This is a genomic window from Xanthomonas prunicola, from assembly GCF_002846205.1.
Lineage (GTDB): Bacteria > Pseudomonadota > Gammaproteobacteria > Xanthomonadales > Xanthomonadaceae > Xanthomonas > Xanthomonas prunicola.
The window spans coordinates 228,747-687,155 of the sequence record NZ_PHKV01000001.1 but is presented as its reverse complement, the minus strand read 5'-3'; the positions used below and the strand labels follow the sequence as shown (position 1 = coordinate 687,155).

Here is a 458,409-nt window from a genome sequence, read left to right as displayed (position 1 = left end):
CCGCTGACGTGGCTGCCGCCGCACCCTTCGTGCTGCCGGCCGACTGGCCGGCGCCACCACGCATCCATGCGCTGACCACGCTGCGTTACGGCCTGGGCGGCTCGCTGGCGCCGTTCGACACGCTCAACCTCGGCAACCGCAACAGTGCCGATGGCGACACGCCGGCGCAGGTGGAACGCAACCGGGCGCTGCTGGTCGAGGCGCTGGCACTGCCCGGCACCCCGCAGTGGCTGCGTCAGGTGCACGGGGTGGAGGTGTTGCGTGTCGACGCGCCCGTGCTCGCGCCCGGCGAACAGCCGCCTGCAGCGGGCATTGTCGCGCCAGGCGCGCAGGAACCGGTCGCCGATGCAGCGGTAACCGCCGTGCCCGGCGTGGTGCTGGCGATCCTCACCGCCGATTGCCTGCCGGTCGTGCTCGCCGCTGCCGATGGCAGCGAAGTTGCCGCCGCGCATGCAGGCTGGCGCGGCTTGGCCGACGGCATGCTGGAGCGCAGCGTGGCGGCGATGCGCACGCCGCCGCAGCAGGTGATTGCATGGTTGGGGCCGGCAGCGGGGCCGCAGGTCTATGAAATCGGTGAAGACGTGTTCAACGCCTTCGTCGCGCACGATGCGCAGGCGCAACGCGCGTTTGTTGCGACCCGCCCGGGGCATTGGCGGGTGGACTTGTATGCATTGGCGCGTCAGCGCCTGCAGCATGCCGGTGTGCCGGCCAGCGCGATCCATGGCGGCGGGCTCTGCACCATCTCCGAGCCGCAACGCTTCTTCTCGCATCGTCGCGACCGCCGCAGCGGACGCATGGCCACGCTGGCATGGATCGCGCCCTGAGCGTGCCGTTGTTTGCGCAGGTGTTGGGGCAGGACGCGTTCGCGCAGCTGCCTGCGTCGGTGCGCGCGCTGCATTCGGTGCAGCAGCGGCAGACCTTCGCCGGCCGGGCAAGGATTCAACGCGGCACGCACGCGCTGGTCCCGTTACTGGCGCTGTTGAGCCGCTTGCCGCGCAGTGGCGAGGTGGAGGTCGAAGTGGAGTTTCTCACTGACGCGACAGGCGAGCGCTGGCATCGGCGGTTCGGCGGCCTGCCGATGCATTCGCGCCTGTGGCGCGAGGGCACGCGCCTGCGCGAACATCTGGGCGCGGTGCGGTTCGAATTCGCGCTGCGCGCCGACGCGCAATCGCTGTACTGGCAGGCCACGCGGGTATGGGCATTGGGCTGGATCCGGTTGCCTGCGCGCTGGTTCGAGCAGGTGCGTTGCCGCGAGCATGCCGACGCCGGGCGTTACGGATTCCTGGTCGACGTGCACTTGCCGCTGGTCGGCCCGTTCATTCGCTACGAGGGCTGGCTTGAACCGCGTTGATCCACCGCTCGCTGACGTGTCTCAGCTGGAGTCGTCTCGGTTGGAGCCTGCTCACTCGAAGCCGTCGCGCGTGGAGCCGCCCGGCCGTCAGCCAGGTGCTGTGCCCGCGACCATCGTGTTCGATGGCGTGTGCCTGCTGTGCAATGGCTGGGTCAAGTTCCTGCTGCGCCACGATCGGCGCGGGCGTTATCGCTTTGCCGCGATGCAGGGGCAAGCCGGGCGCACGCTGCTGCGGCAGCATGGGCTGGATCCGGATGATCCGTTGTCGTTTCTGCTGGTGGACGACACCGGAGCATGGACCGACAGCGATGCCATCGTGCGCGTGCTGGCGGGATTGGGGGGCTTGTGGCGCGTGGTCACCGTGTTGCGCGTGGTGCCACGCGGCCTGCGCGATATCGGTTATCGCCTGATCGCACGCAACCGCTATCGCTGGTTCGGCCGGACCGAGCACTGCATGCTGCCCACACCCGAGCAGCGCACGCGGTTTTTGGATTGACCCTCACTGCCGGCAAGCCATCTCCGCGTAGGAGCGCATCTGGGCGCGAGGCGGCCTTACCGGCAACGCTTCCTCGCGCCCGAGGGCGCTCCCACGGTGATTGTGCGATGCGCTGTGCTGGCGTCTTATGCCGCCGCGCTTTTGAAACTCGCGTGCACGCCATTCGGGTTGCCGCTGTGCGCAGGCTGCAGGCGGAAGATCGATACCGCATCGGCCAGTTCCACGGCCTGTTCTTCCAGGCTGCGCGCAGCGGCGGTGGCTTCTTCCACCAGTGCGGCATTGCGTTGGGTCACTTCGTCCAGCTGCGCGACCGTGCGGTTGACCTGCTCGATGCCGCTGGATTGCTCGGCGCTGGCCGAGGTGATCTCGCTCATGATGTCGGTGACGTGTTTGACCGAGCCGACGATCTCGCGCATGGTCGCGCCGGCGCGGTGCACCAGGCCCGAACCCAGCTCCACCTTGTCGGTGGAATCGGCGATCAGCGTCTTGATTTCCTTGGCCGCATCGGCCGAGCGCCTTGCCAACGCACGCACTTCCGATGCCACCACCGCGAAACCGCGGCCCTGTTCACCGGCACGTGCGGCTTCTACCGCGGCGTTGAGCGCCAGGATATTGGTCTGGAACGCGATGCCGTCGATGACGCCGATGATCTCGCCGATCTTGCGCGAGGCAGTGCTGATCTGGCCCATGGTGGCGACCACGTCGTCCATCACCTGGCCGCCGCTCTGCGCCACTTCGCCGGTACCTACGACCAGGCGATTGGCTTGCAGTGCGTTCTCGGCGTTTTGCTTCACGGTGGAGGTGAGCTCTTCCATCGAGCTTGCGGTTTCTTCCAGGTTGGCCGCCTGCTGCTCGGTGCGTTCGGACAGGTCCGTGTTGCCGACGGCGATTTCCACTGCGGCCTGGCGAATGGTGTCCGATGCGCTCTGGATGCCGCCGATGATTTCGGTCAGACGGGTGACGGTCTGGTTGGTGTCGTCGCGCAGACGCGCGAAGATGCCATGCGCATCACCGTCCACGCGCTGGGTGAGGTCACCTTCGGCCAGCGCAGCGATCACGCGGGCCAACGCGCCCAGATGGATTTCCACCGAGTCGTAGATGCGGTTGATGCCTTGCGCCAGGGTCAACAGCACGCCATCCATGCCATCGATCTGCATGCGATGGCTGAAATCGCCGGCGGCGGCGTCGTCGATGATCTGGATCAGCGCCTGCTCGGCGTTGACCTGCGCGGTGACGTCCATCCACTGCGCGATGGTGCCAAGTTTGCTGCCATCGGCGGCAATGATCGGGCTGTAGACGAAGTCGATCTGGCGGCCAAAGAACGGCGCACGCACAGCCTTTGAGGCGTTCAATGCGCGCATGCGATCGATCGCAGCCTGGCTGTCCGGATAGATGTCGCCGATGCTGCCGCCGACGAAGCCTTCGGCGTGGAAGGTGGGACGGAAGCTCTGCACATCCGGCTCGATCAGCTTGAGCATGGCGAGCAGCTTGCGGTTGGCGAACAACACCTGGCCATCGTCGTCGGCGATGCGGATCATGGTGTCCAGATCGTCGAGCGCCTTGATCACGAACTGGCCATGGCGCAGGCCTTGTTCCATCACATCGATACGGATGGCGAGCTTGTCCTGGGCATCCTGCAGCGCATGCAGCAGCGGTGCGAGTTCGCCGGAGGCGTTGCGCAGGTCCAGACGCTGGGAGCGCCCTTCGCCGATTGCCACCGCCGTGCTCACGGCTTGCTGCAGTTGCGCAGCGTGACGCCGGCGCGCCCACCACCAGAGGCCGGCGCTTGCCGCGCCCAGCACCAGCAGGGCGGGCAGCAAGCGTCCTAGCCCGATCAGAAAGCCGCCGGGCAACAGCGTGGCGGCGTGGCAGGTGAGCAAGGCCAGCAGCCCGATGTGTGCAGCGGCAGGCAGCCATGTAGTCCAGGTGATGCGCGCAACGTGTCGACCGGCAGGCGGTTGGGCAACGAGGGCGGCATCGTGTGAGGGCAACATAGGCTGAGTCCGGCTGGGGGGGCTGATACGGGGAGCAGTATCCGGCAGTCCGTGGGCTGCAGTGTGGTATCGGCGGCTGAGCCCGAATAATGAAGGTGTGAAGGCGCCGTTCGTCCGAATGTGACAATCAGGTCCCGAAAAACTTGATGTCATTGATATGGAAGCGATTTCAATGAGGCCGGGTATGTGCGCTGGACCTGATCAGGCGCCTGAAACGCCAATTTGATTGTAAATTCTGAGTGAAAAATAGACCCTTGCAGGCGAACGCCCGGCAGCTCGGGCGACATGCCGTCTGTCGCGGGCGAGCCGCTTCAGGGGTGGTGATGGCTCGGTTATCGACGACGCGCGCGATGCTGTCGGACGCCCACTCCGCTGCATGGAATCGCCGGCTGGATGGCTGCGTAGCGCAGCGAGGTCCGACGCTCAGACCACTCAGCGACAGTGCGGTGGCCGCGCCTTAGAACGCCTGTGCGTGAGCAGTTGCTTCGCACCACCTGTTCAATCGCATCGTGAGATTCACCCACAAAAAAACCGGCCGTCTCGCGACGACCGGTTTTATCGAGTGCATCCGTCAGCGCAGGGCCGACGTCGCGCTAGCCGAGGGTCAGACCGCCGCTAGGCGGATGATGCGCGGTGGCCGACGCAGTGCTGACTGCATGCGGTTCTGCGTACCAGCACACCTCCTGGCTGCACGACACGTCGAGCGCCGCCATTACTTGGCAGGCGCGGCCTGCGCATCGTCCGGCAGCGCCCAGGCGATGACGCTGTCGCCCGACTTGGTTTCCATGCGGTCGTGTCCACCGACGGCAGCCACGATGTACTGCTGGCCGTTGATGGTGTAGCTCATCGGCGCTGCCTGGGGGCCGGCGGGGACGCGGGTCTCCCAGACCTGCTTGCCGGTGCGGGTGTCGAAGCCGCGCATGAAGTCGTCCAGGGTCGCGCCGATGAAGGTCACGCCGCCGGCGGTGGCCAGCGAGCCGCTGTTGTTGGGCGTGCCGATCTCGAACTTGGTCTTGGACGGGATGCCCATTGGACCCTGGTCGTAACCGGTGCCCAGCGGACGGCGCCACAGCACCTGCTGCGTGCGCAGGTCCACACCGGCGATGTAGCCCCACGGCGGTGCCACGCACGGCGTGTTGAGCGGCGACATCCACGGTTCCTTGCGCGCGCCATAGGCCAGGCCCTTCTGTGCCATATAGCCGGGCGTCTTGCTCTTGCCGTCGAACACCGACACCACGCCCAGCTCGTTCATTTTCTCGCGGGTATAGACCTGCAAGGTGTAGGGCAGGCGATTGCTGTTCATCACCATGATGCCGCGCTGCAGATCCACCGACACGCCGCCCCAGTTGATGCCGCCGTGGTTGCCGGTGAAGGCCAGCGAGCCCTGCAGGGTCGGTGGGGTGAACATGCCTTCGTAACGCAGCTGCTTGAACTGGATGCGGCAGGCCAGCTGGTCGAACGGTGTCATGCCCCAGGCGTCGGATTCGATGATGGTTTCGTACTCGCGGCTCGGTGCGCCCACGGTATTGGGCATGCCCGGCGAGATCGGCTGGGTGGCCGCGGTCCAGTCGCCGTGATCGGTGCCCTGCGGCACGGCGATCTGCTTGACCGGCATGAGCGGCGCACCGGTGGCGCGGTCCAGCACGAACACCTGGCCGGACTTGGTGGCCTGGATCACCGCAGGACGCGTACCGCCGCCAGCGACCGGCCAATCGACCAGGTTCGGCTGCGGGCCGATGTCGTAATCCCACAGGTCGTGGTTGACGGTGCGGAAGTGCCAACGCTCCTTGCCGGTGGCCGCATCCACGGCGACCAGGGAAGCGGTGTATTCCTCGTCCTGCGGGGTGCGGCCCTTGCCGAAGAAGTCGCCGGAGGCGTTGCCGGTGGGCAGGTAGACCAGGCCGAGCTCATCGTCGGCGGACATCAGCGACCAGACGTTCGGGGTCGAACGGGTGTAGGTCTGGCCGGCCGGCGGCTCGGCGGTGATTGCCGGGTTGCCCAGGTCCCAGGCCCAGCGCAGCTGGCCGGTGAGCGCGTCGAAGCCACGCACCACGCCCGACGGCGCATCGCCTTCCTGACCATCGCGGACCTGGCCGGTGGGCTGGATCACCACACCGCGCATCACCACCGGCGGCGAGGTCGGGCCGACGAAGCCCGGCTTGGTGTTGCCGGTACCGGCATTCAGATCGACATAGCCGTTGTTGCCGAAGCTGGTGCAGAGCTTGCCGGTCTGCGCGTCCAGCGCGCCGAGGCGGCCATCGACCATCGGCCAGAAGATCCGGGTCGGGCACTCGGCGGTGCCTTGCGGCGCCTGGTAGTACGACACACCACGGCAGGTGGTGGCGGCAACGCCAGCCATCGCCTTGGGGTTGGTCTGCGGATCGAAGCGCCAGCGCTCCTTGCCGTTGGCCGCTTCCACCGCGATCACCTTCTGGGTGGGGGTGCAGATGTATAGCAGGTCGCCGATCTTGAGCGGGGTGTTCTGGAAAGCGTAGCCCAGCTTGGAGCCGGCCGGCTTCAGGTCGCCGGTATGGAATTCCCAGGCCACCTTGAGGTTCTTCACGTTGTCCGGGGTGATTTGCGCACCGGGCGTGTAGTGGTTGGACAGATTGGAGCCGGCATAGGCGGTCCAGTTGCTGGCGTCGTGATTGGCCGCGACGTTGCCGTCGGGGCTGGGCACGGTGCCGCGGCTGAAGGCTGTCGCGCTGTCCGCCGGCAGCGTGGAGGCATCGGCCAGTTCGACATTGCGCGGCATCAGCAGCGGCCACAGGATCAGCGCGGCACCCAGGATCGGCAGCACGCCGGTCACCAGCGCATAGCCGGCGCCGGGTAGCGGCGACATGCGCCGACGCGCCACGCCCCAGAACGGCAGCAACAGCAGACCGAGCACCGACATCATCGCCAGGCGCGGCACCAGACCCCAGCCATCCAGGCCCACTTCCCATAGCGCCCAGGCGATGGTGCCGGCCAAGGTCGCGCCAAACAGCCACAGGCCGGCACGCTTGCCCAGCGCGAGCAATGCGCCCGCCAGGAACAGGGCGATACCCGCGATCAGGTAATACCAGGAGCCACCGACGGCCACCAGGCGGCCACCTTCGTAGGCGAGCACCGCACCGAGCACGGCGATCACCACTGCATAGGCCACCAGCAACCAGGTGCCTAGCCCACGTTTTGAGGATTGATCAGTCATTTTGAGATGTCAGGAAGGACTCAGGCACCAGCGAGCGGTGGCGAGTCGTGGAGGGAGACAGATCGCAGGCGGCGAAGACGCGGCTGCAATCTAAATACGAACATCGAACGCTATGAACGCGCAGCCCCTCCCAGGGTCCTCAGCGCTAATCATGTGAATATTTTAGACCCCTCAGCGCCCTTTGTCCGTGACGGAATAGGAACCAGCGTTCCAGCCTGCATGTTTGGCACAGCCAAAACATGCAGATTTCGAGTACCTGGCACCATCTGCTGCCAGGTGTGTTGATAGACCTGGGTTGGACATTCGCTGCGATTGATCGCGCCTGCGACTGAAGGGCAGGGCGTAACAGCGCAGGCGGTGTTGCCCAGCGACTGCCGTGTCGACTGCAACTGAACACTGTCGACGTCCGACGTTTTCCTACCTTGTGCAGGCACGGTCGTTTCTATCTGACTTGGCAACCGCTTGCTGCGTCAGCGTCAGGACGCGCTTTGTTGTGGAAAGCGCACAGCGTCATCGGTCACTGGCGGCCGCACCCGCCTCCGCCCTTCGAACGCCTTCTCCCGCATCAAGGGGGCCAATGTCCCGGAAGAAGGGTGATGTCTAGACCTCGGAAAGCGCTTCTAGATAGCGCTGGCGCCAATGGTTGATGTTGTTCTTGCGCAGGTGATCCATCATTGCGTGCCAGCGTTCGATGCGGCTTGCCAGCGGCATGCTCGCTGCTGTCGCAATCGCGTCGGCCACGCCGTCCAGATCATGCGGATTGACCAGCAGCGCCTCCTTCATTTCGTCGGCCGCGCCGGCCAGCAATGAAAGCACCAGCACGCCCGGATTTTCAGGATCCTGCGCGGCGATGAATTCCTTGGCGACCAGGTTCATGCCATCGCGCAGCGGCGTCACCAGGCCCACCGATGCAGCGCGATAGAAACCGGTCAATGTTGCGTGGCTGAAGTTCTGGTTGACGTAGCGCAACGGCGTCCAGTCCGGCCCCGCATGCCCACCATTGATATGGCCGGCGATCTGTTCCAGCTGGCTGCGCAATTGCCGGTATTCGGTGACATCGCCGCGCGAGACCGGTGCGATCTGCAGATAGGTCAGGCTGCCGGATTGATCCGGGTAACGCTCCAGATAGCGCTCGAAGCCCTGGAAGCGTTCCGGCAGGCCCTTGGAATAATCCAGGCGATCCACACCGATGGCCAGCTGCCGCCCGCGCAGACTCTCGCGCAGATCGCGTACTGCCTGCTTGCTGACAGACGCCTTGGCCTGATTGGCAATCAGGTCGGTGTCGATGCCGATGGGGAACGAGGAGGCCGTGAAGCGCCGTCCACCCGGGCCTTCGACCAGATCGCCTTCCAGAATGCGGCCACCACCGAACAAGCGCACATACGCCTTGAAACGTTCGGCATCGCGCTGGGTCTGGAAGCCGACCAGGTCGTACGCATAGAACGTACTGAACAACCGCGCGTGATCGGGCATCGCCTGCACGAGATCGGCCGATGGCATCGGCACATGCAGGAAGAAGCCCATCTTGCAGCCCACCCCCAGCTCACGCAGCATCGCGCCGAGCGGAATCATGTGGTAATCGTGGATCCACAAGGTGTCGCTGTCTTTCAGCAGCGGCGCCAGCTTTTCGGCAAATAGCCGATTGACGCGCATATAGCCTTCGCGGGTGGCGCGGTCGTAATCGACCAGGTCCAGGCGGAAGTGCAGCAGCGGCCACAACGTGCGGTTGGCAAAGCCGTTGTAGTAGGAGTCGATGTCGCGCTTGTTGAGGTCCATGGTGACGAAGGTGATGTCGCCTTCGGTCTGTTCGTGCATGCCGCCGCTGTCGCCGCGCACCGTCTTGCCGCTCCAGCCGAACCACATGCCACCGCGCTCTTTCAGCGCAGCCAATAGGCCAACCGCCAGGCCGCCAGCGCGATTTTCGCCGGGCACTGCAACACGGTTGGATACCACTACCAAACGACTCATGACGCCTCCTGCCAGCTCCGCGACAAGCGCATCGCTGCAATGATCAAGCCAACATGCGAATAGGTCTGAGGGAAATTGCCCCAGGCTTCGCCGTCTTCGAACGATAGGTCTTCCGACAGCAAGCCCAGGTGATTGCGGCGCGAAAGGATGCGCTCGAACAATTCACGCGCCTCGTCCTTGCGCCCGATCGCCGCCAGCGCATCGATGTACCAGAAGGTGCAAATGGTGAAGCTGGTTTCCGGCTCACCGAAGTCATCCGGTGCAATGTAGCGGTACAGCGCATCGCCATGCTTGAGCACGCGACCGACCGCTTCGACCGTACGAACGAAGCGGCTGTCGTCGTTGGCCACGATGCCGATGTCAGCCAACAGCAACAACGATGCATCCAGCCGATGGCCACCGAGCGTGTCGGTGAAATGGCCGTGTTCGTCGCTCCAGGCCTCGTTCAACACGCGCTCGCGGATGCTGTCTGCGCGCTCGCGCCAGTAGGTGATGCGTTCGGGCAACGCCAGCCTGTCGGCGATCTTGGACAAGCGGTCGCATGCTGCCCAGCACATCGCGGCGGTATAGGTATGCACTTCGGCGCGGCCGCGGAATTCCCACAGGCCGGCGTCGGGCACGTTATGCAATGCATAGGCGCGCTCACCTAGCGGTTCGAGGCGGCGGAAGGTATCTGCATCGCCCTGATCCTTCAGGCGCAGGTCGAAGAACAGCTGTGTGGACGCCAGCACCACGCTGCCATAGACATCGTGCTGCTGCTGGATCCACGCGAGGTTGCCGCGTCGCACCGGGCCCATGCCGCGGTAGCCATCCATCGTGGCGACTTCGTGTTCTTCCAATTGCGATTCGAAACCGATGCCGTACAGCGGCTGCAGGGTGCCGTCGGCGGTGGCGATGTTGAAGATGTAGCCGATGAACTGCTCCATCGTGCGGGTGGCGCCAAGCCGGTTGAGCGCACGCACCACGAAGGCGGCATCGCGCAGCCAGCAATAGCGGTAATCCCAGTTGCGCGGGGTATTGGGCGCTTCCGGGATCGAGGTGGTCATCGCCGCGATGATGGCGCCGCTGTCTTCGTACTGGCACAACTTCAGCGTGATCGCACTGCGAATCACCGCTTCCTGCCAGTCCAGCGGGATGGAGAGATAGCGCACCCATTCGCGCCAGTATTCTTCGGTGCGCTCCTGCGCTTCCTGCACATAGCCGGTGAGCGAACGGGTCAGCGATTCGTCCACACCCAGCACCAGATTGACCGGGTGGCTGAGCACGAACGGCACACCATCGCGCACGAAGCGCACCGGTACATCGGTAGTCAGGCGCAGGGTGAATTCCGGCAACACCCAGCGAATATGATTGCTGCCCCACGTGGTGTCCGGCGTGCGGCCACCCCAGTCGGCCAGCGGGCGGGCGCGCACGATGATGCGCGGATTGCCGCTCAGCGGACGGATCTGGCGAATGATGCTCACTGGCCGATAGAAGCGCCCGTTGTTGCGCCAGCGCGGCGCAAAATCGATGACTTCGACTTCGCCGCCGTTACTGTCGCGCAACACGGTACGCAGCACGGCAGTATTCGGCAGGTAGTGCTGCTCGCTGCCGACGAAGTCTTCCAGTTCCACGGCGAAGTCGCCGCCTTCGGTCTTGGGCGAGAGCAGCGTGCAAAAGGCCGGATCGCCGTCAAATGCCGGCAGGCAACTCCACACCACACGAGCCTGCCGATCGACCAATGCACCAAAACTACAGTTGCCGATGACGCCCAGATCCAGGTTTGGCTCGGTCATGGAGTACAAACGATCCTGTTGAAGTGAGAGAAGGTGCGCGGTGGTTAGCGGCGGCGTGCGTTGTGCTGTAACCACGCGTGGACATCGGCGGTGCCATCGACGCGAAAGCGCGCGCTGGTCTGTGCGCGATCGCCCACCAGCACGCTCCAGCCGCCGAGCCGATTGGCGGCATCGAAGCCGAATTCGTCGGTGAGATCATCGCCCACGAACACCGGCGTGCGTCCCGCAAAAACGCTGTGCTGCATCAGGTGTTCGACCGCCAGGCCCTTATTGCTGCCCTCGGGAACAAATTCGACCACATGATCGCCGGGCTGCAGGCGGTAGCCGGAAAGCTGCGCGATTTCCTGCTGCGCGAACGCGAGCACCTCGGCGCCGGCCTGCGGCCGCGCGCGCCAGTGCAGCGCCACGCTGACGCCTTTGTCTTCGACCAGCACACCCGGATGTTGGCGCGTGAGCGCGGCAGCACGTTGATGCAGGCCATGCAGCCACTCGGAGGTGTCTTGCGGCATGGCTGCGCGTGCAGCGACATCGCTGCGCAGTTCATGCCCGTGCAGGCCGGCGGCCGGCAGCAGCAACGGGGCGAACAAGGCATCCAATTGGGCCAGTGGCCGGCCGCTGACCAGTGCGACGGCGCCGTTGAGGCGCTCGCTCAGCAGGCCGATGGCCTCGCGCACCTCGGGCAGTAACCGCACTGCCTCGGGGCTGTCGGCAAAGTCGATAAGGGTGCCATCCACGTCCAGAAACAATGCGCAGGCATCGTCCAGCAATGGCGGCGACGGGAGGGGGGAATGCGCGTCTGCCATTGCGCTAGTGTGCGCAATGAGGTGTGAGATTCAGGTTACGGAACGGCGGGGCTGAGGAGTCGGGATTGGGCGGTCGCAAGCAGGGCTGCGTTTGCCAATCCCGACTCGCGAATCTCCAATCCCGTATCAGAACGTATACCGCACGCGCCCATACCAATACGCGCCGTTGCTGCCGATCGGCGAGAGCACGTCGTAGGGCAGATTGCCGAAGTAGGCGATGTCGTCGATGGAGCGATCCGAGTAATTGTCCAGGATGTTCTGGCCGCCGATGGCCAGCGTCCACTGCGCGCCCAGGTGATACTCGGCTTCCAGATCCAGTTGCCATTCGGCGCCGTAGGTCTGGCGGGGGACGAAGCCGCCGCCGAAATCGAACACGCGGGTCGCACTGCCATAGCGGTTCACGCGCGTTTGCAGGTTCCAGTGCTCGTTGCTCCAGTTGGCAGCAAGCGCGGCACGCGTGCGCGGTGCGGCGTCGGTGAGCGTGTTGCTTTCTTCCACGCCAAACAGCACGTACTCCGGGTTCAATGCCAGCACCTGCGCCGGGGTGGCGATGATGTTTTCCAGTTCGGTCTTGGCGTAGCTGTAGGTGCCGGTCAGCAACAGATCGCCGCCGAAGGCGTACTGACGCCAGTTGGCGACCAACTCGGCGCCGCGGGTGCGGGTGTCGGCAGCGTTGAGGAAGTAGCTGGCGCTCTGTACGCCGGTGACGCCGTAGTTCTGCTGCACGAAGCTGGTCAACGCATCGCCGGTGATGTCTTCGGACAGCGCGATGCGGTCGTCGATATCGATCTGGAAAAAGTCCAGCGACAGGTCGAAGTGATCGCCCAGCTTGCTGGTGAAGCCCAGGCTGTAGTTGACCGACTTTTCCGGCTTGAGATCCGTGGCGCCGAGGCCGCGCGCGATGGGGTTGTTGACCGACAGCAAGCGCCCCTGGGTCAGGCGGCCGGCGGCGTCATAACCGGTGGAGGTGGCTTCGTAACCGATCTGGCTGAGCGAAGGCGCACGCACGTTGTTGGAGATGGCGCCACGCAGCGCAAAGGCCGGATCGAATGCATAACGTGCGGCCAGCTTGCCGGTCCATTGGCTGCCGAAATCCTGGTAATGCTCGTAGCGGCCAGCCAGATCGGTGGAGAACTTGTCGCCGAACTGGCTGGACACATTGGCGTAGGCGCTGGCCACGTTACGGGACAGGTCGGCTTCGTCCTGCGGGGTGAGCCCGCCGCCGGCCTGCGAGCCGGTGGGACGGTCGGTGAACGGGCCAGCCGCGTAGCTTGCCGGGTCGCCGGCATGGGTGCGGTACTGCTCACGGCGGAACTCGGCACCGGTACCGAAGGTATGGGTGGCACCGGCGGCATCGAAGACGCGGGTCAGGTCGACGTTGCCCACGGTCTGCGCGAAGGCGAAATCGCCGGTCTTGAAGCGCGTGGTGCTGGTGGGCCCCAACGAGGCATTGAGCGAATTGCGCAGCCGGTAGGTGAAGTCGTTACGGCCGTAGTTGACGCTGGCGTCGTAATCCCAGTCACCCCATTGCCCGCGCGCGCCGGCCACGAGTTGCAGGTCGCGATTCTCGCCTTCGGAAATCGGGCGGTAGCCGTTGGGGTAGATCTCGCGCCAGTTGGCGCTGCTGTCCGGGTAACGGAAATAATTGGCGCCTTCGGTATCGCGCTGGTTGTAGGTACCGAACGCATAGAACTCGCCGCTGGCGCTGAAGGGAACCTTGGTGTTGAGCCAGGCATTCAGGCCCTTGGTGGCCCCATCGCCGAGCACGTAATTGCGCTGGCCCTTCAGCGCCAGATTGGCTGGGGTCTGTTCTTCGAACGACGGAATCTGGTCGAAGCCGGCGCGGTTGGTCGCCTCGCGATTCTTCAGCTCCAGGCCGACCTTGAAGAAGCCGCCGTCATCGCCGAGCAGGCTGCCGACCTTGGCGCTGGCGTAGCTGGTCTGGCCATCGGTGACGCGGCGATCGATCGGCTCTACATCGGTGTTGTAAGCGCCGAAGCTGGCTTCCAGCTCGCCGCGCTCCGGGTTGTCGTCCAGGATCACGTTGATGACACCGGCAATCGCATCCGAGCCGTATTGCGCGCCGGCACCGTCGCGCAGCACTTCGATGCGCTTGATCGCGTTGATCGGGATGGAATTGAAATCCACCGGCGTGGTGCCCTTGCCGATCTTGCTGTCGGTATTGACCAGTGCCGAGGTATGCCGGCGCTTGCCGTTGACCAGCACCAGCACTTGATCGGGCGAAAGCCCGCGCAACTGTGCAGCACGGATATGGTCGGCGCCGCCGGAGTTGGACTGGCGCGGGAAATTGAACGAGGGCAGCAGCGCCTGCAGCGCACTGCCAAGTTCGCCATTGACCACGCCGGCCTTGCGGATGTCCTCGGCGGTGAGCACGTCCACCGGCACGGTCGATTCCAGCACGGTGCGGTCGCTGGCACGGGTGCCGGTGACGATCACGGTGTCCAGCGTGGTGGCGCCGGCATCGGCCTGCTGGGCCTGCGCGTTGGCGCTGAGCACGGCGGCGATGGCCAAGCCGATAACCGAAAGGGTGGGGCGGGTCATGCTGTTCTCCTGCAACTTGCGAACGACACGCGCCGCGCGGTCGGCATCCGGCCGGGCTGGGGCGCAAAGGGGTTCGGATGTCCACATTCATCCGGATGGAGAGATATTATCGCGTTGTTCAGGCCGGCGCGAGATGGCACAGTGCGCGCACGCTGGCATGAGCTGATATCGGCCTTGCATGAGCCTGCCCCGAAGCCCTGTTCCGCCCCAGACCCGTTGTGGAGAAGTCGATGAAGTTGCTGCCGTCCTGCCTGCTTGCCGCCACGTTGGCGCTGTCCGCCTGCGCCACCACCCCCGGCGGCACGCCGAGCTCAACCACCGCCAGCCTGCAGGGCGACGCGGCGCGGCCAGCAGCGGCGCGCGGTTGGGTGCGCAGCGAGCTGTATTTTGGCGTGGGCGAAGAAACCGGCCCGGCCGACCGCCCGCAGACCCGCACCATTGATGAGACCCAGTGGCGCGCATTCCTGGACAAGGAAGTGACCCCGCGCTTTCCGGATGGCCTGACCGTGTTCGACGCCTACGGCCAATGGTTGTTCCGCGGCGCCAAGGAACCGAACAGGCTGGGAACCAAGGTGCTGGTGATCCTGCACGAAGACACCCCGCAACGGCGTAACGACATCGAAGCGATCCGGCTGGCGTGGAAGCAGGCCACCGGTCACCAATCGGTGCTGTGGTCGCGGCAGGCGGTGGAGGTGTCGTTCTGAGTGGGCTGGTGCGTCCGGTCAAGCCCTGACTTAGCGCGCCCTGCTGCACGCCCCCGCAGGCGCGCGCTGCGGGGGCGACGATTGCCTTACGCCGGGTACGATCAAGCTGCGGATTGAAACAGTTCGATCAGCATGCGTTCGTTGTCGCGAATGAAGGCGAAGCGGTCGCCGCCACTGTCCGGGACGGCGCTGGGCGGCGCTGCGATCTCCACGCCGTTCGCCTGTAACCGGTCGATGGTCTGGTCCAGGTCGTCCACCGCGATGGCGAGATGGTTGATGCCGCCGAGCCTGATGTTGCTCTGGCGCTCGGCGCGTTCGGCCGCCATCGGCGTGGCGCCTTCGGTCTGGATGAGCTCGAGCCGCAGCCTGTCCAGCCCGACGAACACGACCTTGGCACCCGGGAAGCCGAAGGCGTGCAGGCGTCGGAAGCCGAGCTGATCTGCATACCAGCGTGCGCTGGCCTCCAGGTCCTGGACGACGATGCCCACGTGGTGAATCCCCAAGATGCCGGTTGTCATGGTTGATGCCTGTCTGCTGTGTTGAGAAGGGATGTGCGGAGCCGAGGGCGCAATGCCCATCACCCGCACCGTCTGTCGCAACGACGATAGGGCTGTGCGGCGGTCTTTGATAATCGACCTGGAAGCGAATAGCCTGTTCGCCATGGCGAACAATGCGGATGCGCTGCGGCTGGATGACCTGGCCATCTTCCTGGCAGTGCTGGAGGGCGGGGGATTCCGCACGGCGGCCCGACGGCTCGGGCTGTCGCCATCCACCGTCAGCGACAAGATCGCCCAGCTCGAAGCACGGCTCGGGGCGCCGCTGCTGATCCGCACCACGCGCAGCGTGATGCCTACCGAGGCAGGACGCAGGTTGGCCGAGCGGGTGTCCCCGCTTCTTACCGAAGCCAGGGCCGCGCTGCAGGATGTGGCCGATGCACGACACCAGGTGCGCGGTCTGCTGCGGTTGAACGTGACCGGCGCGGTCATGGTCGACATGCTGCCGCCGCTGATCGACCGCTTCCTGACGCTGCATCCGCACGTGCGCGTCGAAATCGTGGTCGAAGACCGGCTTGTGGATATCACCGCCGCCGGCTGCGATGCGGGCATCCGTTACGGCGAGTATCTGGCCCAGGACATGATCGCCGTGCCGATCGGATTGCCGTCGCAACGATTGGCCTACGCAGCAGCGCCGCACTATCTGGCGCACAAGGGGACGCCGTTGGCCCCGCATACCCTCGTCGAACACGAGTGCATCCGGTTGCGTTTTTCCAGTGGGGCGTTGGTGGAATGGGAATTCGAGCGCGGCGATGAAACGCTGAGGATCGATCCGCCGGGTCGCTTGATCATCGGCGTGGATGCGGCGGCCGCAGCGATCGCCCTGGCGTGCAGCGGCCGTGGCGTCGTGGCAACTTTCGAAAACTGGCTCGATCCGTTTCTGCAGTCGGGCGCGTTGATGCCGGTACTGCGCGACTGGTGGCCGCAGTTCGAAGGCCCACGGCTGTACTTCTCCAGCCGGCTGATGACCGCGCCATTGCGCGCGTTCGTCGACATGGTGCGCGACGACACGCAATCCCGCCAGCAGGCTTCAGGCTGATGGCGCGGGACCACGGGCGGGCCTGTCGCGCGGTAAGCATCTGCGGCGCGCGATACGTCCCTGTGCGGAACGCGGGGGAAATGATTCGTGGCGATTCCACTTCACGCTGCCAGCGGCGATCGACGAGACGCGCGCGATGTAAGGCCAGTGCCGAAGACGCAGTGATCCATCCAATTGCTGTCGCCCCTGCGGTGCAGCAGCTACCATCGGCCGACCCCCACGCTTCCTGGTTCTCATGTCGGCTCCTTCTTCGCGTCCTGCGGCTCCGCCGCGCTGGTTCGTCGCTGGCGATCTCAATGGCTTCTTCGGCCTGGTGGTCGACAATCTGTCCATCCTGGGCTTCATCGCGATGGCCTTGGTTGGCATCTTCCAGTTCCCGGCCGAAGTGGTCTTCGGGCGTATGTTCCCGGGCACCGCATTCGGCGTGCTGGTGGGCAATCTGCTGTACACCCTGATGGCGCGGCGGCTGGCCGCACGCACCGGGCGCGACGATGTCACCGCCATGCCGCTGGGCCTGGATGCGCCCACCAGCATCGGCATGGCGCTGCTGGTGCTCGGCCCGGCATTCGCCGGTTTCAAGGCGCAGGGACTGGACCCACAAGCCGCCGCCATCGCCACCTGGAAACTCGGCATGGCCGCATTGGTGGTGATGGGCCTGCTCAAGCTGGCGCTGTCGTTCGTGGGCGAAGCAGTGACGCGTGCACTACCGCGTGCGGCCCTACTCGGTTCCATCGCCGGCATCGCGCTGGTGCTGATGGGCTTGTTGCCGCTATTGGAAACGCTGCGTTCGCCGGTCGCCGGTTTCGTCACCCTGGGCTTGCTGTTGTATGTGCTGCTGGCCAAGGGCCGCCTGCCGACCCAATTGCCCGGCGTGCTGGTGGCGTTTTTGATCGGCACCGCGCTGTATTACGGGCTCGGCCTGGCGGGATTGGGTGCGCCAGGTTTTACCGTGCCGGTGTGGAATCCGCCGCAGATCGTACTGCCGTTGCCGAATCTCGGCTTCATTGACGGCCTGCCGGCCACGGTGGCGTACCTGCCGTTGCTGCTGCCATTCGGCTTATTGATGGTGGTGGGCGGCATCAACGTCAGCGAAAGCGCGCGCGCGGCTGGCGACGATTACCGCACCCGCGACATCCTGCTGGTGGAAGCCTTGGCCACGCTGGTGGCCGGCGTATGCGGCGGTGTGGCGCAGACCACGCCCTATATCGGCCAGCCTGCGTACAAACACATGGGCGCGCGCTCCGGTTACACGCTGCTGACCGGGTTGTTCATCGGTATCGGCGGCATGCTCGGGGTGATCAGCGGGCTGGTGCAATGGCTACCGCTGGCAGTGCTGGCGCCGATCATTGTGTACGTCTCCATCGACATCACCACGCAGGCGTTCCAGGCCACGCCCAAACAGCACGCCGGTGCGATGGTGCTGGGTTTCCTGCCCTCGGTGGCGTACCTGCTGACCATCAAGGCGCCGGGCTGGATCGCACCGGATCAGCTGGTGGCGCTGACCACCAAGGTCGATGGTCACGGGCTGCCGGAGCTGGCGGTGATCTTCGCGCTGGGCAATGGCTTCATCATCACCGCGATGCTGTGGATCGCCACGGTGGCAGCGATGATCGACGGACGTCTGCGACGGGGCGCGGTGTTCTTGCTGGTGGCTGCAGGGCTGACCTTGTTCGGATTGATCCATTCGGTGGACCCGCGCGGCGGCATCTATTTGCCGTGGTCGCTGCAAGGCCTGGCGCGCGTGATCAGCTGGCAGTTCGTCGGCGCCTACGTTGCGCTGGCGGCGACCTTGCTGCTCTTGTCGCTACTGCCGGCACGCAAGCAGGCAGTGCAGTGACCTATCGTTCGCGCATTGCGCAGTGCCTTGTGGGCAGCGCGTTGTTGCTCAGCGCCGGTGTGGCATGGTCGGCCTCATTCGATTGCAAGCAGGCGGGCACGCCGGCGGAAAAGCGGCTGTGTGCAGTGCCTGCGCTCGGCAACCTCGACGATCAGCTGGATGAGGCGTACCGCGGCGTGCTGGAGACCACGCCGCGCACCTCGGTTGCTGCGGTGCGCGATCAGCAGCGCGCTTGGCTGCGCCAGCGCAATGCCTGCGCGCAGGACGCCAAGATGGATGACTGCCTGCAGCGCATCCTGAAGGCGAGGGTCGACGCACTAAGCAAGGCGCTCAATGGCCAGCAGCAAACGCTGGACCGCATCATCGCCAGCATTCCGAAAGCGCCTGCGGACGCAGCGCGCCAGTTGCAGGGCTACGACGCGCCGCTGGCATCGGCATGGCTGGCGTATCTGCATCAATTCGTGCCCGCCGCAGGCGTGGACGCGGCATTGGCGACGGCGCGTTTCGACAGCGCGCGCAGTGCGTTGCGCAAGACGGACACATTTGCAGCCTCCTTGCTCGACGATGTGGAGGGGACGCCCACGATGCAACAGCAAGAGCGCGTGCTGACGCTGTTGCGCATGTGGATCGAACGCGACGACAGTACGCAGCGCCCATACGTGCATTGCTTCGTCTTCGCCGCGGTAGGCGAGCCGGCCTACGACGCGTTCGGGCCTTTGTATGGTTCGACACGCGACAGTTTCGCGCCGATCTGCGAGCCGCCCGGTGGCCTGTTCGCACTGCCCAGCTGGAAGCAGTTGGATGACGGCTTCTCCGGCTTGCTCGAAGCCTTGAGCAAGGATGCCGGCACCATCCGCTACGCCAGCTACGCCGAGTGGCGAATCATTGCGCTGCGCGCAGCAGTGTCGCCGTTACTCTATTTGCAGCCGGACCTGCGCAAGCGCTACGGCAACGATCCGGATCAGGCGATTGCTGCGTGGTCCGCCGACGACAGCGACTGGCCGGCAGCCGAGCGCAAAGCCGTGCGCGCGCTGTTGCCCAAGGTGCGCGCAGACACCGCCGCCTGGCTGGTGCGCGAAAAGCGCATGCCGGCAAAGCAGGCCGATCAGGTCGCAGCCGCCATCGTTGCGGCCTGGGTGAATGCGCGGTTGGATTTCGCGGGCTAAGCGGGGCGATTGCAGAGGCAAGGCGCTGCAGGTTTGCTGCAGGGGCCTTGCCAGCCCACCATCGCCAGACGCGCTGCAAGGCCGTCTGTTTGTGCTCCTGCGCGGCATCCATGTTGCGTCACGTTCCGCGACGGTGGCCGGGCAAGGACGTGGCTGGATGTTCGGTGTGCATGGCTTTCGACAAAACAGTCAGCGAACCGGCTGGTGCGGTGTCCCGGGTGCGGGAAGAGCATCGCGTCCCCGACGTTCCCAGTTAAACGGGCCGCTACCGAAAATCGATGGAACCACCGCGACATCCCACGGTCGTACCTTGGATGTTGTCGATGTCAGGAGTTCCACGATGCAAAGCAAATCCTCGCTCTGGCCATGGTTGCTCGCGGTCCCAGTGATCGCCGGCGCCGCTTGGTGGCTGTTTGGCGGCCCGCCCGGCACCGAAGCCACCTTGCCCGCACCGATCACGCGTACCGCCAATGCGGTAGCCGCGGCGGTAAGCCCGCAACCCGCACCGGCGAGCAGCGAACCACGGCATCCGGTGCCGGCAGCGTCGGCCGATGCTGCCGATGCTGCGATTCCTGCATTGGCGCAAAGCGATGACGCCGCGTGGCAAGTGCTGCGCGCGCTGGTAAAGGACGACGCTGCCTTGTCGATCGTATTGCGCAAGCACCTGATCGAACGCGTGGTAGTGATGATCGATAATCTCACCCAGCCCAGTATCAGCCGCCGTGCCCTGGTGCTGCAGCCGGTGCCCGGCGAGTTGCAGGTCTCCAGTGCAGGCGACCGCCAGGTGATCGATCAGACCAATGCGGCGCGCTACGCGCCTTACGTGGCTGCATTCACCAGTGTGGATGCGCAAAGCATGGCGCGCAGCTATGTGCGCTTTTATCCGTTATTCCAACAGGCATATGCGGATCTGGGTGCGCCGGATCGTTACTTCAACGACCGCGTCATCGACGTGATCGATCACCTGTTGCGCACGCCTGAGCCGAAGCAGCCGATCGAGCTACAACGTGACGAACGTGGCAGATACCGCTTTACGGATGCATCGCTGGAGGCGTTGTCGGTGGGGCAGAAGGCGCTGCTGCGGCTGGGGCCAACGCAAGCTGCTGCAGTGAAGGCACAACTGCAGCGGATTCGCACCGCGCTGCTGCAAGGGCCCTGAGGTCGCTCGCGTCTTCATCATGCGAGTCTAAAGGCCGCATGTCATGCGGCCTTGCAGGTCTTGGCACAGGCAAGGCCGCATGTGCACGCAGCGCTGGGGCACACCTGGTTACGTCCACTCGCCTGCCATTGGGTGGTCGATCACACCACCGAGCGACATAGCGCTACGTATCGCCAGCCTGTCGCACTCCATTACGCGACAGCCCTGCGTTTGCGCCTATGCCGCATCCAACTCCGGGTAATGGCGGAAGATGCCATTCGTGTTGAAAGCCACGCGTCTATCGGAAGCGAGGTACGCCGCAACCCGCGGCCGCGTTGCCACGCGCTGCTGCAGCGCCTTCAGGCCGGGCACGTGATGCGCAAGTGTCGCCATGCGCTTGGGGAACATGTACTCCAGCCCGCTGACCAACTGAAACAGCGACAGATCCACATACGAATGCGTGCCGAGCACATGCATGCCACCGGCCTGCTGCAATACCTGCTCGAAATAACCCAGGAATTTGGGCAGGCGGTTGTCGCGCAGGTCTTGTGCACGCCTGGCCGCTTCGGCTCGTTGGTCTTGGTAATACAGGCCGGTCGCAATCGGGTGGTGCGTGTCATGCACCTCGGCGACAAGATCGGCGATCGTCATCTGCAGTTGCAGAGCCTGCAGGCGCTGCGGGTCCGATTCGGGCACGAGCTGTAATTGCGGCCCGATGAAGTGCAGGATTGCCGCGACCTGCGCCACCACGACGTCGCCGGTCTTGAGAAACGGCGGTGCGAACGGTCGCGCACCCGCGTGCCCGTCTTCCAGAAACTCAGTCATGACCTCGTCGCCGTGGGTGCGGGCCATATCGGTATAGGCCGCGCCGGCATCTTCCAGGGCAAGTCGCACGAACTCGCCACGGCCTTGCAGGCCGGTCCAGTAATAGAGCTGATAGTGCATGCGCGGCTCCGTCATCGAGGGCGCTGCAGGGTAGAAAAACGATGGCTAGAGGTGCGTGATCGATGCGTCAGCAGAGTGTGACTCGGCAGCGTCGGGCTGCGCCTGCAACCAGGCAAGCTTGCGCGCACGTGGCTGGCGCTTGAGTGCGCACTCCGCACGTGATGCGCTGGCGCGGTCCGGGTAGGTGCGACTGGCGAGCACCTGAACGGGCGGATTGGCGCGCGTGTAACGCGCACCGGTGCCACGCAGATGCGCCTGGAAGCGTCGCTCCAGATCGTTGGTGATTCCGGCGTAATAGCTGCCGCTGCGACACAGCAACAGGTAGAGGTGCCAGGGCTTGGTTGCATCCATGCGCGCATTATCGCCACTGGCGAGGGTCTGCGCAGCGTGTAATCCAGAGGTAGGTGCTGTCGCGTCGGCTAACGGCGGCGCAAGTGCCGGAGTCAGGTGATGCCCCGCGGGCCACTGCGCGTGAATTCCGGCACGCTGGGCGACGGTCCACGCAGTGCCGCAGCCGTATCGGACCGTCTGGGGCCGTGCGCGGAGCCTGGGCCGCGCTCCTTGCAGCTGCCACTCCTACGAAGCTGCAGCACGGACCGCGCAGTTGCGACAGAAGACCGCCTGCGCGAAATGCCTTCGCCAAGCTCGCCTGGGGCGGCAGGAGCCTATCAACTGCCGATTTCCCGTAGCGGCAGACCTTGAAACGCCGCTCAGCAGCCGCATCTGCACGGTATCGCCGCTAATGGCGGCCACCGGTTAAGAGGATTTCCCATGCGGATGGACAAGCTCACCTCGCGGTTCCAGCAGGCGCTGGCCGACGCGCAGTCGCTGGCCGTGGGCCGCGACCACAATATCATCGAGCCGGTGCACGTACTGGCCGCGCTGCTGGACCAGAGCGGCGGCAGTACGCGCCCGCTGTTGTCGCAGGCCGGCGTCAACGTGCCGCTGCTACGCGAGCGGCTGGGCGAAGCGCTGGACACGCTGCCCAAGGTCTCCGGGCAGGAAGGCAATCTGTCGATCGGCAACGACCTCAATCGGCTGCTCAACCAGACCGACAAGCTCGCCCAGCAACATGGCGACGCGTTCATCGCCAGCGAATGGTTCGTGCTGGCCGCCGCTGACGATGCCAGCCCGCTGGGCGTGGCGTTGCGCGCGGCCGGTGGCGACAAGAAGAAGATCGAGGCGGCCATCGACAAGCTACGTGGTGGCGAGACCGTGCAATCGGAAAACGCCGAAGAGCAGCGCCAGGCGCTGGAGAAATACACCATCGACCTGACCGCGCGTGCCGAAAGCGGCAAGCTCGATCCGGTGATTGGTCGCGACGAAGAAATCCGCCGCACCATCCAGGTCCTGCAGCGCCGCACCAAGAACAACCCGGTGCTGATCGGCGAGCCCGGCGTGGGCAAGACCGCCATTGTCGAGGGCCTGGCCCAACGCATCATCAATGGCGAAGTGCCCGAGGGCCTGCGCGGCAAGCGCGTGCTGTCGCTGGACATGGGTGCGCTGATCGCTGGCGCCAAGTTCCGCGGCGAGTTCGAAGAACGGCTAAAGGCGGTGCTCAGCGACCTTTCGAAGAACGAAGGCCAGATCATCCTGTTCATCGACGAGCTGCACACCATGGTCGGCGCTGGCAAGGCTGACGGCGCGATGGATGCTGGCAATATGCTCAAGCCCGCACTGGCGCGCGGCGAGCTGCATTGCATCGGCGCCACCACGCTCGACGAGTACCGCAAGTACATCGAAAAGGACGCGGCGTTGGAGCGTCGCTTCCAGAAGGTGTTCGTGGGCGAGCCGACGGTGGAAGACACCATCGCGATCCTGCGTGGGTTGAAAGAGCGTTACGCGGTGCATCACGGCGTGGAGATCACGGATCCGGCGATCGTCGCGGCTGCCACGCTCTCCAACCGCTACATCACCGACCGCCAGCTGCCGGACAAGGCGATCGACCTGATGGACGAAGCCGCCTCGCGCATCCGCATGGAGATCGACTCCAAGCCGGAAGAACTCGACCGACTGGAGCGCCGCCTGATCCAGCTCAAGATCCAGCGCGAGATGTTGAAGAAGGAAAAGGACGAGGCCTCGCGCCAGCGTCTGGCCGATCTGGAAAGCGATATCGACAAGCTGGAGCGCGAGTTCTACGACCTCAACGAGTTGTGGAAATCCGAGAAGGCTGCGCTGCAGGGCACCACCAAGATCAAGGAGCAGATCGAGCATGCCAAGCTGGAACTGGAAGCGGCACAGCGGCGCCAGGACTACGCCAAGATGAGCGAGATCCAGTACGGCGTGCTGCCGCAGCTGGAAAAGCAGATGCTGCTGGCCAACGAGGTCGAACACCACGACTTCAAGCTGGTACAGGACCGCGTGACGGCCGAGGAAATCGCCGAGGTGGTGTCGCGCTGGACCGGCATTCCGGTCAACAAGATGCTCGAGGGCGAACGCGACAAGCTGCTGCGCATGGAAGAGGAGCTGCATCAGCGCGTGGTCGGTCAGAACGAGGCGATCAAGGTCGTCTCCGACGCAGTGCGTCGCTCGCGTGCGGGCCTGTCCGATCCCAATCGCCCGAGCGGCTCGTTCCTGTTCCTGGGCCCGACCGGCGTGGGCAAGACCGAGTTGTGCAAGGCGCTGGCGGACTTCCTGTTCGACAGCACCGAGGCGATGATCCGCATCGACATGAGCGAGTTCATGGAGAAGCATTCGGTGTCGCGCCTGATCGGTGCGCCTCCGGGCTACGTGGGCTATGAAGAAGGTGGCTATCTGACCGAGGCAGTGCGTCGGCGCCCGTATTCGTTGATCCTGCTCGACGAGGTGGAAAAAGCGCATGCCGATGTCTTCAACATCCTGCTGCAGGTGCTCGACGATGGCCGTCTCACCGATGGTCAGGGCCGCACCGTGGACTTCCGCAACACCGTCATCGTGATGACCTCCAATCTGGGCTCGCACCAGATCCAGGAACTGTCCGGCGATGGCAGCGCCGAGGCGTATACGCAGATGAAGGCGGCGGTGATGGGCGTGGTGCAGGCGCATTTCCGCCCGGAGTTCATCAACCGGCTCGACGACATCGTGGTGTTCCATCCGCTGGACAAGGCGCAGATCAAATCGATTGCGCGCATCCAGTTGCAAGGCCTGGAAAAACGCCTGGCCGAGCGTGGTCTCAAGCTGGACCTGGACGATGCCGCGCTGGAATTGCTGGGCAATGTCGGCTTCGACCCGGTGTACGGCGCACGCCCACTCAAGCGCGCGATCCAGTCGCAGGTGGAGAACCCGCTGGCCCAGCAGATCTTGTCCGGCCAGTACCTCAGTGGCGACACCGTGCGCGTGCGTGCCGAGGGTGGACGGCTGGTATTTACCAAGGGCTGAGCGCATGAGGGCAGATCGTTCTGCAGCGCGGGGCGATCTGCTTGAGATGGTATGCATTGCAGATGACATCACGCGCCTGGCTGAAGGCAGAACAAGTCTTCGCCCGTCACTCATCCTTTGCGCGATGCGGGCAATGGCCTTGTTCTAATCTCGGTAACGCGTACGCCATCCCTCAATCGCATCACACGCTCAAGATAGATACGACGTCATGAAGACATCTATTCCGACGCGACAGATTCGTGCCGTTTATGATGAACAGCTTATCCGGGTATACCAGGCGTATTCAGACGAAATTGCCGATAGCGCTCTGAAGCATCAAAAATTCATCAGTCCGCCCTTCAAGATGGAGCGGATGAGGTGGATCAAGCCGTCGTTCCTTTGGATGATGTACCGCGCCGGCTGGGGCTATAAGGACGCAGGCCAGAAGCGCATTCTCGCCATCGATATCACGCGCGAAGGTTTCGAGTGGGCGCTGGCGCACAGCTGTCCAAGCCATCCCGAGCCCGGCACGCGTCATGACGAATGGGAGCAGCGCAAGAACCGCTCCCCGGTGCGGATTCAGTGGGATCCGGAGCGCGATCTGTCGCTGCAGCCGCTACCGCATCGCGCCATCCAGATCGGCCTCAGCAAGGAGGCTGTCGCGTTGTATGTGAGCGAGTGGATTCAGCGGATCACCGACGTTACGCCGCTGGCGCACAGCATTCACGCGCTTGTCTGTGCCGACGATCGTTCCGCAGCGACCGACTTGCTGCCAGACGAAGCGGTTTACTCAATAGGGCTTGCCGCATAAATGCGACAATGATCGCCGTGCACGTTGTGACCTGTCTCTTGAGCTGTAGGGGCATGAAGCGTGCCTTGGGCGGGGCCCATACCCTCATCCGGTGCTACGCGCCGTTTCCCGGCGGAGCAGGACCTGGCAATGCACCACCCCGCGCGTGGCGACGCGCGGCGCCCTGCCGCTCGCCGGAGACATCTGAGGTGTCAGCCAATCCTGCTACCATGCGCGCCCCTGAGGTGACTGCCGGCTTGCCGGTGGTTTAAACGGGAATCCGGTGCGCGGGTCGCCTTGGCGAACTGCAATTCCGGAGCTGCCCCCGCAACGGTGGGCGAGGTCAGATGCCGCAATACGCCACTGTGCATGGGCATGGGAAGGCGCGGCATCGGAAGCGCCAGCTTCCACTCGCGAGCCCGGAGACCGGCCTGAGGGATTGACGCGGCACGCGGTGGGCGTGGCCTTGTGCGTCTGGCGCTTGCGCGCCGGACGCCTGGCCCGTTGCTGCCTGCCGCCCCATTGCCCACGCGCGGGTTGGCGCGGTTCCAGGAGCAGCAGGTGATGTCCCTTTCTTCCATTTTGCCGCATCGCGCCGTGCTCGTCGTGGGGCTGTCGCTGTGCCTGGCCAATCTGGCCCAGGCCGAGGCCGCCATCGATCTCGACGAAGTCGTGGTCACTGCCTCGCGCACTGCCCAGACCCAGGACCAGACGCTGGCACCGGTCACGGTCATCGATCGCGCGCAGATCGAGCGTCGCCAGGCCACTTCGTTGCAGGATCTGTTGCGCGGCGAAGCAGGCGTGTCGCTGGCCAACAACGGTGGACCCGGCAAGGCGACCTCGCTGTTCCTGCGCGGCACCGAAGCCGACCAAGTGGTGGTGCTGATCGATGGCGTGCGCATCGGCTCGGCCACCGCCGGCGGCGCGGCGCTGCAGGATCTGCCGATCGAACAGATCGAACGTATCGAAATCGTGCGCGGCCCGTTTTCCAGCCTGTACGGCTCCGAAGCACTGGGCGGTGTGATCCAGATCTTTACCCGGCGTCCGCAAGGCCGTTTCGTGCCGACCCTGAGCGTGGCGGCCGGCAGTGACAACGCGCGCCGCTACGGCGCAGGCTTGGCCGGGCGCAGCCAAGGCGATCTGAGCGAAGCGGGCGGTTGGTATTCGGTGAATGCCGTGCACGACGAAACCGACGGCATCAATGCGTATCTGGATACCAGCTCAAGCGCCTACGACCCGGACCGCGACGGCTATCGCAACGATTCGTTGAGTGCGCAGGGCGGCTGGCGTTTCAATCGGCAATGGGATGTCGATGTGCATGCGTTGCGCGCGCAAAGCCGCAACGAATACGACGGCTCGGCATTCGGCGGCAATCTGAGCAAGGGCGTGCAGCAGGCCATTGGTGGCCGCGTGCGTTACGCACCGACCGATGCACTCAAGCTCACCGCCAGCCTGGGCAGCAGCGCCGATCTGAGCGACGCGTATTACGAAGGGGCATACCTGTCGACCTACGACACCCGCCGCAAGCAAGGCGCGTTGCAGGCCGACCTCGATACCGGCCCCGGCCTGCTCACGGTCGGCTTCGATTGGCAGCGCGACGCCATCGCCAGCAGCGACACCTACGACGCCGACAGCCGTATCGACCGTGCCGCATTTGCGCAGTGGCAGCAGACGCTCGGCACCCAATCGCTGCAGGCCAGCCTGCGCCGCAACGACAACAGCCAGTTCGGCGGCAAGACCACCGGCAGTCTGCTGTGGGGCTGGGATTTCGCCGAGCATCTGCGCCTGACTGCCAGCTATGGCACTGCGTTCAAGGCGCCTACCTTCAACGAGCTGTACTACCCGGATTACGGCAACCCGCTGCTGGGGCCGGAAACCTCCAAGAGCGCCGAGCTTGGCTTACGCGGTCGTTATGACTGGGGCGCCTGGACGCTCAGCGCGTTCCAGACCCGCATCGACGACTTGATCGCCTACGACGCCGCGTTGGTGGATGCGACGCATCCGTTCGGGCAGCCGAACAATATCGATCGGGCGCGTATCCGCGGGGTGGAAGCCGGCTATGACACCGAGCTGGCCGGCTGGACCCTGCGCAGTACGTTGACCTGGCTTGCGCCGCAGGCCGATGGCGACGTCAACCACGGCAACTGGTTGCCACGGCGTGCGCGCCAGAGCGGGCGCATCGACGCTGACCGCAGCATCGGTGCGTTCGGTGTCGGCGCAAGCCTGTTCGGGTCGGGCGCGCGCTACGACGATCTGGCCAATACCGAACGCCTGGCCGGCTACGGCTTGCTGGATTTGCGCGTGAGTTATGCAGTGAACGCGGACTGGAAGGTGCAACTCGCCGCCAATAATGTGTTCGACCGCCAATACGAAACTGCACGCTGGTACGCGCAGCCGGGCCGAAATTATCTGCTGACTTTGCGCTATCAGCCTGCGCAATAAGAGCCGCTAATAAAACGGCTGCGCAGTCACCAGACGGACGTGGCCGGTGCCAGGAATCGGCATGTGCCACGCGTACGCTTCGGTTCCTGCGCGCCGTCCGCACCTACCCGGCGACTGCTCGCTCTGGTTCGTTAGGCCTCTAAGCGTGCCGATGGCACCGGTGGCGCGCAGGTTGGACCGCGCAGTTGAAGCTTGCCGCTAGATGCAAGGATCGCTACGGTTTGCACGGGCCGGTGGTTTGCCTGATGCCTGTTGCGTCGTCTGGTTGGCGACCGAAAACCCGAAGGAGACCATCGATGCCGTCGTTGTCCCGCTCGTCCAAACGCCTGGCGTTCATTGCTTCGATGCTGGTGATGACCGCGACCCGCTTTCATCACACGAGCGACTGGCTGCACCTGCCGGACGCGTCCATGGCCGTGTTCTTCCTGGGAGGTTTGGCGCTGCGGCGGCACGGCTACTTTGTCGCGTTGTGGGGGGTGTCGGTGGCGATCGATTGGGCCGCCGTCAGCCTGGCCGGCGTCAGCGACTTCTGCATCACCGCGGCTTACGCTGCATTACCGGCGGCCTATGGCGTGCTCTGGTATGCCGGGCGCGCGTATCACGCACGTGTGCGGCCCGAGGTTGCGTCGCTGAGCATCGCCTGGGGTCTGGGAACCTTGGCCGCGGTGCTGTCTTTCTTGATCTCCAATGGTGCGTTCTACTGGTGGGGCGGACGCTACACCGACCCGCACTGGGCACAGTATCTGCAGCGCGCCTGGCAATGGGGGCCGCTGTTCGTGCGCACGACAGCACTGTATGTGGCGGTGGTGCTGGCAGCCGCATGGTGCGTGCTGCGCTGGCGCAATGCGCGCGCCGTAAGGCAGTTCTCCGCGCCTCTGGAAGTGTCGTGATCATGGTATCGCGCGTCGCTGCGTTGCCGTTGCACGGTGAAGCGGCCCGGACCTGCGGCATCGCACTTGCAGCCTTGATGGTCTGCACGCGTGGCGAGCACTTTGTGAGCGTGGACGCCGTGCCCAGCGCCTCATGGGCAGTATTTTTTCTGGCCGGTGCGCTGCTGCGCCCGCTGTGGATGTTGCCGCTGCTGTTCGGGATCGCAGCGCTGCTGGATCTGATCGGCCTAGCCTCGGGCAGCAGCAGCGACTGGTGCATGTCGTCGGCGTACTGGGCCTTGGCGCTGGCCTACGCCGTATTGTGGTGTGGTGGACGGCTGTCTGCGCTGCAGGTACAGCGCCAAGCGCGGCGTACGGTCGCCGGGCCGCTGTTGGCGTTGCTGATCAGCGGCAGCGCCGCTTATCTACTCTCCAAAGGCGGTTTCTATTTTCTGTCCGGTCGTTACCCGCATGCCACGCTGGCCGAATTTATTGCGCGGGTGCCGACGGACTACCCGCGCGCGCTTGGCGCCTTGGCCGGCTACGTCGGCCTGGCCTTCGCTCTGCTGGCCGCACGACGCGCCGCCGGCACACGTTCACCCAGTGGAGTACGCGCATGAGCACCCCCGGACACGATGACGCGCATTACCGCGAACGTGCGCAGCGCAAGAAGGAACTGGTCGACCGGCGCATCGCCCGCGCAGTGATCGACCGCGGTGTGCTGCTGGTCAATACCGGCAATGGCAAGGGCAAGAGTTCGTCCGGCTTCGGCATGCTGGCGCGCTCACTTGGGCATGGCCTGTACTGCGGCGTGGTGCAATTCATCAAGGGCACGTTTTCGACTGGCGAAGAGGCGTTTTTCCGCCGTTTTCCCGATCTGCTCGACTATCACGTGATGGGCGAAGGCTTCACCTGGGAGACCCAGGACCGTGCGCTCGACATCGCTGCCGCACAGGCGGCTTGGCAAGTCGCCCGCGGCATGCTTGCCGATGCGCGCTACGACTTCGTGTTGCTGGACGAACTCAATATAGCGCTGGTGAAAGACTATATCGCCCTGGATGAGGTGCTTGCCTGCGTGGCCGCGCGGCCTGCGGGTCAGCATGTCGTGATCACCGGGCGCGGCGCGCCGCCCGGATTGATCGAGGCCGCCGACACCGTCACCGAAATGCGCCTGATCAAGCACGCGTTCAACGCCGGTATCAAGGCGCAGCTCGGTATCGAGCTGTAGCCGTGGTCAGGCGCGTGCAACGCATTGCAGCGTCACCGGCATGTCTGCCGGCATGAAGCAGGACTGCACGCCATGTTGCTGGTGATTGCCACCGTTGCCGTGCTGCTGGACCTGTTGCTTGGCGAGCCGCGGCACGCACATCCGCTGGTGTTGTTCGGCAACTGGGTGCAGCGCATCGAAGCGCGCCTGTACCGCGACCGTCGCAGCGCCGGCATTCTGGCGTGGTGCGTGAGCGTGTTGCCGTTGACCGTTGTGGCCGCAGGGCTGCAATGGGGACTGTGGCGCTTCTCGCCTTGGACGGCGGCTGGGTTTGCTGCAATCACGCTGTATCTGGCGCTGGGGTTGCGCAGCCTGGGCGAACACGCGCACCCCGTGATCGCTGCCCTGCAGGTCGCTGATCTGCCTGCGGCACGCGCTGCGGTTGGCCGCATCGTCAGCCGCGATACGGCTGTATTGGACGCAACCCAAGTGGCCGCCGCAGCGACCGAGTCGGTGTTGGAAAACGGCAGCGATGCGGTGTTCGCCGCGCTGTTCTGGGGCGTATTGCTTGGCGCACCGGGAGCGGTGTTATACCGGCTGTCCAATACGCTGGATGCGATGTGGGGCTATCGCACGCCACGCTACGCCAACTTCGGCTGGGCTGCGGCGCGCATCGATGACGCATTGAACTGGCTGCCGGCACGGCTGACGGCGGTGACCTATGCAGCGCTCGGCCGCACGCGCGCGGCCATACGCTGCGCCAGGCGCCAAGGGCGCGGCTGGAAGAGCCCGAACGCCGGTCCGGTGATGGCGGCGGGTGCGGGTGCACTGCACGTGCAGTTGGGTGGACCGGCGCCGTATCACGGACATTGGCAGGCACGTCCGCCGCTGGGCGAGGGTGCCGCAGCAACCGCCAACAGCGTGCAACGCGCTTTGCGACTTGTGCGGGCCGGTGTCGCGTTATGGCTGCTGCTGGGCACGCTGGCAACCGCGCTGGCGATGCGATGATCCGCGCACCAATGGTCTGGCCGCTGACCAGGATGCAGCCGATCGCTTTTCACGATTGCGCAGGTAACGCGGCGTTACTCCCTGGAGCACGCGATGCTTGAACACGGCGGACGTCTGCGCCGCGCTGCGCGGACCTACAAGATTCCGCTCGCGCAATGGCTGGACCTTTCTACTGGCGTAAGCCCGTTCGCGTGGCCGGTGCCTGCCATCCCGGAGCACGTGTGGCAGCGCTTGCCGGAAGACGACGATGGCCTGGCCGAGTGCGCGGCCGCGTATTACGGTGCGCCGCAGGTATTGCCGGTGGCCGGTTCGCAGGCGGCGATTCAGACCTTGCCGCTGCTGCGCGCACCCGGCCGCGTCGGTGTGCTCACGCCCGGCTATGCCGAGCACGCGCAGGCGTGGCAACGTGCCGGGCATCAGGTAGTACCGATGTGTGCGACACAGCTGTTGCAAGCCGGTGAGACGTTGGATGTGATCGTGCTGATCCATCCGAATAATCCCTGCGCCGACAGCTTTGATCCCGAGACGCTGCTGCAGCTGCATGCACGTCTTGCATCACGTGGCGGGTGGCTGGTGATCGACGAAGCCTTCATGGATGCGACGCCACAACACAGCGTGTGTGCGGACACACAGCGGCCTGGTCTGGTGGTGCTGCGCTCGGTGGGCAAATTCTTCGGTCTGGCCGGCGCACGTGCGGGCTTTGTCTGCGCACACCACACCTTGCTGGATGCACTGCGCGAACGGTTGGGGCCATGGACGCTGAGCGGCCCCGCACGATGGGTCGTGCAACAGGCGTTGGCCGATACGCCGTGGCAGTTGCGGGCACGTGCGCGCTTGCATGCGGCATCGCAGCGACTTGGACAGGTATTGCATGCGCATTCGATCCTACCCACCGCAGGTACCGCGTTCTTTCAGTGGTGCCAACGCGACGATGCCGCTGCTGTGCACACAGCGCTGGCGCAGCGCGGCATTTTGACCAGGCTGTTCGACACACCTTCCAGTGTGCGCTTCGGTCTTCCGCGGGATGCCGCAGACGAGTCGCGTCTGGATGCGGCACTGCGCGAGGTGCTGACATGAGTGCGCGCGTGCTGATGGTACAGGGCTGCACCTCCGATGCGGGCAAGAGCACGCTGGTGGCCGCGCTGTGCCGTTGGCTACATCGCCAGGGCATTGCGGTAGCGCCATTCAAGCCGCAGAACATGGCGTTGAATTCGGCAGTGACGGTAGACGGCGGCGAGATTGGCCGTGCGCAGGCATTACAGGCACAGGCGTGCGGGCTGGAGCCGCAGACCGATTTCAACCCGGTGTTGCTCAAGCCCAATAGCGACACCGGCGCACAGGTCATCGTGCACGGGCATCCGGTCGCTACACTGGATGCGGTGGGCTATCACGCCTACAAGACGATTGCGTTCAAGGCCGTATTGGCCTCGCACGCACGCTTGGTCAATCGCTTCGATGTCGTGCTGGTGGAAGGTGCCGGCAGCCCGGCCGAGATCAATCTGCGCGCCAACGACATTGCCAATATGGGCTATGCCGAAGCGGTGGATTGCGCCGTCATTCTGGTCGCCGACATCGACCGCGGCGGTGTGTTCGCCCATCTGGTCGGCACGCTGGCGTTGCTCTCGGCCAGCGAACGCGCACGCGTTGCCGGTGTTGTGATCAATCGGTTTCGCGGCGATCTGGCGCTGCTGCAGCCTGGGCTGGAGTGGCTGGAGCGCGAAACGGGAAAGCCGGTGCTCGGCGTGTTGCCGTATCTGCATGGCTTGCAACTGGATGCCGAAGATGCACTGCCGCGCAACGCGCCGCCGAAACCGCAGTCGCAGTTGCGCGTGGTGGTGCCGGTGTTGCCGCGCATCAGCAACCACACCGACCTCGATGCGTTGCTGGCGCACCCGCAGGTGGACGTGCAATGGATCGGTCCTGGGCAGACACCACCGCCCTGCGATTTGATCGTGCTGCCGGGCAGTAAATCCACCCGGCACGATCTGCAGTGGCTGCGTACGCACGGGTGGGATACCGCCATCGCCCGTCACCTGCGCTATGGAGGAAAACTGCTTGGCATCTGCGGCGGTCTGCAGATGCTGGGTACCCACATCCACGACCCGGATGGCATCGAGGGCTTCGCTGGCAGCAGCGCCGGTCTTGGCTGGCTGACGCTGCAAACCACGCTGCACCCGCACAAGCAATTGCATCGCGTGCACGGCCAATTGCTGTTGGGCGATGCAAGCGTCAGCGGCTATGAAATTCATTGCGGCATCAGCAGCGGTACCGCGCTGGCACGACCGTTGCTGCAGCTGGACGATGGGCGTACCGATGGCGCCATCTCCGACGATGGTCAGGTGCTCGGCACCTATCTGCACGGTGTGTTCGACCACCCGCAGGCATTGGCCGCATTGCTGGCGTGGGCCGGTCTGGCGCAGGCCGCGCCACTGGATCTTGGTGCGCTGCGTGAAGCCAGCCTCGATCGTCTGGCCGATGCCGTGCATGCGCATCTGGATACCGTTGCACTGACACGACTCGTCAGCAAGGAACCGACATGCAGCAGCTGATTCTGGGCGGCGCTCGTTCGGGAAAGAGCGCACTTGCCGAGCGCATCGCTCGAACCTGCGGGCTTGCAGTGACGTATCTGGCCACCGCGCAAGCCTTCGACGATGAAATGCATCGGCGCATTGCCCATCACCGCAACCAACGCCCGCCGCAGTGGCAATGCGTGGAAGAGCCCATCGCGCTGGCGGCGAGCTTGCGGGCACACGCCGCGCCGGATCGCTGCGTGCTGGTGGATTGCCTGACCTTGTGGGTGAGCAATCTGCTCGGCCACCCGGATGCGGACGTGTTCGCGCGCGAGCGCGATGCGCTGCTGGCAACGCTGCCGCGGTTGCCGGGGCAGATTGTGCTGGTCAGCAACGAAGTCGGGCAGGGCGTTGTCCCATTGGGCGAACTCACGCGGCGTTTTGTCGATGAAGCCGGCTGGCTGCACCAGGCATTGGCGCTACAGTGCGATCGCGTGGTGTTTGTGGTGGCAGGATTACCGATGGTGTTGAAGGGAGAGCACAGATGAGTAGCGACTGGATCTTTGGTGCCTGCGCCGTGCCGGACGCGCGCATGCGTTCTGCTGCGTTGGCGCGGCAGGAACAACTGACCAAACCGCCAGGTGCATTGGGCCGGTTGGAACACCTGGCGGTGCAACTGGCAGCCTGGCAACGCACCGAACACCCTGGCATGCAGCGGGTCTGGATTGCGGTATATGCCGCCGACCACGGTGTCGCTGCCGAAGGCGTGTCGGCATTTCCGCAGGCGGTGACTGGCGAGATGGTGCGCAATTTCGCGCGCGGCGGCGCAGCCATTGCGGTGCTGGCGCGCGAGCTGGGTGCGCGGCTGGAAGTGGTGAATCTGGGCGTGGTCAACGATCCTGGCGAGTTGCCGCGGGTGCGGCGTGCCTGGATTGCGCCGTCCACCGCCAATATCTGCGAGCAGCCCGCGATGACGGCAACGCAACTGCGCGATGCGCTCGCCGCCGGTGCCGACAGCATCGCGCAGGCCAAGAGTTGCGACACGCAGCTGTTTGTCGGTGGCGAAATGGGCATTGGCAACACCACCTCCGCCGCAACACTGGGGTGCGCATTGCTCTCGCAGCTTCCGCAGGCGCTGGCTGGCGCGGGCACTGGCCTGGATGCCGAAGGCATCGCGCACAAGACCACCGTGATCACGCGTTCGCTGGCCTTGCATGCCGATGCGTCCACCCCGCTGGAGCGACTACGCCGGCTCGGCGGCTTCGAAATCGCTGCATTGGTCGGCGCGTATATCGCCGCCGCGCAGGCGGGTATTCCGGTGTTGGTGGATGGCTTCATCACCACTGCCGCTGCGCTGGTGGCCACCCGCCTGAATCCCGGTGTGCGCGAGTGGTTGTTGTTCGGGCATCGCTCGCAGGAACGCGGGCATGCGGCACTGCTTCGCGCACTGGATGCAGAGCCCCTGCTGCAACTGGACCTGCGGCTGGGCGAGGCCAGCGGAGCCGCGGTGGCGATTCCGTTGCTGCGCAGCGCCTGCGCGTTGCATAACGGCATGGCCACCTTCGCCGAAGCCGGAGTGTCGGACGCATGAGTGCACAGATCACCTTGATGCGGCATGGCGATACCGGACAACGCAGCTATCGCGGTCAGCTCGACGACCCACTCACCGAGCTGGGCTGGCAGCAATTACGTACGGCCACTGCCGATGGCGTGTGGGACGCAGTCGTGGCGTCCACACTGCAACGCTGCGCGTTATTCGCAACCGAACTGGCCCAGGCGCGTGCCCTCTCGCTGCAGCTGGACCCACGCCTGCGCGAATACCACTTTGGCCGCTGGCAGGGCGTGCCGGTCGCCGACATCGACCGCGACGAAGGCGCAGCGCTTGGCCGCTTCTGGGCCGACCCGGTGCGCCATCCGCCGCCGCAGGCCGAGCCGTTTGCCGATTTCTGCGCGCGCCTGTCGGCCGCGCTCGATGCCATCGTCGCCCGCTACCCTGCACAGCGCGTGCTGGTGGTCACCCACGGCGGTGCCATCCGCGCCTTGCAGTGCCTGGTCGCCGGTAGTGGTTTCGGCCGGATGACCGAACTGGCAGTGCCGCATGCGTCGCTGCATCCGCTGGCCTGGCCGCCGAGCGACGCGACTGGCGCCTTTAGGTCGCCGGTTTCATCCACGGCATTGCCCCCGGCGCACGACGCCGAATGATCGATGGGTTGCTGGCGGCGATCGGGTTCCTCACCCGTATCCCGGTGCCCGCCCGGGTGTTCACGCGCGCAGGCGCGCAGGCGCGCTCGCTGTGCTGGTACCCGCTGGTGGGCGTCTTGCTCGGTGGGGTGGTGTGCGGGTTGGCTTGGTGCCTGCGCGAGGTTGCGCCGTTGCTGGGCGCAGCGCTGCTGTTGAGCACCTGGGTGTGGCTGACCGGCGCGTTGCATCTGGATGGCCTGGCCGACACGACCGACGCCTGGGTCGGCGGCATGGGCGATCGCACACGCACACTGGCGATCATGAAGGACCCCGCCAGCGGCCCGATGGCAGTCACCGCAGTGGTGCTGGTGTTGCTGCTCAAATGCGCCGCATTGGCCAGCCTGCTGACGCAGGCGCCGGCCACGCTATGGCTGGCGCCGCTACTGGCGCGCACCGCGCTGGTTGCCGCGTTTCTGAGTATGCCGTATGTACGCGCCGGCGGGCTGGGCAGCGCGCTGTCGGGCGCGCCACGTGCGGGTCTGTGGCTGGCGCTGATCGCCGGTACCGCAGTGTGCATCGTTGCTGGGCTGGCCACCGCGGTATTGTGCGTCGGTATCGCCGCACTGGTGTTCGCACTCTGGCGCCGCGCCTGCCTGCAGCGCCTTGGCGGCATGACCGGCGATACCTGCGGCGCGTTGGTGGAACTGACCGAAACGGCCGTGCTGGTGACGCTGGCACTGTGGTTGAGTTGACCAGGCAGGCGCTGCAACTGACGCAATCGTCCTCCCGACGGATGGACCCCGGCCCACGCATCGTCTGCGTCTGCGCAGCGGCCGTGGGCGCTGCGACCAACGGCATCCGTCAGCGTGCGTCATCTGCTGAGTTCTCCGGCGCAGGTGCAACGCCAGCGTCGCTCGTGGCTTCCCGGCACTTAGAGAAGTTCCGCGCTTGGTCTACAAGCCTAACGAGGGCGTTCCGCCACAAGGCTTAGCATTTCCGACGTCGCTGCAGCACAATCGACCTGGAAGCGCCAGGTTCCGGCAGAAGCTTCAAAAATTGCGTACTCAAATTTTGAGAACGTCTTGATATCAGCAACATACGTGCGCGGTAGAGCGCGAGTTGACATAACGGGTAAGGAAGCGCTCATGACACGACAAATCACAAAACTGGTAATCGGCGCGGGCATTATGGCCATCGCGACGCAAGTAGGGGCCAGCGAGTTTCTGATCGATATGCAAGGTGCAGCCGGAAAGCGTGTCAACGTCTACGCCAGTGACGCAATTATGGACCACACACCGATCAATGATGATCTCGCAAATCCTGACTCAAGCCGTGTCATTCAGATTGATTTGACGATGGTCTATGAAGCGGTCGGCCAACCCCTATGGTTGGAATATCAACTTCAGTTCAAATGCCCCAAGTCGATTCGGCGCGGCCGTGGCGCACCCAAGCACAAGGCTGATTCAACCGGCATATTGGACACGCCGGATTCGGTGGAATTCCGGGTGGCCAGCGGCGCAAAGACTATGAAACAGGATCCGGCGATCATTGATCTCCAGCCCACCGATTGGCAAAGCACGACCAGCTACACGATGCGACAGGCATGGAATGTAGCCTGCAACAGTGCCAGCATTGACGATGCCAAACAAGCTGCGGCGGTTAATCGTGTGGTTAAGTCCGATACATTGCGAGCGAAACTGGCAGCCATTGGCCTGAATGGGCTGGAACTGGTCCCCGCCGGACTGTCGATGAGTTCGCTTGCAGACTTTACCTGGGAAACGCTGTGGTCTGACGTGCCGAAGCCCGCGATCAATCGCGGCCGCAAGCTGACGCCAGCAGAATCGGCAGCGCTCACGGCAAAATTGACCCAAATGCAGCAACAAGTAACCGAAGCGCAGGGGGAGGTGCAGGGCAAGCTGGCGACGATGGACGCCAATCTGGATTTTATTCGGGCCGCCGCTGAATACCGTGGAAAAAGGCGTTTATCGCGTAGTGAATCGCTCCTGATCCAGGTGTGGGCGGGTAAGACTGAGCAAGAGGTCGTCGCCGCGAACGGCAACCCCGCTGTCCGTCAGGCCGGGATCGCGCGGACGCTCTCTTATGGGCAGGCCTTTGACAATCGCGTCATGTGGCAGAATCTTGTGACCGGCGCGACTTACACTGGCGGCGGTTATAAAAGTTGCAACGTCCGCTACGTGCTGATCCCGGACAGCGCCGGGATGCTGAGGGTTGCCGATGTGAATATCTTCGTTGACACAAGTGGCGACACAGGCGGGATGGGTCGCGCCTGCACCGACATCTTGAACGTGCCAAACGGCTGAAATCATGGTCTATTTTCGAGCCGCGCTCATGCAAGCCGAAAGCTGGCGATACGCCAGCTGCAACTTGACAACTTTTGACCGGAACACCTCTTTCCCCTGAAGCTGGATGGCGAGCTCATTACTGTCCGGCTTTTCCTGTACCGATTTCTGCATGTCGATGGTCAGCAACAACGCCCCACTGCTCTGGCCAGGCATGCTCACATGGGCGGCCTGAACATTCTGCGTAGGGTGGTTGGTAGATGACAACGTGATCGGAGCGATCTCGGGCTTTGTCACCGGGGGGATTGCCTCGCTGATGAACCAAAGACTGCCATGACCCTTTCTCGCCATCCCAGCGTCGGCGGGACCGCGAAACGACAAGGTGGAATCTTGCGTGATGAAATTAACCGAGCAGTGGTAACCGGTGTTGACGGGTTCGCGTACCAGCACCCAATTGCCCTCAATCCCCTTGTAGAAGGATTCGCTGAACATCGGCTTATCCGGATCCGCGTCCCCGAGCAACTCCGGGGCGATTTGAGCAACGCAGGGGTTAGTCCATGCCATGGTGACTACTAAGCCGATCAGCCAATTCTTCATCTAAGATCGTTCTCCATTCGTTGGTCCTTGACATACGGCTTCGTGCGATTCTTGTCGTGACCCTATGCAAGCGGCTACGGGCCATAGCTTAGCCTTCCAGGATCGCATTGGGGGTTCTACCCCGTTTTCACGGACACTTACAAGAAGGTCGATTCAGGCCATGATGAGTATTCAAGTCAAAGCATAGGAAGTTCAGTGCCGAGTTCAAGCGCGGTGCGGTTGAGCAACGGTTCCGAGCGTGCAGCTTCCAGCATCCGGCGCCATTTCTGCGCCTGGCAGGCGGTGAGCGATAGCCAGGCCAGATCTTCCGGGAGCAGCTCGCGACCTTCCGGGAGCGAGCAGGCGATCACCGAGGAAGTAGAACCGGTCCGAGGGCCGGTCAGATCTATACGATGGTGCGGGTCGAACTCAATCATGCCGCGATCCCATCCTTTTTCGGGGTCTGAGGGCACAGGCAAGAGCCGAGCCAGAGGCCAACTGATGGAGGGTGCGCCGGCAATTGCTGTCGGCCCGGGGGTCATGCTGCCTGGCGGCAGCTAAAACCGCTAGAAAGTTGCAGAAATCGCACCAAACGCGACATGTTGCTCGTCACTGACATGCAAGAAGCTGGAATTTGAGAGGTTTGGTGGGTCGTTCAGACCTTCCCTAAGAGAATTGCCACTGGGCAACGATCCGCTTGGCTAACTTCTACGAAATTTCTGCACAGCTACTTCGAGTCACCTCAGGAAATTGCGGCAACAGCACATCTGCCTGTGGGCCTGCTGACCCAGGCCTAAGCTTTGTTCGTCCGCAATCGGTAAGTCAATGCCCCTCCGTTAGAAACACCCGCTGCGGCGGCGGGTGCATCAGGAACTGCTGGTGCGAAATATTCCACGCATAGGCGCCGGCCAGGGGGAAGGCCAGGCAATCGCCGGGTGCGAGCGCGGCCACCGGTTGCTGGCGTGACAGCACGTCCTTGGGCGTACACAGCTGGCCGACCAGGGTGACCGGCGTGTCGCTGATCACCGGAGCGCGGGTGCCGCGCAACACGCGGATCGGGTGATCATGCGCCTGTGCGGCCGGGGTGCGGAAGTGATGGGTGCCGCCGCGGGCAATCGCAAACCAGGCGCCGTGACTGCGCTTGATATCCAGCACTTCCATCAAGTACCAGCCGCAGCTGGCGCTGACATAGCGGCCCGGTTCCAGGCGCAGGCGCAGGTCGGTGCCATGTTCGCGCAGCAAAGCAGGCAGCCCGGCGCAGAAGCCGGCCCAATCGAACGAGGACTCCGGCGCCAGATAGTCCACACCGAATCCACCGCCGGCATTCACCCGCAGTGGGCCCAGTGCATAGGTGTGCCGCCATTGCTGCACGGTGCGCAGGTAAGCATCAACCAGATGCAGTTGTGCGGCAGCATCGCGCTGATGCGACATCAAATGAAAGTGGAAGCCTTCCAGGCGTAGCGATGGGCTTGCCCGCAGCCGATGCATTGCTGCATCCAGATCGCACGGATCCAGACCGAACGGCGAGGGTTGCCCGCCCATCATCAAGCGCGTGCTCTGCGCACCGGGAACGGCAATATTCATGCGCAGAAATACCGGCACGCAGCGACCGGCCTGCGCTGCGATGGCCGCCAGGCGTTCGAGTTCTCTCAGGCTTTCCACATGCACGGTGCAGTCGGGCAGGTCGACCGCCTGGGCGAGCTCGGTATCAAGTTTGCCTGGGCCACCGAACAACAACGGTGCCTGTGGTTGCTGTGCGTGTAGCCAGGCCAGTTCGCCGCCGGATGCAGCTTCGAAGCCATCCACATGCGCTGCCAGCGTGCGCAGGATCGGCGGCTCTGCATTGGCCTTGGCGGCATAGAACAACTCACACTGCGGGGGCAGCTGCGCACGCATCCAGGCCGCGTGTGCATCCAATGCCGGCAGGTCGTAGACGTACGCGCAGATCGGCCCATCGCAGCGTTCGCGCACCTGCGGCAAGGCCGCAAATACCGCAGCGGTGTCGATGCGTAGACTCATGCCGCCACCTGCCGCGCCGTCGTGACGCGAGGAATGGGATTGGGCAGCGCGGTGTAGTCGGATTGGCGGTCCGCGCGCTGCCACAAGCGCGTGCCCAGATTGTTCTTGCCGGGCAGTGATGCGCCGTCGATCAGACCCTGCAGCGCTGCTTGCGCACCATGGCGTTGCTGCCAACGTGCGGCAATCTCGCCGACGCATTGCCATAGCCATGCCTCCAGTGCGGCATCACCTTCGGTGAGGTGAAAGATTGCTTCGGCCAGGTTGTTGACCAGCGCGCAATACGCAACCCGGTTCCAGCCTTGTTCGGGCGTGTAGTACAGCGATTGCCGCGCGCGCTCACTCACGCCGTGCAGGCATGCAGCCGGCCAGTGATGGGCGAGCAGCTTGGTGCCTTCCAGGTCGCGGATCCACACGCGCGTCGGCCAGCCGTCGGCGAACCCGATCAGCGTATTCTGCAGATGCGGTTCCAGTGCGATGCCGTGCTGGAACAGCGCACTCCACACGCCATCCAGCAGTAGATCGGCATAGGCGCGGAACCATCGCACTGTGGCTGCGTGGCGATCCGCGTGTGCATTGCTCAGCGCTTGCACGCGTGCGGCGCACACGCTATTGCCCTGCGCATCGCAGGTGAACAAGGCCGCAGCCACCTGCGGTTGCCAACGGGCACGTTGCACGGCAGGGATGGTTTGTCGATACAGAATGCCGAAGCCTTCCGACAAGACGCGCGCCGCTAGCGGATCGGCATCGTGCAATGCGGGGTCGACCTGCGCGACCTCCAGCGAGGTGGCCGCCGGCTCCAGCATCACATCGAAGCCCGGCACCTGGGCGGCCAAAGCACGCCAGCTCGGCGCCAACAGCTCGGTGAGCGCAACTGCGCTTTCCAGCTCGTACCAGGCGTTCTTGCGCACGCAGTTGGTGAGCCGCACATGCACCGAACATTTGAGGAAATACTCCAGCTCCGGGTGATACAGCGTGCGTACCGACGAGGTCGGCCGCAGTGCATCGCCTAATGGGCCGACCGGCGTGATCAGGCCGCGCGCCTGCAAGGTGCGCAGCAATGGGTCGTCAAGCAGGCGCTCCGCTTCCCAGGGATGGCAGGGGTAGAGATCGTCGCTGCCGCTTAGCTGCTTCAGGCTCGCACGCACATCGCGCCCATGCGTGCGCAAGAGGCGCGGGTGGATGCGGAACCAAAACAGCTGGAACGCTGCACGTGCTTCCGGCGCGCAGGCCAGCACCTGATCCAGATCCACACCTTCGCGGCTCTTCGGCGTGGGGTGCAGTGCGTGCCCCCAGAGCATCGATTGTTCGGCGTCAATCATCGCCTCGCCAGTGGCGGCGGTGGCTTGCGCCTGCCGCAATAACGCAGCGGTGACTGCCACGCTGTTGCCACTTTGCGCGAGCAGTTCCGGGTTGACTGTCTGCGTGCTTTCCAATGTCTGCAACAGGCAGCGCGCCAAGGCATCCGCATCCAGGCTATGCCACGGCTTGCCGGCGCTCTTGAGAAACGGCGTGGAGGTGAAGCGGCAGCGGCCCAGGCGATCGGCGTAAGCAATGCGTACGCACAGCGCGCCGGTCTGGCCCAGGTCGATGCGCAGCCAGCGGTGTTCGGCGACGCGCAGGCCGGGGCGATCCAGCCCGCGATAGTTGAAGTCCACTGCGCGCTGCGGAATCGCAAACTCGCGCAGGTAGCAGTTCAACCAGCAACTGCAGGCGTGCGCGTCGGCCATGCTGTCGTACCAGGGATCATGCATCGTGTGCGGCGACATCGGCAGTTCTCCTCGAAGGGAAGCGCACCAGAACGGTGAGCGCAGCAGCGGCCGCAGCCAGTGCGGCAGCCAGGAAAGGGGTCGCGGGGCCGGACGCCTGCGCCAAGGCGCCGGCAGCGGCACCGGCCAATACACCAGCCCATTTGCCGCATGCATCGAAGCGACCGAACAAGCGCCCGGCGCCGTGCGCGCTGGCAACGGCTGCCAAGCTGCGGTTGAGCCCACGCAGCCCGAACAACATGCCGAAGCCAAACAACAGCCGCGCGGCCGCCAACGCGACCGCATCGTGCAACAGCGCCTGCCACACGCAGGCCGCCGCAAACAACGCCAGGCCTGGCACCAGCCATGCCTGGCCATCGCCGCGTCGCCACCAGGGCAGCACCACCAGATAGACCAGGTGCGGCAGGCTGTAGAGCAGACCGGCGAGCGCATCGTGGCCGGCCCCACGCGCGAGGGCGTACGGGATGAAATACGGGAACGTCACCACCATCGCGAAGCAGAACAAAAACTGCGCGAGTAGCAAGGCCGGCCAAAGCGGCGCTGTGATCGTTTGAGGTGATGCGGGCGATGAGGCTGCATGCTTCGAAGCCGTCGAAGGTTTGCCGGCAGGTTGTGCTCGCGCAGCAGGCTGATCGGCCGGCAGTCGCCAGGTCAACGCAAACGCAATCAACGGCAGCAGCGCCAGTGCGCGATACAGCGATTGCGCCGGCCCCAACGCCAGGGCAAGGCCCAGCAACGCAGGCGCGCTCACCATGGCCAGGCGCGCCGAATACTGGGTCCAGTCCAGCGCACGCGCCAACGGGCCGGCCTGCGGCTGGCTGGCCAGATACGCATTGGCCGCCGCCAGCGAGCCGCCGCAGGTGCCTTGCACGATCAGGCCGATCACCAGCCAGGTCAGCGACGGCGCGAAGCCGGCAATCGCAAAGCCTAGCGCCAGCCCGAGTTGCGCGCGCAGCAACGAGCGCTTGCGTCCATAGCGGTCTGCCAAGTGCCCCCAGGTGCTCGCTGTCAACGCGGTGCAGAGCGTGGGCAGCACATACAGCACGCCGCTCCAGCCAATCGCGGCCGCTGGCGCAAGTTCGGCCAGGACCTGCGGCAGAAACAGCGGCATGCCCAATGCAGTGAATGCCGCGAGATAGTGCGCAGCCAACACCGGGCCCAGAATGCGCCTCATCGCTGCGCGCCCGCTTGCTTGCGCGGCAGTTGCTGCGTATCAACGAACGCATCCCCGAATGGATTGGGCGCGCTATCGCCGTAGAACTTGTTGATGTCGGCGGCGCCGGTGAGTTGCTTGCTGAGCAGGCTGCCGGCACTGAGCAGATACTTCACCGGCAGCCTTGGCGCGGCCAACAGGCGGCGCGCGGGACCGATATCGATGCCGTGGCTCTCCAGTTGCGTCAGCGTCGCAGCGAACTGCGCCAGCAACTGCGCATATAGAGGTGCGCGCAGCGCGGGCTGCCATTCGGCCAGGCCTTCCAGCACTGCCTGCAGGTCCAGCTGCAGCACGATGGTGCAGAACATCTGTGCCAATGCCTGTGCATCGTCCACCGCAATTCGTCCATCCTGCAGCGGGCCCAATGCATCCACGTCCGGCAACGCTGCGCGCAACTGCGGCATCGCAATCCGCGCAGCGTCGTTGTCCTTCATCAACAGGCGCGTGGCTTGGCCATCGGCATAGACCAGCACGCTGTTCTGCTGATTGGCTTCCAGCGCGATGCCGTAACGCAGCCACAGGCGCAGATGCACGGCAAGCATGAGTTCGGTGTAATCGCGCCACCAATGCAGTACATCGCCATGCGCAAAACGCTCGGCCAGATGGATCGCCATCGGGCGGCCATCTGGCATCAGCGCACACAGTGCGGCCACCGGCACCAGCGTGGCATCGTCATGTGCCGGGTAACGCCGTACGAGATAGGCCAGATGCCGGGTTTGCCCGACATGTCCGCCGTGCGATTCGTCGACGAACATACAACGGCCTTGCAGCGCAGGATCAAGCGCATCGATGCGTCGCAATGCGCGCTCCAGCCAGTGGCCGTCGTAGAGCGTGGAGGGCTTGATCAGACGCAGGTTGAGGGCGCCGAGCGTGCGCATCGGGATGGGGAGCTTGAGATGGAGGTGCGGATGTTGCAGCGGCACCAGCGTGCGCACCGACAGCGTCGGGCGCACGTCCAGCCAGGGCTGCGGTGCTCGCAGCACACCTTCAGGCAACGCGAAGCCTGCCTGATCCAAGCGCTCCCACACCAATGGATGTACCGGCCAGGCGACATGTGTGGCAGCCAGCTCGGGCGACAGGCCCAGGCTTGCGAAGTCCGGCCAAAGCTCGGCCGGCGGGGGGCTGGTGCACTGCGCCAGTGCCTGCGGAATCGCCAGCCATCGCAGCGCAAAGGTTGGCGCAAATTCCGGAGCGTAGTGGCGCAGTTCGGCTGCATCCAGCCCGGCTTTGGCGCGTGCAGTGGGGTAGAACGGATGGTCGCGGTAGCTGGCCAGCTGGTCGCAGCGGTATGCGCGCTCGGCGGCATCGGGGTGCTGCAGCGCATTGCGTAATGTCGGTACCTGGGCGTGGTAGGCCTGCTGCGCAAGCCCGCGATGCGCCGCGGCGCAGTCGGCTTCTTCTGCGTAGGCGCGATGCAGCTGTTGCGTTTCGGCATCGAGTTCGGCGCTCATGCGTTGCAGCCACGCCTGCGCGCCACGTTCGACATGCATGCCGTCGGCGTTCTGCACAATCCAGCTGTCGCCGCGGGCGCTGATGTCCTGCAGCACACCCTGACGATGGATCGGCAGCCACACCGTGCCGCCGGGCAAGTGTGCGATGCGCCACCAGCCTTCTACCGGGCTGGGATCGGTCCAGGCCGCCAGCACGCCACCGTCCGGTGTTGCGACACCGCCGCGGCTGACAATCCCGCGCAGGTCTTCGCGCAGGCAGGCATCGATGATGCGGGTGGCGATGTAGCGTTGGTCTGCGGCGCTGCTCATGCGCGCAGTCCCGCGTGGTCGATGTGCCATTGCAGACCGGCTTCGGCCCGAACTACGGCGTGTTGCAGTGCCTGCGCATCGCTGGCCAGTGCGCTCAGCACGCCCAGGTAATCCTTGTTGGAATGGCTCAGGCGAATGCGCTCGCCCGGTGCGCGCATGCGCCGGTACTGCACGTCGCTGTGCGCGTCGTGATGGCGGCGGTCTTCGCTGGCGGTGATTAATTCACCGTCATGCTCGGCCACGTAGTAGCGCAACAATGCATGCGCACGCGTGCTGCGCAGTGCCGGCAACGGCAGTCCCAGGTGTGGTGCCAGCGCCGCGGTGAACCATTGTCTGGAAAATAGTTCGTCGAGCAGGAATTCGCGGCGGTCGCCGATGCTGCGGTAATTGATCTCCACCAGCACCGGCCCGTCGCTGGTGAGAATGAATTCGCTATGGCATAGCCCAAAGCCGACACCGAGGGCGCGCAATTGTTGGAGCGCCTGCGCGATCACCGGCGTGTCCACATCGGCATCCCATTGCGCTTCGCATTCGACGAAGTGGGGCGGCGGCGACAAGCGCACCTTGAAGCCGCCGATGGCCTGCAGGCTGTAGCCGTCGCCGAGGGTTTCCAGCGTAAACAGCGTGCCCTCCAGCATGCTTTCCAGCAACACGGTGCGCTGCGGGTGACGCTGCCATACATCGTCCAGATAGGCCTGCAATTGCGCAGCATCGGCGCAGTGGCGCACATCCAGACTCGCGACGCCTTCCCGCGGTTTGGCCACCACCGGCCATGGCATCTGCGCCGGCAATGCGACGCCCGGCGCCAGCGTGCAGAACCACGGGCAGGGTAGGCCATGCGCACGCAAGCGTTGGCGCATCGCCGCTTTGTTCTTTGCGGCGTAACACACCTGCCAGTCCTTGCCCGGCAGGCCGAGCGCTGCAGCCACCAGCGCAGTGCTGGTCTGCAGATGGTCGCTATTGCTGAACAGGCCGCGCGGCGCGATGTCGGCATCGTGCAGCACGTCCAGCACCCCGAGTGGGTTGAATACATCGCATTCGATCACCCGCTGCGGTGCATGCATGGGGTGCTCGCGGAAATAGGCCAGGTGATCGAGCCGGTGGTCGGTCAGCAACCACACCGGCAGACCCAGCGTGTGCGCGGCCGGCAGAAAACCTTCGGTGATGGCGGGATGGCAGACATGGGTGAGGATCACCAACGGTGCAGCGGATGTCGCAGTCATGGCAACTCTCGTTCAACAGGACGGTGGAAAACCGGTACTGAAACGGGCTGCCTGGCGCCAGGGTGGCGTTGGGTGGCCTGCGATACGTTGATCGCATGCCGCGTGCTGCGGCGATGATGCGTGCTTCATGCACGCCGTGTTGTGTGTGACGGTCGCCAGCGCAACCGCCGTTGCTCCCAGGCGCGACCAACGCGCCTATGCGTGGTCGTGTGCAGCGTTTACTCGGTGATGCAGACTCAGAACGTGTATTCCAGCCCGGCGGTGAGGGTGCGTGGCGGTGCGGCTTGACGCCCCCACGGGCTGGTATCAACGCCGCGGAACCAATAGTGCCGGTCGAACAGGTTGTTGATCGCCAACGATGCACTGAATTTTCGTCCATCGCGTTCGAACAGGGTATGGCTCACCTGCGTGTTCCACACCATGTAGGCCGGCAACTGGCCCACTGAGGCGATGGCATTCTCTTGCACGGTGTTGGCTGCGTCGCTGAAGGCCTTGCTGAAGTAATAGCCGGAAAGCGCGACAGTGGTGTGACCGAGCGCGTAGGTGCCGCCCAGCGTGATCTGGTTGCGCGAGGTGTACGGCACGCGGAAGCCGCGAAATGCGCCCGATTCCTGGCTTGCATCCAGATACGCATAGCTGGCGTTGAGGGTGAGCGCACGCAGTTGCTCCGGGCTCCATTGCAGTTCCAGCTCGGCACCCTGGTGGCGGGTCTTGCCGAGATTGCGGAACACGCGCGTGGTGTTGTCCAGCTGAATCTGCTGATCGAAATCGATGAGGTATCCGCCCAGTTGGATACGTGTGCGCGCATTGGGCTGATAGCGCGTGCCGGCTTCGTAATTCCATGCCAGTTCGGCATCCAGGTTGTTGCCGAAAATGATCTGGGTGACCTGCGGCGCGCGCATGGAGCGCTGCCCGTCGGCGTAGAAGAACCACTGTTCGTTGGCCTGGAAGCCCAGCGTCAGCCCCGGCAAGACATCGCGGGTCTGGTTGAGCGTGCTGACGCCGGTGGCGCGGTTGAAATAGCGCGAATCCAGGCGCTCGTAACGCAGGCCCGGTGTAATCGTCACGCGGTCGTCGGGCAGGGTGATGGCGTTGCTGACATACGCGGCCAACGCGCGGTCTTCGAACTGCCAGTCGCGCACGGTGGTGAACAGCCCGTCGCGCAGACGCAGATTGCCGACCAGAAAATCGATGTCCTCGCGCACTGCGCGCACGCCCGCGGTCCACTGCTGCCGCACCCCGTCGGCATCGCCCATGGTCCAGCTCAAACGCGGCTCACTGCCGACCACGCGGAAGTCGCGTGGCGCGGTCTGACGCAGTTGCGGCGCCAGGTCCGAGCGCCAGGTTTCGGTGGAGGCCTGACGCATGCCGACGATGAAATTACGACTGCTGCGTGCACTGAAGTTGGTCCAATCCAGGCGCACGTCCTGCATCGGGCCCCAGTCGCCCAGCAACTGCTCATAGCTGAGCGACGCACGCGTGGTACGGCCATTGAAGCTATCCAGCGGACGCGTGGACTGGCGCGGGTCGCGCCGGTAATCATCCGCACTGAGCGCGCCGGCCAGATCCATGTCGACCAGATAGCGCTGCACGCTGGCCTTGAGCAACGTGGTGTCGTCCAGCCACCACTCGGCACGTACGCGCAGATTGCTGATGTCGGTATCGCTATGCGCGCGCCAATACTCGCCATACGTGCGATTGGCATCGACCTGCATTCCGACATTGTCGGTGAGGTATCCGCCGCTGCTGAGCGCACTGTCCTGCAGGAACTGGCCCTGGCCGCCGGCGGTCACCTTGTGCGCGAGCGTGGTGCTCCACTCGCTGGGGATCTCCTTGCTGACCAGGTTGATCACCCCGCCCACGTTGTTCGGCCCGTACTGCACGGCCGCGCCGCCGCGCACGATGTCGATGCGGTCGATCTGATTCAACCCCACCGGGAACAACGACAGGCTGGTTTGCCCATACGGCGCCAACGCCAGCGGAATGCCGTCTTCCAGCACCTGCACACGGCCGCTACGGCTTTCGTACAGGCCGCGCAGCATGATCTGCGGCAACGCGCCGGTGCCGGTTTCATCGAAGATCTTGATGCCGGGCACGCGTTGCAACGCATCGTCCAGCGAACGGTTGCCGCCATTGCGCAACTGCTCGCGATCAATGACCTGGCGGCTGCCGGCATAACGCTGCACATCGTCGGGTTTGGAGCGTCCGAGCAGGCTGCCTTGCACCTGGATTGCATCCAGCGCACGGATCGGCGTGTCGTCATCGGTGGCATCAACGGCATCGGTCGCCGGCGTGTCGATTGCGCACGCCAGCTGCGGCAGGGTCAGCGTCATCGCAGCGATGGCGATGGCTAGGGCGTGGAAACGGAACGTCGACATCTACGGCGTGCTCCTGCAGGCTGGTGGAGAAGGAGGGACGGCAACACTGGCCAGATGGCCACGCAATGCGCGTTGAATCAGTGCCCGGTCTTCGCCGGCCAGCAGCCAGCGCAGATCCGGTTGTTGCAGCCAGTGCGCGCGTTGCGCATCGGTGCGTGGATTTGGGCAGAACGGCACATCGGCGGCGCGGCAGTGCGCGTGCAGCTGCAGCAGCGACTCCCACACCTGCGCATGGGTGGGCTGCGGGCCCAGGCCGAGGTCCAACGCCAGGTCCAGCGCACCTTCCATCACCAGGGCCACGCCAGGCACAGCGAGAATCTCGGAGAGCGCAGCAACGCCGGCAGCGCTTTCGATCATTGGCACGATGCGGATGTCGCGATTGGCCCGGGCGATGTAGCTGGGCAGATCGACGTTGCCGAAGCCGGTGACACGTCCACCGGTGATGCCGCGCCGACCGAGCGGCGGGAAGCGCGCCGCGGCGACGGCGCGCGCGATCTGCTGCGCCGATTCGGCACGCGGCACCACGATGCCGCGCGCGCCGGCATCCAGCACCCGGCCGATCAGCTTGTCGTCCACCTCCGGCACCCGCACCCACGCCTCGCAGCCAGACAGTTCACAGGCGCGGATCGCGTGTTCCAGCGCGTCCGGCGCGCGCAGCACGTGCTCCAGGTCGAGCACCACGAATCCATAGCCAATGCGGCCCAGCAACTCGCACAGCTGCACGCTTGGCAATGCGTTGAGGATGCCGACTGCAACCGCCATGGAAGAGGCCGCCAGGGAAACGGGCGCTCATCCTGCGCTTAATGGGAATGATTATCAAGTGTGTCTGATGAGCGCTCTTTGGAATCCTGGTCGCCGTTGTAAGCAGCGGTCAGGTCAATGTTTTCGATCTGAAGTAACTGCCTGCAATAAAAACTGCAGGCCTTGGACGCCTGCGGGCTTCGATCCGTTGGGTATCTGGGCGGACGCCACTGCTGCTGGCGGCGGCGCTTACCGCCGTGCAGGCGCGCCGGCTCTAGAAGCAACCGGTGCGCAGATGACGCGCCTTGCCGGCGCCCCGGCTATTGGAAGCGCGTCCTTCGCGTGCCGATGCTATGCGCAACTACGACGCCGGCACGTTCAACGCGCGGTACGGCGGGGTGGACATCACCATCTCGGCCAACGAGTAGGCCAATTCGCGTTCGGCCAACACCGCGCCGTCGGCACCATGGTCGAGCAGATGCTTCACTTCCGCGTCGCTGTGCGCGCGTGCCAGCAACGTCAGCGAGGGATTGATCGCGCGCAGCTTGGCCAGCGCTTCGCCGGCTTCCAGCGGCTGCGGAATGGCCAGGATCGCGATCTTGGCGTGCTCCGGGCGCGCCTCGGCCAGCACGCGGTCGGCCGCGGCGCTGCCTCGGATGCCGGGAATACCGGCGGCATGCGCCTTGGCCACGTGGTCGCCGTTGTCGTCGATCACCAACACCGGCACGCCGCGGCTGCGCAGCAACTGCGCCAGCGAACTGCCCACGCGGCCGTAGCCGATCACGATCGCGTGCCCGTCCGCCGGCAGCGGCGGGCCGGGCGGCAGTTCCGGCTCTACGGCGGCTGGGGCGTCCTGGGCCTGCTTGGCCTGCCAGCGGTCCAGCCACGAGAACAGGAACGGGTTGGCCACGATCGACAGCAGCGCGCCGGCAAGGATCAGATCGCGCCCGGTCTCGGGCAGGATCGCCAACTGCACGCCCAACCCGGCCAGGATGAAGGAAAACTCGCCGATCTGCGCCAGGCTGGTGGAGATGGTCAGCGCGGTGCCGGTGGGGTGGCCGAACGCACGCACGATCAGGAATGCCGCCAGCGACTTGCCCACGGTGATGGTCAGGAAGGTCGCCAGTACCTGCCACGGGTGCGCGACAAGAATCATCGGGTCGAACAACATGCCGACCGAGACGAAGAACAGCACCGCGAACGCGTCGCGCAGCGGCAACGAATCGCTGGCGGCCTTGTGGCTGAGTTCCGATTCCTTGAGCAGCATGCCGGCGAAGAAGGCGCCCAGCGCGAAGGACACACCAAACAACGTGGCCGAGACGAATGCCACGCCCAGCGCGATGCCGAGCACGGCCAGGGTGAATAGTTCGCGCGAGCCGGTGGCCGCCACTTTTTCCAGCGACCACGGAATCACGCGCCGGCCGATGACCAGCATCGCCGCGACAAACGCCACCATCTTGAGCAAGGTCACACCGAGCGCGGCCAGCAGCGACGGCGATTGCGCGTCGTGCACTGTCGCTGGCGTGCCGGTACCGAGCACATCCGCCAGCGCCGGCAACAACACCAACGCCAGCACCATCACCAGGTCTTCGACGATCAGCCAGCCCACCGCGATGCGGCCACGCTGGGTGTCCAGCAAACGGCGCTCTTCCAGGGCGCGCAACAGCACCACGGTACTGGCCACCGACAGCGCCAGGCCGAACACCAACCCGTGAATCAGCGACCAGCCCATGCTCCACGCCAGCGCCCAGCCGAGCAGGGTGGCCACCACGATCTGCGCCAGCGCACCTGGCACCGCGATCCACTTCACTTCCATCAAATCGTCGAGAGAGAAATGCAGGCCCACCCCGAACATCAGCAACATCACGCCCAGCTCGGACAGCTGGTTGGCGATGGTTTGATCGGCCACGAAGCCTGGCGTAAACGGCCCCACGCACACGCCGGCCAGCAGATAGCCGACCAGCGGCGAGAGCTTCACCTTCTGCGCGAGCGTGCCAAGGATGAAGGCGACCGCGAGGCCGACGGCGATGATGTCGATGAGGCTGGTGTCGTGATGCATTCCAATCCGTTGTGAGAGTGTCCGGGAGAGCGTCGAGGTCGACCCAGCCAACGGCACTGCGCCGGGCATCGCCTGCGGGCATTGCGTGGTGATGGCTGGTGTCCGGCGAGGGGAACAGGACCGCACAACAGGTCCGGTTGGCCGGACGCCCATAGTACACAGCGCATGATTAACGCGATGCGACATGCGGCGCATGCGCGCGCAAGAGCGTGGACGTGTGCTGGGTGTGGCGTGCATCTGCGGTGTCGACCGGCGTGCTTGAAGTGCCGGGCATTTGAGCAGTGTGAGTGCTGTGCAACAGCTCCTGCAGTGCATCGTAAAGAACATGCCGAGTATCGCGTTTGCCGATGCCGATGCCGATGCCGATGCCGCTTCGCGTCTGCGCAGAAAATGCGCGCGACGGCGTCTCACAGTGCGGCTCCACCAGCAGTTGACGACGCTGCGTTCTTCGACAGGCCGCGCCCGCCACGCATGTTGGCGAGGCACGATGGGTCAGGCCATGTTGTTCCGCGACGTCGTGACGCTGCAGTTTCGGCAACCATCCAAGCCCTACCAACGCGCCTGCACGAACTCGTGTGCCTTGCTAGCGTCCTGGTGGCGTTGCGCTGGTCGAATGGCCTGCACCGCGCCGCCCGCAGCAGTCGGTGCACGCGCAACGGCATGCAGGCCCAAAACAAAACAGGCATCACCGAGGATCGGTGATGCCTGTTGCTGTCTGCGTTGAGCGCAACCGCGATGAACGCAGATGTCTGGAAAGGTCAAAGCCTATCGTGCGGTGGTGATGCATGCCGCGCGTCGCCTTCCAAGGTTGCGAACTCCTCAGAAGCGATAGGTCACGCGGCCGTACCAGTAGCGACCGTTGAAGCCGAACGGCGACAACGAGGAATACTGCAGACCGCTGGCACGGTCGTCATACCCGGTGGTCAACTGCGCCTTGGTCGGATACTGGTTGGTGACATTGTCGGCACCCACGGTGAAGGTCAGCGCCTGCCAGGTGTAGTTGGCCGCCAGATTGAGGATCCAGCGTGCCGAAAAGGTCTGGTCCTGGCTGCCGTCGGCCGGGTCCGCAATGCGCTTGATCGCGCCATAGCGGGTGGCATTGCCGTTGAGCGAGAAGCCGCCCAAGGTCCAGTCCGCTGCCAGCATGTACTTGGTGCGCGGCGTGGACTCGGTCAACAAGCCCTGGCTGGCGCGTCCGAAGTTCGGATTGGACAGCTCCAGAATCTTGGTCTTGTTGTAGTTGGCGCTGGCGCTCAGGTTGAGGCTGCCGCCAGCACCGAGATCGGCCAGATAGCTGTTGACCCAATCGACGCCGCGGGTGCGGCTGGTGGCGCCGTTGACGAAGAATTGCACGGCGCCGACCTGACCGATCGGCTGTGCGAGCTGGATCTGGTCCGAATACAGGATCTGGTCCCAGATGCGGATCTGGTACACGTCCAGGGTCGAGGTGAAGTTGGCGATCGGCTGCCAGACGCTGCCAATTCCGTAGTTGGTGGACTTTTCCGGACTCAGTGGACGCGCGCCCAACTGCACGGCGATCGGGTCGGAGGTGCGGTAGGTGCCGACCTGGATCAGCTGGCCGTCCTGCGGCAAGGTCACCACCGAGGCGTAGTTCTGCTGCGCCAGCGAGGGCGCACGAAACCCGTTGGAGACCGTTGCACGCATGGAGAACGTATCGGTGAAGGCATAGCGCGCCGACAGCTTGCCCGAGCGGGTGGAACCGGCATCGCTGTAGTTCTCGTAACGCCCGGCGATGCCGCCGGACAGCTTGTCGGTCAGATCCGCTTCCAGCGCTGCGTAGGCCGCGTTGCTGTGGCGGCCGAATTTGCCGGCCACCGAGGGCTCCAGGCCGGAGAACACCTGTGCACCGCCGGGGTACGGGCTTCCGGTCTCCGGGTTGATGGTGTTGGGATCGAAGAAATACGACGCCGGCGAGCCGGCGACGATCTCGTAGCGGTCCTGGCGGTGCTCGGCGCCGAAGGCAAGATTGACGGGATACGCCAGGCCCCAATCGAAGGACTTGCTGAAGTCCGCGTTGAGCGTGCCTTGCTCGGTTTCAAAGCCGCCGGAATTGAAATCCGTCGGCGAGCTGCCGGTGGTCCAGTACAGATTGGTGTTGATGCTGTTGAGGATGTTGAAGGTCATGTCGTTCTTGCCGTAGGTGGCCGACACGTCCCAATGCCAGTCGCTTGCAGTGGTGCCCTTGACGCCGAGCACCGCCGAGCGGTCATTGATCGGGTTATAGATCTGCGGCAGGAAGCCGTTGGGATACACCGCCTGCACATTGCGGTCGCTGTTGTCGTAGGCACGGTAGTAGCCGTTGGAAGTGACTTCGCGGCGACTGACGCTCAGATGGCCATACAGTTCGACGTTGGGCGTGAAGTCGTAGCCGAATGCGGCCAGGCCTTGGTAGAACCTCGCATCCGGATCGCCATGACGCTGGTAGGGCACGCCGCTGGGATTGGCTGCGCCGGCAAGCGTGGTCGCGCGGTTGGTGTTCTCGCTGCGATTGGTGTCCATCGAATTCTGGTAATTCCAGGACAGCCGCACCCAGCCAGGCGCGGTATCGCCGCTGGTGGTACCGAACGGCAGGCCGATCGAGCCGTCGATGCCATTCTGCGCGCCGTCGCCCTTGTCCATGATGCCGCCATTGACCGAGATGCTGTTGCTGCCGGTACCAGCGCCGTGCTTGAGCACGATGTTGACCACACCGGCAATCGCATCGGAGCCGTATTGCGCCGATGCACCATCGCGCAGCACTTCGATGCGGGCGATCGCCGACATCGGCAGCGAGTTGAGGTCGGCCGGTGCCGAACCACGACCGACATAGGGGTTGTAATTCACCAGCGAGGAGGTGTGGTAACGCTTGCCGTCCACCAGCACCAGTACGTTGTCCGGCGACAGCCCACGCAGCGTGGCGGGACGGGCGGCGTCATTGCCGTCGGCGATGGCCGGGCGCGGGAAGTTCAGCGACGGCAACAGCTTGCCGAGTGCAGTGGCGACGTCGGTGGCGCCGGTGGCCTGCAACGACTCCTCGGAGATGATGTCGATCGGCGATTCGGATTCGGCCACGGTACGGTCGCTCACACGTGTACCGGTGACGATCATGGTATCCAGGGTTTTCTGCGGCTGAGTCGATTGCGACTGCGCACTGGCAGCGAAGGAACAGACGGTGAGTGCGACTGAAATCGCCAGCGAGAGTGCGTTGGAGGTGTGCATGGGAATCAAGGCTCAAAGGGGATGATGGACGTAGTGACGAAGCGCCGTGGTGCCGGGGGAGTGCAACTGCGTACGGGTAATCGGTCATGCCTGCGCGCCGCATGCTTCCGGCGTGCGGAGCAGTGCGGGCGAAGATTGCAGCAATCGGCAACGCGCGGTGTGGCGCCTTACGCACTTGCTGTGCGCATCCTTGCTGAAGCGGTGCAGCGTGCAGCGAAGCGTCTGACCTGGTCACCCTTCCGTATGCGAAGGTGACCAGGGACGGTGATGTCGGCGACACGTCAAACGTGCAGTGCCGCGCGACTCAAGCGCCGGTCGTTGCCGACCGGCGCTTGGGAGTTACCACTTGTAATTCACGTTTGCATAGACCAGCGCACCGTTGAAACCGAACGGCGAGGCGCTGCTGTAGGGCAGGTAGGTCCGCGTGCCCAAACCCGCCTGCTGGCGGTCTGGATATTCGTTGAGCACGTTGTCGCCACCAACGGTGAAGTTCCATGCGCCCAGCTTGTAGGAGGCGGACAGATCCAGCGTCCACTTGGCCGCATAGGTCTGGTCGCTACCCGCGTTGGTGCCGAAGGTGCTGAACTCGCCCCAGCGCGTTGCAGTGCCGGTGAACGACCAGTTGCCCGGCGACCAGGTGCCGCCCAGGAAGAATTTGTCGCGTGGCGTGCCTTCGGTGATACGACCGAGTTCGGCACGGCCGATGCGGACCGCAGTCGGGTCGATCGCCATCAGCGCGGCCGGGTTGTCGGCGATGCGTTCCACTTCGGTCTTGTTGTAGTTGTAGCCGGAGGTCAGCTCGGCGCTGCCACCCTCCAGATTCCAGCGATAGGTGCCGACCGCATCCACGCCCTGCGTCTTGGTGTCCACCGCATTGGTGAAGTAACGCCCGCCGCCGATGCCCGGGAAGCCGTTGGCCTGCAGATAGTTACGTGCCGCCGTCGAGGTGAGGTTCTCCGACAGCACAATGCGGTCGTCGATATCGATGCGGTAGGCGTCGACGGTGATGTAGAGGTTTTCCACCGGTTGCAACACCACGCCCAGGCCGTAATTCTTGGACTCTTCGGCCTTGAGCGGCTCGGCGCCCAGCGCGATTGCGGCCGGGTTATCGGTGCGGAAGGTGCCGATCTCGAAGGGAATCGCGGTCACGGTGCCATTGGGCTGGGCCACGTTGAGGAACTGGGTGGCGATCGACTGGAAGTTCTGCTGTTGCAACGACGGTGCGCGGAAACCGGTGGAGGCGGTGGCACGCAGCGCGATCTTGTCGGTGAACGCATAGCGCAGCGACAGCTTGCCGGTGGCGGTGTCGCCGAAATCGCTGTACTTCTCGTAGCGCCCGGCCAGGCCGGCCGAGAACTTGTCGGTCAGATCCGCTTCCAGATCCACGTACGCCGAATGGCTGTTGCGGTTGTAGTAACCGGAATCGGAGAGCTTGAAGCCCGGGAACACCTGCGCGCCGGGAATCAACGATCCGTTGGCGGAGGGAATGCCGCCGTTGGCCGACGATGCCGCATCGCCCGGCGACTCATTGAACTTCTCGCCGCGCCATTCGGCACCGAACGCCAGCGTGACCGGATACGCCAGCCCCCAATCCAGCGTCTTGGTGAAATCGGCATTGAGCACGTTCTGGGTCACTTCCAGCGTACCGGCATGGAAGTCGGTCGGACTGGTCACGCCCAGGCTGTTATTCAAGCTGTTGCGCACATCGAAGGTGAGATTGTTCTGGCCGTAGTTGTAGCTCAGGTCGATGTTCAAGCCGCCTTCGGTGGAGGTCTTCAAACCACCCACCCACGAGACGTCCTTGCTGACGTTGTAGATCTGCGGCAGGAAGCCGTCCGGATAAATCTCCGGGCGGTTGCGGTTATCACCGGCAAAACGGAAATAGCCGTTGGACAACACTTCGCGCCGGCTGACCATGCCGAACGAATAGAAGGTGAGGTAATCGGTGGGGCTGTATTCGCCGTTGAACGAGATCGCGCCCTGGTCGATCTCCGGATCGCCGTAACGCTGCTCCACACGGCCCTGGTAGGGCAACGCGCGGTTGGTCTGATCCGAGTGCCCGGCCTGTGCAGCCAGATGCACCTTGCCGGTGCCGGCGAAGCTGAAACCGGCATCGCCGGACAGCTGATATTGCTCGCCGTCGCCAGCGCTGTACTTGCCGTAGCGGCCATTGATGCTGCCGCCTTCGCCGCTGCCCTTGAGCACGATGTTGATCACGCCGGCGATCGCATCCGAGCCGTATTGCGCGGATGCACCATCGCGCAGCACTTCGATGCGCTCCACCGCCGCGATCGGAATGGTATTGAGGTCGGCCGGCGACGAACCACGCCCCTGGGTGTCGTTGAGATTGATCAGCGCGGTGCTGTGATAGCGCTTGCCGTTGACCAGTACCAGTACCTGATCGGGCGACAGGCCGCGTAGCTGCGCCGGACGCACGGCGTCCGAGCCGTCGGAGATGGCCGGGCGCGGGAAATTGAGCGAGGGAATCGCGCGTGAGAGCGCGGTCGCCAATTCGGTGGTGCCGGTCGATTCCAGCGCCTGTGGCGAGATGATGTCGATCGGCGATGCCGATTCGGCGACCGTGCGATCGGCCACGCGCGTGCCGGTCACGATCAGGGTGTCCAGTGTTTTCTGGGTCGGCGCCTGCGACTGCGCAGAGGCGGTGGAAGCGGAAAACGACAGTGCAAGAACAACGGCAACTGCGAGTGGACTGGTCTTGCAATTCATGCGGTGACAACTCCGAGTGGGGAACGGATGCAGCGCAGGGGCCCCCTCCCAGGCCGCGTTCATCGCGGCAGCTGCGTTGCGTTCTCAACCATTAACCACGTGTAACCACATGTCAAATTTTGGTTACGTTGCGCAAGCAACTGTCATCGCAGGTGTGCTGGTGTCAACGTTGTCATCGCGCACCAAAGTGATGCGTTGTTTGCACCAGACCTGCCAGCGCAAGGGCTGGCTTGCACCATGTTGGACATCAATACCAGTTATGAAACTTCTGCATCAGAACGTGATCTGCACCGCATCTGCACTGCGTTGCGCAACACCATGGAAGACCGCTTCGATATTGTTGCCGTCCGGATCGAGCACGAACGCGGCGTAGTAGTGCGGGTGATACGGCCGCAGGCCGGGGGCCCCATTGTCGCGACCACCATGGGCGAGCGCGGCCTGATGGACGGCATGCACCATCGCCACATCGCGTGCTTGAAATGCCAGATGATGGCGGCCGGTCAACACGCCTTGCGCCACCGTGTTGCGGTCGGAGACAAACAGTTCGTCGGCCCAGAAGAAGCCCTCGCCCTCGCCGCCGAGCGGAATGCCGAGAACGTCCAGTACGGCGTTGTAGAAGCGTCGGCTGGCCGGCAGGTCCTGTACCACCAGGTGCAGATGGTCGATCAAGCGTCCGCGCGACAGCTGCGATGTTTCCATGGTGCGTGCTCCGGCAATGACAGGAGCGCTGTTGATACCACCGGGGCTGATGTCAGTTCTTCACCTCGCAGCGATGCGGTGCGTAAGCGCGGCGACCAAACCCTCGCGCGCAGTGGTCGGGTGCGCGCGGACCGCGCACAAGAACCACGGTGTACGGTTCTTGTCGCACCGGGCACCGGCCGCGTCCGCCTGGTGGCTGGGCAGTTGTGTCGTTTGCCGCTCTGAAGGCTGCAGGCAACGCGGGCCAATACGCACACGCCCCGGACTGGCCGGGGCGTGTGGTCGAACATCGATGTCGAAGATGCATTGCGACATGCCATGCATGTGCAGTGACGGTGCATCCCCAATCACGGCGAATGCTGCGGATGTCTCATGCTGATCGCGAGATGGCCAATCGCGTTGCCCGACTCACGATCACAAGGACGACATCCTCTGCTCAAGCGCAGCGCTTACCAGCGGTAGTTGATGCGCCCGTACACATACGCACCATTGAAGCCGAACGGTGACAGATTGCTGTATGGAAATTGCCCGCTGGTGGAGTTGGCGAAGTTGTTTTCGTCCGGGTATTCGTCCAGCACATTGTCTGCACCCAGCGTCAGCGTCCAGCGGTCCAGCTTGTAGCTGGCCGAGGCATCCACCACCCACTTGGCGCCGAAGGTCTGGTCGTTGCTCGCATCGGCCGGGCGGGTGCTGAACTTGCCATAGCGCGTCGCACCCAGAGCCAACGTCCAGTGCTCCAGATTCCAGCTGCCGTTGATCAGGAACTTGTCGCGCGGGAAGCCTTCTTCGATGCGGCCACGTTCGGTGCGGTCGATGCGTTCCAGGCTCAGTCCGTTGGCCGACAACGCAGCCGGATTGGCGGCGACGCTGCGCACTTGGGTTTCCGAATAGTTGTAGCCGGCAGTCAGGTCCACGCTGCTGGCGGCCAGTTGCCAGCGATAGCTGCCCACCACGTCCACGCCGCGCGTGCGCGTGTCCACCGCATTGGTGAAGTAACGCCCGCCGTTGATGCCGAAGATGCCCTGGGATTCCAGCAGGTTACGCACGCCGGTGCCGGTGAGGTTGGATGACAGCACGATGCGGTCGTCCACATCGATCTGGTACGCATCCACGGTGAGGTAGAGCGCATCGGTCGGCTGCACTACCAAGCCCAAGCTGTACGACAGCGAGGTTTCTGCATCCAGCGGCTCGGCGCCGAGTGCACGCGCCACGGTGCTGTCGGCGGGGAAGGTGCGAATCTCGAACGGGTTCGGGTTGCCGGCCAGGAAGGTGGTGCTGGTGGACTGGAAATATTGCTGGGCCAACGACGGCGCGCGGAAGCCCGAGGCCACCGTGCCGCGCACCGCGATCTTGTCGGTGAACGCATAGCGCGCGGACAGCTTGCCCGAAGCCTGGCTGCCGAAATCGCTGTAGTCCTCGTAACGCCCGGCCAGACCGGCAGAGAACTTGTCTGTGAAGTCGGCTTCCAGATCTGCATACAGCGCGTAGCTGTCACGCGAGTACTGGCCGGACACACTGGGAGCGAAGCCGCCGAACCCCTGCGCGCCACCGGCCAGCGTGCCGCTCTGGACATACGAACCCACTTCGCCCGGCGACTGGTTCCACTTTTCATTGCGGTATTCCGCGCCGAAGGCCACCGTGACCGGATACGCCAAGCCCCAGTCGAAGCCGCGCTTGACGTCCAGGTTGACGATGTTCTGCGTGGTCTCCAGTGCGCCGTCGTAGAACGCGGTTGGCGAGGTCGGGCCCAGGCTCACGTTGAGCGTGTTGCGGGTGTGGAAATCGATCCGGTTGTCGCCGTAGTTGTAGCTGGCATCCCAGTCCCAACCGCCGGCGGTGGAGCCGCGCACGCCGGCCACCAGCGAGCGGTCCTTGGCGTAGCTCTGGATCTCCGGCAAAAAGCCCTGCGGGTAGATCGACAGGATGTTCTGGCTGCTGCCCGGCGCGCGGAAGAACGCGAACGAGGTGATGTCGCGGTTGCTGGCGGTGGCGAACGCGTAGCCGGTGATGCTGTCGCTGAACTGGTATTCGGTATTGAGCGAGGCCGCCTGCGCATTGACGTCGGGATCGCCGATCTTGAATGCCTTCTGGCCCACGGCCGGCTGCGAGACGCTGGGCGCGCCGGCATAGCCGCGTGCGCGGTCGGTGGGGTCCTGCTGGTTGAGCTGGGCGGCCACGTGCAGCCAGCCGCGGTCGCCGCCGTAGGCCACCCCCGTGTCGCCGGAGAGCTCGTAATTGTTGCCGTCGCCAGCCGAATACTGGCCAAAACCGGCCTGCAGGCTGCCACCCTTTTCCGCGCCCTTGAGCACGATGTTGACCACACCGGCGATGGCGTCGGAGCCGTACTGCGCGGACGCGCCGTCGCGCAGCACTTCCACCCGGGCGATCGCGGCGACCGGGATGGTGTTCAGATCCACCGCAGCGGAGCCCCGACCAATTGTGCCGTTGAGGTTGAGCAGCGAGGAGGTGTGGCGGCGCTTGCCGTTGACCAGTACCAGCACCTGATCCGGCGACAGGCCACGCAGCTGCGCGGGGCGGATCGCGCTGGTGCCGTCGCTCAATGCCGGGCGCGGGAAGTTCAGCGACGGCAGTGCGCGCGCCAGCGCGGTGGCCAGTTCCGGGGTGCCGGTGGCCTGCAGCGATTCGGCGCTGATGATGTCGATCGGCGACTGCGATTCGGCCACAGTGCGGTCGGATACGCGGGTGCCGGTAACGATGACGGTATCCAGCGTGTTGGCCGGGGTGGTCGCTGGCGCGTCGGTCTGGGCGAGGGCAGGGGAGGCAAGCAGTGCAGCGACCACGGCGGTCGCAAGCGCGGAAAGGGGGGTGTTCATGACAACTCCGAAAACGTGGGTCCAGGCAGGACTAGGCAAGGCTAGGCAGGCGGTGGTCGCGGGAGGGCGAAGCCTGTGGCGGCCAAGCTGAAGGCGCTAATTATTCGTTAACGCTAGAATGGCGTCGCAGGAATGCTGCTCATCTGCTCATTCCTTTTCGTTCTATCGGACTGTCCATCAATGATTTCCCTGCGTAACTTCTCCATGCGACGCGGCGAGCGTCTGCTGCTCTCCAACGTCGACCTGACCATGCATGCCGGCTACCGCGTCGGTGTGGTGGGCCGTAACGGCACCGGCAAGTCGAGCCTGTTCGCTGCGGTGAAGGGCGAGCTGGAGGCCGACAAGGGCGATGTCGATCTGCCCGGCAAGGTGCGCACGGCCAGCGTGTCGCAGGAGACCCCGTCATTGCCCGATCCGGCGCTGTCGTTCGTGCTCGGCGGCGATATCGAGGTGTCTGCGGTGCTGCAGGAAGAAGCTGACGCCACCGCGCGCGAAGACTGGGAAGCGGTGGCCAACGCGCACCAGAAGATGGCCGAACTCGGCGCCTACGACGCCGAAGCGCGCGCCGGCAAGCTGCTGCATGGCCTGGGTTTCCCCGCCGATACGCACCACCGCGCAGTGTCTTCGTTCTCCGGTGGCTGGCGTGTGCGGCTGAATCTGGCGCGCGCGCTGATGATGCCCAGCGATCTGTTGCTGCTCGACGAGCCGACCAACCACTTGGACATGGATGCGGTGCTGTGGCTGGAGCAGTGGTTGCTCAAGTACCCGGGCACGCTGCTGCTGATTTCGCACGACCGCGAATTTCTCGACAACGTCGCCACTCACACCCTGCATCTGCATGGCGGCACCGCCAAGCTGTATGTCGGCGGCTACACCGATTTCGAACGCCAGCGCATCGAGCATCTGCGTCAGCAGCAGATTGCGCACGACAAGGAACAGGCCGAGCGCGCGCATCTGCAGAGCTTCATCGACCGCTTCAAGGCGCAGGCCAGCAAGGCCACCCAGGCGCAGAGCCGCATGAAGCGCCTGGCCAAGATGGCCGGCACCGAAGCCGTGCGTGCCGAGCGCGAATTCCGCATCCAGTTTGCGCAGCCCAATCGCCTGCCGTTTTCGTTGATCCGGCTCAATCATCTGCAAGCGGGCTATCCCGCTACCTTTCCCCCGCAAGCGGGGGACGGTGCCCGGGCGGCGGATGGGGGAAGCGCGGCGACCGTCATCCTGCACGACGTCGGCTTCGGCCTGGAAGCTGGCGACCGCATCGGCCTGCTCGGTCCCAACGGCGCGGGTAAGACCACGCTGGTCAAGACGCTGGTGGGCGAGCTGGCACCATTGGCCGGCGAGCGCAGCGCGCATCCGGATTTACGCATCGGTTACTTCGCCCAGCACACGGTGGAATCGCTGCACGAAGGCCAATCACCGATGGACCACTTCCGCGACCTGTCGCCTGATGGCTCCAATCAGGCGTTCCGCGACTTCTTGGGGAAGTGGAACTTTGCCGGAGATCGCGCGTTCGAGGTGGTGGATGGATTCTCCGGCGGCGAGCGCGCACGTCTGGCGCTGGCGTTGATCGCCTGGCAGCAGCCGAACGTGTTGCTGCTGGACGAACCGACCAACCACCTGGACCTGGAAATGCGCGAGGCACTGGCCGAAGCGTTGAGCGATTTCGAAGGGGCCATCGTGATGGTCTCGCACGATCGCCACTTGATCGGCCTGGTCTGCGACAGTTTCTGGCGCGTGGCCGATGGCGTGGTCGAGCCGTTCGCCGGCGACCTGGACGAATACGCCGCCTGGTTGCGTAGCCGCCCGGCCGCGCAGGGCACCAAGCAGAAGATGGCCGAAGTGGCGCCGACCCCACCGCCGCCGACCAAACCGCTGCCGCCGAAGAAAGCCGTCAACCCGCACAAGCTGGCCAGCGCCGAACAGCGCGTCGGCGAACTGGAAGCGGCGCTTGCCGCGCTGGATCGCGAGCTGGCCAACCCCGGCAATTATGCCGACAGCGAGAAGATGGCCGTGCTTGGGCGTGACCGTGAAGCAACCGCGCAGCAGCTGGCCGATGCAGAGGCAGCGTGGATGGAGTTGATCGACGGCGCGTAAGAGCAGCCAACCACCCGACTGCGCAGCCGTCGGGTGGTCGCGGCCGGTGCTCGGTGCGGCAGGTACCACTGCAACATTGCGGTTGCTGCGCACGGTTCGTCCTTGCCTGCCGACTGCGCCACGGGGCGTTCGCCACGACAGAAGCGCCTGGGTTACGCTGCGCCTGGAGCCAAACAAGGAGGTTGCCCATGATCACCGCCACCATCAGCCTGGAAGACCATCTGGCCGCACAGCGATTGCATGCGCGGCATTCTTCCAATCGTTTGATCGTGTTTCTGGCAGTCCTGCTGCTGATCGGGGCAGGGCTGCTGAAACTGAGCGGCGCGCGCGAGATCATCGGCCCGGTGCTGATCGGCGGCGGTGGCGGCGGTTTGATCGGCTTGGCGCTGTTGCACGTGTGGGGCCTGCCGCGGCGGATCAAGCGCCTGCATGCGCAGCAGGCCTCGCTACGGCATCCCTACACCTATGCGTGGGACGAGAACGGGCTGGAAGTCACCTGGGCGGACGGGCATTTCCGCCGCCCCTGGTCCGACTACATTCGCGTCCGCGAAAACGACCGCGTGCTGTTGCTGTATCACAACGACCGCCTGTTCGAGCTGTTCTGCCCGCACTGGTTCGCCGACAAGGCCCAGTACGAGGCGTTTCGTCAGCTGGCCTTGCGGGTGGGAAAGACACCCAAAGCGTTCTAAGCGCGGCAGTGCGCCGGCGCTGCTCAGCGGCTGAGGTGCTGTTCGGCCAGCAGCCAATCGCGCAGCCGTCGCCCGGCGTCGCTTTCCGGCCGCGAGCGCAGTCGCGTTAGCCAATAGCGCCCGGCGTCGATGGTGATCGGGAACGGGCAGACCAGGCGGCCGGCATCCAGGTCCTGGCGAAACATCGGCAGCGGCAACAACGCCACGCCGGCGCCGGCTGCCGCTGCGCTGGCCAGGGTCAGCGACGAATCGAACATCGTGCCGCGCGCAGGCACCTCAGTGACGTGTGCAGCGCGAAACCACTGCGGCCACTCATCTAGACGATATGAGCGCAGTAACGGCACCCGCGCCAGATCGTCGGGCGCGCGCAAGCCGCGCGCCATTGCCGGTGCGCACACCGGCGCAAAGGGCGCTTCCATCACGGCTTCGGCAACTTGGCCCTGCCAATCGCCATCGCCGAAGCGAATTGCCAGATCCAGGCCTTCGCCAGCCAGATCGACGCGGTTGTTGTGGGTAGACAGACGCAGCTCGATATCCGCATGCGCCGCGTGGAACGCCGCCAGCCGTGGCAACAGCCAGCCGGTGGCGAAGGTGCCCACTACGCCCACGCTGAGCACCTCGCGGTAACGGCCATCGGCAAAGCGCTCCAGGGTGGCGGCGATGCGGTCGAACGCCTCGCCGAGCACCGGTGCCAGCGCGGCGCCTTCGTCGGTCAGCGCGACACCGCGCGGCAGGCGATGGAACAAGCTGGTGCCCAACTGCTGCTCCAATGCCTTGATCTGGTGACTCAGCGCAGCTTGGCTCACGCACAGCTCGTCCGCCGCGCGGGTCAGATTCTGGTGGCGTGCAGCGGCTTCGAAAGCGCGCAGGGCATTGAGTGGGAGACGGGGCCGGGGCATGCGCAGAGATTAGTTCAATTCATGCCTGGGATCGAAACATCGCGCTGGTCGCTGTGACCGGGGACCTCGATACTGCGGGCTTTCCGGGAGGTGACCAATGCATAGCAGGCGACAGTTTCTACGTGGAGCCGGGGTCGGGATTGCCTTGGCGGTGTCCGGTAATGCCTTGGCAATCAAGCCGTCCAAGCCAAGCGCCGAGGCCGCGCTGCGTGCCCGCTGGGTCGAGATCGAACGCCGCAGCGGCGGGCGGCTGGGGATCAGCCTGCTCGATACCGCCACCGGCCAGCGGATCGAGCAGCGGCAGGACGAGCGCTTCCCGCTCTGCAGTACCTTCAAATTCTTATTGGTTGCTGCGGTCTTGCAGCGGGTCGACCGTGGCGAGTTGCGGCTGGACCGGCAGGTGCCGATCCGCGCCGAGGACATGTTGTCCTATGCGCCGGCGACCAAGCCGCATGTGGGCGGGAGCCTTAGCCTTGCCGAGTTGTGCCAGGCGGCGATGATCTTCAGCGACGGGGTGGCGGCCAACCTGCTGTTGACCCAGGTCGGCGATCCGGTCGGCTTGACCGCCTTCATCCGAACCCTGGGCGACACCCAGACCCGCTCGGATCGCAACGAGCCGTCGATGAACAATTTCGCTCTGGACGACCCGCGCGACACCACTACGCCGGCGGCGATGCTGGGCAGCATGCGTGCCGTGCTGCTGGGCGATGCCTTGCAGCCGGCCTCGCGCAAGCGGCTGACCGATTGGATGATCGACAATCGCACCGGGGACGACTGCTTGCGTGCGGGTTTCCCGCAGGGATGGAAGGTCGGCGACAAGACCGGCAACAACGGCACCGACAGCCGCAACGACATCGGCATCGTGTGGGTGCCGGGGCAGCAGGCGCCGCTGCTGTTGACCACGTATTTGAACAAGGCGACCGTCGATGCCGATGCCCGCGATGCGGCGCTGAAGGCCGTGGCGCAGGCGGTGGCGGCCTGGTGGCCGACCCGCGCAGCGCGCGCCATCTAGCCTCGTTTGCTCTCTCTCGCCTGCCGCACGGTGCGCGCCGCGTGCTTCGTGGCAGGCGAGAACACCGCCGATCCAGCGGCGACGCGGCGGATGGCCGCCGCGAGCATCCCCTGCAGTCCTGTCGTTCCCTGTGAAGTTCGCCATGCGCCTGTTCGTCTGCTGTACGTTTGCCATCGTCCTGGGCCTGTGTGCGCATGCGGCGCAGGCGCGCGTCTGGGAACCCACGCCGGGTCATGTGCAGGTACCGATCTGGCCAGGCGCAGTGCCGAATGCATTGCCGCATCCGAAGCCGGAATCGGCCGGGCCCGGAGCCAGGGTCGACAACGTCAGCCGGCCGACCATGACCGTGTATCCGGCGCAAGGGCACAACACTGGTGCCGCGGTGGTGGTGTTTCCCGGCGGCGGCTACCAGATGCTGGCGATGGATCTGGAGGGCACAGAGATCTGCGACTGGCTGACGGCGCGCGGCATCACCTGCGTGCTGCTGAAGTACCGCGTGCCGAGCTCTGGGCCGACCTGGGTGGATGGCCACCGTTACTACCCCAAAGTGCAGACCGCGCTGCAGGACGCGCAGCGCATGCTCAGCCTGGTGCGGCAGCAGGCCGCGAGCTGGGGCGTGGACCCGCACAAGATCGGGGTCATGGGCTTTTCCGCCGGTGGCCACCTGCTGGCCGCGGCCAGCACGCATTTCGCCGAGCGGACCTATCCGCTGGTGGATGCCGCCGATCGTGTGAGCCGCCCGCCCGGATTTCGCCATCGCCGTGTATCCGGGCCATTTGTGGGCGCACGAGGACGAGGATGACGACACCCGCGATCCCACCCATCTGGACCTGCGTCCGGACATTCGTGTCGTCGCCGATACCCCGCCGACCTTCCTGCTGCAGGCGCAGGACGATCACGTGGACGGCGTTTCGCAGGTGCTGGCGTACTACGCCGCGCTCAACCGCGCCGACGTGCCGGTGGAAATGCATGTGTACGCCCAGGGTGGCCATGCCTTCGGTCTGCGCGCCAAGGCGCTGCCGATCGCGCAGTGGCCGCAGTTGGTGGAAACCTGGCTGCACACGATCGGCGTTCTGCATTGATGGGTCAGTGCTGCTGATGGGGACGACAAGTCGATCATCGCGAGCGCTAGGGCGATCGCAGGTGTGACGGCGCTGCTGGACCGGCAGATGCGGTGAGTTCCTGGCAGATTCTGGTGCCAGCGACGGCTTGCGCTCGTTGCCCGCAGAACCGACACTGCGCGCCCGGCGGCCTTGCGCCTGATGGCCGGCGCCTACAGGAGCGCGACGCGTGAACCAGCAACTGCCCCCCGACCGTGGCCTGCTACCGGCCCGGATTCTGCTGTGCTATTCGGCCATCGCGCTGCTGGTCATGCTGGTCTTCAGCTGGTCGATGCCGCCTATCGATGCGTCCGGTTTCCGGCAGACGCAGACCGCACTGTCGATCGACTGGATGCTGCGCGGTGGGCCTTTCCTGTCCTATCTCACGCCGGTGCTCGGCGCGCCGTGGTCGATCCCGTTCGAGCTGCCGCTGTTCCAGTGGTTGGCTGCGTTGCTGTCCAAAGTCACCGGCATGAGTGCCGACAATAGTGGCCGCTTGCTGTCCACCCTATTCCATGTGGGCTGCATCTGGATGACGTATCGCATCACCCTGGTACTGCGCCCCGACCGCGTGCTGGCGCTGTGCATTGCCGGTGCGTTCGCGGTGTCGCCGTTGGCCCAGTTGTGGGGGCGCTCGGTGATGATGGAATCCACCGCGGTGTTCTGCGCTCTGGTGTTTGTCTGGGCGATGGCACGGCTGTACGTGCAGCCGCGGGCCTGGCATGGCGGGGTCGCCGTTGCTGCCGCGGTAGTGGCAGCCCTGATCAAGATCACCACCTTCTTCGGGTTTGCTGTCTTTACCGTACTGGCCCTGGCCTGGGTGGCGCTGCGCGAGCATGGCTGGCGTCCACAGTGGTTGGCCGGGCACTGGAAGCCGTTGGCCTGGGGCGCACTGGCAGCCGCGGCGGCGCTGGTGGCACTGCTGCTCTGGCTGCAGCATGCCGATGCCCTGAAGGCACAGTCGCTATTGGGCCAACAGGTCACGTCCGATAGCCTGTCGGGCTTCAATTACGGCACCCTGCAGCAGCGCCTGGATCCGGCCATCTGGTGGGGAACCATCTTCAAGAAACGCTTCGCCGGACCTGTCGGTTCGAACTGGGTGTTCCTGATCATCCTCATCGCCGGTTTGTCGATCCGCCAGATCCGTGCGGCGGTGGTCTTGCTGTTGCTCGCCTATCTGGCGCCGATGCTGGCCTTCACCAATCTGCAGGTGGTGCATCCCTATTACCAGTTCGCGCAGGTGGTGTTCGCCACGTCGATCGTCGGCCTCGTGCTGTGGTACGTGGTGGAGCGTGGCCAGGCGATCGGTAAACCCGGCCGCGGCGTGGCATTGGCGGTGTTCCTGTGCCTGCTGTCACTGGGCTCTGGCCTGGTGAGTTCGCTGAAGAACATGAAGGAAGCACGTGCGCCGACGTCGATCTCGCAGATCGCCGAGCAGATCCGTGCCGCGACCCCCGAGCAGGGCGTGGTGGTGGCCTTCGGCGATGACTGGTCTTCCGAACTGCCCTATCGGTCCGGCCGCCGCGCGGTGATGATTGCCGACTGGGCGTCCGATCAGGCGTTGCAGTCGCTGGCCAGTACCGACATTGCGTTGGGCGGGCTGCCGCTGGCGGCGATGGTCGATTGCCCCAACAAGGTGGGCAGCACGCCGCAACGGGTGCAGTGGCACGCCGCGATCGTGCAGCGTTATTCCGCTGGCGCGCAGCCGCAGACGATCGGCGACTGCCGGTACTGGCTACATCGGTAGTCCAAGCCGGCGGCTTGGCCGGCGACGCGGTGTGCGTGGGCCAGGGGGCGTCAGGGTTTGCGTATCAATGATCGTGCTTGCCGGGCGGCCGCTGTCGCTGGGCATGGTGCGTGACCGCGGCAGCAGAGCGTGTTGCCGCCCGCGCTGAACGAGGCCACCGTCGACGCCGAGACGCACGGCGCGGCGCCACGGCGGAGCGAGCTGATGACGGCGCACGCCGGTCCGGTCCTTGCCGAATCTCCACTCCCCAATCCCGTTCGTCTTACGCAGGTCCTGGGCCGTCGATGGGGGGCGGATCGTCCTGATACAGCCGTGCCGGGCCGCCGAGCGCGGGGTCGCTGATCCCGGGCTTGCCGGTTTCCACGCGTCCGGCCAGGCGCTGGCGCGCCCCGTCCTGGACCAGCCACAGGTCGTACCAGCCGCCGGTCGATGTAGCGCTCCAGCGCACACGGTGCTCCTCCCCGCCCGCGACGGTGACGTGCTGGTGCGGTTGCGCTTGCGTATAGGCGCCAGGTTCCAGCGCGACATGCAGTGGGCGGTTGCCGGGATTGCGTAATGTCAGGCACAGCACCTGCGCATCGTCTGCGTCCTGCGTGATCTCGGCCAGTAGCGGCGCGGCATCGAGGTCGCCGCGGTAATGGCGATGGAAGCCGTTGGGACCGAGCAGCCACAGATCGTAGCGCCCGTCGTAGGTGGTCCAGGTGCCTTCCACTGCGGCGCCGTTCCCCACCGTGTAGCGGTGCGGAATTGCGGCAAGATCGAAGCGATCGTAGACATGCAGCACTACCGCGGCGCCTGCGTTGCTCATGTGCAGCTTCACCTCGCCACGCGCGGGCAGATGGGCTAGCTCCACGCTGGGGCGATACGGCAGCGCACGCGAGCGGCGCACGCCGAACGGTTGCTCGGGCGGCTGCAACGTGGCCGGCAACGGCGGCAGGGCGTGTTCGCGCAGGGCTGCCGCGCGCACTGCGGTTACGCTGACATCGGGAAGCGCGGCGGCAAACGGGCGTGCATCGGCATTGCGGAAATCGAAGGCATTGGTCAGATCGCCACACACCGCACGCCGCCACGGTGTGATCTCCGGCGCGGGCACGCCGAAGCGGCGTTCCAGCAGGCGCAGCACCGAGGTGTGGTCGTACACCTGCGAATCCACCCAGCCACCGCGGCTCCATGGCGAGATCACGTACATCGGCACACGCGGGCCGAGCCCATAGGGTCGCCCGCGTAATTCGGGCAGATCCACTTTCTGCTCGCCTGGTGCCGCGTTGCGATGGTAGTCGTCGTCGGTGGCGATCGTCGATGCGCCGGCAAACCCGCCGAACGCGCGTGCATCCGGCGACGGTGGTGCGGGCGGCGGCATATGGTCGAAGAAGCCGTCGTTCTCGTCGAACATCACCAGCAAGGCGGTGCGGCTCCACACCGCCGGATCGGCAGTGAGTGCGTCCAGCACGCGCGCAGTGTAGGCCGCCCCCTGGGCGGGGCTGGATGGATCCGGGTGCTCGCTGCCGGCCGCATCGGCAATGATGTAACTCACCGCAGGCAGGCGCCCGCCCAGCACGTCCTCGCGCAGCTGTGCGACACCGCGCGTGCTCACACCACGCGCGCGTAACTGCGGATCATGTCCGGGCGTGCCACTGTAGGCCTGTCGAAACGGTGCAAATCCCGCTAGCGGGTTGTCGGTGAAGTTGTCAGCCATGTCCTGATAGATCTGCCAGGACACACCGGCGTGCTGCAGCGCTTCGACGTAGGTGCCCCAGCGATACGGCTCGGCAAACCCGCCCAGTTGCGGAAAGTTGTCGTGCGAATTGCCAATCACCGGGCCGCCCGCGCGCGCCTGCGGATCGTTGCCGCCGGTCCACAGGAACACACGGTTGGAATTGGTGCCGGTCTGGATCGCAGCGTGGTACGCATCGCATACGGTAAACGCCTCGGCGAGCGCGTACTGGAACGGAATGTCTGCGCGCGCGTAATAGCCCAGCGCATGATTGTGTTTGGCTGCGGCCCACTGCCCGAGCCGGCCATGGTCCCAGGCCTGCTGTGCATCCGGCCAGCTATGCGGGGTGCCTTTGACACGCATGAAACCAAACTGCGCAGCCGTGTCCAACGCGAACGGTGTCAGCCATTGGCGGCCGTCCTCGCTGGGTTGCAGCCACACCGTGCGCGCTGGTGCGCCCGGCAATGGCGGCGCCGGAATCGGAAAGCGGTCGCCGAACCCCCGCACGCCGGGCAGGGTGCCGAAGTAATGATCGAACGCGCGGTTTTCCTGCATCAGGATCACCACGTGTTGCAGGTCCTCCAGCGTGCCGCTGCGACGATCTGGCGCAATGGCCGCGGCGCGCGCGATGCTGGGCAACAAGGCGGCCGCGCCGCTGGTGAGGCCGGCTTGCAGCAGGCGGCGTCGGGGCAAGTCGATCATGTGGGCTCATCGCATCGGAAGGACTGCCCGCACCGGTGCATGGTGCGGGCATCGCATAGCATGGCAGCTCGCCGTTACAGATCCAGCGTCAGGGTCAGGCCCACGGTGCGTGGTGCTGCGATAAAGGCGCTGTCGCTGCCGTCCACGCCTTCCAGATAGCGCTTGTCGGTGAGGTTGCTGACGTTGAGCGCCAACTGCAGGCCTTTGAGTTGCGAGCTCAGCTGCGAGAGTTCCACACCCAGATTGGCATCGAAGGTGGTCACGCCATCGAGCGCGGCACGGTTGGACGCGTCCAGATAGCGCTTGCCCAGGTAGCGTCCGGAGACACCGAAGCGCCATGCCTGGCCGCGCCAGTCGGCCGACACCACCAGCGTATTGCGCGGTTGGCCGATCACCTGCGCACCGGGGGTGATTTCCAATGCGGTATCGCGCGCGGCATCGCCACTGCCGAGGTAATCGGCCTTGTTGTAGGTGTAGGCACCATTGATGCGCCAGCCGTTATCCCAGCCGTAGCCCAACGCTGCTTCGACGCCGCGTGCATGCACGCCACCGAAGTTTTCGTAGACGCCATCGGTTTCGCCCAGGTAGTCGATCCCGGTGACGAAGTTGGCCGGCACATACACGATGCGGTTGTCGAAGCGGATGTCGTAGAGCGTGACACTGCCGGTCAACGGCCAGCGGCTGACACGCAGGCCAAGTTCGATGTTGTCGGCGGTCTCCGGCTTCACCCGGCTGAGTGCGACCGGGTCGGTTTCGCCCAGCACGCCGGACGGAATCGCGGCGAAATTCTGTGAGTAACCGGCAAAGGCTTCCAGGCCCTGCACCGGTGTGGTCCAGGTCAGGCCGGCCGACAGTAACGGATCGGAATGCGAATCTGATTCGGCGTGCTGCGCATCACCGATGCGGCGGTCGCGGGTCTGGTCGACGAAGAATTGCTTCACGCCCACGCGCCAGGCGAACGCGCCATAGCGCATCACGTCTTCCACGTAATACATCTGCTCATCGGTCTGGTAGTTGTCCTTGAACTGCACCCAGTACGGCTGATGATCGAAGCTGATATTGGTGCCGACATTGAGCAGGCGATGCCAGTCGCGGGTGACGCTGCGGTCGTAGCGCTCCAGCCAGGCACCGGCGCGCACGGTGTTGTCGATCGCGCCGAGATCGGCGCGCCATTCCACATCGGCCATCGCACCGGCACGGTGATTGTCGTAATGGCTATGGCGATACGACTGCACCGGCACCGAACCTGCGGGATAGCAAGCAGGATTGGATTCGGCCGGCACCGCGTCGCTGCCGGCGCAACCGGCCAGCATGGTCGCAGCTGCGCCGCCGGGGGTGAGGTAATACAGCTTGCCCAGGTCGCTGCCGCCATACACGGTGTTGCCGCCACGAGCCTCGGATTCGGGTGCGCCAGCGCCATCGTTGGTGACGTCCACAAGATACGGCGGAATCCAGTCGCCGCGCCCCTGCATGCGGTGCGCATAGCCAGTGAGTGTGGTCTTGAAGCCGCTGCCGCCATCGAACGCGCCGCGCAGATAGCCGAACGTGTTCTTGCGTAGTGCACGCGAGCCGGAACGGTAGTTCTGGTCCAGATACGGAATGCCGGTGAGCGTGCCGGTCAACAGGTCGTGCTCGGGGTCGCGCGCGAACTGCTCCGGGGTCACGCTGGTGTATTCGGATTCGTCGGCATCGTCGTAAGAGGCGTAGCCACTGAGCGTCCACGTATTCAAAACGCTGACGAATTTGCCGGCGAGGTGGTCGCGACTGGTGTGGCCGCTGCCGTCGATCCAGTCCTCGTTACGTGCCGAGGAACCACTGATCCAGGCACGCGTGTTGTCGCCGAGCAGGCCGGTGTCGTAGCGCGCGTAGTACTTGCGCGCCTGGTTGTCGCCGATGCCGCCGATCACGCGCACGCGCTGCGTTTCCAGCGGTTCACCGGTGAGATAATTCAAGGTGCCGCCCAACGCTTCGTTGGAGCGCGAGGCGATATCGGCGGTGCCCTGACTCACTTCCACCGTTTCCAGATCCGGCATGTCGATAAAGCGATTGGCCTTGGAGCCGCCGCCGTAGGCCGAGCCGCCGTTGGGCACGCCGTCGACAGTGGTGCCGATCTGCTGCGTATCGCGATTGCTGACGAAGCCGCGCATGCTGATCTGCGTGCCCCAGTCGGACGAACCGAAGGCATCGGCCTCGGTCACCACCACGCCGGGCAGTTCGTTCAGGGCGTCATTGACGCTGCCCAGCACGAACTGGCGATCCAGCATTTCCTTGCTGACGGTGGTCTTGGAATAGGTCATCGCCTGGCCGACCACCTGCACCTGGTCCAGCGTGGACACCTGTTCGCCAGCGCTGGCCGGTGCGGCCGCGGCCGGGTCGGACGTTGCGCCGTCCGGAGCCTGCTGAGCGTAAGCGGGCAGGGTGAGCGGAACCAGCAACAAGGCGAGCGTGGCCGGACGGCGCACGCGCGAGGAGGACGTCGAATCCATTGCAATCCAACAAGCGGGGAGGGTCCGCAAAGACTGCCGCGCTTGCATTGCGTGATGATGACCGCGCTAAAGGTGTGGCCGGGATCACTGGACGCACTTAGGAAGTCCTAACGTCGGGACGATGGCGATTCAGCGCTGTTTGGATATCGCCAGTCGTATCGACGGAGGTTCACGCGGACCGATGACGTCGAGGCATGAGACAACCATGACGTCGAGTCGCAGCTCCGCTCGGATGTGCTTAAAAGCCTGGCGAGTCGAGTGCGCGGTGCCCTTACCACCTGCGGCGCACGCCGTGAATCCGTCCATGGAGGCTCCTTGGCGGCATCCATGCCGCCAAGGGTCCCGCAACCGGTAAGGACACCGCACCAGGAAGTTGGTCGGTGGCCGCGTGAAAAGTCGCTTGTCGCACGTGTGCCGGGTTTCGAGCGGCACACCAGTATCGAGCAACGCGCATCACGCACTGCTCTTAACTGTGCACACCGACCACCTTGACTGGTTCTTGCCCGCTCACCGTCGCGGGACGTTACGCGGCATGGATGCCGCGCAAGAGCCTACAAGGACGTACTTGCGGCGTGTCCCGCGACGGTGGGCGGGCAAGGGGCTCTGCAGCAACGCCGCAGATCGCCTGATCAGCAGCGCAGCGACTGACGACAGCGAAATAAGTGTGTCAGCCGCCCTTGGCGTGCGGCGGTGCTTCGGCCTGCTGTGTTTCCGGCATCAACTCCAGCGCCGATGGCGTGGTGCGCAGCATCGGGCGGAACGAGATCGGATGGGTGCGGCGGCGCGTGAAGCGCAGCAAGCGTGTCAGCGTAAATCCGGACAGCGCCAACAGCATCACCGCGAAATACACCGGCAGTGCCGCTGGTCCGAATTTCTGCATTGCGCCACCGGCCAGGGCCGGACCGATCGCCGCGCCCACGCCATGCACCAGCAGCAGGCTGCTGCAGCCGGAGAGCAGCTCTTCGCGCGGCAGGTAATCGAGCATGTGCGCCACCGCAAACGGATACAGCGAGAACGCCAACCCGCCATAGACGAAAAACAACACGAACAGCATGGTCGTCTGCGTTTGCACCATCGGCAGTGCCGCAGCGATGGCGATGCCGGCCGCCAGTACACTCACCGTCACCAGGCCGATGCGGCGGTCATGCCCATCGCTGATGCGTCCGATCGGCCACTGCAGCACCGCACCGCCCACGATGGCTGTGAGCATGAACATCGCAACGCCGTCCGAATCCAGGCCGATCCGGTTGGCGTACACCGGCAACAAGCCCCAGAACGCACCCATCGCCAGGCCGGAAAGACCGGCGCCAATCGTCGCCACCGGCGCCAATGCATACAGCGTTTTCAGTCGCAGGCGTGAGACATGCGGGACTTCGGGCGGAATCAGGCGCGTGGTCATCACCGGCATGACCGCTGCACAGAACAGGATCGCCGTCAGCGTGAACATCGCTGGTGCGCCCGCATCGCCTGCAGTGAGCAGGATCTGGCCCAGCGCTAGCGCCGACAGATTGATCGCCATGTATACCGAAAACACCCGGCTGCGCCGACGCGCGTCCGGCTCGGCGTTGAGCCAGCTTTCGATCACCGTGTACAGGCCGACCAGTGCCGCACCGGTCACCAGGCGCAGCACGCCCCAACCCCAGGCGTTCAACCAGATCGGATGCAGCAACACCGCAATGGCTGCCAGCGCCGCATAAAACGCAAATGCGCGGATGTGCCCGATGCGGCGAATCAGCGGCGGCGCGAAGAAGGTGCCGAGAAAGAATCCGGCGAAGTAGCCGGACATGATCAAGCCCAATGCACGTGCATCGAAGCCAGCCTGATCGCCGCGCACAGCGAGCAGCGTGCCAAGCAAGCCGCTACCGGTGAGCAGCAGGGCAACGCCGAGCAATAAGGCAGTCAGCCGCACCATGGATGCGGCCCTCGTGGGGGGAAAGGCGCGTCGATCACGCGTTCGAGTGTAACAGCCGCGCTGGTGCGGCTCGATCGATGGGACTCGCATAACGCGATCATGGAATGCTCGATGAGCAGGTCGGTTGTGGAGTGGGGCCGCGCAACATCGCCATGTATGGGCGTGGACGTAGATCTGCTTCGATCCGAGTGCCAGCTCTGCGCTGGTGAAGGAGATCCGCCGGAAGTGCAGGTTCAAGACGCCTGCAAAAGCCGCGCCGTATGAGATGAGGAGGCCTTCAGATGAGGAGGCCCTCTAGGCCGCAATTGACGCGCTGGCCGAAGCGTCTTCGTCGACGCAGCGCATTCGCTCGTCGTGTCCATGCGGCCGCCAGCGGCCAGCACGCCAGACGCCCCAGCTTCACAAGAGGCCGGACGCACCGCGCGCGAATCGGCAGTGGGCCGGCAACTGCCGGGCACTGTCCGCCTGCCCGGCTCTGTGTCGGTGCGATTCGATCATTGCGCCGACACGCCCGCATCCGTCTAGAATCTGCGCCCTTGCGTCGTCTTCAGCGGATCTGTCATGCCCATCTACGCGTTCCAGTGCACCACCTGCGGCCATTCGTTCGACCGCCTGCAGAAGATGGCCGACCCCGATCCGCAGACCTGCCCGGCCTGCGCGGCGGCCACGATCAAGCGCCAGATCACCGCGCCCTCGTTCCGCCTGTCCGGCAGCGGCTGGTACGAGACCGACTTCAAATCGGCGGGCGAGAAGAAGAAGAACCTCACCGAGAGCAGCAGCGCCGGTGGCGATGCCAAGCCGGCGGCGGCCGCCGAGAGCAAGCCTGCTGCCAAGCCCGCGGCCGACCCCGCCTGAGCCGGACCAGCGCGCCGCAGCCGCTGGCAGGGCGGAAGTCACAACCCTTGGACCCAGCCGCGCGCGGCGCGCCCATTCGCGGCCTCAACGCGCCTCGAAGCGTGCCCGGCAACCGTCGTTGACCCACACCGTCGCGCGGCGGTCGTCGTACCCCCAACTGCGGCCTTCCTCGCAGCGGGTGTCGGACAGCTGGCGGGTCAGCACCGGGCGGCCATAGCGGCCATCCCAGCCGCAGGTACGCAGGCGGCGGTCGTCGCTGGCGCAGGTGATGGCGTAATCGTTGCGCGGGCGGTCGTCGCGGCCACCGTAGCCGCCGTCACCCCGGTCCCAGCCGTCACCGCGGGCCTGTGCAAATTCGCCCCGGCAGCCGTCGTCCACCCAGATCCGTCCACCTTCCTGGCGCCAGTTGCGGCCTTCCACGCAGGGCGTGTTGGAAAGTTGGCGCACCAACATGGCGCGGCGCCAGCCGGTGTCGCAGATTTTCTGGCGCTGGTCGTTGCTTTCGCAGCGTACCGTCCCAGCGACCCCGCCGAAGCCGCCACCTGGGCCATTGCCGCCGCCCCAGCCGCCGTTGCGGCCTTCGACAAAGCGACCGCGACAGCCATTGTCCACCCAGATCCGGCCGCGATCGCTGCCCCAGTTACGGCCTTCGATACAGCGTGTGCCGGAGATGTTTTCCACCAGCACAGCGCGGCCGCGGAATGGGGTATCGCACTCGCGGCGGCGGTTGTCGTTGCTGGAGCAGGTGATGGTGGGGCCGTCCCAGCCGCGTTCCTGCGCGCTGGCGGTGGCGCCGGCAAACGCGCCGGTCAGGGTGATCAGGCCGAAGCCGGAGAGCAGCAGGGCAGTGCGCAGCATCGTGTCGTCCTTGGTGCAGAAGGGGCGTGGCGCCTATTCAGCCGGGCGCTGACTTAAGCGCCGGTGAGCGCCTGCGCATTTGCTCCTGCCGCCCGCCGGCCCCAGAATATCCGGCTTTCCGGCGCTGTCCTGTGTCGGGTTTTCAGCGGAGCTTTCGATGCGTACCCACTTCTGCGGCCTGGTCGATGAGACCTTGATCGGCCAAACCGTCACTCTCGCCGGCTGGACCGACGTGGCCCGTAACCTGGGCGGGGTGTGCTTCATCGACCTGCGCGACCACGAAGGCATCGTGCAGGTGACGGTGGAACCGGTGGCCGGCGACGACGCCAGCGCAGAGCTGTTCAAGGTGGCCGCCAGCCTGGGCTACGAGGACGTGTTGCAGGTCGAAGGTGTGGTGCGCGCGCGCCATGCGGTCAACGACAAGCTGCGCACCGGCAAGGTCGAAGTGATCGCCACCCGCATCAGCATCCTCAACAAGGCTGCGCCGCTGCCGTTCCATGCGCACGAAAACCCGGGCGAAGAAACCCGCCTGAAGTACCGCTATCTCGACCTGCGTCGCCCGGAAATGCAGCGCATGCAGCGTACCCGCATCAAGCTGGTGCAGGCGCTGCGCCGGCATCTGGATGCGCGCGACTTCCAGGACATCGAGACCCCGATCCTGACCAAGGCCACCCCCGAAGGCGCACGCGACTTCCTGGTGCCGGCGCGCATGCATCCGGGCGAGTTCTATGCCTTGCCGCAGAGCCCGCAGCTGTTCAAGCAGATCCTGATGGTGGCCGGCTTCGACCGCTACTACCAGATCGCGCGCTGCTTCCGCGACGAAGCGCTGCGCGCCGACCGCCAGCTGGAATTCACTCAGCTCGACATGGAATTCGCCTTCGTGCGCGAGCGCGACGTGCAGGATTTCGTCGAAGACATGATCCGCGCCATCTTCAAGGAAGTGGTGGATGTCGAGCTGGCCGTGCAATTCCCGCGCATGACCTGGGCCGAGGCGATGCGTCGCTATGGTTCGGACAAGCCGGACCTGCGCATCGCGCTGGAACTGGTCGACGTGGCCGAGCTGGTCAAGACCAGCGAATTTCCGGTGTTCACCGCCGCCGCCAACGATGCCGACGGCCGCGTCGCTGCGCTACGCATTCCCGGTGGCGCCAGCTTGTCGCGCAAACAGATCGACGAGTACGCCGCGCACGCTGCCAAATACGGCGCCAAGGGCCTGGCCTACATCAAGCTGTCGGAGAGCGGCGAAGTCAGCTCGCCGATCGCCAAGTTCTTCTCCGAAGAGGCCTTTGCCGCGCTGCTCAAGCACGTGGGTGCCGGCAACGGCGACATCGTGTTCTTCGGTGCCGGCGGCTACACCAAGGTGTCCGACTTCATGGGCGCGCTGCGGTTGAAGGCCGGCAAGGACTTCAAGCTGATCGCCGATGGCTGGGCGCCGCTGTGGGTCACCGACTTCCCGATGTTCGAATGGGACGACGAAGCGCAGCGCTACGTCGCCCTTCATCACCCCTTCACCGCGCCGGCGGTGGACGATATCGCCGACCTGCGCGCCAACGCCCGCACCGCGGTCTCGCGCGGTTACGACATGGTGCTCAACGGCAATGAAATCGGCGGCGGCTCGATCCGTATCCACCGCCCGGACATGCAGAGCGCGGTGTTCGAGTTGCTCGGCATCGGCGCAGAAGAAGCGCGTGCCAAGTTCGGCTTCCTGCTGGATGCGCTCAACTACGGCGCACCGCCGCACGGTGGCATCGCCTTCGGCATCGACCGGATCGCTGCATTGATGGCCGGCACCGACTCCATCCGCGACGTCATCCCCTTCCCCAAGACCACCGGCGCGCAGGACCTGATGACCGACGCCCCGTCGCCGATCGCCGCAGACCAACTTGCCGAAGTGCACGTGCAGGTCCGCCCCAAGCAGGTCTGACCCGCCATCGAACACGGCCACGCCCAGCGCGTGGCCGTGTTGTTTATGCGCAGCGAGCAACATGTTGGGAAAGGCGTTGCTTGGCTAATCTGCGCCGCGCTCAACGCCCGTATCGAAGGGCTGCACGGGCAGCGTGGCGCACAGCAGGTGCGTCTCCCAGTCAGTCACGCATTACGCTTTCCTGGAACCTTGGCGGTCGTGTAGGAACTGCGCGCAGGCGCCAACATGCGATGCAGTCCGCTTTCCTTGCGCGAGCAATACGCCGGCGCACAGGGTGCTAGGGCCTCCTGGTGCTCAGACCCGCAGTTGGGCATGCGCATCAGTGCGCGATAGCCAGGATGCTCTCCGATTCTCGATTCTCGATTCCCACTTGCAGCAGCGCCGCCGCATGCGAGAAGCTGCCCCGTCCACTTGCCAGAGGGGCCCGCATGACCCGCATTCGCCGCGCCACGCCGGACGATGCCGAAGCGCTGTCGCTTCTGGCCGCACAGACCTTTACCGAAACCTTCGGGCATCTGTATCCGCAAGAAGACCTGCATGGTTTTCTGGAAGAGACCTATGCCGTGGAGCGCGCGCGCATCGTGCTGGCGCATCCGGACTACGCGATCTGGTTGCTGGAGATGGACAATCTGCTGGTCGGCCACGCCGCTGCCGGCCCGTGCGGCCTGCCGCACGATGAGGTCCGCCCCGGCGACGGGGAACTCAAGCGCCTGTATCTGTTGAAGGACTACCAGAGCAGCGGCTGGGGCAGCCGGCTGTTCGAAACCACACTGGAATGGCTCGAACGCGACGGCCCACGCACCCTGTGGATCGGTGTGTGGTCGGAGAATTTCGGCGCGCAGCGCTTCTACGCCCGCTACGGCTTCGAAAAGGTCGGCGAATACGACTTCCCGGTCGGCAAGATCGTCGACCGCGAGTTCATCCTGCGCCGCAAGCCGATCGTTGCGGCCGGCTGAGCCCGGCGCCCGCACGAGGTGATGCGGCATTGTGCCCGTGGTGCGCGACGCTTGCCGCAAGATCGGCGCAGCGCATGCGCGCGATCGGCACCCGCCATGTTCCCGGCAGCGCGTGTGCGCCTCAGACACGCGCCTGACGTCCGCCTCCCATCCCGGTAACCACGCCTTTGTCCAGCCCATCGTCCGCCATCCCGGTCATTCCCCGGCGCAGTCCGCGCAAGCACGCGGTCGCCGCCACCGCCGACGTGTTGCTGGTGCACGGCATCTGGAATACCGCGCACTGGCTGTTCCCGCTCGCGCGCCGGATGCGCGCCGCTGGGCTGGCGCCGGCGTTGTTCGGCTATGCCAGCGTGCTCGGCGGGCCGGCGCAGGCCGTGCCGCGCTTGATCGAACGCCTGCGCACCAGTCGCGCGCAATTGCTGGTCTGCCACAGCCTGGGGGGGCTGATGGCTTTGCAGGCCTTGTGCGAGGCCCCCGACCTGCCGGCGCGTCGCGTGGTCTGCCTGGGCTCGCCCCTGTGCGGCAGCGCCGCCGCGCGCGGGCTGGCGCGGCGCGGCGGCGTCTGGGCGATGGGCCGCAGTGCCGCCCTGCTGCAGCAAGGGTTTGCGCGCTGGGACGGGCCGGCCGAGATCGGTCAGGTGGCCGGGTGCGTGCCGCGCGGCGTCGGTCGCTGGCTGGCGCCGCTGGCCGAGGGCTCGGACGGTACGGTCGCGTTGGCCGAAACCCGTTTGCCGGGGCTGCGCGACCACTGCGTGGTGCAGGCCAGCCACAGCGGCCTGTTGCGCTCGCCCGAGGCCGCCGCCCAGGCATTGGCCTTCCTGCGCACCGGCCGCTTTCAGTCGTGAACATGCGCTGGCGGATGTTGTGGCCCCGGTGAGGGCAGGCAATCAGGTAAAATCCGCGCCCTGTCATCCAAGCCAGTCTGGAACCACCCATGGGTAGAGGCCCCTCCATCGAAGGCCGCAAGAACGCCTCCGACGCCAAACGCGGCAAGATGTTCACCAAGATCATCCGCGAGATCAGCGTTGCCGCGCGCGCTGGCGGTGGCGATCCGTCCAACAACCCGCGCCTGCGCACGGCCATGGACAAGGGCCTGTCGGCGAACATGTCCAAGGACGTGATCGAACGCGCCATCAAGAAGTCCACCGGCGAGCTGGAAGGCGTGGAATACGAAGAAGTCCGCTACGAGGGCTATGCGCCCGGCGGCGTGGCGGTGATCGTGGACTGCCTGACCGACAACCGTGTGCGCACCGTGGCCGACGTGCGCCATGCTTTCAGCAAATGCGGCGGCAACATGGGCACCGAGGGCTCGGTGGCTTTCATGTTCAAGCGCCTGGGCGTGCTCAGCTTTGCCGCCGGTAGCGATGAGGACACCCTCACCGACGCGGCCATCGACGCCGGTGCCGACGACGTGGTGGTCTACCCGGAAGACGGCGCCATCGACGTGCTCACCGCCCCGGACGCCTTCGCCCAGGTCAGGGACGCCCTGGCCGCCGCCGGCCTGGAGCCGGCCCACGCCGAGATCACCTTCCGCGCGGAAAACGACATCGCCGTCGACGGCGACACCGCCGTGCAGGTCCGCAAGCTGCTCGACATGCTCGAAGACCTGGACGATGTCCAGGACGTCTATTCGAACGTCGATCAAGCGGCGCTTGGCGCGTAAGCGCCGGGAATCGGGAATGGAGAATCGGGAATTGAACACGCCGCATCTGGCACCGCCCAGTGTCTCCGGGCAAGCCAGGAGGCAGCTCTACCCATTCCCGATTCCCAACTCCCCATTCCCGGCCGCTCGATGACCCGCATCCTGGGCATCGATCCCGGTTCGCAGCGCACCGGCATCGGCATCATCGACATCGACGAGGGCGGTCGCAGTCGGCATGTGCACCACGCGCCGCTGCTGCTGCTGGGCGAGGGCGATTTCTCGCAGCGGCTCAAGCGCCTGCTGCACGGGCTGGGTGAGCTGATCGAGACCTACCGGCCGGATGAGGTGGCGATCGAAAAAGTGTTCATGGGCAAGAGTGCCGCTTCGGCGCTCAAGCTCGGCCACGCGCGCGGCGCGGCAATCTGCGCGGTCGTCATGCGCGATCTGCCGGTACATGAGTACGCGGCCACCGAGGTCAAGCTGGCGCTGGTCGGCAAAGGCGGCGCGGACAAGGTGCAGGTGCAGCACATGGTCGGCATCATGCTTAACTTGAAAGGCAAGCTGCAGCCCGACGCCGCCGACGCATTAGCGGTCGCCATCACTCACGCCCACGTGCGCGCGACCGCGCAACGCCTGGGCGTCAATACCCAACAGGCCTGGAGCCGCAAGAAATGATGATCGGGATTCGGGAGTCGGGATTGGGGATTTGCAACAGCGACTCTGCGCGCGCTGTGCCGCTTCGGTGGTGCGCAGCCATCGTTGACGGCTGCGAGGGATCTTGCCAATCCCCAATCCCCAATTCCCAATCCCGGCACCGCCAGGGCGGTGCCCAATGATCGGCCGTCTGCGCGGGATCCTGGCCTACAAGCAGCCGCCGTGGCTGGTGATCGACGTGGGCGGGGTGGGGTATGAGCTGGAGGCGCCGATGAGCACCTTCTACGACCTGCCCGATGTCGGTCGCGACGTGATCCTGTTTACCCATTACGCGCAAAAGGAAGACAGCGTGTCGCTGTACGGCTTTCTGCGCGAGGGCGAGCGACGGCTGTTCCGCGACGTGCAGAAGGTCACCGGCATCGGCGCCAAAATCGCGCTGGCGGTGCTGTCTGGCGTGACCGTGGACGAATTCGCCCGCCTGGTCACCAGCGGCGACATCACCGCGCTGACCCGCATCCCTGGCATCGGCAAGAAGACTGCCGAGCGCATGGTGGTGGAGCTGCGCGACCGCGCGGCCGACTTCAGCAGCGGCGCGCCGATCACCGGTCAGCTGGGGCCGGACGCTATCTCCGAAGCCACCGTGGCCTTGCAGCAACTGGGCTACAAGCCGGCCGAAGCCGCCCGCATGGCGCGCGAGGCCGGGGCAGAAGGCGACGAAGTGGCCACCGTCATTCGCAAGGCGCTGCAAGCCGCGCTGCGTTGAGCGCAGCCCCACATCACTGCACCGCCGCCAAGCGGGCGCGGCCGGCACTCGGAATCGGCTGGGGCGGCTCGTACACTGCGTGTCCTTGTCCGTGGCCCGCCCGTACGTTGGTAGCCTGCGCCGTTATCGCAGATGCCGTTGGCAGGCGCTGTGTCCCTCATCTTCTTCACGCTGTCTGGCGAAAACTGCTCACCTAATGTCCCACACCCCTACACCAGCAGCCGGCGCCGGCCACGCGCCCGCCAACAGCCAAACCGCCTTGGTCATCGGCGCAATCGGTGTCGTCTTCGGCGATATCGGTACCAGCCCGCTGTACACCCTGAAGGAGGCGTTTTCGCCGCACTACGGGTTGACCCCGGACCACGACACCGTGCTGGGCATCCTGTCGCTGGTGTTCTGGGCGCTGATGCTGGTGGTCACGCTCAAATACGTCACCGTGATCATGCGCGCCGATAACGACGGCGAGGGCGGCATCATGGCGCTCACCGCGCTGGCGCAACGCACGCTGCCGGGCGGTTCGCGCTCGATGTATGTGGTCGGTATCCTCGGCATCTTCGGTGCCTCGCTGTTCTTCGGCGACGGCGTCATCACCCCGGCCATCTCGGTGCTGTCGGCGGTGGAGGGCCTGGAGGTGGCAGCGCCCAAACTCGAACCGTTCGTCGTGCCGATCACCCTTGTGGTGCTGAGCATGCTGTTCCTGGCCCAGCGCTACGGCACCGAGCGTGTGGGCAAGGCGTTCGGGCCGATCACCCTGGTCTGGTTCTTCGCGTTGGGCGCGATCGGCGTCTACAACATGGCGCGTGCACCAGAAGTACTGCATGCGCTGAACCCGTGGTGGGGTGTGCGTTTCTTCGCCGAACACAACTGGCATGCGGTGTTCGTGCTCGGCGCAGTGGTGCTGGCAGTGACTGGCGGCGAGGCGCTATACGCGGACATGGGCCACTTCGGCGCCAAGGCGATCCGTCGTTCCTGGCAGTTCGTGGTGCTGCCGATGCTGACCCTGACCTACCTGGGACAGGGCGCGCTTGTGCTGCGCGATCCCGCCGCGGTCAGCAATCCGTTTTACGAAGCAGTGCCCGAGTGGGCCCTGTACCCGATGATCGTGCTGGCTACCGCGGCCACGGTGATCGCCTCGCAGGCGCTGATTACCGGCGCCTATTCGGTGGCCAGCCAGGCCATGCAGCTGGGTTACATCCCGCGCATGCACATTCGCCACACCTCGCACTCCACCATCGGCCAGATCTACGTGCCAGCGGTGAATTGGTGCCTGCTGGCGCTGGTGGCGGTGGCGGTGATCGGTTTCGGTGATTCGGCCTCGCTGGCGACCGCTTACGGCGTCTCGGTGACCGGGACCATGCTGATCACCACCGTGTTGATGGTCATCTATGCGCGTGCCAATCCGCGCGTGCCGACGCCGCTGCTGTGGCTGTTCGCGCTGGTGTTCCTGGCAGTTGACTGTGCGTTCTTCTACGCCAATATCATCAAATTCCTGGACGGCGCCTGGTTCCCGCTGCTGCTGGGCCTGATCCTGTTCACGCTGATGCGTACATGGCGCCGCGGCCGCAAGCTGTTGCACGACGAGATTCGCAAGGACGGCATCAAGCTCGATACCTTCCTGCCAGGGCTGATGCTGGCGCCGCCCGTGCGTGTGCCCGGTACGGCAGTGTTTCTCACCGCCGACCCGATGGTGGTGCCGCATGCGCTGATGCACAACCTCAAGCACAACAAGGTGCTGCACGAGCGCAACGTGTTCCTGACCGTCGAGACCCTGCAGGTGCCGTACGCGGCCGCCGGGAAACGGCTGCAGATCGACGCGATTGGCGACGAGTTCTACCGCGTGCATGTGCGATTCGGTTTCATGGAGACTCCGGACGTGCCGCTGGCACTCATGCGCTCCTGCGACCAGGGTGGGATCTATTTCGATCCGATGGACACCACCTATTTCGCCAGCCGCGAAACCATTGTGGCCAGCGCCAATCGCGGCATGCCGATCTGGCGCGACAAGCTGTTCGCGCTGATGCATCGCAATGCCGCCCCGGCCACCGGCTTCTTCCGCATCCCCGGTAATCGCCTGGTCGAACTGGGCGCGCAAGTGGAGATCTGAGCGTGGCCGCGCACACATGGATGGTCTACGGCCGCGCACCGACGCTGGAAACGTTCTGGGACGAAGCGCTGAATCTCGGGCGCGTACCGGCGAGCGAGGCCGCCATCGCCGCCGCGCAAGCGCGGCTCGAGGTGCGTCTGCCGGCGTGGCTGCGCAGCCTGTATGCGCGCCATGACGGCGGCGCGGTGCAGATGGCCCGTGGTCAGTCGCTTGAGGAACCAGGCAACTGGCTCAAGGCCGAATGGCTGATCCCGCGTGCACGCCTGCTTGGCAGTGCGGAATTGTTTTCCTTCGCGCAGGTGCGCGCGCGCGAGGACTACCGCGACGACGCATTTGCCGGTCTGGCCGCCGGTGGCGACGACCGCCGCCTGGTCGTCATTGCCGCCGACCACCGCTCACCCAGCCGGGCCTTGTGTCTGGATTACTCCGAGCCGGAGGCCGAGCCCACCCTGGTCTATGTCGATGCCGGTGGGAACCGTCGGCTGATCGTGTTCGAAGACGTGGACGCGTTGCTGTCGCAGCTGGTCGATGTGGTGTATTGGTCGCCTGCATTACAGGCCAGGCACGATGAGAGCGAGCGCGTGCGCTGGCAGCCTCAGCCGCCGGCATTGCGCACGTTCTGGAGCGGGCCCGGGCACTGGAACGCAACCGCGGCGGCTGCAGGCGCCGATGCGCTGGCCGCTGCCGAAGCGCGGCTGGGCCTGCGCCTGCCGGCGTTGTTCAAGCAGCTCTACAGTGTCCAGGATGGCGGCGATACCCGCTGGTGCTGGGTGCCGCGGACCCGCTTTCCCGCCGATCTTTACGTGGATTGGGAATGCGTGCTGGTGGATCGGTATCTGTCGCCGCTGGCGAAGATCGGCAGCCTGCTGGATCTGGCCGCTGCCTTCGAAGACCCGGACGACTTCAGTGCGGCGGCGTCCCTGCATGCCGGTCTGGACCAGGTGCTGGTGCTGTCGTGCCACAACGTCGATTGCCTGCTGTGCCTGGACTATCGCGCGCGCGGCCCGCAGTGCGAGCCGGACGTGGTGTATTTCGATCGCTGGGAGGGACTGGTCCCGACGTGGTGCGCGCCGAGCTTCGACGCGTTCTTCAGCGTGCTGCGGCAGGCCGATCTTGATTGCTAGATGCTGCGCCGCCCGCGCGCGGCATGCGAAGATGGCGGGATGACCGAACAGCGCATCATCGCCAGCAGCTCCACCCGCGAAGACGATGCCGCCGATGCGAGCATTCGCCCCAAGCGCTTGGCCGATTATCTCGGCCAACAGCCGGTGCGCGAGCAGATGGAGATCTACATCCAGGCGGCCAAGGCGCGCGGCGAGGCGATGGATCATGTATTGATCTTCGGCCCGCCCGGCTTGGGCAAGACCACACTCAGCCACGTGATCGCCAACGAGTTGGGCGTGAGCCTGCGCGTGACCTCCGGCCCGGTGATCGAAAAGGCCGGCGATCTGGCCGCGCTGCTGACCAACCTGCAGCCGCACGATGTGTTGTTCATCGACGAAATCCATCGCCTCTCGCCGGTGGTGGAAGAAGTGCTGTATCCGGCGATGGAAGATTTCCAGATCGACATCATGATCGGCGACGGCCCGGCCGCGCGGTCGATCAAGATCGATCTGCCGCCGTTCACCCTGATCGGCGCCACCACGCGTGCCGGCTTGCTGACCGCGCCATTGCGTGACCGCTTCGGCATCGTGCAGCGGCTGGAGTTCTATTCGCCGCAGGAACTCACTCGCATCGTGATCCGCTCGGCGGCGATCCTGGGCATCGACTGCACACCCGAAGGTGCCGCGGAAATCGCACGCCGCGCACGCGGTACCCCGCGTATCGCCAACCGGCTGTTGCGGCGCGTGCGCGACTACGCACAGGTCAAAGCGGCCGGGCATATCGATTTGCCGGTGGCGCAGGCGGCCATGCAAATGCTCAAGGTCGACCCGGAAGGGTTTGACGAGCTCGACCGTCGCATGTTGCGCACCATCGTCGAACATTTCGACGGCGGCCCGGTCGGCGTGGAATCGTTGGCCGCCTCGCTGTCGGAAGAGCGCGGCACGCTGGAAGACGTGATCGAGCCCTATCTGATCCAGCAGGGCTTTCTGATCCGCACCGCGCGCGGCCGCATGGTCACGACCAAGGCCTATCTACATCTGGGCCTGAAGCCGCCGCGCGACCGCGCCCCGGGCATCGGCGAACCGGGAGACCTGTTTTGATGGCTGTTTGCCTGCCCACGTGGGCCATCTCGACCAGAAACGGCTGCCCATGACCACCGATTCCCGATTCCCATCCCCCGATTCCCCGTCCATATTCAGTTGGCCGACACGCATCTACTGGGAAGATACCGACGCCGGCGGGGTGGTCTACCACGCGCGCTACGTCGCCTTCATGGAACGTGCGCGCACGGAGTGGATGCGCGCGCTCGGTTACGGGCAGGAGCGCATGCGCCAGGACCACGGTCTGGTGTTTGCGGTCCGCTCGATGCAATTGGATTTCCTCAAGCCGGCCCGGCTCGACGACGCGCTGTCAGTGTCGGCGGTGCTGCTGCGATGCAGACGGGCCAGCCTGCTGTTCGCGCAATCGGTCCGTCGCGAAGGCGAAGTGCTGCTGACCGCCGAGGTGCGCATTGCCGCACTGGATGCCAGCGACTTCCGCCCGCGTGGCATGGACGATGCGCTGTATGACGTGTTGAAAGCTTTAGAAACCACAGAATCCGATTACTGAGGAACGAACGGATGTCGATTGCATTGCTCCTGGCCCTGCAGGACACGGTAGTGGAAGCACTACCGCAGGACGTCGCCGCTGCTGCGGCGCAGACCGCCAGCGTGGCGCACAACAGCAGCATCAACTATGTAGACCTGATCCTGCGCGCCAGTATCCCGGTCAAGATCATCGTGCTGCTGCTGCTGATCGGCTCGTTCATCAGCTGGGTGATCATTTTTCGCAAGGCGCGTGCATTCAAGCAGGCCAATCGCGAGGCGGACGAGTTCGAAAACCGCTTCTGGTCCGGTGCGGATCTGGCCAAGCTGTACGCCTCGGCAACCGACCGCAACCGGACCGTCGGCGGTCTGGAGTCGATGTTCGAAAGCGGCTTCCGCGAGTTCTCACGTCTGCGCGACCGTCGCCGTCTGGATGCACGCGTGCAGCTGGAAGGCGCGCAGCGTGCCATGCGGACCGCCTTCACCCGCGAAGTCGATCAGCTTGAGCGCAATCTCGAACTGCTGGCCAACATCGGTTCCACCGCGCCGTACGTCGGCCTGGTCGGCACCGTGTTCGGCATCATGGTGACCATGCACGACATGGTCAGCAGCGGCGAGCAGGCCGGTATCGCTGCGGTCGCACCGGGTATTTCCGAAGCGCTGTTCGCCACCGCCATCGGCCTGTTCGTGGCGATCCCGGCCGTGTGGGCCTACAACCGCTTCACCACCCGCGTGGAACGGCTGTCGGTGCGCTACGAAACCTTCGCCGACGAGTTCAGCTCCATCCTGCAGCGGCAGGCTGGCGCGGACGAGTGATGCGCGCTCCCGGCACGCCCGCGCATTGCGCTACGCGGGACGTGGTCGGGAGAGCCAATCGCGTCGGTGCGCAGCGCCACGTGCAGGTGCCCTCACCCGGACACCGTGCGACCACGCTGCCAGCCGGCGCCGAGGACTAATTAGGAACGTTTCGCGATGATCTCCGGTATTTCCCGCCGTAAGAAGCGCAAGCTCAAATCCGACATCAACGTCGTGCCGTATATCGACGTGATGCTGGTGCTGCTGATCATCTTCATGGTGACCGCACCATTGCTGACCCTCAGCACCGACGTCAGTCTGCCCAGCTCGCGCGCCAAGGCGCTGGAGAGCAAGCAGGACCCGGTCGTGGTGGTGGTCGCCGCCGATGGCAAATTGGCCCTGCAACTGCCCAAGGGCAAGCCGCAGGCGATGGACGTGGCCGCGCTGCAGGCGCAGCTGGCTGCCATCTTGGCGCAAGACAAGGATGCGCGTGTGGTGGTCGCAGGCGATCGCGCCGCGTCGTACCAGAAGATCATGGACGCCATCGATGTGCTCAAGCAGGCCAAGGTCGAGAAGGTGGGCCTGATTTCCGACTCCGGCGGCACTGCAGGCAGCGATGCACGCTGACGCACTCCCTACGCAGACGGCGCGCGATGACGGCTGGTTTCGACCGGTCGTCCTGGCATTGGTCGTGCACGTGCTGGTCGCGCTGGTGTTTATCGCCGGCTGGCTGTGGTCGCCTGAACGCTCGGTCGAACCGGCCGCCGGCGACCCCAGCATGGAGGCGTCGCTGGACGTGTCCGCCGCTGATGCACGGGTTGCACGCCAGGCATTGAAGGCCACGCCGGTCGAAACGCCGCCACCGCCGGCGCCATTGCCCGAACCCGCGCCGGAAGACAGCGTGCCACCGCCGCAGCCGATTCCCGAGACGCGTCCGCAGGATGCGCCCACGCCACAGCAGGCGCAGGCGCAGGAGCGTGTCGCTCAGCCCGACAAGGTCGACCAAGATCGGGTCGACGCATTGGCCATTTCCGCCGAAAAGGCCAAGCAGGAACAGGAAGCCAAGCGCCGTCAGGAGCAGATCGATCTGACCGAGCGCAAGCGCCAGGAAGAGGCCGAGCAGAAATTGCGCCTGGCCAAGCAGCAGGAAGAAGCCGACGCCAAGAAGAAGCAGGCGGCCGCGCAGCAGGCGGCCGAAGACGCCGAACGCCAGAAGAAGATCGCCGACATCCGTCGTCAGCGCGCGCAAGCCGATAAGGAAATGGCGCTGGCCGAGCAAAAGCTGCGCCAGGTTGCTGCCGCACGTGCGCAGCAGGCCTCTGCGGCGGCCGCGACCAGCGCGCAGCCGACCGCAGGGCAGGGTGGTACCAGCACCGATCTGTCGGCCAAGTACGCGGCGGCGATCCAGCAGAAGGTGTTGGCGCAGTGGGTGCGCCCACCGTCGGTGCCGCCGGGCCAGAAGTGCACGATCAACATCCGTCAGTTGCCGGGCGGCAGCGTGATGGAGGCCAAGGTCGCGCCGGGCTGCCCCTACGACGAGGCCGGTCAGCGCTCGATCGAGGCGGCCGTGTTGAGTGCCCAGCCATTGCCATACCGTGGGTTTGAATCGGTGTTCCAGCGCAATCTGACCTTCGTATTCACCGCGCAGGATCAGTAATGATCGTCGTCGGGTTGCGGCTGCCATCGGCGCCGCAGCCTGATGCGGTGGAAGGGGTGCTGGTCCCGGTGCGCGCACTGCCACCCCAAAAGGCAGCGTGCGAGCGGCACGCCATGGCGATTGTTCAAGGGTGCCGCCCACGTTGCTACACGATCGCTCGCTCCATGTTCACGCCAACTCATTCACGATTGCGCGTATGTTCACTCGTTGATTGCTATCCCTTGCACACTTTTCCTGCCCGATCCGAGCCGTCCATGAAGAAACCGCTGCGTTGGCTAGCTGCCTTGACCGCCCTGTTGTTGCCGCTGAGCGCGCTCGCCCAGCAGCAAGGCCTCACCATCGATATCGTCGGCGGTAGCGCTTCGGCCACGCCGATCGCTGTCATCCCCATGCCGTATCAAGGCTCCGGTACCGCGCCGCAGACCGACGTGTCTGCCGTGGTCGGCGCAGACCTGGACCGTTCCGGCCAGTTCCGCACGCTGCCTGCCGCGCAGATCGTCGAAAAGCCGACCCGTGGCACCGAGGTGCAGTTCCAGACTTGGCGCACTCTCAAGCAGAACTACATCGTGGTCGGCCGCGTCATGGACGCTGGTGAGGGCGCCTACCGCGTGGAGTACGAGCTGTTCGATGTCGCGAAGGGCGAGCGCATGCTGGGCCTGGCGATGACCGCGCGTGCTAACGCAATGCGCGATGTCTCGCACCAGATGGCTGATGCCATCTACGAAAAGATCACCGGCGTGCGCGGCGCGTTCTGGACCCGCATTGCCTACGTGACCGCCAGCGGCAAGGGCGGCGCCATGCGTTATGCGCTGATGGTTGCCGATTCGGATGGCTACAACCCGCAGACCATCGTGCGGTCGGCCGAACCGTTGCTGTCGCCGAACTGGAGCCCGGATGGCAAGAAGCTGGCCTATGTAAGCTTTGAGCGCGGCAATTCGTCGATCTACCTGCAGGACATCGCCACCGGCGCACGCGAACTGGTTTCCAGCTTCCGCGGCATCAACGGCGCACCGTCTTTCTCGCCGGATGGCCGTCGCCTGGCGCTGGCGCTGTCGCGCAGTGGCAATCCGGAAATTTACGTGATGGACCTGGGCAGCAAACAGCTGACCCAGCTCACCAATCACTTCGGCATCGACACCGAGCCGACCTGGGCTCCAGATGGCGGCAGCATCTACTTCACCTCTGATCGCGGCGGCCGTCCGCAGATCTACCAGGTGGCGGCCAGCGGCGGCAGCGCCAATCGCGTGACCTTCCAGGGCAATTACAACGCCACCGCCAGCGTGTCGTTCGACGGCAAGAAGATTGCCGTGGCACAGGGCAGTGGCAACACCTACCGCATCGCGATGATGGACCGCAGCCTGGGTTCGCCCAGCTGGAGCACGCTATCACCGGGTTCGCTGGACGAATCCCCGAGCTTCGCGCCTAACGCCAGCATGGTGTTGTACGCGGCACGCGAAGGCGGCCGCGGCGTGCTGTACGCCGTCTCTTCCGACGCTCGGGTTCGCCAGCGTCTGGTGCTGGCCGACGGCGATGTGAGAGAACCCGCATGGGGGCCTTACCGAACCGCGCATTAATGTTAATATTTCGCTGCGTTAAACCACTCATTGGCCCAGAGCCTCCATAGGTACCCCATGAACAAGTCCACCCGCGTCTTGCTTGTCTCCCTGCTGTCCGTCGCCGTGCTGGCTGGTTGCTCGAAGAAGGTGAAGGAAACTCCGCCTCCTGCAACTGATACCACCGCTGGTTCCTCGGTTCCCACCGGCCCGTCCACCTCTGGCCTGTACGGCCCGGGCGACCTGGATACCGATGCCTGCCTGCGTCAGCGCGTTGTCTACTTCGATCTGGATCAGGACTCCCTGAAGCCGGAATTCCAGGCCATCATGGCTTGCCACGCCAAGTACCTGCGCGACCGTCCTTCCTCGCGCATCACCCTGCAGGGCAATGCTGACGAGCGCGGTTCGCGCGAGTACAACATGGGTCTGGGCGAGCGTCGCGGCAATGCCGTGTCGTCGTCGCTGCAGGCTGCCGGTGGTTCGGCCAGCCAGCTGACCGTTGTCAGCTACGGCGAAGAGCGTCCGGTCTGCACTGAGTCGAGCGAAAGCTGCTGGTCGCAGAACCGTCGCGTCGAAATCGTGTACACGGCTCAGTAAGAAGCGATGCGCTTTCGAGTGACATCCCTGTTCGTCGCGGCGGCCCTTGTGGTCGCCGCGCCGGCATACGCGCAGCGAGCCAGTCTCGCTGATCGTGTGGCCGTGCTCGAGCAGCAGCAGGCCAATAGTCAGGCCAATAACGATCTCCTCAATCAGCTGCAGCAGGCACGTTCGGACCTGCAGGCGTTGCGGGCGACCGTCGAACAGCTGCAGCATGACAACGAGCAACTCAAGCAGCAGTCCAAGGACCAATATCTGGACCTGGACGGACGTCTGAATCGGTTGGAAGGTGCAGGTGGTGCGACTCCGCCATTGCCCCCAGCGACCGGCAGCGTCACTCCGGCCCCGGCACCTGCCGCGCGGCCTGCAGCGGCGGCAACTTCCGAGAAGCCGCCTACCGTCCATGGTGACCCAGGCACCCTGGCTGTCAGCAATGACGAACGTACTGCCTACAACGTCGCTTTCGATGCGTTGAAGAACGGCAAGTACGACGATGCCTCGCAGCTGTTTCTGAGCTTTCTGGAGCTCTATCCCAACGGCGTCTACACCCCCAATGCCTTGTATTGGCTGGGCGAGAGTTATTACGCCACCCGCAATTTCCAGCTTGCCGAGGCGCAGTTTCGCGATCTCGTCAGCCGTTATCCCACGCATGACAAGGCCGCTGGCGGCCTGTTGAAGCTCGGCCTGTCGCAGTACGGCGAAGGCAAGAACAACGAAGCGCAGCAGACCTTGCAGCAGGTCGCCTCGCAATATCCCGGTTCCGATGCGGCACGCGTCGCGCAGGAACGCCTGCAGTCCATCCGTCTCGGCCAGCAACTGCGCTGAGCCTGCGCGTCGGTGCCTGTCGGCACGGCGCATACTTTGCCCATGAACGCCGCCGCCGTCCCTAGTGAGATCATTCAATCGCCCTTGCCGCGATTGAAGATCACCGAAATCTTTTTGTCCTTGCAAGGCGAAGCCGAGGCCGCCGGCTGGCCGACGGTGTTCGTGCGCCTGACCGGCTGTCCGTTGCGCTGCCTGTATTGCGATACCGCTTACGCCTTCCATGGTGGTGAGTGGCATGACATCGACGCCATCGTCGCCGAAGTCGCCAGTCATGGCGTGCGCCATGTCTGCGTGACTGGCGGGGAGCCACTGGCGCAGAAGCGCTGTCTGGTCTTGCTGCAGAAACTCTGCGATGCCGGTTACGACGTGTCGCTGGAGACCTCCGGTGCGCTGGACGTGTCTGCCGTCGATCCACGCGTTTCGCGCGTGGTCGACGTCAAGACCCCCGCATCCGGCGAAGAAGCACGCAACCGCTGGGAAAACCTGCCGCTGCTGACCGCGCGCGACCAGATCAAGTTCGTGATCTGTAGCCGTGCCGATTACGACTGGTCGCGCGAGATCGTGGCTGCGCACGCGCTGCATCGCCGCTGCACGGTGTGGTTTTCGCCCAGCAAGAGTGAAGTCAGCCCGCGACAGCTCGCCGATTGGATCGTCGCCGACCGCCTGCCGGTGCGCTTCCAGATGCAGCTGCACAAGCTGCTTTGGAATGATGAGCCTGGGCGCTGAGAATCAAGCGCGCGGTAGCGTGACGGTACACCTGCGCCCGCACCCTTGCACGGTCGCCAGAATATTGCGCTATTGCGGCGTGGACGCCTTCCTGCGGAGCGATGAAAGTCGCTGAACGCTTTGCCAGAGATGGTGGGCCGTGATGGATTCGAACCATCGACCAAAAGATTAAAAGTCTTCTGCTCTACCGACTGAGCTAACGGCCCACTGACCCGACATTGCGTCGGGGTGCGCATTCTACCCTACGCGGGCATCAAGATAAAATGGCGTAGTGGGTGGGGTCGGGAATGCCGGCATCGGCGAAGCCGGCAGCGCGCAGGCGGCATGCGTCGCAGTGGCCGCAGGCTCGTCCTTCGGGGTCGGCACGGTAGCAAGAGACGGTGAGGCCGAAGTCCACGCCCAGGCGCACGCCTTCACGGACGATGTCGGCTTTGCTGAGGAACTGCAGCGGTGCGTGGACGCGCAGCCCTGCGCCTTCCACGCCTGCCTTGGTGGCCAGATTGGCCAACACTTCGAAGGCACGGACGAACTCGGGGCGGCAATCCGGGTAGCCCGAGTAGTCCACCGCATTGACCCCGCAAAACAGGTCATTTGCCCCGACGACCTCGGCCCAACCGAGCGCCAGCGACAGCATGATGGTGTTGCGCGCGGGCACATACGTGACCGGGATGCCGTCGCCACCGGCATCGGGGACGTCGATGTCGTCGGTCAGTGCCGAGCCGCCGATGCTGCGCAGGTCCACGTCGACCACCTTGTGCTCACTGATGCCCTGCGCGGCGGCAACGCGCGCGGCGGCATCCAGTTCCGAGGTGTGGCGCTGGCCATAGCGCACGCTCAGCGCATGGACGGCAAAGCCCTGTTCCTGCGCAAGTGCGATGACGGCGGCGGAATCCATGCCACCGGACAACAGAACAACGGCTTTTTTCATGACGAATCGGCAATCACTGCGGAATAGGGCCGAAGGCTATCAGGGACGGCGGTGCGGGGCGACCAGGCGGTCGATCAGTGGTCCGGAGTTGGGGAGTGAAGGTTCGGACGGCGGGGCACGGACGATTGGAATGTGCCTGTGCTATCGGTTCGGTTGCTGCCCGTTTTTTCCGGGCGGCGGCGCGCGCGTTACGCTCCATGGCACGTCAGATGCGCATGATCGGGCGTTCACGTGCGTCCATTTATCGTTCGCGTCAATTTCAGGACCATGACGCAATGGCCGAGCATCAGGAAGACGCAGCGAAGTCGCGCATTTATGAGGCCTTGCTACAGGCAACACCGGATCTTTTGTACGTATTCGACATCCAGCATCGCTTCGTCTACGCCAACCAGGCGTTGTTGACGATGTGGGGCATGCGCTGGGAAGACGCCTGTGGCAAAACCTGCCTGGAATTGGGCTACGAGCCCTGGCATGCGGCCATGCACGATGAAGAAATCGAGCGGGTGATCGCAACGCGCCAGCCGGTGCGCGGCGAAGTGCCATTCCCGCATACGATCAACGGCCTGCGTGTCTACGACTACATCTTCACTCCGGTGTTCGGGCCTGAGGGCAAGGTCGAAGCGATCGCCGGCGCTACGCGCGACATCACCGAGCACAAGCAGCACGAACAGCATCTGCAATTGTTGATCAACGAACTCAACCATCGGGTCAAGAATTCGCTGGTGATGGTGCAATCCTTGGCGCGGCAGTCGTTCACCAACGCCGCCAGTCTTGCCGACGCACAGGAAAAGCTCGATGCGCGCCTGCTGGCGCTATCGCGGGCACACGACACGCTCACGCGCGAGAACTGGGTCAGCGCCGACATGCTGGAGCTGACCCGCGACGCGGCCGCGCTTTACGAATCAAGCGAGAGTCAGCGTTTCACCCTGCGGGGCGGCTCGTGCCGGCTGGATCCGCGGCGCGCACTGGCGCTGTCGATGGCGCTGCACGAACTGTGCACCAATGCGCTCAAGCATGGCGCGTTGTCGTCGCCGGCTGGGAACGTGCTGGTGTCGTGGGAGCGCAGTACACGCGGCGAGCAGGAGCTGCTTGAGCTCGTCTGGCAGGAGGCGGGTGGGCCGCCCGTGCAGCCGCCCACGCGCAAGGGGTTCGGTACGCGTCTTCTGGAGCGTGGTTTGAAGCACGACCTCAAGGGCGAGGTCGATCTGTCCTTCGAACCGGCTGGCGTGTGCTTCCGTGTCTCCATTCCGTTGCCGCCCGAGCTTGCCGAGGCACATCCATGACCATGCGGGTGCTCCTGGTCGAGGACGAGTCGTTGGTGGCGATGCTGCTGGAGGATTGCCTGGCGGAGTTGGGCTATGAGGTTGCGGAAACCGTCGGCGACGTGGACGCTGCGCTGCAGGCAGTGCAGGCAGGCAATCTCGATCTGGCGCTGCTGGACATCAACCTGGGCGGCACCTTGTCGTTTCCGATTGCAGAAGAGCTGGACGCGCGCGGCGTGCCTTACATCTTCGTGACCGGCTACGCGCAGGGCGGGATTCCTGAAAAGTACCGGCATCGGCATGGGCTGCAGAAGCCTTTCCATTTGCGCGATCTGAGACACGCGCTATCGCTGTTGCAGCAGCGTAGTGCCGATTGATCCTTGGCAGGTATTGCCGCAGTTGGATGACATTGGTCGCGGGTGACGCATTCGTGGCACCGCTGCCATGAGATGGGCGCGGATGGCGCGTTTGGAATCGCCTCCTGCGCATTGCCTACGCACCGAGCACGCGGCGAACGTGTCAGCTGTAGCCAGCGGACGAATGGAGCCGGCACAGTCGGCGTGTCGCAGGTGCTGGCAGGCGGGCGATGCGCAGGCGATGATACTGGTGGGTGTCCTGGTTATCTGCTGCCACGCAGGCTGGTGGCAGCAGCTTCGCGCAGTGCCTGGCTGAGTTGCTGCAAGGCGTTCGAGCGCACAGCGGCGTACTGCCAGTACAGCGGAACATCGAGCCAGCGGGTGGGGTCGATGATGACGACCTGCTTGTTGCGGACCGCCGGTATCACCATCGCTTCGGGTGCCAGGCACCAGCCCAGCCCACGTGCAGCGGCTTCGACAAAGCCGGTGGAGGTGGGCAGGTAATGCGTGGGCGGGGCCAGCCGGGTGCGCGTGATGCGCTTGACGAAGCGCGCCTGCAAGGTGTCCTTACGATTGAACACCATCATCGGCGCTTGGCCCAGCGCGGCGGCCGTAAAGCCACCCTTGAAGTGCGCAGCGACGAACGCTGCCGATGCGACTGCGTGGTACCGCATCACGCCCAACGCATGGACATTGCAGCCCTGCAATGGCGTGCGCTCGGAGGTGACCGCTCCCAGCACGCTGCCAGTACGCAGTAATTCCAGGGTGTGATCCTGGTCGTCCATCTGCACATCGAACAGGAAGCCGTGCGTCTGGTGCAGCGACGACAGCGCCTGCAGGAACCAGGTTTGTAGCGAGTCGTCATTAACCGCGATGGCCAGGGTGCGTGGATGGCCAGCGACGCCATCGCCAGGCAGAAAGTCGGCAATCGCTTCGGCTTGGAGTACCTGCATGGGTTTGAGCCGGCGCAACAGCCGTTCGCCGGCCGGCGTTGGCCGGCAAGGCGTTTTGCGCATGACCAGTACCTGCCCCAGCCGATCTTCGAGTGCCTTGATGCGCTGGGAGATGGCCGAGGGCGTCACCGCCAGGCGCTGAGCTGCGGCGTCGAAGCTGCCTTCGTCCAGGACGGCTGCAAATGCGGCCAGTTGCGGATGTAGAAGATCCATGCCGTCTCGCACATTAGAAGATCTAAACAACATACAGATTATTTAGTTTTCCTAATGTTTGGCCATGTCAGACGATGCATGCCTCGCTCGGAGACAGCAGCATGATCGTTCAAGCAATACTGGCCGGCTTTCTCGCTGGTGCCGGCCTCATCGTCGCGATCGGCGCGCAGAATGCGTTCGTGCTGCGACAAGGGCTCAAGCGTCAGCACGTGGGGCTGCTGGTGACGACCTGCGTACTTGGGGATATCGCGCTGATACTGCTCGGTGTTGCCGGAATCGGCGTGCTGGTGCAGCAATGGTCTGGCCTGCTGCAGCTGCTGCGTTACGCGGGCGCCGCGTTTCTGGCGGTATATGGGTGGATGGCCGCAGGTCGTGCCTGGCGTGGAGATGCTGCAATGGCGCCCGCAGAACAGGGCGAAGAACAGTGGCAACGCGCCATGCTCACCTGCCTGGCGTTTACCTTCCTCAACCCGCACGTCTATCTGGACACGATGGTCTTGCTTGGCAGCTTGTCAACGCATTACCCGGGCGCACTGCGCTGGACATTTGCACTGGGCGCGTGTCTGGCCAGCGTGATCTGGTTCTGCAGCCTGGGCTACGGCGCGCGCTTGTTGCAGCCGGTCTTCCGGCATCCGCGTGCGTGGCGGGTACTGGACGGACTGATCGCAGTGTTCATGCTGCTGCTCTGTGTGCTGTTGCTGTTGCCCTCGCACGCTACCCTAGCCTGATCGGCCATTGCCTGGAGCACTGGCATGCCGCCCTTGCGTATCACCACCGAAACGTCCGAGCTCCACGTGCCGCTGATCCACCGTTACTTGTCGCAGCACACCAGCTGGGCCAAAGACATTGGATTGCCGCTGGTGCAGCGTTCGATCGACAACTCACTTTGTTTTGGTGGTTTCATCGGCAGCGAACAGGTGGCGTTCGCGCGAGTGGTGTCCGATTACGCAACCTTCGCGTATCTGGGCGATGTGTTCGTATTGCCTGAGCACCAGGGTAGGGGCTATAGCAAGGTGCTGATGGACGCTGTCATGGCGCACCCAAGCTGCAGGGGCTGCGCCGGTTCAGCCTTGCCACCAGCGATGCGCACGCGCTCTATCGCGTTACGGCTTTACGCCGCCGCTGTTTCCCCAGTCGCTGATGGAGCGCTACTTTCCGGGGATGTATACCGCGTAGCTGAAGCAGCCAAGCGCGTTCTGGAGAAGGCGTTTGGCGCCAAACATCGATCCGCGCGCTGCGACTGCGGCCGGCAGCCACATCAGTACGCACGCGCCAGCTGCACTTTTTAGAGCAGCCAGCACGCCGCACCATTGCTCAGGCACTGCGCACCTTGTTCAGCAGATGCGCCACCGGTGCTGCTGCGCGCGCGTCTTCCCGGCGTACCTGTCGTGCATCGATCTTGAAGATGGCCACCGCGTCGGTGAGTTGCACGGCTTGCTCTTCCATCGCGCGTGCGGCAGCGGTGGCTTCTTCCACCAGCGCTGCATTCTGCTGCGTGGCCTCGTCCATGTGGGTGATGGTCTGATTGACCTGTTCGATGCCGGCAGATTGCTCCTGCGATGCCGCGGATATCTCACTCATGATGTCGGTGACGCGTTGCACGCTGGCCACCACATCGCCCATGGTCTTGCCGGCGCTGTGCACCAGTGCCGAGCCTTCGGCCACGCGTTGGACGGAATCGTCGATCAGGTCTTTAATCTCCTTCGCGGCGCCGGAAGAACGCTGCGCCAGCGTGCGCACTTCCGAAGCAACAACCGCGAAGCCACGGCCTTGTTCGCCTGCGCGGGCCGCTTCCACCGCGGCGTTCAGCGCAAGGATGTTGGTCTGGAAGGCAATGCCGTCGATGACGCTGATGATGTCGGCGATCTTCTTGGACGAGGCTTCGATACCGCTCATCGTTTGCACGACCTTACCCACCACATCGCCACCTTGCGAGGCCACGCGTGCGGCGCCGATCGCCAGCTGGTTGGCTTGACGTGCGCTCTCGGCATTCTGCTTGACGGTAGAGGTCAGCTCTTCCATCGAGGCAGCAGTTTCTTCCAGATTGGCTGCTTGCTGCTCTGTGCGTTGCGACAGGTCCTGGTTGCCGGCGGCAATCTCGCTGGCAGCTGCGTTGATCGACACCGCCGACTGCTGGATGTTGCCGACGATCTGCGCCAGCTGGCTTGCGGTTGCATTGGCATCGTCGCGCATCTGTGCGAACACGCCGCGGAACTGGCCACTCATGCGTGCGGTGAGGTCGCCCGCTGCGATCGATTGCAGCAATGCCGACAGCGATTGCAGGTTGCCGTCCGCGGTGGACATCAGGTGGTTGAGGCTCTCGACCATGATGCGGAAGTCGAACTGGAAGCGTTCGACATCACCACGCGCACTGAAATCCCCGTTGGCCGCTGCCTGCGCAAGATGCTTGATTTCGTGATTCATCGCCGACAGGTTGAGCTTGACCTGCGACATGGTGTTGCTGAAGACGGCTTTTTCGCCTGGCAGGGGTTGCATATCTTCGGAAAGTTCGCCAATGGCATAGCGCCCCATGATGCGCGCCAGGTCGTTCTGTACCGCCACGTGTGCGTCGACCAACAGGTTGGTGTCGTTGGCCATGCGGCCGTAGTCGCCCGGAAATGCGGAGGTATCGATCCGGAAGCTGATCTGGCCCTTGTCGTGATGCTTGGCCATGTCGGTCTGCGCCGCGATGAGGTTACGCAGCTGCAGTTGCATCTTGTCCATGGCCTGCAAAAGACGGCCGGTTTCATCCGTTGCGACGGTGTGCACATCGTTATGCAGATTGCCTGCCGCAATGGCTTCAGCAGTGCGTGTGGCCTGGCGCAGCGGCGTGGTCAGGCTGCGCGTAATCAGCCACGCAAGCAACGCACTGATCACCAGCGCAGCAATGCCGCCGCTCGCCAGAATGATTTTGCCGCGGTGCATGGAGGCGACCGCGGCGGAATACGCTTCTTTGCTGAGCCGACGTTCCAGTGCGGCGTTCGCGCGGATGGCAGCTTGTTGTTCGTTCATCGCCGTCGCTGCAGCGCCTTGCAACAACGCCTGCGCTTGCTGATTCTGGTCGCGCATGCCGTAGTCCAGAATCTGGTTGTTGAATTTGACCGAGATGTCGCGCTTTTCCTGGACCAGCTTCAGTGCGGCTTTTTCCAAGTCGCTGCTCGGCATCGCCGCCAGTGCGTCATGGGCCTGGTGATAACGCGTGCGGCTCTGTTCGATCATGGCAAGTGCAACGCGGTTGGCCGCATCGCCGGAAACCATCACGACGTCGCGCAAGCCGATCGCCACGTTGGTGTTGGCGTCGAGCATTTCGGAGGACGGCCGGATCCTTTCCATGTCGTTGTTGACGATGGTGTCCAGTTCGTAGCGGGCATTGGACATGGTGATCAGGCCGGTAGCCACCAGCAGGCCCGACAGCAGGATCAGAATGCCGAACGCCATTCCCAGGCGGCGGCCGACATTGAGGCGTTGCAAAAAGTCATTCATGACCGCGTCCCGGTAGTGCAACTGAGCAGCTCGGTGGATGCGGGGTGCATCGACTCAAGCGCCTTGCCCAGCTAGCGGCCGGAGTTTGCCGAGCTAAAGGCCGTCAATCGGAAATACTTACGGCCGATTCATTACATATCGGAAGTTTCCTGACAGCGACCTCCCGGGTCCTGACATGCGCGCTACAACGTGCGCATTCTTCAGGAGGTTGTTGCATTGAGGCATGTAATCGACATCACGATTTCCCGACATTTTACCGACGCAGCGATGCCCGGGTGATGTGCGCAAGGCACCGTTGGGGCGCAATGGTTGGTCGCGTTCGTCGGCAGATGACGGGCGCCAATCGCCGCCGACTCAGCGGTGCATGGGCGATGCGAAAGTACTAGCGAACGAGACGCGTGATGCGCATCGAGTGTTGTGGCGTTGCAGCACGCGTGCTGGCACGCAGCGTTCGCCGCAACTGGAACCATCGCGTACGCAGGTGGCGCGACGCGATGGCTGTGACCGTAGGCTCAGGCTTCCAGCGCGGCGAGCACGTCCGCATGCAGTTGCTCAGCGCCGCTCTCGCTGTTGAAGCGCGCAATGACTTCTTCGCCGGAGATCAGCCCGACCCGAACCGAGTGGCAGTAGGACCCGAAGCTTTCGCCTGCGTTGAACGGATCGCTGATGACGGAGATATGGTTGAGGCGGACCCGGGCGGTCCCGAACTTGATGAACATCTGCGATCTCCTAGGTGGACGTTAAGTTTCCCACTTTGTTGCACGGCACAGAAGCATTTGCTGATGCCAGGCCGCGCACCGCATGCGTCGATACGCTGCCACAGCCAGTGTCGGCCTGTGTATGGCCGGGTTTGCGGCGCATCGGTAGGCACTCCATTGCCGCATTGATCATCGATTCCCGCAGCCATTGAGCCAACACGTACACTGCGCTCCCCTGATGCTGAGCTCGCCCGATGTCCGATCCGATCCGTCTCGATAAATGCGTGGCTGCCGCGTTCGGCTGCTCGCGTGGCGAGGCCCAGCAATACATCGAGGGCGGCTGGGTGAGCGTGGACGGGGTGGTGGTCGAAGAACCGCAGGCACTGGCAACCGTGGCCCGGGTCACCCTGGCCGAAGACGCGGTGCTAGCACCGGCCGAGCCCGCCACCCTGCTGCTACACAAGCCGGCCGGAGTCTCCGCCGAGGCAGCGCTAGCACTGGCCACGCCAACAACGCGCAGCGCGTTGGATCAATTCGACACACGTGTGCTGAAGCGGCACTTTCTGCGCTTGAATGTGCCGCTGCCGCTGGAGGACGCCGCCAGCGGCCTGCTGATCCTGAGCCAGGACGGCCGCGTGCTACGCCGGCTGAGCGACGATGCCAGCTCCATCGAGCAGGAATTCCTGGTCGAAGTACATGGCGAATTGCGGCCATACGGTATGGCGCGATTGGCACACGGCCTTATCTATCAGCAGCGCAGCCTGTCGCCGTGCAAGGTGAGCTGGCAGAACGAAGACCGCCTTCGGTTTGCGATCAAGAACGTGCAGCCAGGCCAACTGCGCTACATGTGCGGCGAAGTGGGTCTGGAGGTTGTGAGCATTCGCCGCCTGCGCGTGGGCAGGGTGTCGCTGGGCAAATTGGCGATCGGTGAATGGCGCTATCTGCCGACGGGTGAGCGGTTCTGATTGCAGCACGATTGTGTGCGGCTAAGGCGCGTTTGTCGTGATATGTGGTGCGCAGATGCGTACCGAGCGCAAAAGCGATCTGAGCAATGGGAGCCTTGCAGTGCCGCCCTCTTCGCTCGCACAGACGCGTGGGCGACGGCTTCGGACCGAGCACTGCGTGCCCATGCGTTCGATAAGGACTTAGTGGAGCGCTTGATCAAGCAAAGGCCGACTGAAGTCGACCGACGCCTGAGTGATCTGCAATGACGCGGCGACTGTGTCGCAAGTGCAATCAGTCGCGGCCGTCACTGCATGCGTAGGTTATTTCGTGTTGCGCTTCTTTTTGGCGCGCGTGACCAGAAACAGCACAACGGCAATCACACCGACGACCAGAATGATGAAGGCCGGTGATAGAAACGAATTGTCGCCCATAAGAAACTCCTGACTGTCTTGCGCAGCACGGTGCTGCACTGACGTCAGCCTAGCGAGCAGCCTGCTTGATCGCGTGAAATGCGTGACGTGCTGCAGTGAAGGGCCGCGTATCACCCAGCGTTGACGACGCAAGCCTGCTGTTTTTCGAGCATCTGTCCATGTAGCCCGGAAGCTGGCATGGCGTTGCATCGATCACTACAGGCATGGACGAGCTGCCTTGCAGTGCGGGCGCGTGCGTCTGCAGTGTGATTCAACAATAAGAACAACCGCGCGGGAGATTGCGGTTAAGCAAGCGCTTGCGGTTTGAATGCAGGCACATGCAGGTGCACATGCTGCGCGGATGGATCACCAAGGAGGTAATGTGCGCAAGGAGGTCATGTGCGATCGTCGCGACGTCTGAAAGGCGGCCACTTGCAGCAGGACGCAGGTCTTCCAAACATCGGACCCAGCGATCAAGACCACTGCACGCAATCACACGCGCGCAGATCAGAAGAAAAGGCGTCATACCGGCCAGTCGCCTCCCAATCGCATCGATGTGCCGGCAGGGGCGTGCTCAGCGCCCCACGAGTTGAGCGGCCCAACAGGCCTCGTGTCCGGTGGCTAGAGTCTAAATGAGATGCTCGTCACGTAAATCAGGGGCGCGCCGACAGGCCGTCGGGGGGTTCCCGACAGCCGTGGCACATCCGTGCGGGTGACCGCTGCCTGTGCTCAGTGCCGCCAGCACACCTCACTGAAATGTGGAGGTGCAGCGGAAGCCGGAGCAATCGATCTGCACCGTGTTGCCACTGCTGCAGACCGCACTGAAGCGCGTGGCACTGGTCGCCTGCACGGTGCCGCATTGCAAGCCGCTGCTGATGCTCTGGGCGCGGATTGCTGCCGGCTCAGTTGACATGGACGGGCCTGCGGGCATGAGATTGCTGGCGGCACCGACAGGCGCTGCTGCAACGCCTGTCTGCATGGCGACGGCCGGTTCGTTTGCCAGCGGCAGCGTGACCGCGGCGTTGTGGGCGCCGCTACCGGAAGCGGCGTGTGCCGCAACGACGACACCTGGCGCATTCTCGCCCTGCAGCGGCTGGCCACGGTCTTCGCGATGGCGGTCGAAGCTCAGGGTCTGCCCGAACACCAGTTGGATCCAGCTCGGGTAGGTGTAGCCGGTGCCTTTGGTGTGATCGACGATGGCCCCGATCGCCCCGCCGATCAGGATGTTGCCCCAGATGCCCATGTTGGCGCGCGAGATGGAACGGCCTGCGGCAGCGCGTTGGCCGGGCAGCACGCAGGTCACATCCAGATCGTGCGCGGAACGGTGGACCTGTGCGGTCTGGCCGGACTTCAGCGCAACACGGCCTTTATCGTTGCTGATAGAGCAGTCGGCGCCTGCAATGAGTTGCCCGTCGGCCGTCTTGGTGTCGACGCGAATCGGCTGGGTGGCGTCATTCATGACCGTGGCGCAACCGCTCAACGCAGCCATGGCAATGGCTGCGGTCACTAGATGTTTCATGTTTTCCCCTGGCGTAAGACACGGCGGCGCCAGGCGGGCCTTGCGCCGCGTGCCTGGTACAACCGTGCGTGATCAATCCCCGTTGCCGGCGCATCGCGCGACGGCTGCCATTTCATACCGGGATTGCGGGCTGCCGTCCAGTCGCGGCCGCCAGTGTTATGCGGCCGGAGTCGCCAGCACGCGGTGCTTGGCCATCACGCTGCGGATCGCGCTCAGCAGCTGCTCGGGGGTGTAGGGCTTTTCCAGGAAGGCCACGCCGTCGGGCAGGATCTCTTCCACGTATTCGACGGCCAGGCCGGAGGTCAGCAGCACTGGCAGGTTGTACGGCGCATGCGCCGTCTTGATCGCCAGATCCACACCGGTCAAGCCGCCGGGGAAATGGATATCGGAAAACAGCACGTCGACGCGCGGATCGCTTTCGATCAAGTTCAACGCTTCTTCGACCGAGCCGGCGCTGCGGCAGGTAAAACCGTAGCTCTCCAGCACAAGGCAGCTGAGTTGTCGGGTGCCGTCCCCGTCTTCGACAACGAATACAACCGGCCGTTCCTTGTTCTGTGGCATGAGCAGGTCTCGTAAGGCAGGCCACATTCTCAGCGATGCGGCAGTGAACCCTCCGTCAACGCAGACGGAGCCGTATGGTTACCAGCCGAATGGGCCCGGGCCATAGCCGCCGGGTGCGTAACGCGGACCAAAGAGTGAGCCTTCACCGCGCCCGACACTGATGCTGACGCCGATCTGATGCGCCTTGCCGTCGTCGTCGTAATAAGTCTTGCAGGAATTCAGATTGACTGCCTGCCAGTTGCTATTGCCGCCGCGGCTGGAATAGCCCAGCCCGGTTTCCACCGCGCCGTGCAGCTTGCCCTGGCATTGTTCGGCGCGCTCGGCAGCGATCGATGCAGCGCTTGGCCGTGCCAGCGCCGGCTTGGGGCCGCTCTTGTCGCCGTAAAAGGTGCCCGGCGGGTCGGTGCTGTACTCCGGGTCGGAGCGGAGCTGCACCGGGGCTTGTGGAATGCTCAGGTCCAGGGAGCGTGGTGTCGCAGTTCCGGCGTTGCCATCGCTGGCTTGGGCCGACGCGCTTCCGGCGGCGACGCTGCCGGTGGCGAACAGGGTGACCAGGACAAGCAGGCTACGTTTCATCGGTTGGACTCTACGAAGAGGGGTTGGCCGCGCGTGCCAGCTCGCTGTGTGAAACTAGCAATGGCTGATTGAATGCGCGCTGTCGATCCTGCGGATTTTTGTGCCGTCGGCGGTGTTGTGGTGACACGCGCTGCCGCATCAGCCCTGTTCGCGGACGATCTCGATCAGCTGCGCGCCGTAGCGTGCCAGCTTGCCGCCGCCGATGCCGCCCACCCGCGACAGTGCGTCGATGCTCGTGGGCCGTTGTTCGGCGATGTTGCGCAATGTGCTGTCGTGGAAGATCACAAAGGCCGGCACGTTCTGTTCCTTGGCCAGTTCTGCGCGCAGGCCGCGCAAGGCGTTGAACAACACCAGGTCCTGCGCCTGCACCGGCAGCCCGGTGCGTTGCGCGCTGCGGTCGCGTCCGGCGGCCGGGTTTTCGCGCCGCATCATGACCTGGCGCTCGCCCTTGAGCACCTGGCGGCTGGCATCGGTGAGGCGCAGGCCGCCGTGACCCTCGCTGTCCACTTCCAGCAGGCTGGCGGCCACCAGTTGGCGAAACACCCCGCGCCAGGTGCGTTCGTCCAGGTCGCGGCCGATGCCGTAGGTGCTGAGCTGATCGTGCCCCAGCTGTTTGATGCGCTCGTTCTCGCTGCCACGCAGGATATCGATCAGATGGCCCACGCCGAACCGCTGGCCGCTGCGGTAGACGCAACTGAGCGCTTTCTGTGAGGCCACCGTGGCGTCCCAGGCAGCCGCCGGCGTCAGGCAGTTATCGCAGTTGCCGCAGGGTTTGGGATAGGTCTCGCCGAAACCGGCCAGCAGCACCTGGCGGCGGCATTGCATGGATTCGCAGTAGCCCAGCAGATGATCGAGCTTGGCGCGCTCCAGGCGCTTGCGCTCCTCGGCGGCTTCGCCTTGTTCGATCATTTGCTTGAGCAGCACCACATCGCCCAAACCGTAACAAAGCCAGGCTTCGGCAGGGTCGCCGTCGCGGCCGGCGCGGCCGGTTTCCTGGTAGTAGCCCTCCAGCGACTTGGGCAGATCCACATGCGCAACGAAGCGCACGTCCGGCTTGTCGATGCCCATGCCGAAGGCGATCGTGGCGGCCATGATGATGCCGTCCTCGCGCAGGAAGCGGCGCTGATTTTCTGCACGCACCTCGGCGGGCAGGCCAGCGTGATAGGGCAGCGCATTGAAACCCTGCGCGCACAGCTGCTGCGCGGTCTCTTCGACCTTGCGTCGCGACATCGCATACACAATGCCGGCGCAGCCGCGATAACGGCCCAGGAATTCCTGCAGCTGTTTGCGCGCGTTGTCCTTCTGCACCACGGTGTAGCGGATGTTGGGGCGGTCGAAGGAGCTGACGAAATGGCGCGCGTCCACCAGATCCAGGCGTTCGGCGATTTCGCGCTGGGTCGGCGGATCCGCGGTGGCGGTCAGCGCCATGCGCGGGATGTGCGGCCAGCGCTCGTGCAGCACGGTGAGCTGGCGGTATTCGGGGCGGAAGTCGTGGCCCCATTGCGAGACGCAATGCGCTTCGTCGATGGCGAACAGCGCAATGCGGCTACGTTCCAGCAACGAGAGGAAGCGTTGGGTCAGCAGCCGTTCTGGCGCGACGTACAGCAGGTCCAGATCGCCCGACAACAAGGCGCGTTCGACGCGTTGGGCGTTTTCTGCATCCAGCGTGGAATTAAGAAATTCAGCGCGCACGCCGAGCTGGCGCAGGGCCTCGACCTGGTCCTGCATCAATGCGATCAACGGCGAAACCACGATGCCGATGCCATCGCGCAACAGCGCCGGCACCTGGTAGCACAGCGATTTGCCGCCGCCGGTGGGCATCAGGACCAGGGCGTCGTTGCCGGCAGCGACGTGTTCGACGATGGCCTGTTGCGGGCCGCGGAAATCGTCGTAACCGAAGACGCGGCTGAGCAGTTCGTGGGCGGGGGAAGACATCCGCCTAGGATACCGTGCGGATCAAGCCCTGGTCGGTGTCATGCCGGCAGCGTTGCCCGATAGCGGGTCGGAGATTGCCGCGATGTGGCGGACGTGGCTGGCGAATGCGCACATGGGGTGTGGCTGGGGTGGAGCGTGCGGCGCAGTGCAGGGCCGCATGCTGCGCGTTGAGGGCACGCAGCTTCGCTCCGCACCCTCACCCCAACCCCCGCTCCGCGCGCGCTCCATGGCAAACGCGCCAGTGGCGCGCAAACCATGCCTTCTCGCCCCGGCGGGAGAGGGGCTCAACAACCGACAGCGCACCAACAGCCCCCTGAGTCAGGGGGCGCGCCGAAGGCGGGGGGTGTGGAGATGCGTAGCGGGGCCCGACGTTTGCACAGCAAACGTTGGGGGACATGTCCGCGAAGCGGAGATGGCCGCAACCCCTGAGTCAGGGGGCACGCCGAAGGCGGGGGGCGTGGAGATGCGTAGCGGGGCCCGACGTTTGCACAGCAAACGTTGGGGGACATGTCCGCGAAGCGGAGATGTCCGCAACCCCTGAGTCGGGGGGCGCGCCGAAGGCGGGGATGTGGCAGGCAGTTGAGCAGGGGCCCAAGGTTTCGCAACTGCGAAACCTTGGGCACACCCGAGGGGCGAAGCCCGAGGGTTTACTGCAGCAGCGAACGCAGCATCCAGGCGTACTTCTCGTGGGTCTGCAGGCGCTGGGTCAGCAGGTCCACGGTCGGGTCGTCGCCGGCGTCGTCGGCGGTGCCCAGCACCTTGCGTGCGGTGCGGCAGACCGCTTCGTTGCCGCTGACCAGCTGGCGCACCATTTCACGCCAGTCGGCGCTGTCGCTCAGGCCCGGTTCTTCCGCAATCGAGGTCAATGCGACGAATTCGCGGTACGAACCAGGTGCGTTGTAGCCCAGGGCGCGGATGCGCTCGGCCACTTCGTCCAGCGCCGCCCACTGCTCGGTGTACTGGGTTTCGAACATGGTGTGCAGCGAGTTGAACATCGACCCGGTGACATTCCAATGGAAGTTGTGCGTCTTCAGGTACAAGGTGAAGGCGTCAGCCATGTAGCGGGCCAGACCGTCGGAGATCTGCTTGCGATCGGCGTCCTTGATCCCGATATCGATATGCGGCGCCGACGCAGCAGCGACCGGCAGGGCATCGTTGACGACGACGGGCTTGTTGGCGTTCTTTTTCTTGGACATGGAATGGCCCTTCTGAGGAAGTGGATGTCTGAGGGAACAGATATGGCGTCACAATAGACAGGCTAAAGGATCAAACGTCATTCAATCTTTCACATTTCTCCATCAATGAGCGCTATCGACTCCGATCTTGCCACTACCTTGCGTGAGCGCCGCCGCGCCGTGGATGGCGCGATGAGCCGCGACCGTGGCCGCTTGCTGGGGCTATGGTCGCGCTGGCAGGGCACGCCGGGCAACCTGCAGGTGCGCGATGCGTTCGAGCAGGCGCTGGCCGCGTCGCAGGCGCAGCGGCAGGCGCGTGCCGCGCAGCAGCCGGCCATCACGCTGGACAACCAGTTGCCGATTGCGCGCGAGGCCGAGCGCATCATCGCGCTGATCCGCGACCATCAGGTGGTGGTCATTGCCGGCGAAACCGGCTCGGGCAAGACCACCCAGCTGCCCAAGCTGTGTCTGGCGGCAGGGCGCGGGGCCGCAGGCATGATCGGTTGCACCCAGCCGCGCCGGATCGCCGCGCGTGCGGTGGCTGCGCGCGTGGCCGAGGAACTGAAGACGCCGTTGGGTACCACGGTGGGCTTCCAGGTGCGCTTCACTGACCGGGTCAGCGAGCAGTCGCGCATCAAGTTCATGACCGACGGCATCCTGCTGGCGGAAATTGCCAGCGACCGGTGGTTGTCGTCTTACGACACCATCATCGTGGACGAGGCGCACGAGCGCAGCCTCAACATCGATTTCCTGCTCGGCTATCTCAAACAGTTGCTGCACAAGCGCTCCGATCTCAAGCTGATCGTCACTTCGGCCACCATCGATACCGAGCGCTTCGCACAGCATTTCGACGATGCGCCGGTGATCAACGTGGAAGGCCGCACCTTCCCGGTCGAGGTGCGCTACCGCCCGCTCGAAGGCGATGTGGGCGACAGCGACGAGGGCGAGCACAGCAGCGGCCGAGACGGCGAGCGCAGCGTGAACGATGCGATCGTGGCGGCCATCGACGAGATCACCCGCATCGATCCGCGTGGCGATGTGCTGATGTTTCTGCCGGGCGAGCGCGAGATTCGCGATGCGCACCAATCACTGGAAAGGCGCAAATACCGCGAAACCGAAGTGGTGCCGCTGTATGCGCGGCTGTCGGCGGCCGATCAGGATCGCGTGTTCAACCCCGGCGCGCGCCGACGCCTGGTGCTGGCCACCAACGTGGCCGAAACCTCGTTGACGGTGCCGCGCATTCGCTATGTGGTGGATCCTGGGCTTGCCCGCGTCAAGCGCTACAGCCCGCGCCAGAAGCTGGACCGCCTGCATATCGAGCCGATCTCGCAAGCCAGCGCCAATCAGCGCATGGGCCGCTGCGGGCGTATTGCCGAGGGCATTTGCTACCGGCTGTATGCCGAAGCGGACTTTGCCGCGCGCCCGGCGTTTACCGACCCGGAAATACGACGTTCCTCGTTGTCGGGCGTGATCCTGCGCATGCTGCAACTGGGGCTGGGGCGAATCGAGGACTTCCCGTTTCTGGAAGCGCCGGACGAGCGCGCGGTGGCCGATGGCTGGCAACAGCTGCTGGAGCTGGGCGCGATCGATGCGCAGCGCCGTCTGACCGCGATCGGTCGCCAGATGGCGCGCCTGCCGGTGGACGTCAAGCTGGCGCGCATGCTGGTGGCTGCGCAGCAGCATGGCTGCCTGCGCGAGATGATCATCATCGCCTCGTTCCTGGGCATCCAGGACCCGCGCGAACGCCCGCCCGAGGCTCGCGAGGCGGCCGATACTGCGCATGCGCTGTTTGCCGATGCGCGCTCTGAATTCGTCGGCATCCTGCGCTTGTGGGATGCGTACCGGCAGGTGCATGAAGATCTTACCCAATCCAAACTGCGCGACTGGTGCAACCGGCATTTCCTCGGCTTTTTGCGCATGCGCGAGTGGCGCGAGTTGCATCGGCAGCTGCGGCTGCTGTGCGAAGAACTCGGTTGGAGCGAAGAGCCGGCCAACGTGATGCTGGCGCCGCTGCTGGCCGGTGCCAGCGCGCCCGCCCGCGAGGACGGCCATAACGCCAACCGGCCCACGCGCGGCCAGCTGCATCGCGCCGCGCGACTAGCACGCGAAGGCAAGCCGGATCCCAACGCAGCGCCTGCGCAACATGCGCCTGCGGCGACGAACAAGCAGGCTGAGGCTGCGGAAGTGTCTGCACGTACCAGCGAGCGCGAACGTGCGGCGGCGTATCAATCGCTGCATCGCGCACTGCTGGCGGGCCTGCCGACGCAGATCGGGCATCGCACCGAAAAGGGCGACTTCTTGGCGGCGCGGCAACGCCGGTTCGTGCCGTTCCCCGGATCTGCATTGGCACGCAAGCCGCCGCCGTGGATTCTGGCTGCCACGCTACTGGACACGCAAAAGGTCTGGGGCATGACCAACGCGGCAATCGAGCCGGATTGGGCCATCGCCGAGCTGGGACATTTGCTGGCGCGCAAGCACTTCGATGCGCATTGGTCGCGTGCGCAGGGGCAGGTGGTCGCGTCGGAACAGATCAGCCTGTTCGGGCTGGTGCTGGCGCCGAAAAAGCCAGTGCATTTCGGCAAGATCGACCCAGCCGCGGCGCATGATCTGTTCGTGCGCCAAGGTCTGGTAACGGGCGAAATCAACACGCGTGCCGCATTCGTGGCCGATAACCTCAAAGTGCTCGATCAAGCACGCGAAGAAGAGGCCAAGTTGCGTCGCGCCGGCATCGTTGCCGATGAAGGCTGGCAGGCACGCTGGTATCTGGATCGCATTCCTGCTGAACTGCATTCAGCCAGTGGGCTGGATGCATGGTGGAAGACCTTGCCGCCAGACAAACGCCGCAGCCTGCATTGGTCGTTGAACGATCTGCTGCCGGGCGAAGGCAGCGAAGCCGATCGCTTTCCGAAGTATTTCCCGCTTGGCGATGCGCGCCTGCCGTTGCATTACCGCTTCGAGCCGGGGGCCATCGACGACGGCGTGACCCTGGATGTGCCGTTGCACTTGCTCAATGCGCTGGATCCAGCGCGCCTGTCGTGGCTGGCGCCGGGCTTCGTGGCCGACAAGGCGTCTGCGTTGATTCGCAGCCTGCCCAAGGCGCAGCGGCGCAATTTCGTGCCGGCGCCGGATTTCGGGCGTGCGTTCTACGAGGCCTACAGCCTGCCGTCGGCCGACGATCTCCGCGGCGAGCTGGCGCGTTTTCTCTCCAAGGCCACCGGCGTGCAGATATCGGCGCTGGATTTCGACGAGCAATCGCTGGACACGCATCTGCTGATGAACCTGCGTCTGCGCGACGACGACGGCAAGGTGCTGGCCGAGTCGCGCGATCTGGACGGGCTGCGCGCCCGCTTCGGCGAACGTGCCGGCCAGGCATTCGCCGCACGTGCCGGTCGCGCGCTGGCCGCCGAAGGTCTGCGCGATTTTCCGGCAACGCCGATTCCCGAGCAGGTGGCGGGCGAGGCCGGTGTGCCGGCGTACCCGGCGCTGGTGGATCAAGGCGATAATGCCGCGCTGCGCATCTTTGCCGACCGCAACGAGGCTGCGCGCGCACATCCGCGTGGTGTGCGTCGGTTGCTGGAAATCGCGTTGGCCGACAAGATCAAACAGGCACGCAAGCAATTGCCGGTGTCGCCCAAGACCGGGCTGTTGTATGCGGCGATCGAATCGCAGGAACGTCTGCGTGGCGATCTGGTCGATGCCGCGCTCAACGCTGTACTGGCCGATGGCCTGGGCGCCATTCGCGACCCCGGTGCATTTGCGCAGCGCCGCGACGATGCGATCAAGCGACTGTTTGGCGAAGCGATGGAGCGCTTGAAGTTGGCCGAAAGCATTCTGGGCGCCGTGGCCGAACTCAAGCCACTTTTGGAAGCACCGTTGATGGGCTGGGCACGCGGCAATCTGGACGACATGGAGCAGCAACTGCGCGCGCTGGTGCATGCAGGCTTCCTGCGCGATACGCCGGCCGACGCATTGGCCAATTATCCGCGCTACCTCAGGGCGATGATCCTGCGCACCGAGCGTGCAAAGCGCGATCCTGCGCGCGACCAGGCGCGCATGCTCGAGCTCAAGCCGTTCGTGGATGCAGTGGAAGAGGCCGCCGCGCGCGGTTTGCAAAACCGCCAAGAGTGGCAGGCGCTGCGTTGGGATCTGGAAGAACTGCGCGTGTCGGTATTTGCGCAGGAGCTGGGCGCAAAATCCGGGGTTTCGGCGAAGAAACTGTCGCAACGGGTCGCTGCACTGCGCAGTTGAGCCTTCGGTCGGGCATGCATCCGAACAAAGCCGCGTGCGCTTTACAAGGCACGCGGCTTCCGTCTTCGAGGCTCAGAGCGGCCCGCAAACCGTAGCGAGCAGTCGACAGGTCGGCGCGGGCGGCGCGCTCAGAGCCGGGACGTACAAATGGTACGCGCCGGCTCTGAGCACCGACCGCGCCCGCCGGGCGATGAGCGCAGTCGTTGCTAGCTGCGCTAGAACTTCACGTGCAGGCTGGCCATGTAGCGGCGTCCACTCTTGTAGCGGCCGGCCAGATGGTCCTTGTCGCCTAGATACTGCAGGTACTGCTCGTCCAACAGGTTCTGCGCGTCGACCTGCAACGACCAGTTGGGGCTGAACGCATAGCCGACGCTGGCGCCGAGTTCGGCGTAGTCATCCACACTTGCCGGTGCCGCACCGGCCACGTAACCGCCGGCCAGATAGCTGTCGCGCCAGTTGTAGGTCAGCCGCGCATTGAGCGGGCCTTTTTCGTAGTACGGGCTGAAGGCAAGGCTGTTGCGCGATTGATAGGGCAGGGCATCGCCGGTGTTGTTTTCGCCAGCGGCATAGGTGTAGTTGGCAGTCAGGCCGAAGCCGCTGTCGCCGAACGGTTGCTGGAAGGAGATGTTGAAACCTTTGACCTTGCCGTCGCCGGCATTGCGCGGCCGCTGGATGCTGTAGTCGCAGTAGCCGTCGGCCGTACAGCCATTGCTGCCCACCAGCTGCGCCCAGCTTTGCGGTGCGGTGTCGCGCAGTGCGTTGTACTGGCGCTCCGCGCTGGCGCTGGTGTCGATGTAGTTGTCGATCTTCTTGTAGAAAACAGACCACGCCACCACGGCTTGCTGCGCGAAGTAATACTCGGCAGAGAGATTGAAGTTCCAGGATTCGTACGGCGATAACCCTGCATTGCCGCCGCTGCCGGTCAACGTGGTGTCGTTGAGAAAGGTGTTGTTGACCATCTGGTTGTACGGTGCCCAGGCGATGACCTTGGCCGCAGCGAAGCGGAATACCCAGTCGTCGCTGGTCTCGTACGATAGCGTCAGCGAAGGCAGCAGGAAGTCTTCTTTGCGGGTGCGGGTCTGCCACAGGCTGTCGGCGTTGGCGAGCGAGGGCGTACCGCTGTAGACGAAGCCGCTGCCTTCGGTCTTGGAGTCCACATAGCGCACGCCCAGATTGCCGCGCAGGCCGCCGCCGGAGAAATTCAGCTGCGCATACGCCGCGTTGTTGGTCTGCGCAAGCGCCCAGCTATTGTTGAGATAGCTGGCCGGATCGGGTGCGTTGTAGTCGACCGGGCTGTTGCGGATCCAGTTCAACACATTGTTGCGGCCTGCCTGCACATGCCGGCCGTGATCGGGGTAGAAGTCCTGTAGATCGGTCAGCCCGATGGTGCCGACATCGGCAAGCGTGCCAGGGGTGACGCCGCCATAGACATTGAGTTCGAAGCGCTCGTCATGCTTGCCGTGGCGCACGCCCAGCAGCACTTGATTGAACACGCCGTCGAACCGCAGATTGAAGTCCAGCTGGCCGTACGTGTCTTTGCTTTCGGTGGAGAAGATGCCGTTGTTGCCAAACCATCCACCTGCCGAGCCCCAGTTGGCTGGGTCGCGTGCCGCCGACGGATCGTCGAAGCGGATGCCGCGGCGGGTGTCCCAGCTGAAGCCGCCGTTGTAGAACGGCTCGATGAAGTATTGCGAGAGATCTTTGTTCTCGGACTTGCTCTGGCCCACCTGTCCGTTCAAGCCCCAGCCCTCGCCGCGGAAGGCGCCGCGCAGGTCCAGCCCTTTGGTGGTCACTTCCGATTCGCGCACGTTGTTGTCGTAGATCACCGTGCCGCCGAGCGGGATGGCGTTGGCGCTGGAGTGGCCATTGGTGACCACCCCGTTACGGACGCCGCCAAGTTGGTCCACTGCCGCCACCGTGCCGGGATTCCAAGTGAGAAAGCTGTACATCGACTGGTTGTAGTTGTCGAAGTTTTCGTTGATGTAGAGGCCGCTCAGATTGAACTCCAGCGCCTCGCTGGGCTTGAGCTGCAGGTTGACCACGGCACTATCGCGCTGGCGATCCTGCTGGAACCAGGCCGCGTTGATGGAGTTGGGCACATCCGCATCGGCAGGCACGCCATCTGCGGCATTGGCGAAGGTGCTGGCCGGTGCATAGCCAAAGACTTCCATGCCGCGGCGGTCCACGCGTTCTTCGTAATGCTGCGCCGACACTGCGATGCCGAAGGTCTCGGCTGCGTTCTTCCAGCTATACAGCAGTGCCGCGTTTGGTTTGCCCTGGCTGGCCTGGTCGCTGTAGCTGTAGCCGATGGAGGCGGCCACTTCGTTGACCTTCAGATCCAGCGGCTGCCGCGTATGCATCAGCACCGTGCCGCCCAGGCTGCCCTCGGTAAGTCGTGCTTCGGAGGATTTGAGGATTTCCGCACGGCCCAGGATCTGTGGGGCCAGCAAGGTGTAATCGAAACCGCGGCTGGGCTGTTCGCCGTACAACCAGATCGCCTGCGCGACCGGGTGCCCATCCAGGAACGACAGATTGAGACTGGGGTCGGTGCCGTCGATACTCACCCGCTCGCCTTGCCCGAAACGTCTGTCCAGGGTGACACCGGGAATCTGTGAGAGCGCTTCGGCCACATTGGTGCTTGGAAATTTGCCGATGTCCTCGGCGGTAATCGCTTCGGAAATACCGGTGTTGTTGCGTTTGGTGTCGAGCGATTTCTCCAGGCTGGCACGGATGCCGACCACCTGGACGGCGTCCAGGTCGGTGGCTTGCGTACCAGCGCTGTCCTGGGCTTGCGCAGCGAATGCCAGCGATAGTGCAATGGCGCTGGACAGCAGGGTCATGCTGTATTTCATGATGTCTCTCCTCATCACGCACAGGGATGGACGGCGGGCTGCTGCTCGCCGGATGCGGGTCTTGCAGCCTCGCGCTCGGGGTAGGAGAGCGCGTGGTGGATCGCTTACGACACGTCAGTGTGGTGTTGCAGATACCAGTTCGCCGCGCCGAGCACGCCCAGTTGCCCGTGCTCGACCAATTTGACCGGGATGCGTTCGAGCACTGCGCGCATGTTGCCCTTGGCCAGAAAGCGCTCGGTAAATGTGCTGCCGGCCAGGAACTGGCCGATCATCGGCAGGAAGCCCCCAGCCAGATAGATGCCGCCGGCGGCGCCGTAGGCCAGTGCCATGTCGCCGACCGCGCTCCCTAGCAGGCCGCAGAAACGCTGCAAGCATTCGCGCGCCAGCGCATCGTCTTCGTGCAGCGCTGCATGCGTCACTGCGGCGGGCAGGCGATGACGCGGTGGTGCGGCATGCAGCTCGCACACGGCGTCATAGAGATGCAGTAAACCAGGGCCGGACAACACGTGCTCCAGTGGCAGATAGTGCCGGCCACGCAACAAGATCTGCAGCAATGCGTGTTCCTGCGCATGCGTGCTGGCCAGCGCGACCTGACCGGCTTCGGTGGCCAGCACGATCGCGCGTGGCTTGGCATTGATCCACACCGCTGCCCCCAAACCAGTGCCGGGGCCGACCACTAGAATCGGTCCGGTGGCGCGCGCGTGGCGCGGCCTCGGTCCGCTCAGTTGCAACACGGCGCGTTGTTCCATCTGTGGTGCCGCGTAGGCGACTGCTTCGAAATCGTTGACCAGGTGCACCTTGCGCACCGCCAGTGCGGCGCCGATGCGGCTGGGCGAGATCGTCCACGGCAGGTTGTTGCTGATGAAGCTGCCATCGTCCAGCGCCACGCCGGCACTGGCGATCACCACCGCATCGACGACACCCCGCCGTTGTTGCAGAAAGTCCGCGAAAATGGCTTCCAGACTGGCGTGTTCGGCGCAGCGGTAGGTGCGGTAGCGCGACAGCTCGATGGCTACGTCGCTGGCCTGCACCATGTGACCAAGACGCACATGCGTGCCGCCGACATCGGCAGCGATGAAGTTGGTGGCGACGGGGACAGCGGGCGAAGCAGAGGCGTAAGCGGAACGCGAAATCGCAGCCACATTCAGTCCTTTGGTCCGTCTGATCGGTCGATGCCGTCAGCGCGTAGGGGCCTGTGTAGGAGTTGGTGACAACGATGTCAATGGCTCAGTCGGGTTGGATCGATCTTGCTGGCGTACTCAAGTGCAAAAATGTGCGGTCTGGCCTTGTCTGTGCGGACTTCGTTGCGCAAAGCGGACAAATACGTTCACCGTGGCAGCGTGGTCTGATGCCACGCGCTCGGTAGCGCGACGTGCCCAGATGACCGTCACATGCTTCAATCGGCTATTGCGACCGGCCACTCTTTCAACGATTGCTTCAGTGCACAGCAGTAACGCTGGTCACACCAGGCAACGTGCTGCAGGCCGCGTTGTCAGTGGGCGGCGCCTGTGTGGGGTAGTGCTGCTTGCCGAGCACATAGGTCTGGCTGGTGGCTACGAATCCATCCGCATAGGTGGCTTCGAGGAAGTACGCGCTCCAGCCGGCCTCAGGAACCTGCACTGGCACCGAGACGTTGCTGCCGTCGGCGAGCGCAATGGGGGTGGCACTGTAGCGAATGCCGCAGGCATAGCGGAAGTCGCGCGCCTGCGGATTCGTTGCGCTCCACAGCTGCATTTGCGTTGGCCGCTCGGAAGAGCGGAAGCGGATCTGCGGCGCCTTATCCGTACGCAAGGTATCGCTCACCTGCGGTAACGGGCGCTGCTGCTGCATGCGCGTGATAAACGGCGCCAAGGTGTCCACGATGGAGGCGCGGATGTTGTGCGCACGATTGGGCAGTACGCGTAGCGCCTTGCTGCCCGGCAGCGCGTTGTAGAAGAACTGGGTATTGTCCGGCAGGAAGAAATCGTCGCCGCTGGCATTGACGATGTACTTGGGCACTTCCAGCCGCTTGCGGTACGGCGTGTGCAAATAGCTCAGCGGATCCTGCAACTGCACCAGTTGCGCGAAAGCCTGGGTCTTCAGTTGCGAGGTGATGCCCTGCTTGGCGTAGGCGTTGAAGGCAATCGGCCAGTTGCCGCCATACGTACGGGACATATGCTCCAGGACTGCCGGCATGTTGAGGATGTCGATCACGAACGGCACCACCGCGTCCACGCGCTGGTCGGCGATGGTGGCGTGCCAGCTTGCCCAACCGCGTTTGGAAGCGCCGGCAAGAACGAAGCGATGGATGCGCAACGGGACCAATTCGCGTTCGGCCAGGCTCATGGTGCGTGCAATCGCGGCTGCCATCGGCACGTGTAGTGGCATGGTCTTGCGCTGCTGCGGCGCTTTCAGGAACAACGACCAGCTGTAGGCCACGCTGTCGTCTTCGCGACGTGGAGTGGCATCGCCCCGGTAGCTCAGCGCCTGGTTGGGGAGATCGCTGAGCGCGATCACCACGGTGCGGGTGCGTCGCGCCAAGGCCGCCAATGCCTCAGGCGGCAATTCGCTGGACGGCTGCGCTGCACTGCCATCCAGCGGATGACGCGTGCCATTGGTCGAGATCAACACTGCGCGTGTGGGTAATGCCTCTTTCGGCACGTAGATCGCCACGTCGTGCTGCCAACGTGCCGGCGTGACCAGTCCTTCGGGTGACCAGTCTTGCGAGGTCAGCAGGTAATCGCGCCGCTCGACATCGGCAATGCTGCTGGTGGCAACATGCGTGTAGACCAGCGGTTGTTGTTCGATGGCATCGCGGTAGCAGACCAACGCCTGGTCGAAGCCAACCTCGGATGCACTCGCGCAGCGCTCCACCGGTGTTGCAGTAGAAACGGCTGAAGCAGCGGGCGCGACGCCTGCGAGAAGCATCAGGGACGTCGGCAAGGCGGCGCTGAAACGGGTCATCGAGCGCATGCATATTCTCCGGATGTCGTGCGTCTGCCAGCGTGTCTGCGGGCAATCGCGCGGCAACGGCGTGGCCAGCAGTCACGTCAGTAGGTGCGGTAGGCGCAGTGTGCGCACGAGTGTACGCGTGGTACCTATCGCCACCGAGCACGGCAGCTGTCGCTGCCGCGCATGGGCTGCGTTTCGCTGATGCTGAGCGCGATGAGGGGGCGCTGCTGCTTCAGCTGGGCCGAGCGTGGCGTGTACGCGGCCACCTTTGCGGCTCGGCTGCCGGGATCAACGCCGCCCTGCGCGTGCACTGCGCTGCAGTCAGCGAAAATGCGCGGCTGCAATTGCATGGCGCGGACACAACGCGCGGCGACCGCCATCGGCAGCCGCGCGATGTTAGCGAGTGGGCTTACTTGATCCGCCGCACCTTGGCCGGCGTGTTGTAGCCCTCGATCTGCAGATACCACACGCCAACCAGACCCGGCTTGATCTTGACCTTGGGGGCGTCCTTGCGCACGCCGGACAGGCTGGCCGCATCGGTCTGTTCCCACTCTTGGCCGTTCGCCAACGTATAGACACGCCCCTTCGAAAAGCCTCTGAATTCGCCAACCAACGTGCTCTCGATCGGCTCCTTGCTGCCGAAGTCGAAGAAACCGCGGTTCTTGACGATCACTTCCTGGCGACCGGCTTCCTTGGCCTGTTCGACCACCACCGCGGCCTCCTTGGCGACCTTGCCCTGCAGCCAGTCATTGAGCGCCGCCAGTTCGCTGGCATTGAGCTTGTCCAGGCCGGCGGCCTTGAATTGTTCGGCACTCATCTGCGACTGCAGATCGCCGTGCACCGCGCGTTGCGCCAGGGCGGGGGCGGCATGCAACGCCAGGGTCAGGCAGACCAGCAAGGGAATGCGGCGTGCGAGCGACATGGAAGCCATCCGGGTCATGAAGAGAGGGCTAGTGTAGACGCTGTTGGTGCGGGCCGATGCGGCTTACTCCAGCGTGTCGGCGGTGGCCGGGGCCGGGCGTTCGGGGCGGCGGTAGATGAACGCCGGTGCTGTCGATGCCGACTCACGCTCGGCAGTCGCGCGCACCTGTGCATGTGCGGGCGAACGTTCGCACACCGGGTCCAGCGTGGCGGCATCGCCGCTGAGCGCCAGCGCCTGGCAGCGGCAGCCGCCCCAGTCGATCTCGCGCTTGGGGCAGCCCTGGCACACCTGCGGCATCCACGCAGTGCCGCGGAAGCGCACGAATGCCTCGCCGTTGTTCCAGATATCGGCCAGCGAGTGCTCGCGCAGGTTGTCGAAACGCATGCCCTCGATGGTTTCGGCGGCATGGCACGGCAGCACATCACCACGCGGGGAAATATTGACGAAGCGCTGGCCCCAGCCACCCATGCAGGGCTTGGGCTGGCGCGCGTAGTAGTCGGGAGTGACGAAATCGATTGCCAGGCGGTCGCCGAGCTCGCGACGCGCGGTTTCCACCGCGTCGATGGTGGCCATCAATTGCGCGTGGCTGGGCATGAGTGCGGCCCGATTGCGCAGGCCCCAGCCGTAGTACTGGGTGTGTGCCACTTCGATGCGCTCGGCTTGCCATTCCAGCGCCAGCGCGATCATGCCCGGCACGCGCTCGGCATTATGACGGTGCAGCACTGCGTTGATCGTCAGCGGCAGGCCGCGCGCGCGTACGGCAGCGGCGAAGTCGCGTTTCTTCGACAAGCTATTGCGGTAACCAGCGATGCGATCGGCCCCGGCTGGATCCACGTCCTGCACGCTCAACTGCACATGTTCCAGCCCGGCAGCCTGCAGTTGGTCCAGCATCGGCTCGCCGCCAGCGACACCGGAGGTGATCAGATTGCTGTACAGCCCCAATGCGCGCGCGTGCGCCACCAATGCGGGCAGGTCTTTGCGCAGCATCGGTTCGCCACCGGAAAAATGCGCTTGCAGCACCCCCATCTCGGCGGCCTGCTCCAACAGTGAGCGCCAGCCGGCAGTGTCCATTTCCTCACGTAGCGCGGCCAGCGCGATTGGGTTGGAGCAATACGGGCACGCCAACGGGCAGCGGTGGGTCAGTTCCAGCAATACCGACAGCGGTGGCGGCGCGGTGCTCATAGCCGCAGCAAGCGTTTCTGAAGCAGGGTGTCGGTGAGTTCGATCACGTCGGCTTCGATATCCGCCGCGTCCGCATCGAAGTCTGCAGCCAGCTCCTGGGCGATCTGCGCCAGTGAGCGCATGCCGTCGTAGCGTTGCGCGACCACCAATGCGATGTCGTCCAGTTCGACCACGCGCTCGGGTGCGAGCAGTACCCACTGGTCGCGTGCGCGGTCGTGCTGCAGGCGCACGCCTGCACGCAGGGCCGGCTGGCTATCGCGGGTAATGCTGCTCACGCAGCGACCCGGCTGGCGTCGCGGTCCGGCACGAATGCGTCCGGCCACACGATGCCCGGCGTGACGTAGGCCACATGCAATGCATCCAGCTGGGCCCACAGCACCGAGCACTTGAAGTGCAGGGCGGCTTTGACCAGCGCCTGCTTTTCGACCGTATCGGCATGCTGCTTGACATAGTCCAGCGCAAAATCCGAATCGCGGGGTGCTTCGGTGAGGCGATGCTCGAAGTAAGCCAACGCCTCGGACGAGACGAAGTCGTAGTGCTTGAGCATGCCGGCGACGCGTTGGCCAATGATGTTGGGCGCAAACAACTCAGTCAGCGACGAAGCGATCGCTTCGAGCAGGCTCTTTTCGCGCACAAACTGCAGATACGCCTGCACCGCAAAGCGCGTACCGGGCAGCAGCGCGCGCCCGGATTCCACCAGCGTGCGCTCCAGGCCCAATGCGTCGGTGAGGTGCAGCCAGCGGGCGATACCGCCATCGGTGGCGCTATTGCCATCGTGATCAAGGATGCGCTGGCGCCAGATCCGCCGCAGCGCCGGGTCTTCCATGCGCGCCAGGATCGCGGCGTCCTTCAGCGGAATGCAGCGTTGGTATTCGAAGCGATTCAAGGCCCAGGCCTGCACCTGCCCGCGATCGAGCTTGCCGTGGTGCAACAGCGCATGAAACGGATGCTGGTCGTGATACAGGCGTGCGCCGATCGCACGCAGATCCGCTTCCAGTTGATCGGGGCTGAGCAGGGCGGTCACAGGGCGATCTCCAGGCCGTCGTGGGCAACTTCCCAACCGCTGGCACGCGCGCTGGCGAACTCGGGCGACCGGGTGTTGAGCACGGGATTGGTAGTGTTGAGATGGATGAAGATTTTGCGCGCCACGTGCAACGGCGCGAACGCGGCGATAGTGCCATCAGGGCCGTCGATACTCATGTGGCCCATGCGTTGGCCGGTCTTCTGGCTGATGCCTAGCTGCACCATTTCGTCGTCGCGCCACAGCGTGCCATCGAAGAACACCAGCTCGGCGCCTTGCAGGCGCGCGCGCAAGGCATCGGTCATCGCAGCGCAGCCGGGAATGTAATGCACGCGGTGCCGGCCATTGTCGATGGTGAGTCCGAGTGTTTCTTCATTGGAGCCAGCCAGATCGCCGCCGCTGCGCGATTCCATGAACAACGGCACCTTGCCGGGCACCGAGAATGGGGTCAGCTGCAGACCGCACAGTGTCAGCGGCGTCTCCAGCGCGAACGGCTGCCGGGTCACGTGTTGCGGGTTGACGGCGTCGAAGATCGGGTTCTGCGCGAGCAGGTCAAGCACGCGGCTGCTGGCATGCAGCGAAAACCGCTGGCTTTCGCGCATCGAGAGCAAGCCGGCGATGTGGTCGATCTCACCGCTGGTGAGTACCACCGCCTCGATCGGCGAATGCCGCAATCCCTGCCGCGGCCACAACGCAGGCGTTGCGAGAATTTGTTGGCGGAAATCGGGGGAGGCGTTGATCAGCACCCAGCGCTCGCTGTCGGCGCTGACCGCGATGCTGGCCTGTGTACGACGTTGGGCACCGTCTGCTTGCTGCCACGCCCGCAGACTCGCGGGTGTGTGGCAATTCCACTGCGGGTGCCCACCGCCGGCCGCCGATCCCAAAACAATGATGCGCATGGAGAATCGTTACCTAATCTGCCGGCAACTGCCGGTCATGCATCAAACGAAAGGCGGCAAGGTGAGCGTGAAGGTGCAGGATCAAAACTCGCCGGAGACGTAGCAGTTGATTTCGGCGCCACAGTTGACTTCACGAACGACAGGCTTCTTCCAGGTCTTCATTCGGCTACCTCGCAGTTGGGAAAACGTCCCGGTTGCTGGATGCAACGAGCGACGTGGCCTGAGCATAGGCAGGCGGTTTGGCGCAGTTGTAAAGGGCATGTAAAAAGGTGCGTCGGTGCCGATTTTCGTTTGCGGCGTGATTCCGCTTTCCGGGCCGAGCGGTTATGAATCAAGACCTTGGCGGGTGAACCTGGCATAAGCACGACTGTCGTCCTGTACACCGATCGCACGACTCACACGCGTTGTGGAGAAGGTGACGCGCACGTTACCGTAGTCGTCAGCCATCTGTTGTTGCCCGCCGCCGTGTCCACTGTTGTGACCAGTTCCTCATTCGAGCGCCTGCAGGCCTTGCTGCAGCGCCCCGCCGTGGCCTCGATTGCGCCGGCATTGCGCGAGGCGTTGGCGCGGGCCTGGCAGGAGCTGCCGCCCGCGCAGACCGATAGCGTGCCGTGGGCCTTGCTCGGCGACACCCTGGACGCACTGGCGCTGTTGGCGGCCGACGAGGCCACGTTGATCGCAGCGTTGCTGTTCGATCTGCCGGCCTTGCGCGGCGCGGTTGCCGACCTGCCGTGGCAACCGGCGGAGCGGCGGGTGTCAGTGGAAGGATTGTTGGATGGCCTGGATGCGGCCGACCAGGTCTGGGCGCTGCACGCCGGGCGCGAGGCTGGACGCAACAGCGAAGGGTTGCGGCGATTGCTTCTCTCCATCATCCACGACCTGCGCGTGGTGCCGATCCTGCTGGCACGGCAGCTGTCGCGGATGCGTGTGGCCGACCGTCTCAGTGAAGAACAGCGCCGCGCGCTGGCGCAGCTCACGCGCGACATTCATGCGCCGCTGGCCAACCGGTTGGGCATCTGGCAGGTGAAGTGGGAGCTGGAAGATCTGGCGTTCCGGCATCTGGAGCCGGAGACCTACCGCCGCATCGCCCGCGAAGTGGACGAAACCCGCGTGGCGCGTGAGCGCTATCTGGAAGCGGTCAAGCGCACCTTGTCGGCGGCGCTCGCCCAGCAGGGCCTGCGCGCAGACGTGAGCGGGCGGCCCAAACACATCTACAGCATCTGGCGAAAGATGCAGAAGAAGCGGCTGTCGTTCGATCAGTTGTACGACATCCGCGCGGTACGCGTGATGGTCGAGGATGTGGCGGCCTGCTACGCCGCCTTGGGGGCGGTGCATTCGTTGTGGGCACCGGTGCCCAGCGAGTTCGACGATTACATCGCCCGGCCCAAGGCCAACGACTATCGCTCGCTGCATACGGCGGTGGTCGGCCCGGAAGGGCGCACGATCGAAATCCAGATCCGTACCCATGAGATGCACGCCCAGGCCGAACTGGGCGTGGCTGCGCACTGGAAATACAAGGAGGGCGGCAAGGGCGGCGAAAAGGCCTTCGACCGCAAGATCCTGTGGATGCGCCAGCTGCTGGAGCAGGTACAGGAAGGCGAGCACGGCGAACTGGCTGGCGCGCTGGATGCCGAGTTGATCGAAGACCGCGTGTATGCGCTGACCCCCAAGGGCGAGGTGATTGATCTGCCGCACGGCGCTACGCCGCTGGATTTTGCTTATCACGTGCATACCATGGTGGGGCATCGCTGCCGCGGCGCGCGCGTCAACGACCGCATCGTCCCGCTGACCTACCGGCTGCGCAGCGGCGACCGGGTGGAAATCATGACCGCCAAGGAAGCCGACCCGCGCCGCGACTGGTTGCTGGCCTCCAACGGCTTCCTGGCCAGCGGGCGTTCGCGCGACAAGGTGCGTGCGTGGTTTCACAAGCTGGACCGCGCGCGCAACGTCCAAGCGGGCAAGGATCTGCTCGATCGCGAACTCAAGCGTCTGGGCCTGCAGCATGCAGATCTGAGCGTCGCCACACGCAAATTCCACGCCGACACCATCGACGATTTGTATATCCAGGTGGCACTGGGCGATACCGGCCCGAACCAGGTCAGCCGCGCGTTGCTGGAAGCCGAACGTGCCGCCTCGCAGCCGGCGGTGCCGGCTCCCCCGCGGCCGACTGCACGTCGCGATGGGCTGGGTAAATCCAAATTCACCGTGGAGGGCGTGGGCAACCTGCTGGTGCAGCTGGCGCGGTGTTGCCAACCGGTGGCGGGCGAGCCGATTGCCGGCTACCTCACCCGCGGGCGCGGCATCACCGTGCACCGCACAGATTGCGCCGCATTGGCGCGCTTGGCCGCCGCCCACCCGCAACGCGTGTTGCCGGTGGAATGGGGCAAGGCCGGCAGCGGCTACGAGGTGGATGTGCAGGTGCGCGCCGTGGACCGCCGCTGGTTGCTCAAGGACATCACCAATCTGATTGCCCAGGAAGACGCGCACGTGCTGGAAATCAATAGCGACAACGTGCGCGACACGGGCAGGGCGCAGCTGCGCTTGCGCTTGAAGGTGAGCGATTACGATCAGCTGTCCGGCCTGCTTGGCAAGTTGGACGCGCTGCCCGGCGTGAGCGAGGTGCGGCGGCTGGGCTGACTGCGCCGAACATCTTGCTGGCGCCCATCGACTGGAAACAAACCGCACACAAGGGACGTGAGCTGTGGGTGCCTGACGATTCCCGATTCCCGATTCCCGATTCCCGATTCCCGATTCCCGATTCCCGAATCCCGAATCCCGAATCCCGAATCCCGAATCCCGAATCCCGAAGAGCCCACACCGTCTTCGCAACCCACACCGCTACCATAAGGCGGTGAACGCGTCCCCGTCAGGTCGCGCCAAGGATGGACGCCACCGCATGTCTCTGCTCCCGCGCTGGGCCAGATCGCCCCGCCTCTGGGCGCCACTGCGCAGTCGTGCGCTCTGGCGCGTGGTACTGGCGCTGTGCGCCTGCCTGTTGCTGACCGTGGTAATGCTGCGCAAGCCGCTGGCCGATCTGCTGTGGCCGGACACGCGCATCCAGCAATTGCTGCAGCGGGGCGATGCGGCGTTGGCGCGCGGCCAGCTCAGCGCTGCCAATGGCAGCGGTGCGCGCGAACTGTTCGCCGCCGCGCTTGCGTTGGATAGCGACCGTGGCGAAGCCCGTGACGGGCTGGCGCGGACCGGCGCTGCTGCAGTGGTGCAGGCACGCGCTGCGGTTGCGGCCGGCGATGTCGCCGCAGCGCAACGCGCGCTGGCGCTGGCAACTGCCCTGGAAGCGCCGCAGGCGCAGACCGCCCCGGTGGCTGCGCGGCTGCGCGCGCTGCAGGCGCGGCGTGTCGGGCTGGATGCCTTGTTGGCGCAGGCGGCGGTGGCCCAGCAGCAAGGTCGCCTGGACGGCACGCCCGGCAGTGCGTTGCCGCTGTACCAGCGCATCCTGGCCCTGGCCCCGGATCGCACCGACGCCCTGGAAGGTCGCGAAGACGCCCTGACCGATCTGTTGGCGCAGGCACGCCACGCATTGGCGCGCGATGCGCTCGGTGAGGCGTCGGCGTTGCTGGCCGCGGCCAAGCGTTACGACGCCGGGCATGTCGACATGCCGCTGACTGAAGGCCAGTACCACCGCGTGCTGGAACAGCGCCGCCAACGTGCGCAGGCCTTGCTGCGCCGTGGCCGCCTGGCTCCGGCTGCGCGCGATTTCAACGCAGTCCTGGCGGCCGAGCCAGACGATGCAATCGCCAAGCGGGGGCTCGATCAGGTGACGGACGAGTATGCCGCACAGGCTATCCGGCAAGCGGCGGATTTCCGCTTTGACGATGCGCTGCAATCGTTGCGTCAGGCGCAGCTGCTGGTGCCGGGCGCTCCATCGATTGTGCAGGCCGAGCAGGCGATTGCGCGCGCAAGAGATGCCCAGCGCGGCCCAACCGCGGGCCTGTCGCGCGGCACGCGCGAGCGCCGTCTGCGGGCATTGCTGCAGCGCGTTGCCGATGCCGAAACGCAGCAACACTGGATGACCCCGCCTGGTGCCAGCGCCTACGACGCGGTGCGCGCCGCGCAGGCGCTGGCACCGCGCGATCCGCGCGTGCTGCAGGCCGCTGCGCGCGTGGTGCCGGCCAGCCAGCGTTGTTTCGAGGACGAACTGCGCAATAACCGCCTGCGTGCCGCGCGTGGATGTCTCGATGCTTGGCAGGCACTGACACCCAATGCCGACGCCCTGGCCGGCGCGAGGCGCCGCCTTGCACAACGCTGGATTGCGGTCGGAAGCGAACGGCTGGGCCAGGAGGACGCAGCATTTGCCCGTCGTGCGCAGGACGAGGCGCACCAGTTGGATCCCGAACTGCCGGAACTGGCCGAATTCACGCGACGGGTCAAGGCTGTCGCCGAGCAGCGTTGAGTGGGGGCTGGCAGTGTCGCCAACGTTAGGGTCTGCCGAACGTGCAGTTCAAACCCCGAGCTCTAAAACCCGTTGTTCGCATCCCCGATGCTAAGGAACGCGCTCCAGGCGCACGCAAGATGTTGGTGAAGCCCATGACAAGGGCGCAGGGCAATCTGCTCCACGCAATCCTTCTCCTATCGGGAGAAGGTGCCCGGAAGGAGCGGATGAGGATACCTGCGACGCCTTGCGATGCGTCGCAGGCGGATCAATGACCCATCACGCCGTGTATTGCGGCGCAAACGGCCCAGGCACCAGCACGTCACCGCCTGCTCACTCGGCAATAAACAACGCACGCACCGCGCTGCGCGCCGCATCCAGCGAGAAATGCTCGGCCACGTTACGCAAGCCGTTGTCGGCCAGACGCTGCCACAGCGCCGCGTCCTGATACAGCCGCACGATCGCAACGGCGAACGCGTCCGCATCGTCGGCCACGCACACATCCTCGCCGTCGCGCAGGTGCATGCCTTCCACCGCGCAGGTGGTGCCGACCACCGGCTGGCCGTGCGCCATGCTCAGATTGATCTTGCCTTTGACGCCTGCGCCAAACCGCAGCGGTGCCACCGCGATGCGTGCGCTGTCCATGAATGGAACCAGATCCGGGACGTGACCATGCAACTGCACGCCGGGGCATTGGTCTGCCAACAATTTCAAGGCGTCGGGCAGGTCGGCGCCGATGCAGTGAAACACCACATCAGGCAGCTGCGCACGGACCTGCGGAAAGATGGCGCTGATGAACCACTGCACCGCATCCACATTCGGCGGATGACGAAAGCCGCCGACGAAAACCAGGTCGCGACGTTGCGCGAAGCTGTGGCCGCTGCCGGCGACTTCATGCAGGTTCGAAAGCAGGGCCGTCCGAATGTGTGGCGCATCTGCGCGCAGTTGCGACTGTTCTGCGGCCGACACCAGCAAGGTGACATCAGTGGCCGCCATAATCTCGAACTCGCGCAGGCGGGTGCGTTCTGCGCTACGCAACAGATTGGCATCGCCGGCCAACTCGGCACCGCGACGTTCGCGCAGGTAATGCAGGTCGACGGTATCGAACAAGGTGCGCGCCTGTGGCGCGTATTGCTTGAGCAACGGTAGGCAGGCGTGTGCCACGTGGTGGCGTACCAGCAGCACTACCGCAAACCGCGCACCATGCGTGCGCAGCCAGCTGCCGATGCCGTCGAGAAACGGTGCATACCAGACTTCGACGCCGAGTTGCTGCAATGCTTGCGTGTGGCGCCCGGCGTGTTCGCGGCGGGTCGGCACGAAGACGACGTGCGCGCCTTCGTCGCGCAACAGGCGGATCAGGTTGAACTGCCGCAGCGAGCCGGAATCGCGGTCCGGCTGCGGCACGCACTCGTCCAGGATCAATACCTGGCGCTGGCTGCGGTGCAGCAGTGCAGGCCCGGGCACGGTGCCGACCGGCAATTGTGTTTTCAGCGGCTGCTGCCATTTTTCGGCGAAGACGCCTTGATTGCGCACCTGATAGGCCTTCACCCCGGTACGCGTATCGGTGCCGTTGCTGGTGCCCTCGTCGTGCACCACAACGCTGGCCGGCTGCACCAGCACGTGGTAACCCGCTGCGCGGACTGCAAACGCCAGGTCGGTGTCTTCGTAGTACGCCGGCATATAACGCCGATCCAGCCCGCCCAGCGTCTGCAACAGCATGCGCGGCAGCGCGATGGCCGCGCCCGAGCAGTAGTCCATCGCGCGCACATATGCATAACGCGGGTCGTCGGCCGATTCGAAGCGGCCGTAACTCCAGGCGCTGCCATCGCCGAACACCACGCCGCCGGACTCTTGCAGCCGCCCGTCCGGATACACCAGTTGCGCGCCGACCAGGCCGGCAGCCGGTTGCTGGGCAAAGGTGTCGATCAACCGATCCAGCCAGCCGGGCTGCGGAATGGTGTCGTTGTTGAGCAGCACTATGAAATCACCACGCGCTAGCGCGATGCCGTCATTGCAGGCAGCAATGAAACCGCCGTTGCTCGCACGCACGTGATAGTGCAGACCCGCAATGTGCGGCAATTGTTCAGCGGTGGCGTCGCTGCTGCCGTCGTCCACGACGATGATTTCCACGCTCACCAGCGGCGGATGCGCCGCCAGCGCACGCAGGCAGGCCAAGGTGTGCGCAATGTGGTTGTAGACCGGAATCACCACCGTTACCCGTGGGGTCGCGCTGTGCGGCAGCGCGAACGCCGCGAACGGGGCGGCCTGCGGCAGCCACAGCGGCGTGCCCAGGGCGACCGGCGGCGCCTGCGTGTGTACGCGAATACGTTGCCAGGTGGCGCGCCAACCGCGCGTGCGCATGCTGGCCACGCTGCGGTGGATCAGGCCAAGGACGCGATTGAACAGATAGCGCGCATCGGCCAAAGACATCGACATTGCGTTGGAACTCCAGCGTGGTATGGCAGGAAACGTGGCGAGCAGAGTGCGGGTCGAGGCAATCGGTGCGTCTGCCAGCGCAGTGTACGAGCCGTGCCAGCTGCTGACCGAGAACATGTCGCGCCCAGCGAAGCGACATCGGTCGTTTTGTTAGCCGCTCTTAACGGTCGACGGGCCCGGTGGGTCACAGCCATGACAGCGCTGCGCTAGACTCGCCGGATTCTACATTCTCGCATTCCTGTGCCCCGACGCCACGACAACGACGCTCCCGACGATTTCGAGGACGACACCAACGAGCAACGCTACCGCTGGCAACGCAGACTCATCGTCTGGGGATTTGCCGCGTTCGCGCTGGCGCTCGGTTTCCTGATTCCCTATACGGTGTATCTGAACAAGCAGGTCACCCAGCGCTTTGGCGAGCTGCGTTGGCAGATCCCGACCCGCGTGTACGGCCGTCCGTTGGTGCTGGTGCCCGGCACCGCGCTGGATGCGGCCACGCTGAAGACCGAGCTGGATGCGGCGTCGTACCGTGACGACGGCCAGGCGAAGCTGCCTGGCACCTATCAGCAGGACGGCAGCCGCTTCACCATCGCCAGCCGCGGCTATATCGATGTGGATGGGCGTGTGCCGGCGCGCCGTATCGACGTCAGCCTGGCGGGTGGGCGCGTGGCCACGCTGCGCGACGCCGGCGACCGCAAGACGCTCAAAAGCGCACGTCTGGACCCGGCGCGCATCGCCACGCTGTACGGGCAGAAGCAGGAAGAGCGCCGCCTGGTGCGCATGGAAGAAGTGCCCGAGCTGCTGGTCACCGGCCTGCAGGCAGTGGAGGATCGCGACTTCAACAGCCATCACGGCATCGATCTGAGCGGCATGGTGCGTGCGGCCTGGATCATGGCGCGCTCCGGCGGGCAGGTCCGTCAGGGCGCCAGTACGCTGACCCAGCAGCTGGCCCGCAGTGGCCTGCTCGGCATCGGCAAGGAACAGACGTTCACGCGCAAGTTCAACGAGATTCTGTACGCGGTGATCATGGAGGCGCGTTACGACAAGCGCACCATCCTGGAGGCCTATCTCAACCAGGTGTATCTGGGCCAGCGCGGCGGGCAGGCGATCCACGGTGTGTCGTCTGGTGCGGAGCTGTGGTTCGGCCGCGAACTCAATTCGATGACCACCGAGCAGATCGCCTTGTTGATCGGGTTGGTCAAGGGGCCGTCGTACTACGACCCGCGGCGCAACCCGGAACGCGCGCTGGACCGGCGCAATTTCGTGCTCGGCAAGCTGCACGAAAGCAACCTGATCAACGACGCCGAGTACAAGCGTGCGCTGGCTGCGCCGTTGGGCGTGCCCACCGAACCCGGCCTGGTCGCAGCCAATCGTTTCCCGGCGTATGTGGACCTGGTGCGGCGCCAGCTGGCGCACGATTACCCGGAAGGCGTGCTGCAGGGCGCCGGTATGAGCGTGCTCACGGGTATGTCGCCGTCTGCGCAGGCCTATGCCGAAGGGGCAGTGACCGGCACCATCAAGCGGCTGGACAATAAGAAGCGCCCGCCACTGCAGGCCGGGCTGGTGCTCACCGACGTGCATAACGGCGATGTGCTGGCCGTGGTCGGAAGCCGTGATGTCGCCAAGCCGGGCTTCAATCGCGCGGTGGAAGCGCAGCGGCAGGTGGGCTCGTTGCTCAAGCCGTTCGTTTACATGCTGGCGCTGGCCTCGCCGGACCGCTGGGCGTTGTCCAGTTGGGTCGACGACTCGCCGGTCACCGTGCAGCTCAGCCGCGGCAAGACCTGGTCGCCTGGCAATTCCGACAACCGCAGCCACGGCACAGTGCGTCTGATCGATGCGCTGGCGCATTCCTACAACCAGGCCACGGTGCGGGTGGGCATGCAGGTCGGCGCAGACCGCATCGCACAGTTGATCCAGGTGTTAGCCGGCATCAAGGCCGAGCCCAATCCCGCGCTGATCCTGGGCACCACCGACCAGAGCCCGTATGGCATGGCGCAGCTGTATCAATTCCTGGCAGCCGGCGGCGAGATCCAGCCGCTGCATGCGGTGCGCGGTGTGCTCGACCCGCAAGGCAAGCTGCTCAAACGCTACGACAAGACCCCGGCTCCGGCGCAGGAAGGCGATTCGGTGGCCGCCAACCTCATCAGCATCGGCTTGCAGCAGGTGGTCAGCGCCGGTACCGCGCGCCAGCTGCTGGGCGATGGCTTGGGTCGCCTGTCGTCGGCCGGCAAGACCGGTACCTCCAACGACGGTCGCGACAGCTGGTATGCCGGCTACACCGGCGACCATCTGGCGGTGATCTGGATGGGCAACGACCAGAACGCCGAGACCGGTCTGTATGGCGCCACCGGCGCGATGCGGGTGTGGTCGAGCATCTTCGCTCGCCTGCCGAGCGCGCCGTTGAAGGTCAGCGGCAAGGGGCTGGATTGGCAGTGGGTGGACGCCAGCGGTACCGGCGTGACCGACCCCGGTTGCCCGGGTGCGCGCCAGTTCCCGTTCGTGGTCGGCTTCACGCCGGGCTACGCTCCGTGTGCCGGCAATGCACCATCGATCGAAGCTGCGCCCGGCGAAGCGGCCGCACCTGCCGAACAATCCAGCGGCGGTGGCTGGCGCCGTTTCTTCGGTCTGGAAAAGAAGCCCGAACAACCTGCCCCGGCGCCTGCCACGGCCCCACCCGCGCATTGATTGGAGTGACTCCATGAACCGACTGCACCGTTTGCTCGCCCTGATCGGCGTCTTGGCCGCACTGGGCGCCTGCGTCAGCGCACCGCCCGCACCGCCGCCGCCGCCGGTGGACCCGACCACCCCGACCCAGCGCCTGTTGTTGATCGAACGCGAAGCCGGCGTGGACGACACCGAGCTGTCGGTGCAGCCGCTGCGCGACCCGCAGGTCGACGATCTGCGCGACACCGCCAAGAGCAAGCGCCAGGCCGGCGATCTGGCCGGCGCCGCTGCGGCGCTAGATCAGGCGCTGGGCCTGGTGTCGGGCGACCCGGCAATTCTGCAGGAACGCGCTGAAGTGTCCGTGCTGCAGGCCGACTGGCCGGCGGCCGAGCGCTTCGCAAAGCAGGCGATCGAGCTTGGTTCCAAGACCGGCCCGCTGTGCCGTCGCCACTGGGCCACGATCGAGCAGTCGCGGCTGGCGCGGGGCGAGAAGGAAAACGCTGCCTCGGCCAGGGCGCAGATCGCCGGCTGCACGGTGCCGGGCGTGAAGCGGTACTGAGGACCGGACATCCGGCGGTGCGCGCCGTCAGTCAGCAATCTGCGGACTGCTGACTGACGGCATCGCGTCTGGCGTGGCGCGGGCGTCGGGCACGACTTGCAGGCAGCGTGCCTGCGCCTGGCCGCACTCGGTCACGCACACCCAGGCCTGCATCACCGCGCACGCGCTAGGCTGTCGCGCTTCCTGTCCGCTTTCCGTTCGGTCTCATGTCCCAACTTGCCACTGCCAGTATCGAAGCGCTCAGCGAGGGCGGGGCGCTTGCGCGTCAGCTCGACGCCTTCGCGCCGCGTGCTGCGCAGTTGCGCCTGACTGGGGCGATTGCCGAGGCATTCGAGCAGCGCGACGTGTTGTTGGCAGAGGCCGGCACCGGTACCGGCAAGACCTACGCCTATCTGGTGCCGGCGCTGCTGTCCGGGCTCAAGACGATCGTCTCTACCGGCACGCGCGCGCTGCAGGATCAGCTGTTCCATCGTGATCTGCCGCGCGTGCGCGCCGCGCTGGGCGTTGGGCTGCGCAGCGCGTTGCTGAAGGGGCGCGCCAACTATCTGTGCAAGTACCGCACCCAGCAGGCGCGCGGCGAGCCGCGTTTTGCCACGCCCGAACAGGTCTCGCAGTTCCAGCGCATCGTGGCCTGGAGCGGGCGCACCCAATTCGGCGACATGGCCGAACTCGAAGCCTTGCCGGACGACTCGCCGCTGCTGCCGATGGTGACCTCCACCGTCGACAACTGCCTGGGCACCGAATGCCCGTTCTATAGCGAATGCTTCGTGGTGCAGGCGCGCCAGCGTGCGCAGGCGGCCGATCTGGTGGTGGTCAACCACCATCTGCTGCTGGCCGATCTGGCGCTCAAGCAGGAAGGCTTCGGCGAAATCCTGCCGGGCGCGCAGGCCTTCGTCATCGACGAGGCGCATCAATTGCCGGAGCTGGCGGCCAATTTCTTCGGCGAAAGTTTCGGCATGCGGCCGTGGCAAGAGCTGGCGCGCGATTGCATGGTCGAAGCGCGCCTGGTTGCCGGCGCGCAAGCCAGCCTGCAGGCGCCGATCCTGGCCCTGGACGACGCCTTGCGCAGCCTGCGCGCCGGCATGGAAGGGCTGCCGCCGCGTGGCACGCAATGGCGTGCATTGGCCAAGCCGCAGGTGCGCGAAGGGTTCGACGCCGTGCTGTCGTCACTGGCGCGGTTGGGCGAATCCCTGCTGCCGTTGCGTGAGGCCTCGCCCGGTTTCGATGGCTGCACCGCGCGTGCGCAAGAGGCGTTGAATCGCCTGTCGCGCTGGTTGGGCGAAGATCTGCCGGTGGCCGATTTCGCGCAAGATCCGCCAGAAGAGACGGTCGACAACGACGTGCTGTGGTACGAGCTCAGCCCGCGCGGCTTCCGCTGCCAGCGCACGCCGCTGGATGTGTCCGGCCCATTGCGCGAACACCGCGAGAAATCCCATGCGGCCTGGGTGTTCACCTCGGCCACGTTGGCGGTGGGCGGCGAGTTCGATCACATCGCACAGCGGCTGGGGTTGATCGACCCGGCGACGTTGCTGCAACCCAGTCCGTTCGACTGGGCGCGTCAGGCCTTGTGCTACCTGCCGCCGAACCTGCCCGATCCGGCCGCACGCGGGTTCGGTACCGCGTTGATTGGCGCGCTGACGCCCGTGCTGGAAGCCTCCAATGGCCGTGCGTTTTTGTTGTTCGCCTCGCACCGCGCGCTTCGCGAAGCCGCCGACGCCTTGCGCGGCGCGCCGTGGCCGTTGTTCGTGCAGGGCGAGGCGCCGCGCGCGACCTTGCTGCAGCGCTTCCGCGAGTCCGGCAACGGCGTGCTGCTGGGCTCGGCCAGTTTCCGCGAGGGCGTCGACGTGGTTGGCGATGCCTTGAGCGTGGTGGTGATCGACAAGTTGCCGTTTGCCGCACCCGACGACCCGGTGTTCGAAGCACGCCTGGATGCGATCCGCCGCGAGGGTGGCAACCCGTTCCGCGACGAGCAGTTGCCGCAGGCGGTGATCGCGCTCAAGCAGGGCGTGGGCCGACTGATCCGCAGCGAAACCGACCGTGGCGTGCTGGTGCTGTGCGACCCGCGGCTGGTCAACAAAAGCTACGGCCGCACCTTCATGAAATCGCTGCCGCCATTTGCGCGCACGCATGCCATTGCCGATGTGCAGGCGTTTTTTGGCGTTGCAGAGGCGGTGGGAGACAATGGCGTGCTTGCGTTGCCGGTCGGCGACGACCGATCTTCTTCCTTCTGACTGCGGTCCTGCCATGAACGTCCTCGCATTCGAGACCTCCACCGAAGCCTGTTCCGTCGCCTTGCATGTCGACGGTCGCGTGATCGAGCGCTTCGAACTGGCGCCGCGCCGCCACGCCGAACTGGCACTGCCGTGGGCCGAACAACTGCTGGCCGACGCAGGGATTACGCGCCGCCAGCTCGATGCGATTGCGGTCGGCCGTGGCCCTGGCGCGTTCACCGGCGTGCGTCTGGCGATCGGCATCGCGCAGGGAATCGCCTTGGCGCTGGATGTGCCGGTGCTGGCCGTTTCCACGCTGCAGGTGCTGGCCTTGCGCGCGCCTGCCGAGGCGAGCCATGTGCTGGCCTGCATCGATGCGCGCATGGGCGAGGTATATGCAGGTATCTTCGCGCGCAGTGGCGACACGGTGCTGGAACTTGCGCCGGAAGTGGTCTGCGCACCGGACGCGCTCGTGCTGCCCGACACCAACGCCGTGTCTCGCATGGCCGGCGTCGGCACCGGTCTGGCGGCTGCCGACGCACTGCTGCAGCAACGCTTTGCGACACGCCTGAGCAGCGTTGATGCAGCCGCGCTCCCGCGTGCCGCCGATCTGCTCACGCTTGCGGTGCCGGCACTGCTGCGTGGCGAAGGCGTGGCGCCTGAGCGGGTGGAGCCAGCGTATCTACGCGACAACGTCGCCCTCACCCTGGTCGAGCAACAGGCTGCCCGCGCCGCAAAGGCGGTCGGCGCAACGCCATGACCGACGCTGCGCAGCGCGCCCGGTTTCGCGGTTGCCTGCTTGGTCTGGCGGTCGGCGATGCGCTGGGCACCACGCTCGAATTTTGCGCACCGGGCAGCTTCACGCCGATCGACGACATGCGCGGTGGCGGCCCGTTCGCATTACGGGCCGGGCAGTGGACCGACGACACCTCGATGGCCTTGTGCCTGGCGCATAGCCTGTTGTATCGGCAGGGGTTCGACGCCGCCGATCAGATGAACCGCTATAGCAACTGGTACCAGCACGGTTATCTCAGCAGCACCGGTGCCTGCTTCGATATCGGAGCGACCGTGCGCCAGGCGCTGGAGCGCTATCTGGATGGCGGCCCGGCCTTCAGCGGCAGCACCGATCCACGCTCGGCCGGCAATGGCTCGCTGATGCGGCTGGCGCCGGTGGCGATGTACTACGCGCATCGCCCCGTCGAGCTGGGCGAGCGCGCCGCCGACAGTTCGCGTACCACGCATGCTGCCGACGAAGCGCTGGATGCCTGCCGGCTGTTCGCCTTCCAGTTGCGTGCCGCATTGCTCGGTGGCCAGCGCCAGCAGGTGTTGCAGACCCGCTGCGAAGGGCTGTCGACATCGGCGCTGCGTGCGTTATCGGTGCGCGACCATGCGGCAGTTCCCGCCGCCCAGATCCGCGGCACCGGCTATGTGGTCGATGCGCTGTCGGCGGCGCTCTGGTGCTTCGCCACCACCGACACGTTCGCCGATGCGGTGCTGCGTGCGGCCAACCTGGGCGACGATGCCGACACCACCGCGGCCATCTGCGGTCAGCTGGCCGGGGCATTCCATGGCATCGACGGGATTCCCCCCGCCTGGCGCGCGCGCGTGCAGGACGCGGACGCGATCGTCGAGCTGGCCGACCGGCTGTACGCAGCCGCGCAGGCCGCATAAAGGGCGCGCGCAACGCACTGGGCAACGCAGTCCGCCGGGAAGGCATGCCGCAGAAAGACGCGTCCTTGTCGGGACGCGCGACGGCTCAACGATCGTCGTGCAGTTCGCCGCCGGGCAGGAACAACCAGGTGCGCGTGACCTGCAGGATGTCCACATCGTCCTTGGTCTTGGGCAATGGCGGGAACGGCTGCGCCAGTTGCACCACGCGTAAGGCGGCATCGTCGAGCACCGGAACCCCGCTGGAGACCAGGACGCGGCTGCTCTCCACGCTGCCGTCGCGGCGCACGCCCACGCTGATGACCACCTTGCCGCCCAGCCGGCGGCGGCGGGCGTCGTCCGGATAATTCAGATTGCCCACGCGCTCGGCACGGTCCACCCAGGCGCGCAGATAGTTCGCGTATGCATATTCGCGGGTACTGGCAGAGACGAACTTGCGGTTCGGGCGTTTGGCGTACTGCTCAGAGCGCAGATGCACTTCCGCCGCGAGCCGGGCCATTTCGGCATCGCGCTGCACGCGTTGCGCATCGGCGGGCGTGAGTGGGTCGGTCTGCGGGTTCGGTTGCGGTGTCGGCACGGCCTGTTCGCCACGCCGGCTGGTCACCACGCGGGTCTGGGTCGGCTCCGGCACATTCACGCTGGTTGCGCGTTGCGCCTGTGGCGCCAGCCCGGTGCGGTCCTGCGGCACCACGCCCGGCTGGCTGTCGCGCGGGCGTTGCGCGGTGTCGTGATTGCCGCCGCCCTGCTGGTTGGCCTGGGCCAGGAAATCGGCCTGCTTGGGCGTCAGCGGCGTGCTGGTCTGGCTGAAGATCACGTCCAGCGTCGGCACCAGTGGCGCGTCCTCGCTGACCGCAAACACCACGCCCAGGATCAGGATGCCGTGCAGTAGCAGCGAGATCACCAGCGTCATCATCAGCCGGCGACCGTCGTCCATGGGTGCCGGCAGTGCCGCGGCCGTGCTCATTGCGCAGCGCCGGCCTCGATCGCGTCGAACAGCAGCCCGGCGATGTTCAGGCCGAACTGCGCATCCAGCTCGCGCACGCAGGTGGGGCTGGTGACGTTGACCTCGGTCAGGTAATCGCCGATCACATCCAGGCCCACGAAGCGCATGCCGCGACGGCGCATTTCCGGGCCCACCTGCGCGGCGATCCAGCGGTCGCGTTCGGACAATGGCCGACCTTCGCCGCGCCCGCCGGCGGCCAGGTTGCCGCGGAATTCGTCGCCCTGCGGAATGCGCGCCAGGCAGTAATCCACCGGCACGCCGTCCACCAGCAGGATGCGCTTGTCGCCGGCAGTGATGTCGGGGATGAAGCGCTGCGCCAGGGTCAGTTTGCGGTTGCCGTCGGTCAGCGTTTCCAGGATGACGTTGAGGTTGGGGTCGCCGGTGCCGCTACGGAAGATCGAGCGCCCGCCCATGCCGTCCAGCGGCTTGAGCACCGCCTGGCCATGCTCCAGCACGAACGCCTTGAGCGCGGCGGCATCGCGGCTGACCAGGGTCGGCGGGCAGCACTGCGGAAACAGCAGCGCGGCCAGTTTCTCGTTGTAATCGCGCAGGCCCTGCGGGTCGTTGACGATCTGTGCGCCGGCGCGCTGCGCCGCGCTGAGCACCTGGGTGTCGTAGACGAACTCGGCATCCACCGGCGGGTCCTTGCGCATCAGCACCACCTGGCCGGTCCCAAATTCCAGCTCGGCGAAGGTGCCCAGCGTGAACCAGCCGGTCTTGTCCTCGCGCACGCTCAGCGGCGCCACCTGCGCCACCGCGCGGCCTTCGCGCAGGCTGAGCCCGCCGGGGCGCACGTAATGCAGACGGTGACCGCGGCGCTGGGCTTCCAGCAACATGGCAAACGTGGTGTCTTTGGCGATCTTGATGGAGGCGATGGGATCCATCACCACAACGACGTCGAGCGACATGGGGCTAAACCTTTCGAACAGGCTGCCGATGGTAACTTCAAGCGATGGGCGATGGCGCGCCCGGCGGGTTGCAGTGCGCGACTTGCCGGCCTGCACGCACCCAGACGTGGTCGGAACGTCCGCCTGGCGGGCCCCCGGCAATGCGCCCTTGACAGTCGATGCGGGTCTTGGGATATACATGCAGTTTCGTAGCGACGTCGGAAGGGATGAAGCGTCGCGCGCCCGGGGATATTTGCATGAGTGAAAACATTGCTGCGGGTGGGGAACTCGCAGGACTGAAGGTGATGGTCATCGATGATTCGAAGACCATTCGCCGCACCGCCGAAACGCTGCTGAAGCGGGAAGGTTGTGAAGTAGTGACAGCAACGGATGGTTTCGAGGCACTGGCCAAAATTGCGGACCAGCAACCTCAGATCATTTTTGTCGACATCATGATGCCGCGCCTGGATGGGTACCAGACGTGCGCGTTGATCAAGGGCAACCAGCTCTTCAAATCGACGCCGGTGATCATGTTGTCGTCCAAGGATGGCCTGTTCGACAAGGCACGCGGCCGCATCGTCGGTTCCGAGCAATATCTGACCAAGCCGTTCACCCGTGAAGAACTACTGAGCGCGATCCGCACGTACGTCCACGCCTGACCAGGGGGAAAGGCAACATGGCTCGAATTATATTGATCGAGGACTCGCCCACCGACAGGGCAGTCTTCAGTCAATGGCTGGAAAAAGCAGGCCATACGGTCGTCGCCACCGATAACGCAGAAGAGGGGCTTGAGCTGGTTCGCAGCCAGGCGCCCGATCTTGTGTTGATGGATGTGGTGTTGCCCGGGATGAGCGGCTTCCAGGCAACGCGTGCACTCGCACGCGACCAGGCCACCAAGGACATCCCCGTGCTGCTGGTCAGCACCAAGGGCATGGAAACCGACAGGGCCTGGGGTTTGCGACAAGGTGCCAGCGACTACATCGTCAAGCCGCCGCGCGAAGACGATCTGATCGCGCGCATCAGACAACTGGTGCGTTGATGCGCTCTCCATTCGACATTCTCGAGGACTACGAGCGTCGTAGTCTTGCGCACGCCACGCCGCTGCCGGAACGCCAGTTCTCGGCTGATATCTGGCGCGGCGTGGGTTATCGCGTCGGTACCCGGCGATTGGTCTCGGACTTCCGCGAAGTGGCGGAAATCGTGCCGATGCCGCCGGTCACCCCGGTGCCGGGCGCACAGCCCTGGCTGCTGGGCGTGGGCAACCTGCGCGGCAATCTATTCCCGGTGATCGATCTGAAGCAGTTCCTGGAGGGCCGTCGCACGGTGCTGCAGGAAGGCCAGCGTGTGCTGATCATGCGTCAGAGCGGCGGCGACGTCGCGCTGACCATCGATGAGCTGTACGGCCAACGCAGCTTCGAGCAGGTCCAGGCGGTGGAACCCGGCGAGTTGGCGCAAGGCCGCTACGCCCACTTCATCGACCGTGCCTTCCGCAACGAGACGCAGGACTGGGGTGTGTTTTCCCTGGCGTTGCTGTCGCGCACTCCTGAATTCCGGCAGGCCGCGGCCTAAGCCGCGACCCCGCCACGTCATACAGATCGAGGTCGAACCATGAGTACTGCCCCGGACACCCGCAAGACCAACAAGCTCGGCAGCGTCAGCACCAGCTTCTGGCTTGGCCTGCTGGTGTTGTCGATGATCGTGTTCGGCGCCAACACCGGCGTCGCCACCTGGCAGGGCAGTCGCCTGGCAGGTGCCGGTACCGGCGCGGCCGATCTGCAGGTGCTCTCGCAGCAGTTGGCCAATCAGGGCCGCGAAGCGATTTCCGGCAACCCCAAGGCCTTCGAGGCCTTCAAGGAAACCAAGGGCCGCATCGACAGCACGGTCAATGAACTGGATGGCCGCTACGGCAAGGAAGCCTCGGTGTCCGGCGCCATGGCCCGGCTCAAGTCGGTCTGGGTGCCGCTGAGCAAGAACGCCGAGCAGGTGATTGCCAGCGAACCGGCGGTGCTCGGCCTGGCCGGCAACGCCGACCGCTTCTCCAACAACGTCCCGCAGTTGCAGGCGCAGTTGAACGAAGTGGTGCGCGCGATGACGGTCAGCGGCGCGCCCGCCGCGCAGATCTACAACACGCTGCAGCAGGTCGTGGTCGCCGGCACCATGGCGCGCCGGGTGACCGAAATCCGTGCCGGCGAGGCCAATGCATCGGCGGCCGGCGATGCGCTGGCGCGCGACTCGGTGGTGTTCACCCAGATGCTGGAAGGGCTGCGCGCCGGCAACCAGGAGCTGGACATCGTTGCGGTGCGCAATCCTGCCGCGCTGTCGGCGCTGGAGCAGTCGCAGGCGCAGTGGACGACGATGAAGAAGGACATCGACGCCATCCTGGCCAGCTCGCGCAACCTGTTCGCCGCGCAGTCGTCCGCCGATGCGCTGAGCGATGGCTCGGGCACGATGCTCGATGCCAGCAAGGCCTTGTTCGATGCGTTCTCCTCGTTCGGTTCGGTGCGCGACACGCGGCTGTTCCCGAACTTCTGGCTGGGGGTGATTTCCGGCATGTTCGCGCTGTTGGCCATCATCGGCTTCGTCTGGAGCTCGGTGCGGGCGCGTACGCGCGAGCAGGACGTGCGCTACCAGTCGCAGGTGGAATTCAACAGCCGCAACCAGCAGGCGATCATGCGGTTGCTGGACGAAATCAGCTCGCTCGGTGAGGGCGACCTGACCGTGAAGGCCTCGGTGACCGAGGACATGACCGGCGCCATCGCGGACGCCATCAACTACGCCGTGGACGAACTGCGCCACCTGGTGACGACCATCAACGACACCTCGGCCAAGGTGGCTGTGTCGACCCAGGAAACCCAGGCCACCGCAATGCAGCTGGCCGAAGCGGCCGGCCAGCAGGCCAACCAGATCACCACTGCTTCCGAGCGCATCAGCGAAATCGCTGCCAGCATCGAACAGGTGTCGCGCAACTCCACCGAGTCGGCCGAAGTGGCGCAGCGCTCGGTGGTCATTGCCGCCGAAGGTGCCGGCGTGGTGCGCGAGACGATTCAGGGCATGGACCAGATTCGCGACCAGATCCAGGAAACTTCCAAGCGCATCAAGCGGCTGGGCGAATCCTCGCAGGAGATCGGCTCGATCGTGGAACTGATCAACGACATTTCCGAGCAGACCAACATCCTGGCGCTCAACGCCGCGGTGCAGGCGGCATCGGCCGGCGAAGCCGGTCGCGGTTTCGCTGTGGTGGCCGACGAAGTGCAGCGCCTTGCAGAACGCACCTCCAGTGCGACCCGACGCATCGAAGGTCTGGTGCAGACCATTCAGGCCGATACCAACGAAGCGGTCAGCTCGATGGAGCAGACCACCTCCGAAGTGGTGTCCGGTGCGCGCCTGGCCGAAGACGCCGGCACCGCGCTGACCGAAATCGAGCGCGTGTCCAACGCCTTGAACAACCTGATTAAGAACATCTCCATCGCTGCGCACCAGCAGTCGGCCGCGGCGACGGATATCACACAGACCATGGGCGTGATCCGTCAGATCACCAGCCAGACATCGCAGGGTGCGGAGCAGACGGCCGAATCGATCGGCAACCTGGCTCAGCTCGCTGCCGATCTGCGCCGTTCGGTCGCCGACTTCAAGCTGCCGGCGTGACCACGACGCGGAACGGGAAAGGATCAGCAGATGGCGCGTAGTAGCGTTACGTCGATGCAGGAAGTGACCGGTTGCTGCGCTAGCGGCAAGTCGGTCGTAGTCAGGGGGCTGCAATGAGTGCGCTTCGCGATGCGATGAGTCACGCTGCACTGGGCTGGGTCAAGCCAGAGCTGGACGAGACGTTGCGCCAGGCGCGCAACGAGATCGAATACTTTGCCGAAGAACCGTCCGACACCAGTCGGATGCGGTTCTGCGCCGGCTACCTGCACCAGGTGCAGGGCACGCTGCGCATGGTCGAGTTGTATGCGCCGGCCATGGTTGCCGAAGAGCTCGAGCTGCTGGCCCAGGCCGTGCAGGTGGGCGAGGTCGCCGACCGCGACGAAGCCTGCGCCATGCTGATGCGCGGCACCGTGCTGCTGCCCGATTATCTGGAGCGCTTGCAGAATGGTCACCGCGACATCCCGATCGTGTTGTTGCCGCTGCTCAATGAGATCCGCGCCACCCGTGGCCAGCCGGGTCTCAACGAGAGCGTGCTGTTCGCGTTCGACCCGCAGGCCGGTGTTGCCACCGAGGCCGAGCTGGATCACGCGCGCGGTAGCTTGAGCGGGCGCAATCGCGAATTGCTCGACACCGTCGGCAATGCGGTCAAGGAAGAATTGCTGCGCGTCAAGGACGCGCTGGACCTGCATCTGCGCACCGGTGGCGACATCGCCGAGCTGCAGACCCAGGTCAAGGATCTGGGCAGCGTGGCCGACACCCTGGGCATGATGGGTCTTGGCGTGGCGCGCAGTGTCGTCGTGCAGCAGCGCGATGCGTTGGCGCGCGTGGTGGATGGCCAAACCCAGATGGATGAGAGCGTGCTGCTGGATATCGCAGGCGCGCTGCTGTATGTGGATGCCTCGCTGGACGATCAGGTGGCCAGCCTTGGCGCCGACCCGGGCGATGGCACCGAAGTCAGTAACAGTGCCAACTCCTCGGAAGTGCGTCGCACGGTCGATGTGCTGGCGCAGGAAGCGATCGCCAACTTCGGTGCGGCGCGCGAGCATTTCGTCGCCTTCATCGAAACCAACTGGGACCACGCCCGTCTGGCCGATGTGCCGCACCTGCTCGGCGAAGTCGGCGGTGCGTTGCGCATTCTCGAGTTGCCGCAGGCGGCCGATTACCTGGAAGGCGTGCGTCGTTACGTCGATCTGGAATTGATCGGCAAGCAGCGCGTGCCCAGCGGCCGTCAGCTGGACACCCTGGCCGATGCGATGGCCAGCCTGGAGTACTACCTGGAGGCCCTGCGCGAGCGCCGTCCCGGCCGCGAAGAGATTCTGGACATCACCCGTAACAGCCTGGAAACACTGCGTTATTGGCCGCTGCCGTCGGGCGAGCCGTCCGATTTGCCGATCGGTGCCGACCAACCAGGCAGCGTGGTCGAACTGCAGCCGGTCGCCGCCCCGCCGTTGCAGCATGCCACCGCGCCGCAGGCCGCCAACGATGCCGCGCCCGCGCCGTCGCTGGAATGGGCCAACGACACCGTGGTCGAAACGCCGTTCGCTGCCAGCGTGGTGCACGACACTGGCGCTGCCGCGACCGATACGGTGTTCTCGTTCGACCCGGTGGCCGCTGAAGAAACCGTGTCCGGCCAGTCGCATGTGCCGTTCACCGTGGCGCCGCTGGATCTGTCCGACGACGGCGCGCAAGCGCCCGGCGACTGGCAGATGGAAACCACCGCGCAGGTTGCGCCGGTCGCCACCTCTGCGTTCGACCCGGTGTCGGCCGAGCAGGATGGCAACGAGCCCGCACAGGTCAGCTACACCGTGGATTTGAGCGCGCTGGAGCAGGAGCACGCGGCCGAGCCGATGGTTGCCGAGGAAGCGCCGCTGCAGATTGAGCAGATCGCGCTGCCTGGCGATGCCGAGCAGACCGGCGCGACGTTGGATTTCATTGCCGAGAATGCAACGCGGCGCGCGCAGACCAGCATCGAAGATGCGTTCTCGCCGCCGCCGCTTCCGCCGCAGGAACTGGACGACCCATTCGTCGAGCCCGCGCAAGAGCCGCACGAGGTTCCGTCCGAAGCAACAGCCGAGCCCGCCGCCCCGCGCGTGCAACAGGCGGTGGTCAGCGAGTTCGAACTGGACGACGCATCCACCGCGTTCCTGGCCCAGCTCGATGCAGCGGCCGCGCAGTTCGATGTGCAGCACCCGCACGCGCCGACAGCCACAGCCGACCCTGAAACCGCGCAGGCACCGGCCGAACCCGTGTCCAGCGAAAATCTTCAGGCCGCGACCGCTGCCGACGCCGACGCCGACGCCGGCATTTTCGGCGGCTTCGGCGACAGCGATATCGACGACGATATCCGTGACGTCTTCCTCGAAGAATTCGACGAAGAACTGGTCAACCTGGGTCAGCTGTTGCCGGTGTGGCGCGCCGCACCCAACAACCCGGAACACCTGCGCCCGATCCGCCGCGTCTTCCACACCCTCAAGGGCAGTGGGCGCTTGGTCGGTGCCAGCGTGCTGGGCGAGTTCAGCTGGAAGATCGAGAGCATGCTCAACCGCGTGCTCGATAATTCGCGACCGGCCAGCCCTGCGGTGATGGCGATGGTCGAATTGGCCTACGACGTGCTGCCGCAGTTCAACGCCGCGCTTCGCAACCAGGGGCGCATCCACGCCGATCTACCGGAAATTCAGGCCATTGCCGAGCGCGTTGCCGCCGGCGAAGAGGTCTACTACGTGCCCGCAGCCGCGGCACCGGTGGCTGACGCCGTCGCGATTCCGGCAGCAGCAGGCGTGGTTGCCGCCAGCGGTGGAACGCCGGCCTCGGTGGACAGCGTGCTGCGCGAGATCCTCGAAGCGGAGGTCGCCACGCATCTGGATACGGTGAACGGGTGGCTGCAGGCCAGCCAGGCCGAGCCGCAGTTGGCGACCGAAGAACTGTTGCGCGCCGTGCACACGATGAGTGGCGCATTCGCGATGACCGATGTGCCGGAAATCACCTTGGTGACCACGCCGGCCGAAAGCTACGTCAAGCGGTTGCTGGCCGCCTCGGTCACACCGTCGGCCGATGGTCTGGATGCCATTGCCGCCACCGCTGCCGCGATTGCCACCACGGTGACTGCGCTACGCGACGATGCGCCGTTGATTCCGTCGTTCGCCCCGTTGACCGAGCGCCTGCGCGCGCTGGTGGACACCTTGCCGGAAGCGCAGTGGCCGCCGCAGGTGTTCCTGGACGAGCTGGACGATCTCGATGCACCAAGCGATACGGTAGACGGCAGCGATGCCTCGGTCGAACTGACCGGTGCGCAGGATCTGTCGCAGTACCTCGATGCCAGCGCGCTGCCGTCCGACGCGCCCGCACCGACGCAAGACACCGAAGACGTACAGTCGCTGTCGGACGACGCACCGATTGCAGTGGACGCGTTGGCCGAGGCAGAAGCCGAGCACGATCCGGCACTCGCATTGGACGCGTCTGCACCGCACGCAGTCGACGATGCCAGTGGCGTTGCCTCGCATGAACACGTCGACGCGTCTGCCGAAACTGCGCACGCAGCGAGCGACGACGCGCTGGCCCCGGTTGCCGACGCTGAGCAGCTTGCCGATGTACTGCATGGCGATGCCGCGCAGCACGAACACGCAGACCGGACCGCACCGCAGGATGCGCAGGACACGCCTGCCGACGAGCCGCTGGTCGAAGCCGACGCCTGGGATGCGACCGAGCTGCAACATGCGCAGGCCACATCGCACGATCACGCGCCGGGCGAGCACGCTGCGCAGGTGCCGGCTGAGGCAGCTGCTGATGTCGTTTCCAGCGAGCACGACGCCGACGCGACCAGCACGCATGCCGACACCGTTGCGGTAGACGAGCTGGCCGACGCAGAAGCCGCCTTGGGCGATGCGCAAACGCTGGCTGCGGCCGATGCCGAGCAGGCCACGGACACGCATGCGCATCACGCGCCGACACACGACGATCAGGTTGCAGCAAGCACCGACGACGCGGTCGAGAGCATCGAAGCACTGGAGTCGGTGCACGCAGACACTGCGTTGGCTGAAGACGCCAGTACAACGGGCGCGGACGACTGGACGCCGGAAACCGCAGCGCTGGACAGCGTGCCGACCGATCAGGAGGGCCATGTCGCCGATCAGGTTGGCCACGAACACGCGGGCGCGCACGAACACTCCGGCGAACAGCCAGCAGACGAGGCGACGCAGCACAGTGACGCCGCACGCATGCATGCGGGACAGTCGCATCCGGGCGACCAGCAGCACGCCGAAGAGGCCGCTCAGCTGGGCGAGCACGCAGACATGGAAGCGCACGCGTCGCCGGATCAGCAGTTGGATTCGGACGCGCAGCAGCATGCAGGCGAACAGGTGCCATCGGACCAGCACGTCGCATCCACCGCGCAACTGCAGACGGACGCGCATGCCGACGAGCATGCAGGCGAAGCCGAACATGCGACGGAACACGAGCGTGCCGAGGCTGAGCATTCCCAGGCACCCAACTCCGATCCTGAGCATGCAGAAGCGGAACATGCCGAAGCAGAGCAGGCCGACGCCGACGCCATGCCCGATCACACCTTCGAATCGGTGCAGGCATTCGAAATGGCGCATGCAGCCGATCAGGTCGAAGAAGCGGGCGATCCGCAGTCCGACACCGCCCCGGAACTGCACGACGTGCAGGCCGTCACGTCCGATGACGCTGCGCACGCCGATGAGCAGGCAGCAGTCGATGCGATTGCCGCGGCCGAGCACGCAGAACACACCCAAGCCACCGAGCACACCGACGACTCCGCAGACGACCGCGTAGCCGCCAGCGAGCACGACGCAGCCGACCACAGTACCGTCGAGCCGGAAGACACCACCACCGTTGCAGCCTTCAGCGCACCGGTGGAAGAGGCCGCGCCTGCCGATACGGCAAGCAACGATGCCGGTGCGGCATTCGATACCGGCCCGCTCAACTTCGATCAACTCGATGGCGAGCTAGTCGACATCTTTGTCGAAGAAGGCCGCGACCTGTTGGACCATTGCGATGGTCTGATCGCCCGCATGCGCGAAGTGCCGGAAGACCGCGATGTCCTCAACGGACTGCAGCGCGATCTGCACACGCTCAAGGGCGGTGCGCGCATGGCCGGCATCAACGCCATCGGCGACCTCGGTCATGCGATCGAATCGCTGCTCGAAGCCGTGGCGGCCAACCGTACCGACATCGATCGCGACGACGTGCGTCTGTTCGAGCGCGGCTTCGACCGCCTGCACCAGTTGTTGACCCGCACCGGCATGCATCGCGCCGTGGCGATGCCGACCGATCTGGTGGAAGCCTTCGAAACCCGTACCCGCGGCCGCAATGCCGCCCCGCCCAGCGACGCCGATGTCCGCGCGATCGCCAAGGCGTCGGTGGAACCGGCGCCGCTGTCCGCACCGATTCCGATGGAAGGCCAGACCGAAGAAGACTTCCTGCCGCGCGTGCAGCAGGAGCAGGTGCGCGTGCGCGCCGACTTGCTCGACCGTCTGGTCAACCACGCCGGCGAAGTGGCGATCTACCGCTCGCGCCTGGAACAGCAGTTGGGCGCGTTCCGCGGTGCCATGGGCGAGTTGGATCGCACCAACGCCCGTCTGCGCGACCAGTTGCGACGTCTGGATCTGGAAACCGAAGCGCAGATCGTGGCGCGGTATCAGCGCGAACAGGACCAGGGCGATCGCACCTTCGATCCGCTGGAACTGGACCGCTTCTCCACCCTGCAGCAGCTCAGCCGCGCGCTGAACGAATCGGCGGCCGACTTGGGCGGTTTGCAGGGCGTGCTGGAAGATCTGTCGCGGCAGTACGACGGCTTGCTGCAACAGCAGTCGCGCGTCAGCTCCGAACTGCAGGACGGCCTGATGCGCGCGCGCATGGTGCCGTTCGATGGCTTGGTGCCGCGTCTGCGTCGTGTGGTGCGTCAGGCCGCCAGCGACACCGGCAAGCAAGTGCATCTGCTGCTGGAAGGCACCCAGGGCGAACTCGATCGCAATGTGCTCGATCGCATGGTCGCGCCGTTGGAACACATGCTGCGTAACTCGGTGGCGCACGGGCTGGAAACACCCGAGCAACGACGCGACGCCGGCAAGCCGGAAGAAGGCAGCATCGCGATCCGTCTGCGCCGCGAAGGTTCGGAAATCGTGCTGGAAGTGGCCGACGATGGCGCCGGGCTGGACCGCGAGGCGATCCGTCGTCGCGGCGAGCAGCGCGGCCTGATCGAGCCCGGCCAGGAGCTCAGCGATGCCGAATTGGATGGCCTGATCTTCGCCTCCGGTTTCAGCACCTCCGAGCAGGTCAGCCAGTTGGCCGGCCGTGGCGTGGGCATGGACGTGGTGCGCAACGAAGTGCGTCAGCTCGGCGGCTCGGTGGACATCCACTCGGTGCGCGGCCAGGGCGTCACCTTCACCCTGCGTCTGCCGCAGACGCTGGCGGTCACCCAGGCGGTGTTCGTCCGCATCGGCGACACCACGTTCGCGGTGCCGGTGGGTTCGGTCAGCGGTATCGGCCGCATCTCGCGTACCCGTTACGAGTCGGGCGAGGGTGGATATCACTACGCCGGCGAAGAGTACGTGCTGCACGACCTCGGTTCGCTGGTCGGCCAGCCCGCCGCGCGTGCCGATGGCCAGGCACAGGTGCCGTTGTTGCTGGTGCGTGCGGGCGACCTGCGCGCAGCAGTGGCGATCGATCAGGTGCTGGGCAACCGCGAAATCGTGGTCAAGCCGGTGGGCCTGCAGATCGCCTCGGTGCCGGGTATCTATGGCGCTACCATTACCGGCGATGGCCGCGTGGTGGTGATTCTGGACGTCGCTCCGCTGGTGCGTCGTTACCTCAGCCAGCCGGCGCGTCCGACGCTGGAAACGCAGACCGAAGCGCAGCGTCAGGTGCCGCTGGTGATGGTGGTCGACGATTCGCTGACCATGCGTAAGGTCACTAGCCGCGTGCTGGAACGCCACAACCTTGACGTCTCCACTGCACGCGATGGTGTCGAGGCCCTGGAACTGCTCGAAGAGCGCGTGCCCGACCTGATGCTGCTGGATATCGAAATGCCGCGCATGGACGGCTACGAACTGGCGACCGCGATGCGTGCCGACCCACGCTTCAAGGCGGTGCCGATCGTGATGATCACCTCGCGCAGTGGCGAGAAGCATCGCCAGCGTGCCTTCGAGATCGGCGTGCAGCGTTACCTGGGCAAGCCTTACCAAGAGTTGGATCTGATGCGAAACGTGTATGACCTGCTGGGGATCGCCCGTGTCCGAGACTAATGGCGCAATGGGAACTCCGGTTGCTTTGCTGGGTCGTCCCGGTCAGGCGCGTGAGCGCCTGCGCGAAGCACTCGGCCTGGCCGGTGCGCAGGTGGTGCTGGAAGACGAGCCATCGGCGGTCGATGTGCAGATGCTCCGCGACGCAGAGCCGGTGGCGATACTGGTGTCACTCGAACCGTCGATCGAAGACGCGCTCGAAGCGCTGGAGCCGGCTTTCAACATGCCTGGCGTCACGGTGATCTTCGACGAGGCCGAGCTGACCGTGCGGCGCGAAGGCTGGGAAGCGCAGCGTTGGGTGCGCCATCTGGCCGCAAAACTGCACGGCCACGCCGATGTGTTGCCGCCGGGTACCGAAAGCGAACCGTCGCTGCAGCCGGAGCCGGGTTTGGCGCTTGCCTCGCGGCAGCATTCGGACCTGCAGTTGGATCAACACCTGGAAGCCGCCGCGCATGCGTTCGAAAGCGTGCCCAGCGATGCCTTGTTTGCGCGTGCATCCACGCATGGCGCTGCGCCAGCGACTGCGGAAAAGCCGGGTCTGACCCTGGGCGACTCCAGCACCTGGGGCCTGGTGGACGAAGTGACCGTGGTGGTGCGCCCGCGTGCCGAAGCGGATGTGTCTGCGCTGTCGACCGGCGGATTGTCGCTGGTGGATCTGGAGCACAGCGGCAGCGTCACCGGCGCAGTGCTGGTGATGGCCGGCATCGGTGGGCCGGATGCGATCCGCCGTCTGCTGGCCGCATTGCCGCCGGAATTTCCGCGCGCCGTGCTGGTACGCATGACCCTGGATGGCGGCCAGTACGGCAACCTGGTGCGGCAGATGGGGCGCGTGTCTGCGCTACCGGTCGAATTGGGTGAGGCAGGGCAGGTGGTCGCTCCGGGCAAGGTGTATGTGCTCTCCGACGAGGTCGGTGTGCAACAGCACGCCGGCGCGCTGGCGCTCGTGGCGCCGGCCGACCCGGCTGGCCTGATCGCTGCACTGCCGCCGGCCGACAGTGCGGTGCTGATGCTCAGCGGTGCCAACGAGGCGCTGGTGGAAGCGTCGCTGGCATTGGCCGAGCAGGGTGCCTGGTTGGCAGGGCAATCCACCGACGGCTGTTACGACCCCGCCGCTGCAGCGCGTCTGGCGCGGCAAGGCATTCTGACCGGCGATCCCGCGCAGCTGGCGCAGGCGCTGGCACAGCGTTGGCCGGCATAGGCCGGGCGCTCCCTTTCGAATCGGAATCATGCGATGAGCTACGCCAACAATGACGAAATCCGCGGCGTCCTGATCCAGGCCGGCAGCGAGCGCGTGCTGCTGCCGAACGCGACGGTGGCCGAGGTGATGTCGCGTGTGGCGGTCGAACCGCTACCCGACATGCCGCGTTGGGTGGTCGGCCGTATCGACTGGTACGGCTGGAAAGTGCCGCTGCTGTCGTTCGCACGCCTCAGCGGCATGGGCGAAGAGCCCACCGCGGTCAACAACAAGGTGATCGTGTTGAAGGCGTTGGGCGGCAATCCGGCGTTGCCGTATTTCGCGCTGCTGACCGCCTCGTTCCCGCAACTGATTTCGGTGCCGCGCGATGGCCTGCTGGCCGACGCATCGGAAGACGCGCTGCCCGATGGCGTACACATGCGCGTGCTGCTGGGCGAGCAAAGCGCCCTGTTGCCGAACCTGGACGCCATCGAAGCGCAAGTCAGTCAGGTGTTCGCGGCCGCTGCTGCCTGAACGCGGTTGGTGCACCCACGGCGCTCGCCGACAGGCGAGCGCCGTCGCACAGTGCAGCAGATGCGCGTTGCATTGCGTGATCGGTGATGACGCGGTTGGTTGCAGGCGGGTGCTCTAGCTCACGCACCGGATGAGGCACTGCGTTTCGGGGATGGCTTGCGGAGCGTGATCTCTATGCATCAGGCCGATGCACGTTGCAGCGAGACGATGCGCATGTGCGAGGCGGGCATGTTGAGAGCGCGGCGGCCATGAGTCTTGCGGTATTTGCGCCGGTCCGGCACGCCGACGGCGTGGTGCTATGCGATCTAGCCATTGTCGACCCGGCTGCAATGGCCGACTACCACACGCGTAATCGCGCACACCTGGCTGATGCCATGCCGCTGCGGCCGCCTGCGTTCTACACCGCCGACGGTTGGCGCCGCCTGTGTATCGCATACCGCAGCGCAGTGCCTGGCGAGCGTGAATTGCAATTGGTGTTGCTGCAGGGCGAGCAGGTGATCGGCACCACCGGGTTCACCCAGATCCAGCGCGGCGCATTCCAGGCCTGCCACATGGGCTACGGCCTGGACGCAGCGCAGCAGGGGCGTGGCTTGATCCACTGGGCAGCCACGCAAGGAATTGCATTCGCCTTCGGCCCGCTTGGCCTGCATCGGGTGATGGCGCAATACGTGCCGGAAAATCTGCGCAGTGCGCGTGTGCTGCAGCGGCTTGGCTTTCAGATCGAAGGCCATGCTCGGCGCTATCTGCAGTTGAACGGCCACTGGCGCGACCATGTGCTGACCAGTCGGTTGCGCGAGGACGATCCCCCTGGCGAAGGCACGGTGGATGGTGGGCCGGCTTAGGGCGCAGCGCCGGAGAGCTTGAGCCGTAATTCATCGGCGGCTAGATTGCTGTCTTGCGCAAGCTCGATCTGCGTTGGCCAGCCGCGTTGTTTGAGTTGATCGCGCAACCGCGCCACCCAGGTTTGCACCACCACTGCATCCGGCGTGGCAGCCATGATCCGGATTGTGTCCGGTGGCTGTGTGACCCCAGACGCCGCGTAGCCCATCAGCCACTCGCGTGGCGGTGTGGAGAGCTTCAACGAGGCAGTGCGGTGTATCTTGCCGCGCGTGTCTTCATCGCGCGGCGGCGGCGCCTGTTGTGTCGCCGTGTTGCCAGCCGCTTGCGGCGACGAGCTTGCACGAGATGCTTCAGGCTGCGGTTTGCTGAGCTGCCGCTCCCGTCGCAGGACAGGTGCACCCGCTGGCGCAGCAAGCGGCGCGGCACGTGATATCGGAATTTCGCTCGTCGCAGTCGGGTTGGCTGCCGAGCGCTCGAGGCGCACCGACTGCTCTAGTGACAGCACCGGCGTCGGCGCTGGTGCACGCTTGGGTGGTAATGGGGTGGGCGCGTTGCTGTCCGTACGTGCTTCCAGCGCGCCAGTTGCCTGCACATCGTCATTGCTCGCGGCGATGGGTACAGGTGGGGGCGGCGCTGCCATCGGTGGTTGCGCATCGTCTTGCGCCGGCTCCGACACCGTTGCCGGCAGGGCAGGCATCATCTCTGCTGGTGGCGTGGAGGCAGGCGGCCGCACCACACGTGCAGGCAGTGGCGCGCTGGCCGGGGCCGGCATGGCAACTGGCGCTAGTTCCGGCAGTGGCGATGCTGGCTGCCCCTCCACCTGCGCTGCGGAAGCGGGTTCGTCGGCGGGTGCCGGTGCAGGTAATACGGGACCATGCGAGCTGCCTTCTGAGGCGCGATCTGCTCCGTCTTCCGCAGCGCGGTGAGCGGAAATCGTTTCTGACTCGGCCGTCGCAGGGACAGTGGCAGCCGGTGTGGGTGCATCCGGCACAGGTCGACCGGCCTGCCATTGCAGGCCGACGCCAACGACCAGCGTGACCGAAGCAGCGAGCGCCAGGGGTGGCATCCAGCGCCGACGTCGGGCACCACGTCGGGCGGGCACTGCGTTGCTGGTGGATGTGGCGGGTCCAGCGGATGGCGTTGACGATACCGATGCCGGCTTTGAAGCCGATGGCGAAGTTGAAGCAGCAGAACCCGGACTCGAACTCGAATCCTGATTCGAAGACCCATCAGTACCTGTGTGCGACGAGAGCTGCGCCACTGCAGACGTGCCAACAGACGGCGGTGCAGCTAGAGCTCCAGGCGCCGATTCAACGTCAGAACTCTCTGCCATGTCCGCTGCACCAGAGGCCACCGGCATCTCATCGGCACCGCTACGCGTCTGTTGCGCAATCCAGCTGCGTGCTGCCTCGCTCACTGGCGCGCCCAGGGTGTGGTCGGCAGTGTCGCCCCGCGCAAGACGTGCCTGCACGGCCGCGCGTCGTGCCGCTTGGGCGTGTTCGGCTTGCGCGGCCGCGGCAGCGAACATGCCGGCCATCGTGGCCGGTGTTTCGAACTGCAGCGTGTCGGGCATTGCGTTCGCTGCGTTGCGTTCGGCGTCGGCGTGCTGCGCGGCGTGCGCAAACCAGGTGTCCATCGACGTTGGCGGGGTGTGCCGCGGCAGCGCGCGCAGCAGTGCGGCAAGGCCATCGCGGCCGGCGACAAAACGATCGAAGGGCGTGCTCACGGCGCGGCCTCCAGGCTCATGCGCAACTTTGCGAAGGCGTAGCGCAGCCGGCTCTTGACCGTTTCGAAGCCTTCGCCGATCACATGCGCGATCTCTTCGATACCGAGCTCGGCGAAGAAGCGCAACACCACCACTTCGCGCTGCGCATCCGGCAGCGCCATCAGTGCGGCACGCACGCGATGTTGTTGCTGGCCGAGCATGGCCAGTTGTTCGGCGCTCACATCATCATCGGGCAGTTGCAGATGCGCATCGTCCAGCGCCACCGAGGTGGTGTGATACGCGCTGCGGCGGGTGTCGAGCCAGGCATTGCGGCCGATCTGGTACAGGAAGCTGGTGAACGCGGCTTGCCCGGGACGATAGTCGCTGCAGCGGGTCATCAGCTTGACCCAGGTTTTCTGCGCAAGGTCTTCGGCCTCGCTCAGATTACCTTCGCACAACCAAGCCAGGAAGTTGAACAAGGCGCGGTTATGCCGCTTGAATAGCTCGGTTGCCGGTTGTTCGACAAAGCCATTGGCGACGAGGAGCATGAGCTCCTCGTCGGGAAGATGCGCAAGATCGGCAGGGTGCATGCGCTCAGTATAGGCAAGCGCCGCGCGCATCAGTCGGTATTGGCGAGCGGCCGGGTGCTCAGTGCGTCGGCCTGCTGCACCAGTTGCAGGAAGTCGGCGCGATAGCCGAAGCGGTCGTCGCCCAGGCTGTTGGCGGCCAGGGCACGCACCTGCGGATAATCCCAGCCCCGCAGCTGGTTGCCGCCACGCAGACGCTGCCCGAAACCGGCCACCGCAGCAGAAAAACGGAAGGCATCGCTGGTGGCATTCAGTGCCTTACGTTGACTGCTGCGGACCACGGTATCCAGCAGCTGGCTGCGCTGTGCATCGGGCAGTTTGTAGCGCAGTTTGACGTGCGCCAGCTCGCCGGAGAGGGCGCGCGCCGGCTGACGCTGGGCAGCGCTGGCATAGCGCAGCGGGTCGACCGATGCGTTGCCGTTGACGGGGGTGATTTCGTACAAGGCGGTGACGGTATGACCGGCGCCGATGTCGCCTGCATCGACCTGATCGTTATTGAAGTCCTCGTCGCGCAGCGCACGGTTTTCGTAGCCGATCAAGCGGTATTCCTTGACGGTTTGCGGATTGAATTCCACCTGGATCTTGACGTCGCGCGCAATGGTGGCAAGCGTTGCGCCTAGCTCGTGCGTGAGCACCTTGCGTGCTTCCAGCGGCGTATCGATGTAGGCGTACGCGCCGTCGCCGGCATCGGCCAATTGCTCCATCAGCGTGTCGTTGTAGTTGCCAGTGCCGAAACCGAGGGTGGACAGTGCGACGCCGGAGCGGCGCTTTTCGGCCACCATGCCCTTGAGCTGATCGAAGTTGGTGACGCCGACATTGAAGTCGCCATCGGTGGCGAGCAGGATGCGGTTGATGCCGCCACGTAGATACCCTTGCTGCGCGGCTTTGTAGGCGAGCTCGATCCCGCTGGCGCCAGCGGTGGACCCGCCCGATTGCAAGGCGTCGATCGCTTCGACGATACGCCCCTGCTGATCGCCCGGCGTGGGGGGCAGCACGACCGCAGTGTTGCCGGCGTAGGTCACCAGGGTGATGCGATCTTGTTTGCGCAGCTGACGCACCAGCAGTTTGAGCGAGGACTGCAGCAGCGGCAGCTTGTCCGGCGCGTCCATCGAGCCGGAGACGTCAACCAGAAAGACCAGGTTGGCAGGCGGCAGCTCGGCGGTGGCGATGTCGCGGCCGGCGATGCCCACGCGCAGCAGCAGGCTGTCGTGATTCCAGGGCGTGGTCGCCAGTTCGGTGCGCACGGCGAACGGTTTTCCATTGGTGGGCGCCGGATCGTCGTAGCGGAAGTAGTTGATCAATTCTTCGACGCGCACCGCATCCACCGGCGGCAGGCTGCCTGCGCTGAGGAAGCGCCGCACATTGCTGTAGCTACCGGTGTCGACATCGATGCTGAAGGTCGAGATGGGGTGCTGCGCGGCCTGCACGATGGCGTTGTCGTCGATGTGCTGATAGCGCTCCCGGTCTTCGGCAGGTGCGGGGATCAGCGGTGGCATCGGCATCCGGTGATCGAGCACCGGGCGATGCCCCATCAACATGGCCGCTGGTGCCTGACGTGACAGGCTATCGGCGCTGATCGGCGCTGGCATCGCCTCGATGGGGGGCGGCGGTGGGCTAGGCGCCGATGGCGGCTCCAATGTATGCGCGGGGGCAGCGACTGCGCGCTGAGCCTGCGGCTTGGTTTCCGGGAGCTGGGTGGTCTGGTCAGGTTGCTGCGGTTGCGCGGGTTCTGGCGGGGATTCGGTGGGTGACGGCTCGTCGGGCGATGCAGTGGGTTCGTGCGAGCAGGCGCTCAGCAACAAGGCGAGCGCAATGAGGCTGCGACGGGACATGGGAAATCCTTTGCGTGGCGAAGATGGGATGGATGAACAACCGAACAGCCCGAGGTCGCCGTGCACTGCGCCTCTGTCAGTGAAACGGGCCAGCGCAGCGAATGGGGTTAAACCGGAAGGAAATTTTTTTGCCGACCATGCGTGGTTGCGGCAACGCCGCCGATCTCTCGCTCCAAACCGTCTCGCGTGCAGTCCCTTCTCCCACCGGGAGAAAGGGGGGGGCGCCGGAGAGGGTGCGAACAAGAGGACGGCCGTGGCTGCCTCATCCCCTGATCCAGCGCGGCTGCGCATGGTGCTTTTGGTTGGCCGCCGCCAGCTCGATCCATGCATCGGACACACAGCGGCCGGGACAGGATTGGCCCAGCCAAGCGACGGTTGTGCACGGATCCGCATGCGACAACGCCGCAAGAAGGTTTATCCGCACGCGACGCTGCCGCATGATGGAAGGCTGGTGCCGCATTGCGCGTTCACTCGTTTCCATCATGGAGTTGCCCACATGATTCAACGTCGTCACTTTCTCAAGAGCGCCACGCTGGGCGCGATCGCCTCCGGCCTGGCCGGCTGGGGCGCACGTGCGCAAGCCGCGGTGGGCGCCACGCCGGGCGTGCGGCAGACGGCGCTGCCGCGGGGTGCGGCGCGGGTGATTTCCACCTGGGATTTCGGTATTGCCGCCAATCAGGAGGCGTGGAAGATTCTCAGCGGCGGTGGTATCGCGCTCGATGCCGTGGAAGCGGGTGTGCGCGTACCGGAAGCGGATCCGACCAATCCCACTGTTGGCCTGGGTGGTTATCCGGACCGCGACGGGCGGGTGACGCTGGACGCCTGCATCATGGATCACCTGGGCAATTGCGGCGCGGTGGCAGCGCTGGAAGATGTGGTGCATGCCATTTCGGTGGCGCGCGCGGTGATGGAGAAGACGCCGCACGTGATGTTGGTCGGCGATGGCGCGCGGCAGTTTGCGTTGGAGCAGGGCTTTCCGAAGACCAAGCTGCTGACCCCAAGCTCGGAAGCGGCCTGGAAGCAGTGGTTGAAGACCTCCAAATATTCGCCGGAAGCCAACGTCGAAAACCGTGCCTGGCGTGATGCCAAGTTGCCTGGTGGTAAGGACAATCACGACACCATCGGCATGCTGGCGCTGGATACGCACGGCAATCTGTCCGGTGCATGCACCACCAGCGGCATGGCGTGGAAAATGCACGGGCGCGTGGGCGACAGCCCGATCATCGGGGCGGGCTTGTACGTAGATAACGAAGTAGGCGGCGCAACCTCGACCGGTGTTGGCGAAGAAGTGATCCGGAATGTCGGTAGCTTTGCGGTGGTGGAAATGATGCGGCAGGGCAAGTCGCCCGCCGATGCGTGCCGAGAGGTGGTGATGCGGCTGATCCGTCGCAAGCCAGAGCTGACGCGCACATTGCAGGTCGGGTTCCTGGCGATGAACAAGCGTGGCGAAGTGGGTGCGTTCGCGATCCAGAAGGGCTTCAGTTACGCGGTGTGCGACGCGCAGCGGCAGGATCTGTTGGTGCCTGGTGAGAGCCATTACACCAGCGAGCCGGCAGCATGAGCGCATTGGGGTTGGAAGTGGCCGCCGATTCGGTGGCCTCGGCGTTGGCCGCGCAAGCAGGCGGCGCGATGCGCGTGGAGCTGTGTGGCGGGCTGGATGGCGGCGGACTGACGCCGTCGTTCGGCACATTGGCAGTGGTGCGCGAGCGTCTGCGGATTCCGCTCTATGTGCTGATTCGTCCACGCGTGGGCGACTTCGTGTTCGACGCTGCCGAGGTCGAGGTGATGCGCCGCGATGTGGAGCAGTGCGTGCGGCTTGGCTGCAATGGGGTAGTGCTGGGCGCGCTGGACCGGCATGGGCAGGTCGATCTGCCGACGATGCGTGTGTTGATCGAAGCAGCGGGGTCGTTGGGGGTGACGTTTCATCGGGCGATCGATGTCAGTGCCGACCCGTCACTGGTGCTGGAAGATGCAATCGCGCTGGGCTGTGAGCGGGTGCTGACCTCGGGCGCACGTGCGAGTGCGCTGGAGGGGGTCGACATCATCGCCGCGTTGGTGCGGCAGGCAGGCGGGCGCATCGGCATCATGCCCGGTGCCGGGCTTTCCGAGCACAACATCCGCACCGTCCGGCAGCACACCGGCGCCCACGAATTTCATGCCTCGGCGCGCGGCATGATCGCCGCCCAGGTGACTTCGCCGCACCCGTATATCCGCGATCTGGGCGGGGACTACCAGCGGACCGATATCGTGCGGGTACAACGGATGGTGGACGCGTTGCAGCAAGCGTGAAACGTGCGCAATGGGTCGCTCGGACAGCGTAGGCGCTGCCTGACTTGCTAAAGCACGATCACGGCGATGCTCGGCTGGCCGCTGCGCATGGCGCGTTTGCCATCTACTGAAGGCGTGAAGGTTCCGAGCTTGCTTGCCGTTCGTCATCGGAGTCATCGCTGACTTGCTCGGGAATGTGCAGCGTGAAAGCGGGGAAGCGTGCGCGGTCTTGCGGGTGTGCGTTGACGATCAGCTCCCGGGTCTTCCACATCTGGACCGCCTTTGCCAGCGTCGCTGCGTCGAGCTGGCTTCCTTGGTGATAAACGAACTGCCCCAGATGATCGACGATGCCCAGGTGGGCGCTCTTCTGCGCCTTCCAGTTGCTGACGTTCGTGTAGTGGCGGCTGAGGCCTTCCTCGCTCGGGTCTTCGACTCTGGGGGATGGGCCTGCCATGTCGCTCACCCGTTTCAGGAAATGGCGATCCCTGCTTTCTTCCAGCATTTTCTGCAATACCGGAATCTGGCCGAAGGTGGTTGGAGTGTCGGGCGGGCGCTTTTCTGGAAGATAGGAGGGGGCACCTTCCAGAAAGGGATTTCTTTCCTCATCAATGACAGTGCTCAGCATGGTCTGTGCGGTGTCTTCGATGCGTTCGAGCGCAAGCGCAGGAAGCAGTTCGGTGGTGGTCCCCGAAGAGGATGCCCTGGCTCGATTGCCGGGAACAGGGGGCGAGAGACCTGGAGCGGTCGGGCCAGTTCGCTCTGGTTCGGCGGGGCGCGCAGGCGGACGATATTGGTCCAGTTGCGCTTGTAGATGCGGCGGCACCAGGATGATGCAACTGGCAGGTAATTGGGCGATCAACGAGGGCAGTCTGGAGAGATTGACGCAGCCTCGCAGATCGAGTTCTTCGAGCTGCGTCAGGCGGTGAATGTCCAGCGGCAGCGTGAGCAGGTTGCTGCAGTCTTTCAGATTCAGTCGCTTCAATGGCGCACTGCCGCCGAAAATCGGCGGATAGGTGCGCAGCGCTGTGCAGCCCTGCAAATCAAGCTCCTCCAGCTTTGGCAGTCGATGGATGGCCGGGCCAAGGGCGGACAGCGGGGAGTTGCGTATCTGTAGGGTTTTCAGATTTTGCAGGCTGGTGATGGAAGCCGGAAGCGATGTGATCCCGGTCTGCACCAACTGCAGTCTCCGCAGGTTGACCAAGCCCTCGTGCTCGCCGGAGGCATTGGTGCTCGCCAGGCGTTCGGGAAGTTCCGTCAATTCCGGGCAGGCGAGGATGGAGAGCTCGCGTAATCGACTGAGGCTTGCGATGGATGGGGGGAGCGAGCGAAGCGGGTTGCGTGCAAGCGTCAGTGTTTCCAGGCCCCCAAATTGCTGCATGGTGTCCGGGAGCTCCATCAACCCCGCCGCGTCGATCGTCATGTGCTGCAGATGAGACAGACGGAATGCCTGGTCGGGAAATCGCGGAAGGGGAACTGAGCGCAGCTCCACCGCTACCCGCTCCGGTAGCGTCGCGTCCTCCAGCATGTCGGCTGTTGCCTTCAGCGCCCGGTCTGTTCGTGTCTCGACCTCCGGGTTGTTGCTGTTGGCCTGGCGCCACGCGCTGTGCCAGCGATTGCGATCTGCGCTGTAGTGTCGTCGCCATTGCGACAGGACGTCACGGTACGGGGTAAGCGCTGTAGAGCGCCGTAATGGTGAAGCGCCCACGGTCGATGGCACGCGGGGGCGCACCGGCCGCAAGGCCTGCGAATCGGTCGTGACGGAGTGAAAGCGAGAGCGCTCTATGTCGCTGAGCTGTGGCAATTGCAGCGTCTGCGAAGGAGTTCCAGCCGCCTCGTTCATCCGCGCGGCGCTGCCGGGTCCGCCGTAGGCAAGAGGCCGAGCGGATGTGGCTGGCCGGCGAGAGGTCTCGGCAGCGGCAGGCGTTGCTGGCGGACGCCCAGACCGGTGACCAGGCACATATCTGGTCAGGCCGCCGAGCATGCCGGTAGGGCGCTCGGGTACGGGGTGTGCAGGTGGGACAGTGCGCGCGGGCGCATCTGCACTGGACGCATTCTGCTCCGGCTGTCCTACAGGCGTGTCCGGCAGGCGTGGTTGATCGACGCGTCGCATCGCGTTCCTCGTCTTGGCTGTCGCTCAATGACGATGATCGGCATGCAACGCGACTGGCGAATCCCGAGGAGCGAAGCCATCGTCATCATGACGAAGGATTGCCAGCGTGGCTGCATGCCGTTGTGCAGCGCTCAGACAGCGTTGCGGGGGCGGGCGCCTGGCAGGGGCTGCACGCGCCGAACCGCGTGGGATCGAGCACCACATGCTTGATCCGTCGGCGCTTCCAGGTGTAGCTGATGTGCACCAGACCATCGCGGGTCTGGATCACCGCCGGATAGGAGAACTCGTCTTTTTCGCTGTTTTCCAGGGTGAGTACGCGCTGCCAATGCACGCCATCGGTCGATAGCGCCACCGCAAGCGTACCGCGACCATCCCACCACTGCTTGCCGGCGATGCCGGGGTTGTAGACAAGCAGGGCGCGGCCATCGCGCAGCATCACTGCGTCGGTGCCGGAGTTGGGGTTTTCTACATCCAGCAATCGCATCGGCTGCCAATGCAGGCCGCCGTCGCTGGAGAACGTGCTGAAGAGTTTGTTCTGCTGGCTGCGGCCGAGCGCCTGCAGGCGTCCATCCGGATACAGCAGCAGGCTGGGCTGGATCGCGCCGATCACGTTTGCATCGTTGAACGGCATGCCGCGCTGCCAGTGCGCGCCGTCGTCGTCGCTCCATTCCAGGTGCGCGCGCCAGCCGCGGTCTTCGCTACTGCTTGGCGCCAGGATGCGGCCGTTGGGTAACTGCACCGGTTTGTTCTTGATCGGCCCGAGAATGCCGTCGGGCAAGCGCTGCGGTGGCGACCAGTGCGCGCCATCATCCGTGGAGACGCTGCGTAGCCCCCACCATTGGCGCGGATTGGGTCCGAGCTTGTAGTACAGCTGCACCGGCCCGGTGGCCGATTGAAACAACACCGGATTCCATGCCGGCACCGCAGCGCCATCGGTTCCCGCATGTGCGCCATCGGCGATGCGACGCGGTATCTGCCACTGTTGTGAGCCGCGCTGACTCAGCCAGATACCGACATCGGCCGCACCCTCGTGCGCGCCGCCGAACCAGGCGGCCAGCAGGTGACCGTCGCGCGTTTCCAGCAGCGTTGACGCGTGTGCTTGAGGTGTCGGGGCCGGGTCGGCGATGAACTCGCTGAGCACGATCGGCGAGACCGGCAATTCAGGCGATTGCGCCTGTGCAGCAAACGCACCCAGGCTCGCAACAAGGCTTGCAACGAGGTGGCTCAGCAGGCGTGGCGGAAGCATCGTGGTCCAGTCCTGTGCGGGCGGTAAAAAGACCTATTTATTATCTATGAAATACTAGGTGCCCTGTCCGTCGAGGCGGCTTGGTCGAACTGCATTGCCCGACGCAAGGCGGTGCGGCTGCTTGCTTCCCGGTTGTACGGGCTGGCCTGCACCAGCCTGACCCCGGCGACTGGTGCGCACGGCCATCGCCAAGCGCGCTGCCTAGGGACGGCCTTCACTGCAGCAGATTGCTCAGCAGCATTGCGCCCGCGTGCACGATCGCACTGATGCCGCTACGCGCACCGAAGAGTGGCAACGCGAGGAGCGAGTGACGCGCACGCCCGCCGCTATCGGGATGGCACAGGGGCGGTGGTGTGGTGGCTGTCGGCGCGGCGCTGCGGGGAAACAACCGCGATGAGTTGTTAGCGCCGATTGGCCGGCACGACGCAGACCGCGTGCATCCGTTCACTCAGGAGTGCATTGATGGCTTTCCCAACCACAGTCGATCCGCAGATCACCGATGCCGTCACGCAGACCAACGTCAAGATCATTGGCCAAGCGCCAGCGTTTGCGATGAGTTCGATTTACCAGAGCGTGGCCCATTCGGGCGGCATCCTGTTCCAGAATGCGCTCTCTGCACAGCAGCAGCAAAATACCTTGGCGCAGGCGGCCACCAATCAGGGCGTGATGCAGACCTACGGTGTCGATACGCGCACTTGCGCGGCAGATGTCGAGAACGTTGTGCAAGGCGGTGCCGCAGACAATCCGAATAGTCTGCTCACCGTGCTCAAGTCGTTCGACACTGCGAAGTAACTGCCTGTGGCGACAGCGTCACGGCTGTCGCCACGCGCGCTAGCGCTGACGCCTCGCTCAGGCGGCGTTGTCGTCGCGCGCTTGCGGCGGCAGCAGCGTCTGTGGCTTCTTGGCCGCTTCGGTCTGGCACAGGAACGTCATCAGGTGTGCGGCCTCGGCACTGCCCATGGGCTTGCTGTGGATGTGCTCTGCAAAGGCGTGTTGGGTGTGCTCCGGACCTGCGGGGACGGACTCTTGTGCAACGGTAGACGACGACATGCAACGCTCCTGGAACCTGCAATCAAGCCGTCTACGTTGCAAGCAAGCGCATCCGTAACGGAGTCAGCCGGTGATATTGCCTGGAATCTGTGCCGTCCGATACCTCGGCGGTATGCGGGCGGTGCAGCGGCACCGGACGTTCTGATAACGGCGGCTGCGGCCAGGTCTAAAGCGCCATCGGGAGAAATCTGCTCCGGCGGTTATTTTGGATTGCGGCAATAGGGCCGAAGGCGATGGGGCGTCTTGCAACAACGCGGCGGTTCAAGGGCCGGATCGCAGTGCTTGCGCTTCGTGGCGCAGTGCCAGCTCCGCTGGGCCATCCATGCGGCGTCTTGCATCTTGCCGATCTGGCATGGAGGCACCCAACGGCCGGCTTTATCTGGGATAAATCGCACCACGCGTGGCCGGGCCGGCGAGTTCGTTTACGGAATCGCGTATTCGTCGCAGCAAGATCGGACGCAGAGGACAGGCGCACCATCGCCGCTTCGCACCGGTTGGAGTTTGCTCATGCGTGTCCAGCGTTCCACTGCACAGCATCTTGTCACACGCAATTGTGCGGCCGTTGAAACGCCGCCTGCAGCGGAATCGCCGCAAGATCGACAGGGTTGGCCACTGGGGTTGAACGTGCTGCAGCCGCGGCCGCTGCCCAGACGCACACACCGCGATGAGAGCGAGCGACGAGCGCACCACGGAGATGCCAATGCCCGAGTTGCCGAAGCGGAGACCGCCTATGACGTCTTCGTGGTCGCCAAGTACGTGGCCGACCCCTTGCACGGAACCGCGGACAAAACGGCCGAATTGATCAACGACATTCCCCGCCGCGGTGAACCCGAGCACTCCGCCGAAGCCGGGGAGTCAGCGCATCCGCCCGCGCACCCACCGGCCGAGCATGCAGCGGCACCGGATGGCCACCACCTGCCACACCCACCGCAGCCCGCACAGCCGCACGCTGCCCATGCCCCGCTTGCGCCGACGCCGGAGGGACACCAAGCGCCGCACGCCGGCGCCGGGCATCCGGCGGATCCGCAAGCGGTTGGGCATGCAGCGAAGGAAGGCATCCTGCACGCCCTCGCCGAGGAAGGCGCCCCGGCAGGCGCATTCGATCTGGCGATGAGCCTGGGCATCAGTGGCGCGATGCTGCCGCTGTCGAGTCTTGCGGTCTATGCCGCGTACAAGGAAACCCGTGAAGTTGCCGAGCAGCGCACGCACTTGCGGCAGCGTGAACGCCGCTTGCGTTCGGAGCGAGCGGCATTACAACCTGCATTGGACACGGGAGCGTCGGCAGACGCTGCAAATGCGCACGCGCATGCACTGGGCGAGGCGATCGAGACCAACGCCTACCTGCAGCGGCGAAATGCGCGGGACGGTGCCATTGCTGCGACCTCCATGGCCTCGGCCGGGGTGATCTTCACCAAGGCGGCGAGCGAACTCGGCATCCAGGGCGGACTGGCAATCGCCAGCAAGAGCGCAAATGCGGCGGGCCTGGTCGGCCACAGCGCCGCTGCCGCAGGTGCGGCTTCTGCGGCGGGCATCGCCGGCACCTTCGTGCTCGCGCCGTTGGCAAGCGTGGCGGCCACCGCGTTGGGGGGCACCTTCCTGCACCAGTCGCGTCGGGAAAGGACGCGTGTTGCCGTGGATGTCGGCAGGGTCGAGCGCTTCCTGCAAGACCTCGAAGCTAGCGAACTCAGTCCTGGCGCACAGCGCTACCAGCACTTTGTGAGCACCAAGTTGAGCAAGTACGACCGCTTCTCGCAGAGTTTCAATCAGTGGAACAAGCGCTTTGTTGTGGGTGGAATCACCTACACCGCCAGTACGTTGACCAAAGTCGGTGTCAGCGCGGCCGTCGTTGCCGGCGCCACGGTGGCTGCACCGGTGGGCACCGGCCTGATCATCGGCGCAGGTCTGCTCGGTGCGGCAACGATGGGGGTCGGCAGCCATCAGTTCCTGTTGGCACACGGCAAGCAGAAGCGCTATCGCAGGTACGAGACCGAGGACATGCCCGGCGTCGATCGCGCGCTACTGGCGGTGGCGGATCTATTGCCTGCACGCGAAGCGGAGAGTGCCGCAGCCCAGGAAGCGCCCGACCCCGCCGACCGTTTGCAGCCAACAGCGGTGGACGTTGCACTGACGCCAGTGGCGGAGGACGCAGCGGGGAGCAGTGAAGACGATATCGTTGTTGAAGCTGATCCCGACCTGGAGCCGAAGCATCGCCAAGGCGTCTGTGCCGCACGCGATGCTCAACCGGCAATGCCGGGACTGGCCGCTTCGACTGCCGACAGGTCGAGCGCAAGAGAAGCAGATAACGCTGCTCCCCAACATGGTTTCGAGTTGCGGAGCGCGCTTTACGCCTGCATCGACGGGCAGGAAAAGGCGTTGGACGCGTTTTTGCAGAGCGGTGCCGACGACCTGCAGAAATTACATCCGGCCAAGCCGCGCTCGACAGATCAGAGCAAGGGCTCGGGTCGAGCGGCACATGCGGCGCCGTTGAGTCGGCGCGTCAATGCAGCCCTGCGCGCGGCAGCGAACTATGGGCGCGCGGTACTGACCGGTAAGCCGCAGGAGGCTCGAGGCAAGGCGATGCGCAGTCATGCCAAGCACAGCGCGGTGCTGACCGAAACCGCGCTTGCGCAGTGGCTGCAAACGCCTGGCTCGGTGAAGTCACAGATCGCCTACATGCAATGCTGCCTAGAGCTGCAGAAGAAGTATCTCGACGCCAAGCTCAGCGCGCAGGCGGACCTTCCGCAGCCCGACGTGCACGATGATCAGGGGGCTCATGTCGAAACGCCGATTGCGACCGTCGATCGGGCGCCGGAACGTCTGCTGACGCAATTGCACCAAGCGCGCACGCGCGACGACACTCAGCGGCGAGCCGTCAGCCTGATGCTCCAGGAATTGGAGATGGCCGCGGAGGAGCTGGCAGCCCCCGATGTGCGAAGCCAGGCGCGCGCATCCGCCAGGATGCCCGGTTTGCAGCAGCGCCTGATCCGGTTGCTGACCTCGAATGCGATCGTGCCGCAAGAAGGCATTGCAGGTTTCGCCCGGTTCTGTATGAAACAGGCCCGGCAGCACACGACCCATATGCGCGGCACGCTGCTGGCGACCGAGGTTCAGGCAGCACGCATCCGCGAGCACGCTGCGGCCGCAGCCCCTGCGTCCACGACCTGATGGCGGCTGTGCGAGCGAGCACCAGTGTGCAGCAGCCGCCTTGTGAGACTCACTCCTTCGGCTTGAGCCACACCTGCTGCTTCAGGCCGCGCACGCTCGGGGTGGCGACATCGTCCAGGTCGAACACCACCACGGTGTTCTCGCCCTTGCGCTGGAACGGCGCGGGGAAATACAGCGCGGTCTGCGGGCCGATGTTCCAGTGGCGGCCGAGGTTGACGCCGTTGGCCCAGGCAACGCCTTTGCCGAAGGCGTGCATGTCCAGGTAGGTGTCGGTGGGCGTGCCGATACGCAGGGTGCCGCGATGGAAAGCCGGGCCCTGCACGGCCTTGCGGGTCCAGCCGCGGATGCTGTCGGGCGCGCGCATCGGCAGCGGGAAGGCCTGCCAGCCGGTGAGTCGCTGGTTGTCCAGCAATACCGGGTCGACCAAGCCGGCGCGGCCGTCAGCCATGCGCGGGCCGTAGTTGATGCGGCCGCTGTTTTCGACCAAGACATCCAGGGTGTGCTGACCTGCAGGAATATCCACATCGAGGGACACCTGCTGCAAACGCCGTTCAACGCTGCCGACCGGTTTTTGATCCACGTACACCCGGGCCACATCGCGCACGTCGCCCAGATACAGCGGGCCCTTGCGCGGGCCGGTGACGGTGGTGCGGTAGAGGATGTAGCCGTAATCCTGGCCGAACCGCTCCATCGGCTGCGGGGTGTCGATGGCGATCGGCGCGGGCAGGTTGTCCCAGAGCGAGGCCGATTCGCGCAACGGCGTGTCTGGCAGCGTGGTGGTCGCGATCGGCGCCGGTAATGCAGGCGGCTGCACGCCGGTGACGCGGGCGATGGCATCGCGCATCAACGCGAACTTGGGTGTGGGGCGGCCGGCTTCGTCGAGGATGGCGTCGTAATCGTAGCTGGTGGTTTGCGGTGCGTAGTGATCGCTGGGAGTGTTCTGGAAATTGGCGCCATTCATGAAGCCGAAACTGGTGCCGCCGATGAACATGTAGAGATTGGCGGAGTGGCCCTGGCGCAGGATCCACTCGAACTCTTCGGCCTGTTGTTTGGCATCGGTGGCGGCATGCGGCTTGCCCCAATGGTCGAACCAGCCGGCCCAGTATTCGCCGACCATACGTGGTTGCTCGGGGCGGAACTTGATCAGTTTGTCGAATGCGCTCTTGGCTTCGCCGGGGGCGAAATTCACCACCGCCAAGGTGTCGGGCAAGGTGCCGTTGGCGAGCATGTCGGCGCCATCGGAGGTGAACAGCAAGGCCTTGTCGAAGCCGGCCTTGACGTACATGGCCCGGTTGTCGGCCATGTAGGCATGGTCGTCGGCGTAGGAGCCGTATTCGTTCTCCACCTGCACGGCGATGATGGGCCCGCCGTTGTGGTTGAGCAGCGGCTGCACCTGTTTGGCCACCGCATCCAGATACGCCTGGCTGGCGGCGAGAAAGCGCGGGTCGCGGCTGCGCACGCGGATGTTGTCCTTGCCGAACAACCAGGCCGGATACCCGCCGGCTTCCCACTCGGCGCAGGCGTAAGGGCCCGGCCGCAGGATCACGTTGAGCCCTTGCGCGGCGGCTTCGCGCACGAACGCGGCCACATCGTTGTTACCGGAAAAATCGAACTGGCCTTGTTGCGGTTCGACCAGGTTCCAGAACACGTAGGTTTCTACCGTGTTCAAGCCCAGCGCACGTGCTTTTTGCAGGCGGTCTTTCCAGTAAGCGCGCGGAATGCGCTGGAAATGGATGGCGCCGGAAAGCAGTTGATAGGGCTTGCCATCGCGCACGAATTGCGTGCCCTGCGTGCCGACGCTCGGCCAGCGTTCGGTGTCTGCGGCTGCAGCGGCGACGGGAAGTGCGAACGCAAGGGCCAGGACGAGCGGTGCAAGGGTGGTGCGCAGCATTGACGATTCTCGGCGGTAACGAATGACGGGTGATGGCGGCGGATGAGGCTTTGGGTGGATCGGCGTTGATGTGTTCCCTCATCCACCCTTAGAGCCCCTCCTCCCGCTTGCGGGAGAAGGGGAGTGAGCAAGAACTGCGTGCGTGAGACGCAGTGGCAAGGCCCGTCTGCTGGCGGCGCAAGGCGCAAGGTTCGTGCTTGCGCGGGGCCGGATTGCCTCGGCTATGCGTTCGCTAGGCGAACGACGGTGGCAGGTCCTGCTTGTTCGCGCCGAACGCCGGATTGGGCTTGGCACCCATCTCGAACTCCAGCGTGCCGCCTGCGGCAAGATCGGCATGACGCAGCCAGGCGCGGTTGGTCGGTGTACCGTTCCACTTCAGCGACTGTACGTAAACGTTTTGCGCACTGTTGTTGTTGGCGACGATGCGCAGCGTGCGGCCGTTGCCCACATCCAGGGTGGCGCGCTTGAACAGCGGGCTGCCCACGATGTAGTTGCCGCTGACCGGGTCGACCGCATACAAACCCAGTGCACTGAGCACGAACCACGCGCTCATCTGCCCGCAGTCTTCGTTGCCGGACAGGCCGTTACGTGCGTCGTGATATTGCGCGCGCAGCAGGTGGCGCACCATCGACTGGGTCTTGTAGGGCTGGCCGGCGTAAGCGAACAGATACGCCACATGGTGGCTGGGCTCGTTGCCGTGCGCGTACTGACCGACCATGCCGTCGATATCCGGCGGTGCATCGGCGGGCAGTTCGGAACTGGTGGAAAACAGCTCGTCCAACTTGGCGACGAAACCGTCGCGGCCACCGTACAAGTCCATGTACCCATACAGATCATGCTGGTTGAGGAAGGTGGCCTGCCAGGCGTTGGATTCGGTGAAATCGCGCCACTTGGCGATGTGCCCCATACCGCGCGGATCGAACGGTTTGGCCCAACTGCCGTCGGCGAGCCGCGCCTGCACGAAGCCGCTGTCGCGATTGAACACGTTGCGGTAGTTGCGCGAGCGTTCGCGCAATGCGCGCGCATCGGCGCTGGCGCCTGCGGCTTGCGCCAGATGTGCGCAGGCCCAATCGTCGTAGGCGTATTCGAGCGTGCGGCTGACCGCCTCGTCCACCTTGTCGGCGGGGATGTAACCGAGCTTGCGGTACTCGCCCAGGCCATGCGTGGTGTCGTCCATCGCACGTTTGCGATAGGCCGGCCACGCGGCTTTGTAGTCGATGCCGGTGAAGCCCTTGGCGTGCGCCTCGGCCAGGACCACGGCCGAGTGGTAGCCGATCATGCAGCCGGTCTCCACGCCCTGCAGCGGCCAGATGCCCACGCCGTCCGGGCATTCGTTGGCGCCGCGCACCAGACATTGCACCAGATCCGGCACACGCTCGGGTTGCACCAACGTCAGCAAGGGATGCAATGCGCGGTAGGTGTCCCACAGCGAGTAGGTGCTGTAGTTGTGATAGCCGCTGGGCGCGGTGTGGATCTTCAAATCCATGCCGCGATAGCGGCCATCCACGTCGGAGAACAGCGTGGGCGCCAGCAGGCTGTGATACAGACCGGTGTAGAAGATGCGCCGTTGCGCATCGTCATCGCTGTCGATGCGCACGCGGGCCAGTTCTTTTTCCCAGGCGGCGACGGCTTGTGCATGCACGCGCGCGAAGTCGAAGTCCGGCAATTCGGCGTCGAGGTTGGCCAGCGCGTTGTCGGCGCTGACGGCCGAGATACCGACCTTGATCAACAGCGGGGCGTCGGAGGCATCCGGGTAATGCAGCACGGCCTTGAGGTGGGTCCCGTCGATACTGCGCGTGCCGGCGGCCAGCGGTTGGTCTTGGTTGTACAACTGCACGTGTTTGAAGGGGCGCGACAGGCGCATGGCGAAATAGATGTAACGCCCTTGCGCCCATTGATACACGCGGCGTCCGCCGGTGAGCGTGCGTTCGTCGACCACGCGCAACTGCGCGTCGCTGACGCGGGTGGGAATGCCCGGTTTGTCCTGCATGCCGTGGCAGAGATCCAGCAGTACGTGCGCCGGTTTACCCTTGGGGAAGTGATAGCGGTGCAGGCCTGCGCGTGCGGTGGCGGTGAGTTCGGCGTGCACGCCGCTGTCCTTGAGGCGCACGCGGTAGTAACCGGGCGATGCAGCTTCGTCGGCATGGTCGTAGCGCGAGCGGTAGCCGGCATCCGGGTTGTCGAGCGGGCCTGGGACCAGTTTGACCTCGCCGGTGGCGGGCACCAGCAGGAAGTCCAACATGTCGCCGATGCCGGTGCCGGACAGATGCGTGTGCGAAAAGCCCATGATCGAGCCGTCGGACTCGTGGTATCCCGAGCACGAATCCCACACCGCGTTGTAGGTGTCCGGGCTGAGCTGCACCATGCCGAACGGCAGCGTGGCTCCGGGGAAGGTGTGGCCATGGCCGCCGGTACCGATGAACACATCCACATGTCGGGTGAGATCGGCGCGGGTGCGTGCATCGGCCGGGAGTGCGTAATTGCCGGCGCGCGCGCGCGCCAGGCCGGGCAGGCCGACGCCGCCGAACAGTGCTGCGGCGATGGCGCCTTGGAGAAAACCGCGTCGTGTTGCCATGTGTGTGGTCTCGGAAAACGTGGGCCGATGCGTAGTGCCCTCATCCGCCCTGCGGGCACCTTCTCCCGCACGCGGGACAAGGAAGGAATCAGGCGTTTCTCAGAGCAATCAAGCGCTGCGCGCGGTGTTCAAGCGCTACGCAGCAGCTGGGGTTTACGGTCATGCAGGTCGATGATCAGTTCGCCGAACAAGGTATTGGCCCAGGCGAACCAGTCGCGGGTGAAGGTGCTTGGGTTGTCCTTGTCGAAGGCTTCGTGCATGAAACCGGTGCCGGCATGCGTGGTTTTCAACCACTGCAGGCATTGGCGCAGTTGGGCGTCGTCGTCGCTGACCAGTGCGTATTGAATGATCGACATCGGCCAGATCGTGCCCATGCCGCTATGCGGGCTGCCCACGCCTTCGGCCGCTGTGCCGCGCGAGAAATACGGGTTGCGCTCGCTCCAGGCCAGCTGGCGGGTGCGCAGGAACACCGGGTCGGTGCGATCGCAGCAGCCCAGATAGGCCAGGCTGAGCAGGCCGGGCGCGTTGGCGTCATCGATAAACAACTGGTTGCCGAAGCCGTCCACTTCGAACGCCCAATAGGCCTGTCCGTCGGCATCGCGCTGCTGGCCGAACTGACGTGTGGCGGTTTCCACTTCATCGGCCAGCGCCGTGCATTCGGCGGCGAAGGCGGCGTCGCGATGCAAGGCCGTGCTCATCGCGGCCAGCTGCCGTAGCGAGGCGACCGCAAACAAATTGGCCGGCACGAACAACGGGAAGACGCAGGCGTCGTCGGAGGGGCGGAACATCGAGTGGATCATGCCGTTGGGTTTGGTCGGCTGGCCGTAGCCTTCCAGCACCAGCGTTTCGGTGGCCAGCGGCGAGGGCCGCTGGAACACGTACGGGCCACGGTTGTCCTTGCGCTGCTGCTCGCGGAAGGTCTTGACCACAACGTGCATCGCCGCGCGCCAGTCGTCGTCGAACGGTGCGGCATCGCCGGTGGCGCGCCAGTATTCGTGCGCGATGCGGATGGGGTAGCACAGCGAATCCACTTCCCACTTGCGCTCGCCCACGCCGGGCTTCATTTCGGTGATGTCGTTGAGCGACCACTTCAGGCGTTGGGTCTGGCCATCTGGCAGGAAGGCGTTGGCATACGGGTCGAGCCGGATGCACGCGGCCTGGCGCTGGATCAGGCCATGGAACATGCGACGCAACGCGGGGTCGTGCTTGGCCAGCGGGACGTACGGGTGCACCTGTGCGGACGAATCGCGCAGCCACATCGCGTGGATGTCGCCGGTGATGACGAAGGTGTCCGGTTTACCGTTGCGGGTGCCGGTTTCCACGGTGGTGTCGAGCGTGTTTGGGTAGCAGTTCTCGAACAGCCAGGCCAGTTCGGGGTCGGCGATGCGCGATCTGATCTGCGCGATCTGTTGCTCGACTGCTTTGCTGACAAAGCGGCGCTGCGCCTTGGGCGGGCGCTTGCTGACGAAGGCGCCGGCCACGCTGGATGGGCTGGCGGTGGGCGCGGCCGCAAAAGCGGGCAGGGCACTGGCGAGCAGGCCGGCGCCGGCACTGGCGCCCAGCAGCTGAAGGATGTCGCGGCGGGTGTGCATGACCTGGAACTCCTTGGATTCGGCAACAGGCCTGCACCACAAATGCCGCTCCAGCCGCCGCGTCACTCGCTGGCTACTGATGAGACCTATGCATGACCAATTTCCGATGACCATACAACGTGTGCGCCGAATGTGCATAGTGCGTTCGCACAATCCGGCGCCGTATGCCTGTGCGATTGCGCTACACACTGCGTCATTGGTGCCATCGGCCTCGAACCGCGCTAGACCCAGCGTGCCCTTGTCACTCCAGCGCGGCGGCAATGGCAGTGCCCCGACATCAGCCCACCGCGTGCCCCCGCCACTGTGCTGGCCCCGCGCAGTGGCCATCGTCGTGCGCATGGCCGAACAATGCGTCGAGCAGCCGCCGCGCCGGGCTCCATTCGCCGATCGCCGGATGGATCAGCATGGCCTTGCAGGCGTCCAGGTGGCTGCCGCTGAGGGCCGCGTCGATGGCTGCGTGCTCGTAGGCCTTGACCGTGCGCACCAGCCCCTGCACGGCGCTTGGCAGCGGCGCGGCCGGGATCGGCACGATGCGGTCGCGGTCGATGTCTGCGGCAATTTCCACGATGTCGTCGTCGGCCAGCTCGGCCATCGCGCCCTGGTTGCGCACGTTGACCACATGCCGGGCGGGGCGGGCACCGGTCAGCGCGCTCATCACATCCACTGCGATGCGGTGATAGCCGGTGCTGGCGCGGAACGGGTCGGGCTGTGGTGCCAGGTCGGACGCGAACGCCGAGCCGGCCTCGGCTTCCAGCTTCATGTACGAGCCGGAGCGCTGCGCCAGGTAGGCGGCGTAGGTTTGCACCGCGCCGGTGGTGTCGCCGGCATCCAGGCGGCTGCGAAGGTCGCCGATGAGCGTGCGGTTGAGCCGCTCGATCTCGCCCCCACGGCTCGCGCCGCTGGCGCGCTGGTTCTCCAGGGCGCGACGACGCTCGTAGAAGAAATACAGGTATTCGGTGGGGATCAGCCGCAGCGCCCGCAGCATGTCGAAGTCGAACAACGGCGCCAGGTACAGCTGGCGCAGGATGGCGTCGTCGGCAAGCACGCGGTCGAGGATGTCTTCGCCACGCAGGCGCACTGCGCGGATCCAGCCCAGATGATTGAGCCCGACGTATTCGCATTCCACATCGGCGGCTGGCTCGCCGAGTGCGCGCGCGATGTTGTGGAATAGCTCCACCGGCGTATCGCAAATACCGACCACGCGCGCGCGGGTATGCGCGCTGATGGCCTGGGTGATCAGACCGGCGGGGTTGGTGAAGCTCACCAGCCAGGCGTCCGGGCTCAGGCGTTCGATCATGCGCGCCTGTTCGATCGCCACCGGGACCGTGCGCAGCGCCTTGGCGACACCGCCGGGGCCGGTGGTTTCCTGGCCGGAATAGCCGTGGGCAATGATGGTGTGCTCGTCGGAGGCACGCTGCGCAATGCCGCCGACGCGGATGCTGTTGAGCACGAAATGCGCGCCTTCGATCGCCGCTTCCAGCGAGGGCGCCGCATGCACCTGCAACGCACCGCCGGCCTCGGCCACGATGGCGCGGCCCATCGCCACCATCAGCGCCAACCGCTCCTGGTCCGGGTCGTACAGCACGATCTCGCGCGCGCCCAGCGCTTCGGCGGCTTCGTTGACGCCGTACACCACCAACGGCGTGCGGACGCCGCCGCCGCCGATCAGGGTGAGCTTGCGATTGTCGACAGAACTGCTCATGAAATGTCCTCGTGTGTGGGGGGGGATAAAAGAAACAGGCCGTCGAGCGCCCCGAGCGCGCTGCAGCAGGCCGCGCCCGCATGGCAGCCGTGTTGTGCGCTCTCGTCCAGCGACAGGCCGCGTCGTTGGGCGGCGATAAAGCCGGCATCGAAGGCATCGCCAGCGCCGGTGGTGTCGCGCACCGGCACGATGGGTGCGGCGACCCGGCGCGCGCCGTCGGCATCGATGACCATCGCGCCGGCAGCGCCGCGCTTGATCACCGTCTGGCGCAGGCCGAGCGCGCGGGCCCATGCCAAGCAGGCATCTGCGTCATCGCCGCAGCCCATCAGCGCGGCTTCCTTCTGGTTAGGCAAAAACCAGGTCACCGCGCGGCAGGTGGCGTGATTGGCGGTATCGGTCAGCCATGCCGGGCTGAAGCCGACATCCAGCGAGGTGCTGCAGCCGGCACGCGCCAGCAGCGGCAGGAGGGTCTGCGCCACTGCAGCAGGCAGCGGCAAGGCGAAGTGCACGTGGGTGGCCGCAGACATCGCAGCGATGGAGTCATCGCGCAGTAGAAGCGTACTCAGGTCGGCATTGGCGCCGTGATACGTGAAGAACGATCGGTCGTCCTGTCGCGATACGCTGGTGGTGACGCCGGTGCCGGCCGGCGAGTCGATCAGGCCATCGGCGGACACACCAAACGCGCTCAGGCGCTGCGCGAACACCTCACGGTCCTGCGCACCGATCGCACCGAGCACGCGCATGCGACAGCCCAGCCGTGCGAGCGCACAGGCGGTGATGAGTGTGCCGCCGCCGAGTTCGCGCCTGTAATGGCGCGCAAGCGCTTCTTCGCCGGGTGCCGGCCAACGCTCGAAGCCGCTGAAGATATGGTCGAGATAGACCTCACCAACCACCATGAGGTGCTTGGTGCTCATTGCAGCTGGAACGGCCATGCGCGCTCCCTCCGTGCCTGGATCAAATACAACGCACTGCCCACGCACAGCGCCAGTACCGCAGCCAGTACGCGGTGGCCGGGGCTGGTGGCAAGCAGGTAGAACCAGCCGGCTACGCTGATCAACAGCGGCCAGGGGTAGAGCGGCATCGAAAACGCACGGCGTCGCCGCTTGCGTCGCAACAGCACCACTGCCAGGCATTGCGCCAGAAACTGGAACAGGATCTGGATGATCATCAAGGTGGCGATCAGATCATCCAGCGACAGCAGGCAGGCCAGCACCGACGTTGCACCGACGAATAGCAGCGACACGGTAGGAAAGCCGCCACGCGGATGCAGCCGTGCAAACACGCCGAAGAATTGCCCGGCCGCTGCGGCCGCATACGGCACCCGCGAATACCCCAGCAACACCACCAGCGCCGAACCCCAGCTCGCCAGCACGATCAACGCCACCGCCACGGTGCTGCCGGCGGGCCCGTAAATGGTCTGCATGAAGTCGGCCATCACCGCCTTGGAGTGCGCCGCCTGCTGCCAGGGCAGCACGCCGAGCAAGGTGACGTTGAGGCCCAGATACAGCAGCGCCACGATCGGGATCGAGACCAGCACTGCACGTGGAATGTTGCGGCGTGGCTTGCGGATCTCGCCACCCAGCATGCACACGTTGTTGTAGCCGCCGTAATCGTAGACGGCGATCAATGCCACCGCGCCGAAGCCTAGCCAGAACCCATGCGGTGAGGCCGGGCGCGCACGCATGAAATCGCCCGCAATGCCCATATCGAAATGCAGCACGCCGCTGCCGATGATCCACACGCAGGCACCTATCACCACCGCACTGACCAGCAGCGACAGCAGCTGCACCGAGCGCACCTTGCGATACAGCAGCAGCGTGTTGAAGGCGCACAACGCCATTGCCATGGTGGTGAGCTGGGCGTGGCCCAGGCCGGGCAGCAAGAACGCCAGATATTGCACGCAGCCCACCGCCGCCGAGCCCACCGACAGCGGTGCGGTCAGCAGTGTTTGCCACAGGTACAAAAACCCGAATAGGCGCCCCCAGCGCTCGCGGCCGTACGCTTCGCGCAGGTAGTGGTACGGCCCGCCCGAGCGCGGAATCGCAGCGCCGAGTTCGGCCCACACCAGCCCATCGCACAAGCACAAGAACGCGCCGGCCACCCAGCCGATCAAGACCGATGGCCCGGCTAACGCCGATAGCGCCAATGGGATGGTGATGAACGGGCCGATGCCGATCATGTTGAGCAGATTGGCCGACAGCGCGCTCCAGAAACCCAGCGTGCGCGGCGGAGCGGCGGCAGCTGCGGTGGACGATGGCAGCACCACCGAGGGGCTCAGCATGCGCTGTACGCCACATGCGTGTTGCTTGCTGCAGCGGTCGCGCCATGTGCAGCGCGTAAGTTGTCGGCGGAGTGGATTGCAGTGGCTTGCAGCTGATGCAGGTCCAGCACCAACACCGCGTTGTTGCCTTTGCGCAACCACGCGCCAGGGCAGAACAGACACTGCTGCGGCCCGATGTTCCAGTAGCGGCCCAACAAACGCCCGTTGACCCATAGATAGCCTTTGTGCCAATGGCGCATGTCCAGGTACACGTCGCCGACCGTTTGCAGTGCGATATCGGCGGCGAAGAACAGGCCGGGACGCGTGGCTGGTTCCTGCATTGGGCGCAGTGTGGGCGCGCTGTCGCCATCCAGTGCGATGCCGTGTACCTGCCAGCCGCGCAGCTCACGGCCATCCAGTTGCACCGGGCCGAGCAAGCCCTTGGCATCGCCGAGTGCCGGACCGAAATTGATGTGGCCGAAGCTGTCGACCAGCACGTCGAGTAGGCGGTCCTTGGCAGCGGCATTCGGCAGGGCGAGTTGCGCGGCACTGTTGAGACGCGCGTGCCGCATGCGCGAGACGTGACCGATCTCGCAGCCATCCAGGTGCACTGCGGCGTAGTCGTGCACCCGGCCAAGATCCAGTTGCGTGCCGGCGGCAATGCGGCGCCGGTAAATCACCAGTCCCAGATTCTGCGTGAGCAAGCTCTGGTTGTCGGTAGGTCGACCGGTGTGCACTGGCTGATCGCCCAGGTTGTCCCATAGCGACGCAACGGGCTGTGCAATCACCGCATCGAAGCGGGTGCGCGCCGGCGCCGCCGGAATTGCTGGCAGCGGGCCGCTACCGTGTTGGGCAATGAGGGTGCGCAGTGCCATGTAGGCCGGCGTGGCGCGGCCACCTTCGTCGATCGGTGCGCTGTAGTCGTAGCTGGTGAGCACCGGCTGGAATTGCGAACCGTCGTCTTCGGCATTGGCGCCAGCGCTCAGCCCGAAATTGCTGCCGCCATGCACCACATACAGATTGAACGAGTAGCCAGCCGCCATCAGTTGCTGCAGCATCGGTGCGTAGTCGCGGCGTGCCACATCGGCATCGCCCCAATGCGTCAACCAGCCTGGATAGCCTTCGGCGACCCACACCGGAGCATCGCCTGCGATGGTCTTTGCCTCCTGCAAGTCGGGCAGCTCTGCACCATCCAGACCCAGCGCCGCACCGGGCAGATAGGCTTTGCGTCGGCGCAGATCCTTCATGCCTTCTGCGAGCGAAAACGGGCCGTTGATGCCATGCGCACGCCATAACGCCGCCAGCGTTTGCAGATAGCCCACGTCGCTGCCGTACATGCTGTATTCGTTTTCGATCTGCAGCATCAGCACCGGCCCGCCGGCATCGACCATCAGCGGCGCGATGCGCGGCGCCACGGCGGCGATATAGCGCTGCACCGCGGCCATGTAACGCGCATCGCTCGCGTCGCGCAGCCGTAGGCCTGGTTCGCGCAGCAGATACGGCGGCAATCCGCCCAGCGTCCATTCCGCGCACACGTAAGGGCCGGGGCGCAGATACACCCACATGCCTTCCTGCTGGCAGAGTTTGATGAAGGCGACAAAGTCGCGCTCGCCGGTCGCAAAATCGAACTGCCCCGGCTCACGCTCGTAGGCATTCCACATTAGGTACAGCGCAATGGTGTTCAAGCCCATCGCCTTCGCCATACGGATGCGCTGCAGCCAATCCGCACGGGCAATGCGCAGCGGATGCATCTCGCCACTGCGCAGTTGCCACGGCTGCCGGTCCAGGACGAACTGTCCGCGTTCGAACCCAAACGCATGTGGGCGGCCATCCGGCAACGGCGCACGCAGCGACGACCGCACCGCCGGCGCGGCCGCCAGACCGAGCGGTGCGAACAGGCCGAACATGCACAGGCTCCTGCGTTTCATCGTCTCTCCAGCCAGGGAAGAACTGCTGCGCCGTCCCGCAGCGCGCCACGCTACGAAGCGTCGCCAAGCACGTGGCACAGCGCGGTGCGGCCCACTGCTAGAACGCGTACTTGACCGTGAACAGCGCAGTGCTACCCGCATCGACGATGTCGGAGATCGCCAGATTGCGGCGGCCCACATGCGCCCAGTAGCTGTATTCCTTGGTCAGGTTGGAGATCGACAGATCCATGCTCACACCATTGTCGAAGCGGTAGCCGGTGTGCAGATCCACGCGCCGTGTGGGGCGTGCCCACAGGTCGTTCCACGGCGCGCCTTCGTGCAGGAAGTCGTAGCCCAGCAGATACGAACTGCTGAAGTGGTAGCTCAGGTTCAACGAGAACCCGTTGTGTTCGTAGAACACCTCCAGATTGGCCATGGCTGCCGGCGCCGATTGCATATGTTCGTTGTCGAAGCCGTCCAGGCCCAGGTCGGCGCGTGCATGTTGGCGGGTGGCGTTGGCGCTCACGCCCAGGCCGTCGAACGGGGCGGGCAGGTCCTGGAATTTTTGCCGAGCGCTGATTTCCACGCCGTAGATCGTGCCATCGCCGCCATTGGTGGGCATGTGATACAGCACGGTGCCGCTGCCGGTGGTGGTGCCGTTGGCCTGCGCGGAGCCAGCGTCGTAGATGTAGTTACGCAACTGCTTGTAGAAGCCGGCCAGCGAGAAAAAACCGCCGCGTTCGGTCGACCATTCGCCGGACAGATCCAGGTTGGTGGATTCGATCGGCTTCAGATCCGGGTTGCCCTGAGTGATGGTGGTGACGCCATTGGAGATGTCGATCTGGCTGCCACCACCCAACTGCACGAATGCCGGCCGTGTGTAGCTGGTCCATAGCGAGGCGCGGTACGCAGTGCGCAGATCCGGCCGCCAGGTCAGGAACACGCTGGGCAATGGCTCGTTGTAGGAGGTGTGGTTGTGGTCGAAGTAGCCCACGGTCTGGTTGCCATCGGCATCTACCGGCGTGACCCAGAAGGTGTTGTCGATGCCGGTGTGCTCGAAGCGCACGCCCGGCACAATGTCCAGATTGCCGACGGTAAAGGTGGCGGTGGCGTACGCCGCACTCACCGCCTCGGTGCCGCGCATGGTGTTGCAGTTGAAGTTGTTGACGTAGAACGCGCTGCCGCAGGTGTCCAGATCGTCGTCGGTGAGGTGCTGCGCGATCACGCCGGCCACGGCCGCTTCGCTCACGCGCGGGGTGTTCCAGGGGTATTTGCCGGGAAAGATCGACCCATAGGTGCCAGTGAAGATGCCCAACTCGCCCAGTGTGGTGGTGCCGTCCACGCCGCCGGTGTACCAGTCGCGATTGGTATAGAGGCGTCTGCTCTTGTTGTACTTCACGCCGAACTGCACCGAGCGCAGCGCACCGTCAGCAAAGTCGTAACGGGTATCGAAGCGGGCGCCGCCACGCTTCTGCCCGGAGAAAATCCTGGTCTGCTCGCCGTAGCTGCTGGCAAATAGCGAGGGGATGTCGTTGACCTGCGCCAGCAACGCAGGTGTGAGCTGCGGGTATGGGAATGCGCCGCCGCCGTAGCGCACCAGCGTGTTGCCGGAGTAGGCGTAGTTGTCTTGGGTGAACTTGTCTTCGCGCCCGTCGATTTCAACATGGTCGGGGCGGTCGTTGTTCCCGAAGCTGTAGAACACGTTGGGCATGAACGTCCAGCCGCCCACGGTCTTTTTCGCACCGAGCTGGAAGGTCGCCAGGTCGGCAACTTCCGGATTGGTTTCGTACCAGAAGCGCGAGGCGATGCGGCCGATGTTGGGTGTAGACACGCCAGGTGTGCTGGTCGGCAGGTAGCTCACATCCTGCGGCAGCAACTGCACGAAGGTGGTGCCCTGGTCGGTCTTGGCATAGGCGTAGGTCATGCGCGCGTACAGCGACAGACTGTCATCCACGTGCCAATCGAACGATGCATTGCCGCCGTAGCGGCGCTCCCAGCCGGCAGCAATTCCCACATTCATGCCAGTGCTGGTGAGGTTGTGTTGCGGATCGAAGCCGGCTGCATTGCCGCCGTTGGCGTCGGTGTTCAAGTATTCCCACGAGCCATCGTTGAGCGCGCTGGTGGCCGCGGCCACTTCACTGTTGGTGGTGGTGCGGTAGTCGTAGTACGCGCTGGCATACACGCCGAACTGCTGCGCATCGCCGAATTTGTGCTGGAATTCGCCGCCAAATCCACCGCCCAGTCCATCGCCGCCGTAGTCGCGCGCGCGGCTTTCCACCCGCCCGCTGCCGGTGACGCTGCCACTGGTGGTGTCCTTGAAGTCGTAGGCGGTGGGGGTGCGGAAATCCAGCGTGCCGCCGATCGCATCGCCGTCCATGTCGGCGGTGGAGGTCTTGTTGGCGACGATGGTCTGCAGGCCCGTGGGCGGCAACAGGCTCAGTTGCACGCTGCGGCTGTACGGCATGCCCTGCGCCACGGTGACGCCGTCGATCATGTTGACGTTGTATTCGGAAGGCAGCCCGCGTACCGAGGCAAACATGCCTTCGCCACGCGCTGCACCGTCGATGCCGCCAAAGTAGCCCGAGCCGGTGCTGGTGATGTTGATGCCGGCGATCAGGCCCAGCGCTTCGGCCACGTTGTGTACGGCAGTGCGTTGCAGATCGTTGGCCGACAGTACGTCGACCGTGTTGGCGGCATTGATCTTCAGGTCGCTGGCGTCGTAGCGGTTGCTCACCACGCTGACCGCCTTCATTTGCTTGACCTCTTCCAGCGCAATCGCCACGGATGCGGTACCGGTCTCGCCGACCTGGATGCTGGTTTCCGCTGCGCTGAAGCCGGGGTAGTCCAGGTTCAATGCGTATTGCCCTGCAGGCACGTCACGGATGATGAAATGCCCGCGCGCATCGGCCACTGCGCTGTAGGCAGTACCTGCAATACGCACCTTCGCATTCGCTGCCGGTTTGCCGCTGCTGCCTTCCTTGAGATCGCCTTCCACCGTGCCGGCCATGGCGGCCGCTGCCGATGCGATGCCGGTGACGGTCAGGATTGCCACGATCCACTGCTTGCCACTCGAACGCTCACGCTTTTCCATGTGCCACCTCGCCAGATGCTGGGCAACGTTGCCGATGGCAACGCCCTCCGATGCCTTTGCTCTTGGGCAGACGGTCTGCACGACGATGCACATGCACGGCGTGACGCAGCACGCCGTCAAGGCATGTGTGTGTCGCCGCATGGGATGCATGTCGCGCGTCTGCCAGCTGGGACAGCTGTTGCAGGCGTCAGTGGCAGGGCGGGGAATAGCCGGCGATGCACTTGGAGCGCGATCGCATGGCGCTCAATTTGTAGTGCTTGGTCATGCCGTCTGCACCGGCGCAACGAGCGCGCGCATGGGCGCATGGCGAGGCAACGCGAGGGCGGCAACACGTAAGCGCTGGTCGATACGACGATGCTGCATACAACCATCTCCCGGTGCGCGTGTTGCGTGGAAACGCTGTTGCTGTCGATCAGTTGCCGACGATGCCGATGACAGGTGTCGCCGGCTGCAGGTAGTGATAGACCGCGTTGTTGCGACTGTCAAGCAGGTGTGAAGTGTGTGCTCAGATCGTCGTGTTGGCTGCGCATTGACGACGAATGCAGCGTTGCAGCGTGTGCATGGCAGTGATCTGCGATGCGGCGCAACAATCGCTACGCGTCAATGCAACAGGCGCCGGCTGAGACAGCCGACGCCTGTTGCGTGTCCTGCAGTAATACGCATTACTTGGGCAACGGCGAGCGCCCCTGGATCGAGAACGTCGCTGCATTGCCCGCTGCGCCGGTGCCCGGCTGCCCGCCGCCGACAAACAGCGTGTAGTCGCCAGCTTCCACCGCGCGCTGCCCACTGCGATCCACATCGCTCAGGGCGCGCGCATCCAGGCTGAAGGTCAACGTGCGTTGCTCGCCCGCTGCAAGACGCACGCGCTGAAAACCGACCAGGCTGCGCAGTGGCGATTGCGGGCGATCCGGGTATTGCAGATACACCTGCGCCACTTCGTCGCCAGCCCGCGCGCCGGTGTTGCGCACCGTGGTGGTCACCTGCAATGTGCTGCCGGCCTGCACCGTGGTGCTGGACAGCTGCGGCGCGTCGTAGGCAAAGCGGGTGTAGCTCAGGCCATAGCCGAAGGGAAACAGCGGCTCACCCTTGAAGTAGCGGTAGGTGCGGCCCTTCATGTCGTAACTGACGTAGGCCGGCAGATCCTTGGTGGAGCGATAGAACGTCACCGGCAGGCGACCGCCGGGATTGTCGTCGCCGGCCAGCATGCGCGCGATCGCGGTGCCGCCGGACTGGCCCGGGTACCACGCGGCCACGATCGCATCGGCATGCGTCTTGGCCCAGTTCAACGCCACTGCGCTGCCGCTCATCAGCACCACCACCAGCGGTTTGCCCGAGGCCTTGGCGCGCTCGAGCAGCGCTTGCTGCGGGGCGGGCAGGGCGATGTCGTTGCGGTCGCCGCCATCGAAGCCCGGCACATCGATACGCAACTCTTCGCCTTCCACATCCGGCGATAGACCGACGAAGGCGACCACTGCATCTGCCTGCGCGACGGCCTGCTCGGCTTCGGCCAGTTGCGCTCCGGCAGGAGCCAGCCATTCCAGACGCACGCCCTGGTCCTGGCCGCGGTGCTCCATTTCCAGGCGAATCTTGCGCGGGCGGGTATCGTCGAAATGCAGCACGGTTTCCACGCTGCGGCCGTCGGCGTTGTGCATGCCTGCCGGCACGTTTTTGTCTTCGGCGTTGCCGGCAACCACCAGCTTGTCGTCGATATACAGGCGCACCGGATCGTGCCCGGTGCAATCGAAGCACCGCGCAACGCGCACCGCCAGGGTGTACTCGCCAGCGCTCGGCGGTAGCAATTCGCCGCTCCAGCGCACCGCATAACGGTCGGCAGGGACACCCTTTGCCGGAGCGACCTGATCCCAATTGAAGCTCACTGCGCGGTCCTGCCGCACCACGCGTGCAGCGCCGGTCATGTCGACGTTGTCGAAATATTCGCCACGCAGCCCGGGCTTGCCATCGCTGCGCAACGCCGTTTCCGGAATCATGCCCGGCACGCCAGTGGCCAAGGGTGCGCCTTGCGCATAACTGACCTGTTGCGCACCGAAGCGCTGGCGCAGACCCAGCAGCGGCGTCACCGGCGCGGAGGAGGTGCCTTGGTAGTTGGCTTCCAACGCGGCCAGCGCGTCGGCGTTCGGGCCGATCACCGCCAGCCGCGCGCCGGCGTTGAGCGGCAACGTGTTGGCATCGTTCTTCAGCAGCACGATCGACTCGGCAGCCGCCTGCAAGGCCAGCGCACGGTGCGCCGCGGTGTCCACGTCCTTCGCGCCGAGCCGTGCGTACGGATCCTTGCGCGGTGCTTCCAGCTCGCCCAGGCGATAGCGTGCGGCAAACAGGCGCACCAGCGATTGGTCCAGCAAGGCTTCGTCCACTTCGCCGCGCTCGATCGCCGTGCCGAGTTCGCGATAGGCATGCCCGCAATTGAGATCGTGCCCGGCTTTGAGCGCTGCGGCCGACGAACCGGCGTTGTCGGGGCGGAAATAATGGAACTGGGTCATGTCGTCCACCGCATCGCAGTCGGACACCACAAAGCCCTTGAAGCCCCAGTCGCCACGCACACGGCCGTTGAGCAGCCAGTCGGCTGCACACGCCGGCGTGCCATGCAGCGAGTTGTACGCACACATCACCGAGCCGGCCTGTCCTTCGACGATGGCGGCACGGAAGGCCGGCGTATAGGTCGCTTCCACATCGTGCGGCGACACATCCACATCGAAGCCATGCCGGCCCGGCTCGGGGCCGCTGTGCACCGCGATGTGCTTGGGCGTGGCGATTGTGCGTGGATGATTGAGATCCTCGCCCTGCAGGCCGCGGATAAAGCCCACCGCCATTTGCCCGGTGAGAAACGGATCTTCGCCGTAGGTTTCCATGCCACGGCCCCAGCGCGGGTCGCGGAAGATGTTGATGTTGGGCGACCAGATGGTGAGACCGGCGTAGCGCTTATGGTCCTTGCCTGGACCACCAGCCTGGTTGAACTTGGCGCGCGCTTCGGTGGACACCACCGTGCCCACTTGCTGCATCAGGCTGGTATTCCAGCTGGCCGCCAGGCCAATCGACTGCGGAAACACCGTGGCGTAGCCGTTGCGCGCGATGCCGTGCAGGCCTTCGCTCCACCACTCATAGGCGGGGATGCCCAGGCGCGGAATCGCCGGCGCATCGTTCATGGCCTGCGCCACTTTTTCTTCGCGGCTCATTTGCGCCACCAGGGCGGCGGCCCGCTGTTCGGGCGATCCGCTTCGTTCGGCGGGGGCGGCAAGGGCGAGGCACGGCAGCGTCAGGCTAAGGCCTACTGCCATGGCAAGGCGCGATACAAACACGGACGACATGGATTCACTCCTGGGCAGCGGCCAAGGCCGCTAGGGATTGTTCTGGTAGTGCCGCAGTGGCTGCTGCGAGGTGGAGGATTGGCGTGGCGGTGTCATGCGCGCCATTGAATGGGGCTGGTGCTGTGACGGGCCCTCATCCGGCCCTGCGGCGCACCTTCTCCCGCCAGCGGAGAAGGATACTCACTGCCGAAGAAGGGCGTTCTTGGCGGGAACACCGAATCCTTCTCCCGCTCCGCGGGAGAAGGTGCCCGAAGGGCGGATGAGGGGCCGTCCTGCTCTTCATTTCGCAGCCGCTGCCTCCTGCGGCTCAGGCGGAGCACCAGCCAGCGTGGCGGCCAGATCGCGCACCTGCAGCGTGGATTGCAACTGCGCCAGCGCCACCTTGCTGCTCACATGCACGGTCAGCGGCTCACCCGGTAGCAGGTCGAAGGCGTTGTCAGACAGCGTGGCATCCACATCGCCGAACGATAGCCACACCTCGCGTGCCAGCGTGTTGCTGGTCAGTGTGAGCGCGTAGCCATCGCCATCGGCGCGCCACTGGCTATCGATCTTTGCGGCCGGCAACGCCAGCTGCTTGGCCGGCGCGAAGAACACCACCTCGCGCGAGAGCAGCTTCTCGCCATCGAACAACTCGAACACTGCGTAGCTGCGTTTCGGATCGGCACGGCCCAGCAGTTGCTTGTCGCTGAAGTTGCCCACCTGCAGGCTGCTGAGCGGTTTGACGGTGGCCTTTTCCTCGCGCTTGCTCAGCAACTTGCCGTCCATGCCCATCACCCGCATGCGCCAGCGGGCCGCCAGCGGCGTGGTGCGGTCGGACACCAGCGAGACCGCGGTCTGGCCCTTGTCGTTACGCAATGCGGCAATCAGCTCCGGCGCATAGAAGCGGCGTGCGTGGTAATGCAGCGCCTTCCAGCGGCCGTAGTAGTCCACGCTGGACCACGACGCACCCGGCCATACATCGTTGAGCTGCCAGTACAGCGAGCCCATCGATTGCGGACGCGAGGCGCGCAGATGAGAGGCTGCGATGTTGATGCCCTCGGCCTGCATCAGTTGACTCAGGTAGACGAAGCTTTCGAAGTCCTTGGGCTCGCCAAACTCGCGGCGGATGTACAGCATCAGCCGCTTGTTGCCGTTGCCCTTGTCGAACTTCTGATGCACGCGCATCACCGGCGATTCCGGATCCATGTCGCCGGGCTCGGCGAATGCACGTACGGTGCGCATGTCCGGGAACGACTGCAGCCCGTACTCGGACATGAAACGCGGGGTGACGTTGAGGTATTCGGTCACCGGCAGCGCGGGGCCGCCCCAGACCTTCCAGTAGTGCATGTCGCCATCGTTGGTCTGGTCGGCGGCGCCATCGAAGTCGGTACCGGGCGAGGTGGCCCAGTACGGCACGTCGCTGTCGTAAGTGGCCACCACTTCGCGGAACACGGTGCCGAACAAGGTGGTCATGCCGCGTTCGATGCGGGCGCGTTCTTCCGGGTCCACTGACTGCTTGAACTTGACCCGGTCGCCCCAGTTTTCCCAGCCGGTCTGCACTTCGTTGTTGCCGCACCACAGAACAATACTGGGGTGGTCGCGCAGCCGCTTGACCTGCTCGATCGCTTCCTGCCGGGTGTTCTCGCGGAACTCCACCTCGTACGGCGGCACCGCGCCACCGAACATGAAGTCCTGCCAGATCATGATGCCCAGCTCGTCGGCCACGTCGTAGAAATAGTCGTCCTGGTAATGGCCGCCGCCCCACATGCGCAGCATGTTCATGTTGGCATCGCGCGCATCCTGCAAGGTGCTGCGCATGCGGTCGTGCGTCACGCGTGCAGGGAAGGCATCCAGCGGAATGAGATTGGCTCCCTTGGCGAAGATCGGGATGCCGTTGATCACGATCTCCATGCTCTTGCCGAACTTGTCTTTTTCGCGGCGCAGTTCCACCGAACGCAGGCCAGTGACACGCTTGATCTGCTGGCTGTCGCCATCGGCGTCGCGCACGCTGGCCACGAAGGTGTAGCGGTCCTGCGCGCCATAACCGGCCGGAAACCAGCGCTTGGGATTGGCGATGCGCACGGCCAGGTCGATGCGGTTCTGGCCGGGATCGACCACCGCGTCCTGGGTGAACTGGCCGACGTTTTGCCCATCCGGGCCCAGCACATCCAACGTCACCTGCACCGGCCCGCTGCGGCCGGCCTGCAATTCCAATTGCGCCTGCACTTGCGCACTCTGTGCATCCACACGTTGCTGAGCGATATGCAGCCCCTCCACACGCACGGCGTCCCACGCTTCCAGGCGCACATCCTTCCAGATGCCGGCATTGACCATGCGCGGGCCCCAGTCCCAGCCGAAGTTGTATGGCGCCTTGCGCACATAGGTGGAGCTGTGCCGTGCCTCGGGTTCGTCGCCGAAGGCCGAGTCATAGGCGCCCGGCAGCGCATATGGCTGCTTGGCAAGCCATGGCTGGATCTTCTTGATCGGCGAGTAAAGCTTGACTTCCAGCACGTTGTCGCCGCGCTTGAGCAAGGACTTCGCATCCACGCGCCACTGCCGGAACATGTTGTCGGCGCTGAGCAGTTTCTTGCCGTTGAGGGTGACCTCGGCAAAGGTATCCAGGCCGTCAAACACCAACTCGACATGCGCGCGGTTGAGCGTGGCGGCATCCACGTTGAAGTGGGTCTGGTACTGCCAATCGCTCAGTCCGGCCCACTGGATCTTGCCTTCGTTGTCGCGATAGAACGGGTCGGGCACGATCTTGGCGGCGATCAGATCGGTCTGCACCGCGCCCGGCACCTGCGCCGGCAGCCACGCGGCCGCTTTCGGATACGTCTTGGACTGCTCCTGGCCCGGGACCAGCCGCACCTGCCAGCCGCTGTCCAGCGTCACAGCCGTGGGCGGCGCTGCCCAGGCCTGCGAGATGGCGAAGGCCAGGGCAAGTCCGAGACGGGCGGGGGCGGGAACAAAACGATGACGGGACAGGGGCATGCGTAACTCTCCTAGGATGGCTCAGCGCGTGGCGGCGGGGGGCGCCTGCGCGGTGGTTTCAATCAGTTGAACGGCGCCGATGGCATACAGCGGGCCGCGGATCGGCGCGGTGAAGCGCAGGCATAGATCGTGGACGCCGGTGCGTGCAGGCAGTGCGGTTTCCAGCGTGAATTGCTCGCCCAGGATGTCGCTGCGCGGCAGCTGCACGCTGGCGATCACGTCGCCATCGCAGCCCAGACGCACTTCCAGTTCACCGCCGCGCGTTTTGGCCGGGTACTGCACGACCTTGGATTGCTCATGCGCCAGACCAAAGTTATTGGGCAGGCGTGCGGCTTCGATGCGGATTGCGCCGATACCGTCCAGGCGCGCCTGCGGATACATGCGACAGGCATGGAACAGGTCGACGTTGTACACCGGCGTGTCGGCAGCGGTCATCTCCGGCAGTAGCGGCAGGCGCAACCCGAGCGCGCCGGTTTCGACGCAGTGCTGCAACCCTTGCGTATCCACCCGCAACAAGCCGGCGCGATCGAACGTATGGTGACGCGTGGCTGCCAGTGGCGTGCCGTTGGCATCGAACGCCGTGGCCTTGACCGTGGTCGGCAAGTGAATCGTAAACGGCGCGTTGTAGCGCGGCGATGCCGGCGTAGGCTCGCTGCCGTCGATGGTGTAGTGCAGCGTGCCCGTACCGGCCTGGGTGCTGAGTGCCACCTTGGCCGGGCCGCCGGCGAGCACCGGATTGGGGCCGTTTTCCAGAGCGATATCGGCGGCAAATGCGCCGTCGCTGTAGTCGATGCCAAGCGCCTTGTAGCGCTGCAGCTGTGCCGGCATGCGCGCCAAGAAGCTGTTCCAGTTGCGTGCTGCCGGTGGCGACCAGGTCACTTCCGCCACTGCAGACAGACGCGGGAACAGTGCGTGATCCACGTGCCAGCGCGAGGGAATGTATTCGGACCACAACGCGCCTTGTGCGCCCAGCACGTGCCTGGCCTGTTCGGCGCTGAGCTCGGCCGGCACCGGGTCGAATGCGTAGACCTTGGACAGCGGCAACACCGTCAGGCGACCGTTCGGTTCGTCGCTGCGTGTGGTCTGCAGATTGTCCAGATACAGCCAGTCGCCGGGCGCAAGCACCACATCGTGGCCTTGCTTGGCTGCAGTCACTGCTCCTTCGACGCCGCGCCATGACATGACCGATGCACTCGCCGGTACGCCGCCTTCCAGAATTTCATCCCAGCCGATCATGCGCCGGCCGTGCTTGGTGAGGTAGGCCGCAAGCTGTTCGTTGAACCAGCCCTGCATCGCATGCGCGTCCTTGATCCCGAGCTTGCGCATCTGTGCGCGCACTGCCGGCGAGGCTTCCCATTGATCCTTGACTGCTTCATCGCCGCCGATGTGGATGTAGGTCGACGGGAACAACGTCAGCACTTCATCCAGCACATTGGTGATGAAGGTCAGGCTGCGTTCGCTGGTGTTGAACAGGTACGGATTGACGCCCCAGTCAACGCCCACTTGCGTGCGTACGCGGGGGACGCCCACGTCTTCCGGATAGGCGGCAACCGCCGCCTGCGCATGCCCGGGCATGTCCAGTTCGGGCAGCACGGTGATGTGCAGGCGTGCCGCATACGCGACGATCTCGCTGATCTGTTCCTGCGTGTAGAAACCGCCATACCGCTGCGGCGTGCCGTGCTGGCCGCCACCGGGCGGAGTGCGCCATGCGCCCACCTCGGTGAGTTTGGGATAGCGCTTGATCTCGATACGCCAGCCCTGGTCGTCGGTGAGATGCCAATGCAGCACGTTGAGCTTGTGCAGGGCCATCGTGTCGAGCACATGCTTGACCGTATCCACATCATGAAAATGACGGGCCACATCCAGATGCTGGCCGCGCCAGCTGAAACGCGGCCAGTCGCGGATCGCCACCGACGGCAGCTGGATCTGGCCCTTGCGCGCATCCGGTGTCATCAATTGCCAGGCGCTGATCGCGCCGTACAGCAAGCCGGCACCATCGCGCGCGGCAATGCGCACGCCGTTGGCATCGACATCCAGGCTGTAACCTTCCTTGTGCGCCACTGGTGCCTGCGCGCTGCGTTCCAGGCGGATGCTGCCCGGCGATGCGCTGGTTTCGGCGCGCACTTCCAACCGCAGCCCGCGTGTGCGTTGCAGCAGATCGGCTAGATGTTCGGCACTGCGACGTGCATCGGCATCGCCAGGCACGATCGAGATCACCGTACCGGTGCCCACCGTGACGCTGCCGCTACCGCGCTTGACCTGGACTGCTGCAGGAATCAGCGGCAACGGTGCACTCGCGCTGACTGCTGTTGCAGCGCCAGCAGCGCCCGCCGTTGCGACGGCGGGCGAGGTGCCTGGCGCACGTCGTTCGCAGCCGCCCAGCGACGCTGCTGCGAACACGAGCGCAAGCAGGCGCGAGGCTAACGGCGCGACTGCTGTCAGGCGTGTGGTGGGTGCGGAGTTCGACATCATGCAATCACATCCCGATGTGGCGGCGGTACACGGCAGCCACGCACAGTAGCAAAGCCGTGTCGGAAGGCGCAGGGACTGGCGCACGCTTCGTCCCGGTGCGCAGCGTAGCGACTGCGTGGTAGAGCGGCCAATACAACGTCATCGGTCACTGCAAAACGAGCGCGGATAGCGCAGGAGCCGGGTGCAGTACATGCAGTCCGATTCCACTGCTAGCCGCGCCCGTAAAGTAGGTGCAGCGTTGCGTCATCTCGCTTAGAGCGGCGACCAAAACGTAGCGAGCAGTTGCCCGCTGGGCGTGGACGGCACGCTTAGAACCGGAATGTACGCGTGAGACACCCCGATTCCGAACACCGGCCGCACCCGGCTAGCGCGTGCGCAGTCGTGTTGCTGACTGCGCTTAGCGCTGCGCAGTCGGCAGTTCGTCCCACACCTTCGGGTCTTCGGCGCCCAGCACCCAGCAACTGAAACCTTCCAGCCCGTACTGCTTGGTCAGTTCGTAACGTGCCTTGAAGCTTCTAGCGTCAGGGCGGAACACCCACTCACGCATGTCGTCGCGGTAGAAGTAGAACCACGATTCCTGCTCGACCGGATCCCACTGCACGGTGGCGTTCTGTTCGATCGCCAGCGGGAAGGATTCGTCGGCATCGATGTAGGTTGCCGAAATATTCGACGCCTCGGTGCCGTCTTCCTTGACCGGATTGCCGGTGTACCAGCGGTAGCCGTAGGTGGCGATGCCCAGCGACAGCTTGTCCTTGGGCACCTGGGTGATGGCGTAATCCAGGTGCTTCTTCATCCACACCATGCCATCGACCGGGCCTGGCGTGGTCCAGCGCGTGTGCTGGTCGTAGGTCATCAGGCTGACCAGATCCACCGCCTGGCCCAGCGCCTTGAGGTCATATGCGCCGCGCCAGTATTCCCACATCCACTTGGAGAACTGACCGCCCTCGGCATAGCCCGATGCATTCGGCACCACGGCGACCGACATCTTGAAACCGGCTTTATGCAGCGCGTCGGCGGTCTGCTTGACCATCAGCGTGTAGGCGTCGCGGTCGGTCCAGGCGATGTTTTCAAAATCGAACTGGAAACCGTAGTACTTGTGCCGTTTGCCATGGATCAGCAGCGATTCGATCATGCGCTTCTTGGCGGCTTCGTCGTGCATCAGCTTGTGGAAGCCTTCGCGACCGGTCGTCATCGACAGGATCGGCATCACCCGCAGCTTGTGCTGTTTGGCGATGTCATACAGATACATGTTGGGGGTGCCGTTGACCAGGCCGTTCTGGTCCACGCCGTACCAGGTGGGCACCACCACATCGATCTTATCGACGTTGGCGATGAACGAGTTGGTCGATTTCTGCGTGTTCATCAGATAGAACAACGCAGTGGGATTCTTGGCCAGGGCCGGGGCGCAGGCAAATGCCAGCGCAAGCAATATCCAGGTCAATCGCTTACTCATGAAAGACAACATCCGTCAGGGAGTGGGGGAGGAAAGGTCGATGCGGAAGACGTAGGCGCTCTCGCCAACTGGCTTGACCGGCAACCGCAGATGCAGGCCATCGGCGCGTTGCTCGAACGGGATCTTCTTGCCGTTGGCCAGCAGGGTCACAGCGCGCACGCCATCGGCGGCGTTGAGCGAGCGGATCACTGCTTCGCCATGACTCGGCCAACCGAGTTCGATCGCATACAGCGCGCCATCGCGGGTGGTGAAGCGGAAATCTTCGGCTGTGTACGGCTTGGTCTTGACGTCCTGGAAGGTGCCGCCCACCACTTCAGTGGGGCCTTCGCCATACACGCGCCAGGGCTTGCTGTCGTAGATCGCGCTGCCGTTGGTCTTGAGCCAACGCCCGATCGAAAGCAGGATGCCGCGCTCGGTATCCGGAATCGAGCCATCCGCGCGCGGGCCGATGTTGAGCATCAGGTTGCCGTTCTTGGCCACCACGTCGGCCAGCATGTGGATGATGAAGGTCGGCGACTTGTAGGTGTCGTTTTCGATGTAACCCCACGACGCATTGCTCACCGAGGTGTCGGTCTGCCAATGGGTGGGATGGATGCCGGTGAGCTGACCGCGCTCGATATCCAGCGTGCCGGCACCTTCGGGAAATGCGCCGAGCTTGTAGTTCACCACCACGCCGCGATCGGCTTCGGTGCGCGCCGCGCCCTGGTTATAGTAATACGCCAGCATCGTCGGCAGGCTGCGACGGAAAGTGGGGTGCGCGATCCACCAATCGAAATAGATCAGGTCCGGCTGATAGGTGTCGATCAATTCGGTAGTGCGGGCCAACCAATCGTCCAGCCAGGCCTGCGATACCGGCGTCCAGTCGTTGGCCACATCAGCATCGTCCCTGCCCGGCAAACGCACTTGCGCCGGGCCGTACAGCGCGGCATAGCGCGGGTCGTTGACGTCCGAATCGAACGTGCGCCCGCCGTCGAAGAACCAGTTGTGTTCCGCGCGATGCGATGACAAGCCGAAGTGCAGCCCCTGCGCGCGAATCGCCTTGGACAACTCGCCCAACAGGTCGCGCTTGGGACCCATCTTCATCGCGGTCCAGTCGGACAACTTGGAGTCGTACAGCGCGAAGCCGTCATGGTGCTCGGCCACCGGCACCACATAGCGCGCGCCGGATTGCCGGAACAGCTTGGCCCAGCCATTCGGATCGAACTTGGGCGCGGTGAACTTGGGAATCAGATCCTTGTAGCCGGAGCTCGCCTGCGGTCCATAGGTGGCCACGTGATGGGCAAATTCCTTGGAGCCTTGCAGATACATGTTGCGCGAATACCACTCGCTGCCGAATGCCGGCACCGAGAACACGCCCCAATGGATGAAGATGCCGAACTTGGCGTTGTCGTACCACGCCGGCGATTGATAGGCCTTCAGCGCCGCCCAGTCGGGGCGGAACGGGCCCTTGCGTGCGCCGGCTTCGGCTTCGCGCACCAGACGCTCGCGTTCGGGCGCGTAGGCGGCGGTGGCATCGAGCCACTGCTGATCGATCGCTTCTGGGCTCAGCGTGGTGGCCGTCGGGGCGGTCGGCGATTGCGCCGCATTGACCTGGAGCGCCGGCAGCGCGAGCAGTAGAGCGAACGCAAGCATTCGACTCCTGGGTGCAGCTCCGGCGTGGCGGCGGGATGGAGCCGCGAACTGGCGGCTATCGGTCGTCATGGGAACTGCACTCCTGTAAGCGAAACGCATCGGTCATGTTGCGGCCGCGCGTGAATGGCAAAAGCAGACCTGGCCATGCTCCCTCAGCTGCGAAGGGGCGTGGCCAGTCCCACTCCTTGGTACAACGACGACCTGCCGCTGTTTACAGCGGACAGGTCAAAAAAAAGCGCGCCACCGTGGAGGGTCGGTGGCGCGCCGGTACTACATCAGAACTTGAAGTTCAGCTGGGCCTGGTAGCCACGACCGTTCTTGTAGAACGCCGTCGGGGTGTCCCTGGTTCCGCTGTACAAGCGGTAGGTGGAATCCAGCAGATTGGTGGCGCCGAAGGTGAGGCCCATGTAGTCGGTGATCTGATACGAGGCGGTCAAATCCAGCTGCTTGTAGCTGTCTGCGAAGTCTTCCGATCCCAGGCGTCCGATCTGGGTGAAGTACTTGGAGCGGTAGCTGTAGTTCACGCGCACCGTCCAGTCGCCGTGTTCCCAATACGGGATCACGTTGTAGGTATCGCGCGACAGGTAGGGCAGGTTCAAGCCCGAGCTCGCATCGGATTTGGCAAACGTGTAGTTCGCCTGCAATCCGAAGCCGAGGCCGAAGGTCTGCTGGTAGTTGATCGACGCACCCTTGACCTTGGCATCGGAGACGTTGATCGGCGAGGTCACCGTGTAGATACCGGAGTTGCCGCTGATCGGATCGGTCAACTGCTGCTGGCTGGTAGTGTTGACGATGTAGGAGCTGATGTCGCGATAGAACACTTCACCGGACAACATGCTCGACGGGGCGAAGTACCACTCGGCAGCCAGGTCGTAGTTGGTGGACTCGTACGGCTTCAGATCCGGGTTGCCGCCGCCGGCGGTGAGATTGCCGTTGGCGCTGTTGATGCTGAAGGTGCCCGCCAGATCGCCATAGCGTGGACGTGCGATGACCTTGGCAGCGGAGAAGCGCAGCACGGCATCGTCGGTGACGTCATAGGCGACGTTTAAGCTCGGCAGCGCCTTGCGGTAGTCGTTGTTCTCGGCCACGCGCGAGTAGTTGGTACCGCCATCGGCGGTCTGCCAATACAGCGATTTGTCACTGGTGTCGACCAGACGCACGCCCACGTTGCCGCGCCACTTGCCGGTCTCGTAGTTCAACTGGGTGTAGAAGTTGTGCGTGATCTCCTTCACCTCGAACGAGGAGCCGTAATCGGGACGATACGGGCCCTGCGGCTGCGACAGCAGATAGTTGCGGATCGAACTCAGGTTAGCGGTCGGCCAGGTGGTCAGGTCGCCACTTGCACCCAAACCGTCGTACAGGCCGCTCGGCGTGGTGCCCGGGTTGAACTGGGTCAGCGACACCGGATCTGTGGTGTTGATGCGGTTGCCGCGTGCGTCCACGCCATTGTTATGGTTGATGTACTTGTAGCCGAACAGCAGTTTGGTGAACGGGCCAACTGCCAGGTCGCGTGCTGCATCCCACTGGAAGTATTTCTCTTCGTCCTTGCTCTTCTGATAGAAGATGCCGCCGGCCTGCATGGCGCTGGCATCCTGCGAACCTGCAGCAAGGCCTGCCGGCGAGCCGGGCAGCGTCCAGTTCGATGCACCGCCATTGGCGTAATTCACTGCGGTGTGCGAGCCGTCGAAGGCGTAGTTATAGCCGCCATCGGTCATCAGGAACTTCATCAGGTATTCGGGATTCTTGCCGCCCGTTGCCTGGGTGTCGCCGACCTGTGTGGTGAACACCCACTTCTCACCCGACCAGTCGTGACGCAGGTTCAGGCTCTTGGTGGTCACGGTGCTTTCGCGATAGTTCGCATCCAGCTGTGCGTATGGCTGATCGTTGACGCCGCCGCGGGTGTTGTCCGATACCGTCGCCGAGGAGACAACGCCGTTCTCGACGTTGGCGCTGGTGATCTTCTGGATGTCGTTGTTACAGGCTGGGCAGACGTAACGCGATTCGCTGAAGTTGTTGTACTTGCCCTTGATGTAGATGCCGGTCAGATTGAATTCGTTCTGCTCGTCGGGCTTCCACTGCAACGCACCCTGCAGGCCGTTGCGCTCGCGGGTCTGCTGGAAGAAGGCGCTGTTGATACCGGCCGGCACGCGCGCGGTGGCCACATTGCTGCCGTCGCCGGTGATGGTGGCGGTGGGCGGAATGTTGGCGCCAGTGGTGTAGCCGAAGTATTCGATACCGGCGCGCGCCAGGTCCTGCTTGTCGTGCGTGGCAGAGATCAACGCACCGAAGGATTCGTCGTCGTTCTTCCAGCTCCACAGCGCCGAGGCGCGCGGATTGCCTTCTTCCGAGCGGTCGTTGTAGTTGTAGCCAACCGAGCCGCGGATGGTGTTCTTGGGCAGGTCCAGCGGCTTGCGGGTGTGCACGATCACGGTGCCGCCGATCGAGCCTTCGTCGATGCGCGCTTCGGGGGTCTTGTAGACCTCCATCAGGCCGATGATTTCCGGCGACAGCAGCGTGTAGTTGAACGTCCGGCCGCTGGTGTCGGTCGGGTTGCCACCCCAGTCGCCCGAGGCGATGGTCTGGCCATTGAGCAGGACGCGGTTCAATGCCGGGTCAGTGCCGTTGATGCTGACCTTTTCGCCTTCGCCGAACTGACGGTCGACGCTGATGCCCGGCAGATGCGCCAGCGATTCGGCCGCATTGGTGTCCGGGAACTTGCCGATGTCTTCGGCGCTGATCGCATCGACGATGGAGTTGGACGAGCGCTTGACCGCCTGGCTCTTCTCCAGCGACGCACGGTAGCCGGTGACGGTGATGGTATCCAGCTCGGTGGTGGCCGATGGCGCGCTGGCCGGGGCTTGTTGTTCTTGTCCGGCAGCCATTGCAGAGCCGGAGCAGTACAGAGCGGCGGTGATACAGAGTGCTAACGTCGTGGTGCGGCTGTGCATGGCTAAACCTCATTGGTTAGTGCTGTGAGCGCGTCGCCTTGATAGAGGCGTCACGCGCTCGGCGTGGCCGGCAAAACAACACGCCCTGACCGATCGCGATGATTCCGCTGGCACGCTTCTCCCGAAGCAGGTGCATGCGATTCGCTTGGTTAAGGAGGTGTCCCCCGTGTGGTGAAGCGGTGGAGCTAAACGCACATCAGTGAGTGGATACGTCTGGCGACGCACAACTCACGAATCTGGAATGCCGGACGAGGGAATGCCCGTTCTTGAGTACCGAACAGTCCATGGCCCCTCCTGCCAGAACCCCGATTTGAATCGAGTCTCGCGTAGCGCTGACAGCGTTGTCAACACATCGTCATAGATCTCTGATGTGGCTGCGATTGCGCTGCAATGCAGCATTTCCAGGGGGCGCGCTTCGTTCTGGCTGCAACGTCTGCGCAATGCTCTTTGCGAGCGCGACTGCTACCATCGTTGCGTTCTATCGTAAACACGGTAGAAGCACCTGTTCGCTCTGAAATTGTGCGGGAATCGCCGTTGCGCATGCGGATTTTTGGCGAATTCTGCGTGGCGCCGCATTCCGGCCAAATCGCAATTGCCACAGTTGCGTTACAGGGCAATTGCTGACAACGTTGTCTACCCCGTTTGCCGTTCGTCGGCCAACGGGTGACGACGCCAGCCGCCGCCACAGATCAGGAGAATGCGTGAGCGCAAGCAGTCCAATGGAAGCGGTGGCCTTTCCGCGCCCCGAAACCTTCGTTGCCGCCGATGTGGGCGGGACGCACGTGCGCCTGGCGCTGGTGTGCGAAAGCAATGACGCAGGCAGGCCGGTCACTGTGCTGGACTATCGCAAGTACCGCTGTGCCGAGTACCCGGGCCTTGCCGAGATCATGGCCGCATTCTTCGCCGAGGTCGGGTGCGCGCCGGTGCGCCGCGGTGTGATTGCCAGCGCCGGCTACGCATTGGAAGACGGCAGTGTGATCACCGCCAATTTGCCCTGGGTACTGGCGCCCGAGCAGATTCGCTGCCAGCTGGGCATGCAGGCCTTGCATCTGGTCAATGATTTCGAAGCAGTCGCCTATGCGGCCAACTACATGATCGGCAATCAGGTCATGCAGTTGTCCGGCCCCGCGCGAGGTGCCGCGGGCCCGGCGTTGGTGCTTGGTCCGGGGACCGGGCTGGGCGCGGCGCTGTGGATACCCAACGGTGCCCATCCGGTAGTGCTGCCGACCGAAGCCGGCCACGCGGCACTGGCGCCTGCCAGCGATCTGGAAGTGGCCCTGCTGCAGGAACTGCGGCGCACCCGTACCCACGTGGGTACCGAGACGCTGTTGTCCGGCCCGGGCCTGTTGAATTTGTATACCGCGCTGGCCGCCTTGCGGGGAGACACCGCGGTGCACGCTAGCCCAGCCGATGTCACTGCCGCCGCATTGGCCGGCAACGATGCACTGGCGCACGACGCCTTGCAGGCATTCTGCGGGTTCATGGGCAGCGTGGTCGGCGACCTGATGCTGCTGTACGGTGTGCGCAGCGGCGTCTATCTGGCTGGCGGCTTCCTGCCGCAGATCGCCAGCTTTATTGCCGACAGCGATTTCGTCGCACGCCTGCTCGACAAGGGTGCGTTGCGTCCGGCGCTGGAACAGGTGCCGGTGAGCATCGTCGAGCACGGCCAGCTCGGCGTCATTGGTGCAGCCAGCTGGTTTCTGCAACGCGACCGCTGACGCCCGGATCGCGATCATGTCGTAGGAGCGCCCTGGGGCGCGATGAGGCTCTACCAAGAGCGCTACATTGCCGCTAGGGTCGCTCCTGCGTGTCGTGCTTGGGAGGCCATGCAAGTTCGCTGGTGTTGGCCTCTTTCTTGGGCGCCGACCGCCTGCGTTCTCCGCCGCGGCTTGTGACAAAGCCACTCGGCGGACTTGGTGATGCCGAATCGCGCGCCAGCGCGCTCCTGCGCGTCTTGCCGCTCGTCAGGGATGACCGCTTAGCGCCTGGCTCGCCCTGCACCACAACGATCTGTGCCCCATCAATCGCGATGTCCTTACAGATCCCCGAATCGCGACTGCAGCGCCGCGATGGCCGCGAGGCCGGCGGTTTCCGTGCGCAGGATGCGCGGCCCCAATTGCAGGCCAGTAAAGCCCGCATCGGCAAGCAGGGCGCGATCGCGTGGCGACCAGCCACCTTCCGGCCCGATCGCCACGACGATGTGTTGCTGGACGCTCGATGCCAGCGTGCCCAGGCGATGCTCGCCCTGCGGGTCCAGGGTCAGCCGTAGCGCATGCGTATCGCTGGCCTGCGCTGCCTCTTGCAGGCCGAGCGGTGCGGCGACAGTGGGAATGCGGGCGCGGCCAGACTGCTCGCAGGCCGACACCACCACGCTGCGCCAATGGGCAATGCGCTTTTCCGTGCGCGTCGCATCGAGCTTCACCTCGGTGCGCTCGGCAATCACCGGCACGATCGCTGCAACGCCCAATTCGGTGGCTTTCTGCAGGATCAGATCCATCTTCTCGCCGCGTGCGATGCCTTGCATCAAGGTGATCCGCAGCGGCGATTCGTTGGAGAGCGGCGCTGCGCGCTCGACTCGCGCACGTGCGTCGCGCTTGCCAGCCACAGTGATGCGCGCGTGGTAATCGCTGCCGTCGCCGTTGAACAGGATGCAGGCATCGCCCTCGCGCAGCCGCAGTACCCGCAGCAGATGGTTGGCCGATTCTTCGGGTAGGGCCACTTCCTGGTCGCAGTGCAGCGGCAACGCGACATGTGAGCGGGTCAGGCGCATGCAACGGCCTCGGCGATGGCGTGGCGGGTGGTGTCGGCCAACAACGCAAGTTGCGCCTCGTCCACGCAATACGGCGGCATCCAGTACAGCACGTCGCCGAGCGGGCGCAGTACCACACCTTTCTCTAGCGCCGCGCGATACGCCTTCAGACCGACGCGTGCGGCAGGCGCAAACGGCGTGCGCTTGTCGCCGCCCTGGGTCAGCTCGAATGCCACGATCATGCCTGCCTGGCGCACGTCCGCCACGGCCGGGTGTTCGCCGATCTGCGCAGCGAGCTCACTCATGCGCGTGGCGATGGGTTGGTTACGCGCAACCACGTCGTCGTCAGCGAAGATCTTCAACGTCGCCAGCGCCGCCGCACATGCCAGCGGATTGCCGGTGTAGCTGTGCGAATGCAGGAACGCACGCTCGCGCGAATCGTCCAGAAAGACGTCGTATAACTGCTGCGTGGCCAATACCGCCGACAGCGGCAGGAAGCCGCCGGTCAGACCCTTCGACAGGCACAGCAGATCAGGCATTACGCCGGCCTGTTCGCAGGCGAACAGGGTGCCGGTGCGGCCGAAGCCGACGGCGATTTCGTCGGCGATCAAGAACGCGCCATGGGCATCGCATAGCTCGCGTGCGCGCCGCAGATACGCCGGGTGGTACATGCGCATGCCGCCCGCACACTGCACACGCGGCTCCAGAATCAGTGCGCAGATTTCGCCCGGCGATCGTTCGAACAACGCCTGCAGCGCATCGGCCGCCTGCAGTGCGTAGTCTTCGGCGCTCTGTCCGGGCGCGGCCAGATACGCATCGGGCGAGGGTGCGAACATCGACTCCAGCAAGAGCGGCGCATACACGCGCCGGTATAGCGGAATATCGCCAACCGACAGCGCGCCGATGGTTTCGCCGTGGTAACCGTTCTCCAGCGCAATGAAGCGTGTGCGCCGGTGCTCGCCACGATTGTGGAAGTAGTGGAATGCCATCTTCAGCGCCACTTCCACGCCGGCCGATCCGTTGTCGGCATAGAACACCTTGGACAACGGCGCGCGCCCGGCCTGGCGTGGTGCGATTGCGAGGAGCTGCTCGGCCAGTTGCACGGCTGGCGTATGCGTGAAGCCGGCCAGCATCACCTGCTCCAGTTCGCCGGCCTGGCGCGCGATGGCTGCGCCGATGCGTGGTTCGGTATGGCCGAACAGGTTGGTCCACCAGCTGCTGACCGCATCCAGATAGCGGCGGCCGTCGTGACCAACCAGCCACGTGCCTTCGCCGCGCGCGATTGGCACCAGCGGCAGTGTGTGCGGGTGCTCGCGCATCTGCGTGCAGGGGTGCCACACCACAGCAAGATCGCGTTGCCGCCAATGTTCGGCAGTTTGTGCGGCTGCAGGGTCTGCTAGGATTTCGGGTTCATGGACATGTCGATGCATCTGCCTATTCTATCGGCCCGCTTTGCGGCTGCGTGCGACGCATGAGCTCGCGCCTGCCGACCATCCACAAGATCACCGATCTGGGCGACGGGCCGTTCCGTCGTCAGCAGCTGGATCTGGAATTTTCCAACGGGCAGCGCCGCATCTACGAACGTCAACTCAGCCAGGGCCACGGGGCCGTGGTGGTGGTGCCGATGCTCGATGCGCACACCGTGCTGCTGGTGCGCGAATATGCCGCCGGCGTACATCGCTACGAGTTGGGTCTGGTCAAGGGCCGCATCGATGCCGGCGAAACGCCCGAGCAAGCCGCCGACCGCGAGCTCAAGGAAGAAGCCGGCTACGGCGCGCGCCAGGTCCAGGTGCTGCGCGCGATGACGCTCGCTCCTACTTATATGAGTCACCAATCCTGGTTGGTGCTGGCACGCGACCTCTACCCCGAGCGCCTGGTCGGCGACGAGCCGGAAGAGATGGACGTGGTGCCGTGGCCGATCGCACGCCTGGACGAATTGATGCTGCGCGAAGATTTCTCCGAAGGCCGCTCGCTGGCCGCCCTGTTCATTGCGCGCGAGTGGCTGGAGCGCAACCCATGATCCGCATCCCGATGGAACTGCGCGAAACCGTGATCGCCATCGCGCGCGATGCCGGCGCCGCAATCATGGAGGTCTACGCGCAGGACTTCGCGGTGGAGATCAAGGACGACGCCAGCCCGCTGACCCAGGCCGACCTGGCTGCCAACCGCGTCATCGTCGAAGGCCTGCGCCGGGTCACGCCGGATGTACCGGTGCTCTCGGAAGAATCCGCGCACGTGGCCTGGGAAGAACGCCAGTACTGGACCAGCTACTGGCTGGTCGATCCGCTCGATGGCACCCGCGAGTTCGTCAAGCGCAATGGCGAGTTCAGCGTCAACATCGCACTCATCCATATGGGTGCGCCGGTGCTCGGGGTGGTGCAGGCACCGGTCGACGGGCGGGTGTGGTATGCCGCGCGCGGCGACAACGCATTCCGCCGCGATGGCGACCGCGACGAGATGCTGCACACGCGCACCCCTGCGGCCACGCCGTTGCGGGTCGCTGCCAGCCGCTCGCACCGCGACGCGCGCACCGCCGCCGCGCTGGAGCGCATGGGCGAGATCGACGTGGTTGCGCAAGGTTCGTCGTTGAAATTCTGCCGCATCGCCGAAGGCAGCCTGGACGTGTATCCACGCTTCGGCCCCACCTCCGAGTGGGACACCGCCGCCGGCCAGTGCGTGCTGCATGCGGCCGGTGGCATGTTGCTGGCCGGCGCCAGCGGCAAACCGTTCCGCTACAACCGCCGCGACACCTTGCTCAACGGCGACTTCATCGCACTCGGCGATCCCAATCTGCCCTGGCGCGATTGGCTGGCGTGAGCGGCGTGCGCGGCGTGCGCGAAGGGCGCGCCGCCGTCGCGACGGCCTGGCTGGGCAAGGTCCTGACGAACTGAAAGGTACACTGCGTACCCGCACGCGGCAGCGCGCCGCTGCAGTGTGCGATGGCCGTCTATGTCGCCTGCGACATGCCGCCGCTAGAGCACGCATTCTTAAAGGTTTCAGGAACACACGATGTCTCAGACCCCGCCCACCGGCGACATTCAGCAACTGCTGCAGTTGATGGGGCGCCTGCGCGATCGCGAACACGGCTGCCCCTGGGATGTGCAGCAGACCTTTGCCAGCATCGCGCCGTACACCATCGAAGAAGCCTACGAAGTGGCCGATGCGATCGACCGCAACGACTTGGCTGGCCTGCGCGACGAGTTGGGCGACCTGTTGCTGCAGGTGGTCTTTCATTCGCAAATGGCGGCCGAGCAGGGGGCGTTCGGCTTCGCCGATGTAGTCGCCACGCTCAGCGACAAACTGGTGCGTCGCCACCCGCATGTGTTCGCTGCGCAACAGGCGCCCGATGCACAGGCGGTGAGCGCCAACTGGGAGCAGATCAAGCGCGAAGAACGTCGCGCTGCCGGCAACCAGGACGACTCCGCACTCGCCGGCATCGCGCGCGGACTGCCCGAATGGCAGCGCTCCACCAAACTGCAGTCGCGTGCGGCACGAGTCGGTTTCGATTGGCCCGGCCCGATGCCGGTGCTGGAAAAACTGCAGGAAGAAATCGAAGAACTGCGAGTGGAATTCGCACGTGGCCCGGTGGCCGACAACCAGGCCCGGCTGGAAGACGAACTGGGCGATGTGTTGTTCGTCTGCGCCAATCTGGCCCGGCATGCCAAGGTCGATGTTGGCGCCGCGCTGCGGCACGCCAACCTCAAATTCGAACGTCGCTTCCGTGCGATGGAAGCGCAGGCACATGCGGCCGGCACCGCGTTGAACGCGTTGTCGCTGAGCGAGCAGGAAGCATTGTGGCAACAGGTCAAGCGTGGCGAGCGCAGTAGCGCTATGCCGGCTAGCGACAGTCCGGCCATCGCCGGTTCCGCGAGCGATGCACCGGCCTCGCACACGTCGGTTCCCGTCGCACCCTCCGTGCACGACCCTGGCTCCAGTAACCCGGTAGTTGTCGGGCAAGCTGCCCACAGCGCAGACGGGAAGCAATCCGGCCTCGACAGCTCGGACTGCGACACGCCACATCCCGCATGAACATCGCGCCGGCCACGCTGCTGCTGTTCGCCGCCACGGCGCTCGCCGAGCTGGTCGGTTGCTACCTTCCTTATCTATGGCTGCGCAAAGGTGGCAGCGTGTGGCTGCTTCTGCCCACCGCGCTGAGCCTTGCCATCTTCGTGTGGTTGTTGAGCTTGCATCCAGAAGCGAGCGGTCGCGTGTATGCGGCCTATGGCGGCGTCTATATCGCCAGCGCGCTGCTGTGGTTGTGGTGGGTGGATGGCGTGACGCCGACACGCTGGGATCTGCTCGGCGCCGCCTGTTGCCTGTTCGGCATGGCGATCATCATGTTCGCCCCACGTAGCGCCTGACTGCACTCGCGCAAACGCGCGCACGTTGCCGGTGTTGCCACAGCCGCCGCGGGCAGCAACTGCACCTGTCATGCAGGTGGCTGGCAATAGCACCGCGAGCGCTGAGGCATACTCGGGCAAGGATAGATCCACTACGCGCAAGGGGCTGCATATGTTTCCGACGTCATTTCTCGCCATCGTCGTGCTGGTTGCAGGCGTCATTGTCTTGTTCAAGACCGTCCGCATGGTGCCGCAAGGCTACCAGTGGACGGTAGAGCGCTTCGGCCGCTACACCCACACCATGAGCCCTGGGCTGCACTTTCTGGTGCCGGTGGTCTACGGCGTGGGCCGCAAGATCAACATGATGGAACAGGTGCTGGATGTGCCCAGCCAGGACGTCATCACCAAGGACAACGCGGTGGTGCGCGTGGACGGGGTGGTGTTCTTCCAGGTGCTGGATGCCGCCAAGGCCGCGTATGAAGTGTCCAATCTGGAGATCGCCTCGATTGCGCTGGTGCAGACCAATATCCGCACCGTGATCGGTTCGATGGATCTGGACGAATCGCTCAGCCAGCGCGAAACCATCAATGCGCAGTTGCTCAGCGTGGTCGATCAGGCCACCAACCCGTGGGGCATCAAGGTCACCCGCATCGAGATTCGCGACATCCAGCCGCCACGCGACCTGATCGACTCGATGGCGCGGCAGATGAAGGCCGAGCGCGAAAAGCGTGCGCAGATCCTCGAAGCGGAAGGTTCGCGTCAATCGGAAATCCTGCGCGCCGATGGCGAGAAGCAGGCCGCCGTGCTTGAGGCCGAAGGCCGCAAGGAAGCCGCCTTTCGCGATGCCGAAGCGCGCGAACGTCTGGCCGAGGCCGAGGCGCGCGCCACCCAGGTGGTGTCCGATGCGATCGCCAGCGGCAGTGTGCAGGCAATCAATTATTTCGTCGCACAGAAGTATGTGGAAGCGTTCAAGGCGCTGGCTACCGCGCCCAACCAGAAGTTCGTGCTGATGCCGATGGAGTCCAGCGGCATCATCGGCTCAATCGCCGGTATCGCCGAGTTGGCCAAGGAAGCGATCGGCAAGCCCGACGCACCTGCCGTGCGCGTGCCGCCGATACCACCGCGCGCAGGAGGCTGAGCCATGCGCTGGGATCTGGCGGTCTGGGCAGTGCTGGCGCTGTTGCTGATTGCGGCCGAGACCTTGGTGCCGGGTGCCTTCCTGTTGTGGATGGGGATCGCTGCCGCAGCGGTGTGCGTGTTGGTGCTGGTGTTGCCGGACATCGCGTTGCTGGTGCAGATCGTGGCCTTCGTGGTGCTCAGCTTCGTTTCGGTGCAGGTGTATCGCACCTGGTTTCGCGGCACGGGCCGCCAGAGCGATCGCCCGTTGCTCAATCGACGCGCTGAGCAGCTGATCGGCCGTCGCGTGCTGCTCGATCAGGCCATCCACGGTGGTCGCGGGCGCGCCAAGGTCGATGATGCGTTCTGGGTGGTCGCAGGTCCCGATCTGCCGGCCGGCACGCCGGTGCGCATCGTCGGTGTCGATGGCATGACCTTGCTGGTGCAGCCGGCCAGTTGATGGGCGCAGGCAGGGCGCGCGCTGCGCTGCCCAGGTACGCATTGTTGCAGCGCGGCGTAGCAGCGCGCTGCGTCGATGTCCTCGAATCAGCGTAACCGCGCTGCTGCGCGCACGCCGTTCCCCCAAGCGCGGCAAGACGGCGATAATGGGCGTCTTTCCTTGGACCGGCGCTCATGACCCAGAAGACCATCCTCAACGACACCCATCGTGCGCTCGGCGCCAAGATGGTCGACTTCGGCGGCTGGGACATGCCGATCCACTACGGCTCGCAGCTGGATGAGCACCACCAGGTGCGCCGCGACGCCGGCATGTTCGACGTCAGCCACATGACCGTGGTCGACCTGCACGGGGCGCGCGTGCGCGAGTTCCTCCGCTACCTGCTCGCCAACTCCGTGGACAAGCTCAAGGTCTCCGGCAAAGCGCTGTACACCTGCATGCTCAATCCGCAGGGCGGGGTGATCGACGACCTCATCGTCTATTACATGACCGACGACTTCTTCCGATTGGTGGTCAACGCCGCCACCCGCGAAAAGGATCTGCAGTGGATCGGCGAGCAGGCCGCACGCTTCGACGTGCGCGTGGAAGAGCGCAGCGACTTCGCGATGATCGCCGTGCAAGGCCCCAACGCACGTGCCAAGGTCATCGACCTGCTGGACCCGGCCGATACCGCAGCGGCGAGCAAGCTCGGCCGTTTCGCCGCGCTGCAGACGCGCTCGCGTGACGGCATCGACCTGTTTGTTGCGCGCACCGGCTACACCGGCGAAGACGGTTTCGAAATCGTATTGCCGCAGGATGCCGCCGTCGCGTTCTGGAATGCATTGCTCGCGCAGGGCGTCAAGCCGGCAGGTCTGGGCGCACGCGACACCTTGCGCCTGGAAGCGGGCATGAATCTTTACGGCCAGGACATGGACGATGCCGTCACCCCGTACGAGGCCGCGCTGGCCTGGACGATTGCCCTGGACGAAGGTCGCGACTTCATCGGTCGCAGTGTGCTCGAGTCGCAAAAGGCGCAGGGTGCACCGCGTCAGCTGATCGGTGTCGTCATGGATGAGAAGGGCGTGCTGCGGCATGGCCAGACCGTGCTCACCGCCAGTGGCGAAGGCGAGATTCTGTCGGGCACATTCTCGCCGACGCTCGGCAAGGCGATCGCCTTCGCGCGCGTACCGGCCGGTAGCATCGCGCAGCTGCGCGTGGACATCCGTGGCAAGCAGGTACCGTTGCGCGCGGTGAAGTTTCCGTTCGTGCGCGATGGTCAGGCGCAGCCCGGCGTACTCGGCGACTGAATTGTGCGGCGCCGTCCATTCCGCGCACGGTGCTGCTTCCGCGTCCGCATCACCCCCACCACACCGCCGCGTGCACCTGTCTTGTCGCGCGGTCTAAACTAGCCACCTATCCCCAACCCTCACCTTTCCCGGAGCACACCCATGAGCGAGATCCCAGGCGACCTCAAGTTCCTCAAATCCCACGAGTGGGCCCGCGTCGAAAGCAATGGCCGCGTGACCGTCGGTATTTCCGACCACGCGCAGGGCTTGCTGGGTGACCTGGTTTACGTCGAACTGCCGGGTGTCGGCGACACCGTGCAGGTCGGCAACGGCGCTGCGGTGGTGGAGTCGGTCAAGGCTGCCTCCGACGTCTACAGCCCGGTCAGCGGCACCGTCGTCGAGGTCAACAGCGCGTTGAGCGACAAGCCGGAAACCATCAACGAAGACGCCTATGGCGAAGGCTGGATCTTCGTCGTCGAGATCGACGACAAGGAGCAGCTCAACGACCTGCTGGACCCGGACGACTATGCCGAGCTGCTGGAAGACGACGAGCACTGATCTGGTTTCGTTGCCGCCGGCATCCGATGGCCGCTCTCAGAGCGGCCATTTTTTTTGGCGCGCTGTCGCCAGCGATGCGCGATCTCGGCGCGGCAATGCCACGCGCGCCGGCAGTGCGGTCTGAGATAAGGGCGCCTCGGTCGGTCTGTCGACGGCGATGCCGCTGGTCGAAACTCGATGCGGTACGCGAGTCGGCGGCAACGATCGAACTTGCATCCAGTGCTCGCCCATCTGCACACGCGCCGGATTTCTGACGTGAGTCGTTCGTGAGGGTCTGGCGTGCACTCGGTGAAAAATTTTCCGCGGCGTTGGCCGTCGCGATCCTCCGGCCACGCATGCGATGCATGCCGCAGTCGGTGCGCGTGGACGCATGCATGGCGATCTAAGCACGCAATAAGTTTGCGCATTTCTGCTCATGCGACGTCGGAAGTGCGACCGGTGGAAAAAAAATTTTCAGCTGGCGGACAGGCGGCAAGCAGTGCTGCCGCACCGGCTTGGCTACCGTGCCGTTGAAGCGCCCAAGCGATTGCCAAAGTGCACTGCTAAAAAAAAACAGCGGAAAAGAAGTGCTTTTTTGAAAACACTGTTGGGCGAACAGGCTTCTAGGTCGGGTGCGTACGCCGGCGCGCACGGTGTTTCGCTGCCTGGGATGCGGCACGCGGCGATGCTTGGCTAAAAAAAAAATGCAAAAGAGTGTTGACAGTAAAAAAAAGCGTGATTAGGTTTCGCCCAGCAGACATTGCTGCTGAAGAGAGTGAGCAGAATCGACATCGCGCCGACAAGCTTGTTCCGGATGTCCACCGAAGCGCCAACCACGGTGGAGTCGGGTCCGCTTCTCTCCAGGAAAGCAGTTGTCGTTCCGACTACGCACCCGTGTCGCCGCTCGATGCGGGTGTTTCTGTATCCGTTCCGTCGCGCATTACCTGCGGACGGTTCCCGACGACGGCATGCCGTCGTCGGGTTTGGTTCAACTGGGCGTTTCAACTCCATAGTTCACTGACGAGGAGCCAATTACATGGCCACTGCAAAAGCTGCGAAAAAGAAACCCACCGCCAAAAAGGCAGTGAAAAAGACTGCCGCCAAGAAGGCCGTCAAGAAGGTCGCCAAAAAGGCAACCGCTAAGAAGGCAGTGAAGAAGACTGCTGCCAAGAAGGCCGTCAAGAAGACTGCAAAGAAGGCAACCGCCAAGAAGGCAGTGAAGAAGACTGCAAAGAAGGCAACCAAGAAGACTGCCGCCAAGAAGGCAGTGAAGAAGACCGCAAAGAAGGCGACCAAGAAGACTGCCGCCAAGAAGGCAGTGAAGAAGACCGCCAAGAAAGCCGTCAAGAAGACCGCCAAAAAGGCAGTCGCGAAGAAGGCGACCAAGAAGTCCGCCACCAAGAAGACCGCTGCCAAGAAGCCGGTCGTAAAGAAGGTCGCCAAGAAGAAGCCGGCCGTTCGCAAGAAGAAGGCCGCTCCGGTCGCGCTGCCCGCAACCCCGGCACCGCTGATCTGATCTTGTAACACCCGATCGCCGTAACCATCGAGCTCTCTCCCCGACGCCCAGCGGGGAGGGAGCTTTTTTATGGGCCTGGCACTGGCGTGGTCGGTGCGGCGCGTGGCGTTGCTGGCCTGCAGGTGGCGTAGGTTCCGCCATCTGAGCGACGTCGCTCGTTCCACGTTCTCGGCACTGTGTCGCCAGTGGCATGCCGACCGGCAGCGCGGATGCGGACGCGCGATCGTTTGACCCTGCCGACCACAAATCCGACAGTTTTGCCGATGCCTTGGCGGGGCGGGGCGGGGCGGGGAGGCACGATGCGAGAAGACGGCGCGATGCAAAGCGCAACCGCTCGGTGCAGGTCCGCTTTGATGGAGGGCCGGCACTGCATCAGGTCGGAGGACAGAGGCCGTGCGGCGGACCAGGCTGAGAGACCCTTGCGCTGACGGTTAGAGTTTCTACTTCGGCGTGTCGAACAGGTCCGCTCAATCGTAGGACTCCTGGCAACGGGTTGCTTGCGGCGTCCAAAGAGCCCGAACGTGTTGATCATCCACAGGCTTGCGCTCCCGCGCCCAGCAGGTATGCCTTCCGCGAGCCGACCGCCGCGCATCGGGACATGCAGAAACAACAAAGGCGGCCGAAGCCGCCTTTGCCTGCAGTCACCGACGCGACGTCAGTGCAGCACTTCCACTCAGCGCGGTGATGCCACCGACTTGCCGGAAGACGCGCCCTTGCCAGCCGGGTCTGGCTTCTCTGCCAGCATGTTCTCGCTGCCGAAGTCGCCGTCCACATCGATGTCCAACCAACGCTTCGCCGGCAGGCCGAGTGCGCGGTCCAGGATGGTCGGCAGCATGCCCGAGGGCAGGCCACTTTCGCCGTTCCAGAGGATCGCAATTCCCAGATCGCGTTCTGGCAGCAGCGCAACCAGGCCGCGGTAGCCCTGCACCGCACCTGCATGGAACACCACTTGATGGCCAGCGTAATCGAACACACGCCAGCCCAGCGCGTAGCTCGCTGCATCCACACGCTCGTGGCGCCAGCCGGAACGCATTTCGCCCGGCGTGGAGATCAACGGCGCGTGCAGCGTTGCCAGCAGCGGAGCAGGCAGCACGTCGGTGCGATGACCGGTGTGTGCGAGCAGCCACTGCGCCATGTCGCTGGCGCTGGCGTTGACGCCCGCAGCCGGCGCCAGACGGTAGTAAGTCGGCTTGGGCGTCAGCGACACCCAGCCATTGCGGCTGCGCACGTGTGGGCGTGCCCAGTGCGGACTGGCCTGGATGCCGGCCAGACCCATGCTGGCATCGTTCATGCCCAGCGGCTTGAAAATGCGGCGTTCCACCGATTGCTCGTAGAAACTGCCCGATGCGGCGAACACCACATCGCCCACCAGGCTGAAGGCCACGTTCTGATACGCGTAGCAATCGCCCGGTGCGCAGCGCAGCGGCGCGGCCGCCAGCTTGTGGCTGAGCGAGTAGTAGTCGACGTTGGATTCGATATCGCGGTCGTAGGCATTACGAGTAAGGCCGACGCGATGGCTGAGCACTTCGGCAACGGTGAGCTGGCGGGTCGCGGCGCTATCGCTGAGCTGGAAGCCCGGCACGTAGTCGACCACCTTGCTGTCCCAGCGCAGCACGCCATCGTTGACCAGCAGGCCGGCCATGGTGCCGGCGAAGGCTTTGGACAGCGAAGCCAAACGAAACACGGTGTGGCCATCGACCGGCTGCGGATGATTGACGTCGGTGACGCCATAGCCGCGCGCGCTGAGCACCTTGCCACCCTGCACGATGGCCATCGCCATGCCGGGCACGCGGTTGCCATAGGTCAACTGGTCGGCCATCGATTCAAATGCCGCCACGTCGAAGCCGGCAGCAGGTGCCAACACTTGGTTGGCCGGCAGCGAGGTGCGATAGGGCAACGGTGCGGTGGGCGACTGCGCAACGGTGGCCGGCAGCAGCGCAGCGGCGGTAGGCGCGGGTGTCTGCGCGGTGGAAGAGAGGGCCAGAGGCAATAACGCCCCGAACAGCCCGATGGCCAACGGTCGGAACCGTCGGCGCGTGCGCATTTGTGTCATGGTTGTCCCGCCTGTTCCACTGCCTCCGGCGATTCTAGCGCCGCGCTTTGCAATAGCACAAACTGCCGGAAGATGAATGGGCATCATGTTGATCCTATTGATGATTTTAAGTTCAGAAATCGAGCATTCGAGGGTGGTCGCGGCATCGCTTTCCGTTGCTGCTGTGCACGGTGCAAGCGGCGTGCCTGGGCAGGGTGCATCTGGCTCGCAACGTGCTGGGCTTGCGCGCTGGTGGTGGTGCGTCGCATCGGCTAACTTGCGCGCTTCTTTCGCGGGTGCCGCCGCTGCCATGTCCTTGCCGTCGGGCCCGCTTGTGCGGGCAGCCGTTACACGATGACTCATTCCTCGACGCCGCAATCTGCGGCTGGCCGTTTCAGCGCGGCGCTGCGAAGCTCGCCGCCCTTGGCGTGGTCGTTTCTCTACTTTTTCTGCCTGCTCAGCGGTTACTACGTGTTGCGCCCGGTGCGCGAAGCGATGAGCGCCTCGGCCGATGTGGAAGCCATCTTCCCGACCGGCATGATTGCGTTCTTCTCCGCGCACGGCATGCCGCTCAAGGACTTCACGCTGCAGGTGCTGTTTACCTGTGCTTTCCTGATCATGGTGCTGCTGCAGCCGGTTTACGGCGCGCTTGTCAGCCGCTATCCGCGGCGGGTGTTCCTGCCGACGGTGTACGGCTTTTTCATCGCGACCCTGCTGCTGTTCTACGTGTTGTTCGACACGGGTGTGCCGGGCCGCGGCATGGCGTTTTTCTTGTGGGTGACCGTCTTCAACTTGTTTGCGGTGGCGGTGTTCTGGAGCTTCATGGCCGACGTCTTTAGCAATGCCCAAGCGCGTCGCTATTACGGGTATATCGGTGCGGCCGGCACCTTGGGCGCGTTTCTCGGGCCGATCCTCACCCGCACACTGGTTGAACGCATCGGCATTGCACATCTGATGTTGGTGTCGGCCGGATTCTTGGCCGTGTGCGTGGTCTGCGTGCTGCGTTTGCGGCTATGGGCGGTTGCGCACGAACAGGAGCGCCAGCTGAGCTCCGGCGAAGTGCCGATGGGCGGCGATGTACTCGGGGGCCTGAAACTCATCGTGCGCGAGCCGCTGTTGCGCTGGCTGGCCTTCATGGTGTTGTTCGGCGTGGGCGTCGGCACCTTGCTCTACAACGAGCAGGCAGCGCTGGTGCGGCGGATTTACACAGACGCAGCAGCGGCCACCGCCTATTACTCCAGCATCGACCTGGCGATCAATGCACTGGCGCTGGTACTGCAATTGCTGGTGACGCGTGCGCTGCTATCGCGCTTCGGCATCGCGCCGGCGTTGGTGATCCCGGGTGTGGCGATCATGCTGGGCTATGCGGTTTTGGCCGCGTCGCCATTGCCGATGATGCTTGCGATCGTGCAGGTGATTACCCGCTCCAGCGAATTCGCACTTGCAAAGCCCGCACGCGAGACGCTGTACACGCGGGTGGATCGCGAGTGGCGCTACAAGGCCGGTGCGGCGATCGACACGGTGGTCTATCGCGGTGGCGATCTCACCTTTGTCTGGGTCCACAAGCTGCTGTCTGCGTTCGGTTCCAGCGCGGTGTTCGGCATCGGTCTGCTCGTGGCGACCGGCATGACGGTCGGCGCGTTCGGCCTGTTGCGCGAAGCACGCAAGCTGCCTGCCGAGCGCGATGTGGGGACGGTAAAACGCGTTTCCGAATGAGCGCGGCCATGGCAACCGGCGGCAGGCGGCTGTCGGAACATGGACGCTACCCGCGTAGCGTGGTGGTAACGGCGTCCTGCCAGCTGCCCTGAAGAGATGCATGTCATACAAGGAAGATGCGTGTCCAAGATGCCGCGTTGTCGCCTGGCATCGGCCACGCACATGACCTGCCTCTCGAGCTGGTCGCGCTGAGCGCACGCCAATCGTGCAGGCGTGCCGAACAGCACGCAATCGCAGTTATGCTGGCGGCACCATTTGCCAAGGCAGTCTGCCATGTCCCTGTTCGCCGTCATTGCCGGCCTGTGCGTCGCACTGCTGCACGTCTACATCCTGGTGCTGGAAATGGCGCTGTGGACCCATCCGCTGGGCTTGAAGACCTTCCGCAACAGCCTCGAGAAAGCGCAGGCCACCCGCGTGCTGGCAGCCAACCAGGGGCTCTACAACGGCTTCCTGGCCGCTGGCCTGTTCTGGGGGGCACTTGCCGCGCGCGCCGACGTGCTGAGCTTCTTCCTGGGCTGTGTGGTGGTAGCAGGTTGCTATGGCGCCTACAGCGTCAACCGCCGCATCTTCTTCGTGCAGGCACTGCCGGCATTGATCGCACTTGCGCTGGTGTGGCTGCCGCGCTGACGCACCTGCGCCAGGGTGTCTGCTTGCTCGTGGGAGCGGGCTCGCCTGCGATGAAGCGTCACTCTTGGCCCCATCGCAAGCCAGCGATTCTCAGCGGACGGCGTGGGTAACGCAGGCGCGCGTTTGACCGCGCTGCGCACTCGTCCCACAAGGGGCCGAGGGGGGCGATTCTTTCTGCCGTGACCCTAGTCTGCTGACGCTGCAGATCGCGCCAGCATCAGTACCCGTCTCCACAAACAACGACGGCGAGCCGAAGCTCGCCGTCGTCACTGCTGTGAACCGTCACTGCTGTGAACTTGGCGCAAGCCTTACGCGGCTTCGCGTGGCTGTTGTGCCTGCGGCTTGTCGTAGAAGCTGGCTGCACGCAGCTCATGCGGATCGAAGTCGTCTACGGTGATGGTGTCCATCATGATCTCGCGCAGCTCTTCCAGCAGCTTGCGCTCGTCCAGGGTGAGCACGCCTTCGGCCACGGCTTCGTCCAGCTGCGCCGGGAAATCCAGTGCTTCGATGCCCTTGGTCTTGAGCGCCTTGAGAAACTTGCGCTCCACCGGCTCGGCCATCACCGCCTTGGTCAGATAGCTGGCGATACGCCCGCCCGGGTTGTTGGCGCACGGGGTCAGGAAGACGCCCTGAGCCAGGCGGTCGCGCGCTTCGTTGGGCGCCATCAGGATCGATGCCACGCGATGGCCCAGGCGATCGCCGGGCGCTTCGGCGCGACGGCCCAGCGGGAAGATCAGCACCCACATCAGCCAGCCTACCGGGCGGATCGGGAAGTTGCGCAGCGCTGCCGATAGCGCGGTTTCGATCTTGTGCACGCTGTCGTGGAACGCCCAGGCCAGCAGCGGCTGATCGGTGGCCGGTGCGCCTTCGTCGTGGTAGCGCTTGAGCATCGCGCTGGTCATGTAGATATGGCTCAGCACATCGCCCAGGCGACCGGACAACGATTCCTTGAACTTCAACTTGCCGCCCAGCATCAGCATCGACACATCGGCCATCAATGCCAGGTTGGCCGAGTAGCGATCCAGCTTGCGGAAGAAGCGACGCGTGTATGCATCGCCCGGCGCTGCGCCGATGCGCGCACCGGTCAGACCGAACCAGAACGAACGCACGGCGTTGGAAATGCCGAAGCGGATATGCCCGAACAGGCTCTGGTCGAACTCTTCCAGACCGCGGCGTGTATCCGGATCCTGCGCCGCCTGCATTTCCTTCATCACCCACGGATGGCACAGGATCGCGCCCTGGCCGAAGATCAGCAGGCTGCGGGTCATGATGTTGGCGCCTTCCACGGTCACGCCGATCGGCGCGGCCTGCCAGGCGCGGCCGGCGAAGTTGCGCGGCCCCAGGATGATGCCCTTGCCGCCGATCACGTCCATCATGTCGCTGACCACTTCGCGGCCCATGGTGGTGCAGTGGTACTTGGCGATCGCCGACGGCACCGACGGCACGTCGCCACGGTCGACCGCTGCGGCAGTGGCCTGGGCCAGCGCACTGATCGCATACGCCTTGCCGCCGATGCGTGCCAGCGCTTCTTCCACGCCCTCGAAGCGACCGACCGACAGGCCGAACTGCTTGCGGATGCGCGCATACGCACCGGTCACCACCGCCGCATACTTGCCGCCGCCGCTGGCGGTGGAGGGCAGGGTGATCGAACGACCCACCGCCAGGCACTCGTTGAGCATGTTCCAGCCCTTGCCCACCATCTCCACGCCACCGATCAACTGGCTCAGCGGGATGAACACTTCTTCGCCGTGGATCGGGCCGTTCTGGAACGGCGAGTTCAACGGGAAGTGGCGACGGCCGATTTCCACGCCGGGGGTTTCGCGCGGCAGCAGTGCCAGGGTGATGCCGATGTCCTTCTTGTCACCGATCAGGCCGTCCGGGTCGTAGGCGCGGAACGCCAGGCCGATCAACGACGCCACCGGTGCCAGGGTGATGTAGCGCTTGTCGAAGGTGAGCTTGACGCCGAGCACGTTGGCGCCGTTCCACTCGCCCTTGCAGACGATGCCGTAGTCCGGGATCGAGGTGGCATCGGAGCCGGCGAACGGGCCGGTCAGGCCGAAACACGGCACTTCCGCACCGATTGCAAGACGTGGCAGGTAATAGTCTTTCTGTTCCGGGGTGCCGTAATGCAGCAGCAGCTCACCGGGGCCAAGCGAGTTGGGCACGCCAACGGTGGAGCTGACCACGCTGGAGATCGAGGACAGCTTCTGGATCACCTTGTGGTGCGCCAGTGCGCTAAAGCCCAGACCACCGTACTGCTTGGGAATGATCATGCCGAAGAACTTGTTCTTCTTGATGAAGTCCCACAGCTCCGGCGGCAGGTCGGCGTGGACATGGGTGATTTCCCAGTCGTTGACCATCTTGCACAGCTCTTCCACCGGCCCGTCCAGGAACGCCTGCTCTTCAGCGGTCAATTGCGGCTTGGGATAGTTGAGCAGCTTCTGCCAATCCGGGTCACCGGTGAACAGCTCGCCTTCGAAGCCGACCGAGCCGGTTTCCAGTGCGATGCGTTCGGTCTGCGACAGCGGTGGGAGTACCTTGCGGAAGAACGCCATCAATGGCGTGGTCAACAGCGGCTTACGCAGGAACGGCAACAGCACTGGTGCGGACACCAGCACCACCAGCGCGGCGGCCACGCTGGTGGCGGTGAGATTGGCACCCAGCAGCCAGCACGCCACCAGCACGCAGGCGCTGATCGCAACCCAGGTGGCAAGGCGCATGCGGTGATAGGCAGCGATACCCGCCGCCAGGATGACGAGGAGGAACGGTGCAACGATGCTCATGGTCTTGCTCCAGTGACATGCTCGGTAATGTTGGACGCTGCGATGGTGCCAACCGAGGGCAGTGCGTCCAGATAATGCAACACGGTGGCGGTAAAGGTGGTGTTGTCGTCGCCGGCCAGCATGTGCGTGGCATCTGGCAGATGCACGTGCTGCGCATGCGGCGCGATGGAGAGGAATTCGGCGATGTTGGCCGGCGTGACCAAGTCGCTGCGTCCGCCGCTGATCAGGAGCATTGGGCAACGCACCTGTGCCGCCGCATCCAGCAACGCGTGCTGCTGCAGCTGCGCATCCTGGCCGGCCAGCTCGTCGACCAAGCGCGGATCCCAGTGCCAGTGCCAACGCCCATCAGCACGCTGTCGTAGCAATGCCTGCAATTGCCCTGCCGTTTTGCGCGGGCGGTGCGGCAGATATACACCGATCACATCAGCGGCCGCATCCAGTGATGCAAATCCATCCGGATGCGCGGTCATGAAGCGCAGGATGCGCTCCACACCTGTGGTATCCCAACGGGGCGTGATGTCGACCAGCACGATCGCGCGAAACAACCCAGGCCAACGCGCTTCTGCCAGCAACCCGAACAAGCCGCCCATCGATGCGGCGACCAGCACCGGCGGTTCGGGCTGTTCGCCGGCCAGCACGATCAGATCGTCGGTGAACTGTGTTGCCGAGTAGGGCAGGTCCACTGCATTGACGCTCGAATCGCCATGCCCGCGCGCGTCGTATGACAGCGCCCGGTAGCCTCTCTGAGCCAACGTCGCTGCAGTGCTTTGCCATGCATGGCGGGTCTGTCCAAAGCCATGCGCGAACAACACCGTCGGTGCGTGTTCGGCACCCTGCAGCGACACGGCGAGCACTGCATCACCAGCGTTGACGCTGGACACTGACGCAGTGGAGGCGAGGCTAGAAGGTGAGATGACCATACTTAATGGTATGGATGCATGTCGGCGGCTGTCAATACTCAATCGTATGGACGGTTAAGCCATTGAATCATGGCGCTTGTATGTCAATTGCGTGATGCATACTGCAACTGACTCAAGCGTATGGTTAAATCGCGCTATGAACGACACCATCGACTCCAGCCTCACCACACCCCGCGCCAGCTCTGGTCGCGGCAACCGCCTCAGTGCGGACGACTGGGCACAGGCCGCGCTTGACCTGATCGCCGAACAAGGCGTGGGCGCGGTCGCCGTGGAGCCGCTGGCGCGCCGACTTGGCGTCACCAAGGGCAGTTTTTACTGGCACTTCCCCTCGCGCGATGCCTTGCTGCAGGCCGCCCTCGAGCGTTGGGAAATCTTCGAACAAAAGGAAGTGTTCGGCAGCCTGGAAGACGTCCCCGACCCTAGCGCCCGCTTGCGCGCGCTGTTCCAGCTGGTTGCGCACGAGGTCAAACCGCACGTCATCTACAGCGAACTGCTCAAGGCACTCGACCACCCGGCCGTACGCCCGGTCATCGACCGCGTCTCGCAACGCCGCCTCGATTACCTCATCGCCTCCTTCCGGCAGGCGGGCCTGTCCCGCACCGACGCCCAGCACCGCGCGCGCCTGGCGTACGCCGCCTACGTCGGCTTTCTGCAGCTTTCACTGCAACTGCAACAGCCCAAGCAGGCCCGCGAAGACTTCGAGGCGTATGTTGAGCATGTGATCCAGACGTTGATTCCGGGGTGAGTTGACTTGGTGAGATCGAACGCCCAGCACCTGCTCTTCGCGCTGGCGTGAACAAAAAGGGCGGGCCGCATTCGGCCCGCCCTTCGAACTCGCAACGACTCCTTCGCTTAGAAGGAGAACGTCACGCCCAGCGTGTAAAAACGACCGATTGCATCGTAGAAGTTCGGGAAGGTGTTGCCGCTGTTCTCAGCAGTGTTGCCGATCGTGTTACCGACGACGGGCGCCTTCTTGTCGGTAAGGTTAGCGACCGACAGGTTGACTTCGGCATTGAAAGGCAGCTTGTAGTTAACGCCGAAATCAAAGTAGCTGTAAGACGGGATTTCGCGGTAGCTCTCAAACCATGTGCCGGTTTCAGGCTCCACTTCCATCTTGCTGCTGTAACGCCATGCCAATGACACCGACAGGTCGTTATAGGACCAGCTGGAACGCAGGATGGAGCGGTACTTCGAGTTGGGCGTGCAGCTGACGCTGTAGTAACCCAGGCAATCACGGTTTTTCGACTCAGGAGTGGCCTGCGATTCCAGGGTAGTCACCAACGTTGCGTCGTAGGCGAAGTTCAAGCGGCCCATCGAGCCCGGCAGATCGAAGCCATACTTCAGGCCGAGATCGAAGCCGTCGGTCTTCAACGTACCCTGGTTGCTCAAGATCAGCGAAATGCCGCGAGACGTGGTGCCGTTGAAGGTGCCCGTCAACGGCGACCGGCCAATCAGGGCGCAGTTGCCATTGAAGGTCAGCCCAGGATTGAATGCAGGGTCATAGCAACCGGAAACAACGTCATCGACGCTCTGCGAGGAGATGGTTTTTTCCATCTCGATCTTCCAGTAGTCCAGCGTCATGGCGAAGTTGGAGGTGGGGTTCCAGACCAAGCCAATCGTCTGGGTGTCCGCCTGCTCCGGAGTCAGTAGCGGGTTGCCGCCGGTAAGGACATTAACCTGACCAGCATTAGGTTGCGCAACCAGGCCAGCCGAACCGGCAGGAACGCCGGTCTGTACGCACAGGTTGGACAGCGTGCCCGGCACATTCGCTTGTGCTGGGCTAATTGCACCGCCGGCGCACGGATCGGTGTCCAGGTTATCCAGGCCGGTGACCTGAGGAGCGAACAGCTCACCAATGCCGGGTGCGCGATTGGCGCGCTGGAACATGCCGCGGAAACGCAGACTTTCGATCGGCGCCCAGTTAATACCGTACTTGAAGCTACCGTACTCGTCGCCGGTGTTTGCGCTGGTCTTGAAATCGGAGTAACGGTAGCCGGCTTCCAGCGAGAGCGCGTAGACACCCGGTGCGTTATCGATCAGCGGGACGATAAATTCGCCAAACGCTTCGTTGATCGTAAAGCCACCCTGGCGATCCGGGGTCGGCGCGCCGGTGCCCATGACTTCACCCTGGATCTGGCTCGGACCGTCCGAACGTGTGCCAGCAGTTGCACGACGATGTTCGGCGCCCACAGCGACACCAATCGGATATTCCGACCAGGGGCTCTTGAACCCACCCAGATCGCCGCTGAAGTTAAGCGCTGCATTGTCCTGCTCAACGTTCTGGATCGAGAAAGCACTCAAATTAATAAACTTGAGTGCTTCGGGCGAAACAGAACCTTCCGGACCCCAGACATTGAGCGGTGCGCAGCCATTGCTCGGATCAACGCAAGTGGTGCCATCGAGAGACATCAATGCCTGGCGGGTTTTGGACAGCGAGCCCCAGTTGCGAGATTCGGCGAGCCGCTCAGATTCACCGTGCGACCAGAAAGCGTCGTACTTCCAGTTATCGGTGATCGCGCCACGCAGACCGGCAGTCACCTGGAAGGTCTTGGTATCGAAGCGATTGATGCGCGGGCCAAGCTCTGTCAGGCGACGGCCAATCGTCAGGCCTTCGATCATGGTCGCATTGCCCGGGACGCAGTTGGCAGCGTCGATGCCATACGCTTGGCAAAGCTGCTGGCGAGCAGGTTCAGGAATCAGGGGGTTGCCAATCGGCATGTCGAACGCTTCTTGGAACAAGCCGCTCGGTGCCAGGGATGCTTCCACGCGTGAGCGGGTGTAATTCACCTGGCCGTACGCTTCAGCATGCTCGTTGATTTCGTAGCGGCCTAGCGCGGTTGCCTGATACCGATCGAGTCCGGTCTGGAAAAGATTGACCGGATTGAAATTATACGTTTGGACGTTGCTGACGATCTGGCCAGTGGTCGGGTCGATCTGACCTCTGCCGTCCAGTGTGCCGTCATCACCTGGAGTGCCCCATACGCCAGGCGGTCCAACGATCAGCGAAGGCACCGTGGTGCCCGAGCCCTGTGGACGTCCGTTACCGGACGAGCGTGACACTTTGCCCCAGGCACGGTCGCCCTGGAAAACCGGGTCAACCTTGGTGTGACCAACGCTGAACACGACATTGCCTTTGCCGTCGGACGAGTTGGCGCCCATCGTGGCTTCGATGCGCTGACGCGCGCCATCGCCATATTTGGATTGACCGTAAGAGCTCTGAACTTCAACGCCTTCGAAGTCGCGGCGCAGGATGAAGTTTGCGACACCCGAAATGGCGTCGGCACCGTAGACGACGGATGCACCACCGGTCAGCAAATCCACGCTCTGGATAAGCGCTACAGGAATCGTATTGGTGTCAACGACACCGGACAGATCGTAAGGAACCGGACGACGGCCATCGACTAGCACCAGCGTGCGGTTCGAGCCCAGGCCGCGCAGATCGAGTTCTGCTGCACCAGTGGCGCCGTTGTTGGTACCAGGACCCACTGTCGGCGAAACACTCGGCAGCTGCTTGACGAATTCTTCCACGGCAACAGGCTGCGTGCGCATGAACTCTTCACGCTCAATGCTTGTGACCGGGCTGCTGGTGGTCAGGCCGGGCGTCGAGATACGGCTACCGGTGACGGTGATCGTGTCTAGTGTTGCTGCCTCGTCGGCTGGCTTGGTCTGCGCGACTGCAGTCTCTGACAGAACGGCGTTGCCGGTGCCGAGCACCAACGCAAACACAACTGCGTCGCGCAGTTTGTTGGACTTGAAATTCATTAGCTCTCTCTCCAAGTGATCTTGGGTACTGCCAAGGGTTGTTTTGCCTGTCGGGGGTTCCGAAAAAAAGCGGATCCAAAACGTCAGGGTGAACCGATGGTATATGCGTTGCGAGAGAAATTAAAGTCCCGTTAACGAAAAAGAAGGAGGTTGTGAAAGTGGCGGCCGGACGCGTGTTCGGCAACGAAAAACGCCACCGGCTACAGACCGATGGCGTCTCGTGAAATGCTTTGGAATCAGCGAGTTACAGGTCTTGCTCGTATCTGACATACGGAACGGTCCCGTCGCTGTTGCTCTCGTTGCTCGGTGCGAACGGGTTCTTGCCGCGGGAAATGACGTTCTCGGCGCCGACGGTGAGCTGGCCGCTCCAGGGAGTGCGCCAGGTCAGGCCCAGGCCCAGACCTTCCCACTTCTCGGGCTGGCCGGGAACGTCGACGACGCGGCCGATGACGTTGGCGCTGAAGGCGCCGTAGCCACCGCCAACGCTCAGGGTCTTGCTGTCCCACTGGTCAGCGATGGCGGGTGATACGTCGGCCAGCGGTACCAGGCGTGCACGTGCGTAGGTGCCGCCGATCGAAACGAAGCCCTCGCGGCCGATGTTCTTCTGCCCGAAGACGGTGAGGTCGTTTTGCTCCACACGCGTCAGTGGGGCCTTGCCGGCGCCGATCAGCCAGGCGGGCAGGGTGTCGCGACCGGTGCCGGCCGTAACGCCAACGCGGCCACTGCCGCGATTGAAGCCCAGCGTGCCGGAGACACGCCGCGATGCAGCAGCGCTGTCTTCTTCGTCATCGCCGATGCCTGCAAGCAGGCAATGGCTGGCAAGACCGCTGATGTTGGTGCCGCGGCTGCTGTTGCAGAGCAGGCCGAGCGAGTCGCCGGAGGTCAAGCCAAACGCGGCATCGAGGGAGTTGCGACCGAAATGCCAGCGCGCACCGGCTTTCTGCTCGCCAGTCGGCTCCAGGTATAGAAAGGCTTCCACCTTGCCGCTGCCCTTGTTCCACACCGGCAGGATCGTGCTTTCGTGCAACTGCTGCTGCGCCGACTGCGCGTGCACGCCTGTGGCCGCCGCGAGGGCAACCATCAAAGCTAGCGGGAGGCGCAGTAGATATCGCATACCAGAGGTCAGACCCAGGGGCAGTTGTTAAGTTCCCGAGAGCGGGCAAGGAGGATGCTAGGGTGTTTATGATTATTTAACAAGTGGTCGCGTTCCCCCGAAACGCAACCCTCATCCTATCTATTGCAACCTTTCCGGCGCTTCCTGCGAGGGTTGCGCTGCGCTGAAAAGTACGTCCAGTGCGGTCAACGGAAAGTGATACTCACGGCCACAGAATTCGCAGCGCACCTCGACGTCACCAGTCGCCTCGGCGGCCGCGCGCGCCTCTTCCTCGCCCAGCGATTGCAGCATCGAGGCGACCCGCTCACGCGAACAGGAGCAACCGAAGCTGAGCGGCTTGCTGCCGAGCAACTGCGGCTCTTCTTCGTGGAACAGGCGATGCAGCAGATCTTGGCCGGCGACCGAGAGCAGCTCCGGTGCGCCCAGGGTATCGAACAGGGCGCCGATCCGGGTCCAGCCATCGTTATCGCCCTCGTCGCCGGGGAGCTTCTGCAACAACAGGCCGGCAGCCTGATCCGGGCCGGCGGCCAGCAACAGGCGCGTCGGCAGCTGTTCGGACTGCTGGAAATAGCTTTCGAAGGCTTCGGCCAGGTCCGGTGCCTGCATGCCGACCAGGCTCTGGTAGCGCTGCGGCTCGCGTGGGTCCAGCCCGGGGTTTTCGATGGTGATCGCCAGCAGCGCGGCTTCGCCCAGCTCACGCAGATCGGTCGGGGCATCGACGCCGTCAGCCAGTTGCACGATGCCGCGCAAGGTGCCGGCGGCGGTGCATTCGGCGAACAGGGTGCGCAAGGTGTCGTTACCGCGCAGTTGTACCGACAGACGTCCATCGACTTTGGTGTGGCCGGTGAACAGGGCAGCGGCCACGGCCGCTTCGCCAAGCAGTTGGCGAGCGGCGGGCGGGTACTCGGCGGCGCCCTGGATGTCGTGCCAGGCCTTGGTCAGGCGCACATGGACGCCGCGCACGCCAGCGGCGGGCAGCAGGAAACGGGAAAGCTGATCGTGATCGGTCATGGAAACATCGGACGTAAGGGACGCGTGTTGCCGGATAATGCGGCAGGCATCGGGATTGAAAGGTCGTAGCGAACAATGGGGACGGATGCATGGGATGACAAGCAAGCGGCGCCACCGCGGCATAGGCACTGGCTGCGCTGGGTCTTGGCGGCACCGCTGTTGTTTGCCGCCGCGAGCGTGCTGCAGGTGCTGGTCTTGCGGGTGGTCGATCCACCGATCAGCAGCATGATGGTGGGGCGTTATCTGGAAGCCTGGGGAGAGGGCGACTGGAGCTTTTCGCTGCATCAGCAATGGCGTGATTACGACAAAATCGCCGCCAGCCTGCCGATTTCGGTGGTCGCTGCGGAGGATCAGCAGTTCCCGATGCACCACGGCTTCGATCTGCAGGCGATCGAGAAAGCGCGCGATCACAATGCCCGCGGCGGGCGCGTGCGTGGCGCCAGCACCATCAGTCAGCAGGTCGCCAAGAATGTATTCCTGTGGCAGGGCCGCAGTTGGGTGCGCAAGGGCCTGGAAGCCTGGTACACGGTCTTGATCGAGCTGTTCTGGCCCAAACACCGTATCTTGGAGATGTATCTCAACGTGGCCGAATTCGGCGACGGCGTGTACGGCGCGCAAGCGGCTGCCCAGCAGTTCTGGGGCAAGGATGCGGCGGCTTTGTCGCCGACCGAATCAGCGCGCCTGGCAGCGGTATTGCCATCGCCACGGCGTTACGATGCGCACCGTCCGGGTGCATTCGTGCAGCGGCGCACCGCGTGGATCCAGCGGCAGGCGCGCCAGTTGGGTGGCCCTGCCTATTTGCAGGCGCCATGAGGGTGGTCACGATCGATACTGTCCAATCGCCGGTCGCTCCTGAGCGCCTGACCGTGGTCATCGCGGCTTTCAACGAAGAAACCAGCATTCCTCTGCTGCATCCGCGCCTGTGCGCAGTATTGGCGCAATTGCATGGGTTGCAGACGCATGTGCTGTATGTCGACGACGGCAGTACCGATGGCACCTGGGACGTGTTGCATGCGCTCACCGAAGCCGATGCCACCGTAAGTGCGGTGCGGCTGTCGCGCAATTTCGGCAAGGAGTTAGCGATTTCTGCGGGGCTGGATCATGTGCTGCCGGGTGCGGTGGTATTGCTGGATGCTGATGGCCAGGACCCGCCTGAATTGATACCGGAATTCGTTGCGCTGTGGCGTGGCGGCTACGACAACATCTTCGGCACGCGGCTGTTTCGCGAGGGCGAGAGTTGGCTCAAGCGTAGCGCCGCGCATGCGTTTTACCGTGTGATCCGGCGCTTGTCGCGGACTCCGATTCCTGCCGATACCGGCGATTTCCGCTTGCTGTCGCCGCGCGTGGTGGAGGCCCTGCAACAGCTGCGCGAGCGTCACCGTTTCATGAAGGGGCTGTTTGGCTGGGTCGGATTTCGTCAGGTGGCGCTGCCGTATCGGCGTGCGCCGCGTCTGTCCGGGAACAGCAAGTTCACAGTATGGCGGCTGTGGAATTTCGCGCTGGACGGCATCACCAGCTTTTCGACAGTACCGCTGCGGGCGGCAACTTATCTGGGCTTGCTCACTGCGTTGCTTGCGTTTCTGTTCGGCGGCTGGGTCGTCATCAAGGCCGCGCTGGTGGGCGACCCGGTGGCCGGCTGGCCGACCATGATGTCGGTGATCCTGTTTCTGGGCGGCATCCAGCTGATTGCCTTAGGGTTGATTGGCGAATACCTGGGCCGGTTATACGACGAGGCCAAGCAGCGCCCGTTGTATCTGGTCGATACCCACCGCGGCGCGGTGGGAGTAGGCTGGAGCGACCAGACAATGCGCGGAGCGGGCCATGCAGACCGTACGACAGCTGTTGGGGACCAAACAGGTTGAGGTTTTTGCGGTTGCGGCCGATGCCGCGGTGATCGAGGCGATTCGCTTGATGGCCGAGAAGGCGATTGGCGCGGTGTTGGTGATGGATGGGCCGCGCCTGGTCGGGATCGTCTCCGAACGCGACTACGCGCGCAAAGTGGTGCTGCGCGATCGCTCATCTTCGACCACCAGCGTTGCGGAGATCATGAGCGCCGAGGTGGTCACGGTGTCGCCGTCGGACACCGTAGAGCGCTGCATGCAACTGATGACCGATGGGCGCTTTCGGCATCTGCCGGTGGTCGAAAACGGCCGCGTGCAGGGCGTGATTTCGATTGGCGACCTGGTCAAGGCAGTGATCGAAACGCAGCAGCGCGACATCGATCAACTGCAGCGCTATATCGCCAGCTGAGGCCGGCGCCGGCAGTTACTTGGCGTACTTGCCGCCGCAGTTGCTGTCCTTGCCCGGTCCCGGTTCGAAGGTGGCCAGCAGGGCGGCGGGCGGGGCGATCATGCCCAGGCCGATCGCGATTGCGCCACGCAGGCCGAGCGCCTTGTAGTCGGGATGAAACGACGGGTCCTTGAAGGTTCCGCCCACACGCAGCGGCGAGCGCAGGCTGAGGATGCTGCGGTCCTTCGGGCGCGGGCGCAGCAGCAGATCCAGTGTTTCGTCCTTCAAGCTGATGTTGCCCTCGCCGATGATGATGGTGTCGGTGCTGTCGAAGGCCAGGGCGCGCGATTGCATGAGGCCGTCCTTGACGGCGAAATCGCCGAACATGCAACGCACCGGAATCTGCCGGTCGGCGGTGAACAGGTATTTCAGCGATTCGGCGATGTCCAGGCCGGCCAGTTCCATGATCAGGTTGCCGACATGACCGCGGCCCATGCCGACGCCGATCGAGCCGTCCGCGCTGCCGAGCATCGCGGCGATCGAATTGCCGCGGCCACGCAGATCCAGCTCGCCGCCGATTGCGCCTGAGGCCTGCTTGGCGAGCGCGGCATCTGGAAACAGCCGATCCAGCCGGATGCCGCGAATGCCTGCTTTCAGCTGCGTGACGATGACGGGGTTGCGTGCATCCATGCGGATGGTCGAGCGGATGTCCCCACCGGCCACGCCAAAATTCAGTGGATCCAGCTGCAGCAGGCCGTCCTTCAAGGTCAGCGACGCATCCATGTCGTCCAGTGGCCAGGACGGCGCATTGATGCGCTGCGCGCGCCAACGTACCTGGGCATCCATTGCGCGCAATTTGGACAAGTCGTAGGGCGTGGTTGGCAGAACACGGGCGCTGGCGGCAAGCTGCGCGGCCTGCTTTTTCTGCTCGGCGTTTGCTGATTCATTTGTTCCGGTCTTGGGCGGCGCACCGACGAAGCCGGCCAAGTCGTCGAAATCCAGCCGTTTGGAAGCCAGGTCCGCGCGCAGGAAAGGGCGCTTGTTACGCAGGTCGATTTCTGCCGTGCCAGCAAGATCGCTATCGCCGGCAGTGCCGGCGAACGTTTCGTAGCGCCAGACATCGCCATCGCGGCGCAAGCGGCCGTCCAGCGTGTAGGGTGGAGTGGATGGCATCGCGACGCCGATCAGCGGGTACAGGTCTTCCATGTCCTGGCCGCTGAGCGCCATCTGCAGGTCGAATACCCTGAACTGGAACGGGTTGGTCAATGTGCCGCGCACATGCGTCCGCGTGGTGCCGGCACTGCCGCGCAGATCGACACGGAAGGGATGCTCGCTTTGGCTCAATTCCAGCGGTGAGGCGGTATTGCCCTTGAGCGAGAACGGATAGCCTTTCCAGCGGCCTTTGCCATCGATGCCGATCGGGGCGGCGCGTTGGTCGCTGCTGGGCGGTGCCAGGCTGTGAATGGCGACATCCACATCCGAGCGGCTGGCGTCGTCGATAAATTGCAGGCGCCCTTTGTTCACCAGTAGGCGTCCCAGGCGCGGCATGCTGCCGTCGCCCTGGGTCTGGTCGAACACCCAGTTGCCCGGATGGCTATCGTTGCCGGCTTCCAGCAACAGCGTGGGGTGTTCGAGCCGGATTTCCGGCAACTGCAGCTTGCCGCGCAGCAGTGGCCAGAGTTCGACATCGATCTCGGCCGCGTTCAGTTCGGCCATCGCGCCGCGCTTGGACCACGATGCATTGCCCAGACGCAATCGCTCGCCGCGTACCGTGGTGATACGACCCAGATCGACATCCAGATGACCGAGATGAAATTCGCGCCCGGTCTTCGCACTGACCATGCGTTCGACCGGCCCGCGCAACCAGTTCCAGTCGAACAGCAGCAAGAAGATCGCCAACAGCACAGCAACAATGCCGAGACCGATCCACCCGCGTTGGCGGCGCGAGGTGCGGGAGGGCGAAGAAGTAGCGGAGGGCACGTTGTTCACGTGCGCAATGGTTGGCGATGGCTCGTGCACGGCGCGCGAACGCGCCGAAGGTCACAGTTCACATCACCTGCGCGATCACCGCAACGAAGTGGCAAGCGCTACCGGCGAGCACGAACAGGTGCCAGATGGCGTGGAAGTAACGCTGATTGTCGCGTTGATAGAAATACGTGCCCAGCGTGTAAAAGAGCCCGCCGGCCAACAGCCAGCACAGCGACCAGGTATCGACGGAGCGCAGCAACGGCTGGATCGCCACGATGATCAGCCAGCCCATGGCCAGATACAGGGCGGTCGACAGCAAGCGAAAACGGCCGGTAAAAAACAGCTTGAAGATCACCCCGGCGGCGGCGATCGTCCAGATGGCAGCGAACAGTCCCCAACCCCACGGGCCGCGCAGATTGATCAACGTAAACGGGGTATACGTGCCGGCGATCAGCAGGTAGATCGCGCAGTGATCGAGCACCTGCAGGCGTGCCTTGGTGCCCGGATGCGCAATGGCGTGAAACAGGGTGGAGGCGACGTAGAGCAACACCAGCGTGGCACTGAACACGATGGAGGTCGCCAATTGCCAGCCATCGCCATAGATCGCGGCCAGGGTAATCAGCACCGAACCACCGGCCAATGCGGCAATGGCGCCCAGGCCATGCGTCACGGCACTGGCAATTTCGTCGCGCAGGTCGGTCGAGGGGGAGGCGTCTGCGTTCATGTCAAAAAGGTACCGTAATTGCGAGCAATTCGCATCGCCAGCCGTGGCGCACGCTTGCTGCAGGTCACGCGCAGGTCAGTCGAGTGCCTTGGCATGCGCGTGTTCGCGGGTCGCCGAGAAGCGCACATCCGGCGCGCGTTCCTGGGCCAACTGCAGGTTGACCCGGGTCGGTGCCAGATAGACCAGTTGGCCGGCCGCGTCGATGCCCAGATTGCCGGCATTTTTCTCGCGAAATTCTTCCAGCTTCTTGGCGTTGTCGCAGTGGACCCAGCGCGCCGTGGTGACGCTCACCGGCTCGAAGATCGCATCCACGCCGTATTCGTCCTTGAGCCGATACGCGACGACGTCGAACTGCAGCACGCCCACCGCGCCCAGGATCAGATCGTTGCTCATCAACGGGCGGAAGAACTGGGTGGCGCCTTCTTCGGATAGCTGCGCCAGGCCTTTCTGCAATTGCTTGAGCTTGAGCGGGTCGCGTAGACGCGCGCGGCGGAACAGTTCTGGTGCGAAGTTGGGAATGCCGGTGAACGACAGCGATTCGCCTTCGGTGAAGGTGTCGCCGATGGAAATGGTGCCGTGGTTGTGGATGCCGATGACATCGCCCGGCCAGGCTTCGGCGGCGATCTCGCGATCGGAGGCCATGAAGGTCAGCGCGTTGGCCAGTTTGACGTCCTTGCCGCTGCGCACATGCAGCGTCTTCATGCCGGCCGTGAACTTGCCTGAGCACACGCGCATGAACGCCACACGGTCGCGGTGCTGCGGGTCCATGTTGGCCTGGATCTTGAACACGAAGCCGCTCAGTTTGGATTCGGTGGGCTCTACGCGACGGCCAGTGGTTTCGCGCGTTTGCGGCGGCGGTGCGTGTTCGATGAAGAAATCCAGCAGCGGCTGCACGCCGAAATTGTTGACGCCCGAACCGAAGAACACCGGGGTCTGCTGGCCGGCGCGATATGCGGCCAGATCGAACGGATTGCTCGCGCCTTGCACCAGCTCCAGTTCGTCGCGCAGCTCGGCCAGCATCTGCTCGCCGATCTTTTCGACCAGGCCGGGCGCATCCAGCGACGGGAAGATGGTCGAATCCTGACGGGTGAAATTGCGCCCCTGTTCGTACAGGTGCACTTCGCCGGAGATCAGGTGCACGACGCCCTTGAGACGCTGGCCCATGCCGATCGGCCAGGTGACCGGTGCGCACTGGATGCCGAGCACGGTTTCCACTTCATCCAGCAGATCGATCGGGTTCTTGCCCTCGCGATCGAGCTTGTTGATGAAGGTCATGATGGGGGTGTCGCGCAAGCGGCAGACCTCCATCAGCTTGATGGTGCGTTCTTCCACGCCCTTGGCCACGTCGATGACCATCAGCGCCGAGTCCACTGCGGTGAGCACGCGGTAGGTATCCTCGCCGAAGTCGGCGTGGCCCGGCGTGTCGAGCAGGTTGACGATCTTGCCCTCGTACGGGAACTGCATCACCGACGAGGTCACCGAGATGCCGCGCTCTTTTTCCAGCGCCATCCAGTCCGAGGTGGCATGACGTGCGGCCTTGCGGCCCTTCACCGACCCTGCCATCTGGATCGCGCCTCCGAACAGCAACAGCTTTTCGGTCAGCGTGGTCTTGCCGGCATCGGGGTGGGAAATGATGGCGAAGGTGCGGCGGCGCGCGGCTTCGTTGGAGACATCGGACATGGGCGGTGCGCGCCCGGTCGGACGCCTGCGGAAACTGAGGAAGCCGATGATTATAACGGCTTCGCTGCGGCACGCCTTTGGAGCAAGGTTGGCGCCCTCGATTTCGGCGGTTGGCCGTGGCCGGGGCCAGCCTCAGGGGGCTGGCGAGGGAAACTGCAGTTCGCCCTGCGGGCCGAGCATGCGGAACGGGATCGAGACCAGCCGCATGTCGGCATTGCGCTGGATCGCGAAATGCAGGTGCGGCGCGGTGCTGAAGCCGGTATTGCCGGATGCGCCAAGCCGCTCGCCGGTACGCACCGCCTGGTTCGGGCGCACGGCCACGCCGTCGGGCGCCAGGTGGGCATAAATGGCCATGCTGCCGTCGGCGTGCAGCACGCGCACGAAGTTACCGCCGCCGGCTGCGGGGTCGTTCGGGTTGTTGTCGACGACATCGCGCTGCACCTGCATGACCACGCCATCGCGCGCTGCCAGGACCGGCGTTCCCTGCGGCATGGCGAAGTCCACCGCGTACCAGTTGGGCGGATCGGCATGGCTGAAGTGTCCGCCAAAGCCCTGCGCGACCTGCACCGGCACGCCGCGGAATGGCAACTGATAGGGCGCCGGCTGCGGGGTAGCCCGCGGATCGCCCGGCACCACGTCGAGCGTGAGCCCGAGCCCGCCCAGGGTGCGCTGGTTACTGGCCGGATACAGCCGGGTCACCAGGCGGCGCTCGTGTGCGGCCAACGCAAGCGTCAGCGGCAATTGCGGCACGGCGCGGTAATCCTCGCTGGCTGGTGCGCTCAGGCGCAGCTGCGCGGGCCCGGCTAGTGGATTGGTGACCCAGGCGAGGTAGACCGGGGCCTGCCATTCCAGTTGCAGCGCAGCGCCAGTGCCGATGGCGGCCGGAGCGGATTGTGGGGCCAGTGACTGCGGTGAGGGCGTTGCGGCAGCGCCGGGCCAATGCCAACGCTGCTGTGCGTGCGCCGGGCGCGCGCAAGCCAGTACCAAAACCAGTGCTGTGATAAAGACCGGCAGGGCAGTGCGAGGGACGAGGTGAGGCACGCCATCGACTCAAGCAGAAGGGGCGCAAGTATGCGGCCCATCACAGGCCAGAGTGGTATCGGATGAAAATATATCTTTCCATCCGCATGAAGAGATTGACATCGCAAAAATCTGCTGGCATCTTAGCCTCACCATCGAGACCGGCGGAGGGACAGGCCCTTTGATGCCGGGGCAGCCAGCGGAGCGCGCAAGCGTCCGCGTTTGGTGCCAAATCCTGCGGGGACCTTCGCGTCCGCCGAAAGATGGTTCGAATCGTGCCTTGTGCACCTCGAACGCGAGCTCCGCGAAGCTCGATGGCCGATCCACCCCGGATACCGCCATGAGCCTCGTGAATACAGCATCGCCGTCTACCAACGATTTCGTTGACATCTCCGCCACCAGCGACCACCACATCACTGCCGTGCGCGGCGAACTCGTCGTTTCTCTGCCGATGCGCCATGCCGGCATGCGCGAGCTGCGGCTGCGCTATGAACTGATCGGCTCGGCCCATGCGCCGGTGGTGTTCGTGGCCGGCGGCATCTCTGCGCACCGCCATTTGGCCGCGAGCGCGCTGTTTCCCGAGAAGGGCTGGGTGGATGGGCTGGTCGGCAGCGGCCGCGCGCTGGATCCTGCCACGCGACGTCTGCTGGCATTCGATTTTCTCGGTGCAGACGGCAATCTGGACGCGCCGATCGATACCGCTGATCAGGCCGATGCGATCGCTGCGTTGCTGGACGCGTTGGGTATCGGGCGTTTGCACGGTTTTGTCGGTTATTCCTACGGCGCGCTGGTTGGATTGCAGTTCGCCATCCGCCATGCGGCCCGCGTCGGCACCTTGGTTGCGGTAAGTGGTGCGCATCGTGCTCACCCGTATGCCGCGGCCTGGCGTGCCTTGCAGCGCCGTGCGGTGGCGCTGGGCCAGTTGCAATGCGCGGAACAGCACGGCCTGGCGCTGGCACGTCAGTTCGCCATGCTCAGCTACCGCACGCCGGAAGAATTCAGCGAGCGCTTCGATGCGCCGCCGGAAGTCATCAATGGCCGCGTGCGGGTGGCCGCCGAGGACTATCTGGACGCTGCCGGTGTGCAGTACGTAGCGCGTACGCCAGTGAATGCATATCTGCGTCTGTCCGAATCCATCGACCTGCATCGGATCGACCCCGCGCAAGTGCGCGTGCCCACCGTCGTGGTGGCGGTGGAGGGCGACCGCCTGGTGCCGCTGGCTGACATGGTCAGCCTGGTGGAAGGTCTGGGCCGGCGCGGCAGCCTGCGCGTGTTGCGCTCGCCATATGGCCACGACGCCTTCCTCAAAGAAAACGATCGCATCGACGCAATCCTCACTACCGCCCTTCGCAGCACCGGAGAAACCGCATGAGCTTTCGTGACCCCACCGACGCCCCCTGTACTGCTGCCACTGCCGCCGTGCGTGCCGGTATCGACCGCGACACCGCCTACGGTGCAGTCACTCCGCCCATCGTGCTGTCGTCGAATTTTTCGTTCGATGGCTTCGGCAACAAGCGCCAGTATGACTACACCCGCAGCGGCAACCCGACCCGCGATCTGCTTGGCGAAGCGCTGGCCGAACTGGAAGGCGGCGCCGGTGGCGTGATCACCTCCACCGGCATGGGCGCGATCAATCTGGTGCTCAATGCGGTGTTGCAGCCCGGCGATACGCTGGTGGTGCCGCACGATGCGTACGGCGGCAGCTGGCGCCTGTTCAATGCGCTGGCCAAGAAGGGCCACTTTGCGCTGATCACCGCTGATCTCACCGACCCGCGTTCTCTCGCCGATGCGTTGGCGCAGTCGCCCAAGCTGGTGCTGATCGAAACCCCGTCCAACCCGCTGCTGCGCATCACCGATCTGCGCTTTGTCATCGAAGCGGCGAAGAAGGTCGGCGCATTGACGGTAGTGGACAACACCTTCCTGTCACCTGCGCTGCAGAAGCCCTTGGATTTCGGTGCCGATCTGGTGCTGCATTCCACCACCAAGTACATCAACGGCCATAGCGACGTGGTGGGCGGTGCGGTGGTGGCGCGCGATGCGCAGCTGCATCAGCAACTGGTGTGGTGGGCCAACGCGTTGGGCCTGACCGGCTCGCCGTTCGATGCCTTCCTCACCTTGCGCGGTCTGCGCACGCTGGACGCGCGCCTGCGCGTGCATCAGGAAAATGCCGACGCGATCGCTGCGCTGCTGGACGGGCACGCGGCAGTCAATCAGGTGTATTTCCCCGGGCTGGCGACGCATCCGGGCCATGCCCTGGCGGCGCGTCAGCAGAAGGGCTTCGGCGCGATGATGAGTTTCGAGCTCGAAGGCGGCGAAGCGGCAGTGCGTGCGTTCGTCGATGGGCTGCGTTACTTCACGCTGGCCGAATCGCTGGGCGGGGTGGAAAGCCTGATCGCGCATCCGGCCTCGATGACGCATGCGGCGATGACTGCCGAAGCACGTGCGGCAGCCGGCATTTCCGATGGCTTGTTGCGGCTGTCGATCGGGATCGAGTCGACCGAAGATCTGCTGATCGATCTGCGTGCCGGTCTGGCCCGTGCAGAAGCCACCCTGACCGCCACCAACCGTAAACAGGTCGACGCGTGAGCACTGTGCTGCCTGTTGCGCGCCGCGCTGCGGTCGCTGCGGTGACGCCCACCCCGCGGCTGGCCTTGCTTGGGACTGGCACCGTGGGACGCGCTTTCGTGACCCGCTACACCGCGTTGCAGCAACGCCAACTGCGTTTGCCGCGCTTCGATTGGCTGGCCAATTCGCGCATTGCGCAGGATTGCGGCGTGAGTGCCGAGCAGGCGCTGCAACAGGCCAATGCCGCGCCGCGCGGGCAGGCGGTCTTGCAGCCATGGGCTGAAACCACTGCACTGCGTGCCGGCGATGTGTTGGTAGACGCCACCGCCAGCGATGTCGTCGCCGATTGGCATGTCGAGTGGTTGCTGCGCGGTGTGCATGTGGTCACCGCCAACAAACTGGGCCAGGGCACCGCGTTGTCGCGTGCGCAGGCGCTGCATGCTGCGCGTCATGCCAGCGGCGCGCATTACGGGGATAGCGCCACCGTGGGCGCCGGGTTGCCGGTGTTGAGCAGCGTGCGTGCGTTGGTCGCCGGCGGCGACCACATCCATTCGATCGAAGGCGTATTGTCTGGGTCGTTGGCATGGCTGTTTCATCGCTACGACGGCAATGGCGTATTTTCTGCCTGCGTGCGCGAAGCGATGGCGGCTGGTTATACCGAGCCGGATCCGCGCATCGATCTCTCCGGCGAGGACGTGCGGCGCAAGTTGCTGATCCTGGCGCGTGCGGCCGGATGGCAACTGGAGGCCGAACAGGTGCACGTGGAGTCGCTGGTGCCTGCCGACCTCACCAGCGTGCCGATCGGCCAACTGGATGCACGCCTGGGCGAACTGGATGCCGTCGTCAGCGCGCGCTGGCAGCAGGCACGCGCAGCGGGGCGGTGTCTGCGATTTGTCGGCCGGGTGGATGCGCATGGCGCAAGCGTGGGATTGCGTGAGCTTGCGCTGGATCACCCCTTGGCGGGCGGTGCCGGAACCGACAACCGTGTCGCGATCAGCAGCGACCGTTACCGCGAGCAGCCGTTGTTGATCCAGGGCCCGGGTGCGGGTGCGGAGGTCACGGCGGCCGCGTTGCTGGACGATGTGCTGCGGATCGTGGCGGGTTGATGCTTTCGTTGCGCGGCAGATGCGTTGGTTCTGCCGCGGGCTTACCGCTGATTGGTGCGGGCATTCTGGTTGGTGGCGGTCGGACCCGGAGGCTGTCTGCGCACTGCACGCGCTTCATCGCCTGGCAGGCGTGGGTGCCGTTCTTCGTGCGGCAACCTGCCTGCTCGCTTGCCTCATGGTGAGTTGCCAATGATGGCTGCGACCGGCAGTGCTCGGGCAGCGGTTGGCAGGGGAAGTAACGCACAGCAGCCGATTGCCGTGCGCCGCTGCAATTACTGCGCGATGGCCTTCAACAGTGCGGCATTGAAACGCGCCGGGTCCTGTACCTGCGGCGAGTGCCCCAGGTCGGCGAATTCGATCAAGGTCGCCTTCGGAATCGCCGCAGCTGCCTGCTTGCCCAGCTTGGTGTAGTCGCCGACGCGCGCCTTGACCTGCTGCGGTGCGGTGTCCTTGCCGATCGCGGTGCGGTCCTTGAGGCCGATGAACAGCGTGGTTGGCACTGTGAGCTTGGGCAGTTCGTACACCACTGGTTGGTTGAACACCATGTCGTAGGTCAGTGCCTGATTCCAGGCCACCGCCTGCTTGCCGGGGCCTAGCGACATGCCGGCCTGCATCCGCGCCCAGCGTTCGAACTCGGGCTTCCATTGCCCGGCGTAATAGACTTCCATCTGATATTTCTTGATCCGCTCGAAGCTGGTCTTCAGCTCGTTGTCGTACCAGGCGTCGACGCTGCGCCACTGAATGCCTGCGGCCTTCCAGTCTTCCAGGCCGATCGGGTCCACCAAGGCGAGGTGCTCGGTGGCCTGCGGGTACATCAGTGCGTAGCGGATCGCGAGCATGCCGCCCATCGAATGACCGATTACAACCGCGCGCTCGACACCTAAATTTTCGAGCAGCGCGTGCGTGTTATTGGCTAACTGTGCGAACGAAAACTGATAGGCGGCCGGTTTGCTGGATTTGCAGAAGCCCACCTGGTCCGGCGCGATCACGCGGTAGCCGGCCTTGCTCAGGGCCGCGATGCTGGATTCCCAGGTGGCCGCGCAGAAATTCTTGCCATGCAACAGCACGGCGGTGCGTCCGTTCGGCTTGCCGGTGGGTGCGACATCCAGGTACGCCATTTCCAGCGGTTGCTGCTGCGAGGTGAACGCGTACGTCTTGACCGGGTAGGGGTAATCGAAGCCTTCAAGACGCGGGCCGTAGCTGGCTTGTTGAGCCATCAGCGGGCCGCAGGCCAGGGTCAGTGCGAGTGCACAGGCGAGATGTCGCATCGTGTTCTCCATCCGGGATCAGTGCCGGAAGGCTACCTGGCGCACCGTGGTGGAGGCGTGGATCCGGGCGGTGCCGCGGCGAGGGGTGTGGCGGGCTGACTTGCCCTCATCCGCCCTTCGGGCACCTTCTCCCGCAGGCGGGAGAAGGCGGGTGATTTCTGCGGGAACGGCATTGCGTTCTGATCGCGCCACGCCACCGGCAGACTCAGCACTCGATGACGTTCACCGCCAGGCCGCCGCGGCTGGTTTCCTTGTATTTGTCCTGCATGTCGCGGCCGGTGTCGCGCATGGTCTTGATGACCTTGTCCAGCGACACCTTGTGCTTGCCGTCGCCACGCATGGCCATGCGGCTGGCGTTGATCGCCTTGACCGCGCCCATGGCGTTGCGTTCGATGCAGGGGATCTGCACCAGCCCACCGATCGGGTCGCAGGTCAGGCCCAGATTGTGTTCCATACCGATTTCCGCGGCGTTTTCGATTTGCCCAGGATTGCCGCCAAGCGCGGCAACCAGGCCGCCGGCGGCCATCGAGCAGGCCACGCCCACCTCACCCTGGCAGCCGACTTCGGCACCGGAAATGGAGGCGTTCTCCTTGTAGAGGATGCCGATGGCCGCAGCGGTGAGCAGGAAATCGAAGATGCGCTGTTCGGATGCGCCGGGGCAGAAGCGGTCGAAGTAATGCAGCACCGCCGGGATGATGCCGGCCGCACCATTGGTCGGCGCGGTGACCACGCGGCCACCGGCCGCGTTTTCTTCGTTGACCGCCAGTGCGTACAGGTTGACCCAATCCAGGGTGGTCAACGGGTCGCGCATGGCCGCTTCCGGCTTGGAGGACAGTTCTCGGTACAGCGCCGGTGCGCGCCGCGAGACATTCAGGCCGCCGGGCAGCGTGCCTTCTTGGCGGATACCGCGCTCCACGCAGGACTGCATTGCATTCCATAACTCGCGCAGGCCCGTATGGATCTCGTCTTCGCTGCGCCAGCTCTTTTCGTTTTCGAACATCAGCGCGGCAATGCTCAGACCGCTGCGCGCGCACTGCGCCAGCAGTTCGTCGCCACTGAGGAACGGGTAGGGCAGCGGCGTTTCGTCGGCGACGATGCGATCGTCGGCAGCGTCGTCCTGGTTGACCACGAAGCCGCCGCCCACTGAGTAATAATCGCGTGTGGCGATCACCGCTTCGTCGGCGTCGTAGGCGGTAAAGCGCATGCCGTTGGTGTGGTACGGCAGCTTCTGCCGCTTGTTCATCGGCAGGTCGCGCTTTTCGTCGAAGCTGATTTCGTGCTGGCCCATCAAGCTGATGCGCTTGCTGGTACGAATGCGCTCCAGCGTGGCCGGGATGATGTCCGGGTCGATCAGGTTGGGGCGGTGGCCTTCCAGCCCGAGCAGCACGGCCTTGTCGGTGCCATGGCCGCGGCCGGTCAGCGCCAGCGAGCCGAACACTTCGGCGCGGATGCGCACCACGTCCTGCAGGCGCCCGGCGTCGAGCAGCCAGCGATGCACGAAGCGCTCGGCGGCGCGCATCGGCCCCACGGTGTGGGAGGAGCTCGGACCGATACCGATCTTGAACAGGTCGAACGTACTGACAGCCATGCGTGCCGGAGAGGTGAGCGTAAAGACCGCTATTCTAGTCGTTCGGCGATTGCGGCACGGCTGCAGCGCAGCATGAGACCTGTTCGATGGCCCTGACCCTGTACCAGCGCGACGATTGCCACCTCTGCGACCAGGCCGTGGAAGTGCTGGCGCAGGCGCGTGCCGGCGACTTCGACAGCGTGTTCATTGACCACGATGCGGCGCTTGAGGCCGTTTACGGCGCGCGCGTGCCGGTGCTGCGGGATGTTGGCGGGCGCGAGCTGGAGTGGCCGTTCGATGGCCAGCGCTTGCGTGCGTGGCTGGATGAGGCCGGCCGCTGATAGGCGCTCGCGGATATGGTTCGCGTCTGCTGATGGACTGAAGGCTGTTACAAGCGATTTGCACGTCAGGTGAGCGAGACCGGTGTGCGTTTGCGCCACGTGAACACGCTGGTTTCAATACGTCGCCCGCAAGTACCCGGCAATTACACGCTGGTTTGGTTCACCTGCGGCGTTTGGGAGGGGGGCGTTCAGTCGTCGCCGTTCAACGGCACAGCTGGTCCTCACATGGCACGCCATCGTTGTCGCCGTCCATCTTTGTGCCGGGACAGTTACGCAGCACCCAGGTGGCGTCGTCGCAGGAAGTCATCTGCGAGCAGTGTTTGCGCCCGCCGCAGCTATAGTGCGGCGTGGGTGCGGGCGTGGCAGACGTTTTGCCTGCCGCTGCAGCTGCCGTAACCGCTGGCGAGCTCTGGAGCGCTGCGCGGTCTGGCGGCGTCCTGTCTGCCGGTGCCCGTGCCGGAACTGCTGAAGAAGTTTCAGGGGGCGCAGGGGCTGGCATCTGCGTGTCCCGATCGAGATACGCATAGCCGCCAGCAACTGCCACAAGCAGCAGCAACAGGAGCTTGCCCAGCCCGATCAAGCGATGGGTCGATGGCGCTTGCGCTGCCGCATGCTGTCTGCGTGGGCCACGTCCGGCTGCCGGCGCGCCGGCGCGCATTACGCGCACTGCCTGGCGTCGCCCATCCTTGCCGGGTTCGATCTCGAAGGAAATCAGCTCACCGATACGCGGCGCGTCCGGACTGCGTGGGAACGCGGAGATATGCACGAATAGCTCATCGCCGGGCTGCGCCAGCGTGATGAAGCCGAAGCCACGATCGGCATTCCAGCGGGTCAACGTTCCGTGTGTGCGCATCGGCGGCGTCCGTGAGTGGACGCCAAGTCTAGCTGTCGCGCGGTGTCATCCGGCCACCGGGCAGAAACCACCGAGCATAAAAAAGCGGCGGACCCGACGAGGTAGTCCGCCGCGCAGTGGCCGCGTCCGGTTGCGGCCTGTGGCCTTACTTCGCCTTCAACACGACCTTGGTGCTGATCGCGGTTTCGTTGGGAATGGTCTTGGTATCGGCCCAGTCGCCGCCGCCTACACCGAAGTCCAGCCGCTTGACCACGGCCTTGCCCGCCAGCACCGGCTGCGCGCCAGGTGTCCAGGTGAAGGTCAGCGTGACCGGTTTGCTGACGCCGCGCAGTTCCAGGGTGCCATCGGCGGCGTACTGGTTACCACCCAGGGCACGGAACTTGTCGGCGCGGTAGCGCGCAGTGGCGAACTTGGCGACGTTGAAGAAATCCGGGCCCTGCAGGGTGGAATCGCGGTCGTTGTTGCCACTGACCGCGCTGGCCAGCGGAATGCGCACGTCTAGCTTGGCGCCGGCAAGGTTGGCCGGATCGAAACTCAGCGTGGTGTCGAAACCGGGGAACTTGCCGGTGAACACTTCGCCGTCGTATTTGCTGGCGAACACCAGGCTAGAGCCCGGCGCCTGCACGTAGTCGGCGGCGCGCACCGGCGCGGCGGCGAATGTGGCAACCAGCGAGGCCGCGACCAGCATCGGAGAAACGAACAACTTGGACGACATGGGAAATCCTTATGGTTTGGGGGAGAGCCAGCCGCGCGGCACCATCCGCGCTAGGGTGGCATCACGCTGGAACAGGTGGTGGTAGAACGCAGCCCCGGCATGCGCCAGCACCACGGCAATCAGCAACCAGAAACCCCACTCGTGGATGAAGTGCGCGGTGGCGCGCAATTGTTCGTCCGGCGGGCTGAGCTTGGGCACATTGAACAGGCCGAACCAGCGGAACGGGCGCAGGCCGCTGGTGGAGTCGTATAACCAGCCCGACAGCGGTATGGCGAAGATCATGGCGTACAGCAGCCAATGGGTGAGCCCGGCGATGCGCTCCTGCCAGCGCGGCGTGCCGGCTACCGGCGGCGGGGCGCCTGCGTAAATGCGCCAGCCCAGGCGCACGATCACCAAGGCCAGGACGGTCAACCCCACTGACTTGTGCGCGGTGTACACCCAGAAGTATTTCGGCGTCTTGGGCAGCTCGCCCATGGTCAGACCGACGATCCCCAGGACCAGGATCAGTAATGCGATCAACCAGTGCAGGGTCTGGCTGACACCGCCCCAGCGTTCGATGTTCTTCAGGGTCATGTTCCCGATTCCTTGCTGGCTGCGGTGTCCGGCGCCGTCGGCGCTGCCTGAGGCTCGGGTGTCTCGTCGTCGGCGCTGCCTTCGCGCACGGCTTCGGCCTCGATGCGCAATTCCACACTGTCGCCGATCATCGATTTCCATGCATCGATCCCGAACTCCGCACGGCTCAGTGTGGCGGTGGCGGAGAAACCGGCGGTGCGACGGAACGGCGGCAGCGGATGGCGCCTGAGCGCGTTGAGGGTGACGTCCAGGGTGACCGGGCGGGTGACACCGTGCAGGGTGAGATTGCCGGTGACCTTGGCGTGGTTTTCGCCGCTGGCCTCCACGTGCGTGGAGACGAAATGCGCGTCGGGAAAGCGCTCGGCGTCGAGTAGGTTACGTGCCAGGGTGGCCTGGTTCCACTTGGCATCGCCCAGGTCGGCGCGGTGCAGCGGCACGGTGACATCCAGCCGGGAAGCGGCCCAGTCGTCCGGGTCGAAGACCAGCGTGCCGCTGCTTCCGGAAACAGTGCCCAATGCCTTGGAAAAGCCGGCATGTTCCACCGCGAATAGGACCCGGGTGTGGACCGGGTCCAGCGCGTAGCGGACCGGTGCGGCGGTAGCGACCAGGCTGGTCAAGGCCAGGGCGGGCAAGAGCAATAGGCGGGCGAGGGTCGTCATGGGCGAATTCTAGACACATCCCGGCAATGCGCGCTTGGCTTGCGCTCGCAACGATCCGTTGCGAGCATGCGGGCTGGACGTGGAAGGGACTCCCACATGCGCTTACTCATCGTGGTGCTGGCTTTGCTGTTGGTGATATCGCCATGCGCGGCAAAGATTCCGGAAGTGCCGCGCTTTCGGATCGTCGGGCCCAGCGAAGGATTGCCTTCGACGATGGTGGTTGCCATCAGCCAGGACCGTGCCGGCTACCTGTGGCTTGGAACACTCGACGGTCTGGTGCGTTACGACGGCGCAGGATTCAGGACCTGGCGCCACGATCCTGCCAACCCTGCATCGTTGCCTTGCAACGCGGTGCAGGCATTGCATATCGATGCGCAGGACCGGGTCTGGGTGGGGTGCGGCAAGACGTTGAGTGTCTTGGATGCCGGCCGCAGCGGCTTTCGTCACTATCGCGCGATCGACTATCCATTGCTGAAGAACGGCGAGATCTTCAGCATCGCCACATTCGACGGCGCTATCTGGGCCGGCACCACCACCGGTGCGCTTGTGCGCATCGATGCCACTGGACGGATGTCGTCGGTGAATCTGGGCGAGCTTGAAGGCGCACTGGATCAGGCCATGGTCATGAACCTGGCGGTGGATGATCGGCACCGCCTGTGGATCGGTACCAGCAATGGCCTGGCCTATTACGACGGCAATCGACTGCGTCGCCAATACATCCCGGACGAACCGAACCGGCAGTCGGCCGTCTTCGGCCTGCAGTGGACCGGCGACCGTTTATGGCTGGGAAGCGAATCTGGATTGCATGTACTGCGGGCAGACGGTCTCTGGCAGCCGCTTGCCTGGTCAACGATGTTCGGCAACGGGAATGAATTTTGGGGGGCAGTGGCTGCGCCGGATGGCGAATTCTGGCTGGGCAGCGGACGCGGTCTGTGGCGTACACGCGGCGAACGTCCACCGGTGCCCGCCTTGAGCGGCGAGGGGCCATTGTCGCGCCGCAACGTGATCGGTTTGCTGGGGGCAGCCGATGGCGGGCTGTGGGTGCCCATGCATGGCACCGGGCTGGGATATCTGCCAGCCGACTGGAAACGCAGTGCCGTGCTCAAGCCCGCGGTGCCAACGGGCGATGCGATCTACTGCAACCTGGCGGCCGCCCAGCGCTCCGGTGGGTTATGGCAGGTCGATGCGCAGGGGCGTCTGCTGCGCGTGGATCCGAGTACCGGCGATTCGTTCCAGACAGGCCTGCAGTCGCCGCAGCTCAAAGGGATGGAGTTGGTGTCGGCGCTGGAAGATCGTCTGCAACGCGTGTGGCTGGGGAATTTGAGTTTTGGCCTGTCGCGGATGGATCTGCGCACCGGTGAGTTCATTCATTGGCCGTCCGATGGGCCTGAGCCAACGTCGGCGTTGTCGGCACCCGAATGGATCAGCGAGCATGGTGACACTGTCTGGATGGCCTTCATCGATATGGTGCAGCAGCGCGATCTGCGCAGCGGCAAGGTCTTGCAGCGGATTACCCAGCAAGACCTGCATGGCCTGCGCGCGATCGACATCCAACAGCTGGCGCAAGGCCCCGACGGACGCGTATGGGTGGCCGGCGAGGGCGGCATGTTCGCGTGGGACGACGCCTCGCACAATTTCGTGCCGGTGGCAGGGATGGAAGGAGCGCAAATCCAGGCATTTGCCAGCCCGTCTGCGGAGACGGTCTGGGTCTATCGGGCTTCCGGTGCAGAGCAATGGCAACAGGTTGCGGATCGCTGGACGCGGGTCCGTCAGGTGGGCGAGGCGGATGGGCTGAGCGGGTTCGATGCCTCTGCCATGCAGATCGACCCGCATGGCCGTGTCTGGATTTCCAGTTTGCGCGGGCTGTGGCGGATTGACCCCTCGGTGCACCCTGCGCGGGTCCGCAATATCGGCACGCGCGACGGCTTGACCAGTCAGGAGTTCATCCAGCATTGCCTGTTGATGTCCGGCGATACCTTGATCGGCGCAACCAGCGATGGCTCTACCGTGCTGCTGGATACCGCAATGCCGGACGTTGCGCCGTTTGTCCCAGCGTTGCAGCTGGAACATGTCAGCGTGCTGCGCAATGGCGCACGTATCGCCCTGCCAATGGATCGCCCGTTCCAGCTGGGCCCGGAGGACCGTCAGCTGCAGGTCGTCAGCCGCTTGTTGTCGTACAGCGACCCGCTCTCCAATCGGTATCGCAGCTTCCTGAAAGGCTTCGACACGGACTGGCAAACAACAGGCAACTCGGGCATCCGCGAATTCGCCAGCCTGCCTGCTGGCAACTATGAGCTCGCGCTGCAGGGCATCGATCCGCTGGGCAATCGCTCGCAGGTGCGTTCGCTGCAGTTTTCGGTCAGGCCGCCATGGTGGCGTAGCGATATCGGTATCGCGTTGATCTGTTTGTCGGGATTGCTGTTGAGCGCCTTGCTGGCTGCGGCCTATCGCCGGCGTATTCGTCTGCGCGCGCAATGGCAGCTGGCGCAACACAAACGCGAGTTGGCCGAGCAGGCGTCGCTGGCCAAGACGCGCTTTCTAGCAACGTTGGGCCACGAGGTGCGCACGCCAATGACCGGCGTATTGGGCATGAGCGAGTTGCTGCTGCAGACCCCACTGGATGGGCGCCAGCAAGGTTATGCGAGCGCGATCCAGCTGGCCGGTAAGCACCTGCTGCGTCTAGTCAACGATGCGCTGGATTTGGCCCGGATCGAAGCAGGCAAACTGCCACTGGATTACCGCGATTTCGATCTGCGTCAGTTAGTTGGGCAAGTGGCGGAACTGGTGCGCCCGAGTGCCGAGCAGAAGCAGCTGGCCTTCCACTGCGAGCTTGACGATGCATTGCCGCCGGCCTTGCATGGCGATGCCAGTCGCGTACAGCAGATCCTGCTGAATCTGCTGTTCAACGCAGTCAAGTTCACCGAGCGCGGGAGTGTCCACCTGCACATGACGGCGCTGCCGCAGCACACGCAGCAGGGCATCCGCGTGGAAGTGTGCGACACCGGGCCGGGCATGAGCGCCGAGCAGCGCGGGCGGCTATTCCAGCGTTTCGAGCAGGCCGAAGGCGCGCTCACGCTTGCACGGCACGGCGGCAGTGGCCTCGGGCTGGCGATCTGCCGCGAACTTGCGGCGGCCATGGGCGGCTCAGTGACGGTCAGCAGTGAGTTGGGGCAGGGCGCGTGTTTCGTGGTTGAGCTGCCGCTGCGCTGGGTGTCCACGTTACCCGCTGTCACGCCGTCTGCAGTGCGCGCACCGCCTCTGCACGCGCAGGCGCCGTTGCAGTTGCTGCTGGTGGAAGACGATGCGACCGTGGCGCAGGTGATCGTTGGCCTGCTGCAAACGCGGGGGCATCATGTCACCCATGTATTGCATGGTCTCGCAGCGCTGGCCGAGGTCAGTACGCGCAGTTTCGATGCAGGGTTGTGCGACCTGGATCTGCCCGGTCTCGACGGCGTAGCACTGGTGGCGCAGCTGCGCGCGCGCGGCGTGCGCTTCCCGATTGTGGCCGTGACCGCGCGTGCCGATGCCGATGCCGAACCGCAGGCGATGGCCGCAGGCTGTCATGGATTTTTGCGCAAGCCGGTCACCGGCGACCTGCTCGCGCAGGCGTTGGCGCGGGTGCTTGCCGACGTCGATAAGGGAGAGAGCGGCAGTGAGGCCGGCGGCGCGTAGGTCGGTGTGGAAGGCGGTCCAGGTGCGCACCAGGCGCGATGCGTTGGCACTGTCTGTCCGGCAGTGCAGACGGAAAACGTGCGGAGACCCCAACCCAACCAGTGTCACGCGCGCGCAGGCACCTGCGGCATGGTCAGGCCAAGAGGGTGGTCGCGCGCTGGGCTGGCTGCGACCGGCACTAGATCCACCACCACGCTGCCAGCCACCGTCTGCAGCCAATGAGTGCTGTGTACCGGGTACAGTGCAGTCCCAACAGGGGCGCGCGTGGGTGCACACGCGGCGATGGGGACAAGGATGACGATGAAGAGCGTGCTGTTGTCGGTGCTGGCAGCGCTACTGCTGTCGATCGGCCTGGATGCGGCGGCGGTGAATCAGATCGAGACCCCGCGCATGCGCCGGTTCGGTGCGGCCGAGGGCCTGCCCTCGCGCATGGTGCTGGCACTGGCGCAGGACCGGCAGGGCTATATCTGGGCGGCGACCAGCGATGGCCTGGCACGCTACGACGGCATCGGGCTGCAGGTATGGCAGCACGACCCGCATGTCGCCAGTTCGATCCCGGGCAACGAAGTGGAAACGCTGTTTGTCGATGATCGCGATCGGGTGTGGGTTGGCGTCAACGGCTCGCCAGTGAGCATGCTGGAGACCTCGCGCGCTGCATTTACCACATTTCCCAACGTCGGCGCAGCGTGCGATGGACAGGTCTGGGCGCTGGCGCAGGCACAAGGTGCGATCTGGATAGGAACCAGTCATGCCGGACTTTGCCGGCGCGAAGAAAGCGGCCGGGTGACGGCGTTCCGTGCCACCCTGGATGCGGCTGATGGACTGCCCAGCAACACCATCATGAGCATGGTGACCGATGCGCGCGGCCGGCTGTGGATCGGCACTGATAACGGGTTGGTGATGCGCGACGGCGAGCGCTTCGTGCGCATCGCGCCAGACCGGCTGAGGACGTCTGTTTTCAAGTTGAGCAAGGATGCCGACGGGACGTTGTGGGTCGGGACCAGCGAGGGGTTGTACAGGGTGACACCGGCTGGTGAGCTGGAGCGTGCGCCTTGGGCGGGGGCCGATGTCGTACGTGCCGCCACCGTGGTGCACGATGTGCACGGCGGTTACTGGATTGGTGCCGCCGATGGGTTCTTTCGGGTGGCGCCAGGAGAAGCCACGCTGCGCGTGATGGAAGGCGATCGTGGCAGCGGCTTTCTTACCGCACATAGCGGCGTGCTCGATGTGATGCAGGACCGCCAGGGCGGGCTATGGCTCGGGCTGATTTCGCAAGGCGTTGCGTATCTCCCGCCGGATTGGCGGCGGTTCTCCACCCTTTTCGAAAGCCAAGGCAAGCCGCTGGAGAGCTTGTACCTGGTCAACGCCGCCACCGACGGTGACAGCTTCCTGGTAACGACCGGCGAAGGGGTGTACCGGCTAGGCAATGACGGTGAGCTGGTGCCGGTACTGCACAGCGATGCATTGGGGGGCGGCACCGTGCAATCGGTGCTGCCGGCCGGGGACGGTCGTCTGTGGATCGCGCTGCGCGATGGCGTTATTCGGTATACCCCGGCGACGGGGAAGAAACGCAAGCTTGCGATGCAGATTGGCACTTCCGCCACGCATCGGGTGGAGCTGATGACGCCAGGCATCCATGGCGAGTTCTGGATTTCGATCGTGGAAGGTGGCGTGCAGCGACTTGCGGCGGATGGACGACTGCTGGCCACGTTCCGCTTCGGTACCGACCTGAGCGAAGTCGGCGGCATGGTGCAACAACTGACAGTGCGGCCGGATGGCACCGTCTGGGTCGCAGCCGGTGATGGCTTGTGGGTCTGGCAGGGCGAACGCTTTCGCGCTGTGATCAAGGACGCCACTTCAGAAGTCTATGCGCTGGCCTTCGTTTCGCCACGCGAGTTCTGGGTTGGGCGTTCCGGTGCGTTGGAGCGCTATGGTTGGGACGGGCAGCAGGCGCGCCTGCTGGAGCGGATTGGGCACGAGCACGGTCTGCCATCGACCGAGATACGTGGCCTGGCATTAGGCGGCGCTGACACGGTATGGGCCACAACCTCGCGTGGCCTGTTCGCTTACAAGCGCGGCCAGCCGCAGGTACGCCGCTTCGGTCCGCGCGACGGTCTGCCGGATAGTGAGTTCTCGATGCGTCCGCCGGCCATTGGTCCCAATGGCCAGGTGCTGGCGCTGACGACCAGCGGCATTGTCTTATTCGATCCATCGCGTCCGTATGCACCGGCGCCGTTGGCGCGTCTAGTGATCGAGTCGGTGCAGGTGCGGCGTAACGATGCGGAGCGTCCGCAGACGATGGCGCATAACGGGCCAGTGATCCTGCAGGCGCGCGATCGCGATCTGCGCATCAGCGCGCGGCTGTTGTCGTTCGTCGATCCCGCCTCTGCGCATTATCGCTATCGTGTGACTGGCTACGACGAGGGCTGGGTGGAGCAGGGCGCCAGCGGCGAGCGCGTGGTCTCGCGGTTGCCGCCGGGCGATTACCGCATCGACGTGCAGGCGCGTGCCGGCGATGGCGACTGGGTCGCCGCACCAGCGCTGCAAGTGCAAGTACGGCCGCCGTGGTGGTTGAGCAAGGCCGCGCAGCTGGCGGCGGCAGTGCTGTGCATGCTGCTGCTGTGCGTGTTCATTAGGGCCAGGAGAAAACGCGCGCGACGTCAACAGGAGTGGGTGCTGGCCCGGCAACGACAACAGCTTGCCGAGCAGGCGTCGATCGCCAAATCGCATTTCCTGGCAACGCTCGGCCACGAAGTGCGTACACCCATGACCGGCGTGCTTGGCATGAGCGAGCTGCTGCTGGCCACGCCGTTGAATGCCAAGCAGCGCAGCCATGTCGATGCGATCCGTAATGCCGGCACGCATCTGCTGCGGTTGGTCAACGATGCACTGGATCTGGCGCGCATCGAAGCAGGCAAATTGGAGCTGGTGCAGCAGCCCTTCGACCCCGCGCAGCTCACTCAGGAACTTGCCGATTTCATGCATCCCATCGCCGACGCGCGCGGCTTGCGTTTTCAGTATCGCAATCGGTTGTCCACGCAGCTGGTCGTGGTGGGCGACGCCACGCGCGTACGTCAGATCCTGATCAACCTGCTGGGCAATGCGATCAAGTTTGCCGAGCGTGGCGAAGTGTCGCTGACCCTCGGTCAGCACGGCGACATCTTGCGCTTCAAGGTGCGCGATGCCGGCCCCGGCATCGGTCCGGAACAGCAAAAGCGCTTGTTCCAGCGCTTCGAGCAAGGCGAGGGCGCGCGCACCAGTTTGCGTTATGGCGGCAGTGGACTGGGACTGGCGATCTGTCAGGAACTCACCGTGGCGATGAAAGGCCGAATTCGCGTGCGTAGCCGGCTGGGGGTCGGTACTCAGTTCACCGTCGATTTGCCGTTGCCGATCGATCGTTCCGGCACGCGTATCGCCACCGGTCAGGTGCAGGCGCTTGCAGGCGAGCCATTGCGCATCTTGCTGGTGGAAGACGACCCGACCGTGGCCGAGGTAATCAGTGGCCTGTTGATCAATCGAGGCCATCGCGTGGTGCATGCCGCGCATGGGCTGGCGGCATTGTCGGAAGCGGTGGATGGCGGTTTCGACGTCGCGCTACTGGATCTGGATCTTCCTGGGTTGGACGGTTTCGCCCTTGCATCGCAACTACGCCAGCTCGGTCACTGCTTCCCGCTGCTGGCAGTCACGGCACGCGCCGACAGCGCCGCCGAAACCCAGGCGCAGGCAGCCGGCTTCGACGGATTCCTGCGCAAGCCGGTGACCGCGGATTTGCTGGTGGAAGCAATCGCGGCCGCACGCGGTGCGAAAAATGCACGAGCGGTAGTCGCTGATGGCGCTGCATCAGGCGTATTCGAGTGAGGCAAGGCGTGCTTGCTCACGCACGGCGCGACCCGCACTATGCGGCGACCTGCAGTGAAATTTTTATGTCACGCCTACGCCTTGGTCCCGCTTTCGGTCACAACCTTGTTGCACTCTGGCTAGTTCTATTGATCACAGCGGTGCCCGTGTTTGCCTCCGCGGCAGTACCAACCACTCCTGTGCCGATCCAACTCACTGTGGCCAACGGACTGCCTTCCAACACGGTGAACGACTTTGCCGAGGACAAAAACGGCTACCTATGGCTGGCAACGGCCGATGGTCTGGCCAGGTTCGATGGGCGGAGTTACCGCATCTGGCGAATGGAAGACGGGCTGACAGATAACTATGTATGGGCTGTAGGAGTCGACGCCGAAGACGGGCTGTGGGTCGGTTTAAATGACGGTGGTGTAGGTGTTCTGGATCCTAAACGGCGCACATTCAAGGCTTTAAAGAGCAAACATTTTCCTGAGCTAAGTCACCTTACCGTGTGGACGATCGCGCAGACGCCCGATGGCGACCTATGGTTTGGAACATCTAGAAGCGGGGTTTATCGGCGGCGCCCGAATGGCAGCATTCAGCACTTTATGTTTGAGGCAAGCGATGCGCATAGTCTGCCGTCTGACCGAGTGACTGCATTACGGGTTACAGCTGACGGGGTACTTTGGATTGGAAGCAATGGAGGCCTCGCAAGATGGAATGGAGTTTCTTTCGATCGTAAGGCGTTGCCAGGTGATAGTCAGGTTTCTAACGGGTTACGCCTTGGTTCCAGCGGTGACTTATGGGTTACCGACAGCAATAACGGGCTGTATCGACTGGACTCTAGCGGGAATTTTGTTCCGCATCCTTGGCAGCATGCAAACGGCGGCCAGGACGTCATAGGCATGTTGTTGCATGATCGACGCGGGCACAATTGGTTGGACACGATGTCCGGTCTGGGCATCTCGGACGGTGCGCAGGTCCAAAATGTGCCGGTCTATAGCTTGTCGGCACATGGACTAGTCAAGCCGAGTTGGGCAAGTGCCTACGAGGATCGCGAAGGTGGCCTGTGGTTTGCCAGTCTCAGTGGCGGACTATGGCATCTGCCGCCGAAGTGGGACACTTTTTCAGTGTTGTCGTACCACGCTGACGATCCGCATTCGATGGCGAATCCTCTTGTAGGAGCCACGGCGGTGTCGGCATCCGGTGGATTATGGATTGCCGGCACGCGTGGCGCGTTAGAACGCTTGGATCCAGTTACCGGCAAGTTGGAACGTCACCTTCGTCCTATTTCAGGGATGCGTTGGCCCACGCGTATCTTGGAGAGCGGACGTGGCTATGTCTGGATTGGGTTGGCAGAATCTCTGGTGCGTTATGACCCGCGTACCCGACAAAGAAAGCGCTGGTCACTGTCCACAGAGCGCTATGTCGAGGCTGACATGGTGACACCTGACCTCATGGCCTTGGATGCACGCAGTCAACTTTGGATTTCCTTGAATAAGATGGGCTTCCAGATTCGTGATGAAGAAGGTCGGCTTATTCGTGAAATGGAGCAGGGCAAGCATGGGCTGGATAACTCCAATGCCTACGATCTAAAACTTGGCCCCGATGGGCAAATGTGGCTTGCCAGCACGACTGGCCTACAGCGTTGGGATCCAAAGACAGATGCTTTCGTCCTGGTACAAGGCGCGCCTTCCTCAACGAATTATGTAGTCCGTTTCACCGACTCGGGTGTGGTGTGGATCGGACTGATGGGCGAGCTGCGGCGCTATCTCTGGGATGGCACACGACTTACACATCTGGACACCATTGGCGGAGCGCAGGATTTCCCCATGGTGGCACCGAACGGGCTTGTAGTAGATGCCGCAGGCGTGGCCTGGGTGTCGAGTGCGCGCGGTCTGATCAGAGTGGACCCCGCTAGCAAGATGGTGCGGATCTACGGTGTGCATGACGGGCTTCCCAATCAAGAATTTCTGGGAGGCACGCTTGTCCAAGCAACGGGTGGGCAGATTCTAGGCGGAACCCCTGATGGTGTTGTGCTGTTTGATCCGGCCAAAATGCGTCCAAGTACGCGTCAGCCACCCCTGTTGATTGAGCGGGTTGGGGTGCGTCGCGGCGAGCGCGGACTGGATGTGACTGGCGTGGAGCCGCTGCGACTGCAGGACGGCGATCGCGACCTGCATATCGTCGCGCGCATGCCGACCTTTACGCATTCGGAGTCAACCAGCTATCGCTTTCGTTTGAGCGGCTACGACCCGGACTGGATCGACGTTGGGCCCAGTGGCGAGCGCTTGTTCTCGCGGCTGCCTTCTGGTCGTTATACGTTGGAAGTACAGGGGCGCACTGCAGACGGCATCTGGTCGGCGAGCCAAACATTGCGTTTTCAGGTGTTGCCGGCTTGGTGGCTATCGCCGTGGGGTTTAAGCCTGCTGGCCTTGCTGACTTTGTGCGTGATTGTTGCGGCCATCTTGTTGTATCGGCGTCGTCTCCGTCGCTTGACTGCCTGGCAGTTGGCGGTGCACAAACAGGAAGTGGCCGAGCAAGCCTCTTTGGCCAAGACCCGTTTTCTCGCAACGCTTGGTCACGAAGTGCGCACGCCGATGACCGGCGTCTTGGGCATGAGTGAGCTGCTGCTCAAGACGTCGTTGGATATCAAACAGCGCAGTTACACCGAGTCGATCCGCCGCGCGGGCGCGCATCTGCTGCGGCTGGTCAACGATGCGTTGGATCTTGCGCGCATCGAATCCGGACGGCTGGAACTGGATCTGCAACCATTTTCAGTGCGTCAGCTCTTGGCCGAAGTCGAAGCCTTGATGGCGCCATTGGCGCAGGAACGTGGCCTGCGCTTCAGCCTGGAAATTGGGTTGCTCGGCGACATCACCGCCAGCGGCGATTCCACCCGCATCCGGCAGATTCTGCTCAATCTGCTCAATAACGCGATCAAATTCACCGAGCGTGGCGTGGTCGGTTTGAAGTTGACCACGCTCGGTTCCTATCAAGGCCTGCGCTTTGAAGTGGCTGACACGGGTCCTGGCATTAACGCCGAACAGAAAGCGCGCCTGTTTCAGCGCTTCGAGCAGGGCGATGGTGCGAGGACGACTTCACGCTATGGTGGCAGTGGTCTGGGCTTGGCGATCTGCCAGGAGCTGGCGATGGCAATGGGCGGGCAGATCGAGGTGATCAGCCGACTCGGTGCGGGGACGCGCTTTGTGGTGGATCTGCCCCTGCGCTGGGTGGCGTCCAATGCCACGCTCGACAACGGGCCTGCGCATGCCGATACGGCCGTCGAACCGCAGCGCATCCTATTGGTGGAAGATGACCCGACCATTGCCGAAGTCATCATTGGCCTGCTGTTTGGGCAGGGACATTCCGTGGTGCATGCACCGCACGGCCTGGCGGCGTTGACAGAGGCGGCCGACAACACCTTCGATCTGGCGTTGCTGGATCTGGATTTGCCCGGCCTGGATGGGTTCGCGCTGGCACGGCAACTGCGCGCTTTCGGCTACCAGATGCCGTTGATCGCCGTGACTGCACGCTCCGATGAGGTCGCCGAACCGAATGCACGGGAAGCAGGCTTCGACAGTTTCCTGCGCAAGCCACTCACCGGCGACATGCTGGCCGACACCATCGCCGAGGCGTTACGCAGCAAGCGATAACACGCTGTGCGGATGCCCTGTCATCGAAGCTGGCGCCAATTGGGGGGCATGCGATGCGTTCTTCCGGTGACGGGGTGTCGAGCCGCGATGCAAGGTCGCGATCATTTCGAGCGGCCAGAAGGTCATCTGAGGGAAATGCACTGTTGGGTCCGCTGCGCGCCACCATTGCGGGATGGCGCGGGCTTGCCGATGACGCGACCGCAAACTTCCTGGGGCCGAGCGCAGACGCAGCGGCACGCACAGAGACGGGCTTGCCCGCACCGCCTGTGGCCCGCACTATGCGCCGACTTGTTGTGAAGTTGATCCGGTGCGCCTTCTATCCCGCTTGCCCCATTGGCTGCTCGCTGTGTTCTGGGTGTGCCTGTGTCTGGCAGTGCTTCCAGTGCAGGCGCGGACGCCCGCAACACCTGTCCCCATTCAGTTGACGATTGCTGACGGACTGCCGTCCGACACGATCAATCAATTGGCCGAAGACAAGCAGGGGTATCTGTGGCTTGCCAGTGATGATGGGTTGGCCAGGTTCGACGGCCGCAACTACCGCATCTGGCGGATGGAAGATGGCCTGACCAGCAATGTCGTCTGGACCATCTGTGTCGATGCCCACGATCGGGTGTGGATGGGCTTTGAGGATGGCGGCGTTGGCTATCTGGAAGCGAACACGCGCACGTTCAAACGCCTGGAAGATCCACATTTCCCGGAACTACGCGACGCGACCTTGTGGTCATTGGCACAGACGCCGGACGGCGATATCTGGATCGGCACTGCCAAGCAAGGCCTCTATCGGTACCGCTCCGATGGACGGATGCAGCACTTTTCTGCCAAGGCCGCAGATCTGGCGAGCTTGCCGTCCGACAATGTGGTGGGTCTCGAGGTTGCACCCGACGGCGCACTGTGGATCGGCACCTGGGGCGGGCTCGTGCACTGGGATGGTCGACGCTTGGAGCGCGTGCCGTTGCCGGGCCCGTCCCAGGCAGTCAACAGGTTGTACAAAGAGTCCGACGGCAAGGTGCTATGGGTTGCCGATTTTGATGGCAATACAGTCCAGTTCAATACTGTCGGGCCGCCCACGCCTCGTCCCTGGCACAGCGTCACGGCCACGCCGCAGGTCAAAGGCGTGCTGCTGCGCGATCGCGTTGGGCGCTATTGGCTGGATACCGATACCGGCCTTGGGATGAGCGCCGGTGGCGGCGCCGTCGAACGCGTGCCGGTCTACAGTTTTTCGGCGCACGGCCTGGTCAACCGGAACTGGATTACCGCTTACGAGGACCGCGAAGGAGGGCTGTGGTTCGCGAGTCTGGAGGGCGGGCTGTGGCATCTGCCTCCGCGTTGGGACACCTTCGCCCTGTTCTCGCACCGCGCGGATGACCCGCAGTCCCTCGCCAATCCCTCGGTCGTTGCGACAGCCCCTTCGCGCACGGGCGGGATCTGGCTGGTCGGTACACGCGGTGCGCTTGAGCACTTCGATCCGGTCACCGGCCGCATCGAGCGACATCTGGCCCCGATCGATCCAGAACGCGTTCCCGACACCGTCATTGAAAGCACACTGGGGAAGGTCTGGATCGGTGTACAGGGCACGCTGGTTCGGTACGATCCGCGGACACGCGAGGTCAAGCGCTGGCCGCTGCTCAAGCACATGCAAGATCCCGCAGCCGACCCCGAGATTGCGGGCAGGCCGGGCAGGATGGCCGAGGATGCGCAAGGACGCATCTGGGTCGCATTGCTGACGCACGGGGTGCAACTCTGGAGCAGCGAAGGCCAACTGCTCAGAACGATCGACTATGCAAGCCACGGGCTGAAAGCGCTGACCGTCCTGGATATGCGGACCGGGCCGGATGGACAAATCTGGCTGAGCAACAATGCCGGACTGTGGCGATGGGATCCGCATGCCGACCAGTTCGTTGCGGTGCGTGGCGTGCCGTCCCTGCCGACCTATGTGTTTCGCCAGGGCGAGGGGGGCATTGTCTGGGTTGGGTTGGCAGGGAAACTACAGCGCTATCTTTGGGACGGCAAGCAGCTCACGCTGCTGGATACGGTGGGGAAGGACCAGGAGTTTCCGAAGGTCTCGCCGACCGGCCTGGTGGTCGATGCCGGCGGCGTGGCCTGGGTCTCCAGTCATCGTGGCCTGATTCGGGTCGATCCCGGCAGCAAGCTGGTGCGTTTGTATGACGTACACGATGGTCTTCCCACCTCGCCCCTGCAGGTGGCGACTTTAGTGCAGGCAAACACGGGGCAGATCCTGGGCGGCACGTCCGATGGCATCGTGGTGTTCGATCCAGCCACGATGCGCCCGAATTCACGTCGACCCCGGTTGCTGATCGAACGTGTCAGCCTGCGACGCGGTGAGCGCGAACTGGATGTCACCGGCAAGGCGCCACTGCAAGTGCAGGACGGCGACCGCGACCTGCATATCGTTGCGCGGATGCCCACGTTCACCAATCCCGAATCCACGAGCTACCGCTTCCGTTTGAGCGGCTACGACCCGGACTGGATCGATGTGGGCTCCACTGGCGAGCGCCTGTTCTCGCGTCTGCCTTCAGGGCATTACACGCTGGAAGTGCAGGGGCGCACTGCCGATGGCATCTGGTCTGCGAGCCAGGCATTACGTTTTCAGGTGTTGCCGCCATGGTGGCTGTCGCCGTGGGGTTTGAGTTTGCTCGCTTTGCTGACCATGTGCCTGATTGCTGCGGCCACCTTGTTGTACCGCCGTCGACTGCGTCGCTTGAACGCCTGGCAGTTGGCGGTGCACAAACAGGAACTGGCCGAGCAAGCCTCTTTGGCCAAGACCCGTTTTCTCGCAACGCTCGGCCACGAAGTGCGCACGCCGATGACTGGCGTTTTAGGTATGAGCGAATTGCTGCTCAAGACATCGCAGGATGCAACGCAGCGTAGCTATACCGAATCGATCCGTCGCGCGGGTGCGCATCTGTTGCGGCTGGTCAACGATGCGTTGGACCTGGCCCGCATCGAATCCGGACGGCTGGAACTGGATTTCGAGCCATTTTCGGTGCGTCAACTCGTGGCCGAAGTGGAAGCGCTGATGGCACCGTTGGCGCAAGAGCGCGGCCTGCGTTTCAACCTGGAAATCGGTTTGCTCGGCGACATCACCGCCAGCGGCGATTCCACCCGCATCCGGCAGATTCTGCTCAATCTGCTCAATAACGCGATCAAATTCACCGAGCGTGGCGTGGTCGGTTTGAAGTTGACCACGCTCGGTTCCTATCAAGGCCTGCGCTTTGAAGTGGCTGACACGGGTCCTGGCATTAACGCCGAACAGAAAGCGCGCCTGTTTCAGCGCTTCGAGCAGGGCGATGGTGCGAGGACGACTTCACGCTATGGTGGCAGTGGTCTGGGCTTGGCGATCTGCCAGGAGCTGGCGATGGCAATGGGCGGGCAGATCGAGGTGATCAGCCGACTCGGTGCGGGGACGCGCTTTGTGGTGGATCTGCCCCTGCGCTGGGTGGCGTCCAATGCAACGCTGGGCGGCGAAGTGACGCATGTTGGCAACGCGGTCGAACCGCAGCGCATCCTGCTGGTGGAAGACGACGCGACGATCGCGGAGGTCATTATCGGCTTGCTGCGTGCGCAGGGGCATTCGGTCGTGCATGCACCGCACGGCCTGGCGGCGTTGACCGAGGCGGCCGACAACACCTTCGATCTGGCGTTGCTGGATCTGGATCTGCCCGGGCTGGATGGGTTCGCGCTGGCGCGGCAACTGCGCGTATTCGGCTACGAGATGCCGTTGATCGCCGTGACCGCACGCTCCGATGAAGCCGCCGAGCCGAACGCACACGAAGCCGGCTTCGACAGCTTCCTGCGCAAGCCGCTCACCGGCGACATGTTGGCCGACACCATCGCCGAGGCGTTGCGGCGTGCGGGCCCACGCGACGGTCTCTAGCCGCCACGGATGCGTGACATTGCGCTGCCGCTACTCGGCAACCGCTTCGACTTCCTTGGGATGCGGTCGCGTCTCGGCCAGCTGCCAGAAGATCAACGTCGACGACAAGGTGATACCGCCGACGCACAGGAAGGTGGCATGCAGCGCTGCGGTGGCTCCATGCGTGTCGCCCAGATGCGTGTTGAAAGCGGCCAGCAAGCTACCCGCTGCTGCTGCGCCGAAACCGGTGGACAGCATCATCACCATCGATAGCAAGCTGTTGCCGGGGCTGGCTTGGTCGTGGCCGAGGTCGCGCAGTGTCACGGTGTTCATGACGGTAAATTGCAGCGAATTCACCGCGCCGAAGCAGGCCAGTTGCACCAGGCGCAGCCACAGCGGCTGGCCGATATCGATCAACGCAAAGCTGGCCATGGCCATGCCCACCAAGACGGTGTTGAGCATCAGCACGCGCCGATAGCCGAAGCGTCCCACCAGTTTGACCGCCGCGCGTTTGGAGGCCATGCCGGCCAACGCCACTGGCACCATCATCAGCCCCGCATTCATCGGGCTCATGCCCAGGCCCACCTGCAATAGCAACGGGATCAGAAACGGCATCGAGCCGCTGCCCACACGTGCGAACAGGTTGCCCAGAATACCGATGCGGTAGCTCGCTACCTTGAACAGCGCCAGCGGAAACAGCGCATTGGTGGTGTTGCCGGCATGCAGCCAGTAGCCGGCCAGTGCGGCAAGTCCGCCGATCGCCAGCAACATCACAAACGCATGGCGCAGGCCGAGTTCGGAGATGCCATCCAGGGCCAGCGACAATGCCACCATGCCGAACGCCAGCATCAGGTAGCCAACCAAGTCGAAACGCTTGCGTGCATCGCCATAGTGATCCGGCATGATCTTGAGCGCGGCAATAAACCCGATCACCCCGATCGGCAGATTGATCAAGAACACCCAGTGCCACGAGGCGACTTCGACCAGCCAGCCACCCAAGGTCGGGCCGATCAGTGGGCCGATCAGCGCGGGGATCGCGATGAAGCTCATCGCACGCAGGAAGTCTGCGCGTGCCACCGTCTTGAGCACCGCCAGCCGTCCGACCGGCAGCAACATCGCGCCGCCGATGCCTTGCACCACGCGTGCGGCAACCAGCTGCGGCAGGTGTTGTGCGGCTGCGCAAAGCAGCGAACCCAGGGTGAACACGATGATCGCGGCAAGGAAGGTGCGCCGCGTGCCGAAGCGATCTGCAATCCAGCCCGACGCGGGGATAAACATCGCCACTGCCAGCGCATAACTGAAGACCACCGACTGCATCTGCAGCGGACTTTCGTGCAGGCTGCGCGCCATCGACGGCAACGCCGTATTGACGATGGTGGCATCCAGCATCTGCATGAAGATGGCCAGCGACACCAGCCAAAGCAACGGCTTGATGGCGTCGTAGGCGCGCAAGGCGGGGGCAGGCTGAGACATGGGTATCGCCAACGTGAGGACAGCACATTATCCCCGCCGCATTGTGCAGAAAGTCGCAACGAGGACGGTCCCATTGCTTTCGTCCGTCACAGCGATGCATCGGCAACGAATGAGACACGCCGCACCTAATTGAATGTCAGGCCCGCCGCGCGGCATGAATCGTCGGGACGAAGATCCGGGGGCGTGCTAATGCCCGGCTTGGCTTGCAACAACTGATTGATTCGCTGGCGAATCTCTCGTGTCTCCAACCGGTCTAGGCAAGGCGAGCGAGTGCTCACCTTGCGTGCGCTGGATGGATCGGGCAGGAGGCGGGGAGACCGCTGAGATAACCAAGCGCACTTGATCTCTTGGAGCTTTGCCGACGGTCTGGTCAGGGATGGCGCGACTTGGGTATGGCCGCCTTCAGAGCGCGCCAATTATCAGGTCGGACATTCCATGGAAAAGCAGGTGTTCAATGTATTACAGCGTGCCTTTCTCGCGCGCGATCCCTTAACCACAACGCTCGCCAAGATCGCTGCAGAGCTGTCGCAGAGCGACATCTTGAACGGCGCGGCATGTGCGTTTGTCGAGGAGAAGGACAGCAATCGGTCGGCTTCGGACGTTGCGAACATGCAGGGAAGCTTGACCCGGTGCTTTCCCGTCCAACATGCGCAGCAGGTTCTCGGCCGATTGACAGTGACGCTGGCGCACGGCGGTATGACCACACAAGCGATGACGCTATGTCGGCAGATTGCAAAATGTTGTGCCTACCTGATCAAGCGCGATGCCGCACGGGCGTTGGCGGAAGATCGGTTCGCTCGATCACTGCGGATTACAGGCATTTCCGAAGAAGTCTGGATGATCGATGCGTTCGTCGAGCAGGCCGCAGACAGTCGCTTGCCAGTCATCGTGCACGGCGAGTTCGGTACCGAGAAGGAGGCAGTGGCCTTCTTGTTGCATGCGGCATCACCTTGGCGACAGTGGCCGTTCGTCGTGGTCGACTGCATCCATCCTGCCGGTGCGCCGGCAGAGTGGTGCGAGCGCGCCGCGGGAGGAACCTTGTTCCTGCAGGGCGTTGATGAGCTCGACGACGCGCTGCAACGCCAGTTGGCCGGGCATCTTCCGTGCGGGGACGGTCCATGGCCCACGTCGGGCGGCGAGGCCGCGTGCCGCGTGATCGCCTCCACGACCGCCAATCTCTCGCGTCGCGTGCGTGCGCAGCGCTTTTCTCGTGCGTTGTTGTCGCAACTGGATGTCCTGACCATCGCGCTTGCTCCCTTGCGAAACCGCCGGGCAGACATCGGCTTGCATGTCGAGCGCTTGCTGGATCGCCATGGCCTGGATCCCCTTCAGCTGATCACCGAGCCGCTGATGGACGCCTTGACCCACTACCCGTGGCCAGAAAACCTCCAGGAGCTGGAACGGGTGATGCTGCGCCTGGCGGTCATGACTGGCGGCAGGCCGATCGGCAGCGTCGACATCCAACGTCACGCCCCGCGCCTGGTGGAAGGCCGGGAGCAAGAAACCCCGCGCGATCTGCGCTCAACGATGCCGCCACAGGCCGATCGCTCGGCCGAGACCGCGCCGCCAGAAGCGCCTGTCGACTGGATAGACGGCCTCCCGCATCGTCCCCGTCAGCGCCTCGCCAGCCTGCACGACGCACTACGGCGTGCCCTGGTGCATCTGGGCGAACACTACGCCGAACCGCTGACCCTGGGCGATCTGGCCAGGCAGGCGCACGTCAGCCAGTCGCATCTGGGCTTCCTGTTCCGCGACGAACTGGGCACCCCGTTCAAACCGATGCTGCAGCAGCTACGCATCGAAAAAGCCAAGGAATTGCTGCAGCGGCAACGCAAGCTGCGCATCACCGAAGTGGCACTGAAGGTCGGCTTCGGCGACCTGAGCCATTTCGAGAAGAGCTTCCGGCGGCTGGTGGGGGTGAGCCCGCGTCAGTTCCGTAATGCCGGCGCACGAGGCGGGTCGTCACCGGTCTAGGCGTTAGGTAGCAGTGTCTTGATGGTTTCGTGCTGCTTGGACAGCAGATCACGCAGCACGAACTCTCCAATCAGTGCAGCAGCTGCCTTGCGCTGACCGTCAATGTCTGGGAGCGCCGCATATGTATTGGCGCGATCGGACGGGCTTGAATAGAAGGGTGCCTGCGCCTCAGTGGCGGTGGTGAGAGTCAAAAACGCGACGGCCGTTTTTGCGAACGGCGGCTTCTTGTTGTTGACGAACACCACCAGCGTGCACTCGTAGCTGATGCCTCCCACCCTTGGCGTGTTGTGTGGTTGGGCCAGGATGTTGACGTCTTCGCCGAGCCAGTGTCCGACGGCTTGCTCGAATGCGGCAATGTCCAGCCCTCGTAGCTGTTTATGGGTCACCCGTGCCACCGCCGCCATGTCCACGCCGGAAAAACGTAGTCGGTCAATTGCCAGATATGGGCTCTGGGCGAGGATGCTCATCAACTGGAGATCGTCGCTGAAAGCAGCCGAAAGCACGACCGGCGCGGTGAAAGACGCCGACAGCAGCGTGAGCAGGGTGCCGGTGCCATAGCGTGCGGCAAGGATGCGCGTGCGCGTTGCATCGGTGGGTTGCCCGTTGACGTAGTCCGGTGCGGCTCCCAACGTGCGTGCACGCACCGACGCCATTAACGCGTTTATCAGCGCGGTGGCGTCGTCTCCAGCTTGCCCGACGTGTCTGCCCGCCATTGCATCGAGCACGTCTTGAAAATGCCGCAGTTGCGCTCTGGACGCGTACCAGGCGTGGATGGCGGCCACACGTTCGCGTCGCTTGGCCTCCTTGTGTGCGCCCAATGCGAGCGGGTCGCTGGCGATCTCGCACAACATCAGCAGATTTTCGCGTAGATGATAATCCAGGTCCGGGAGCGGCAATTGCCAGCGCTCCTGCGTGCCGCCGGCAGTGGCGATGGTGAGGTGGGCGTTTTCCATCTCCGACCAGATCGCGATCGCTTCGATCGTGTCGCGACGCGGCAGGCTCACGTCGATCAATTCCATGAGTATGCCGCGTGGACTTGCCGGTTCCGAAACAATCCGGTCGGCATAGGTTTCCATGAGGGTGGCGTGCCAGGTGTAACCCAGGCGATAGAGCACGAATGGCTTGATTCCGTCGTTCAGCACGATGCCTGGCGGGGATGGTGTATCGCGCTCGCCGATCTTGGCGATCTCTACGCCGGTATAAGCGGAAAGGCCGGTGCGGTCACGTTCGAAGACCCGGCGTAATGTCTGCGGCGCGTCACAGGTGACCAAGCACCGCACGTCGACTGCGTTCGGACTCCATTGCGCACGTGGAATTGGGTAAAGCTGTTCTGACAGAGGAGATTCGAGGGCCGTCAGCAGACTGAGCTCAAAGGCGATGAGGACGCCGACCTTCCGCATCTCATCGACGACGATGTCTTCAATTTCCGCATGCAGTGCATCCTGCACGGATGTGGGAAGCCAGGGGTCGATCGCGACCTGCGTGTCCCAATCCGAGCTTCCCGAATCGAACAGGTGCTGGTCCTGCCCTTGCAATAGGTCGATGCATGCTGTGAATGCATTGCCTCCTTTGATGTAAAAGCGTGCCAGCGGCTGGTCGTCGCGCAACATGAATCGCTCGCGCACCGCGATGCATAGACCGGCGATCCGATCCTGGATGGTGCCCAATGCCTGGATCACCGCAGAGCGCACGTTGGGATAGCGCGCCGCGTCGTTGATCCGTTTGGTCAACTCGCCGCTGATCGCACGGCGCAGTTGTTCTTGTTCGGGAGATTCCTTCATGGCGTGGCCTCGGCTCGCAACGGGTGGAGAGTGCGTTTGCTCAGGGAGCGCTTGGATCTGCAGCGTTGGAATAATTGAGATCGATCTGCAAACCGTCACAGGGCGTTCCTGGTAGCGACAGCACCGCGTTTTGCTCGCACTGCCAGAGTGCAGCTTGCGCATAACCGCTGCCGGCCGGGTCGGATGCGGTCAACGTCTGGATGTCGCCGGCGTAGGTGTGGGTATTGGCATTTGCAACGCGCCAGGCCCAGATCTGCAGCGCTGGCCCCGGCGCGAGTGCGGCAACTAGGCTGGCGGCCAGCACGTGCGAGCAATACAGGCCTGGCGCATAGCCGGCAGCGACCAGTGCGGCTATCCAAGCGCGGATGTAGGCGACTCCGTCGGGACTGGGGTGGCCGCCGTCTTCCCAGTCCAGATAGACCGCCGCACCAAAGGGAAAGCCCTCTCGATTGGCCAGGACGGCTGCGTTTGCGCCGTCTAGGCTGCCCTGTGCTGCAGTCACGGTGTGCGAGCCCGGTCCGGTGGTCTGCTGGCCCAGGTAGACCGGCGCCAGCCCCCACCCATTGGCGACCAGTGTTGGCCGCCATCCCATCCAATCTGTATCGGCATGGCTAGGTGCCGGCGCAAGGTAATAGCCGCACCATGCCAGGGCGGTATTCGCCTTCAACCAGGCGAGCGCGGGCAGTCCTGGAAAGCGGGCGGTATCGAAGCCGATGTGGAACGTCATGGTGAAACTCCCGCGTCTGGAAAAGGAGGGGGAAGCGTGCAGTCAGACAATGGCTTGCAGATGCAATGCGATCTGCTCGTACCAATCGATGGCTTGGCGTGGGTAGGCCTCCCAGCCACTGCTGCTGCGAATCAAGTGCGCCGAGCTGCGTGCTGGCGGATAGGCGATGCCTGCGGTGATGCATGCCCCTTCCATGAGGGCAGGGGCCGACAGGGTTTGGGGGATACCCAGATAGTCGGTCAGTTTCGATTTATTGACACATCGCATAGACGCGATTTCCCAATCGCAGATCCCACTTCCGCGTGGCCGACTGCCGCTCGCGCCTGCGGCGGTGGCCTGGTTGATGGCTGTCACGATGGAACCCAGATCGCGCGTGGTCTGGAAACACACCAGGTGAAACAACTCACCATGCGTGTCGGTCAAGTCAACCGGTGGATCGCACGGGAAGTCACTTACATCGTCGAGCGAAAAGCCGGTTTCCTCGGCAAACTCGCGCCGCGCAGCCGCCTCGGGAGATTCGCCGTCGTGGATGCCGCCACCAGGCAATGCCCACTGACCTGCTTGATTGACGATGGTCGGTAGCTGGCTATCGGCCCAACTGGCGATGTTGCGTGCGATCGCCTCTGCCTGCGCACGTGGCGCATTCCACTGCAAGGGATTGCTGACGGAAGCGGGGATGCTGGATGCAAGCGTGTCGGTATCGGTTCTGATGTTCGGAGCAAGCGCAACGGCTGGTCGGCGTGCAGTCGTTACGTCAATGAGGTTTCTGACGGCAAATAACACGTTGTCTGCAATCAGCTTTCCGTCGTGCGTAGTGAGGCATGTGTTCCTTGCAACATCGAGTGCGTTTGCCGCGTCGGGAAAAGCGGGGCTACCGTCGCGCAAGACGTCGCTCGCTGCCCGGTAGGCGCTACTTAGATGCGCATGGACATTGGTCCAATCCGGAACGGGATTGGCGTTGACCTTGCACACCAGCGTAAGTGCTTCCATCGCCAGGACAAGCGCCGCGTACGGCGCCCACCACTTGTTGAAATTGCGTTTGCGTGCAATCAGATAGTTGCCGGCTCCGTCCGTCACCGCCGCATAGACCTGTGGCATGCCATCAGTTCCGGTCCGGCGTCGATGGGCGCGACACTTCCGGCGGCGGCGAGTCGGGTGTGCCGGCGCTCATCGCCTGCTCGGCCTGTTGCGCGGCGGCGACCGCAGCGGCAGCGGCCTGGTCGGCCTGCTGCAAGGCCTGCGCTGCGCTATCGACTTCCCGGCCGTAACCAGCTGAGGCGATCGCGGCGTTCGCGGCCTGCATGGCCGCCTGCACGGCCATGTCGGCCGCGGCCATGGCCTGGTCGACCTGGGCTTGCGCCGCCTTGAGTGCGGCCTCGGCCTGCGACAACGCAGGCGATTGCGCCGCAGAGGCGGCGGTCTGTGCCGGAGGCGTGGGTTGGGTATTGTCGGACATGCGGATATCTCCTGAAGTGGAAGCGGGATGGAGCGGGGCAACCGCGTCGGTGTGCGGTGGCTGGATCGGGACCGTGAGCGGTGGGATATCGGTCGGGCGCTGCGCTGCGAGAGCGCGCAGCATTTCGCCAAGTGCGTGTTCGGCTTGCGTCATGCCCTGGCGTGCGGCAGCCAGGGCGGCTGCGCGTCCTGCATGCACTGCGTCGCGAGCCGCGTCGGCGGGGCTGATCGCAAGCGGGGCGTGGTCGGTGGCTGCGGCAAGCGAACTTGATGCGTTCACTCCCAGTCCTCCGTGTCTGCAACTTGCGGAGTGCTGGTGGGTACGTGTACGACTGCGGCACCGAAATCGCGGAGCGAAATGACGCCACCGTTGACCTGCAGCAGCGCCGCTAGAGAGTCGTTCTGCATGGCGAACACGCAGCTGTTGCCATCCTGGCCCAGCACGCCACGGCTGGGCCGGTTTGCAGCAAGAAACGCTTGCGCAGACTGTAGGTAGAGACCAATCGCGTCGCTTGCCGCATCGCCGTCGCCGTCGCCGTGGTAGCGGGTGTGCTGCACGATCTGCTGTGCCGCCAGCGAGAGCCGTGCGAAGCCGATCTGGCGACCGCGTGCCAACCACTCTGCAACGCTGCGTTCGACTTCGTTGGGCGACGGCAGACCCTGGACTTGTGGGCAATCCAGGGTGGTGAACAGCAGCGGCAACAGCGTCTGCAGTGCCGAGGCCGCCGCGTGCGCGCGCTCGTCCTCAGCTGCGATGGTGGCGGTGCAGGCCAGATAGAAGCGGTAGTAGTCGCAGAATTCCAGCGGCGTTCGCGCCTGCTCGATGGCGAAGGCCGCCGCTTCCTGTTGCAGTCCCGGCGTCACGTTGGCCGGCGGCGCGTCGGCCGCCAGTTGGCGTAGCGCCAGGCTTTCTTCCAGGTCCAGCGACTGGAACACTGCAGCGCCATCGACCTTCAACTGCATCAGCAGGCTGCGGCCCGCGGCCAGATCGCTTGCCGTGAACAGGGCGTTGTCGCGGAAGATGCGCTGCAGCTGCGCCTTGACCACCGACCCGGTATCGCCGGCTTCTGCTTGCGCCAACGTGCCCAGGTCGGTCTGGCTCAGAGTCATCAGCTTGACCGGGCTGACCTTCAGTTCCAACTGCGGCAACAAGGCCAGGCGTGAGCCGTGCAAGCCTTGCTGCACGTCGTCGAGCAAGCTGCTCTCGTCGGGAAAGTCATAACGCACACCGGGCGACTGAATCGCCCAGGCCAGCCACTGCGTGCCTCCATCGATGAAGGCCAGGCAGTGCCTGCCCAGCGTCGAGAGCATCGTTGGCATCGAGATCAGGCGGCCTGCGATCGAAACGGACATTGCATGACTCCTTGTGAGTTCAGCCAGCGGGGAAGTTCTTCAGCACCAGCCCGGCCGCCGAGCCGATCCTGGCAAAGTCGTCGGTAGCGCCCTGCATCAGTGCCTGCGCCTGCGTCAGTGCAGTGACGTACTTGTCATCGCCGGTGGCCAGGTACTGCGCCATCGCAACGCCAACGGCCGTGGTTGCGATCGTGGACACATTGCGTAACGCATCGGTCGCGTCTTGCACCGCGATGGCGGTGGACTGCGCCACGGATTGGTAGGCTTTGCCGGCGCCACTGGTCAGTACAACCTGCGGACTCATGGTCGCCAGCTGCACCTGGTTGATGACATCGATGACCTGCGCATTGACCTTTGTCGGTTCCATCTTGGTTCCCATGGAAGGATCGGCCGCCTTTCAATGAGGCCTGGTGGTAGGGGGGGATGACGTCACTTCTGCCGGCGGCCTATGACTGAGTAGGCGGCGCAGGTGCAGGTGCAGGGATAGATGCAGATGCAGGTGCAGCAGGAGCAGCAGGTGCAGGTGCAGGAACACCAGGGGGTGCGCCAGCAGTTGGAGTTGTGGGGGAAGGCGCGAGTGCAGCAACAGGAGCAGCAGGAGAGGCAGCATGATCGGGGCCGGCGCCGGAGGCGGGGGGAGTGGCAGGCAGCGGTGGCGGTACGCTCAGCGCATGCACGTCCATGAGGTCGGCGGTTGCGGCCGCCGCATCCGCTGAAGCGCCTTGTGCCTGGGTTTTCAGTACGTCGACGGCCACCTTGGCTTCTGCCGCTGCGGCGGCGATCACCGCGGCTGGCGGAGGCGGTACGGAGGGCGGGCCAGGTAACGGCGCAACTGTCGGCGCTGGCCCGGGGGGTGGGGGCGGCAACGGCGGCGCAACCGGGAACGGTGCTGAGATCATCTTGGCGCAGGCTGCGGTGATCGCTGCTGCATTGATCATGCCCGCGCCTTGCTGCCGGTTGACGGCGTTGTGCATCGCCATGCCCAACGTCTCCAGCATCACGGCATCGAGCATGCCGAGCGCCTGTGCGGGTGCTTGACCGGTGGCCAGCGTCACGATGCTGCTCACGGCGTCGACGATCTGGCTGTTCACGCTACTGTCGTCGATCATGACGAAGTCGCTCCCTTCTGGATGATGAGGGCAAGGATGTTGGTGAGTGCGGCATCGGCGAGAACCTGTCCGCGTTGTTGGCTGGCAACGGCGTTTCCCATCGCCAACGCGATGGAGTCCGCCAACGCCAGGTAGGTGGCTCCCATCGCGAAGGCCGGCGCTTGCCCGATGGCCATCGCCGCACCTGTTGCGGCAGTACCGATCAGGCTGGCGACGCTTGCGGTGGACGCGCTTGGCTCCATGACGGCGCACTAGCGTCGGCTTTTAGACCAACGACGGCCTGCGCTGTTCAACGCCAGCCGAAGCCGAGAACAGCACGGTGTTCTGTGGCTCGTGTTTGCCTGCGTACTGCAACGCCACACCATTGGGCACGCATTCCAGAAATGCAATATTGCCGGGCGGTACATCGATCTTGCTGTCTAGCTGATGCCGATAGACCAGCGGCTGTGCTCCGGGAATCAAGGGCAGGATGCCGTCGAACTCGACGTTCATCACTGCCTTTTGGTGCGGCGCAAATGTCGCCACGATGGTGCGGCCCCTGATCAATCTGACGAAGACGTCCAGGGTGTTGGACGTAGTGATATGACGTAGTTGCAGCATGAGGCGTCCTTTCTCGATTCGGCCAACGAACTGCGTGGGAGTTGCAGGGGTTTCGTGTATCGAACCAGGCGCCGCTCGTGCCGTGGCAGCGGCGCCTGGTGGCCGATTACCGGAGCCCGGCGCTCAGGATTTCCCGGGTGGCGACGCCATCGGACGCGGTATCGATCGAATACAGGGTGGAAACGCCCTGGGTGGTCGATGCCTGCATCGTCACGTAGGACTGCTGCTGATTGTTGGTGGCATTGTGGGCGGCGTTGGACAGCGCCTGGCTGGTGGCAACGAACAGGTTGCCCATTGCAATCGCCGGCGCATCGCCGAGGACCTTGGTGTTGACCTGGGAAACGGAGTCGGTGATCTGGCTGTTGACGGCAGTCGGAAAGGCCATGGTGATAGCTCCTAGAGGTAGTGAAGGAATGAAGACGCTGCAGCGTTAGCAGTTAGCCGAGAATCTTCTTGGTGGCGGCACCCGTGGCGCCGGTATCGAGCGAATACAGCAGCGAAACGCCCATCGTGGTTGCTGCCTGTGCGGTGACATACATCTGTTGTTGCGCGAGTGTTGCGTTGTGGGCTGCGTTTGCCAGCGCCTGTGCGGTGGCCTGGTACAGATTGCCCATGGCTGCGGCAGGGGAGCTTCCCAGCACTTGCAGGTTGGCCTGGGTAACCGAATCGGTGATCTGGTCGTTGACGGCGGTGGGAAATGCCATGCGCGGGTGTCCTTGGCGTCAGCCGAGCCGTTAAACGCTCAGGATCTGCTTGGTAACGACGCCGGTGGTGGCGGTGTCGATGGAGTACAGGGTCGCCACGCCCATCGTGGTGGCCGACTGCGCAGTGACATAGCTCTGCTGCTGCGCATTGGTTGCGTTATGAGCAGCATTGGCCAACGCTTGTGCGGTTGCTTGATACAGATTGCCCATTGCAATTGCCGGTGCATCGCCCAGGACCTTGGTATTTACCTGAGTAACGGAATCGGTGATCTGATTATTGACTGCGGTTGGAAATGCCATTGCTTGCTCCTTATGTGCCGGAAATCACGATTGACTTAGCCCAGGCCCTTCACGCCAGTGCTCAGAATCTGCTTGGTTGCTACCCCGGTGGTGGCGGTATCGATGGAGTACAGGGTGGCCACGCCCATCGTGGTGGCCGACTGCGCGGTGACATAACTCTGCTGCTGCGCATTGGTCGCGTTATGGGCGGCATTGGCTAGCGCTTGTGCGGTCGCCTGGTACAGATTGCCCATCGCAATTGCCGGGGCATCGCCCAGCACTTTGGTATTGGCTTGTGTGAAGGAGTCGGTGATCTGGTCGTTGACGGCAGTTGGAAAGGCCATGCTTTTCTCCCTGGTTTGCGGATGTTTGGAGCGCCGGAACAAACGTGACGGTGTCGAGGGTTGGCAGCCTGCCGACCTGTGAGATGTGCCGTGCTGGCACCGCATCACCGTGGAGAAACAGTAGATCGCCGTCGCCTGGAAAAATTGGTTCAAACGATGGCAATGTCGGGCTTATCGACGTGAAGTCTGATTCGCTTTAGCGCGGTATGCGACGCAATGACGCGTTTTGGAACGGCGTGCGGGGAATGTATCGGGGAGTCGCGACGTGGGTTACACAAAAGTGATGCAAAACACGCCAGACGCATTGCCTGAGTTGAGTCATGGCGCTTGCGTTCGCTTCACGATTCGCTGCAATAGCGTCGTCGGTAGCTGATGCCTTGTCGGTGGTTGCAAAATAGGGCAGCCAGCGCATTGCTGACCTGTTGCATGTGATGCCCTGCATGCGAGCGCGTTTGATTGCCGTAGCAGGTTGGTTGGCGCCGGGTAAGTTGCAACACGAACGCGGCACTGAGATATCTGCTTGCGCGCGCGTCCGGGAATAATCCGGCGCGGCACGCGGACTGCAGACCATGCGGCACGCGCGTCGTTGCGCAGACATGCGCTTGCCACGGCCAAAATCCATGTTGTGCGGTGCCGGTCATCTGCACCTCAGCGATGGTTTGAGTTTGTCTTGGCTTGGCGCGGGTGATGAAGCAACGTGCGCATTGCGTTGCGTTTGGGCGTCGGTAAGGCAGCGTGCGGCCTGCCCATATTCCTGGTGCGGAATTTGAAAGTTAATGAAGCAATGCAAGAAAGCCGCGTCTGGCGCGGCTGCTTTTTTTCCACTATTTACGATGGCCTTGCGGTAGGCCTCGCTCTTGCTGGAGAGTCTACGCGTCCGTGCGGGAACGCGGGGCACGTCTCGGTCGACTTGTCAGCGCCACGCATCTCCAGCGGTCATGCAACCGCCTGTCCGATGCAGCTTCTGACGGACACGATCTTTCTGCGCATTTAGAGCGGCTAACAAAACGTAGCGAGCAGCCGTCAGGTGGGCGCGGACGGCGCGCAGGAACCGGAGTGTACGCGTGGTACATGCCGATTCCGAGCACCGGCCGCGCCCGCCTGGCGGCTGCGCAGTAGTTTTGTTAGCTGCTCTTAGTCCGCGCAAGCCAAGACACGGTCGCCAGCGGCGCTGCGCTGTCGACCGTGTCTTGGCATTACCGCCTGCTCAAACTCTGCACCGCTTCCACCAGCACACCGACATGCTCCGGATTCATATCCGGCGACATGCCGTGGCCGAGGTTGAAGACGTGGCCTTCGCGCGAGCCGCCATTGCCTTGCGCATAGCTGTCCAGGGTCTTGCCGACTTCGGTGCGAATCGCTTCGGGCGAGCCGTACAGTGTGGCCGGGTCCAGGTTGCCCTGCAGGGCAACGCGGCCGCCTGCGCGTTGCGCGGCGTCGGCCAGCGAAATGGTCCAGTCCACGCCCACCGCTTCGGCGCCGCTGGCGGCCAGATCGGCCACGTAGGCGCCGTTGCCCTTGCCGAACAACACCAGCGGGGTGCGCTCGGCGCCGTCGCCGCGCTCCAGCTCGCGCGCGATGCGGGTGAGGTAGGGCAGCGAGAATTCGCGGTACATCGCCGGCGAGAGCACGCCGCCCCAGGTGTCGAACACCTGCAGGGCCTGCGCACCGGCGGCGCGCTGTGCGGCCAGGTAGGCGATCACCGCGTCGGTAACGGTGTTGAGCAGGTGATGCAGTAACTCTGGTGCGTTGAAGGCCATCGCCTTGATGCGTGCGTATTCCTTGCTGCCGCCGCCTTCGATCATGTAACAGGCCAGCGTCCACGGGCTGCCGGAAAAACCGATCAACGGCACGGAACCGTCGAGTTCGCGGCGGATCACGCGCACGGCGTCCATCACGTAGCGCAGCTCGGTTTCCATGTCCGGCACGCCTAGACGGTGGATTGCAGCAGCGTCGCGCACCGGGTGGCGGAACTTGGGGCCTTCGCCTTCGACGAAATACAGCTCCAGGCCCATGGCATCGGGGATGGTGAGGATGTCGGAGAACAGGATCGCCGCATCCAGCGGAAAACGCTGCAGCGGCTGCAAGGTCACTTCGCAGGCGATGTCCGGGTTTTTGGCCATGCCCAGGAAGCTGCCGGCGCGCGCGCGCGTGGCGCGGTATTCCGGCAGATAGCGGCCGGCCTGGCGCATCAACCACACAGGGGTGCGGTCCACGGGCTGACGGTTGAGGGCGCGCAGCAGGCGATCGTTCTTGAGCATGGGAAGGTGTGTCCTCAGCGCGGCGCGTCGGCGCCGCCGGTGATGAGTTGGAAACCGCGTTTGAGTTGGGTGTCGCGCGCCTTGTCGAAGGCGCGGTCCGCTTCATCCTGTTGCAGGTATTGGTCGCGTCGCAGTTGCGTGCGTCCACCGATCTCGCCGGTTTCGCGCAGCAATTCCCAGCCACCGAACAGGTCCGGTTGCAAGGTCAGCTGGACATAGCGGAGCGGCGCGTTACCACCGGGATCGTGCTGTAGAAGGATGCGCATGCGGCCGATTGTAGCCGGCCGCTGCTGAAGGCTGCTGGGGCGGGGGATGGGGGGATGGGGGGATGGGAGAGTGGGAGAGTGGGAAGTTGGGTTGGGACAGGGATGCAGGTGGGTTCCGCAGATAGCGCAATGCACGGCGCTGCGTTTTTCCGGATGTCGGATCGCGTCTGGGACACTTCGTCTAACCAAGGTCGACGTGCTTGGGCGATGAAGCGAACGGGGGCGCAGCCTCAGGACGGCGCGCCGGCAGCGCCCCGCCGTGAGGCGGATCGGCAGGCGGCCGGCGATCCAGCGTTACATTCAGCCGATGGCCGCTGATGGCAGCCGAGGGGCCACCGGTCACACCCAACCCAATGGGCGCCGTGTGCCGCAAGCGCCAGCGCTGGGCGCTTAGCCCGCCAGGATCTTCAGCACCGCCGCTTCTTCCACATCCGGCACAACCTCGGCCTTGCCGATACCACGCCACAGCACCAGGCGCAGGCGGCCGGCGATGTTTTTCTTGTCCAGCCGCATGCGTGCGAGTAGGGCCTCCGGGGTCAGACCTGGCGGGATTTCGGTGGGCAGGTCGAAGGCGTGCAGCAGGGCGCGCAAGGCCTCGGTGTCCTGCGCATCGCTCATGCCCAGTGCGGCCGACAGGCGCGCCGCCAGCACCATGCCGACTGCGACGGCTTCGCCATGGTTGAGGTTGTCGTTGCCGGGCGCGCCGTAGCCTTGTTCGGTTTCGATGGCGTGGCCGAAGGTGTGGCCCAGGTTGAGCAGGGCGCGCTCACCTTTTTCCAACGGGTCGCGCGCCACGATTTCGGCCTTGTGCTCGCAGCTGCGGGCGATGGCCTGCGCCAGCGCGGCCGGATCGCTGTCCAGCAGCGCACGGCGCTCGGCGTGCAGCCACTGGAAGAACAGCGGGTCGCGGATGGCGCCGTACTTGATCACTTCGGCCAGGCCGGCGCGCAGTTCGCGCGCGGGCAGGGTGCGCAAGGTGTCGGTGTCGGCGATCACCGCGCGCGGCGGATGGAACGCACCGACCAGGTTCTTGCCTTGCGGGATGTCCACCGCGGTCTTGCCGCCGACCGAGGAATCCACCATCGCCAGCAGGCTGGTGGGCAGCTGCACGCAGTCCACGCCGCGCATCCAGCACGCCGCCGCAAAGCCAGCCAGGTCGCCGACCACACCGCCGCCCAGCGCGAACACGCAGGCGTCGCGGGTGGCGCCCAGTTCGGCCAGCGCGGTGATCGCAGAGCCGAAGGTGTCCAGCGTCTTGGAGGCTTCGCCAGCGGCGATGACCAGTTCGCCAATCTGCAGGTCCGGTCGCGCGTTCAACAGCGCGGCGCGCACGCCGGCCGCGTAATGCGGGGCCACCTGCGAGTCGCTGAGCAGCAGTGCGTGGCGACCGCGCACATGGCTGGCTAGGCGCGCGCCGTCGGCTAATAGGCCGGGCGCGATGGTGATGGTGTAAGGCTGCGCACCGTCGACATCGACGCTGCGCGAGGAACGGGAAAGTGTCATGCGGGGGGACTCGACATGCGCCATTGCGCGGCCAGGCGCAGCACCAACTGCGCGGTCGCCTCGGCGGGGGAAAGATGATCGGTTTCCAGGCTGAGGTCGGCGACCTCCTGGTACAGCGGCGTGCGGTGCGCGGCCATCGCATGCAGCACCTGCTCGCGGTCGGCGCGTTGCAACAGCGGACGATTGCGGTCGCGCGCCAGTCGCGTCAGCTGCGCCGGCACGCTGACATGCAGATACACCACAAACCCACGTGCGCAGATGCGCTGGCGGGTGTGCGGATCCAGCACCGCGCCGCCACCGGTGGAAATCAGTTTGTTGTCCTGTTCCAGCAGCGCCTGCAAGGTCTCCGCCTCATGCTGCCGGAACCTGGCTTCGCCATGCTGCTCGAAGATTGCCGGGATGCTGCTGCCCACCTGTTCGACGATGGCCTGGTCCACATCGACGAACTCCAGCCCGAAGCGCTCGGCCAGGCGACGGCCGATGCAGCTTTTTCCGGCGCCCATCGGGCCGACCATCACGAGATTGGGTGCGGGGTTCATGCGCAGGGATCGTAGCATTCGCACCATCGGGCCGGGCCGATGGTGCGGGTCAATTCTCCGCTTCGGCCAGACGCATCGGGTCACGGTCCGGCGATTCGATCGCGGTACATAGGCGAAGCGCGGGCGATGCGCCCACAATAGGCATCCATCTGGCTGCCACGCACCGTCATGACCGATCTGTACGCAGAAGCTCTTGCCACCTTCGCCGCGCTGTATGCCGAGGCGCAGAACAGCGCCGAACCCGAGGCCAGCGCGATGACCGTGGCCACCGCCAACGTCGATGGTCGGCCGAGCGCGCGCACCGTGTTGCTCAAGGCTTTCGACGCGCGCGGGTTCGTGTTCTACACCCATCTGGACAGCGCAAAGGGCCGCGACCTGCAGACCCACCCCCAAGCGGCGCTGCTGTTCCTGTGGCGCAGCCTGCGTGAGGCCGGCATCCAGGTGCGTATCGAAGGCGGCGTGCAGCTGGTGAGCGCGGACGAATCCGATGCGTACTTCGCCTCGCGCCCGCGCATGAGCCAGATCGGCGCGTGGGCCTCGCTGCAGTCGCAGACGCTGGGTTCGCGTGAAGAGTTCGACGCGGCCATTGCCAAGGTCGAGGCGACCTTCGAGGGCCGCGAGGTGCCGCGTCCGGATGGCTGGGGCGGGTTCCGGGTGGTGCCGCAGGCGTTCGAGTTCTGGTACGGCGCCAAGTTCCGCCTGCACGAGCGCTGGCGCTACGAGGCCGACGCGGCCAGCCATTGGAGCAAGCGGATGCTGTATCCGTGAGTCCGCAGCCCGGCATCGGGCTGCGAGCCAGCTGAACGGGCGGTTTGCCTCGCCTGCCGCGCGCCCGGCCAGCTGACCTTCGGCCCTTTCTGACGGTCATCGGCAGTCTGTAGTATGTCCGGTCGTTGCAGGACTCTTGCTGCATCACCACCGCCGCATGACCACAGGACAGGACATCGTATGACGCAGTACACCACTGTCGAATTGCACGGCTTGCTGGCCGAGCGCTACCGTGGCCACCCAATCCATGTCGAACTGATCGACGGCCTGGAGCCGGCCATCAATCTCACCCTGGCCGACCACGGCGACATGCAGATCCAGGTTGCCGCTTCCGGCTCACAGGTTTTTGTCTCCACGCTGCTGGCCCATGCCGAGCACGTCAACGACCGCGCCGCCTTCAACGACGCCTGCCTGCGCCTGAATCCGCTCAACCCCCTGTCCAATCTGGGCTTGGTCCAGGTCGACGGCGAGGACCGCTACGTGGTCTTCGGCGAACTGTCGGCATCGTCAACGCTCGACCAGATCGACGAAGAAATCCAGACCCTGGCGGCCAATACGTTGGAAGCCGCCGAATCTCTCAAGCCGTTCTTTTCCTAAAGGCGTGTTGTCATGAGTATTTTTTCCAAGCTGATCACGTTGCTGCGTGGTACCGCACACGAAACCGGCCAGAAGGCGGTTGACGCCAATGCGCTGCGCATCCTGGACCAGGAAATGCGCGATGCCGGCGCCCAGCTCACGCGCTCGCGCGAAGAGCTCACCAAGCTGATGGCGCAGAGCAAGTTGGCCCAGCAGAAGATCGACGCGCGCGCCGGCAAGATGGCCGAATACACGCGCTACATCGAAGGTGCGCTGGCCAAGAACGATGAAGCATTGGCGCACGATGTGGCAGCCAAGCTGGCTGCGCTGGAAAGCGAGGATGCCGGTGACAAGACATCCAAGACCGCGCTGGACCAGTCGGTGGTAACGCTCAAGGCCACCATCCAGAAGACCGAAAACCAGCTGCGCGGCATGCGTCAGCAGATCGATACGGTCAAGGCCACCGACGCGGTGCAGAAGGCACAGGCGGCCATTGCCGCGCGCCATTCCGGCGCCAGCAGCAAGATGGGCTCGGCGCTGGAATCGCTGGAGCGCATCAAGGCGCGTCAGGCCGAAACCTCGGCACGCATCGAATCGGCCGAAGAACTCGAATCGTCCACCGGCGATGGCGATCTCAATCGGCGTCTGGCTGCGGCCGGCCTGATGGAAGGCGAATCCAACGCCGCCGCAGTGCTGGCACGCTTCAAGAAGCCGGCCCAGCTCGGCCACGACACCACCAGCGGCAGCGCGCCGCTGATCGGCCAGGTGCGCGACGTGCAGCAGGTTCCGCGCAGCGACAGCTGATCCGCCGCACGGCACAGGACGCGCCATGATCATCGTCGGAAAGCTGTTGCGGTTAGTGCGGCGCCACGTGCGCCGCGTCAGCTGGGGCATGGTGACGCTGGCACTGCTGGCGCACATGGGACTGAGCTGGGTGTTGTTGCTGTGGGCCGGCGAGCAAAAGCTCGTCGGCCTGGACGCGTTCCCGTATTACTACGTGACCACCGCCACCACCATCGGCTACGGCGACCTGTCGCCGGGTTCGGTGGCCGGGCGCTACATCGCCGCGTTCGCGCTGATGCCGGGCGCGGTGGCGCTGTTCGCCACGGTGCTGGCCAAGACCAGCGGCGTGCTCATCACCTTCTGGAGGCGCCACCACATGGGCAAGATGGCTTACGCCGATCTGCGCGGGCACACCATCCTGATCGGCTGGCAGGGCGCCGCGTCCACACGCTTGCTGGAGCTGTTGCTGTCCGACACCGCCACCGACGACGAAGGCGTGGTGCTGATCGCCGAAGGCGTGGCGGAAAACCCGATGCCCGACCACATGCGCTTCATCGCCGCCGAGTCGTACACGCATACCGAGGTGTACCTGCGTGCCGGCATTGCCGGCGCGGCACGGGTGATCGTCAACCCGCCCTCCGACGATCAAACGCTGGCAGCGGTGTTCGCGTTGATGGCGCATGCGCCGGCCGCGCATATCGTGGCGCACTTCGATTCGGCCAGCGCCGCGCGCTTGGTCAATTGCCATTATCCGGCCATCGAATGCACGCGCCCGATGACCGCCGAGATCCTGGCGCGTGCGGCGCAGGATCCGGGCAGCGCGGCGATCACCGCCGAGCTGCTATCGGTAGACGATGGCCCCACCCAGTTCAGTCTTGCTGTCCCCGCGAATGTCCAACCACTGGATTACAGCCGACTTGCGGCCGATTTCAGCCAGCGCGGCGCATTGCTGCTGGGTCTGCGCGCACCTGATGGCGCATTGCGCTTGAACCCGCCAGCACGCACCGCTGTCGCCGCCGGTGCCATGCTGTATTACCTGGCCGAGCAGCGCGTGCCGGCACACGCCGTCGCCTGGCAGGCCATGCGCAGCGAGGCGTCCCCCATTTCCACATCGCCACAAGGTGTATGACGATGAGTTTTTTCAGCAAATTGTTCGGTCAACCGCAACCGCCGCTGCTGCCCACTTCCGGTAGTGGCGCGATTGGTCACACGCTGCCGCTGGGGCTGCGTGTCGGTGGCCAGGTGGAAATTGATACCACCCTGTACCGCATGGCGCCCGAGGCCATGACCGCCGAGTTGCCGGGCGGGCATCAGGGCATTCCGTGCTACGGCCATGTCAATCTGGGCGATGGTTATGCGCTGCATCGGTTCTACCTTGACGACGATGCGTTTTTGCAGGTCACCACCGTGGGCGGCGATCTGGAAGCGATGAAGGCGTTCGTCTATTGCGAGACGGTGAATCCGCCCAGCAAGCAGGCGTTTCAGGAGTTTGTGATGCAGCATCCGCACCTTGGTGCGGCGCAGATAGAGTACGCGGGCAAGCAGTGGCAGCGCGCCACGCAATCCACCGATGACGCGTCGCGGATTCCGCCGATCGCCTACGACGAAGTGTTGTACCGCTACCAGCCACCGCGCCGCGATGGCGATCTGACCCATTACGCCATGCTCTACAGCCGCGACGTGCCGGAGCTGCAGCGAGAAGAATTTTTGCTGGTGACCGGCGAGGATTCCGGCCCCAACGAATTCTGCGTCACCTATGCGGTCGGTATCGATGTCACCGTCGCCGATCTTGATATCACCTGAGCGCGCGCTTGTCTTCCACCCACCTTGGTCCTGTCATGAACCCGATCAACCTGCAGAGTTTTCTCGCGTTTCTTTCCTACTTCGGCACCGGCCTGGGTGTGTTGATCGTCTCGGTGGTGCTGGTGACCCTGGTCACCCCGCACAAGGACTTCACCTTGCTGCGGCAGGGCAATATGGCCGCGGCCACCGCGCTGGCCGGCAATTTGATCGGTGTGGCGCTGCCGCTGCATTCGGCCATTACCCATTCGGTGAGCCTGGTCGACGCGCTGATCTGGGGCCTGGTGGCCTGCGGTATCCAGGTGGTGGCGTATCTGCTGGCCAATCTGGTGGCCGGGCGCATCTCGCGGCAGATCACCGACAACGTCACCGCTGCCGGTATTTTTTCGGCCGGCGTGTCGATCGCGGTCGGGTTGATCAACGCCGCGGCGATCACGCCGTAACGGAGCGCAGGCATGAAGCGATCACGCAATCTCAAACTCACCTTGATGGCCGCGCTGCCGGCCGCCTTCGTCACGGGCTGCGGCTCGGAGCCGGAGACCGGTGTGGTGCTGCAGTCGGCCTCGGACTGTTACCAGATCAAGAAGGAACAAACCGACATCCAGCAATGCCTCAAGGCCTACGACGAGGCGGTGGCCAAGCATCAGCAGGCCGCGCCGCGCTTCACCACGCGCTACGAGTGCGATGCGCAGTTCGGCAGCTGCACGGCGATCACCAATCCGCAAGGGCAGCAGAGCTGGATCCCGCCGATGGGCGGGTTCTTGCTGGGCTATGCGTTGGGCAATATGAGCGGCGGCGGCTACCGCTATGGCGGCTCGATCCCGCTGTATCGCGACTATCGCAGCGGCGGTTACTACAAGCCCAATGGCGATCTGGCCAGCAGTCGCATCGGTACGGTGCGCGGTCGCAGCGGCAGTATCGACATGCCTACGCGCGCCATCACCGTGTCGCGTTCGGGCTTCGGCTCCAGCGCAGCGGCACGTAGTTCATTCGGCAGCGGCGGGCGCAGCTCGGGCTTCGGCGGCTGACATGCAACGCATCCTGATCCCCGAACGCCCGGACTGGCGCACGCAGGCCGAATCGCTGGGTTTTCACTTTCACACCATCGACGGCGAGCCGTATTGGGATGAAAGCGCGTACTACGCGTTTTCGCTGCGGCAGATCGAAGACGACATCGAAGCGCCTACGCAAGAGTTGCACGACATGGCGATGCAGCTGGTGGACGAGGTGGTGGGCTCGGAAGCGTTGATGACGCAGCTGGCCATTCCGCCGTTCTACTGGGACTGGATCGCCAACTCGTGGAAAGAGCGCGACCCGCATCTGTATGGCCGCATGGACCTGGCGTATTCGGGCGACGGCCCGGCCAAGTTGTACGAACTCAATTACGACACCCCGACCTCGCTCTACGAGTCGGCATATTTCCAGTGGTTGTGGCTGGAACAGCAGATCGCCAGCGGTGCGCTGCCCAAGGGCACCGATCAGTACAACCTGATCCAGGATCTGCTGTGCGAAACGTTGGGCGCGCTGGCGGTGGATGGCGCGATCGGCGCGCAGATGCATTTTGCAGCAGTGCGCGACTCGCTGGAAGATCGCGCCACCGTGCGTTACCTGCGCGACTGTGCGCATCAGGTGGGCATCAGCACCGAAGAAGTCGCCATCGAAGACATCGGCCTGAGTGCGGAAGGCTGGTTCACCGATGAGCAGGATCGGGTGATCCACACGCTATTCAAGCTGTATCCGCTGGAATTCATGATGGAAGAACGCTTCGGGCCGGCATTGATCGCCGACCGGGTGCGCCTGATCGAGCCAGCCTGGAAATCGGTATTGAGCAATAAAGGCATCCTGCCGCTGCTGTGGGACCGCCATCAGGGCCACCCGAATCTGCTGCCCGCCCGCTTTGCGCAAGCCGGTGAAGCACCGACTGCAGGCTGGGTCCGCAAGCCGCTGCTGTCGCGCGAGGGAGCCAACATCGCGCTGGTCACTGCGCAAGGCGAGGCCGCACACACCGATGGCCCGTATGTGGATGGGGCGGCCATCTTGCAAGCGCATCATCCGCTGCCGGTGTTCGACGGGCGCCATGCGCTGGTGGGGAGCTGGGTTGTCGCTGATCGTCCCGCCGGATTGGGCATGCGCGACGACGATGGCCCGATCACTCGCGACACCTCGCGCTTCGTGCCGCACGTCATCACCGATTGATGCGCAGTTGCGCGTACATCGCCGCTGCGAAGTGGCGATGTACGCGCGGGACCCAAGCGTCTCTGCGTCAATCTGGATACTGCGTCAGGGAGGACGCCCAGCGTGTTGTCGGCAGCCACTAGGCCGTCGCGATGGATCTGCCTGTCGCACGTGACACAGTCGCCAGCGGCGCGCAAGGCCTGCGGCGCATGCAAGGCGACGCATCTTTTCCACACCCCCTGTGGATGGACGTTGCACAAGGCTGTGGACAAGTGCGCGCAGGCCCCGGCCTGCAACGCTGTCAAGATGGGTGGCGAAAAAATGACCAATCGGTTGCAGGAGACCTTTTTCGTTAGTGGTCAACGCGATCCCGGCAGGATCGGCAAGGTGCTCGGCGCAGGCATCGCTGCGACATGTAGGCGAGTCGTGCGCGATGTCTGGACTCGCTAGTGAGTGTGGAGGTCGCATCATTCGTGCCGAGCGGACGCGCCAAGCACGCCATTGGCCTGATGCAATCGACCGACCAGGCTATGTCAGCACCCTCCGTACTGCGTCACTTCGATGCCCGCGCTCGCCGCCGCAGCAGCGATTAAATGCGTCGCGCCAAGAAAAAACTCACCACCGCCAGCAGCCACGCCAACGCGAACACGCTCAGGTAGGCGGCGGTGGTTGCCGATGTCAGCAGCGCGGCGAACACTGCGCCGGCCAGTGCCAGCATGGCCGCCACCGCAATGGCTTCGCTCAATTGCAAAGCAGAACTGTTGGTGCCTTGCTGCGCTGGTGGCGACAGCGACAGCGTTACCACCGACAGGCTGGGATACAGCAGGCCCATGCCCAGGCCGGTCAGTGCCCAGCCGGCGATTGCCGACGGCACAGGAATCGCTGGCCACACCGCGCCTGCACTGATCGCGATACCTAGCGTCATCAGCAGCGCCCCGGTCTTGAGCAGGCGGGGGCGCGACCAACCGGCACGGCTGTGGCCCTGGTACCACGAGCCACTGAACCAGCCCAATGCGCCCACACTCAGCGCCACACCTGCCAGCAGCGGCGAGAGCCCGCGCTCGCGCGACAGCAGTAGCGGTAAAAAGGCCTCAAAGCCGAAGAATGCAGCGGCAGCAGTGCCACGTAGCGCGATCACGCTGGGCAACCCGCGCGCAAGCCGCAACGTGCCGACCGGCAGCAGATGCCAGGCGCAATACACCGCGAGCAGCAGCGCCGGCAGCATCGCGGCCGGCACCAGCATGCCGTGCAGTTGCCCGCCCAGATACACACCAAGCACGCCCAGCGCCGCGCCAACGGCCCAGCCCAACGATGCAGTTGGCGCGTCGGAAACCTCGCTTGTCCAGATCCGCCCGCGCAGCGCCGGCCACAGTAGCAATCCAGCTGGAATCGCCAGTAGCGGCACCGAGAGGAACACCCAGCGCCAACCCGCATGTTGCACGATCCATCCACTGATGCCTGGCCCGATCAACGAGGGCACCACCCAGCCGGCCGAAAACGCGGCAAATACGCGCGGGCGCAAGCCTTCCGGATACAGCCGTCCGACGATGACGTACAACGCCACCGAATACGCGCCGGCACCCAGCCCCTGCAGCAAACGCCCGACGATGAGCAACGGCATGCTCGTTGCCAGGCCGGCAACCAGCAGGCCGATCACAAAGCACAGCAAGCCGGCAGCCAATGCACCGCCGGGGCCGCGGCGGTCGCTCCAGCGCCCGGCTGCGGTCATACCGATCACGCTGGTGGCCAGGGTGCCGCCGAATGCCAACGCATACAGCGGCAGTCCGTTCAATTCGCGCGCCACCGTCGGCATCGCGGCAGCAACTGCCAGCGACTCGAAGGCGTTGAGCGACACCAGCGCCACCATGCCCAGCGTTGCCGCGCGGTAAGGCGCGGCCAGGATGGAGGTGGGCTGCGTTTCGATGGGCAGGCTTGTGGCAGTGATCGGTATCTCGGTGGGCATCGAACATCCGGGGAAAAGTGTGTAGAGCCATGACACAGGTGCTTGCACCGGTGATGGCCGCGCAGCATCCTGCCTCAACCTAGGTTGAGGTCAAGGCAATGCAGCGTGAGTTGTCCGTGGGCGAGGTGGCCAAGCGCAGTGGCGTGGCGGTGTCGGCGCTGCACTTTTACGAGCGCAAAGGCTTGATCAGTAGCCTGCGCACCGCCGGCAACCAGCGCCGTTACGGACGCGATGTGCTGCGGCGGATTGCGGTGATTCGCGTGGCGCAGCGGCTCGGTGTGCCGTTGCAGCAGGTGCTCGATGCCTTCTCTGTATTGCCTGAGCAAGGTACGCCCACGCGTGCGGAATGGGCGCGCATGTCGGCGCGCTGGCGGTACCAATTGGACGCGCGCATCAACGAACTGCAGGCCTTGCGCGACCAGCTCACCGACTGCATCGGTTGCGGCTGTCTGTCGCTGCGCCGCTGCCGGCTAAGCAATCCGGACGACGTGCTGGCCGATGGCAGCGTCGGCGCGTGGCCACGCCGCGGCGCAGGCTGACGGCGGTCTCTCATCGGGTTGTTCAACCCGGGCAGGCGCGGGCGACCCGCAGTAAGGGCGCTTCGGTTGCCAATCGGTTGCCAAAGACAGCGACTGCAGTCGCCACCGCAGGATCGCCGGATTGACCCAGCAAGAGCGCAAGCTGTTCGTCGGTGGCAGTGCCGCGATGGTGACGATGGCCCCCAGACGGGAACACCCCGATGCAATGACGCCTGCCGCGTGTGGCGCATCCGCAGGCCAGACGCGTTGGCCGTCAGCGGTATGCGGGAGGGCTGTACGGCGCAGGCTTGGCGGACACCAAGCCTGCGCGCCTCGATAGACACCTCACGCTGTATAGCATGAGGTGTGGCATCACACGTCTAGAGTCCGGCGCCGCGGCGGATGGTCCACAGATCGTCCGAGAGGTCGCGGTTGGTCACGTAGGCGTAGGGCATCGTGAAGTAGCCCTGCTGGCCCCACTTGGTGCCCCAGGAGTTGCGTACGATCAGCCGGTGCGAGGCATTGTCATAGCCCACGGCCAGCACTGCGTGGCCGCCGACCAGTTTTTCGTGTGGCCCGGGAAGCTCCACCACGCCGGTCTTGGCGACCTCGTCCGATTCGAAGGATTCGTAGACGCTGAAACCGAAGACGAACGGATAGCCGTCGGCCAGACAGGCCTGCATGTCGCCGAGCGTGCGCAGGCGCATATAGGCGGTAATGCAATGGTGCTTGGCCTGTGTGTAGGCTTCCGGCTTGGGCCTCTGGGTGAAGCGGCTGATGTCGTAAGGGCACAGGGCTTCGGCGCAGACGCCCTGGTGGGCAAGCGTCTTGATGCCGGTGCGCAGCTCGCTGCCGGAATCCTGCGCGACGGTGCCAGTGAGGACCCGTTCGTTGTAATAGACGAACAGCCGGCTCAGATCGGTCAGCGTCAGGCCATCCTTGCGTTCGAGGAACTCGAGCGCTCCGACCAGCGCGTTGGCCGTGCAACTACCGAGATCGCCCTGGTCTTCGACCGCCGAGCAGGTCGCACGCAGGTCCACGTGCGGCGGCAGGGAAGATTGAGCCTGCGGCGTGGTGTAGGACAGGTCACGGTGGTCGGGCAGATCGGGTTTCCAGCCGTAGTTGCGCGTGGAATGGGGCCGGGACGCGGCAGTGTCGGTCGGCTTGGTCGTTGCACTTTTTTCGGTCATCAGAACTTCGCTAAGACGGTATGAGCGTAACGAATAGCATGTAGTCCGGCGTCACCGAGATCGATGTTGCCGGGGGATGTCGTCAGGAGCGAAGCGACAATGCGCCTCCCCAGTGTGGCTTCGCGCTCGGGCGATGTGCGCGGAGCGATACGGGCAGTGCCGACGTTGGCAAGAAGCGATGTCTGGCCGGCCAGGGCGTGTCACGCGGGGTGTTGCAGCTGCCGTCAAGCGCAGCACCGGTGCCGAGGCCGACCGGGACCAATGGCAGTGCCATTGCGGGGGGGGGCGCCCGTAGAATGGGCGTTCCCCATGTCGCAGGATCCGGTATGTTCCCCTTCATGCGCCGCTCGCTCGCCGTCACCCTGTCGCTGGTCTGTCTGTCCGCGCAGGCGTCTGCCGCGGCTGTCATTAATGCATCCGGCTCGGCCAGCAGCTTCGATCCGCTGGCCTTGTTCGCCCCGCTGCAGCTGCCCGACGCGCCCACCGCCTACCGCAGCGGCAGTGGCGTGCCCGGTCCGCTGTACTGGCAGAACCGCGCCGATTACGACCTTCGCGCCAGTATCGACCCGACGACGCACACGCTCAGCGGCGAGGCCGCCATCGCCTACACCAACCACAGCCCCGACACGCTGGACGTGCTGTGGCTGCAGCTGGACCAGAACATCTACCGTGTCGATGCCCGCGCTGCCGCCAGCCGGCCGCTCAAGCGCAAAGAGTTCACCGATGGCATGCAGATCGCCAGTGTCGAGATCGATCAAGGTGGGCACCGCCAGCCAGCGCATTTCGTTGTCGACGACACGCGGATGCGGGTGGATCTGCCGCAGCCGCTGGCCGGGCAGGGCAAGGCCCTCACCCTGCATATCCGTTACCGCTACACGATTCCCGGCACGTGGGGCGGCCGCACTGCGGTCAGTGCCAGCAAGCAAGGCGAGATCTACGAGATTGCGCAGTGGTACCCGCGCATGGCGGTGTACGACGATCTGCGCGGCTGGGACACGCAACCGTATCTGGGATCGGAGTTCTATCTGGAGTACGGCAATTTCGATTATGCCGTCACGGTGCCGCAGGGCTTTCTGGTCGCTGGCTCGGGCGCGCTGACCAACCCGCAGGACGTGCTCAGCCGCACCGAGCAGCAACGCCTGGAGCAGGCGCGCGACAGCGACCGCACGGTGCTGATCCGCACGCCTGACGAAGTGACTGCACGTGCGGGCAAGCCGGCGGGCAAGGGCACACAGACCTGGCGCTTCCACATGGACCATACCCGTGATGTCGCTTTTGCCGCATCGCCGGCGTTTGTGTGGGACGCGGCGCGCATCAGGCTGCCGGGCGGCAAGCAGTCGCTGGCAATGTCGGTCTACCCGGTGGAAGGCGTGGGTGCAGACAAGTGGAACCGTTCCACCGAATACGTCAAAGGCGCGATCGAACATTTTTCGCAGTGGTACCCGTATCCGTGGCCGGCAGCGATCAATCTGGGCGGCTATGGCGCAGGCATGGAATATCCGGGCATCGTTTTCGACGGTTTCGAAGACGGCGGCAAGGACTTGTTCTGGATCACCGCGCACGAAATCGGCCACACCTGGTTCCCGATGATCGTCGGCTCCAACGAGCGCCGGCATGCCTTCATGGATGAAGGTTTCAACACCTTTATCGACGTGTATGCATCGGATGCGTTCAACAAGGGCGAATACGCGCCCAAGCGCGATTCGGAATACGCACCGAAAGGCGGCAACCCGGTCGACGAAATCCTGCCGCTGCTGGCCGATACCCATGCACCGACGCTGATGGACAACGCCGATTCCACCAGCGAGACCTATCGCCATCCGCTGACCTACTTCAAGGGCGCCTTGGGACTTGTGCTGTTGCGCGAGCAGATTCTGGGGCCGGCGCGCTTCGATCCTGCGTTTCGCAAATACATCGCCACCTGGGCTTACAAGCATCCCACGCCGTCGGATTTCTTCCGGCTGATGGAAAGCGAAAGTGGCGAAGATCTGTCCTGGTGGTGGCGCGGCTGGTATCTCAACAATTGGCAGCTGGACATGGGTATCAGCGAAGCGCATTACGTCGACCACGACCCGTCCAAGGGCGTGCAAGTCACGCTGCGCAGCCGGCAAAAGCTGGTGATGCCGGTGACCTTGCGTGCGGATCTGGCCGATGGCAGCCATCTGGACCGGCGCGTGCCGGTGGAAACCTGGCTGCAGACCGCCACGCCCACGGTCAACCTACCGACCACGCAGAAAGTGCTGCACGTGACGCTGGATCCGGACCATGTGCTACCAGACGCCGACCGCAGCGATGCGCGCGTGGACGTGACCGGCTGAGCGTGACGACAGGACATGCACGCTGACGCTGACGCGGCCGCAGGCGCGGTCGCATCAGCGGCCCACTGCGGCGACGACGAAGAGGGCAGATAGGAAACGCCTGCGTTTACCGCCAGACGAGCGCAGCCGCTGCCTCGCTTCACTAGGAAGCACTCATCCGCTGAGGCTCTTGCGCACTGTCGCTGTCCGCCCGTCGACGACTGACGACTTTTTTTGTTTGCCGCTCCAATGACGGCGCAATCGATTGCGAAGGTTGCGCCGTCTTAGTGCGTGCGAGATCCCTGCTGCTGCACTGACACGTTCGCAAACGTGCAAGCGGCATGGCACATGCACCTTGCTGCTGCATACGGTGCATTGCCGAGTCTGGCAATCGCAATCAAGCCGCGCGACGGGGGCTGCCGTTCGTGGGTTTGCGCAATCACCCTATCAGGCCCCATCCCGACAATTTCATTGTGCAAATTTCGCCGCGCGGCTTGCCGGTTTTTGCGTAATGCCTTGATAACGCTTACAGCCCCGCCAGCGTTGACAACTGCATGCGGGCTCAAGCGACTGCCGTATCGGCTGTAACGATGCACACCCATCACTATGCTGCAACGCACGGTGACAAGCGCTTTGTGCCCTGACTAGTCTGCGCGGCATGTTAGCGCTATCACTGGCTGACAAGCCGGGCAAAACACTCGTCACAAACGCAGCAAGGGCAGAGCGTTGTCATTGCTGCGCTGGGTAGAAGCGCATGCATATCGCAGGTCAACGATCGAAGGGGCGATCGGCGGCTTGCGCGCTAGGGGATAGAGCGAAGGGCAGCTGAAACAACGTAGAGAGCGGTTGTCGAGTGGTGATGTGGTGCGGCGTAGCGGCAGGCGTGCCAATAGCGCACGTCCGATCCAGGCGCCCGCTGCGCCTGCGTGGCAGCCGCATCCGCGTTTGACTAGTGGCTCCAGTAGGTGCAGTAGCGGTCACCATGGCTCATTGGCCGGTGGCCCTGATTCCGCCGTCTCGCATTTCGCGATATCGGCCGTTGGCGTTTGGACTCCACTCCCGAGGACACATCGATGCGTCGTACGTTGAACAGCTTCAAGTCGAAGGCCATGTTCACCTTCGTTGGCGGCCTGTTGGTCATCAATCCCGCGTTTGCGCAGGATGTCGCTCCGCCGCCTGCGCCAGCGCCGCAGTCCAGCAGCGATTCTGCGACCACCCTGGATGCCGTCAACGTGACCGGTATCCGCAACAGCCTCAACCAATCGATGGGCATCAAGCGCGATGCCGCCGGCGTGGTGGATGCGATCAGCGCCGAGGACATCGGCAAGTTTCCGGACACCAACCTGGCCGAATCGCTACAGCGCATCACCGGTATTTCCATCGAGCGCCGCGATGGCGAAGGTGCGCAGGTCACGGCACGCGGCTTCGGGCCGCAGTTCAATACCGTCACCCTCAATGGTCGTCTGATTCCCGGTGCCGACGCGTTCGGTGCGCCCGGCCAGACACCGATCGGTGGTGTGGATGTCGGCACGCGCGCGTTCAACTTCGCTCAGCTCGCTTCCGAAGCCATCACCGGCATCGAGGTGTTCAAGACCAGCCGCGCGACAGCGCCCAGCGGCGGCATCGGTGCGACGATCAACATCCAGACCGACAAGCCGTTCAATCACGATGGCGTGGTGGCCAATGCCGGCGCCAAGATGGTGTCGGACCGTTCCGAACCCTTCGGCGATTCGCTCACCCCGGAAGTGTCGGGCATCTTCAGCTATACCAACCCGGACAAGACCTTTGGTATCGGCTTGAGCGCCAGCTACCAGAAGCGCCACGGCGGTTCGGTGCAGGCCACCGAAAACACCTGGAATATCCAGCGCTGGACCGGCACCGACCCGGCGCTGCGCCCGGACGCGGTGGTGACCAATGCACCGGCGATCGGCCAGCTGTACGGCATGCCCAACGATCTGCGCTACGCATTCGCCGATTTCCAACGCGAGCGCATGAACGGCCAGGCGGTGATGCAGTTCGCGCCCACCGATAGCTTGACCCTGACCCTCGACTACACCTATTCGGCCAACGAAATTCGTGAAGAGCGCGGCGAGCAGGGCATCTGGTTGCAGCGTGCCAACAGCTTTACCGATCTGACCTTCGATACCGGCCAGGCCGTGGCCACGCCGGTCTATCTGCGCGATGTGCCCAACGGCGCCAAGGACTTCGGCATGGAGCAACAGCGCAACGAGCAGAAGTACAAACTCGGCTCGCTGGGCTTCAATGCGGATTGGCAAGTGAGCGATCGCTTCCAGTTGAGCTTCGATGCGCACAATTCGAAGACGCAAAGCCTGCCCAATGACCCGACGACGGGCGGCAGCGCGACCTACTTCAGCTTCGCCGGCACCAACAACTGCACCAATGGACCTTACTGCGGCGGCCAATGGGGACAGGAACTGTGGTTCAACAATTCTCTGCCGATCGGCGCACGCACCTGGTATCCCACCGCAGCCGATTCGCTGGCAAACACCAATGGCGTGGTCAATCCCGCTTTCACGCCTGCCGAGCTCGGCTCGCAGGTGCTGCGCATTTTCTATCAGAAGCAGGTGACCGAAACCAAGGAAGGACGCCTGGACGGCAAGTTCGACTTTGACGACGGGCGCTTCCAGTTTGGCGTGAGCTCGACCAACACCACCATGCAACGCCGTGTCAGCGAGACCAACTCGCCGCTGGGCGATTGGGGCGTGGCCAATGCGGGCAACGAACCGGGAATGGTCGCACTGCTGCAGCCGGTGAGCATCACCGGCATGTTCAAGGATTTCAACCCCAGCGGCGCGGCGTCCAGTGCATGGCGTGGCGATGCCGATCAGCTGGCCCTGTGGGGCGGAAGCCAGTACGGCGCGACCACGCGCTACAACCCGCAATACACCGCCGACAACCGGGTGGAGGAAAAGACCCGCGCGGCCTACGTGCAATTGGAAATTGCCGGTGCCATCGCCGGGATGACCACCAATACGCGTCTGGGTCTGCGCTATGAGCGCACCGACGTGGAGTCCACCTCACAGGTGGCCACGCCTACCGCGCTGCTGTGGCTCTCCAACAACGATTTCCAGTTGATCCGTTCCACCGACCAGCAGCCTTTCAGCGAGAAGACCAGCTACAACTACATCCTTCCCAACATGGACTTCAGCATCGATTTCACCGATCAGCTGAAAGGTCGTGCCTCGTTCGGTCAGACCATTGCGCGTGCGCCGTATAACAATCTCATCGCAGGCCCCACGCCCAATACTCCTAACGGCTCGATCCTGATCAACCCGTCCAACCGCGCAGGTGGCGACTCGCAGACGCCCACACTCGATCCGTTGGAATCGGATAACCTCGATCTGGCGCTGGAGTGGTATTTCGCTGACGCCAGCTATGTGTCAGCGACGTTCTGGAACAAGCGCGTGAGCAATTTCATCGGCAATACCGTCACGCGTGAATCGCTGTACGGACTGACCGATCCCACCTCGGGGCCGGATGCCCAGGCTGCACTGGCGTTCCTGCAAAGCGGTGCCTGTGCCGCGCAGGTGGGCGCAGCCGGCAACGATGTCGCGGGTGCATGTTCGGCCAACGACACCTCGCTGTTCGCGGCAATGGCCCTGCTGCGCAATGCGGCTGCTACCGGCGGGCTGAACGCCTATAACGGCAGTTCGGCGCAGAGCCTGGCGCTGGAGAACGCCTACGATATCGCCGGCAATGCCTCCGACCCCCTGTATCAGTTCGACGTGTCCCGGCCAATTAACCAGAACAAGGCCAACATCCACGGCTGGGAACTGGGTGGCCAGTACTTCTTCGGTAGCACCGGTTTCGGCATCTACGCCAACTACACCATCGTGGAAGGGGATGTGGCGTTCGATAACACCGTGATCGACCGCGATCAGTTCGCGCTGCTCGGCCTGAGCGACACCGCCAACGTCATGCTGATGTACGAAAAATATGGCTGGAGCGCACGCCTGGCCTGGAACTGGCGTGACGAATACCTGATCGCGGCCAACCAGGACAACGCCAACCGCAACCCGTACTACGTTGAGCCCTATCAGCAGTTCGACCTCAGCGTCAGCTACGCATTCAACAAGCAGCTGTCAGTGGGCTTTGAGGCGATCAACCTGACCGGTGAAGACGTGCGCTGGCATGGCCGCTCGGAGAAGCAGATCATCCGCTTGATCGACCAGCAGCCGCGTTACACTCTGGGCGTGCGGTACGCGTTCTGAGTCGTCACGCCGAGGCGTTTTAAGCTGTAGCCGCTGCGGCCGCCATCGTGTGATTGCGGCCGCAACCGGTTGCGGCGCCGCTGCTCGCTTGCGATACGCAGCCGTGTAGGGGCGTGGCACGGTCTTCTGTCTGTGCCTGCGCAGTCACCCTTGCGGTGTGCACCCGCGACCTGCGCGCTTGCGTTCGCAGTGACGCAGCGCATTGCTGCCCTGCGGCTTGCCGGCGCACACATTTTTGGCAATGCTCAGTATCGCCATGCGCGCGGGGAATGCGTGCGACCGAATCCCTTCATGACTGCAGCCCTGCGCGACGGACGGCTGCTGGAGTTCTAGATGACGCGATACGCAGTGCTCAACAACGTGGCGCATCACGACTTGCGCGTGATCCTGCGCTTTGGCGCGGAATTCGGCGATGCGGTCGGCGTGGTGCCGGCTTTCGTCACCGAATACGCCGAGCTGCAGCGCGAGTACCCGCTGTTCTTCCGGCAGGATCCGGCCGGGAGTGGTTACCAGTCCGTGGCGCTACTGGGCTTTGCACAGGACGAGAACCTGTTTCTGCAGGACGGGCGCTGGAATGCCAGCTATCTGCCCGGCATCGTGGCCAAGGGTCCGTTCTTGATCGGTTTCCAGGAGCAGAACATCGACGGCACCCTGGTGCAGGAGCCGGTGATCCATGTGGACCTGGAGCATCCGCGCGTCAGCCGTAACGAGGGCGAGGCGGTGTTTCTGCCGCAAGGCGGGCACAGCCCATATCTGGAGCACATCATTGGTGTGCTGCGCGGTATCCGCGAGGGCGTGGACGCAGGGCAAGCGATGGCGGCTGCCTTCGACGCGCTGGGCTTGATCCAGCCGGTGCGCCTGGACGTCGCGCTGGATGCCAGCCACGCCACGCAGTTGCAGGGGTTGTTCGCCATCGACCGCGAACGGCTTGCGGCACTGGATGCACAAGCACTGCATCAATTGCATCAGGCCGGCTATCTGGAAGGTGCCTTCCTGATGTTGGCATCGCTGCACAATGTGCGCCGGCTGATGGCCGAGAAGCAGCGCCGCCTACAGCAGTCGCCCAGCGACGCCGCTGCCGCGTAGGCCTGAGCGCATGGCCGCACGTGCCACCGATCCATCTACCGCCACAAGCACCGCCATCGCCGAGCGTAGCGATTGCGGCCCGGACGCATTGCCGCTCGCCGAACTTTGCGACGCCGCCGAGCCGGTGGTGCTGCGTGGCATCGCGCGCAATTGGTCGCTGGTGCAAGCCGGGCTGCGCAGCGCCGAGGACGCCATGGCGCTGTTGCGTGCGCGTGATACCGGGCGCCCCTTGCAGTATTCCTATGGCAGCCCGGATATCGGCAGCCGCCCGTTCTATCGCGACGATTGCAGCGCGCTCAACTTCGAGGTGCAGCGCGGTAGCCTGAGCACGCTGCTGGATGCCATCGCTGCACACCGCGATGATGTGCAGCCGCCCACCTACTATCTGGCCTCGCTGCCGGTGGATGCCAACCTCCCTGGGTTACGCACAGACAACGACCTGGATGTCGCTGCCAACGGCAGCCTTGTACAGCCCAGCATCTGGATCGGCAACCGTGTGATCGCCTCGTGTCACTACGATGCGCTGGATAATCTTGCCTGCTGCGTAGTGGGGCGACGGCGCTTTACGCTGTTTCCGCCGGAGCAGGTCGCCAATCTCTACCCAGGCCCGCTCGATCCCACGCCTGGCGGGCAGGTAGTGAGCATGGTCGATTTCGCCCGCCCGGATCTGCAGCGCTTTGCGCGTTTTGCCGATGCATTGCCACACGCACGCAGCGTGGTGCTGGAACCGGGCGATGCGTTGTTCATCCCCAGCATGTGGTGGCATCACGTCGAGTCGCTGCACCCGTTCAACGTACTGATCAATTACTGGTGGAGCAGCGCGCCGGCACAACTGCCTGCAGGGATGCCGGCGCTTTACCACGCGCTGTGGGCCATTCGCGACCGCCCCGCCGCGGAGAAGCAGGCGTGGCGCGCGCTGTTCGATTACTACGTGTTCGGCCCGGCCAAACGTGCCGGCGAACACCTGCCCGAATCGGCGCAACATGCGCTGGGCCCGATCGATCCGACGCTGGCACGACAGTTGCGCGCCATGCTGATCGGCAAGTTGAACCGCTGATGTGCAACACCGCTCTCAACCCATCTGACAGGAACGCGCAGTGACTCAGGCTCAGATTCGCAAGGTGGTGATCGCCGGTGGTGGAACGGCCGGCTGGATCGCTGCCTGTGCGCTCTCGCATCAATTCCGCGATTTGCTGGACATCACCCTGGTCGAGTCGGAGCAGATCGGCACTGTGGGCGTGGGCGAATCCACCGTGCCACCCATCCGGACCTTCCACCGGTTTCTGCAGATCGACGAGCAGGAATTTCTACGTGCGGTGGCCGGCACCTTCAAGCTGTCGATCTCGTTCGAGCATTGGCGGCGTCAGGGCGAGCGCTACATCCATCCGTTCGGCATCACCGGGCAGAGCACCCTGGTGTGCGCGTTCCATCATCTTTGGCTGGAAAGTCAACGCCGCGGCATGCCGGGCAGCTTTGGAGATTACTGCCTGGAAACCGTGGCCTCGCGCGTGGACCGTTTTGCGCTGCACGGCGAGCCTGCGGTCAATTACGCCTATCACCTGGATGCAGCGCTCTACGCCAAGTTTCTGCGTGCGCGCAGCGAGGCCTGCGGCGTCAAGCGTATGGAAGGCAAGATTCAGCAGGTGACCGTGCAGCCGCACAGTGGCGACGTCGCCAGCCTGGTGCTGGAAGACGGGCAAGTGATCGAAGGCGATTTGTTCATCGACTGCAGCGGCTTTCGCGGTCTGCTGATCGAGCAGACGCTGCACACCGGCTACGAAGACTGGAGCCATTGGTTGCCGTGCGACCGCGCGGTGGCGGTGCAAACCGAAGCCGTCGGCCCGCCGGTGCCGTATACCCGTGCCATCGCGCACGAAGCCGGCTGGCGTTGGCATATTCCGTTGCAGCATCGCGTCGGCAACGGCCTGGTGTTTTCGAGCAAGCATCTGTCCGATGACCAAGCGCATGCCAAACTGCTGCGCGATGTCGCCGCGCCTGCCGTCAAGGACCCCTGGATGGTGCCGTTCCGCACCGGCCGCCGGCTCAAGGCCTGGAACAAGAATGTGGTCTCGCTCGGTCTGGCCAGCGGCTTTATCGAGCCGCTGGAATCCACCAGCATCCACCTCACCATCTCTGCGGTGGTGCGGCTGTTGGCACTGTTTCCGGCCGAAGGCATCGCGCCGTCGCAGGTGCAGCTGTTCAACGACGTCAGCCGCGCTGAAATGGAGCACGTGCGCGACTTCGTCACCTTGCACTACCACGCCACCCAGCGCGACGAACCGCTATGGCAGCAGTGCCGGCAGATGGAGCTGCCCGAATCGCTCGCGCTGCGCCTGCGTGCCTGGCGCGAACGCGCACATGCGTGGCAGGGCGCGGATGAATTGTTCCGTGTCGATTCCTGGACTCACGTGCTGATGGGGCAGGGCATTGCGCCCGAGCAACACCACCCGCTCACGCGCGCGTTCTCCGACCACGACCTGCGCCGCCTGCTCGATGGTATCGCCCAACCGATCCAGCACGCGGTGCAACGGATGCCGTCGCAACAGGCCTTTATCGAGCGCTATTGCAAGGCGGGCGCACAGGTGTGGGGGATGCGCAGCCCGGTGCCCGCCTAGCGCCGGCCTCCTGGCGACAGTTGGGGGCAGGTGCTACGCGTACCTGCGCTACAGCCGCATCAAATCCGTGCCCACCACGATCGGGCCGGCGTAATGCTTCCGCGCCCCTTCGCTCCACATCGGGTCGGTGATGGACGCATCGCCACCGGGGACGAAGTGATTGAGCACGAGCATCTTCGCCTTGGCCGCAGCCGCAATTTTGCCGACCTCTTCGCTGGTGGAATGGCTCTTGAGCAAATGGTCCAGCAACGTGGGCGCGTTGTCGTTGGTCTGCAGCATCTTCTGCAGTGCCGGTAGATACATCACCTCATGCACCAGGATGTCGCTATTCTTCGCGAACTCGGCCAGCGCCGGCAGGTAGCGCGTGTCGCCGGAGAACACAACGCTGCGGTCAGGCGCGTCGAACCGGTACGCAAACGCCGGCTTGAGCGTGTAATGGTCCACCAGGGTGGCGGTCACGGTGACCTGATCGTTTTTCAGCACAATGCCAGGCTGGTCGAACTCGTGCACATGAATGAGTGCTTTGAACGGCGGGCGGCCTTCCTCACGGATGCGCGCGTCGATGTCGATGGCATTCATCGCGACGAAGGCATCCACCATCCTGGCGATGCCGGGTGGCCCATACAGATGCACGGGCGTCTGCAGGCCGCTGGCCCAGGCCAGCCAGACCACGTTGAGCAGATCGGCGTTGTGGTCTGAGTGGTGATGGGTCAGGAAGATATCGCGCAGCATGGGCAGGCGGATGCCGGCCTTGGCCAGTTGCTGCGCCACACCGTTGCCGCAATCGATGAGATACGGCTGCCCGTCGATCACCAGCGCATTGGCGGCCGCTGCCCGCAAGCGCGAAGGCGTCGGGCCACCCTTGGTGCCCAGCAGCACCAGGACGCTGCCCTTGGCCGGGAAAGGCGCTGGCGGCGCGGGTTCGGGCTTGGAAAGCACTTGTCGTGTAGACGATTGCGCGGCGCCGAGCTGCCCCACCGCCGTGAGCGCACTGGCAGCTAACGCAGTGCGCAGCAGCGCGCGACGGGAGCGGGATGGCTGGAATGCGGTCATTGCGGCTCCTGTCGATGTGACTGTGCTGAATGCCGATGCAATTCTGCGTGCTGTATACCCCGTACGGCAGGCGTCGCTGGCAGCGATTGGAGACAACAGTCCAGGCGCCATTTTTTCGCTGCTCATGCCGCCAAGCTCAGAATTCGCGTGCAATGAATTGATTCAACGCCGGTGAACGATAGAACGCCATGCATTGCGCGAAGATGCGGTTGAACGGGCCGCGACGCGCTTCGTCCTTCATCGGAACCTCGCTCTTGTCGAAGCCCGCCGCACTGGCGTCGACGAAACGATGCAGGCGATCGGTAGCGCCGGCCTTGGCGTTATCCATCGCATAGGTGGTGAGCAGATACGAGCGGTCGCGCAACTGGTCGGGCGCGTACTTGCCGCTACGCGTGTAGTTGTTGTCCAGGCAGCGCTGCAGCGCGTAGGCTTTGATGTCCTCGCGATCGGCCTGCTTGCCAACTGCCAGGGCGGTGGTCTGCAGCGCCATGGCAGCAAGCATGATGACGAGCAGTGCGGTACGTATACGAACCATGAGCGGCGATTGGTGGAAGGGGAGCCAACAAGTCTGCATCATCGCGCCTCGTACCGCCCAGGTTTGCACAGGGCGGAGCGGGGCGAATTCAACGGCGACCCTCGCCCCGATGATGTGGACCTCGGGCAGCGGTGGCCTCGATCTGGCCAGTGGTGAGGCCCGGCGCACCATGGGGTGGTCGCAAGAAGAGCATTGCGACTTGCGTGTCACAGTTGTTGCATCTTCAAGGCTGTAGTGCAGTCGAGCCCAACCAGGCGCTGCCCGGCCGCCAGAACTGGAGTCTGTATAGGCATGGTGAGGGCACAGCGCGCCCGCTGGCTTGTTGCGCGAGGCTGCAGAAAACTAGCGATGGAGCCAACCCTCACGCGAGCGCGTCACCGCATTGCCGTGAGCACGTGGTAACACGGTGTAGGCATCCAGCAACGCAGGTACGCACGGGGCATTGCATCCATCATGCAGGCACCGATCGCCAAGCAAAAAGCGCTTCGCCAGGCAATCGCGGTGCCGAGCGAAGCGCGATCAAGCGTGGCAGGCGCGACATCGCCTGCCACGCCGCTTGGCCGCTTACTGGCCGAAGTAGGTGGAAATGGTGGAATACACGTCCGAGAAGCGCGAGTAGTAATCCGGAGCCGTCTGTGCGGTGCAGTACGAAGAGCCACCGTACAGGCCGCCGCGCAGCTGGTAGGCGCCATCGCTGGCGACGGTGAACAGGCCGGAGCCGGATGAGCCGCCTTCTGTCACGCCGTCGTTCCAGACCACGCGATAGAGCGGGCTCTTGCCATCGATGGAGCTGCTCAGTGCAGTCACTGATCCCAGCGAATACTTCTTGACGTCGCCCGATGGGTGATGGATGCCGACAATGGAAGTGCCGGTGGCGCCGATCGCCGCGCTATTCCAGGCTGCATAGAACGCGCCGCTTGGTGGGGCGGTTTTCAGCTCCAGCAACGCAGTGTCGCGCGTGGTGTTGGCGTGCCGCAGGAACGCGCCACCCGTCAACGTGGTTGCCTGCGAACTGGCCGTGTTGCCGTTACAGGTAGCCGCATCGTAGAACCAGTACGTTTGCAGGGTGTTGGCCACGGTCTGCGTGCTGATGCAATGCGCTGCGGTCCAGAACAGATTGCGCTTGGGCGAATTGCTGTTGTTGAGCAGCGTGCCGGTGCACAGGAAAGATCCTTGGCTGGTGGTGAACACCATGCGTGCCACGGCCTTTGCGGCGCTGGTGAAGCCGGTCGTGGGGTTTGCGCGGCAGACGATGTCGTTCTCGCAGGAATCGCTCTCGCCGATGGCAATGGTCATCATGTCGCGCGGGCTAGCGGTGGGGCTGATGTCCAGATGCGATAGCTGCGGAATGCTGAGGCTGAAGTTCTCCGGATACAGGCCGGCCGGCAGCGACAGTTCGACCAGTAGATTCTCGCCACTCACCGTCGGCGACCAACCGATGTCGTTGCCGCTGGTCGTAAAGCTGGCGCCGGATTGCTCGAACACGCGACCGTCGTTACCGGCAAAGCGCAGCGTCACCTTGGATGGGTCCCCAGGCCTTGCGCCAGCGCCACGCAAGACCAGTGATGCACGCAGCGATGCCGCCTGTGCGGAGCTGACTTTCAAGCTGGCGACGCGCGAACCATCGGCGGCCATTTGCCAATCGAGCTTGGACAGATTCACCGACGGCTGCGTCACTGCCCGTGAGAAACCGATCTGCAACGGCTGCCCATGCTTGACCTGCGCAATGCGGCGCTCACGCACGCGGCTCATCTCGGTGCTGGTGGGCGCGGCGAGTTGCACCACGCGTGTGGGCAGGATGCCGCCCCGTAAACTTGCCGACTGCAACGTTGCCGCACCAAGCTTGGCCGCCTGCGGCGCGGCGGTCACCGGCGCTGCATCCATCTCGGTGGGCGGCGTTGCCGCTGCGGTGCCGGAAATAGCGGAAAACAGCGCCAGATACATCGCGTTCTTGCGATTCATGGGTAGTCCTTCTCGTCAGGGATCGGCAGGCTGCAGCGGGGGCTGCAACAAGCGGGCGCCAGCGTTGGCGCCGAACGAGCCTAGCGAAACTTCAAAGCTGAATATGTGCTGAAAATCTCGTTCGGGAATGAAAGGTCATTATCAATACAGTGCCCGCACGAGTCTGCCATCCACTGGGCCGTCATGTCGTCGGCCCCGAACGGTGCGTTGGCTCCCAGGGCGGCCATGTTGGTTCTAGTCAGCAGGTACAGGTCCAGCATCCAGCTGCGCAGTGGCAGCTTGGTGTGTTCAATCTACGTGATAGTCGTGGCGGCGATCAGCGCTCCTAGGGCCTCAGGAGACCTCACCCCGGCCTGGAGGGATGCACAGCGATGGTGGAGCCGGTGAACCTTTCGTTACTTTTTACGGCGGTGGACGACATCTCTGGCTGCTTGCCAGGCGGGGATATAATCAGAATCTCTGCGCACTCACGTGGAACATGTCGCATGCGATCCACTTCAACTTCTTTTCCAAGTCTGCCGCACGCGCAATCGCGCGACAGCGATAGCTACGTGCCTGCCTCCGCGACCGCTTTCCCCTGGCACGCGCGCGACAGCGCCAGTGCGTTTCCCGGTCTCAGTGCTGCGCCGGTCAAACGCGTACGTAACGTGACACAATCAATCACGGCAAATGCCTCGCGGTCATCTGGCATGCGTCTGCCGCAGGTAGATACCCAGGCATGCGATCTCGTCAGCGCGATTGCCCAAGTGGATCGTGCATCGGCGCAGCCACACGGACAGGATCCGCAATGGGAAATGCGCTGCCGCACTGTACTCGAAAGCATGCGCGCATGCGCAGGCGAATCCTACAAAGGCGATCCGGCGACGGTGGCCGACATCGATGGGTTGCATCTGAATGTGCCGATGTCCACGCGGCGGTTGAAACTATGGGAGCGAGAGACCGACGATGTGATTGTGGTGGTGCTGGGTTTTTCCGGGACATGCCTGGATGCGACGGACGATCTGTTATGCGACATGAAAAGCCAGATCGCACAGGTACACGTCAACGTGTTTGACGAGCGCCTTCCGACCTTGGGCAAGGTTGGAGCAGGCTGGCAGGAATGGTGGCAGTCCGAAGCTCAGTTGCCGCGCGCCGACGGAACCGTCATGAAGGACGTGCTGAAACGCTACACGAATCGCGCGCGGGAGAGCGGCAAGGCGTTGTCGATGTCGTTGACGGGGCACAGTCTGGGCGCAGCAGCGGCGACGGTCGCCGGCTTCGACATCACGCACTTTCTGCGCGCGGCCGGAGCCCCGGGCAAGATCAGCATTTATTCATTCAATCCGCCGCGCCTCGGCCCAGCGGGCGCCGGCAGACACTATATGCAAAGCTTAAGATCGAACGACAGCGAACTGCGATTCACGCTGCGCCAGTTTACGCGCGCTCTAGATCCGATCCAGTCGGTGCCCTTTTTCATGCATCACCCGCACTGGGATCACGCCGGGGCTGCTGACGAGCGCGCCGGCAGCACCAGCGGTGATCGCTTCGCTCAGTTCATCACCGTGACGGACGTCCCGGCGAGCGCTGTCAACCTGGCGGACAATCACGAATTGACGTTGTGGCGCCCTTATTTCCTGTCCAAGATCGAGCCGGCCGATCTGCAGCGCATCTTTTCTCCCATGGAAGTGCCGCAAGGCATATCCGAAGACCGGCGTCTTTCCCGCAGGCAACTGTTCACTTCGTTGCTGCCGTACCGTGAGCCGCCGGCGACTAGCCGGCCGGATTAGATAGCCGGCCATAAATTGCGAATGAATTTTCTAGGCCAAGAGAGATTTTCTAAATTTTTGATTGATCCTGACTCCTGGCCATGAAGATCGCTCGCTGCACGTCAAACGGGCGCCAGGCACTGCTTGGACTGCAACATGCCCGTGGCAAGTCGTGGCAGCACCTCGTGAAAACGGATCGACGGTGAGAGATCGTCCATTTCTGCAAGTCAAGCCCTGCGTATTTGCACTGATGGCATGATGCATCACGTTGATGACGTGTTTGAGGTTGCCCAGCACGAGATTGACCCGTCGCACACCGCAGCACTGGTGGGCCAGGAGTAAGCCGGCACGACAGACGGGGCTGCTGTTGAGGCTATTCCAGCGCGTCGCTGGCGCGGAATTCGGTGGAGCGTCCGCTGAGTTTCAAAAACGCCAGTACCGTCAGTCCCGCCACCATCCACGCAGCGCCCCCCAGTTGCGCGTGCGTGTCGGCATTGAGCAGCACATAGGCCAGGATGGCGATGCCGATCAATGGGGCCAGGCCATGCAGTACGCGCCGGCCTTGGCTGCGGAAGTGCCACAGCACAGCGAGATGCAGCAACACGAAGGCAGTCAGTGCGCCGACGTTGCATAGCGACGACAGCAGGGCAATCTGGCCGACGAAGACTTCGCCCAGCACGATGCTTAGACCCGCCACCAGCAAGATCGCACGCTGTGGCACCCCGGTACGCGGGTGGATGTAGCGCAGAAAGGCCGGCAACTGGCGGTCGCGCGCCATGGCAAACAACAGGCGCGATGTGGCCGCTTGTGCCACCAGCGAATTGGCGATTGCCGCACTGATGGCGACCGTGAGCGCAATGACGATCTGCAGCCATGGCCCGGCGATCAATCGCCCGATCTCGAAGAACGCATCGTTGGATGCTTGCGCGCTGGGGTAGCGCTGCAGGGTGGGTTGCAGCAAGGCCGCCAGCCAGGTTTGCAAGATGAACAAGCCTGCCACGATCAGCAACGCGAGCAAGGTGGCACGCCCCACCACACGGTTGCCGCCGCGCGCCTCCTCCGACAAGGTGGAGATCGCATCGAAGCCGAGGAACGACACCACCGCCACCGACAATGCGCTGAAGATCAAGTGTGGCGAAAACGCTTGCGGGTTGTAGACGGGGCGCCAGCTCCAGTGCGCGCCATTGACGCCGCGCTGGATCGCCAATGTCGCCAGCACCACGAACACTGCCAGAACCACCAACTGCCCGAGCAGAAAAAAGCGGTTGGCACGTGCGGTGGTTTCGATGCCGCGTAGGTTCACCGCCGTGTTGAGCACGACGAAGAACGCGATCCATGCCGGCTGCGGCACTGCCGGCAACACGTTGTACATCGCGTTGGCGCCGACCACATACAGCAGGGTCGGCACCAGCAGATAGTCGAGCAGAATCGCCCAACCGGCAAGAAAGCCCATGCCGCTGCTCAGCCCGCGCCCGACATAGGCATACACCGAGCCAGCCACTGGAAATGCCTGCGACATCTGTTGGTAGCTCAGCGCGGTGAACAGCATCGCCACGAAGCCGAGCAGATAGGTCAGTGGCACCATTCCGGCGCTGATGTCGAAGACGCCGCCGAAGATCGAGAACGGCGCCGTCGGCACCATGGACACCAGCCCGTAGATCAACAGATCCTTGAGCGTGAGCTGCCGCTTGAGCTCTTGTGCATAGCCGAAGCGTTCCAGCGTGGCCGCATCGTCGCGGCGTGGTGTGTCGGTCATGCAGGTGTCCGCGGAAGGGAATGCCGGCGCGCTGCGCGAACGCTGAAGGGACCTGAACGCCCGCTCTGCGCTGCAGCCGTGTGACCGACATTGTCACGATAATGTGGCCGACAAGCCCATCCACTGGCAAAAATGCTAGGTTTTCCATGCTGGATGTCGCTCGTAGGCAACCACCGGTCCCGAGGATTCACCATGTTCGAAATTCTAGCCAGCCTGGCCCGCGATCTGCAGGCAGTGCAGACGCTCAATAGCTGCCTGGATCGGGTGTTTCGCGATATCTGTGCGCTCGGTTTCCAGTCGTTGGTCTACGACTACGCACCGGTGCCGTTGAGCATGGAGGGCACGCTGATCACGCCAACGGTGTTCATTCAGCGCAATGCGCCGCGCGATATGCAGCATGTCTGGTGCGAGCACGGGTACTACCAACATGACCCTGTTCAGCAGCGTGCAACGCGCCGCACCACGCCGTTCGTCTGGTCGTACCGCGCCGACGGTGATTGTGCGGGTGTGGAATACGTGGGTGGACAGCACCGGCAAGTCACGCGCTATCTATGCGATAGCGGCATGGGTACCGGTGTCACCGTGCCGCTGCATCTGCCCGGTGGCGCGTTCGCCACCTTCAGCGGGGCGATCGATGCCGTGGGGGCAGAAGCGCCGCGTTTGGCCGAATCGCAGTTATTGCCCTTCTTGCTGCTGGCACACGCCTTCCAGGCGCGTGCGCAGGAACTGCTGGACCCGCAGGAACGCCGCTGCCACCACATTACATTGACCCGTCGCGAGCGCGAGTGCCTGCAGTATTCGGCCAAAGGCCTGACCTCCAAACGCATCGCCGCGGCGCTCAATCGCTCCACGGCCACGGTGAATCTGCATCTGAATTCGGCTGCCCGCAAACTGGGCGCACGTAACCGCGTGGAAGCGGTCGTGCGCGGTATGCACTATCGGTTGCTGGAGCCATAAGTTTTCTCTAAGCATGTCCGCGCAGTGGCCATGCGTGCTGCGTAGCGGGTTTTGAACTGGCGGAGGACACCCGTCATGTGGCTTCCGTGGCGCCACCCCATCTGTTGGCAAGCGCTCATCCCGCCGTTTCGGTCGATCTGAGTGCAGCGTTGGTGGCAGACGCGATAGATGTCTTGATTCGAAGCGAGTAATTCGATTAGAAGTGATGCTGGGTCGCGCGATATCCGCCGCAGTCAGCAACACGACGCGTTCGAGCGAACCGGCTATCGGCCAGCACCAACCGTGCATCCGAGCGCAGTCAAACCTGTGAGATTTGCCAGTTAACGCCAGTCGGCCTGCTCGCTAGGCTCGGGGCCCATCATTGCCGTAGGCAGGCGACAGGTCATGCAGTGCACCGAAGGTTACGTCGAATTCTGCGGCTACCGCACCTGGTACCGCATCACCGGCGATCTGTGCGCGGATGCCTGCCCGCTATTGGTGTTGCACGGTGGCCCCGGGTGCACCCACGACTATGTGGACAGCTTCAAGGACCTGGCTGCCAGCGGCCGAGCGGTCATCCACTACGACCAGATCGGCAATGGGAAGTCCACCCATCTGCCCAATGCAGACCCTGGCTTCTGGACGGTGGGGCTGTTTCTGGACGAACTGCAGGCGCTGATTACGCATCTGGGTCTGTCGCAGTACGCCTTGCTGGGCCAATCCTGGGGCGGAATGCTGGCCGCCGAGCACGCCGTGCGCCGTCCAGCTGGCCTGCGTGCGCTGGTGATCGCCAATTCGCCCGCGTCGATGGGCTTGTGGCGGGCTGCTGCATTACGTCTGCGTGCGCGTTTGCCCGATGACATCCAGGCTGCGCTGGATGAGCACGAAGCCGCCGGTACGCTGGACCATCCGGCCTATCGCGCCGCCAGCCAGGTGTTTTACGCACAGCACGTGTGTCGCGTCCTACCGTGGCCTGCCGAAGTGGTGCGCACCTTTGCCGCCATCGATGCCGACCCGACCGTGTATCACGCCATGAATGGCCCGACCGAATTCCATGTGGTGGGGAGCTTGCGCAACTGGAGCATCATCGAACGCCTGCATCGCATCACTGCACCCACGCTGGTGCTCTCGGGCAAGTACGACGAAGCCACGCCGGAAACCGTCGAGCCGTATGCGCGGCTGATTCCGGATGCGCGCTGGCAGGTGTTCGCCAACTCCAGCCATATGCCGCATGTGGAGGAACGCGCGGCATGCATGCGCCTGGTCGGCAACTTCCTGGACGATCAGACGCCCTGGCCCGGTGGTCAGATGCAGCGCTCGTCGGCGCAGGCCGATCGCGCTGTCTGAGTGAGGCGGGTGCGCGTGCGGCGATAGCTGGCAAGCCCAGATACCGCCTTGCGTATTCGTACCTGCAGCGTTGACGTCGCTTTGGGTGGACAGCATCGATCCGCGAAGCCGATAGAGCCTCTCGTGACGTCGCGGTGTTCATGCGCTTCTTGCAGTACATGTCGCGCTACGCGCGCTATGCGCCTGTTTGCCAATAAAGTGTCGAGCATCGACACGTGCCACCGGCAAGCTGCTTGTCGTGCGCTTCGATGCGCGAGCGCCCCAGCGCACTTCCGCGCGCTGGAAGTAACCATGCGCTCACGGCAGCCCAGCCGCATGAGCGTTCTGATGCGCTGCGTCAGCGCCGCAAGTGACCTTGCAGCGACAGCTGGACAGCATGTTTCCACACGCCGCTGTCGATTGCACATGGTGCATCGCGTACCCGCATAACGTGTTGCACTCGCTGCGGTCGCTACGCCTGCACAGATGCTGCATGCCTGCAGTTGCGATCAGCATGCGGAACATCACGGCACGGGTGCGATTGCTCTATCGCCAGGTGCGCGCTTGAACGCACGTGCAGCATCGACGTCTGCATTCACATCCCCCCCTCGATCAACACATACCGAACGAATGGCATTGGCATGTCCTGTCCCGGCTGTCCGTTGCTGTCTCTTTTGCATGTCTCGCAAAGAGAACACCGCGGTGCGTCTAAGTTTCAGCGATGGATAATTGTTTTATGTTTTGAATCGCGCGAAGAATGCAGCCCCCCACGCATCGCTTTGCAGTTGTCGTCGCCACTGCGCAGACGGCCTGCATCGCTTGTCGATTTCTTTGGGAGAGGCTGCATGATCATCAAGACGCTACAGGGCGCACTCGCGCTTGCACTGTCCGCTTGCGCTGCGGGCGCGATTGCCGGCCCGGTCGGGTACGGTGCGGCCACCACCGGCGGCGGCAACAAGACACCAGTCAACGTGGCAACGTTCGAAGCGATGCAGGCCGCCATCGACAGTTATTCCGGCAGCGGTGGGCTGGTACTCAACTACACGGGCCAGTTCGACTTCAGCACCATCAAGGACGTCTGCGCGCAATGGAAGCTGCCGGCCAAGACCGTGCAGATCAAGAACAAGAGCGATGTCACCATCAAGGGTGCCAATGGCTCGGCGGCAAACTTCGGCGTGCGTGTGGTCGGCAACGCGCACAACGTGATCATCCAGAACATGACCATCGGTTTGCTGCAGGGCGGCGAAGATGCAGATTCGATTTCGCTGGAAGGTAACTCCAGTGGCGAGCCGTCCAAGATCTGGGTCGATCACAACACGATCTTCGCTTCGCTCACCAAGTGCTCCGGTGCAGGCGATGCCTCGTTCGATGGCGGCATCGACATGAAGAAGGGCGTGCACCACGTCACCGTCTCCTACAACTACGTCTACAACTACCAGAAGGTCGCGCTCAACGGCTACAGCGACAGCGACACCAAGAACTCGGCCGCCCGCACCACCTACCACCACAACCGCTTCGAGAACGTGGACTCGCGCGTGCCGTTGCAGCGGCGCGGGCTGAGCCATATCTACAACAACTACTTCAACAACGTCAGTACCTCGGGCATCAATGTGCGCATGGGCGGCGTGGCCAAGATCGAGTCCAATTACTTCGAAAACATCAAGAATCCGGTGACCTCGCGCGACAGCAGCGAGATCGGCTACTGGGACCTGATCAACAACTACGTCGGCAGCGGCATCACCTGGGGCACGCCGGATGGCAGCAAGCCCTACGCCAACGCCACCAACTGGGTGAGCTCCAAGGTGTTCCCGGAATCGCTGGGCTACATCTACACCGTCACGCCAGCGGCACAGGTCAAGGCCAAGGTCATCGCCACAGCGGGTGCGGGGAAAAATCTGGCCGAGTGATCGGCAGTGCGTAGCAGCATCAACACATCCCCGGCCCGTCCGGGGATGTGTGTTTACGTCGTGTCTTGATGACGACAGGGGCGCTCGCCCGCGCTGCGCCGTCAGGCCGGCGGCAGCGCGGGCCGGCAAGTCGCCATGCCGCCTGCCGCAAGCCCGAGGGCAGGGTGCGAACGTCTGGCGTATCCACTCCTTCCCCGGGCTGGCGTCAAGAGGCGCGGCAGGCGCCGCGACGCGGTATCGTGTCGCGATTCCATTCATTCAAGCCTGTCCATGCCGCTTCCGACCGACCCCATTGCTGAGACCGCTGCATCCGCCGCGCCTGCACTGCGCCATGCGCTGAAGCCGCGGCAATTGATGATGATGGGCCTGGGCACGGCGATCGGCGCCGGGCTGTTTCTGGGTTCGGGCGTGGGCATCCATGCGGCCGGGCCGGCCGCGCTGGTGTCCTACCTGATCGCCGGTGGCTTGGTGATCATCGTGATGAACGCGCTCGGCGAAATGGCTGCCGCCAAGCCGACCAGCGGCGCGTTCTCGGTGTACGCGGCCGATGCGATGGGTCCGACCGCCGGGGCGACGGTGGGCTGGCTGTGGTGGCTGCAGATCGTGGTGGTGATCGCGGCCGAAGCAGTCGGTGCGGCTGGGCTGCTGGCCACGGTCTGGCCGGCGTTGCCGGTGCCGCTGCTCGCGTTGCTGTTCATGGCCACGTTCACTGCGATCAACCTGCTGGGTGTGCGCAACTTCGGCGAGTTCGAATTCTGGTTCGCCATTCTCAAGGTCCTGGCGATCGTGGTGTTCCTGCTGATCGGCGCCGCCCTGCTGGCCGGCTGGCTGCCGGGGGTGGCCTCACCCGGCCTGTCCAATTTCACCCAGAACGGCGGCTTTGCGCCGAAGGGTCTGGCCGGTATCGGCTCGGCGTTGCTGGTGGTGGTGTTCGCTTTCGGCGGCACCGAGATCGTGGCGGTGGCCGCAGCGGAAACTGCCGACCCGGGGCGCAGCCTGGCGCGCACCATCCGCACCGTGGCCTGGCGCATCCTTGTGTTCTATATCGGTTCGATCAGCGTGATCGTGGCGGTCGTGCCGTGGACCAGCTCTGCGCTCAGCTCGCCGTTCGCTGCCGTGCTGGAAGTGGCACGCATTCCCGGTGCCGCCACGGCGATCACCCTGGTGGCGGTGGTGGCGCTGCTGTCGGCGCTCAATGCCAATCTGTATGGCGCCTCGCGGATGATCTTCTCGCTGGCACAGCGCGGCGAAGCGCCGCGTGTGCTGGCCAAGACCAGTGGCGAACAGGTGCCGCTGGTGGCGGTGATCGCCAGTGTGTTGTTCGGCTTCGCTGCTGCAGCGCTGGAGTTGCTGTATCCGAACAAGGTGTTGCCGATGCTGCTCAACATCGTTGGCGCCACTTGCCTGCTGGTGTGGACGATCTCGCTGGTGTCGCAACTGATCTTGCGCGCCCGTGCCAATCGCGCCGGTATTGCGTTGCCGTTCCGCATGCGCGGCTATCCGTTTCTGACAGTGCTCGCGCTGGCGATCCTGGCGGTGATCTTCGGGTTATTGGCCTATTCGGCCGACACGCGTGCGCAATTCCTGTCGATGGTCGCTCTGACCGCAGTCATCGCCGTGGTCAGCGAAGTTGCGCGACGCTTGCGTGCGCGGATGTAACGGATGGGTGTCCGTGACAGTGTGCTGGCGCGTTGTGTGCGATGACGGACGTGTCCGTCGCCACATGCGCGCGTAGCACCGAGAACCAATAAGCAACCGGGAAACGTGCCGTGGTTGGTTGCGGTGTTGAAGTATCCCGATTCAGGCATGGTGATGGATCACGGCGTCATAGCAGCGCGTCTGTAAATCGAGACGCGCGCACTGGTAATCCGCCTGGCTGGAGGCGGCTGCCAACGAAGCTGCAAGCATGGGCGGAGCGCAGCGGGCTGTCGTCGCGGCATTCGATGTTCGGCATCGGCTCGGCATGGGCACCCATACCGTCGTCAGAAGCGGATAGGCCATGCTGGCCTTCGCCACATCGCGACGGTTCGTCCAATAGCGGACATAGGCTGCACAGACGCGTTTCCACAGCGAAACGAGAAATACGTCAGCAGTCTTGCGTTTCCATCGCCGTCTGAGCGATGGCCTTCGGGATCTGGTGGTCCAGTTCGGTTATTCTGACTCGAGTGCAGCTGTTCGACCCATCCATGCGCTTGAAGAATATCGGCCCGATATTCAACGAGGGAAAGCGCTTTTTTGTTACTTCTTCAGAAGTCATTACCGCGGTTGGCCCATGCATACAGTGGCATCTGAAAACCTGGCGACCCTGCCTGCCCATCTCACACTGGAAGCAGTGCATGCGTTGGCTTGTCCGGTCGATACGCATCTGGATTCCCTGTATCTGTCGCGATTGGGTGGCTTCGATTTCTGGAAGGGTGATTGGAAAGCGCATCGACGTTCTCCGATCCTCTGGCTCATGTCCAAGACCTCGCCGAGAGGTCGCAATCAACCGCTGATGTACCACGTGAGCGGGCCGGACTTTGTCGCGGGTGGCTACGGCGGCGCGTGTTTCAGCGCCCACGCACTTTGGGAAAACCTCGTCAGCGCGCCTTTTCTCGACCCCTGGAAAAACTGGGTGGAGCATCAGCGCTATGTCGAGGAGATGGTGGCGGCAAGCGAAGGTCGAATGCAGCTGGCACGCAGTGCCGCCGAGCTGCGCGCGATTCGGGCCGAGGGGCTTTGCTGCGCCATCCTGTCGTTGGAGGGCGCGCATATGCTTGGACCACGCGGGACCCGCAGTCAGGCACTGCGGCTGACGCGTCTGGACATCGCAGCCAACGCCGGCGCCGCCTATCTGACGCTCAACCATTTCAGCCATACCGACATCTCCCAGGCCGGTTACGCGTCGCTCAATCCGTGGCGCGAGAGGAAGGGCGCGGGGCTTTCAAAGTTTGGTCGACAGGTGGTGGAGCGCTGCATCGATGTCGGACTTCTGGTGGATCTTTCGCATACCTCGAGCCAGGGGATACTTGACGCCTGCGACATCTGCGTCCGTCGCAACGTGCCGGCCTTCGTCTCGCATGGCGCATCGCGCAGCGTCACCCGTGGTGTGGAAACGCGGCCGTCGCGTCACCTCGACCGGGCGCTCGACGATGCGGCAATCCGTGCCATCGTTCAGACCGGTGGCTGCATCAGCGTCATTCTGGCGCCGTACTTTCTGCAACATTCCTATCTGCCCGATGGCACGCCGAACATGGATGCCGACCTCGGGTTTGTTGTGGGCTATTACGAAGCGTTCGCCCGACAGATTGCCGACATGGGGATCGTCGAAGATCCGTGGAAACACCTGAGTTTCGGCAGCGATTTCGATGGCGGCATTTCCAGCTTGCCGACGGGCATGCGCAGCGGTGCGGATCTCCCCAAGCTCACGCAAGCGATGATGGATGCCGGCTGGCCCACGCAACGCATCGTCGATGTGTATAGCGGCAATTTTTTGCGGACCTGGGAGCGGGTGCGGCCGTAGCGTTCCGGCGACCTGCCTCTGAAAGGGAATGCGTGGTGGGTCTTCCATCGTGCGCCGGGGTGATTGACAGGCCCTGGCACGCTGCAGTGGCTGCGTCTGCGTCACCGCGTCCGGGGCAGGGCGTACTGCAGGACAGGAAGAGTGCTGCGGCGCGTTGCTTTACAAGCGCGGCAATTTGCCGCAGATGCGACGCCGTGTCGCATCGGGAACGGGCCCGACCGTCCCTATCATGATCACGTAGCGCAGCAGCTTGCTCGCGATCGGCCAATGCAGTGCATTCCGACGATTGGCCTGCAGCTCGCATGCCGACGATCACTTTTTCCTGGAGGGTTCTCCATGGACGCACTGCTGTTATCGCGGATACAGTTCGGGTTCGTTATCGCGTTCCACGTGCTGTTTCCGGCATTCACCATCGGGCTCTCCAGCCTGTTGGCGTTTCTGGAATGGCGCTGGCTGCGCACGCGTCTGCCGGTCTGGCGCGAGCTCTATTTTTTCTGGCAGAAGATCTTCGCGGTGTCGTTTGGCATGGGCGTGGTCAGCGGCATCGTGATGGCCTTCCAGTTCGGTGCCAACTGGCCGGAATTGAGCCGGATTGCCGGTGGCGTGATCGGACCGCTGCTGAGCTATGAGGTGCTCACCGCGTTTTTCCTTGAAGCCAGTTTCCTGGGCGTGATGATGTTCGGCTGGGGGCGGATTTCCGAGCGCCTGCATTTCTTTGCCACCTGCATGGTGGCGTTGGGCACGCTGTTCTCCACGTTCTGGATTCTCTCGTCCAATAGCTGGTTGCAGACGCCGGCAGGCTATGAGGTGATCGACGGCATCGTGCATCCGGTGGACTGGTTGAAGATCATCTTCAATCCCTCGTTCCCGTATCGGCTTGCGCACATGACGCTGGGCTCGTTCATCACCACCTGTTTCGTGGTCGGCGCAGTGGGCGCGTGGTATCTGCATCGTGGTGTGCATCGCGACGCCGGGCTGCGCATGCTCAAGCTGGCGGTGGTGTTCGCCACGATCACGGTGCCGCTGCAGATCTTTGTCGGCGACATGCACGGCTTGAACACGCTCAAGCATCAGCCGATGAAGATCGCCGCGATGGAAGCGCACTGGCATGCCGAACCGCCGGGCGAGGGCTTCCCGCTGGTGGTGTTTGCGTTGCCCAATGCACAGGCCGAGCGCAACGATTACGAGGTGGCGATTCCGCGTCTGGGCAGCCTGATCCTGACCCACCGTCTGGACGGCAGCATTGCGCCGCTGACCTCGGTGCCGGCTAGCGAGCGCCCGCCGGTGACGCCGGTGTTCTTCGCCTTCCGCATCATGGTGGGGATTGGTTCGTTGATGCTGCTGGTGGCCTGGGTGTCTGCATTCGCGTTGTGGCGCGGCACGCTGGTGCAGTGGCGCTGGTTGCTGGCGACCTGGCGCTGGATGTTGCCGAGTGGCTTCATTGCGCTGATTTCCGGCTGGTTCGTCACTGAAATCGGCCGGCAGCCCTATGTGGTCTATGGCTTGTTGCGCACCGCCGATGCGGTGGGCCCGCAGTCTGCGCTGATGACCGCGATCTCGCTGGCGGTGTATGTGGCCGGCTATGCGTTCGTATTCGGCTGGGGCATCTGGTACCTGGTCAAGATCGGCAAGCAAGGGCCGCCCCCGCATGCCGACGCGCCGCATCTGGACCACGGCGAACACACACCTGCACGTCCGCTCTCGGCGGCCGATGCATCGATTGACGGAGCGGCATGATGGACATGACGACGGTACTGCCGGTGGCCTGGTTTGCTGTGATCGGCTTCGGGGTGCTGATGTACGTGGTGCTGGACGGCTTTGTCCTGGGCATCGGCATCCTGGCGCCGTTCCGCAAGGACGAAGCGCAGCTGGATTTGATGATGAACACCGCCGCGCCGATCTGGGACGGCAACGAAACCTGGCTGGTGCTGGGCGGGGCAGGGCTGCTGGCTGCCTTTCCGAAGGCGTATGCGGTGATCCTGTCGGCGCTGTATCTGCCGGTGCTGTTGATGGTCATGGCGTTGGTGTTCCGCGGCGTGGCGTTCGAATTCCGCTTCAAGGCGCATCGCTCGCGGCGCTTGTGGAGTAATGCGTTTGCCGCCGGTTCGATCCTGGCCACCTTCGCGCAGGGCGTGATCCTGGGTGCCTTGGTGCAGGGCTTGCCGATCGAGAACGACCGCTATGTCGGCGGCATCTGGGGTTGGTTCAGTCCGTTCGCGATGTTGACCGGCGCTGCATTGGTGTTTGGCTATGCACTGCTCGGCAGTACCTGGTTGATCCTCAAGACCGAAGGCCATGTGCAGCAACTGGCACGGCAGCTCAGCCGGCCGCTGACCATCAGTGTGTTGATCTTCATCGGCCTGGTCAGCGCCTGGTTGCCATCGCTGCAATCGCACGTGATGGAGCGCTGGTTCAATGGCGCGCACTATCTGTGGCTGATGCCGGTGCCGCTACTGGTTGCCATCGTGGGGTTCGCGCTGTGGCGTGCGACCGACACGGCGCGCTCGGATGCGCTGCCATTCCTGCTGGCGATGGGCCTGTTCGTCTTGGGCTTCCTGGGCCTGGTGCTGGGCATGTGGCCGTTTCTGGTGCCACCGGTCTACACGATCTGGCAGGCCGCCGCGCCGCCCTCGTCGCAGCTGTTTGCGATGGTCGGTTTGGTCGCCTTGCTGCCGCTGATCCTGGGCTACACGGTGTGGTCGTACCGCGTGTTCCGCGGCAAGGTCACCGCAGACAATGGCTATCACCACTGAAACGCGCTGGCGGTGTCATGCCATCGCGCGGGCGCAGCGCCCGCGCGGCGCTGCACGTTGTCAGCGCAGGTGCTGCTTGAACATCCATTCCCACATCGCCGGGTCCGCGTAAGTCGCGTCCCAGGCGTTGTGGTTGCCTTCCGGGTATTCGCTGTAACGCACATTGGCGCCGACGCCCTTCGCGGCGCGGTACAGCGCGCGGTCGTCGTGCGGCGGTACCGAATCGTCCTTGGCGCCATGGAACATCCAGATCGGTACGTGCTTGAGTTGCGTCACTGCCGCGGTGTACGGGTCCGCTTCCTTCGCCACCAGGCTGACGTACAAGGTGCGGCGCTCATCGCGCGGTGCCTTGAGCGCGCCGCAGATCGGCACGATTGCCGCAAACCGCTGCGGCTGCATCAGTCCGACTTCCCAGGCGCCATAGCCGCCCATTGAAATGCCGGTGAGGTAGGTGCGCTGCGGGTCGGCGCTGAATTCGGCGCTGGCCGCGTCCAGCGTGGCGATCGCCATGCGCGCATTGACGCCCAGCCATTCTTCGTCGTCGGGTACCTGCGGCAGCACCACAAGTGCGGGGAAGTCGGCGGTGTGTTCGCTCAGATAAGGGCCCACGCCGACTTCGGCCTGGTCGCGTCCGTTATCGCCGCGCTCGCCCGAGCCGTGCAGGAACAGCACGATGGGGCGCGGCTGCGGCACCTTGGACGCCGGCACGAACACTTGATAGCGGTACAGGCGCCCTTCCAGGTTCAGCGTGCGGGTGACGAAGTGACCGCGGCGTTCGTCGTGGTGGCGCTCAGCCATGCTGGAACACCCAGCCACCAGTAGCGCAAGGACAATGACAACAAGACAACGACGAATCACGCAGCTCTCCCGACCGATCACATGGGTGCAGTATTACCGCATGCCGGTGCGATGGCGCGTCACGTCGCGGCGATTCTTGTCGAATATTCATCTGCTTGTCGTCATTGCATGCACTGCACGTGCGCTCACCGCAATCGCAAGCGCTGCAGGTTAGGGCAGCAGTATCAACGTGGCCAGGCCAAGAAAGCTCAGGAAGCCCATCACGTCGGTCAAGGTGGTCAGGATCACGCCACCGGCCAATGCCGGATCGAAGCCCAACCGTTTCAATGTCACCGGCACCAGCACCCCGCCGAAAGCGGCGGTGAGCATGTTCACCGTCAATGCGGTGCCGATCACCAGCGACAGCATCGGCTGCCGCAACCACACCAGCACGATCAAGCCAAGCCCGATGCCCAGGCACAACCCGTTGATCAGGGCGACAGTGAGCTCCTTCTTGAGCAAGGTCATCACGTTGGACGAGCCGATCTGGCCCAGCGCCAGGCCGCGCACCATCAGTGCCAACACCTGGGTGCCGGCATTGCCGCCCATGCCGGCCACGATCGGCATCAGCGCCGCCAGCGCCACCAGTTTTTCGATGGTGCCTTCGAACCTGCTGACCACGCTGGACGCCAGAAACGCGGTGCACAGGTTGATGCTCAGCCAGATCAGGCGGCGCCGGAACGCGCGCCGCGCCGGGCTGAACATGTCTTCGTCTTCGTCCAGACCGGCCGCGCTCATGGCCTGGTGTTCGGCCTGCTCGCGGATGATGTCGACCACGTCGTCGATGGTGATGCGGCCGAGCAGGATGTTGTTGTCGTCCACCACCGGCGCCGAGATCCAGTCGTGGTCGGAGAAGCGCCGCGCCACTTCGTCGGACCCGTCGCCGACATCGATCGCCGGCTGCTCGTCGTCGATCAGCCGGTTGACCGGCGTGCTGTCTTCATGGGTGACCAGCGCAGCCAGCGGCACGCGGCCCAGGTATTGATGGCGCCTGCTCACCACGTACAGGTGATCGGTGTGGTCGGGGAGCTCGCCACGCAGGCGCAGATAGCGCAGCACCACATCCACGTTGACGTCGGCGCGCACGGTGACCACGTCCGGGTTCATCAGACGCCCGGCGGTGTCTTCCGGATACGACAGCACCTGCTCGAGCCGCTCGCGGTTTTCGCGGTCCATCGACTTGAGCACTTCGTCGATGACGGTGTCGGGCAGGTCTTCGACCAGGTTGGCCAGATCGTCGATGTCCAGGTCTTCGACCGCAGCCACGATCTCGTCCGGGTCCATGTCGGCCAGCAGGCTTTCGCGCACTTCGTCGCCGACGTGCAGCAGCACTTCGCCGTCGTCTTCTGGATCGACCAGCCCCCATACCACTTCGCGCTTGCCTGGCGGCAGCGATTCGAGCAGGTTGCCGATCTCCGCCGGCGCCAGCGTATTGACCAACCGGCGTACCGGCCCCAGGCGTCCGCTATCCAGCGCGTCGGACAGCAAGCGTAGCTGGCGCGCGGTTCTGTCGTGGCGGACGGCTTCGGCCATGCGGCTCCCCGGAAGAGTGGACGCGTCGTCAGTGAAAGACGCGGTGCTGAGTCAGCTCGGCATTATCGCTTGCACATAGTGACGAAACATACAGTGTCGCTGCGGCGTGCTTGCGCAGTGCGTGCGCGATGGCCGCAACTAGGCGGCGAGGACTGCTGAAACGTGTACGGAGCGGTTGGCGATCGGCTTCGTAGGCGGCATCGTCGAAGCGCTTATCGAGGAAGAAATATGCGGCTTTGAAGCATCAGCCACGCTGCTCACCAGGGACGTGCACTTGCAGCGATTACCGCAGCAGCCCCTGCGCATGGCCCGCCAACCACTTTTCGATGCCCTTGCGATCACGGGCGCGCAGCAATTTTTCGCCGTGCACGCGCAATTCGCCCAGATGGATGTCGCGCACCGCGCGGCGCACTTCCAGCAAGGTCGCCGGATGCAGGCTGAATTCGGTGAGCCCTAACGCCAGCAGCATCGGCACGAAGCGCGGGTCGCCAGCGATCTCGCCGCACACTGCCACCGGCTTGCCGTAAGTGCGCCCGGTGGCGATCACCTGCGCGATCAAGCGCAGTACCGCCGGATGCAATGGCGAATACAGTTCGCCCAGTGCCTCGTTGTTGCGATCCACCGCCAGCAGGTACTGCACCAGATCGTTGGTGCCGATCGACAGGAAATCGATATCGTCGATGAAGCAATCCAGCGCCAATGCTGCGGCCGGCACTTCGATCATCGCGCCGAGCGGGATGTGCTCGGCGATCTCGTGGCCTTGCTCGCTCAGCTGCGCGGTGAGCTTCTTCAATTGCTTGCGCAGCAGCAGGATTTCTTCGCGGCCGCTGACCATCGGCACCAGGATGCGCACCGGCCCGTAGCCGGACGCACGCAGGATCGCGCGCAACTGCGTCTGTGCCACCGCCGGCCGTGCCAGCGACAGCCGCACCCCGCGCAGGCCCAGCGCCGGGTTGTCCTCATCGCTAAGCGTCAAGCCGGTGCGGTCGGCCTTGTCGGCGCCCAGGTCCAGCGTGCGGATGGTGACCGGGCGGCCGCTCATGCCCAGCACGGTGCCGCGGTAGGTGTGGAACTGTTCGTCTTCGTCCGGCAGTTCGTTGCGCTGCAGGAACAGGAATTCGGTGCGATACAAGCCCAGGCCGCTGGCGCCGAGCGCATGCGCTTTTGCCACGTCTTCCAGTGATTCGGCATTGGCCAGCAGCGTGATATCGACGTTGTCGCGGGTGCGCGTGGGCTTGGAGCGCAACCGCCCAAGCTCGCGCTGTTCCTTGGCCAGCGCGCGCAGGCGCTCGCGGTAGTCGCGCAGATGTTCGGGCTTGGGATCGACGATCACTTGACCCGAGCCAGCATCGACGATCAGCACATCGCCATCTTCGATGCGCTGCACCGCATCGCTCACACCGACCACCAACGGCAGGTGCAGGCTGCGCGCCAGAATCGCGCTATGCGACAGCGCGCTGCCGGCCGTGGTGACGATGCCGACTACCCCTTGCGCCTGCAACTGCGCCAGCTCGGACGGGGCGACGTTGTCGCACACCAGGATCTCGCCAGCCACGCCCTTCAAGTCGGGCGCGCGCTTATGCAAAAACGCATGGATGCGACCGATCACGTGATCCAGATCGTCCATGCGGCTCTTGAGGTACGCATCCTCCATCCCGTCGAACACCGCCGCCAGGCGGTCGCGCTGCACGCGCAAGGCATAGTCGGCGCTGTAGCGGTGCGTGCGGATCAGCTCATCAAGGCCCTGCAGCAGCTCCGGGTCGTCGAGCAGCAAGGCATGCAGCTCGAGAAATTCGCCGACCTCGCGCGCCAGTGCGCCGTGTAGGCGATCGCGTAGCTGCTGCATTTCGCCGCGCGCCGACTCGATCGCTGCATGCAAACGCTCCAGCTGCGTCTCCACTTGATTGGCGGGCACGCGTTGTTCGGCCACTTCCAGCGTGTGGCTCTGGCGCACGCGCGCGCGGCCAAGGGCATTGCCGCGTGCAGCGCCATGTCCGCGCAGGCGCAGACTCATGCGCGTGCCTGGCGCAGCGGCGCCGTGTCGGTCGCACTGGCACCGACGCCGCGCATGCTCAGCTGTCCTCGTCGAAACGACGCTCGAACAACTCCACCAGGGCCTGCAAGGCCTGCGCTTCGTCTTCGCCGTCCAGCCGCACCACCACGCTGGTGCCTTGGCCTGCGGCCAGCAACATCACGCCCATGATGCTCTTGGCATTCACCTCGCGGCCCTTGGCTGCCAGGGTGGCGTTGCTGCGATAGGACGACAGCGTCTGCACCAGCTTGGCGGTCGCCCGCGCATGCAGTCCGAGTCGGTTGGAAACTATGAGTTCGCGTTCAAGCATCGTCGATGATCGCTCCATTGCGAGTACCGGCCGCCGCAGTGGCGGGCAGCTCCTGCAATCCTTGTTCGGGGTAGTTCATCACGCGCAGCAGCATGGGCAGGCTCAGTGCGGACACCCGGCGAACCGGTGTGCCCAGCTTGGCCAGGCGATTGGCGAGATTGCTGGGGCTGGCGCCGTACAGGTCGGTCATGACCAACACGCCGTCGCCGCTGTCGACCCGACGCATCGCTGAAGACGCATGGGGTAGCAAGGCGTCCAGATCTGCATCGAACGGCACATCGAATGCTTCGGTCTTCAGCGGCAACTGCCGCAACAGCCCCGTGGCCACGTTCAATAACGCGGCGCCGATGCCGGGATGAGTAATGAGGAGAATGCCACAGGCCATGCCGAAACGTTAACAGGTCAGCATGACTGCGCGATAGCGTCTGCTGACACAGATGCGTCGCGAACTGAATAGCCGTTTAGGACCGCTGCAGACACGCGGCTCCATCTGCGGCGCTTCGGTCTTGCTGCACTGTTGTGCGGATCCGTGACGTGCGCAGCGTCAGCGATGCGGCCCAGATCGCAAGCGAACGCTGCCATTCGCGCGGTGACGGACAGGGCCGTGTGGTCATGCAGTGCGCAACGCCACCACCGCGCGTGTCGTGCAGCGCTGCATAGCGCGTGGAACAAAAACGCCAAGTTCCTCAGGGCGCCAGTGATTCAGTCGCGTCGACTGCAGCGTTGTCGCCTTTCGCTGCACCCATCACATGCAAGCCATTGGCAACCAATCGCGACTTAAAAAGGCGTTGCGAGAGTGCCTCCTAAACGTCGGTGCAGTACGCGCAGGTCGCAGGGTGCCGCTGCAACGCATGCCCAATCCCAACTCCCGAATCCCCGCCTCAGTCCTGCTCGCGGTGAAACGTCGCCACTTCCGGCCAGCCTTGGTCACGTGCGTGCCGGGCCATGCGTTCGGCCATGTAGACTGAGCGGTGCTTGCCGCCGGTACAACCGAAGGCAATGGTCACGTAGCTGCGGGTGTCATTGCGCAGCCGCGGCAGCCAGGTATCGAGCAGATCCACGATCTGCGCGCTGTAGCGCTGCACGTCTGCTTCGTTGTCCAGATAGCCGCGCACGCCGGCATCGCGGCCGGTGAGCGGGCGCAGTTCCGGGTCCCAGTGCGGATTGGGCAGCACGCGCGCATCGAAGACGAAATCGGCCTCGGCCGGGACGCCGCGCTTGTAGGCGAACGATTCGAACAACAGCGACAGCCGGTCGTTGGAGCCCAGCGCGAATTCGGTGACCACGCGGCGGCGCAATTGATGCACGTTGAGCGTGCTGGTGTCGATGATGGCATCGGCCTGCGCACGCAGGGGCTCGGTCAACTGACGCTCGCGGGTGATCGCTTCCGGCAGCGCCAGGCCCAGATGGCTCAGCGGATGGCGGCGGCGGGTGTCGGCGTAGCGCTTGATCAATGCCTCGTCGCTGGCATCGAAAAACAACAGCCGCGCTTCGATGCCATATTCCTGTGCGGCCTGGCGCCACTGCGCCAGCTGGGTCAGGTCGCTGCGGCTGCGCACGTCGATGCCCACCGCCAGGCGCTGGTCGCCGATGGGGTTGCCACGCAGGCGGCTTTTGACGAAGTCCGGCAGCAGCTCGACCGGCAGATTGTCCGAGCAGTAGTAATCCAGATCTTCGAAGGTCTTCAGCGCGACCGATTTGCCCGAGCCGGACAGCCCGCTCACGATCATCAGCGTGGAGGGCGCGATACTCATGGCGTGCGTCGCTCCAGCAGGTTGCTATGGCGGGCGATGAACATCGCTGCCGGGTCGATGCCCTTGGTGCGCAGGATGTGCAGGCGGGTCGCCGCCTCGGTCAGCACCGCCAGGTTGCGACCGGGCATCACCGGCAGCGTGATCAGCGGGACGTCCAGATCCAGCACATGGCGGCTGCCGGAATCGCCGGTCAGACGCTCGTAGCCCGATGGCGTAGGTTCGGTCATCGGCCGGGTCAGATGCACGATCAGGCGCAGGTATTTGTTTTTCTTCACCGCGGTGTCGCCGAACATGTCGCGCACGTTCAACACGCCCAGGCCGCGCACTTCCAGCAGATCCTGCAACAGTTCGGGGCAGGTGCCGTCGAGTACGTCGGGGGCGATCTGGGTGAATTCGGGCGCATCGTCAGCCACCAGCCGGTGCCCGCGGCTGAGGAGTTCCAGCGCCAGTTCGCTCTTGCCCGAGCCGGCTTCGCCGGTAATCAGCACGCCGATCGAATAGATCTCCATGAACACGCCATGCAGCGTGACCCGCGGCGCCAGCGTGCGCGCCAGATGGTAGGAGAGGTGGTTGAGCAGTTCGTGGCCGCGCTTGGGCGAGATCCACAGCGGCGTATTGGATTCGTCCGCCGCCGCGCGCAGGTCTTCCGGGCACGACTGGTTCTTGCTGATCGCCAGCGCCAGCGGTTGGACCTGGATGATCTTTTCGATGGTTTCCCAGCGCTGCCGCGCATCCAGCGAGTCCAGCCAGGCCAGTTCTTCGGTGCCCAGGATCTGCACCTTGTTGGGATAGATCACATTGAGATAGCCAGCCAGCGACGGGCGCCGCGCATTGTTGCTGCCGGCCTGGATCTCACGGTGCTCGCCCTTCTTACCGGCGATCCAGCGCAGAGCCAGCTTGTCGCGCTGTTGGTCGAACAGTTCGCGTGCGGTGATGCTGGTATTCATGCCGCGCTCGCCTGCGGTGGTGGCACGTCGGTGAGCAAGGCCATCAGCGCATCGGCGTTGGGTGCGGCGCGCAGCCGCTGACGGAAGTCGGCATCGGAGAACCGTTCGGCCAGCTCCGATAGCAGCATCAGGTGCTGGTGGGTGTAGTGCGCCGGTACGGCCATGGCGAAGATCAGGTCCACTGGCTCGTCGCCGCCGAACGCTACCGGCGTGTCCAGTCGCAGCAAGGCGCCGCGTGGCTCGGTGAGGTTGGGGCAGCGCCCATGCGGAATGGCGATGCCGTGACCGATGGCGGTACTGCCCAGGGCCTCGCGCTCGCACAGGTTGGCGTAGAGCTCGTCGGCGCCGGCCTGACGGCAGGACAGCAGATCGGCGGCGGTGTGCAGGACGGTGTCGCGATCGGCGGCCGGCGACACCACGGTGCGCACGGCCGCCATCAGATCGGTTAAAGGCATGAGGGCATCAAGCGGGAAGCGTCATGCGGGATTGTCGCGCACCTCGCGGGCGTGGTGGTTACATTTCTTTTCTTTGTGCTTGAGCACCAGGCGGTCGAGCTTGTCGACCAGCAGGTCGATGGCCGCATACATGGTGGAGCCGCTGGCATCCGCGTGCAGGGTGCGTCCGGGAAGGTTGACGGTGGCGACCACGTGGTGGTCCGGCTTGCGAACGGCCAGCTGCGTTCGGACTTCGCAGTGCTGGTCGAAATGGCGCTGCAGTCGCTGCAGCTTGCTTGCCACGTACTCCCGCAGGGCGGGGGTCACTTCAAGCTGGTGGCCATACGTCTCGATGCGCATCGGATACCTCCATTGGTCGGTGGGCCAATGAACCGTTCCGGTGATCCGACTAACCCGGCGCAGGCCGGCGTTGCGGTGGCTGCAACGTCAGGCGATGCGTACGCGTTCGTGGGAGGCGGAAATGTTCATGGCCTCACGATACTTCGCAACGGTGCGCCGCGCCACTGGTACGCCGGATGTTTTCAGCAGATCGGCCAGCTTGGCGTCGGACAGCGGTTTGCGCGGGTTTTCCGCGTCGATCAGGCGCCGGATCATGGCCTGAATGGCCGTGCTGGAGGCCTCGCCGCCACTGTCGGTGTCGATGCCGGAGGCGAAGAACGAACGCAGCGCGATGGTGCCGCGCGGGGTGCGCACGTATTTGCGGGAGATGGCGCGGGAAATGGTGGATTCGTGCAGGCCGAGCTCGCCGGCGATCTCGCGCAGGGTCAGCGGGCGCAAGGCCTGCGCACCGAACTCCAGGAATCCGGCCTGATGCTGCAGCAGGCAGCGCACCACCCGCAGCAGAGTCTCGCCACGCGCCTCCAGGCTCTTGAGCAGCCAGCGCGCTTCCTGCAATTGCCCGCGCAGATAGCCTGCGTCGGATTCGCCGCAGCTGCGGATCAGGTTCTCGTAGCCGCGGTGGATGGTGACCTTGGGTTGCGAACGGCCGGCCAGCGATGCGCGCCAGACCCCGCGCTGGCGCCAGATCACGCAGTCGGGCACCACGTAAGTGTCCTGCGACAGGTCGCCGATCTGTTTGCCCGGGCGTGGGTCCAGCGAGCGCACCAATTGCACCGCCTGTTCGACATCGGCAGTGGAGCGCTTGAGCTCGTGGGCCAGGCCGGCCACGCCGCTACGCGGCAGCCGTTCCAGCGGGCCGGCGACGATCTGCAATGCCAGCTCGCGGCCCGGGGTGGCCGGGTCGAGCACGGCCAGTTGCAGCGCCAGGCATTCACCCAGCGTGCGCGCCCCCACGCCGACCGGGTCGAAGCGCTGGATCTGGTGTAGGACGGTGAGCACGTCGGCTTCGTCCACCACCGCGCCCAGCGCCAGGGTTTCGAGAATGGCCGACAGTGGTTCGCGCAGGTAGCCGTCTTCGTCCAACGCGTCGATCAGCATCGCGCCGATCTGGCGGTCGCGTGGCGACAGCGGTGACAGATGCAGTTGCCACAACAGATGGTCGGCGAGTGTTTCGGATTCGGCGACGCGCTCGGCGGCATCGCCGGACTCGTCGTCGTCGAAACTGCCGCCGCTGCCCGAGCCGGTCCACTGCAGTTCGTCCTGCGACCAGTCGTCGTCGCGCTCGGCAGGCGCGGCTTCTTCGCGCTGGGGCTCTTCGGTTGACGCGGACGGCGAGGATTCCACCGCCGTGTCGCTGGCCGCGTGCGCGGCTTCGTCGGCCCATTCCAGCAGTGGATTGGTTTCCACTGCTTCGGCAATTTCCACTTCCAGCTCGGTGGTGGACATCTGCAATAGCTTGATGGCCTGACGCAATTGCGGCGTCATGACCAACTGCTGTCCTAGCGATGTCTGAAGCCGGGCTTTCATGCGGGCACTGACTGGAAAAATCGATGGCGCGGCGACGCGCTCAAAGGCGGAAAGTTTCCCCCAGATACACGCGACGGACGTCGGGATTGGCTAGCAACGTGTCTGGTGCCCCCTGCGCCAGCACGCCCCCCTCGGCGAGGATATACGCGCGGTCGCAGATTCCCAAGGTCTCGCGCACGTTGTGATCGGTGATCAACACGCCGATGCCGCGCTCCTTGAGGTGGATGATGATGCGTTGGATCTCGCCGACCGAAATCGGGTCCACGCCGGCGAAGGGTTCGTCCAGCAGCATCATGCGCGGCTTGGCCGCCAGCGCACGCGCGATCTCGCAGCGGCGCCGCTCGCCGCCGGAGAGGCTGGCGCCGAGCTGGTCGGCCACGTGGGTGATCTGCAGTTCTTCGAGCAGCGAGACCAGTTCCTTCTCGCGGCCGGCGTTGTCCAGTTCCTCGCGCAGTTCCAGCACCAGGCGGATGTTGTCGGCCACGGTGAGCTTGCGGAAGATCGACGGCTCCTGCGGCAGATACCCCACGCCGAGCTTGGCGCGTGCGTACATCGGCTCGGCGGTGAGGTCGCGGCCGTCCAGTTCGATACGGCCGGCATCGGCTTCGACCAGGCCCACGATCATGTAGAAGCAGGTGGTCTTGCCGGCGCCGTTGGGGCCGAGCAGGCCGACCACTTCGCCGGCCTCGAGCGTGAGGCCGAATTCCTTGACCACTTCGCGTTGCTTGTACTTCTTGCGCAGACCGGTGGCGACCAGCATTACTTCTTCCCCTGCGGCTTGGCTGCGGGCGGCTTGGCGGCAGGTGCCGGAGCAGGCGTCGTCGCCGCAGGCGCTGCGTTCTTGGGCTGAATGATGGTGCGCACGCGGCTGCCGTCGCCGCCGCTCTGCATGTTGCCGGTCTTGGTGTTGTAGACCATGCGCTGGCCGGCATTGGTGCCCTTGGGCGAATCGACCTTGTAATTGCCGGTCAGGATGATGATCTCGTCGGCGACCTTGTATTCGATGTTGTCGGCCTGGCCGTGCATCATCGCGCCGTCGTCCATCTCCTGCTTGAGCGTGGCCTGCTTGCCGTTGAGCACCACGCGATCGGTCTGGCCGTTCTTCTGGAAGATATCGGCGGTGTCGGCGTGGATTTCCAGCGTGCCCTGAGTGATCACCACATTGCCGCTGAAACGGCACTTGCCGCTGTCATCGAGCATGTTGCAATCGTTGGCATTGGAGTCGATCGCCATCGGCTGGTTGCGATCGCTGGTCTTGGCCATCGCCAGCGCAGGCAGCAGCAGTGCGGCAAACGCCAGTTTAGCGGGCAGCATTCGGTTCATAGCGTGTCTTGACCTGAGAAAGGAGCTTGTACTGGCGTGATTTGAGGTCGGCTTCAAAGCCGACGCCGCTCTGCATGATACCCGGGCGGGTCATGGTCACCGGCGCGTCGGTCTTGGCGATGTTCTGTTGCGGGAACACGTCCAGGCTTTGGGTGCGGAACGTGGTCGGCGGGGTTGCGCCGCCGGTTGGGCTGTCGCCCTCGACATCGCCGCGCAAGCGCAGTTGGGTGCCGTCCGGGTTGACCCACCCCGTCTTGGAACGCAGGGTCCACGGCAGATTGGCGTTGTCGGGCATCAGGAACACCGGCGTGGTGATGTCTGCGGTCTGGTCGGCACGATTGCGGTGCATTTCCGGCGCGCGCAGCGTCATCGACTCCTTGCCGCTCTGCTTGTCCAGGGCGATCAGCTCGAAGTCGCGCAGGATGTAGTCCGCGCCGGACTCCTGCACGGCCGCGGCGGTCGGGCGCGCGCGCTGCTTCCATGCCGACCAGCCGGAAATCACGGCGGCGGCGAACAGCACCACGCCCAGGGTGGTGCGCCAGTTCCAAGTCATGCCGAAAACCCTTCGATGATGCGCTCGATCTGGCCTTGCGCAGCCAGCACCACATCGCAGACTTCGCGCGCGGCACCTTCGCCGCCACGGGCGCGGGTATGCCATTGCACACGCTCGGCGATCCAGGGATGTGCGTTGGCCGGCGCCACCGGCAGGCCGACGGCGAGCAGGGCGGGCAGGTCGGGCAGGTCGTCGCCCATGAACAGCACCTGGTCCAGCGACAGGCCGTGCTCCTGGCACAGTGCCAGCACTGCCATGCGCTTGTTCTTCACCCCGATCTGCACGTGCAGGCCCAGATCCTGGCCACGCTTTTCCGCCGACAGACTGGCGCGCGCGGTGATCAGCGCGACATGGATGCCAGCCTGGTCGAGCTGCTTGAGACCCTGGCCGTCGAGCACGTTGAAGGCCTTGCTCTCATTACCGGCGTGGTCGTAGTACAGGCGACCGTCGGTCAGGGTGCCGTCGACGTCGAAACAAGCCAGGCGGATACGCGCTGCGCGTTCGATCAGCTCGGCGGGAAGGTGCTGCAAAGGAGAATAGGGCATCGGCACGAATCGGTAAGAACGGGGTCCGGCGGTTGAAACTGAACCTGTTAAACCACCTTGGCGCGCAACAGGTCGTGAATGTTCAATGCGCCCACCGCGCGCTGCTGCGCATCGACCACGATCAGGCCGTTGATCTTGTAGTCCTCCATCAGCCGCGCGGCCTCGGCGGCCAGCTGGTCGGCGCCGATGGTGCGTGGGTTGCGCGTCATCACCTGCGCGATGCCGGCGCTGCGCACGTCGATGTCGCTGTCCAGTGCGCGGCGCAGGTCGCCGTCGGTGAACAGGCCGATCAGGCGGTCGTCGGCATCCACCACCGCGGTCATGCCCAGCCGCTTGCGGCTCATTTCCATCAGCGCCTCGCTCAGGCTGGCGTCTTCGCGCACACGTGGCAGGTCGTCGCCGGCATGCATGACATCGGTGATGTGCAGCAGCAGGCGCCGGCCCAGGCTGCCTGCCGGGTGCGAGCGGGCGAAGTCGTCAGCGGTGAAGCCGCGCGCATCCAGCAGGGCGACCGCGAGCGCATCGCCCATCGCCAGCGAGGCGGTGGTGCTGGAGGTGGGCGCCAGATGCAGGGGACAGGCTTCGGCCGACACGCTGACGTCCAGGTGTACGTCGGCGGCTTGCGCCAAGGTGGAGCTGGCGCGGCCGGTCATGGCGATGATCGGATTGCCCTGGCGCTTGAGCACCGGCAGCAGCATGCGCACTTCGTCCGATTCCCCGGAGTACGACAGCGCCAGCACGATGTCGGCCTCGGTGATCATGCCCAGGTCGCCATGTCCGGCTTCGCCCGGGTGCACGAAGAATGCCGGGGTGCCGGTCGAGGCGAGGGTGGCGGCAATCTTGCGCGCCACATGGCCGGACTTGCCCATGCCGGTGGCGACCACCCGCCCGCGCGAGGCCAGCACCAGGCGGCAGGCCGCCGCGAAGTCGCTGCCGATGCGGGCGCCCACGCTGGCGAGCGCCTCGCGCTCGATCTCCAGCACGCGCTGGCCGCTGGCGACCAGGCTTGTGTCGCTGACGGTGGCGGAAGGCAGGTGCGAGACAGCCATGCGGAACTCGGGTGAAGAGTAGAATGTGCGCTCATTTTATGAGGAAACGCCCTGTGGACGCCGAAACCATCCGTAAACTCATCGAATCCGGCTTGCCCGAAGCCCGCGTCGACGTGCACGGCGACGACGGCGTGCACTTCGAGGCCACCGTGGTCAGCCCTGCATTCGTCGGCAAGGCACCGTTGGCGCGGCACCGCATGGTCTATGCGACCCTGGGCGAGCTGATGGGCGGGGCGATCCACGCGCTGCAGCTGAAGACGCTGACGCCTGAGGAAGGCTGAGCACGTCGTCTGCGCTTGCTGTCAGGCGGGCTGGACCAGGGCTGGAATTCGCACGCACTCTGACTCATTGGCTGCCCGCGCTCGCAGTCCACGAGCACCCGGTCACTGGCGCCAGCGCGTTCCACGCCCTAGCCGGCGCCGTTTGATCTGTCCGTCGTGTGCCACGTCCTTCCAACCCAAGCCGAAACGCTCTCACCTCATCCCCCGACACACCTTTCATTTTCGGATTTCTTAGATTCCCATGGCAAAAATCGTAGTGACCGGCGGCCAAGCGCTGCAGGGTGAAGTCAATATTTCCGGCGCCAAGAACGCAGTGCTGCCGATCCTGTGCGCGACCCTGCTGGCCGACGCGCCGGTGGAGATCAGCAACGTCCCGCATCTGCACGACGTGATCACCACGGTGAAATTGCTCAGCGAGCTGGGCGCCGAGGTCACCATCGACGAGGGCACCCTGGCCAAGGGCCGCTCCATCCTGGTCGACCCGCGCTCGGTGACCCACCAGGTCGCACCCTATGAGCTGGTCAAGACCATGCGCGCCTCGATCCTGGTGCTCGGCCCGCTGCTGGCGCGCTACGGCACCGCCGAAGTGTCGCTGCCCGGCGGCTGCGCGATCGGCTCGCGTCCGGTCGACCAGCACATCAAGGGCCTGCAGGCACTGGGTGCGGAGATCAGCGTGGAAAACGGCTACATCAAGGCCACCAGCAAGGGGCGTCTGAAGGGCGGCCGTTACGTGTTCGACATGGTCAGCGTCACCGGCACCGAAAACGTGCTGATGGCCGCCGTGCTGGCCGAAGGCACCACGGTGCTGGAAAACGCGGCGATGGAACCGGAAGTCACCGACCTGGCCGACTGCCTGATCGCACTCGGTGCGCAGATCGAAGGCGCCGGCACGCCGCGCATCGTGGTGCAGGGCGTTGAGCGTCTGGGCGGCGGGCACCATGCGGTGCTGCCGGATCGCATCGAGACCGGTACCTTCCTGGTCGCTGCGGCGATGACCGGCGGCAGCGTCACCGTCCGCCGCGCGCGTCCGGACACCCTGGATGCGGTGCTGGACAAGCTCACCGAGGCCGGCGCCACCATTACCACGACCGCCGACAGCGTCACCCTGGACATGCAGGGCAAGCGCCCGCGCGCGGTCAACCTGACCACCGCACCGTACCCGGCGTTCCCCACCGACATGCAGGCGCAATTCATGGCGCTGAACTGCGTGGCCGATGGCGTTGGCGTGATCAACGAAACGATCTTCGAAAACCGCTTCATGCACGTCAACGAGCTGTTGCGTCTGGGTGCGGACATCCAGGTCGAAGGCCATACCGCCATCGTGCGCGGTGCCGAGCGTCTCAGCGGCGCGCCGGTGATGGCGACCGACCTGCGCGCCTCGGCCTCGTTGATCCTGGCCGGGCTGGTGGCCGACGGCGACACCACCATCGATCGCATCTACCACCTGGACCGTGGCTACGAAAACATCGAGGAGAAGCTGGGGGCGCTGGGCGCGACCATCCGGCGCACCGCATGATCCTGCGCGGCCGTTTCACCCCCCGGCGCAAGATCCTGCTGGGCGTGATCGTGCTGATCCTGGCGTGGCTGGCCTACGCCTGGAGCGTGGGCATGGCCATCACCCAGGGTGTCGAGTTCAAGGACATGGACTGGAACAACGACGGCACCGCCAGCCGCGACGAAATCGCGCAATCGTTCTATGCGGTGGCGGTCAAGAAGACCGTCGAAGGCAAGCGCCATTGCGACCTGTTCTATTGGCGCAGCACCGGCGAGCAAATCCGCGTGGACTGCCGCACGGTGTTCTCCAGCGGCGATGACAAGGCGGCGGCCAAGCCCTGAGGGTCGAGCGTTTCTGCGTGCTGCGGAGATTCCGCCGCACGCCGATCGGAAGGAAGAAGCCCGGCTCGCAGCCGGGCTCTTCATCGCTGCCGCAGGCAGGATGCCTGTCGAGCAGGTTCCCGTGCCCTGTTAGGAGCGTGCCCGCGCGCGACGGGCGTTACCCATAAAGCACCGTCGCGCGCAGGCACGCTCCTACCAGGCGCGCCTGGCGCTTAGCGCAGGCCCTTGATGGTCAGATCCAGCGCGTCCTGGCCCTTTTCTTTCTGCAGCAGGCGCGCCGGCACCGGCAGATCCTTGACCACCCACGCAATCAATTCCTTGTCGCCGTCCACGCGCGACACCTTGGTGGCTTGCTCCTGCTTTCCGTTGACGGTGATGGTTTCCTTGCCGACCACCTTGTAGCTCATCGGCTTGATGCGGCCTTCGTCCACCATGCGGTAGTTGAGCGGCTTGCCGGCGGCCAGATCGCGCGTGATCGCAAGGTTGATCAGCAGCGCATCCATGTCGCCGGGCTGCAGTTTCACCGGGCCGCGGCGGTCTGGCTTGATGTCGCCGCCCCAGGTTGCCTGATTGGTCTTCCAATCGTAATCGGCGGTGACGTTACGGCGCTTGACCATCATCGACGAAGTGTCGTTGCTGCTCACCGGGCGCAGTTGGCCGTTGGCCTCTTCGAACACCGTGCTCTGGGTCAGGTTGGCCAGCTGGTTCTGGATGGTGAGCGTGTAGCGCCACTTATTCGCGCCGGCAGCGGCCAGGGTCATGGTGCCATTGGCCTGCATGCCCATGTAGTTGGCCGAGTAGTCGGCCTGGAATGGCTGCATGGCGAAGGCGGGTAGGCTGGCCATCGCCAATGCGGTAGCGGCGATCACGGCGCTGGTACGGGAGAAGATTTTCATCGCTTAGGCTCCTTGGTATTCGACCAGGCGTAGATCGATCTGATCCTCACCTTTGTCACGTTGCAGGATGCGCACCGGAGTCGGGACTCCGTTCGCAATCCAGAGGATGGTTTCGTTGTCGCCGCTGTTGACGCGGTACACGCGCAGAGCGTCGTAGCTCAGATCGCCCACCTGCACGACTTCGGTGGCATCGGCCGCGCGGTAGTCGTATTTGCGCACCTTGCCCACATCGACATAGCGATAGCTCAGGTTGCGCCCGGGCTGCGCATCGCGCATCAGCGACAGGTTGAGCGACAGCGCGCTTTGGTCGCCGTGCTGCAACGGAATCGGCTGCTGCCGATCTTCCTTCAGATCGCCGTTCCACTGCGCAGTGCCCGCTTGCCAGTTGTAGACGCCGGTGACCTTCTTGCCGAAGAACATCGCCTTGCGCACCGTGCTCTGGCTCAGCGGCACATACGTGTCGCCATCGACGCGGAACACGGTGCTCTGTTCCAGGTTCAGGCCCAGGATGCTGGCGAAGCCCTTACGGCCACGCACTGACATGTCGATGCGCCACTGGCTACCTTCGCCGTGGCTGACCTGCATGGTGGCATCGCCGGCCTCCTTGCCACGGTAGAACGCCTGGTAGGTCGCCACGAATGGCTCTAGCGACGGCGGTGTCCAGGTGCTCGCGGGCAGGGCCGCTGACGATGCCGGCGCAGCGGCAGGGGCCGCAACCGGAGCAGGCGTCGCTGGTGCGGGCGCGGTGGGCGCTTGTTGCGCACGGCCAGTGCCAGCCTGGGTGAGGAGGGCGACGGTCAACAGCGCGGCGGCGATCGGGATGACGTTCATGCGCTGTTAGCGGGCACGGGGGCCGCAAGGATGTCCGAGACGGGATGAGGGGAACGTATCCGCATTCAGGCGAACGCGATGTCTGCGGACTCTAGTCGTAGTGGCGTAAACAGGCACTGACCGTCGATAAGCACGGCATCGCCCTGCACCGCGACGCGGCCACTGGCGAGCAGCTCCAGCGTGGCCAGCAGCAGCGGGTGCTCACGGGCCAGCACGCGCGCGGCCAGTTGCTCGGCGCTGTCGCCGGGCAGCACCGGGACGCGCGCCTGCGCGATCACCGTCCCCGCATCTAGCTCCGGCACCACCAGATGCACACTGGCGCCATGCTCTGCATCGCCGGCCTCCAGGGCGCGTGCGTGCGTCTGCAGGCCGCGGTATTTGGGGAGGAGCGACGGATGGATGTTGAGCATGCGCCCGGCGAAGCGACGCACCAGCGGCTCGCCCAGAATGCGCATATAGCCGGCGCAGATCACCCAGTCCGGTTGCGTCGCAGCGATCGCATCGCCGAGTGCGGCATCGAACGCCGCGCGGTCGGAGAAATCGCGCGGGCTGGCGCTCCAGCGCCGCGCCTGCGCGACCTTCTGCAACGCTGGCGCCTGCGGCCGATCGGAAAACACCCCGACCACTTCGGCATGCAGGCGCCCACTGGCGATCGCATCGACAATGGCCTGCAGATTACTGCCGCGGCCGGAGGCCAGCACGGCCAGGCGCAGGCGGGCGTCAGGTGCGTGCATTGAACAATGTGCTCACAGAGGTCTCAAACAGCTGCGCTACCGACACCGAACAGCGCTTTGACCTGAGGGCGCAGCAAGGTGACCAGCGTAAAGACACCAAGCACGGTGCCGAATGGCATGAAAGAACAGGAAATGCCGGCCACGATCAGGCACAGCAAATGCCGTTTGCGCTGCGCGATGCAGCGTCCGGCGTAGGCCATGAAACCGGCCAAGGCCAGGCCGCAACAGATGAAGCCCGCCGAAAATATCACGAAGAGCCAGCCGACCCAGCGCGGATCCAGCGGAGGCGCGTCCGGATTGGCAGTGTCCATCGGCAGGTGCCCAGTGATGATCGCAATGCCCATGGCCAGGTGGATCAACGGGAACAACGAAAACAGCGCAGTGATACCAGCCAGCACGTAATGGAAGATCGACAGCAGTTTGAGATGCTGCAGGTCATCGGCGCTGGCCGACGCCAACGCCGGCGGTGGGAGTGGGGACGCGTCCATGCAGATTCCTCGCTCAGCCGATGCGCACGCGCTCGTCGCCGTGTGCGGCGACCACCTGACCAATGCGCCAATGCGCCAGCGACTGCGCGTCCAGCGCCTGTTCCAGCGTGGCTGCCTGCTCGGGCGAGGCGATCAGCACAAAGCCGATCCCGCAGTTGAAGGTGCGCCACATTTCGGCATCGGCCACCGCGCCTTCGCGCTGCAACCACGCGAACACCGGCGGCAGTGTCCAGGCCTTGGCATCGATGTCCAGGCCCAGGCCGTCGGGAATCACGCGGATGATGTTTTCGGTCAGGCCGCCGCCGGTGATGTGCGCCATGGCGTGGATCGCTTCGCCGTGCGACTTCAGCAGCGCCAGCACCGGTTTGACGTACAGCGCGGTCGGCGCCATCAGCGCGTCGATCAACGTGGTGCCATCGTCCAGCACATGGTCGGCCGGTGCGCCGGCACGCTCGTAGATCTTGCGGATCAACGAATAGCCGTTGGAATGCGGGCCCGACGAGGCGATGCCGATCAACACGTCACCGTCGCGTACCTGCGCGCCATCCAACAACTGCGATTTTTCCACTGCGCCGACGGTGAAGCCGGCCAGGTCGTACTCGCCCGGTGGGTACATGTCGGGCATCTCGGCGGTTTCGCCGCCGATCAGCGCGCAACCGGACAGCTCGCAGCCGCGTGCAATGCCGCCGACCACCGCCGCAGCGGTGTCCACGTCGAGCTTGCCGGTGGCGAAATAGTCCAGAAAGAACAACGGCTCGGCGCCCTGCACCAGCACGTCGTTGACGCACATGCCGACCAGATCGATACCGATCGTGTCGTGCCGACCGAGCTGCTGGGCCAGCTTGAGCTTGGTGCCCACGCCGTCGGTGCCGGACACCAGCACCGGCTCCTTGTATTTGCCCGACAGGTCGAACAGCGCGCCGAATCCACCCAGGCCACCCATCACCTCCGGCCGGAAGCTGCGCTTGACCAACGGCTTGATGCGTTCGACCAATGCATTGCCGGCGTCGATGTCGACACCCGCGTCGCGGTAGGTCATGGGCGAGGGGCTGGAAGGCGTTTGGCTGGTCACGGGCAGGGGTGGCTCGGCAGTAAAGGCGGCGATTTTAGCAGCCACGTTGGCGCTGGCGTCCCATTCGGGCAACAATTCACCCGGATACGCTTAAGTCATGGAACCGTCGATGCGCCGCAGTCTCGCTTTCTTTCTCGCCCTCGTGGTCGCCATGCCCGTCGCTCCGGCCTTTGCGCAGGCAGATCTGCGCACCGAAGGCGACGTTGCCAAGGCGCAAAGTGCCTATGACGCCGAAGTGCCGGTCAACAGCCAGAGCGAATCCGATCGCCCCGGCGCACTGGCGCGCGCGCTGGGCGCGGTGCTGGGCAAGGTCTCCGGCGACCGCGGCGTGATGGGCCGCCCCGGCGTGCCGCAGGCGCTACGCAATGCGCCCAACTACGTCGAACACTACGACTACCGCCAGGATCAGGGTACCTCGCGGACGGGCGCGCCCACCTTTCGCACCACCCTGGTCGCGCGTTTTCGCCAGTCCGATGTGGATGGCTTGATCGCTGCCCTCGGCTTGCCGGTGTGGCCGCTGCCGCGGCCCAAGCCGGTGCTCTGGCTGGCCATCGATGACGGCAGCGGCCCGCGTTTGGTCGGTGTAGCCCAGGCCAACGCGGCGCGTAGCGTGCTCGACCGTGCCATCGAACGCGGCTACCGGCTCGGTCTGCCGAGCGGCGCAGCTGCCGAGCAGGCCTTGGCTGGCGCGATCTGGCGCAAGGACACCGCCGCGGTGTCGCGCGCTTCGGCCAAATACAGCCCGCCGATGCAGTTGATCGGCAAGCTCTACCGCAACGCCGCCGGCTGGACGGCCGACTGGGTGTTCGTGGACAACGGCAATGTCCTGTCCAGCTGGACCAGCAGCGACGGCGATGCACGCCGCGCGATGGCCGCCGGTGCCGACGGCGCTGCCGACGCGCTGGTCAAACGCTACGCCAAACGGGTGGATTCGGGTGTGCCCGGTGTCTACCGCGTGGTGATCACCGGTATCAGCAGCGCCGACGATTACTTGCGCGTGTCGGCCGCCCTGCAGGGCGTGTCGGTCGTACGCAGCATCCGCCCGGTCAGCGCCAATGGCGACCGCATGGAACTGGATCTGGAACTGCTCACGGGCATTTCCGGCCTCAACCGTATGCTCGGCGACAACAGCCCGCTGGTCTCGGTCTCGGTACCGACCGAAGGCCCGATCATTCTTGAAAACGAGCACGCCGAGTACCGCCTGAAATGACTTTGACTCCCGAAGCCGAAATTGCCCAGTTCCTGCGCCGCCTCAAATGGGCGGCGGTGATTGTCGGTGTGTTGTGGGTGGTCTCGCTGCTGGCGCCGATCCTGACGCCGTTCGTGCTCGCGCTGCTGCTGGCCTGGCTGGGCGACCCGCTGGTGGACCGCATCGAACGCGCAGGCCGCTCGCGCAACATGGCGGTGTCGCTGGTGTTCGTGCTGGCGTTGCTGTTGTTCGTGCTGGCGCTGATGATTCTGGTGCCGATGATCGAACGCCAGATCATGACCCTGATCGACGCCTTGCCGCAGATGCGGGCCTGGGCGATCAGTACCGCTATCCCGTGGCTGGAAGCCAAGACCGGCATGCAGTTGATGGGCTGGCTGGATCCGGAGCGCTTGATCGACTGGATCCGCAGCCACTGGGAACAGGCCGGCGGCGCCGCCAAGACCCTCTTCGGTTACGTGTCGCGCTCGGGCTTTGCGATGGTGACCTGGGTGATCAACCTGGCTCTGCTGCCGATTTTGGCGTTCTATTTCCTGCGCGACTGGGACCGCCTGGTCGAGCGCGTGGCGGCGGTCATCCCACGTGCCTACATCGCTACGGTGAGCCGGCTGGCGCTGGAATCCAATGACGTGCTCGGCGGCTTCATCCGCGGCCAGTTCCTGGTGATGCTGGCGCTGGGCGCGATCTACGCCACCGGCCTTTCGATCATCGGGCTCAACCTGGGCTTGTTGATCGGCATCATCGCCGGCCTCATCAGCTTTATCCCGTACCTGGGCGCGACCACCGGCATCGTGCTGGCACTACTGGCGGCGATCGTGCAGGCGCAGGGGCTCGATCTGAAACTGTTGATCGGCGTGGGCGTGGTGTTCACCGTCGGCCAGTTGCTGGAAAGCTACGTGCTCACCCCGCGCATCGTCGGCGACAAGATCGGTTTGCACCCAGTTGCGGTGATCTTTGCGGTGATGGCAGGCGGCCAGTTGTTCGGCTTCCTGGGCATGTTGCTGGCGTTGCCGGTGGCAGCGGTAGCCAACGTGCTGCTGCGCTACGCGCATGAGCAGTACACGCGCAGCGATCTTTATGCGGGCGAGCGCGCCGGCATCGTGCTGCAGTCCACGACCGAGCGCAGCGTGATTGTCGACCCTGGCAAGGACGCGGATCGGTTGTGAGTGTTCCGCAGTTGCCGCTGGCGTTGCGCGCGCCACCCGATCAGCGTTTCGACAGTTACATCGCCGCGCCCGATGGCCTGCTTGCGCAATTGCAGGCGCTGGCCGCCGGGCAGGTAAACGATTGGCTGTATCTTTCCGGCCCCGCCGGGACTGGTAAGACCCATCTGGCGCTGTCGCTGTGCGCCGCTGCCGAGCAGGCCGGGCGCATGCCGGCGTATCTGCCGCTGCAGGCGGCCGCCGGCCGCTTGCGCGATGCACTCGAAGCGCTGGAGGGCCGCAGCTTGGTCGCGTTGGATGGCGTGGAAAGCATCGCCGGCCGGCGCGATGACGAAGTGGCCTTGTTCGATTTCCACAACCGCGCACGCGCGGCCGGCATCACGCTGTTGTACACCGCGCGTCAAATGCCCGACGGGTTGGCGTTGGTGTTGCCGGACCTGCGCTCGCGGCTGTCGCAATGCATCCGGATCGGCTTGCCGGTACTCGACGATGCCGCACGCGCAGCAGTGCTGCGCGACCGCGCGCAGCGTCGCGGGCTGGCGCTGGACGATGCCGCAATCGACTGGCTGCTGACCCATAGCGACCGCGAACTGGCAGGGCTGGTGGCCGTGTTGGATCGCCTGGATCGCGAATCATTGGCCGCAAAACGCCGCATCACGGTGCCGTTTCTGCGGCGTGTGCTTGAGGATCGCGGGTCGTCGCGCTGTTGATCTGCGGCTCGGTTGCAGGGACCTTGTCCGACACCATTCCAGGACGCGCTGCAAGGACGTCTCTGTAAGCTCCCGCGACGGTGGGCGGGCAACGACCAGCAGAGATGGTGAGCGCGCAGCGCTTTCAAACAAGCAGCAAACGGGCGAGGCGGTGTACTCGTTCTTCAACACGACAACCAGACGACTGTCTGGCGAGGTGAGGGCACCGCGCACTCGACGATGCACGTTTGCTGCAATGGCTAGTTGAGTTTGTCGGTGGACGTGGTTGCGGGCCGTGCACGTGGCGCTGCCGGCCGATCAGGTGCGGTCAGATCAGCTGTTTTCGATCCAGCTAACGTCATTGCCAGTTCCGACAGCATGTCACCCGTCGACCAGGCGCATGCGGCAAACACGTTGTAACCATCGAGCCAGCGCCCCAAGATCTCTTTGGTAATACGCTTGATTGCGAGCGTTGCAGCAGCGAGGTGGCAATCAACCGCCGTTGCGCAGCAACTGAGCATCCAGCTCGGCCAGCCGCTGCGGCGTGCCGACATCGGTCCAGCGTCCAGGATGGTGGATGCCATCGATCAAGCCTGCCGCCATCTGCGAGCGCAGGATCGGCGCCAGCGCAAAGCGCGGCGCCGTGCCGGTCTGTTCTGGCAACTGACCAATGACCGATTGCCAATCGCGCAGCAGCGCCGGTCGATACATGCCGATGCCGGAGTAGGTGAGCGTCGCTGGCAGATCTGCGCGCACTTTGCCATCCGTATCCAGCGCAAAGTCTGCGCGCGCTGCGTAGCTGGGCTGATCCACCAACACCAGTTGCGCCAGCCCTTCGGGGGCATGCGACAGACGGGCGAAATCGAAATCGGTCCAGATATCGCCGTTGACCAACAGAAATGGCGCATCGCCCAGCACAGGCAGCGCATGCAACATGCCGCCGCCGGTTTCCAGTGGCGTCGCACCTTCATACGAATAGGTCAGACGAAGACCCAACGCTCTACCGTCGCCCAATACCTGCGGGAACTGCTCTGCCAGCCACGAGGTGTTGATCACCACCTCCTCCACGCCCAGCGCCGCCAACTTGCGCAGATGCCACACGATCAACGGCGTGCCACCGACCGACAGTAGCGGCTTGGGCGTGTGCTCGGTCAGCGGGCGCATGCGCTCGCCGAATCCTGCGGCAAAGATCAGCGCCTTCATGTCGCCGCCTGCTGCGCACGCGCAGCAAGCGCGGGCTTGATCACCTCGTCCAGCAAACCGATCAACGGCGCCAGCTCGGCGTAGCGGGGCAGTACCTCGTCCAGATACGTGATGAAACGCGGCACGTTATCCAGATACCAATGCTTGCCATCGCGATGACTCAGGCGCGAGAAGATGCCCAGGTTTTTAAGATGGCGCTGCACGCCCATCCAGTCTGCATCGCGCAGGAACTGCGCCAGCGGCGGCACCGGCAATCCGGCCGCCGATGCACGTGCGTGATAGTGCTGCAGCCATCCGTCTACCCGAGCGATCGGCCAACTCACCGAGGTGTCCTTGAACAGGCTGATCGGGTCGTAGGCGATCGGGCCGATGACGCAATCCTGAAAATCCAGCACCGCCGGGCCATCGGGTACCGGCATCAGATTGCGCGGCATGAAATCGCGATGGGTGAACACGCGCGGCTGCGCCAGCGCGTTGTCCATCAAACGGCGCTGCACCAATTGCAACTGCTCGGCATGCGCGCACGCCAGCTGTACGCCCAGGTGGCGGCCTAAAAACCATTCTTCGAACAAACCGGCATCGCGCTGCAATAGCGCTTCGCCAAACACGCCGCTATCGGCAGGTGGTGGAATTTGTTGCAGCAACAGCAGTTGGCTGATCGCGCCATCCAGCAAGTCGTCGGCGTTGGCGTCAGTGAGGACCTGTGCCAGCGTTGGCACGCCCAGGTCCTCCAGGAGCAAAAAACCGTTTTCCAGGTCCTGGGCAAGCACATGCGGCACGCGCACGCCATGTGCGCTTAACAGCGCATGCATGCGTAGCCACGGCGCAACGTTTTCCAGCTGCGGCGGCGCGTCCATCAAGATGCGATCCACACCGCGTCCCTGCGTGCGCCAGTAACTGCGAAACCCCGCATCGACCGATGCGCGCTGCAGCGAGGCCTGTGGATCGTCGAGCGCTTGGTGTGCCCAGTGCAAGCGAAGCGCGTCGCGCGCGGTATCCGGATGAAGTGACGTCATGGATCGAGTGGGCGTAATGAAGTGAGGGGTAAACGGAGCAGGCGCGCGGTGAAGCGCTCAGCGCTTGCTGCCGCTGAACAACCGCAACAACGCCAGGATCGCAATCGCTCCGAGCAACGCACCGAGGAAACCGGCCGGCTCGCCCGCGCGGTACCACCCCATGTAGCGGCCAAACCAGCTGGCGACCACGGCACCGGCAATGCCCAGCACGATCGTCAGCAGACAGCCCAGGCGTTGCGTACCCGGCGTAATGAAACGCGCCAGCAGCCCGACCACAAAGCCGACCAGCAGAATGTAGAGCCAGCTGTCGCTACCAAATAGATGATTCATCGCAGCACCGGAGGTGGACGGGATCGGCAGACTAGCATTTCGGATGGCGCTGCCCAGCGCAGCGGGAGCCGGAATGACGACGCCGATGCATTGCCTTCAGAAAAACGTGGTCATCGGCTCCGGTTGCCGCGCGCTCCTGGCTTCGGGCAAGTTATTTGCTGGGGAAATCGGCTTCCCGCCAGGTACGTCGTCTTTCAATGAAAGAAACCTCTTCGGGAAACCGTTGCCGGTGAGGTGCATGCAAAAAACGCCAGTGCTGAGCCAGGCCAATCACCACCAAGCACTCTTCCGGACAAGCAATTCCTGGCTCATCCCCCATCGGGAGAGGGGTTGGGGAGGGCGCAGTGCCAGGCAATGCGTGAAGCTGGGCCGCCTGCTCGCGCCAGCGAGCTTGGCGCCAAAACCAGCGATTCAAACCAGCCAGCCACACCATCTACGCACCCGCACTCACCGCGCAGGCCAACATCTCGTTCATCGATGCGCGCCAGCGGCACGCATCGATGAAGCCGTCAACTCAACAGCAGCCATGCCCGCCATGACGGGTGCCGCTATCGGCAGCCACCGGCGAGCCGCTGGTTTCGCCACGCAGGCAGGCCGCGTGATGATCGGCGATCACCTTCGCCACGCAGGCGGTCACGCGCTTGCCCATCGGGATGTGCAGGAACTCGTTGGGGCCATGCGCGTTGGAATGTGGGCCAAGCACACCGGTAATCATGAACTGCGCGCCGGGGAACTTCTCGCCCAACATGCCCATGAACGGGATCGAGCCGCCTTCGCCCATGTACATCGCCGGCTTGTCGAAAAAGGCCTGGCTGGCGTCGTCGATGGCCTGTTCCAGCCACGGTGCCATTGCCGGCGCATTCCAGCCGGACGAGGCCTTTTCCAGCTCCAGCGTGACCTGTGCCCCGTTGGGCGGGTCGCGCAGCAATGCTTGCTTGAGCAACTCGCCGCAGGCCTTGCCGTCAGCCGTCGGCGGTAACCGCAATGACAGCTTTACCGCGGTCTGCGGGCGGAGCACGTTGCCTGCCGACGCCAGTGGCGGCATCCCGTCGGCACCGGTGATCGACAGCGCCGGGCGCCAGGTGCGGTTCAACACCAGCTCGGTGAGGTCCTCATGCATCGGCACCAGGCCATCGACCATCGGGAACTTGTCGAAGATCGCGGTATCTAGCGTGGCTGCGGCGGCCTTTGCCTGCGTCAGCCGCTCAGCGGGCACCTCCACATGCAGGCCGTCGAGCAGGATGCGTCCGGTGGTTTCGTCTTCAATACGCGACAAGAGCTGGCGCAGCAGGCGGAAGCTGGACGGCACCACGCCGGAGGCATCGCCCGAGTGCACGCCTTCTTCCAGTACCTTGACCGTCAGGTTGCCGCCGGTCAGCCCGCGCAGCGAAGTCGTGCACCACAGCTGCTCGTAATTGCCGCAGCCCGAGTCCAGGCACACCACCAGCGACGGCTTGCCGATGCGCTCTGCCAGATGGTCCACATAGGCCGGCAGGTCGTAGCTGCCGGATTCTTCGCAGGCCTCGATCAGCACCACGCAGCGCGCATGCGGCAGGCCCTGGGTGCGCAGCGCGAGAATGGCTGCCAGCGACCCGAAGATGGCGTAGCCGTCGTCCGCACCACCACGCCCGTACAACTTGTCGTCGCGCAACACCGGCTCCCAAGGGCCGAGGTCGGCATCCCAGCCCGTCATCTCCGGCTGTTTGTCCAGGTGACCGTAGAGCAGCACGGTGTCGTCGCCCGACTCGGGGCCGGTCGCCGGAATCTCGATGAAGATCAGCGGCGTGCGGCCGTCCAGGCGCACCACCTCAACCTGCATGCCGTCGATGGCCTGCGCGCGCGCCCAGGTCTCCATCAACACGACCGCCTGCTCCATGTAGCCATGGGCCACCCAATCGGCATCGAACATCGGCGACTTGTTGGGAATACGGATGTAATCGACCAGTTGCGGGACGATCTCGCGGTCCCATGTGTCGCTGATGAAGTGGTCGATCTTGGCGCTGTCCATGAAGGCTCCGAATGCGTGACGTAATCAATCATTCTACGCCTGCGCTAGGGGGTAGGTATTTCCCTACAAGGCAGCGCGCAGTTCACCTGCTGTGCGAAAAGTTCGCTGGCGATAGGATTGCTGCATGTGGCGCGGGACACTGGCTCCGCCGGCAGGAATGCTGGCTAGGACCATCACCCAAGCCACAAGGAGCGTTGCAATGAAGTCATTTACCGTAGTCCTGAAGTCCCTGCTGCTGGCGTTGCTGTTGTCCTCGAATGCGTATGCACTCGACAAGGTCGATATCAACACCGCGTCTGCTGAGGAATTGGACAAGGTGCTGATGAATGTCGGGCGATCAAAAGCCGAGGCAATCGTCGAGCACCGTCAGGCAAACGGTCCCTTTAAAAGTGCCGAGGAACTGGCACTGGTCAAGGGCATCGGACTCAAGACGGTCGAACGGAATCGTGACCTGATCGAAGTTGGAGCCACGATGGCTCCCGCCAAGAGTGCTGCCAAGGGGGCGGCGGTGAAACCGGTGGGACGGCGTTAAGGGGAAAGGATCCGAGATACGGTTCGACGCGAGGATGCGTGGCCGCAACCTAACTGGACAGGACGTCCGGGGGATGGCTGGAAGCCGACAAGGACGTGGAATCGCCCGGTGTTGCACTTGGATGTGCAGCCGGGCGTTTTTCGTTTGGGTATTGAGCAGCCTTGAGGTCGCGCAGCGGCCATGTGTTTGGACGGTCTGCAATACCTGGCAAGCAGTGCCAGGCAGACGTGGATATCGCCACAGAGTCCCAATATTCGAATGGATCATGCCGTACTGGGTACTCGCCGATTGCGCCCGGCGAAGTCGCGGTCGTTGTGTGGGTTGCTCGTTTTTGCCGTCTAAGCTCTGTCTCGCTACGCGATGACTTTGTTGATGCAGTCCGGTCGCCCAGCAACAAAGAGCGTGATCGCGGGGCGTGGGACCTCAGGCACAATGCGCCGATGCAACTGACAGACCTGAGCAGCCGGGTAATTCCGGCCACCGAGTACCGCCGCGAGCGGTGGCGTAACCAATTGGGTTGGACGCGCGAGATCCTGCGTCTGGGTGATGCAGAGCAATGGGCGTTGCGGCTGTCGATTGCCGAGATCGAGCAGGATGCTGCGTTCTCCGCATTCCCAGGCATCGATCGTGAGCTGGTGCTGCTGCGGGGCAATGGCATGCGTTTGAGATTCGGCAATCGCGATTCTCAGGTCGATCCCGATCCCGATCCCGATACCAGTGCGAGTTCTAGCGCTCATGTCAGCGCCGACGAAACCGAAACCGAAACCGCTGCAGCCGCAGGGAAGGGTGGCGATTCAAATGCTCTTGGCGCGGAGCGTGCTGGCGAGCATGCTGGCGTCAGTGGAGCATTGCGTAGTGCTGAGCGTCTTGTTGCAAACCCTGCCGACAGCGGGCATTGCGTGGACTTATTGCCGCCTTATCAACGCGTGCGATTCGCCGGCGAGGAGGCGGTGCATGCGGTGCTGCGCGATGGGCCGACCCAGGATTTCAATCTGATGTGGCGGCGCGACTTGCTGCAGGCCGAACTTCTGCATCGTCCGTTGGTCGGCACCATGTTGTTTTTTGCAGACCCGGGTAGCGCCTGGGCGATCCACTTGCTTGCGGGCCAGGCGAGCTTCGGGCGCGACAGTGGTTTGCCGCCGTTAGCGGCTGGCGACACCGCGTGGCTGAGCGCAGCGACGCGCACCCGCTACGTGCTCGACGGCGGTGGCGAATTGTTGGCGATTCGGGTGAGTCCGCTGCCGGAATATTGAACCTAGCGAACACCGCTAACTAAGTCTTGCCTGTGGCAGATCTGCAGCGGCGGCAGGCCCCTACCGCTGTGTGACGTCCGGACAACGTGGGTATACGTCTGCCCGCGGTGCGTAGACCGCGCTGTTTTAGGAGCGTCGACGCGCGTTTGGCCGACTATTGGTGTGAAAGGTCTGGCGGCGGTGTGCTGCGGATCAGTACACATCGCGTCGATAGCGGCCGTCGTGTAGCAGTTGCTGTCTGCCGGACGCACCCAGGATATTGTCTAGCGCGTGGTCTACCTCCGGCGCCATGCTGCGCAGGCTGCCGCAGACGTAGAGGCAGGCACCTTGTTCGACCCACAAGCGCACGTCATCGGCCGCTGCGCTCAGTGCGTGTTGCACATAGCGTGCAGGTTGATCCTGATCGCGCGAATACACGCGGTCCAGACGTTCGAGCCAGCCGGTCTGTTGCCAATGCTGTAGTTCGTCTGCGTACAGCGCATCGTACGCAGCGTTACGTTCGCCGAACACCAGCCAGTTACGCCGCGCGCCGACAGCGATGCGTGCGCGCAGATGCGCACGCAGGCCGGCGATGCCGGTGCCGTTGCCGATCAGCAGCATGGGTTGATCCGGTGCCGGTGGGTGAAAGCCTGGGTTGCTGCGCAGGCGCAACGCGATCGGTGCGCCGATCGGTGCGTGCACGCACAGCCAGCCACTGGCCAAGCCCAGGTTGCCCTCGCTATGGCGGTGTTGGCGTACCAGCAATTCGACCTGACCTTCGTCGGGAATGGAGGCGATCGAGTAGTCGCGATGAGGTAGGGCAACCAGGTTCCGCACCAGCGTTGCTGTGTCCAGTGGTGATGCGGTGTCGATGTTTGAAGTGATATCCGTAGCGGTAATCGCAGTCGCATGTGCATCTTCATTTGTGTTGCTTGCGGCTACAGCCGCATCCACTTCCACATCCAGATCTACTGCCAAATCCACAGGAAGCTGCGCGCCGCTGAGCCATTCGCGTAGCGTGCGCCTGTCGATACGCTGCGCGCCGTCGTGCTGATGGTGCTGCAACCAGGCATCCACCGCAGCGGGTGGATGTTGTGGCGCGATCTCGGCAATGTCGCCTGCTTTCCACGGTGGTAATTGGCCATCGCAAGGCGTCAATCGCAGCCGATAGATCGGCGCGCCGGCACTGCCGGGATTGACGTGGACACGCTCGCGCAGCTGCCAGGCCGCATAGGTCGGTACGCTCCAATCCTGCTGCGTTGCCAGTGCGGGTGCCAGTTCCGTCAGTTTTCGCTGCCACTGTTGCAGCGCACGTGGGTCGGCGTTGTCGACCTCGATGCGCCGGAATAACGCTGTTGCGCCACGCGCCCGCAGACGATTGTCGAGACGGCGGCCGAACGCACAGAATTGCGCGTAACGCTGGTCGCCCAGCGCAAGCACGGCGTAGCGCACCGCCGCCAGGTCCTGGCTGTCGCCCGCAAGCCAGCCGCGCTCGGCTGCCTGCATGTGGTCCGGTGCATCGCCCTCGCCGGTGGTGCTGACGATGCACAGCAGCCGCGGCACGCGCGCGAGTTGGCTGGCATCTACTGCGTCCAGCGGTAGTGCGCATGCGCCCACGCCCGCCGATTGCAGTGCAGCGACGCTGCGCTCGGCCAGTTCGCGCGCGAATCCGGTCTGGCTTGCCCAGGCAATCAATATGCCGCTGGCGTCGCCGCGTTGCGCGATGACGCGCGTGCGCAAGCACCACGCGACGATCAGGCACATTGCCGCGTACACCGCAACGGCGAGTGCAGCCAGTTGCCAGCGATGCAGCGTCGGCTGGCTCCACCATTCGCCTTGATGCAGGCTGCCGAACCATGCGAGCAGCGCAGCCAATGCAAGCAATACCAGCCCGTTGCCGAGCCAGGCGCGTGGTGCCGCTAGGCGCATGACGCGGCCAGCTGCTGTTCGAACGTCGGGCTCATCGATTCGTGGAGCGCGCCGTTGCTGCGCGAGAGGAAGCGCACCGCAAGTTGCGCAGTGCGTGCATAGGCGAGTCCGGCATCGACGCCGAGCACGGTCATTGCCGTGGCCCAGGCATCGGCGTGCATCGCCTCGCGCGCGAGCACGGTGACGGCGGCAGGCGCGTGCGGCACCGGTGCGCCTGTGCGCGGATCGAACGTGTGCGCATAGCGGATGCCATCGGCGTCGAAGCGGTGCCAGCGATCGCCCGAGGTGGCCACGGCCAGGCCGTCCAGCGCGAGAACGCGTGCCGGCAATGCTGCACCGGCATCTTCGTCGGGTGCGGATTCGACCAGCACGCGCCATGCGCTGCCATCGGGCTTGCGGCCGTATCCGAACAATTCGCCGCCGACTTCGATCAATGCGCTGGCGATGTCGGCGTGCACCAGCGCACGGTGCACGCTGTCCACGCCGAATCCCTTGGCAATTCCGGAAAGATCCAGCGCCACTGCGCCAGGCTGCAGCACGCGCATGCCGTCCAGATCCAGGCGCTGCCAGCCGCACCGCAAGTTGGCCAGCGCGATCTGCTCGCGCGAGGGAACGCGTTGTGAGCCGCCAGAGGCGCCAAAGCCCCACAACTCGACCATCGGGCCGATGGTGGGATCGAAGGCGCCGTTGCTGGCTCGTGCGATTTCCAGTGCGGCACTCAGCACCGCATGGAAGTCTTCCGGCAAGGTGTGCCAACTACCGGCCGGCGCGCGGTTGTAGCGGCTGATGTCGGACGCCGCTTCCCAGGTGCTCATTTGCGCCACCACGCGATCCAGGGCGTCCTGGATGCATGCATGCAGCGGATGCAGGTCGCGTCCGCGCGGCACCACCAGTTTCACGCTCCATGTGGTCCCCATGCTGCGGCCGCCCAGGGTGGCGATATCGTGGTCGGCGGAAGGCGCTGCGGGCATGGGGTGATCAGGTGGGTGCGGAAAGCGGCAGGATGCAGCAAACGTGCGTTTGCTGCCGCCTCTGGCAGCTTAACGTGGCTAATAAAAGTAGCGAGCGGCCGCCGGCCGGGTGTGCATGGCGCACAGGAACCGCCGCGTACGAGTGGTTCCTGCCGCACCGAGCACTGTCGGCGCCCGTCTGGCGATGGGCGCAGCAGTTTTTTCGCAGCTCTTATTGCGGCAGCACTTCCAGCGTGGCGACATAGCCCAGGCGTCGTTGCTTGGCCTGCGGTAACGAGGTCTTGGTGTCTTCGCTGGTAACTTCCAGCCAGTACATCCCGGCCTGCGGCCAGGTCACGCTGAAGCCGCCCTTTGCATCGGTTTTCAGCTTGATCTCGTTCTGCGCATCCCGATAACGGGTGCCACCGCGCACGATTTCGATCTCCAGCCCGGCGGTCGGTGTACCGTCCAGCTGCAGAGTGAACTGCGCCGCTTCGCCCGCGACCAGATCATTGGGGTGCGTGACCGGAATCAACTCGATGCCCTTGCCGCTGGGCTTGAACACGGTTGTCGTGGGTGCGCCGCGGGTGACGAAGGTTTCCACCCGGTTGAGCGATTGGGACACCTGCAGTTGCTTGGCGTTTTTCGGCACTTCGGTGGCGAAGCTGGTTTCGTTGCCGCGCCAGCGCTTGGGTTTGCCGTCTTCTTTCCAGCTGGCGAACAGGCCGGCGTTGACTATGGCGAGCTTGTAGGTGCCCGGCTGGGTGAGCTGCAGGTCGAACACGCTGCGGTACTTGCCGGTGGCTGGATTCTCCGGCTTGAGCGCGCTGCCATCGGGTGCAGTGATGCTCAGGTTCTCCAAGCGCAGCGGCACGTGGTTGAAGTAGAACAGGTCGTTGGAGACGGCGGCATCGACCGTAATCCACGGCGCTTCGCCGGCAAGGACGGTCTGCGACGGCAGCAGCCAGGCCTTGTGGGCAAGTGCGTTGAGCGGCAGTGCGGCAAGCAGGGCGACCAGAACGAGCGAACGTTTCATGACAACTCCTTGGAAGACGATGACAACGATGGGTCACGTGTCTGATCGGCGCGAGACTGCAACGCTGCGTGGATGCGTGGATGCGTGGAAAACTTGGGGTCTGAGCTGCAGGCGGTGGCGCAACGCGCAAGGGGTGCGTGACAAAAGTAGAAGCGACGTTAGTGGAGAGATCGCTACGAATGGCAATGCGGCGCTCAGGGCTTTGCAACCAGACTGACGGCACCGAGCTCGCTGCTGCCGCTGGCCTTTGCTGTCTGCGCGGACGTCGCCGGCCAGGTGAAAGGCACCTTGACCAGTTCACGGCCGCCGACTTCGCGCGCAGCTTCCACCACCAGCGTGTATTGGCCTGCAGGTAGCGACTTCAATGCGCCTTTGGTGTCGGAGAACGACAGCGCGTGCGCGCCGGCCGGACGGGTAGGGCCGGTCACGCCATCGACCGGCACGGTCAGGGTGCGGCCGCTTTTGCGCCACCATTGGCGCAGATCCGGCAGCCACTTGGTGCCATGGCCTTCGGCGGTGTCCTTGGATTGGTACCAGACCGCCAGATTGGCGGCGACTTTCTGGTCGGCGCTTTCCAGCCAGATCGCCACATACGGGCGGTGATACTCGGCGACGTTGAGCTTGGGAATCTCCACGTTGATGTCGAGTGTGGCGGCATACGCCGGCATGGCGAGCAGGCCGCTCAGAGCGATGGTCAGGGTGGCGCGCATGATCGTCTCCGGTAGAAGGTCAGTGGATCAACAGCAAGGCAATCAGCAGCGGAATCAGCAGGCCCAGGCCGACCAGCGGCCAGGTCATGCTGCGCTGACGCGCATGCAGATGCAGCAGAAACAGGCCGGTGATGCAGAACACCAGGCAGGCGATGGCGAACACGTCGATGAACCAGCCCCAGGCCGGCCCGGCGTTGCGGCCTTTATGCAGATCGTTGAGATAGGCGATCCACCCACGCGATGTGCGCTCGTATTCGACCGCACCCGTCGTGCGATCCAGGCTCAGCCATGCATCGCCGCCAGGGCGTGGCAGCGCGACATATACCTCGTCGGCCGACCATTCGCCGTTGCGCGTGCCGATGCTGATATCGAGCTCGCGCCCCACCCATTGCGCCACGCGCGGCGGCAGTGGTGCGTTACCGTCCTGCCGCTTGCCTAGCGTCTGTAGCAGTGTTGGCGGCAGCGTCAGCGTGCGTTGTTCGGTCGATGGGCTGGCCTCGATGCGCGCGGCATGATTCAACGTCAGCCCGGTGACCGTAAACAGCAGCATGCCGATCAGGCACAGCGCCGAGCTGATCCAGTGCCATTGATGCAGCAGGCGCAGCCAGAAGCCGCGGCGTTGCTGCACGGTGGCGAGCGTGGTGTCGGTTGACGTCGACATGCTGCGCTCAGGCCACGTCTGCAGGGATGCAGGGCGGCAGTTGCAACTGCCGTGCAGCCACTTCGTGCAGCAACGCATGCAGGCGTGGATGGCGCGTGCCTGCCAGCAGCGGCGTGAGCTGGTGCAGAAAGCCGGCGTGACCACCTGCGATGGCGCGGCGCATCCACTGTTCGGCGTCATCAAGCTCGCCGCTGTCGGCGAGCAACGTGGCGTAGCCGGCCTGGCCGCGGAAATCGCCAGCTTCGGCAGAACGCTGATACCACGCGCGTGCGGCTATCGGATCGGCATCGCAGGCCAGGCCCTGGTCGAGATAGCGCGCCAGGAAATTCATCGACTTGGCATGTCCGCGTTCGGCCGCGCGGCGATACAGCGTCAAGGCCTGCACGTGGTCCTGCTCCATGCCGCGCCCGGAGGCGTATAGGTGCGCCAGGTTGTACATGCCCCAATCCAGCCCATGTTCGGCAGCACGGCGATACCACAACGCGGCCAGGACTTCGTTGGTATCGGTGCCAAAGCCCAGTTCGTGGCAGCGGCCTAGTTGATTCATCGCTTCCGGATGTCCGGCATTGGCGGCCACTTCGTACCACAGCATTGCCATGGCCGGGTCGGCGGGAATGCCGCGTTCTTCCGCATACATCTGCGCGAGCAGGAGCTGCGCGCCCACGTCCTGCCGCGCAGCGGCTTTGTGCAAAAGCGCGCGTGCCTGTTCCGGCTGCGTGCGCAGCAACGCGGTCAGCTGCGCAAAATCCAGCGCCGTCTCAGACATCGGCCCATTGCCGCAACAGGTTGTGATATACGCCGGTGAGCTGGATCAATGAGGGATGGCCGGGCGTGTCCTGGGTGAGGCGGCGGATCGAGACATCCAGTTCGAACAACAGGCGGCGCTGCGCAGCGTCGCGCAGCATGCTTTGCGTCCAGAAAAAACACGCCACGCGCGTGCCGCGGGTCACCGGCATGACCCGGTGCAGGCTGGTGCCCGGGTAGATCACCAGATGCCCGGCCGGCAACTTGACCGACTGTGTGCCGTAGGTGTCTTCGATCACCAGCTCGCCACCGTCGTAGCTGTCCGGCTCGCTGAGAAACAGCGTCGCCGAGACATCGGTACGCACCGGGTCCGCGCCGCCACGACTGCGGTCGTACCGCACCGCGTTGTCCACGTGATAGCCGAACGACTGCCCGCCGCTGTAGCGATTGAACAGCGGCGGGTAAATCCTGCGCGGCAGCACCGCCGAGAAGAACGTGCTGTTACGCGAGAGCGCCTCCAACACCAGGGCGCCGGCCTCGCGCGCGATGGCGCTGTCTTCGGGCAGCTGCGCATTGTCCTTGGCCTGTGCCGATTGGTGGCCGGCGGTAATGCGCCCATCCTCCCAGTCGGCTGCATCCAGACGTGCGCGCAACTCGCTGAGCTGCGCGGGGCTGAGAACATCGGGAATGGGCAGCAACATGCGGTTGTCTCCACGCCGCCCGCGCCATGCGGACGACGTGCAAGAAGTCAGAAACTGAAAGTGGCGTTCAACACCGCCGAGCGGCCATCGCCCGGTAGCGCCCAGCCGCTGCCGGCAGTGACGGTGCCTGCGGCGTTGACGGTGAGGTTGTTGCGGATGCTGGTGTAGTACACCTTGTCGAACAGGTTGTTGACGTTCAACTGCAGGCTGAGCCACTCGTTGACGCGCAGGCCGATCATCGCACGGTGCACCCAGTACGCGTCGGTCTCGCGGTAGACCGCCGTGGAGGTGTTGTTCGGATAGAAGCTGCCCTGGTAGTTGACGCCGTAGCCGAAGGTCCACTGGTTGAGCTGGTAGGTGGTCCAGAGATTGCCGGCGTTACGCGGGGTCTGCACCAGTTCGCGTCCGGCGACTGGGTCGCCGGTGAGGCTGGCGGTGCGGTTGGACACGCTCTGTAGCACTTCGCTATCGAGGAAGGTGTAGTTGGCGAAGATCGACCAGCGCTCGGTCAGATAGCCGGCCGCGCCCAGCGCGATGCCGTCCACGCGGGCCTTGCCGTCGAGCACCTGCTCGGGAATCAGCGGATCGCCGCTGTTGACCTTGTAGTTTTCCCGCTCGTTGCGGAACACCGCCGCCGTCAGTGCCAGACGCTCGTTCAGCACGTCCCACTTGCCGCCCAGTTCGATATTGACCGCACTTTCCGGCGCGACATTGCAGTTGGCACCGGCCGTGGCGGTGGCGATCGGCGTGCACGAGCCGTTGACCGAGGCCTTGGATGGCGTCTTCGCGTTTGCGTAGGACAGATACAGGCTGGCGTTGTCGACCGGCTTGAACACCAGGCCGGCGCGGTAGGAGAACAAGTCCTCCTTGCTGCTTGCCGGGAAGCCCGCGCTCACGCCGGTGATGCCGCCGGTGGCGTTGACGGTGTAGGTAGTGGTGTCGCCCTCGTTGTGTTCGTAACGGCCGCCCAGGTTGAGCATCCATTGCTCGTTGAACTGCAGCGTGTCGAACAGATACACCGCCTGATTGGTCAGGCTGCCCTTGCTGTGTCCGGTGCGGAAATAATTCTGCGGGCCGGTCCAGATGTTGTATGGGTTGTCGAAGGTCTGCAGCGGATAGGTGATGCCGGTGGTGGAGCCATCGGCGTTGCGGAAGATCGAACCGCTATCCAGCTCGAAGTCTTCCTTGCTGAAGGCGACGCCTGCGACCAGGCGATGCTCGATCGCGCCCGTGTGCAGGGTGGCGGTCAGATCTGTCTGGCTGTGCGCGATGAGGTTTTCGGTATCGCGCACCAGGCCACGCGGCCCGCTGTTGGGGTTCCAGGTGGACGGCGGCTGGCCCACGCAAGTGCGGCCGGTGTAGGCGTTGGTGTTGTTGGGCAGGCACCAGGTACCTTCCGGTGCGGTGGCCGTGGTGCTCTGGTCCACGCGTTGCAGCCTTGCCAGGCTGCGCAATTTGACGTTGTCGTCGAAGTCCATTTCCAGCACGCCGGTGAGCATGTCCACGTCGATTTCCTGACGCGCCACATTGCGATAGCCGTAATAGGTTTCGTGGTCCACGCCTGGCAACGGGCCATCGTTGAACGGGCTGAGCGCGAACGGCACGCCGTACTGCGGGAGGTTGTTGTCGTGCTGGTGCAGATAGCTCAGCGTGAAGCGTGTGTCCGCGCCCAGGCCGAAGGCCACCGATGGCGCAAAGCCCCAACGGTGACGAAATTCCTCGTCGCGGCCCGGCACGTCCTGGGTGTGGCCCATCGCGTTCAAACGTACGGCGGTGCCGTTTTCGAAATCGTAATTGCTGTCGGCAGTGAGGCGGCCGTAGCGGTCGCTGCCGCCACCGATCATGACGTTGGTGAAGTTGCCCTGGCCTGCGGTCTTGGTCACCAGATTGATGTTGCCGCCCACCGAGCCGGCGCCGGACATGGCCGAGTTGGCACCGTTGATCAGCTCGACCGATTCGAGGTTGAAGGTGTCGCTGCGGCTGTACTGCGCGCTGTCGCGCACGCCGTCGGTGGTGATGTCGCTGCTGGCGGTGAAGCCGCGCAGGTTGATGCTGTCGCCATAGCCGCCGCCGCCTTCGCCCGCACCGAAGGTGATGCCGGGCAGGGTGCTGAGCACATCGCGCAGCGACAGCAGATTCTGCTGGTCCATGGTCTGCTTGGTGACCACGGTGATGGTCTGCGGCGTGTCGCGCAGCGCTTCGGTGTACTTGGGCGATGACGGCTTCTGCGCACGTTCCTGCTGCACCCGGATCGCATCCAGATCTACCGCTCCCGGAGGCGCCGGCGCATCGTCAGGTTGGGCGAAAGCGGGGGCGGACAGCGTCAGCACGACGGCCGAGGCGAGCGGGGAAATGCGAGGAGTCATGGAAGGTCTCAAAGAGGTGCGAGGCTCCTGCCTGGCGATGGCTCGGCGGATGCGGGATGGGATGCGTGGACGCTGCGCCTGCTAACTTGAAGCGCTTTGCCGACAGCCACATGGGCCAGGCATGCCGAAGCGCTGTGCGGCCAGGCACAGGCAGGGCGAATGAACGAGGCAGGTGTCGAGCAGGGTTGGGTGCATGAGATCGCGGGCAGGCCAGTTGTTAAGAAGGCCTTAAGGGCTGCGATCTTAAATGCAAATCATTCTTCTTTGCAATATGTATTAATCGGCGTGGCAGTCCACTGCGCTATGGCGACCTCTACCGTGCAGCAACAGGGCTTGAGAGCGCGCCTAGCGGTCGTCGCGCGTCCAGATGCCGTCGTGTTCGCGCTTGACCGGGAACTTGGGCACGGCGGTGTAGGCAGGCGCGCACAACGGACGACCATCGCGGATATCGAAGCGTGCGCTATGCAACTGGCACTCGATGGTCCCTGCAACCGGGTCGAAGGTGCCAGGCGACAATTCGTAGTCTTCGTGGCTGCAGCGGTCTTCCAGTGCGTACAGCGCGCCGTCGAGGTTGAATACCACAATCGGCGCGTCGGTGACCTCGTCCCAGACGGTCTGCATTTCGCCGGGCAGCAGTGCATCGTTGGCGCAGACGAAGGTCCAGGTGTCGCTCACGGGCTCGGCCGGTTCAACTGTTTTTCCAGCACTTCAAAATGCAGATCTTCGCGCAGCGGAATGCCGAAACGCTCATCGCCATACGGGAAGGGCTTGACGATGCCAGTGCGGCGATACCCGCGGCGTTCGTAGAAGGCGATGAGTTCGTTGCGCACATTGATCACGGTCATGCGCACCACCGGTAGCTGCCATTGGCTGTGCGCAATGCGCTCTGCCTCGGCCAATAGCGTCTTGCCGAGCCCGCTGCCCTGCAACGATGGATCGACCGCAAACATGCCGAAATACCCGGCGCCATGATCATCGGCGATATGCGCGCAGGCCTGCAGGCGCCCATCCTGCTCGACCAGCAGCACCAGGCTGCGCTCGCGCAAGATATCTTCGCGCAGCACGGCAGGGTCGATACGCGCGCCATCGAGAATATTCGCCTCGGTGGTCCAGCCTACGCGGCTGCTATCGCCGCGATAGGCCGAGGTCACCAGTCGGACAAGAGCGTCGATGTCATCGACGGTGGCGGCGCGGAAAGTGGTGGTCTGCATGCGGGCAGTTTAATCGGGAATGGGGACGGGGGAAAAGCGTCGCGCTGCTCGACGAACCCTGTTCCACGCATCGAACGTTACCGGCGTTCGGGACAACCGCTGTTTCAATTCTCCATTCCCGATTCCAATCAGCCCAGGAGTCGACGCACCTTCACCAACGCGGCAACGAAGCGCTCGATCTCGTCGTGCGTGTTGTAGAACGCCAGCGAGACGCGGCAGGTGGCGGCGACGCCGTAGTACTGCAGCAATGGATGTGCGCAGTGTTGGCCGGAACGCACTGCGACGCCTTCCAGGTCGAGCAGGGTGGCCAGATCGTGCGAGTGCGCCCCCTCGATCAGGAACGATACGACTGCAGCTTTGTCGGGCGTTGTGCCGAACATGCGCAGGCCATCGATGCGCTGCAGCTCCTCGGTGAAGTGGGCGAGCAACTCGGCTTCGCGCGCTTCCACGTGTGCCAGCCCGACCGACTCCAGGTAATCCACTGCCGCACCCAGGCCGATAAAGCCCGCGATATTCGGCGTGCCGGCTTCGAACTTGTGCGGCGCGTCGTTGAAGACGGTGTTTTCGAAGCTGACTTCCTTGATCATCTCGCCGCCGCCCAAAAATGGCGGCATCGCCTGCAGATGTTCGCGGCGTGCCCACAGCGCGCCGGTGCCGGTAGGCCCGCACATCTTGTGGCCGGTGATGGCATAGAAATCGCAGCCGATGCTGGCCACATCGATGCGCCGATGCGGTGCCGCCTGCGAGCCGTCCACCACGGTGACGATGCCGCGCTTGCGCGCCTCGCGGCAGATCTCGCGGACCGGGTTGACCGTGCCCAGTACGTTGGACACGTGGGTGATTGCCAGCAGTTTGACGTCTGGCGTCATTGCCTTGCGCAGCGCATCCAGATCCAGCGCGCCATCGGGCGTGATTTCGGCCACGCGGATGGTGGCGCCAGTGCGTTGCGCTACCAGCTGCCAAGGCACGATATTGGCGTGGTGCTCCATGCGTGAGATCAGGATCACATCACCCACGCCCAACCGCGGCAATGCCCACGAATACGCCACCAGATTGATTGCGAAGGTGGTGCCGCTGCACAGCACTAACTCATCGGCGCGGACGTTGAGAAAACGTGCGAGCTTGCTGCGCGCGCCTTCGAACGCATCGGTCGCTTCGCTGCCGAGCGCATGCACGGCACGGCTGACGTTGGCGTTCTGGCGGCGATAGAACTCGTCGGTGGCCGCAATCACCTGCAGCGGCTTCTGGCCGGTGTTGGCATTGTCGAAATAGATCAGCGGCTTGCCATGTACCTGCCGCATTAACAGCGGGAAATCCAGGCGCACGCGGTCCCAATCGGGCACCGCGTTATGCGGGACGGCGGGCATATTCATGCCACGCCTGCCGAGTTCAACGCACGGTCCAGCTGCACTGCCAGCACGGCACTCAACGCGGCCGGGAGGACGCGCAAGGGTTCGTGACAGAACGCCGCACTGAGCAGGCGCTGTGCCTGTTCTTGCGGCAACCCGCGCGATCGCAGGTAGAACAACGCATTGTCGTCGAGCTGACCGACCGTGGCACCATGGGCGGCCTGCACTTCGTCGGCATCGATCACCAGCACCGGCTGGGTGTCGATTTCGGCGTTGGACGACAGCAGCAGATTCTTGTTGGACAGCCGCGCATCTGTGCCGTCGGCACCTGCGCGGATGCGGATGCTGCCATGGAACACAACGCGGCTGCGGTCCGCGCCCACGCCGCGCCACACCAGTTCGCAAGCGGTGTCGCGCGCAATGTGCTCGATGCCCAGGCGCGTATCGACATGCCGGCGGCCATTGCCGAGCAGCACGCCATTGGCGGTGAGCTGCGCATTGCTGCCCTCAAGGCGCACATTGAGCTCGTGCCGCGACAGGCCTGCACCCAGCTCCAGGTCCACACGCTGGTAGCGCGCGTTGCGCGCAAGGACCGCGTCGGTCCGCAGCAGCGAGGTGGCATGCGCGCTGTTGGCCTGCATGCGCGCATGCGAGAGCGACGCGTCCTGCGCCAGGTGCACATGCATCACGCTGTTTTCCAGATGTGCGGCGTCGCCCACATGCAGATGATGCTCGACCACCTGCAACGCAGCGCCGGCACGCAATTCGATCAAGTGGCGGTGATGCCAGGACAGATCGTGCTCACCGGCCACGCTGACGAACACCAGGTGCAGCGGCAGCTCGATCTGCGCACCGTCGCGCACACGCACCAGCACGCCTTCGTCGGCAAGCGCTGCATTCAAGCGCGCAAAGATTTCGTCGCTGCCGTCGAAACGGCGGCCCAGTAGCTGCTGCGCCTCGCCGCTCGCCGCCAACGACGCCGCCAAGGTGTCCAGCTGCACGCCATCCTGCAAGGTGGATAGATCGCTGAGCGCCTCGGACGGGCGACCATTGACGAAGACCAGGCGCGGCGACGGGATGTCGTCCAGCGCGGCGGCATCCACGAGTGTTGGCACCAGCGGAGCGGGCTGGAAGCTGCGACGTTCCAGCTGCCGCAACGAGGTGTATTTCCATGCCTCGGCGCGCGGGCCGGGCAGGCCGGTCTGCAGGGCGGCATCGAGCTCGGCACGGCGCGTATCGTCGCCGCGGAAGCCGCGTGCCAGGGAATCGAGCAGTGCGCTCATCAGGCGGCAACCTCAGGTACCACGCGGTCCTTCAAGAAGTGGTAACCGTGCTTTTCCAGCTCCAGCGCCAGTTCCGGGCCGCCGCTCTGCACGATGCGTCCTTCGGACAGCACATGCACCACGTCCGGGGTGATGTAGTCGAGCAGGCGCTGGTAGTGGGTGATGACCAGGAACGAACGCTCCGGCGAACGCAGCGCATTGACGCCGTCAGCCACGCTCTTGAGCGCATCGATATCCAGGCCGGAATCGGTCTCGTCCAGGATGGCGAGCTTGGGCTCGAGCACGGCCAGCTGGAAGATCTCGTTGCGCTTCTTTTCGCCGCCGGAGAAGCCTTCGTTGACGCCGCGATGCAGCAGCTCGTCCTTCAGGTGCAGCACGGCCAGCTTCTGGCGCACCAGCTTGAGGAACTGCATCGAATCCAGTTCGTCTTCGCCACGCGCCTTGCGCTGCGCATTCAGCGCAGCACGCAGGAAATAGGTGTTGTTGACGCCGGGGATTTCCACCGGGTACTGGAAGGCCAGGAACAGGCCGGCAGCGGCGCGTTCTTCGGGCGGCAGGTCGAGCAGATTCTTGCCTTCGAATTGCACGGTGCCCGCGCTGACGTCATAGCCATCGCGACCTGCCAGCACATTGCCCAGCGTGGATTTACCCGCGCCGTTGGGGCCCATGATGGCGTGGACCTGGCCGGGCTGGATGTCCAGCGACAGGCCTTTGAGGATGTCTTTGCCGGCGATGCTGGCGTGGAGATTTTGAATGTTGAGCATAGTCGTATCCAGTGATTGAGCCCCTCTCCCGCCGGGAGAGGGGGTGGGGTGAGGGTTGGTGCGAAGCATCGTGCTGTTTGAGTGCACTTGGCTTCGCTCGTACCCTCATCCGGCGCTGCGCGCCACCTTCTCCCGAGGGGAGAAGAGAGATGTGTCAGCCGACGCTGCCTTCCAAGGAAACTTCCAGCAGCTTCTTGGCTTCCACGGCGAACTCCATCGGCAGTTCGCGGAAGACCTGCTTGCAGAAGCCGTCGACGATCAACGACACCGCATCTTCCTGGCTGATGCCGCGCGCGCGGCAATAGAACAGCTGGTCGTCGCTGATCTTGGAGGTGGTGGCCTCGTGTTCGACGGTGGCGCCGGGATTCTTCACCTCGATATAGGGAAAGGTGTGCGCGCCGCACTGCTTGCCGATCAACAGCGAATCGCACTGGGTGTAGTTGCGTGCGCCGTCCGCATTGCGATCCACCTTGACCAGGCCGCGATAGGTGTTCTGACCACGCCCGGCGCTGATGCCCTTGCTGACGATCTTGCTCTTGGTCCGCTTGCCGATGTGGATCATCTTGGTGCCGGTGTCGGCCTGCTGACGATGGTGGGTCAGCGCGACCGAATGGAATTCGCCCACCGAGTCGTCGCCAATCAGCACGCACGACGGATACTTCCAGGTGATCGCCGAGCCGGTTTCGACCTGGGTCCAGGTCACCTTGCTGCGTGCGCCACGGCATTCGGCACGCTTGGTGACGAAGTTGTAGATGCCGCCGCGGCCTTCTTCATCGCCGGGGTACCAGTTCTGTACGGTCGAATACTTGATTTCTGCATCTTCCAACGTCACCAGCTCGACCACCGCCGCATGCAGCTGGTTTTCGTCGCGCATCGGCGCCGTGCAGCCTTCCAGATACGACACATAGGCCTTGTCTTCGCACACGATCAAGGTGCGTTCGAACTGGCCGGTGTGGCCGGCATTGATGCGGAAGTAGGTGCTCAGTTCCATCGGGCAACGCACGCCCTTGGGAATGAACACGAAGCTGCCGTCGGAGAACACCGCCGAGTTGAGCGCGGCGAAGTAGTTGTCGCCCACCGGCACCACGCTGCCCAGATACTGCTTGACGATCTCCGGGTGCTCTTTGATGGCTTCGGACATCGAGCAGAAGATCACGCCTTTTTCGGCCAGCTCCTTACGGAACGTGGTGCCGACCGAGACCGAATCGAACACTGCATCCACGGCCACACCGGCCAGCTTGGCGCGTTCGTGCAGCGGCACGCCGAGCTTGTCGTAGGTGTCCAGCAATTCTTTGGGTACCTCGTCCAGCGAGGCGTACTTAGGGCCCTTGGGCGCGGAGTAATAGCTCAGCGCCTGGAAGTCGATCGGCGAGATCTGCAGCTTCGCCCACTCCGGCATCGGCATCTTCAGCCAATGACGATAAGCCTCAAGACGCCAGTCGGTCATCCATTGCGGCTCGTCTTTCTTGGCCGACAGCGCACGGATGACGTCTTCGTCCAGACCGGGCGGAAGCGAGTCGGATTCGATCTCGGTGATGAAGCCGGCGTCGTAACGTCGACCCAGCCGTTCGAGGATCTCGGCGTTTTGCGGAGGAGCAAGTTCGGTGGCCATTGGGCTGCCTACAGGTCAGGTGGTCGCGACGCGTGCGGCGATGGAGCGCCGACGGGTGTCGCCAGGGAGAGAGAGGGGCTGCAACATCTGCGCAAGCGTGACGCGACGCAAGGCGTCGCCGACCACGTCGTTGATCAGGCGCCAGTTCGAGCGCACGCCGCAGTGCTGCGCGATGCCGCACTGGCTGTGGTCCTGGCTGCATTCGGTGATCGCCAACGGGCCTTCCATCGCTTCGACGATCTCCACCAGCGTGATGTCGCTGGCCGCGCGTGCAAGCCGATAGCCGCCGTGCACGCCGCGCAGACCTTCAACCAGGCCTGCTTGCGACAACGGCTTGAGAATCTTGCTGACGGTTGGCGCTTCCAGGCCGGCCTGTTCGGCCAACTCGCTTGCGCTGAGCACCTGATCACAGCGTGCCGCCAGGACGGTCAGCACGACGGTGGCGTAGTCGGTGAGTTTGGTAACGCGCAACATGGGGCAGGCGAAATCCGAAAGCGGACCGAAATTGTACTCTTTCCAGCAAGGTAGGGCCAATGGCGTGGTTCAGCCGCCGGCAAGCGTGGCCCGTTGCGGCAGGTGGTGCGCTCGTGCTTGGCGCATCGGCGCGCTGCGGTCACAATGAGCGGCCCCATCACTGGACCCTTACATGTCGCGCAAAGTTGCCGCCCGCAAGTCACGTATCCACGGCAATGGCATGTTCGCCCTCGCCCCGCTCCGTAAGGGCGAGCGCATCATTCAATACAAGGGGCGCCTGCGCACGCATGCCGAAGTGGATGCGGACGACACCGGCGACGTGGAGAGCGGGCATACCTTTCTGTTTACGCTCAGCGACGATTACGTGCTGGATGCGAACTACGAAGGCAATGTCGCGCGCTGGATCAACCACAGCTGCGATCCCAATTGCGAAGCGGTGATCGAAGAGGCCGAGGGCGAAGACCGTCGCAAGGACAAGATCTTCATCGAGGCCAAGCGCGACATCAAGCCCGGCGAAGAGCTTACCTATAACTACGGCATCACTCTCGCCGAGCGTCATACGCCGCGCCTGAAGAAGATCTGGGAATGCCGTTGCGGTTCGAAGAATTGCACCGGGACGATGCTGCAGCCCAAGCGCTGAGCGTGCAAAAGCACGTGGCGTACTGACGCCACGCACACATCGGTTCACGGATGCGCAACGGTGCGCTTCCTAGGGTTTGGCTTCTTTTACGAGGAGCCTCACATGTCTTATTCGCTCTCCGGCAAGACCGTCGCCGTACTGGCCACCGACGGCTTCGAGCAATCCGAACTGACCGAACCGAAGCGCCTGCTGGAATCCTGGGGCGCCAAAGTCGAGGTGATCGCACCAGGCGACAGCGCGACGATCCGCGCCTGGAATCACACGGACTGGGGCGAGTCGGTTGCCGTTGACCGGCAGCTAAGCCAGACCAACGCCGAGGCCTATGACGCGCTCGTATTGCCCGGCGGCGTGCTCAATCCCGATACGCTGCGCACCGACGGCCAGGCCATCGCGTTCATTCGCGCATTTTCGGCCGCGCAAAAGCCGGTGGCTGCGATCTGCCATGGGCCGTGGTTGTTGCTTGAAAGCGACTTGGTCCGCGACCGCGATGTCACCTCCTGGCCGTCGGTCAAAACGGATCTGATCAATGCCGGCGCGCGCTGGCGCGATGCCGAAGTGGTGGTCGATGGTCATCTGATCACCAGCCGCAAACCGGATGACATTCCTGCGTTCGCCGCTGCCGTGGCAACGGCCTTGTCGGCATAAGCCTGCGTGAGTGACGAGCGCGGGATCGACACAAAAGATCCATGCGCTGCTGCGCCTGGATTTTTTGTGTGCCGCCTTGTGTGGCAATCGCCATCGACGCTGGAAATGAGGCGGACTTACTTCCCAGACAGCGCGGCCGCCGGCACCATTTGCTCGATGTTCTGATTGAAGTTGACGGCAACCCGCCCGTTTTGGATACCGACCGATTCCACCTGCACTGCCCCCATGACCGAAGCAATTGCCGGATCGATCCGGTAGATCGGCTCCTTGCGCGCGTAATCGGCTAGCCAGGTATTGAGCAGCTGGCGGGTGCTGTGGTCGAGCTTTGCACCAGCATGAGCGGGGCGGAAGTCGTCAATGCTGGGTTGGTCGAGATAGAAGCCTTGCTTGGCCACGTCGTAGCGCAGCGCGCTGGTCAAGGTGACATTGCCGACCGGGGCAGGAGCGCCGCCCGCGGTCGCGACGGCAAGATCGAATGCCATCTTGAGCCGGTCGCCCGGCGGCAGCGACAGCGCCGGATTGCTGACCGTCATTGCGATCAGGCCGCCGAGCGTGTCGTGCGTCTGCGGAAAGCGACCGCCCAGATACTGCTGCAGGTCGCTGGCCTGTACGCTGATCTGGTTTCCCTGGATCTGCGGCGCCGCCCAGGCGCTGGTCACGGGCATTGCCAAGGCGATGGCGAGCATGGATCCGGCAAGCGAACGCAGTTTCATCGGGTGACTCCGGCAACAGGTGACATCACATTAGTCGGCGCCGGTGAACCACGGGTTAGCGCAGCACCGGTTGCAGCGTGGCCGAATAGATTTCCCAGCTATCGCTGCCGGCGTGGGGTTGCAACCGGTATGCGCCAACCAGGCGCTGTGTGCCGGTGGTGGTACGCACGATCAATTGCACCGGCACTTCGATGCGCTGTGGCGGATGCGCCTGATCCAGTGCAATGGGTGGGTCATTGTTGACGCGCATCGACTGGATATTGCCAATGGCACGCAAGGCAGCGTCGTCAGGTACCGACGAGGGGTGACCACCGGTCCACAGCGCATCGGCGTCTGCGCGCGCTGCTCCGGGCAACGCGCCGAGGTAGCGTTGGACGGTTGCGCTTGCTTTGGCGTAGTTGGCTAGCGCGATGGCATCGTTGGGATCAGCCGCAGGCGCCGGTGACCCCGGTGCGTCGCCGGCATTGCCGTTTTTGACCGGGTGCGCTGTGGTCGCAGCTTGCGTCGCCGACGCGTCGTTTGCCTGCGGATCCGCGCTGCGATGACAGCTGCAACCAGAGAATGCGGCTGCGACAACGATCATTCCCAACCAGCGCATGGCACGTCCCCTTCCCCGAGGCGCGCAGTGTAGCGGTTACGCGGCGATGCGGTCTTCAGGCGCCGGTGGCGGGTTGCACGCGCTGCAGGCGTTCCAACAGCAACTGCAGCTTGGGACGCAGCGCGTCCAGCGCATCGCTGGGCTGCGCGCGTGGACGGGCCGCCAGGTCTTCCAGCAATTGCGAACCCACGGTCAGTGCCGCGCATTCGTCGCTGCTCAGGTCGCGGCGCAGATGTAGCTCTTCGAGCAGCCGCATCCAATCGGCGCGCGAGCGCTGTTCGAATTCGATGGTGCAGCGGTCGTCACAAGGGCGGCCGTCGTTTTCGATCGGCGTGACCGTGATGCGATAGCGTTTGCGGGACATATGGGTCGCGTCGTTCTGGGCTGTGCTCACCATAGGCGTAGGACGCAGCCGTCTCGATAGCGCGGGCCATGACGCAGTGTTCCAGCGTATTCAATTTGCCGGCTGTGGTGCCGGTTTGCGCAGGAGCGGCAGTGGATCGTACGCACCGTTGCGTCCATAGACACCATAATGCAGATGCGGCGGCGTGCCGCGCGCGTTGCCAGTGGTGCCGACGATGCCGAGCGGTGTGCCGGGCTCGACCACATCGCCTACTGCAAGGCCGGCAGCCCAATCATCCAGGTGCGCGTAGTAATGCCGTTCCATCGCCGGACCCAGGAGCCAGACCTGCTTTCCACCCAGGCCCTGGTCGCGGATGGCGCTGACCACGCCGCGGGTTGCCGCCACCACGGGTGTACCGCGTGGCGCGAAGAGATCCACGCCTGCATGGGTACGGTCGCGGCCACGGGGTGCGCCAAAGGTGTCGGCAATCTGTCGCGCACGCACGCCTTGCACCGGGAGATGCAACTGCGCAGGCGGCGGCATCTGCGACAGCTCCCAACGGGTACGGAGTTGATGGGCGATCGGCAGCTGCCAGGCCCAGCGCGCGGCCACCGCCAGAGCGCACAGAAGCGCAACCGTGACCACGACGCTGCGCAGCCGACGTGCGGGGCTGCGTGTGGCGGCTGGGCGTGGTGACGATGGCGGGGTGTTCGACGGACCGGTCACAGGCACCTGCAGATGGCGAACCAGCATGCAGGGTAGGGCAGTGTCGATGAGCGGTGTGTGCTGCACACGGCGGCGCGACCGCAAAAAAAAAAGACGGCCCGCAGGCCGTCTTCATGACACCGGATGCGAGCTCGATTAGAGCGCGGCGTCCTTCAACCTCTTCATCATGCGGGACTTGAGCTTGGTGGTCGCCGGCTTGGCGGCGAAGATCTGCTCTTCCTTGGTGAACGGGTTGATGCCCTTACGCTTCGGCTTGGCCGGCACGTGCACGGTGGTCAGCTTGAGCATGCCCGGGATGGTGAAAGTGCCGGCGCCCTTCTTGCTCAGCGAGGCATGTGCGGTGGCTTCCAGCGACGCCAGCACGGCGCGCACGTCCTTCGGAGCCAGCTGGGTGGTTTCGGCAATGTGCGCGACCAGGCCGGTCTTGCTCAGTGCTTCCTTGATCGGCTTGGGCGCAGCGGACTTGGCAGCGGCTGCCTTGGCCGGCTTTGCGGTCTTGGTCGCGGCGACCTTTTTCACTGCCTTTTTGGGGGCAGCCTTCTTAGCGGCGGTTTTTGCCATGAGTGATGTGTTCCGTATTCGTTGGTGGTGATGGGTCTGCCGACCCAGTCGGCAACGCGAAATGTAGGGCAAGTACTGCGCGCCGCCAATAGGCAAACGATGAAACAACACGAAAAAAGCGTCTTTCGACGGGGATTCGTTCACCAGCGGGAGAAAAAGCGCACAAAACGCATCGCCTTGACCGCGCCCTGCGCGAGTTCGCTGCGTGTCTGACGCACAGCAGCAGATCGTTTGCGCGAGAAAAGGCCATAACGCACATGCATGGTGATGGTGCGAACCGCCGATGCGGACGGCCGTTTGGCGCTGCGGGTAAGAGGGCGTACACCGGCGATCTGGCCGACATCGATTGCAAGCGCCGGCGTGCACTCCACCACCAGAAATGTAGGGGTTTCCGGCGCCATGCAGCGTTTCTACATCTATTGCCCTGTATCGACCTTGTGCGCTGGTGCGGAGGCGGTGCCAGGTCGTCGTATCGTTTCGTCTTGCAGTGCGCGCCATGCCGATCATGCGCGCGGTGAGGCACATGCAGGTTTTGCGGCGCCTCACTTAATCATTGGCAGCCGACAAGCTGCGGCCGCGTTCGGTAGCTGCGGCAATTGCCTTGACGGTAAGCGCTTCGAAGCCGCCGGCCTGGAATGTCTCGATGGCGGCATGGGTGGTGCCATTGGGAGAGGTCACGCGGCGGCGCAGGACGTCTGGTGCTTCGCCCGATTCGGTGAGCATGCGTGCGGCGCCGAGCAGCGTTTGCAGCACCAGGGTGCGCGCGGTTTCGGCAGGCAGCCCCTGCGCTTGCGCGGCAGCTTCCATTGCTTCGGCCAGCAGAAAGACATAGGCCGGTCCGCTGCCGGAGACCGCGGTCACCGCATCCATCTGTGCTTCGTCGTCGATCCACACGGTGACCCCGGCGCTATCCAGCAGCCGGGTTGCCTGCCGGCGTTGCGCGTCGGAGACGCGTGCGTTGGCATACAGCCCGGTGACGCCGGCACCGAGCAGGGCGGGCGTGTTGGGCATGGCGCGAACTACTGCGACATCGCCGCCCGACCAGCGCTGCAACTGCGTGGTGGTGATACCAGCAGCGATGGAGACCAGTAGCGGTTGTTGTGCCTGCGCTAGATCAGCCAGCTGCGCACAGACGGTTGGCAAGACCTGCGGCTTGACCGCCAAGACCCAGGTCGCCGCAGCGTCGACTGCGGTGCGTGCATCTTCAACGACCTGCACGCCGAAGTCGCGCGCCAACGCCTCGCGCAACTCGGCCACCGGTTCGGCCACACGGATGCTGGCAGCGGGCATACCTTGCCGGATCAGCCCGGCAATCAGGCTGCGCGCCATGTTGCCACCGCCCACGAAGGCGATGAGCGCGGCGCAGGAAGACGAGGAAGAAGACGTGGACGCGACAGGCGTGGTCATTGCAGCACCTTCAATAAGAGATCGATGTGGGTGGGCCAGATGCGATCAGGCGGAGGCAGCCGGCGCCTGATCGCGCGCGCCGAACAAGGCCGTGCCCACGCGCACCATGGTGGCGCCGGCCGCGATCGCGTCGGCGAAATCCGAGCTCATGCCCATCGACAAGGTGTCCACCTGCCGGTAACCGGCTTTGAGTTGCTCGAACAGCGCCTGCATACGCGTAAACGCGGCCTGGCGTCGTGCCTGATCGGGAAATGGGGCAGGGATCGCCATGAGCCCGCGTAGCTGCAAGCGCGGCTGCAGTACGATCGCCTCGGCCAGGCTGTCGATCGCCTCTGGCGCGCACCCGTGCTTGCTGTCCTCGTCGTCGATGTTGACCTGGATCAGCACATTCAACGGCGCGCGGTTGTCCGGGCGGTGGCGTGCCAGCAGCGGAATCAATTTGGCGCGGTCGACCGTCTGCACCCAATCGAAGCACTGGCTGGCCAATTCGGCCTTGTTGGATTGCAGGTGGCCGATCAAATGCCATTCCAGCCCCAGCGCACGCAATTCGGCGATCTTGGCGTCGGCTTCCTGTACGTAGTTTTCGCCGAAGGCGTGCTGGCCCTGCGCGGCCAGCGCGGCAACAGCCTCCGCCGGCTTGGTCTTGGACACCGCCAGCAGCCGCACGTCGGTACGTGCATGTGCGGCTGCGGCGGCGTGGATGGCGTCGAGAATCTGCTGCAGCGACGAAGCCGGCACGTGGCATTCCGGAGAAGGACGAGAGGGCTATAGTGCCGCGCGCCGAGGCTTCCTTCCAGCTAGCGGCGTGCCGGGCGCCTGCACTGATGCGCCGGCCCCGCGCTGACATATAAGTCGTGCTGGACGCGCGGCTGGCGGAAAACCCCATCCCGACCAGGGCCGCAGATTCGACGCGGACCTGCGGCAACGCAGACCGGCACGCCCTGTCGAGCGCCACGCCTGTGCCGGGCGCAAAGCAACCGTTTCAGCCAGGCTCGCCGCAGCCGGCCTGAAACGGGCCCAGGCCGCTTCCCGCCAGCAGCCAGAACGCTATACTGCCCGCCGGGGAGTACCTTCCAATCGCAGCCTAGGGGAAAAGCAGCGCATGGATATCGCTGAACTATTGGCGTTTTCTGTCAAGAACAAGGCATCGGACCTGCACCTGTCTGCAGGGCTGCCGCCGATGATCCGTGTCGATGGCGATGTCCGTCGCATCAATATTCCGGCGTTGGACCATAAACAGGTGCATGCGCTGGTGTACGACATCATGTCGGACAAGCAGCGGCGCGATTACGAAGAATTCCTCGAGGTCGACTTCTCGTTCGAGATTCCCTCGCTGGCGCGCTTCCGCGTCAATGCGTTCAACCAGAACCGTGGCGCCGGTGCGGTGTTCCGCACCATTCCGTCCGAAGTGCTGACGCTGGAAGACCTGGGCTGCCCGCCGATCTTCCGCCAGTTGATCGACCAGCCGCAGGGCCTGATCCTGGTGACCGGCCCGACCGGTTCCGGCAAGTCGACCACGCTCGCCGGCATGATCGACTACATCAACAAGAACGAATACGGCCACATCCTCACGGTCGAGGACCCGATCGAATTCGTGCACACCTCGCAGAAGTGCCTGATCAACCAGCGCGAAGTGCACCGCGATACGCACGGCTTCAACGAAGCGCTGCGCTCGGCCTTGCGCGAAGACCCGGACATCATCCTGGTCGGCGAGTTGCGCGACCTGGAAACCATCCGCCTGGCGCTCACCGCTGCGGAAACCGGCCACTTGGTGTTCGGCACCCTGCACACCAGCTCGGCGGCCAAGACCATCGACCGCATCATCGACGTGTTCCCGGCCGGCGAAAAGCCGATGGTGCGCTCGATGTTGTCCGAATCCCTGCGCGCGGTGATTTCGCAGGCATTGCTCAAGAAAGTGGGCGGCGGACGTACCGCAGCCTGGGAAATCATGGTCGGCACTCCGGCGATCCGCAACCTGATCCGCGAGGACAAGGTGGCGCAGATGTATTCGTCGATCCAGACCGGCCAGCAATACGGCATGCAGACGCTGGACCAGCATCTGCAGGATCTGGTCAAGCGCAGCCTGATCACGCGCAACCAGGCCCGTGAATACGCCAAGGACAAGCGGATATTTGAGTGATTCGGGAATAGGGAGTCGGGAATGGGGAATCGCAAGAGCGCGTTCCCGTTAGCGATTCCATTGCCCGGCTTCCCCAATTCCCGATTCTCGATTCCCCATTTCCGGCTCCGAAGGAGCACGCCATGAGCACCATCGATTTCACCTCCTTCCTCAAGCTGATGGCGCATCAGAAGGCGTCGGACCTGTTCATCACCTCGGGGATGCCGCCGGCGATCAAGGTCAATGGCAAGATCAGCCCGATCACCCAGAGCCCGCTGACTGCGCAGCAGAGCCGCGATCTGGTGTTGAACGTGATGACGCCCTCGCAGCGCGAGGAATTCGAAAAGACCCACGAGTGCAACTTCGCCATCGGCGTGTCCGGAGTCGGGCGTTTTCGTGTGAGCTGTTTTTACCAGCGCAATCAGGTGGGCATGGTGCTGCGCCGGATCGAAACGCGCATCCCCACCGTGGACGAGCTGAGCCTGCCGCCGGTGATCAAGACGCTGGCGATGACCAAGCGCGGCATCATCATCTTCGTTGGCGCCACCGGTACCGGTAAGTCGACCTCGCTGGCAGCGATGATCGGTTACCGCAACCAGAATTCCACTGGCCACATCATCACCATCGAAGATCCGATCGAATTCGTGCACAAGCACGAGGGCTGCATCATCACCCAGCGCGAAGTCGGCATCGATACCGACAGCTGGGAAAATGCGCTGAAAAACACCCTGCGCCAGGCGCCGGACGTGATCATGATCGGCGAGGTGCGTACCCGCGAGGGCATGGACCACGCGATTGCCTTCGCTGAAACCGGCCACTTGGTGTTGTGCACGCTGCACGCCAACAACGCCAACCAAGCGATGGACCGCATCATCAACTTCTTCCCCGAAGATCGTCGCAACCAGCTGTTGATGGATCTGTCGCTCAATCTCAAGGGCGTGGTGGCGCAGCAGCTGATTCCGACGCCGGATGGCCGTAGCCGCCGCGTGGCGATGGAAATCATGTTGGGCACGCCGCTGGTGCAGGACTACATCCGCGACGGCGAGATCCACAAGCTCAAGGAGATCATGAAGGAGTCCACCAACCTGGGCATGCGCACCTTCGATCAAAGCCTGTTCGAGCTCTACCAGGCCGGCGAAATCAGCTACGAAGACGCGCTGCGTTACGCCGACTCGCAGAACGAGGTGCGCCTGCGCATCAAACTGTCGCAGGGCGGCGATGCCAAAACCTTGGCGCAGGGCCTGGATGGTGTGGAAATTTCCGAGGTTCGATAAGAACGTCGGCAAGCACGCCTGGGCGCGCCGAGGCAAAGAACCAGTCCGGCGTGCTATGCGACCGGGGCCGCCTGTGCAACGCGGAGTCGGCCACCCACTGGCGCGATCGACTCCGCCATCGAGCTAAATGCTGGCGTCGCTGAGACGACGCAGCGCAGCCGCTGACTGAAGCCTGGCTGGGCTGCGCATCGGCGCGCTGCGGTTTCAGATGTAACCGCGCCAGCCGATAGTGTCTAATATCCGCACCCCACTGCAGTTCCCCATCCGTGAGCCTTCCCGATTCCGATCTCCGTCCGGAGCAAGAGCCGTTGCCCGACGACGGCGCCGTAGTGACATCCGGCCCGTTAACGCCGCCGCCGGATTCGGCTGGTACTGCCGCCAGCGACGATGCTTTCCATCATTCGGTTGCAGAGGATGTGCAAGGCATGGTGTTAGCGACCCTGGTCGCATCGCTTGGTCTGGCCATCTTTGCCAAGGGCGGGCTGATGATCGGCGGCATGGCGGGCGTGGCCTTCCTGCTGCACTACGCGCTGCACTGGAATTTCGGCCTGGTGTTCGTGCTCGTCAATCTGCCGTTTTACTGGCTGAGCGTGCGCCGCATGGGCTGGGAATTCACCTTGAAGACCTTTGTGGCGGTGGGTGCCTGCGGGGCGCTCACCGACCTGCTGCCGCGCTGGGCCGAGTACGCGCACGTCGAGACGTTGTTTTCGGCGATCGTTGGCGGTGCGCTGGCGGGGCTGGGCATCCTGTTCTTCATTCGTCACCGCGGCAGCCTGGGCGGCATCGGCATCCTGGCGGTGTATCTGCAGCGCGAGCGCGGCTGGAGCGCCGGCAAGGTGCAGATGAGTTTCGACGCGATGCTGATGGCGATCGCTTTTTTCGTGTTGACGCCGGACAAGGTGCTGTATTCGGCCATCGGCGCGTTGATGCTGAGTCTGGTACTGATGTTCAATCACCGCCCGCATCGTTATATGGGCCTGTAACGTCTGCCGACGATCATTCGCGTGGCGCGTCCAAGAACCGTTGGCAACAGGTAGCGGGTCGTCGTCAGGTGGACGTGGATGCAGCGCAGGAACCTGAGCATGCGAGTGGTGCACGCAGGCGAAGAAGTTGGCCAGCGCCTGTTCGCAATCACGCAGGCGCTTCATATGGGTGATGAGGCGCCGGCCTTTGACAGAGAATATGAACGCGTCCGGCGTTTCGTCATGCCAGCGCTGGACGCTTTCCGGACGCCGCAGCGAATAAAACGAGCCATTGATTTCCACACTGGGAAAGCAGCCTGCGGCGTACTCGGGCTCGCGCCGCTGGGCCAGACCGGCCGGATAAAACGTGCCGCGCCAGTGCGGGTAACGCCAGCCGGAAATACCGATGCCAATCGCCATGTCGCGTGCATTTCGCGTGTGACGTGCAAGAGGTGTCTAGCTGCGCTGGACCGTACGCGTTTTCGCGGGTTGTTGCGCCTGCATCCACGGCGGCGCCAGTGCCTGGATGCGCGAAAACACCGGGCAGTCGACGTGATGTGCGCCGGGCAGATAGCCCAGGCTCATCAGGAACTCGCCGGTGATTTCGCCGCCGGTGAAACGGAAGGTCTTCTTGAACAGCTTGATCCAGGCCGGTTTGTCGAGCGGATGGTGAGCGTCCAGCCACTGCGCGAAGCTGCCGTACGTGGCGCGCAAGCGCTGGATGACTTGTGCGTTGTGGATTGCCGCCAGCACCTTGAGGCGATTGCGGATGATGCCGGCATCGCCCATCAATCTGGCGATGTCGGCGTCGCCGTACGCTGCGACGGTATCCACATCGAAGCCGTCATAGGCCTGCTGGAAATTGACACGCTTGCGCAGGATGGTTTCCCAGCTCAGCCCAGCCTGGTTGATTTCCAGCACCAGTCGCTCGAACAGTTCGCGCTCGTCGCGCTGTGGAAAGCCGTATTCGTGATCGTGGTAGTGGCCATGGATCGGATGGCCCGGGGCGGTGGTGCAATAGCCGCTCATGGTCGAGTCTCCGGCCGGAGACCTTCCTCGCTGGGTCTGATGTGGATACGTCGGTCTCCCGGTAGTGCCAGATCTGGCCAGCGATTGGGCCGCGTTTGGATCTGACCGTTGCGCAGTGCTTGGCTCACTTCGCTCATGGCCGCGCCGTCGAGGGAGTAAAGCTGTGCCGTGCCGGCCTGATACCACCCATCTCGGTTGCGTGTCTGCAGCTCGCAGGCGACTGCGTATTCGCCATTGAGACTGCACAGCAGCACATCGAGCTGGCCGTCGCCATCGAGATCGTTGCTGCTGACCACGCAATTGCTGTTGCCCTGCGTGCAAGACCCGGCGAGCATCTGGGACCTCACCAGGTACTGCCACCAGTCCTCCGGCGGCGCTGCCTGGCCGGCAGCCACGGTCACATGCTGGCGGATTTGGGTCAGGTCGGTCAGCTGTCTGTCCTGGTGATCTTCTACGGGTTCAGTGCTGCTCCAGCGACTGGTACGTGCCAATAGCTGCTCCAGCTTCAACTTGCGCGCAGTGCTGCCAGTAAAGGCGGGGTTCTCGCGCAGCGACTGCACGGCCTGGTATCCGCGCCTACCGTTGTCGAAACGCAAAAACGCCAGATTCTGGTCTGCGGCGTCGGACGCGGCGTTGGCCACGCGGTGTATCTGACTGTTCACCGTGATGCGATAGGGATCCAGCAGCGGGCTGTTGACCAGCACCGCCAGGGCGATCACCACCCAGGACAGCACGACGTTGCCATTGGCCAGATGCGGCAGCCAACGATCGGCACGTTGCCGCAGTACCGCGAACGCGTAGGCCATGGCGTACGCCAGCGCCAGCATGGCCAGCAGCGCAGCGCAGAAGCGTTGGCCGGTCCAGCCATGTTGCGCAATGCGCAGGATTACCGCATAACCCGCCAGCGCCGCATGCAACGGAAGACTGAGCAAGCCGGCTTCGACCAGTCGCCGCAGCCAGCGTGGATACGGGGGCGGCACGCTGCCATCCTGGTACACGGCATTGGTGAACAGCACCAGCCCGAACACCCAGCTCATCAGGATCGCTGCTGCCGAGCGGGTTTGCCATAACGCCTGCAGGCCGGTGAACGGCAGCACCAGCAGAAACAGAAGCGCAATGCCCGCCAACAGCGGTAGCAGCCCGGTACAGAGGGAAAACAGGATCTGGCGCATCACCTGCACCGCGCGATGCTGGGTACGCCCGATCAGGACGCCTAGCCCGGTAATGACGCCGGTCGCCAGGTAGATAAAGGCCTGTTCGCGGAACAGATCGCGAAAGACCTGAATCTTGACAAGCGCGAACAGGCTGGCCCACAGCCCCAGCACCATCCAGCACACGCAGACGAACAGCAGCGCCAGCGCCAGGGTCAACGCGTTCTGCCAGGCATGTTCGAACAGGTCGCGGTAGCCTGCGCGCCAATGGCCACGCAGTTGACGATGCTGTAGCCAGGGCAAGGCGACGAACCATCCGACCGCCACGGTAAAACCGAACGACCAAAGAACCGGGGGCAGATTCAGGGCCGGCGCGCCTGTGGCCGTCCATGCAGCCCAACTGCCCAAGGCCGTGAACACCAGCGTACTCGCGGCCACGTGCTGCCACAGTCGCCAATTGCGCAGATCCTGCGCGCTCAGCAGCGCGATGCCGGGAATTGTCATGACCAGCGTGTACCAGCAGATTCGCGCGCCCAGTTCGGTAAAGGGCCACACGCCATGTTGCTGGCCCAAGGCAGCCAGATACAGCAGACCGCCCTGTAACAGCGCGACCAACACGATGAAGGCGCGGGTCTTGCGGGGCAGTGGTGCATCAAGGGGCGGGGATGTGGTTCCTGATGTCGGCGGCATCGTCGTTCCATGGCGTGTCACGCCGAGTATGGCATTGACTCTGCGCGCGGCAGAGCGAACGGCTAGAATGCGGCCATGTCTGTTTTGCCTACGCCTCTGGCCAACCAACTGCTGATTGCGCTTCCCGCGCTGTCCGATCCCACCTTTTCGCGCAGCGTCGCGCTGATCTGTCAGCACGACGAGAACGGCGCCATGGGCGTGCTGGTCAACCGGCCCTCCGAATACACCTTGGGCGAAGTCCTGTCGCAGATGGGGATCGAGACCGACGATGAGCCGTTGCGCGAGCAGATCGTGCTCAGCGGCGGGCCGGTGCATCCGGAGCGTGGCTTTGTCATCCATGACGATGCGCGCGAATGGGATTCCAGCCTGGAAGTGGGGCAGGGCGTGTTCCTGACCACCTCGCGCGACATTCTCGAGGCCATGGCGGCCGGCAACGGCCCGCGCAATGCGCTGGTAGCGCTGGGCTGCGCCGGTTGGGGTGCGGGCCAGCTGGAATTCGAACTGGGCGAAAACAGCTGGCTCACCGCGCCGTCGGACGCCAATGTGCTGTTTGCCACCGCGCTGGAAGATCGCTGGCAGACCGCAGCCGGGCGTATCGGCGTGGACTTGTTCCGGCTCACGGACTATTCCGGGCATGCCTGAGGCGGGCACGATCCGTCCCGATGGCACGGTGCTGGGCTTCGATGTGGGGTCGCGCCGGATCGGCGTCGCAGTCGGCACCGCGCTCGGTGCCGGCGCGCGTGCGGTGGCCGTCATCCATGTGCATGCCAGCGGCCCCGACTGGGTTGCGCTAGACCGTGTGCACAAGGAATGGCGCCCCGACGGCCTAGTGGTCGGCGACCCGCTGACGCTGGACGACAAAGACCAACCAGCACGCAAGCGCGCGCACGCCTTCGCCCGCCAACTGCGCGAGCGCTACGCGCTGCCGGTCGTCCTGATCGACGAGCGCTCCAGTTCGGTCGAAGCCGCGCAGCGCTTCGCGCGCGAGCGCGCCGACGGGCGCAAGCGCCGCCGCGATGCCGAGGCGCTGGACGCGATGGCGGCCGCGGTGATCGTCGAACGCTGGTTGGCCGCGCCCGACCAAGCCACTCTTCTTCCCTGACACTCCCGACCTGCGATGACCACCATGCAACTCGATTCGGACGGACGCCTGCGCCACCTGCTCACCCTGGAAGGACTGCCGCGCACCACGCTCCTGCAATTGCTTGACCGCGCCGGCCAGATCCGCGACGCGGCGGTGGGGCGCGTGGGCAAGCGCAGCGTGCTGGCGGGCACTGCGGTGTGCACGCTGTTCTTCGAACCCTCTACGCGCACGCGCAGTTCCTTCCATCTGGCGGCGCAGCGACTGGGCGCGGACGTACTCAATTTCGATGCCTCCACCTCATCCACCCGCAAGGGCGAAACCGCGCGCGACACGCTGAAGAATCTCGAAGCGATGGGCGTGCGCGGCTTCGTGGTGCGTCACCCCGACGACGGTGCGGTGGAAGCGCTGGCCGCGGCCGCGGGCGAGGGCACCGCCTTGATCAATGCCGGCGACGGACGTAGCGCGCATCCCACCCAGGGCCTGCTCGACATGCTCACCCTGCGCCAGGCCAAAGGCACCGATTTTTCCAAGCTCAAGGTCGTCATCGTCGGCGACGTCAAACACTCGCGCGTAGCGCGCTCGGACCTGCATGCCCTGCGCACGCTGGGCGCCGGCGAAATCCGCGTCTGCGGCCCGGCGAGCCTGCTGCCCGATGACGGCATGCTCGACGGCTGCGTGGTCGGCCAGGATTTCGATGCCATGCTCGAGGGCGCCGATGCGCTGATGATGCTGCGCCTGCAGCGCGAGCGCATGGAAGAAGGCCTGGTGCCGTCCCTGGAGCAATATCACACCGAATATGGTCTGACCCGCGAGCGTCTTGCGCGCGCCGGCCGCGATGCCGCGGTGCTGCACCCGGGCCCGATCAACCGCGGTGTGGAAATCACCGATGAAGTGGCCGATGGCGCGCAATCTTGCGTGTTGCGGCAGGTCGCCAACGGCGTCGCCGTGCGCATGGCAGTGCTGGAAACCTTGCTGGGCTAAAAACGGCTGGACATTAGGGGTGTTAGCCGCTCCAAAAGCGGCAACGCGACCGCGCACCCAACGCGCGGTCGCCTTTGATCTATGAAGCGTTGATTGCGAAGAGACAGCAGCTTTTTGCCGAATGCGTACCTTGGTCCGCTGCGCGGTCGCGTTCGTTGCGCAACTCAGTCAGTGCGAACCAGCAGTCGCAGGCTGTCGGATGCACCTGGCGATCTGCTCTTGCGATTCCTCATTCCCCATTGCCGATTCCAGCACCACCGGCTAACACCCACTCACCTATCGTGACGGCTCCTTTCAGCGCAGGAGATCGCAATGGGTATTTCACGTTACGCCACCGCTCACTGGGAAGGCGACCTCAAGACTGGCAAGGGTAAGCTCAGCACGCCGCAGAGCGGCTTGATGGACGACACCCGTTATGCCTTCAGCAGCCGCTTCGGCGATGAGAAGGGCACCAATCCGGAAGAGCTCATCGCCGCCGCGCATGCCGGCTGTTTCACCATGGCGTTGTCTGCGCAGTTGACCGAGGCTGGTTTTCCGCCGACCTCGTTGGATACGCGCGCGGATGTGGATTTGTCGATGGAAGGCGGCCCGCAGTTGTCGCAGATCCGTCTCACGCTCAAGGCCGTCGTGCCGGGCATCGACGAAGCCAAGTTCCGTGAGCTGGCCGATGCCGCCAAGAAAAATTGCCCGGTGTCCAAGGCGCTGAGCGCTGTGCCGATCAGCCTGGAAACCGAGTTTTCCAGCTGACGCCGACACCGCTGCGACGCGCCGGCACACGCGCACGGCGCGCGCAGCTGGCGGCAACCTGAATAGGGCTTTTTGAGACCGGTTTGGTTCAGGGCGGTTTCACTGGCACAGGCCGAGCATCGGCAGCGTGTCCTCCCTATGAAGCTGCCGCAATGAAAACTCTCGTGCTTGGTGCTCTGGTGATGGGTCTGGTCGTGGCGGGTAACGCCACGGCACAGCGCTATGACAGCGGCTACAGCAATTACGGCCGCAGCGGCTACGAGGATGGTCGTTACGAATATGCGCGCGTCGTGCGCGTGGATCCGATCATCGTTGCCGATTCGTACAACGAACGCACCAGCGAACGTTGCTACGACCGTCCTGCCGACGGTTACTACACCAGCAACGGCGGCTACTACCGCGACGGCGGCTACGGCCAGTCCGGTGTGTCCAATCGCGGTGTCGCCAGTGTCATCGGCGGTATCGCGGGCGCAGTGCTGGGCAGCCAAGTCGGCGGCGGCAACGGTCGTCTGGTGGGTACCGCCGTGGGCACCATGGCGGGTGTCGCAGCGGGCCGTTCTATCTATGAAGCCAACAACCGGACTTACCAGGGAAACGTCAGGGTCTGCGAGCCGGTGTCGTACCGCCGCGAACGCGACCGCGTGGATGGCTATGACGTGACCTACGAATACGCTGGCCGTACGTATCACACGCATAGCGATTACAACCCGGGCGACCGCATCCGGGTGCGCGTCGACGTGCGCCCTGACTGATCAATTGCTGAGGCATTGGTGCCGCTAGTTGATTGCGGCATCGGGGTGAACAAGAGCGCTGCGGGCAACCGCAGCGTTCTTGTTTTTGAGGCAATGATTGCGGCTGCAGTGGTGCGCTGTGGTAGCGCCTGGAGGTTTTGATCGAAGCGATGCACTGTGCTGCATCGCACGCGTCTGACCATTGGCGCACCGGTCATGACCCTTCACCGAGCTGCACTGGCAGGCAGGGTGCGGCTCTGTCTTGAATCCCGCGCGGCAATCTTGTTACCCGCTCTACGCCCAATCCAGCGTGCCGCGAATCACCGTCTGGACCTGGCCGCCCGACCATACGTCGCCGTCGGCATCGATATGCAGTTCCAGCAGGGCGTCGAAGCCAATTTCGCGGCCCTGGCTCACCACGTAGCGGCGATCGGTGCCGGGCAACGCGTGACGGCTGTCCAGCCATGCGGCGAGCACCGCATTGGCCGCGCCCGATGCCGCATCTTCGAAGCGCCGGCCATTGCCGACGAAAGCGCGCACCGCCAGATCGTAGGCGCCCGGTACGGCGGCGCGGGCATAGGCAAATACCCCCATGCTGCCGGTGGATTCGGCCAATGCAGCGATCGCGTCCCAATCCGGTTGCAGGCCGCGCAGCGCGGCTTCGCTGCCCAGTTCCACCACCCACCATGTGCGGCCGCCGTCCATCAGCGCAGGCGGCAACGTGCCCAACGGCCAACCATGCAACGCATCGCGCAGGCGCGTGTCGTCGGCGTGCACCTGCTCGGCAACGCGCGCGCGCGGCGTGCGGATTGCGATGCTGCGGCGACCGTTGCGCTGATCCACACGCAGCGGTAACTGACCGGCGATGCCATCCTGTACCAACACGCCATCGACCGGTGCAGCCAAGCCAGCTTCAAGTACGGCATGGGCGGTGCCCACACTGGGATGGCCGGCAAACGGCACCTCTTTTTGCGGCGAAAACATACGCAGCCGGTAGCTGCCGTGCGCGTTTTCGGATGGGAACACAAAGGTGGTTTCCGGCAGTTTGGTCCAACGCGCGATGGCCTGCATCGCCGCATCGTCCAGACCCTGGGCATCCAGCACCACGGCCAACGGATTGCCGCTGCCGGGGCGGGCGGAAAACACATCCAGTTGCAGGAAGCGGCGAGTGGTCATGCGCGTCGATCCGCAGGAAGGGCGCAGCAGCTTACCAATCGATGCGGCCATCGATCACCTGCAGCGTCGTTCCGCCGATCCAAACTTCGCCATGCTCGTCCACCTCGATATGGACGCGGCCATCGCGGCCGACCTCGCGACCCTGGCTGGCGACATAGCGCGATTGCGCCCCGGGCAGGCGGCCTTCGCCATGCAGGCGGGCGGCAATGCAGGCATTGGCGCTGCCAGTGACAGGGTCTTCGGGAATGCCATCGCCGGGGCAGAAGGCGCGAACCACGAGGTCTGCTTGGCCGTCGTGCAGGGGCGCGTAGATCGCCAGCCCGGTGGCGGCGCTGGCCTGGGTCAGGCGGGCAATGGCGGCAAGGTCCGGGGTTGCCTGCCGTACCGCCTGCGCGTCGGCCAATTCCAGCAACCACCAGTTCGGGCCGTTGTTCCAGAGCGCAGCCGGCTGTAGACCCACGCGCAGCTCGGCGCAGGCCGCGTGCAACGCGTCGGCGTACGTATCACCTGTGTCGATGGCGCGTGCGCGCGGCGCGCGTAGCCGCACCAACAAGGCGCCGTGCCGGTCGAATACCTCTACCGGCAGCACGCCGGCCGCGCATTGCTGGCGAAGCTGGCCGTCGGGTTTGTAGGCGGTCACGCCGTGGGTCACCGCTGCCCACGCCGCGCCGACGCTGGGGTGGCCGGCAAACGGCAGCTCGGCGCGTGGAGTGAAGATGCGGATGTGATAGTCGGCATCGGGCACGCTGACCGGCAGGAAGAAGATCGTCTCCGACAGGTTCAGCCACGCGGCAATCTGCTGCATCTGCTCGGACGCCAACGTCTCTGCCTGGAAGACCACGCCCAGCGGGTTGCCGCTGCCGGCCTGGCCGGCGAAAACATCCAGTTGCAGATAGCGGTGCTTGCTCATGGCGGCTAAATCTCGTCGAAAGAAGGGGCGCCGATGGTTGCAGTGCAAACCGATGCGGCAGTGGACGTGGCGACCCGCGCGCTGTGATCGCACGCGGGGTCATGCGAGCGGCATTGGCAGTAGAATCGGAAGTTCCGCTCGGCGTACCGGGCATCTTTCCCCCATCCTAAACACCTATCTCAATGTCAGCTCCCCACTCTACCGATCGTTGGATCGTCCTCAAGTTCGGCGGCACCTCGGTGTCGCGTCGTCATCGCTGGGACACGATTGGAAAACTGGCGAGCAAACGGGCGAGCGAAACCGGCGGTCGCGTGCTGGTGGTGGTGTCCGCATTGTCGGGCGTGACCAACGAGCTCACCGCCATTGCCGATGGCGCTGCCGACAGCGCACAGCGCGTGGCAGCACTGGAACAACGCCATCGAGAGTTTTTGGCCGAGCTCGAGCTGGACGCCGATGCGGTGCTGGGCGAGCGGCTGGCCGCACTGCACGCATTGCTTGGCGACGTGCGCGCTGCAGCGCGCACGCTGGATTGGCAGGCCGAGGTGTTGGGGCAGGGTGAGTTGCTGTCGTCCACCATCGGTGCGGCGTATCTGCATGCCAGCGGCCTGGACATGGGCTGGCTGGATGCGCGCCAGTGGTTGTCGGCGTTGCCGCCGCAGCCCAATCAGAGCGAATGGTCCAGGCGCTTGTCGGTGTCGTGCCAGTGGCAGTCCGACGCTGATTGGCGCGCGCGTTTCGCTGCGCAGCCCACGCGCTTGTTGATCACCCAGGGCTTCATTTCGCGGCACGCCGACGGCGGCACCGCGATTCTGGGCCGCGGCGGTTCGGACACTTCGGCGGCGTACTTCGGCGCGTTGCTCGGCGCCAGCCGAGTGGAAATCTGGACCGACGTGCCCGGCATGTTCAGCGCCAACCCGAAAGAAGTGCCGGACGCGCGCCTGCTGACCCGGCTGGACTATTACGAAGCGCAGGAAATCGCCACCACCGGCGCCAAGGTGCTGCATCCGCGGTCGATCAAGCCGTGCCGCGATTCCGGCGTGCCGATGGCGATCCTGGATACCGAGCGCCCCGACCTGCCTGGCACCAGCATCGACGGCAATGCCGAGCCGGTGTTGGGCGTCAAGGCGATCAGCCGCCGCAACGGCATCGTGCTGGTGTCCATGGAAGGCATCGGCATGTGGCAGCAGGTCGGCTTCCTGGCAGACGTGTTCACTCTGTTCAAGAAGCATGGGCTGTCGGTGGATTTGATCGGTTCGGCCGAGACCAACGTCACCGTGTCGTTGGATCCTTCGGAAAATCTGGTCAACACCGATGTGCTGGCGGCGTTGTCGGCGGATCTGTCGCAGATCTGCAAGGTCAAGATCATTGTCCCGTGCGCGGCCATCACCCTGGTCGGGCGCGGCATGCGCTCGCTGCTGCACAAGCTCTCCGACGTGTGGGCCACGTTCGGGCAGGAACGCGTGCACATGATTTCGCAGTCGTCCAACGACTTGAACCTGACCTTCGTCATCGACGAATCCGATGCAGACGGCTTGCTGCCGATCCTGCATGCGGAACTGATCGACAGCGGTGCGATGCCAGTCAGCGAAGGCGATGTATTCGGCCCGCGCTGGCGCGAGATCATCGGCTCGGTGCGTCCGCGGCCCACGCCGTGGTGGCATGCCGAGCGCGCGCATCTATTGTGGCTGTCCAAGGCCGGTACGCCGCGCTACGCGTACCACCTGCCCACCGTGCGTGCGCGTGCGCATGCGCTGGCGCAGATTGCCGCTGTGGATCAGCGTTATTACGCGATCAAGGCCAACGCGCATCCTGCGATCCTGATGGCGATGGAACAGGCCGGTTTCGGGCTGGAATGCGTCTCGCATGGTGAATTGCGCCGCGTGTTCGATACCTTGCCGGAGCTGTCGCCGCGGCGCGTGCTGTTCACCCCGAGTTTCGCGCCGAAGGCCGAGTACGAAGCCGGATTCGCGCTGGGCGTGACCGTCACCGTGGACAACGTCGAAGCGTTGCGGCGCTGGCCGGAGGTATTCCGCGGCCGCAACGTGTGGCTGCGCATCGACCTGGGGCACGGAGACGGCCATCACGAGAAGGTCAACACCGGCGGCAAGGCTTCCAAGTTCGGGCTGTCGTCTACGCGCGTGGATGAGTTCGTTGAAGTGGCGCGCACGTTGGAGGTCACCATCACCGGCGTGCATGCGCACCTGGGCAGTGGCGTGGAGACTGGCGAGCACTGGCGGATGATGTACGACGAACTGGCTGGCTTCGCGCGCCGTATCGGCACGGTGGAGACCATCGATATCGGTGGCGGCCTGCCGATTCCGTACAGCGCCGAAGACGAGCCGTTCGATCTGGATGTGTGGGCCAAGGGCCTGGCCGAGGTCAAGGCCGTGCATCCGGGCTACCGCCTGGCGATCGAGCCGGGTCGCTACCTGGTGGCCGAAGCCGGCGTGCTGCTGGCCAGCGTCACCCAGGTGATCGAAAAGGATGGCGTACAGCGTGTGGGCCTGGATGCGGGCATGAACACGTTGATTCGCCCAGCGTTGTACGACGCCTGGCACGATATCGAAAATCTCAGCCAGCTCGACGCGCCGGCCGATGGCACGTTCGATATCGTTGGGCCGATCTGTGAATCGTCGGATGTGTTCGGCAAGCGCCGCAGCCTGCCTGTGGCCACCGCGCCGGGCGATGTGGTGCTGGTGGCCGACGCCGGCGCGTACGGCTATTCGATGGCCAGCACCTACAACCAACGCGAGCTGCCGCGCGAAGAGGTGATCGATGCGCCCGCTGGCTGAGTTCGTTTTACTCAGCACGCTGGCCGGTGGCGTGGCGATGGTGTTCTCCACCGCCATCGACATCGCCGGGCAACCGATGCCGTGGACCGACAGCCTGAAGTGGGTGCTGCCCGCGTTGCTTGCTGCCGGCATCGGCGCATGGAGCGCAGCGTTCTGGCAGCGTCGGCGCGCCGGACGCGCACCAGCGCAGCGTGCTGGTGGCATGGCCTTGTGCACGGTGGTGTTGAGTGCGCTTGGCTATTTGCCGGCCTTGCTGCTGTATCTGCTGGTCGCGTTGGCAGTCACCGGCGATGCGAAGGTGATTCGCTCGGACGTGATGCTGCTGTTGTTCGTGATCGGTTGCCTGCCACTGCTGTGGGCGGCGGTGCCGTTTTCCATGATTGAATATGTCCTGTGCCGGCGTTATCTGCGTCGCGTACGTGTTCCTGCAGGTAGTCCATGAGCGCTTTCGACAAACACCAGATTTCCACCTTCCGTTTCGTGCGTTGCGCACTCGACGCGCAGACCGGCGTGGCGACGCTGGTGTATGCCTTCGATCAAGGGCCGGAACTGGTCGAGACCGTTGCGGTGCCGGGTGCACCGTTTGCGCTGGGCGGCGCGAATGCCACCGCCGTGCAGCAGGCGTTGCAGCTGCTGCATCTGATTGCAGGCGTGAGTTATTTCAAGGCAGCGGTGCCGCCGAACATCGGCATCGATAGTTACAGCATCGATGCCGAGACTGCCGCGTTGGTGGAAAGCGTGTACCTGCACGGCCTGGGCGAATTTGCGTACCGCAATGGCTTGAATCTGCACGGCAAGATCCGCTTTCCGGTAGCTGGGCAGGCCTCTGTCTCTGCGCCGGCATTGGGGCTGCGCGAGCATGCGCTGGTGGCAATCGGTGGTGGCAAGGATTCCTTGGTCAGCATCGAGGCCCTGCGCCAGGCCGGCGTGGAGCAGACCGTCAGCTGGATCGGTGGCTCGCAACTGATCCGTGCCTGCGCCGAGCGCACCGGTCTGCCGGTGCTCAATATCGGCCGCGTGCTGGCGCCGGAATTGTTCGAGCTCAATCGCCAGGGCGCCTGGAACGGCCATATCCCGGTCACCGCGGTGAACTCGGCCATTCTGGTGCTGGCAGCGCTGCTTAACGGCGTGGGCCAGGTGGTGTTCTCCAACGAACGTTCGGCCAGTTATGGCAGCCAGATTCCCGGCACCGGCGAGGTCAATCACCAGTGGTCCAAGGGCTGGGCGTTCGAGCAAGCGTTCGGCGATCACGTGCAACGGCATGTAGCGGCGGATCTGCGTTATTACTCGTTGCTGCGGCCGCTGTCCGAATTGGCCGTGGCACGGCAATTCGCCAAGACCGATCACTACGACGCGCATTTTTCCAGCTGCAATCGCAACTTCCACATCATGGGCGAGCGCCCGGTGCATCGCTGGTGCGGCGTGTGCCCAAAGTGTCATTTCGTGTTTCTGGCGCTGGCACCCTTCATGCCCAAGACACGGCTGGTCAACATCTTCGGGCGCAATCTGCTCGACGATGCGACGCAGGCAGGCGGCTACGATGCGCTGCTGGAATTCCAGGATCACAAGCCGTTCGAATGCGTGGGCGAAGGCCGCGAATCGCGCGCGGCAATGGCAGTGCTGGCCAACCGCGCCGAATGGAAGGAAGACGCATTGGTGAAGCGCTTCATCCGCGATATCCAGCCGCAGCTCGACCCGGAGGACCTGCAGGTCGAGCCGCTCATGGCCATCGATGGCGAGCACCGGATTCCGTCGACGCTGTGGGAGCGCGTGCGTGCGAATTTCGCAGCTTGAAGGCAAGGCGGTTGCGTTGTGGGGCTGGGGACGTGAAGGACGCGCGGCGTATCGCGCACTGCGCGCGCAGCTGCCCACCCAATCGCTGACGGTGTTCTGCAACGCTGAAGAGGCGCGCGAATTCGAATCGCTTGCAGACGCAGCCTTGCACGTGGAACCCGATGCCAGCGCGCAGGCGTTGGGGCGGTTTGAGATCGTGGTGAAGTCGCCCGGCATCAGCCCGTATCGCGCCGAGGCACTGGCCGCCGCCGCGCAGGGTACGCAATTCATTGGCGGCACCGCGCTGTGGTTTGCCGAACACGCGCAGCCGGATGGCAGCGTGCCCGGTGTCATCTGCATCACCGGCACCAAGGGCAAGAGCACCACCACGGCACTGCTGGCGCATGTGCTGCGTGCGGCCGGGCATCGCACCGCATTGGTCGGCAATATCGGCCAGCCCTTGCTGGAAGTGCTGGCACCGCAGCCGCCACCGGCGTATTGGGCAATCGAGTTGTCCAGCTATCAAACCGGTGATGTCGGACGCAGCGGCGCGCGCCCCGAGCTGGCGCTGGTGCTGAATCTATTTCCCGAGCATCTGGACTGGCATGGCGATGAGGCGCGCTATGTGCGCGACAAGCTGTCGCTGGTGACCGAAGGCCGGCCGCGGATCGCCTTGCTCAACGCTGCGGACCCGTTTCTTGGCAGTTTGCAGCTGCCCGACAGCCAGGTGCTGTGGTTCAACCATCCCGAGGGCTGGCACTTGCGTGGCGATGTGGTCTATCGCGGTGAACAAGCCATTTTCGATACCGCCGAGGTGCCGCTGCCGGGCGAGCACAACCGTCGCAATCTTTGCGCGGTGCTCGCGGCAGTGGAAGCGCTTGGCCTGGATGCGGCAGCGCTGGCGCCGGCGGCCTTGAGCTTTCGTCCGTTGCCGAACCGGCTGCAGTTGCTCGGCAGCGTGGACGGCATCCATTACGTCAACGACTCCATCAGCACCACGCCGCATGCCTCGCTGGCCGCGCTGGCATGCTTTGCGCAACGCCGCGTCGCCTTGCTGGTCGGTGGACACGATCGCGGGCTGGATTGGCAGGACTTTGCCCAGCACATGGCGCAGCAGGCGCCGCTGGAAATCGTCACCATGGGCGCCAATGGCCCGCGCATCCATGCGCTACTGGCGCCGCTGGCCGAGGCGGGGCGCTTCGGCTTGCATGCCGCCACCGATCTGGAGCACGCCATGCAGCTGGCGCGCGATGCGCTGGGCGAGCAGGGTGGTGTGGTGCTGCTCTCGCCGGGGGCACCCAGTTTCGGCGCCTACAGCGACTACGTTGCACGCGGCCGGCACTTTGCGCAGCTGGCAGGGTTCGATCCGGCAGCGATCAGCGCGATCCCCGGTTTGGGCGTGCACTCAGGCAACTGACAAACCGACTTCGCTCACCGCCAGAAGTGCGGCGTCGGTGCTCGGAGTCGGCAAGTACGACTCGCTGTAGTTGCTCTGCGCTGCCCGCGTTCACCTAAACACGGCGAGCGAGGTCGTGTTGGCTGCTTCAACTCCAACGCCGCTGCGTCGATACGCTCGATGTGAACCCGGCACGCTCAGCGGCCGGAGATATGCCCGGTATGCGTCGACCAGCCAACTGCGGCGCAGTTGCCGGAAGTGGCGATGATGACCTCTCCTGCACGGCAGCAGCGCCTACACTCGCCCTACCATCCTGGGAGCAAGCACATGGACAAGCAACGGACATGGCGTGGCGTTGGATTGATCGGTGTCCTGGCCTCGCTGGCCTTCCCCGCAGTTGCGGCGATGCAGGCCAAGCCGCTGGAATGGACGATCGGCAAGGACACCTACAGCGGCGTGCTGGTGTACGACGATGCCGGCGATGCCAAGCGCCCGGGCCTGGTGATGGTGCCCAACTGGCGCGGCGTCAACGACTCGGCGGTGACCAAGGCCAAGCAGCTGGCCGGCGACGATTACGTGGTGCTGGTGGCCGATGTGTATGGCAAGGGCAAGCGTCCAGCCAACGACAGCGAGGCCGGGCAGTTCGCCGGCGCCTTGAAGAAGGACCCGCCGGAGCTGCGCGCACGCGCGCTGAAAGCGGTGGATGTGCTCAAGGCGCAGGCCGGCAAGGCGCCGCTGGACGCAGCGCGCATCGGTGCGGTGGGCTTCTGCTTCGGCGGTACCACGGTGCTGGAGCTGGTGCGCTCAGGCGCGCAGCTGGCCGGTGTGGTCAGTCTGCATGGCGGCATCGCGACTCCCAGCCCGGCCGCTGCCGGCGCGGCCAAAACGCCGCTGCTGGTGCTCAACGGCGCCGACGACAAGAGCGTGAGCAAGGCGGACATCGCCGCCTTCGAAACCGAAATGAATGCTGCAGGCGCCGACTGGCAGTTCGTCAATTTCAGCGGCGCGGTGCATTGCTTTGCCGAAGCCGATGCCAACAGTCCACCCGGTTGCCTGTACAACCCGCGCGCGGCCAAGCGGGCGTACCGCATGCTGGGCGACTTTTTCGATGAGCGATTTGGTCAATAACCGGTATTGGTGATTCGGGATTCGGGACTGGCAAGAGCGCGGTCCCGTCCTTCAACCAATCAACCCACTGAGTCCGTCCTCAGCGATGTGCACGGACCAGTCGCGTTCGGCGATCGAATGCCAGGATGCGTAAAAGCATGAGCGAATCTGCTTTTGCGAATCCCCAATTCCAACTGCCCAATCCCGTCCGCAGCGCCCGGCGCTCCGGATCAGTGCGTGCGTTCGACCGCGTAGCGTGCCAGGCCACGCAGCGCCGCCACCGCAGGGCTGTGCGGCAGGGTGTCCAGGGCCTGTTCGGCGGCGGCGGCATATTCGGCCGCGCGCTGGCGGCTGTAGTCCAACCCGCCGGTGGCGTGGATGGCGGCCAATACTTCCGGCATCGCCGCCGCATCGCCTTGTTCGACGATCTGTCGCAGGCGCTCGCGGGTGGTCGCATCCGAATGTGCCATCGCGTGGATCAACGGCAGCGTGGCCTTGCCTTCGGCCAGATCGTCGCCCAGGTTCTTGCCCAGGTCCGCGGCTTCGGCTGCGTAATCGAGCACATCGTCGGCGATCTGGAACGCGAAGCCCAACTGCATGCCGTAGTCGTAAAGCCGTTGTTGCACATCGGCATCCGCGCCCGAGGCCAATGCACCCAGACGGGTGCCGGCGGCGAACAGCACGGCGGTCTTGCGCTCGATCACCCGCAGGTAGGCTGCTTCGTCGGTGTCGGGGTTATGCACGTGCAGTAGCTGCAATACCTCGCCTTCGGCGATGCGGTTGGTGGTGTCTGCCAGGATCTGCATGACTTCCATGCGATCCAGCTCAACCATCAACTGGAAGCTGCGCGAGTACAGAAAGTCGCCGACCAGCACGCTGGGCGCATTGCCCCATAGCGCGTTGGCGGTGCTGCGCCCGCGGCGCAGATCCGATTCGTCCACCACGTCGTCGTGCAACAGCGTGGAGGTGTGGATGAACTCGATGATCGCCGCCAGCTGGTGATGCTCCGGGCCGGAGCCGCCAGCGGCATGGCCGGCCAGCATCACCAGCATCGGACGCAGGCGTTTGCCACCGGCGGAGATGATGTGATCGGCGATCTGGTTGATCAGCACGACGTCCGAGGCCAGGCGGCGGCGGATCAGCGCGTCGACCGCAGCCATGTCGGGCGCGGCGAGGGACTGGATCTGGGGCAGGCCCAGGACGGTGGGGAGGTCTTCGGCGATGGTCATGCGCAGCAGTTCGTGATGTGCATCGATTATAGGTGCCCGGGCCGGATCCGTCCCGCCAGGCGCAACCGGTGTCTTCACATTTGCCGCCCCGCGCAGTCGGGTCGAACCAGGGAAGGCCTGTCCGTGCTGGATTTCCGACCCTTGGCAGGGCGCTTGCCCGGCCCCCGCGCGCGGCAACCTGCCAGGACCGCCGAGGGGCAGGTGCGGTAACATTGCCGCACAAACATTCATCGCTGCGTGCCCCGGCGCCAGCGCATCATTTCGGAAGCACCTATGGCCCGCGGCATCAACAAAGTCATCCTCGTCGGCAACCTCGGCAACGATCCCGACACCAAGTACACCCAGGCCGGCATGGCGATCACCCGCGTCAGCCTGGCCACCACCAGCATGCGCAAGGACCGCGAAGGCAATAACCAGGAGCGCACCGAGTGGCATCGTGTGGTGTTCTTCGGAAAGCTGGGCGAAATCGCCGGCGAGTACCTGCGCAAGGGCTCGCAGGTGTATGTCGAAGGCGAACTGCGCTACGACAAGTACACCGGTCAGGACGGCGTGGAAAAGTACAGCACCGATATCGTGGCCAACGAGATGCAGATGCTCGGCGGCCGTGGTGAAGGCGGCGGTGGCGGCGGCATGGGCGGCGATCGCCCACAGCGCGCACAGGCCCCGCGTCAGCAAGGCGGCGGTGGCGGGCAGGGTGGTGGTGGATACGGCGGCGGTGGCGCTGGCGGTGGTCAGGACTATGCGCCGCGTCGTCAGCAGCCGGCCCAGCAGCAGTCGGCACCGCCGATGGACGACTTTGCCGACGACGATATTCCGTTCTAGAGGATACCTTTTTAGATATGTAAACAGAGGCTTTTGGCGTGTTTGCCAAGGGCCTTTTTTATCTGCGTTGCTGGGCGTGGATGCCCTTATTGCGGTCAGCGTGAAGAAATCGGATCGGTGGAAGAGAGATGTCGGTGCGCGCTTGAGTGCCGCAGGGAGTGAAGATGCATTCCGCTCGCGATCCAGGTCGGCACCGCAATGTTTTAGGCCGGCGCACTTTCGGTGACGCACGGTGGTGACGACCTTTCCGGTACCAATGGCTAATGCGCATGTGGTTTCTGGACTACGCCTCGGCGCTGATCGGTTGCTGGTCCGTGTTGCCAAGCGACGAGCGCGAGCACCTGCGCGCACAGGAATTCGATCACTTGGGTGGGCCGGAAGACTACGGCACGTCCGATTGGCCGGGGTGGGAGAAGTGCATTGGCAAGTCCGACCACCACCGCCGACGCTCAAAGACGTTGCCGGGTAGGTTTACCTGATTCAGTCGACTACCGGCACTGCAAGATCGGGTCGTCCCGCTTCGTGCCGAATCGCTCAAGACAGTTGCAGTGCGCGAACCCGGAGCCGCTCAGGCTGCGGCATCAATTTGCTTCTGCGCATGCGTGGCAGGACCAACTGTCGCTCCATGCCAGGTTCGCCGAAAAGCGAGTCAGGAACGCGAGGCTAGATCCTCTGAGATAGGCTGGATGACCGCAGGAGAAACCGGGCGCTAGCGCGATGGCAGGCGTCAACACGTTGCCTGCTTGCGTGCGGAGCTGCTGACAAAAGATCCCGATCGACATGGCCGGGATGGGCTGGGATTGTCTCGCTGTCCACCTTCTGCGACGCCCGACATTCCATCACCGTCCTGCAGCGACAGGCGCGACAGGTTTTGCCCTGCAGCAGGAATTTCGTGCACTGCGGCTTGCAAAAAAGCGATTCCCTACTTTATGGTGCAATCGATTGAATTGCGGCAAATGCCTAGCATTTGATACCGGTTGGGAGGCCGGAAAACGGATGTCTATCCAATCGAGCGGGCCGTCGCCGGCCGTGGGGTTCACGCGGCGAGATGCGCTGCGCGTTGCCGCTGCCGGGAGCGTTGGCCTCGGCGTCGTGGGCATGTTGCCTGCGTCTGCCGTTGCTGCTGCCGCGCCGCGCAAGGGCAACCTGAAGCATTCCGTGGCTCGCTGGACGTTTCCGCAGCAGTCGATCGCCCAGCTTTGCCAGACGGTGAAGGGCCTCGGGTTCGCCGCCATCGATCTGGTCGGCCCTGCGGATTGGCCCACGCTGAAGGCCAACGGCGTCTACAGCGCGATGTGCAACGGCGCGGAGATGGGGCTGGACAAGGGCTTCGCCGGCACTCAGTTCCACGACCAGCTGGTCGAGCGCTACACGCGGCACATCGACCTGGTCGCCGATGCCGGCTATCGCAACCTCATCTGTTTTTCCGGCAACCGCAACGGGATGGATCCCCAGCAAGGCATGGTCCACGCCGAAGCCGGACTCAAGCGCATCCTCGGCCATGCCGAGAAGCGCGGCGTGGTGTTGGTGATGGAACTGCTGAACTCCAAGGTCGATCACCCCGACTACCTGTGCGACCACTCGGCATGGGGCGTGGAACTGTGCCGACGGATCGGCTCGGACCATTTCGGCCTGCTGTACGACATCTACCACATGCAGATCATGGAGGGCGACATCATCGCCACCATCGGCAAGCATCACGCGTGCTTCAAGCATTACCACACTGCGGGCGTGCCTGGCCGGCACGAGATCGGAGACGATCAGGAACTGCACTATCCCGCCATCTGTCGCGCGATCCGCGATACCGGTTTCGATGGCTATCTGGCGCAGGAATTCATTCCTTCCGCGCCCGATCCCGTTGGCTCGCTGCGCGAGGCGATTCGCCTCTGCGACGTCTGAAACGCTATCCACCGAGGTGAAGTAGAACCCATGGCAGACAATCACTACGACGCCATCGTCGTTGGCTCGGGAATCAGTGGCGGTTGGGCGGCGAAGGAGCTGACCGAGAAAGGCCTCAAGGTCCTGATGCTGGAACGCGGGCGCAACATCGAGCACGTCAAGGACTATGTCAACGCGATGAAGGAGGGGTGGGATTTCCCGCACCACAACCAGCCGACCCAGGCGATGAAGGCCGACTATCCGGTGTTGAAGCGCGACTACGGCCTGGTCGAGAACCTGCAGGGCATGTGGGCCAACGAAAAAGAATCGCCCTACACCGAGATCAAGCGATTCGACTGGTTCCGCGGCTATCACGTGGGCGGCCGCTCGCTGATGTGGGGACGGCAGAGCTATCGCCTGTCGGACCTGGATTTCCAGGCCAACCTCAAGGACGGCATCGCCACCGATTGGCCGATCCGTTACGCCGACATCGCGCCCTGGTACGACTACGTGGAGAGGTTCGCCGGCATCGCCGGCACGCGCGAGGGCCTGGACGTGTTGCCCGACGGCGAGTTCCTGCCGCCGATCCCGTTGAACATCGTCGAGAAGGACGTGGCCGCGCGGATCAAGAAGGCCTTTGGTGGGACCAGACACTTGATCCACTCGCGCACCGCGAATATCACCCAGCCCATGGTCGAGCAGGGCCGCGTCAACTGCCAGTATCGCAACAAGTGCATCCTGGGCTGTCCTTTCGGCGCCTACTTCTCGACCCAGTCGGCGACGCTGCCGGCGGCGATGAAGACGGGCAACCTGACCTTGCGGCCCTTCTCGATCGTCAAGGAAGTGCTCTACGACAAGGACCGCAAGCGTGCGCGCGGCGTGGAGATCATCGATGCCGAGAGCGGACAGACCTATCAGTACACGGCCAAGGTCATTTTCCTCAATGCGTCTTCGTTCAACTCGAGCTGGCTGCTGATGAACTCGGCCACCGATGTCTGGGAAGGCGGGCTGGGGTCTTCGTCCGGCGAGCTGGGGCACAACGTGATGGACCATCATTTCGGCGCCGGCGCCTCCGGCCGGGTCGAGGGCTTTGAGGACAAGTACTACTTCGGCCGTCGTCCCTGCGGCTTCTACATTCCGCGGTTCCGTAACGTCGCTGCGGACAGGCGCGGCTACCTGCGCGGGTTCGGCTACCAGGGCGGCGCCAGCCGCACCGGCTGGTCGCGCGAGATCGCCGAACTGAACATCGGCGCCGACCTGAAGGACGCGCTGACCCTGCCGGGCGACTGGCGCATCGGCATGACCGGATTCGGTGAAATGCTGCCTCACCACGACAATACGATTCGCCTGGATCCGCAGCGCAAGGACAAATGGGGGTTGCCGGTGCTGGCGATGGATGTCGCGTTGCGCGCGAACGAAAAGGCCATGCGCAAGGACATGGCCGCCGATGCCGCCGAGATGTTCGAGGCGGCCGGGGTCAAGGACGTGCAGATGCACGACGACGACTACGCGCCGGGCAAGGGCATTCACGAGATGGGCACCGCCCGCATGGGGCGCGACCGCAAGAATTCTGTACTGAACCAGCACAACCAGGTCTGGGACGCGCCAAACGTCTACGTGACCGACGGCGCGTGCATGACCTCCAGCGCCTGCGTCAATCCCTCGCTGACCTACATGGCGCTGACGGCGCGGGCAGCGGACCATGCGGTGCGCGAACTGAAAGCGGGGAACCTGTGATGGAACGCCGCGAACTGCTGAAGATGATCGTCGCCGCCACGGGCGCGGCCATGGTCGGCCTGCCCGCGCTCGTGCAGGGGCAGACGCCGGCCGCGGGGACGAAACCGATCTTCTCCGCTGCCGAGGTCGGCTTGCTCGACGAGATCGCCGAAACCATCCTGCCGCGGACCAAGACCCCGGGAGCGAAGGACGCCGGTGTGGGCCAGTTCATGGCGCGATTGGTCACCGATTGCTACACCCCCCGCGAGCAGGCCACGTTCCGCGCCGGACTGGCCGACATCGACAAACGCGCCGGCGGCCGGTTCGTGTCGCTGACGCCGCAGGCGCGCACCGAGTTGTTGCGCGTGCTGGACGCGGAAGCCCGCAAGCATCTGGTCAGGGTGACCGAGACGGGCACGCCCAAAGCGCTGGCCGCGATGCCGCATGCCTTCACGATGATCAAGCAATTGACCATCTTCAGCTTCTTCACCTCGAAGGTTGGCGCGACCGAGGTGCTGCGATACGTCGCCGTGCCGGGTCGCTACGACGGCGACCTGGCCTATGTGCCGGGCACGCCGGCCTGGGGGACCAATTGATGGACCGGAACGCATCGTCCATGCGCCATTTCCCGGAGACTCACATGCCCCGATCCTTCCTGCTGGCAGCCTGCCTGCTGGCCGCGGTACCTGCGTTCGCACAGGCCGATGACGCGGGCGCGCGCGATCCGGCCAAGACGGAGGTGTGGGCGCCGGTGCCCGCGATCGTGGCCACGCCTGCGGGCCGCGCGCCCTCCGATGCGATCGTGCTGTTCGATGGCAAGGATCTCTCGGCGTGGGAGTCGGAGCAGGGCGGACGGGTGCCCTGGAGCGTCGCCGACGGCGCGTTGACCGTGGTCCCCGGCAGCAAGGGCATCCGAACCAAGCAGCGCTTCTGCGACATCCAGCTGCATGTCGAGTGGCGCACGCCGACTGCGACCCAGGGTTTCGACGGCCAGCAGCGTGGCAACAGCGGCATCTTCCTGCAGGAGCTGTATGAGCTGCAGGTGCTCGATAGCTACAACAACCCGACCTATGCCAACGGCCAGGCCGGCGCGATCTACAAGCAGGCCATTCCGCTGGTGAACGCTTCGCGTGCGCCGGGTCAATGGCAGGCCTACGACATCATCTGGAAGGCGCCGCGCTTCTCGCAGGGCGGCGGGCTCGCGTCGCCCGCGCGCATCACCGTCCTGCACAACGGCGTGCTGGTGCAGACCGACACCGTCGTGGCGGGCAAGACCGAGTACATCGGCGCGCCGTCGTACTCGCCGCATGCGTGCGCGCCGATCCTGCTGCAGGAGCACGAATCCAAAGTCAGCTACCGCAACATCTGGGTGCGCGCGCTGTAGCGCCGGCACGCAGTGGGCGCCGGTAGCCGAGAGCGGCTGACGAAACGTAGCGGGCAGTCGTCGGGTGGGCGTGGGCGGCGCGGAGGAACCGCAGTGTACGCGTGGTACATGCCGCACCGAGCACCGGCCGCGCCCGCCTGGCGGTGAGCGCAGTCGTTTTGTTCGTTGCTCTTATTGCGCCAGGAAGCTGGCGATAGCGTCGATCTCCTGCTGCGACAACTGCGCAAAGGGCGGCATCAAGCCGCCACCGTTGCGGATCTTCTCCTTGATCTGCGCCGGCGGCAGCCGCTTGCCCACGTCGGTGAGTGCGGGGAACGTGGGTGGGACGCCCGCGCGATTGGCGCCGTGGCAGGCCGTGCAGTGCGTTGCGTAGAGCTGCGCGCCGGCCGTCGGGTCGTCCTTGGACCACGCCGTGGTCGCAAGCGTCGCTCCCAGCAGCGCCGCGGCCATTGTCAGGATTGTTTTCAAGCGGGGCTCCTTTGCGTGCTAGCGCTGCGTGCCGGCGGGCAGGCTGACGGGCAGGTGTGCACGCAGGTAGTCGGCACCGGTCTGGATGACCCTGGCCGGATCGCGCGGCTGGTCGTGCTCGATGATGTACCAGCGCACGTCGGCCGCCGCTGCGGCAGGCAGGATCGCGTTCCAGTCCAGCACGCCGCCGCCCACGGCGGCGAAGCCGCCCTCGTCCTCGGCCTGGCCTTTCGGGGCATTGTCCTTGGCGTGTACCGCGAACATGCGGCCCTTGAACTTGCCCAGCATCACCGCCGGGTCGTCGCCTGCGCGCGCAACCCAGGCCAGGTCCAGCTCGGTCTCGAGATCGGGGCCGGCCGCCGCGAACAGCAGTTCCAGGCCGGTCTTGCCATCGAAGTCGACCAGTTCGAAGTCGTGGTTGTGGTAGGCCAGGCGCATGCCCTTGGCCCGCACCCGCTTCGAGAGTTGGCCCAGTTCCTTGCCCAATGCGGTCCAGCCCGCGGCATCGGTCGGCCGATCCTTCTGATCCAGGTAAGGCACTACCAGCGTGGTGTTGCCGATCGATCGGTTGAAGGCGACTGCGCCATCCAGGTCCTTGCGCAGATCCGCCAGTTGCACGTGCGACGAGATCGCCTTGATCGAATACTTGTCCAGCAGCCGCTTGAGCTCCACGGCGCTGACGTTCTGCGTGCCGACCGTTTCCACCGCGCCCACGCCCGCGTCGTGGACGATCTTCAGCTGTTGGTCGAGCGAGCCGGCGTTGCGCAGCGAGTACATCTGCACCGCGATGGGCTGTTGCGGGCCGGCGGCGTCGCGTGCGAAAGCGGGCAGGGCGACGAGGAGCAGCAGTACGAGGGTCGCGGTCCTGCGTATAGATGTATGCATCAAGAAGTCCTCCCGAGATTCAACCGATGGCCGTCCAGGCACGCGACCTGGCCGATGTGATGACGCGATCGACGATCAGCGCCGAGCGCACCCCGTCTTCGAAAGTGGGCAGGCCTTCCGGCCGCTCGCCTTCGATGGCGCGATAAGTGTCGGCGACGAACGCCTCGAAGCAATCGCCGTAGCCTTGCGCGTGCCCGGCCGGCAATACCGACAGCCGGCGTTGTTCGGCACTGCCGGCACCCGGCCCGCGCACGAAGACCTCCTCGCGCTGGTCGGGCCGGCCGATCCACAGCCGTTCTGCGTCCTCCTGGTCGAACGCCACGCTGGCCCTGGCGCCATCGATCTCGAACCAGAGGCGATTGCGGCGTCCCGCCGAGACCTGGCTGACCGTCAATGACGCCAGCATGCCCGCGCCGGTTCTGAACATCGCCGTGGCCACGTCCTCGCTCGCGACCACCTGCAGCGCGCCGCCCGCCGTCGGCGTGCTGAAGCTCTGCCCGGTGAGGGCGCCGCGCTCGGCGATCACGGTCGCGAACGCCGCGCTGACCTCGACGAAACGCTCGCCGCCGACCCATTCCACCAGGTCGCACCAGTGCGAGCCGATGTCGGCGAACACGCGCGAGGCGCCGCCCAGCGCCGGGTCCACGCGCCAGTTGTTGCTGGCGGGGTCCAGCAGCCAGTCCTGCAGGTAACTGCCGTGGATCAGGCGCAGCGGCCCCAGCTCGCCCTGCGCGATGCGTGCGCGCGCCTCGCGGACCACCGGGTGATAGCGGTAGACGAAGGGAACCGTGGCAACCAGCCCGGTCGAGGCGGCCAGTGCCGCCAACGCGCGGGCATCCTCCAGCGTCGTGGCCAGCGGCTTCTCGCAGATCACGTGCTTGCCGGCGTCCAGCGCCGCCTGCGCCATGGTGCGGTGCAGATGGTTGGGCGTGCAGACGTGCACGACCTGCACCTGCGGATCGGCGACCACCTCCTCGATGTCGCGATAGGCGCGCGGCACATTCCAGGACTGCGCCACGTCGCGTGCGCGTTGCGGGGAGGAGGCGGCGATGCCGCGGACCTGGGCACCGGCCAGCAGCGCCGCGCGACGATGCACGGCGCCGATCATGCCCGTGCCGACGATGGCGATTCCAAGCTTGCGCATCGGGTGGGGTTCTCAGCGTGTGGAGGGAATGGTCGCGACGACCGGCCGGTCGCGAAACAGCAACAGGAAGGCGACCAGCACGACCAGCGCCACGCCTGCCGGGAACAGCCAGATCTGCTGCCAGTCCGGGCCCGCCGCGGTGGTGTAGTGCTCCACCACCGCGCCGGACAGGAATGTGCCGATCAACATCCCCACGCCGTAGGTGGCCAGGGTGATGAAGCCCTGCGCGCTGCTGCGCGCGGCGGGGCCGGCATGCGCGTCGGTGTAGATCTGGCCGGTGACGAAGAAGAAGTCGTAGCAGATGCCATGCAGCACGATGCCGATCACCAGCAGGGAAAAACCGCTGCCCGCATCGCCAAAGGCGAACATCGCATAGCGCAGCACCCACGCCGCCATGCCCAGCGCCAGCATCGTCTTGACCCCCAGCCGCACGAACAGGAACGGCATGGCCAGCATCAGCAGCACTTCGGAGACCTGGCCCAGCGATTGCAGGCCGGCCGCGCCACGCACGCCCAGATCGTTGAGATACGGGTTGGTGAAGTTGTAGTAGAACGCCAGCGGGATGCAGATGGCGATGGACGCCAGGAAGAACACCAGATAGGAACGCGACTTCAGCAGCCGCAGCGCGTCCAGTCCCAGCATCTGTCCCAGCCCGGCGTCGCGCTGTTGCGCCAGCGGCGGCGTGTGCGGCAGGGTGAAGGCATACAGGCCCAGCGCCAGCGATGCCAGCGCCGCCATCCGGAACGTCAGTTCGAGCCGGTGCGCCTGTTCCCAGCCCAGCCAGCCGATCAGCACGCCCGCCACGATCCAGCCGACGCTGCCGGCCACCCGCACGGGCGGGAACTGTTTTTCAGGCGTTTGCATGTGCCGCATCGCCACGCTGTTGGCCAGTGCCAGCGTCGGCATGAACAGCAGCATGTACACCATGACGCAGGCGGAGAACATGCCAAAGCTCGTCGCCGTGGACGCCAGCCACATGAGCACTGCGCCGGCCAGGTGCAGCACCGCGAGGATGCGTTGCGCCGCGAAGTAGCGATCGGCGACCAGGCCGACCAGGAATGGCGCCACGATGGCGCCGATGGACTGGCTGAGGAAGGCCGTCGCCACCTGGCTCGCGCTGGCCTGCAGGGGGCCCTGCACCAGGTACGTGCCCAGGGTCACGAACCATGCGCCCCAGATGAAGAACTGCAGAAACATCATCGCGCCCAAGCGCGACATGGTGTGCTTCATGGCTTGCCCTCCCAGGCGGTATTGGCTTGGAGCGTGTTATGTACTTTGAGGTGAGTGCGAAGCGTCCGGTGGCGCGTCGAGACAAGGCGTGCGCTGTGGCCCAGGCTGGCCGCCTGGGCGAGGCGGGCAACGCGGTCTCGGCGCGCCACTGGGCGCTTCCCGGAGGGTTGGCCGTCAGCGGCACGGAGCGGGCGCCGCGCGGCTTGCCTTGGCGCCAAGCCAAGCCGGCGCCACGCAGCATCCGCTCCGCACCGCTGACGGCCAACGCATCTCATCTCAAAGTGCATCACACGCTCTATATCCCCAGCATGCGGCGCAGCGATTCCGGATCGGCGCCGCTGTCGGCAAAATCGTCGAAGGCACGTTCGGTCACGCGGATGATGTGGTCGCGGATGAACGCGGCACCCTCCCGTGCGCCGTCTTCCGGATGCTTCAGGCAGCACTCCCACTCCAGCACCGCCCAGCCCGGGAAATCGTATTGCGCGAACTTCGAGAAGATCGCCTTGAAGTCGATCTGGCCGTCGCCGAGCGAACGGAACCGCCCCGGACGATCGATCCAGTCCTGGTAGCCGCCGTAGACGCCGCTGTGCGCACTGGCACGATATTCGGCGTCCTTGACATGGAAGATGCCGATGCGCGCGTGATACCGGTCGATGAAGCCCAGGTAGTCCATCTGCTGCAGCAGCAGGTGGCTGGGGTCGTACAGGATCTTGGCGCGTGGATGCTGGTCCACGACATCGAGGAAGCGCTCGAAGGTCGCGCCGTCGTGCAGGTCCTCGCCCGGGTGGATCTCGAAGCACAGGTCCACGCCGCAGGCGTCGAAGGTATCCAGAATGGGGCGCCAGCGGCGGCCGAGTTCGGCGAAGGCTTCTTCCACCAGCCCCGGCGGGCGTTGCGGCCAGGGGTAGAAGTAGGGCCAGGCCAGCGCACCGGAGAACGTGGCATGCGCCGTCAGCCCCAGGCGCTGGCTGGCCTTGGCCGCCAACCGCAGTTGTTCGACCGCCCAGGCCTGGCGGGCGGCGGGATCGCCGCGCTTGTCCGACGGTGCGAATCCGTCGAACAGCTGGTCGTAGGCGGGGTGGACGGCGACCAGTTGCCCCTGCAGGTGGGTCGACAACTCGGTGACCTGCAGGCCGTGCCCGGCCAGCATGCCGGCGACGTCGTCGCAGTACGCCTGGCTCTGCGCAGCCTGGGCCAGATCGAACAGGTGGGGCGCGCTGGTCGGCACTTGTACGCCAGAATACCCCAGGCCTGCAGCCCAACCGGCCAGTGTGTCCAAGCGATTGAAGGGAGGTGTGTCGGCGATGAACTGTGCCAGGAACAGCGCCGGACCCTTGAGCGTCTTCAACGTGATTCGCCCTCATGCAATCGATTGAATCATCCTAGCATGGGCCACCCGCAAGACCCGTTGTGCGCTGCACAGCAGAAACAAGAACCGAGGTCATGGCAACAACCATCTACGACATCGCAAAGCACGTCGGCGTCACTGCCGGCACGGTGTCGCGGGCGCTTTCCCGGCCGGACAAGGTCTTGCCGGCCACGCGCGCGCGCATCGAGCAGGCCGCCGCCGCGCTGGGCTATGTCCCCAACACGGTGGCCAGGACGCTCAAGACCCAGCGCAGCGGCAAGCTCCTGGTCACCGTCCCGGACATCGCCAATCCCTTCTTCGCCCAGATCCTGCAGGGCGCGGAGGACGCGGCGCAAGCCGTCGGCTACGCCGTCCTGCTGGGCGATACCCAGCACCAGCCCGATCGCGAGGAGCGCTACGCGCAGATGCTCCGACGCAACGAGGCAGACGGCCTGATCGTGCTGGGGCACGGCCTTCCGCCGACGGCGCGTGAGATCGTCGAGCAGCTAGGCGCTGCCGCGCCGGTGGTCAACGGCTGCGAGTTCGACCCGGCGCTGGGCATCCCCAGCGTCCACATCGACAACGCGGCCGCCGCGCGCGCCATGATGGAACATCTTTACGGACTGGGGCACGAGCGGGTCGCCGTGGTGGGCGGCCCGCCCGACAATCCGCTGCACCAGCAACGCCTGGAAGGGGCACGGGCCTCCGCCAAGGCGCGCCGTCGCCTGCGCAGCCTGACCGTCGTGCCGGGCGATTTCTCCGTCGAATCCGGCCATGCGGCTGCGCTGGCGCTATTGGCCCGTACGCCCGCGCCGACCGCGATCTTCTGCTTCAGCGATCAAATGGCGTTGGGTGCCCTGGCCGCCTGCCGGGACCTGGGCATCCGCGTGCCGGATGAGCTGTCCGTTGTCGGCTTCGACGACCTGGCGTCGTCGAGTTACCTCACGCCGCCATTGACGACCATTCGGCAACCCATGCGGGAGATCGGTGTCCGCGCGGTCAACCTGCTGCTCGCCATCATCGAAAGGGTGGACGTGCCGCTTCAGCAGACGCTGGATTTCAGCTTGATGTTGCGTGGATCCACTGCTGCACCCAGGGGGTAGGTGACCGCCGGGGTGGCGGCAACCGGGACTGTTGGCGCAGTTCCCGAAAGGGACCGGGCTTCCATCAGCCGTGTTGACCGATTTCCTGGATTCGGTTGCGATCCCAGCCGTCGGTGATTCACGCAATCCTCGGGGTCAAGTCATTTGGATGTTCCAGGCCACGTACTCGGGCGTGCGTTGGATGTGCACAACCGTTCTGAGGATTGCTTCGTCGATGTGTCACCCAATGAAAGCCCGCATTGCGCGGGCTTTCCGCGTGATGGGTGCTACGCGCACATGTCCTCCGATCTCGTCAGAGCAGCGACACGAGCGTGGCGGGGGCCGTGCGTGGTCTGATGGCGCGCGCCGTGCTTGCAGCGCCCATAGCCGCCGTCCGCGCAAGGGACGCAGTGCGTGGGCTGTGTAGGCGTTGCCCAACTTCGCAACGTCCACGTCGCAACGGCGGCAGGATCTTTTCGCCAAGCCGCCGGACCACCTGAAGGCCTACGCCGAGGTCCGATTCCGTCCCTTCTGCTTGGCGCGATACAGCGCCGAATCGGCGTCGTGCAGGATGGCGTTGGGGCTCAGGGGCGCTTCGCCCGGTTCGAAGGTGGCTGCGCCGATACTGACGGTGACATGCGCGCTGGTGGGGCTGGACAGATGCATCAGGCCGAGCTCGGCAACTGCATTGCGCACTGCGTCGGCCAAGCGCAGCGCGCCGGCAGCATCGGTGTGCGGCAAGATCATGCCGAACTCTTCGCCGCCGTAGCGCGCGGCCACGTCTTCGCTGCGTCGCGAGCAGGCCGCAATCGCGCCGGCGATCACGCGCAGGCAGGCGTCGCCGTTCACGTGGCCATAGGTGTCGTTGTAGAGCTTGAAGTGGTCGACGTCGATCATCAGCACCGACAACGGCGCCTGCAGGCGAACCGCTTCCTGCAGCGCGTGCGAGAGCCAGTGGTCGAAGGCGCGCCGGTTGGCAATACCGGTCAATGGGTCCATCCAGGCTTCGCTACTCAGCTTGGCTTCGGTGCGATGCATGCGGCGCAGTTGCAGATCCAGCCAAATCCCTACGCCCAGCAGCAGCGCACAGCCCAGCGCGGCCACGACGATGCGCTGGCGCGCCGTTTCCCGCCAGTTCGCCAACGCATCGTCGACCGAGACGCCCGTCAGCACGGTGAGCGGATACGGCCGCGCCGGCGCGAAGCTGGAGATGCGCTCCACGCCGTCGATCGGCGAGCGATAGGTCGCGGTGCCGTGCTTGCGTGCGCGTAAGGTCACGTAGATCGACGTGCCCGCGATCGATGTGCCGATCACGCCCTGTTTGTCGGGCCTGCGCACGATCACGATGCCATCGTCGTTGGTCATGCCGATGGTGCCGTGCGGTCCGACTTCGAAGGTGCTGTAGTAGTTCTGGAAATACTTCAGCTGCAGGGTGACCAGCACGACGCCGGCGAACTCGCCACTGGGGGTATTGAGGCGGCGGCTCAACGTGATCACCCAGGAGCCGTCCGAGCGGCTTTGCACGGGCGGGCCGACCAGCGACATGGCATCGCGATGGTCGCGGTGGTATTTGAAATAGGCGCGATCGGCGTTGTTGTGTGTCCTGGGCGTGCTGTCCAGCGACGAGCTCACCCAGCTGCCGTCCGCTGCATAAATGAAGATGCCATGCAGCCGATCCGAGCGGCGCGCTTCGCACACCAGAAACTCATGCATTGCCGAACGCGCGGCGCTGGAGCCCTGATCGTGCTCAACCCGCGACACCAGCCCCGACAGCACCGCGTCGGCGATGGACAGGGTGTCGCTGGCATGCTGCGCCAGCGAGTTGGCCAGATTCAGCGATTGCGCCTGGGCGCTGCGCAGCGCGGTCGCCCGCTCTTCATGGATGGACCAGTATTCCGAACCGAGCAGCAACATCCACGACGCAGTCAGCACGAAATGCAGCGCGATGCGCTGTGCACGTTGCCGCCGCCGCTTGGTTGTTGACGTCACTGTGGTTACCTGTCTGGACACCATGGCGATGCAATCGCCGTGCCAGCCTACGCGTGCCCGCACACGCGGCTAAGTGCCTAAATCCGCGCAATGGCAGATCTGTGATTGACGCCTCACGCTGCATGCAACAGCCCGCTTGCGTGTGTTGCGGCACGCAAGCGGTTGCATGTGTGTTCGCTGCGCGCGGGCTGGAAAACATCGCCAAGGTGGTGGAGCTGGCTCGACTGCATTTGCGTAACGGCGCGCATGATATTTCCTGCGTTGAATCACGGTCAGGAATACCCCATGCAAGCCATTCGCCTTCGCCATCCCGCCGCAATTGCGTCGCTACAGTCGGTGACATTGCCCGATCCAGGGCAGCCTGCATGCGGTCAGATCCGCGTGCGTCTGCATGCCAGCTCGCTCAATTTTCATGATCTAGGCGTCGTGCTCGGCCGGATGCCGACCGAAGACGGGCGTATTCCGATGTCGGATGGCGCTGGCGTGGTGGAAGCGGTAGGGCCAGCGGTCGACGAATTCGCTGTGGGCGATCATGTGGTTTCCACCTTTTTCCCGCAGTGGCTGGATGGTGAGCCGTTGCATGCCGGTTTTGCCACCACGCCTGGCGACGGCGTCGACGGCTATGCACGCTCTGCGGTAGTTGCCGATGCGCGCGCATTCACCCACGCGCCCCGCGGTTACGGCCATGCCGAGGCGGCCACGCTAACCACCGCCGGCGTTACGGCGTGGCGCGCGCTAGTGGTCAATGGGGGACTCAAGGCTGGTGACAGCGTGCTGGTCCTGGGGACCGGTGGCGTGTCGATGTTTGCGCTGCAATTCGCCAAAGCGATGGGTGCGCGCGTGATCGCGACGTCCTCGTCCGACGAGAAGTTGGAAAAGGTGCGCGCGCTCGGCGCCGACCACCTCATCAATTATCGGCAGCATCCCGAATGGTCGGCGCAGGTGCTGGACATCACCGACGGGCGTGGCGTGGACCATGTGGTCGAGGTCGGCGGGCCGGGCACGCTGACGCAATCGATCCGTGCGGCGCGCGTGGGTGGCCATATCGCCTTGATCGGCGTGCTGACCGGCGCAGCGGGAGATGTGCCGACCGCCGAAATGATGGGGCGCCAGCAACGCCTGCAGGGATTGGTCGTTGGTAGCCGCAAGCATCAGCAGGACCTCGTGCGCGCGCTGGAGGGCTTACCGCTGCGGCCGGTCATCGACCGCAGCTACGCGCTGGAAGAGATCGGCGAGGCATTCGAGTTACAGAAATCCGGTGGTCACCTCGGCAAGATCGCGCTGGAGTTCTGACTCATCCTGCTGCGATGCGCGCCGGCGGTGCAGGGCACCGCCGGCGCATGTGTTCACTGTGTCAGTGGTTGCAAGCAGTGCTGCACGTAGAGCGATTGTTGGCGAGCGCGATCGACGCCCATCGCTCGCACCGTCGATCCCCAAGAGCAGCGGCAGAAATACCTGCTGCAGCGCGCAACGATCGATCGGCCGCAGAGCGCTTCCTAACCCGTCCGCTCCGACTCGTCGACGCCTGCATGCGTCTTGCGCGAGACAAGCGTCTCCATGGGCGAATGCGGTGGCCACAGCCACGCCAGGCGAAGCGAGCGTTGGATCAGGCAATGCCGCTGCTTCACACCTGCAATCACTCGCGCACTCACACGCTTTCGACCGGCGGCGTTGCACATTGGTTAAGAACTGTAAAAGCCAGCATTGTTGGAGATGCCAGCCATGAGAGACATCAAGATGACCCGTCGCGAGGTACTGATCGCGGGCACGGCATCCGCAGCCAGCGTTGCCGCAACCCAATCCATGGCCGCCACCGCCGCCGCTGCGATGTCGCAGGAGCAGGCAGTGGAGCCGGCCAATGCATCCAGCCAAGTGGCCTTTGAAGTCAACGGCAAGCCGGTAACGCTGACCCTGGATAATCGCACCACCTTGCTGGATGCGCTGCGCGAACATCTGCATCTCACCGGTACCAAAAAGGGCTGCGATCACGGCCAGTGCGGCGCCTGTACGGTCATCGTCGATGGGCAGCGCATGAACGCGTGCCTGTCGCTGGCAGTGATGCATGAGGGTGCCAAGGTCACCACCATCGAAGGGCTGGGCACGCCGGACAAACTGCATCCCATGCAGGCAGCGTTCGTCAAACATGATGGCTACCAATGCGGTTACTGCACGCCTGGCCAGATCTGCTCGGCGGTGGCCGTGCTGGATGAAGTAAAGCGCGGCATTCCCAGCCACGTTACCGAAGATCTCACCGGCAAGGCCAAGCTCACCACGCCCGAACTGCAGGAGCGCATGAGCGGCAACATCTGCCGCTGCGGCGCGTATTCCAACATCGTAGACGCCATCAATGACGTTGCGGGAGAACGCGCATGAAGGCCTTTAGCTACGAGCGCGCTACCTCGCCGGCCGATGCGGCAGCCAAGGCCGCGCGCCAGCCCGGTGCCAAGTTCATCGCAGGCGGCACCAATCTGCTGGATCTGATGAAGCTGCAGATCGAGACGCCGTCGCACTTGATCGACGTCAACGGCCTGAGCCTGGACACCATCGATGCCACGCCCGACGGCGGCTTGCGGATCGGCGCTTTGGTGCGCAACACCGACCTTGCGGCCGACAAACGTGTGCGCCGCGATTACGCAGTGTTGTCGCGCGCCTTGCTGGCCGGTGCTTCGGGGCAATTGCGCAACCGCGCCACCACCGCCGGCAACCTGCTGCAGCGTACGCGCTGCCCGTATTTCTATGACACCAACCAACCGTGCAATAAGCGACTGCCCGGCAGCGGCTGCGCGGCAATCGGAGGATTTAATCGCCAACTGGCGGTGATCGGTGCCAGCGAATCGTGCATCGCGACCCATCCCAGCGATATGGCCATCGCCATGCGTTTGCTCGATGCGGTCGTAGAAACGGTGCGCCCCGATGGCCAGACGCGCGCAGTGGCGCTGTCCGAGTTCTATCGTGCGCCGGGTACGACGCCGCATCTGGAAACGGTGCTGGAACGGGGGGAGTTGATCACTGCAGTGACCTTGCCCAAGCCAATCGGTGGCACGCATGTGTACCGCAAGGTGCGCGACCGTGCATCGTATGCCTTCGCATTGGTGTCGGTTGCCGCGGTGGTGCAGCGCGATGGCACCGCCCGACTCGCAGTCGGCGGCGTTGCGCACAAGCCCTGGCGTAGCGAAGCCGCTGAAGCTAAATCGAAGGATGGCGCCCGCGCCATTGCGTCTGTGTTGCTCGACGGCGCACAGCCCACCGAACACAACGCATTCAAGGTGCCGCTGGTGGAACGCACCTTGACCGCGATCCTGGCCGACACGAGGGCCTGATATGAAATTCGACACTCCCGCCGGTACCAATCCCATCGATCAGCTCAAGGTCGTCGGCAAGCCCGTCGATCGTATTGATGGGCCACTCAAGACCACCGGGCAAGCGCCGTACGCGTACGAACATCACGACCTGCCTGGCCGTGCGGCCTATGGGCACGTCGTGGGCGCGGGCATTGCCAAAGGCACCATCCGCAGCATCGACCTGAGTGCTGCGCGCAATGCGCCCGGCGTGCTCGGCATCGTCACCGCACAGAACGCCGGCAAGCTGCAGAAGGGTAAATTCAACACCGCCAAACTGCTAGGCGGCCCGGAGATCGCCCATTACCACCAGGCCATTGCGGTGGTGGTTGCTGAGACGTTTGAGCAGGCGCGTGCCGCCGGCCAGTTGATCAAGGTCGATTATGGCCGCCACGTGGGCGCCTACGATCTGGAAAAGGCACGCGCTGGCGCCGAGGTCACCAAGAAGGACGACGCCCCCAGTAGCAACGTTGGCAACTTCGACGCTGCTTTCGCTGCCGCGCCGGTGCAGCTGGATGCCGAATACACCACGCCGGATCATTCGCACGCCATGATGGAGCCGCACGCTTCGATCGCCATGTGGGAAGGCGACAAGCTCAGCGTGTGGACTTCGAATCAGATGATCAACTGGGGTGCTGGCGATCTGGCCAGAACGCTCGGCATCCCGCGCGAAAACGTGCGGATCATGTCACCGTACGTCGGTGGCGGTTTCGGCGGCAAGTTGTTTCTGCGTGTCGATGCGGTGCTGGCGTCGCTGGCTGCGCGTCAGGTCGGCCGTCCGGTCAAGGTGATGCTGCCACGTCCGCTGATCGCCAATAACACGACCCATCGCCCGGCCACCGTGCAGCGTATTCGCCTTGGCGCCGAACGCGATGGCAAGCTCACTGCGATTGCACATGAAAGCTGGTCGGGCGATCTGCCCGGCGGTAGCCCGGAAATTGCCGCCGCACAGACTCAACTGCTGTACGCAGGTGCGAATCGCCTGATCACGACCCGCCTGGCGGTGCTCGATCTGCCCGAAGGCAACGCAATGCGCGCGCCGGGCGAAGCGCCTGGCTTGATGGCGTTGGAAGTGGCCATGGACGAGATGGCTGAAAAGCTCGACATGGATCCGGTTAAATTCCGCATCGTCAACGACACCCAGGTGGACCCGGAAAACCCGCAGCGCCCCTTTTCGCAGCGTCAGCTGGTCACGTGTCTGGAAGATGGTGCGAAGCGATTCGAATGGTCCAAGCGCAAGGCCCAGCCGGCTAGCACCCGCGATGGTCGCTGGTTGGTCGGGATGGGCGTGGCGACGGCATTCCGCAACGCGCCGGTCATGACCTCGGGCGCGCGCATGCGGCTGGAGCAGGGCGGGCGCGTGGTGGTGGAAACCGACATGACCGACATCGGCACTGGCTCTTACACCATCATTGCGCAGACCGCTGCCGAAATGCTCGGCGTACCGTTGAATTGGGTGGACGTACGGCTAGGCGATTCCAGCTTCCCCGCGTCGGCAGGCTCTGGTGGGCAGTGGGGCGCAAACAGTTCCACCGCAGGCGTGTACGCCGCTGCCGTCAAACTGCGTGACGCCGTGGCCAAGCAACTGGGCCTGGATCCGGCCATCGCTGAATTTGCCGATGGCCATGTGCGTGCCGGCGGCAAGCGCAGCGCGCTCGGCGATGCCGCAGCCAATGGCGCCCTGGTGGTGGAAGACAAGATCGAATTCGGTGACCTGAGCAAGACGCATCAGCTCTCTACGTTTGGCGCACACTTTGTCGAGGTGGGCGTGGATATCGCAACCGCCGAAGTGCGCATCCGGCGCATGCTTGCGGTGTGCGCCGCAGGGCGCATTCTCAACCCGAAATCCGCACGCAGCCAGGTCATCGGCGGTATGACGATGGGGGCTGGTGCTGCGTTGATGGAAGAACTTGCGGTGGACAAACGCCTGGGCTTTTTCGTCAACCACGATCTGGCGGGCTACGAAGTGCCAGTGCACGCGGACATCCCGCATCAGGACGTGGTGTTCCTGGAAGAAAGCGACCCGTTGGCGTCGCCGATGAAGGCCAAGGGGGTCGGGGAGTTGGGTATCTGCGGTGTGGCTGCCGCGATCGCCAATGCGGTCTATAACGCGACCGGCGTGCGTGTACGCAACTACCCCGTCACCCTCGACAAACTGCTGCCGCATCTGCCCGAGATGCTGCGCGCGTGAGCGCAGTCGTTGCCTCGATGGAGCATGCGCTGCCGGTCGAGCCGGCGTGGCCGGCTTGGCCGGGATACGCGCTGCACGATGACTTGCTGCCAACCCTGTCGGCGTGGCATCGCGCCGGCCAGCGCGTGGCGATGGCGACCTTGATCGATGTTCAAGGCTCCTCGCCGCGTCCGTTGGGCAGCGAGATGGCGATCAGCGCTGATGGCGGGATAGTCGGTTATGTGTCCGGCGGTTGCGTGGAAGCCGCCGTGGCGCATGAGGCCATGGCGGCGCTGCGCGACGGTCAGCCGCGTTGGCTGGATTATGGCGAAGGCAGCGAGGTGCTGGATATCCAGCTCAGTTGCGGTGGGCGCATTGGCGTGCTGGTGTGGCCGGTGCCGGATCTGGGCGAGCACCTCGCACGCTGGCGCAACGCGCGTCAGCACCGGCGGGCATTTCATGTGGCGTTGGATCGTGCGTCCGGCATGGTGCGTTACCTGGCAAGTGCGCAGGACGCGCGTGCGGACGAATTCTTGCGCACGCATCGCCCGCCGTTGCGGCTGGTGCTGGTCGGCGCCGACCCTGCGCTGCTGGTAGTGGTGTCGTTGGCCGGCCAGATGGGGTTGGAAGTGCGCGTGTTGCGGCCGCATGGGCCGGCCGAGCCCCCGCCCGGATTGGCACTCGAGCACTACGATCGACGCGCAGCGGGCGACGCACTGCAGGATCTGCAGCTGGACGCCGACACCGCACTGTATAGCCTGGCCCACGACGCAGAGATTGATCTGCAGGTGGCGCGCCGCGGGCTGGCATCCAATGTGGCCTGCATCGGCATCCTTGGCAGCCGGCAGAAACGCGAAGGCCGTTTACAGGCGTTGCGTGCGCTCGGATACGATGATGCAGCGCTTGCGCGTCTGCGCTTACCCGCTGGCTGGCGGATGGGGCGCTCGTCGCCGCACACCATCGCGCTCGGCATCATTGCCGAAGCCACGCAGGCGGTTGCAGAGACACAGGCTCTTGCAGCGAGTCGATAACGTGTCTGCTCCCACCTAGCGTGAATCAGTGACGAGGTCACATGGCAGTCTGACGTTGATGCAAGGCGACTGATTGCGAGCTGATCGTGCGCGGGCTTCTACAGCACGCCGCAATCTGCAGCGTAAACGGCGTTAATTTGCTCACGCAGCAACAGCGTACGCAATGTGCAGTCACCTTGCACGCACAGCCGGCGTTCTACGCTGCAGCGGTCTTCCATCAAGCACCACGTCGCCATGCCCCTTGTTCCTGATCGCCACGTCGACGTATCGCGTCATGCCGTTCGCATTCGGTTTCTTGCCACCGGCCATCCCCTACGCAATGCCTGTGCGCATACGCGTGACGCCTCTGTCATCTCGCGATCAGCACAGCGCTCTCCTGTCGCCACGCCAATAGCGTGCAGCGCATGAGCAGCGATCACGCCGCACTGGTGCTGGGTGCAGGGGCAGGGCGCCGGCTTGGCCGTTCGAAGCAATTGCTGATGCGCGATGGCGAGCCGTTGTTGCGCCGTGCCGCGCGCATGGCATTACAGACTGCGCCGCGCCGCTGTGTGGTGGTGCTGGGTGCCAATGCCGACGCATTGAGCGAGATGCTGCAGGATCTGGATGTCGAACTACTGCGACATGCCGACTGGTCCGAGGGCATGGGCTCCAGTTTGGCCGCGCTACGTCGGCATGTGCAGGACGACATGACGTTGCGACGCAGCCTCATCCTGGGCTGCGATCAGCCTGCGCTGGACGCTCCACATTTGCGCACCTTGCTGGAAGAGGCCGATCGCGCCATCTCCGGTTGCGCGACCAGCGGCTATAGCGGCGTGCGCGGCATTCCTGCGGTGGTCACGCATGCGGCGTGGGCGGATGCTCCGTTGCAGGGCGATAGCGGCCTGCGCGGCCTATTCGCCAGCCTGGACATGGAGAGCCTGGGTTGCGTGAGCGCCCCGGCATTGGCGCTGGATATCGACACGCCGGCCGATCTCGCCGCCGCGCAGCAGCGCGGCTGGGTGGATGCAGATTGAGACGCAATGACGGGCATGCACTTAGATCTTTGGCAGCCTGCGTCCTGACGCCATTGGCGCGGCAACTGCACGGTCGCACGTAGGCGTGACCGGTGCCGATCGATGGCACCGGACCAAGCGCGTCGCCCATTCCTTGCATACCGCCAACCGAAACGCTCGGTCAGTACGTTCAACCGGGCAGCGGAATTAGGACCACAACACGATCGCTTCCCTGATCACCAACACGTAGCCGACAACCATGGCGGTCTTGACCGGAAACTGAAATTTCCTGAGCAGATACATGCAACCCCTCCCCAGAGGCAGTCTTCACGAGCGACTGATCACCTTGCTGCGCACCGCCCACGCTCGTCTGACGGTTGCTGACGACACGGCGTTCACCGGTCCTGATCGACTGTAGCGCTGCATGTGATGTGTGTCACGTAAGAATTTTCCTACCATCATGCCAGTCTCCTCCCGACGGCATTGATATGTGTAAAAGAACATCCTGGCTATGCCGGACGCGGGGCCCTTGGCCACTCTCCCGCGGCCCCTTGAGTAAGGGCACGCCGGCACACCGGACGGGAGAAGGCTTTCCCATTCCTGCACCACAGCTTCCCGCGGCCCGCATCGCTCGACCGCTACACGCACTGGCCGGAGGCCTGATGGACGAGTTACGTTATGTCGTACGCATACACCCCGAAAAGGGCGGCTGGTGGGTGACCCGCCCGCAGTGGTCGCCACTGCGCTACCTGCGCGAGCAGGGTGCCTTGGACTTCGCAGAATTGATGGCAAAGCTGCACTGCCTGACCACCGGCCAGCCTAGCGGCGTGGTGGTCAACACCGGCGGGGGCGATCGGGTCGTGCGACGTTATGGCTAAGCGAGCGCGGCCCGCTGCCGCTTGCTGACGGCAGGTCACGGCGGCGCTGTGGCTATCGACAGCAGTACCGGGTTTGCGCAGACGTCCAGGTCGGCTAGATTCGTGGCATCGGCCGCCCTTGGTTCGGTCCGCATGTTGGCGGCTACTTTTCTGGATGCCCGCTTGTGGTGAATGCCGTCGGTGCTGCGCTGATCCAAAATGATATCGTCGTCTTCGGCCTGATCGCCGCCACCCTGGGTGCGGTGTTCTGGACTTCCGCACGCGAGCAGGGCCTCTGGCGACGTTTTTACGCCTTCGTGCCGGCCTTGTTGTTGTGCTACCTGCTGCCCGGCATCTACAACACAGTCGGACTGATCGACGGTGCCAACACCCGGCTGTACAACCCGATCGCCCGCGACGTGCTGCTGCCGGCCGCACTCATCCTGCTGACCTTGAGCATCGATCTGCGCGCGATCCTGCGGCTCGGCCCCAAACTGGTGGCGATGTATCTGGGCGCATCCGTGAGCGTCATGCTGGGCGCGGTGGTGGCGTTCTGGGTGATGCGCTGGCTGCATCCGGCCACTGTGGCTGGCGATACCTGGGCGGGCATGGCGGCGCTTGCCGGCAGCTGGATCGGCGGCGGCGCCAACATGCTGGCGATGCGCGAAGTGTTCGATGTCGACGCAACCACCTTCGGGCAGTTCGCGGTGGTCGATGTTGGCGTGGGCTACGTGTGGATGGCCGTGCTGATTTTCCTTGCCGGTCGTGCGCGCAACATCGACGCGCGCAGCGGTGCCGACACCCGAGCGCTGGATGCTTTGCAGGAGCGCATGGCGCGCTTTCAGGCCGAACATGCGCGGATTCCCAGCCTGGCCGACCTAATGGTGATCGTGGCAGTGGCATTCGGCGGGGTCGGCCTGGCGCATGCGCTGGCCAACCCGCTCTCGGCGTGGTGCAAGGCGCAGTTGCGTTGGGCCAGCCAGTTCAGTCTGGACACGCCGTTCGTGTGGGTGGTGGTGCTGGCGACCAGCCTGGGCCTGCTGCTGAGCTTCACCCGCGCACGCACGCTGGAAGGCGCAGGCGCTTCCAAACTCGGCACCTTGCTGCTGTATTTCCTGATCGCCTGCATCGGCATGCAGATGGACTTGCTGGCGCTGCTGGACCGGCCATGGTTGTTCCTGCTCGGCCTGATCTGGATCGCCGTGCATATCTGCGTGCTGTGGGCGCTTGGCCGGCTGCTGCGGGTGCCCTTCTTCTATTTTGCGATCGGCTCACAATCCAACATCGGCGGCCCTGCTTCTGCGCCCGTGGTCGCCGCCGCGTTTCACCCGGCACTCGCACCGGTCGGCGTGTTGCTCGGCACGATGGGCTACGCCACCGGGACCTATCTGGCGTATCTGGTCGGCATCACCTTGCGTGCGATGGCCGGTGCGGGATAAACCGGGCGCTGCCCTCGGCCACGCCCGGTTGAACGGCTGAGCGCGTGGTGACGCTGCTGCGCAGTTGCTCACTGATCCATGTGGTGCCCGGCGTTGCAGCATTAACGACTCTGTAACTACGCGCTTCTTCGTAGCGTTCGTGCTTGTCTGAGGGTCGCGGATGACGTGTCGTCAGCCACGCCGCGCTCAAGCTCGCAGATACGCACGGCAACCACTCCGCTTCACTGTGCGGACCCGACAGCGATCACGCGTACGACATCGGATGCGGTTTGCCAGCCGCGCGTATCGATTAAAAGTGGCCCGCGATGTTCCGCGGGCCACCGTGCTCACTGCTGAATCACCCGACGCTGCTCTTCCTGCTGTTGCGGCGGCTGTTGGGTGTGCTGCTGATTGTGCTGGTGCAGCTGGCTGACATTGGTCTGCGCCGGCTCATTGGCCGCGGCTGCCGTCTGCACATGGCTGCGCAGATGGGCCGGGTCGTCCATGCGACCCTGCACCGCGATCAGGCTGTTGCCATCGCGGTTGGGCACAAGGTGATCGATGCGCTGCAAGCCGTCGTTGCCTGCACGTGCGGCCACGCTGGCAGCGGTGTTGAGAAACGCGGTGTCGTCGCGCAGCCCCAGGCGGTCGCGCTGCCCATCCAGCTGCACCACCGCATCGTTGAACAGCTGGCTGCCGGGCTGCAACGCGGCGCCACGCGACTGGTCCTGCGCCTGCATGTCCTGCGCCTTCATCACCGAATCGATGCCATGCAGATCCAGCCGATGCTTGAGCATCATGCCCGGCACCAGACGCTGGCCAAACGACAACGGGTCCGGCTCGGGCAATTCGATCTGATGGCCGGCCGCATTGGGCATGGCCCATTTGAGCGGGATGCTGTCTTCCTGCAGGTGGGTGAGAATCTCGTTCTTGACGTGGTAGCCGCGAATCAATTCGCTGTTGGCGTAATCCTTGGCAGCCGATGCATCCAGACCCTCGCGCTCCAGCGTACGGTCGTTGACGCCTGCCGCGTTGTAGGTCACTGCAGGGATGTCGTTGACCATCGCCGATGCTGAGGCCAGACCGCCGCCCAGCGAATGCCCGCTGATCACTACCTGGTCGCCGAACGCCTGTTTGGCCTGGCTGCCGAGCTGGATCGCCGAGGCGTACTGCGCATCGTCAAAGCCCAGGCCCTGGCCGATGTTGTGCTTCCAGTCCTTGCCTTCATCAGTGCCGCAAAAACCCAGCACCACCTGGCCTTGATCGTTGCGATAGAACGCTGCATCGAAGCCGCTTTTGGCATCGTGCAGCAGTGCCGGATCGATGCCTGCCTGCTGCAGCGCGCTGTCGTCCATGCGCGACCAGCCGTTAGGCAGGGCGGCGAAGGTTTCGGCGCCGCCTTCGCGTCGCTGCGCGGCGGTGGCGTAAAGGTCTTGCAGCATCGCTGGAAGCTGACGGTCTTCCGGATGCGGCTGTTGCCCGCGCATCGATTCTGCGAACGGGGTGGAAGAAGAAGAGGATTCTGACGGGCTCATGCGCGGTTCCTTGCGTTCGTCGTGCGAAAAGCGCGCTTAGCGGCTGCTTTCCACGGGGATGTTGTGGGCGCTCAACCACGCGCGCACGTCCGACCTGACCTGCTGGCCGCCGGCATTGAGCAGGCGATCCGGCGTGGTGAAGAAATACGCCTGGAAGGTTTTCTGCTGGGCATTACGCACGGTAGGATCGACACCGGCCTCGAGCAAGGTGAGCACTGCCGGGCTGGCCGCGCCGCTTTGCGCCGCAAGGTGCAGCAGGCTGTTACCGGCGTGGTCGACGCGTTGTACGTCTGCACCGGCCTTGATCAACAAGTCGATCTGCGCATTGCGCTTGCTCTGCACCGCGCGAAACAGCGGCGTCCAGCCCGCACGCGCGCTGACGACATCGATCGGCGCCTTGTGTTGTAACAGGATCTGCAGATACTCCGGGTCTTGCGCCATGGCGGCCATGTGCACGACCGTTTCCTGGTCCATGCCCGGCACTGCGGGGTCGGCGCCTGCGTCGAGCAATGCGCCCAATGCGCGCGGTTGTTCGTTCCAGATCGCCCACTCGAGCAAGGTGACGTTTTGATCGCCGTGTGCGGCGAGATCGACGGTGGGGGCGAGTGCCTTGATCTGGGCAACATCACCCTGCGCAATGGCTTTGGCGATATCGGTCAAGACGGGGTCGCGGAAGGCGACGGTGTGGTCCTGCAGCGTAGCTGACATGGTGGTTTGCTCCTTGGCACCGGGCGAGGCGGTGCATGAGACCGCGAAAAACGAGGTCGCAAGAACGAGCAGGGCGGGGAATCGCGGTTGCATCGAAATCTCCTTCTCCTGATCGCATTCCTGATGACGCTGCGGCAAGTCCCGCTGCAGCGGGGCAGATGCTAGCAGCTGCAAAAATCGCGTGCGGTAAGATTTCGTGACATGGATGTTCCTCGCATGCCCAATGGTGGCCGCGTGCTCGGGGCCGCCTGTGTTGGTGGCATGCATGGTGAGGGCAGGCGAATGGGCCCGCTCCACCGACCCGCAGCCCCCGCCACAGCCAGCGGTCACACCCCGGCCGGCATAATGGTGCTTTGCGAGCAGATGGGTGCAATGGCGTACGAACTACTGATCAGCGACTGTGATGGCGTTCTTGTCGACAGCGAGATATTGGCCGACCAGGTAATGCGCGAGGCGCTCGCGTCTTTCGTGCCGAGCGAGCCGCTGGAACATCTGCTGGAAACCACGTTCGGGCAGACCACACGTGAGGTGTTGCGGCGGGTGGAAGAGCGCTTTGCGCTGCAGTTGCCAGAGACTTTGCTGATGCAGATCCAGGAGCGCAGCGAGGCATTGATCCAGGCGCAGGTGCAGCCGATCGCGGGTGTGCGTGAGGCGCTGGAGCAAATCCCGCTGCCGTTGGCGGTGGCCTCCAATAGCCGGCGCCACAATGTGATTGCCTCGGTGGAACGTGTCGGGCTCACCGCGCGTGCGGCGGGGCGTATTTTCAGCGCGGACATGGTGGAACGGCCCAAGCCGGCACCGGACGTCTATCTGCTGGCGGCACGCACAGCCGGGGTGGCGCCGGAGCGCTGTCTGGTCATCGAAGACAGCCCCACCGGTGCGGCTGCGGCTGTTGCGGCAGGCATGCAGGTGCTGGGGTTTACCGGTGCGAGCCACATTCCCCCCGGACATGGCGATACCTTGCGCCGCATCGGTGTGCTTGAGGTGTTCGACGATATGCGTGATTTACCTGCGCTGTTTGCGCGGCTGGCGCAAAAGCGCGCCGGCTAAGTCGACCGCTTGCTGAGTGGAGTGTGCGGTGTCCACGCATGCGGGAGACGTTTTGAACCCATCCATGGATGCTCCCTAGCGACATCCATGCGGCCAAGCGCATCGCCGCTTCGCAGATCCGCGGCTCTACGACTGGCCCGTCTGTGCGCTCTACGCGATGCAAGAGAACTGAGGTTTGAGTCGTCGCTGGGTTTTGATGCCACGCAAGCGTCAGGTCGGAAACTTCAAGTCAAAGTTCAAAGGCTGGCCAGTTGAGTGCGCGGTGCCCTCATCGCTTGCGGGACACGCCGTGAACCCCTCCTTGGGGGCTCGATGGCGGCATCCATGCCGCCAACGGTCCCGCAATCGGTGAGGACACCGCACTAGGCAGTTGGCTGGCGGCTAACTAAAAGCAGCTCACTGCTACGAACGGATCACTGCACGTGTCGATTGAGTTGCTACCCCGGAGCGCTTGGTCGTGACAGCAGATAGCCGCTGAGGCAGGACATCAACTGAGCTGACACGTGAGTCGTTTAATGGATCGCGCGATGCACTGCTTGCGTCATGCGCACCGGCCAACTTGACTGGCCCTTGCCCGCTCACCGTCGCGGGACCCTTGGCGGCATGGATGCCGCCACGGAGCCTACAGGGACGTACTTGTGGCGTGTCCTGCGATGGTGGGCGGGCAAGGGTCTTGCAGCAAAACCTCAGGTCAGCTGCTCTGCACCCACGCTATCGCAGTGCCTAATCGCGCCAAGAGACGCTTTTATCAGTCGCTCCTAGCCCGACCAGTTGCCTTCGCGCAGAACAACGCAACAGGGCGCGATTCGCATCGCGCCCTGTCGCGTTTCTACTTCTTGATCAGTCGATCGCCAATCGCCAATCAACCAGTCAACAACAGCGAAACCCGCTCTTGCCGCCATAACGCGCGTCCTGGCGTTCGCGGAAGAAGGTGGGGTAGTCCATCACCGGCTTATCGGGATGTTTTTCCACCATATGGCGCACGTAGTTGTCGTAGTCGGGAATGCCGCAGCACAGCCGCGCGGTCTGGATCAGGCGCCGCCAGATGCGGCGGTGCACCTGATATTGACTGGCCAGGACGAGTTGCGTGCCCATTACAGGTCTGCCATCTGGTGTGGCTGCAGCGCCACGTATGGGGTTTCGCGGTCGGTCCGCTGCGGGTTGCGGCGTGCCACCATGATCGTCCTGATCGAATAGATCAGGATCGACGCCACCACGAACAGAAACAGCACCGTCAGCCCGGTATTGACGTAGGCATTGGTGACGATCTGCTGCATCTGCGGCACCGTCTTGGCCGGTGCGGTGATGGTGTTGCTGGCGATAGCGGCCTGGAACTTGTGCGCCTGCGCCAGGAAGCCCTGCGCCGGGTTGCTGTCGAAGATCTTGATCAGCCCTGCGTAGGTGGTGCACAGCAACAGCCACAGCGCCGGCACGATGGTGACCCAGGCGTAGCGGTCACGCTTCATCTTGAACAACACCACTGTGCCCAGCATCAATGCGATGCCGGCCAGCATCTGGTTGGAAATGCCGAACAACGGCCACAACGTCTGGATGCCGCCGAACGGATCGATCACGCCGGTGTAGAGCAGATAACCCCACAGCGCTACACAACCGGCGGTGGCGATGATGTTGGCGGTCCACGATTCGGTCTTCTTCAACGCCGGGATGAAGTTGCCCAGCAGGTCCTGCAGCATGAAGCGGCCGGCGCGCGTGCCGGCATCCACTGCGGTCAGGATGAACAGTGCTTCGAACAGGATGGCGAAGTGATACCAGAACGCCATGGTGTCTTCGCCCGGCAGCAACTGGTGCAGGATCTGGGCGATGCCTACGGCCAGCGTGGGAGCACCGCCGGCACGTGCCAGGATGCTGTGCTCGCCGATATCGCGTGCAGTGGCCTCGAGCACCTGCGGTGTGATCGAGAAGCCCCATTCACTGATCTTGGCGGCTACCGCGACAGTGTCGGTGCCGACCAGCGAGGCGGGACTGTTCATGGCGAAATAGATGCCCGGCTCGATGATCGATGCGGCCACCAGCGCCATCACCGCCACGAACGATTCCATCAACATGCCGCCGTAGCCGATGTAGCGCATGTGGCCTTCATTGGCGAGCAGCTTGGGCGTGGTGCCGGAAGCGATCAACGCATGGAAGCCGGAGACCGCGCCGCAGGCGATGGTGATGAACAGGAACGGGAAGATACCGCCCTTCCAGACCGGGCCGTCGCCGGTGGAGGCGAACTGGGTCAGCGCCGGCATCTTGAGATCGGGCATGACCACCAGGATGCCGATCGCCAGCGCCAGGATGGTGCCGATCTTGAGGAAGGTGGACAGGTAGTCGCGCGGTGCCAGCAACAGCCACACCGGCAGCACCGACGCGACGAAGCCGTAGCCGATCAACATCCAGGTGATCTGCTTGGCGGTGAAGGTGAAGGCCGGGCCCCAGGTCGGGTCCGCCGCCACCTTGCCGCCCAGCCAGATCGCGCCCAGCAGCAGGATCAATCCCACCACCGAGATCTCGCCGATCTTGCCGACGCGGATGTAGCGCATGTACACGCCCATCATCAGCGCGATCGGCATCGTGGCGATGACGGTGAACATGCCCCACGGGCTTTCCGCCAGCGCCTTGACCACCACCATCGCCAGCACCGCCAGGATGATGATCATGATCAGGAAGGCGCCGAACAAGGCGATCGTGCCGGGCACCTGGCCCATTTCCTCGCGCACCAGATCGCCCAGCGAGCGGCCGTTGCGACGGCTGGACAGGAACAGCACCACGAAGTCCTGCACCGCGCCGGCGAACACCACGCCCACCACCAGCCACAGCAGGCCGGGCAGGTAGCCCATCTGCGCGGCGAGCACCGGGCCGACCAACGGTCCGGCACCGGCAATGGCAGCGAAGTGGTGGCCGAACAGCACGTGCTTGTTGGTGGGCACGTAATCCAGGCCGTCGTTGTTGGCGACCGCCGGGGTGGCGCGGGTGACGTCCAGCTGCATCACCTTGTCGGCGATGAACAGGCTGTAGAACCGGTAGGCGATCAGATAGATCGACACCGCCGCCACCACGATCCATAGCGCATTGATGTGCTCGCCACGCCGCAGCGCCACGGTAGCCAGACAGAACGCGGCCAGTAGCGCCAACGCGCCCCAGGCCAGCTTCGAGAACCCTTTCATGCATGCCCCTCAGGAACGATTCACCCAAGGGTCCACCCACGCCCGGCCGCGGTCAATGCCGGCCGGGCGCGAGTGGGTAAAACTTTGGTCGTAGGGTGCTACGGTCACGGATGGGGTAGGGACGCTGCCGCGCTGGCGGCGTTTGGAACGATCGGTTGCAGTGGTCGCGGTTGGGCACCGGGCCGCACGCACCCATCATTGGCACTTCGCCACAGAACACCGGGACACGCGATGAGCACCACGACCACCACAGCGGCGCACGTGCTGCGCACGATCCGCGGTATGCCGACCTCCGATGGGGCCGGCGTCAAGCTGACCCGCGTCATCGGTACGCAGCAACTGCCGGAGCTGGACCCGTTTCTGATGCTGGATGAATTCGGTACCGACAAGGCCGAAGACTATCTGGCCGGTTTCCCCAGCCACCCGCACCGCGGCTTCGAGACCGTGACCTACATGCTCGACGGACGGATGCGCCACAAGGACAACCACGGCAACGAGGGCCTACTGACGCCGGGCAGCGTGCAGTGGATGACTGCCGGCCGCGGCCTGGTCCATTCGGAAATGCCGGAGCAGGAATCCGGGCGCATGCGCGGCTTTCAGCTGTGGGTGAACCTGCCGGCGCGCGACAAGATGACCGATCCCAAGTATCAGGAGTACGCACCCGACCGTATTCCGGTGGCGCATCCGTCGCCCGGCGTGGCGGTCAAGGTGATTGCCGGTGCGGTGGGCGAGGTGGTCGGGCCGATCGTGCAACCTGCAACGAGTCCGGTGTATCTGGACATCACGTTGGAACCGAACGTGGACTGGGATTACCTGCTGCCCAACGGCCATAACGCGTTCGCGTATGCCTTCGAAGGCGCGCTGACGGTGGGTGAGGGCGATGCCGCGCGTGCGCTGCCGGCGCAGCAATTGGCGGTGCTGGGTGGTGGTGCGCGTTTGCGCCTGCGTGCCGGTGCCGATGGTGCGCAATTGATCCTGGTCGCAGGTCGCCCGCTCAACGAACCAGTCATGCGGCATGGCCCGTTCGTGATGAACACCAAGCAGGAACTGATGCAGGCGTTCGTCGATTTCCAGGAAGGCCGGTTTTGAACCGGCCCGCTTGCACGACAGCGGGAGCTCGCAATGAGTGACCGGCCTGTCAGCGTCAGTACCGGCACGGTGCCGTACACGGTCAGCATCCACGATGGGCAGCACACCTGGAGTGGCGACACGCAGCCGGCCAACGGTGGTGCCGACGCCGGGCCGGATCCCGAGTCGCAGGTGCTGGGCGCGCTCGGTGCGTGTACGGCCATCACGGTGTCGATGGTGGCCACGCGCAAGCAGTGGCCGCTGACGGCGGTGCACGTGCATCTGCATTACACGCAGCGCGGCGCTGCCGGCACGGCGGTCACCCGCAAGATCGTGCTCGACGGTGCGCTGGACGATGAGCAACGTGCACGGTTGATGGAGGTGGCCGATACGTGCCCGATCCATCGCCTGCTCACCGGCCAGGTGCGTATCGAGAGCCAATTGCAGGCGGTTGGCGGCAATGGGGACACGGCGAATCAAGGCAGCTGAGAGACGCTTGCCGGTGGTCGTCGGATTGGGAATGCGAGATCGGACTCGAACCCGGCGATCGGTCCATGCTGATTCCAGGGGACGTGCCGACGGAAGCGACTGCTCCAACGTTCGCTCCCGTGAGCGTTCTCCAACGCGTCGCCGTCGCACGTGGTGGCAAGCGGAATCAACACCGTTGAACTGCTGGACGCAGCCGGCGAGCTTGGTGCACGTGCAAGCGGTTTGGTCGTTGCCTCAGGCGTGTCGCGTAACACGCAGGCATGCGAACGCGTCATGGCGATCCGCGGCGACACGCTGGCCGCATATCGCCAGATGATGTCTGCAGCGCGCCAGGCAAGCTGGCACGCTGCAAGGCTGTGACAGCAACAGTCCGCAGTGCTGCGACACCCGCTGCGTCAGCGCTGCAGTGCCAGACTGGCGGGCTGCAGATCCATGTTTTGCACCAGTGATTGCATCGAAGCGAGTTCTTCGGCGCTGGCGCCATCGATCCACAGCTGCGCGTAGCGCTTCTTGCCCAGTTCGACCACGGTGACACGGCGCGATTCCATGCCTGGCACTTCGCGGCCACCCAGATCGAGCTTGTACCAGTAAAAATCTTCCCGCTGGATCTGGCCCTTTTCGGCCCGGCGGTCGCGTGCCAGCGCCATCGCCGGGTCGCGGGTGGTGAGCATCACCCCGACCACCTGCCGGCCATCGGCAGTCATGGCCTTGCAGACCAGGTAATCGGCACCGGCGAGCTCCTTCCACTGCAGGCCGGAGGCCGGCGGCAACGGCGGGCAGACCGGCGAGGTCTGGGCGTGGGCGGTGGCAGCGGCCAGCAGCAAGCTCAGGCCGACAAGGCGGGATGCAGACTTCATACACGATTCCCCGGCATTGGATGACGATGCGGGCGCGCCGATCTCGTGCCGCTGCAGTGTCCCGAGCTCCCCGCTCAAGCCATGCCGTCCACGTCACGCGCTCCGTCTACGCGGCAATCACTACCACAGTTTTGCCGATCGACTCAAGTGGTGTCGCAAACGTGCGTGGCATCGCATGTGCAGCGCGGCACTTCCATTGCGAGACCTGGTGACGGCGCATGTCAGTCAACCCGCATCGCGCACGGTTTCAAGGGTAATTAACCGGTTTCGGGGCCGGCGTTTCCGGCAACGGAATGAACTCTTGGTCGTCGCCGGGAATGCTGCCGAAGCGGCCAGCCTGCCAATCGTCCTTGGCCTGCTCGATGCGTTCCTTGGAGCTGGAGACGAAGTTCCACCACAGATGGCGCGGCCCATCCAGCGGCTCGCCGCCCAGCAGCATCGCCTTCAGCGGCGTTTTGGCGCGCAAGCGGCCACGGGCCCCGGGCGAGGGGACGACCAGGTGGCGAGATGGCAGGTCGGCACCATCCAGTTGCGCTTCGCCTTCGAGGATGTACAGGGCGCGCTCGGCGTGCCCGGTGTCCAGATCGAGCTCGGCATCGGGTGCCAGATCCAGCGCCACATTGAGCGTGCCGCTGAACACCTGCACCGGCGACTCCTCACCGTATGCGCGGCCGGCGATCACGCGCAGCCACACGCCGTCGCGGCGCTGCTGCGGCAGGCTGGCCGCCGCGTGGTGATGGAAGGCTGGCGCGGTTTCTTCGGCCGAGCGCGGCAGGGCGATCCAGGTCTGCATGCCGTGCAGTGCATGTTCGCGTGCACGCTCGGGGCCAGGCGTGCGCTCGGAGTGGGCGATGCCGCGGCCGGCGGTCATCCAGTTGACGTCGCCCGGGCGGATCACTTGATCCGAGCCCAGCGTATCGCGGTGGCCGATCTCGCCCGCCCACAGGAAGGTCACCGTGGCCAGGCCGATATGCGGATGCGGGCGCACATCGATGCCGTGATCCGGCTCCAGCACGGCCGGGCCCATGTGGTCGACGAACACGAACGGGCCGATGCTGCGCGCCTGCAGGGTGGGAACGGCACGGCGGACTTCCAGTCCGCCGATGTCGTGGAGGCGTGGCGCGATCAGGGTGGTCATGGCGGCGGCTCGCGACGAAGTGGGAGCCAGAGCTTGGCATGCGCGCGGCGCCGCGGGCGTGCGTTTGGCCACGATGCAATGTTCTGTGTGCGGCGTGCGCGCACACCTGCGCCGTGTACTGCGTGTTGTGGCGTCTGCCTGGCGCTAGAGCAGGCTCGCCTGTGTGGGCACGTCGATCTCGCCACGCCGCGAGGCCAGCCGGTCGGCCAGACGCGTGGGTTCGGGCAGGCGATACGCGCGCAGCGTGCGCAAGGTCCAGTCGAGTGCGCCCTGCATCGACATGCGATGGCCGGGCGAGACGATCAAGGGATTGCAACGCGGCTTACTGCGCAGCGCCCAGCCGATCTGCGTGCCGCCCAGCAGGATCGGCGTGTGGTCGCCGCGTTCCGGACCAGGCTCGACGAAGCTGCCGGCCAGGCGTTGCTTGGCGATGCCGATGCACGGCAGGCCGGTCACCACGCCGAAGTGCGCCGCGATGCCGAGCTTGCGCGGATGGGCGATGCCCTGACCGTCGATAAAGACCAGGTCCGGTGTGCGCGAGAGCAGGGTTAATGCCTGCAGCAATGCCGGTAATTCGCGAAAACTGAGCAGGCCGGGCACGTAAGGCATCGAGGTCGGTACGCGCGCCACGTGCGTTTCCAGTGGCAGTAGCGTGTGGGCATCCAGCAACACCGCGGCCGCGCGCGTGGTCTGGCCATCGTCTTCGAAGCCGACGTCAAAGCCTGCAAGCAACTGCGGCGTTGCGCCCACCTCATCGTGCAGCAGCACGCGCTGTGCCAGTTGCTGTTGCAACTGTCGCGCCTGAATCACGCTGCCGTCCCAACCGGCGAACACGGGGTCGTTGGTGTGCATGGCCGCAGCATCGCGCATTGTTCGTGGCGATCTCGTGCACGCCTGCGATGCACGCGCTGCCGCTACAATCGCAGGCTGATCGGCCCCCAATCGGAGAACCGTAGTGACCCGCAAACTCGTACTGCTGCGCCATGGCCAGAGCCAATGGAATCTGGACAACCGCTTCACCGGCTGGGTGGATGTGGAACTCACCGAGCAGGGCCGCCAGGAAGCGACGGCGGCCGGCAAGCTGTTGAAGGACGAAGGGCTGCAGTTCGATGTTGCCCACACCTCGGTGCTCAAGCGCGCCATCCACACGCTGCAGGGCGCATTGAAGGAACTCGACCAGGACTGGCTGCCGGTGTCCAAGAGCTGGCGCCTCAACGAACGCCACTACGGCGGCCTGCAAGGCTTGGACAAGGCCGAGACCGCGGCCAAGCACGGCGAGGAGCAGGTCAAGATCTGGCGCCGTTCGTACGACATCCCGCCGCCGGCGATGGACGTCAACGATCCGGGCCACCCCTGCCACGACCGTCGCTACGCCACGCTCGATCGCAATGCGTTGCCGGGCACCGAGTCCTTGGCGACCACGCTGGTGCGCGTGTTGCCGTATTGGCACGACGCGATTGCGCCGCAGTTGAAGGCCGGGCAGACCGTATTGGTGACCGCGCACGGCAATTCGCTGCGTGCGCTGTACAAGTACCTCAACGACGTCTCCAACGAACAGATTCTGGAGCTCAACATCCCGACCGGCATCCCGCTGTTGTTCGAGCTGGACGACAACCTGCAGGTGCAGAGCTTCCGTTATCTGGGTGACCCGGAAGCGGCAAAGCGCGCGGCCGAAGCGGTGGCCAACCAGGGCAAGGCCAAGTAATCGCCGCTGGTGTTTGAAGCGCTGCGTGCATTGCGCGCAGCGCCTCTCTTTGTGTGGTACGCGGCTATAACTCGGCGTGTGCTGCGTTGAATGGAAGCGGTGCGTGGGCGCGATGCGCGCCTCGCGCTGATGTGCAGGCGAGACATGATGTCCGGCAAACGGAAAACGCTGCAAATGACGGCTGTTTACTGTCGAGCGTATCTGGTGACGCTGGGCATGCTGGTTGCAGCCGGCAGTGGCTTCGTCGCCCTGGCCGCTGGCGACATATCCGGCGCCGGGCTGGCGCTGACGTTGCTGGTTTGCGCGATGGGCGTGCTGCTGCTGGGGTTTGGCTTCGTCGGACCGGTGCGACAGATGGAAGCGTTGGCTGATGCGACATCCGGGCATGAGGCCGCGTTGGTGCTGATGGTGTTGGCGTATCCGATGTACCTGTTGATGGCGCCGTTTTACGCGCGGCGTTGAGTGCATGCGATGGCACGCTGCGGCGGTGTGCAGGTGTTGGGTGGAAGCAGCGTGTCGCGGCGTCGGTGACAGACGCGCACGCAGTCTGTCGTTGCAATCACTTTCGATGAGGTGCGGCAGCGGACGTCAGGGCGTTGCGGTGCCACTGCAGTGCTCTGGTGTTGCCGGTTGCAGCGTGACTGACGAAGAGGCGAGCGCCGTTTGATGCGCTGTTCTTCTTCAGCGGCGCCTGACCGGCTGTCGACTTTTTTCGACCGCGCATGCGCGGTCATGCCTTGGAGAATTCAATGAGGTTGAGCAAGTTCGCCCCGCTGTCGCTTGCGGTGGCTATCGTGGTCGCGCTGTCTGCGTGCGGCGCCTCCGACGATGCCGCCAAGGCGGCGCCCACTGCACCGCAGACGGTACCGGCCAAGGTGGATGTGTCCAAGCTCGATGCGCCGATCGTGGCGTTCGGCAGCGGCGACCTGGATCCGGCGATCGCGGCGTGCCAGGACCTCAATGGATTCGTCAACGCCAAGTGGCTCAAGGCCAATCCGGTGCCGTCCGACCGCACCAGCTGGGGAAGCTTCGAGGTGCTGGCCGAGCGCTCGCTGACTATCCAGCACGCTTTGGTGGAACAACTGGCACGCGGCAATCTGTCGGCCGGGTCGGTGGATGCCAAGATTGCCGACCTGTGGCGCACCGGCTCGGATGAAGCGGCGATCGACAAAGCCGGCATCACACCGCTGCAGCCGCAATTACAGGCGATCGATGCGCTGACCGATGCGCCGGCCATCGCCGCCTGGTTACGCAACAGCTATGCGCAAGGCCAGGGCTTGGTGTTTTCGTTCGGCGCCAATGCCGATTACAAAAATTCCGAGCAGATGATCGCCTACGCAGGGCAGGGTGGGTTGGGCTTGCCCGAAAAGGGTTATTACACCGACCCGGCGCAGGCAAAGATCCGCGAGCAGTACGTGGCCTATATCGCGCGGGTGCTGGAGCTGTCTGGCATTCCGGCGGCGCAGGCGGCAGCCCAGGCCAAGGCAGTGATGGCGTTCGAGACCCGCCTGGCCGCCGCCTCGCTTTCGCGTATCGAGTTGCGCGACCCGGCCAAGCGCTACAACCCGGTCGACGTGGCCGGTGCCAACGCAGTGACGCCGCACTTCGACTGGCAGGCGTTCTTCAAGGCGCTCAAGGTGCCGGCCGGCACGTTTTCGCTGAGCCAGCCGGGCTACTTCGCCGAGCTCGATGCGATGCTTGTCGACACGCCGGTGGAGACCTGGAAGGCGTACCTGCGTTTCCACAGCATCGACGAGGCAGCGCCGTATCTGGCCAAGCCGTTCGAGCAGGCCAACTTCGATTTCTATGCCAAAACCCTGCGCGGCCAACAGGACATGCTGCCGCGCTGGAAGCGCACCTTGAACGCAGTCAACGAGGCGATGGGTGAGGCGCTGGGCCAGCTATACGTGCAATCTGCATTCCCGGCTGAATCGAAGGCGCAGATGCAGCAACTGGTGCAGAACCTGTCGGTGGCGCTCAAGGCGCGGCTGGAACAGCTCGACTGGATGAGCGCAGAAACCAAACAGCGCGCACTGGAAAAATGGGCCAGTTTCACTCCCAAGATCGGTTACCCGGACCAGTGGCGCGATTGGTCGGGCCTGGAAACGCGTGGCGACGGATTCCTGGCCAATATGCAGGCTGCGCAGGCATTCAACTACCGCTACATGCTGGACAAGATCGGCAAGCCGGTCGACAAGCGCGAGTGGCACATGACGCCGCAGACAGTGAATGCGTACTACAACGCCACGCGCAACGAGATCGTGTTCCCGGCGGCGATCCTGCAGCCACCGTTCTTCGACCCCAAGGCCGATCCGGCCTTGAACTACGGCGGCATCGGTGCAGTGATCGGGCATGAAATGATGCACGGCTACGACGATTCCGGCAGTCAGTTCGATGCCAAGGGCAACTTCGACACGTGGTGGACCGATGCGGACCGCAAGCTGTTCACCGATCGCACCGATCAGCTGGTGGCGCAGTTCGACGGCTATGAAGCGATCAAAGGCGTGCACGTCAAAGGCAAGCTGACCCTGGGCGAAAACATCGGTGACTTGGGTGGACTAACCGTTGCTTACGATGCCTTGCAGATGGCATTGCAGGCACAGCCCGCTGCCAACAAGGACATCGACGGTTACTCGCAGGACCAGCGCTTCTTCATGAACTGGGCGACGGTGTGGCGCCGCAATTTCACCGACGGCGAGTTACGCGTGCGCTTGAATACCGATCCGCATGCACCGGCAAATTTCCGCGCCAACGGTGCGCCGTCGAACATGCCGGCGTTTGCGCAGGCTTTCCAGTGCAAGCCTGGCGATGCGATGGTGCGCGGCGACAAGGAGCGCGTGACCATCTGGTAAGCCGCTGCGCTGCGCGCGAGGGCTGTGACTTCGATAGGTCTCGCGCGGCTTGGCTGACAACGCTACACGCCAGCCCTGTCGCTGGCGATGTGCGTGGTGGTGGCGGTGAACGCTTCAAGCCAGTGCGCTGTTTTCGAACCGCGTTGTCGCGCCCGCTTGCGGCAGCGTCTGCACGCGGGGCTGCACCTCTGGGCTCTACACTGCCGCGCTCTGAATCGCGGAGCCGGCAGTGACGAAGCGGAAGTTTCTCAAGTGGTTCGGCATTGCGCTGTTCCTGTTGGTGCTGGCCGGCGTGCTGTCGCTGTACGGCTATGGGCGCTTTGCCGACCGCCAACGTGGTCCGGTCAGTCATGTGCTGCCTGCCACGGCGGTGGCGACGCCAATCGACCAGGTCGTGGCGCCGTTGCAACGGGTGCATGCCGATCAGACCGGCATGGTGATCCTGCCCGACAACGTCGATGCGTTCGCAGTCCGCGCACTCACCGCGCGTGCGGCCGGCCGCAGCCTGGATCTGCAGTACTACATCTGGCACGCCGACTTCACCGGCAACTTGCTGCACAACGAATTGCTACGTGCGGCCGATCGCGGCGTGCGCGTACGGTTGCTGCTGGACGACATGAATATCCACGGCAGCGACTCGGTGCTGGCGGCGTTGGACAGTCACCCGTTGATCGAGATCCGCCTGTTCAACCCGACACGCGCGCGCGAAGGCACTTTGATGCGCGGTGTGGAAATGGTGCTGCGCATGTTCAGCATCAACCGTCGCATGCACAACAAGGCCTGGATTGCCGATGGCCGCATTGCGGTGGTGGGTGGGCGCAATGTGGGCGACGAATATTTCGATGCGGCGCGCGACACCAACTTCATGGACATGGATGCAGCGCTGATGGGACCAGCGGTGGGCCAGGCCGAGCAGGTGTTCGACGCCTACTGGAACAGCCCCAACGCCTTGCCGTTATCGGCGCTGGTCACCACAAAGCCGCAAGCGCTGGAGGCTTTGCGTGGCAGCTTGGATGCCGGCATGGCATCTGCGCGCGCGCATCCCTATGTGGAGCGCTTACAGCGTTCGCCCAGCGTGCGCGAGCTGATGCAAGGCGACCGTCCGGTGCATTGGTTGTCGCAGGCGCGCATCGTCTCCGACCCTCCGGAAAAAGCGGAGGGTGCACCGCCGCAGGCCGACTGGATGACGCCGGTGCTGATCGGCGAAATGGCGCACGCCCAGCACGAGCTAAAGGTGATTTCGCCGTACTTCGTGCCGGGCGACGAAGGCATGCGCTGGATCGGTCACCTACGTCAGCGCGATGTGCGGGTGAGCATCCTGACCAACTCGCTGGCGGCCAACGATGTGGTGGCGGTGCACAGCGGATACGCCCACTATCGCGTGCCGCTGTTGCAGCAGGGCGTGCGTCTGCACGAGCTCAAGCCGATGGGCAAGCCGGACGGCAGCCTGTTCGGTTCCAGCGGTGCCAGCTTGCACACCAAGGCGTTTGTCGTGGACGACGGCAGCGGTTTCATCGGCTCGTTCAACCTCGACCCGCGTTCGATGAACCTCAATACCGAAATGGGCCTGCTGTTCAATGACCGGGTGGTCACAGCAGAACTGGAGCGGCTATATAACCAAAAGGTCAGTGCACCAGTGAGTTACCGCGTGAGCCTGGACCAGGGCACGCTGCGTTGGCACGACGATGCCGCACAACCGCCCGAGGTGTGGTCGCGCGAGCCGGCCGCGAGCGTGTGGCGGCGCGGCGCAGCGACGGTGATGGGCTGGTTGCCGCTGGAGTCGCAGCTGTAGAGCAGCTAGCAAGATGACCGCGCAGCCGCGCAGCGAGTGCGGCGAATGCGCGCTCTCAGGCATCTGCATCGCGCTACTGCAGCTGCGTCAAGATCTCGCGTGCCATCGCGCCTAGCGGCAGGATACGGTCTGCGCCGCCGCGCTTGATCGCTTCCTTTGGCATGCCGAACACGATGCTGGTCTGCTCGTCCTGCGCCACCGTGCGTGCGCCGGCCTGGCGCATTTCCAGCAAGCCGGCGGCGCCGTCGTCGCCCATGCCGGTCATGATGATGCCCAGCGCATTGCTGCCGGCCGCACGCGCGGCCGAGCGGAACAGCACATCCACCGATGGGCGATGCCGGTTGACCGGTGGGCCTTCCAGGACTTCGACGAAATACTGCGCGCCGCTGCGGCGCAGCAGCAGATGCTTGCCGCCGGGTGCGATCAATGCGCGGCCCGGCATCACGCGGTCGTTATTGGCCGCTTCCTTGACTGCGATCTGGCACAAGCCGTTGAGGCGCGCAGCGAAGGCGGCGGTGAACTTCTCTGGCATGTGCTGCACGATCACGATTCCGGGGCAGACGCGCGGCAGGGCGGTAAGGACTTCTTCCAGCGCCTGGGTGCCGCCGGTGGAGGTGCCGATCGCCACGATGCGTTCGGTGGTCTGCGCAAGCGCGCGCCCGCTCTGCGCTGGCAGGATGACATCGGCGGTGTGTTTGACTTCGGCCTCGAGCGGCGCGGCAGTCACGCGCGCCGCCAGCCGCTTGACGTTGGCGCGTGCGGCGCTGCGCACCGTGGCCACAAGTTCGTCGGCAGAGTCGGTGAGAAATTGCTTGAGCCCCATCCGGGGTTTGGTCACCACCGCCACTGCGCCGGCGGCCAGCGCATCCATGGTGACGCGCGCGCCTTTTTCGGTGAGCGTGGAGCAGATCACCACCGGAGTGGGGCGCTCGCTCATGATCTTGCGCAGGAAGGTGATGCCGTCCATGCGCGGCATTTCCACGTCCAGCACGATCACGTCCGGCCACTGCTTGCGCATCTTCTCGATCGCAAGCAGTGGGTCGGCGGCGGTGGCGATCACCTCGATGTCGACCGCGTCGTTGAGCACGCTCACCAGTACCTGGCGCACCACCGCCGAATCGTCGACCACCAGGGCCTTGATGGTCTTGGGGCTGGCAGTCGGGCTGGCGGCGGGACGGTTGAACGCTGTCGACACGGTGGATCCTTGGGTCATGCCTTGCGGAAAATCGAGGGTGCCACCTGAACCAGATCGATGTCGAGTTCGCTCAGGCTTTCCGAATGGCCGATGCAGAAATGCCCGCCCGATTTGAGGTTGGACAGCACGCGCAGGATCACTTCGCGCTTGGTCTGGCCATTGAAATAAATCATCACATTACGCAGGAAAATTGCATCGAAGCTGCCTAGTGACGGCAACGCGGTATTGAGATTGGCATGCACGAATCGCACACGGTCGCGCAGGCGCCGCTCCACCAGCAAGGTACCGTCGTACTCGCCCTGGCCCCGCAAGCAATAGCGTTTGAGATACGGCTGCGGAATGCCATCAATGCGCTGCAGTGCGTAATGCCCGGTGCGCGCCTTGGCCAGCACGCGGGTGCTGATGTCGCTGCCCACCACTTCGAACGGGCGGCCCTGCAAGGTGTCGTCCAGCACCATCGCCATGCTGTAGGCCTCTTCGCCACTGGAACTGGCAGCGCTCCAGCAACGGAACGGCAGTGCGCCACGGTGTTCGCCGGCCAGCTTGCGCAGCAGTTCGAAATGCTTGGGCTCGCGGAAGAAGTAGGTTTCGTTGGTGGTGAGCAGGTCGATCGCGGTCTGGATTTCGTTACGGTCCTGGCGGCTTTCCAGCAGTTGCAGGTACTGCGTGTAGGTGCTGAACTGATGCTCGCGCAGGCGCTTGCCCAGGCGGCCGCACAGCATGGCTTTCTTGCCGGAGGAAATGCTGATGCCGGCGGCTTCGAAGATGAAACGCTGGAAGCGGCCGAACTCCTGTTCGGTGATGGCGGTGGCGGTACTCATCGGCTCAGGCCACGTCCGCGTCGCTGGGCAGCGTGTTGTCGCTCAGGCGTGCGATGCGCACGGCATGCTCGCGCCACCACTCCGACAGCATCGGCCCGGGCATCGGCGATGCCATCAGATAGCCTTGTGCCAGGTCACAGCCGAGTTCGCGCAGCAGCCGCCAGTCGTCGGGCGTTTCGACGCCTTCGGCCACGGCGGTGAGTTCCAGCCGATGCGCCAGCTCCAGCGTGGACTCGAGCACGGTGCGTTGGCTGCGGCTGCGATGCGCGGCATGCACGAAGCTGCGATCCAGCTTGAGTTCGGTGAAGGGAATGCTGGCCAGACGCTGCAGTGAGGAGAAGCCGGTGCCGTAATCGTCGATGGACAGGCCAAAACCATGCAGGCGCAAACGCGCGAGCATGCTCAGGGCATTGGCCGGTTCCACGATGGCGCTTTCGGTCAGTTCCAGCACCAGATCGGCCGGGCTTAGGCCGTTATCGCTCAGCTTGGCGCACAGTTCTTCGAGGAAATGATCTTCGCCCAACAGCCTGGGCGAGAGGTTCAATGCCAGGCTCAGAGCGAAGCCTTCGGCGCGCCACTCCACCAATTGCGCGATCGCCTTGTCGATCACCTGCTGGGTCAATGCGTGGATCAAGCCTTCGCGCTCGGCCAGGGGAATGAAGCGATCCGGCCCAATCATGTCGCCTTGTGGGCGGCGCCAGCGTGCGAGCGCTTCCACGCCGCGCAGGCGGCCGTCTTTCAGATCGAGTTTGGGTTGGTAGGCCACGCGGATTTCGCCGCGGCGCATGGCGCGATCCAGCCGCGAGGCCGCCGCGCCGCCGCTGGACATCAGCGGCGAAATCGCCACCGGCGCGAATACGCGTGCAGCGGCGGTCGGCTCCGGTTCGCAATCCAGGATGGTGGCCAGGTCCTGCAGGTTCATCGGTTTTTCGATGCCGCCGAGCACGCGTACGCCGGCGCTGCGGCTGAGTTGCATCACTGCATCGATCAAGGCGCTGCCGCGTTGCGACACCACCACCACCGGCACGCTGTATTTGCCGCGCGCCAGCGCGTCGAGTAGCTGTACGCCGTCCATGCCCGGCATTTCAAGATCCACCAGCAACAGTGAAGGCGCATCGGCACGTGTCAGCCACTCCAGCGCCGTGTGTCCGTCGACTGCACCATCGACCACGCCGGCGCCGAGCTGGCGGCACAGCGCCATGGCGTGTTCGCGCTGGACCACGCTGTCGTCCACGACCAGGACCGGGCCGGTCAGCTTGCAGTTGCAGGAGAGAAGGGCAGGGCGCATGGGAGTCCTTATGTGCATGCGTTAGGTCAGGCCGCCAGTTCGGCGGGCGGGAGCTGGGCAAGCGCGTCGTTGCCCAGCACGGCATCGGCATCGAGCAGGATCACGAAGCGTTCGCCGATCTTGCCCATGGCATGGATGAAGTCGCGCGCGATGCCGGCGCCGAAGCTGGGCGTGTCGACGATGTCCGACGGTGCGATGTCCAGCACTTCGCTGACCGCATCCACCAACAGCCCGAGCACCTGATGCACCTCGCTGTGCGCGATCTCCACGACCACGATGCAGCTGCGCTTGGTGATCGCGCTGGTATTGCGGCCGAAGCGCTGCTGCAGATCCACCACCGGCACCACCGCTCCACGCAGATTGATCACCCCGCGTAGCGCGGGCGGCATCATCGGTACGTCGGTGGGGACGCGGTACTCGATGATTTCCTTGATGCCCAGGATGCCCAGGCCGAACATTTCCCCACCCAGCAAAAACGTGAGGTATTGCTGCGGTGCCGTCGATGGCGGCAGTTCGTGGTTGGCTGCGGTGTGCGCGTGCATCGTCGGCTCCTCAGAAGCTGGCGAATTGCGATTCGTCGATCGCGTCGGCAGTCGCGGCCACCGCGCTGATCTTGCGCACGTTGGTGCGTCGCGGCGGCGCGCTGCTCACAGCGGCCGGCGCGTGCGCTGCAATCCGACGCGGCCCCTGCCTGTTGCTACCCGATACGGCGCCGCGCCCGCCATTGCCCAGCCGGAAGAAGCCCATGAGCTGCTGCAACTGTTCGGCTTGTGCGCTCATTTCCTCCGAGGTGGCAGCCAGTTCTTCGGCATTGGCCGCAGCCGATTGCGTGGTCTGGTTCAACTGGCCCACGGCGGTATTGATCTGACTGACACCAGCGGTCTGTTCTTCGGACGCGGCGGCGATTTCCTGGACCAGGTCGGAGGTGCGGCGGATCGAAGGCACCATCTCGCCGAGCACGCGGCCCGCACTTTCGGCCAGCTCCACGCTGGATTCGGCCACTTCGCCGATTTCCTGCGCGGCGATCTGGCTGCGCTCAGCCAGCTTGCGCACTTCGGCGGCCACCACGGCAAAGCCCTTGCCGTGTTCGCCGGCGCGCGCCGCTTCGATGGCGGCATTGAGCGCGAGCAAGTTGGTCTGGTACGCGATGTCGTCGATGATACCGATCTTCTTGGCGATGTCCTTCATTGCCGTCACGGTGGCGCGGACGGTGTCGCCGCCATCGGCCGCTTCGCTGGCCGCCTTGGCCGCCATGCTGTCGGTCACACGTGCGTTTTCGGTGTTCTGTGCGATGGAGGCAGTCATCTGCTCCAGCGATGCACTGGTTTCTTCCACCCCGGCCGCCTGTTCGCTGGCCGCCTGGGCAAGCGCCTGTGCAGTGGCGCTGACTTCTTCGGATGCGCTGGCCAGGTTTTCGGCGTTGCGGTTGACCTCATCGACGATTTCGGTCAACCGGCTCATGGTGGTGTTGACGTAACGCTGCATGTCGGCGAACGCGCCTTCGTAACGGCCTTCCACAGTGTGGGTGAGGTCGCCATCGGCCATCGCACCCATGACCTGAATCACTTCGGAAATGCTGCGCAGATTGCCGCGCGCCCGTTCCACGGTCTCGTTGATGAAGGCCTTCTTGCCCGGCAGCTGCGCCAGCGGCGCATCGAAGTTGCCGCGGCCGAATTCGGCCACCACGCCCATCGCCAGTTTTTTCACCGCGATGTGCGCGCCGACCATCTGGTTGATGCCCAGCGCCATGCTGCGGAAGTCGCCATCGAAGCGAGCGCTGTCGATGACCACATCGATATCGCCGGCTTCGTGTTCGGCCGACATGTGGTTGATCTCGGCGATCAGGCCGGTGAGGTTGCCGCGCACCTGATCGATGGTCTCGTTGATGAAGCGCTTCTTGCCCGGCAGCTGCGGCAGTTGTGCGGTGAAGTTGCCGCGGCCGAACTCGGCCACGCAGGCGATGGCCTGTTTCTTGACCGCGATGTGGCTGGCCACCATCGCATTGATGCCTTCGGCCATGCGACGGAAATCGCCGGTGAAGCGCTGGGTATCGATGACCACATCGATGTCGCCGGAATCATGCTCGGCCGACATGCGGTTGACCTCGGCGACCAGGCCGGTGAGGTTGCCGCGGATCTGATCGACCACCTCGTTGATGAACGCCTTTTTGCCCGGCAGGCGCTCGAGTTCCGCAGAGAAATTGCCGCGGCCAAACTCGGCCACGCAGGCCATCGCCTGTTTTTTCACTGCGATATGGCTGGCGACCATGCGGTTGATGCCCTCGCCCATGGTGCGGAAGTCGCCATCGAAGCGGGCGACGTCGATGCGTACATCGATGTCGCCCGCATCGTGTTCGCGCGAGACGCGATTGATCTCTTCGTTGACGTGGCGGATGCCGCTCTGCACCTTGCGCAGCCCGCGCAGGACATCGCCGGCCTGCTCGTCGCGCACTTGCGGCAGGGTGACATCGAAGTTGCCGCGCGAGAACGCGTCCAACGTGGTGGTGGCCAACCCCAGCGACGCACTGGCGATGCGGATTGCCCAGACCAGCAAGGCGCCGCTGATCAGTGCAGCAATGACGCTGGTACCCAGCAGGGCGGCGTGCGACAGCGTCAGCGCAACGCCGGCGGCGACCACGACAACGGGCAATGCGACGGCAAGCGCGGCGGTAAACCACAACTGCGTAGCGATAGGCAGACGGTGTGACATGGCGATGGTTTCCAGGGGTCAGGTAACGACAAACGACGCGATGTGTACGGCAGCGGTGGTGCGAGCGCTCAGGCCGCCAACGCGTCCTGGTTGGGGTGCAATTGCTGAATCAGGCTGGGCACATCCAGAATCAGCGCGACATCGCCGCTGCCCAGGATGCTCGACCCACTGATGCCTTTGACCTGTGCGAAAACCTTGGACAGCGGCTTGATCACCGTCTGCCATTCGCCCAGCAAGGTGTCCACCACCAGGCCGAAGCGCTGCGCGCCCTGGCGGATCACCACGATGCTTTCGCGCGGCGGGGTCTTGCCGCCCAGCGCGAACAACTCGCGCAGGCGGACATACGGCAATACGCTGCCGCGCAGGTCGATGTAGTCGCTGGTGTAGTCGGGCGTGAACTCCACGCATTCCTCCACCACATCCAGCGGCACCACGAAAACCGATTTGCCCACGCCGACCTGGAAGCCGTTGATGATGGCCAGCGTCAGCGGCAGGCGTACCGAGATGGTGGTGCCCAATCCGGCAGCGCTGTCGATCTCGACCGTGCCGCGCAGCGCAGTGATATTGCGCTTGACCACATCCATACCGACGCCGCGCCCGGACAGGTTGGTGACCTTTTCTGCGGTGGAAAAGCCCGGTTCGAAGATCATTGCGAACACTTCGCGGTCGCTGAGTTGGCGGCCGGGTTCGATCAGGCCCCGTTCGAGCGCCTTGGCCAGGATGCGGTCGCGGTTCAAACCGCCGCCGTCATCGGTGATCTGGATAACGATGCTGCCGGAGTCGTGATACGCGTTGAGCCCAACGGTGCCGCGTGCGGGCTTGCCACGTGCAACGCGCACGTCTGCCGGCTCGATGCCGTGATCCATCGCATTGCGCACCAGATGGGTCAGGGGGTCGCCGATCTTTTCCACCACCGACTTGTCCAGCTCGGTGTCTTCGCCGGCCACCACCAGGGCGATGTCCTTGCCCAGTTCGCGCGCCACATCGTGCACCACGCGCTGGAAGCGGCTGAAGGTGCCGCCGATCTTGACCATGCGCAGCTGCAACGCGCTTTCGCGCACGTCTTCCACCAGGCCGGCCAGGATCGAGGCCGATTCCAGCAATTGCGCATCGCCGGTGCGTTGCGCATTGGCATTGGTGCTGCTGACCGCGATGATGAGTTCGCCGACCAGATCGATCATGCGATCGAGCTTGTCGGCATCCACGCGGATCGAGCGCGCATCGTTGTTGCGTCCGCCGGCGTCAGGCGCATTGCGGACCGGCGCCAATGCGGCATTTGCCGCGTTGGGGACGGCGGCAAGCGCGCCGGCCGGCGCTGCGGCAATCATCGGCTCGCTGACCAGCAGCGTGGCAGCATCGGTCGGTGCCGGCACTGAGGCGATGTCCAGGTCGCAATCGTCGCGAACGAATTCGAATACGTCTTCGATCGCGGCGCGGTCGGCGTCGCTGCGTAGCAGGATCTGGAAACCGAGGTAATTGGCTTCCGGGTCGAGTTCTTCAAACCGTGGCAACTGGCTGTAGTCGGTACCGATCGATTCCACCGAGCCCAGGCCGCGCAGATTGCGGATCAACTTGAGCGGGGAGTTGCCGAAGCGCAGCGCATCGGCGAAGAGCTTGAGCGAGATGCGCCAGTAACCGCTCTGTTTTTCAGGGGGGCTGTGCTGGATGGCGGCGGCGGTGACGCCGCAGGCGCTGCTTTGCAAGTAAGTCTGCAATTGCGCCAGCAGCGGCTCGGCTTCGGCAGCCAAGGCGGCCGGGTCGGCATGGCTCGGGTCTGCGGCGGTTTCCACCAAGGCATGGATATGGTCGCAGCACACCAGCAACAGCCCGATCAGTTCCGAGCTCAGGGGCAGCGCTTCGTCGCGTACCAGATCCAGCACGCTTTCCACCACATGGGTGAAGCCGACCAGCTGCGGCAGGTCGAACAGACCGCCGGACCCCTTGATGGTGTGCGCCGCGCGGAAGATGGCATTGACCGCATCTGGCGAGGATTCGCCACGCTCGGCTTCGAGCAAATGGCGTTCCATGTCTTCGAGCAGATCCCGGCTCTCGGCCAGGAAGGTTTGCATCAGTTGGTTCATGTCCATGCGCGCGTCACCGGTCCGTTAGTGAATGTGTTCGCCGAGACCGGCGACCGCATGCGGGTACAGCGCTTCGAGCAGGCCGAGCAGCTCGATCACATCGACCACCGCACGGCTGGAATCGGTCAGCGAAAACGGCCGTCCATCGGCCTGGATCGCCTGCTTGGTGGCCAGCAACAACTGCAGGCCGGTGGTGTCGATTTCGCTCACCGCCGCCAGATCCAGATGCACGCCGCCCGGATGCGCCAACGCCGGCAGCAACAGCGGCTTGAGTTCGGCAGCGCGACGAATGGTCATCTCGCCCTCAAGGGCAAGCGTCAGCGGCGCGGGCAGATCGGGAGACGGAGTGTTCATTGGTGCCTCGGGCGATGGCGCACGGTGGGTGCGATGACGCGGGGAGAAGGGCGCGGTGGCATGGCGCTGCGTGGTATTGCCCTGCACGCAGAGTCATGCCGGTCTATGCAGGTATCGGCGCCTAGCTGGAATATTTAGGGCAAATTCAGCCGAATGACGGAAATGCGAAATCCTCAGCAGTTTTTGAATTAACTGCTCAGGTTTGTCGCAAGCAGGCTCATAAGGCGTTTGTCCCGCACCGTCCCGGGACAGGACACGCGCGTCTCAAACACGGCAGAGCGGTGGGCATCGGGCAAGGGCAAGGGGTGCGAGCCCATTGCGGGTGATGCAGGTCGGCGCGCTATCGGAAATGTCGCGCACCCACGTCATGCAGTGGGTGGCGCTTGCCTGCCGGCACGGCGTGGGGTGTTGTCGAGTCTGTTGCAACGCCGTCAAACGCGGCGCTGCGCTTCAGCCTGGTGCCAGCGCAGCCAGCAAACCGCGTGCGGCATTGAAGCGATCCGCACCTTCGGGCAGCGGCAGCTTGATGCGCAGTTTGTCCGGGCCGTCCATGGTGTAGATCTTCGGCTGCTTCTGGATCATCTGGATGATGGTCATCGGATCGATCGCTGGCTTGGCTTCGAACACCAGCCGCCCACCGTTTTCGCCCAGATCCAGCTTGCGCACGCCCAACGCATTGGCTTGCAGCTTGAGCTCGGCAATCGCGAACAGGTGCTTGACCGGGTCTGGCAGCAAGCCGAAGCGGTCGATCATCTCCACCTGCAATTCGCGCAACGCCTCGGGATCGCGCGCGCTGGAAATGCGTTTGTACAGTGTCAGGCGCGTATGCACGTCGGGCAGATAATCCTCGGGAATCAGCGAGGCCACGTGCAGCTCCACCTCGGCGCCGCGCGCTTCTTCGCCGGCATCCAGGTCGGGCAGCTTGCCCTGGCGGATGCTGCGCACCGCGCGCTCAAGTAGCTCGGTATAGAGGCTGAAACCGACTTCGGCCATCTGCCCGCTCTGGTCTTCGCCCAACAATTCGCCGGCACCGCGGATTTCCAGATCGTGCGTTGCCAGGGTAAAGCCGGCGCCGAGCTCGTCCATGGAGGCGATCGCCTCCAGGCGCTTTTCTGCATCGGAGGTCATCGAACGGCGGTCCGGCACCACCAGGTACGCGTAGGCGCGGTGATGCGAGCGACCGACGCGGCCGCGCAACTGATGCAACTGCGCCAATCCAAATCGATCGGCACGATTGATGATGATGGTGTTGGCGTTGGGAATGTCGATGCCCGATTCGATGATCGTGGTCGACAGCAGCACATTGAAGCGCTGCTTCTGGAAATCCAGCATCACCCGTTCCAGCTCGCGCTCGGGCATCTGCCCATGCGCAATGCCGATGCGTGCTTCCGGCACCAGTTCCGAAAGATCGCGCTGCATGCGCACGATGCTTTCCACGTCGTTATGCAGGAAATACAGCTGACCACCGCGGCTGAGTTCGCGCTGGAAGGCTTCGCGCAGCAGCGTGTTGTCCCAGGCAGTAATGAAGGTCTGCACCGCCAGGCGGTTTGGCGGCGGGGTGGCAATGATCGACAGATCGCGCAGGCCGGCCATGGCCATATTGAGCGTGCGCGGAATCGGTGTGGCGGTGAGCGTGAGCAGATGCACGTTGGCGCGCATCGCCTTGAGCGCTTCTTTCTGCCGCACGCCGAAGCGTTGTTCTTCGTCGACGACGACCAGCCCGAGATCCTTGAACTTCACGTCCGGCTGCAGCAGACGATGCGTGCCGATGATCACGTCGATATCGCCGCTGGCGACCTTCTCCAGTTCTGCCTTGATTTCCTTGGTGCTCTTGAAGCGCGACAGCACTTCCACCTTCATCGGGTAATCGGCGAAACGGTCGCGGAAATTGCGGTAATGCTGTTCGGCCAGCAGCGTGGTGGGCACCAGCACCGCGACCTGCTTGCCGGCGCTGGCGGCAGCGAACGCTGCGCGCACCGCCACTTCGGTTTTGCCGAAGCCGACGTCGCCGCAGACCACACGGTCCATTGGTTGGCTGCTGCCCAGATCGCGCAGCGTGGCGTCGATGGCGGCAAGCTGGTCGGTGGTCTCTTCGAACGGGAACCCTGCCGCAAACGGTTCGTACATCGCCCGGTCCACTTGCAGCGCCAGACCCGCACGCGCGCGTCGACGTGCCTGGATTTCCAGCAGTTCGGCAGCGACATCGCGGACCTTCTCGGCCGCCTTGCGTTTTGCCTTGGTCCATTGCTCACCGCCCAGCGAATGCAACGGCGCAGTTTCGGCCGAGGCGCCCGAGTAACGGCTGATCAGGTGCAGCTGCGCCACCGGCACGTACAACCGGTCGCCCTTGGCGTATTCGATTTCCAGAAACTCGCCGGGCATCCCGCCGGCATCGAGCACGATCAGGCCGCGGTAGCGGCCCACACCGTGGTCTTCGTGCACGATCGGCGCGCCTTCGGACAACTCGCCCAGGTCGCGGATGATCGCTTCCGGCTCGCGTCCGACCCGGCGCGTGCGGCGCGGCTGATTGGCGCGCTCCGGGAACAGTTGGCGCTCGGTGAGCAGCGCAATCTGCGGTTGATCCAGCGCAAAGCCGTCTTCGAGCGGCGCCACCGTAATGCCGAAGCGCAGCTTGCCCGCCAGGAACGCGGGCACGTCGGCAACCACCTCAGGCTTCAATTGCGCGGCGGCGAGCACTTCCATCAAGGCTTCGCGACGGCCGGCCGAATCGGCCGCCACCAGCACGCGGCCCGGGTAATGGCTCAGGAACGCCGCCAGCGCCTGGCCGGCTGGTGCGTCCTTTGCAGCCACCGGCAGCGGCGGCAAGGGGTGGTCGCCGAGCGGGGCGGCTTCGTCGATGCGCGCATGATCGCTGGCCCATACTTCCACACGCGCCAGCTTGTTAAGCCGCTCGCGCAGCGCATCCGGCGATTGGTATAACTCGTCCGGCGGCAGCAGCGGGCGCTCGACATCGTGGCGGCGCTGTTCGTAGCGGTTCTGCGCCTGCGCCCAAAACGTATCGGCGGCATTGGACATGCCGGTGGCAATCACCGGCAGTACGCGCTTGTCCAGATAATCGAACAGTGTTGCGGTCTTGGCGAAGAACATCGGCAGGTAATACTCGATGCCCGATGGCGCCAGTCCGGATTTGAGATCCTGATACAGCGCGCTGCGCCGGGTATCCACGTCGAAGCGTTCGCGCAGGCAGGCCAGTACGCGTTCAACGCTGGCATCGTCCATCGGCACTTCGCGGCCGGGCAGCATCTTGACCGCGTCCACCTTGTCGAGCGAGCGCTGCGATTCGGGGTCGAACACGCGGATCGAGTCGATATCCTCATCCAGCAACTCGACGCGCAATGGCGTGTCCGCGCCCATCGGGAAGACATCGAGCAGGCCGCCGCGCACGGCAAAGTCGCCCGGGTCCATCACCTGCGGCACATTGCGATAGCCAGCGCTTTCCAGGCGGCGTTTTTCCGCATCCAGATCCAGCCGCTGGCCGACGGTGAGATCGAAACTGCCGCCGACGATGTAACTCAGTGGCGCCAGCTGCTGCAGCAAGGTCTGCACCGGCACGATCACCACGCCGCGGGTCAGGCCGGGCAGGCGGTGTAGGGCGGCCAGGCGTTGGCTGATGATTTCCGGGTGCGGACTGAACTGGTCGTAGGGCAGGGTTTCCCAATCGGGAAATGGCACCACCGGCAGCGCAGAATGTTCGCCGAGCAAGGCATGCAGATCGGCTTCGATCTGGTGTGCGCTCTGGTTATCGCGTGCGATCACCAGCAGCGGGCCGGCATGCGCCTCGGCTGCCCGGGCAATCGACCACGCCAGCGCAGTCGGAGAGGACGGAGCGCGCCAGTAGGCGCGGAGCTGGCCAGACTTGGGCAGCGGCGGGGAGGGGAAGGTAGGCGACGGCATCAGCCCATAATTTTATCAGAGCCCCTGCCGTGGCCGGTCCATCTGATGTGAACGGCGGCTCCGGGCGTGCGCGCGGCAGGGCGCACAGGGGGCTATCGCGACGTAACCCGTGCGGAGTCTGGAGGTCCGCCGCCGCGCTGCGTGTCGACTACGCGGCCCTCGCCGCTCACGGGACACGCCGTGAACCCGTCCATGGGGGCGCGTTGGCGGCATTCATGCCGCCAACGGTCCCGCAGCGGTGAGGACACCGCGCTAATAGGGTGGGCTGGCTGCCAGACGAGAGCGGCTCATTGCACCTGGAAGGACGTACTTACAGTGAGTCCTGCAATGGTGAGCGGTCAGGGACCGCAGCAAACCACCCGCCAAGCCGCAGTTTCGAGTCCCACATCCCGAATTCCCCACCCCGGCAACTCAGGCATCCAGCTCCAGCACCATCCGTACCAGCTCCGGCGAATCCGGGTGCGCCTGCGGTTTGAAGCCCAGCGACTCGGCCAGCTGCAGCATCGGCAGGTTGCTCTGCAGGACATCGCCGAACAGACAATCCAGATATTTGCGCCGCGCCCATTTGACCAACTTGCGCATCAACTGCCGCCCCAGTCCCTGGCCGGCGACGAAGCTGCTGACCAGGATGGTGTATTCGGCCTGGCGGGTGCCTGGCACCAGCGCTGCGCGGGCGACCGCACCCACCAGCGCTTCGCCCGGTGGCAATTGCTCGGCGGCGACCAGCACGATCTCGCTCTTGGGGTTGGGGTGGGTCAGGCGCTGCACCATCTCCGGGGTGATTTCGGCGGAGGAGCGCACGAAGCGCGCGCGAATTTCCTCCGGTCCCAACAGGCTGAAGGCCCCCTGCAGCGGCGGACCATCCTCGGGACGGATCGGACGGAGCAGAAGGGTGCGGCCATTGGGCAGGCTGAAGTTTTCATGCCAGGGAGGCATGCGATTGCGAATGGCCATGACCGGTGTTCCTTAAAGATCGGAAGATTCTGGCACCAGCCCGGCGCGCAACCGTGAATGAATCCGGTGTGCTGCCGGGGGCCGACTGGAGATGGCAGTGCTTCCCACTGAACTGTAACGAGCGGAGCCGTGAGCCGGTCGTGAGCGTGGGGCAGCGCAGCATGGCTGAGGAGTCACCAACGCGCGGCCTGGCCGCCAGACATTTGAAACGAGGCCTTCCGCACGCGCGGCCTTGGGTGCAGCGCCCGGTTGTGAACGCTGCGCTGACGGTGCGCGCAGCAACGACATGCCAGCAACCAAGCGCGCGGCCCAACGCACTGCGCCAGTGCACCGGAAACACCTGCGTACCCGCACTCCACACCCGCAGCGACGGGTGTGCTGCGGGTGTACCGACTCAGCCGTCCTGGCGCAGCCACTCCAGCCGGGTCGAGGCGCCGGGCTCGCCGAGATGCTGCTTGAGGACCGGCAACGCGGGCGCCAGCACCTGGTCGAACTGCCAGGGGGCATTGACGATCAGCAGCCCGCTGCCGGTCAGGCGCAGCGGCGAGTCATCCGGTCGTACCTGCAACTCGGCGACCAGCACCGACTTGGCCGGCAGCGTGGCGGCTTTGCGCATGAACGGCTGCAGGCTACGGCGCAGCTTGATCGGGTACCACACCATGCAGATCGCCTGCGGCCAGCGCGCCAGCGCCTCGCGCACGCTGTGGATGATCTGCTGGTACTCGGCGTCCTGCGATTCGTACGGCGGGTCGATCAGCACCAGCCCGCGGCCGATCTTGGTCTCGCCCGCCCGCGGCGGCAGGAAGGCGCGGATCGCGGCATAGCCGTCGCCGGCATGCACGCGCACCCGGCTGTCCCTGGCGAATAAGCCCTTAAGGGCGTCGGCTTCGTCCGGCTGCAGTTCGCAGAATGCCATGCGGTCCTGCTCGCGCAGCGCCTGCGCGGCCAGCAGCGGCGAGCCGGGGTAGTAATTGAGCTGAATGCCGGCCGTGGTGCGCGTAGGCTTCTGGCCGGGTGTAGCCGGGCGGGCGACGGACTGGTTGTCGGCCTGCACCGCGCGCAGGTAGCGCTCAACCACCTCTGGCAAGGTCGCTTCGGCCATCAACCGCATCACGCCGGCATCGGCTTCGTTGGTCTTGCGGCTCTCTTCGCCACCGAGTTGGTAGCGCCCGCGCCCGGCGTGGGTATCGAGCACGAAGAACGGGGTGTCCTTGCGCTTGAGGGTGTCGATCAGGGCAAGCAGGGCGATGTGCTTGAGCACGTCGGCATGGTTGCCGGCATGGAAGGCGTGGCGATAGTTCATCGCGGCAGTGTAGAGGCTGCGGCAGGGTTTGTTGCGGCTCGTCGCAGGGTGGGCCGGCGCAGACGCACTGTGGCGGCATCGGGATGTTGCGCGCCGTTCGCGCAACGCCTCGCCCTGTAGGCGGTGCCCGCATGCCGTTATGCTGCGCGGCATGTCCGAGTCTCCTGCCCGCGTGCTCGTCGTCGAAGACGAAGCGGCCATTGCCGATACCGTGCTCTACGCGCTGCGCAGCGAGGGCTATGCACCTGAGCACTGCCTGCTGGGTCGCGATGCGCTGGCGCGGCTGCGCGCCGATCCGGCCGATGTGGTGGTGCTCGATGTGGGCCTGCCGGACATCAACGGTTTCGAGGTCTGCCGCACGCTGCGCAGTTTCAGCGAGGTGCCGGTGATTTTTCTGACCGCGCGCAACGACGAAATCGACCGCGTGCTCGGGCTGGAATTAGGCGCCGACGACTACATGGCCAAGCCGTTTTCGCCACGCGAACTGGTGGCGCGGGTGCGCGCGCGCCTGCGCCGACGCAACGTGGGCGCGGTGGTCGAATCGGGCTGGCAGCCGCACGGCGCATTTGCCATCGACCGCGACGGCAGCCGCATCCGCTACGGCGAGACGTTGCTGCCGCTGACCCGCTACGAGTACGCGCTGCTGGCGGCATTGCTGCAGCGCCCTGGCGCGATCCTGAGCCGTGCGCAACTGATGGACCGCGGCTGGGACGCCAGCGCCGACAGTGCCGACCGCACCGTCGACACCCACATCAAGACGCTCCGCGGCAAGTTGCGCCTGGCCGGCGTACCGGCCGATCCGATCCGCACCCACCGTGGCCTTGGTTACGCGCTGGAGGTGTAGGCATGTTGAGATCGGCGAACAAACCGACGGCGCATCCGCCAGGCAGGCGCGGCCGGTGCTCGGAATCGGCATGGACCACGCGCCACTGCGGTTCTAAGTGCGCTGCCCATCCCCGCCCAACGACTGCTCGCTACCTGTGGTCAGCCGCGCTTGGCGACCTGAGCGAGGCCGCGCGCTGACATGCGGCTCGGTCTCAAGCTGTTTCTGGGCTTCTTCCTGATCGTGGGTCTGGCCGCGTTTTTCGTGATGCGCGTGTTCGTCAACGAGGTCAAGCCAGGCGTGCGCCAGGCAATGGAATCCACCCTAGTGGATGCGGCCAATGTCTTGGCGGAAATCGCCAGCAGCGAACTGGCTGCCGGCACGCTGGCCGATGGGAGCTTCGCGCGCAACGTGGCCAGGGCGCAGCAGCGCGATCCCAAGGCGCGGGTATGGCGCTTTCGCAAGAACAATGTGGATTACCGCGTCACCGTGACCGATGCGCGCGGGGTGGTGGTGTTCGATTCGTTGGGCCGCGACGTCGGTCGCGACAATTCGCGCTGGAACGATGTCTACCGCACCTTGCGCGGCGAATACGGCGCACGTTCCAGCCCGGAAATCGATGGCGACCCCACCGCAACGGTGATGCACGTGGCCGCACCGATCTACGCACCGGACGACCCGAAGACGCTGATCGGCGTGCTGACCCTGGCGCAGCCCAACCGCAGCATCGACCCGTTTATCGAAGCCAGCCAGCGCAACATCCTGCAACGCGGCGCCTGGCTGATCGGCATTTCTGCGTTGATCGGCATTTTGATGACCTGGTGGTTGATGCGCGGCATCGGCAGGCTCAATCGCTATGCGCAGGCGGTGAGCGCCGGCATCCCGGTGCCGCCACCCAAACCGCGTGGCGATGAAATCGGCGATCTGGGCCAGGCGCTGGAGTCCATGCGTCGCAAGCTGGAAGGCAAGGCCTACGTGGAGCAATACGTGCAGTCGCTGACGCACGAAATGAAAAGTCCGCTGGCGGCGATTCGCGGTGCATCGGAGCTGCTGACCGAGCCACTGCCGGAAGCCGATCGCCAGCATTTCGTGGCCAGTATCCGCGCGCAGGAGCAACGGCTCACCGAAACCATCGACAAGCTGCTGGCGCTGGCCGAAGTGGAGCAGCATGGCTGGTTGCAGACGCGCGAACGCATCGGTCTTGGTGGGCTGCTGCAGACCGCAGCAGACGCGGTGTCGCTGCGCGCAGCGGCGGCCGGTGTGATGGTGGAGGTCGATGTAAGCGCTGCGACGTTAGGCGGTCAGGTACTCGGTGATGGCTTCTTGCTGCGTCAAGCGTTGATCAATCTGCTGGAAAACGCCATCGCGTTTTCGCCGCAGGACAGCCGTGTGCGCGTGCATGCGCAGCTGCGCGATGAACATTGGGAGTTGGCGGTCGAAGACCGCGGCAGCGGCGTGCCGGATTATGCGATCGAGCGCGTCTTCGAGCGCTTCTATTCCCTGGCACGCCCGCAGACCGGCCAGCGCAGCTCCGGTCTTGGTCTGCCCTTCGTGCGTGAGGTTGCGCGCCTGCATGGCGGGGACGTGACGCTGGGCAATCGCGACGGTGGCGGTGCGATTGCGGTGTTGCGCCTGCCGATCGGCTGAGTCGCCGGGCAGGCACTTGGAGCGGTTGGCTACCGCCGGTGGCAGCCGTGCGTCCGAGGCTGCGGCATGCGCCAGAGCACATGCCGCGCCCGCGTCAATCGCAGCGCACGGCGCGTGGCCGCGCTGTGCTAATGCACCACGTCGGCGCCGATGACGTCCTTGGCGACCACCGACCAGGACAGTTTGCCGAAGCCCTTGTTGCCCCACTCGGTGCCCCAGCTGTTTTCCACGATCAATCCTTGACTGTCGTAGCCCAGCGCGACGACGGCATGCCCGCCCAGAATCGGGCTCTTGATGTCGTAATCGACCTGATTCTTGGGCGTCAAGTCTTCAAAGCCCCGGCGCACATAGAAGCCGATCGCCACCGGCGTGGAAGAGGCGAGGGCGAGCTTGATCTGTTCGATCAAGGCGCGCCCCCCATTGCCGTTGCCCGAATACAACACGGTGTACTTGCGATACGGCGTCGGGTTCTTGGTGGCGTTGGCCTTGTCGGCAGCGGTGGGTTGGTCTTTCCAGTCGTAGTTGCCCCACGAGTAATGCTGCTCGGTGTCGATACCCTGCGCCAGCGCGACCTCCAGTGGCGCTTCCAGAGTAGAGCCTTCATCGACGCCGCCGTTGACCTGGCTATACAGATACATCGGGGCAAAGCGTGTCTGTGCCTGTTTGTTGGCGTTGGCGTACCAACCGGTCAAGGTATGCGCGGTTGCCCATGACGCACATGATCCTAGGTGGCCCTGGTCGCCCGGCGTGATCGCCCACGCAGTCAGGTCGACACTGGCAGGCAGTGGTTTGCTAACGCTTTCTGTACCGAACAACGGGGTGACCGGCTGCATCAATGACGACGGTTTCAGTCCCATTCCGTGGACTGCTGCCTGTGCGGCGGCAGTGGTCAGGCTCAGGGTGGCCAGCAGGCAAAGGGCAAGCGGACGTTGCGTGTTCATGCAAGGCAGACTCCAGGCGAAGAGGAATGCAGTCGTGCGCAGTTCTAAAACCACAGCCCAGCAGATATGCAGCCGCGACGGCGCTGATGCAGCGCACGCGGTGAAAAGTCATTGAAGAACTGCGGAACTGGAAAGCGGTAATCAACGAGGTAAGGGGCGGTTCAGGAGTGCGCACCTGCGTGTGTATCGTTACCCATGGCGACGGTGCGTGCGGCGGCAATGCGAAGCGATGCCGATCGAACGGAAGTCTGGTTTGGGCATGTAGTGCACTTTTGCAATCTGACACCTGCATTTCCTCCTTGCGTCACAATGCAGGCCGGCAGGCATCCGGGTCGCCCACTTCACATTCGCTTCAAATTCGCCTCAAACCCCCAACACCGGCGCGTCGCACCCTGGTCACCTCCCAAGACGAGGATGGCCGATGAAATCCCTGAAACTGTTATTGCGGTTCGCCACCATTGGCGGGCTGATCCTGCTGTTGCTCATTCCGCTATTGCTGATCCGTGGCGCGGTGCAGGACCGCGCGCGCTACCGCGACGAGGCCGTGGAGCGGGTGGCACAGAGCAAGGCCGGCGAGCAGCAATTCATCGCGCCTGTGCGGGTGCTGCCGTATACCGAAGATGTGCAGGTCACCGAGCCGGACGAGCAGGGCAACCAGCGCAAGGTCTGGCGCAAGCGCGAAGGGACGCTGCTGCAAACACCGCGCAGCCTGAAACTCAGTGGCGAGATGGTGCCCTCGGTAAGAGAGGTGGGCCTGTACCGGGTGCAGGTGTACTCCTGGAAAGCGACCCTGCACGCGGAATACGATCCCTTCGACTACGCGGCCGAGCCGACCCGTGTGTATGGTCAGCCGCATCTTGCGATCGGTATTTCCGACGTGCGTGGGTTGGTCGGCACGCCGCGTTTGCAGGTGGATGGCCGTGCGTTGGCACTGGAAAGCGGTGCCGGTGCATTGGCTGATCGATCGGCGGGCATCCACGCCAAACTTGGCCCGCTGGCTGACCCGGTCGCAGGCCGGCTGCAGAACGGCAACAGGGTAGACATGCAGTTCGTGCTGGATGGCACGCGCCGGCTGGCGATCGCGCCGATCGCCGACAACAACGAGATTGCGTTGCGCTCCACCTGGCAGCACCCGTCCTTTAGCGGACGCTTCCTGCCGAATGCACCGAGCATCGGGCCGCAGGGCTTCGATGCGAGTTGGTCGCTGTCGTCGCTGGCCACCGGTGCGCAGGCGCAGTTGCAGTCCAGCCATACGTCGCTGGATACGCTGGAAGTACGTCTGGTTGATCCGGTGGACGTGTATACCCAGGCCGATCGCGCCAGCAAATACGGCATCCTGTTTGTGGTGCTGACCTTTGTGGCGTTTGTGCTGTTCGAGTTGATCAAACGTTTGCCGATTCATCCCTTGCAGTACCTGTTGGTGGGCCTGGCATTGGCGATCTTCTTCCTGCTGCTGCTCAGCCTTTCCGAGCACATCGCGTTCTGGCAGGCCTATCTGATCTCCGCGGCGGCGTGTATCGGCTTGCAGTTCTTTTATCTCTCGGGCGTCTTGCGCAGTTGGGTCCGTGCGGCGGGCTTTTCGGTGATGCTCACCGCCTTGTATGCGGTGCTCTACAGCCTGTTGATCTCCGAAGACAACGCGCTGCTGATGGGCTCGTTGCTGCTGTTCGGCATCCTGGCCAGCATCATGTGGGTGACCCGCAAGCTCGATTGGTACGAGCTTGGCAATAGCCTGCGCTGAGGCCGGCATGACGGCGCATGCACAGTTCCACCGGCGGGCGCAGCGTTTGCTGCCCGCCGGTATCGATACGGTGGCGCTGCTTCCCGCAGCGCTGCCGCACTCCTGGGAAGGCTCGGCGCTGTCGGCCTTGCCGCTGCATCGCGATGGGCGCCACGGCGTGGTAGGTCTGCAGATGCATGCACGCACCGCGCAGCAGTTGCGCACCGGCGGACATGTGTTTTTGCAGGCAGCACTGCAACGCCACACGTCGCCTGGCAGCACGCGCACGCGCAGCTACGGGCCGTGGCAGAGGCTGAGCAATGGCAGCTACTGGGCACGCAGCACCGATGCGCTCCTCGGGGTGCTGCTGGGCACCGAAGAAGCAGCGGTATGGTTGTTATGGCAGCAGCCCGAGGCCGGCATTTGGAGCCATGGTCGTTGGCTGCGTTGACCGGTGGCGTTGCAGCCGCGCCAGGCTGGCTTACCATGGCCGGCATGACTGGTTCCTCCTTGAGTGTGGAGACGGTGCGCGGCACCGATGTGCTGCCGCATCTGGATGCGGTGGCGCAGCTGCGCATCGCGGTGTTCCGTGCGTGGCCGTATCTGTACGAAGGCGATGCCAGGTACGAACGCGAGTATCTGGCGGCCTATGCGGCATCGCCAGAGAGCGTCTTCGTGCTGGCACGCGATGGCGATGCGGTGATCGGTGCATCCACCGGGTTGCCGTTACTCGACGATAGCGCCGCCTTCCATGCACCGTTTCGCGCTGCCGGCATCGACCCGGTCAGCGTGTTTTATTTCGGCGAATCGGTATTGCTGCCGGCCTATCGCGGACAGGGCATCGGTCACGCATTTTTCGACCAGCGCGAAGCGCACGCACGCGCGCTGGGACGCTTTGCACTTGCGGCGTTCTGTTCGGTGGAACGCGCGCCCGACGATCCGCGCACGCCAGCCGATTACCGCACCAATGACGTGTTCTGGCGCAAGCGTGGCTACGCCCCGCAGCCCGGCATGCGGGTGCATCTGGAATGGGCAGAGTTGCAACATGGCGAGATCGACCACAGCTTGGCTGTGTGGACACGTGCGTTATCGCAGTGAGCGCGGCCACCGCCTGACAGCGACTCACACAACGGCGCGAGCAGTTTGCAGGGCAACTGCACAATGCATTCGCTAGCCGGTTTGATTCCTTCGCCACCTCGACCCAATCATCCAAAGGCCACCAGATGAAAATCGCCGTCGCCAAATACCCCATCGGCAAGCCCGTCGATTTCGCCGCGTTTGCTGCGCGCCAGTCGGCCCTGATCGGCGAGGCTGCAGCTGCCGGTGCGCGGGTGGTGGTGTTGCCCGAATATCTGTCGCTGGAGCTGGGCGCGACGTTCGACACGCCTATTTCTGCCGGCCTGCCTGAATCGCTGGCGGCCATCCAGGCGCTGCGTGGGCAATGGCTGGCGCTGTTTGCCGGGTTGGCGCAGGAACATCAGCTGCATCTGATTGCCGGCAGCTTTCTGCTGGATCTGGGGCAAGGCCGCTACCGCAATCGCAGCGACTGGTTGACGCCTGAGGGCCTGCATGGCTGGCAGGACAAGCTGCAGCTCACCGGCTTCGAAAAGGCCACCGGGCTGATCGAGCCGGGCGACGAACTGAAGGTGTTCGAACTCGACGGCATCCGCGCGGCAATTGCGATCTGCTACGACAGCGAGTTCCCTTTGCCGGTGCGTGCGCAATACGAGGCCGGCGCGCGCTTGTTGATCGTGCCCAGTTGCACCGACACCGCGGCCGGTGCCATGCGCGTACGCATCGGCTGCCTGGCGCGCGCGCTGGAAAACCGCGTGTTTGTCGCGCAATCGGTCACCGCGGGGCAAGCGCTCTGGAGCCCCGCGTTGGACATCAATACCGGCGAGGCAGCGGTGTTTGCACCGATGGATGTCGGCTTTCCCGCCGATGGCGTGTTGGCGCAGACCCAGGGCGAGACGGTATGGGCACTGGCCGAGCTGGACTTCGCTGCGTTCGAGGCCAGCCGCGCGCAGGCGCAAGTGGCCAACGACCGCGATTGGCCGGGGCAGTTGGCGGCCGATGTCGCGCGTGCCAAGCTGGCCGCGTTCGGTTGATCCATCGCCCACAGGTTCCCATGGCCAAGAAAACCCTGATTCCACATAGCGTCCGGCTCGAATTTGCACCCGGTGCGCTGGTGCACAGCAATCTATCCGGCGCCGCCTTCACCGACGACTGGCTGTGGGTGGCCGGCGACGAAGCCTGCGCGGTCGACCGGCTGCGCAAGCTCGATCCGGTACAGCGCGAGACGCTGCGCTTCGGCCAAGGGCAGAGCTTCCCGTTGGCTGACCTGCTCGACCTGCCGGGTGAAGACGGCGAGGAAGCCGACCTGGAAGGCATGGGCCTGTCGGACGGATGTCTATGGGTCGTCGGCTCGCACGGCAGCAAGCGCAAGAACGCCAAGCCTGGCCGCGACGACGCCGAAAACGCCAAGCGCCTGACGAAGTTGAAGCTCGACGGCAACCGCCGTCTGCTGGCCTGCCTGCCGATCGACTATGCGGACGACGGCACCCCGCACCTGGTACGCGAAGCCGCCGACGGCCGCCGCGCACGTCGCCTCAAGGGCGATGCCAAGCACAACCAGCTTACCGATCTGTTGGCCGATGACCCGCATTTCGGCCCGTTCCTGGAGATTCCAGGCAAGGACAACGGCTTCGATATCGAAGGCATCGTGGTCGATGGCCAGCGCTTATTGCTGGGCCTGCGCGGGCCGGTGCTGCGCGGCTGGTCGGCACTGCTGGAGATCCAGGTGGAAGCCCATGGCGACCACTTGCGCCTGGCACCGCTGGACGAGGACGGCACGCTGTTGCGGAAACACTTCCTGCAACTGGGCGGGCTGGGCATTCGCGACCTGCATTATTCCGGCGACGATCTGTACCTGCTGGCCGGCCCGACCATGGTGTTGAACGGCGAGATCCGCCTGTTCAAATGGCCGGATGCGCGTACCGTGCTGGCCGCCAACCAGGCGCCGGTGCGTTTTCAGCATGATCTGCTGGAATCTGCAGTGCTGCCACACGGCAAGGACAGCGACCGTGCCGAGGCCATCTGCAACCTGCCCAAGCAACTGGCCGGCAAGATCCCCACCTGGCTGGTGCTGTACGACGCTCCCGGCCCGGCCCGCAGTGGCGGCGATTGCGTGGTGTACGGCGACCTGCTGCGTAACCGTTGAGCCACGGACCGGGCAGGGCCTCGCCGCGCAAGGTAAAATCGGCGCACTCCCGTTTTGTCGAGCGCTCCATGGCCTGCCGCACCCGTTTTGCCCCCAGCCCTACCGGTTACCTGCACATCGGCGGCGCCCGCACCGCCCTGTACTGCTGGCTGGAGGCGCGCCACCGCGGCGGGCAGTTCGTGCTGCGTATCGAAGACACCGACCGCGAACGCAGCACCCAGGCGGCCATCGACGCCATCCTGGAAGCGATGGAGTGGCTGGGCCTGGGCTACGACGAAGGTCCGATCTACCAGACCCAGCGCGTAGCCCGCTATCAAGAAGTCGCCGAGCAGTTGCTCGCGCAGGGCAAGGCGTATTACGCCTATGAAACCCGCGAAGAGCTCGACGCCATGCGCGAGGCCGCCATGGCCAAGCAGGAAAAGCCGCGTTACAACGGCGCCGCCCGCGAGCAGAACCTGCCGTATCGCGACGACCCCAATCGCGTCATTCGCTTCAAGAATCCCATCGGCGGCACGGTGGTGTTCGACGACCTGATCAAGGGCCGCATCGAGATCGCCAACAGCGAGCTCGACGACATGGTGATCTTCCGCCCGGACGGCTTTCCCACCTACAACTTCGCGGTCGTGGTGGACGACTGGGACATGGGCATCACCGAGGTGATCCGCGGCGACGACCACATCAACAACACCCCGCGCCAGATCAATATCTATGAAGCGCTGGGCGCACCGGTGCCAAAGTTCGCGCACATGCCGATGATCCTGGACGAGCAGGGCGCCAAGCTGTCCAAGCGCACTGGCGCGGCCGACGTCATGCAGTACAAGGACGCCGGCTATCTGCCGCACGCGTTGATCAATTACCTGGCACGCCTGGGCTGGTCGCATGGCGACCAGGAACTCTTCACAGCGCAGGAATTGCTGGACCTGTTCGACGTCAAGGACGTCAATTCCAAGGCCGCGCGCCTGGACATGGCCAAGCTCGGCTGGGTCAATCAGCATTATCTGAAGACCGACGACCCGGCCAGCATCGCCCCGCAGCTGGAATATCAGCTCGCCAAGCTCGGTGTGGATCTCGCTGCCGGTCCGGCTGCCGCCGACGTGGTGGTGGCATTGCGCGAGCGCGTGCACACCTTGAAGGAAATGGCCGAAAAGGCCGTGGTCTGGTACCAGCCGCTGGAAACCTACGACGAAGCGGCGGTGATGAAGCACCTCAAGCTGGGTGCCGAGGTGCCGCTGGGCAAGGCGCGCGAGCTGCTGGCGGCAGTGGATGCGTGGAGCGTGGAGAGCGTCTCGGCCGCCCTGCACGATGCCGCTGCCGCCCTGGAACTGGGCATGGGCAAGGTCGCCCAGCCGCTGCGCGTGGCCATCACTGGTACGCAGGTCAGCCCGGACATTTCGCAGACGGTGTACCTGGCCGGACGCGAGGGTGCCTTGAAACGCATCGATGCGGCACTCATCAAGATTGGAGCGGCCTGACGCCGGAGCCTGTATGACCAAGCACACCCACGCACAAGATCTCGCCTGCACCGCACCGCATCACCACGTCGACGACGCCAACGGCTTCGTGCGCGCGGTGGAGCGCGCCTGCAGCGAACGCGGCCTGCGGCTGACGCCCATCCGCGCCAACGTGCTGCGGCTGATCGCCGACGCCGGCAAACCGGTCAAGGCCTACGAATTGCTGGACTGGGTACGCGAAGGCAAGGGCGTCGGCGCCGATGCCCCGCCCACGGTGTACCGCGCGCTGGATTTCCTGATGGCCAATGGATTCGTGCACAAGCTCGAATCGGTCAACGCCTTCGTTGCCTGCCACCACCCCAATAGCGCCCAGCACTCGGTGCCGTTCCTGATCTGCGACCGCTGCCATAGCGCGGTGGAGCTGGAAGACCGCGACGTCGTGTCGCAACTGGAAGCCCGCGCCAAGGCGCTGGGCTTCCAGCCGCAGGCGCAGACGCTGGAAGTGCATGGCTTGTGTGCGAAGTGTGCGGTGGCTGAGTAATCAGCCGCGAGGTCGCGCGCGCAGCGCGGCCTTTTCGTCGTGCTCGTGGTGCAATGCCCGGGTGCAGCACGTGTGCGATCGCAACGTGCTCAAGCGTTGGCGCAGCGTTGTTGAGTCGCTGCATGGCATGCCTTGCTGATCTGCCTGCAGAGCGCCGCACCATTGCGTGGTTCAGCAATGCAGTGATGACGCCCTACGACACTCAAGCCAGCGGTGCGGCGACGCAGCGTTGGACATCACGCCGATTGCTTGCCTAGCGCCTGCGTCCGGCACTGCTTGGCGCAGACACGCACTGCGATGCAGCGCAGTCACAAACGGCATCACGCCCTGTTCCCTGCCTCGCGGCCATACGCCGCCATGAACATCTGCACCGCACGCTGCGTCGCTTCGCGCAGGAACTCGGGCGTGGGGTCTTTGAGTGCGCCGAACAGGCAGGGCATCAGCGTTTCGGATTCAAGCAAGGCTGCGTACTGGTGGGCGGCAAGGTGGGTGTCGTCGCAGTGGAGCAGGCCGCAGTCCACTTGTGCCTGCAGGTAGTCAGCGAAGCGCTTGATACCGTCCTGTTGGCCGGCGCTGAAGTACAGTGCGCCGACCGTCGATCTGCCGGACACACCGATGATGGTCCGCCAGCTGGTGATGTTGGTCGGGGCGCACAGGAACGTGAGCACATCCTCGCCGAAGCGCTGCAAGGTCTCATCGAGGGGGCCGCTGCGTTGCGAGAGCGCATGCAGCAACGGGTCGAAATAACGGTCTGACATGTCCTTGGCAACGGCGACGAACAGCTCTTCCTTCGACGGAAAATAGCCATAGAGCGTGCGCTTGGAGCCGCCCACGCGGGCAGCGATCTGCGACATGGACGCGCCTTCAAAGCCCAGCTCGAGGAATACCTCGCTAGCCGCCTGAACGATGGCGTCGCGCTTTTCTTCGGTTCTGACCCGCATGAGGTTCTCCCAATAATTCATAAGTATACCGACAGGGCAAAAATGCTTGACGGCGACGGACGCGCTTATTAGGATACCGAACCGTACCGTTTAGATTATTCATCGCACTCCGTCGGAGACCTGCCCGTGCGTTCTCATGCCTCGTTTCGCCTGTCGTTGCTTGCTGTTGCCGTTGCCGCCACCGCTCTGCTCAGCGCCTGCGGCAGTCCGCCGGGAGGCCCGCCGCCACAGGAAGGCACCCCGGAAATGGGCGTGCTGACCGTCAAGCAGCAGCCGGTGACGCTGACCACGGAATTGCCAGGGCGCACCGTTCCGTACCTGATCGCCGAAATTCGCCCGCAAGTCGGGGGAATCATCCAATCGCGTCAGTTCACCGAAGGCGGCGACGTCAAGGCCGGGCAGACGCTGTACCAGATCGATCCGGCGACCTACCGCGCCAGCTATGCCAGCGCGCAGGCCACCCTGGCCAAGGCTGAGGCGACCCTGCGCACCGCGCAGCTCAAGGCCGAGCGCTACAAGGAACTGGCGCAGATCAAGGCAATCAGCCAACAGGAAGGCGACGACACCGATGCCGCGCTGGGCCAGGCCAAGGCCGACGTGGCGGCCGGCAAGGCCAGCGTGGAAACCGCACGCATCAACCTGGCGTTCGCCCGGCTGGACGCCCCGATCTCCGGCCGCATCGGCCGCTCCAGCGTGACGCCCGGTGCGCTGGTAACCGCCAACCAGGCCACTGCGCTGACCACCATCCAGCAGTTGGACCCGATCTATATCGACGTCACCCAGCCCAGCAGTGCGGTGTTGCGCCTGCGGCAGGCGATGGCGCGCGGCGATCTGGAACAGGCCGGCGACGGCGCGGCCAAGGTGTCGCTGCTGCTGGAAGACGGCAGCACCTATCCGCTGCAGGGCCACCTGGCGTTCTCCGATGTCACCGTCGACCAGAACACCGGCTCGATCACCTTGCGCGCGGTGTTCCCGAACCCGAATGCGGAGTTGTTGCCGGGCATGTATGTGCGCGCGGTGCTGCAGGAAGGCATCAAGGAGCAGGGCGTGCTGGTGCCGCAGCAGGCGGTGTCACGCAACGGTGCGGGCAAGCCCACGGCGTTTGTCGTCGGTGCCGACCACAAGCTGCAGCTGCGCGTGCTGGACACCGACCGCGAGGTGGGCGACCAATGGCTGGTGCGTAGCGGCCTGACGCCCGGCGATCAATTGGTGGTCGAAGGCGTGTCGCGCGCGCGCGCTGGCATCGCGGTCAAGACCGTGCCGTGGCAGCCCAAGGCCACACCCGCCACCGGCAATCCTGCCGGTCCTTCCGCCCCGACCGCACCGCGTGCGGCCAACTGAGGCGGGATCACACGTCATGGCACGTTTCTTTATCGATCGTCCGATCTTCGCCTGGGTGTTGGCCATCATCGTGATGCTGGCCGGCATCCTGTCCATCGCCACCTTGCCGATTGCGCAATACCCCAGCATCGCACCGCCCGCCGTCGCTATCACCGCCAACTACCCGGGCGCTTCGGCGCAGACGCTGGAAGACACGGTCACCCAGGTCATCGAGCAGAAGATGAAGGGGCTGGATCACCTCAGCTACATGGCCTCCACCAGCGAATCCAGCGGTGCGGTGACCATTACCCTGACCTTCGAAAACGGCACCGACCCGGACACCGCGCAGGTGCAGGTGCAGAACAAGTTGTCGCTGGCCACGCCGTTGTTGCCGCAGGAAGTGCAGCAGCAAGGCGTCACGGTGACCAAGTCGGCCACCAACTTCCTCAACGTGCTGGCCTTTACGTCGGAAGACGGCAGCATGAGCGATTCGGACCTGTCCGATTACGTGGCGGCCAACGTGCAGGAAACCATCAGCCGTGTCGAAGGCGTGGGCGATACCACCTTGTTCGGTTCGCAGTACGCGATGCGGGTCTGGATGGACCCCAACAAGCTGAGCAATTTCAGCCTCACGCCGGTGGATGTGCGCAACGCGATCCAGGCGCAGAACGCGCAGATTTCGGCCGGCCAGTTGGGTGCCTTGCCGGCGGTGGCCAACCAGCAGCTCAATGCCACCATCACCGCGCAGACACGGCTAAAAACGGCTGGAGAGTTCGAAAATATCCTGTTGCGCACGCAGGCCGATGGCTCGCAGGTGCGCTTGCGCGATGTGGCGCGGATCGAGCTCGGCAGCGAAAGCTACAACACGGTGGGCCGCTACAACGGCAAGCCGGCGGCCGGTCTGGCGATCAAGCTGGCGACCGGTGCCAATGCGCTGGACACGGTACGCGCGATCGACAAGAGCCTGGAAGAACAAGAGAAGTTTTTCCCGCCAGGCATGAAGGTGCAAAAGCCGTACGACACCACACCGTTCGTGCGCATCTCCATCGAGCAGGTGGTACACACCCTGGTGGAAGCAGTGTTGCTGGTGTTTTTGGTGATGTATCTGTTCCTGCAGAACTTCCGCGCCACGTTGATCCCGACCATTGCGGTGCCGGTGGTGTTACTGGGCACGTTCGGTGTGCTTGCGGCCTTTGGTTTCACCATCAATACCTTGACCATGTTCGCGATGGTGCTGGCGATCGGCTTGCTGGTGGACGATGCGATCGTGGTGGTGGAAAACGTCGAACGCGTGATGGGCGAGGAACAGTTGTCGCCCAAGGAAGCCACGCGTAAATCGATGGACCAGATCTCCGGCGCGCTGATCGGCGTGGCGTTGGTGCTGGCGGCGGTGTTCGTGCCGATGGCGTTCTTCTCCGGTTCGACCGGTGTGATTTACCGGCAGTTCTCGATCACGATTGTGTCGGCAATGACCTTGTCGGTGCTGGTGGCGATGATCCTCACCCCGGCCTTGTGCGCCACCTTGCTCAAGCCTGTGCACAAGGGCCACGGCCTGGCGACCACCGGGTTCTTCGGTTGGTTCAACCGCCTGTTCGATCGCGGCAACACCGGCTACCAGGGCGTGGTGCGGCACATGCTGGGCAAGGGCTGGCGCTACATGCTTGCCTACGCGGCACTGCTGGCCTTGGTGGTGTTTGGCTTCATGAAGTTGCCGGTGGGCTTCTTGCCGGACGAAGACCAGGGCACGTTATTCGTCCTGGTGCAGTTGCCGCCCGGCGCCACGAATGCGCGCACCAGCGATGTGCTCAAGCAGGTGGAGCACCACTTCATGGTCGATCAGAAAGACTCGGTAGCCGGCATCTTTGCAGTGACCGGTTTCAGCTTCGCCGGTAGTGGCCAGAATACCGGTCTGGCATTCGTCAAGTTGCGCCCGTGGGATGAGCGTACCGGCAAGGGTCAGAGCGTCACCGAGGTGGCGGCGAAGGCGAGCGCATTTTTCGCCGGCATCCGCGATGCCAGGGTGTTCGCGTTCGCACCGCCAGCCGTGTCGGAGTTGGGCAATGCCACCGGCTTCGATCTGATGTTGCAGGACCGCGCCAATCTGGGTCATGCAGCCTTGATGCAGGCGCGCGATCAACTGCTGGCCGAACTGTCGCAAGACAAGCGGCTGGTGGCGGTGCGCCCGAACGGGCAGGAAGACACCCCCGAGTTCAAGCTGGAAATCGACCCGCACAAAGCGCAGGCGATGGGCGTGTCGATCTCCGACATCAACAACACGTTCTCCAGCGCGTGGGGCAGTACCTACGTCAACGACTTCATCGACAAGGGGCGCGTCAAGAAGGTGATGCTGCAGGCCGATGCGCCATACCGTATGAATCCGCAGGACATCGACCGCTGGTTCGTGCGCAACAGCGCCGGCACCATGGTGCCGTTCAACGCCTTCGCCACCGCACGCTGGCAGTCCGGGTCACCGCGTCTGGAGCGTTACAACAGCGTGCCGTCGGTGGAAATCTTGGGCATGGCGTTGCCAGGTGCGGCCTCCAGTGGTGAGGCGATGCAGATCGTCGAAGCCGCAGCTGCCAAGTTGCCGCCCGGGATTGGCTTCGAGTGGACCGGATTGTCGCGTCAGGAAAAAGCCTCGTCCGGTCAGACCGGGCTGTTGTACAGCGTCTCGATCCTGATCGTGTTCCTGTGTCTGGCCGCCTTGTACGAAAGCTGGGCAATCCCGTTCTCGGTGATCTTGGTGGTGCCGTTGGGCGTGTTCGGCACCCTGCTGGCGGCGATGCTGACCTGGAAAATGAATGACGTGTACTTCCAGGTGGGCCTGCTCACCACCATTGGTCTGGCATCGAAGAACGCGATTCTGATCGTGGAGTTTGCGAGGGAATTGCACGAGGGCGGCAAGAGCCTGGTGGCTGCTGCACTGGAAGCGGCGCGCATGCGCTTGCGGCCGATCCTGATGACCTCGTTGGCCTTCATCCTCGGCGTGGTGCCGCTGGTGTTGACCAGCGGTGCCGGCGCCGGCGCTCAGCACGCATTGGGCACGGCGGTGATCGGCGGGATGCTCTCCGGAACGGTGCTGGCGATCTTCTTCGTGCCGCTGTTCTTCGTGCTGGTCTGCGGCCTGTTCCAGCGCCGTCCGCAGCCTGCTTCGCCCGCACCGCAACCGACAGGACACTGACATGACCTCGATTCGCATGACACTTTGCGCGCTTGCCGTGGCCAGCGTGCTCTCGGGGTGCACGCTGATGCCGCGCTACACGCGGCCCGACGCGCCGGTGCCGACGCAATTTGCCGGGACCGATGTGTCGACAGCACCCGCCACCGCCACTGCTGCCGATGCCGGTAGCACTGCTGAAACTCCATACATCGCCGATATCGGCTGGCGCCAGGTCTTCACCGACCCGGCGCTGCAGCAGGTGATAGCGCTGGCGTTGGACAATAATCGCGACCTGCGCGTGGCCGCGCTCAATATCGAAGTTGCACGCGCGCAATACCGGGTGGACCGCGCCGCGCTGCTGCCCGCGATCAATGGCACCGGCACCGCCAATAATTCGCGCACACCGTCCGAGCTGGCGATTCCCGGTCAGCCGCAGGTGTTTCGTACTTACAGCGCCAACATCGGCATCAGTGCCTATGAGCTGGATCTGTTCGGGCGCGTGCGCAGCCTGAAGGAACAGGCGCTGCAGCAGTTCTTGTCGACTGTTGAAGCGCGCCGCAGTACGCACATCAGTCTGGTGGCAGAAGTCGCCACCGCCTATCTGACATTGGCGGCGGACCAGCAGTTACTGCAGCTGGCGCAGTCCACCTTGACCAGTCAGAGCGACAGTTATCGGCTGCAGCAGCGCAGCTTCGAACTGGGCGTGGCTTCGCAGCTGACCTTGCGCCAGGCGCAGACCACGGTGGAAACCGCACGCGTGGATGTCGAGCGCTACACCGCGCAGGTGGCGCAGGATCGCAACGCCCTGGTGCTGTTGGTCGGCACGCAGTTGCCGGTGGACGTGCTGCCGCATGCATTGCCCGACAACGCGAGCGTGGAGGGGAATGTGTTGGCCAGCGTGCCGGCCGGCTTGCCGTCGCAGTTGCTACAACGTCGCCCGGACATTCTGGAGGCCGAGCGCAATCTGCGTGCGGCCAATGCCAATATCGGTGCAGCGCGGGCGGCGTTCTTCCCCAGCATCAGCCTGACTGCATCCACCGGTTCGTCCAGCAGCAGCCTGTCCAACCTGTTCGATGCCGGCACGCGTGCCTGGAGCTTCGTGCCCACGTTGACCTTGCCAATCTTCAATGCCGGGCGTAACCGCGCCAATCTGGACATGGCCAAGGCCAACCGCGATATCGACGTGGCGCGCTATGAAAAGTCGATCCAGAGTGCGTTCGGCGAGGTGTCCGATGCGCTGGCGCAGCGCGACACGCTGGGCAGGCAGTTGCAGGCCCAGCAGGCGTTGGTCGATGCGGCCGCCGATAGCTATCGCTTGTCGCAGGCGCGTTTCGAACGTGGCATCGATAGCTATCTGCAGGCGCTGGATGCGCAGCGTTCGCTGTATAGCGCGCAGCAAACCTTGATCAACACCCAGCTGTCGCGCTTGACCAATCTGGTGACGTTCTACAAGGCCATGGGGGGAGGCTGGCTGCAAACGGCTGACTCCACGGCTGCCGCGACTCCGGCAGCGGAGCCGCCGCGTGGATGACGACGCGCCGTCCGTCGCACATAGGCGCGCCCCGCACGACAAGCGTGGCGCCATCCTTGCGGCGGCGCGCGCGCTGTTTCAACAGCTCGGCTTCGACAGGACCAGCATGGACACCATCGCCGAGCGCGCGATGGTGTCCAAGGCCACGGTGTATGCGCATTTTGCGTCCAAGGAGGTGCTGTTCCGCACCACCCTGGAAGCGCTGGCGCATGCCTCACCCAATCGCTGGACTGCCTTGCTGGAGTTGCAGGGGCCGTTGGAGCAACGCCTGGCTGCGGTGGCGGATGCGGTGCTGCGCGTGTCTGCCAGCGGCATGCGGGATGATGCCGCCTATCGCCTGGTACGCCCGCCACTGTTGCCTAGCCAGATACGCGATGAAATGTGGACGCTGTGCTTCGAACGCTACGACAGCATGATGCGCACGCTGCTGGCGCGCGAGGTGGAGCGCGGCGCATTGGTGATCGACAACCTGCCGGACGCATCGGTGCATTTCTTCGGATTGATGACCGGGCGGCCAGCCAACGCTGCCACGCGCGACGATGCGCCAGATACGCAATCGGTGCAGCTGGATGCGTATGTGAGCGGGGCGGTGGCGTTGTTCCTGCGTGCGTATCGCCCGGACGCAGCACTGGCGGGGAACGATCGCAAACGTGAGGTGCCGAGCGGGTTTTAAGCGGATAGGCGTGCAATGAGGCGTGCGTGCGAAAGATGTGTTGCGCCTGCACATGCATGCCCATTCACGCGCACTTTCCGTTCGTGCCCGTCCTGATTGCAATCCCGCAGTAGTAAACGGCCGTGGTGCGGCAGACGCAGATCGATGCAGGTGTGCCGTGCCAGTGCGACCGGTTACGGCGAAAATATGGTGTGTCCGAATGCCTCGGCGCCGACACCTTTGCATCCGCTGCATCGGGCTGATCGAGGCCGCGCGCGTGATGCACGGTGCGTCCACGTGCATGCGTGGCGGGGAGTAATGGCGGTGCGCAAGCGCGCTACAGTGCGGGGACTCGAATCAAGGAGCGCTGCAATGCATCTGTTCGCGAATGCACTATCGCTATCAATGATGGCCGCCGTTGCGCCAGGTGAGCCCGCAAAGCCGATCAAGGTGAGCAAGGCGGGCGGGGCGCCTTCGGCAGTGGGACCGGCCGATTACTTCACCGGCAAGGTACGCATCGACGCACCCTTCCAGGCCGACGCGCCGGCGCGGGTAAGCGGTGCCACGGTGACCTTCGAGCCGGGCGCGCGCACCGCCTGGCATACCCATCCGCTGGGGCAGACGCTCATCGTCACCGCCGGTGCGGGGAGGGTGCAGGAGTGGGGCAAGCCGGCGCAGGAGATCCGCCCGGGCGACATCGTGTGGATTCCGCCGGGCGTCAAGCATTGGCACGGCGCGAACGCCAACGTGGCGATGTCGCATATCGCCATTGCCGAGTCGCAGGACGGCACGCCGGTGACCTGGCTGGAGCAGGTAAGCGAGGCACAATACACAGCCGAGTGAAAGCGGTGATGCTGATGCGGTGAAAGGGCCGCCCCAGCGTTGGCGGACTCCGCGGCGGCCCGCTGGGTTCGCTGCGGTGCCAGCGCTATGCACTGGCTGCATTACGCCGCTTCGGTGGCGTCCTGCGCGTTGGCACGCAGCCGTTGCGCATCGCGTGCGGGCGGTATGCCAAGAATGCGTGCGTAATCGCGACTGAATTGCGATGCGCTCTCGTAGCCAACGCGGAAGCCGGCGTCGGCGGCGGTGAGCGCCTCGGCCACCATCAAGCGACGTGCTTCGTGTACACGCAGCTGTGAGCGGTATTCCAGCGGCGTCATCGTTGTCACCGCCTTGAAATGCGCATGAAAGGTGGAGCGGCTCATCGCCGAGAGATCGGCGATCTGCTCGATGCTGAAACGTTGCGCGTAGTGTTCGCGCAACCACACGATGGCTTTGGAAATCTGATTGAGCCGGCTGTCGGCGATCGCCATCTGGCGCACCGCCGCGTTGGCCGGGTCGGCCATCAGGCGGTACAGCAGTTCGCGCACGATCAATGGGGCAAGCGCGGCGATTTCATGCGGCTGATCCAGCAGGCGCGCCAGCCGCAGCGCGGCGTCCTGCAGTTGCGGCGTGCTGCGATTGAGCAGCAGCCCGGGCGATGCCGCATCGCGCTGGGTGTCCACCAATTCCGGATGATGGATCGCCAGCTCGCTGAGTACCGCGGTGTCCAGGTCCAGGCAGAAGCACAGGTACGGCTGCGCGCTGCTGGCTTCGATCACCGAGCCGACGATAGGCAGATCCACCGACGCCACCAGATACATCTGCGGGTGGTAGACGTACGCCTGCGCGCCCAGCATTGCTTGCTTGCGGCCTTGCGCCACCAGGCACAGCATGGGCGTATAGACGGTCGGCATGGGCACGGTGGGCAACGCGCAGCGCATGATTTGCAACCCGGCAATCGGGGTGGGATGCATGCCGTCGCCAGGGGTATGACGCAGCAGTAGCGTGCTCAATTCGGTCAGCGAAGACATGCGAAAACTCGTCGACGACGCAAGGCGGCCCAGCCGCGATAGCCCCGATCGTACAAGAGTGCAGGTGGTGTCGGCGGCAAGGCATGCGGCGTGTAGGGTCGCGTCCGCTGGAAGCGCGCGGCTGCAGTTGCAGATGGCCTTGAGCGCGTACAGCTCCGGCGCTAAGAGAGGGCTCACGGGACGGCCGTATGATAGACGCCGTCTTCTCAGCACCTTTGGCATGCCATGCCCGCAAAACGTTCCAGCTTCCCGATGCCGACCAGTCCCGCCGAGTGGCAGCGGTTGGAAGCCGCTGCCACCGCAGAGCTGGATCAGCGCACCGCGCAGGCGCATCTGCAGATCCTTGGGCTGTTGCGCACGCATGGGCATCTGTTGAGCGATGCGCAGCGCCGGAGCTTGCAGAAGCGCCTGCTGCGCGGCGGGCGTTAATCTGCGAAAAGCACTATCCGTGCGGTTGTGCAGGAGCCGCGGGCCTCACCTTGTGATCCTGTGCCGCAACGGTGAGATCGCTGACGCAACGGGTTAGCCGGGTGCCCCGTCAAGCGAAGCGTTGCGCCTGGGGACTGTCATCGAATGCATGCAGTCGGCGCGTGATACGCAACGTGCACGTTATCGCTGCCGTCGTCTCCAGTGGCACGTGACATGTCGCAGACGTCGCCGTACGCCAGGTCGCAGTGTCGGCACGCTGCGCCATCTTCACGACAACCCCCAATGCCGGCTTGCGCAGGCGCCAAGGCAAGCGGGCGCTACGTCGCCACGTCCCACGGCGGCTGCTCGCCGAGCCGCTCCAGCAGGAAATCCACAAACGCACGCACACGTGGCGGTTGCAGCTGGCGCGCCGGCATCACTGCGCTGATATGCGAGGTGGGCGGCGGGTAGTCGCGCATCACTTCGGCTAGACGGCCGCTGCGCAATTCCTCGGCGATGTGCCAATACGAATGCACTGCAATGCCCTGGCCGGCGACCACTGCGTCGCGCACCAGTTCGCCGAAGTTGCTCTCGAAGCGGCTCTGCATACGCACGCGCACCAGCCCGCCTTGGGGCGTTTGCAGTGTCCACACATCTTGGCGGCCGTCGCGGCCCATCAGCAGCACGCCGGCGTGCTGGGCGAGCTCGTCCGGCGTGCGCGGCGTGCCGTGACGCTGCAGGTAATCGGGCGAGGCCGCCAGGGTGCGGCGGTTGTCAGCGATGCGCCGGGCCACCAGCCCGGAGTCATCCAGCGGACCGATGCGGATGGCCAGATCGAAGCCTTGTTTGACCAGATCCACCAGGTCGTCGCTCAGGTGCGCGCTGATGCGCAGGCGCGGGTGCCGCGCCTGGAATTCCGGCAGGAGCGGCGACACGTATTGGCGTCCGAATGAGGCGGACATGGTCATGCGCAGCACACCGCCGACGTCGTGCGCGCTTTCGCGCAGGTCCTCGGCCAGCGCGTCCAAATCTTCCACCAGCAAGCGGCCGCGTTCGGCCAGCCGCTGCCCTTCGGCAGTGGGATGCAGGCGACGCGTGGTCCGGTGCAGCAGGCGCACGCCCAACTCGCGTTCCAGGCGCTTGAGGCGCTGGCTGGCCACCGCGATCGACAGATCCAGGCTGCGCGCGGCTGCGGTGATCGAGCCCAGGTCGAGCACACGCAGGAACAGGGCAATGGCGCCAAGACGGTCCACACCATTCTCAATGATTGATTGAAAGTGAATCAGGATAGCAGGGGTTTTTACGAAGAACTGCCAAGCGCAGGCTGGGCGCAGTCTTCTCTGGTCCCTCCCCATGTCTAGCCTCACATCCACGCGTTCGTCGCGCTTTCCGCCAGCGTTGCTGGCATTGACCATTGGTGCCTTCGGCATTGGCACCACCGAGTTCGTGATCATGGGGTTGCTGCAGCAGGTGGCCACCGATCTGGGCGTCTCGCTCAGCGCGGCGGGCCTGTTGATCAGCGGCTATGCGCTGGGCGTGTGCGTCGGTGCGCCGGTGCTGACCCTGGCCAGCGCACGCCTGCCGCGCAAGGCCGTGCTGGTCGGGCTGATGCTGATCTTCACCGTCGGCAACGTGGCCTGCGCGCTGGCGCCCGACTACACCAGCCTGATGGTCGCGCGGGTGCTGACATCGCTGGCCCACGGCACGTTTTTCGGCGTAGGCGCTGTGGTGGCGACCTCGCTGGTGCCGGCCGAACGCCGTGCATCGGCAATCTCGCTGATGTTCGCCGGGCTGACCGTGGCGACTCTGCTCGGGGTGCCGGCGGGGTCCTGGCTTGGCCTGCAACTGGGCTGGCGCGCAACCTTCTGGGCGGTGGCCGTGATCGGCGTGCTGGCCACTGCCGCGGTCGCCTTGTGGGTGCCGGCGGCCGCCGGTGCCGCCACGCCGGTGTCGTGGCGGCAAGAAGTGGCAGTGCTGCGGCGCGGGCAGGTGCTGCTGGCCCTGGCGATCACGGTGGTAGGTTACGCCGGCGTGTTCGCGGTGTTCACCTACATCCAGCCGCTGCTGCTGCAGATCACCGGGTTCGCGCAATCGGCGGTGTCGCCGGTGCTACTGGTGTTTGGCGTGGGCATGATCGTCGGCAATCTGCTCGGCGGGCGGCTGACGGACCGTCGTCCCACTGCGGCGTTGCTGGGTAGCCTGGCTGCGCTGGTGGTGGTATTGGGCGCGCTGGGGTTCGCGCTGCACAGCAAGGCCGCGATGGTGATCTGTGTCGGGCTACTGGGCGTGGCCGCCTTCGCCACCGTGGCGCCGTTGCAGTTGCGCGTGCTGGAACATGCGCGCGGCGCCGGCCAGAACCTGGCCTCTAGCCTGAATATCGCCGCGTTCAATCTGGGTAATGCACTAGGCGCATGGCTGGGCGGTGTGGTGATCGCCACGCAGGCCGGGTTGGTCGCAACGCCGTGGGTGGCCGCGCTGTTGAGTGCCATCGGCCTGGGGCTCGCACTGTGGAGCGTGCAGCTGCAACGCCGCCGCGCTCCTGCGCCAGCGGTATGCGCACAGGTGGGGTGAGTTCGTTGCGCGCTGGTGATTGCCCGCGTTGGCGCAGCACGCGTCCAGCGGATCGTGATGTGCTGCATAACCGCTGGTTTCGCGACCAGCCAATACAGATGCGCGAGTGGTCAGCGACAACGCAGCGCATCCCTCGTCCAAGTCTGCAAGGAGTCATTTGATGGAAACCCGTCTACTCGGCCGTTCCGGTTTCAAGGTGCCCGTGCTCGGCTTGGGGGCCGGTACGTTCGGCGGTAAAGGGCCGTTGTTCTCCGCATGGGGCGACACCGATGTGGCGCAGGCGCGGCGCATGATCGATGTGTGCCTGGAGGCAGGGCTCAACCTGTTCGACACCGCCGACGTGTATTCCGATGGCGCGTCCGAAGACATCCTCGGCCAAGCGCTGCAAGGCCGCCGTGATCAGGTGATCATCTCGACCAAGACCGGCCTGCGCCTGGGCGATGGGCCCAACGATGCCGGAGCATCGCGTTTCCGCCTGCTGCGTGCGGTGGACGCATCGTTGCGGCGCCTGCGCACCGACTACCTCGATCTGCTGCAGCTGCACGCCTTCGATGCAATGACGCCGATGGAAGAAACCCTGTCCACGCTCGACGGCCTGGTGCGCGCAGGCAAGGTGCGCTATCTGGGCGCTTCCAATTACGCCGGGTGGCAGCTGATGAAATCGCAGGCGGTGGCCGATGCGCACGGCTGGAGCCGCTTTGTCGCCAACCAGACCTATTACTCGCTGGCCGGACGCGACTACGAGTGGGAGCTGATGCCGCTGGGCATCGACCAGGGCATTGGTGCGGTGGTGTGGAGCCCACTGGGTTGGGGAAGACTCACCGGCAAGCTGCGGCGCGGCCAGCCGTTGCCGCAACACAGCCGCCTGCATGCCACCGCCGCGGCCGGCCCTGCAATCGACGATGCGCGTTTGTTCGACATCGTCGATGTACTCGACGCCATCGCCGCAGAGACCGGCCGCAGCGTACCGCAGATCGCCATTAACTGGCTGTTGCAGCGGCCTACCGTCAGCACGGTGCTCATCGGCGCACGCGACGACGTGCAGCTGCGCGAAAACCT

371 protein-coding genes, 1 tRNA gene, 7 other RNA genes, 3 pseudogenes and 2 riboswitches (2 of these 384 running past the window's edge) are annotated in these 458,409 nt (G+C 64.5%); of the genes and pseudogenes, 183 read left to right on the top strand and 199 right to left on the bottom strand.

All coding sequences use genetic code 11. The annotated features are described in order from the left end of the window. From rluD to XpruCFBP8353_RS03035, 4 genes are all read left to right on the top strand, one after another. Nucleotides 1-7, top strand: partial view of a 23S rRNA pseudouridine(1911/1915/1917) synthase RluD gene (rluD, locus tag XpruCFBP8353_RS03050; RefSeq protein WP_101361861.1) — the 3' end only. 989 nt of this gene lie to the left of the window's left edge; only the last 7 of its 996 coding nucleotides appear in the window; its start codon lies off the left edge, out of view; the stop codon is at nucleotides 5-7. 1 nt (nucleotide 8) lies between these two features. Next, nucleotides 9-824: a peptidoglycan editing factor PgeF gene (pgeF, locus tag XpruCFBP8353_RS03045; RefSeq protein ID WP_101361860.1), complete on the top strand. Its 816-nt coding sequence runs from the start codon at nucleotides 9-11 to the stop codon at nucleotides 822-824. A gap of 2 nt (nucleotides 825-826) precedes the next feature. Further along, complete coding sequence (locus XpruCFBP8353_RS03040) at nucleotides 827-1,351, top strand: DUF4166 domain-containing protein (RefSeq protein ID WP_207759589.1); 525 nt, start codon at nucleotides 827-829, stop codon at nucleotides 1,349-1,351. Nucleotides 1,352-1,421: 70 nt separating this feature from the next. Then, entirely contained in the window at nucleotides 1,422-1,847 is a 426-nt protein-coding gene (locus XpruCFBP8353_RS03035; protein WP_101361859.1) for a thiol-disulfide oxidoreductase DCC family protein, read from the top strand. Between the two features lie 125 nt (nucleotides 1,848-1,972). Here XpruCFBP8353_RS03035 and XpruCFBP8353_RS03030 read toward each other — a convergent pair whose 3' ends face one another. The 6 genes from XpruCFBP8353_RS03030 to XpruCFBP8353_RS03005 form a co-directional block, all read right to left on the bottom strand. Continuing rightward, nucleotides 1,973-3,841, bottom strand: coding sequence for a methyl-accepting chemotaxis protein (locus XpruCFBP8353_RS03030; RefSeq protein ID WP_101361858.1), 1,869 nt, complete (start codon nucleotides 3,839-3,841; stop codon nucleotides 1,973-1,975). A gap of 712 nt (nucleotides 3,842-4,553) precedes the next feature. Further along, the gene (locus tag XpruCFBP8353_RS03025) at nucleotides 4,554-6,992 is read right to left on the bottom strand and encodes a membrane-bound PQQ-dependent dehydrogenase, glucose/quinate/shikimate family (protein ID WP_207759588.1); all 2,439 of its coding nucleotides are present in this window, start codon (nucleotides 6,990-6,992) and stop codon (nucleotides 4,554-4,556) included. A gap of 639 nt (nucleotides 6,993-7,631) precedes the next feature. Next, nucleotides 7,632-8,999 carry an alpha,alpha-trehalose-phosphate synthase (UDP-forming) gene (otsA, locus tag XpruCFBP8353_RS03020; RefSeq protein ID WP_101361856.1) on the bottom strand — a complete coding sequence of 456 codons (1,368 nt, stop codon included), beginning with the start codon at nucleotides 8,997-8,999 and terminating at the stop codon, nucleotides 7,632-7,634. Further along, nucleotides 8,996-10,774: a glycoside hydrolase family 15 protein gene (locus XpruCFBP8353_RS03015; protein ID WP_101361855.1), complete on the bottom strand. Its 1,779-nt coding sequence runs from the start codon at nucleotides 10,772-10,774 to the stop codon at nucleotides 8,996-8,998. The genes otsA and XpruCFBP8353_RS03015 overlap by 4 nt, the downstream gene beginning before the upstream one ends. 44 nt (nucleotides 10,775-10,818) lie before the next feature. Beyond that, complete coding sequence (gene otsB, locus XpruCFBP8353_RS03010; protein WP_101361854.1) at nucleotides 10,819-11,577, bottom strand: trehalose-phosphatase; 759 nt, start codon at nucleotides 11,575-11,577, stop codon at nucleotides 10,819-10,821. Between the two features lie 126 nt (nucleotides 11,578-11,703). Next, a complete protein-coding gene (locus XpruCFBP8353_RS03005) occupies nucleotides 11,704-14,139 on the bottom strand; it encodes a TonB-dependent receptor plug domain-containing protein (RefSeq protein ID WP_101362450.1) in 2,436 nt (811 codons plus the stop codon). Between the two features lie 230 nt (nucleotides 14,140-14,369). Between XpruCFBP8353_RS03005 and XpruCFBP8353_RS03000 the strand changes: the two genes are divergently transcribed. Beyond that, nucleotides 14,370-14,843, top strand: coding sequence for a DUF3574 domain-containing protein (locus tag XpruCFBP8353_RS03000; RefSeq protein ID WP_101361853.1), 474 nt, complete (start codon nucleotides 14,370-14,372; stop codon nucleotides 14,841-14,843). Nucleotides 14,844-14,944: 101 nt separating this feature from the next. Here XpruCFBP8353_RS03000 and XpruCFBP8353_RS02995 read toward each other — a convergent pair whose 3' ends face one another. Continuing rightward, complete coding sequence (locus XpruCFBP8353_RS02995; protein WP_207759565.1) at nucleotides 14,945-15,331, bottom strand: VOC family protein; 387 nt, start codon at nucleotides 15,329-15,331, stop codon at nucleotides 14,945-14,947. 172 nt (nucleotides 15,332-15,503) lie between these two features. On the opposite strand from XpruCFBP8353_RS02995, the gene XpruCFBP8353_RS02990 reads away from it, so the two are divergent. The 4 genes from XpruCFBP8353_RS02990 to XpruCFBP8353_RS02970 all read left to right on the top strand — a co-directional run bounded on the left by XpruCFBP8353_RS02990 (nucleotide 15,504) and on the right by XpruCFBP8353_RS02970 (nucleotide 20,598). Continuing rightward, nucleotides 15,504-16,436, top strand: a complete 933-nt coding sequence (locus XpruCFBP8353_RS02990; protein WP_101362449.1) for a LysR family transcriptional regulator — start codon at nucleotides 15,504-15,506, stop codon at nucleotides 16,434-16,436. Nucleotides 16,437-16,671: 235 nt separating this feature from the next. Then, entirely contained in the window at nucleotides 16,672-18,273 is a 1,602-nt protein-coding gene (locus XpruCFBP8353_RS02985; protein ID WP_101361851.1) for a hypothetical protein, read from the top strand. Further along, the gene (locus tag XpruCFBP8353_RS02980; protein ID WP_101361850.1) at nucleotides 18,270-19,439 is read left to right on the top strand and encodes a lysozyme inhibitor LprI family protein; all 1,170 of its coding nucleotides are present in this window, start codon (nucleotides 18,270-18,272) and stop codon (nucleotides 19,437-19,439) included. The genes XpruCFBP8353_RS02985 and XpruCFBP8353_RS02980 overlap by 4 nt, the downstream gene beginning before the upstream one ends. 340 nt (nucleotides 19,440-19,779) lie before the next feature. Then, the gene (locus XpruCFBP8353_RS02970) at nucleotides 19,780-20,598 is read left to right on the top strand and encodes a DUF3014 domain-containing protein (protein ID WP_101361849.1); all 819 of its coding nucleotides are present in this window, start codon (nucleotides 19,780-19,782) and stop codon (nucleotides 20,596-20,598) included. Between the two features lie 216 nt (nucleotides 20,599-20,814). On the opposite strand, the gene XpruCFBP8353_RS02965 is transcribed toward XpruCFBP8353_RS02970, so the two are convergent. Further along, complete coding sequence (locus tag XpruCFBP8353_RS02965) at nucleotides 20,815-21,522, bottom strand: glutathione S-transferase (RefSeq protein WP_101362448.1); 708 nt, start codon at nucleotides 21,520-21,522, stop codon at nucleotides 20,815-20,817. Nucleotides 21,523-21,567: 45 nt separating this feature from the next. Continuing rightward, on the bottom strand, nucleotides 21,568-21,873 hold the full coding sequence (locus tag XpruCFBP8353_RS02960) for a GIY-YIG nuclease family protein (RefSeq protein ID WP_101361848.1): 306 nt from the start codon (nucleotides 21,871-21,873) through the stop codon (nucleotides 21,568-21,570). Nucleotides 21,874-22,293: 420 nt separating this feature from the next. On the opposite strand from XpruCFBP8353_RS02960, the gene clpB reads away from it, so the two are divergent. From clpB to XpruCFBP8353_RS02885, 15 genes are all read left to right on the top strand, one after another. Beyond that, on the top strand, nucleotides 22,294-24,879 hold the full coding sequence (clpB, locus tag XpruCFBP8353_RS02955; protein ID WP_101361847.1) for an ATP-dependent chaperone ClpB: 2,586 nt from the start codon (nucleotides 22,294-22,296) through the stop codon (nucleotides 24,877-24,879). A 208-nt stretch (nucleotides 24,880-25,087) separates the two neighbouring features. Beyond that, on the top strand, nucleotides 25,088-25,669 hold the full coding sequence (locus tag XpruCFBP8353_RS02950; RefSeq protein ID WP_101361846.1) for a DUF4291 domain-containing protein: 582 nt from the start codon (nucleotides 25,088-25,090) through the stop codon (nucleotides 25,667-25,669). Nucleotides 25,670-25,874: 205 nt separating this feature from the next. Further along, nucleotides 25,875-26,097: riboswitch (cobalamin riboswitch) on the top strand. 115 nt (nucleotides 26,098-26,212) lie between these two features. Next, nucleotides 26,213-28,090 (top strand): TonB-dependent vitamin B12 receptor, encoded by a 1,878-nt coding sequence (gene btuB, locus XpruCFBP8353_RS02945; RefSeq protein ID WP_101362447.1) that lies wholly within the window; start codon nucleotides 26,213-26,215, stop codon nucleotides 28,088-28,090. 61 nt (nucleotides 28,091-28,151) lie between these two features. Further along, nucleotides 28,152-28,227, top strand: a non-coding RNA gene (locus XpruCFBP8353_RS02940) — sX9 sRNA. A gap of 159 nt (nucleotides 28,228-28,386) precedes the next feature. Then, nucleotides 28,387-28,980 (top strand): hypothetical protein, encoded by a 594-nt coding sequence (locus tag XpruCFBP8353_RS02935; protein ID WP_101361845.1) that lies wholly within the window; start codon nucleotides 28,387-28,389, stop codon nucleotides 28,978-28,980. Beyond that, a complete protein-coding gene (locus tag XpruCFBP8353_RS02930) occupies nucleotides 28,980-29,579 on the top strand; it encodes a hypothetical protein (protein ID WP_101362446.1) in 600 nt (199 codons plus the stop codon). The genes XpruCFBP8353_RS02935 and XpruCFBP8353_RS02930 overlap by 1 nt, the downstream gene beginning before the upstream one ends. Beyond that, nucleotides 29,576-30,187, top strand: coding sequence for a cob(I)yrinic acid a,c-diamide adenosyltransferase (gene cobO, locus XpruCFBP8353_RS02925; RefSeq protein WP_101361844.1), 612 nt, complete (start codon nucleotides 29,576-29,578; stop codon nucleotides 30,185-30,187). Before XpruCFBP8353_RS02930 ends, cobO begins: the two co-directional genes overlap by 4 nt. Nucleotides 30,188-30,259: 72 nt before the next feature. Beyond that, nucleotides 30,260-31,174: an adenosylcobinamide-phosphate synthase CbiB gene (cbiB, locus tag XpruCFBP8353_RS02920; RefSeq protein ID WP_101361843.1), complete on the top strand. Its 915-nt coding sequence runs from the start codon at nucleotides 30,260-30,262 to the stop codon at nucleotides 31,172-31,174. A 93-nt stretch (nucleotides 31,175-31,267) separates the two neighbouring features. Beyond that, complete coding sequence (cobD, locus tag XpruCFBP8353_RS02915) at nucleotides 31,268-32,251, top strand: threonine-phosphate decarboxylase CobD (RefSeq protein ID WP_101361842.1); 984 nt, start codon at nucleotides 31,268-31,270, stop codon at nucleotides 32,249-32,251. Continuing rightward, nucleotides 32,248-33,723 carry a cobyric acid synthase gene (locus XpruCFBP8353_RS02910; protein WP_101361841.1) on the top strand — a complete coding sequence of 492 codons (1,476 nt, stop codon included), beginning with the start codon at nucleotides 32,248-32,250 and terminating at the stop codon, nucleotides 33,721-33,723. Before cobD ends, XpruCFBP8353_RS02910 begins: the two co-directional genes overlap by 4 nt. Then, on the top strand, nucleotides 33,711-34,232 hold the full coding sequence (cobU, locus tag XpruCFBP8353_RS02905; RefSeq protein WP_101361840.1) for a bifunctional adenosylcobinamide kinase/adenosylcobinamide-phosphate guanylyltransferase: 522 nt from the start codon (nucleotides 33,711-33,713) through the stop codon (nucleotides 34,230-34,232). Before XpruCFBP8353_RS02910 ends, cobU begins: the two co-directional genes overlap by 13 nt. After that, nucleotides 34,229-35,275 carry a nicotinate-nucleotide--dimethylbenzimidazole phosphoribosyltransferase gene (cobT, locus tag XpruCFBP8353_RS02900; RefSeq protein WP_101361839.1) on the top strand — a complete coding sequence of 349 codons (1,047 nt, stop codon included), beginning with the start codon at nucleotides 34,229-34,231 and terminating at the stop codon, nucleotides 35,273-35,275. Before cobU ends, cobT begins: the two co-directional genes overlap by 4 nt. Beyond that, nucleotides 35,272-35,886 (top strand): histidine phosphatase family protein, encoded by a 615-nt coding sequence (locus XpruCFBP8353_RS02895; protein WP_101361838.1) that lies wholly within the window; start codon nucleotides 35,272-35,274, stop codon nucleotides 35,884-35,886. The genes cobT and XpruCFBP8353_RS02895 overlap by 4 nt, the downstream gene beginning before the upstream one ends. Then, nucleotides 35,883-36,617, top strand: coding sequence for an adenosylcobinamide-GDP ribazoletransferase (locus XpruCFBP8353_RS02890; RefSeq protein WP_101361837.1), 735 nt, complete (start codon nucleotides 35,883-35,885; stop codon nucleotides 36,615-36,617). The genes XpruCFBP8353_RS02895 and XpruCFBP8353_RS02890 overlap by 4 nt, the downstream gene beginning before the upstream one ends. Nucleotides 36,618-37,049: 432 nt before the next feature. Continuing rightward, complete coding sequence (locus tag XpruCFBP8353_RS02885; protein WP_101362445.1) at nucleotides 37,050-38,186, top strand: hypothetical protein; 1,137 nt, start codon at nucleotides 37,050-37,052, stop codon at nucleotides 38,184-38,186. A gap of 9 nt (nucleotides 38,187-38,195) precedes the next feature. Here XpruCFBP8353_RS02885 and XpruCFBP8353_RS02880 read toward each other — a convergent pair whose 3' ends face one another. The 15 genes from XpruCFBP8353_RS02880 to XpruCFBP8353_RS02805 form a co-directional block, all read right to left on the bottom strand. Beyond that, nucleotides 38,196-38,762, bottom strand: coding sequence for a hypothetical protein (locus tag XpruCFBP8353_RS02880; protein WP_101361836.1), 567 nt, complete (start codon nucleotides 38,760-38,762; stop codon nucleotides 38,196-38,198). Between the two features lie 176 nt (nucleotides 38,763-38,938). Continuing rightward, entirely contained in the window at nucleotides 38,939-39,178 is a 240-nt protein-coding gene (locus tag XpruCFBP8353_RS02875; protein WP_243391033.1) for a hypothetical protein, read from the bottom strand. Between the two features lie 385 nt (nucleotides 39,179-39,563). Beyond that, a complete protein-coding gene (locus XpruCFBP8353_RS02870; RefSeq protein WP_101361835.1) occupies nucleotides 39,564-40,760 on the bottom strand; it encodes a type III PLP-dependent enzyme in 1,197 nt (398 codons plus the stop codon). Beyond that, nucleotides 40,757-42,526, bottom strand: coding sequence for an IucA/IucC family protein (locus XpruCFBP8353_RS02865; RefSeq protein WP_101361834.1), 1,770 nt, complete (start codon nucleotides 42,524-42,526; stop codon nucleotides 40,757-40,759). Before XpruCFBP8353_RS02865 ends, XpruCFBP8353_RS02870 begins: the two co-directional genes overlap by 4 nt. Beyond that, a complete protein-coding gene (locus tag XpruCFBP8353_RS02860) occupies nucleotides 42,504-43,700 on the bottom strand; it encodes an MFS transporter (protein ID WP_101361833.1) in 1,197 nt (398 codons plus the stop codon). The genes XpruCFBP8353_RS02865 and XpruCFBP8353_RS02860 overlap by 23 nt, the downstream gene beginning before the upstream one ends. Further along, on the bottom strand, nucleotides 43,697-45,499 hold the full coding sequence (locus tag XpruCFBP8353_RS02855) for an IucA/IucC family protein (protein WP_101361832.1): 1,803 nt from the start codon (nucleotides 45,497-45,499) through the stop codon (nucleotides 43,697-43,699). The genes XpruCFBP8353_RS02860 and XpruCFBP8353_RS02855 overlap by 4 nt, the downstream gene beginning before the upstream one ends. Then, nucleotides 45,496-46,722 (bottom strand): ATP-grasp domain-containing protein, encoded by a 1,227-nt coding sequence (locus XpruCFBP8353_RS02850; RefSeq protein WP_101361831.1) that lies wholly within the window; start codon nucleotides 46,720-46,722, stop codon nucleotides 45,496-45,498. The genes XpruCFBP8353_RS02855 and XpruCFBP8353_RS02850 overlap by 4 nt, the downstream gene beginning before the upstream one ends. Before the next feature lie 236 nt (nucleotides 46,723-46,958). Continuing rightward, on the bottom strand, nucleotides 46,959-49,100 hold the full coding sequence (locus tag XpruCFBP8353_RS02845; RefSeq protein ID WP_101361830.1) for a TonB-dependent receptor family protein: 2,142 nt from the start codon (nucleotides 49,098-49,100) through the stop codon (nucleotides 46,959-46,961). Further along, nucleotides 49,101-49,862 (bottom strand): HpcH/HpaI aldolase family protein, encoded by a 762-nt coding sequence (locus XpruCFBP8353_RS02840; RefSeq protein WP_101361829.1) that lies wholly within the window; start codon nucleotides 49,860-49,862, stop codon nucleotides 49,101-49,103. A 340-nt stretch (nucleotides 49,863-50,202) separates the two neighbouring features. Continuing rightward, nucleotides 50,203-51,900, bottom strand: coding sequence for a YbaL family putative K(+) efflux transporter (gene ybaL, locus XpruCFBP8353_RS02835; RefSeq protein WP_101361828.1), 1,698 nt, complete (start codon nucleotides 51,898-51,900; stop codon nucleotides 50,203-50,205). Nucleotides 51,901-52,069: 169 nt separating this feature from the next. Beyond that, complete coding sequence (locus XpruCFBP8353_RS02830; protein WP_133125612.1) at nucleotides 52,070-52,369, bottom strand: hypothetical protein; 300 nt, start codon at nucleotides 52,367-52,369, stop codon at nucleotides 52,070-52,072. A 350-nt stretch (nucleotides 52,370-52,719) separates the two neighbouring features. Further along, nucleotides 52,720-55,119 (bottom strand): TonB-dependent receptor plug domain-containing protein, encoded by a 2,400-nt coding sequence (locus tag XpruCFBP8353_RS02825; RefSeq protein ID WP_101361826.1) that lies wholly within the window; start codon nucleotides 55,117-55,119, stop codon nucleotides 52,720-52,722. 339 nt (nucleotides 55,120-55,458) lie between these two features. Then, entirely contained in the window at nucleotides 55,459-57,846 is a 2,388-nt protein-coding gene (locus XpruCFBP8353_RS02820) for a TonB-dependent receptor plug domain-containing protein (RefSeq protein WP_101361825.1), read from the bottom strand. 273 nt (nucleotides 57,847-58,119) lie between these two features. Then, nucleotides 58,120-58,545: a VOC family protein gene (locus tag XpruCFBP8353_RS02815; protein ID WP_162300926.1), complete on the bottom strand. Its 426-nt coding sequence runs from the start codon at nucleotides 58,543-58,545 to the stop codon at nucleotides 58,120-58,122. Nucleotides 58,546-58,994: 449 nt separating this feature from the next. Beyond that, nucleotides 58,995-61,379, bottom strand: a complete 2,385-nt coding sequence (locus XpruCFBP8353_RS02805) for a TonB-dependent receptor plug domain-containing protein (protein ID WP_101361824.1) — start codon at nucleotides 61,377-61,379, stop codon at nucleotides 58,995-58,997. Nucleotides 61,380-61,559: 180 nt separating this feature from the next. Between XpruCFBP8353_RS02805 and XpruCFBP8353_RS02800 the strand changes: the two genes are divergently transcribed. Both XpruCFBP8353_RS02800 and XpruCFBP8353_RS02795 read left to right on the top strand, forming a co-directional pair. After that, nucleotides 61,560-63,473 (top strand): ABC-F family ATP-binding cassette domain-containing protein, encoded by a 1,914-nt coding sequence (locus XpruCFBP8353_RS02800; protein WP_101361823.1) that lies wholly within the window; start codon nucleotides 61,560-61,562, stop codon nucleotides 63,471-63,473. A gap of 188 nt (nucleotides 63,474-63,661) precedes the next feature. After that, nucleotides 63,662-64,162 carry a YcxB family protein gene (locus XpruCFBP8353_RS02795; protein ID WP_101361822.1) on the top strand — a complete coding sequence of 167 codons (501 nt, stop codon included), beginning with the start codon at nucleotides 63,662-63,664 and terminating at the stop codon, nucleotides 64,160-64,162. A 23-nt stretch (nucleotides 64,163-64,185) separates the two neighbouring features. Here XpruCFBP8353_RS02795 and ampR read toward each other — a convergent pair whose 3' ends face one another. After that, nucleotides 64,186-65,061 (bottom strand): LysR family transcriptional regulator AmpR, encoded by an 876-nt coding sequence (ampR, locus tag XpruCFBP8353_RS02790; RefSeq protein ID WP_101361821.1) that lies wholly within the window; start codon nucleotides 65,059-65,061, stop codon nucleotides 64,186-64,188. Nucleotides 65,062-65,158: 97 nt separating this feature from the next. Here ampR and bla point away from each other — a divergent pair, with 97 nt between their 5' ends. The 3 genes and pseudogenes from bla to XpruCFBP8353_RS02775 all read left to right on the top strand — a co-directional run bounded on the left by bla (nucleotide 65,159) and on the right by XpruCFBP8353_RS02775 (nucleotide 68,920). Further along, complete coding sequence (bla, locus tag XpruCFBP8353_RS02785; protein WP_101361820.1) at nucleotides 65,159-66,073, top strand: class A beta-lactamase; 915 nt, start codon at nucleotides 65,159-65,161, stop codon at nucleotides 66,071-66,073. 142 nt (nucleotides 66,074-66,215) lie between these two features. After that, nucleotides 66,216-67,155: pseudogene (locus XpruCFBP8353_RS02780) on the top strand (alpha/beta hydrolase). 208 nt (nucleotides 67,156-67,363) lie between these two features. Continuing rightward, nucleotides 67,364-68,920 (top strand): ArnT family glycosyltransferase, encoded by a 1,557-nt coding sequence (locus tag XpruCFBP8353_RS02775; protein ID WP_101361819.1) that lies wholly within the window; start codon nucleotides 67,364-67,366, stop codon nucleotides 68,918-68,920. A 262-nt stretch (nucleotides 68,921-69,182) separates the two neighbouring features. Here XpruCFBP8353_RS02775 and XpruCFBP8353_RS02770 read toward each other — a convergent pair whose 3' ends face one another. The 3 genes from XpruCFBP8353_RS02770 to XpruCFBP8353_RS02760 form a co-directional block, all read right to left on the bottom strand. Continuing rightward, complete coding sequence (locus XpruCFBP8353_RS02770) at nucleotides 69,183-71,336, bottom strand: phosphocholine-specific phospholipase C (protein ID WP_101361818.1); 2,154 nt, start codon at nucleotides 71,334-71,336, stop codon at nucleotides 69,183-69,185. Nucleotides 71,337-71,410: 74 nt separating this feature from the next. Continuing rightward, on the bottom strand, nucleotides 71,411-73,822 hold the full coding sequence (locus XpruCFBP8353_RS02765; RefSeq protein ID WP_101361817.1) for a TonB-dependent receptor: 2,412 nt from the start codon (nucleotides 73,820-73,822) through the stop codon (nucleotides 71,411-71,413). A gap of 667 nt (nucleotides 73,823-74,489) precedes the next feature. Then, complete coding sequence (locus XpruCFBP8353_RS02760; RefSeq protein WP_101361816.1) at nucleotides 74,490-75,734, bottom strand: MFS transporter; 1,245 nt, start codon at nucleotides 75,732-75,734, stop codon at nucleotides 74,490-74,492. Between the two features lie 561 nt (nucleotides 75,735-76,295). Here XpruCFBP8353_RS02760 and XpruCFBP8353_RS02755 point away from each other — a divergent pair. Next, nucleotides 76,296-76,589: an FmdB family zinc ribbon protein gene (locus XpruCFBP8353_RS02755; protein ID WP_101361815.1), complete on the top strand. Its 294-nt coding sequence runs from the start codon at nucleotides 76,296-76,298 to the stop codon at nucleotides 76,587-76,589. Nucleotides 76,590-76,673: 84 nt separating this feature from the next. Here XpruCFBP8353_RS02755 and XpruCFBP8353_RS02750 read toward each other — a convergent pair whose 3' ends face one another. Next, a complete protein-coding gene (locus XpruCFBP8353_RS02750; protein ID WP_101361814.1) occupies nucleotides 76,674-77,447 on the bottom strand; it encodes a DUF3011 domain-containing protein in 774 nt (257 codons plus the stop codon). A gap of 157 nt (nucleotides 77,448-77,604) precedes the next feature. Between XpruCFBP8353_RS02750 and aspS the strand changes: the two genes are divergently transcribed. The 17 genes from aspS to queE all read left to right on the top strand — a co-directional run bounded on the left by aspS (nucleotide 77,605) and on the right by queE (nucleotide 94,330). Beyond that, nucleotides 77,605-79,371, top strand: coding sequence for an aspartate--tRNA ligase (gene aspS, locus XpruCFBP8353_RS02745; protein WP_101361813.1), 1,767 nt, complete (start codon nucleotides 77,605-77,607; stop codon nucleotides 79,369-79,371). Between the two features lie 428 nt (nucleotides 79,372-79,799). After that, nucleotides 79,800-80,327 carry a GNAT family N-acetyltransferase gene (locus XpruCFBP8353_RS02740; protein WP_101361812.1) on the top strand — a complete coding sequence of 176 codons (528 nt, stop codon included), beginning with the start codon at nucleotides 79,800-79,802 and terminating at the stop codon, nucleotides 80,325-80,327. A 167-nt stretch (nucleotides 80,328-80,494) separates the two neighbouring features. Further along, nucleotides 80,495-81,172: an alpha/beta hydrolase gene (locus XpruCFBP8353_RS02735; protein ID WP_101361811.1), complete on the top strand. Its 678-nt coding sequence runs from the start codon at nucleotides 80,495-80,497 to the stop codon at nucleotides 81,170-81,172. Nucleotides 81,173-81,261: 89 nt separating this feature from the next. Further along, nucleotides 81,262-81,990 carry a YebC/PmpR family DNA-binding transcriptional regulator gene (locus XpruCFBP8353_RS02730; RefSeq protein WP_101361810.1) on the top strand — a complete coding sequence of 243 codons (729 nt, stop codon included), beginning with the start codon at nucleotides 81,262-81,264 and terminating at the stop codon, nucleotides 81,988-81,990. A 129-nt stretch (nucleotides 81,991-82,119) separates the two neighbouring features. Continuing rightward, nucleotides 82,120-82,644, top strand: a complete 525-nt coding sequence (gene ruvC, locus XpruCFBP8353_RS02725; RefSeq protein ID WP_101361809.1) for a crossover junction endodeoxyribonuclease RuvC — start codon at nucleotides 82,120-82,122, stop codon at nucleotides 82,642-82,644. A gap of 157 nt (nucleotides 82,645-82,801) precedes the next feature. Then, complete coding sequence (gene ruvA, locus XpruCFBP8353_RS02720) at nucleotides 82,802-83,386, top strand: Holliday junction branch migration protein RuvA (RefSeq protein WP_101361808.1); 585 nt, start codon at nucleotides 82,802-82,804, stop codon at nucleotides 83,384-83,386. 196 nt (nucleotides 83,387-83,582) lie between these two features. After that, nucleotides 83,583-85,490, top strand: coding sequence for a potassium transporter Kup (locus tag XpruCFBP8353_RS02715; RefSeq protein ID WP_101361807.1), 1,908 nt, complete (start codon nucleotides 83,583-83,585; stop codon nucleotides 85,488-85,490). A gap of 2 nt (nucleotides 85,491-85,492) precedes the next feature. Beyond that, on the top strand, nucleotides 85,493-86,614 hold the full coding sequence (locus tag XpruCFBP8353_RS02710) for an SMI1/KNR4 family protein (protein ID WP_101361806.1): 1,122 nt from the start codon (nucleotides 85,493-85,495) through the stop codon (nucleotides 86,612-86,614). 39 nt (nucleotides 86,615-86,653) lie between these two features. After that, nucleotides 86,654-87,694 carry a Holliday junction branch migration DNA helicase RuvB gene (gene ruvB, locus XpruCFBP8353_RS02705; RefSeq protein ID WP_101362443.1) on the top strand — a complete coding sequence of 347 codons (1,041 nt, stop codon included), beginning with the start codon at nucleotides 86,654-86,656 and terminating at the stop codon, nucleotides 87,692-87,694. Between the two features lie 49 nt (nucleotides 87,695-87,743). Beyond that, nucleotides 87,744-88,202 (top strand): tol-pal system-associated acyl-CoA thioesterase, encoded by a 459-nt coding sequence (gene ybgC / locus XpruCFBP8353_RS02700; RefSeq protein WP_101361805.1) that lies wholly within the window; start codon nucleotides 87,744-87,746, stop codon nucleotides 88,200-88,202. A gap of 11 nt (nucleotides 88,203-88,213) precedes the next feature. Next, on the top strand, nucleotides 88,214-88,993 hold the full coding sequence (gene tolQ / locus XpruCFBP8353_RS02695; RefSeq protein ID WP_003482569.1) for a protein TolQ: 780 nt from the start codon (nucleotides 88,214-88,216) through the stop codon (nucleotides 88,991-88,993). A 156-nt stretch (nucleotides 88,994-89,149) separates the two neighbouring features. Further along, nucleotides 89,150-89,599: a protein TolR gene (gene tolR / locus XpruCFBP8353_RS02690; protein ID WP_101361804.1), complete on the top strand. Its 450-nt coding sequence runs from the start codon at nucleotides 89,150-89,152 to the stop codon at nucleotides 89,597-89,599. Next, nucleotides 89,589-90,629, top strand: a complete 1,041-nt coding sequence (gene tolA, locus XpruCFBP8353_RS02685; protein WP_101361803.1) for a cell envelope integrity protein TolA — start codon at nucleotides 89,589-89,591, stop codon at nucleotides 90,627-90,629. Before tolR ends, tolA begins: the two co-directional genes overlap by 11 nt. Nucleotides 90,630-90,883: 254 nt before the next feature. Next, a complete protein-coding gene (tolB, locus tag XpruCFBP8353_RS02680) occupies nucleotides 90,884-92,203 on the top strand; it encodes a Tol-Pal system beta propeller repeat protein TolB (RefSeq protein WP_003482565.1) in 1,320 nt (439 codons plus the stop codon). Nucleotides 92,204-92,260: 57 nt separating this feature from the next. Then, nucleotides 92,261-92,779 (top strand): peptidoglycan-associated lipoprotein Pal, encoded by a 519-nt coding sequence (gene pal / locus XpruCFBP8353_RS02675; protein ID WP_101361802.1) that lies wholly within the window; start codon nucleotides 92,261-92,263, stop codon nucleotides 92,777-92,779. A 6-nt stretch (nucleotides 92,780-92,785) separates the two neighbouring features. Further along, nucleotides 92,786-93,604 carry a tol-pal system protein YbgF gene (gene ybgF / locus XpruCFBP8353_RS02670; protein ID WP_101361801.1) on the top strand — a complete coding sequence of 273 codons (819 nt, stop codon included), beginning with the start codon at nucleotides 92,786-92,788 and terminating at the stop codon, nucleotides 93,602-93,604. Between the two features lie 42 nt (nucleotides 93,605-93,646). Next, nucleotides 93,647-94,330 carry a 7-carboxy-7-deazaguanine synthase QueE gene (gene queE, locus XpruCFBP8353_RS02665; protein ID WP_101361800.1) on the top strand — a complete coding sequence of 228 codons (684 nt, stop codon included), beginning with the start codon at nucleotides 93,647-93,649 and terminating at the stop codon, nucleotides 94,328-94,330. 130 nt (nucleotides 94,331-94,460) lie between these two features. Here the strand turns inward: queE and XpruCFBP8353_RS02660 are convergent. Beyond that, nucleotides 94,461-94,536: transfer RNA gene (locus XpruCFBP8353_RS02660), tRNA-Lys, on the bottom strand. A 47-nt stretch (nucleotides 94,537-94,583) separates the two neighbouring features. Then, nucleotides 94,584-95,258, bottom strand: coding sequence for a 7-cyano-7-deazaguanine synthase QueC (gene queC / locus XpruCFBP8353_RS02655; RefSeq protein WP_101361799.1), 675 nt, complete (start codon nucleotides 95,256-95,258; stop codon nucleotides 94,584-94,586). A gap of 275 nt (nucleotides 95,259-95,533) precedes the next feature. Between queC and XpruCFBP8353_RS02650 the strand changes: the two genes are divergently transcribed. Both XpruCFBP8353_RS02650 and XpruCFBP8353_RS02645 read left to right on the top strand, forming a co-directional pair. Beyond that, nucleotides 95,534-96,541: a sensor histidine kinase gene (locus XpruCFBP8353_RS02650; RefSeq protein WP_101362442.1), complete on the top strand. Its 1,008-nt coding sequence runs from the start codon at nucleotides 95,534-95,536 to the stop codon at nucleotides 96,539-96,541. Further along, on the top strand, nucleotides 96,538-96,897 hold the full coding sequence (locus XpruCFBP8353_RS02645) for a response regulator (RefSeq protein WP_101361798.1): 360 nt from the start codon (nucleotides 96,538-96,540) through the stop codon (nucleotides 96,895-96,897). Before XpruCFBP8353_RS02650 ends, XpruCFBP8353_RS02645 begins: the two co-directional genes overlap by 4 nt. A 242-nt stretch (nucleotides 96,898-97,139) precedes the next feature. Here XpruCFBP8353_RS02645 and XpruCFBP8353_RS02640 read toward each other — a convergent pair whose 3' ends face one another. After that, the gene (locus XpruCFBP8353_RS02640; protein ID WP_101361797.1) at nucleotides 97,140-98,042 is read right to left on the bottom strand and encodes a LysR family transcriptional regulator ArgP; all 903 of its coding nucleotides are present in this window, start codon (nucleotides 98,040-98,042) and stop codon (nucleotides 97,140-97,142) included. 101 nt (nucleotides 98,043-98,143) lie between these two features. Between XpruCFBP8353_RS02640 and XpruCFBP8353_RS02635 the strand changes: the two genes are divergently transcribed. Together XpruCFBP8353_RS02635 and XpruCFBP8353_RS02630 are read left to right on the top strand one after the other, a co-directional pair. After that, complete coding sequence (locus XpruCFBP8353_RS02635; RefSeq protein ID WP_101362441.1) at nucleotides 98,144-98,770, top strand: LysE/ArgO family amino acid transporter; 627 nt, start codon at nucleotides 98,144-98,146, stop codon at nucleotides 98,768-98,770. 33 nt (nucleotides 98,771-98,803) lie between these two features. Beyond that, nucleotides 98,804-99,331, top strand: a complete 528-nt coding sequence (locus XpruCFBP8353_RS02630; protein ID WP_343124825.1) for a GNAT family N-acetyltransferase — start codon at nucleotides 98,804-98,806, stop codon at nucleotides 99,329-99,331. 25 nt (nucleotides 99,332-99,356) lie between these two features. Here the strand turns inward: XpruCFBP8353_RS02630 and XpruCFBP8353_RS02625 are convergent, their stop codons facing one another. Together XpruCFBP8353_RS02625 and XpruCFBP8353_RS02615 are read right to left on the bottom strand one after the other, a co-directional pair. Continuing rightward, nucleotides 99,357-101,525 carry a methyl-accepting chemotaxis protein gene (locus XpruCFBP8353_RS02625; protein ID WP_101361796.1) on the bottom strand — a complete coding sequence of 723 codons (2,169 nt, stop codon included), beginning with the start codon at nucleotides 101,523-101,525 and terminating at the stop codon, nucleotides 99,357-99,359. Between the two features lie 512 nt (nucleotides 101,526-102,037). Further along, nucleotides 102,038-102,244 carry a hypothetical protein gene (locus tag XpruCFBP8353_RS02615; RefSeq protein ID WP_101361794.1) on the bottom strand — a complete coding sequence of 69 codons (207 nt, stop codon included), beginning with the start codon at nucleotides 102,242-102,244 and terminating at the stop codon, nucleotides 102,038-102,040. Nucleotides 102,245-102,477: 233 nt separating this feature from the next. On the opposite strand from XpruCFBP8353_RS02615, the gene XpruCFBP8353_RS02610 reads away from it, so the two are divergent. Next, entirely contained in the window at nucleotides 102,478-103,188 is a 711-nt protein-coding gene (locus XpruCFBP8353_RS02610) for an rRNA pseudouridine synthase (RefSeq protein ID WP_101361793.1), read from the top strand. Nucleotides 103,189-104,326: 1,138 nt separating this feature from the next. Here the strand turns inward: XpruCFBP8353_RS02610 and XpruCFBP8353_RS24205 are convergent. From XpruCFBP8353_RS24205 to XpruCFBP8353_RS02575, 5 genes are all read right to left on the bottom strand, one after another. After that, nucleotides 104,327-105,097 carry a hypothetical protein gene (locus XpruCFBP8353_RS24205; RefSeq protein WP_243391032.1) on the bottom strand — a complete coding sequence of 257 codons (771 nt, stop codon included), beginning with the start codon at nucleotides 105,095-105,097 and terminating at the stop codon, nucleotides 104,327-104,329. Nucleotides 105,098-105,253: 156 nt separating this feature from the next. Next, nucleotides 105,254-105,658 (bottom strand): response regulator, encoded by a 405-nt coding sequence (locus tag XpruCFBP8353_RS02590; RefSeq protein ID WP_101361791.1) that lies wholly within the window; start codon nucleotides 105,656-105,658, stop codon nucleotides 105,254-105,256. 78 nt (nucleotides 105,659-105,736) lie between these two features. Next, nucleotides 105,737-106,234, bottom strand: coding sequence for a hypothetical protein (locus tag XpruCFBP8353_RS02585; protein WP_101361790.1), 498 nt, complete (start codon nucleotides 106,232-106,234; stop codon nucleotides 105,737-105,739). Nucleotides 106,235-106,372: 138 nt separating this feature from the next. Beyond that, nucleotides 106,373-108,169 (bottom strand): DNA helicase RecQ, encoded by a 1,797-nt coding sequence (gene recQ, locus XpruCFBP8353_RS02580; protein WP_101361789.1) that lies wholly within the window; start codon nucleotides 108,167-108,169, stop codon nucleotides 106,373-106,375. Nucleotides 108,170-108,816: 647 nt separating this feature from the next. Beyond that, nucleotides 108,817-109,365 carry a Dps family protein gene (locus XpruCFBP8353_RS02575; RefSeq protein ID WP_101361788.1) on the bottom strand — a complete coding sequence of 183 codons (549 nt, stop codon included), beginning with the start codon at nucleotides 109,363-109,365 and terminating at the stop codon, nucleotides 108,817-108,819. 105 nt (nucleotides 109,366-109,470) lie between these two features. On the opposite strand from XpruCFBP8353_RS02575, the gene hrpA reads away from it, so the two are divergent. Beyond that, complete coding sequence (hrpA, locus tag XpruCFBP8353_RS02570; protein ID WP_101361787.1) at nucleotides 109,471-113,592, top strand: ATP-dependent RNA helicase HrpA; 4,122 nt, start codon at nucleotides 109,471-109,473, stop codon at nucleotides 113,590-113,592. A 79-nt stretch (nucleotides 113,593-113,671) separates the two neighbouring features. Here the strand turns inward: hrpA and XpruCFBP8353_RS02565 are convergent. The 10 genes from XpruCFBP8353_RS02565 to pqqA all read right to left on the bottom strand — a co-directional run bounded on the left by XpruCFBP8353_RS02565 (nucleotide 113,672) and on the right by pqqA (nucleotide 123,561). Continuing rightward, nucleotides 113,672-113,748: non-coding RNA, sX9 sRNA (locus XpruCFBP8353_RS02565), on the bottom strand. A 59-nt stretch (nucleotides 113,749-113,807) separates the two neighbouring features. After that, nucleotides 113,808-116,444 carry a TonB-dependent receptor gene (locus XpruCFBP8353_RS02560; protein ID WP_101361786.1) on the bottom strand — a complete coding sequence of 879 codons (2,637 nt, stop codon included), beginning with the start codon at nucleotides 116,442-116,444 and terminating at the stop codon, nucleotides 113,808-113,810. Between the two features lie 104 nt (nucleotides 116,445-116,548). Continuing rightward, nucleotides 116,549-117,586 carry a glucokinase family protein gene (locus XpruCFBP8353_RS02555; RefSeq protein WP_101361785.1) on the bottom strand — a complete coding sequence of 346 codons (1,038 nt, stop codon included), beginning with the start codon at nucleotides 117,584-117,586 and terminating at the stop codon, nucleotides 116,549-116,551. Between the two features lie 295 nt (nucleotides 117,587-117,881). Then, nucleotides 117,882-119,396: a PhoPQ-activated pathogenicity-related family protein gene (locus tag XpruCFBP8353_RS02550; protein ID WP_101361784.1), complete on the bottom strand. Its 1,515-nt coding sequence runs from the start codon at nucleotides 119,394-119,396 to the stop codon at nucleotides 117,882-117,884. Between the two features lie 388 nt (nucleotides 119,397-119,784). Continuing rightward, a complete protein-coding gene (locus XpruCFBP8353_RS02540) occupies nucleotides 119,785-120,297 on the bottom strand; it encodes a hypothetical protein (protein ID WP_101361782.1) in 513 nt (170 codons plus the stop codon). Between the two features lie 63 nt (nucleotides 120,298-120,360). Then, nucleotides 120,361-121,479: a pyrroloquinoline quinone biosynthesis protein PqqE gene (pqqE, locus tag XpruCFBP8353_RS02535; protein WP_101361781.1), complete on the bottom strand. Its 1,119-nt coding sequence runs from the start codon at nucleotides 121,477-121,479 to the stop codon at nucleotides 120,361-120,363. Beyond that, complete coding sequence (gene pqqD, locus XpruCFBP8353_RS02530; protein ID WP_101361780.1) at nucleotides 121,476-121,754, bottom strand: pyrroloquinoline quinone biosynthesis peptide chaperone PqqD; 279 nt, start codon at nucleotides 121,752-121,754, stop codon at nucleotides 121,476-121,478. The genes pqqE and pqqD overlap by 4 nt, the downstream gene beginning before the upstream one ends. Continuing rightward, the gene (gene pqqC / locus XpruCFBP8353_RS02525) at nucleotides 121,751-122,503 is read right to left on the bottom strand and encodes a pyrroloquinoline-quinone synthase PqqC (RefSeq protein ID WP_101361779.1); all 753 of its coding nucleotides are present in this window, start codon (nucleotides 122,501-122,503) and stop codon (nucleotides 121,751-121,753) included. Before pqqC ends, pqqD begins: the two co-directional genes overlap by 4 nt. Then, the gene (pqqB, locus tag XpruCFBP8353_RS02520; RefSeq protein WP_101361778.1) at nucleotides 122,500-123,399 is read right to left on the bottom strand and encodes a pyrroloquinoline quinone biosynthesis protein PqqB; all 900 of its coding nucleotides are present in this window, start codon (nucleotides 123,397-123,399) and stop codon (nucleotides 122,500-122,502) included. Before pqqB ends, pqqC begins: the two co-directional genes overlap by 4 nt. Nucleotides 123,400-123,480: 81 nt before the next feature. Continuing rightward, nucleotides 123,481-123,561: a pyrroloquinoline quinone precursor peptide PqqA gene (pqqA, locus tag XpruCFBP8353_RS02515; protein WP_002812057.1), complete on the bottom strand. Its 81-nt coding sequence runs from the start codon at nucleotides 123,559-123,561 to the stop codon at nucleotides 123,481-123,483. 288 nt (nucleotides 123,562-123,849) lie between these two features. On the opposite strand from pqqA, the gene XpruCFBP8353_RS02510 reads away from it, so the two are divergent. Further along, entirely contained in the window at nucleotides 123,850-126,036 is a 2,187-nt protein-coding gene (locus XpruCFBP8353_RS02510; RefSeq protein WP_101361777.1) for a RelA/SpoT family protein, read from the top strand. Between the two features lie 331 nt (nucleotides 126,037-126,367). Further along, nucleotides 126,368-127,810, top strand: a complete 1,443-nt coding sequence (locus XpruCFBP8353_RS23290; RefSeq protein ID WP_101361775.1) for a hypothetical protein — start codon at nucleotides 126,368-126,370, stop codon at nucleotides 127,808-127,810. Between the two features lie 312 nt (nucleotides 127,811-128,122). Here XpruCFBP8353_RS23290 and XpruCFBP8353_RS02495 read toward each other — a convergent pair whose 3' ends face one another. Further along, nucleotides 128,123-130,225 carry a glycosyltransferase gene (locus XpruCFBP8353_RS02495; protein ID WP_101362440.1) on the bottom strand — a complete coding sequence of 701 codons (2,103 nt, stop codon included), beginning with the start codon at nucleotides 130,223-130,225 and terminating at the stop codon, nucleotides 128,123-128,125. A gap of 240 nt (nucleotides 130,226-130,465) precedes the next feature. Here XpruCFBP8353_RS02495 and mrcB point away from each other — a divergent pair, with 240 nt between their 5' ends. The 5 genes from mrcB (at nucleotide 130,466) to XpruCFBP8353_RS02470 (ending at nucleotide 137,329) form a co-directional block, all read left to right on the top strand. Further along, nucleotides 130,466-132,910 (top strand): penicillin-binding protein 1B, encoded by a 2,445-nt coding sequence (gene mrcB / locus XpruCFBP8353_RS02490; RefSeq protein WP_101361774.1) that lies wholly within the window; start codon nucleotides 130,466-130,468, stop codon nucleotides 132,908-132,910. Between the two features lie 13 nt (nucleotides 132,911-132,923). Next, a complete protein-coding gene (locus XpruCFBP8353_RS02485) occupies nucleotides 132,924-133,448 on the top strand; it encodes a hypothetical protein (protein ID WP_101361773.1) in 525 nt (174 codons plus the stop codon). Nucleotides 133,449-133,654: 206 nt separating this feature from the next. Further along, a complete protein-coding gene (locus tag XpruCFBP8353_RS02480; protein WP_101361772.1) occupies nucleotides 133,655-135,679 on the top strand; it encodes an ATP-dependent DNA helicase in 2,025 nt (674 codons plus the stop codon). Nucleotides 135,680-135,692: 13 nt separating this feature from the next. Further along, complete coding sequence (tsaB, locus tag XpruCFBP8353_RS02475; RefSeq protein ID WP_101361771.1) at nucleotides 135,693-136,418, top strand: tRNA (adenosine(37)-N6)-threonylcarbamoyltransferase complex dimerization subunit type 1 TsaB; 726 nt, start codon at nucleotides 135,693-135,695, stop codon at nucleotides 136,416-136,418. Continuing rightward, entirely contained in the window at nucleotides 136,415-137,329 is a 915-nt protein-coding gene (locus XpruCFBP8353_RS02470) for an ADP-ribosylglycohydrolase family protein (protein ID WP_101361770.1), read from the top strand. The genes tsaB and XpruCFBP8353_RS02470 overlap by 4 nt, the downstream gene beginning before the upstream one ends. A gap of 85 nt (nucleotides 137,330-137,414) precedes the next feature. Here XpruCFBP8353_RS02470 and XpruCFBP8353_RS02465 read toward each other — a convergent pair whose 3' ends face one another. Both XpruCFBP8353_RS02465 and gshB read right to left on the bottom strand, forming a co-directional pair. Beyond that, nucleotides 137,415-138,290 carry a cell envelope integrity protein TolA gene (locus XpruCFBP8353_RS02465; RefSeq protein ID WP_101361769.1) on the bottom strand — a complete coding sequence of 292 codons (876 nt, stop codon included), beginning with the start codon at nucleotides 138,288-138,290 and terminating at the stop codon, nucleotides 137,415-137,417. After that, nucleotides 138,287-139,237, bottom strand: coding sequence for a glutathione synthase (gene gshB, locus XpruCFBP8353_RS02460; protein ID WP_101361768.1), 951 nt, complete (start codon nucleotides 139,235-139,237; stop codon nucleotides 138,287-138,289). Before gshB ends, XpruCFBP8353_RS02465 begins: the two co-directional genes overlap by 4 nt. 236 nt (nucleotides 139,238-139,473) lie before the next feature. Here gshB and pilG point away from each other — a divergent pair, with 236 nt between their 5' ends. The 8 genes and pseudogenes from pilG (at nucleotide 139,474) to XpruCFBP8353_RS02420 (ending at nucleotide 152,699) form a co-directional block, all read left to right on the top strand. Further along, complete coding sequence (gene pilG / locus XpruCFBP8353_RS02455) at nucleotides 139,474-139,875, top strand: twitching motility response regulator PilG (RefSeq protein WP_005913706.1); 402 nt, start codon at nucleotides 139,474-139,476, stop codon at nucleotides 139,873-139,875. Nucleotides 139,876-139,892: 17 nt separating this feature from the next. Then, nucleotides 139,893-140,255 (top strand): response regulator, encoded by a 363-nt coding sequence (locus tag XpruCFBP8353_RS02450; RefSeq protein WP_005913708.1) that lies wholly within the window; start codon nucleotides 139,893-139,895, stop codon nucleotides 140,253-140,255. Next, nucleotides 140,255-140,785 (top strand): chemotaxis protein CheW, encoded by a 531-nt coding sequence (locus tag XpruCFBP8353_RS02445; RefSeq protein WP_003482487.1) that lies wholly within the window; start codon nucleotides 140,255-140,257, stop codon nucleotides 140,783-140,785. The genes XpruCFBP8353_RS02450 and XpruCFBP8353_RS02445 overlap by 1 nt, the downstream gene beginning before the upstream one ends. 39 nt (nucleotides 140,786-140,824) lie before the next feature. Further along, entirely contained in the window at nucleotides 140,825-142,861 is a 2,037-nt protein-coding gene (locus tag XpruCFBP8353_RS02440) for a methyl-accepting chemotaxis protein (protein WP_101361767.1), read from the top strand. Between the two features lie 113 nt (nucleotides 142,862-142,974). Next, complete coding sequence (locus tag XpruCFBP8353_RS02435; protein WP_101361766.1) at nucleotides 142,975-150,123, top strand: Hpt domain-containing protein; 7,149 nt, start codon at nucleotides 142,975-142,977, stop codon at nucleotides 150,121-150,123. 7 nt (nucleotides 150,124-150,130) lie between these two features. Beyond that, a complete protein-coding gene (locus XpruCFBP8353_RS02430; protein ID WP_101361765.1) occupies nucleotides 150,131-151,318 on the top strand; it encodes a chemotaxis protein CheB in 1,188 nt (395 codons plus the stop codon). A 33-nt stretch (nucleotides 151,319-151,351) separates the two neighbouring features. Further along, on the top strand, nucleotides 151,352-151,828 hold the full coding sequence (locus tag XpruCFBP8353_RS02425; protein WP_101361764.1) for a chemotaxis protein CheW: 477 nt from the start codon (nucleotides 151,352-151,354) through the stop codon (nucleotides 151,826-151,828). A 248-nt stretch (nucleotides 151,829-152,076) separates the two neighbouring features. Continuing rightward, nucleotides 152,077-152,699: pseudogene (locus XpruCFBP8353_RS02420) on the top strand (GNAT family N-acetyltransferase). Here XpruCFBP8353_RS02420 and XpruCFBP8353_RS24600 read toward each other — a convergent pair. The 3 genes from XpruCFBP8353_RS24600 to XpruCFBP8353_RS02405 are packed head-to-tail and all read right to left on the bottom strand — an operon-like array spanning nucleotide 152,667 to nucleotide 156,498. After that, a complete protein-coding gene (locus tag XpruCFBP8353_RS24600; protein WP_407071304.1) occupies nucleotides 152,667-154,394 on the bottom strand; it encodes a hypothetical protein in 1,728 nt (575 codons plus the stop codon). The pseudogene XpruCFBP8353_RS02420 and the gene XpruCFBP8353_RS24600 sit on opposite strands and share 33 nt — an antisense overlap. Continuing rightward, nucleotides 154,391-154,963 (bottom strand): sigma-70 family RNA polymerase sigma factor, encoded by a 573-nt coding sequence (locus XpruCFBP8353_RS02410; protein ID WP_101361762.1) that lies wholly within the window; start codon nucleotides 154,961-154,963, stop codon nucleotides 154,391-154,393. The genes XpruCFBP8353_RS24600 and XpruCFBP8353_RS02410 overlap by 4 nt, the downstream gene beginning before the upstream one ends. Before the next feature lie 29 nt (nucleotides 154,964-154,992). After that, the gene (locus XpruCFBP8353_RS02405) at nucleotides 154,993-156,498 is read right to left on the bottom strand and encodes a vWA domain-containing protein (RefSeq protein ID WP_407071302.1); all 1,506 of its coding nucleotides are present in this window, start codon (nucleotides 156,496-156,498) and stop codon (nucleotides 154,993-154,995) included. A 790-nt stretch (nucleotides 156,499-157,288) separates the two neighbouring features. Here XpruCFBP8353_RS02405 and XpruCFBP8353_RS02395 point away from each other — a divergent pair. After that, complete coding sequence (locus XpruCFBP8353_RS02395) at nucleotides 157,289-158,353, top strand: N(4)-(beta-N-acetylglucosaminyl)-L-asparaginase (protein WP_101361760.1); 1,065 nt, start codon at nucleotides 157,289-157,291, stop codon at nucleotides 158,351-158,353. Beyond that, entirely contained in the window at nucleotides 158,350-159,081 is a 732-nt protein-coding gene (locus XpruCFBP8353_RS02390; protein WP_101361759.1) for a copper homeostasis protein CutC, read from the top strand. The genes XpruCFBP8353_RS02395 and XpruCFBP8353_RS02390 overlap by 4 nt, the downstream gene beginning before the upstream one ends. A gap of 103 nt (nucleotides 159,082-159,184) precedes the next feature. Here the strand turns inward: XpruCFBP8353_RS02390 and xopL are convergent, their stop codons facing one another. Both xopL and XpruCFBP8353_RS02380 read right to left on the bottom strand, forming a co-directional pair. Next, entirely contained in the window at nucleotides 159,185-160,900 is a 1,716-nt protein-coding gene (xopL, locus tag XpruCFBP8353_RS02385) for a type III secretion system leucine-rich repeat domain-containing effector XopL (protein ID WP_101361758.1), read from the bottom strand. Nucleotides 160,901-161,255: 355 nt separating this feature from the next. After that, entirely contained in the window at nucleotides 161,256-162,416 is a 1,161-nt protein-coding gene (locus XpruCFBP8353_RS02380; protein WP_101361757.1) for a sialidase family protein, read from the bottom strand. A 462-nt stretch (nucleotides 162,417-162,878) separates the two neighbouring features. Here XpruCFBP8353_RS02380 and XpruCFBP8353_RS02375 point away from each other — a divergent pair, with 462 nt between their 5' ends. Beyond that, on the top strand, nucleotides 162,879-163,208 hold the full coding sequence (locus XpruCFBP8353_RS02375; protein ID WP_101361756.1) for a RebB family R body protein: 330 nt from the start codon (nucleotides 162,879-162,881) through the stop codon (nucleotides 163,206-163,208). A gap of 57 nt (nucleotides 163,209-163,265) precedes the next feature. On the opposite strand, the gene XpruCFBP8353_RS02370 is transcribed toward XpruCFBP8353_RS02375, so the two are convergent. Next, entirely contained in the window at nucleotides 163,266-163,466 is a 201-nt protein-coding gene (locus XpruCFBP8353_RS02370) for a hypothetical protein (RefSeq protein ID WP_101361755.1), read from the bottom strand. Nucleotides 163,467-163,973: 507 nt separating this feature from the next. On the opposite strand from XpruCFBP8353_RS02370, the gene xopK reads away from it, so the two are divergent. Then, complete coding sequence (gene xopK / locus XpruCFBP8353_RS02365; protein ID WP_279327687.1) at nucleotides 163,974-166,631, top strand: type III secretion system effector XopK; 2,658 nt, start codon at nucleotides 163,974-163,976, stop codon at nucleotides 166,629-166,631. 49 nt (nucleotides 166,632-166,680) lie between these two features. On the opposite strand, the gene XpruCFBP8353_RS02360 is transcribed toward xopK, so the two are convergent. The 15 genes from XpruCFBP8353_RS02360 to XpruCFBP8353_RS02290 all read right to left on the bottom strand — a co-directional run bounded on the left by XpruCFBP8353_RS02360 (nucleotide 166,681) and on the right by XpruCFBP8353_RS02290 (nucleotide 196,447). Beyond that, nucleotides 166,681-168,522 carry a glycoside hydrolase family 35 protein gene (locus XpruCFBP8353_RS02360; RefSeq protein WP_101361754.1) on the bottom strand — a complete coding sequence of 614 codons (1,842 nt, stop codon included), beginning with the start codon at nucleotides 168,520-168,522 and terminating at the stop codon, nucleotides 166,681-166,683. Between the two features lie 232 nt (nucleotides 168,523-168,754). Further along, nucleotides 168,755-171,097, bottom strand: coding sequence for a GH92 family glycosyl hydrolase (locus tag XpruCFBP8353_RS02355; RefSeq protein ID WP_101361753.1), 2,343 nt, complete (start codon nucleotides 171,095-171,097; stop codon nucleotides 168,755-168,757). Between the two features lie 128 nt (nucleotides 171,098-171,225). Then, on the bottom strand, nucleotides 171,226-172,689 hold the full coding sequence (locus XpruCFBP8353_RS02350; protein WP_101361752.1) for a glycoside hydrolase family 125 protein: 1,464 nt from the start codon (nucleotides 172,687-172,689) through the stop codon (nucleotides 171,226-171,228). A 277-nt stretch (nucleotides 172,690-172,966) separates the two neighbouring features. Next, on the bottom strand, nucleotides 172,967-174,391 hold the full coding sequence (locus tag XpruCFBP8353_RS02345; RefSeq protein WP_101361751.1) for a 6-phospho-beta-glucosidase: 1,425 nt from the start codon (nucleotides 174,389-174,391) through the stop codon (nucleotides 172,967-172,969). After that, a complete protein-coding gene (locus XpruCFBP8353_RS02340) occupies nucleotides 174,388-175,305 on the bottom strand; it encodes a carbohydrate kinase family protein (RefSeq protein WP_165786142.1) in 918 nt (305 codons plus the stop codon). Before XpruCFBP8353_RS02340 ends, XpruCFBP8353_RS02345 begins: the two co-directional genes overlap by 4 nt. Then, complete coding sequence (locus tag XpruCFBP8353_RS02335) at nucleotides 175,302-176,672, bottom strand: APC family permease (protein ID WP_101361750.1); 1,371 nt, start codon at nucleotides 176,670-176,672, stop codon at nucleotides 175,302-175,304. Before XpruCFBP8353_RS02335 ends, XpruCFBP8353_RS02340 begins: the two co-directional genes overlap by 4 nt. Beyond that, nucleotides 176,666-178,579: a beta-galactosidase gene (locus XpruCFBP8353_RS02330; RefSeq protein WP_101361749.1), complete on the bottom strand. Its 1,914-nt coding sequence runs from the start codon at nucleotides 178,577-178,579 to the stop codon at nucleotides 176,666-176,668. Before XpruCFBP8353_RS02330 ends, XpruCFBP8353_RS02335 begins: the two co-directional genes overlap by 7 nt. A gap of 97 nt (nucleotides 178,580-178,676) precedes the next feature. Continuing rightward, nucleotides 178,677-181,649, bottom strand: a complete 2,973-nt coding sequence (locus XpruCFBP8353_RS02325; protein WP_101361748.1) for a TonB-dependent receptor — start codon at nucleotides 181,647-181,649, stop codon at nucleotides 178,677-178,679. Nucleotides 181,650-182,311: 662 nt separating this feature from the next. Then, nucleotides 182,312-184,972, bottom strand: coding sequence for a glycoside hydrolase family 3 C-terminal domain-containing protein (locus XpruCFBP8353_RS02320; protein WP_101361747.1), 2,661 nt, complete (start codon nucleotides 184,970-184,972; stop codon nucleotides 182,312-182,314). Nucleotides 184,973-185,251: 279 nt separating this feature from the next. Beyond that, on the bottom strand, nucleotides 185,252-187,942 hold the full coding sequence (locus XpruCFBP8353_RS02315) for a beta-mannosidase (RefSeq protein WP_162300925.1): 2,691 nt from the start codon (nucleotides 187,940-187,942) through the stop codon (nucleotides 185,252-185,254). A 21-nt stretch (nucleotides 187,943-187,963) separates the two neighbouring features. Beyond that, a complete protein-coding gene (locus XpruCFBP8353_RS02310; protein WP_162300924.1) occupies nucleotides 187,964-190,414 on the bottom strand; it encodes a family 20 glycosylhydrolase in 2,451 nt (816 codons plus the stop codon). Between the two features lie 259 nt (nucleotides 190,415-190,673). Then, a non-coding RNA gene (locus XpruCFBP8353_RS02305) (sX9 sRNA) lies at nucleotides 190,674-190,750 on the bottom strand. Nucleotides 190,751-190,811: 61 nt separating this feature from the next. Continuing rightward, the gene (locus XpruCFBP8353_RS02300; RefSeq protein ID WP_162300923.1) at nucleotides 190,812-191,879 is read right to left on the bottom strand and encodes a glycosyl hydrolase family 18 protein; all 1,068 of its coding nucleotides are present in this window, start codon (nucleotides 191,877-191,879) and stop codon (nucleotides 190,812-190,814) included. 3 nt (nucleotides 191,880-191,882) lie between these two features. Then, nucleotides 191,883-193,568: an alpha-L-fucosidase gene (locus XpruCFBP8353_RS02295; RefSeq protein WP_101361745.1), complete on the bottom strand. Its 1,686-nt coding sequence runs from the start codon at nucleotides 193,566-193,568 to the stop codon at nucleotides 191,883-191,885. Nucleotides 193,569-193,774: 206 nt separating this feature from the next. Beyond that, complete coding sequence (locus XpruCFBP8353_RS02290; protein WP_101361744.1) at nucleotides 193,775-196,447, bottom strand: TonB-dependent receptor; 2,673 nt, start codon at nucleotides 196,445-196,447, stop codon at nucleotides 193,775-193,777. Nucleotides 196,448-197,148: 701 nt separating this feature from the next. Between XpruCFBP8353_RS02290 and XpruCFBP8353_RS02280 the strand changes: the two genes are divergently transcribed. Continuing rightward, nucleotides 197,149-198,165 (top strand): glucokinase family protein, encoded by a 1,017-nt coding sequence (locus XpruCFBP8353_RS02280; RefSeq protein WP_101361742.1) that lies wholly within the window; start codon nucleotides 197,149-197,151, stop codon nucleotides 198,163-198,165. A 317-nt stretch (nucleotides 198,166-198,482) separates the two neighbouring features. On the opposite strand, the gene XpruCFBP8353_RS02275 is transcribed toward XpruCFBP8353_RS02280, so the two are convergent. Both XpruCFBP8353_RS02275 and bioA read right to left on the bottom strand, forming a co-directional pair. Beyond that, a complete protein-coding gene (locus tag XpruCFBP8353_RS02275) occupies nucleotides 198,483-199,217 on the bottom strand; it encodes a 16S rRNA (uracil(1498)-N(3))-methyltransferase (protein ID WP_101361741.1) in 735 nt (244 codons plus the stop codon). Next, nucleotides 199,208-200,626 carry an adenosylmethionine--8-amino-7-oxononanoate transaminase gene (gene bioA, locus XpruCFBP8353_RS02270; protein WP_101361740.1) on the bottom strand — a complete coding sequence of 473 codons (1,419 nt, stop codon included), beginning with the start codon at nucleotides 200,624-200,626 and terminating at the stop codon, nucleotides 199,208-199,210. Before bioA ends, XpruCFBP8353_RS02275 begins: the two co-directional genes overlap by 10 nt. A 41-nt stretch (nucleotides 200,627-200,667) precedes the next feature. Between bioA and nudE the strand changes: the two genes are divergently transcribed. The 8 genes from nudE to gcvH all read left to right on the top strand — a co-directional run bounded on the left by nudE (nucleotide 200,668) and on the right by gcvH (nucleotide 206,932). Continuing rightward, nucleotides 200,668-201,216: an ADP compounds hydrolase NudE gene (nudE, locus tag XpruCFBP8353_RS02265; protein ID WP_162300922.1), complete on the top strand. Its 549-nt coding sequence runs from the start codon at nucleotides 200,668-200,670 to the stop codon at nucleotides 201,214-201,216. Beyond that, nucleotides 201,213-202,013, top strand: coding sequence for a 3'(2'),5'-bisphosphate nucleotidase CysQ (gene cysQ, locus XpruCFBP8353_RS02260; protein ID WP_101361738.1), 801 nt, complete (start codon nucleotides 201,213-201,215; stop codon nucleotides 202,011-202,013). The genes nudE and cysQ overlap by 4 nt, the downstream gene beginning before the upstream one ends. A 192-nt stretch (nucleotides 202,014-202,205) precedes the next feature. After that, entirely contained in the window at nucleotides 202,206-203,225 is a 1,020-nt protein-coding gene (mazG, locus tag XpruCFBP8353_RS02255) for a nucleoside triphosphate pyrophosphohydrolase (RefSeq protein ID WP_101361737.1), read from the top strand. After that, entirely contained in the window at nucleotides 203,222-203,557 is a 336-nt protein-coding gene (locus XpruCFBP8353_RS02250; protein ID WP_101361736.1) for a YnfA family protein, read from the top strand. The genes mazG and XpruCFBP8353_RS02250 overlap by 4 nt, the downstream gene beginning before the upstream one ends. Before the next feature lie 151 nt (nucleotides 203,558-203,708). Further along, a complete protein-coding gene (locus tag XpruCFBP8353_RS02245; RefSeq protein ID WP_101361735.1) occupies nucleotides 203,709-204,674 on the top strand; it encodes an SPFH domain-containing protein in 966 nt (321 codons plus the stop codon). A gap of 3 nt (nucleotides 204,675-204,677) precedes the next feature. Then, the gene (locus tag XpruCFBP8353_RS02240) at nucleotides 204,678-205,112 is read left to right on the top strand and encodes an NfeD family protein (RefSeq protein ID WP_101361734.1); all 435 of its coding nucleotides are present in this window, start codon (nucleotides 204,678-204,680) and stop codon (nucleotides 205,110-205,112) included. Between the two features lie 173 nt (nucleotides 205,113-205,285). After that, nucleotides 205,286-206,395 carry a glycine cleavage system aminomethyltransferase GcvT gene (gene gcvT / locus XpruCFBP8353_RS02235; protein ID WP_101361733.1) on the top strand — a complete coding sequence of 370 codons (1,110 nt, stop codon included), beginning with the start codon at nucleotides 205,286-205,288 and terminating at the stop codon, nucleotides 206,393-206,395. A gap of 141 nt (nucleotides 206,396-206,536) precedes the next feature. After that, nucleotides 206,537-206,932, top strand: a complete 396-nt coding sequence (gene gcvH / locus XpruCFBP8353_RS02230; protein ID WP_024710861.1) for a glycine cleavage system protein GcvH — start codon at nucleotides 206,537-206,539, stop codon at nucleotides 206,930-206,932. A gap of 1,011 nt (nucleotides 206,933-207,943) precedes the next feature. Here the strand turns inward: gcvH and XpruCFBP8353_RS24200 are convergent. Then, nucleotides 207,944-208,375: a hypothetical protein gene (locus XpruCFBP8353_RS24200; protein ID WP_243391054.1), complete on the bottom strand. Its 432-nt coding sequence runs from the start codon at nucleotides 208,373-208,375 to the stop codon at nucleotides 207,944-207,946. A gap of 725 nt (nucleotides 208,376-209,100) precedes the next feature. Further along, on the bottom strand, nucleotides 209,101-210,444 hold the full coding sequence (locus XpruCFBP8353_RS02220) for a serine hydrolase domain-containing protein (RefSeq protein WP_207759585.1): 1,344 nt from the start codon (nucleotides 210,442-210,444) through the stop codon (nucleotides 209,101-209,103). A 369-nt stretch (nucleotides 210,445-210,813) separates the two neighbouring features. Here XpruCFBP8353_RS02220 and XpruCFBP8353_RS02215 point away from each other — a divergent pair, with 369 nt between their 5' ends. Next, nucleotides 210,814-212,175, top strand: a complete 1,362-nt coding sequence (locus XpruCFBP8353_RS02215; protein WP_101361730.1) for an NTP/NDP exchange transporter — start codon at nucleotides 210,814-210,816, stop codon at nucleotides 212,173-212,175. A 273-nt stretch (nucleotides 212,176-212,448) separates the two neighbouring features. Beyond that, nucleotides 212,449-212,802 carry a DUF1304 domain-containing protein gene (locus tag XpruCFBP8353_RS02210; RefSeq protein WP_101361729.1) on the top strand — a complete coding sequence of 118 codons (354 nt, stop codon included), beginning with the start codon at nucleotides 212,449-212,451 and terminating at the stop codon, nucleotides 212,800-212,802. 308 nt (nucleotides 212,803-213,110) lie between these two features. On the opposite strand, the gene XpruCFBP8353_RS02205 is transcribed toward XpruCFBP8353_RS02210, so the two are convergent. Beyond that, complete coding sequence (locus XpruCFBP8353_RS02205; protein WP_101361728.1) at nucleotides 213,111-215,585, bottom strand: acyl-CoA dehydrogenase; 2,475 nt, start codon at nucleotides 215,583-215,585, stop codon at nucleotides 213,111-213,113. Next, nucleotides 215,582-216,505 carry an alpha/beta fold hydrolase gene (locus XpruCFBP8353_RS02200; protein WP_101361727.1) on the bottom strand — a complete coding sequence of 308 codons (924 nt, stop codon included), beginning with the start codon at nucleotides 216,503-216,505 and terminating at the stop codon, nucleotides 215,582-215,584. The genes XpruCFBP8353_RS02205 and XpruCFBP8353_RS02200 overlap by 4 nt, the downstream gene beginning before the upstream one ends. A gap of 136 nt (nucleotides 216,506-216,641) precedes the next feature. Between XpruCFBP8353_RS02200 and XpruCFBP8353_RS02195 the strand changes: the two genes are divergently transcribed. Further along, on the top strand, nucleotides 216,642-217,250 hold the full coding sequence (locus tag XpruCFBP8353_RS02195) for a TetR/AcrR family transcriptional regulator (RefSeq protein WP_065466941.1): 609 nt from the start codon (nucleotides 216,642-216,644) through the stop codon (nucleotides 217,248-217,250). 107 nt (nucleotides 217,251-217,357) lie between these two features. On the opposite strand, the gene XpruCFBP8353_RS02190 is transcribed toward XpruCFBP8353_RS02195, so the two are convergent. The 3 genes from XpruCFBP8353_RS02190 to hslO all read right to left on the bottom strand — a co-directional run bounded on the left by XpruCFBP8353_RS02190 (nucleotide 217,358) and on the right by hslO (nucleotide 222,392). Beyond that, a complete protein-coding gene (locus tag XpruCFBP8353_RS02190; RefSeq protein ID WP_101361726.1) occupies nucleotides 217,358-220,267 on the bottom strand; it encodes a TonB-dependent receptor domain-containing protein in 2,910 nt (969 codons plus the stop codon). Nucleotides 220,268-220,511: 244 nt separating this feature from the next. Next, nucleotides 220,512-221,348: an XOO1806 family protein gene (locus tag XpruCFBP8353_RS02185; protein ID WP_162300921.1), complete on the bottom strand. Its 837-nt coding sequence runs from the start codon at nucleotides 221,346-221,348 to the stop codon at nucleotides 220,512-220,514. Nucleotides 221,349-221,501: 153 nt separating this feature from the next. Then, nucleotides 221,502-222,392, bottom strand: coding sequence for an Hsp33 family molecular chaperone HslO (gene hslO / locus XpruCFBP8353_RS02180; RefSeq protein WP_101361724.1), 891 nt, complete (start codon nucleotides 222,390-222,392; stop codon nucleotides 221,502-221,504). Nucleotides 222,393-222,467: 75 nt separating this feature from the next. Here hslO and mtgA point away from each other — a divergent pair, with 75 nt between their 5' ends. From mtgA to XpruCFBP8353_RS02165, 3 genes are read left to right on the top strand one after another with little or no spacing between them, the layout of a single operon-like run. Beyond that, the gene (gene mtgA / locus XpruCFBP8353_RS02175) at nucleotides 222,468-223,205 is read left to right on the top strand and encodes a monofunctional biosynthetic peptidoglycan transglycosylase (protein ID WP_101361723.1); all 738 of its coding nucleotides are present in this window, start codon (nucleotides 222,468-222,470) and stop codon (nucleotides 223,203-223,205) included. After that, nucleotides 223,202-224,254 carry a glycosyltransferase family 2 protein gene (locus XpruCFBP8353_RS02170; protein WP_108723470.1) on the top strand — a complete coding sequence of 351 codons (1,053 nt, stop codon included), beginning with the start codon at nucleotides 223,202-223,204 and terminating at the stop codon, nucleotides 224,252-224,254. The genes mtgA and XpruCFBP8353_RS02170 overlap by 4 nt, the downstream gene beginning before the upstream one ends. Continuing rightward, the gene (locus XpruCFBP8353_RS02165; protein WP_101361721.1) at nucleotides 224,214-224,642 is read left to right on the top strand and encodes a CBS domain-containing protein; all 429 of its coding nucleotides are present in this window, start codon (nucleotides 224,214-224,216) and stop codon (nucleotides 224,640-224,642) included. Before XpruCFBP8353_RS02170 ends, XpruCFBP8353_RS02165 begins: the two co-directional genes overlap by 41 nt. A 15-nt stretch (nucleotides 224,643-224,657) precedes the next feature. Here the strand turns inward: XpruCFBP8353_RS02165 and XpruCFBP8353_RS02160 are convergent, their stop codons facing one another. From XpruCFBP8353_RS02160 to XpruCFBP8353_RS02145, 4 genes are all read right to left on the bottom strand, one after another. Next, complete coding sequence (locus XpruCFBP8353_RS02160) at nucleotides 224,658-226,610, bottom strand: AsmA family protein (RefSeq protein ID WP_101362435.1); 1,953 nt, start codon at nucleotides 226,608-226,610, stop codon at nucleotides 224,658-224,660. A 58-nt stretch (nucleotides 226,611-226,668) separates the two neighbouring features. Beyond that, nucleotides 226,669-227,313 carry a PAQR family membrane homeostasis protein TrhA gene (gene trhA, locus XpruCFBP8353_RS02155; RefSeq protein WP_101361720.1) on the bottom strand — a complete coding sequence of 215 codons (645 nt, stop codon included), beginning with the start codon at nucleotides 227,311-227,313 and terminating at the stop codon, nucleotides 226,669-226,671. A gap of 75 nt (nucleotides 227,314-227,388) precedes the next feature. Then, nucleotides 227,389-228,993 carry a peptide chain release factor 3 gene (locus XpruCFBP8353_RS02150; protein ID WP_101361719.1) on the bottom strand — a complete coding sequence of 535 codons (1,605 nt, stop codon included), beginning with the start codon at nucleotides 228,991-228,993 and terminating at the stop codon, nucleotides 227,389-227,391. Between the two features lie 132 nt (nucleotides 228,994-229,125). Then, nucleotides 229,126-230,034, bottom strand: a complete 909-nt coding sequence (locus XpruCFBP8353_RS02145; protein WP_101361718.1) for a M23 family metallopeptidase — start codon at nucleotides 230,032-230,034, stop codon at nucleotides 229,126-229,128. Between the two features lie 128 nt (nucleotides 230,035-230,162). Then, nucleotides 230,163-230,283: riboswitch (SAM riboswitch) on the top strand. A 70-nt stretch (nucleotides 230,284-230,353) separates the two neighbouring features. Between XpruCFBP8353_RS02145 and metX the strand changes: the two genes are divergently transcribed. Genes metX through XpruCFBP8353_RS02130 form a run of 3 tightly spaced genes read left to right on the top strand, consistent with a single transcriptional unit; the run spans nucleotide 230,354 to nucleotide 233,684 of the window. Then, nucleotides 230,354-231,385: a homoserine O-succinyltransferase MetX gene (gene metX, locus XpruCFBP8353_RS02140; RefSeq protein WP_101361717.1), complete on the top strand. Its 1,032-nt coding sequence runs from the start codon at nucleotides 230,354-230,356 to the stop codon at nucleotides 231,383-231,385. Next, nucleotides 231,382-232,599: an O-succinylhomoserine (thiol)-lyase gene (locus tag XpruCFBP8353_RS02135; protein ID WP_101361716.1), complete on the top strand. Its 1,218-nt coding sequence runs from the start codon at nucleotides 231,382-231,384 to the stop codon at nucleotides 232,597-232,599. The genes metX and XpruCFBP8353_RS02135 overlap by 4 nt, the downstream gene beginning before the upstream one ends. Continuing rightward, entirely contained in the window at nucleotides 232,596-233,684 is a 1,089-nt protein-coding gene (locus tag XpruCFBP8353_RS02130; RefSeq protein WP_162300919.1) for a homoserine dehydrogenase family protein, read from the top strand. The genes XpruCFBP8353_RS02135 and XpruCFBP8353_RS02130 overlap by 4 nt, the downstream gene beginning before the upstream one ends. 272 nt (nucleotides 233,685-233,956) lie before the next feature. Here XpruCFBP8353_RS02130 and XpruCFBP8353_RS02125 read toward each other — a convergent pair whose 3' ends face one another. Together XpruCFBP8353_RS02125 and XpruCFBP8353_RS02120 are read right to left on the bottom strand one after the other, a co-directional pair. Continuing rightward, a complete protein-coding gene (locus XpruCFBP8353_RS02125; protein ID WP_407071300.1) occupies nucleotides 233,957-234,964 on the bottom strand; it encodes an alpha/beta fold hydrolase in 1,008 nt (335 codons plus the stop codon). A gap of 193 nt (nucleotides 234,965-235,157) precedes the next feature. After that, a complete protein-coding gene (locus tag XpruCFBP8353_RS02120) occupies nucleotides 235,158-236,540 on the bottom strand; it encodes an L-serine ammonia-lyase (RefSeq protein WP_101361715.1) in 1,383 nt (460 codons plus the stop codon). 86 nt (nucleotides 236,541-236,626) lie between these two features. On the opposite strand from XpruCFBP8353_RS02120, the gene XpruCFBP8353_RS02115 reads away from it, so the two are divergent. Then, a complete protein-coding gene (locus XpruCFBP8353_RS02115; RefSeq protein ID WP_101361714.1) occupies nucleotides 236,627-236,860 on the top strand; it encodes a glutaredoxin family protein in 234 nt (77 codons plus the stop codon). A 202-nt stretch (nucleotides 236,861-237,062) separates the two neighbouring features. Here XpruCFBP8353_RS02115 and XpruCFBP8353_RS02110 read toward each other — a convergent pair whose 3' ends face one another. The 4 genes from XpruCFBP8353_RS02110 to XpruCFBP8353_RS02095 form a co-directional block, all read right to left on the bottom strand. After that, on the bottom strand, nucleotides 237,063-237,713 hold the full coding sequence (locus tag XpruCFBP8353_RS02110) for an excalibur calcium-binding domain-containing protein (protein WP_101361713.1): 651 nt from the start codon (nucleotides 237,711-237,713) through the stop codon (nucleotides 237,063-237,065). A gap of 145 nt (nucleotides 237,714-237,858) precedes the next feature. After that, the gene (locus XpruCFBP8353_RS02105; RefSeq protein WP_101361712.1) at nucleotides 237,859-238,428 is read right to left on the bottom strand and encodes a YceI family protein; all 570 of its coding nucleotides are present in this window, start codon (nucleotides 238,426-238,428) and stop codon (nucleotides 237,859-237,861) included. A 9-nt stretch (nucleotides 238,429-238,437) separates the two neighbouring features. Next, nucleotides 238,438-239,001, bottom strand: a complete 564-nt coding sequence (locus XpruCFBP8353_RS02100; RefSeq protein ID WP_101361711.1) for a cytochrome b — start codon at nucleotides 238,999-239,001, stop codon at nucleotides 238,438-238,440. Continuing rightward, on the bottom strand, nucleotides 238,998-239,660 hold the full coding sequence (locus XpruCFBP8353_RS02095) for a YceI family protein (protein WP_101361710.1): 663 nt from the start codon (nucleotides 239,658-239,660) through the stop codon (nucleotides 238,998-239,000). The genes XpruCFBP8353_RS02100 and XpruCFBP8353_RS02095 overlap by 4 nt, the downstream gene beginning before the upstream one ends. A 96-nt stretch (nucleotides 239,661-239,756) precedes the next feature. Between XpruCFBP8353_RS02095 and XpruCFBP8353_RS02090 the strand changes: the two genes are divergently transcribed. The 4 genes from XpruCFBP8353_RS02090 (at nucleotide 239,757) to XpruCFBP8353_RS02075 (ending at nucleotide 254,717) form a co-directional block, all read left to right on the top strand. After that, a complete protein-coding gene (locus XpruCFBP8353_RS02090) occupies nucleotides 239,757-243,332 on the top strand; it encodes a hybrid sensor histidine kinase/response regulator (RefSeq protein WP_101361709.1) in 3,576 nt (1,191 codons plus the stop codon). 300 nt (nucleotides 243,333-243,632) lie between these two features. Next, nucleotides 243,633-247,190 (top strand): ligand-binding sensor domain-containing protein, encoded by a 3,558-nt coding sequence (locus XpruCFBP8353_RS02085; RefSeq protein WP_101361708.1) that lies wholly within the window; start codon nucleotides 243,633-243,635, stop codon nucleotides 247,188-247,190. Between the two features lie 65 nt (nucleotides 247,191-247,255). Beyond that, nucleotides 247,256-250,822 (top strand): ATP-binding protein, encoded by a 3,567-nt coding sequence (locus XpruCFBP8353_RS02080; RefSeq protein ID WP_101361707.1) that lies wholly within the window; start codon nucleotides 247,256-247,258, stop codon nucleotides 250,820-250,822. A gap of 346 nt (nucleotides 250,823-251,168) precedes the next feature. Next, nucleotides 251,169-254,717: a hybrid sensor histidine kinase/response regulator gene (locus XpruCFBP8353_RS02075; protein WP_101361706.1), complete on the top strand. Its 3,549-nt coding sequence runs from the start codon at nucleotides 251,169-251,171 to the stop codon at nucleotides 254,715-254,717. Between the two features lie 30 nt (nucleotides 254,718-254,747). On the opposite strand, the gene mdtD is transcribed toward XpruCFBP8353_RS02075, so the two are convergent. Beyond that, nucleotides 254,748-256,169, bottom strand: coding sequence for a multidrug transporter subunit MdtD (mdtD, locus tag XpruCFBP8353_RS02070; RefSeq protein WP_101361705.1), 1,422 nt, complete (start codon nucleotides 256,167-256,169; stop codon nucleotides 254,748-254,750). Between the two features lie 837 nt (nucleotides 256,170-257,006). Between mdtD and XpruCFBP8353_RS02065 the strand changes: the two genes are divergently transcribed. Further along, nucleotides 257,007-258,143: an AraC family transcriptional regulator gene (locus XpruCFBP8353_RS02065; protein ID WP_243391031.1), complete on the top strand. Its 1,137-nt coding sequence runs from the start codon at nucleotides 257,007-257,009 to the stop codon at nucleotides 258,141-258,143. Here XpruCFBP8353_RS02065 and XpruCFBP8353_RS02060 read toward each other — a convergent pair. Genes XpruCFBP8353_RS02060 through XpruCFBP8353_RS24195 form a run of 4 tightly spaced genes read right to left on the bottom strand, consistent with a single transcriptional unit; the run spans nucleotide 258,140 to nucleotide 262,107 of the window. Further along, nucleotides 258,140-259,924: a hypothetical protein gene (locus XpruCFBP8353_RS02060; RefSeq protein WP_101361703.1), complete on the bottom strand. Its 1,785-nt coding sequence runs from the start codon at nucleotides 259,922-259,924 to the stop codon at nucleotides 258,140-258,142. The two genes, XpruCFBP8353_RS02065 and XpruCFBP8353_RS02060, sit on opposite strands and share 4 nt — an antisense overlap. 40 nt (nucleotides 259,925-259,964) lie before the next feature. Then, the gene (locus tag XpruCFBP8353_RS02055) at nucleotides 259,965-260,651 is read right to left on the bottom strand and encodes a glycoside hydrolase domain-containing protein (protein WP_101361702.1); all 687 of its coding nucleotides are present in this window, start codon (nucleotides 260,649-260,651) and stop codon (nucleotides 259,965-259,967) included. Nucleotides 260,652-260,693: 42 nt separating this feature from the next. Next, nucleotides 260,694-261,749 carry an NUDIX hydrolase gene (locus tag XpruCFBP8353_RS02050; RefSeq protein ID WP_207759564.1) on the bottom strand — a complete coding sequence of 352 codons (1,056 nt, stop codon included), beginning with the start codon at nucleotides 261,747-261,749 and terminating at the stop codon, nucleotides 260,694-260,696. Between the two features lie 4 nt (nucleotides 261,750-261,753). Then, the gene (locus XpruCFBP8353_RS24195; protein WP_243391030.1) at nucleotides 261,754-262,107 is read right to left on the bottom strand and encodes a hypothetical protein; all 354 of its coding nucleotides are present in this window, start codon (nucleotides 262,105-262,107) and stop codon (nucleotides 261,754-261,756) included. Nucleotides 262,108-262,134: 27 nt separating this feature from the next. Here XpruCFBP8353_RS24195 and XpruCFBP8353_RS24190 point away from each other — a divergent pair, with 27 nt between their 5' ends. Beyond that, nucleotides 262,135-262,377, top strand: a complete 243-nt coding sequence (locus tag XpruCFBP8353_RS24190) for a hypothetical protein (RefSeq protein WP_243391029.1) — start codon at nucleotides 262,135-262,137, stop codon at nucleotides 262,375-262,377. A gap of 5 nt (nucleotides 262,378-262,382) precedes the next feature. On the opposite strand, the gene XpruCFBP8353_RS02040 is transcribed toward XpruCFBP8353_RS24190, so the two are convergent. From XpruCFBP8353_RS02040 to XpruCFBP8353_RS01970, 14 genes are all read right to left on the bottom strand, one after another. After that, nucleotides 262,383-263,459 carry a hypothetical protein gene (locus XpruCFBP8353_RS02040; RefSeq protein ID WP_101361700.1) on the bottom strand — a complete coding sequence of 359 codons (1,077 nt, stop codon included), beginning with the start codon at nucleotides 263,457-263,459 and terminating at the stop codon, nucleotides 262,383-262,385. 19 nt (nucleotides 263,460-263,478) lie between these two features. Further along, nucleotides 263,479-263,826 carry a hypothetical protein gene (locus XpruCFBP8353_RS02035; RefSeq protein WP_024939226.1) on the bottom strand — a complete coding sequence of 116 codons (348 nt, stop codon included), beginning with the start codon at nucleotides 263,824-263,826 and terminating at the stop codon, nucleotides 263,479-263,481. A gap of 79 nt (nucleotides 263,827-263,905) precedes the next feature. Beyond that, a complete protein-coding gene (locus XpruCFBP8353_RS02030) occupies nucleotides 263,906-264,568 on the bottom strand; it encodes a RebB family R body protein (RefSeq protein ID WP_101361699.1) in 663 nt (220 codons plus the stop codon). Beyond that, entirely contained in the window at nucleotides 264,565-264,744 is a 180-nt protein-coding gene (locus XpruCFBP8353_RS02025) for a RebB family R body protein (protein WP_165786143.1), read from the bottom strand. The genes XpruCFBP8353_RS02030 and XpruCFBP8353_RS02025 overlap by 4 nt, the downstream gene beginning before the upstream one ends. A gap of 88 nt (nucleotides 264,745-264,832) precedes the next feature. Beyond that, a complete protein-coding gene (locus tag XpruCFBP8353_RS02020; protein WP_101361697.1) occupies nucleotides 264,833-265,168 on the bottom strand; it encodes a hypothetical protein in 336 nt (111 codons plus the stop codon). Nucleotides 265,169-265,274: 106 nt separating this feature from the next. Beyond that, entirely contained in the window at nucleotides 265,275-265,553 is a 279-nt protein-coding gene (locus tag XpruCFBP8353_RS02015; protein WP_022973268.1) for a RebB family R body protein, read from the bottom strand. Between the two features lie 52 nt (nucleotides 265,554-265,605). Then, nucleotides 265,606-265,872, bottom strand: coding sequence for a RebB family R body protein (locus XpruCFBP8353_RS02010; protein ID WP_101361696.1), 267 nt, complete (start codon nucleotides 265,870-265,872; stop codon nucleotides 265,606-265,608). A gap of 30 nt (nucleotides 265,873-265,902) precedes the next feature. Continuing rightward, the gene (locus XpruCFBP8353_RS02005) at nucleotides 265,903-266,172 is read right to left on the bottom strand and encodes a RebB family R body protein (protein WP_064507351.1); all 270 of its coding nucleotides are present in this window, start codon (nucleotides 266,170-266,172) and stop codon (nucleotides 265,903-265,905) included. Between the two features lie 35 nt (nucleotides 266,173-266,207). Beyond that, nucleotides 266,208-266,495, bottom strand: coding sequence for a RebB family R body protein (locus XpruCFBP8353_RS02000; protein WP_101361695.1), 288 nt, complete (start codon nucleotides 266,493-266,495; stop codon nucleotides 266,208-266,210). A 997-nt stretch (nucleotides 266,496-267,492) separates the two neighbouring features. Beyond that, nucleotides 267,493-267,568, bottom strand: a non-coding RNA gene (locus XpruCFBP8353_RS01990) — sX9 sRNA. Nucleotides 267,569-267,691: 123 nt separating this feature from the next. After that, the gene (gene hemE, locus XpruCFBP8353_RS01985; protein ID WP_101361693.1) at nucleotides 267,692-268,756 is read right to left on the bottom strand and encodes a uroporphyrinogen decarboxylase; all 1,065 of its coding nucleotides are present in this window, start codon (nucleotides 268,754-268,756) and stop codon (nucleotides 267,692-267,694) included. A 14-nt stretch (nucleotides 268,757-268,770) separates the two neighbouring features. Then, nucleotides 268,771-269,022: a WGR domain-containing protein gene (locus XpruCFBP8353_RS01980; protein WP_010369113.1), complete on the bottom strand. Its 252-nt coding sequence runs from the start codon at nucleotides 269,020-269,022 to the stop codon at nucleotides 268,771-268,773. A 390-nt stretch (nucleotides 269,023-269,412) separates the two neighbouring features. Next, nucleotides 269,413-270,525 carry a 3-dehydroquinate synthase gene (aroB, locus tag XpruCFBP8353_RS01975; RefSeq protein WP_101362431.1) on the bottom strand — a complete coding sequence of 371 codons (1,113 nt, stop codon included), beginning with the start codon at nucleotides 270,523-270,525 and terminating at the stop codon, nucleotides 269,413-269,415. Next, entirely contained in the window at nucleotides 270,522-271,064 is a 543-nt protein-coding gene (locus XpruCFBP8353_RS01970; protein ID WP_101361692.1) for a shikimate kinase, read from the bottom strand. The genes aroB and XpruCFBP8353_RS01970 overlap by 4 nt, the downstream gene beginning before the upstream one ends. Nucleotides 271,065-271,232: 168 nt before the next feature. Here XpruCFBP8353_RS01970 and pdxH point away from each other — a divergent pair, with 168 nt between their 5' ends. The 8 genes from pdxH to XpruCFBP8353_RS01930 all read left to right on the top strand — a co-directional run bounded on the left by pdxH (nucleotide 271,233) and on the right by XpruCFBP8353_RS01930 (nucleotide 277,187). Continuing rightward, a complete protein-coding gene (pdxH, locus tag XpruCFBP8353_RS01965; protein ID WP_101361691.1) occupies nucleotides 271,233-271,832 on the top strand; it encodes a pyridoxamine 5'-phosphate oxidase in 600 nt (199 codons plus the stop codon). A 180-nt stretch (nucleotides 271,833-272,012) separates the two neighbouring features. Beyond that, entirely contained in the window at nucleotides 272,013-272,429 is a 417-nt protein-coding gene (locus XpruCFBP8353_RS01960; RefSeq protein WP_012445807.1) for a YjfI family protein, read from the top strand. Between the two features lie 12 nt (nucleotides 272,430-272,441). After that, nucleotides 272,442-273,212 (top strand): PspA/IM30 family protein, encoded by a 771-nt coding sequence (locus tag XpruCFBP8353_RS01955; protein ID WP_101361690.1) that lies wholly within the window; start codon nucleotides 272,442-272,444, stop codon nucleotides 273,210-273,212. A gap of 25 nt (nucleotides 273,213-273,237) precedes the next feature. Next, nucleotides 273,238-274,320, top strand: coding sequence for an ion channel (locus XpruCFBP8353_RS01950; protein ID WP_101361689.1), 1,083 nt, complete (start codon nucleotides 273,238-273,240; stop codon nucleotides 274,318-274,320). Then, entirely contained in the window at nucleotides 274,317-274,994 is a 678-nt protein-coding gene (locus tag XpruCFBP8353_RS01945) for a YjfK family protein (RefSeq protein ID WP_162300918.1), read from the top strand. Before XpruCFBP8353_RS01950 ends, XpruCFBP8353_RS01945 begins: the two co-directional genes overlap by 4 nt. 35 nt (nucleotides 274,995-275,029) lie before the next feature. Then, nucleotides 275,030-275,434: a DUF350 domain-containing protein gene (locus tag XpruCFBP8353_RS01940; RefSeq protein ID WP_101361687.1), complete on the top strand. Its 405-nt coding sequence runs from the start codon at nucleotides 275,030-275,032 to the stop codon at nucleotides 275,432-275,434. Between the two features lie 12 nt (nucleotides 275,435-275,446). Continuing rightward, nucleotides 275,447-276,019: a DUF1190 domain-containing protein gene (locus XpruCFBP8353_RS01935; protein WP_101361686.1), complete on the top strand. Its 573-nt coding sequence runs from the start codon at nucleotides 275,447-275,449 to the stop codon at nucleotides 276,017-276,019. A gap of 1 nt (nucleotide 276,020) precedes the next feature. Beyond that, nucleotides 276,021-277,187, top strand: a complete 1,167-nt coding sequence (locus XpruCFBP8353_RS01930) for a glutathionylspermidine synthase family protein (RefSeq protein ID WP_101361685.1) — start codon at nucleotides 276,021-276,023, stop codon at nucleotides 277,185-277,187. A gap of 568 nt (nucleotides 277,188-277,755) precedes the next feature. On the opposite strand, the gene XpruCFBP8353_RS01920 is transcribed toward XpruCFBP8353_RS01930, so the two are convergent. Next, on the bottom strand, nucleotides 277,756-279,129 hold the full coding sequence (locus tag XpruCFBP8353_RS01920) for an MFS transporter (RefSeq protein WP_101361684.1): 1,374 nt from the start codon (nucleotides 279,127-279,129) through the stop codon (nucleotides 277,756-277,758). 98 nt (nucleotides 279,130-279,227) lie between these two features. Here XpruCFBP8353_RS01920 and soxR point away from each other — a divergent pair, with 98 nt between their 5' ends. Further along, nucleotides 279,228-279,668, top strand: a complete 441-nt coding sequence (soxR, locus tag XpruCFBP8353_RS01915; protein WP_101361683.1) for a redox-sensitive transcriptional activator SoxR — start codon at nucleotides 279,228-279,230, stop codon at nucleotides 279,666-279,668. 359 nt (nucleotides 279,669-280,027) lie between these two features. On the opposite strand, the gene XpruCFBP8353_RS01910 is transcribed toward soxR, so the two are convergent. Further along, nucleotides 280,028-280,837, bottom strand: a complete 810-nt coding sequence (locus XpruCFBP8353_RS01910) for a C1 family peptidase (protein ID WP_101361682.1) — start codon at nucleotides 280,835-280,837, stop codon at nucleotides 280,028-280,030. A 326-nt stretch (nucleotides 280,838-281,163) separates the two neighbouring features. Here XpruCFBP8353_RS01910 and XpruCFBP8353_RS01905 point away from each other — a divergent pair, with 326 nt between their 5' ends. The 5 genes from XpruCFBP8353_RS01905 (at nucleotide 281,164) to XpruCFBP8353_RS01880 (ending at nucleotide 291,067) form a co-directional block, all read left to right on the top strand. Continuing rightward, on the top strand, nucleotides 281,164-283,155 hold the full coding sequence (locus XpruCFBP8353_RS01905) for a M1 family metallopeptidase (RefSeq protein ID WP_101361681.1): 1,992 nt from the start codon (nucleotides 281,164-281,166) through the stop codon (nucleotides 283,153-283,155). Nucleotides 283,156-284,207: 1,052 nt separating this feature from the next. Continuing rightward, complete coding sequence (locus XpruCFBP8353_RS01900; RefSeq protein ID WP_162300917.1) at nucleotides 284,208-287,366, top strand: TonB-dependent receptor; 3,159 nt, start codon at nucleotides 284,208-284,210, stop codon at nucleotides 287,364-287,366. Nucleotides 287,367-287,699: 333 nt separating this feature from the next. Beyond that, entirely contained in the window at nucleotides 287,700-288,452 is a 753-nt protein-coding gene (locus XpruCFBP8353_RS01890) for a SapC family protein (protein WP_101361679.1), read from the top strand. Nucleotides 288,453-288,462: 10 nt separating this feature from the next. Further along, nucleotides 288,463-289,509, top strand: coding sequence for a cupin-like domain-containing protein (locus XpruCFBP8353_RS01885; RefSeq protein ID WP_101361678.1), 1,047 nt, complete (start codon nucleotides 288,463-288,465; stop codon nucleotides 289,507-289,509). A 40-nt stretch (nucleotides 289,510-289,549) separates the two neighbouring features. Continuing rightward, nucleotides 289,550-291,067: a tryptophan halogenase family protein gene (locus tag XpruCFBP8353_RS01880; RefSeq protein ID WP_101361677.1), complete on the top strand. Its 1,518-nt coding sequence runs from the start codon at nucleotides 289,550-289,552 to the stop codon at nucleotides 291,065-291,067. Between the two features lie 48 nt (nucleotides 291,068-291,115). On the opposite strand, the gene XpruCFBP8353_RS01875 is transcribed toward XpruCFBP8353_RS01880, so the two are convergent. The 3 genes from XpruCFBP8353_RS01875 to XpruCFBP8353_RS01865 form a co-directional block, all read right to left on the bottom strand. Beyond that, a complete protein-coding gene (locus XpruCFBP8353_RS01875; protein ID WP_101361676.1) occupies nucleotides 291,116-292,120 on the bottom strand; it encodes an MBL fold metallo-hydrolase in 1,005 nt (334 codons plus the stop codon). A 136-nt stretch (nucleotides 292,121-292,256) separates the two neighbouring features. Next, nucleotides 292,257-292,655 carry a hypothetical protein gene (locus tag XpruCFBP8353_RS01870; RefSeq protein WP_101361675.1) on the bottom strand — a complete coding sequence of 133 codons (399 nt, stop codon included), beginning with the start codon at nucleotides 292,653-292,655 and terminating at the stop codon, nucleotides 292,257-292,259. A gap of 564 nt (nucleotides 292,656-293,219) precedes the next feature. Then, complete coding sequence (locus XpruCFBP8353_RS01865; RefSeq protein ID WP_101361674.1) at nucleotides 293,220-294,617, bottom strand: trypsin-like serine peptidase; 1,398 nt, start codon at nucleotides 294,615-294,617, stop codon at nucleotides 293,220-293,222. A 485-nt stretch (nucleotides 294,618-295,102) separates the two neighbouring features. On the opposite strand from XpruCFBP8353_RS01865, the gene xopAP reads away from it, so the two are divergent. Then, nucleotides 295,103-296,383: a XopAP family type III secretion system effector gene (gene xopAP / locus XpruCFBP8353_RS01855; RefSeq protein ID WP_407071299.1), complete on the top strand. Its 1,281-nt coding sequence runs from the start codon at nucleotides 295,103-295,105 to the stop codon at nucleotides 296,381-296,383. 352 nt (nucleotides 296,384-296,735) lie between these two features. Here xopAP and XpruCFBP8353_RS01845 read toward each other — a convergent pair whose 3' ends face one another. After that, nucleotides 296,736-298,118: an APC family permease gene (locus tag XpruCFBP8353_RS01845; protein WP_101361672.1), complete on the bottom strand. Its 1,383-nt coding sequence runs from the start codon at nucleotides 298,116-298,118 to the stop codon at nucleotides 296,736-296,738. A 192-nt stretch (nucleotides 298,119-298,310) separates the two neighbouring features. Between XpruCFBP8353_RS01845 and XpruCFBP8353_RS01840 the strand changes: the two genes are divergently transcribed. The 7 genes from XpruCFBP8353_RS01840 to cydB all read left to right on the top strand — a co-directional run bounded on the left by XpruCFBP8353_RS01840 (nucleotide 298,311) and on the right by cydB (nucleotide 308,542). Beyond that, nucleotides 298,311-299,075, top strand: coding sequence for a LuxR family transcriptional regulator (locus tag XpruCFBP8353_RS01840; protein ID WP_101361671.1), 765 nt, complete (start codon nucleotides 298,311-298,313; stop codon nucleotides 299,073-299,075). A 384-nt stretch (nucleotides 299,076-299,459) separates the two neighbouring features. Continuing rightward, nucleotides 299,460-300,401 carry a proline iminopeptidase-family hydrolase gene (locus XpruCFBP8353_RS01835; protein ID WP_101361670.1) on the top strand — a complete coding sequence of 314 codons (942 nt, stop codon included), beginning with the start codon at nucleotides 299,460-299,462 and terminating at the stop codon, nucleotides 300,399-300,401. Nucleotides 300,402-301,225: 824 nt separating this feature from the next. After that, nucleotides 301,226-302,287 carry a pectate lyase family protein gene (locus XpruCFBP8353_RS01830; protein ID WP_101361669.1) on the top strand — a complete coding sequence of 354 codons (1,062 nt, stop codon included), beginning with the start codon at nucleotides 301,226-301,228 and terminating at the stop codon, nucleotides 302,285-302,287. Between the two features lie 270 nt (nucleotides 302,288-302,557). Further along, the gene (locus tag XpruCFBP8353_RS01825; protein WP_101361668.1) at nucleotides 302,558-303,946 is read left to right on the top strand and encodes an amino acid permease; all 1,389 of its coding nucleotides are present in this window, start codon (nucleotides 302,558-302,560) and stop codon (nucleotides 303,944-303,946) included. Nucleotides 303,947-304,559: 613 nt separating this feature from the next. After that, nucleotides 304,560-305,789, top strand: coding sequence for a dipeptidase (locus XpruCFBP8353_RS01820; RefSeq protein WP_101361667.1), 1,230 nt, complete (start codon nucleotides 304,560-304,562; stop codon nucleotides 305,787-305,789). Nucleotides 305,790-306,125: 336 nt separating this feature from the next. Next, nucleotides 306,126-307,526, top strand: a complete 1,401-nt coding sequence (locus tag XpruCFBP8353_RS01815; protein ID WP_101361666.1) for a cytochrome ubiquinol oxidase subunit I — start codon at nucleotides 306,126-306,128, stop codon at nucleotides 307,524-307,526. Continuing rightward, nucleotides 307,526-308,542 (top strand): cytochrome d ubiquinol oxidase subunit II, encoded by a 1,017-nt coding sequence (gene cydB / locus XpruCFBP8353_RS01810; RefSeq protein WP_101361665.1) that lies wholly within the window; start codon nucleotides 307,526-307,528, stop codon nucleotides 308,540-308,542. The genes XpruCFBP8353_RS01815 and cydB overlap by 1 nt, the downstream gene beginning before the upstream one ends. Nucleotides 308,543-308,602: 60 nt before the next feature. Here cydB and XpruCFBP8353_RS01805 read toward each other — a convergent pair whose 3' ends face one another. The 15 genes from XpruCFBP8353_RS01805 to XpruCFBP8353_RS01730 form a co-directional block, all read right to left on the bottom strand. After that, nucleotides 308,603-309,340, bottom strand: coding sequence for a carboxylesterase family protein (locus XpruCFBP8353_RS01805; RefSeq protein ID WP_243391026.1), 738 nt, complete (start codon nucleotides 309,338-309,340; stop codon nucleotides 308,603-308,605). 210 nt (nucleotides 309,341-309,550) lie between these two features. Continuing rightward, a complete protein-coding gene (mgtE, locus tag XpruCFBP8353_RS01800; protein ID WP_101361664.1) occupies nucleotides 309,551-310,912 on the bottom strand; it encodes a magnesium transporter in 1,362 nt (453 codons plus the stop codon). 283 nt (nucleotides 310,913-311,195) lie between these two features. Next, nucleotides 311,196-312,926, bottom strand: a complete 1,731-nt coding sequence (ptsP, locus tag XpruCFBP8353_RS01790; RefSeq protein ID WP_101361663.1) for a phosphoenolpyruvate--protein phosphotransferase — start codon at nucleotides 312,924-312,926, stop codon at nucleotides 311,196-311,198. A gap of 58 nt (nucleotides 312,927-312,984) precedes the next feature. Next, complete coding sequence (locus XpruCFBP8353_RS01785) at nucleotides 312,985-313,254, bottom strand: HPr family phosphocarrier protein (RefSeq protein WP_039409292.1); 270 nt, start codon at nucleotides 313,252-313,254, stop codon at nucleotides 312,985-312,987. Further along, nucleotides 313,247-313,639, bottom strand: coding sequence for a PTS sugar transporter subunit IIA (locus XpruCFBP8353_RS01780; protein ID WP_101361662.1), 393 nt, complete (start codon nucleotides 313,637-313,639; stop codon nucleotides 313,247-313,249). Before XpruCFBP8353_RS01780 ends, XpruCFBP8353_RS01785 begins: the two co-directional genes overlap by 8 nt. Nucleotides 313,640-314,135: 496 nt before the next feature. Next, nucleotides 314,136-315,008, bottom strand: a complete 873-nt coding sequence (gene rapZ / locus XpruCFBP8353_RS01775) for an RNase adapter RapZ (protein ID WP_162300915.1) — start codon at nucleotides 315,006-315,008, stop codon at nucleotides 314,136-314,138. Continuing rightward, nucleotides 315,005-315,955, bottom strand: coding sequence for an HPr(Ser) kinase/phosphatase (hprK, locus tag XpruCFBP8353_RS01770; protein ID WP_101361661.1), 951 nt, complete (start codon nucleotides 315,953-315,955; stop codon nucleotides 315,005-315,007). Before hprK ends, rapZ begins: the two co-directional genes overlap by 4 nt. Then, nucleotides 315,952-316,410, bottom strand: a complete 459-nt coding sequence (locus XpruCFBP8353_RS01765; protein WP_101361660.1) for a PTS sugar transporter subunit IIA — start codon at nucleotides 316,408-316,410, stop codon at nucleotides 315,952-315,954. Before XpruCFBP8353_RS01765 ends, hprK begins: the two co-directional genes overlap by 4 nt. 21 nt (nucleotides 316,411-316,431) lie before the next feature. Then, entirely contained in the window at nucleotides 316,432-316,749 is a 318-nt protein-coding gene (hpf, locus tag XpruCFBP8353_RS01760) for a ribosome hibernation-promoting factor, HPF/YfiA family (protein ID WP_005913379.1), read from the bottom strand. 87 nt (nucleotides 316,750-316,836) lie between these two features. After that, a complete protein-coding gene (locus XpruCFBP8353_RS01755) occupies nucleotides 316,837-318,276 on the bottom strand; it encodes an RNA polymerase factor sigma-54 (protein ID WP_101361659.1) in 1,440 nt (479 codons plus the stop codon). 40 nt (nucleotides 318,277-318,316) lie between these two features. Beyond that, a complete protein-coding gene (lptB, locus tag XpruCFBP8353_RS01750) occupies nucleotides 318,317-319,036 on the bottom strand; it encodes an LPS export ABC transporter ATP-binding protein (RefSeq protein WP_008572666.1) in 720 nt (239 codons plus the stop codon). Then, nucleotides 319,036-319,599 (bottom strand): lipopolysaccharide transport periplasmic protein LptA, encoded by a 564-nt coding sequence (gene lptA, locus XpruCFBP8353_RS01745; RefSeq protein WP_101361658.1) that lies wholly within the window; start codon nucleotides 319,597-319,599, stop codon nucleotides 319,036-319,038. Before lptA ends, lptB begins: the two co-directional genes overlap by 1 nt. Then, nucleotides 319,577-320,152, bottom strand: a complete 576-nt coding sequence (lptC, locus tag XpruCFBP8353_RS01740) for an LPS export ABC transporter periplasmic protein LptC (protein WP_101361657.1) — start codon at nucleotides 320,150-320,152, stop codon at nucleotides 319,577-319,579. The genes lptA and lptC overlap by 23 nt, the downstream gene beginning before the upstream one ends. Next, nucleotides 320,149-320,697: a KdsC family phosphatase gene (locus XpruCFBP8353_RS01735; RefSeq protein WP_101361656.1), complete on the bottom strand. Its 549-nt coding sequence runs from the start codon at nucleotides 320,695-320,697 to the stop codon at nucleotides 320,149-320,151. The genes lptC and XpruCFBP8353_RS01735 overlap by 4 nt, the downstream gene beginning before the upstream one ends. Nucleotides 320,698-320,744: 47 nt before the next feature. Further along, nucleotides 320,745-321,746, bottom strand: coding sequence for a KpsF/GutQ family sugar-phosphate isomerase (locus XpruCFBP8353_RS01730; protein ID WP_101361655.1), 1,002 nt, complete (start codon nucleotides 321,744-321,746; stop codon nucleotides 320,745-320,747). A gap of 53 nt (nucleotides 321,747-321,799) precedes the next feature. Between XpruCFBP8353_RS01730 and XpruCFBP8353_RS01725 the strand changes: the two genes are divergently transcribed. The 3 genes from XpruCFBP8353_RS01725 (at nucleotide 321,800) to XpruCFBP8353_RS01715 (ending at nucleotide 323,863) form a co-directional block, all read left to right on the top strand. After that, entirely contained in the window at nucleotides 321,800-322,027 is a 228-nt protein-coding gene (locus XpruCFBP8353_RS01725; RefSeq protein ID WP_019301635.1) for a BolA family protein, read from the top strand. 241 nt (nucleotides 322,028-322,268) lie between these two features. Next, entirely contained in the window at nucleotides 322,269-323,543 is a 1,275-nt protein-coding gene (gene murA / locus XpruCFBP8353_RS01720; protein WP_101361654.1) for a UDP-N-acetylglucosamine 1-carboxyvinyltransferase, read from the top strand. Further along, nucleotides 323,540-323,863, top strand: a complete 324-nt coding sequence (locus tag XpruCFBP8353_RS01715; RefSeq protein ID WP_101361653.1) for a hypothetical protein — start codon at nucleotides 323,540-323,542, stop codon at nucleotides 323,861-323,863. Before murA ends, XpruCFBP8353_RS01715 begins: the two co-directional genes overlap by 4 nt. Nucleotides 323,864-324,075: 212 nt before the next feature. On the opposite strand, the gene XpruCFBP8353_RS01710 is transcribed toward XpruCFBP8353_RS01715, so the two are convergent. The 5 genes from XpruCFBP8353_RS01710 to purM form a co-directional block, all read right to left on the bottom strand. Then, a complete protein-coding gene (locus tag XpruCFBP8353_RS01710; protein WP_101361652.1) occupies nucleotides 324,076-324,759 on the bottom strand; it encodes a DUF3108 domain-containing protein in 684 nt (227 codons plus the stop codon). A 3-nt stretch (nucleotides 324,760-324,762) separates the two neighbouring features. Next, entirely contained in the window at nucleotides 324,763-325,590 is an 828-nt protein-coding gene (locus tag XpruCFBP8353_RS01705; RefSeq protein WP_101361651.1) for a DUF3108 domain-containing protein, read from the bottom strand. Between the two features lie 65 nt (nucleotides 325,591-325,655). Beyond that, complete coding sequence (gene purN / locus XpruCFBP8353_RS01700) at nucleotides 325,656-326,324, bottom strand: phosphoribosylglycinamide formyltransferase (protein WP_101361650.1); 669 nt, start codon at nucleotides 326,322-326,324, stop codon at nucleotides 325,656-325,658. A gap of 23 nt (nucleotides 326,325-326,347) precedes the next feature. After that, a complete protein-coding gene (locus tag XpruCFBP8353_RS01695) occupies nucleotides 326,348-326,812 on the bottom strand; it encodes a hypothetical protein (RefSeq protein WP_101361649.1) in 465 nt (154 codons plus the stop codon). Between the two features lie 13 nt (nucleotides 326,813-326,825). Further along, nucleotides 326,826-327,959, bottom strand: a complete 1,134-nt coding sequence (gene purM, locus XpruCFBP8353_RS01690; RefSeq protein ID WP_207759563.1) for a phosphoribosylformylglycinamidine cyclo-ligase — start codon at nucleotides 327,957-327,959, stop codon at nucleotides 326,826-326,828. Nucleotides 327,960-327,981: 22 nt separating this feature from the next. On the opposite strand from purM, the gene XpruCFBP8353_RS01685 reads away from it, so the two are divergent. Genes XpruCFBP8353_RS01685 through hda form a run of 3 tightly spaced genes read left to right on the top strand, consistent with a single transcriptional unit; the run spans nucleotide 327,982 to nucleotide 330,964 of the window. Further along, nucleotides 327,982-329,094, top strand: a complete 1,113-nt coding sequence (locus XpruCFBP8353_RS01685) for a DUF2066 domain-containing protein (protein ID WP_101361648.1) — start codon at nucleotides 327,982-327,984, stop codon at nucleotides 329,092-329,094. Further along, a complete protein-coding gene (locus XpruCFBP8353_RS01680; RefSeq protein WP_101361647.1) occupies nucleotides 329,091-330,257 on the top strand; it encodes an AI-2E family transporter in 1,167 nt (388 codons plus the stop codon). The genes XpruCFBP8353_RS01685 and XpruCFBP8353_RS01680 overlap by 4 nt, the downstream gene beginning before the upstream one ends. Further along, nucleotides 330,254-330,964 carry a DnaA regulatory inactivator Hda gene (gene hda / locus XpruCFBP8353_RS01675; protein ID WP_101361646.1) on the top strand — a complete coding sequence of 237 codons (711 nt, stop codon included), beginning with the start codon at nucleotides 330,254-330,256 and terminating at the stop codon, nucleotides 330,962-330,964. The genes XpruCFBP8353_RS01680 and hda overlap by 4 nt, the downstream gene beginning before the upstream one ends. A gap of 471 nt (nucleotides 330,965-331,435) precedes the next feature. On the opposite strand, the gene murU is transcribed toward hda, so the two are convergent. From murU to XpruCFBP8353_RS01655, 4 genes are all read right to left on the bottom strand, one after another. Then, on the bottom strand, nucleotides 331,436-332,146 hold the full coding sequence (gene murU / locus XpruCFBP8353_RS01670) for an N-acetylmuramate alpha-1-phosphate uridylyltransferase MurU (RefSeq protein WP_101361645.1): 711 nt from the start codon (nucleotides 332,144-332,146) through the stop codon (nucleotides 331,436-331,438). Continuing rightward, on the bottom strand, nucleotides 332,143-333,162 hold the full coding sequence (locus XpruCFBP8353_RS01665; RefSeq protein WP_101361644.1) for an aminoglycoside phosphotransferase family protein: 1,020 nt from the start codon (nucleotides 333,160-333,162) through the stop codon (nucleotides 332,143-332,145). Before XpruCFBP8353_RS01665 ends, murU begins: the two co-directional genes overlap by 4 nt. Before the next feature lie 57 nt (nucleotides 333,163-333,219). Next, nucleotides 333,220-333,492, bottom strand: coding sequence for a GlsB/YeaQ/YmgE family stress response membrane protein (locus XpruCFBP8353_RS01660; RefSeq protein ID WP_005913344.1), 273 nt, complete (start codon nucleotides 333,490-333,492; stop codon nucleotides 333,220-333,222). A 514-nt stretch (nucleotides 333,493-334,006) separates the two neighbouring features. After that, entirely contained in the window at nucleotides 334,007-335,500 is a 1,494-nt protein-coding gene (locus XpruCFBP8353_RS01655; RefSeq protein ID WP_101361643.1) for a M20 family metallopeptidase, read from the bottom strand. 157 nt (nucleotides 335,501-335,657) lie between these two features. Here XpruCFBP8353_RS01655 and XpruCFBP8353_RS01650 point away from each other — a divergent pair, with 157 nt between their 5' ends. Both XpruCFBP8353_RS01650 and XpruCFBP8353_RS01645 read left to right on the top strand, forming a co-directional pair. After that, entirely contained in the window at nucleotides 335,658-336,032 is a 375-nt protein-coding gene (locus XpruCFBP8353_RS01650) for a ComEA family DNA-binding protein (RefSeq protein ID WP_341475787.1), read from the top strand. 440 nt (nucleotides 336,033-336,472) lie between these two features. Further along, entirely contained in the window at nucleotides 336,473-337,285 is an 813-nt protein-coding gene (locus XpruCFBP8353_RS01645; protein ID WP_101361642.1) for a HutD/Ves family protein, read from the top strand. 192 nt (nucleotides 337,286-337,477) lie between these two features. Here the strand turns inward: XpruCFBP8353_RS01645 and XpruCFBP8353_RS01640 are convergent, their stop codons facing one another. From XpruCFBP8353_RS01640 to XpruCFBP8353_RS01565, 16 genes are all read right to left on the bottom strand, one after another. Continuing rightward, entirely contained in the window at nucleotides 337,478-339,193 is a 1,716-nt protein-coding gene (locus XpruCFBP8353_RS01640) for a sulfite reductase subunit alpha (protein WP_101361641.1), read from the bottom strand. Further along, entirely contained in the window at nucleotides 339,184-340,164 is a 981-nt protein-coding gene (locus tag XpruCFBP8353_RS01635) for an FAD:protein FMN transferase (RefSeq protein WP_101361640.1), read from the bottom strand. Before XpruCFBP8353_RS01635 ends, XpruCFBP8353_RS01640 begins: the two co-directional genes overlap by 10 nt. 76 nt (nucleotides 340,165-340,240) lie before the next feature. Continuing rightward, nucleotides 340,241-340,315, bottom strand: a non-coding RNA gene (locus XpruCFBP8353_RS01630) — sX9 sRNA. Nucleotides 340,316-340,375: 60 nt separating this feature from the next. Beyond that, nucleotides 340,376-341,179 (bottom strand): DUF4198 domain-containing protein, encoded by an 804-nt coding sequence (locus XpruCFBP8353_RS01625; protein ID WP_101361639.1) that lies wholly within the window; start codon nucleotides 341,177-341,179, stop codon nucleotides 340,376-340,378. A 194-nt stretch (nucleotides 341,180-341,373) separates the two neighbouring features. Then, entirely contained in the window at nucleotides 341,374-341,889 is a 516-nt protein-coding gene (locus XpruCFBP8353_RS01620; RefSeq protein WP_101361638.1) for a DUF2271 domain-containing protein, read from the bottom strand. A 19-nt stretch (nucleotides 341,890-341,908) separates the two neighbouring features. Then, on the bottom strand, nucleotides 341,909-342,550 hold the full coding sequence (locus XpruCFBP8353_RS01615; protein WP_101361637.1) for a PepSY-associated TM helix domain-containing protein: 642 nt from the start codon (nucleotides 342,548-342,550) through the stop codon (nucleotides 341,909-341,911). A gap of 7 nt (nucleotides 342,551-342,557) precedes the next feature. Next, nucleotides 342,558-343,316, bottom strand: a complete 759-nt coding sequence (locus tag XpruCFBP8353_RS01610; RefSeq protein ID WP_101361636.1) for a tetratricopeptide repeat protein — start codon at nucleotides 343,314-343,316, stop codon at nucleotides 342,558-342,560. Beyond that, the gene (locus XpruCFBP8353_RS01605) at nucleotides 343,309-343,995 is read right to left on the bottom strand and encodes a Fe2+-dependent dioxygenase (RefSeq protein ID WP_101361635.1); all 687 of its coding nucleotides are present in this window, start codon (nucleotides 343,993-343,995) and stop codon (nucleotides 343,309-343,311) included. Before XpruCFBP8353_RS01605 ends, XpruCFBP8353_RS01610 begins: the two co-directional genes overlap by 8 nt. Nucleotides 343,996-344,042: 47 nt before the next feature. After that, entirely contained in the window at nucleotides 344,043-346,361 is a 2,319-nt protein-coding gene (locus XpruCFBP8353_RS01600; RefSeq protein WP_101361634.1) for a TonB-dependent receptor, read from the bottom strand. 345 nt (nucleotides 346,362-346,706) lie between these two features. Further along, nucleotides 346,707-347,036 (bottom strand): non-heme iron oxygenase ferredoxin subunit, encoded by a 330-nt coding sequence (locus XpruCFBP8353_RS01595; protein WP_101361633.1) that lies wholly within the window; start codon nucleotides 347,034-347,036, stop codon nucleotides 346,707-346,709. Further along, a complete protein-coding gene (locus XpruCFBP8353_RS01590; RefSeq protein ID WP_101361632.1) occupies nucleotides 347,033-347,572 on the bottom strand; it encodes a GNAT family N-acetyltransferase in 540 nt (179 codons plus the stop codon). The genes XpruCFBP8353_RS01595 and XpruCFBP8353_RS01590 overlap by 4 nt, the downstream gene beginning before the upstream one ends. Nucleotides 347,573-347,700: 128 nt before the next feature. Further along, nucleotides 347,701-348,945, bottom strand: coding sequence for a cysteine desulfurase (locus tag XpruCFBP8353_RS01585; protein ID WP_101361631.1), 1,245 nt, complete (start codon nucleotides 348,943-348,945; stop codon nucleotides 347,701-347,703). Continuing rightward, entirely contained in the window at nucleotides 348,942-350,204 is a 1,263-nt protein-coding gene (gene sufD / locus XpruCFBP8353_RS01580; protein WP_101361630.1) for a Fe-S cluster assembly protein SufD, read from the bottom strand. Before sufD ends, XpruCFBP8353_RS01585 begins: the two co-directional genes overlap by 4 nt. Further along, entirely contained in the window at nucleotides 350,204-350,968 is a 765-nt protein-coding gene (gene sufC / locus XpruCFBP8353_RS01575) for a Fe-S cluster assembly ATPase SufC (RefSeq protein WP_101361629.1), read from the bottom strand. Before sufC ends, sufD begins: the two co-directional genes overlap by 1 nt. Nucleotides 350,969-351,122: 154 nt before the next feature. Next, the gene (gene sufB / locus XpruCFBP8353_RS01570; RefSeq protein ID WP_019304725.1) at nucleotides 351,123-352,580 is read right to left on the bottom strand and encodes a Fe-S cluster assembly protein SufB; all 1,458 of its coding nucleotides are present in this window, start codon (nucleotides 352,578-352,580) and stop codon (nucleotides 351,123-351,125) included. A 15-nt stretch (nucleotides 352,581-352,595) separates the two neighbouring features. Further along, nucleotides 352,596-353,054 (bottom strand): SUF system Fe-S cluster assembly regulator, encoded by a 459-nt coding sequence (locus XpruCFBP8353_RS01565; protein WP_101361628.1) that lies wholly within the window; start codon nucleotides 353,052-353,054, stop codon nucleotides 352,596-352,598. Between the two features lie 172 nt (nucleotides 353,055-353,226). On the opposite strand from XpruCFBP8353_RS01565, the gene XpruCFBP8353_RS01560 reads away from it, so the two are divergent. Next, nucleotides 353,227-353,694 carry an SET domain-containing protein gene (locus XpruCFBP8353_RS01560; RefSeq protein WP_047339648.1) on the top strand — a complete coding sequence of 156 codons (468 nt, stop codon included), beginning with the start codon at nucleotides 353,227-353,229 and terminating at the stop codon, nucleotides 353,692-353,694. Nucleotides 353,695-353,796: 102 nt separating this feature from the next. Next, a complete protein-coding gene (locus XpruCFBP8353_RS01555) occupies nucleotides 353,797-354,339 on the top strand; it encodes a type 1 glutamine amidotransferase domain-containing protein (protein WP_101361627.1) in 543 nt (180 codons plus the stop codon). Between the two features lie 116 nt (nucleotides 354,340-354,455). On the opposite strand, the gene XpruCFBP8353_RS01550 is transcribed toward XpruCFBP8353_RS01555, so the two are convergent. From XpruCFBP8353_RS01550 to XpruCFBP8353_RS01515, 8 genes are all read right to left on the bottom strand, one after another. Beyond that, complete coding sequence (locus XpruCFBP8353_RS01550) at nucleotides 354,456-355,052, bottom strand: DUF1439 domain-containing protein (RefSeq protein WP_101361626.1); 597 nt, start codon at nucleotides 355,050-355,052, stop codon at nucleotides 354,456-354,458. 55 nt (nucleotides 355,053-355,107) lie between these two features. Beyond that, entirely contained in the window at nucleotides 355,108-355,650 is a 543-nt protein-coding gene (locus XpruCFBP8353_RS01545; RefSeq protein ID WP_165786144.1) for a hypothetical protein, read from the bottom strand. Nucleotides 355,651-355,705: 55 nt separating this feature from the next. After that, nucleotides 355,706-356,047 carry a DUF3861 domain-containing protein gene (locus XpruCFBP8353_RS01540; protein ID WP_101361625.1) on the bottom strand — a complete coding sequence of 114 codons (342 nt, stop codon included), beginning with the start codon at nucleotides 356,045-356,047 and terminating at the stop codon, nucleotides 355,706-355,708. A 57-nt stretch (nucleotides 356,048-356,104) separates the two neighbouring features. Next, on the bottom strand, nucleotides 356,105-356,746 hold the full coding sequence (locus tag XpruCFBP8353_RS01535; protein ID WP_101361624.1) for a M23 family metallopeptidase: 642 nt from the start codon (nucleotides 356,744-356,746) through the stop codon (nucleotides 356,105-356,107). Nucleotides 356,747-356,854: 108 nt separating this feature from the next. Further along, the gene (locus tag XpruCFBP8353_RS01530) at nucleotides 356,855-357,280 is read right to left on the bottom strand and encodes an HU family DNA-binding protein (RefSeq protein WP_101361623.1); all 426 of its coding nucleotides are present in this window, start codon (nucleotides 357,278-357,280) and stop codon (nucleotides 356,855-356,857) included. Nucleotides 357,281-357,420: 140 nt separating this feature from the next. Next, complete coding sequence (locus XpruCFBP8353_RS01525; protein ID WP_101361622.1) at nucleotides 357,421-357,681, bottom strand: hypothetical protein; 261 nt, start codon at nucleotides 357,679-357,681, stop codon at nucleotides 357,421-357,423. A 145-nt stretch (nucleotides 357,682-357,826) separates the two neighbouring features. Beyond that, entirely contained in the window at nucleotides 357,827-358,687 is an 861-nt protein-coding gene (gene proC / locus XpruCFBP8353_RS01520) for a pyrroline-5-carboxylate reductase (RefSeq protein WP_101361621.1), read from the bottom strand. A gap of 45 nt (nucleotides 358,688-358,732) precedes the next feature. Continuing rightward, nucleotides 358,733-359,425, bottom strand: coding sequence for a YggS family pyridoxal phosphate-dependent enzyme (locus tag XpruCFBP8353_RS01515; protein ID WP_101361620.1), 693 nt, complete (start codon nucleotides 359,423-359,425; stop codon nucleotides 358,733-358,735). Nucleotides 359,426-359,789: 364 nt separating this feature from the next. On the opposite strand from XpruCFBP8353_RS01515, the gene XpruCFBP8353_RS01510 reads away from it, so the two are divergent. The 3 genes from XpruCFBP8353_RS01510 to XpruCFBP8353_RS01500 all read left to right on the top strand — a co-directional run bounded on the left by XpruCFBP8353_RS01510 (nucleotide 359,790) and on the right by XpruCFBP8353_RS01500 (nucleotide 363,063). Continuing rightward, the gene (locus XpruCFBP8353_RS01510) at nucleotides 359,790-360,827 is read left to right on the top strand and encodes a type IV pilus twitching motility protein PilT (RefSeq protein WP_003489919.1); all 1,038 of its coding nucleotides are present in this window, start codon (nucleotides 359,790-359,792) and stop codon (nucleotides 360,825-360,827) included. Nucleotides 360,828-360,949: 122 nt separating this feature from the next. After that, nucleotides 360,950-362,080 carry a PilT/PilU family type 4a pilus ATPase gene (locus XpruCFBP8353_RS01505; RefSeq protein WP_101361619.1) on the top strand — a complete coding sequence of 377 codons (1,131 nt, stop codon included), beginning with the start codon at nucleotides 360,950-360,952 and terminating at the stop codon, nucleotides 362,078-362,080. A 308-nt stretch (nucleotides 362,081-362,388) separates the two neighbouring features. After that, nucleotides 362,389-363,063, top strand: a complete 675-nt coding sequence (locus tag XpruCFBP8353_RS01500) for a YitT family protein (RefSeq protein WP_101361618.1) — start codon at nucleotides 362,389-362,391, stop codon at nucleotides 363,061-363,063. A 117-nt stretch (nucleotides 363,064-363,180) separates the two neighbouring features. Here the strand turns inward: XpruCFBP8353_RS01500 and XpruCFBP8353_RS01495 are convergent. The 3 genes and pseudogenes from XpruCFBP8353_RS01495 to XpruCFBP8353_RS01485 form a co-directional block, all read right to left on the bottom strand. Further along, a pseudogene (locus tag XpruCFBP8353_RS01495) lies at nucleotides 363,181-363,491 on the bottom strand (DUF72 domain-containing protein); the annotation flags it as partial. A gap of 7 nt (nucleotides 363,492-363,498) precedes the next feature. Beyond that, nucleotides 363,499-364,071 (bottom strand): DNA-3-methyladenine glycosylase I, encoded by a 573-nt coding sequence (locus XpruCFBP8353_RS01490; protein ID WP_101361617.1) that lies wholly within the window; start codon nucleotides 364,069-364,071, stop codon nucleotides 363,499-363,501. After that, nucleotides 364,068-365,912, bottom strand: a complete 1,845-nt coding sequence (locus XpruCFBP8353_RS01485) for a DUF4153 domain-containing protein (RefSeq protein ID WP_101361616.1) — start codon at nucleotides 365,910-365,912, stop codon at nucleotides 364,068-364,070. Before XpruCFBP8353_RS01485 ends, XpruCFBP8353_RS01490 begins: the two co-directional genes overlap by 4 nt. A gap of 75 nt (nucleotides 365,913-365,987) precedes the next feature. Here XpruCFBP8353_RS01485 and XpruCFBP8353_RS01480 point away from each other — a divergent pair, with 75 nt between their 5' ends. From XpruCFBP8353_RS01480 to XpruCFBP8353_RS01460, 5 genes are all read left to right on the top strand, one after another. Next, nucleotides 365,988-366,554: a YqgE/AlgH family protein gene (locus tag XpruCFBP8353_RS01480; protein ID WP_101361615.1), complete on the top strand. Its 567-nt coding sequence runs from the start codon at nucleotides 365,988-365,990 to the stop codon at nucleotides 366,552-366,554. Continuing rightward, nucleotides 366,547-367,014, top strand: a complete 468-nt coding sequence (gene ruvX / locus XpruCFBP8353_RS01475) for a Holliday junction resolvase RuvX (protein WP_101361614.1) — start codon at nucleotides 366,547-366,549, stop codon at nucleotides 367,012-367,014. The genes XpruCFBP8353_RS01480 and ruvX overlap by 8 nt, the downstream gene beginning before the upstream one ends. A 15-nt stretch (nucleotides 367,015-367,029) precedes the next feature. Then, entirely contained in the window at nucleotides 367,030-367,977 is a 948-nt protein-coding gene (locus XpruCFBP8353_RS01470; RefSeq protein WP_101361613.1) for an aspartate carbamoyltransferase catalytic subunit, read from the top strand. Nucleotides 367,978-368,289: 312 nt separating this feature from the next. Further along, a complete protein-coding gene (locus tag XpruCFBP8353_RS01465; protein ID WP_101361612.1) occupies nucleotides 368,290-368,724 on the top strand; it encodes an OsmC family protein in 435 nt (144 codons plus the stop codon). 152 nt (nucleotides 368,725-368,876) lie between these two features. After that, nucleotides 368,877-369,476, top strand: a complete 600-nt coding sequence (locus XpruCFBP8353_RS01460) for a glycine zipper 2TM domain-containing protein (RefSeq protein WP_101361611.1) — start codon at nucleotides 368,877-368,879, stop codon at nucleotides 369,474-369,476. A gap of 273 nt (nucleotides 369,477-369,749) precedes the next feature. Here XpruCFBP8353_RS01460 and XpruCFBP8353_RS01455 read toward each other — a convergent pair whose 3' ends face one another. Further along, entirely contained in the window at nucleotides 369,750-370,631 is an 882-nt protein-coding gene (locus XpruCFBP8353_RS01455) for a PhzF family phenazine biosynthesis protein (RefSeq protein WP_101361610.1), read from the bottom strand. 31 nt (nucleotides 370,632-370,662) lie between these two features. Next, nucleotides 370,663-371,541, bottom strand: coding sequence for a PhzF family phenazine biosynthesis protein (locus XpruCFBP8353_RS01450; RefSeq protein ID WP_101361609.1), 879 nt, complete (start codon nucleotides 371,539-371,541; stop codon nucleotides 370,663-370,665). A 182-nt stretch (nucleotides 371,542-371,723) separates the two neighbouring features. Between XpruCFBP8353_RS01450 and XpruCFBP8353_RS01445 the strand changes: the two genes are divergently transcribed. The 5 genes from XpruCFBP8353_RS01445 (at nucleotide 371,724) to XpruCFBP8353_RS01425 (ending at nucleotide 378,630) form a co-directional block, all read left to right on the top strand. Further along, the gene (locus XpruCFBP8353_RS01445; protein ID WP_101361608.1) at nucleotides 371,724-374,333 is read left to right on the top strand and encodes a bifunctional aspartate kinase/diaminopimelate decarboxylase; all 2,610 of its coding nucleotides are present in this window, start codon (nucleotides 371,724-371,726) and stop codon (nucleotides 374,331-374,333) included. Continuing rightward, complete coding sequence (locus XpruCFBP8353_RS01440; protein ID WP_101361607.1) at nucleotides 374,317-374,775, top strand: hypothetical protein; 459 nt, start codon at nucleotides 374,317-374,319, stop codon at nucleotides 374,773-374,775. The genes XpruCFBP8353_RS01445 and XpruCFBP8353_RS01440 overlap by 17 nt, the downstream gene beginning before the upstream one ends. Continuing rightward, entirely contained in the window at nucleotides 374,772-376,127 is a 1,356-nt protein-coding gene (murL, locus tag XpruCFBP8353_RS01435) for a UDP-N-acetyl-alpha-D-muramoyl-L-alanyl-L-glutamate epimerase (RefSeq protein ID WP_101361606.1), read from the top strand. Before XpruCFBP8353_RS01440 ends, murL begins: the two co-directional genes overlap by 4 nt. Beyond that, on the top strand, nucleotides 376,108-377,523 hold the full coding sequence (murD, locus tag XpruCFBP8353_RS01430; RefSeq protein WP_101361605.1) for a UDP-N-acetylmuramoyl-L-alanine--D-glutamate ligase: 1,416 nt from the start codon (nucleotides 376,108-376,110) through the stop codon (nucleotides 377,521-377,523). The genes murL and murD overlap by 20 nt, the downstream gene beginning before the upstream one ends. A 306-nt stretch (nucleotides 377,524-377,829) precedes the next feature. Further along, nucleotides 377,830-378,630 (top strand): dienelactone hydrolase family protein, encoded by an 801-nt coding sequence (locus XpruCFBP8353_RS01425; RefSeq protein ID WP_101361604.1) that lies wholly within the window; start codon nucleotides 377,830-377,832, stop codon nucleotides 378,628-378,630. A 209-nt stretch (nucleotides 378,631-378,839) separates the two neighbouring features. Here XpruCFBP8353_RS01425 and XpruCFBP8353_RS01420 read toward each other — a convergent pair whose 3' ends face one another. Then, nucleotides 378,840-379,838, bottom strand: coding sequence for a polyprenyl synthetase family protein (locus tag XpruCFBP8353_RS01420; RefSeq protein ID WP_101361603.1), 999 nt, complete (start codon nucleotides 379,836-379,838; stop codon nucleotides 378,840-378,842). A 273-nt stretch (nucleotides 379,839-380,111) separates the two neighbouring features. On the opposite strand from XpruCFBP8353_RS01420, the gene XpruCFBP8353_RS01415 reads away from it, so the two are divergent. From XpruCFBP8353_RS01415 to XpruCFBP8353_RS01390, 7 genes are all read left to right on the top strand, one after another. Beyond that, a complete protein-coding gene (locus XpruCFBP8353_RS01415) occupies nucleotides 380,112-380,660 on the top strand; it encodes a single-stranded DNA-binding protein (protein ID WP_101361602.1) in 549 nt (182 codons plus the stop codon). Between the two features lie 263 nt (nucleotides 380,661-380,923). Continuing rightward, on the top strand, nucleotides 380,924-381,139 hold the full coding sequence (locus XpruCFBP8353_RS01410; RefSeq protein ID WP_101361601.1) for a hypothetical protein: 216 nt from the start codon (nucleotides 380,924-380,926) through the stop codon (nucleotides 381,137-381,139). Beyond that, on the top strand, nucleotides 381,081-381,341 hold the full coding sequence (locus tag XpruCFBP8353_RS24595) for a GIY-YIG nuclease family protein (protein WP_407071298.1): 261 nt from the start codon (nucleotides 381,081-381,083) through the stop codon (nucleotides 381,339-381,341). The genes XpruCFBP8353_RS01410 and XpruCFBP8353_RS24595 overlap by 59 nt, the downstream gene beginning before the upstream one ends. A 315-nt stretch (nucleotides 381,342-381,656) precedes the next feature. After that, nucleotides 381,657-382,559 (top strand): hydroxypyruvate isomerase family protein, encoded by a 903-nt coding sequence (locus XpruCFBP8353_RS01405; protein WP_101361600.1) that lies wholly within the window; start codon nucleotides 381,657-381,659, stop codon nucleotides 382,557-382,559. 30 nt (nucleotides 382,560-382,589) lie between these two features. Next, the gene (locus XpruCFBP8353_RS01400; RefSeq protein WP_101361599.1) at nucleotides 382,590-384,275 is read left to right on the top strand and encodes a GMC oxidoreductase; all 1,686 of its coding nucleotides are present in this window, start codon (nucleotides 382,590-382,592) and stop codon (nucleotides 384,273-384,275) included. Continuing rightward, complete coding sequence (locus tag XpruCFBP8353_RS01395) at nucleotides 384,275-384,850, top strand: gluconate 2-dehydrogenase subunit 3 family protein (protein ID WP_101361598.1); 576 nt, start codon at nucleotides 384,275-384,277, stop codon at nucleotides 384,848-384,850. Before XpruCFBP8353_RS01400 ends, XpruCFBP8353_RS01395 begins: the two co-directional genes overlap by 1 nt. 44 nt (nucleotides 384,851-384,894) lie before the next feature. Continuing rightward, nucleotides 384,895-385,638, top strand: coding sequence for a 3-keto-disaccharide hydrolase (locus XpruCFBP8353_RS01390; RefSeq protein WP_101361597.1), 744 nt, complete (start codon nucleotides 384,895-384,897; stop codon nucleotides 385,636-385,638). 34 nt (nucleotides 385,639-385,672) lie between these two features. Here the strand turns inward: XpruCFBP8353_RS01390 and XpruCFBP8353_RS01385 are convergent. The 6 genes from XpruCFBP8353_RS01385 to XpruCFBP8353_RS01360 all read right to left on the bottom strand — a co-directional run bounded on the left by XpruCFBP8353_RS01385 (nucleotide 385,673) and on the right by XpruCFBP8353_RS01360 (nucleotide 390,713). Further along, nucleotides 385,673-385,748: non-coding RNA, sX9 sRNA (locus XpruCFBP8353_RS01385), on the bottom strand. 61 nt (nucleotides 385,749-385,809) lie between these two features. Further along, entirely contained in the window at nucleotides 385,810-386,106 is a 297-nt protein-coding gene (locus XpruCFBP8353_RS01380) for a c-type cytochrome (protein ID WP_243391025.1), read from the bottom strand. 18 nt (nucleotides 386,107-386,124) lie between these two features. Then, a complete protein-coding gene (locus XpruCFBP8353_RS01375; protein WP_101361595.1) occupies nucleotides 386,125-386,991 on the bottom strand; it encodes a sugar phosphate isomerase/epimerase family protein in 867 nt (288 codons plus the stop codon). A gap of 19 nt (nucleotides 386,992-387,010) precedes the next feature. Further along, entirely contained in the window at nucleotides 387,011-388,135 is a 1,125-nt protein-coding gene (locus XpruCFBP8353_RS01370; RefSeq protein ID WP_101361594.1) for a Gfo/Idh/MocA family protein, read from the bottom strand. 12 nt (nucleotides 388,136-388,147) lie between these two features. Then, a complete protein-coding gene (locus XpruCFBP8353_RS01365) occupies nucleotides 388,148-389,365 on the bottom strand; it encodes a nucleoside permease (protein ID WP_101361593.1) in 1,218 nt (405 codons plus the stop codon). A 295-nt stretch (nucleotides 389,366-389,660) separates the two neighbouring features. Then, nucleotides 389,661-390,713, bottom strand: a complete 1,053-nt coding sequence (locus tag XpruCFBP8353_RS01360; RefSeq protein WP_101361592.1) for a sugar phosphate isomerase/epimerase family protein — start codon at nucleotides 390,711-390,713, stop codon at nucleotides 389,661-389,663. Nucleotides 390,714-390,808: 95 nt separating this feature from the next. Here XpruCFBP8353_RS01360 and XpruCFBP8353_RS01355 point away from each other — a divergent pair, with 95 nt between their 5' ends. Next, the gene (locus tag XpruCFBP8353_RS01355) at nucleotides 390,809-391,816 is read left to right on the top strand and encodes a LacI family DNA-binding transcriptional regulator (protein WP_101361591.1); all 1,008 of its coding nucleotides are present in this window, start codon (nucleotides 390,809-390,811) and stop codon (nucleotides 391,814-391,816) included. 483 nt (nucleotides 391,817-392,299) lie between these two features. Here XpruCFBP8353_RS01355 and XpruCFBP8353_RS01350 read toward each other — a convergent pair whose 3' ends face one another. After that, a complete protein-coding gene (locus XpruCFBP8353_RS01350; protein WP_207759561.1) occupies nucleotides 392,300-393,847 on the bottom strand; it encodes a sensor domain-containing diguanylate cyclase in 1,548 nt (515 codons plus the stop codon). 222 nt (nucleotides 393,848-394,069) lie between these two features. Here XpruCFBP8353_RS01350 and XpruCFBP8353_RS01345 point away from each other — a divergent pair, with 222 nt between their 5' ends. From XpruCFBP8353_RS01345 to XpruCFBP8353_RS01310, 8 genes are all read left to right on the top strand, one after another. Beyond that, nucleotides 394,070-395,077 (top strand): zinc-dependent alcohol dehydrogenase family protein, encoded by a 1,008-nt coding sequence (locus XpruCFBP8353_RS01345; protein ID WP_101361589.1) that lies wholly within the window; start codon nucleotides 394,070-394,072, stop codon nucleotides 395,075-395,077. Between the two features lie 420 nt (nucleotides 395,078-395,497). Then, on the top strand, nucleotides 395,498-396,157 hold the full coding sequence (paoA, locus tag XpruCFBP8353_RS01340) for an aldehyde dehydrogenase iron-sulfur subunit PaoA (protein ID WP_279327686.1): 660 nt from the start codon (nucleotides 395,498-395,500) through the stop codon (nucleotides 396,155-396,157). Then, nucleotides 396,154-397,104, top strand: a complete 951-nt coding sequence (locus XpruCFBP8353_RS01335; protein ID WP_101361587.1) for an FAD binding domain-containing protein — start codon at nucleotides 396,154-396,156, stop codon at nucleotides 397,102-397,104. Before paoA ends, XpruCFBP8353_RS01335 begins: the two co-directional genes overlap by 4 nt. 1 nt (nucleotide 397,105) lies before the next feature. Beyond that, entirely contained in the window at nucleotides 397,106-399,313 is a 2,208-nt protein-coding gene (paoC, locus tag XpruCFBP8353_RS01330) for an aldehyde oxidoreductase molybdenum-binding subunit PaoC (RefSeq protein WP_101361586.1), read from the top strand. After that, entirely contained in the window at nucleotides 399,310-400,323 is a 1,014-nt protein-coding gene (locus XpruCFBP8353_RS01325; RefSeq protein ID WP_101361585.1) for an XdhC family protein, read from the top strand. The genes paoC and XpruCFBP8353_RS01325 overlap by 4 nt, the downstream gene beginning before the upstream one ends. Nucleotides 400,324-400,727: 404 nt before the next feature. Continuing rightward, nucleotides 400,728-401,336: a nucleotidyltransferase family protein gene (locus XpruCFBP8353_RS01320; RefSeq protein ID WP_101361584.1), complete on the top strand. Its 609-nt coding sequence runs from the start codon at nucleotides 400,728-400,730 to the stop codon at nucleotides 401,334-401,336. A 641-nt stretch (nucleotides 401,337-401,977) separates the two neighbouring features. After that, nucleotides 401,978-402,193, top strand: a complete 216-nt coding sequence (locus XpruCFBP8353_RS01315) for a hypothetical protein (protein ID WP_101361583.1) — start codon at nucleotides 401,978-401,980, stop codon at nucleotides 402,191-402,193. A gap of 167 nt (nucleotides 402,194-402,360) precedes the next feature. Beyond that, nucleotides 402,361-403,611, top strand: coding sequence for a DUF819 family protein (locus XpruCFBP8353_RS01310; RefSeq protein ID WP_101362423.1), 1,251 nt, complete (start codon nucleotides 402,361-402,363; stop codon nucleotides 403,609-403,611). Nucleotides 403,612-403,937: 326 nt separating this feature from the next. Here the strand turns inward: XpruCFBP8353_RS01310 and XpruCFBP8353_RS01305 are convergent, their stop codons facing one another. Beyond that, a complete protein-coding gene (locus XpruCFBP8353_RS01305) occupies nucleotides 403,938-405,125 on the bottom strand; it encodes an XVIPCD domain-containing protein (RefSeq protein ID WP_101361582.1) in 1,188 nt (395 codons plus the stop codon). A gap of 36 nt (nucleotides 405,126-405,161) precedes the next feature. After that, a complete protein-coding gene (locus tag XpruCFBP8353_RS01300) occupies nucleotides 405,162-405,971 on the bottom strand; it encodes an ankyrin repeat domain-containing protein (protein WP_162300912.1) in 810 nt (269 codons plus the stop codon). Between the two features lie 207 nt (nucleotides 405,972-406,178). Between XpruCFBP8353_RS01300 and XpruCFBP8353_RS01295 the strand changes: the two genes are divergently transcribed. Next, nucleotides 406,179-406,883: an HAD family hydrolase gene (locus XpruCFBP8353_RS01295; protein WP_162300911.1), complete on the top strand. Its 705-nt coding sequence runs from the start codon at nucleotides 406,179-406,181 to the stop codon at nucleotides 406,881-406,883. An 870-nt stretch (nucleotides 406,884-407,753) separates the two neighbouring features. On the opposite strand, the gene XpruCFBP8353_RS01285 is transcribed toward XpruCFBP8353_RS01295, so the two are convergent. Further along, nucleotides 407,754-407,978: a YbdD/YjiX family protein gene (locus XpruCFBP8353_RS01285; RefSeq protein ID WP_101361580.1), complete on the bottom strand. Its 225-nt coding sequence runs from the start codon at nucleotides 407,976-407,978 to the stop codon at nucleotides 407,754-407,756. After that, nucleotides 407,978-410,050 (bottom strand): carbon starvation CstA family protein, encoded by a 2,073-nt coding sequence (locus tag XpruCFBP8353_RS01280; protein WP_101361579.1) that lies wholly within the window; start codon nucleotides 410,048-410,050, stop codon nucleotides 407,978-407,980. The genes XpruCFBP8353_RS01285 and XpruCFBP8353_RS01280 overlap by 1 nt, the downstream gene beginning before the upstream one ends. 231 nt (nucleotides 410,051-410,281) lie before the next feature. Here XpruCFBP8353_RS01280 and XpruCFBP8353_RS01275 point away from each other — a divergent pair, with 231 nt between their 5' ends. Then, nucleotides 410,282-411,139 (top strand): pirin family protein, encoded by an 858-nt coding sequence (locus XpruCFBP8353_RS01275; RefSeq protein ID WP_101361578.1) that lies wholly within the window; start codon nucleotides 410,282-410,284, stop codon nucleotides 411,137-411,139. Nucleotides 411,140-411,172: 33 nt separating this feature from the next. Next, entirely contained in the window at nucleotides 411,173-411,607 is a 435-nt protein-coding gene (locus tag XpruCFBP8353_RS01270; protein ID WP_101361577.1) for an OsmC family protein, read from the top strand. A 395-nt stretch (nucleotides 411,608-412,002) separates the two neighbouring features. On the opposite strand, the gene XpruCFBP8353_RS01260 is transcribed toward XpruCFBP8353_RS01270, so the two are convergent. From XpruCFBP8353_RS01260 to nfi, 3 genes are all read right to left on the bottom strand, one after another. Next, nucleotides 412,003-412,464, bottom strand: coding sequence for a hypothetical protein (locus tag XpruCFBP8353_RS01260; protein ID WP_101361576.1), 462 nt, complete (start codon nucleotides 412,462-412,464; stop codon nucleotides 412,003-412,005). 247 nt (nucleotides 412,465-412,711) lie between these two features. Continuing rightward, on the bottom strand, nucleotides 412,712-413,602 hold the full coding sequence (locus XpruCFBP8353_RS01255; protein WP_101361575.1) for a pirin family protein: 891 nt from the start codon (nucleotides 413,600-413,602) through the stop codon (nucleotides 412,712-412,714). Nucleotides 413,603-413,746: 144 nt separating this feature from the next. Further along, nucleotides 413,747-414,454, bottom strand: coding sequence for a deoxyribonuclease V (gene nfi / locus XpruCFBP8353_RS01250; protein WP_101362420.1), 708 nt, complete (start codon nucleotides 414,452-414,454; stop codon nucleotides 413,747-413,749). Between the two features lie 103 nt (nucleotides 414,455-414,557). Here nfi and gpmA point away from each other — a divergent pair, with 103 nt between their 5' ends. The 4 genes from gpmA to XpruCFBP8353_RS01230 all read left to right on the top strand — a co-directional run bounded on the left by gpmA (nucleotide 414,558) and on the right by XpruCFBP8353_RS01230 (nucleotide 419,951). Next, a complete protein-coding gene (gpmA, locus tag XpruCFBP8353_RS01245) occupies nucleotides 414,558-415,307 on the top strand; it encodes a 2,3-diphosphoglycerate-dependent phosphoglycerate mutase (RefSeq protein WP_101361574.1) in 750 nt (249 codons plus the stop codon). A gap of 147 nt (nucleotides 415,308-415,454) precedes the next feature. Further along, nucleotides 415,455-415,769, top strand: coding sequence for a hypothetical protein (locus XpruCFBP8353_RS01240; RefSeq protein WP_101362419.1), 315 nt, complete (start codon nucleotides 415,455-415,457; stop codon nucleotides 415,767-415,769). A 287-nt stretch (nucleotides 415,770-416,056) separates the two neighbouring features. Continuing rightward, a complete protein-coding gene (locus tag XpruCFBP8353_RS01235) occupies nucleotides 416,057-418,159 on the top strand; it encodes a M13 family metallopeptidase (RefSeq protein ID WP_101361573.1) in 2,103 nt (700 codons plus the stop codon). Between the two features lie 229 nt (nucleotides 418,160-418,388). After that, nucleotides 418,389-419,951, top strand: coding sequence for a phospholipase D family protein (locus tag XpruCFBP8353_RS01230; RefSeq protein ID WP_101361572.1), 1,563 nt, complete (start codon nucleotides 418,389-418,391; stop codon nucleotides 419,949-419,951). 73 nt (nucleotides 419,952-420,024) lie between these two features. Here the strand turns inward: XpruCFBP8353_RS01230 and XpruCFBP8353_RS01225 are convergent, their stop codons facing one another. From XpruCFBP8353_RS01225 to XpruCFBP8353_RS01180, 10 genes are all read right to left on the bottom strand, one after another. After that, complete coding sequence (locus XpruCFBP8353_RS01225) at nucleotides 420,025-421,164, bottom strand: protein-glutamate methylesterase/protein-glutamine glutaminase (RefSeq protein WP_162300910.1); 1,140 nt, start codon at nucleotides 421,162-421,164, stop codon at nucleotides 420,025-420,027. Continuing rightward, entirely contained in the window at nucleotides 421,161-421,967 is an 807-nt protein-coding gene (locus XpruCFBP8353_RS01220) for a CheR family methyltransferase (protein ID WP_101361571.1), read from the bottom strand. Before XpruCFBP8353_RS01220 ends, XpruCFBP8353_RS01225 begins: the two co-directional genes overlap by 4 nt. A gap of 4 nt (nucleotides 421,968-421,971) precedes the next feature. Next, nucleotides 421,972-423,255: an EAL domain-containing response regulator gene (locus XpruCFBP8353_RS01215; RefSeq protein WP_101361570.1), complete on the bottom strand. Its 1,284-nt coding sequence runs from the start codon at nucleotides 423,253-423,255 to the stop codon at nucleotides 421,972-421,974. A gap of 26 nt (nucleotides 423,256-423,281) precedes the next feature. Next, a complete protein-coding gene (locus XpruCFBP8353_RS01210) occupies nucleotides 423,282-423,797 on the bottom strand; it encodes a chemotaxis protein CheW (protein WP_101361569.1) in 516 nt (171 codons plus the stop codon). A 10-nt stretch (nucleotides 423,798-423,807) separates the two neighbouring features. Then, nucleotides 423,808-425,964 carry a methyl-accepting chemotaxis protein gene (locus XpruCFBP8353_RS01205; RefSeq protein WP_101361568.1) on the bottom strand — a complete coding sequence of 719 codons (2,157 nt, stop codon included), beginning with the start codon at nucleotides 425,962-425,964 and terminating at the stop codon, nucleotides 423,808-423,810. 68 nt (nucleotides 425,965-426,032) lie between these two features. Next, nucleotides 426,033-428,051: a chemotaxis protein CheA gene (locus XpruCFBP8353_RS01200; RefSeq protein ID WP_101361567.1), complete on the bottom strand. Its 2,019-nt coding sequence runs from the start codon at nucleotides 428,049-428,051 to the stop codon at nucleotides 426,033-426,035. A gap of 18 nt (nucleotides 428,052-428,069) precedes the next feature. Next, nucleotides 428,070-428,399, bottom strand: a complete 330-nt coding sequence (locus XpruCFBP8353_RS01195; protein ID WP_101361566.1) for an STAS domain-containing protein — start codon at nucleotides 428,397-428,399, stop codon at nucleotides 428,070-428,072. A 450-nt stretch (nucleotides 428,400-428,849) separates the two neighbouring features. After that, entirely contained in the window at nucleotides 428,850-432,314 is a 3,465-nt protein-coding gene (mfd, locus tag XpruCFBP8353_RS01190; RefSeq protein WP_101361565.1) for a transcription-repair coupling factor, read from the bottom strand. Between the two features lie 411 nt (nucleotides 432,315-432,725). Next, complete coding sequence (locus tag XpruCFBP8353_RS01185; RefSeq protein WP_010369530.1) at nucleotides 432,726-433,268, bottom strand: GNAT family N-acetyltransferase; 543 nt, start codon at nucleotides 433,266-433,268, stop codon at nucleotides 432,726-432,728. Between the two features lie 394 nt (nucleotides 433,269-433,662). Beyond that, entirely contained in the window at nucleotides 433,663-434,571 is a 909-nt protein-coding gene (locus tag XpruCFBP8353_RS01180) for a 23S rRNA (adenine(2030)-N(6))-methyltransferase RlmJ (RefSeq protein ID WP_101361564.1), read from the bottom strand. 139 nt (nucleotides 434,572-434,710) lie between these two features. Between XpruCFBP8353_RS01180 and creB the strand changes: the two genes are divergently transcribed. From creB to creC, 3 genes are all read left to right on the top strand, one after another. Then, nucleotides 434,711-435,415, top strand: coding sequence for a two-component system response regulator CreB (gene creB, locus XpruCFBP8353_RS01175; RefSeq protein WP_207759560.1), 705 nt, complete (start codon nucleotides 434,711-434,713; stop codon nucleotides 435,413-435,415). 70 nt (nucleotides 435,416-435,485) lie between these two features. Continuing rightward, a non-coding RNA gene (locus tag XpruCFBP8353_RS01170) (sX9 sRNA) lies at nucleotides 435,486-435,561 on the top strand. A gap of 34 nt (nucleotides 435,562-435,595) precedes the next feature. Continuing rightward, a complete protein-coding gene (gene creC / locus XpruCFBP8353_RS01165) occupies nucleotides 435,596-437,041 on the top strand; it encodes a two-component system sensor histidine kinase CreC (protein ID WP_101361563.1) in 1,446 nt (481 codons plus the stop codon). Between the two features lie 128 nt (nucleotides 437,042-437,169). On the opposite strand, the gene XpruCFBP8353_RS01160 is transcribed toward creC, so the two are convergent. Further along, entirely contained in the window at nucleotides 437,170-437,982 is an 813-nt protein-coding gene (locus tag XpruCFBP8353_RS01160) for a C1 family peptidase (RefSeq protein ID WP_101361562.1), read from the bottom strand. A gap of 421 nt (nucleotides 437,983-438,403) precedes the next feature. Between XpruCFBP8353_RS01160 and creD the strand changes: the two genes are divergently transcribed. The 7 genes from creD to XpruCFBP8353_RS01125 all read left to right on the top strand — a co-directional run bounded on the left by creD (nucleotide 438,404) and on the right by XpruCFBP8353_RS01125 (nucleotide 444,914). Continuing rightward, on the top strand, nucleotides 438,404-439,723 hold the full coding sequence (gene creD / locus XpruCFBP8353_RS01155; protein WP_101361561.1) for a cell envelope integrity protein CreD: 1,320 nt from the start codon (nucleotides 438,404-438,406) through the stop codon (nucleotides 439,721-439,723). Between the two features lie 7 nt (nucleotides 439,724-439,730). Continuing rightward, nucleotides 439,731-440,153 (top strand): hypothetical protein, encoded by a 423-nt coding sequence (locus tag XpruCFBP8353_RS01150; protein WP_101361560.1) that lies wholly within the window; start codon nucleotides 439,731-439,733, stop codon nucleotides 440,151-440,153. Continuing rightward, nucleotides 440,150-440,800, top strand: coding sequence for a GNAT family N-acetyltransferase (locus XpruCFBP8353_RS01145; RefSeq protein WP_207759584.1), 651 nt, complete (start codon nucleotides 440,150-440,152; stop codon nucleotides 440,798-440,800). Before XpruCFBP8353_RS01150 ends, XpruCFBP8353_RS01145 begins: the two co-directional genes overlap by 4 nt. A gap of 125 nt (nucleotides 440,801-440,925) precedes the next feature. After that, nucleotides 440,926-441,810 carry a carbon-nitrogen hydrolase family protein gene (locus tag XpruCFBP8353_RS01140; RefSeq protein ID WP_101361558.1) on the top strand — a complete coding sequence of 295 codons (885 nt, stop codon included), beginning with the start codon at nucleotides 440,926-440,928 and terminating at the stop codon, nucleotides 441,808-441,810. 20 nt (nucleotides 441,811-441,830) lie between these two features. Next, a complete protein-coding gene (locus XpruCFBP8353_RS01135) occupies nucleotides 441,831-442,922 on the top strand; it encodes a DUF3616 domain-containing protein (protein ID WP_101361557.1) in 1,092 nt (363 codons plus the stop codon). 68 nt (nucleotides 442,923-442,990) lie between these two features. Beyond that, entirely contained in the window at nucleotides 442,991-444,394 is a 1,404-nt protein-coding gene (gene gltX / locus XpruCFBP8353_RS01130; protein ID WP_101361556.1) for a glutamate--tRNA ligase, read from the top strand. 13 nt (nucleotides 444,395-444,407) lie between these two features. Beyond that, nucleotides 444,408-444,914 carry a transcriptional repressor gene (locus XpruCFBP8353_RS01125; protein WP_017157169.1) on the top strand — a complete coding sequence of 169 codons (507 nt, stop codon included), beginning with the start codon at nucleotides 444,408-444,410 and terminating at the stop codon, nucleotides 444,912-444,914. 320 nt (nucleotides 444,915-445,234) lie between these two features. Here the strand turns inward: XpruCFBP8353_RS01125 and XpruCFBP8353_RS01120 are convergent, their stop codons facing one another. Continuing rightward, nucleotides 445,235-445,876 (bottom strand): TetR/AcrR family transcriptional regulator, encoded by a 642-nt coding sequence (locus tag XpruCFBP8353_RS01120; protein ID WP_162300909.1) that lies wholly within the window; start codon nucleotides 445,874-445,876, stop codon nucleotides 445,235-445,237. 105 nt (nucleotides 445,877-445,981) lie between these two features. Here XpruCFBP8353_RS01120 and XpruCFBP8353_RS01115 point away from each other — a divergent pair, with 105 nt between their 5' ends. The 5 genes from XpruCFBP8353_RS01115 to XpruCFBP8353_RS01095 all read left to right on the top strand — a co-directional run bounded on the left by XpruCFBP8353_RS01115 (nucleotide 445,982) and on the right by XpruCFBP8353_RS01095 (nucleotide 453,361). Beyond that, a complete protein-coding gene (locus XpruCFBP8353_RS01115) occupies nucleotides 445,982-447,196 on the top strand; it encodes an efflux RND transporter periplasmic adaptor subunit (RefSeq protein WP_101361555.1) in 1,215 nt (404 codons plus the stop codon). Nucleotides 447,197-447,212: 16 nt separating this feature from the next. Beyond that, complete coding sequence (locus tag XpruCFBP8353_RS01110; protein WP_101361554.1) at nucleotides 447,213-450,356, top strand: efflux RND transporter permease subunit; 3,144 nt, start codon at nucleotides 447,213-447,215, stop codon at nucleotides 450,354-450,356. Nucleotide 450,357: 1 nt separating this feature from the next. Continuing rightward, entirely contained in the window at nucleotides 450,358-451,866 is a 1,509-nt protein-coding gene (locus XpruCFBP8353_RS01105) for an efflux transporter outer membrane subunit (protein WP_101361553.1), read from the top strand. Further along, nucleotides 451,859-452,539 (top strand): TetR/AcrR family transcriptional regulator, encoded by a 681-nt coding sequence (locus tag XpruCFBP8353_RS01100; RefSeq protein ID WP_101361552.1) that lies wholly within the window; start codon nucleotides 451,859-451,861, stop codon nucleotides 452,537-452,539. The genes XpruCFBP8353_RS01105 and XpruCFBP8353_RS01100 overlap by 8 nt, the downstream gene beginning before the upstream one ends. A gap of 351 nt (nucleotides 452,540-452,890) precedes the next feature. Further along, nucleotides 452,891-453,361, top strand: coding sequence for a (R)-mandelonitrile lyase (locus tag XpruCFBP8353_RS01095; protein WP_101361551.1), 471 nt, complete (start codon nucleotides 452,891-452,893; stop codon nucleotides 453,359-453,361). A 101-nt stretch (nucleotides 453,362-453,462) separates the two neighbouring features. Here XpruCFBP8353_RS01095 and XpruCFBP8353_RS01090 read toward each other — a convergent pair whose 3' ends face one another. Further along, nucleotides 453,463-454,371: an AraC family transcriptional regulator gene (locus XpruCFBP8353_RS01090; RefSeq protein WP_101361550.1), complete on the bottom strand. Its 909-nt coding sequence runs from the start codon at nucleotides 454,369-454,371 to the stop codon at nucleotides 453,463-453,465. Nucleotides 454,372-454,596: 225 nt separating this feature from the next. Between XpruCFBP8353_RS01090 and XpruCFBP8353_RS01085 the strand changes: the two genes are divergently transcribed. Beyond that, entirely contained in the window at nucleotides 454,597-454,800 is a 204-nt protein-coding gene (locus XpruCFBP8353_RS01085) for a hypothetical protein (protein ID WP_101361549.1), read from the top strand. A gap of 317 nt (nucleotides 454,801-455,117) precedes the next feature. Here XpruCFBP8353_RS01085 and XpruCFBP8353_RS01080 read toward each other — a convergent pair whose 3' ends face one another. Beyond that, nucleotides 455,118-456,032: a LysR family transcriptional regulator gene (locus XpruCFBP8353_RS01080; protein WP_101361548.1), complete on the bottom strand. Its 915-nt coding sequence runs from the start codon at nucleotides 456,030-456,032 to the stop codon at nucleotides 455,118-455,120. Nucleotides 456,033-456,132: 100 nt separating this feature from the next. On the opposite strand from XpruCFBP8353_RS01080, the gene XpruCFBP8353_RS01075 reads away from it, so the two are divergent. Beyond that, a complete protein-coding gene (locus XpruCFBP8353_RS01075) occupies nucleotides 456,133-457,350 on the top strand; it encodes an MFS transporter (protein WP_101361547.1) in 1,218 nt (405 codons plus the stop codon). A 160-nt stretch (nucleotides 457,351-457,510) separates the two neighbouring features. Beyond that, nucleotides 457,511-458,409 carry the 5' portion of an aldo/keto reductase gene (locus tag XpruCFBP8353_RS01070; RefSeq protein ID WP_101361546.1) on the top strand. It continues 133 nt past the right edge of the window, so 899 of the gene's 1,032 nt are visible here — the first part of the coding sequence; it begins with the start codon at nucleotides 457,511-457,513; the stop codon falls past the right edge of the window.

What these genes read in the sequence shown, in the direction of transcription:
- XpruCFBP8353_RS01125 (WP_017157169.1), top strand. Translation starts at nt 444,408, where the DNA reads ATGACCAAGCACACCCACGCACAAGATCTCGCCTGCACCGCACCGCAT.
- XpruCFBP8353_RS02715 (WP_101361807.1), top strand. Translation starts at nt 83,583, where the DNA reads ATGTCCCACACCCCTACACCAGCAGCCGGCGCCGGCCACGCGCCCGCC.
- XpruCFBP8353_RS02150 (WP_101361719.1), bottom strand. Translation starts at nt 228,993, where the DNA reads ATGTCCGATGTCTCCAACGAAGCCGCGCGCCGCCGCACCTTCGCCATC.
- XpruCFBP8353_RS02880 (WP_101361836.1), bottom strand. Translation starts at nt 38,762, where the DNA reads ATGAAGAATTGGCTGATCGGCTTAGTAGTCACCATGGCATGGACTAAC.
- XpruCFBP8353_RS03000 (WP_101361853.1), top strand. Translation starts at nt 14,370, where the DNA reads ATGAAGTTGCTGCCGTCCTGCCTGCTTGCCGCCACGTTGGCGCTGTCC.
- XpruCFBP8353_RS01180 (WP_101361564.1), bottom strand. Translation starts at nt 434,571, where the DNA reads ATGAACTATCGCCACGCCTTCCATGCCGGCAACCATGCCGACGTGCTC.
- XpruCFBP8353_RS01590 (WP_101361632.1), bottom strand. Translation starts at nt 347,572, where the DNA reads ATGCAGACCACCACTTTCCGCGCCGCCACCGTCGATGACATCGACGCT.
- lptA (WP_101361658.1), bottom strand. Translation starts at nt 319,599, where the DNA reads ATGAACCGAATGCTGCCCGCTAAACTGGCGTTTGCCGCACTGCTGCTG.
- XpruCFBP8353_RS01685 (WP_101361648.1), top strand. Translation starts at nt 327,982, where the DNA reads ATGGAACCGTCGATGCGCCGCAGTCTCGCTTTCTTTCTCGCCCTCGTG.
- XpruCFBP8353_RS01140 (WP_101361558.1), top strand. Translation starts at nt 440,926, where the DNA reads ATGAAAATCGCCGTCGCCAAATACCCCATCGGCAAGCCCGTCGATTTC.
- XpruCFBP8353_RS02055 (WP_101361702.1), bottom strand. Translation starts at nt 260,651, where the DNA reads ATGACGTTCCACATCGGCTTCGATACCGCCCGCTTTCCAGGACTGCCC.
- XpruCFBP8353_RS02015 (WP_022973268.1), bottom strand. Translation starts at nt 265,553, where the DNA reads ATGGCCTTTCCGACTGCCGTCAACAGCCAGATCACCGACTCCGTTTCC.
- XpruCFBP8353_RS02250 (WP_101361736.1), top strand. Translation starts at nt 203,222, where the DNA reads ATGAACATCGCGCCGGCCACGCTGCTGCTGTTCGCCGCCACGGCGCTC.
- cobD (WP_101361842.1), top strand. Translation starts at nt 31,268, where the DNA reads ATGCTTGAACACGGCGGACGTCTGCGCCGCGCTGCGCGGACCTACAAG.
- XpruCFBP8353_RS02895 (WP_101361838.1), top strand. Translation starts at nt 35,272, where the DNA reads ATGAGTGCACAGATCACCTTGATGCGGCATGGCGATACCGGACAACGC.
- XpruCFBP8353_RS01235 (WP_101361573.1), top strand. Translation starts at nt 416,057, where the DNA reads ATGAGGTTGAGCAAGTTCGCCCCGCTGTCGCTTGCGGTGGCTATCGTG.
- mgtE (WP_101361664.1), bottom strand. Translation starts at nt 310,912, where the DNA reads ATGGCCGAAGCCGTCCGCCACGACAGAACCGCGCGCCAGCTACGCTTG.
- XpruCFBP8353_RS01560 (WP_047339648.1), top strand. Translation starts at nt 353,227, where the DNA reads ATGTCGCGCAAAGTTGCCGCCCGCAAGTCACGTATCCACGGCAATGGC.
- XpruCFBP8353_RS02950 (WP_101361846.1), top strand. Translation starts at nt 25,088, where the DNA reads ATGAAGACATCTATTCCGACGCGACAGATTCGTGCCGTTTATGATGAA.
- XpruCFBP8353_RS01375 (WP_101361595.1), bottom strand. Translation starts at nt 386,991, where the DNA reads ATGCATACATCTATACGCAGGACCGCGACCCTCGTACTGCTGCTCCTC.
- murU (WP_101361645.1), bottom strand. Translation starts at nt 332,146, where the DNA reads ATGAAGGCGCTGATCTTTGCCGCAGGATTCGGCGAGCGCATGCGCCCG.
- XpruCFBP8353_RS01485 (WP_101361616.1), bottom strand. Translation starts at nt 365,912, where the DNA reads ATGCCGCCGACATCAGGAACCACATCCCCGCCCCTTGATGCACCACTG.
- XpruCFBP8353_RS02585 (WP_101361790.1), bottom strand. Translation starts at nt 106,234, where the DNA reads ATGAAACGTAGCCTGCTTGTCCTGGTCACCCTGTTCGCCACCGGCAGC.
- XpruCFBP8353_RS02495 (WP_101362440.1), bottom strand. Translation starts at nt 130,225, where the DNA reads ATGTCGATGTCTTTGGCCGATGCGCGCTATCTGTTCAATCGCGTCCTT.
- XpruCFBP8353_RS02350 (WP_101361752.1), bottom strand. Translation starts at nt 172,689, where the DNA reads ATGCACACCCGCCGCGACATCCTTCAGCTGCTGGGCGCCAGTGCCGGC.
- XpruCFBP8353_RS01805 (WP_243391026.1), bottom strand. Translation starts at nt 309,340, where the DNA reads ATGGCTGAGCGCCACCACGACGAACGCCGCGGTCACTTCGTCACCCGC.
- XpruCFBP8353_RS02315 (WP_162300925.1), bottom strand. Translation starts at nt 187,942, where the DNA reads ATGCCCCTGTCCCGTCATCGTTTTGTTCCCGCCCCCGCCCGTCTCGGA.
- XpruCFBP8353_RS02040 (WP_101361700.1), bottom strand. Translation starts at nt 263,459, where the DNA reads ATGTCCGTTTCGATCGCAGGCCGCCTGATCTCGATGCCAACGATGCTC.
- mazG (WP_101361737.1), top strand. Translation starts at nt 202,206, where the DNA reads ATGTCTCAGACCCCGCCCACCGGCGACATTCAGCAACTGCTGCAGTTG.
- XpruCFBP8353_RS01825 (WP_101361668.1), top strand. Translation starts at nt 302,558, where the DNA reads ATGCCGCTTCCGACCGACCCCATTGCTGAGACCGCTGCATCCGCCGCG.
- queE (WP_101361800.1), top strand. Translation starts at nt 93,647, where the DNA reads ATGAACGCCGCCGCCGTCCCTAGTGAGATCATTCAATCGCCCTTGCCG.
- XpruCFBP8353_RS02575 (WP_101361788.1), bottom strand. Translation starts at nt 109,365, where the DNA reads ATGTCCAAGAAAAAGAACGCCAACAAGCCCGTCGTCGTCAACGATGCC.
- XpruCFBP8353_RS01835 (WP_101361670.1), top strand. Translation starts at nt 299,460, where the DNA reads ATGCAGTGCACCGAAGGTTACGTCGAATTCTGCGGCTACCGCACCTGG.
- XpruCFBP8353_RS01465 (WP_101361612.1), top strand. Translation starts at nt 368,290, where the DNA reads ATGGGTATTTCACGTTACGCCACCGCTCACTGGGAAGGCGACCTCAAG.
- mtgA (WP_101361723.1), top strand. Translation starts at nt 222,468, where the DNA reads ATGGGGACGGATGCATGGGATGACAAGCAAGCGGCGCCACCGCGGCAT.
- XpruCFBP8353_RS01455 (WP_101361610.1), bottom strand. Translation starts at nt 370,631, where the DNA reads ATGACCACTCGCCGCTTCCTGCAACTGGATGTGTTTTCCGCCCGCCCC.
- XpruCFBP8353_RS01715 (WP_101361653.1), top strand. Translation starts at nt 323,540, where the DNA reads ATGATCCTGCGCGGCCGTTTCACCCCCCGGCGCAAGATCCTGCTGGGC.
- XpruCFBP8353_RS02850 (WP_101361831.1), bottom strand. Translation starts at nt 46,722, where the DNA reads ATGACTGCGACATCCGCTGCACCGTTGGTGATCCTCACCCATGTCTGC.
- XpruCFBP8353_RS01650 (WP_341475787.1), top strand. Translation starts at nt 335,658, where the DNA reads ATGCTGGCTAGGACCATCACCCAAGCCACAAGGAGCGTTGCAATGAAG.
- creC (WP_101361563.1), top strand. Translation starts at nt 435,596, where the DNA reads ATGCGGCTCGGTCTCAAGCTGTTTCTGGGCTTCTTCCTGATCGTGGGT.
- XpruCFBP8353_RS02610 (WP_101361793.1), top strand. Translation starts at nt 102,478, where the DNA reads ATGTCCGATCCGATCCGTCTCGATAAATGCGTGGCTGCCGCGTTCGGC.
- XpruCFBP8353_RS01555 (WP_101361627.1), top strand. Translation starts at nt 353,797, where the DNA reads ATGTCTTATTCGCTCTCCGGCAAGACCGTCGCCGTACTGGCCACCGAC.
- rapZ (WP_162300915.1), bottom strand. Translation starts at nt 315,008, where the DNA reads ATGAGTATCGCGCCCTCCACGCTGATGATCGTGAGCGGGCTGTCCGGC.
- cobU (WP_101361840.1), top strand. Translation starts at nt 33,711, where the DNA reads ATGCAGCAGCTGATTCTGGGCGGCGCTCGTTCGGGAAAGAGCGCACTT.
- XpruCFBP8353_RS01830 (WP_101361669.1), top strand. Translation starts at nt 301,226, where the DNA reads ATGATCATCAAGACGCTACAGGGCGCACTCGCGCTTGCACTGTCCGCT.
- XpruCFBP8353_RS02970 (WP_101361849.1), top strand. Translation starts at nt 19,780, where the DNA reads ATGCAAAGCAAATCCTCGCTCTGGCCATGGTTGCTCGCGGTCCCAGTG.
- XpruCFBP8353_RS01680 (WP_101361647.1), top strand. Translation starts at nt 329,091, where the DNA reads ATGACTTTGACTCCCGAAGCCGAAATTGCCCAGTTCCTGCGCCGCCTC.
- bla (WP_101361820.1), top strand. Translation starts at nt 65,159, where the DNA reads ATGCATAGCAGGCGACAGTTTCTACGTGGAGCCGGGGTCGGGATTGCC.
- paoA (WP_279327686.1), top strand. Translation starts at nt 395,498, where the DNA reads ATGCCAGCCATGAGAGACATCAAGATGACCCGTCGCGAGGTACTGATC.
- XpruCFBP8353_RS02065 (WP_243391031.1), top strand. Translation starts at nt 257,007, where the DNA reads ATGATCGATGCGTTCGTCGAGCAGGCCGCAGACAGTCGCTTGCCAGTC.
- xopK (WP_279327687.1), top strand. Translation starts at nt 163,974, where the DNA reads ATGCGTGTCCAGCGTTCCACTGCACAGCATCTTGTCACACGCAATTGT.
- XpruCFBP8353_RS02965 (WP_101362448.1), bottom strand. Translation starts at nt 21,522, where the DNA reads ATGCACTATCAGCTCTATTACTGGACCGGCCTGCAAGGCCGTGGCGAG.
- ruvX (WP_101361614.1), top strand. Translation starts at nt 366,547, where the DNA reads ATGCCTGAGGCGGGCACGATCCGTCCCGATGGCACGGTGCTGGGCTTC.
- ybgF (WP_101361801.1), top strand. Translation starts at nt 92,786, where the DNA reads ATGCGCTTTCGAGTGACATCCCTGTTCGTCGCGGCGGCCCTTGTGGTC.
- cobO (WP_101361844.1), top strand. Translation starts at nt 29,576, where the DNA reads ATGAGCACCCCCGGACACGATGACGCGCATTACCGCGAACGTGCGCAG.
- XpruCFBP8353_RS01785 (WP_039409292.1), bottom strand. Translation starts at nt 313,254, where the DNA reads ATGCTTGAACGCGAACTCATAGTTTCCAACCGACTCGGACTGCATGCG.
- XpruCFBP8353_RS02310 (WP_162300924.1), bottom strand. Translation starts at nt 190,414, where the DNA reads ATGATGTCGAACTCCGCACCCACCACACGCCTGACAGCAGTCGCGCCG.
- XpruCFBP8353_RS01525 (WP_101361622.1), bottom strand. Translation starts at nt 357,681, where the DNA reads ATGGCGCCGGAAACCCCTACATTTCTGGTGGTGGAGTGCACGCCGGCG.
- XpruCFBP8353_RS02425 (WP_101361764.1), top strand. Translation starts at nt 151,352, where the DNA reads ATGAGCTACGCCAACAATGACGAAATCCGCGGCGTCCTGATCCAGGCC.
- XpruCFBP8353_RS01695 (WP_101361649.1), bottom strand. Translation starts at nt 326,812, where the DNA reads ATGGACGCGTCCCCACTCCCACCGCCGGCGTTGGCGTCGGCCAGCGCC.
- murL (WP_101361606.1), top strand. Translation starts at nt 374,772, where the DNA reads ATGAGCGCTTTCGACAAACACCAGATTTCCACCTTCCGTTTCGTGCGT.
- XpruCFBP8353_RS02360 (WP_101361754.1), bottom strand. Translation starts at nt 168,522, where the DNA reads ATGCTGCGCACCACCCTTGCACCGCTCGTCCTGGCCCTTGCGTTCGCA.
- XpruCFBP8353_RS01945 (WP_162300918.1), top strand. Translation starts at nt 274,317, where the DNA reads ATGACGATGAGTTTTTTCAGCAAATTGTTCGGTCAACCGCAACCGCCG.
- sufC (WP_101361629.1), bottom strand. Translation starts at nt 350,968, where the DNA reads ATGCTCAACATTCAAAATCTCCACGCCAGCATCGCCGGCAAAGACATC.
- XpruCFBP8353_RS02405 (WP_407071302.1), bottom strand. Translation starts at nt 156,498, where the DNA reads ATGTTGATGGGGCATCGCCCGGTGCTCGATCACCGGATGCCGATGCCA.
- mdtD (WP_101361705.1), bottom strand. Translation starts at nt 256,169, where the DNA reads ATGTCTCAGCCTGCCCCCGCCTTGCGCGCCTACGACGCCATCAAGCCG.
- queC (WP_101361799.1), bottom strand. Translation starts at nt 95,258, where the DNA reads ATGAAAAAAGCCGTTGTTCTGTTGTCCGGTGGCATGGATTCCGCCGCC.
- XpruCFBP8353_RS01420 (WP_101361603.1), bottom strand. Translation starts at nt 379,838, where the DNA reads ATGACCATCGCCGAAGACCTCCCCACCGTCCTGGGCCTGCCCCAGATC.
- XpruCFBP8353_RS02795 (WP_101361822.1), top strand. Translation starts at nt 63,662, where the DNA reads ATGATCACCGCCACCATCAGCCTGGAAGACCATCTGGCCGCACAGCGA.
- XpruCFBP8353_RS02750 (WP_101361814.1), bottom strand. Translation starts at nt 77,447, where the DNA reads ATGCTGCGCACTGCCCTGCTGCTCTCCGGCTTCGGCCTGATCACCCTG.
- XpruCFBP8353_RS02430 (WP_101361765.1), top strand. Translation starts at nt 150,131, where the DNA reads ATGGGAACTCCGGTTGCTTTGCTGGGTCGTCCCGGTCAGGCGCGTGAG.
- XpruCFBP8353_RS01610 (WP_101361636.1), bottom strand. Translation starts at nt 343,316, where the DNA reads ATGTCTGAGACGGCGCTGGATTTTGCGCAGCTGACCGCGTTGCTGCGC.
- proC (WP_101361621.1), bottom strand. Translation starts at nt 358,687, where the DNA reads ATGACCACGCCTGTCGCGTCCACGTCTTCTTCCTCGTCTTCCTGCGCC.
- XpruCFBP8353_RS02960 (WP_101361848.1), bottom strand. Translation starts at nt 21,873, where the DNA reads ATGGATGCAACCAAGCCCTGGCACCTCTACCTGTTGCTGTGTCGCAGC.
- XpruCFBP8353_RS01240 (WP_101362419.1), top strand. Translation starts at nt 415,455, where the DNA reads ATGTCCGGCAAACGGAAAACGCTGCAAATGACGGCTGTTTACTGTCGA.
- XpruCFBP8353_RS02320 (WP_101361747.1), bottom strand. Translation starts at nt 184,972, where the DNA reads ATGTCGTCCGTGTTTGTATCGCGCCTTGCCATGGCAGTAGGCCTTAGC.
- XpruCFBP8353_RS01765 (WP_101361660.1), bottom strand. Translation starts at nt 316,410, where the DNA reads ATGCCTTTAACCGATCTGATGGCGGCCGTGCGCACCGTGGTGTCGCCG.
- XpruCFBP8353_RS01530 (WP_101361623.1), bottom strand. Translation starts at nt 357,280, where the DNA reads ATGGCAAAAACCGCCGCTAAGAAGGCTGCCCCCAAAAAGGCAGTGAAA.
- XpruCFBP8353_RS02240 (WP_101361734.1), top strand. Translation starts at nt 204,678, where the DNA reads ATGCGCTGGGATCTGGCGGTCTGGGCAGTGCTGGCGCTGTTGCTGATT.
- XpruCFBP8353_RS01480 (WP_101361615.1), top strand. Translation starts at nt 365,988, where the DNA reads ATGTCTGTTTTGCCTACGCCTCTGGCCAACCAACTGCTGATTGCGCTT.
- XpruCFBP8353_RS02205 (WP_101361728.1), bottom strand. Translation starts at nt 215,585, where the DNA reads ATGAGCATCGTTGCACCGTTCCTCCTCGTCATCCTGGCGGCGGGTATC.
- XpruCFBP8353_RS01905 (WP_101361681.1), top strand. Translation starts at nt 281,164, where the DNA reads ATGTTCCCCTTCATGCGCCGCTCGCTCGCCGTCACCCTGTCGCTGGTC.
- XpruCFBP8353_RS02435 (WP_101361766.1), top strand. Translation starts at nt 142,975, where the DNA reads ATGAGTGCGCTTCGCGATGCGATGAGTCACGCTGCACTGGGCTGGGTC.
- XpruCFBP8353_RS02170 (WP_108723470.1), top strand. Translation starts at nt 223,202, where the DNA reads ATGAGGGTGGTCACGATCGATACTGTCCAATCGCCGGTCGCTCCTGAG.
- XpruCFBP8353_RS02480 (WP_101361772.1), top strand. Translation starts at nt 133,655, where the DNA reads ATGTCCCAACTTGCCACTGCCAGTATCGAAGCGCTCAGCGAGGGCGGG.
- XpruCFBP8353_RS02805 (WP_101361824.1), bottom strand. Translation starts at nt 61,379, where the DNA reads ATGAACACCCCCCTTTCCGCGCTTGCGACCGCCGTGGTCGCTGCACTG.
- XpruCFBP8353_RS01085 (WP_101361549.1), top strand. Translation starts at nt 454,597, where the DNA reads ATGCCCGCAAAACGTTCCAGCTTCCCGATGCCGACCAGTCCCGCCGAG.
- XpruCFBP8353_RS02335 (WP_101361750.1), bottom strand. Translation starts at nt 176,672, where the DNA reads ATGCTGAGCCCCTCGGTGGTGCTGCCATCGTCCACCGCAGCTGCCGCC.
- XpruCFBP8353_RS02010 (WP_101361696.1), bottom strand. Translation starts at nt 265,872, where the DNA reads ATGGCATTTCCCACCGCCGTCAACGACCAGATCACCGATTCGGTTACC.
- XpruCFBP8353_RS02845 (WP_101361830.1), bottom strand. Translation starts at nt 49,100, where the DNA reads ATGTCGACGTTCCGTTTCCACGCCCTAGCCATCGCCATCGCTGCGATG.
- XpruCFBP8353_RS01205 (WP_101361568.1), bottom strand. Translation starts at nt 425,964, where the DNA reads ATGTCACACCGTCTGCCTATCGCTACGCAGTTGTGGTTTACCGCCGCG.
- XpruCFBP8353_RS02590 (WP_101361791.1), bottom strand. Translation starts at nt 105,658, where the DNA reads ATGCCACAGAACAAGGAACGGCCGGTTGTATTCGTTGTCGAAGACGGG.
- XpruCFBP8353_RS02210 (WP_101361729.1), top strand. Translation starts at nt 212,449, where the DNA reads ATGTCCCTGTTCGCCGTCATTGCCGGCCTGTGCGTCGCACTGCTGCAC.
- XpruCFBP8353_RS02095 (WP_101361710.1), bottom strand. Translation starts at nt 239,660, where the DNA reads ATGACGACCCTCGCCCGCCTATTGCTCTTGCCCGCCCTGGCCTTGACC.
- XpruCFBP8353_RS01780 (WP_101361662.1), bottom strand. Translation starts at nt 313,639, where the DNA reads ATGGCCTGTGGCATTCTCCTCATTACTCATCCCGGCATCGGCGCCGCG.
- XpruCFBP8353_RS01150 (WP_101361560.1), top strand. Translation starts at nt 439,731, where the DNA reads ATGACGGCGCATGCACAGTTCCACCGGCGGGCGCAGCGTTTGCTGCCC.
- XpruCFBP8353_RS02125 (WP_407071300.1), bottom strand. Translation starts at nt 234,964, where the DNA reads ATGGAGAACACGATGCGACATCTCGCCTGTGCACTCGCACTGACCCTG.
- XpruCFBP8353_RS02290 (WP_101361744.1), bottom strand. Translation starts at nt 196,447, where the DNA reads ATGCACAGCCGCACCACGACGTTAGCACTCTGTATCACCGCCGCTCTG.
- otsB (WP_101361854.1), bottom strand. Translation starts at nt 11,577, where the DNA reads ATGGCAGACGCGCATTCCCCCCTCCCGTCGCCGCCATTGCTGGACGAT.
- XpruCFBP8353_RS02445 (WP_003482487.1), top strand. Translation starts at nt 140,255, where the DNA reads ATGCGCTCTCCATTCGACATTCTCGAGGACTACGAGCGTCGTAGTCTT.
- XpruCFBP8353_RS02640 (WP_101361797.1), bottom strand. Translation starts at nt 98,042, where the DNA reads ATGGATCTTCTACATCCGCAACTGGCCGCATTTGCAGCCGTCCTGGAC.
- pdxH (WP_101361691.1), top strand. Translation starts at nt 271,233, where the DNA reads ATGACCGATCTGTACGCAGAAGCTCTTGCCACCTTCGCCGCGCTGTAT.
- XpruCFBP8353_RS02765 (WP_101361817.1), bottom strand. Translation starts at nt 73,822, where the DNA reads ATGGATTCGACGTCCTCCTCGCGCGTGCGCCGTCCGGCCACGCTCGCC.
- XpruCFBP8353_RS01730 (WP_101361655.1), bottom strand. Translation starts at nt 321,746, where the DNA reads ATGGCTGTCTCGCACCTGCCTTCCGCCACCGTCAGCGACACAAGCCTG.
- XpruCFBP8353_RS01980 (WP_010369113.1), bottom strand. Translation starts at nt 269,022, where the DNA reads ATGCGCATCCTTCTACAGCACGATCCCGGTGGTAACGCGCCGCTCCGC.
- pilG (WP_005913706.1), top strand. Translation starts at nt 139,474, where the DNA reads ATGAGTGAAAACATTGCTGCGGGTGGGGAACTCGCAGGACTGAAGGTG.
- XpruCFBP8353_RS02410 (WP_101361762.1), bottom strand. Translation starts at nt 154,963, where the DNA reads ATGCACCCTGCCGATCTTGCGCATCTTCCCGACGAGGAGCTCATGCTC.
- XpruCFBP8353_RS01920 (WP_101361684.1), bottom strand. Translation starts at nt 279,129, where the DNA reads ATGCCCACCGAGATACCGATCACTGCCACAAGCCTGCCCATCGAAACG.
- XpruCFBP8353_RS02390 (WP_101361759.1), top strand. Translation starts at nt 158,350, where the DNA reads ATGAGCGCATTGGGGTTGGAAGTGGCCGCCGATTCGGTGGCCTCGGCG.
- XpruCFBP8353_RS01565 (WP_101361628.1), bottom strand. Translation starts at nt 353,054, where the DNA reads ATGTTGCGCGTTACCAAACTCACCGACTACGCCACCGTCGTGCTGACC.
- cydB (WP_101361665.1), top strand. Translation starts at nt 307,526, where the DNA reads ATGGACATGACGACGGTACTGCCGGTGGCCTGGTTTGCTGTGATCGGC.
- XpruCFBP8353_RS02870 (WP_101361835.1), bottom strand. Translation starts at nt 40,760, where the DNA reads ATGAGTCTACGCATCGACACCGCTGCGGTATTTGCGGCCTTGCCGCAG.
- XpruCFBP8353_RS02375 (WP_101361756.1), top strand. Translation starts at nt 162,879, where the DNA reads ATGGCTTTCCCAACCACAGTCGATCCGCAGATCACCGATGCCGTCACG.
- tsaB (WP_101361771.1), top strand. Translation starts at nt 135,693, where the DNA reads ATGAACGTCCTCGCATTCGAGACCTCCACCGAAGCCTGTTCCGTCGCC.
- XpruCFBP8353_RS02840 (WP_101361829.1), bottom strand. Translation starts at nt 49,862, where the DNA reads ATGGCGGTTGCAGTCGGCATCCTCAACGCATTGCCAAGCGTGCAGCTG.
- XpruCFBP8353_RS01600 (WP_101361634.1), bottom strand. Translation starts at nt 346,361, where the DNA reads ATGACTCCTCGCATTTCCCCGCTCGCCTCGGCCGTCGTGCTGACGCTG.
- XpruCFBP8353_RS02190 (WP_101361726.1), bottom strand. Translation starts at nt 220,267, where the DNA reads ATGAATTTCAAGTCCAACAAACTGCGCGACGCAGTTGTGTTTGCGTTG.
- pqqE (WP_101361781.1), bottom strand. Translation starts at nt 121,479, where the DNA reads ATGAGCACCGCGCCGCCACCGCTGTCGGTATTGCTGGAACTGACCCAC.
- XpruCFBP8353_RS01840 (WP_101361671.1), top strand. Translation starts at nt 298,311, where the DNA reads ATGTTCGAAATTCTAGCCAGCCTGGCCCGCGATCTGCAGGCAGTGCAG.
- XpruCFBP8353_RS02275 (WP_101361741.1), bottom strand. Translation starts at nt 199,217, where the DNA reads ATGCGCCTGACCCGCTCACATGTCGCGTTGCCGCTGCACTGCGACCAG.
- XpruCFBP8353_RS01535 (WP_101361624.1), bottom strand. Translation starts at nt 356,746, where the DNA reads ATGCTGGTTCGCCATCTGCAGGTGCCTGTGACCGGTCCGTCGAACACC.
- XpruCFBP8353_RS02110 (WP_101361713.1), bottom strand. Translation starts at nt 237,713, where the DNA reads ATGCGCACACACGGAACGTTGACCCGCTGGAATGCCGATCGTGGCTTC.
- XpruCFBP8353_RS01255 (WP_101361575.1), bottom strand. Translation starts at nt 413,602, where the DNA reads ATGACCACCCTGATCGCGCCACGCCTCCACGACATCGGCGGACTGGAA.
- XpruCFBP8353_RS01665 (WP_101361644.1), bottom strand. Translation starts at nt 333,162, where the DNA reads ATGACGTCACTTCATCCGGATACCGCGCGCGACGCGCTTCGCTTGCAC.
- lptC (WP_101361657.1), bottom strand. Translation starts at nt 320,152, where the DNA reads ATGACTTGGAACTGGCGCACCACCCTGGGCGTGGTGCTGTTCGCCGCC.
- XpruCFBP8353_RS01445 (WP_101361608.1), top strand. Translation starts at nt 371,724, where the DNA reads ATGTCAGCTCCCCACTCTACCGATCGTTGGATCGTCCTCAAGTTCGGC.
- gshB (WP_101361768.1), bottom strand. Translation starts at nt 139,237, where the DNA reads ATGTCGCTCGACGTCGTTGTGGTGATGGATCCCATCGCCTCCATCAAG.
- XpruCFBP8353_RS02035 (WP_024939226.1), bottom strand. Translation starts at nt 263,826, where the DNA reads ATGGAACCGACAAAGGTCAATGCGCAGGTCATCGATGTCATCAACCAG.
- XpruCFBP8353_RS02730 (WP_101361810.1), top strand. Translation starts at nt 81,262, where the DNA reads ATGGGTAGAGGCCCCTCCATCGAAGGCCGCAAGAACGCCTCCGACGCC.
- clpB (WP_101361847.1), top strand. Translation starts at nt 22,294, where the DNA reads ATGCGGATGGACAAGCTCACCTCGCGGTTCCAGCAGGCGCTGGCCGAC.
- XpruCFBP8353_RS01410 (WP_101361601.1), top strand. Translation starts at nt 380,924, where the DNA reads ATGCGCATGTGGTTTCTGGACTACGCCTCGGCGCTGATCGGTTGCTGG.
- XpruCFBP8353_RS01820 (WP_101361667.1), top strand. Translation starts at nt 304,560, where the DNA reads ATGCATACAGTGGCATCTGAAAACCTGGCGACCCTGCCTGCCCATCTC.
- XpruCFBP8353_RS02985 (WP_101361851.1), top strand. Translation starts at nt 16,672, where the DNA reads ATGTCGGCTCCTTCTTCGCGTCCTGCGGCTCCGCCGCGCTGGTTCGTC.
- tolB (WP_003482565.1), top strand. Translation starts at nt 90,884, where the DNA reads ATGAAGAAACCGCTGCGTTGGCTAGCTGCCTTGACCGCCCTGTTGTTG.
- XpruCFBP8353_RS02760 (WP_101361816.1), bottom strand. Translation starts at nt 75,734, where the DNA reads ATGGTGCGGCTGACTGCCTTATTGCTCGGCGTTGCCCTGCTGCTCACC.
- XpruCFBP8353_RS02935 (WP_101361845.1), top strand. Translation starts at nt 28,387, where the DNA reads ATGCCGTCGTTGTCCCGCTCGTCCAAACGCCTGGCGTTCATTGCTTCG.
- XpruCFBP8353_RS01940 (WP_101361687.1), top strand. Translation starts at nt 275,030, where the DNA reads ATGAACCCGATCAACCTGCAGAGTTTTCTCGCGTTTCTTTCCTACTTC.
- XpruCFBP8353_RS02020 (WP_101361697.1), bottom strand. Translation starts at nt 265,168, where the DNA reads ATGCTGCAACTACGTCATATCACTACGTCCAACACCCTGGACGTCTTC.
- XpruCFBP8353_RS02550 (WP_101361784.1), bottom strand. Translation starts at nt 119,396, where the DNA reads ATGCGCTCGATGACCCGTTTCAGCGCCGCCTTGCCGACGTCCCTGATG.
- XpruCFBP8353_RS01890 (WP_101361679.1), top strand. Translation starts at nt 287,700, where the DNA reads ATGACGCGATACGCAGTGCTCAACAACGTGGCGCATCACGACTTGCGC.
- XpruCFBP8353_RS02645 (WP_101361798.1), top strand. Translation starts at nt 96,538, where the DNA reads ATGACCATGCGGGTGCTCCTGGTCGAGGACGAGTCGTTGGTGGCGATG.
- XpruCFBP8353_RS01110 (WP_101361554.1), top strand. Translation starts at nt 447,213, where the DNA reads ATGGCACGTTTCTTTATCGATCGTCCGATCTTCGCCTGGGTGTTGGCC.
- btuB (WP_101362447.1), top strand. Translation starts at nt 26,213, where the DNA reads ATGTCCCTTTCTTCCATTTTGCCGCATCGCGCCGTGCTCGTCGTGGGG.
- XpruCFBP8353_RS03005 (WP_101362450.1), bottom strand. Translation starts at nt 14,139, where the DNA reads ATGACCCGCCCCACCCTTTCGGTTATCGGCTTGGCCATCGCCGCCGTG.
- XpruCFBP8353_RS01185 (WP_010369530.1), bottom strand. Translation starts at nt 433,268, where the DNA reads ATGGCCATTCGCAATCGCATGCCTCCCTGGCATGAAAACTTCAGCCTG.
- XpruCFBP8353_RS01195 (WP_101361566.1), bottom strand. Translation starts at nt 428,399, where the DNA reads ATGAACACTCCGTCTCCCGATCTGCCCGCGCCGCTGACGCTTGCCCTT.
- aspS (WP_101361813.1), top strand. Translation starts at nt 77,605, where the DNA reads ATGCGTACCCACTTCTGCGGCCTGGTCGATGAGACCTTGATCGGCCAA.
- XpruCFBP8353_RS01655 (WP_101361643.1), bottom strand. Translation starts at nt 335,500, where the DNA reads ATGGACAGCGCCAAGATCGACCACTTCATCAGCGACACATGGGACCGC.
- creB (WP_207759560.1), top strand. Translation starts at nt 434,711, where the DNA reads ATGCTGCGCGGCATGTCCGAGTCTCCTGCCCGCGTGCTCGTCGTCGAA.
- XpruCFBP8353_RS02395 (WP_101361760.1), top strand. Translation starts at nt 157,289, where the DNA reads ATGATTCAACGTCGTCACTTTCTCAAGAGCGCCACGCTGGGCGCGATC.
- hprK (WP_101361661.1), bottom strand. Translation starts at nt 315,955, where the DNA reads ATGAATACCAGCATCACCGCACGCGAACTGTTCGACCAACAGCGCGAC.
- otsA (WP_101361856.1), bottom strand. Translation starts at nt 8,999, where the DNA reads ATGAGTCGTTTGGTAGTGGTATCCAACCGTGTTGCAGTGCCCGGCGAA.
- XpruCFBP8353_RS01505 (WP_101361619.1), top strand. Translation starts at nt 360,950, where the DNA reads ATGAGCACCATCGATTTCACCTCCTTCCTCAAGCTGATGGCGCATCAG.
- XpruCFBP8353_RS02105 (WP_101361712.1), bottom strand. Translation starts at nt 238,428, where the DNA reads ATGTCGTCCAAGTTGTTCGTTTCTCCGATGCTGGTCGCGGCCTCGCTG.
- nfi (WP_101362420.1), bottom strand. Translation starts at nt 414,454, where the DNA reads ATGCACACCAACGACCCCGTGTTCGCCGGTTGGGACGGCAGCGTGATT.
- XpruCFBP8353_RS02200 (WP_101361727.1), bottom strand. Translation starts at nt 216,505, where the DNA reads ATGGTCATCTCACCTTCTAGCCTCGCCTCCACTGCGTCAGTGTCCAGC.
- XpruCFBP8353_RS01260 (WP_101361576.1), bottom strand. Translation starts at nt 412,464, where the DNA reads ATGAAGTCTGCATCCCGCCTTGTCGGCCTGAGCTTGCTGCTGGCCGCT.
- XpruCFBP8353_RS01960 (WP_012445807.1), top strand. Translation starts at nt 272,013, where the DNA reads ATGACGCAGTACACCACTGTCGAATTGCACGGCTTGCTGGCCGAGCGC.
- XpruCFBP8353_RS02090 (WP_101361709.1), top strand. Translation starts at nt 239,757, where the DNA reads ATGCGCTTACTCATCGTGGTGCTGGCTTTGCTGTTGGTGATATCGCCA.
- XpruCFBP8353_RS02005 (WP_064507351.1), bottom strand. Translation starts at nt 266,172, where the DNA reads ATGGCATTTCCAACCGCAGTCAATAATCAGATCACCGATTCCGTTACT.
- XpruCFBP8353_RS24190 (WP_243391029.1), top strand. Translation starts at nt 262,135, where the DNA reads ATGGAGCGGGGCAACCGCGTCGGTGTGCGGTGGCTGGATCGGGACCGT.
- XpruCFBP8353_RS01545 (WP_165786144.1), bottom strand. Translation starts at nt 355,650, where the DNA reads ATGCGCTGGTTGGGAATGATCGTTGTCGCAGCCGCATTCTCTGGTTGC.
- ruvC (WP_101361809.1), top strand. Translation starts at nt 82,120, where the DNA reads ATGACCCGCATCCTGGGCATCGATCCCGGTTCGCAGCGCACCGGCATC.
- nudE (WP_162300922.1), top strand. Translation starts at nt 200,668, where the DNA reads ATGAGCTCGCGCCTGCCGACCATCCACAAGATCACCGATCTGGGCGAC.
- XpruCFBP8353_RS01705 (WP_101361651.1), bottom strand. Translation starts at nt 325,590, where the DNA reads ATGAACGTCATCCCGATCGCCGCCGCGCTGTTGACCGTCGCCCTCCTC.
- XpruCFBP8353_RS01900 (WP_162300917.1), top strand. Translation starts at nt 284,208, where the DNA reads ATGCGTCGTACGTTGAACAGCTTCAAGTCGAAGGCCATGTTCACCTTC.
- XpruCFBP8353_RS01875 (WP_101361676.1), bottom strand. Translation starts at nt 292,120, where the DNA reads ATGACCGCATTCCAGCCATCCCGCTCCCGTCGCGCGCTGCTGCGCACT.
- XpruCFBP8353_RS01710 (WP_101361652.1), bottom strand. Translation starts at nt 324,759, where the DNA reads ATGAAAATCTTCTCCCGTACCAGCGCCGTGATCGCCGCTACCGCATTG.
- XpruCFBP8353_RS24195 (WP_243391030.1), bottom strand. Translation starts at nt 262,107, where the DNA reads ATGTCCGACAATACCCAACCCACGCCTCCGGCACAGACCGCCGCCTCT.
- XpruCFBP8353_RS01885 (WP_101361678.1), top strand. Translation starts at nt 288,463, where the DNA reads ATGGCCGCACGTGCCACCGATCCATCTACCGCCACAAGCACCGCCATC.
- XpruCFBP8353_RS02470 (WP_101361770.1), top strand. Translation starts at nt 136,415, where the DNA reads ATGACCGACGCTGCGCAGCGCGCCCGGTTTCGCGGTTGCCTGCTTGGT.
- XpruCFBP8353_RS01470 (WP_101361613.1), top strand. Translation starts at nt 367,030, where the DNA reads ATGACCACCATGCAACTCGATTCGGACGGACGCCTGCGCCACCTGCTC.
- XpruCFBP8353_RS02740 (WP_101361812.1), top strand. Translation starts at nt 79,800, where the DNA reads ATGACCCGCATTCGCCGCGCCACGCCGGACGATGCCGAAGCGCTGTCG.
- XpruCFBP8353_RS02060 (WP_101361703.1), bottom strand. Translation starts at nt 259,924, where the DNA reads ATGAAGGAATCTCCCGAACAAGAACAACTGCGCCGTGCGATCAGCGGC.
- XpruCFBP8353_RS01315 (WP_101361583.1), top strand. Translation starts at nt 401,978, where the DNA reads ATGGACGAGTTACGTTATGTCGTACGCATACACCCCGAAAAGGGCGGC.
- XpruCFBP8353_RS01280 (WP_101361579.1), bottom strand. Translation starts at nt 410,050, where the DNA reads ATGAAAGGGTTCTCGAAGCTGGCCTGGGGCGCGTTGGCGCTACTGGCC.
- XpruCFBP8353_RS01605 (WP_101361635.1), bottom strand. Translation starts at nt 343,995, where the DNA reads ATGTTGCTGCCCATTCCCGATGTTCTCAGCCCCGCGCAGCTCAGCGAG.
- tolR (WP_101361804.1), top strand. Translation starts at nt 89,150, where the DNA reads ATGATCTCCGGTATTTCCCGCCGTAAGAAGCGCAAGCTCAAATCCGAC.
- cbiB (WP_101361843.1), top strand. Translation starts at nt 30,260, where the DNA reads ATGTTGCTGGTGATTGCCACCGTTGCCGTGCTGCTGGACCTGTTGCTT.
- XpruCFBP8353_RS02890 (WP_101361837.1), top strand. Translation starts at nt 35,883, where the DNA reads ATGATCGATGGGTTGCTGGCGGCGATCGGGTTCCTCACCCGTATCCCG.
- xopL (WP_101361758.1), bottom strand. Translation starts at nt 160,900, where the DNA reads ATGAACGAGGCGGCTGGAACTCCTTCGCAGACGCTGCAATTGCCACAG.
- sufB (WP_019304725.1), bottom strand. Translation starts at nt 352,580, where the DNA reads ATGGCCACCGAACTTGCTCCTCCGCAAAACGCCGAGATCCTCGAACGG.
- XpruCFBP8353_RS01275 (WP_101361578.1), top strand. Translation starts at nt 410,282, where the DNA reads ATGAGCACCACGACCACCACAGCGGCGCACGTGCTGCGCACGATCCGC.
- XpruCFBP8353_RS01625 (WP_101361639.1), bottom strand. Translation starts at nt 341,179, where the DNA reads ATGAAACGTTCGCTCGTTCTGGTCGCCCTGCTTGCCGCACTGCCGCTC.
- XpruCFBP8353_RS01440 (WP_101361607.1), top strand. Translation starts at nt 374,317, where the DNA reads ATGCGCCCGCTGGCTGAGTTCGTTTTACTCAGCACGCTGGCCGGTGGC.
- XpruCFBP8353_RS01200 (WP_101361567.1), bottom strand. Translation starts at nt 428,051, where the DNA reads ATGGACATGAACCAACTGATGCAAACCTTCCTGGCCGAGAGCCGGGAT.
- XpruCFBP8353_RS01870 (WP_101361675.1), bottom strand. Translation starts at nt 292,655, where the DNA reads ATGGTTCGTATACGTACCGCACTGCTCGTCATCATGCTTGCTGCCATG.
- XpruCFBP8353_RS01220 (WP_101361571.1), bottom strand. Translation starts at nt 421,967, where the DNA reads ATGAGTACCGCCACCGCCATCACCGAACAGGAGTTCGGCCGCTTCCAG.
- XpruCFBP8353_RS01735 (WP_101361656.1), bottom strand. Translation starts at nt 320,697, where the DNA reads ATGCCCTATTCTCCTTTGCAGCACCTTCCCGCCGAGCTGATCGAACGC.
- XpruCFBP8353_RS02085 (WP_101361708.1), top strand. Translation starts at nt 243,633, where the DNA reads ATGAAGAGCGTGCTGTTGTCGGTGCTGGCAGCGCTACTGCTGTCGATC.
- XpruCFBP8353_RS01390 (WP_101361597.1), top strand. Translation starts at nt 384,895, where the DNA reads ATGCCCCGATCCTTCCTGCTGGCAGCCTGCCTGCTGGCCGCGGTACCT.
- gltX (WP_101361556.1), top strand. Translation starts at nt 442,991, where the DNA reads ATGGCCTGCCGCACCCGTTTTGCCCCCAGCCCTACCGGTTACCTGCAC.
- metX (WP_101361717.1), top strand. Translation starts at nt 230,354, where the DNA reads ATGAGCCTCGTGAATACAGCATCGCCGTCTACCAACGATTTCGTTGAC.
- XpruCFBP8353_RS02185 (WP_162300921.1), bottom strand. Translation starts at nt 221,348, where the DNA reads ATGGTTGCCCTCGCGGCGGCCACAGGCGTGCACGCGCAGTCGGCGCAG.
- XpruCFBP8353_RS02340 (WP_165786142.1), bottom strand. Translation starts at nt 175,305, where the DNA reads ATGAGCACCAAGCACCTCATGGTGGTTGGTGAGGTCTATCTCGACCAT.
- XpruCFBP8353_RS01540 (WP_101361625.1), bottom strand. Translation starts at nt 356,047, where the DNA reads ATGGTGAGCACAGCCCAGAACGACGCGACCCATATGTCCCGCAAACGC.
- XpruCFBP8353_RS02990 (WP_101362449.1), top strand. Translation starts at nt 15,504, where the DNA reads ATGGCGAACAATGCGGATGCGCTGCGGCTGGATGACCTGGCCATCTTC.
- ruvA (WP_101361808.1), top strand. Translation starts at nt 82,802, where the DNA reads ATGATCGGCCGTCTGCGCGGGATCCTGGCCTACAAGCAGCCGCCGTGG.
- XpruCFBP8353_RS01365 (WP_101361593.1), bottom strand. Translation starts at nt 389,365, where the DNA reads ATGAAGCACACCATGTCGCGCTTGGGCGCGATGATGTTTCTGCAGTTC.
- paoC (WP_101361586.1), top strand. Translation starts at nt 397,106, where the DNA reads ATGAAATTCGACACTCCCGCCGGTACCAATCCCATCGATCAGCTCAAG.
- XpruCFBP8353_RS01095 (WP_101361551.1), top strand. Translation starts at nt 452,891, where the DNA reads ATGCATCTGTTCGCGAATGCACTATCGCTATCAATGATGGCCGCCGTT.
- XpruCFBP8353_RS01075 (WP_101361547.1), top strand. Translation starts at nt 456,133, where the DNA reads ATGTCTAGCCTCACATCCACGCGTTCGTCGCGCTTTCCGCCAGCGTTG.
- XpruCFBP8353_RS01755 (WP_101361659.1), bottom strand. Translation starts at nt 318,276, where the DNA reads ATGAAAGCCCGGCTTCAGACATCGCTAGGACAGCAGTTGGTCATGACG.
- XpruCFBP8353_RS01305 (WP_101361582.1), bottom strand. Translation starts at nt 405,125, where the DNA reads ATGAGCCCGTCAGAATCCTCTTCTTCTTCCACCCCGTTCGCAGAATCG.
- XpruCFBP8353_RS02540 (WP_101361782.1), bottom strand. Translation starts at nt 120,297, where the DNA reads ATGTCGCTCGCACGCCGCATTCCCTTGCTGGTCTGCCTGACCCTGGCG.
- XpruCFBP8353_RS01135 (WP_101361557.1), top strand. Translation starts at nt 441,831, where the DNA reads ATGGCCAAGAAAACCCTGATTCCACATAGCGTCCGGCTCGAATTTGCA.
- XpruCFBP8353_RS01510 (WP_003489919.1), top strand. Translation starts at nt 359,790, where the DNA reads ATGGATATCGCTGAACTATTGGCGTTTTCTGTCAAGAACAAGGCATCG.
- XpruCFBP8353_RS01645 (WP_101361642.1), top strand. Translation starts at nt 336,473, where the DNA reads ATGCAACTGACAGACCTGAGCAGCCGGGTAATTCCGGCCACCGAGTAC.
- XpruCFBP8353_RS01550 (WP_101361626.1), bottom strand. Translation starts at nt 355,052, where the DNA reads ATGAAACTGCGTTCGCTTGCCGGATCCATGCTCGCCATCGCCTTGGCA.
- XpruCFBP8353_RS01490 (WP_101361617.1), bottom strand. Translation starts at nt 364,071, where the DNA reads ATGAGCGGCTATTGCACCACCGCCCCGGGCCATCCGATCCATGGCCAC.
- XpruCFBP8353_RS03030 (WP_101361858.1), bottom strand. Translation starts at nt 3,841, where the DNA reads ATGTTGCCCTCACACGATGCCGCCCTCGTTGCCCAACCGCCTGCCGGT.
- XpruCFBP8353_RS24205 (WP_243391032.1), bottom strand. Translation starts at nt 105,097, where the DNA reads ATGAAACATCTAGTGACCGCAGCCATTGCCATGGCTGCGTTGAGCGGT.
- ruvB (WP_101362443.1), top strand. Translation starts at nt 86,654, where the DNA reads ATGACCGAACAGCGCATCATCGCCAGCAGCTCCACCCGCGAAGACGAT.
- XpruCFBP8353_RS02865 (WP_101361834.1), bottom strand. Translation starts at nt 42,526, where the DNA reads ATGTCGCCGCACACGATGCATGATCCCTGGTACGACAGCATGGCCGAC.
- pqqB (WP_101361778.1), bottom strand. Translation starts at nt 123,399, where the DNA reads ATGCGCATCATTGTTTTGGGATCGGCGGCCGGCGGTGGGCACCCGCAG.
- XpruCFBP8353_RS01395 (WP_101361598.1), top strand. Translation starts at nt 384,275, where the DNA reads ATGGAACGCCGCGAACTGCTGAAGATGATCGTCGCCGCCACGGGCGCG.
- bioA (WP_101361740.1), bottom strand. Translation starts at nt 200,626, where the DNA reads ATGCATCGACATGTCCATGAACCCGAAATCCTAGCAGACCCTGCAGCC.
- XpruCFBP8353_RS01425 (WP_101361604.1), top strand. Translation starts at nt 377,830, where the DNA reads ATGGACAAGCAACGGACATGGCGTGGCGTTGGATTGATCGGTGTCCTG.
- XpruCFBP8353_RS01105 (WP_101361553.1), top strand. Translation starts at nt 450,358, where the DNA reads ATGACCTCGATTCGCATGACACTTTGCGCGCTTGCCGTGGCCAGCGTG.
- hrpA (WP_101361787.1), top strand. Translation starts at nt 109,471, where the DNA reads ATGAGCGCTATCGACTCCGATCTTGCCACTACCTTGCGTGAGCGCCGC.
- XpruCFBP8353_RS02215 (WP_101361730.1), top strand. Translation starts at nt 210,814, where the DNA reads ATGACTCATTCCTCGACGCCGCAATCTGCGGCTGGCCGTTTCAGCGCG.
- XpruCFBP8353_RS01090 (WP_101361550.1), bottom strand. Translation starts at nt 454,371, where the DNA reads ATGTCTTCGCTGACCGAATTGAGCACGCTACTGCTGCGTCATACCCCT.
- XpruCFBP8353_RS02000 (WP_101361695.1), bottom strand. Translation starts at nt 266,495, where the DNA reads ATGGCCTTTCCAACTGCCGTCAACGACCAGATCACCGACTCCTTCACA.
- XpruCFBP8353_RS01950 (WP_101361689.1), top strand. Translation starts at nt 273,238, where the DNA reads ATGATCATCGTCGGAAAGCTGTTGCGGTTAGTGCGGCGCCACGTGCGC.
- pqqA (WP_002812057.1), bottom strand. Translation starts at nt 123,561, where the DNA reads ATGAAGACCTGGAAGAAGCCTGTCGTTCGTGAAGTCAACTGTGGCGCC.
- sufD (WP_101361630.1), bottom strand. Translation starts at nt 350,204, where the DNA reads ATGAGCGCACTGCTCGATTCCCTGGCACGCGGCTTCCGCGGCGACGAT.
- soxR (WP_101361683.1), top strand. Translation starts at nt 279,228, where the DNA reads ATGCAGCGTGAGTTGTCCGTGGGCGAGGTGGCCAAGCGCAGTGGCGTG.
- XpruCFBP8353_RS01295 (WP_162300911.1), top strand. Translation starts at nt 406,179, where the DNA reads ATGGTGCTTTGCGAGCAGATGGGTGCAATGGCGTACGAACTACTGATC.
- XpruCFBP8353_RS02650 (WP_101362442.1), top strand. Translation starts at nt 95,534, where the DNA reads ATGGCCGAGCATCAGGAAGACGCAGCGAAGTCGCGCATTTATGAGGCC.
- gcvH (WP_024710861.1), top strand. Translation starts at nt 206,537, where the DNA reads ATGAGCGAGATCCCAGGCGACCTCAAGTTCCTCAAATCCCACGAGTGG.
- cobT (WP_101361839.1), top strand. Translation starts at nt 34,229, where the DNA reads ATGAGTAGCGACTGGATCTTTGGTGCCTGCGCCGTGCCGGACGCGCGC.
- XpruCFBP8353_RS02245 (WP_101361735.1), top strand. Translation starts at nt 203,709, where the DNA reads ATGTTTCCGACGTCATTTCTCGCCATCGTCGTGCTGGTTGCAGGCGTC.
- XpruCFBP8353_RS01345 (WP_101361589.1), top strand. Translation starts at nt 394,070, where the DNA reads ATGCAAGCCATTCGCCTTCGCCATCCCGCCGCAATTGCGTCGCTACAG.
- XpruCFBP8353_RS01935 (WP_101361686.1), top strand. Translation starts at nt 275,447, where the DNA reads ATGAAGCGATCACGCAATCTCAAACTCACCTTGATGGCCGCGCTGCCG.
- lptB (WP_008572666.1), bottom strand. Translation starts at nt 319,036, where the DNA reads ATGCTGGTCGCCACCGGTCTGCGCAAGAAGTACAAGCAACGCGAAGTG.
- XpruCFBP8353_RS02165 (WP_101361721.1), top strand. Translation starts at nt 224,214, where the DNA reads ATGCAGACCGTACGACAGCTGTTGGGGACCAAACAGGTTGAGGTTTTT.
- purN (WP_101361650.1), bottom strand. Translation starts at nt 326,324, where the DNA reads ATGCACGCACCTGACGCCCGCCTGCGCCTGGCCGTGCTGGCCTCCGGC.
- XpruCFBP8353_RS01865 (WP_101361674.1), bottom strand. Translation starts at nt 294,617, where the DNA reads ATGAATCGCAAGAACGCGATGTATCTGGCGCTGTTTTCCGCTATTTCC.
- XpruCFBP8353_RS01270 (WP_101361577.1), top strand. Translation starts at nt 411,173, where the DNA reads ATGAGTGACCGGCCTGTCAGCGTCAGTACCGGCACGGTGCCGTACACG.
- XpruCFBP8353_RS02080 (WP_101361707.1), top strand. Translation starts at nt 247,256, where the DNA reads ATGTCACGCCTACGCCTTGGTCCCGCTTTCGGTCACAACCTTGTTGCA.
- XpruCFBP8353_RS02860 (WP_101361833.1), bottom strand. Translation starts at nt 43,700, where the DNA reads ATGAGGCGCATTCTGGGCCCGGTGTTGGCTGCGCACTATCTCGCGGCA.
- creD (WP_101361561.1), top strand. Translation starts at nt 438,404, where the DNA reads ATGAAATCCCTGAAACTGTTATTGCGGTTCGCCACCATTGGCGGGCTG.
- recQ (WP_101361789.1), bottom strand. Translation starts at nt 108,169, where the DNA reads ATGTCTTCCCCCGCCCACGAACTGCTCAGCCGCGTCTTCGGTTACGAC.
- XpruCFBP8353_RS02030 (WP_101361699.1), bottom strand. Translation starts at nt 264,568, where the DNA reads ATGATCGACGACAGTAGCGTGAACAGCCAGATCGTCGACGCCGTGAGC.
- XpruCFBP8353_RS02625 (WP_101361796.1), bottom strand. Translation starts at nt 101,525, where the DNA reads ATGAATGACTTTTTGCAACGCCTCAATGTCGGCCGCCGCCTGGGAATG.
- XpruCFBP8353_RS01225 (WP_162300910.1), bottom strand. Translation starts at nt 421,164, where the DNA reads ATGACCCAAGGATCCACCGTGTCGACAGCGTTCAACCGTCCCGCCGCC.
- XpruCFBP8353_RS02100 (WP_101361711.1), bottom strand. Translation starts at nt 239,001, where the DNA reads ATGACCCTGAAGAACATCGAACGCTGGGGCGGTGTCAGCCAGACCCTG.
- XpruCFBP8353_RS02615 (WP_101361794.1), bottom strand. Translation starts at nt 102,244, where the DNA reads ATGTTCATCAAGTTCGGGACCGCCCGGGTCCGCCTCAACCATATCTCC.
- XpruCFBP8353_RS02330 (WP_101361749.1), bottom strand. Translation starts at nt 178,579, where the DNA reads ATGAAACGCAGGAGCCTGTGCATGTTCGGCCTGTTCGCACCGCTCGGT.
- XpruCFBP8353_RS02355 (WP_101361753.1), bottom strand. Translation starts at nt 171,097, where the DNA reads ATGGCAACACGACGCGGTTTTCTCCAAGGCGCCATCGCCGCAGCACTG.
- XpruCFBP8353_RS02910 (WP_101361841.1), top strand. Translation starts at nt 32,248, where the DNA reads ATGAGTGCGCGCGTGCTGATGGTACAGGGCTGCACCTCCGATGCGGGC.
- XpruCFBP8353_RS01615 (WP_101361637.1), bottom strand. Translation starts at nt 342,550, where the DNA reads ATGTCGACGTCAACCGACACCACGCTCGCCACCGTGCAGCAACGCCGC.
- XpruCFBP8353_RS01450 (WP_101361609.1), bottom strand. Translation starts at nt 371,541, where the DNA reads ATGAGCAAGCACCGCTATCTGCAACTGGATGTTTTCGCCGGCCAGGCC.
- aroB (WP_101362431.1), bottom strand. Translation starts at nt 270,525, where the DNA reads ATGACACTTTCCCGTTCCTCGCGCAGCGTCGATGTCGACGGTGCGCAG.
- XpruCFBP8353_RS02465 (WP_101361769.1), bottom strand. Translation starts at nt 138,290, where the DNA reads ATGAGCACGGCCGCGGCACTGCCGGCACCCATGGACGACGGTCGCCGG.
- ampR (WP_101361821.1), bottom strand. Translation starts at nt 65,061, where the DNA reads ATGCCCCGGCCCCGTCTCCCACTCAATGCCCTGCGCGCTTTCGAAGCC.
- XpruCFBP8353_RS01335 (WP_101361587.1), top strand. Translation starts at nt 396,154, where the DNA reads ATGAAGGCCTTTAGCTACGAGCGCGCTACCTCGCCGGCCGATGCGGCA.
- ptsP (WP_101361663.1), bottom strand. Translation starts at nt 312,926, where the DNA reads ATGAGTCTGCGCCTGCGCGGACATGGCGCTGCACGCGGCAATGCCCTT.
- XpruCFBP8353_RS02485 (WP_101361773.1), top strand. Translation starts at nt 132,924, where the DNA reads ATGAACCGACTGCACCGTTTGCTCGCCCTGATCGGCGTCTTGGCCGCA.
- XpruCFBP8353_RS02815 (WP_162300926.1), bottom strand. Translation starts at nt 58,545, where the DNA reads ATGGAAACATCGCAGCTGTCGCGCGGACGCTTGATCGACCATCTGCAC.
- XpruCFBP8353_RS02300 (WP_162300923.1), bottom strand. Translation starts at nt 191,879, where the DNA reads ATGTTGTCTTTCATGAGTAAGCGATTGACCTGGATATTGCTTGCGCTG.
- XpruCFBP8353_RS02115 (WP_101361714.1), top strand. Translation starts at nt 236,627, where the DNA reads ATGGCCCTGACCCTGTACCAGCGCGACGATTGCCACCTCTGCGACCAG.
- XpruCFBP8353_RS01845 (WP_101361672.1), bottom strand. Translation starts at nt 298,118, where the DNA reads ATGACCGACACACCACGCCGCGACGATGCGGCCACGCTGGAACGCTTC.
- XpruCFBP8353_RS02345 (WP_101361751.1), bottom strand. Translation starts at nt 174,391, where the DNA reads ATGAGCAGTTCTGTCGACAATCGCAAGCTCACCCTGATCGGCGGCGGC.
- XpruCFBP8353_RS02560 (WP_101361786.1), bottom strand. Translation starts at nt 116,444, where the DNA reads ATGAAATACAGCATGACCCTGCTGTCCAGCGCCATTGCACTATCGCTG.
- ybgC (WP_101361805.1), top strand. Translation starts at nt 87,744, where the DNA reads ATGACCACCGATTCCCGATTCCCATCCCCCGATTCCCCGTCCATATTC.
- XpruCFBP8353_RS01400 (WP_101361599.1), top strand. Translation starts at nt 382,590, where the DNA reads ATGGCAGACAATCACTACGACGCCATCGTCGTTGGCTCGGGAATCAGT.
- tolA (WP_101361803.1), top strand. Translation starts at nt 89,589, where the DNA reads ATGCACGCTGACGCACTCCCTACGCAGACGGCGCGCGATGACGGCTGG.
- XpruCFBP8353_RS01970 (WP_101361692.1), bottom strand. Translation starts at nt 271,064, where the DNA reads ATGAACCCCGCACCCAATCTCGTGATGGTCGGCCCGATGGGCGCCGGA.
- XpruCFBP8353_RS02820 (WP_101361825.1), bottom strand. Translation starts at nt 57,846, where the DNA reads ATGAATTGCAAGACCAGTCCACTCGCAGTTGCCGTTGTTCTTGCACTG.
- XpruCFBP8353_RS01815 (WP_101361666.1), top strand. Translation starts at nt 306,126, where the DNA reads ATGGACGCACTGCTGTTATCGCGGATACAGTTCGGGTTCGTTATCGCG.
- XpruCFBP8353_RS02770 (WP_101361818.1), bottom strand. Translation starts at nt 71,336, where the DNA reads ATGATCGACTTGCCCCGACGCCGCCTGCTGCAAGCCGGCCTCACCAGC.
- XpruCFBP8353_RS02195 (WP_065466941.1), top strand. Translation starts at nt 216,642, where the DNA reads ATGAACGACACCATCGACTCCAGCCTCACCACACCCCGCGCCAGCTCT.
- XpruCFBP8353_RS02025 (WP_165786143.1), bottom strand. Translation starts at nt 264,744, where the DNA reads ATGGCCATCGGGCAAGCGCCGGCCTTCGCGATGGGAGCCACCTACCTG.
- XpruCFBP8353_RS02825 (WP_101361826.1), bottom strand. Translation starts at nt 55,119, where the DNA reads ATGCACACCTCCAACGCACTCTCGCTGGCGATTTCAGTCGCACTCACC.
- XpruCFBP8353_RS02635 (WP_101362441.1), top strand. Translation starts at nt 98,144, where the DNA reads ATGATCGTTCAAGCAATACTGGCCGGCTTTCTCGCTGGTGCCGGCCTC.
- XpruCFBP8353_RS01120 (WP_162300909.1), bottom strand. Translation starts at nt 445,876, where the DNA reads ATGAATTATTGGGAGAACCTCATGCGGGTCAGAACCGAAGAAAAGCGC.
- XpruCFBP8353_RS02120 (WP_101361715.1), bottom strand. Translation starts at nt 236,540, where the DNA reads ATGGCTGTCAGTACGTTCGACCTGTTCAAGATCGGTATCGGTCCGAGC.
- hemE (WP_101361693.1), bottom strand. Translation starts at nt 268,756, where the DNA reads ATGCTCAAGAACGATCGCCTGCTGCGCGCCCTCAACCGTCAGCCCGTG.
- XpruCFBP8353_RS01370 (WP_101361594.1), bottom strand. Translation starts at nt 388,135, where the DNA reads ATGCGCAAGCTTGGAATCGCCATCGTCGGCACGGGCATGATCGGCGCC.
- XpruCFBP8353_RS01285 (WP_101361580.1), bottom strand. Translation starts at nt 407,978, where the DNA reads ATGGGCACGCAACTCGTCCTGGCCAGTCAATATCAGGTGCACCGCCGC.
- XpruCFBP8353_RS01620 (WP_101361638.1), bottom strand. Translation starts at nt 341,889, where the DNA reads ATGCGCGCCACCCTGACCATCGCTCTGAGCGGCCTGCTCGCCATGCCG.
- XpruCFBP8353_RS01635 (WP_101361640.1), bottom strand. Translation starts at nt 340,164, where the DNA reads ATGCCCGCAGCGCCTTCCGCCGACCACGATATCGCCACCCTGGGCGGC.
- XpruCFBP8353_RS01640 (WP_101361641.1), bottom strand. Translation starts at nt 339,193, where the DNA reads ATGCGCCTAGCGGCACCACGCGCCTGGCTCGGCAACGGGCTGGTATTG.
- XpruCFBP8353_RS01405 (WP_101361600.1), top strand. Translation starts at nt 381,657, where the DNA reads ATGTCTATCCAATCGAGCGGGCCGTCGCCGGCCGTGGGGTTCACGCGG.
- XpruCFBP8353_RS01415 (WP_101361602.1), top strand. Translation starts at nt 380,112, where the DNA reads ATGGCCCGCGGCATCAACAAAGTCATCCTCGTCGGCAACCTCGGCAAC.
- XpruCFBP8353_RS01955 (WP_101361690.1), top strand. Translation starts at nt 272,442, where the DNA reads ATGAGTATTTTTTCCAAGCTGATCACGTTGCTGCGTGGTACCGCACAC.
- XpruCFBP8353_RS01210 (WP_101361569.1), bottom strand. Translation starts at nt 423,797, where the DNA reads ATGCACGCGCACACCGCAGCCAACCACGAACTGCCGCCATCGACGGCA.
- XpruCFBP8353_RS01215 (WP_101361570.1), bottom strand. Translation starts at nt 423,255, where the DNA reads ATGCGCCCTGCCCTTCTCTCCTGCAACTGCAAGCTGACCGGCCCGGTC.
- XpruCFBP8353_RS01460 (WP_101361611.1), top strand. Translation starts at nt 368,877, where the DNA reads ATGAAAACTCTCGTGCTTGGTGCTCTGGTGATGGGTCTGGTCGTGGCG.
- XpruCFBP8353_RS01910 (WP_101361682.1), bottom strand. Translation starts at nt 280,837, where the DNA reads ATGACCGAAAAAAGTGCAACGACCAAGCCGACCGACACTGCCGCGTCC.
- XpruCFBP8353_RS02875 (WP_243391033.1), bottom strand. Translation starts at nt 39,178, where the DNA reads ATGATTGAGTTCGACCCGCACCATCGTATAGATCTGACCGGCCCTCGG.
- gcvT (WP_101361733.1), top strand. Translation starts at nt 205,286, where the DNA reads ATGACCCAGAAGACCATCCTCAACGACACCCATCGTGCGCTCGGCGCC.
- xopAP (WP_407071299.1), top strand. Translation starts at nt 295,103, where the DNA reads ATGCGATCCACTTCAACTTCTTTTCCAAGTCTGCCGCACGCGCAATCG.
- XpruCFBP8353_RS01320 (WP_101361584.1), top strand. Translation starts at nt 400,728, where the DNA reads ATGAGCAGCGATCACGCCGCACTGGTGCTGGGTGCAGGGGCAGGGCGC.
- murA (WP_101361654.1), top strand. Translation starts at nt 322,269, where the DNA reads ATGGCAAAAATCGTAGTGACCGGCGGCCAAGCGCTGCAGGGTGAAGTC.
- hpf (WP_005913379.1), bottom strand. Translation starts at nt 316,749, where the DNA reads ATGCGCATCGAGACGTATGGCCACCAGCTTGAAGTGACCCCCGCCCTG.
- XpruCFBP8353_RS01355 (WP_101361591.1), top strand. Translation starts at nt 390,809, where the DNA reads ATGGCAACAACCATCTACGACATCGCAAAGCACGTCGGCGTCACTGCC.
- pal (WP_101361802.1), top strand. Translation starts at nt 92,261, where the DNA reads ATGAACAAGTCCACCCGCGTCTTGCTTGTCTCCCTGCTGTCCGTCGCC.
- XpruCFBP8353_RS03015 (WP_101361855.1), bottom strand. Translation starts at nt 10,774, where the DNA reads ATGACCGAGCCAAACCTGGATCTGGGCGTCATCGGCAACTGTAGTTTT.
- tolQ (WP_003482569.1), top strand. Translation starts at nt 88,214, where the DNA reads ATGTCGATTGCATTGCTCCTGGCCCTGCAGGACACGGTAGTGGAAGCA.
- XpruCFBP8353_RS02800 (WP_101361823.1), top strand. Translation starts at nt 61,560, where the DNA reads ATGATTTCCCTGCGTAACTTCTCCATGCGACGCGGCGAGCGTCTGCTG.
- ybaL (WP_101361828.1), bottom strand. Translation starts at nt 51,900, where the DNA reads ATGCATCACGACACCAGCCTCATCGACATCATCGCCGTCGGCCTCGCG.
- XpruCFBP8353_RS02050 (WP_207759564.1), bottom strand. Translation starts at nt 261,749, where the DNA reads ATGCCACAGGTCTATGCGGCGGTGACGGACGGAGCCGGCAACTATCTG.
- XpruCFBP8353_RS02295 (WP_101361745.1), bottom strand. Translation starts at nt 193,568, where the DNA reads ATGACGACCGATAGCCGCCAGTTCGCGGCTCCATCCCGCCGCCACGCC.
- XpruCFBP8353_RS02855 (WP_101361832.1), bottom strand. Translation starts at nt 45,499, where the DNA reads ATGAGCAGCGCCGCAGACCAACGCTACATCGCCACCCGCATCATCGAT.
- XpruCFBP8353_RS02325 (WP_101361748.1), bottom strand. Translation starts at nt 181,649, where the DNA reads ATGGAAAAGCGTGAGCGTTCGAGTGGCAAGCAGTGGATCGTGGCAATC.
- XpruCFBP8353_RS01585 (WP_101361631.1), bottom strand. Translation starts at nt 348,945, where the DNA reads ATGAATATGCCCGCCGTCCCGCATAACGCGGTGCCCGATTGGGACCGC.
- XpruCFBP8353_RS01660 (WP_005913344.1), bottom strand. Translation starts at nt 333,492, where the DNA reads ATGAATCATCTATTTGGTAGCGACAGCTGGCTCTACATTCTGCTGGTC.
- XpruCFBP8353_RS01930 (WP_101361685.1), top strand. Translation starts at nt 276,021, where the DNA reads ATGCAACGCATCCTGATCCCCGAACGCCCGGACTGGCGCACGCAGGCC.
- XpruCFBP8353_RS02370 (WP_101361755.1), bottom strand. Translation starts at nt 163,466, where the DNA reads ATGTCGTCGTCTACCGTTGCACAAGAGTCCGTCCCCGCAGGTCCGGAG.
- XpruCFBP8353_RS02450 (WP_005913708.1), top strand. Translation starts at nt 139,893, where the DNA reads ATGGCTCGAATTATATTGATCGAGGACTCGCCCACCGACAGGGCAGTC.
- XpruCFBP8353_RS01160 (WP_101361562.1), bottom strand. Translation starts at nt 437,982, where the DNA reads ATGAACACGCAACGTCCGCTTGCCCTTTGCCTGCTGGCCACCCTGAGC.
- trhA (WP_101361720.1), bottom strand. Translation starts at nt 227,313, where the DNA reads ATGAACGCAGACGCCTCCCCCTCGACCGACCTGCGCGACGAAATTGCC.
- mfd (WP_101361565.1), bottom strand. Translation starts at nt 432,314, where the DNA reads ATGCCGTCGCCTACCTTCCCCTCCCCGCCGCTGCCCAAGTCTGGCCAG.
- XpruCFBP8353_RS02135 (WP_101361716.1), top strand. Translation starts at nt 231,382, where the DNA reads ATGAGCTTTCGTGACCCCACCGACGCCCCCTGTACTGCTGCCACTGCC.
- XpruCFBP8353_RS02440 (WP_101361767.1), top strand. Translation starts at nt 140,825, where the DNA reads ATGAGTACTGCCCCGGACACCCGCAAGACCAACAAGCTCGGCAGCGTC.
- hslO (WP_101361724.1), bottom strand. Translation starts at nt 222,392, where the DNA reads ATGACCGATCACGATCAGCTTTCCCGTTTCCTGCTGCCCGCCGCTGGC.
- XpruCFBP8353_RS02380 (WP_101361757.1), bottom strand. Translation starts at nt 162,416, where the DNA reads ATGCTTCCGCCACGCCTGCTGAGCCACCTCGTTGCAAGCCTTGTTGCG.
- cysQ (WP_101361738.1), top strand. Translation starts at nt 201,213, where the DNA reads ATGATCCGCATCCCGATGGAACTGCGCGAAACCGTGATCGCCATCGCG.
- XpruCFBP8353_RS02755 (WP_101361815.1), top strand. Translation starts at nt 76,296, where the DNA reads ATGCCCATCTACGCGTTCCAGTGCACCACCTGCGGCCATTCGTTCGAC.